The organism is Leptolyngbya iicbica LK, from assembly GCF_004212215.1.
Lineage (GTDB): Bacteria > Cyanobacteriota > Cyanobacteriia > Phormidesmidales > Phormidesmidaceae > Halomicronema > Halomicronema iicbica.
The window spans coordinates 831708-1293080 of record NZ_QVFV01000002.1; the positions used below are offsets into that span (position 1 = coordinate 831708).

At 53.9% G+C, this 461373-nt stretch carries 399 protein-coding genes, 7 tRNA genes, 4 pseudogenes and 4 riboswitches (1 of these 414 cut by a window edge); of the genes and pseudogenes, 200 read left to right on the top strand and 210 right to left on the bottom strand.

The features are described from left to right. The first annotated feature begins 230 nt into the window (after positions 1–230). Positions 231–1688: a mechanosensitive ion channel domain-containing protein gene (locus DYY88_RS10705; protein WP_052288526.1), complete on the top strand. Its 1458-nt coding sequence runs from the start codon at positions 231–233 to the stop codon at positions 1686–1688. 73 nt (positions 1689–1761) lie between these two features. Here DYY88_RS10705 and DYY88_RS10710 read toward each other — a convergent pair whose 3' ends face one another. Continuing rightward, positions 1762–3051 (bottom strand): glucose-1-phosphate adenylyltransferase, encoded by a 1290-nt coding sequence (locus DYY88_RS10710; protein WP_039728043.1) that lies wholly within the window; start codon positions 3049–3051, stop codon positions 1762–1764. A gap of 503 nt (positions 3052–3554) precedes the next feature. Here DYY88_RS10710 and DYY88_RS10715 point away from each other — a divergent pair. Then, complete coding sequence (locus DYY88_RS10715) at positions 3555–3809, top strand: hypothetical protein (protein ID WP_039728042.1); 255 nt, start codon at positions 3555–3557, stop codon at positions 3807–3809. Positions 3810–4283: 474 nt separating this feature from the next. Here DYY88_RS10715 and gmk read toward each other — a convergent pair whose 3' ends face one another. Beyond that, the gene (gmk, locus tag DYY88_RS10720) at positions 4284–4892 is read right to left on the bottom strand and encodes a guanylate kinase (protein WP_044151321.1); all 609 of its coding nucleotides are present in this window, start codon (positions 4890–4892) and stop codon (positions 4284–4286) included. A 207-nt stretch (positions 4893–5099) separates the two neighbouring features. Next, complete coding sequence (locus DYY88_RS10725; protein WP_039728041.1) at positions 5100–5837, bottom strand: phycocyanobilin:ferredoxin oxidoreductase; 738 nt, start codon at positions 5835–5837, stop codon at positions 5100–5102. A gap of 217 nt (positions 5838–6054) precedes the next feature. On the opposite strand from DYY88_RS10725, the gene DYY88_RS10730 reads away from it, so the two are divergent. Both DYY88_RS10730 and DYY88_RS10735 read left to right on the top strand, forming a co-directional pair. Further along, complete coding sequence (locus DYY88_RS10730) at positions 6055–8244, top strand: tetratricopeptide repeat protein (RefSeq protein ID WP_039728040.1); 2190 nt, start codon at positions 6055–6057, stop codon at positions 8242–8244. 248 nt (positions 8245–8492) lie between these two features. Beyond that, on the top strand, positions 8493–8882 hold the full coding sequence (locus DYY88_RS10735) for a RidA family protein (RefSeq protein ID WP_039728039.1): 390 nt from the start codon (positions 8493–8495) through the stop codon (positions 8880–8882). A 119-nt stretch (positions 8883–9001) separates the two neighbouring features. Here DYY88_RS10735 and htpG read toward each other — a convergent pair whose 3' ends face one another. The 3 genes from htpG to DYY88_RS10750 all read right to left on the bottom strand — a co-directional run bounded on the left by htpG (position 9002) and on the right by DYY88_RS10750 (position 15707). Further along, positions 9002–10987 (bottom strand): molecular chaperone HtpG, encoded by a 1986-nt coding sequence (htpG, locus tag DYY88_RS10740; protein ID WP_201279037.1) that lies wholly within the window; start codon positions 10985–10987, stop codon positions 9002–9004. Positions 10988–11242: 255 nt separating this feature from the next. Continuing rightward, positions 11243–14518 carry a valine--tRNA ligase gene (locus DYY88_RS10745; RefSeq protein ID WP_039728038.1) on the bottom strand — a complete coding sequence of 1092 codons (3276 nt, stop codon included), beginning with the start codon at positions 14516–14518 and terminating at the stop codon, positions 11243–11245. 262 nt (positions 14519–14780) lie between these two features. Further along, entirely contained in the window at positions 14781–15707 is a 927-nt protein-coding gene (locus DYY88_RS10750; RefSeq protein ID WP_084607119.1) for a type I restriction enzyme HsdR N-terminal domain-containing protein, read from the bottom strand. Positions 15708–16031: 324 nt separating this feature from the next. Between DYY88_RS10750 and DYY88_RS10755 the strand changes: the two genes are divergently transcribed. Continuing rightward, positions 16032–17027 carry a glycosyltransferase family 2 protein gene (locus DYY88_RS10755; RefSeq protein WP_039728036.1) on the top strand — a complete coding sequence of 332 codons (996 nt, stop codon included), beginning with the start codon at positions 16032–16034 and terminating at the stop codon, positions 17025–17027. Positions 17028–17467: 440 nt separating this feature from the next. Here DYY88_RS10755 and arfB read toward each other — a convergent pair whose 3' ends face one another. The 3 genes from arfB to DYY88_RS10770 form a co-directional block, all read right to left on the bottom strand. Further along, positions 17468–17881, bottom strand: a complete 414-nt coding sequence (arfB, locus tag DYY88_RS10760) for an alternative ribosome rescue aminoacyl-tRNA hydrolase ArfB (protein WP_039728033.1) — start codon at positions 17879–17881, stop codon at positions 17468–17470. A gap of 99 nt (positions 17882–17980) precedes the next feature. Beyond that, entirely contained in the window at positions 17981–19306 is a 1326-nt protein-coding gene (gene glnT, locus DYY88_RS10765; RefSeq protein WP_236146374.1) for a type III glutamate--ammonia ligase, read from the bottom strand. 214 nt (positions 19307–19520) lie between these two features. Further along, a complete protein-coding gene (locus DYY88_RS10770; RefSeq protein ID WP_039728031.1) occupies positions 19521–20093 on the bottom strand; it encodes a peroxiredoxin in 573 nt (190 codons plus the stop codon). A gap of 297 nt (positions 20094–20390) precedes the next feature. Here DYY88_RS10770 and DYY88_RS10775 point away from each other — a divergent pair, with 297 nt between their 5' ends. Continuing rightward, entirely contained in the window at positions 20391–20810 is a 420-nt protein-coding gene (locus DYY88_RS10775; RefSeq protein WP_039728030.1) for a Fur family transcriptional regulator, read from the top strand. Positions 20811–20979: 169 nt separating this feature from the next. Here DYY88_RS10775 and ilvC read toward each other — a convergent pair whose 3' ends face one another. Further along, positions 20980–21975 (bottom strand): ketol-acid reductoisomerase, encoded by a 996-nt coding sequence (gene ilvC / locus DYY88_RS10780; protein ID WP_039728029.1) that lies wholly within the window; start codon positions 21973–21975, stop codon positions 20980–20982. Between the two features lie 872 nt (positions 21976–22847). Here ilvC and DYY88_RS10785 point away from each other — a divergent pair. Next, positions 22848–23831, top strand: a complete 984-nt coding sequence (locus DYY88_RS10785) for an RNA polymerase sigma factor, RpoD/SigA family (protein ID WP_039730140.1) — start codon at positions 22848–22850, stop codon at positions 23829–23831. 78 nt (positions 23832–23909) lie between these two features. Here the strand turns inward: DYY88_RS10785 and galE are convergent, their stop codons facing one another. Further along, positions 23910–24920, bottom strand: a complete 1011-nt coding sequence (gene galE / locus DYY88_RS10790; RefSeq protein WP_039730139.1) for a UDP-glucose 4-epimerase GalE — start codon at positions 24918–24920, stop codon at positions 23910–23912. A 229-nt stretch (positions 24921–25149) separates the two neighbouring features. Beyond that, positions 25150–26271, bottom strand: a complete 1122-nt coding sequence (gene proB, locus DYY88_RS10795; protein ID WP_039730138.1) for a glutamate 5-kinase — start codon at positions 26269–26271, stop codon at positions 25150–25152. 227 nt (positions 26272–26498) lie between these two features. Between proB and rdgB the strand changes: the two genes are divergently transcribed. Next, complete coding sequence (gene rdgB, locus DYY88_RS10800; protein WP_039728028.1) at positions 26499–27077, top strand: RdgB/HAM1 family non-canonical purine NTP pyrophosphatase; 579 nt, start codon at positions 26499–26501, stop codon at positions 27075–27077. On the opposite strand, the gene murB is transcribed toward rdgB, so the two are convergent. Together murB and murC are read right to left on the bottom strand one after the other, a co-directional pair. Further along, positions 27064–27984 carry a UDP-N-acetylmuramate dehydrogenase gene (gene murB, locus DYY88_RS10805; RefSeq protein ID WP_044151319.1) on the bottom strand — a complete coding sequence of 307 codons (921 nt, stop codon included), beginning with the start codon at positions 27982–27984 and terminating at the stop codon, positions 27064–27066. The genes rdgB and murB overlap by 14 nt on opposite strands. A gap of 85 nt (positions 27985–28069) precedes the next feature. Next, the gene (gene murC, locus DYY88_RS10810; protein ID WP_039728027.1) at positions 28070–29560 is read right to left on the bottom strand and encodes a UDP-N-acetylmuramate--L-alanine ligase; all 1491 of its coding nucleotides are present in this window, start codon (positions 29558–29560) and stop codon (positions 28070–28072) included. Between the two features lie 844 nt (positions 29561–30404). Here murC and DYY88_RS10815 point away from each other — a divergent pair. Both DYY88_RS10815 and DYY88_RS10820 read left to right on the top strand, forming a co-directional pair. Beyond that, on the top strand, positions 30405–31265 hold the full coding sequence (locus DYY88_RS10815) for a methylated-DNA--[protein]-cysteine S-methyltransferase (protein ID WP_201279036.1): 861 nt from the start codon (positions 30405–30407) through the stop codon (positions 31263–31265). Between the two features lies 1 nt (position 31266). Further along, positions 31267–32154, top strand: coding sequence for a DMT family transporter (locus DYY88_RS10820; RefSeq protein WP_039728025.1), 888 nt, complete (start codon positions 31267–31269; stop codon positions 32152–32154). Positions 32155–32359: 205 nt separating this feature from the next. Here the strand turns inward: DYY88_RS10820 and psbN are convergent, their stop codons facing one another. Further along, on the bottom strand, positions 32360–32491 hold the full coding sequence (psbN, locus tag DYY88_RS10825; RefSeq protein WP_063776189.1) for a photosystem II reaction center protein PsbN: 132 nt from the start codon (positions 32489–32491) through the stop codon (positions 32360–32362). 77 nt (positions 32492–32568) lie between these two features. Between psbN and psbH the strand changes: the two genes are divergently transcribed. From psbH to pth, 3 genes are all read left to right on the top strand, one after another. After that, on the top strand, positions 32569–32772 hold the full coding sequence (gene psbH / locus DYY88_RS10830; protein ID WP_039728024.1) for a photosystem II reaction center phosphoprotein PsbH: 204 nt from the start codon (positions 32569–32571) through the stop codon (positions 32770–32772). A 167-nt stretch (positions 32773–32939) separates the two neighbouring features. After that, entirely contained in the window at positions 32940–33302 is a 363-nt protein-coding gene (locus tag DYY88_RS10835; protein WP_039728023.1) for a TatA/E family twin arginine-targeting protein translocase, read from the top strand. A 255-nt stretch (positions 33303–33557) separates the two neighbouring features. Beyond that, positions 33558–34178, top strand: coding sequence for an aminoacyl-tRNA hydrolase (pth, locus tag DYY88_RS10840; RefSeq protein ID WP_039730136.1), 621 nt, complete (start codon positions 33558–33560; stop codon positions 34176–34178). A 203-nt stretch (positions 34179–34381) separates the two neighbouring features. On the opposite strand, the gene DYY88_RS10845 is transcribed toward pth, so the two are convergent. Beyond that, positions 34382–34702: a DUF1825 family protein gene (locus DYY88_RS10845; protein ID WP_039728022.1), complete on the bottom strand. Its 321-nt coding sequence runs from the start codon at positions 34700–34702 to the stop codon at positions 34382–34384. Between the two features lie 200 nt (positions 34703–34902). After that, the gene (locus DYY88_RS10850; protein WP_052456697.1) at positions 34903–35886 is read right to left on the bottom strand and encodes a J domain-containing protein; all 984 of its coding nucleotides are present in this window, start codon (positions 35884–35886) and stop codon (positions 34903–34905) included. Positions 35887–36353: 467 nt separating this feature from the next. Between DYY88_RS10850 and DYY88_RS10855 the strand changes: the two genes are divergently transcribed. After that, the gene (locus DYY88_RS10855) at positions 36354–36767 is read left to right on the top strand and encodes an SHOCT domain-containing protein (RefSeq protein WP_201279034.1); all 414 of its coding nucleotides are present in this window, start codon (positions 36354–36356) and stop codon (positions 36765–36767) included. Between the two features lie 26 nt (positions 36768–36793). Beyond that, the gene (locus DYY88_RS10860; protein WP_044151318.1) at positions 36794–37354 is read left to right on the top strand and encodes a ComEA family DNA-binding protein; all 561 of its coding nucleotides are present in this window, start codon (positions 36794–36796) and stop codon (positions 37352–37354) included. Positions 37355–37369: 15 nt separating this feature from the next. On the opposite strand, the gene mrdA is transcribed toward DYY88_RS10860, so the two are convergent. After that, complete coding sequence (gene mrdA / locus DYY88_RS10865) at positions 37370–39157, bottom strand: penicillin-binding protein 2 (RefSeq protein ID WP_039728021.1); 1788 nt, start codon at positions 39155–39157, stop codon at positions 37370–37372. 475 nt (positions 39158–39632) lie between these two features. On the opposite strand from mrdA, the gene DYY88_RS10870 reads away from it, so the two are divergent. From DYY88_RS10870 to DYY88_RS10900, 7 genes are all read left to right on the top strand, one after another. Next, positions 39633–40733 carry an ABC transporter ATP-binding protein gene (locus DYY88_RS10870; protein ID WP_236146373.1) on the top strand — a complete coding sequence of 367 codons (1101 nt, stop codon included), beginning with the start codon at positions 39633–39635 and terminating at the stop codon, positions 40731–40733. Positions 40734–40845: 112 nt separating this feature from the next. Continuing rightward, positions 40846–42018 (top strand): ABC transporter substrate-binding protein, encoded by a 1173-nt coding sequence (locus tag DYY88_RS10875; RefSeq protein WP_044151317.1) that lies wholly within the window; start codon positions 40846–40848, stop codon positions 42016–42018. An 11-nt stretch (positions 42019–42029) separates the two neighbouring features. Continuing rightward, the gene (locus DYY88_RS10880) at positions 42030–42980 is read left to right on the top strand and encodes an ABC transporter permease (RefSeq protein ID WP_039728019.1); all 951 of its coding nucleotides are present in this window, start codon (positions 42030–42032) and stop codon (positions 42978–42980) included. A gap of 12 nt (positions 42981–42992) precedes the next feature. Continuing rightward, the gene (locus tag DYY88_RS10885; RefSeq protein WP_039728017.1) at positions 42993–43799 is read left to right on the top strand and encodes an ABC transporter permease; all 807 of its coding nucleotides are present in this window, start codon (positions 42993–42995) and stop codon (positions 43797–43799) included. Between the two features lie 86 nt (positions 43800–43885). Then, positions 43886–45139 (top strand): circadian clock protein LdpA, encoded by a 1254-nt coding sequence (ldpA, locus tag DYY88_RS10890; RefSeq protein WP_072041342.1) that lies wholly within the window; start codon positions 43886–43888, stop codon positions 45137–45139. Positions 45140–45155: 16 nt separating this feature from the next. After that, positions 45156–46988 (top strand): R3H domain-containing nucleic acid-binding protein, encoded by a 1833-nt coding sequence (locus tag DYY88_RS10895; protein ID WP_084607117.1) that lies wholly within the window; start codon positions 45156–45158, stop codon positions 46986–46988. 249 nt (positions 46989–47237) lie between these two features. Beyond that, complete coding sequence (locus DYY88_RS10900) at positions 47238–48428, top strand: tetratricopeptide repeat protein (protein ID WP_052288524.1); 1191 nt, start codon at positions 47238–47240, stop codon at positions 48426–48428. A gap of 132 nt (positions 48429–48560) precedes the next feature. On the opposite strand, the gene DYY88_RS10905 is transcribed toward DYY88_RS10900, so the two are convergent. After that, positions 48561–50471, bottom strand: a complete 1911-nt coding sequence (locus DYY88_RS10905; protein ID WP_039728015.1) for an SLC13 family permease — start codon at positions 50469–50471, stop codon at positions 48561–48563. A 341-nt stretch (positions 50472–50812) separates the two neighbouring features. On the opposite strand from DYY88_RS10905, the gene DYY88_RS24135 reads away from it, so the two are divergent. Further along, entirely contained in the window at positions 50813–50962 is a 150-nt protein-coding gene (locus DYY88_RS24135; protein WP_163685966.1) for a hypothetical protein, read from the top strand. Between the two features lie 414 nt (positions 50963–51376). Here DYY88_RS24135 and DYY88_RS10910 read toward each other — a convergent pair whose 3' ends face one another. The 5 genes from DYY88_RS10910 to infC form a co-directional block, all read right to left on the bottom strand. Further along, positions 51377–52720 carry a hypothetical protein gene (locus DYY88_RS10910; RefSeq protein WP_044151316.1) on the bottom strand — a complete coding sequence of 448 codons (1344 nt, stop codon included), beginning with the start codon at positions 52718–52720 and terminating at the stop codon, positions 51377–51379. Positions 52721–52854: 134 nt separating this feature from the next. Next, on the bottom strand, positions 52855–54222 hold the full coding sequence (locus DYY88_RS10915) for a cytochrome P450 (RefSeq protein WP_044151315.1): 1368 nt from the start codon (positions 54220–54222) through the stop codon (positions 52855–52857). A gap of 47 nt (positions 54223–54269) precedes the next feature. Next, complete coding sequence (locus DYY88_RS10920; protein ID WP_044151314.1) at positions 54270–55142, bottom strand: alpha/beta fold hydrolase; 873 nt, start codon at positions 55140–55142, stop codon at positions 54270–54272. Between the two features lie 10 nt (positions 55143–55152). Continuing rightward, entirely contained in the window at positions 55153–58128 is a 2976-nt protein-coding gene (locus DYY88_RS10925) for a HEAT repeat domain-containing protein (protein ID WP_039728013.1), read from the bottom strand. Between the two features lie 54 nt (positions 58129–58182). Continuing rightward, complete coding sequence (gene infC / locus DYY88_RS10930; RefSeq protein WP_039728012.1) at positions 58183–58707, bottom strand: translation initiation factor IF-3; 525 nt, start codon at positions 58705–58707, stop codon at positions 58183–58185. 240 nt (positions 58708–58947) lie between these two features. On the opposite strand from infC, the gene DYY88_RS24880 reads away from it, so the two are divergent. Both DYY88_RS24880 and ilvN read left to right on the top strand, forming a co-directional pair. After that, the gene (locus tag DYY88_RS24880; protein ID WP_302849238.1) at positions 58948–59079 is read left to right on the top strand and encodes a hypothetical protein; all 132 of its coding nucleotides are present in this window, start codon (positions 58948–58950) and stop codon (positions 59077–59079) included. A gap of 118 nt (positions 59080–59197) precedes the next feature. Then, entirely contained in the window at positions 59198–59719 is a 522-nt protein-coding gene (gene ilvN, locus DYY88_RS10935; protein ID WP_039728011.1) for an acetolactate synthase small subunit, read from the top strand. A gap of 23 nt (positions 59720–59742) precedes the next feature. Here the strand turns inward: ilvN and DYY88_RS10940 are convergent, their stop codons facing one another. The 6 genes from DYY88_RS10940 to DYY88_RS10965 form a co-directional block, all read right to left on the bottom strand. Then, positions 59743–60948 (bottom strand): class I SAM-dependent methyltransferase, encoded by a 1206-nt coding sequence (locus DYY88_RS10940; protein ID WP_039728010.1) that lies wholly within the window; start codon positions 60946–60948, stop codon positions 59743–59745. A 9-nt stretch (positions 60949–60957) separates the two neighbouring features. Beyond that, a complete protein-coding gene (locus DYY88_RS10945; RefSeq protein WP_039728009.1) occupies positions 60958–61776 on the bottom strand; it encodes a tetratricopeptide repeat protein in 819 nt (272 codons plus the stop codon). Between the two features lie 159 nt (positions 61777–61935). Next, entirely contained in the window at positions 61936–62697 is a 762-nt protein-coding gene (locus DYY88_RS10950) for a MinD/ParA family ATP-binding protein (RefSeq protein ID WP_039728008.1), read from the bottom strand. 473 nt (positions 62698–63170) lie between these two features. After that, positions 63171–63473 (bottom strand): DUF2973 domain-containing protein, encoded by a 303-nt coding sequence (locus DYY88_RS10955; protein WP_039728007.1) that lies wholly within the window; start codon positions 63471–63473, stop codon positions 63171–63173. 196 nt (positions 63474–63669) lie between these two features. After that, positions 63670–64011, bottom strand: coding sequence for a DUF2605 domain-containing protein (locus DYY88_RS10960; RefSeq protein WP_039728006.1), 342 nt, complete (start codon positions 64009–64011; stop codon positions 63670–63672). Between the two features lie 49 nt (positions 64012–64060). Then, positions 64061–64306, bottom strand: a complete 246-nt coding sequence (locus DYY88_RS10965) for a TIGR02450 family Trp-rich protein (protein ID WP_039728005.1) — start codon at positions 64304–64306, stop codon at positions 64061–64063. A 193-nt stretch (positions 64307–64499) separates the two neighbouring features. Between DYY88_RS10965 and DYY88_RS10970 the strand changes: the two genes are divergently transcribed. Continuing rightward, the gene (locus tag DYY88_RS10970; protein ID WP_039728004.1) at positions 64500–65255 is read left to right on the top strand and encodes a DUF429 domain-containing protein; all 756 of its coding nucleotides are present in this window, start codon (positions 64500–64502) and stop codon (positions 65253–65255) included. A gap of 19 nt (positions 65256–65274) precedes the next feature. On the opposite strand, the gene DYY88_RS10975 is transcribed toward DYY88_RS10970, so the two are convergent. The 5 genes from DYY88_RS10975 to DYY88_RS10995 all read right to left on the bottom strand — a co-directional run bounded on the left by DYY88_RS10975 (position 65275) and on the right by DYY88_RS10995 (position 71362). Then, the gene (locus tag DYY88_RS10975) at positions 65275–66480 is read right to left on the bottom strand and encodes a glutathione S-transferase family protein (RefSeq protein ID WP_039728003.1); all 1206 of its coding nucleotides are present in this window, start codon (positions 66478–66480) and stop codon (positions 65275–65277) included. A gap of 143 nt (positions 66481–66623) precedes the next feature. Beyond that, entirely contained in the window at positions 66624–68120 is a 1497-nt protein-coding gene (locus tag DYY88_RS10980; RefSeq protein WP_130199400.1) for a glycosyltransferase family 39 protein, read from the bottom strand. 76 nt (positions 68121–68196) lie between these two features. Beyond that, the gene (locus DYY88_RS10985) at positions 68197–69453 is read right to left on the bottom strand and encodes a Sll1247 family protein (protein WP_084607116.1); all 1257 of its coding nucleotides are present in this window, start codon (positions 69451–69453) and stop codon (positions 68197–68199) included. Positions 69454–69769: 316 nt separating this feature from the next. Continuing rightward, positions 69770–70531 (bottom strand): phycobilisome rod-core linker polypeptide, encoded by a 762-nt coding sequence (locus DYY88_RS10990; RefSeq protein ID WP_039728000.1) that lies wholly within the window; start codon positions 70529–70531, stop codon positions 69770–69772. Between the two features lie 225 nt (positions 70532–70756). After that, on the bottom strand, positions 70757–71362 hold the full coding sequence (locus DYY88_RS10995) for a phycobiliprotein lyase (protein WP_039727999.1): 606 nt from the start codon (positions 71360–71362) through the stop codon (positions 70757–70759). An 82-nt stretch (positions 71363–71444) separates the two neighbouring features. Here DYY88_RS10995 and DYY88_RS11000 point away from each other — a divergent pair, with 82 nt between their 5' ends. After that, positions 71445–73367: a mechanosensitive ion channel family protein gene (locus DYY88_RS11000; RefSeq protein WP_130199401.1), complete on the top strand. Its 1923-nt coding sequence runs from the start codon at positions 71445–71447 to the stop codon at positions 73365–73367. A gap of 27 nt (positions 73368–73394) precedes the next feature. Next, the gene (locus DYY88_RS11005; RefSeq protein ID WP_044151313.1) at positions 73395–74348 is read left to right on the top strand and encodes an alpha/beta fold hydrolase; all 954 of its coding nucleotides are present in this window, start codon (positions 73395–73397) and stop codon (positions 74346–74348) included. An 11-nt stretch (positions 74349–74359) separates the two neighbouring features. Here the strand turns inward: DYY88_RS11005 and DYY88_RS11010 are convergent, their stop codons facing one another. From DYY88_RS11010 to DYY88_RS11020, 3 genes are read right to left on the bottom strand one after another with little or no spacing between them, the layout of a single operon-like run. Further along, positions 74360–75490: a serine/threonine-protein kinase gene (locus tag DYY88_RS11010; RefSeq protein WP_084607115.1), complete on the bottom strand. Its 1131-nt coding sequence runs from the start codon at positions 75488–75490 to the stop codon at positions 74360–74362. A gap of 49 nt (positions 75491–75539) precedes the next feature. Next, positions 75540–76688, bottom strand: coding sequence for a sensor histidine kinase (locus tag DYY88_RS11015; RefSeq protein ID WP_044151312.1), 1149 nt, complete (start codon positions 76686–76688; stop codon positions 75540–75542). Then, positions 76685–77398 (bottom strand): response regulator transcription factor, encoded by a 714-nt coding sequence (locus DYY88_RS11020; RefSeq protein ID WP_039727998.1) that lies wholly within the window; start codon positions 77396–77398, stop codon positions 76685–76687. The genes DYY88_RS11015 and DYY88_RS11020 overlap by 4 nt, the downstream gene beginning before the upstream one ends. A 118-nt stretch (positions 77399–77516) precedes the next feature. Here DYY88_RS11020 and tsaA point away from each other — a divergent pair, with 118 nt between their 5' ends. Then, on the top strand, positions 77517–78086 hold the full coding sequence (gene tsaA, locus DYY88_RS11025; RefSeq protein WP_039727997.1) for a tRNA (N6-threonylcarbamoyladenosine(37)-N6)-methyltransferase TrmO: 570 nt from the start codon (positions 77517–77519) through the stop codon (positions 78084–78086). 128 nt (positions 78087–78214) lie between these two features. Next, positions 78215–78661 (top strand): QcrA and Rieske domain-containing protein, encoded by a 447-nt coding sequence (locus DYY88_RS11030; RefSeq protein WP_039727995.1) that lies wholly within the window; start codon positions 78215–78217, stop codon positions 78659–78661. Positions 78662–78666: 5 nt separating this feature from the next. Here the strand turns inward: DYY88_RS11030 and DYY88_RS11035 are convergent, their stop codons facing one another. The 4 genes from DYY88_RS11035 to DYY88_RS11050 form a co-directional block, all read right to left on the bottom strand. Beyond that, complete coding sequence (locus tag DYY88_RS11035; RefSeq protein ID WP_039727994.1) at positions 78667–80142, bottom strand: CoA-acylating methylmalonate-semialdehyde dehydrogenase; 1476 nt, start codon at positions 80140–80142, stop codon at positions 78667–78669. A gap of 295 nt (positions 80143–80437) precedes the next feature. Next, on the bottom strand, positions 80438–80680 hold the full coding sequence (gene secG / locus DYY88_RS11040) for a preprotein translocase subunit SecG (protein WP_039727993.1): 243 nt from the start codon (positions 80678–80680) through the stop codon (positions 80438–80440). A 114-nt stretch (positions 80681–80794) separates the two neighbouring features. Then, the gene (gene gpmI, locus DYY88_RS11045) at positions 80795–82393 is read right to left on the bottom strand and encodes a 2,3-bisphosphoglycerate-independent phosphoglycerate mutase (RefSeq protein WP_039727992.1); all 1599 of its coding nucleotides are present in this window, start codon (positions 82391–82393) and stop codon (positions 80795–80797) included. Between the two features lie 542 nt (positions 82394–82935). Beyond that, positions 82936–83430 carry a hypothetical protein gene (locus DYY88_RS11050; protein ID WP_039727991.1) on the bottom strand — a complete coding sequence of 165 codons (495 nt, stop codon included), beginning with the start codon at positions 83428–83430 and terminating at the stop codon, positions 82936–82938. Positions 83431–83588: 158 nt separating this feature from the next. Between DYY88_RS11050 and DYY88_RS11055 the strand changes: the two genes are divergently transcribed. Beyond that, positions 83589–84899 (top strand): TAXI family TRAP transporter solute-binding subunit, encoded by a 1311-nt coding sequence (locus DYY88_RS11055; protein ID WP_052288521.1) that lies wholly within the window; start codon positions 83589–83591, stop codon positions 84897–84899. Positions 84900–85085: 186 nt separating this feature from the next. On the opposite strand, the gene DYY88_RS11060 is transcribed toward DYY88_RS11055, so the two are convergent. After that, on the bottom strand, positions 85086–85511 hold the full coding sequence (locus DYY88_RS11060) for a hypothetical protein (protein WP_130199402.1): 426 nt from the start codon (positions 85509–85511) through the stop codon (positions 85086–85088). A gap of 399 nt (positions 85512–85910) precedes the next feature. Here DYY88_RS11060 and DYY88_RS11065 point away from each other — a divergent pair, with 399 nt between their 5' ends. The 8 genes from DYY88_RS11065 (at position 85911) to DYY88_RS11100 (ending at position 97663) form a co-directional block, all read left to right on the top strand. After that, positions 85911–87908: a caspase family protein gene (locus DYY88_RS11065; RefSeq protein WP_039727989.1), complete on the top strand. Its 1998-nt coding sequence runs from the start codon at positions 85911–85913 to the stop codon at positions 87906–87908. A gap of 401 nt (positions 87909–88309) precedes the next feature. Next, the gene (locus tag DYY88_RS11070) at positions 88310–90517 is read left to right on the top strand and encodes a phosphoketolase family protein (protein ID WP_039727988.1); all 2208 of its coding nucleotides are present in this window, start codon (positions 88310–88312) and stop codon (positions 90515–90517) included. A 193-nt stretch (positions 90518–90710) separates the two neighbouring features. Then, positions 90711–91268: a pentapeptide repeat-containing protein gene (locus DYY88_RS11075; protein ID WP_039727987.1), complete on the top strand. Its 558-nt coding sequence runs from the start codon at positions 90711–90713 to the stop codon at positions 91266–91268. Positions 91269–91449: 181 nt separating this feature from the next. After that, positions 91450–93165 (top strand): diflavin flavoprotein, encoded by a 1716-nt coding sequence (locus tag DYY88_RS11080; protein WP_039727985.1) that lies wholly within the window; start codon positions 91450–91452, stop codon positions 93163–93165. 83 nt (positions 93166–93248) lie between these two features. Next, positions 93249–94277 carry a glycosyltransferase family 2 protein gene (locus DYY88_RS11085; RefSeq protein WP_039727984.1) on the top strand — a complete coding sequence of 343 codons (1029 nt, stop codon included), beginning with the start codon at positions 93249–93251 and terminating at the stop codon, positions 94275–94277. Beyond that, the gene (locus tag DYY88_RS11090) at positions 94274–95104 is read left to right on the top strand and encodes a glycosyltransferase family 2 protein (protein WP_044151311.1); all 831 of its coding nucleotides are present in this window, start codon (positions 94274–94276) and stop codon (positions 95102–95104) included. The genes DYY88_RS11085 and DYY88_RS11090 overlap by 4 nt, the downstream gene beginning before the upstream one ends. A gap of 125 nt (positions 95105–95229) precedes the next feature. Further along, on the top strand, positions 95230–96321 hold the full coding sequence (gene aroC / locus DYY88_RS11095; RefSeq protein ID WP_039727983.1) for a chorismate synthase: 1092 nt from the start codon (positions 95230–95232) through the stop codon (positions 96319–96321). A gap of 346 nt (positions 96322–96667) precedes the next feature. Then, positions 96668–97663 carry an NAD-dependent epimerase gene (locus DYY88_RS11100; RefSeq protein ID WP_039727982.1) on the top strand — a complete coding sequence of 332 codons (996 nt, stop codon included), beginning with the start codon at positions 96668–96670 and terminating at the stop codon, positions 97661–97663. Positions 97664–98258: 595 nt separating this feature from the next. Here the strand turns inward: DYY88_RS11100 and DYY88_RS11105 are convergent. Beyond that, positions 98259–99521 carry a glycosyltransferase family 4 protein gene (locus DYY88_RS11105; protein ID WP_084607114.1) on the bottom strand — a complete coding sequence of 421 codons (1263 nt, stop codon included), beginning with the start codon at positions 99519–99521 and terminating at the stop codon, positions 98259–98261. 304 nt (positions 99522–99825) lie between these two features. Further along, the gene (gene ylqF, locus DYY88_RS11110; protein WP_039727979.1) at positions 99826–100683 is read right to left on the bottom strand and encodes a ribosome biogenesis GTPase YlqF; all 858 of its coding nucleotides are present in this window, start codon (positions 100681–100683) and stop codon (positions 99826–99828) included. Between the two features lie 434 nt (positions 100684–101117). Here ylqF and bchD (DYY88_RS11115) point away from each other — a divergent pair, with 434 nt between their 5' ends. From bchD (DYY88_RS11115) to DYY88_RS11155, 9 genes are all read left to right on the top strand, one after another. Further along, complete coding sequence (gene bchD / locus DYY88_RS11115; protein WP_039727978.1) at positions 101118–103169, top strand: magnesium chelatase ATPase subunit D; 2052 nt, start codon at positions 101118–101120, stop codon at positions 103167–103169. Positions 103170–103379: 210 nt separating this feature from the next. Continuing rightward, a complete protein-coding gene (locus DYY88_RS11120) occupies positions 103380–105134 on the top strand; it encodes an adenylate/guanylate cyclase domain-containing protein (protein WP_130199403.1) in 1755 nt (584 codons plus the stop codon). Positions 105135–105220: 86 nt separating this feature from the next. Continuing rightward, positions 105221–106213: a pentapeptide repeat-containing protein gene (locus tag DYY88_RS11125; protein WP_039727977.1), complete on the top strand. Its 993-nt coding sequence runs from the start codon at positions 105221–105223 to the stop codon at positions 106211–106213. 27 nt (positions 106214–106240) lie between these two features. After that, positions 106241–106846: a class I SAM-dependent methyltransferase gene (locus tag DYY88_RS11130; protein WP_039727976.1), complete on the top strand. Its 606-nt coding sequence runs from the start codon at positions 106241–106243 to the stop codon at positions 106844–106846. Between the two features lie 98 nt (positions 106847–106944). Beyond that, positions 106945–108348, top strand: a complete 1404-nt coding sequence (locus DYY88_RS11135; RefSeq protein WP_039727975.1) for an aldehyde dehydrogenase — start codon at positions 106945–106947, stop codon at positions 108346–108348. A gap of 567 nt (positions 108349–108915) precedes the next feature. Then, a complete protein-coding gene (locus tag DYY88_RS11140; RefSeq protein WP_044151310.1) occupies positions 108916–110541 on the top strand; it encodes a DUF2079 domain-containing protein in 1626 nt (541 codons plus the stop codon). A gap of 733 nt (positions 110542–111274) precedes the next feature. Beyond that, the gene (nifJ, locus tag DYY88_RS11145) at positions 111275–115084 is read left to right on the top strand and encodes a pyruvate:ferredoxin (flavodoxin) oxidoreductase (RefSeq protein ID WP_084607113.1); all 3810 of its coding nucleotides are present in this window, start codon (positions 111275–111277) and stop codon (positions 115082–115084) included. Positions 115085–115241: 157 nt separating this feature from the next. Beyond that, entirely contained in the window at positions 115242–116264 is a 1023-nt protein-coding gene (locus DYY88_RS11150) for a dihydroorotate dehydrogenase-like protein (RefSeq protein WP_039727974.1), read from the top strand. Between the two features lie 221 nt (positions 116265–116485). Beyond that, positions 116486–117034 carry a hypothetical protein gene (locus DYY88_RS11155; RefSeq protein WP_039727973.1) on the top strand — a complete coding sequence of 183 codons (549 nt, stop codon included), beginning with the start codon at positions 116486–116488 and terminating at the stop codon, positions 117032–117034. 67 nt (positions 117035–117101) lie between these two features. On the opposite strand, the gene DYY88_RS11160 is transcribed toward DYY88_RS11155, so the two are convergent. From DYY88_RS11160 to DYY88_RS11175, 4 genes are all read right to left on the bottom strand, one after another. After that, complete coding sequence (locus DYY88_RS11160; protein WP_039727971.1) at positions 117102–117566, bottom strand: GNAT family N-acetyltransferase; 465 nt, start codon at positions 117564–117566, stop codon at positions 117102–117104. 14 nt (positions 117567–117580) lie between these two features. Next, positions 117581–117793: a DUF8624 family small hydrophobic protein gene (locus DYY88_RS11165; RefSeq protein ID WP_039727970.1), complete on the bottom strand. Its 213-nt coding sequence runs from the start codon at positions 117791–117793 to the stop codon at positions 117581–117583. Between the two features lie 148 nt (positions 117794–117941). Next, a complete protein-coding gene (locus tag DYY88_RS11170) occupies positions 117942–119870 on the bottom strand; it encodes a sodium:solute symporter family protein (RefSeq protein WP_039727969.1) in 1929 nt (642 codons plus the stop codon). 130 nt (positions 119871–120000) lie between these two features. Then, the gene (locus DYY88_RS11175) at positions 120001–120639 is read right to left on the bottom strand and encodes a Uma2 family endonuclease (protein ID WP_039727968.1); all 639 of its coding nucleotides are present in this window, start codon (positions 120637–120639) and stop codon (positions 120001–120003) included. 259 nt (positions 120640–120898) lie between these two features. On the opposite strand from DYY88_RS11175, the gene murI reads away from it, so the two are divergent. The 4 genes from murI to DYY88_RS11195 all read left to right on the top strand — a co-directional run bounded on the left by murI (position 120899) and on the right by DYY88_RS11195 (position 128908). Continuing rightward, positions 120899–121756: a glutamate racemase gene (gene murI, locus DYY88_RS11180; RefSeq protein ID WP_039727966.1), complete on the top strand. Its 858-nt coding sequence runs from the start codon at positions 120899–120901 to the stop codon at positions 121754–121756. Between the two features lie 238 nt (positions 121757–121994). Further along, positions 121995–122654 carry a ParA family protein gene (locus DYY88_RS11185; protein WP_039727965.1) on the top strand — a complete coding sequence of 220 codons (660 nt, stop codon included), beginning with the start codon at positions 121995–121997 and terminating at the stop codon, positions 122652–122654. Then, positions 122651–123448, top strand: coding sequence for a hypothetical protein (locus tag DYY88_RS11190; protein WP_039727964.1), 798 nt, complete (start codon positions 122651–122653; stop codon positions 123446–123448). Before DYY88_RS11185 ends, DYY88_RS11190 begins: the two co-directional genes overlap by 4 nt. A 534-nt stretch (positions 123449–123982) precedes the next feature. Further along, positions 123983–128908 (top strand): PAS domain S-box protein, encoded by a 4926-nt coding sequence (locus tag DYY88_RS11195; protein ID WP_052288518.1) that lies wholly within the window; start codon positions 123983–123985, stop codon positions 128906–128908. A 208-nt stretch (positions 128909–129116) separates the two neighbouring features. Here DYY88_RS11195 and DYY88_RS11200 read toward each other — a convergent pair whose 3' ends face one another. The 7 genes from DYY88_RS11200 to DYY88_RS11230 form a co-directional block, all read right to left on the bottom strand. Then, positions 129117–129842 carry a phycobilisome rod-core linker polypeptide gene (locus DYY88_RS11200; RefSeq protein ID WP_039727963.1) on the bottom strand — a complete coding sequence of 242 codons (726 nt, stop codon included), beginning with the start codon at positions 129840–129842 and terminating at the stop codon, positions 129117–129119. Between the two features lie 74 nt (positions 129843–129916). Further along, positions 129917–130390 carry a globin family protein gene (locus tag DYY88_RS11205; RefSeq protein WP_039727962.1) on the bottom strand — a complete coding sequence of 158 codons (474 nt, stop codon included), beginning with the start codon at positions 130388–130390 and terminating at the stop codon, positions 129917–129919. Between the two features lie 425 nt (positions 130391–130815). After that, positions 130816–131679: a segregation/condensation protein A gene (locus DYY88_RS11210; RefSeq protein WP_039727961.1), complete on the bottom strand. Its 864-nt coding sequence runs from the start codon at positions 131677–131679 to the stop codon at positions 130816–130818. Between the two features lie 9 nt (positions 131680–131688). Beyond that, positions 131689–132051 (bottom strand): lipopolysaccharide assembly protein LapA domain-containing protein, encoded by a 363-nt coding sequence (locus DYY88_RS11215; protein ID WP_039727960.1) that lies wholly within the window; start codon positions 132049–132051, stop codon positions 131689–131691. Between the two features lie 154 nt (positions 132052–132205). Next, positions 132206–133069, bottom strand: a complete 864-nt coding sequence (locus tag DYY88_RS11220) for an SDH family Clp fold serine proteinase (protein WP_130199404.1) — start codon at positions 133067–133069, stop codon at positions 132206–132208. A gap of 88 nt (positions 133070–133157) precedes the next feature. Next, on the bottom strand, positions 133158–134183 hold the full coding sequence (gene ccsB / locus DYY88_RS11225; protein WP_039727958.1) for a c-type cytochrome biogenesis protein CcsB: 1026 nt from the start codon (positions 134181–134183) through the stop codon (positions 133158–133160). Positions 134184–134451: 268 nt separating this feature from the next. Beyond that, a complete protein-coding gene (locus DYY88_RS11230; RefSeq protein ID WP_044151307.1) occupies positions 134452–134838 on the bottom strand; it encodes a phosphomannose isomerase type II C-terminal cupin domain in 387 nt (128 codons plus the stop codon). A 420-nt stretch (positions 134839–135258) separates the two neighbouring features. Here DYY88_RS11230 and DYY88_RS24140 point away from each other — a divergent pair, with 420 nt between their 5' ends. The 6 genes from DYY88_RS24140 (at position 135259) to DYY88_RS11255 (ending at position 141353) form a co-directional block, all read left to right on the top strand. Next, entirely contained in the window at positions 135259–135417 is a 159-nt protein-coding gene (locus DYY88_RS24140) for a hypothetical protein (protein WP_160299581.1), read from the top strand. Positions 135418–135654: 237 nt separating this feature from the next. Continuing rightward, positions 135655–136737, top strand: a complete 1083-nt coding sequence (locus DYY88_RS11235) for a PIN/TRAM domain-containing protein (protein ID WP_039727956.1) — start codon at positions 135655–135657, stop codon at positions 136735–136737. A gap of 342 nt (positions 136738–137079) precedes the next feature. Continuing rightward, positions 137080–138207 (top strand): ABC transporter substrate-binding protein, encoded by a 1128-nt coding sequence (locus DYY88_RS11240; RefSeq protein ID WP_044151306.1) that lies wholly within the window; start codon positions 137080–137082, stop codon positions 138205–138207. A 50-nt stretch (positions 138208–138257) separates the two neighbouring features. Continuing rightward, on the top strand, positions 138258–139055 hold the full coding sequence (locus tag DYY88_RS11245; RefSeq protein WP_039727955.1) for an ABC transporter ATP-binding protein: 798 nt from the start codon (positions 138258–138260) through the stop codon (positions 139053–139055). Further along, entirely contained in the window at positions 139049–139924 is an 876-nt protein-coding gene (locus tag DYY88_RS11250) for an ABC transporter permease (protein WP_084607112.1), read from the top strand. The genes DYY88_RS11245 and DYY88_RS11250 overlap by 7 nt, the downstream gene beginning before the upstream one ends. A 103-nt stretch (positions 139925–140027) precedes the next feature. Next, positions 140028–141353 (top strand): cytosine deaminase, encoded by a 1326-nt coding sequence (locus DYY88_RS11255; protein WP_039727954.1) that lies wholly within the window; start codon positions 140028–140030, stop codon positions 141351–141353. 146 nt (positions 141354–141499) lie between these two features. Here the strand turns inward: DYY88_RS11255 and DYY88_RS11260 are convergent, their stop codons facing one another. The 3 genes from DYY88_RS11260 to DYY88_RS11270 form a co-directional block, all read right to left on the bottom strand. Further along, positions 141500–142690, bottom strand: a complete 1191-nt coding sequence (locus DYY88_RS11260; protein WP_052288517.1) for a D-Ala-D-Ala carboxypeptidase family metallohydrolase — start codon at positions 142688–142690, stop codon at positions 141500–141502. A 339-nt stretch (positions 142691–143029) separates the two neighbouring features. Continuing rightward, positions 143030–146629 (bottom strand): CHAT domain-containing tetratricopeptide repeat protein, encoded by a 3600-nt coding sequence (locus DYY88_RS11265; protein WP_052288516.1) that lies wholly within the window; start codon positions 146627–146629, stop codon positions 143030–143032. A 45-nt stretch (positions 146630–146674) separates the two neighbouring features. After that, entirely contained in the window at positions 146675–147553 is an 879-nt protein-coding gene (locus tag DYY88_RS11270; RefSeq protein ID WP_039727952.1) for an NAD(P)-dependent oxidoreductase, read from the bottom strand. A 260-nt stretch (positions 147554–147813) separates the two neighbouring features. Here DYY88_RS11270 and DYY88_RS11275 point away from each other — a divergent pair, with 260 nt between their 5' ends. The 4 genes from DYY88_RS11275 to lptC all read left to right on the top strand — a co-directional run bounded on the left by DYY88_RS11275 (position 147814) and on the right by lptC (position 153822). Continuing rightward, positions 147814–149841, top strand: coding sequence for a chromosome segregation ATPase (locus DYY88_RS11275; protein ID WP_130199405.1), 2028 nt, complete (start codon positions 147814–147816; stop codon positions 149839–149841). Positions 149842–150271: 430 nt separating this feature from the next. Further along, entirely contained in the window at positions 150272–151864 is a 1593-nt protein-coding gene (metG, locus tag DYY88_RS11280; protein WP_039727951.1) for a methionine--tRNA ligase, read from the top strand. A gap of 79 nt (positions 151865–151943) precedes the next feature. After that, positions 151944–152555 (top strand): LabA-like NYN domain-containing protein, encoded by a 612-nt coding sequence (locus DYY88_RS11285; protein ID WP_039727950.1) that lies wholly within the window; start codon positions 151944–151946, stop codon positions 152553–152555. A gap of 112 nt (positions 152556–152667) precedes the next feature. After that, complete coding sequence (lptC, locus tag DYY88_RS11290) at positions 152668–153822, top strand: LPS export ABC transporter periplasmic protein LptC (protein ID WP_044151305.1); 1155 nt, start codon at positions 152668–152670, stop codon at positions 153820–153822. 159 nt (positions 153823–153981) lie between these two features. Here the strand turns inward: lptC and DYY88_RS24145 are convergent, their stop codons facing one another. From DYY88_RS24145 to psb30, 4 genes are all read right to left on the bottom strand, one after another. Beyond that, positions 153982–154131, bottom strand: a complete 150-nt coding sequence (locus DYY88_RS24145; RefSeq protein WP_160299580.1) for a hypothetical protein — start codon at positions 154129–154131, stop codon at positions 153982–153984. Positions 154132–154196: 65 nt separating this feature from the next. Then, positions 154197–156059: a tetratricopeptide repeat protein gene (locus DYY88_RS11295; protein ID WP_044151304.1), complete on the bottom strand. Its 1863-nt coding sequence runs from the start codon at positions 156057–156059 to the stop codon at positions 154197–154199. A 187-nt stretch (positions 156060–156246) separates the two neighbouring features. Continuing rightward, the gene (locus DYY88_RS11300) at positions 156247–157476 is read right to left on the bottom strand and encodes a M20 family metallopeptidase (RefSeq protein WP_044151303.1); all 1230 of its coding nucleotides are present in this window, start codon (positions 157474–157476) and stop codon (positions 156247–156249) included. Between the two features lie 239 nt (positions 157477–157715). Next, entirely contained in the window at positions 157716–157847 is a 132-nt protein-coding gene (gene psb30 / locus DYY88_RS11305; RefSeq protein ID WP_039727949.1) for a photosystem II reaction center protein Ycf12/Psb30, read from the bottom strand. A 119-nt stretch (positions 157848–157966) separates the two neighbouring features. On the opposite strand from psb30, the gene DYY88_RS11310 reads away from it, so the two are divergent. The 5 genes from DYY88_RS11310 (at position 157967) to DYY88_RS11330 (ending at position 162726) form a co-directional block, all read left to right on the top strand. Further along, positions 157967–158329, top strand: a complete 363-nt coding sequence (locus DYY88_RS11310) for a YkgJ family cysteine cluster protein (RefSeq protein WP_039727947.1) — start codon at positions 157967–157969, stop codon at positions 158327–158329. 162 nt (positions 158330–158491) lie between these two features. Continuing rightward, on the top strand, positions 158492–159268 hold the full coding sequence (locus tag DYY88_RS11315) for a proteasome-type protease (RefSeq protein ID WP_039727946.1): 777 nt from the start codon (positions 158492–158494) through the stop codon (positions 159266–159268). A gap of 186 nt (positions 159269–159454) precedes the next feature. Then, positions 159455–160900: a circularly permuted type 2 ATP-grasp protein gene (locus tag DYY88_RS11320; RefSeq protein ID WP_039727945.1), complete on the top strand. Its 1446-nt coding sequence runs from the start codon at positions 159455–159457 to the stop codon at positions 160898–160900. Next, positions 160894–161850: an alpha-E domain-containing protein gene (locus DYY88_RS11325; protein WP_039727944.1), complete on the top strand. Its 957-nt coding sequence runs from the start codon at positions 160894–160896 to the stop codon at positions 161848–161850. The genes DYY88_RS11320 and DYY88_RS11325 overlap by 7 nt, the downstream gene beginning before the upstream one ends. A 12-nt stretch (positions 161851–161862) precedes the next feature. Beyond that, entirely contained in the window at positions 161863–162726 is an 864-nt protein-coding gene (locus tag DYY88_RS11330) for a transglutaminase family protein (RefSeq protein WP_039730100.1), read from the top strand. A gap of 49 nt (positions 162727–162775) precedes the next feature. Here DYY88_RS11330 and DYY88_RS11335 read toward each other — a convergent pair whose 3' ends face one another. Next, entirely contained in the window at positions 162776–163888 is a 1113-nt protein-coding gene (locus tag DYY88_RS11335) for a metallophosphoesterase family protein (protein ID WP_039727943.1), read from the bottom strand. Between the two features lie 120 nt (positions 163889–164008). Here DYY88_RS11335 and DYY88_RS11340 point away from each other — a divergent pair, with 120 nt between their 5' ends. After that, complete coding sequence (locus DYY88_RS11340) at positions 164009–164419, top strand: gamma-glutamylcyclotransferase family protein (protein WP_039727942.1); 411 nt, start codon at positions 164009–164011, stop codon at positions 164417–164419. Positions 164420–164634: 215 nt separating this feature from the next. After that, positions 164635–166002, top strand: a complete 1368-nt coding sequence (locus DYY88_RS11345) for a cation:proton antiporter (RefSeq protein ID WP_039727941.1) — start codon at positions 164635–164637, stop codon at positions 166000–166002. A gap of 87 nt (positions 166003–166089) precedes the next feature. On the opposite strand, the gene DYY88_RS11350 is transcribed toward DYY88_RS11345, so the two are convergent. Further along, complete coding sequence (locus DYY88_RS11350) at positions 166090–166773, bottom strand: transposase (RefSeq protein WP_207223317.1); 684 nt, start codon at positions 166771–166773, stop codon at positions 166090–166092. Continuing rightward, positions 166770–167348, bottom strand: coding sequence for a helix-turn-helix domain-containing protein (locus DYY88_RS11355; RefSeq protein ID WP_039724809.1), 579 nt, complete (start codon positions 167346–167348; stop codon positions 166770–166772). The genes DYY88_RS11350 and DYY88_RS11355 overlap by 4 nt, the downstream gene beginning before the upstream one ends. A gap of 991 nt (positions 167349–168339) precedes the next feature. Here DYY88_RS11355 and DYY88_RS11360 point away from each other — a divergent pair. Both DYY88_RS11360 and DYY88_RS11365 read left to right on the top strand, forming a co-directional pair. Continuing rightward, positions 168340–169797: a hypothetical protein gene (locus DYY88_RS11360; RefSeq protein ID WP_052288513.1), complete on the top strand. Its 1458-nt coding sequence runs from the start codon at positions 168340–168342 to the stop codon at positions 169795–169797. A 741-nt stretch (positions 169798–170538) separates the two neighbouring features. Beyond that, positions 170539–171591: a hypothetical protein gene (locus DYY88_RS11365; RefSeq protein WP_052288512.1), complete on the top strand. Its 1053-nt coding sequence runs from the start codon at positions 170539–170541 to the stop codon at positions 171589–171591. Positions 171592–171694: 103 nt separating this feature from the next. On the opposite strand, the gene DYY88_RS11370 is transcribed toward DYY88_RS11365, so the two are convergent. From DYY88_RS11370 to DYY88_RS11400, 7 genes are all read right to left on the bottom strand, one after another. Beyond that, positions 171695–172921: a membrane protein gene (locus DYY88_RS11370; RefSeq protein WP_039727938.1), complete on the bottom strand. Its 1227-nt coding sequence runs from the start codon at positions 172919–172921 to the stop codon at positions 171695–171697. 487 nt (positions 172922–173408) lie between these two features. Then, on the bottom strand, positions 173409–174581 hold the full coding sequence (locus tag DYY88_RS11375) for a class I SAM-dependent methyltransferase (RefSeq protein ID WP_044151302.1): 1173 nt from the start codon (positions 174579–174581) through the stop codon (positions 173409–173411). Then, a complete protein-coding gene (locus DYY88_RS11380; protein ID WP_039727936.1) occupies positions 174578–174880 on the bottom strand; it encodes a DUF2103 domain-containing protein in 303 nt (100 codons plus the stop codon). The genes DYY88_RS11375 and DYY88_RS11380 overlap by 4 nt, the downstream gene beginning before the upstream one ends. A 57-nt stretch (positions 174881–174937) precedes the next feature. Continuing rightward, positions 174938–175261, bottom strand: coding sequence for an ATP-dependent Clp protease adapter ClpS (clpS, locus tag DYY88_RS11385; protein WP_044151301.1), 324 nt, complete (start codon positions 175259–175261; stop codon positions 174938–174940). 298 nt (positions 175262–175559) lie between these two features. After that, positions 175560–176180, bottom strand: coding sequence for an ATP-dependent Clp protease proteolytic subunit (locus tag DYY88_RS11390; RefSeq protein WP_039727934.1), 621 nt, complete (start codon positions 176178–176180; stop codon positions 175560–175562). A gap of 65 nt (positions 176181–176245) precedes the next feature. Beyond that, positions 176246–176881 (bottom strand): ATP-dependent Clp protease proteolytic subunit, encoded by a 636-nt coding sequence (locus DYY88_RS11395; protein ID WP_039727932.1) that lies wholly within the window; start codon positions 176879–176881, stop codon positions 176246–176248. Between the two features lie 8 nt (positions 176882–176889). After that, positions 176890–177585: an ATP-dependent Clp protease proteolytic subunit gene (locus DYY88_RS11400; protein WP_039727931.1), complete on the bottom strand. Its 696-nt coding sequence runs from the start codon at positions 177583–177585 to the stop codon at positions 176890–176892. Between the two features lie 120 nt (positions 177586–177705). On the opposite strand from DYY88_RS11400, the gene DYY88_RS11405 reads away from it, so the two are divergent. The 3 genes from DYY88_RS11405 to DYY88_RS11415 are packed head-to-tail and all read left to right on the top strand — an operon-like array spanning position 177706 to position 181048. Continuing rightward, entirely contained in the window at positions 177706–178944 is a 1239-nt protein-coding gene (locus tag DYY88_RS11405; RefSeq protein ID WP_039727930.1) for a vWA domain-containing protein, read from the top strand. A gap of 6 nt (positions 178945–178950) precedes the next feature. Further along, entirely contained in the window at positions 178951–180006 is a 1056-nt protein-coding gene (locus DYY88_RS11410) for a dipeptide epimerase (RefSeq protein WP_039727927.1), read from the top strand. After that, entirely contained in the window at positions 179987–181048 is a 1062-nt protein-coding gene (locus DYY88_RS11415; RefSeq protein ID WP_039727925.1) for an N-acetyltransferase DgcN family protein, read from the top strand. Before DYY88_RS11410 ends, DYY88_RS11415 begins: the two co-directional genes overlap by 20 nt. A gap of 13 nt (positions 181049–181061) precedes the next feature. Here the strand turns inward: DYY88_RS11415 and infA are convergent, their stop codons facing one another. From infA to DYY88_RS11525, 22 genes are all read right to left on the bottom strand, one after another. Next, positions 181062–181286 carry a translation initiation factor IF-1 gene (gene infA / locus DYY88_RS11420; RefSeq protein WP_006196724.1) on the bottom strand — a complete coding sequence of 75 codons (225 nt, stop codon included), beginning with the start codon at positions 181284–181286 and terminating at the stop codon, positions 181062–181064. A 110-nt stretch (positions 181287–181396) separates the two neighbouring features. Next, positions 181397–181963, bottom strand: a complete 567-nt coding sequence (locus DYY88_RS11425; protein WP_039727924.1) for an adenylate kinase — start codon at positions 181961–181963, stop codon at positions 181397–181399. Continuing rightward, the gene (secY, locus tag DYY88_RS11430) at positions 181963–183276 is read right to left on the bottom strand and encodes a preprotein translocase subunit SecY (protein ID WP_039727923.1); all 1314 of its coding nucleotides are present in this window, start codon (positions 183274–183276) and stop codon (positions 181963–181965) included. The genes DYY88_RS11425 and secY overlap by 1 nt, the downstream gene beginning before the upstream one ends. Before the next feature lie 98 nt (positions 183277–183374). After that, positions 183375–183821: a 50S ribosomal protein L15 gene (gene rplO / locus DYY88_RS11435; RefSeq protein WP_039727921.1), complete on the bottom strand. Its 447-nt coding sequence runs from the start codon at positions 183819–183821 to the stop codon at positions 183375–183377. A 41-nt stretch (positions 183822–183862) separates the two neighbouring features. Further along, positions 183863–184387: a 30S ribosomal protein S5 gene (gene rpsE, locus DYY88_RS11440; protein ID WP_039727920.1), complete on the bottom strand. Its 525-nt coding sequence runs from the start codon at positions 184385–184387 to the stop codon at positions 183863–183865. 44 nt (positions 184388–184431) lie between these two features. Continuing rightward, on the bottom strand, positions 184432–184791 hold the full coding sequence (gene rplR, locus DYY88_RS11445; protein WP_039727919.1) for a 50S ribosomal protein L18: 360 nt from the start codon (positions 184789–184791) through the stop codon (positions 184432–184434). A 2-nt stretch (positions 184792–184793) separates the two neighbouring features. Continuing rightward, positions 184794–185333, bottom strand: a complete 540-nt coding sequence (gene rplF, locus DYY88_RS11450) for a 50S ribosomal protein L6 (RefSeq protein ID WP_039727917.1) — start codon at positions 185331–185333, stop codon at positions 184794–184796. A gap of 58 nt (positions 185334–185391) precedes the next feature. Next, complete coding sequence (gene rpsH / locus DYY88_RS11455) at positions 185392–185793, bottom strand: 30S ribosomal protein S8 (protein ID WP_039727915.1); 402 nt, start codon at positions 185791–185793, stop codon at positions 185392–185394. Positions 185794–185814: 21 nt separating this feature from the next. Then, positions 185815–186360: a 50S ribosomal protein L5 gene (gene rplE / locus DYY88_RS11460; RefSeq protein WP_039727913.1), complete on the bottom strand. Its 546-nt coding sequence runs from the start codon at positions 186358–186360 to the stop codon at positions 185815–185817. 93 nt (positions 186361–186453) lie between these two features. Further along, on the bottom strand, positions 186454–186798 hold the full coding sequence (gene rplX / locus DYY88_RS11465) for a 50S ribosomal protein L24 (protein WP_039727911.1): 345 nt from the start codon (positions 186796–186798) through the stop codon (positions 186454–186456). Further along, positions 186798–187163: a 50S ribosomal protein L14 gene (rplN, locus tag DYY88_RS11470; protein ID WP_039727909.1), complete on the bottom strand. Its 366-nt coding sequence runs from the start codon at positions 187161–187163 to the stop codon at positions 186798–186800. Before rplN ends, rplX begins: the two co-directional genes overlap by 1 nt. Positions 187164–187174: 11 nt before the next feature. Continuing rightward, positions 187175–187426 carry a 30S ribosomal protein S17 gene (rpsQ, locus tag DYY88_RS11475; RefSeq protein ID WP_039727907.1) on the bottom strand — a complete coding sequence of 84 codons (252 nt, stop codon included), beginning with the start codon at positions 187424–187426 and terminating at the stop codon, positions 187175–187177. Positions 187427–187440: 14 nt separating this feature from the next. Continuing rightward, positions 187441–187728, bottom strand: a complete 288-nt coding sequence (rpmC, locus tag DYY88_RS11480; RefSeq protein ID WP_039727905.1) for a 50S ribosomal protein L29 — start codon at positions 187726–187728, stop codon at positions 187441–187443. Between the two features lie 2 nt (positions 187729–187730). Continuing rightward, on the bottom strand, positions 187731–188147 hold the full coding sequence (gene rplP, locus DYY88_RS11485; RefSeq protein WP_039727904.1) for a 50S ribosomal protein L16: 417 nt from the start codon (positions 188145–188147) through the stop codon (positions 187731–187733). 75 nt (positions 188148–188222) lie between these two features. After that, entirely contained in the window at positions 188223–188957 is a 735-nt protein-coding gene (rpsC, locus tag DYY88_RS11490) for a 30S ribosomal protein S3 (RefSeq protein ID WP_039727903.1), read from the bottom strand. 51 nt (positions 188958–189008) lie between these two features. After that, positions 189009–189365, bottom strand: a complete 357-nt coding sequence (gene rplV / locus DYY88_RS11495) for a 50S ribosomal protein L22 (protein ID WP_039727902.1) — start codon at positions 189363–189365, stop codon at positions 189009–189011. A 21-nt stretch (positions 189366–189386) separates the two neighbouring features. Then, entirely contained in the window at positions 189387–189665 is a 279-nt protein-coding gene (gene rpsS, locus DYY88_RS11500) for a 30S ribosomal protein S19 (protein WP_039727900.1), read from the bottom strand. A gap of 79 nt (positions 189666–189744) precedes the next feature. Further along, positions 189745–190608, bottom strand: a complete 864-nt coding sequence (rplB, locus tag DYY88_RS11505; RefSeq protein ID WP_039727898.1) for a 50S ribosomal protein L2 — start codon at positions 190606–190608, stop codon at positions 189745–189747. A 58-nt stretch (positions 190609–190666) separates the two neighbouring features. Next, positions 190667–190972 (bottom strand): 50S ribosomal protein L23, encoded by a 306-nt coding sequence (locus tag DYY88_RS11510; RefSeq protein WP_039727897.1) that lies wholly within the window; start codon positions 190970–190972, stop codon positions 190667–190669. Next, positions 190965–191600, bottom strand: a complete 636-nt coding sequence (gene rplD / locus DYY88_RS11515; RefSeq protein WP_039727896.1) for a 50S ribosomal protein L4 — start codon at positions 191598–191600, stop codon at positions 190965–190967. Before rplD ends, DYY88_RS11510 begins: the two co-directional genes overlap by 8 nt. Before the next feature lie 57 nt (positions 191601–191657). Then, the gene (gene rplC / locus DYY88_RS11520; RefSeq protein WP_039727895.1) at positions 191658–192290 is read right to left on the bottom strand and encodes a 50S ribosomal protein L3; all 633 of its coding nucleotides are present in this window, start codon (positions 192288–192290) and stop codon (positions 191658–191660) included. 573 nt (positions 192291–192863) lie between these two features. Continuing rightward, positions 192864–194324 carry a sensor histidine kinase gene (locus DYY88_RS11525; protein ID WP_160299579.1) on the bottom strand — a complete coding sequence of 487 codons (1461 nt, stop codon included), beginning with the start codon at positions 194322–194324 and terminating at the stop codon, positions 192864–192866. Positions 194325–194530: 206 nt separating this feature from the next. On the opposite strand from DYY88_RS11525, the gene pyk reads away from it, so the two are divergent. From pyk to DYY88_RS11585, 12 genes are all read left to right on the top strand, one after another. Beyond that, positions 194531–195958: a pyruvate kinase gene (gene pyk, locus DYY88_RS11530; RefSeq protein WP_039727891.1), complete on the top strand. Its 1428-nt coding sequence runs from the start codon at positions 194531–194533 to the stop codon at positions 195956–195958. Between the two features lie 79 nt (positions 195959–196037). Further along, positions 196038–197390, top strand: a complete 1353-nt coding sequence (locus DYY88_RS11535) for an NAD(P)/FAD-dependent oxidoreductase (protein ID WP_044151298.1) — start codon at positions 196038–196040, stop codon at positions 197388–197390. Between the two features lie 63 nt (positions 197391–197453). After that, positions 197454–198170 (top strand): ABC transporter ATP-binding protein, encoded by a 717-nt coding sequence (locus DYY88_RS11540; protein ID WP_039727889.1) that lies wholly within the window; start codon positions 197454–197456, stop codon positions 198168–198170. 333 nt (positions 198171–198503) lie between these two features. Next, positions 198504–199418 carry a tetratricopeptide repeat protein gene (locus DYY88_RS11545; protein WP_039727887.1) on the top strand — a complete coding sequence of 305 codons (915 nt, stop codon included), beginning with the start codon at positions 198504–198506 and terminating at the stop codon, positions 199416–199418. Between the two features lie 622 nt (positions 199419–200040). Further along, positions 200041–200769 (top strand): hypothetical protein, encoded by a 729-nt coding sequence (locus DYY88_RS11550; protein ID WP_039727885.1) that lies wholly within the window; start codon positions 200041–200043, stop codon positions 200767–200769. A gap of 369 nt (positions 200770–201138) precedes the next feature. Then, complete coding sequence (locus DYY88_RS11555) at positions 201139–202335, top strand: ABC transporter ATP-binding protein (protein ID WP_039727883.1); 1197 nt, start codon at positions 201139–201141, stop codon at positions 202333–202335. A 93-nt stretch (positions 202336–202428) separates the two neighbouring features. After that, on the top strand, positions 202429–203736 hold the full coding sequence (locus tag DYY88_RS11560) for an ABC transporter substrate-binding protein (RefSeq protein WP_039727882.1): 1308 nt from the start codon (positions 202429–202431) through the stop codon (positions 203734–203736). A gap of 190 nt (positions 203737–203926) precedes the next feature. Beyond that, positions 203927–204598, top strand: coding sequence for an amino acid ABC transporter permease (locus DYY88_RS11565; RefSeq protein WP_039727878.1), 672 nt, complete (start codon positions 203927–203929; stop codon positions 204596–204598). Positions 204599–204628: 30 nt separating this feature from the next. Then, complete coding sequence (locus tag DYY88_RS11570) at positions 204629–205273, top strand: amino acid ABC transporter permease (RefSeq protein ID WP_039727876.1); 645 nt, start codon at positions 204629–204631, stop codon at positions 205271–205273. Between the two features lie 65 nt (positions 205274–205338). Next, positions 205339–206199, top strand: coding sequence for a transporter substrate-binding domain-containing protein (locus DYY88_RS11575; RefSeq protein WP_039730093.1), 861 nt, complete (start codon positions 205339–205341; stop codon positions 206197–206199). Positions 206200–206353: 154 nt separating this feature from the next. Then, on the top strand, positions 206354–207268 hold the full coding sequence (locus tag DYY88_RS11580) for an ABC transporter permease (protein WP_039727874.1): 915 nt from the start codon (positions 206354–206356) through the stop codon (positions 207266–207268). 38 nt (positions 207269–207306) lie between these two features. Continuing rightward, positions 207307–208116: an ABC transporter permease gene (locus DYY88_RS11585; RefSeq protein ID WP_039727873.1), complete on the top strand. Its 810-nt coding sequence runs from the start codon at positions 207307–207309 to the stop codon at positions 208114–208116. A gap of 125 nt (positions 208117–208241) precedes the next feature. On the opposite strand, the gene DYY88_RS11590 is transcribed toward DYY88_RS11585, so the two are convergent. Both DYY88_RS11590 and DYY88_RS24685 read right to left on the bottom strand, forming a co-directional pair. Beyond that, on the bottom strand, positions 208242–208730 hold the full coding sequence (locus DYY88_RS11590) for a hypothetical protein (protein WP_044151297.1): 489 nt from the start codon (positions 208728–208730) through the stop codon (positions 208242–208244). A 43-nt stretch (positions 208731–208773) separates the two neighbouring features. Beyond that, the gene (locus DYY88_RS24685; protein ID WP_236146371.1) at positions 208774–209400 is read right to left on the bottom strand and encodes a hypothetical protein; all 627 of its coding nucleotides are present in this window, start codon (positions 209398–209400) and stop codon (positions 208774–208776) included. 200 nt (positions 209401–209600) lie between these two features. Between DYY88_RS24685 and DYY88_RS11600 the strand changes: the two genes are divergently transcribed. Both DYY88_RS11600 and DYY88_RS11605 read left to right on the top strand, forming a co-directional pair. Then, positions 209601–211238, top strand: coding sequence for an FAD-binding domain-containing protein (locus tag DYY88_RS11600; protein WP_039727872.1), 1638 nt, complete (start codon positions 209601–209603; stop codon positions 211236–211238). Positions 211239–211372: 134 nt separating this feature from the next. After that, the gene (locus tag DYY88_RS11605; RefSeq protein WP_130199407.1) at positions 211373–212086 is read left to right on the top strand and encodes a YbaY family lipoprotein; all 714 of its coding nucleotides are present in this window, start codon (positions 211373–211375) and stop codon (positions 212084–212086) included. Positions 212087–212213: 127 nt separating this feature from the next. On the opposite strand, the gene DYY88_RS24150 is transcribed toward DYY88_RS11605, so the two are convergent. The 4 genes from DYY88_RS24150 to DYY88_RS11620 all read right to left on the bottom strand — a co-directional run bounded on the left by DYY88_RS24150 (position 212214) and on the right by DYY88_RS11620 (position 216068). Continuing rightward, complete coding sequence (locus DYY88_RS24150) at positions 212214–212357, bottom strand: hypothetical protein (protein ID WP_160299578.1); 144 nt, start codon at positions 212355–212357, stop codon at positions 212214–212216. A 223-nt stretch (positions 212358–212580) separates the two neighbouring features. After that, a riboswitch (Glutamine riboswitch) is annotated at positions 212581–212657 on the bottom strand. Positions 212658–212959: 302 nt separating this feature from the next. Then, on the bottom strand, positions 212960–213787 hold the full coding sequence (locus DYY88_RS11610; protein WP_044151296.1) for a hypothetical protein: 828 nt from the start codon (positions 213785–213787) through the stop codon (positions 212960–212962). A 157-nt stretch (positions 213788–213944) separates the two neighbouring features. Then, on the bottom strand, positions 213945–215234 hold the full coding sequence (locus DYY88_RS11615) for a glucose-1-phosphate adenylyltransferase (protein ID WP_039727869.1): 1290 nt from the start codon (positions 215232–215234) through the stop codon (positions 213945–213947). 258 nt (positions 215235–215492) lie between these two features. Further along, positions 215493–216068 (bottom strand): glyoxalase-like domain protein, encoded by a 576-nt coding sequence (locus tag DYY88_RS11620; RefSeq protein ID WP_039727867.1) that lies wholly within the window; start codon positions 216066–216068, stop codon positions 215493–215495. A gap of 459 nt (positions 216069–216527) precedes the next feature. Here DYY88_RS11620 and DYY88_RS11625 point away from each other — a divergent pair, with 459 nt between their 5' ends. Continuing rightward, positions 216528–217238: an RNA polymerase sigma factor gene (locus DYY88_RS11625; protein ID WP_044151295.1), complete on the top strand. Its 711-nt coding sequence runs from the start codon at positions 216528–216530 to the stop codon at positions 217236–217238. A 25-nt stretch (positions 217239–217263) separates the two neighbouring features. Next, positions 217264–218322 (top strand): tetratricopeptide repeat protein, encoded by a 1059-nt coding sequence (locus DYY88_RS11630; RefSeq protein ID WP_052288509.1) that lies wholly within the window; start codon positions 217264–217266, stop codon positions 218320–218322. Between the two features lie 187 nt (positions 218323–218509). On the opposite strand, the gene psbM is transcribed toward DYY88_RS11630, so the two are convergent. Together psbM and DYY88_RS11640 are read right to left on the bottom strand one after the other, a co-directional pair. Then, on the bottom strand, positions 218510–218620 hold the full coding sequence (psbM, locus tag DYY88_RS11635; protein ID WP_039727865.1) for a photosystem II reaction center protein PsbM: 111 nt from the start codon (positions 218618–218620) through the stop codon (positions 218510–218512). Between the two features lie 105 nt (positions 218621–218725). Beyond that, positions 218726–219031: a 2Fe-2S iron-sulfur cluster-binding protein gene (locus tag DYY88_RS11640; protein ID WP_039727861.1), complete on the bottom strand. Its 306-nt coding sequence runs from the start codon at positions 219029–219031 to the stop codon at positions 218726–218728. Positions 219032–219405: 374 nt separating this feature from the next. On the opposite strand from DYY88_RS11640, the gene psbB reads away from it, so the two are divergent. From psbB to DYY88_RS11660, 4 genes are all read left to right on the top strand, one after another. Further along, positions 219406–220938: a photosystem II chlorophyll-binding protein CP47 gene (gene psbB / locus DYY88_RS11645; protein WP_039727860.1), complete on the top strand. Its 1533-nt coding sequence runs from the start codon at positions 219406–219408 to the stop codon at positions 220936–220938. Positions 220939–221077: 139 nt separating this feature from the next. Continuing rightward, entirely contained in the window at positions 221078–221176 is a 99-nt protein-coding gene (locus DYY88_RS11650; RefSeq protein ID WP_039727858.1) for a photosystem II reaction center protein T, read from the top strand. Between the two features lie 218 nt (positions 221177–221394). After that, on the top strand, positions 221395–221907 hold the full coding sequence (gene nrdR, locus DYY88_RS11655; RefSeq protein WP_039727856.1) for a transcriptional regulator NrdR: 513 nt from the start codon (positions 221395–221397) through the stop codon (positions 221905–221907). Positions 221908–222326: 419 nt separating this feature from the next. Then, positions 222327–222971 carry a MarC family protein gene (locus DYY88_RS11660; RefSeq protein ID WP_039727855.1) on the top strand — a complete coding sequence of 215 codons (645 nt, stop codon included), beginning with the start codon at positions 222327–222329 and terminating at the stop codon, positions 222969–222971. A 33-nt stretch (positions 222972–223004) separates the two neighbouring features. Here the strand turns inward: DYY88_RS11660 and DYY88_RS11665 are convergent, their stop codons facing one another. Together DYY88_RS11665 and DYY88_RS11670 are read right to left on the bottom strand one after the other, a co-directional pair. Further along, positions 223005–224513 (bottom strand): UDP-N-acetylmuramoyl-L-alanyl-D-glutamate--2,6-diaminopimelate ligase, encoded by a 1509-nt coding sequence (locus DYY88_RS11665; RefSeq protein WP_039727853.1) that lies wholly within the window; start codon positions 224511–224513, stop codon positions 223005–223007. 30 nt (positions 224514–224543) lie between these two features. Further along, a complete protein-coding gene (locus DYY88_RS11670) occupies positions 224544–224828 on the bottom strand; it encodes a glutaredoxin family protein (protein ID WP_039727852.1) in 285 nt (94 codons plus the stop codon). Positions 224829–225200: 372 nt separating this feature from the next. On the opposite strand from DYY88_RS11670, the gene cysH reads away from it, so the two are divergent. Continuing rightward, positions 225201–225917: a phosphoadenosine phosphosulfate reductase gene (cysH, locus tag DYY88_RS11675; RefSeq protein WP_201279030.1), complete on the top strand. Its 717-nt coding sequence runs from the start codon at positions 225201–225203 to the stop codon at positions 225915–225917. A 59-nt stretch (positions 225918–225976) separates the two neighbouring features. On the opposite strand, the gene DYY88_RS11680 is transcribed toward cysH, so the two are convergent. Continuing rightward, entirely contained in the window at positions 225977–226450 is a 474-nt protein-coding gene (locus DYY88_RS11680) for a hypothetical protein (protein WP_052288508.1), read from the bottom strand. Positions 226451–226657: 207 nt separating this feature from the next. On the opposite strand from DYY88_RS11680, the gene DYY88_RS11685 reads away from it, so the two are divergent. From DYY88_RS11685 to purU, 5 genes are all read left to right on the top strand, one after another. After that, on the top strand, positions 226658–227743 hold the full coding sequence (locus tag DYY88_RS11685; RefSeq protein WP_039727850.1) for an ABC transporter ATP-binding protein: 1086 nt from the start codon (positions 226658–226660) through the stop codon (positions 227741–227743). 28 nt (positions 227744–227771) lie between these two features. Beyond that, entirely contained in the window at positions 227772–228590 is an 819-nt protein-coding gene (locus tag DYY88_RS11690; protein ID WP_039727848.1) for an ABC transporter permease, read from the top strand. Positions 228591–228638: 48 nt separating this feature from the next. Further along, a complete protein-coding gene (locus DYY88_RS11695) occupies positions 228639–230384 on the top strand; it encodes a GldG family protein (RefSeq protein WP_039727847.1) in 1746 nt (581 codons plus the stop codon). Positions 230385–230389: 5 nt separating this feature from the next. Continuing rightward, positions 230390–231082: a DUF4340 domain-containing protein gene (locus tag DYY88_RS11700; RefSeq protein WP_052288507.1), complete on the top strand. Its 693-nt coding sequence runs from the start codon at positions 230390–230392 to the stop codon at positions 231080–231082. Between the two features lie 187 nt (positions 231083–231269). Continuing rightward, positions 231270–232136 carry a formyltetrahydrofolate deformylase gene (gene purU / locus DYY88_RS11705; protein ID WP_039727845.1) on the top strand — a complete coding sequence of 289 codons (867 nt, stop codon included), beginning with the start codon at positions 231270–231272 and terminating at the stop codon, positions 232134–232136. 103 nt (positions 232137–232239) lie between these two features. On the opposite strand, the gene DYY88_RS11710 is transcribed toward purU, so the two are convergent. Then, positions 232240–232476 (bottom strand): DUF4327 family protein, encoded by a 237-nt coding sequence (locus tag DYY88_RS11710; RefSeq protein WP_039727844.1) that lies wholly within the window; start codon positions 232474–232476, stop codon positions 232240–232242. Between the two features lie 546 nt (positions 232477–233022). Between DYY88_RS11710 and DYY88_RS11715 the strand changes: the two genes are divergently transcribed. After that, the gene (locus DYY88_RS11715; RefSeq protein WP_039730083.1) at positions 233023–234210 is read left to right on the top strand and encodes a DHH family phosphoesterase; all 1188 of its coding nucleotides are present in this window, start codon (positions 233023–233025) and stop codon (positions 234208–234210) included. Further along, positions 234188–234700, top strand: a complete 513-nt coding sequence (sixA, locus tag DYY88_RS11720; protein ID WP_039727843.1) for a phosphohistidine phosphatase SixA — start codon at positions 234188–234190, stop codon at positions 234698–234700. Before DYY88_RS11715 ends, sixA begins: the two co-directional genes overlap by 23 nt. A 182-nt stretch (positions 234701–234882) precedes the next feature. On the opposite strand, the gene DYY88_RS24155 is transcribed toward sixA, so the two are convergent. From DYY88_RS24155 to DYY88_RS11735, 3 genes are all read right to left on the bottom strand, one after another. Further along, positions 234883–235053 carry a DUF4278 domain-containing protein gene (locus tag DYY88_RS24155; protein ID WP_160299577.1) on the bottom strand — a complete coding sequence of 57 codons (171 nt, stop codon included), beginning with the start codon at positions 235051–235053 and terminating at the stop codon, positions 234883–234885. A 41-nt stretch (positions 235054–235094) separates the two neighbouring features. After that, positions 235095–235161: riboswitch (Glutamine riboswitch) on the bottom strand. A gap of 15 nt (positions 235162–235176) precedes the next feature. Then, on the bottom strand, positions 235177–235347 hold the full coding sequence (locus DYY88_RS11730; RefSeq protein WP_084607107.1) for a DUF4278 domain-containing protein: 171 nt from the start codon (positions 235345–235347) through the stop codon (positions 235177–235179). A gap of 40 nt (positions 235348–235387) precedes the next feature. Continuing rightward, a riboswitch (Glutamine riboswitch) is annotated at positions 235388–235454 on the bottom strand. Between the two features lie 17 nt (positions 235455–235471). Then, the gene (locus tag DYY88_RS11735; protein ID WP_084607106.1) at positions 235472–235642 is read right to left on the bottom strand and encodes a DUF4278 domain-containing protein; all 171 of its coding nucleotides are present in this window, start codon (positions 235640–235642) and stop codon (positions 235472–235474) included. Positions 235643–235691: 49 nt separating this feature from the next. Further along, positions 235692–235759: riboswitch (Glutamine riboswitch) on the bottom strand. A 336-nt stretch (positions 235760–236095) separates the two neighbouring features. On the opposite strand from DYY88_RS11735, the gene DYY88_RS11740 reads away from it, so the two are divergent. Beyond that, a tRNA-Thr gene (locus DYY88_RS11740) sits at positions 236096–236167 on the top strand. Between the two features lie 323 nt (positions 236168–236490). Here the strand turns inward: DYY88_RS11740 and DYY88_RS11745 are convergent. From DYY88_RS11745 to DYY88_RS11835, 19 genes and pseudogenes are all read right to left on the bottom strand, one after another. After that, positions 236491–236862 carry a response regulator gene (locus DYY88_RS11745; RefSeq protein WP_039727842.1) on the bottom strand — a complete coding sequence of 124 codons (372 nt, stop codon included), beginning with the start codon at positions 236860–236862 and terminating at the stop codon, positions 236491–236493. Further along, entirely contained in the window at positions 236855–240325 is a 3471-nt protein-coding gene (locus DYY88_RS11750; RefSeq protein WP_160299576.1) for a PAS domain S-box protein, read from the bottom strand. Before DYY88_RS11750 ends, DYY88_RS11745 begins: the two co-directional genes overlap by 8 nt. Before the next feature lie 82 nt (positions 240326–240407). Further along, positions 240408–241523 carry a response regulator gene (locus DYY88_RS11755; protein WP_044151294.1) on the bottom strand — a complete coding sequence of 372 codons (1116 nt, stop codon included), beginning with the start codon at positions 241521–241523 and terminating at the stop codon, positions 240408–240410. Positions 241524–241670: 147 nt separating this feature from the next. Further along, positions 241671–242272, bottom strand: a pseudogene (locus tag DYY88_RS25080) (DUF3611 family protein). A 12-nt stretch (positions 242273–242284) separates the two neighbouring features. Next, positions 242285–243163 carry an META domain-containing protein gene (locus DYY88_RS11765; protein ID WP_052288505.1) on the bottom strand — a complete coding sequence of 293 codons (879 nt, stop codon included), beginning with the start codon at positions 243161–243163 and terminating at the stop codon, positions 242285–242287. A gap of 206 nt (positions 243164–243369) precedes the next feature. Beyond that, positions 243370–244317: a YihY/virulence factor BrkB family protein gene (locus tag DYY88_RS11770; protein ID WP_039727831.1), complete on the bottom strand. Its 948-nt coding sequence runs from the start codon at positions 244315–244317 to the stop codon at positions 243370–243372. Positions 244318–244369: 52 nt separating this feature from the next. Next, positions 244370–244927, bottom strand: coding sequence for a DUF3124 domain-containing protein (locus tag DYY88_RS11775; protein ID WP_052288504.1), 558 nt, complete (start codon positions 244925–244927; stop codon positions 244370–244372). A gap of 11 nt (positions 244928–244938) precedes the next feature. Then, positions 244939–245400, bottom strand: a complete 462-nt coding sequence (locus DYY88_RS11780) for a YggT family protein (protein WP_242517601.1) — start codon at positions 245398–245400, stop codon at positions 244939–244941. A 226-nt stretch (positions 245401–245626) separates the two neighbouring features. Then, a complete protein-coding gene (locus DYY88_RS11785; protein WP_039727828.1) occupies positions 245627–246208 on the bottom strand; it encodes a hypothetical protein in 582 nt (193 codons plus the stop codon). Between the two features lie 143 nt (positions 246209–246351). After that, entirely contained in the window at positions 246352–247830 is a 1479-nt protein-coding gene (gene nhaC, locus DYY88_RS11790) for a Na+/H+ antiporter NhaC (protein WP_039727826.1), read from the bottom strand. Between the two features lie 45 nt (positions 247831–247875). Then, the gene (locus DYY88_RS11795) at positions 247876–248196 is read right to left on the bottom strand and encodes an SHOCT domain-containing protein (protein ID WP_039727825.1); all 321 of its coding nucleotides are present in this window, start codon (positions 248194–248196) and stop codon (positions 247876–247878) included. Between the two features lie 241 nt (positions 248197–248437). Further along, a complete protein-coding gene (locus DYY88_RS11800) occupies positions 248438–248857 on the bottom strand; it encodes a DUF6325 family protein (RefSeq protein ID WP_039727823.1) in 420 nt (139 codons plus the stop codon). Positions 248858–248888: 31 nt separating this feature from the next. Then, on the bottom strand, positions 248889–249971 hold the full coding sequence (locus tag DYY88_RS11805) for an AOC03_06830 family ribosome hibernation factor (protein WP_039727821.1): 1083 nt from the start codon (positions 249969–249971) through the stop codon (positions 248889–248891). 454 nt (positions 249972–250425) lie between these two features. Next, the gene (arcA, locus tag DYY88_RS11810; RefSeq protein ID WP_039727820.1) at positions 250426–251697 is read right to left on the bottom strand and encodes an arginine deiminase; all 1272 of its coding nucleotides are present in this window, start codon (positions 251695–251697) and stop codon (positions 250426–250428) included. 45 nt (positions 251698–251742) lie between these two features. Then, positions 251743–253215, bottom strand: coding sequence for a basic amino acid/polyamine antiporter (locus DYY88_RS11815; RefSeq protein ID WP_044151293.1), 1473 nt, complete (start codon positions 253213–253215; stop codon positions 251743–251745). 168 nt (positions 253216–253383) lie between these two features. After that, the gene (locus DYY88_RS11820; RefSeq protein ID WP_130199408.1) at positions 253384–253866 is read right to left on the bottom strand and encodes a hypothetical protein; all 483 of its coding nucleotides are present in this window, start codon (positions 253864–253866) and stop codon (positions 253384–253386) included. Positions 253867–253923: 57 nt separating this feature from the next. After that, entirely contained in the window at positions 253924–254418 is a 495-nt protein-coding gene (locus DYY88_RS11825) for a DUF1269 domain-containing protein (protein ID WP_039727818.1), read from the bottom strand. Between the two features lie 86 nt (positions 254419–254504). After that, entirely contained in the window at positions 254505–254894 is a 390-nt protein-coding gene (locus tag DYY88_RS11830) for a response regulator (protein ID WP_039727816.1), read from the bottom strand. Positions 254895–255241: 347 nt separating this feature from the next. Further along, the gene (locus DYY88_RS11835) at positions 255242–256921 is read right to left on the bottom strand and encodes an alpha/beta hydrolase (RefSeq protein WP_052288502.1); all 1680 of its coding nucleotides are present in this window, start codon (positions 256919–256921) and stop codon (positions 255242–255244) included. Between the two features lie 361 nt (positions 256922–257282). Here DYY88_RS11835 and DYY88_RS11840 point away from each other — a divergent pair, with 361 nt between their 5' ends. Together DYY88_RS11840 and DYY88_RS11845 are read left to right on the top strand one after the other, a co-directional pair. Next, positions 257283–258917, top strand: coding sequence for a mechanosensitive ion channel family protein (locus tag DYY88_RS11840; protein WP_201279028.1), 1635 nt, complete (start codon positions 257283–257285; stop codon positions 258915–258917). A gap of 95 nt (positions 258918–259012) precedes the next feature. Then, positions 259013–259309 carry a GNAT family N-acetyltransferase gene (locus DYY88_RS11845; RefSeq protein ID WP_052288500.1) on the top strand — a complete coding sequence of 99 codons (297 nt, stop codon included), beginning with the start codon at positions 259013–259015 and terminating at the stop codon, positions 259307–259309. 174 nt (positions 259310–259483) lie between these two features. Here the strand turns inward: DYY88_RS11845 and DYY88_RS11850 are convergent, their stop codons facing one another. The 3 genes from DYY88_RS11850 to DYY88_RS11860 all read right to left on the bottom strand — a co-directional run bounded on the left by DYY88_RS11850 (position 259484) and on the right by DYY88_RS11860 (position 262560). Further along, positions 259484–260275 carry an HAD family hydrolase gene (locus DYY88_RS11850; RefSeq protein WP_039727814.1) on the bottom strand — a complete coding sequence of 264 codons (792 nt, stop codon included), beginning with the start codon at positions 260273–260275 and terminating at the stop codon, positions 259484–259486. A 272-nt stretch (positions 260276–260547) separates the two neighbouring features. After that, positions 260548–261048 carry an HIT family protein gene (locus DYY88_RS11855; protein ID WP_044151292.1) on the bottom strand — a complete coding sequence of 167 codons (501 nt, stop codon included), beginning with the start codon at positions 261046–261048 and terminating at the stop codon, positions 260548–260550. Between the two features lie 360 nt (positions 261049–261408). Further along, entirely contained in the window at positions 261409–262560 is a 1152-nt protein-coding gene (locus DYY88_RS11860; protein ID WP_039727812.1) for a CobW family GTP-binding protein, read from the bottom strand. A 280-nt stretch (positions 262561–262840) separates the two neighbouring features. Here DYY88_RS11860 and DYY88_RS11865 point away from each other — a divergent pair, with 280 nt between their 5' ends. From DYY88_RS11865 to DYY88_RS11875, 3 genes are all read left to right on the top strand, one after another. Further along, positions 262841–265561 (top strand): cation-transporting P-type ATPase, encoded by a 2721-nt coding sequence (locus tag DYY88_RS11865; protein ID WP_130199454.1) that lies wholly within the window; start codon positions 262841–262843, stop codon positions 265559–265561. A 238-nt stretch (positions 265562–265799) separates the two neighbouring features. Further along, positions 265800–267209 carry a tetratricopeptide repeat protein gene (locus DYY88_RS11870; RefSeq protein ID WP_039727808.1) on the top strand — a complete coding sequence of 470 codons (1410 nt, stop codon included), beginning with the start codon at positions 265800–265802 and terminating at the stop codon, positions 267207–267209. A 100-nt stretch (positions 267210–267309) separates the two neighbouring features. Continuing rightward, a complete protein-coding gene (locus DYY88_RS11875; protein ID WP_052288498.1) occupies positions 267310–267783 on the top strand; it encodes a DUF3122 domain-containing protein in 474 nt (157 codons plus the stop codon). Here DYY88_RS11875 and DYY88_RS11880 read toward each other — a convergent pair. Continuing rightward, positions 267748–268170, bottom strand: coding sequence for a hypothetical protein (locus tag DYY88_RS11880; protein WP_039727805.1), 423 nt, complete (start codon positions 268168–268170; stop codon positions 267748–267750). The two genes, DYY88_RS11875 and DYY88_RS11880, sit on opposite strands and share 36 nt — an antisense overlap. A 28-nt stretch (positions 268171–268198) precedes the next feature. Here DYY88_RS11880 and DYY88_RS11885 point away from each other — a divergent pair, with 28 nt between their 5' ends. From DYY88_RS11885 to DYY88_RS11895, 3 genes are read left to right on the top strand one after another with little or no spacing between them, the layout of a single operon-like run. Further along, positions 268199–268426: a hypothetical protein gene (locus DYY88_RS11885; protein WP_044151289.1), complete on the top strand. Its 228-nt coding sequence runs from the start codon at positions 268199–268201 to the stop codon at positions 268424–268426. Positions 268427–268428: 2 nt separating this feature from the next. Then, complete coding sequence (gene tsaE, locus DYY88_RS11890) at positions 268429–268920, top strand: tRNA (adenosine(37)-N6)-threonylcarbamoyltransferase complex ATPase subunit type 1 TsaE (protein ID WP_039730070.1); 492 nt, start codon at positions 268429–268431, stop codon at positions 268918–268920. Further along, a complete protein-coding gene (locus DYY88_RS11895; protein WP_242517602.1) occupies positions 268910–269353 on the top strand; it encodes an EVE domain-containing protein in 444 nt (147 codons plus the stop codon). Before tsaE ends, DYY88_RS11895 begins: the two co-directional genes overlap by 11 nt. Positions 269354–269522: 169 nt before the next feature. On the opposite strand, the gene DYY88_RS11900 is transcribed toward DYY88_RS11895, so the two are convergent. From DYY88_RS11900 to xth, 4 genes are all read right to left on the bottom strand, one after another. Then, on the bottom strand, positions 269523–270284 hold the full coding sequence (locus DYY88_RS11900) for a CPBP family glutamic-type intramembrane protease (RefSeq protein WP_039727801.1): 762 nt from the start codon (positions 270282–270284) through the stop codon (positions 269523–269525). 102 nt (positions 270285–270386) lie between these two features. Continuing rightward, positions 270387–271064: a hypothetical protein gene (locus tag DYY88_RS11905; RefSeq protein ID WP_039727799.1), complete on the bottom strand. Its 678-nt coding sequence runs from the start codon at positions 271062–271064 to the stop codon at positions 270387–270389. A gap of 217 nt (positions 271065–271281) precedes the next feature. Then, entirely contained in the window at positions 271282–271821 is a 540-nt protein-coding gene (gene speG / locus DYY88_RS11910; RefSeq protein ID WP_039727798.1) for a spermidine N1-acetyltransferase, read from the bottom strand. Positions 271822–272080: 259 nt separating this feature from the next. Beyond that, the gene (xth, locus tag DYY88_RS11915; RefSeq protein WP_039727794.1) at positions 272081–272866 is read right to left on the bottom strand and encodes an exodeoxyribonuclease III; all 786 of its coding nucleotides are present in this window, start codon (positions 272864–272866) and stop codon (positions 272081–272083) included. A 204-nt stretch (positions 272867–273070) separates the two neighbouring features. Here xth and DYY88_RS11920 point away from each other — a divergent pair, with 204 nt between their 5' ends. The 3 genes from DYY88_RS11920 (at position 273071) to menB (ending at position 274929) form a co-directional block, all read left to right on the top strand. Further along, positions 273071–273388, top strand: a complete 318-nt coding sequence (locus tag DYY88_RS11920) for a hypothetical protein (protein WP_039727793.1) — start codon at positions 273071–273073, stop codon at positions 273386–273388. 284 nt (positions 273389–273672) lie between these two features. After that, on the top strand, positions 273673–273915 hold the full coding sequence (locus tag DYY88_RS11925) for a hypothetical protein (RefSeq protein WP_039727791.1): 243 nt from the start codon (positions 273673–273675) through the stop codon (positions 273913–273915). A 180-nt stretch (positions 273916–274095) separates the two neighbouring features. Next, complete coding sequence (gene menB / locus DYY88_RS11930) at positions 274096–274929, top strand: 1,4-dihydroxy-2-naphthoyl-CoA synthase (protein WP_039727790.1); 834 nt, start codon at positions 274096–274098, stop codon at positions 274927–274929. A gap of 93 nt (positions 274930–275022) precedes the next feature. Here menB and DYY88_RS11935 read toward each other — a convergent pair whose 3' ends face one another. Continuing rightward, positions 275023–275283 carry a hypothetical protein gene (locus DYY88_RS11935; RefSeq protein WP_130199410.1) on the bottom strand — a complete coding sequence of 87 codons (261 nt, stop codon included), beginning with the start codon at positions 275281–275283 and terminating at the stop codon, positions 275023–275025. 558 nt (positions 275284–275841) lie between these two features. Further along, positions 275842–276414 carry a DciA family protein gene (locus DYY88_RS11940; protein ID WP_052288497.1) on the bottom strand — a complete coding sequence of 191 codons (573 nt, stop codon included), beginning with the start codon at positions 276412–276414 and terminating at the stop codon, positions 275842–275844. 432 nt (positions 276415–276846) lie between these two features. Between DYY88_RS11940 and DYY88_RS11945 the strand changes: the two genes are divergently transcribed. Then, positions 276847–278157, top strand: coding sequence for a hypothetical protein (locus DYY88_RS11945; RefSeq protein WP_039727789.1), 1311 nt, complete (start codon positions 276847–276849; stop codon positions 278155–278157). Positions 278158–278316: 159 nt separating this feature from the next. Continuing rightward, positions 278317–278399 (top strand) — tRNA-Leu (locus tag DYY88_RS11950). 567 nt (positions 278400–278966) lie between these two features. Here DYY88_RS11950 and DYY88_RS24885 read toward each other — a convergent pair. Continuing rightward, on the bottom strand, positions 278967–279095 hold the full coding sequence (locus tag DYY88_RS24885; RefSeq protein WP_302849239.1) for a hypothetical protein: 129 nt from the start codon (positions 279093–279095) through the stop codon (positions 278967–278969). Positions 279096–279280: 185 nt separating this feature from the next. Here DYY88_RS24885 and DYY88_RS11955 point away from each other — a divergent pair, with 185 nt between their 5' ends. Continuing rightward, positions 279281–280456 (top strand): tetratricopeptide repeat protein, encoded by a 1176-nt coding sequence (locus DYY88_RS11955; RefSeq protein WP_039727787.1) that lies wholly within the window; start codon positions 279281–279283, stop codon positions 280454–280456. 300 nt (positions 280457–280756) lie between these two features. Continuing rightward, a tRNA-Leu gene (locus DYY88_RS11960) sits at positions 280757–280838 on the top strand. A 79-nt stretch (positions 280839–280917) separates the two neighbouring features. Here the strand turns inward: DYY88_RS11960 and DYY88_RS11965 are convergent. After that, the gene (locus DYY88_RS11965; protein ID WP_052288496.1) at positions 280918–283215 is read right to left on the bottom strand and encodes a tetratricopeptide repeat protein; all 2298 of its coding nucleotides are present in this window, start codon (positions 283213–283215) and stop codon (positions 280918–280920) included. A gap of 243 nt (positions 283216–283458) precedes the next feature. Next, positions 283459–284196: a hypothetical protein gene (locus DYY88_RS11970; RefSeq protein WP_052288495.1), complete on the bottom strand. Its 738-nt coding sequence runs from the start codon at positions 284194–284196 to the stop codon at positions 283459–283461. 378 nt (positions 284197–284574) lie between these two features. Between DYY88_RS11970 and DYY88_RS24890 the strand changes: the two genes are divergently transcribed. After that, positions 284575–284700: a hypothetical protein gene (locus DYY88_RS24890; protein WP_302849240.1), complete on the top strand. Its 126-nt coding sequence runs from the start codon at positions 284575–284577 to the stop codon at positions 284698–284700. Between the two features lie 75 nt (positions 284701–284775). Here the strand turns inward: DYY88_RS24890 and DYY88_RS11975 are convergent, their stop codons facing one another. Beyond that, positions 284776–286638, bottom strand: a complete 1863-nt coding sequence (locus DYY88_RS11975; protein ID WP_084607246.1) for an ABC transporter ATP-binding protein — start codon at positions 286636–286638, stop codon at positions 284776–284778. Positions 286639–286990: 352 nt separating this feature from the next. Between DYY88_RS11975 and DYY88_RS11980 the strand changes: the two genes are divergently transcribed. From DYY88_RS11980 to DYY88_RS12025, 9 genes are all read left to right on the top strand, one after another. Continuing rightward, positions 286991–288526: an AAA family ATPase gene (locus tag DYY88_RS11980; protein ID WP_039727781.1), complete on the top strand. Its 1536-nt coding sequence runs from the start codon at positions 286991–286993 to the stop codon at positions 288524–288526. A gap of 382 nt (positions 288527–288908) precedes the next feature. Next, the gene (locus DYY88_RS11985; protein WP_130199411.1) at positions 288909–289730 is read left to right on the top strand and encodes a histidine phosphatase family protein; all 822 of its coding nucleotides are present in this window, start codon (positions 288909–288911) and stop codon (positions 289728–289730) included. A 229-nt stretch (positions 289731–289959) separates the two neighbouring features. Beyond that, positions 289960–290613 carry a Fe2+-dependent dioxygenase gene (locus DYY88_RS11990; RefSeq protein WP_039727777.1) on the top strand — a complete coding sequence of 218 codons (654 nt, stop codon included), beginning with the start codon at positions 289960–289962 and terminating at the stop codon, positions 290611–290613. 778 nt (positions 290614–291391) lie between these two features. After that, positions 291392–291904 carry a flavodoxin FldA gene (gene fldA / locus DYY88_RS12000; protein WP_039727775.1) on the top strand — a complete coding sequence of 171 codons (513 nt, stop codon included), beginning with the start codon at positions 291392–291394 and terminating at the stop codon, positions 291902–291904. Between the two features lie 64 nt (positions 291905–291968). Then, positions 291969–292730, top strand: a complete 762-nt coding sequence (locus DYY88_RS12005) for an alpha/beta fold hydrolase (protein ID WP_039727773.1) — start codon at positions 291969–291971, stop codon at positions 292728–292730. A gap of 291 nt (positions 292731–293021) precedes the next feature. Beyond that, positions 293022–293387, top strand: a complete 366-nt coding sequence (locus DYY88_RS12010) for an iron-sulfur cluster assembly accessory protein (RefSeq protein WP_039727771.1) — start codon at positions 293022–293024, stop codon at positions 293385–293387. A gap of 112 nt (positions 293388–293499) precedes the next feature. Then, positions 293500–293922: a hypothetical protein gene (locus tag DYY88_RS12015; protein ID WP_039727770.1), complete on the top strand. Its 423-nt coding sequence runs from the start codon at positions 293500–293502 to the stop codon at positions 293920–293922. 320 nt (positions 293923–294242) lie between these two features. Then, positions 294243–294437 carry a hypothetical protein gene (locus DYY88_RS12020; RefSeq protein WP_039727768.1) on the top strand — a complete coding sequence of 65 codons (195 nt, stop codon included), beginning with the start codon at positions 294243–294245 and terminating at the stop codon, positions 294435–294437. 282 nt (positions 294438–294719) lie between these two features. Then, a complete protein-coding gene (locus DYY88_RS12025; protein WP_052288494.1) occupies positions 294720–296168 on the top strand; it encodes a Ycf66 family protein in 1449 nt (482 codons plus the stop codon). A 733-nt stretch (positions 296169–296901) separates the two neighbouring features. Here DYY88_RS12025 and DYY88_RS12030 read toward each other — a convergent pair. From DYY88_RS12030 to hflX, 5 genes are all read right to left on the bottom strand, one after another. Then, complete coding sequence (locus DYY88_RS12030) at positions 296902–298653, bottom strand: serine hydrolase (protein ID WP_052288493.1); 1752 nt, start codon at positions 298651–298653, stop codon at positions 296902–296904. 20 nt (positions 298654–298673) lie between these two features. Beyond that, on the bottom strand, positions 298674–299486 hold the full coding sequence (locus DYY88_RS12035; protein ID WP_039727766.1) for an RNA methyltransferase: 813 nt from the start codon (positions 299484–299486) through the stop codon (positions 298674–298676). A gap of 110 nt (positions 299487–299596) precedes the next feature. After that, complete coding sequence (locus DYY88_RS12040) at positions 299597–300973, bottom strand: cytochrome c biogenesis protein (RefSeq protein WP_084607102.1); 1377 nt, start codon at positions 300971–300973, stop codon at positions 299597–299599. A 70-nt stretch (positions 300974–301043) separates the two neighbouring features. Next, complete coding sequence (locus DYY88_RS12045; protein WP_367889285.1) at positions 301044–301835, bottom strand: cytochrome c biogenesis protein CcdA; 792 nt, start codon at positions 301833–301835, stop codon at positions 301044–301046. A 218-nt stretch (positions 301836–302053) separates the two neighbouring features. Further along, on the bottom strand, positions 302054–303709 hold the full coding sequence (gene hflX / locus DYY88_RS12050; RefSeq protein ID WP_236146369.1) for a GTPase HflX: 1656 nt from the start codon (positions 303707–303709) through the stop codon (positions 302054–302056). 347 nt (positions 303710–304056) lie between these two features. On the opposite strand from hflX, the gene DYY88_RS12055 reads away from it, so the two are divergent. Beyond that, entirely contained in the window at positions 304057–304467 is a 411-nt protein-coding gene (locus DYY88_RS12055) for a CAAD domain-containing protein (protein ID WP_039727759.1), read from the top strand. Positions 304468–304610: 143 nt separating this feature from the next. Here the strand turns inward: DYY88_RS12055 and DYY88_RS12060 are convergent, their stop codons facing one another. The 3 genes from DYY88_RS12060 to DYY88_RS12070 form a co-directional block, all read right to left on the bottom strand. Continuing rightward, positions 304611–305447 (bottom strand): PHP domain-containing protein, encoded by an 837-nt coding sequence (locus tag DYY88_RS12060; protein WP_039727757.1) that lies wholly within the window; start codon positions 305445–305447, stop codon positions 304611–304613. 2 nt (positions 305448–305449) lie between these two features. Continuing rightward, positions 305450–305947, bottom strand: coding sequence for a hypothetical protein (locus tag DYY88_RS12065; RefSeq protein WP_201279245.1), 498 nt, complete (start codon positions 305945–305947; stop codon positions 305450–305452). Between the two features lie 85 nt (positions 305948–306032). Further along, positions 306033–306485: an NUDIX hydrolase gene (locus DYY88_RS12070; protein ID WP_039730062.1), complete on the bottom strand. Its 453-nt coding sequence runs from the start codon at positions 306483–306485 to the stop codon at positions 306033–306035. 143 nt (positions 306486–306628) lie between these two features. Here DYY88_RS12070 and DYY88_RS12075 point away from each other — a divergent pair, with 143 nt between their 5' ends. After that, positions 306629–307351: a polysaccharide deacetylase family protein gene (locus tag DYY88_RS12075; protein ID WP_039727755.1), complete on the top strand. Its 723-nt coding sequence runs from the start codon at positions 306629–306631 to the stop codon at positions 307349–307351. Between the two features lie 33 nt (positions 307352–307384). Here the strand turns inward: DYY88_RS12075 and DYY88_RS12080 are convergent, their stop codons facing one another. Beyond that, positions 307385–308842 (bottom strand): protein adenylyltransferase SelO, encoded by a 1458-nt coding sequence (locus DYY88_RS12080; RefSeq protein WP_039727753.1) that lies wholly within the window; start codon positions 308840–308842, stop codon positions 307385–307387. A gap of 674 nt (positions 308843–309516) precedes the next feature. Here DYY88_RS12080 and DYY88_RS12085 point away from each other — a divergent pair. Further along, entirely contained in the window at positions 309517–311505 is a 1989-nt protein-coding gene (locus tag DYY88_RS12085; RefSeq protein WP_052288492.1) for a serine/threonine-protein kinase, read from the top strand. On the opposite strand, the gene DYY88_RS12090 is transcribed toward DYY88_RS12085, so the two are convergent. Further along, the gene (locus DYY88_RS12090; protein ID WP_052288491.1) at positions 311502–312881 is read right to left on the bottom strand and encodes a sensor domain-containing diguanylate cyclase; all 1380 of its coding nucleotides are present in this window, start codon (positions 312879–312881) and stop codon (positions 311502–311504) included. The genes DYY88_RS12085 and DYY88_RS12090 overlap by 4 nt on opposite strands. Positions 312882–313219: 338 nt before the next feature. Between DYY88_RS12090 and folB the strand changes: the two genes are divergently transcribed. Further along, positions 313220–313621 (top strand): dihydroneopterin aldolase, encoded by a 402-nt coding sequence (folB, locus tag DYY88_RS12095; RefSeq protein ID WP_039727751.1) that lies wholly within the window; start codon positions 313220–313222, stop codon positions 313619–313621. Between the two features lie 138 nt (positions 313622–313759). On the opposite strand, the gene DYY88_RS12100 is transcribed toward folB, so the two are convergent. Continuing rightward, the gene (locus DYY88_RS12100) at positions 313760–315148 is read right to left on the bottom strand and encodes an LCP family protein (protein WP_044151288.1); all 1389 of its coding nucleotides are present in this window, start codon (positions 315146–315148) and stop codon (positions 313760–313762) included. A gap of 183 nt (positions 315149–315331) precedes the next feature. On the opposite strand from DYY88_RS12100, the gene DYY88_RS12105 reads away from it, so the two are divergent. Beyond that, positions 315332–316396, top strand: a complete 1065-nt coding sequence (locus tag DYY88_RS12105; protein ID WP_039727749.1) for a mannose-1-phosphate guanylyltransferase — start codon at positions 315332–315334, stop codon at positions 316394–316396. Between the two features lie 156 nt (positions 316397–316552). Further along, the gene (locus tag DYY88_RS12110; RefSeq protein WP_130199414.1) at positions 316553–317260 is read left to right on the top strand and encodes a hypothetical protein; all 708 of its coding nucleotides are present in this window, start codon (positions 316553–316555) and stop codon (positions 317258–317260) included. An 82-nt stretch (positions 317261–317342) separates the two neighbouring features. Here the strand turns inward: DYY88_RS12110 and DYY88_RS12115 are convergent, their stop codons facing one another. Continuing rightward, the gene (locus tag DYY88_RS12115) at positions 317343–318476 is read right to left on the bottom strand and encodes a cob(I)yrinic acid a,c-diamide adenosyltransferase (protein WP_039727747.1); all 1134 of its coding nucleotides are present in this window, start codon (positions 318474–318476) and stop codon (positions 317343–317345) included. Between the two features lie 137 nt (positions 318477–318613). On the opposite strand from DYY88_RS12115, the gene fraC reads away from it, so the two are divergent. The 6 genes from fraC (at position 318614) to psbA (ending at position 324128) form a co-directional block, all read left to right on the top strand. After that, positions 318614–319177, top strand: a complete 564-nt coding sequence (gene fraC / locus DYY88_RS12120) for a filament integrity protein FraC (protein ID WP_039727746.1) — start codon at positions 318614–318616, stop codon at positions 319175–319177. Continuing rightward, positions 319174–320178 carry a DUF5357 family protein gene (locus DYY88_RS12125; RefSeq protein WP_039727744.1) on the top strand — a complete coding sequence of 335 codons (1005 nt, stop codon included), beginning with the start codon at positions 319174–319176 and terminating at the stop codon, positions 320176–320178. The genes fraC and DYY88_RS12125 overlap by 4 nt, the downstream gene beginning before the upstream one ends. A 244-nt stretch (positions 320179–320422) precedes the next feature. Further along, positions 320423–321019, top strand: coding sequence for a hypothetical protein (locus tag DYY88_RS12130; protein WP_044151287.1), 597 nt, complete (start codon positions 320423–320425; stop codon positions 321017–321019). 99 nt (positions 321020–321118) lie between these two features. Beyond that, positions 321119–322399, top strand: coding sequence for a glycoside hydrolase family 10-like protein (locus DYY88_RS12135; RefSeq protein ID WP_039727743.1), 1281 nt, complete (start codon positions 321119–321121; stop codon positions 322397–322399). A 62-nt stretch (positions 322400–322461) separates the two neighbouring features. Next, positions 322462–322809, top strand: coding sequence for a histidine triad nucleotide-binding protein (locus DYY88_RS12140; protein WP_039727741.1), 348 nt, complete (start codon positions 322462–322464; stop codon positions 322807–322809). A gap of 260 nt (positions 322810–323069) precedes the next feature. After that, positions 323070–324128, top strand: a complete 1059-nt coding sequence (psbA, locus tag DYY88_RS12145; protein WP_044151286.1) for a photosystem II q(b) protein — start codon at positions 323070–323072, stop codon at positions 324126–324128. A gap of 243 nt (positions 324129–324371) precedes the next feature. Here psbA and DYY88_RS12150 read toward each other — a convergent pair whose 3' ends face one another. The 4 genes and pseudogenes from DYY88_RS12150 to DYY88_RS12165 form a co-directional block, all read right to left on the bottom strand. Further along, positions 324372–325283, bottom strand: coding sequence for an LPS biosynthesis glycosyltransferase (locus tag DYY88_RS12150; protein WP_236146368.1), 912 nt, complete (start codon positions 325281–325283; stop codon positions 324372–324374). A 383-nt stretch (positions 325284–325666) separates the two neighbouring features. After that, positions 325667–326733: pseudogene (atzD, locus tag DYY88_RS12155) on the bottom strand (cyanuric acid amidohydrolase). After that, the gene (locus DYY88_RS12160; RefSeq protein ID WP_039727739.1) at positions 326730–327365 is read right to left on the bottom strand and encodes an RraA family protein; all 636 of its coding nucleotides are present in this window, start codon (positions 327363–327365) and stop codon (positions 326730–326732) included. The pseudogene atzD and the gene DYY88_RS12160 overlap by 4 nt, the downstream one beginning before the upstream one ends. A 255-nt stretch (positions 327366–327620) precedes the next feature. Further along, positions 327621–329396: a glycerol-3-phosphate acyltransferase gene (locus DYY88_RS12165; protein ID WP_052288490.1), complete on the bottom strand. Its 1776-nt coding sequence runs from the start codon at positions 329394–329396 to the stop codon at positions 327621–327623. 154 nt (positions 329397–329550) lie between these two features. Here DYY88_RS12165 and DYY88_RS12170 point away from each other — a divergent pair, with 154 nt between their 5' ends. Together DYY88_RS12170 and DYY88_RS12175 are read left to right on the top strand one after the other, a co-directional pair. Further along, positions 329551–330333: an SDR family NAD(P)-dependent oxidoreductase gene (locus tag DYY88_RS12170; protein ID WP_039727737.1), complete on the top strand. Its 783-nt coding sequence runs from the start codon at positions 329551–329553 to the stop codon at positions 330331–330333. Positions 330334–330455: 122 nt separating this feature from the next. Beyond that, entirely contained in the window at positions 330456–331364 is a 909-nt protein-coding gene (locus DYY88_RS12175; protein ID WP_039727736.1) for a restriction endonuclease, read from the top strand. Between the two features lie 183 nt (positions 331365–331547). On the opposite strand, the gene DYY88_RS12180 is transcribed toward DYY88_RS12175, so the two are convergent. Both DYY88_RS12180 and DYY88_RS12185 read right to left on the bottom strand, forming a co-directional pair. Then, positions 331548–332339, bottom strand: a complete 792-nt coding sequence (locus DYY88_RS12180) for a glutathione S-transferase family protein (protein ID WP_039727733.1) — start codon at positions 332337–332339, stop codon at positions 331548–331550. 24 nt (positions 332340–332363) lie between these two features. Continuing rightward, a complete protein-coding gene (locus DYY88_RS12185) occupies positions 332364–333164 on the bottom strand; it encodes a DUF4230 domain-containing protein (protein ID WP_084607100.1) in 801 nt (266 codons plus the stop codon). Between the two features lie 232 nt (positions 333165–333396). Between DYY88_RS12185 and cobA the strand changes: the two genes are divergently transcribed. Next, complete coding sequence (gene cobA / locus DYY88_RS12190) at positions 333397–334131, top strand: uroporphyrinogen-III C-methyltransferase (RefSeq protein ID WP_039730054.1); 735 nt, start codon at positions 333397–333399, stop codon at positions 334129–334131. Between the two features lie 51 nt (positions 334132–334182). Here the strand turns inward: cobA and moaC are convergent, their stop codons facing one another. Further along, complete coding sequence (gene moaC / locus DYY88_RS12195) at positions 334183–334683, bottom strand: cyclic pyranopterin monophosphate synthase MoaC (RefSeq protein WP_039727730.1); 501 nt, start codon at positions 334681–334683, stop codon at positions 334183–334185. A gap of 52 nt (positions 334684–334735) precedes the next feature. On the opposite strand from moaC, the gene DYY88_RS12200 reads away from it, so the two are divergent. From DYY88_RS12200 to DYY88_RS12230, 7 genes are all read left to right on the top strand, one after another. Further along, a tRNA-Arg gene (locus DYY88_RS12200) sits at positions 334736–334809 on the top strand. 199 nt (positions 334810–335008) lie between these two features. Next, complete coding sequence (locus DYY88_RS12205) at positions 335009–336097, top strand: 3-deoxy-7-phosphoheptulonate synthase (protein ID WP_039727728.1); 1089 nt, start codon at positions 335009–335011, stop codon at positions 336095–336097. A 905-nt stretch (positions 336098–337002) separates the two neighbouring features. Further along, positions 337003–337353: a hypothetical protein gene (locus DYY88_RS12210; protein ID WP_044151284.1), complete on the top strand. Its 351-nt coding sequence runs from the start codon at positions 337003–337005 to the stop codon at positions 337351–337353. Next, complete coding sequence (modA, locus tag DYY88_RS12215) at positions 337350–338168, top strand: molybdate ABC transporter substrate-binding protein (protein WP_207223318.1); 819 nt, start codon at positions 337350–337352, stop codon at positions 338166–338168. Before DYY88_RS12210 ends, modA begins: the two co-directional genes overlap by 4 nt. A 112-nt stretch (positions 338169–338280) precedes the next feature. Next, the gene (gene modB / locus DYY88_RS24700) at positions 338281–340329 is read left to right on the top strand and encodes a molybdate ABC transporter permease subunit (RefSeq protein WP_039727727.1); all 2049 of its coding nucleotides are present in this window, start codon (positions 338281–338283) and stop codon (positions 340327–340329) included. 41 nt (positions 340330–340370) lie between these two features. Then, positions 340371–340589, top strand: coding sequence for a hypothetical protein (locus DYY88_RS12225; RefSeq protein WP_039727726.1), 219 nt, complete (start codon positions 340371–340373; stop codon positions 340587–340589). 169 nt (positions 340590–340758) lie between these two features. Then, a complete protein-coding gene (locus tag DYY88_RS12230; RefSeq protein WP_039727725.1) occupies positions 340759–342243 on the top strand; it encodes a TldD/PmbA family protein in 1485 nt (494 codons plus the stop codon). A gap of 181 nt (positions 342244–342424) precedes the next feature. Here the strand turns inward: DYY88_RS12230 and DYY88_RS12235 are convergent, their stop codons facing one another. From DYY88_RS12235 to DYY88_RS12255, 5 genes are all read right to left on the bottom strand, one after another. After that, positions 342425–342832: a GAF domain-containing protein gene (locus tag DYY88_RS12235; RefSeq protein ID WP_160299573.1), complete on the bottom strand. Its 408-nt coding sequence runs from the start codon at positions 342830–342832 to the stop codon at positions 342425–342427. A 144-nt stretch (positions 342833–342976) separates the two neighbouring features. After that, positions 342977–343324, bottom strand: coding sequence for a cupin domain-containing protein (locus DYY88_RS12240; RefSeq protein ID WP_039727723.1), 348 nt, complete (start codon positions 343322–343324; stop codon positions 342977–342979). A gap of 101 nt (positions 343325–343425) precedes the next feature. After that, positions 343426–344976: an ABC transporter ATP-binding protein gene (locus tag DYY88_RS12245; RefSeq protein ID WP_039727721.1), complete on the bottom strand. Its 1551-nt coding sequence runs from the start codon at positions 344974–344976 to the stop codon at positions 343426–343428. A gap of 123 nt (positions 344977–345099) precedes the next feature. Beyond that, positions 345100–345783, bottom strand: a complete 684-nt coding sequence (gene biuH, locus DYY88_RS12250; protein WP_039727719.1) for a biuret amidohydrolase — start codon at positions 345781–345783, stop codon at positions 345100–345102. Between the two features lie 121 nt (positions 345784–345904). Further along, a complete protein-coding gene (locus DYY88_RS12255) occupies positions 345905–347398 on the bottom strand; it encodes an MFS transporter (RefSeq protein WP_039727717.1) in 1494 nt (497 codons plus the stop codon). Between the two features lie 43 nt (positions 347399–347441). On the opposite strand from DYY88_RS12255, the gene DYY88_RS12260 reads away from it, so the two are divergent. Further along, positions 347442–348014: a phosphoribosyltransferase gene (locus DYY88_RS12260; RefSeq protein ID WP_367889286.1), complete on the top strand. Its 573-nt coding sequence runs from the start codon at positions 347442–347444 to the stop codon at positions 348012–348014. Between the two features lie 253 nt (positions 348015–348267). Here DYY88_RS12260 and DYY88_RS12265 read toward each other — a convergent pair whose 3' ends face one another. Then, on the bottom strand, positions 348268–349617 hold the full coding sequence (locus DYY88_RS12265) for a TrkH family potassium uptake protein (protein ID WP_367889287.1): 1350 nt from the start codon (positions 349615–349617) through the stop codon (positions 348268–348270). A gap of 143 nt (positions 349618–349760) precedes the next feature. Between DYY88_RS12265 and DYY88_RS12270 the strand changes: the two genes are divergently transcribed. From DYY88_RS12270 to DYY88_RS12280, 3 genes are all read left to right on the top strand, one after another. After that, positions 349761–350615: a methyltransferase domain-containing protein gene (locus DYY88_RS12270; protein WP_039727716.1), complete on the top strand. Its 855-nt coding sequence runs from the start codon at positions 349761–349763 to the stop codon at positions 350613–350615. 526 nt (positions 350616–351141) lie between these two features. After that, on the top strand, positions 351142–351882 hold the full coding sequence (locus DYY88_RS12275) for a carbonic anhydrase (protein WP_039727715.1): 741 nt from the start codon (positions 351142–351144) through the stop codon (positions 351880–351882). A 71-nt stretch (positions 351883–351953) separates the two neighbouring features. Next, positions 351954–352027, top strand: a tRNA-Arg gene (locus DYY88_RS12280). 669 nt (positions 352028–352696) lie between these two features. On the opposite strand, the gene DYY88_RS24705 is transcribed toward DYY88_RS12280, so the two are convergent. From DYY88_RS24705 to DYY88_RS12300, 4 genes are all read right to left on the bottom strand, one after another. Further along, positions 352697–352906: a PIN domain-containing protein gene (locus DYY88_RS24705; protein ID WP_236096264.1), complete on the bottom strand. Its 210-nt coding sequence runs from the start codon at positions 352904–352906 to the stop codon at positions 352697–352699. Further along, a complete protein-coding gene (locus DYY88_RS12290; protein ID WP_039727671.1) occupies positions 352903–353139 on the bottom strand; it encodes a hypothetical protein in 237 nt (78 codons plus the stop codon). Before DYY88_RS12290 ends, DYY88_RS24705 begins: the two co-directional genes overlap by 4 nt. Before the next feature lie 76 nt (positions 353140–353215). Next, positions 353216–356149 carry an SMEK domain-containing protein gene (locus DYY88_RS12295; RefSeq protein WP_039727669.1) on the bottom strand — a complete coding sequence of 978 codons (2934 nt, stop codon included), beginning with the start codon at positions 356147–356149 and terminating at the stop codon, positions 353216–353218. A gap of 148 nt (positions 356150–356297) precedes the next feature. Further along, a complete protein-coding gene (locus tag DYY88_RS12300) occupies positions 356298–356561 on the bottom strand; it encodes a hypothetical protein (protein ID WP_236146367.1) in 264 nt (87 codons plus the stop codon). Positions 356562–356760: 199 nt separating this feature from the next. On the opposite strand from DYY88_RS12300, the gene DYY88_RS12305 reads away from it, so the two are divergent. The 5 genes from DYY88_RS12305 (at position 356761) to DYY88_RS12325 (ending at position 360598) form a co-directional block, all read left to right on the top strand. After that, a complete protein-coding gene (locus DYY88_RS12305; RefSeq protein ID WP_367889288.1) occupies positions 356761–357288 on the top strand; it encodes a Uma2 family endonuclease in 528 nt (175 codons plus the stop codon). Between the two features lie 277 nt (positions 357289–357565). Beyond that, positions 357566–357757, top strand: coding sequence for a Uma2 family endonuclease (locus DYY88_RS25085; protein ID WP_039727668.1), 192 nt, complete (start codon positions 357566–357568; stop codon positions 357755–357757). Next, on the top strand, positions 357758–358138 hold the full coding sequence (locus DYY88_RS12310; RefSeq protein ID WP_201277523.1) for a Uma2 family endonuclease: 381 nt from the start codon (positions 357758–357760) through the stop codon (positions 358136–358138). A gap of 145 nt (positions 358139–358283) precedes the next feature. Continuing rightward, positions 358284–358886: a Uma2 family endonuclease gene (locus DYY88_RS12315; RefSeq protein ID WP_039727664.1), complete on the top strand. Its 603-nt coding sequence runs from the start codon at positions 358284–358286 to the stop codon at positions 358884–358886. A 341-nt stretch (positions 358887–359227) separates the two neighbouring features. Next, the gene (locus DYY88_RS12325; protein ID WP_084607097.1) at positions 359228–360598 is read left to right on the top strand and encodes an IS4 family transposase; all 1371 of its coding nucleotides are present in this window, start codon (positions 359228–359230) and stop codon (positions 360596–360598) included. A 491-nt stretch (positions 360599–361089) separates the two neighbouring features. On the opposite strand, the gene DYY88_RS12330 is transcribed toward DYY88_RS12325, so the two are convergent. The 7 genes from DYY88_RS12330 to DYY88_RS12360 all read right to left on the bottom strand — a co-directional run bounded on the left by DYY88_RS12330 (position 361090) and on the right by DYY88_RS12360 (position 366314). Further along, complete coding sequence (locus DYY88_RS12330) at positions 361090–362673, bottom strand: phytoene desaturase family protein (RefSeq protein WP_044151283.1); 1584 nt, start codon at positions 362671–362673, stop codon at positions 361090–361092. Positions 362674–362872: 199 nt separating this feature from the next. Further along, entirely contained in the window at positions 362873–363130 is a 258-nt protein-coding gene (locus DYY88_RS12335; RefSeq protein ID WP_052288484.1) for a hypothetical protein, read from the bottom strand. A 51-nt stretch (positions 363131–363181) separates the two neighbouring features. After that, positions 363182–363868 (bottom strand): dienelactone hydrolase family protein, encoded by a 687-nt coding sequence (locus tag DYY88_RS12340; protein ID WP_039727663.1) that lies wholly within the window; start codon positions 363866–363868, stop codon positions 363182–363184. A 16-nt stretch (positions 363869–363884) separates the two neighbouring features. Beyond that, on the bottom strand, positions 363885–364559 hold the full coding sequence (locus DYY88_RS12345; protein ID WP_039727661.1) for a phosphoribosyltransferase: 675 nt from the start codon (positions 364557–364559) through the stop codon (positions 363885–363887). Positions 364560–364570: 11 nt separating this feature from the next. Beyond that, the gene (locus tag DYY88_RS12350; protein WP_039727660.1) at positions 364571–365329 is read right to left on the bottom strand and encodes a photosystem reaction center subunit H; all 759 of its coding nucleotides are present in this window, start codon (positions 365327–365329) and stop codon (positions 364571–364573) included. Positions 365330–365387: 58 nt separating this feature from the next. Further along, a complete protein-coding gene (locus DYY88_RS12355; RefSeq protein WP_039727658.1) occupies positions 365388–365855 on the bottom strand; it encodes an Hsp20/alpha crystallin family protein in 468 nt (155 codons plus the stop codon). 117 nt (positions 365856–365972) lie between these two features. Beyond that, on the bottom strand, positions 365973–366314 hold the full coding sequence (locus tag DYY88_RS12360) for a hypothetical protein (protein ID WP_039727657.1): 342 nt from the start codon (positions 366312–366314) through the stop codon (positions 365973–365975). Between the two features lie 458 nt (positions 366315–366772). Here DYY88_RS12360 and DYY88_RS12365 point away from each other — a divergent pair, with 458 nt between their 5' ends. Both DYY88_RS12365 and bchD (DYY88_RS12370) read left to right on the top strand, forming a co-directional pair. After that, positions 366773–369691 (top strand): cation-translocating P-type ATPase, encoded by a 2919-nt coding sequence (locus DYY88_RS12365; RefSeq protein WP_039727654.1) that lies wholly within the window; start codon positions 366773–366775, stop codon positions 369689–369691. A 112-nt stretch (positions 369692–369803) separates the two neighbouring features. Then, complete coding sequence (gene bchD / locus DYY88_RS12370) at positions 369804–371768, top strand: magnesium chelatase ATPase subunit D (protein ID WP_039727652.1); 1965 nt, start codon at positions 369804–369806, stop codon at positions 371766–371768. 255 nt (positions 371769–372023) lie between these two features. On the opposite strand, the gene DYY88_RS12375 is transcribed toward bchD (DYY88_RS12370), so the two are convergent. From DYY88_RS12375 to DYY88_RS12390, 3 genes are all read right to left on the bottom strand, one after another. Beyond that, a complete protein-coding gene (locus tag DYY88_RS12375; RefSeq protein ID WP_052288483.1) occupies positions 372024–372809 on the bottom strand; it encodes a calcium-binding protein in 786 nt (261 codons plus the stop codon). A 170-nt stretch (positions 372810–372979) separates the two neighbouring features. Further along, entirely contained in the window at positions 372980–374281 is a 1302-nt protein-coding gene (locus tag DYY88_RS12380; protein WP_052456695.1) for a hypothetical protein, read from the bottom strand. Between the two features lie 842 nt (positions 374282–375123). Continuing rightward, entirely contained in the window at positions 375124–375801 is a 678-nt protein-coding gene (locus tag DYY88_RS12390; RefSeq protein ID WP_039727651.1) for a response regulator transcription factor, read from the bottom strand. A 112-nt stretch (positions 375802–375913) separates the two neighbouring features. On the opposite strand from DYY88_RS12390, the gene DYY88_RS12395 reads away from it, so the two are divergent. Further along, positions 375914–377341 (top strand): sensor histidine kinase, encoded by a 1428-nt coding sequence (locus DYY88_RS12395; RefSeq protein WP_039727650.1) that lies wholly within the window; start codon positions 375914–375916, stop codon positions 377339–377341. Positions 377342–377644: 303 nt separating this feature from the next. Then, positions 377645–377980: a hypothetical protein gene (locus tag DYY88_RS12400; RefSeq protein WP_039727647.1), complete on the top strand. Its 336-nt coding sequence runs from the start codon at positions 377645–377647 to the stop codon at positions 377978–377980. Between the two features lie 265 nt (positions 377981–378245). On the opposite strand, the gene DYY88_RS12405 is transcribed toward DYY88_RS12400, so the two are convergent. Together DYY88_RS12405 and DYY88_RS24165 are read right to left on the bottom strand one after the other, a co-directional pair. Further along, a complete protein-coding gene (locus tag DYY88_RS12405) occupies positions 378246–379178 on the bottom strand; it encodes a YhjD/YihY/BrkB family envelope integrity protein (protein ID WP_039727646.1) in 933 nt (310 codons plus the stop codon). Between the two features lie 343 nt (positions 379179–379521). Next, the gene (locus tag DYY88_RS24165; protein ID WP_163685956.1) at positions 379522–379671 is read right to left on the bottom strand and encodes a hypothetical protein; all 150 of its coding nucleotides are present in this window, start codon (positions 379669–379671) and stop codon (positions 379522–379524) included. A gap of 86 nt (positions 379672–379757) precedes the next feature. On the opposite strand from DYY88_RS24165, the gene DYY88_RS12410 reads away from it, so the two are divergent. Then, entirely contained in the window at positions 379758–380834 is a 1077-nt protein-coding gene (locus DYY88_RS12410; RefSeq protein WP_039727639.1) for a site-specific integrase, read from the top strand. Between the two features lie 43 nt (positions 380835–380877). On the opposite strand, the gene DYY88_RS12415 is transcribed toward DYY88_RS12410, so the two are convergent. Beyond that, the gene (locus DYY88_RS12415) at positions 380878–381075 is read right to left on the bottom strand and encodes a hypothetical protein (RefSeq protein ID WP_039727638.1); all 198 of its coding nucleotides are present in this window, start codon (positions 381073–381075) and stop codon (positions 380878–380880) included. Between the two features lie 701 nt (positions 381076–381776). Here DYY88_RS12415 and DYY88_RS12420 point away from each other — a divergent pair. The 10 genes from DYY88_RS12420 to DYY88_RS12460 all read left to right on the top strand — a co-directional run bounded on the left by DYY88_RS12420 (position 381777) and on the right by DYY88_RS12460 (position 389355). After that, positions 381777–382031, top strand: coding sequence for a hypothetical protein (locus DYY88_RS12420; protein ID WP_039727636.1), 255 nt, complete (start codon positions 381777–381779; stop codon positions 382029–382031). A 214-nt stretch (positions 382032–382245) separates the two neighbouring features. After that, positions 382246–383535, top strand: a complete 1290-nt coding sequence (locus DYY88_RS12425) for a VapE domain-containing protein (protein WP_160299570.1) — start codon at positions 382246–382248, stop codon at positions 383533–383535. A 61-nt stretch (positions 383536–383596) separates the two neighbouring features. Continuing rightward, positions 383597–384055 carry a hypothetical protein gene (locus DYY88_RS12430; protein ID WP_039727632.1) on the top strand — a complete coding sequence of 153 codons (459 nt, stop codon included), beginning with the start codon at positions 383597–383599 and terminating at the stop codon, positions 384053–384055. Between the two features lie 73 nt (positions 384056–384128). Beyond that, positions 384129–384701, top strand: a complete 573-nt coding sequence (locus DYY88_RS12435) for a hypothetical protein (RefSeq protein WP_039727630.1) — start codon at positions 384129–384131, stop codon at positions 384699–384701. Positions 384702–385329: 628 nt separating this feature from the next. Next, complete coding sequence (locus DYY88_RS12440; protein WP_039727626.1) at positions 385330–385530, top strand: hypothetical protein; 201 nt, start codon at positions 385330–385332, stop codon at positions 385528–385530. Continuing rightward, positions 385523–386164, top strand: coding sequence for a hypothetical protein (locus DYY88_RS12445; protein ID WP_039727623.1), 642 nt, complete (start codon positions 385523–385525; stop codon positions 386162–386164). Before DYY88_RS12440 ends, DYY88_RS12445 begins: the two co-directional genes overlap by 8 nt. A gap of 153 nt (positions 386165–386317) precedes the next feature. Next, complete coding sequence (locus tag DYY88_RS24170) at positions 386318–386494, top strand: hypothetical protein (RefSeq protein ID WP_160299569.1); 177 nt, start codon at positions 386318–386320, stop codon at positions 386492–386494. Further along, positions 386487–388193: a hypothetical protein gene (locus DYY88_RS12450; RefSeq protein WP_039727621.1), complete on the top strand. Its 1707-nt coding sequence runs from the start codon at positions 386487–386489 to the stop codon at positions 388191–388193. Before DYY88_RS24170 ends, DYY88_RS12450 begins: the two co-directional genes overlap by 8 nt. A gap of 15 nt (positions 388194–388208) precedes the next feature. Further along, positions 388209–388601 (top strand): hypothetical protein, encoded by a 393-nt coding sequence (locus DYY88_RS12455; protein WP_039727619.1) that lies wholly within the window; start codon positions 388209–388211, stop codon positions 388599–388601. Further along, positions 388594–389355 carry a hypothetical protein gene (locus DYY88_RS12460; protein WP_039727617.1) on the top strand — a complete coding sequence of 254 codons (762 nt, stop codon included), beginning with the start codon at positions 388594–388596 and terminating at the stop codon, positions 389353–389355. Before DYY88_RS12455 ends, DYY88_RS12460 begins: the two co-directional genes overlap by 8 nt. 117 nt (positions 389356–389472) lie before the next feature. On the opposite strand, the gene DYY88_RS12465 is transcribed toward DYY88_RS12460, so the two are convergent. Next, positions 389473–390153 carry an MIP/aquaporin family protein gene (locus tag DYY88_RS12465; RefSeq protein WP_039727615.1) on the bottom strand — a complete coding sequence of 227 codons (681 nt, stop codon included), beginning with the start codon at positions 390151–390153 and terminating at the stop codon, positions 389473–389475. A gap of 232 nt (positions 390154–390385) precedes the next feature. On the opposite strand from DYY88_RS12465, the gene DYY88_RS12470 reads away from it, so the two are divergent. Next, a tRNA-Pro gene (locus tag DYY88_RS12470) sits at positions 390386–390459 on the top strand. 338 nt (positions 390460–390797) lie between these two features. Here the strand turns inward: DYY88_RS12470 and DYY88_RS12475 are convergent. Next, the gene (locus tag DYY88_RS12475; RefSeq protein WP_130199416.1) at positions 390798–392609 is read right to left on the bottom strand and encodes a hypothetical protein; all 1812 of its coding nucleotides are present in this window, start codon (positions 392607–392609) and stop codon (positions 390798–390800) included. A gap of 534 nt (positions 392610–393143) precedes the next feature. Here DYY88_RS12475 and DYY88_RS24495 point away from each other — a divergent pair. Together DYY88_RS24495 and DYY88_RS12480 are read left to right on the top strand one after the other, a co-directional pair. Further along, positions 393144–393377, top strand: a complete 234-nt coding sequence (locus DYY88_RS24495) for a hypothetical protein (RefSeq protein ID WP_152624687.1) — start codon at positions 393144–393146, stop codon at positions 393375–393377. A 368-nt stretch (positions 393378–393745) separates the two neighbouring features. After that, a complete protein-coding gene (locus DYY88_RS12480) occupies positions 393746–395704 on the top strand; it encodes a hypothetical protein (protein WP_039727611.1) in 1959 nt (652 codons plus the stop codon). Between the two features lie 81 nt (positions 395705–395785). Here DYY88_RS12480 and DYY88_RS12485 read toward each other — a convergent pair whose 3' ends face one another. Both DYY88_RS12485 and DYY88_RS24175 read right to left on the bottom strand, forming a co-directional pair. Further along, complete coding sequence (locus tag DYY88_RS12485) at positions 395786–396010, bottom strand: HNH endonuclease (RefSeq protein ID WP_039727609.1); 225 nt, start codon at positions 396008–396010, stop codon at positions 395786–395788. A gap of 261 nt (positions 396011–396271) precedes the next feature. After that, positions 396272–396436 (bottom strand): hypothetical protein, encoded by a 165-nt coding sequence (locus tag DYY88_RS24175; protein WP_165390115.1) that lies wholly within the window; start codon positions 396434–396436, stop codon positions 396272–396274. A 115-nt stretch (positions 396437–396551) separates the two neighbouring features. Between DYY88_RS24175 and istA (DYY88_RS12490) the strand changes: the two genes are divergently transcribed. Beyond that, positions 396552–398096 (top strand): IS21 family transposase, encoded by a 1545-nt coding sequence (gene istA / locus DYY88_RS12490; protein ID WP_039723440.1) that lies wholly within the window; start codon positions 396552–396554, stop codon positions 398094–398096. 39 nt (positions 398097–398135) lie between these two features. Further along, on the top strand, positions 398136–398906 hold the full coding sequence (gene istB / locus DYY88_RS12495; RefSeq protein ID WP_039723441.1) for an IS21-like element helper ATPase IstB: 771 nt from the start codon (positions 398136–398138) through the stop codon (positions 398904–398906). Positions 398907–398988: 82 nt separating this feature from the next. Here istB (DYY88_RS12495) and DYY88_RS12500 read toward each other — a convergent pair whose 3' ends face one another. Next, positions 398989–399489 (bottom strand): restriction endonuclease subunit S, encoded by a 501-nt coding sequence (locus tag DYY88_RS12500; RefSeq protein ID WP_242517612.1) that lies wholly within the window; start codon positions 399487–399489, stop codon positions 398989–398991. A 321-nt stretch (positions 399490–399810) separates the two neighbouring features. After that, positions 399811–400515, bottom strand: a pseudogene (locus DYY88_RS24710) (restriction endonuclease subunit S). 90 nt (positions 400516–400605) lie between these two features. On the opposite strand from DYY88_RS24710, the gene darT reads away from it, so the two are divergent. The 3 genes from darT (at position 400606) to DYY88_RS12525 (ending at position 402900) form a co-directional block, all read left to right on the top strand. Continuing rightward, entirely contained in the window at positions 400606–401235 is a 630-nt protein-coding gene (gene darT / locus DYY88_RS12515; RefSeq protein ID WP_039727602.1) for a type II toxin-antitoxin system toxin DNA ADP-ribosyl transferase DarT, read from the top strand. 112 nt (positions 401236–401347) lie between these two features. Then, on the top strand, positions 401348–402397 hold the full coding sequence (gene darG, locus DYY88_RS12520) for a type II toxin-antitoxin system antitoxin DNA ADP-ribosyl glycohydrolase DarG (RefSeq protein ID WP_039727600.1): 1050 nt from the start codon (positions 401348–401350) through the stop codon (positions 402395–402397). Between the two features lie 23 nt (positions 402398–402420). Next, positions 402421–402900 (top strand): hypothetical protein, encoded by a 480-nt coding sequence (locus DYY88_RS12525; RefSeq protein WP_130199418.1) that lies wholly within the window; start codon positions 402421–402423, stop codon positions 402898–402900. Between the two features lie 6 nt (positions 402901–402906). Here the strand turns inward: DYY88_RS12525 and DYY88_RS12530 are convergent, their stop codons facing one another. Next, complete coding sequence (locus DYY88_RS12530) at positions 402907–404340, bottom strand: class I SAM-dependent DNA methyltransferase (RefSeq protein ID WP_039727597.1); 1434 nt, start codon at positions 404338–404340, stop codon at positions 402907–402909. A gap of 443 nt (positions 404341–404783) precedes the next feature. Between DYY88_RS12530 and DYY88_RS12535 the strand changes: the two genes are divergently transcribed. The 6 genes from DYY88_RS12535 to DYY88_RS12560 all read left to right on the top strand — a co-directional run bounded on the left by DYY88_RS12535 (position 404784) and on the right by DYY88_RS12560 (position 412892). Next, positions 404784–405128 carry a CU044_2847 family protein gene (locus tag DYY88_RS12535; RefSeq protein WP_039727595.1) on the top strand — a complete coding sequence of 115 codons (345 nt, stop codon included), beginning with the start codon at positions 404784–404786 and terminating at the stop codon, positions 405126–405128. 4 nt (positions 405129–405132) lie between these two features. Next, complete coding sequence (locus DYY88_RS12540; RefSeq protein ID WP_039727594.1) at positions 405133–406932, top strand: VMAP-C domain-containing protein; 1800 nt, start codon at positions 405133–405135, stop codon at positions 406930–406932. Then, positions 406929–407924, top strand: coding sequence for an AAA family ATPase (locus tag DYY88_RS12545; RefSeq protein WP_039727591.1), 996 nt, complete (start codon positions 406929–406931; stop codon positions 407922–407924). The genes DYY88_RS12540 and DYY88_RS12545 overlap by 4 nt, the downstream gene beginning before the upstream one ends. Continuing rightward, on the top strand, positions 407921–410602 hold the full coding sequence (locus DYY88_RS24715; protein ID WP_039727590.1) for a formylglycine-generating enzyme family protein: 2682 nt from the start codon (positions 407921–407923) through the stop codon (positions 410600–410602). The genes DYY88_RS12545 and DYY88_RS24715 overlap by 4 nt, the downstream gene beginning before the upstream one ends. Before the next feature lie 110 nt (positions 410603–410712). Beyond that, positions 410713–412017, top strand: a complete 1305-nt coding sequence (locus DYY88_RS12555) for an SUMF1/EgtB/PvdO family nonheme iron enzyme (RefSeq protein ID WP_084607093.1) — start codon at positions 410713–410715, stop codon at positions 412015–412017. A gap of 65 nt (positions 412018–412082) precedes the next feature. Beyond that, positions 412083–412892 (top strand): formylglycine-generating enzyme family protein, encoded by an 810-nt coding sequence (locus tag DYY88_RS12560; RefSeq protein WP_039727587.1) that lies wholly within the window; start codon positions 412083–412085, stop codon positions 412890–412892. A 62-nt stretch (positions 412893–412954) separates the two neighbouring features. Here the strand turns inward: DYY88_RS12560 and DYY88_RS12565 are convergent, their stop codons facing one another. Together DYY88_RS12565 and DYY88_RS12570 are read right to left on the bottom strand one after the other, a co-directional pair. Further along, positions 412955–414211: a hypothetical protein gene (locus DYY88_RS12565; RefSeq protein ID WP_039727585.1), complete on the bottom strand. Its 1257-nt coding sequence runs from the start codon at positions 414209–414211 to the stop codon at positions 412955–412957. Next, positions 414201–414881, bottom strand: coding sequence for a hypothetical protein (locus DYY88_RS12570; RefSeq protein ID WP_163685950.1), 681 nt, complete (start codon positions 414879–414881; stop codon positions 414201–414203). Before DYY88_RS12570 ends, DYY88_RS12565 begins: the two co-directional genes overlap by 11 nt. A gap of 321 nt (positions 414882–415202) precedes the next feature. On the opposite strand from DYY88_RS12570, the gene DYY88_RS12575 reads away from it, so the two are divergent. Then, a complete protein-coding gene (locus tag DYY88_RS12575; RefSeq protein WP_130199419.1) occupies positions 415203–417080 on the top strand; it encodes a hypothetical protein in 1878 nt (625 codons plus the stop codon). Between the two features lie 50 nt (positions 417081–417130). On the opposite strand, the gene DYY88_RS12580 is transcribed toward DYY88_RS12575, so the two are convergent. Together DYY88_RS12580 and DYY88_RS12585 are read right to left on the bottom strand one after the other, a co-directional pair. After that, positions 417131–417358 carry an NfeD family protein gene (locus DYY88_RS12580; protein WP_039727579.1) on the bottom strand — a complete coding sequence of 76 codons (228 nt, stop codon included), beginning with the start codon at positions 417356–417358 and terminating at the stop codon, positions 417131–417133. Between the two features lie 207 nt (positions 417359–417565). Then, positions 417566–418132 carry a hypothetical protein gene (locus DYY88_RS12585; protein ID WP_039727577.1) on the bottom strand — a complete coding sequence of 189 codons (567 nt, stop codon included), beginning with the start codon at positions 418130–418132 and terminating at the stop codon, positions 417566–417568. Positions 418133–418435: 303 nt separating this feature from the next. Between DYY88_RS12585 and DYY88_RS12590 the strand changes: the two genes are divergently transcribed. The 4 genes from DYY88_RS12590 (at position 418436) to istB (DYY88_RS12605) (ending at position 426742) form a co-directional block, all read left to right on the top strand. After that, entirely contained in the window at positions 418436–419737 is a 1302-nt protein-coding gene (locus DYY88_RS12590; protein WP_052288479.1) for an AAA-like domain-containing protein, read from the top strand. 109 nt (positions 419738–419846) lie between these two features. Continuing rightward, positions 419847–423938, top strand: a complete 4092-nt coding sequence (locus DYY88_RS12595) for an AAA-like domain-containing protein (protein WP_130199420.1) — start codon at positions 419847–419849, stop codon at positions 423936–423938. A gap of 449 nt (positions 423939–424387) precedes the next feature. After that, positions 424388–425932: an IS21 family transposase gene (gene istA / locus DYY88_RS12600; protein WP_039723440.1), complete on the top strand. Its 1545-nt coding sequence runs from the start codon at positions 424388–424390 to the stop codon at positions 425930–425932. 39 nt (positions 425933–425971) lie between these two features. After that, positions 425972–426742, top strand: coding sequence for an IS21-like element helper ATPase IstB (gene istB / locus DYY88_RS12605; RefSeq protein WP_039723441.1), 771 nt, complete (start codon positions 425972–425974; stop codon positions 426740–426742). A 221-nt stretch (positions 426743–426963) separates the two neighbouring features. Here istB (DYY88_RS12605) and DYY88_RS12610 read toward each other — a convergent pair whose 3' ends face one another. Beyond that, entirely contained in the window at positions 426964–427197 is a 234-nt protein-coding gene (locus DYY88_RS12610; RefSeq protein WP_039727576.1) for a hypothetical protein, read from the bottom strand. 241 nt (positions 427198–427438) lie between these two features. Further along, positions 427439–427705, bottom strand: coding sequence for a hypothetical protein (locus DYY88_RS12615; protein ID WP_130199421.1), 267 nt, complete (start codon positions 427703–427705; stop codon positions 427439–427441). Between the two features lie 351 nt (positions 427706–428056). Here DYY88_RS12615 and DYY88_RS12620 point away from each other — a divergent pair, with 351 nt between their 5' ends. Then, complete coding sequence (locus DYY88_RS12620; protein ID WP_039727573.1) at positions 428057–432040, top strand: AAA-like domain-containing protein; 3984 nt, start codon at positions 428057–428059, stop codon at positions 432038–432040. Between the two features lie 169 nt (positions 432041–432209). Further along, a complete protein-coding gene (locus DYY88_RS12625; protein ID WP_044151280.1) occupies positions 432210–432839 on the top strand; it encodes a tyrosine-type recombinase/integrase in 630 nt (209 codons plus the stop codon). A 199-nt stretch (positions 432840–433038) separates the two neighbouring features. Here the strand turns inward: DYY88_RS12625 and mads8 are convergent, their stop codons facing one another. The 7 genes and pseudogenes from mads8 to DYY88_RS24505 all read right to left on the bottom strand — a co-directional run bounded on the left by mads8 (position 433039) and on the right by DYY88_RS24505 (position 448080). After that, on the bottom strand, positions 433039–438585 hold the full coding sequence (gene mads8, locus DYY88_RS12630) for a methylation-associated defense system ATP-binding protein MAD8 (RefSeq protein WP_039727570.1): 5547 nt from the start codon (positions 438583–438585) through the stop codon (positions 433039–433041). 15 nt (positions 438586–438600) lie between these two features. Continuing rightward, positions 438601–440214, bottom strand: coding sequence for a methylation-associated defense system protein MAD7 (gene mads7 / locus DYY88_RS12635; RefSeq protein ID WP_039727568.1), 1614 nt, complete (start codon positions 440212–440214; stop codon positions 438601–438603). Further along, on the bottom strand, positions 440201–444358 hold the full coding sequence (gene mads6, locus DYY88_RS12640) for a methylation-associated defense system protein kinase MAD6 (protein WP_039727567.1): 4158 nt from the start codon (positions 444356–444358) through the stop codon (positions 440201–440203). The genes mads7 and mads6 overlap by 14 nt, the downstream gene beginning before the upstream one ends. Continuing rightward, positions 444358–445566 (bottom strand): methylation-associated defense system restriction endonuclease subunit S MAD5, encoded by a 1209-nt coding sequence (gene mads5 / locus DYY88_RS12645; protein WP_437438585.1) that lies wholly within the window; start codon positions 445564–445566, stop codon positions 444358–444360. The genes mads6 and mads5 overlap by 1 nt, the downstream gene beginning before the upstream one ends. A gap of 74 nt (positions 445567–445640) precedes the next feature. Continuing rightward, on the bottom strand, positions 445641–445943 hold the full coding sequence (locus DYY88_RS12650) for a hypothetical protein (RefSeq protein WP_130199423.1): 303 nt from the start codon (positions 445941–445943) through the stop codon (positions 445641–445643). Positions 445944–445950: 7 nt separating this feature from the next. Further along, a pseudogene (gene mads2, locus DYY88_RS12655) lies at positions 445951–447795 on the bottom strand (methylation-associated defense system DNA methyltransferase MAD2); the annotation flags it as partial. A gap of 15 nt (positions 447796–447810) precedes the next feature. Further along, on the bottom strand, positions 447811–448080 hold the full coding sequence (locus tag DYY88_RS24505; protein ID WP_201279026.1) for a hypothetical protein: 270 nt from the start codon (positions 448078–448080) through the stop codon (positions 447811–447813). 628 nt (positions 448081–448708) lie between these two features. Between DYY88_RS24505 and DYY88_RS12660 the strand changes: the two genes are divergently transcribed. The 3 genes from DYY88_RS12660 to DYY88_RS12670 all read left to right on the top strand — a co-directional run bounded on the left by DYY88_RS12660 (position 448709) and on the right by DYY88_RS12670 (position 452235). Beyond that, on the top strand, positions 448709–449725 hold the full coding sequence (locus DYY88_RS12660) for a helix-turn-helix domain-containing protein (RefSeq protein WP_039727566.1): 1017 nt from the start codon (positions 448709–448711) through the stop codon (positions 449723–449725). A gap of 1022 nt (positions 449726–450747) precedes the next feature. Next, positions 450748–451686, top strand: a complete 939-nt coding sequence (locus DYY88_RS12665; protein ID WP_130199424.1) for a hypothetical protein — start codon at positions 450748–450750, stop codon at positions 451684–451686. A gap of 162 nt (positions 451687–451848) precedes the next feature. Beyond that, entirely contained in the window at positions 451849–452235 is a 387-nt protein-coding gene (locus DYY88_RS12670; protein WP_052288475.1) for a hypothetical protein, read from the top strand. Here the strand turns inward: DYY88_RS12670 and DYY88_RS12675 are convergent. The 3 genes from DYY88_RS12675 to DYY88_RS12685 all read right to left on the bottom strand — a co-directional run bounded on the left by DYY88_RS12675 (position 452228) and on the right by DYY88_RS12685 (position 457476). Continuing rightward, entirely contained in the window at positions 452228–453370 is a 1143-nt protein-coding gene (locus DYY88_RS12675; protein WP_063776185.1) for a tyrosine-type recombinase/integrase, read from the bottom strand. The genes DYY88_RS12670 and DYY88_RS12675 overlap by 8 nt on opposite strands. Before the next feature lie 161 nt (positions 453371–453531). Then, positions 453532–453605, bottom strand: a tRNA-Val gene (locus DYY88_RS12680). Between the two features lie 277 nt (positions 453606–453882). Beyond that, entirely contained in the window at positions 453883–457476 is a 3594-nt protein-coding gene (locus tag DYY88_RS12685) for a substrate-binding domain-containing protein (RefSeq protein ID WP_052288474.1), read from the bottom strand. 217 nt (positions 457477–457693) lie between these two features. Here DYY88_RS12685 and DYY88_RS12690 point away from each other — a divergent pair, with 217 nt between their 5' ends. Beyond that, complete coding sequence (locus tag DYY88_RS12690; protein WP_201279025.1) at positions 457694–458347, top strand: hypothetical protein; 654 nt, start codon at positions 457694–457696, stop codon at positions 458345–458347. Here the strand turns inward: DYY88_RS12690 and cofH are convergent. Further along, positions 458236–459462 carry a 7,8-didemethyl-8-hydroxy-5-deazariboflavin synthase subunit CofH gene (gene cofH, locus DYY88_RS12695; RefSeq protein ID WP_044151277.1) on the bottom strand — a complete coding sequence of 409 codons (1227 nt, stop codon included), beginning with the start codon at positions 459460–459462 and terminating at the stop codon, positions 458236–458238. The genes DYY88_RS12690 and cofH overlap by 112 nt on opposite strands. Positions 459463–459737: 275 nt before the next feature. On the opposite strand from cofH, the gene ndhM reads away from it, so the two are divergent. Beyond that, positions 459738–460079 (top strand): NAD(P)H-quinone oxidoreductase subunit M, encoded by a 342-nt coding sequence (ndhM, locus tag DYY88_RS12700; protein ID WP_039727561.1) that lies wholly within the window; start codon positions 459738–459740, stop codon positions 460077–460079. A 347-nt stretch (positions 460080–460426) separates the two neighbouring features. On the opposite strand, the gene DYY88_RS12705 is transcribed toward ndhM, so the two are convergent. After that, positions 460427–461373 carry the 3' portion of a WG repeat-containing protein gene (locus tag DYY88_RS12705; RefSeq protein ID WP_039727560.1) on the bottom strand. 151 nt of this gene lie beyond the right edge of the window, so only the last 947 of its 1098 coding nucleotides appear in the window; the start codon falls outside the window, past its right edge; its stop codon occupies positions 460427–460429.

Consider the following 461373-nt stretch of genomic DNA (forward strand, 5'->3'; position numbering starts at 1 on the left):
GTCGTCTGGCAGTGAGGTCTACAGGCCGGTTCTAGTACCATGACAGGCTTGTAGGATAGATGCCCGTGTCATATTGACTCATTAAACAGGCCTGGAACATTACTTAATCATTCTTCCCTAATCAGAATCTTGCTCAAGTATTGCCTTTCTGCTTGGGTAACTGTGAATCGTTAGGGGATAAGGCACTGAAAATGGCATCATGTACCCACTGAATCGTTCTTCTGTTTATTGTGGCTGGGTTTAATCGCTTATTCGAGAGCATTCAACAAGCTGTTAATACGCCGTTTCTCCGCGTCGGAAATGGAACCTTAACGCTAAGCGCAATCGCTGAGTTTTTGTTGGCAATCCTCCTCACAATTCTTTTTGCCTTAGTCTTTAAAAAAGTCCTGGCGGAAATTGTCTTACGGAGATTGGGGCTCAAGCAAGGTGTGCGAGAGTCCGTTGCCACCATCGCCAGCTATGGACTTAGTACTCTTTTTTGCTTAGTACTTTTACAAACATTAGGAGTTAGTTTTGCTTCGATTGCCGTTTTAGTCGGCAGTCTTGGTATTGGCATTGGTTTTGGCTTTCAAGACTTAACGCGAAATTTCATTAGTGGCTTAGCATTACTTGTTGAACATAAGCTTAAGGTCGGCGATTTTATTGAGTTAGAAGGTCTTACTGGATATATCGTCGAAATTTCCCTGCGGTCAACTGTGATTCGTACCATTACTCAGCGCCACATTGTCATTCCCAATAGTGAGCTTTCGGGCAATAAAGTCATTAATTGGACTTATCAACACACCAAAGGTTGGATTCCCATTGACGTCAGCGTCACTCACGAAAGTGATGCCGTCATTGTAATTGAAGCGCTGCTCGACTCGGCTTACTTAGAAGAAAGTGTTTCTTATGAATACCCCCCAGAGGCTTACTTTACTGGTTTCGGTGAATATTCATTAGATTTTGTCCTCTGGGTCTGGGTAAACCGTATTGATCTGAAACATAAAACAGAAAGTTCTCTCCGATTTATTATTGACCAAAACCTCCGGCAGCATCAGATCCGGCTTGCATCACCTCGTTATGACTTGTGGCATCGCAATCCGAATGTTGTCTTAAAATCTTCAGTCGACAACTATTTACAACATACTGACCTACAAAATATATCGTCTTCATTTAGCAATCCCTTGCCCAAGCCTATTGCAACCCGCGATTTACTCAAAGCAATTCCTTACTTTCGAGATTCAAGCCCAGTTGAGTTGAGGAAACTGGTGGAAGTTGGCCATCGTCGGCGTTTAGAATCAGGGGAGATTTTGTTTAATGAAGGAGAGCCAGGTGACGCTTTTTATATCATTTTGTCTGGCGCTGTAAGTTATCAATTACAAGGTTATAAAGAACCCACTATTCTAAAATCTGGGCAATTCATCGGTGAATTCTCATTAATGTTGGGCGTACCCAGAACTGTTACGGTCGTAGCAATTGAAGAAACGACTGTATTTTCTATTAGTCCTGGGGGCTTTAAGCAGATACTGCAAAGTCAACCAAAACTTTACAACTGTATCGTGGATGCCATGGGTCGCCATGAGGATGAACTCACGCAACAACAGCGTCGTCTTAGAGAGCTAGGTTTAATTAATAGCGAGTACGACAAAAATCCAGTTGGTTGGGTTAAGAAACAACTGGACAAGTTGTTTTTTCCGCATACCCCATAAACCAGGCTCAAAGAATTTTCTGATATTTACTTCACCAACGTTACAGGGAAAATGCTGTGGCTGTTACAGTTGTCTAAATAATCATCCCGTCTGGAAGGGTAGCGTCTTTCAGAATAACAATAATGCCATTGCGAATATAAAACCCATCTTGCTCGCGATCAGCTTCTTGTACATTATCCTTATTGACGATTTTCACATTACAACCAATACGGGCATTCTTATCGATAATGGCGTTGCTAACTTCACTATTAGCGCCAATTCCCAAAGGAATGGAAGGGCTATCGCAGCGACTATCTTGTTCAAAATCCGACTGATAATAATCTGCTCCCATCAGCAAGCTATTGCGAATCAAACAGCCCGATTCAATTCGAGAGCGAATACCTAGAACGGAATGATGAATCTGGCAGCTTTTGAGGATGCAGCCCTCACTAATCATTGACTCAATGACGGTACATTCCAGTTGCTTTGTCGGCGGCAAAAAGCGCGCTCGCGTATAAATAGGGGCAGATTTATTGTAAAAGCTAAAGTCAGGATTGGGCTGTTTTACTAGCGCTAAATTAGCATCAAAAAAAGCTTTAATGGTGCCAATATCTTCCCAGTAATCATTGAAGAGATAGGCCTGCACTCTCATTTTATGAATTGCTTCAGGCAATATTTCTTTGCCAAAGTCAGTGTAATCTGGGCGACGCTGTAATAGATCCAAAAGCGCTCGACGCTTGAATACATAAATTCCCATCGACGCAATATAGGGCATTTTCTGAGCGGCTTCAGTGTCCATGCCCAAAACCGTTGTGTCGACTTGCATATGTTTCAGGGCTTCTCCCTCGGGCTTTTCGTAAAAGTCAATAATCCGACCGTGGGGATTGATTTTCATCAGGCCAAAACTTGAGGCCCGCGCTTCATCCATTGGCACCACTGACAAGGTGATGTCTGCACCACTCTCACGGTGATGACGCACAAAGGCGCTGTAATCCATTCGATATAGATGATCGCCCGACAAGATCAAATACTCATCCACATCGTGGGATGCAAACCGCCCCAGATATTGCCGTACGGCATCTGCTGTACCTTGAAACCAAGCTTTACTCTCAGGTGTTTGCTGCGCGGCTAAGACTTCTACAAAGCCTTGTTGAAAGCCAGAAAAACCATAAGAACGGGAAATATGTTGGTTCAACGAAGCTGAGTTGAACTGTGTCAATACATAAATCTTGAGGATGTTGGAATTGATGCAATTGCTAATGGGGATATCAATAAGTCGATGTTTTCCGGCTAGTGGAACTGCCGGTTTTGCCCGAGTTTTAGTCAAGGGATACAGGCGAGTACCAGCGCCACCGCCAAGAATAATAGAAAGGACTCGATTCATTGACCTAAACTTTATAACTACTGCTGAAAATTAAGCACTATTACATTTGACCTGATATCAAGGGCATCTTCAGCCCACGTTGCGGTATGCGATCGCCGACGACACACTGGCTACAAATCACCGCAAGTTTTAAAGTTGAAATGTTGAGCCGGGATTAATCTCAGGTCACTGCTTCATCATAATATTGAAAGTTCTTCTTCTACATTGTCTCAGCAATGTGAACTTTCAGTACGGATCGATCGATATAGCGCGATCTCTATCGAAATAGAGAGATGAAGGTTAGGGGACAACAGCATAGTCTTCGTCAGAATTTGTGCAAATCATAAATTTAGCCAATTCGTTTTACTCATTTTAGACGGAAATTTTTTCCGAGCACCTGCCTGATTTTTTATGGAAACGACCATAACCAATGGAAGCTTCGTCTCTACCTCTAGTTAGAAGTAAAGATGAGAGGATTACGGTAAATTTTTGAGCATAGTAAATGCAAATTTCATTTTGAGTTTATGAGTGATATTTCCCCCTTAGAGGGGATAGAGTTAATTGATTGCGCAAAAGCTAATGCCGACAACGATGTGGTAATTGTGGCCGAGCGATGCGGTTATGGTCAGGATGTCACAGCTTTCCAAACGGCTCTGCAACAAGCTTGCACTGATATAGGCATAAATGTGGAAGCGATCGCAGACTTAATTACGCCCCAACAGCGGGTGATGACCCAGGGCGGGCTGTCTATTTCTCCAGATACAGCTTCTAATCTCTAGCATTCAAAAAATCCGCCACTTGCAGATGTTGCCAGGTAGCTAGGCGCTGACTTTTCATGAGACAGAAGGCCAAGACCTTCAGCATTATTAGCGACTGACTCAGCCTGTTTTCACTGTTTGTTTTTTTAGCTATCTCTATCTAAGCGATCATTTTTCGACTCGATTGAACTATTTAATCGAGGGTTTGAGTCCTTCGATGTCTAACTTTTTGGTCACTGTCGCAATCATGCCTGGTTCGCTCACAACACAAAGTGTTGGCCGACAGCTACGGGGCGCATCAATTGCCCGACAGCTACTGGAGATCGCTAAAACAGGCTGGCGTCAAAGTCCGTTTTTCTAAGCCTTTTACGGTTAGGGCAGCGCTGCAATATTTACGCCGCAACCATCGCCGCAACCATCACCAATTGCTAATTGTTGGTCAAACTGTATTGGCAACTCTAAGCATCGGTTCAGCAAAGGGAGAAAAGCCCATTATCAGAGCAGGACGTCGGCCAACTTGGCAACCGCCTGTTCTAGATTGTCATTCACAATTTGCAGGTCAAACTCATCTGCGGCATCTAGTTCCACGCGAGAGCGAGCCAGCCGACGAGTAATGGCGGCTTCATCATCTTGACCACGATCGCGGATCCGCCGCTCCAATTCTTCCGGTGAGGGAGGAACGATGAAAATTTTGAAAGCTTCTGGAAAGGATTGCGCCACTTGCCGAGCTCCCTTCAACTCGATTTCGAGAATCACTTGATTGCCGCGCTCGATTTGCACTTCCACTGGCTGACGGGGCGTGCCGTAATAGTTACCCGCAAACTCGGCCCATTCCAACAGCTCACCTGCGGCAATCATCTCTTCAAAGCGATCGCGGGTCACGAAATAATAATCCTTCCCATGCTCTTCGCCTTCGCGCGGGGCACGAGTGGTGGCAGAGGTCGATAGGTATAGGTCGGGATGCTGTTGTCGTAGGCGTTTCAGCAACGTCCCTTTACCGACGCCGCTCGGTCCCGTCAACACGACTAACCGACCCGGAGATGTCGAGTGCTCTGAGGTCGCCTCAGGTAAGAGGGAAGCATTGGGAGATAGAGTTTGGGTCATGGGAGTTAGGGGAATCGCTGCAAAACAAAAAGCTAGTGATGCCTAAAAATTAAGCCTAAGCTCAGTCAACACTGTGAGCTTGCAGGCTGAAAAGCGTAAATTTCCACAAAAGTATCAATATTGCCGGCGGGGCAACTAACCACGCCCGCTCAGGCGAAGCCATGAGTTATTTGATACAGGATAACAGGCATCTCGGATTTGGCGCGCCTAATTTGGGGCTTGATCAAATAGCACTGTAGTCATGTATCGCTCAGCCCAAGCATCACCAAACGCCTTTTCCAGCACGCGACGAGTTTTGTCGTTTTGTTGTTGCTGGGTGCAGTAGTGATTCTGACCCGCCAGAATTTCGCCGCGACGTTCTGGTTGGGGGGTAGCGGCGATCGCCTGCTGACAGTGGATGGTGAGATACCCTTCCACTTGTTGTAAAAACTGCTGCTCCTCTTCTGGCGTTGTAGGCCGCACAAATAAACACGCTTCGGAAAATATATCGCCCCAAGTGGGAATTTCGCGCGGTTGGCTGAAGTTTTGCGGTGGGAGTTGGGCTAAGGCGTCTCGATAACCGGCAGATAAGGCGCGATCGCGGCTCACCGGCGACAAATCCACAATGGCAGCACTGACCTGGCCGCGCCCCCCCACAATATCGCAGCCAAACATCGGCAAATCATAGTCGGGGTTGGGAAACATCACACAGTGCAAAATATCCAGCGTTTTGCCCACCCGCGCCAACTCCAAATGCTGCTTGCGAAACTGAGGTGCTTGATAGCAAGCGTTTTCGATGATCAGCTTTTCGCCTTCTAGCCGACCTTCGACATAGCCTAAATCTTCCGGCAGTTGATAAGGCGAGAGGGTGAGATACCGTTGCCAAACTGTTTCGATGATGTCTGCCAGTTGGCGAATCATCGGATGCTGCTGTTCGCGCAAAGAGGTGGATGGGGACGCGGTCATAACCAAGGTAAATGAGGGAAACAACGGAGCCAGCAGTGAGCATCGACAACGACTAAGGCGGCAGTCTGAAGACACGCTCAAATAAGCAAGCATTGGGACTCTCAGCATATCAGTTTAGTTGGCTTCCGCTAAATCCGAGGCCGACGAACGGTATCCTCAAGCGGCGAGTGTTGTAGGTCTAAATCGCCAAGGTTCTGTCCTGAATCACTCGTGAGTGATGGGGAGATTTAAACTAGAGTTCTATGGCAATTACGTTGTGGTCACTGCGGTTTCTGTGCTTCCTCTGAATTCTCAAGTTTTGCCTGGGCATAACCAGGAAACCTATCAACGGTTGCAGGCAGCCGTACAGGCGATTCCTCCGCACCAGATTTGGTTGGCAACGTGTGACAATTTGCCGTTGCAGCGCCAGTTGGCCGCCACGTTAGAAGAAAGCTTGCAGCATCGACATCCGACAGCCGCGACCCAGCGATTGTTTGATATTGAGCAACCCAACTTGGTGCAGCAGCTCCACGGCTGGCTACCGCCAGCGCTGACCGATCGCCCACCCGTGCTCCAGGTACTGGGCATCGAACAATTGACGCACTGTGGGTCGGACACGCAATATCAATTTCTGCGATCGCTGCACCAGCTCAGGCCCATCTGGCCACAGTTGAACATCAGCCTACTGTTGTGGCTCCCCCGTCCCTGGCTCAAGCAAATTCGGCGAGAGGTGCCGCATTTGGGGCACACCGTGTTTGAGTTTCTGGGTGAGCCTACACCAATTTCGACGATCGCCCAGCAGCCGAACTTTCAGGTCGCGTTTTCTGCTGTGCGCGATTGGCAGTTTTGGGAATCATCCACTGCTGACAGCCCTCCGGCTGAAGCCAGCCATACACCTGGTGCAGATTCGCCAGAGGTTACCTCCGATCTCGCAGATGAGCCGCCCTCAGAGGCCAAAGCATCAGAAGCGACAGCCGCCCCTTTGCCGACCATTTCGGCCTCTCTGTGGCACCAGCTCCAAGATGATTTGAGTGACTTTGAAGCATCCCCTAGCCCTCACCTACGCCCCCAAGAAGAGGATGTAGTTCCCATCATCGATCCAGATGTGGATAGCTCCCCCGAATCTTCACTCGCAGCAGCCCCCACAGAAGACGAGGCGGATGTCGCGTCCCACTCAGCTCAGCAGACCTGGGCTCAAGTTTGGGCAGAAGAGGCGGCAGTGCCCTGGGCGGTGCCGTCAACCTTAGTTGAAGCGCCACCGGCAAAGTCGCCATCCTCTGAATGGGCGATCGCCTTAGAGCTGCGCGATCGCGTCCAGGCAGGCGACCATAGCGAGGCGACCTTAGAGACAGCTATCCAGGCTTACGAGTCCCTACAACCCGAGCACTCCAACACGCCCCAACGTACCGAAGCCTTGAATGATTTGGGCAGTCTTTACTGGTTATGGGCCCAGCAAGCGACCACCGGAGAAACCTATTTTCAGCGGCTGACCCATAGCTGCGAACTCTATGAAATGGCGTTGACACCCATTAGTCCGCACACTGCCCCCGGTGTGTTGAACCGCTTGCACAGCAATTTAGGCAGCGTTTACAGTTTGCTGGCCGTTCATCAACAGCCCGCGCAGTATTTAGGCAAAGCGGTGCGCGCCTTTCATCGGGCGTTGCAATATTCTCCCGTCGAGTCGATGCCCGAGGAATATGTGACGTTACAGACCCATTTGGGCACCGCCTATTGGAGTCTGGCGCAGCAAACCCAAGAGGCAACCCATTTACATCGGGCGATCGCGGCTTATCAAGAAGCGCTACAGCACTCGCAACCGCAGCCTGAACCGCAACTCTATGCGCAGCTGCAAAATAATTTAGGCATCGCACTGTGGAGTTTGGCCCGTCATGAACGGCCCGTGTTCTTGCTGGAGCAGGCGATCGGAGCCTACCGTACCGCCCTGGCATATCGCACCAGGGAAGCCGACCCCGCAGGGTTTGCCGCCACTCAAAACAATCTCGGTACCGCCTACTGGGATTTAGGCAGTCACTGCGAAGCATCATCCACGGCCCAGCAACAGGCTTGGCGACAGGCCATTTTCGCCTACGAGGCCGCGATCGCCGCCGCTGAACCGACGGCCCAAACTGCGCTCAGTTTTGATCTGTGGGCCGCCCACCACAGCGTCGGGGTGGTGTATGACCAATTGGCCATTACCCTAGCGCCCGACACAACTGTCCAGGCCCCATTGTTAACCCAAGCCACTCAGCATTACGTCACGGCCCTGATGGGTTGGCAAGCGATCGCCGCCGCCTCTGCCGGGACCGCCTTGCAAGCCTTAGTGCGCAATTTACAGCTCCAGGCCAGGTTTCTGGGCATTGAGCAACAGCAGCGATCGCTGAGCCAAATTCCCGCCGACTGGCTACCCGAGATTTGGCGCAAACTGTAACCCGGCAGCCGTAGCAGACCGCCGTAGCAGACAGCCATGGTCCAAGGCAGTTTGGCCCAGGAAATAGTAGCTCCAGTAGTTAAGCGTTGCCGGACATCGCCCTTAGCCGTTCCGAGGCAGCGCAACTCACAGTAGATGGTTCCCAGTAGGAGACAAGAACGCACTTTAAATTCTTGCCTTGCGCTCCTTTATCCGATATTTTCCACTGTGACATGTAGTACATAAAACACATCTACCTGAGGCTCCGCGTGTTAAAACACATTACTTTGCCTGATAACGTCTTGCCGCCCGTGGCACCTTATTCTCACGCTGTCCGAGCGGGGGATTTTTTATTTGTGACGGGTCAACTGCCCGAAGACCCCAAATCTGGTGCAGTTCAGAAACTGGCGATCGCCGATCAAACCCACCAGGTGATGGAAAATCTGAAGCGCGTCTTAGACCATGCCCAAACAGGATTTGACCGAGTAGTCATGGCTCGCGTTTTCGTCACCGACTTTCGGTATTACGACACAGTAAATGAGATTTACGCCAGCTATTTTGATCAACAGAAATTGCCAAGCCGCACGACGGTAGGCGTCACCGCTCTCGCCGGATATGGCGACATTGAAATTGATCTGATTGTCTATTGCGGTAGCTAACAACCTCGCCTGTGAGTAGTGACCATCAGGTCAGGCCCATAAAAAATGCTGCTTCCAATTGGAGGCAGCATTCAAAACGTGGGTAGTGTATTGGCGATCGCCAATCAACTCACACTCATTTAGTTTTCGGTTAACTGAGTCAGCAGCTTGCTCGATCGCTCCACAAACGATTTCATGCCATTGGCGTCAAAGCCTTTTTGGGCCATCAGCGCCAAGTCATAGACATGCTGACAAATCAGATTCGCCATATCGCCAGCGGGAGAACTGCTGCCATCCGCTTGCACAATGGTGCTTTGCTTCAGCTTCGACAGATTTTTGATTAGGGGATGCGCTGTATTCACCAGCAGCACATGCTCTTCTGGAAACTCTGCATTGGTTTGCTGCATCATCGCCATCATCTCTTGCATCCGTCGCGTCTGCTCCGGCAACAGCACCATCGCTGGCGGCGTATCAGGACTTTCGGTCTTTAAGGCTTCAGTACGCACATCCAACTTGGGCAAATTGAGCGCCGTTTCAAACAGACTCTTGATTTCCTCGTCACGAGTCTGGTTGGTATTCGGGTCAACAATTTCGCTCTCTTTATCTTTATCGAGTAGCGCGTCATCTAGCTCCGCATCCACCCGCGAGAACTTCACATCGCTGTATTGCTGCTCCAAGAAGGTGACGAAATGCTGGTCGATAAACGTATCGAGGAACAACACCTCCAACCCTTGGGACTGGTGCAGCGCGATGTAAGTCGCCTGAGACGCTTCATCCGTGGCGTAGAACACGCGATTTTCGTGCCGCTCTTTATTGCGCTCCAGGTAATCCTTGAGGTTGGTGTAGTAGTAGCCGTTCGCGTCGGTCGGCACTTTCTGGTCATCCACTTCTGACCAGGCATCCCCTGCGTCGGTTTGCACTTCGACCTTGGCCGCCTCTTCACCTTGCTCGTCACCCAGCTTGGCCGTCGTGCGGAAGATGATGAAGTCCTCGACCTGTTGCTTGAACTTGTCATCGTTCATCGCGCCGAACTTGATGAAGGTGCCCAGGTCTTGCCAGGACGAGATGTACTTCGCCAGGTCAGTGCGGTAGAGTCCCTTTAAGCTGTCGCCAACTTTGCGGGCGATGTATTCAGAGATTTTGCGGACAGTGCGATCGTTCTGCAAAAAGCTCCGCGACACGTTGAGGGGAATGTCCGGGCTATCGATGACGCCGCGCAACGGCATCAAGAACCGGGGAATCACCTCTTCGCAGTTGTCACTGACAAATACCTGATTGCAGAACAGTTTGATGTTGCTCTTGGTGACGTCAATGTCAGGCTTCAGCTTGGGGAAGTAGAGAATCCCATTTACATCAAAGGGATAGTCCGTCTTGAGGTGCACCCACAGCAGCGGATCTTCCTGGAAAGGATAGAGGTAGCGATAAAACTCCAGATATTCCTCATCGCTGAGGCTATTCAAAGACTGTTTCCAAGGCGCTTCATGCTTGTTGATGACCTCGTCGTCCAACTTGATAGGGACGGGCAAAAAGTCACAGTAGGTCTTGACTAACTGGCGAATGCGCGACGGTTCCAGGTATTCCTGCTCGTCTTCCAGCAGGTGCAGGGTCACAGTCGTCCCCACGGTCGATCGCTCCGAGGGGGATAACTCAAACTCCGTCGTGCCATCGCAGCGCCAATGCACGGCTTCGGCTCCTTCCTGATAGGAGAGGGTGTCGATCTCCACCTCGCTCGACACCATAAACGACGAATAGAAGCCTAAGCCAAAGTGGCCGATGATGTTGGCGTCACCGCTTTCTTTGAACTTAGTGACAAATTCCTCGGCACTGGAGAAGGCCACCTGGTTGATGTATTTTTTGACCTCTTCAGCAGTCATGCCGAGCCCCGTATCCGAAATGCTCAGGGTCTTAGCTTCTTTATCAACCTTGATGGAAATCTCGGGTTCGCTGGCCTCACCTGCATATTGGCCCGATCGCGATAACAGAGACAGCTTTTGAATCGCATCAACCCCGTTAGAAATCAGTTCCCGTAAGAAGATTTCATGGTCTGAATACAGCCACTTCTTGATGATGGGGAAAATATTTTCAGTATGGATACTGATGTTGCCTTTTTCCAGAATCGTCGCCATAGTAGGTGACCCACGCTATTTCTACACTGCTTATTGGGCTCGATTTTCGGCGGCGATCGCCCCTTTCATCAAGGGCAAAACTGCTCCTGATGGGGTACGGGTTCCCGAATGCGGGCGGGGGTGGATGGGTATGAGGGTGACAGGGGTGAACACGGGTAGGGGCGAGGCATTCTCGCGATACCGTTTCTGGTAATTTCCGAAAAGTCACACCGAGAATGCCTCGCCCCTACGGAATGGGACAACCACCGGAAATGATTACAGGCGTTCGAGGCGCGATCGCAGAATGTCGGCCTGGGTTTCTGCCTCCGCGAGGGCATCCCGAGCCCCCTGCACCACGTCCTCAGGCGCCTTGTTCACGAAGCCCGGATTGCCCAAGCGACCATTCAGAGACTTGATCTCTCCCTCAACTTTGCCCAGATCTTTCTCAATCTTGGCTCGCAGGGCATCCACATCCACCAAACCGGTTAAAGGAATAAGCACCTGAACGGTGCCGACCACACCTGCAAACAGTTTGGTGTCAGGGGCCGTCGCGGGTTCGGCAATAGATTCGGGTGTCGGTTCGGCCTGTTGCTCGGCGAGATCGGCAACTTCTTGCGCGACGGGTTTGGCGGTGGTGGTCGGGGTAGCAGTCTGGCGATCGATCCAATCTTTCGCTTCACCGACAATCTCTTGCCGCCATTGGTTCAGCCGTGACCAAGTTTGCTGGCGCTTGGGGGCGTACAGCAGATTTTGGTTGACGAACCAAGCGGTGTAGCCCACGCCGATCAGCTTCAGGAGTCCTCCGACCAGCAAAATGCTGTCTAGCGTGCGGAGGACAGCAGAGAGAATTTGCAGAGCCAGAAACAAGGCAAAGAGCAAGGCCAAAGTGGTTGCGGGGCGGCGGAAGTCGCTGAAGAACCTTTGTAAGTAGGTCAACGGCTCCTCTAGCAGCGGCCGCATAGTGACCCAAAAGTCCACAACTTCGGCTTTAATGCCCTCTAAACTGCCCGCTGCCGATTCCCCCGAGATCGCCGGTCGGGGTTGAGCCGCCGCAGATTTCGAGGCAGGCTGGGAAGCTATTGTGGCCGCCGCCTCGGTATCGCTGCGAATGGTGAGCGTTTCAACTCGACCGATCGCTTCAATATAATTCCGCCCGGCTTGCAAAATTTGTCGCTCTTTGGGATTCGCCGATTGCAAGATCGTCTCAATGCGGGCACTGGGCTTGATGCCAGCCTCTGCTCGCAAATTACGAATCGTGCGTAAGGTGCCGATCAGCAGGTCAAAGTCTTCCTCTAACTGGGGATTGATAGCGCTGGGATAGACCGTCGGGAAAGCCTGCACCGAGAGAAACTGATCGTCGCCAACTTGGTTGAGGGTGTGCCAAATTTCCTCGGTAATGTGCGGCATAAAGGGATGGAGCGATCGCAAAATCCCATCCAGCACAAACGCGAGCGTCTGCTGCGCCGTCTTTTTAGAAACGCCATCCTCGCCTTGCAAGCGCGGCTTCACTAGCTCAATGTACCAGTCGCAAAAGTCGCCCCAGATGAAATCGTAGAGTTCCTTCGCGGCTTCCCCAAAACCGTACTTATCCATATAATCGTGGACCCGCTGCAGCACACCGTTGTAGCGCGACAGAATCCACAAATCAGCCAGTTCCAGATTTTGGGCATCAGGTTCTCCCAACTGCTCCGGGGTCTGTCCGCCCAGATTCATCATCACGAAGCGGGCAGCATTCCACAGTTTGTTGGTGAAGTTACGGGACGCTTCCACCGAAACCGACTCGTCAGTTTTACGGTCATATTCCAGGCGAATGTCTTGTCCGGCCCCAGCCACCTCACGAATCAGGGTGTAGCGCAGCGCATCGGTGCCGTACTTATTGATCAGCACCAGCGGGTCGATGCCGTTGCCCTTGGATTTGGACATTTTCTGGTTGTTTTCATCCCGCACCAGTCCGTGAATGTACACCGTCTCGAAGGGCATGGTGTCGGTGAAATACCCCGCCATCATCGTCATCCGGGCCACCCAGAAAAAGATGATGTCGAAACCCGTCACCAAGGTGCTCGTCGGGTAGTAAGTCTGGAAATCCTTGGCCGTTTCATCAGGCCAGCCCATGGTAGAAAAGGGCCACAAGCCGGAGGAGAACCAGGTGTCGAGCACATCAGGATCCTGTTCGAGCACCACGTCGGCTCCGAATTCAGCGATCGCCTTTTCCTGTGCTTCCGCCTCATTCGCCGCCACCACAAACGGCGTATTGTCGCGAATTTCGCCATCGGTTTCGCTCACGGCATACCAGGCAGGAATCTGATGTCCCCACCACAGTTGCCGCGAGATACACCAATCCCGCAGGCTGACGAGCCAATCGCGATACACCTTCGTCCATCGCTCGGGGACAAAGTGCGGAGAATTGTGGTTGTCCAGCGCATCCAACGCTTTATCCGCCAAAGGCTTGATTTTGACGAACCACTGGGTCGACAGCAACGGCTCCACAGGCACCTTGCCGCGATCGCTATAGGGCACCGTATGCTGATAATCCTCAATTTTGACGAGGAAGCCCTCTTCCTCCAATTGTTTGACAACGCCTTTGCGAGCTTCAAAGCGATCCAGCCCTTCAAACGGCCCCGCTTCCGAGTTCATCGTGCCGTCCTTGTTCATGACGGTGATCATGGGCAAGTCATGGCGCTGCCCCATGGCGAAGTCGTTCGGGTCGTGGGCCGGCGTCACCTTGACACAGCCCGTACCAAATTCCTTGTCTACATAAGCATCCGCGATGATCGGAATCTCGCGCCCCACAATCGGCAGAGTCAAGGTTTTGCCCACGAGATCGGTGTAGCGATCGTCTTCCGGATTCACCGCCACCGCCGTATCACCCAGCATGGTTTCCGGGCGCGTAGTCGCCACTTCCAAATAACCAGACCCATCCGTCAGCGGATAGCGAAAATGCCAGAGATGACCATTTACCTCGGTCGGTTCCACTTCCAGATCAGAGACGGCGGACTGGCTCGACGGACACCAGTTCACCATATAATTGCCGCGATAAATCAGCCCTTCTTCGTAGAGCTTGGTAAAGGCCGTCAGCACCGCGTCTGACAAGCCATCGTCCATGGTGAAGCGCTCGCGGCTCCAGTCCACTGACACGCCCAACTTCCGCAATTGCCCGACAATGGTACCGCCCGACTCTTCTTTCCACTGCCAAGCCCGTTCCAAAAATTGGTCGCGGCCCACATCTTCCAAGGTTTTACCGTTGGCCTTGATCTGCTTCTCAAGAATGGTTTGGACGGCAATGCTGGCGTGATCGGTACCAGGCAGCCAGAGGGTATTCTTGCCCAACATTCGTTGGTAACGCACTAAAGTGTCGATCAGCGCGTTTTCAAACGCATGGCCCATGTGCAGGCTACCCGTCACATTGGGCGGCGGAATGACGACACAAAAGGGCTCCCCCGGATGATCGGGGTCAGCCTTGAAGACGTGCCGGGCTTCCCAGACTTGCTGCCACTTTTCTTCAGTAATGGAGGGATCGTATTGGCTGGAGAGGGTGGGAATAGTAGCCGTCATGGCGTCGAGTTCTCGTTCTGGGCAGTGTTTTACCTCATGATTTTGCCATGAGGGTTATGCAGATGCTAATCGCTCTGGGGGAATTTGTGAGGAAATTTGGGTTTTAGCCTACCCTTGCGAGAAATTTCGGCCTCCTGCAACAAGCCAGCCATAGTACATCTAGTCTTAAGCAAGTTCGCAAGAACCCTTTGAGATAATCTGTACAAAAGAAGCGTAATTCATGGGGCCTTTAATCGTGAGCCTTCTTTCAAAAAGAAGCGCATCATAGCTCACTTAAACCCAGAGCATCTTCGAGATAATAGCCCACCGATTCATCATCCAGCTTTACTGCATAATCATGCTCGGCCTTGTACGTGTTTTGAAGTTCTATTCTTAATGCTTTGAGAACTCGCTCTGATTCCAGGGCCTTGAGAACTCGTTTCTTATTCGTGCAGGCTCGCTCATGACTTCTTTTCTCTAAATCACCACCAAAAACGGCTCTTGGCGATAGCAAATATAAGTTTTCAGCATCTTCTTCACTGACGCCATCTTCGTCGAGTAATGCAACATCAAAGACTTCAATAAATCTGGGTCCACTGCCTTTTTGCGTAATCACCCGATAAAGCTTCCAAATCAGTCCGTTCGTCGTCACTGCCCATTCAGTACCCAAACCAATAGCGTATCCGGCAGCTTGATCTATGACATTTGGCCCTAAGTTAGACTTGGTATTTTTACATTCAATCACCAAAAAGACTTTGTCATTCTCATGTAAAACAATGTCTGCTGATTTTCCCAAAGTCCTATGCTCAAGCCTAATATTTTCCTTTGAATCATAGCCAAGGGCATGGACTAAAGCATCGCGACACCACACACGAATTTCTTCTTCAGAACTTCTTCTTCCAGCAATTTCAGCCAGTCTAGGATGAAGTTTTTTGAATTCTTTCTGGATATGTTCAATCGTATCCTGACGAATCTCAAATTTCGTGCGTCTACGCTTTTTCTTTTCTTCTACCTCGGAAGCTGCCTCTTGCTCTGCATTCTCCATCAAGGCAGTTTCTAACGGCGTTGGCTCAATCAACTCGGGAGTGAAAATAGACTTACATTTCGAGCATCGGACAGGTTTGCCGAGACGATCCTTGTGTTTCACAGATACTTTAAATCTTGCTCCACATTCATCACATGCGGTGGTGCCAATATATTGTTCAGCCATGTTTATTGCTCCGGACAGTGAGGCGTTGCTTGTTGTGGATATCGGCTATCCCTGGATTCGCATGTAATCTAAGTCTTGGCAAAGCCCAATTACGGACAGCCTCAACCACCATCTTGCCCACCTATACTCACGGAATCACGGCTTCGGAACTCACGGAATCACGGCTTCGGAGCATAAAGAACGACTGGCAATGGTTCTTGCTCGCCGATATCGATATCCGTACAGAATTCACTGTGTTAATGAGTTGTCAGGCATTTATCAATACACTCCACCATTCCTCTAAACTGGAAGTTTCCCGATAGCGTGGCAGATGAAGGTTGTCTTATGGCGACAGTAGTGAATCCGAAGCCATTAGGAGCTTCCAGCGTTCAAGAACCGCTGGATTTATCCCTCGTAATACCGATCTATAACGAATACGAGAGTATCCCCCGGCTCCTAAAAGTCATCTCTGAAGTCATGGAACCGCTGGACTATACCTACGAAGTCATCTGCGTAGACGATGGCTCCACCGACGGCTCAGTAGACGTGCTCAAACAGCACGCTGAAATCTATCCTTATTTATCGGTGCTGTTACTCCGGCGCAACTACGGACAAACGGCAGCCATGGCGGCAGGCTTTGACTATGCCAGGGGGCAAGTCGTGATCACGTTGGATGGCGACTTACAGAACGATCCCGCCGACATCCCCATGCTGATGGATAAGCTGAACGAAGGCTACGACCTTGTCAGCGGCTGGCGCAAACGGCGACAAGACCACCAACTCACCCGGCTATTACCTTCAAAAATTGCCAATTGGCTGATCGGTCGAGTCACTGGCGTTTCCATTCATGATTACGGCTGCTCGCTCAAGGCGTATCGCACCGAACTGGTGCGCGACATGAATCTGTATGGCGAGTTGCACCGCTTTTTGCCGGCCTTAGCCTTTATCGAGGGAGCCCGGATTACGGAAGTGCCCGTCAATCACTACGCTCGGCAGTTTGGATCTAGCAAGTATGGCCTGGGACGCACCTTTCGTGTGGTGATGGACTTGCTGACCGTTTACTTTATGAAGCGGTTTCTCACTAAACCAATGTATGTGTTTGGCCTAATGGGTCTGCTGTCGATGCTGGCAGGCACTTTACTAGGGGGCTACTTAACATTTCTGAAAGTGGGGTTGGGGCAGTCGATTGGTGATCGCCCGTTGCTGATTCTCGCGATCGTCCTACTGCTCGGGGGGATTCAGCTGTTCTGCTTTGGACTGCTCGCAGAACTATTAATGAGAACGTATCACGAGTCCCAAGGTCGCCCAATCTACCGAGTCCGAGAGGTTTTGAGGCGTTAGCGTAAAAGCCCGACTTGCATTTCTGTAAACTTCTGTGTATATTTTAGTTGTGGCTGTTAATAAACAGACACACATTCACTTGTTGAATTTCGGAATTATTCATCATGACAACTACCTTACAGCAGCGCCAAAGCGCTAGCTTGTGGGAACAGTTCTGTCAGTGGGTGACCAGCACCNNNGCCAACCTGGGTATGGAAGTGATGCACGAGCGTAATGCTCACAACTTCCCCCTCGACTTGGCAGCGGCTGAGGCTCCCGAAATCATCGGTTAGTCTTCGAAGCTTAGCTAGTCTGAGAACCTAATGAAAGGCGTCTCTCTTCGGAGGGGCGCCTTTTTGCTATCCGGTTAAATAATTGGCCATTCTACAGAACTGCTGACAACTCATCCCTTCAATTCAACAGGTTAGGCAGTTCGCTTCTGAATAGGCATAGAGAAGTGGTCACAAGCGCACGTTGCCGCGTAGGGCTTTCTTTTGGCCGCGTTTCTTCTTGCGCTCGATACGTTTTTTGTCCGCACTCTTCGATCGCTTCGTCGGTTTCCGTTTCTTGAGCGTGTAGGTAACACTTTGAATCAGCTGCTTTAGCCGTTTCAGAGCTTCTTCCTTATTTTGTTCTTGAGTGCGGTGCTCCTGCGCCTTAATGACCACAACGCCGTCTTTCGTAATGCGGTTATCGCGCAACTTCAGTAAGCGCTCTTTATGCACATCCGGCAGCGAGGAAGTCGAGATATCAAACCGCAGGTGGATCGCGCTGGCAACTTTATTTACGTTCTGGCCACCTGCACCCGACGATCGCACTGCGTTCAGCTCGATTTCATGATCGGGAATAGCGGTACGATTCGTGATCTTCAGCATAGTTTCTGGTCAGCAGTGGCTACGTACACCTTAACCAGAATCATGACTAGCCACAGACATCATCGACTACGGAAAGCAGAATGGCGATCGCTCGTCCCATTAATCAATCGCGTTTTCCGTCGTCATGTGACTTGTGTATTCGTGCAAAGCTTGATGCTTTAACTTGAGGTAAGAAGCCACAAACTCGTGCCCCATCGCGGCTGGCAGCACCGTGTTTCGCTCTAAATGGAGCAATGCATCAGGCAAACTTTTGGGCAAGGTTTTGACTTCACCCGGCGACAGGGGATGGGTGTAAGTATTATTGTCCCGACGTGGGCCTGGGTCACGCTTCTCAGCCATGCCTTCTAACCCAGCGGCAATCAGAGAGGCGGGTAACAGATAAGGGTTTGCCGAGCCGTCGGCTAGTCGCAGCTCAAAGCGGCCTGGATCAGGAATTCGAATCGTATGAGTGCGGTTGTTGCCGCTGTAGCTCAGGGTGTTGGGTGACCAGGTCGCGCCAGACGCTGTGACCGGAGCGTTGATGCGGCGATAAGAATTCACCGTTGGATTGGCAAAAGCACACAGCGCCTCACCCGAGTTCAACACTCCCCCAATGAACTGATACGCCAGCGCCGAGAGCCCCAATTCGCCTTCTGGGTCAAGGAAGAGGTTGTTGGCGCGATCGCGATCCCACACAGATAAGTGAACATGACAACCATTGCCGGTGAGGTGTGGAAATGGCTTCGGCTTAAAGGTTGCTTGATAGCCGTGCTTTTCAGCAATACTTTTCACCATGAACTGGAAAAAGGCCTGGCGGTCAGCGGTCACCAGGGCATGGTCAAAGGTCCAGTTCATTTCAAACTGACCGTTGGCGTCCTCATGGTCGTTTTGATATGGTCCCCAGCCCAGAGACAACATGCCATCGCAAATTTCGCGAATGACGTCGTAGCGACGCATCAGTGCTTGCTGGTCGTAGCAAGGTTTGGACTGGCGATCGCGACCGTCAGAAATATCCGTACCGTCTTCATTCAGCAAAAAATACTCGCACTCAACCCCAGTACAGATTTGATAGCCCTGCTCAGCGGCTTGGGCTAACACCCGTTTCAGCACGAGGCGAGGCGTTTGAGCGATCGGTTCACCATCCACACCGTAGAGATCGGCAGGCATCCACGCGACATCAGGTTGCCAGGGCAGTTGAAACAAGCTGTCTGGATCTGGCATTGCCAACACATCAGGATCGGCTGGAGTCATGTCCAGCCAAGCCGCAAAGCCCGCAAACCCTGCTCCATTCGCGGCCATCGTATCGATACTTTGGGCCGGCACCAGCTTAGAGCGCTGCACGCCAAACAGATCTGTAAACGAAATAAGAAAATAGTCGATGCCGCGATCGCGGGCAATCTCTGACAGCACCTGAGCCATAACGTCGGTCAAATTTAAGGAACACATCTCGAAGCAGCTACATCATCTAGTGTGAGGCAGCCCCGTTACGGTAACAAGCTTGACGGAATGAACGGCAGCAAGCGGGGAGATCGCCGACAAATTGAGAGGTTCTCTGGTGAAAGCCTGATTCAGTGACCCATAAAAATGCCGACTGCCTTTACAGACAGTCGGCTTGAGGCCTCAACTCAGTAGGCCAGTATTAGCGACAATACGGATGTGCTTAGCCCACGAACGCTTTGCGAGGCTCAGAGACACCAGGCGCCTCTTGGCCCTTAAGGTAAGCCAACATCGTGTCAGCGTCAGAGACCTCAAAGGGGTCGGTGGGGCAGTTATCGCCAAAGTCAGGCTCGATGAACATCTTCTCGATGGTCATGTCGTTCACCACCATGGAATAGCGCCAAGAGCGCATCCCAAAGCCCAGATTGCTCTTCTCGACCAGCATCCCCATCTTGCGAGAAAACTCGCCGTTACCATCGGGCAGCAGCTTCACTTTCTCAGCACCTTGCTGCTTGCCCCACTGGAACATCACGAACGCATCGTTGACGGAGAGGCAGTAGATTTCATCCACACCGAGCGCCTTGAACTCATCGGCGAGCTCTTCGTAGCGGGGCAGGTGGTTGGAAGAGCAAGTCGGAGTGAAGGCCCCCGGCAGCGAGAACACAACAACCTTCTTACCCGCAAAAATATCTTCAGTAGTGGTGTCTTGCCAACGGAAGGGATTTGGCCCCTCAACGGACTCGTCGCGAACGCGAGTCTTAAATACCACGTGGGGAACCTTTTCGATAACAGCCATTAAAGACCTCCTAACAAATTTCTCAAACTAAGCCAAGCAGCTGGATTACATCAGGCCAACAAAGCTTGTGTCACCAGCAGCTTGTGAACGCTCGCAGAGATGCGTGCATCTCACTTCATATTAGAATAGTTCTTAGTTAGGATTTTATCAATGGTTTAAGTGAACTAAGCTATAAAGAGAGTCTTAGTTAAGACTGATTTAGAAAAGATAATGCTATTAATGAAGTAGAGCATTATCTCGACTCTGAAGAGCTGGGCCTACCCCCGTTGAGTGATGCTTCGTTGCGGAAAGGGAGTTATGTCGAAACAAATAGAGGAAATCGTCCAAACGCTGAGGAGCAAGCAGTTGCGGGTCACCCCTCAGCGGTTTGCCGTCTATGCCAATCTGCTCAACCGGACCGATCATCCTACCGCCGAGCAGATTTTGACCGACCTGAATCAAGATGCACCGATATCTTCTCAGGCGACGATTTATAACTGTTTGCAGGCATTACGCGAGGTGGGGTTGATTCGTGAGGTGTTGCTGGATGAAGGCAACTGCCGATATGACGCCAATGTCGAACCGCATCACCATTTTCGGTGTGGATGCTGTGGGGCGATCGCCGATATTCCCTGGCAAGCGCTGCAGCCCATCGAGCTCAACCACTTAAATGATGCCTGGCAAGTGAGCGGCTACGAGGTCACTGTGCATGGCACTTGCGAAACTTGCCAAGCGTAATCGCACCCAAATTGACCATCATCGAATAGGTTGATGACGCCGACTATTGGGCTATTCGGTGATAGTTAGCGGATCACTGCAACGACAGTGCAAAAGTTTTTTGACAAGCATAAAAAAGAGCACCGAATATCGGTGCTCTCTCAAGTTCCAAGAGGTTTCGAGGAAAGCTTTAGACCTTCTTGAGCCAGCTAAACATCGCTCGGAGATCCTTGCCCACTTCTTCGATGGGGTGCTCTGCTTCGCGACGACGCATCGCCGTGAAGCCGGCATTGCCGGACTGATTTTCCAACACAAATTCACGCGCAAACTGACCGGTCTGAATCTCTTTCAGGATCTTCTTCATCTCGGCACGAGTTTCATCGGTGATGATGCGCGGACCCCGAGTATAGTCACCATATTCCGCTGTATTGGAAATGCTGTCGCGCATGGTCGCCAAGCCACCTTCGACCACTAAATCAACAATCAGCTTCACTTCATGCAGACACTCGAAGTAAGCCAATTCTGGCTGATAGCCCGCGTTTACTAGGGTCTCAAAGCCGGACTTGATGAGCTCGCTAAGACCACCGCAGAGCACCACTTGCTCCCCAAAGAGGTCGGTTTCGGTTTCTTCGCGGAAGGTGGTTTCCAAAATGCCGCCCCGAGTACCGCCGATGCCTTTAGCGTAGGCCATTGCCAGGTCACGAGCTTTGCCGGAGGCGTCTTGCTGCACCGCAAACAAACAGGGTACGCCCTGACCTTCGGTGTAGGTGCGGCGCACGAGATGTCCGGGACCTTTAGGGGCCACCATCACCACGTCCACCTCGGCGGGGGGGACGATTTGGCCAAAGTTGATATTGAAACCGTGGGCAAAAGACAGAACGTTGCCCGCTTCCAGGTTGGGAGCGATATCGTCAGCATAAACTCGCTTTTGCACTTCGTCGGGCAGCAAAATCATGATCCAGTCGGCGAGTTTAGCAGCGTCGGCGACGGGTTTAACAGTCAGTCCTTCGGCTTCGGCTTTAGCGGTCGAGCGGCTCCCTTCATAAAGACCGACAATCACGTTAACGCCGCTGTCTTTAAGGTTGAGGGCGTGGGCGTGACCTTGAGAACCGTAGCCAATGATGGCGACGGTTTTGCCATTCAATAGATCAAGATTTGCGTCGCTGTCGTAGTACATGCGAGCCATGGAAGATCTCCTTACAAAACCTTGCAATTCTGTGGTTATATCGTGTCCTCCTAGGTTGAGGGATCAAGTCTGTTTTTTCCAGCGATGGGCTGAATGGGTTTCATAGATGTGACACGCGATCGCTCCCCCACTCTCAGTCCACCCAGCAGCAGGTTTCTACTCTCCCTCCCCTCAGTGACCTGCCATGTTTGACTGCAGGGCACTCATGGTGATCGCGATTAGCCCTTCATCCGTCACCCTGGCCCTGATCTCCCTATCGACAAGTTTCAAACCCAGGCTGCAAAGCCCCAACAGATCCCTCTCAGGAAATCGTCATCTAATTTTCATGGGGATATCACAGCCAGTTCACAAGGTAGTTACAAGATTAGAAACAAAGAATCGCCCATGGAAAGATTCCACTAAACTAAACTGTATAGTTTTGCAGTCTTAAAACATTTGTACGGTTTTCCAGGGCGGTTCTCCCCCAGCGTATGAAGAGGTTGGCAGCGATGATGAAACCATGTGAACACAAGACTTTCCAGACTTCTAAATGGGAATACTGTGCACAGGTCACACCATAGATTGCTCCTCGAAACTACATCTGTAGTACTTTACGCAACGAAAAAGTTGTTTTAAGATAGAGTTCCAAACTCATAATGGTTCCGTGTAGCGCTCGTTCCTGTCGAAGTTGTGGATGTCAATGCCGCGATCGCGTCATCAATCATCCTTTTTGCACTGTGCATCGTCTTTCAGGGTGACCGCCAATTTCAACCAGTAGCAAGACTGGTAATGCCGTTAGTAAACACACATCTCGCTTATGACCACCTTTTGTGGTCGATTCGGTCTTCTGTTTCTCAGAAGACTTCTTCAGCATCATCAGTGGAGGCGAACTCATGCCTAAAGTGAATGCCCGTAAGTCCAAAACCAAAGCCCATTTCTCTGCCGACGCTGTGCGTACTTACCTACACGAAATCGGCCGGGTTCCTCTGCTGACCCATGAAGAGGAAATCGTTCTGGGTAAGCAAGTGCAGGCCATGATGGCCCTGCTAGAAACTCGCGAAAATTTGCAGGGCGATGAAGAGCGTGAGGTGACCTATCAAGCGTGGGCCGACGCCAGCAATCTTTCTGTTGATGAGCTGAAACGGCTGCTCCGTGAAGGTGAGCGTGCTAAGCGGCAAATGATTGAGGCGAATTTGCGGCTGGTGGTGGCGATCGCCAAAAAGTATCAAAAGCGCAACCTAGAGTTCCTCGATCTCATTCAAGAAGGCACCCTGGGACTGGAGCGAGGCGTCGAGAAGTTTGACCCCACCAAAGGCTATAAGTTCTCCACCTACGCCTACTGGTGGATTCGTCAGGCCATCACGCGGGCGATCGCTCAGCAAGCCCGCACCATTCGTCTACCGATCCACATCACAGAAAAGTTGAACAAGATCAAGCGCGTGCAGCGTGAACTGTCTCAACAGCTGGGCCGTAGTGCGACTGTGGCGGAAATTGCCGAGGCGTTGGAACTAGAGGTGTCGCAGGTCCGCGAATATCTGACCATCTCTCGTCAACCCATTTCGCTAGATGTGCGCATTGGCGACAACCAGGATACGGAACTGCAAGAGCTACTCGAAGACGAAAAAGCTTCGCCAGAAGACTACACCGTTCGGGAAGCGCTCAAGCAAGATATCCGCACCCTGCTGGCCGAATTGACGCCGCAGCAGCAGGAAGTGATTACCCTACGCTACGGTCTCAACGATGGCAACGAGTTATCGCTGGCCAAAGTGGGCAATCGGTTGAACATCAGCCGAGAGCGGGTGCGTCAGCTAGAACAGCAAGCACTGAAGCATTTGCGGCGACGCAAGAGCAACGTGCGCGGTTATCTCGCCAGCTAAAATTCACGATTCCTTGAGCTTCATGCGTGAATGTTAACGCCCCTTTATCGGGGCGTTTTTTTTGCAAAAATCCGCTTGCTACGCTGATGCCCGACCGTGGCGGTACAAATGCCACTGCCACGCATGGGCAATAATCGATTCCAAGTCGGGGTATTGAGGCTCCCAACCCAGAATATTGCGGGCCTGGTCGCTGCTGCCAATGAGCCGAGGCGGATCACCGGGACGGCGATCGCGCTCCACCGCCAAAATCTCTTCTCCAGTCACTTGCCGAGCCGTCTCAATCACTTCCCGAACAGAGAAGCCATTGCCATTGCCTAAATTAATAAAGGTGGTGTCGCCGCCTTGCATGAGATACTCCACCCCCAAAACATGGGCCGAAGCCAAATCAGCGACGTGAATATAGTCACGAATGCAGGTGCCGTCAGGGGTGTCATAGTCAGTGCCAAACATGGCAATGTTTTCTCGCCGTCCCAAGGCGGCTTGCAAAACGAGAGGAATCAAGTGCGTTTCTGGCTGATGATCTTCGCCCAAGCGCCCCTCAGGATCAGCCCCTGCCGCGTTGAAGTAGCGAAATACCACCGAATTGAGACCATAAGCAGCGGAAAAATCCTTAAGCATTTCTTCCACCATCAGCTTGCTCGACGCATAGGGACTGATGGGATTTTTGGGATGGTCTTCGGGAATGGGGACAGTCTTAGGCGGGCCGTAAATTGCACAGGTCGAAGAAAAGACAAATTGCTTCACATCGGCGGCCAGCATCGCTTCTAACAGCGTCAAGGTGCCATACACATTGTTGTGGTAGTACTCAGCAGGCTTTTCGACCGATTCCCCCACCGCAATGTACGCAGCAAAGTGCATCACTGCACCAATGTCATGGGTTTGAAAAATCTGGTCGAGCAGCGGGCGATCGGTGGTCTTGCCCTGAATGAGTTCTGCCTTTAAGTGTTGCTGAGCCAACTCCGCATGGCCATATTCCAGGCTGTCTAAAATCACCACCGGATAGCCCGCCGCCTCTAGTGCCAGCACCGCATGGGAACCAATGTAGCCTGCTCCCCCAGTTACTAAGATTTTCGGTTTATCACTCGACATGCCGCTCATCTCCTAGTCTCATCGCCTGATATTGCCCTCATGACTATTGGCCTATCCAACCCTTGACATGCCAAGGGTTAGTTCGTGATTGCCCCAAGCTTAAGCTGGTCAATCCAAGCGGCGGCGTCTTCGCGATCGCTCACTCATTACTAGCCATGGGGATTACAGTCAATCGGGCGGTGTTGGACGACCCGCCTTCCTATGTATTCCCGAATTCCCATTCAGATGCTTAAAGAGACTGTGAAATTACCAGATTGTCGCGATGCACAACGGTATCGCTGCTGGTGTAGCCCAAGATTTTGGAAATTTCTTCTGATTGGTGTCCCATAATCTGCGCTAACTCGCTATGGCTATAGTTGACGATGCCTCGGGCGATTTCCTGCCCCTGAGCATCACACAGTTGGACTGACGATCGCTGTTCAAACTCACCTTCAATTTCTGTGATTCCCGCAGGCAATAAAGATTTGCCCCCGGTTTGAATCGCTTTCACCGCTCCGGCATCCAGATACAGCTTGCCTGCAGGAACCAGGCTTTGGGCAATCCAGCGTTTGCGGGCATTGGCGACGGTCTTTTTCGGCGAAAACTGGGTGCCGAGGGATTCCCCCGCCAGGATTTTGATGAGATTTTCAGGATGTTGGCCGTCGGTAATTACCGTGCGGACTCCGGCATTGGCAGCGATGCGAGCGGCTTCTATTTTGGTCAACATGCCCCCGGTGCCCCACTGACTGCCGCGATCGCCAATCTGGACTTGCAAATCTTCCAGTTGCTCCACATGCTCCACGATATGGATGGGCTGGGCATCGGGATTCGATCGCGGGTCGGCGGAATACAGCCGATCGACATCCGTCAGCAAAAAAAGCCAATCCGCCCCCACCAGGCTGGCGACTTGGGCAGAGAGGGTGTCGTTGTCGCCAAAGCGGAGTTCTTCGATAGCGACGGTGTCGTTCTCATTCACGATGGGAATGACTTTGAGCTGCAATAGTTGCCGGAAGGTGCGGTAGCTGTTGACGTAGCGCGATCGCTGCACCAGATCGGTGCGGGTGAGCAGCACTTGGGCGATCGGCTGATTTAGCGAGGTAAAAAAGTCATCGTAAACTCGCATCAGGCGACCTTGACCCACTGCGGCCACCGCCTGCTTCATCGAAATCGTCTTGGGCCGCTCTGCCAGATTGAGCCGCGCACACCCCACGCCGACCGCCCCAGAAGAGACCAAAATGACTCGATGACCCGCATTTTGCAAGGCGCACAGAGTTTCCACGAGCGTCGCAATGACAGAAATCGCCAGGTATCCCGTCTTTTTAGTCAGACTGGATGTACCGATTTTTACGACTACGGTTTGGGACTGGGCCACGCTGATACCTCCGTCTGCACAAGCAGTCATCATAGGCAGACCCACGACTTTTGAAAAGTTATTTCAGCCGCCAGATCGGTGAGAAAGCCTAAAAACTCCCCCAACGAAGTCGGCATCAAAGCCGACCTGTTCGCCAGAAGCCGCTCAAACGAATCGCGATCAGCCCGTAAATCGCGCTATCCCCTCCCAATCTGCTATACAAACAGTGGCCTTCTATCCTGTTCACCATGCCTACTGTCATTGTCGCCACCGGAAATCCTGGCAAGCTCAAAGAGATGCAAAGCTATCTAGTTGACCTGGGGTGGGAACTCGCGTTGAAACCGCCAGAAATTGACGTTGAGGAAACGGGTACGACATTTCTGGAAAATGCCCGCCTCAAAGCCTCGGAAGTGGCGAAAGCGATGGGGCAATGGGCGATCGCAGATGATTCGGGGCTCATGGTGGATGCGCTGGATGGCGCTCCCGGTCTCTATACAGCGCGCTATGGTCGCACGGATGATGAGCGCATTGGTCGCTTACTCAAGGAATTGCAGAACGCGGCAAATCGGACTGCGCAGTTTGTCTGTGCGATCGCCCTGGCTCGTCCAGACGGCACCATTGCGTTGCAAACCGAAGGCGTCTGCCGGGGGGCGATCGCGACTGAAAAAAGGGGAACTGACGGCTTTGGCTATGATCCAGTTTTCTATGTCCCAGCGGTGGATAAAACCTTTGCCGAAATGAGCCCCGCTGACAAAGACCAGCTCAGTCACCGGGGCGTGGCGTTTGCCCAGCTGATGCCCGAGTTGCGATCGCTTACCCTTCAGTAGCGGCAATCCCTAACCCCTCAAAACTGCCGAGAAGCCTGACTTCAGGATGCAAGCGAATATTCCATTTTTCCTCAACCCGATCTTGCACTGAGTGAATCAAATTCAAGACGTTGTCGGCGGTCGCGCCCCCCACATTCACAATGAAGTTGGCATGCATCGGCGAAACCTGCGCCTGACCGATCTGCAAAGCCTTCAGCCCAGTTTGCTCAATTAGCCAGCCAGCGGTGTAAGGTGCTGGATTCCGAAAGACACTGCCGCAGCTCGGCAAATGATACGGCTGTGTTGATCGGCGTTTCTGTAGCGCGGCCTGAGTGTCAGCCACTACCTGAGCTGGGTCGTGACCGGGGCTCAAGCGAAACTGGGCTTGCGTCACGAAACCAATGTGCGATTGCAAACTCGATGTGCGGTACGCAAATTCAAGCGCTTCCGGTGTCAAGTCGAGAAAATCCCCAGTGGGAGTCAATCCTTGTGCAGTGACCAGGCTATCAGCGGTACAAGCGCCATGAGCCCCCGCATTCATAAACACGGCCCCGCCCACCGTACCGGGAATGCCGACCGCCCATTCAAACCCTCGCCAGCCGCGCCGCGCCGCCTTCCAGGCCAGGTTAGGCAAGGGCTCGCCCGCCGCCGCAGTAAAGGTGCCCGCCGCATCATCAAAGCTGACCCCACGCAGGTGGCGGGTGCAGATTACTAAACCGCGCACCCCGCGATCGCTCACCAGCAAGTTAGAGCCAGCCCCTAAAAAGGTAATCGGCAAGTCGCGTTGCTTGGCCCAAGACAAATTATCCGCGATCGCTTCAACCGTTTTGGGTAGAGCAAACCAATCGGCCACACCGCCCACCCGGTATGAAGTAAAACTCGCCAGAGAGACCCCCTGCTTTAGAGTCAAGTCGGACTGCGGTCGCACAGAGTAGCATCCAAAAAGAACACCCTATTTTACCTTTGCAGTAGCGACTCTCTGGCGAAATCTCGGATCTAAGCAAATCCCAACGTTACGCCTGCTGAACAGCCTGCATCTCAGCGGCCATAAACGGTTCCATGACCTCAGGGATGATGCGATTCAAGTTGCCCGCCCCTAAAAAGAGCGCCATATCCCCCGGTTGCAACCGCTCTTTCAACACCGTGCTGACCGCATCCAGCGAGGGACAATACTGCACGTGCGGATGATGAAGGGCGATCGCTTGACCAACCTTCTTCGTGCAAAAATCAGACGGCGCGGCTTCTCCAGCACTATAAACATCCGTCACAATGACCTCGTCTGCATCCGCAAAGGCTTCCGCAAAGTCATCTAAGAACGCGGTCACGCGACTATACCGATGGGGCTGAAAAATCGCCACAATGCGATTCACCTGACTGCTCAATGACACATCGCTTGACTTCAGCAAACTTGCCGTCGATAGCGTGGCCTTAATTTCACTGGGATGATGGGCATAATCATCCACAAATTGAATGCCGTTGTAGAAACCTCGTCGTTCAAAGCGGCGACGCGCTCCCTCAAACTTGGCTAAGCCAGCGGATAAGTCGGCAAAGTCTAGCCCCATGTGACGACCGGCTGCGATCGCGGCCAACGCATTGCTGAGGTTATGCTTACCTGGCACCGACAACCGCAAAATGCCCAGGCGTGCACCCCGTTCCCAAACCACGGCCCGAGTCCCGTTCGCGCCATACACCACATCCGTCACGGTGTAGTCAGCGTCTTTACCCACCTCAACGCTGTAGGTGATCTCCGCATCAATGTATTTGGCAATCGTCTCACAGTCAGCCGAGACAATGATGGTCTCCGTCTGCTGGGAAAACCGCCGAAAAATATCCACAACATCATCCAACGTCTCGTAATGGTCGGGATGATCTAGCTCAATATTGGTGATGATGCCAATGTTTGCTGCCAGCTTGACGAGCGACCCGTCGGACTCATCCGCTTCTGCGACAAACCAATCACTCGTGCCCAGATGTGCGTTGCCTTCCCAAGCGGAGACTTCACCGCCCACCACAATCGTAGGATCCAAGTTGGCAGCCAACAGCGCATAGCCGACCATGCTACTCGTCGTCGTTTTGCCATGGGTGCCAGCAACGGCCACACTTTGTTGCTCATTCATCAGCGCAGCCAATAGATCTGAGCGATGCAGGATGGGACAACCCATTTGCAAAGCGGCCCGATATTCTTCATTGCTTTCGTTGATCGCGGTGGAACACACCACCTGCGGCAACACCTGCGATAGCGACTGGACATAAGCCGCAAATGGCCGTTGCTCGCATGTAGGAGAAAGGCTCTGCTCAAAAAATCTCAGGTTTTCGGCTTCTTGCCGCCAAAAGATATGTGCCCCAGCTTCTTGCAAGCGCTGAGTGATATGACTCAGCCGCAAATCTGATCCTGAAACCGGTAGCTGCTTCTGCGTTAAGACGTAGGCCAACGCAGACATCCCTATCCCTCCAATTCCAATGAAGTGGAAAGGTCTACCGCTGAAATCCACAGAATTCAGCATCTTACACTCCTCAACATGCCACACCACACCAATATCAGGCGTATCATACCAGGTATCCCCAAGATGACCTAAAAACTGGCTCTCAATCGGACAATTGCTTACTATCCGCTGCTTTCAGCGTTTTTCGCGAAACGGCGACAGCAATAAAGTCACCGCAGCGGCAGCATCGTTGACCTAATTACGCCCCATCGGCTGTAACCAGGTCGCGGGGAAAACGACACAGCTCAAATCGTAGGTGGCGGTTTCCGCGAATGAACTTGAAGAGCCCGACACAAGCCCATACAACCTGCGGCTTGATGGTTCCCGAATATAGCAAGGGTTTTTAGTTTCAGAACACATTCCCGAACGGAAATATAAGTAAATTTGGGAGAAATTAAGTTTCAAGTCAGTTTTTCCTACCTGAATGGCTTCTGAGCTACCTTAGATGGCCATTTGCAACGTTTAGACCCGCAGCGAAGATCGAAGCAGGTAACGAATGACTTAGTGCTGAGGCCACTACAGTTATTCGGTCAGTCGATGGCCTTGAGGCGATGGCGTGAAGGTGAGTCAGATGTGGTGCAAGTAAGTTTTGTGCACGAATGGGTTGGGCACTTGATCTGGCCTGGTCATCGCTGAGAGGAATCGTCATCCAATATTTGCAGTTGGGAAGCCGCAGATTAGCCAAGGGAATTGCTTGCAAATTGCATCCCCAATTATTGCGGTTGGGCAGTGCCTAACCCGTACAAAGCCTTGGCTGATCTGGAGAGGTTATTTCAGCGCCTAGCCCTAAGTTTGGCCAAGAACTGGATCGCAGTTGGTCAATGAGTTCGTTAGCGTATGAAAATCACTGTCGATGTCGTTCCCTATGCCGGTTTCTTCTACGCTAGCGTCAGATTATGAGCGGGTTGCCTCAGCGATCGCGTTCATTCAGTCGCATCACCATCACCAACCAGATTTAGCCACCATTGCCCGTCATGTTCATCTCAGCGAGCACCACTTTCAAAAGCTCTTCACTCGTTGGGCCGGCGTGAGTCCTAAGCGCTTTGTGCAACTTTTGACTTTAGAAAATACGAAGCAACGTCTGACCACCACACAATCTTTACTGGCAGTGGCTTTAGACTCGGGCTTATCAAGCCCCAGCCGCCTGCATGATCTTTATGTCCGCTTTGAGGCGATGACCCCCGCCGACTATCGCAGTGGAGGTGCAGGATTAGTCATTTCCTACGGACTGCATCCCACCCGCTTTGGCACCGCTTTGATTGCCCAAACCGATCGAGGGATTTGTAACTTGCTGTTTTGTGAGCCACACGATTTCAGGCGTGATGTGGACTGGCTAAAGCAGCAGTGGCCGCAGGCAGAATTTCAGCAGCAACCGGAACACACTCAATCTGTGGCAGATCGCCTCAATCAATCATTAGCAGGAGATAATCAACAGCCCCTCACGGTCTTAGTCAAAGGCACTAACTTTCAAATTCAAGTGTGGCGAGCGTTGTTGACTCTGCCGCTAGGCGGCTTGTTTACCTATCAAGATATTGCCAACCGGATCGACAAGCCCAAGGCCGCCCGAGCCGTGGGTACGGCCATTGGTGCCAACCCCGTGGGATATTTGATTCCTTGTCATCGGGTGATTCGCGCCACAGGAGACATCGGCGGTTATCGTTGGGGGCCGCTACGCAAGACGGTGATGCTGGGTTGGGAAGCCGCTCAATCACCGGAGGATGCTTAGAATGACGCCTCGGCAAATCGCTGAATTATTCTTGCTGGCAGCGCTATGGGGGGCCTCATTTCTCTTTATGCGTATTGCGGCTCCAGAGTTAGGCCCGATTTGGTTGATTGAATCGCGGGTAGTATTGTCGGGGCTCTCGTTGCTGCCATTATTGCTGCATCAGGGATTGGCAACTCAGATCCCTAAATATTGGCGATCGCTCTTAGTGGTCGGCTTGCTCAACTCAGCCCTGCCCTTTTCGCTGCTAGCCTTTTCGTCCTTATCTTTGCCAGCGGGCACCACCGCCATTTTGAACGGGACGGTGCCCTTTTTTGGCGTGGCGGTTGCCTACGTCTGGTTGCGAGAGCCTCTCGGTGCCCATCGTATCGCGGGCCTCGTTTTAGGGTTTGGCGGCGTGGTGGTCCTCGTTGGCCTGCGGGACACGGCCATTACCCCAGAGATTTTGCTAGCGATCGCCACAGGGCTTTGCGCCGCGTTAATGTACGCGATCGCGGCTCCCTTTATCCGTCTTAATCTCTACGGCGTCCCTTCCCTGGTCATTGCCACTGGCAGTCAGCTAAGTGCCGCCATCTGCCTGCTGCCGCTGTTGCCCTTTACCCGACCAGCCATGCTCCCTTCTCAGCCGGCCCTGTTAGCCGTAGTTGGCCTGGCAATTCTCTCGACTTCGCTGGCCTATATTCTCTATTTCCGGCTCATTCATACCGTCGGCTCCACCCGTGCCCTGTCTGTGGCCTATTTGATTCCACTCTTTGCCATGCTGTGGGGAACCTTATTGCTCAATGAAGCGCTCACATTATCTATGGTAGCTGGCAGTGCTTTGATCTTATTGGGAACAGCGATCGCGAACCAAATGTTCAAGTTTCCTGCTCGCCCCGCCTCTAAACCCTAGTCAGTGGTAAATTCCAGCCCAACTTCCACGTTACTCGCAACCACAATGCCACTACCGAGAAATCCGCCCACCTGCATCAATACCGCAGGCAAGCGGATAGCTCCAAATACCCTATTAAAACGAGTACATTAACTACTTTTATTGTCAGCGACACTGCGCCAACGCCAAGAGAACGCAGATAGCCACAGAGCGTTGCTCACTCACTCTAATCTTCATGCTCATCAAAGGGATCAGTCAGCTGCTTAGCTGGCGGTCCAAACGCGGTGTAGACCGCAAACGCAGTAAAGGCAACAATCACGGCCCCTACGGAAATAATAAGAACTGTTGCAGGTTCCATAGCAATCTCTATTTCTTAAGACACTCTAATCCTATAATATTACGGAATATAAAGTGGCGTATAGGTTTAGGATACCGATGGCACAACAAACGCGGCTAGGCAATCTGCTCAAGCCCCTTAACTCTGAGTACGGTAAGGTCACTCCTGGTTGGGGCACAACTCCTGTGATGGGTGTGTTCATGGGGTTGTTTCTGGTCTTTCTTCTCATCATCCTGCAGCTCTACAATTCTTCGCTCATTCTTCAGAACGTTGATGTTGACTGGCGGAGCTTGGGACTCTAAGGGCAACTGCTACCAATAGAGCTTGCTGAGGGGCAGAAGAAATTTAACTTCTGCCCCTCAGTGTTTTTGTTGGAAAACGTGGCGGCTTTTTGCTGGTTACTGTTGGCGACTTAGCTTGCTGCGATACTGTGTAGTAGGTCGCAGCCCTGTGTATTTAGGAGGACGTGATGAATATTTTTGGCATTGGTTTGCCTGAAATGGCACTGATTTTAGTGATCGCCCTATTGGTGTTTGGCCCGAAAAAGCTGCCCGAAGTCGGTCGCAGCCTCGCCCAGGCCTTGGGGAGCTTCAAAAAAGCACAGCAAGAATTTGAAGCTGAACTCAAACGAGAGTCAGCTGAAATCGAAAAGACTATGAAGGCTCCCATGAAGGCAGAAATTGCGCAACCAGACGCCAAAGCGTTGCCCCAAGATGAGGCTCCCGAAGCTGTCGATGAGGCTCCTGAAGTCGCGGATGCGGCTGAAACTGATGCCACCACCTCAGAAGCAACTGAAGAAGTCGTTTCTGATGCCTCAACCCCGACGGCTTGAGCTAGTTTTCAAGTCGCATTCCCACTGCGGCCTCAAGTCAAGGTCAGGGTTGCTGTCCAGCATGCTTCACATTGCCATAGTCTGCATCACCTGCTAGCAATGACATTGTCAAAGCCAGCTTACCCTTGAGTCTTCCGCAAAGCTGGTTGGAGCAGAACGGCAATGGCTTGATAAGGCGGTTGGGGATTAGGGCTGTCTCAGAGTCATGTCGGCTCTGACTATTGAATCAGTTCAGCATTGGCCGAGTTTAACGAAGTGACAGAAACTGTACGATTGATCGTAGGTCTGGGTAATCCGGGAGAAAAGTATGCTCAGACTCGCCATAATGTCGGGTTTGATGTCCTCGATGCGCTCGCCCGACGCTGGCAAATTTCCCTCAGCAATCATCGTAAATTTCAGGGGGAATTTGGCGAGGGCATGGCGATCGCGGGACAAAAAGTATTCCTGCTGAAACCCACCACCTATATGAATCGGTCGGGACAAGCCGTTCGGGCGGTACTCGATTGGTACAAGTTACCCCCTGAGTCGATTTTGGTCATTTACGACGACATGGCGCTGCCCTTGGGCAAACTGCGACTCCGCCCCAATGGCTCAGCGGGGGGCCACAACGGCATGAAATCTCTCATTGCCCATCTCAATACCCAGGAATTTAAGCGGCTGCGGGTGGGCATTGGTTCTACTCAGCAGAATGGCGATCGCGATCGGGCGGTCGTCGCCCACGTGCTCGGCAAGTTTGCTCCCGATGAAAAACCCTTGGTTAATACCGCCTTAGACTGGGCAGTAGAAGCGGTAGAAACCTTGGTGCAGCAGGGAACCGAAGCCACGATGAGTAAATTTAATGGCCGCTCAGCTCTGCCAGAAACGGAATTGCGCTAACCCCTGACAAAAGACGCTATCTACCTTTGAAGCAGATAGTGACCTCCAGATGATGCGGATAAGTGCGGGTTTAGTTGATCCACTCCACACAAGGTTATGGGCAAGCCTTTAAAGCGAATTCTCCCCGTTGGTTGGAGACTCACTGCCAGTTGAGAACCTGAAGCAAACCTTATAAGAAGGGCTCGAAGCAGCTGGTAACTGCTTCAATATTCGCCAATTTCGGACTTCATGCGCTCCAAAGTCAAGTGCATTTGGTCAAACATTTGCTGCGGGGTCATGCCAGCTTGACTGAGCTGCGTCTTGAGCTGTTCCACAGTCATTTTTGCCATGAAATCGTCAGATAGCTCAAAGCGCTTCATAAAAATGCGATAGCGCTCCAGGACATCTTCCATTTGCTGGATGTAAAGCTTTTTGCCTTCCCGGTCAAACTTGCCGTAGCGACCGCCCATTTCTACCAAGTTTTGATAGTCCTGAAACAAGGACATCGCTTCCTGCTGAACAATCTCAGAGTCAAAAATTCCCATCACACTTATCTAAATTAAGTATTTGAACAAGCGAGCAACCTCAACGGTTTCATCACCAATGTTGAGAAGCACTAGCTCGATGCTGTCAACCGTCACACCCATGTTTGCTGGACGTCGTGAAAGCAGCTTAGAGGATGATTGCAGACAGCAATATTATGACTTTAAGAGACACTGAAACCTTCAGCAAAGGGTAGAAAACCCTACTTCTTAACCCGTTTGGCAGAAAACATGCTGAACAAACCGCCCTTTTTGCCCTGCCCATTAGAGTTAGCGGGACGCTTGTCGTGGCCGTTAGTGCTCGCAGCATGGCCGTTGTTCGCTGTGGTGGGCGTTGCCATGGCAATATCTAGCTGCTTGGCGTACTTCTGAGCAATACGATTTTGGGCGTCTAGTTTGAGGGCTTGGCGAATATGGACTTTGGCCATCCCGTTCATTTTTTGTAAGAGATAAGCTTGGCCCAACATGGTGTGGTAATTGCTGTTAGTCGGATCAATGCGGACAGCGTCGCGTAATTCCTGCACAGCCTCGGCATAAGCTTTGCTCGCAATATAAGTTTTGGCTCGCGCCACGTGGCGTTGACCGTAATCAACTTGAGTTTTTTCCTGCGGTTGAGCAGCTGTTGGCTGAGCTGCCACAGGACTAGAGGCCGCAGGCTGGCTCGTCGCTGACATCAGCCCAGTCCGCTTTTCGCGAATGACCGGATCGCCCATCTTGCGTCGCAAATACACCAGGTTTAGTTCTGCGATCGCATCGGTTTGGGCGGCGAAATTTTCTGTCGATGAATATTGCTCATCCGAGAGTTCCGTCAGGGCCTTCTCATAAAAGAGATCAACCTCGGCTTCATCAACATGCAGTAGCTGTTTTGCCTGAGCGACTTGGGTGGTCAGTTTATTTTCTCGAGTGAGGCGCCGAACCTTAAACCGCAGCGTCGCCAATACTTCGGCACGCCCTTTATCTTGCTTGAGACGTTGATATGCCGGATTGACGAGGCGGGTAAGTACACTGTTTGCAAATTCACGCGCGGCTTCTTCGGCTCCGATTTGTTGGTCGGGGTGCAGTCGTTTGGCAACCTGGCGATATCGCTTGGCAATGCGTCGCTCGTCTGCCGTGACTGCCACACCCAAAATGGCGTAAGGATCGGAGAACTGTTTAAGCCAATCAGGAGAGAAAGCCGGAGATGTCATGCAAACCGTACAAAAAGGGGGCAATTAAAGGGGCAAAATGTCTACAGGGGATAGGCAAAGTTGCCGACGAACAGGGCACTAAGCTTGAATTCTCTAGCATTGACTAGAGTAACGCTTTGAGTGAGCGATGTTGGCTTTTATAAGCCGTTCATGAAGAAGTTACTGCCGTTAGTTAAAGGATATTTAGGCGCTTGAGCATCAGCGCGATTGGCGACCAATCATCGCAATCTCAGAGGTGTGAAAAATATCCAGTCTTGCCCCGACAGTAACAGACCCCGACAGTAACAGACCCCGACAGTAACAGACCCCGACAGTAACAGAGATTTTGCCCCGTTGTGACGAGGCTCTTACCCATCACGAGGAGGGCGGTGGCCGATCATCACCGCTGGGGAAAACGGATTCAGGGACAAAACCTCAACTCATTCTTCTTGCGCTAAAGTAGGCTGACAGGAAGGTTTGAGGTCGGCATGGTTGGTCAGTTGAAGACACCACCCCCGGTCAGCGGTAAAGCGCAGTCACCCCAGCAGTGGAAAATTGCGGCTGCTTTAGCCTTTGCTGGAGCGCTGAGTCCTTTGCCTGTCCCGATTTCGGGACTGCACAAGTTTTATTTGAGACAGCCCGTTTGGGGCAGCATTTATCTGTTACTCGGGTGGACGGGCATTCCTCGGATTGCTTGTGCCGTGGAAGGGGTCTGGCTACTCGTGCGATCGCAGCATGGCAGCCCGACTGGCGATACAGTTTACGAAAGTGTGGCAGTCTCAGAACAGACCCAGGCGATCGCCACAGCCCTGCGTGAGTTGGAAAAACTGCGCCAAGAGGGGCTCATTTCTGAACAAGAGTTTGAGCAAAATCGTCGCACCTTGCTGACGAAGCTGAGTTAATTGTTTTTCCTGCCAGCGCTGTTCCTATGAGTCGCTTTTCACCATCGTCTCAGTCGCCTCGTCAACGGCTCAAGCGCTGGGCTAACCAGTTTCATCCATTGAAAGCCAAGTTGCAGCGCGATCCGATGCTGCGCCTAGAGACCGTAACGGACTTGGCAATCGCTGCTGACCTCGGGGTCCGCATTGATGCCAACCAGGCCACCGTTGACGACTGGTTGCGACTGCCAGGCTTATCAATTCATCAGGCTCGCACCTTGGTCACGCTGAGCCATAGCGGCGTGGTGTTTTACTCAGTAGATGATGTGGCCGCAGCGCTTGGCTTAGCGGCATCACAGTTGGCCGCGCTAGAGCCCATCTTGCAATTTTGTTACTACGATGCGGCGAGTCCCATAGCCACGCTGCCGCCCTCGTTGAATCAGGCGACGATCGCGCAATTGCTGGCCTTACCCGGTATGTCCAGTCCCATGGCCGAACGTATCTTAAACGAACGCCAGCGATCGCCATTTACTAATTGGAGCGACGTGCACCATCGCCTACGACTCACCGCCGCCCAAACCAGCCAGTGGATGCATTACCTTCGGATTTGAGCAAGGGTCTGGCAATTATTTTTGCCAGTCCTTGTAGTAGGCTTCAAGCATCTGTTTCACCATCGGGGCGGCGACCGAGCCACCGCCGCCGCCAGAGTTTTCGCCGAAAGCCACGATCAAAATTTCTGGATCATCGGCGGGTGCGTAGGCCCCAAACCAGGTGTGGTTTTCAAAGGGATCGGCCTCTGCTGTGCCGGTTTTTCCGGCGATCGGCGGCAGATTCGGCAAATTCAACGCTTGAGCCGTTCCCCCTGAAATCACTTGTCGCAAACCATCTTGCAAAATTTTGACGGTCTCAGGCTGTAGACCCATCGGTTCACGCCAGTCATCGGGGGTGCGACTGTCTTTGAGTAAATGGGGCGTCACCATATAGCCGCCATTGGCCGGTACCGCAAACATCACGGCTACTTGTAGCGGCGAGGTTTGCAAATAACCCTGACCAATCGACATGTTAATGGTGTCACCCACAAACCACTGGTAACCAATGACATCACGCTTCCAAGCATCATCTGGCACCAAACCGGGACTTTCTTCAGCCCCTAGCTCAATGCCGGTTTTGCTACCAAAGCCAAACCGTCGGGTCCATTGGATCAGCGTTTCTCCACCAATGCGGCGACCCACTTGATAGAAAAAGGTGTCGCTACTCATCGCCATGGCCCCTCGGAATCCCAGCGGCCCAAAGCCGACATTGTTCCAGTCATGAAAGGCGATGCCGCCAATCGTAATAGCACCGTAGGTGGGCAAAATCGTTTCGTGGGCAAAGGCGCCCGATTCAATTCCCGCAGCGGTGGTAACAATTTTGAACGTGCTAGCAGGCGGAAACCCTTGCAGTGCCCGGTTGACAAAGGGATATCGCTGCCCCTGCAGTTGCGCCCACTGGGCATCAGTAATGTTGGTGGTAAAAATGTTGGGGTCAAAGGCTGGACGACTCACCATGGCCAGGATTTCGCCTGATTTTGGTTCGATCGCCACGATCGCTCCCTGCCGATCCCCCAGGGCCTGTTCGGCCAGCTTTTGCACCTCAAGATCAATGGTGAGTTGGACATCGTTGCCCGAAACGGCGGGCTTATCCCCTAATACGCTGATGACCCGACCAGAGCTATCAACTTCAACCTGTTGTCCCCCCCATTCGCCCTGCAGCATCGACTCAAAAGCGGCCTCAGACCCCATTTGGCCAATGATGTCGCCGAGTCGATAGTCAGCATATTTGGGACTATCCAATTCCTCTTGAGTAATCTCGCCGGTATAGCCCAAAACGTGAGCAGCCAGGTCGCCGTTGGGATAGTTGCGCACGGCTTCTGCTTCGAGACGGACACCGGGTAGCTCTTGGCTAAATTCAGCGATCGCCGTGGCCTGGGCCGGACTGATCCCCCGAGCAATGGTAATAGCCTCAATGGATTCGTAACCCGCTTGTTCAAGCCGTTGTTGAATGTCTTCCGGCGGCACCTTGAGAATGTCCGAGAGGCGGGCAATCACCGTAGGCCACTCAGACTTGGGCAGGGCGATCGGCCAGATGGAAATCGCGTGGGACAATCGGCTACTGGCGAGAATCTTGCCATTACGATCGAGCAAAGCCCCCCGCGCCGGACGCTTGGGGACTAAACGAATGCGGTTAGTATCGGCCCGTTGGCGGTTAAGCGGGCCTTCGACCAGCTGTAACTGCGCCAGCCGTGTACCCACTGCGCCAAAGAGCACACCCGTCACAGCCAGCATCACCACCACCGCCTGAAAGTGCTTGCCAACGGTGCGATCGCTCTCTTTACCAAGTCGTAATTGAAACCGAGAAGGAAACTCTAGCGTCATCGTTTAGTGCTCGCCATGTCGGGCCAGAGATGCTATGTGACATCTCAACTAGGATAGCGGGCGATTCTCTGTTTTAGGAGGACTCCCTGGCTAATCGGCAGACAAAAATTTTCGCAGGTTGGTTGCCTCAATGCTCAGAACAACTGGCCATACCGTCGTCGTTGCTTTCCGCATGTTTCAGCAGTGGGTCAGGCTGAGCCATCAATCTCGGACTAATCGCTTTCGGAATAGCCCCCTCTAGACAGACCAAATACTGCGCCTTTTTGCTCAATCCTCTGGCGTCTTGTGTCTACTGCATGCGGCTATTCAGAGAAAACTTTGTCAAACTTCCTCTAACTGCCTTATAACAGTTTCAAACCACATGTCATGATGCTGTCTGAGAATTCACCGGGCATTCTGATATCGAGCCATACTTATCGGCAACTCTACTGCTGTTCAGGGAATCACCTTCATGTCACAGACAGTTTCTCCCGCGATGTCTCAATCTTCCAACCAGCGAGTGGCCGATGTCGAACTTTGTCAGGTATCAAAGTCTTTTGGGGAAGAAATTGCTGTCAACACGATCGATTTGACGATTCAAGAAGGCGAATTCTTTAGCATTTTGGGGCCTTCTGGCTGTGGTAAAACGACGACTCTGCGCCTAATTGCGGGCTTCGAACAGCCCACCACTGGCAAAGTTGTCATTCAAGGGCGCGATATGAACCGGACTCCGGCTCATCGACGTTCCGTCAATACGGTGTTTCAAAGCTATGCCCTCTTTAACCATATGACCGTCAAAGACAACATTGCCTTCGGTCTACGGATCAAAAAGATGGGGCGATCGCAGGTGCAGCAGCGGGTCACCGATGCCCTCCGCCTGGTCAAAATGGAAGCCTTTGGCAACCGCTATCCCGCGCAATTGTCAGGCGGGCAAAAACAACGGGTCGCCCTCGCTCGCGCTTTGGTCAACCGTCCCGCTGTCATGTTGCTCGATGAACCCCTGGGGGCCCTTGACCTCAAACTGCGCAAAGAAATGCAGGTTGAACTGAGCAACCTCCACCAGCAACTGGGCATCACCTTTGTCATGGTGACCCACGATCAAGAAGAGGCCCTTTCCCTGTCTGACCGCATTGCCGTCATGAATGATGGCAACATCGAACAAATTGGCTCACCCAAAGAAATTTACGATCATCCCACCACGCCCTTTGTGGCCGACTTTATTGGCGACACCAATCTGCTGAAAGGTACCGTAGCCTTTGCCGACAAGCACATGCTGCAAATCAAAACACCGGAAGGCACCACGGTCTTGGCCCAACCCTCGGACAATATCCCCGCTGACCTTAAAACGGCAGTCGTGAGTGTGCGGCCAGAAAAAATCCACCTCAGTCAAGAACCGCCGCCGGATGAAGGAAACTGCTATTCTGGCTACGTCAAACATGTCATGTATCTAGGGACGCATCTGCATTGTGTGGTGCAGCTCCAAACAGGAGAATGTCTCACCGTTATGCAGCCTAACCGGACGGGCCTCTCTTGGGCCTCAGCAACGCCGGTTTATGTCTCTTGGATGCCTGCCGATTGTCTTGCACTTGCTGCTTGACGGAACTTTTGATCGGGCAAAGTGTTGTCCGTTAAACAAAGTTAAGGGTCGCGATTTAATAGTGTTTTAGGTCATACCCCCAAGCCGTTTAATTTATGTGAGGAATTCTGCTATGCCCCGCAAGCGCTCTCTCTACTTGCCCTCGTCGTCGCGACGCCTTGGTGCGACTCGCCGACGGTTTTTACAGGGGTCAGCAGCCGCGATCGCTGGCGTCACGTTGGCTAACTGCCGTCAAAATATCGCTGACCAAGCGACTCCTGAAGCAGACCCGGCTGCGACCACTCCTGAAGGCGGCGGTGCCAGCGGCGGTGACAGTGGTGTTCTGCATGTTTACACCTGGGCTGACTACACCAACGACGAAATGGTCAATGCCTTTACCGAGCAGACTGGCATTGAGGTCATTGTCGATATCTATGACTCAAATGAAACGATGCTAGCCAAGATGCAGGCTGGTGGGGGCGATGCTTACAGCATCATTTACCCCTCAGACTACATGGTGCAGCAGATGATCGAGCTGAATATGCTCACTAAGCTTGAAAAAGAACGCATCAGCGGCATCGAAAACATCTTTGATAAGTGGCAAGATCCCGTATACGACCCGGGCAACAGCTTTAGTGTGCCCTTTGCCTGGGGCACCACCGGGCTGCTTTACAACACCGACATCATTACCGACACGCCGACCGATTGGGACTATCTCTGGGAAAACAGTTCAGCCTTGTCGAAACGGATGACCTTGCTGGACGACGTGCGCGAAACCATGGGCATGGTGCTCAAGTCCCTGGGGTATTCCTATAACTCCACCGATCCGGCGGAAATTGAAGAGGCTTACGAGCGGCTGATCGAAATCAAGCCTGACCTGGCTTCCTTCATGTCCTTTGGCTTTGAGGATGGCTTGCTAAGTGGTGACTTAGCGGTAGTGATGGCCTACTCGGTGGATGCCCTATCCAGCATTGCCGAAGACGAGACGCTGAACTACATCATTCCGGAGAGCGGGTCTTCTGTGTGGACGGATACGCTGGTGATTCCGACCACGGCGCCCAACGTCGACGCGGCTTACGAGTGGATCAACTTCAACTTGCAGCCTGAGATCGCTCAACTCAACACGGAGACGCTGTTTAACGCGACCCCGAATCAGGTAGCCTTCGAAAATCTGTCGGACGAGTTCAAAAACGACGAAAAACTCTTCCCGCCCGAAGATCTGCTGGCCAAGTGTGAAGGCATCGCCCCTGTAGGAGACGCCTCCTCGATTTATGACGAGTTTTGGACTCGCGCTACGAGCGCTTAGGAATCTAGGTTATGAGTGCATCTCTGAGCAAGAACCCATTTCAAGGCTTAGGTGCCACCATTCGCCATCGGCTTAACCAGTTGTTGGGGCCGATCGCATTGTTGGGGCCAGCCGGAATTTGGCTCTTGCTCTTTTTGGTGCTACCGACCCTGCTGATTCTCGACATCAGCTTGGTGCCGGGTTTCCGGCCTGAAGATGTGGGCGGCTCTTTCGGCCTGGGCAACTATTTCCAGGTGTTTAATCCGTTTGATCCCAGCTTTGATCCGGTTTATCTCCAGGTCATCTGGCGATCGATTTACTATGCCACTGTCTCCACCGTGGCTTGCCTGGTACTGGGGTTTCCGGTCGCTTACTGGCTGGCGATCATGGCGCCTCGCCGCTGGCGTAACTTTTTGGTGGTGGCGTTCATTTTGCCCCTATGGACGTCATCACTGTTACGCTCCTACGCCTGGATTAGCATCTTGCGCCCCACAGGCTTACTAAACACGTTTATTACCTGGCTGAGTGGGTTTATTCCCGGCGTTGATCTCCCCACTCAGAGCTGGCTGTATTCCTCAGCGGCAGTATTTGTGGGATTAACCTACAACTTCCTGCCTTACATGGTGCTCATTTTGTACGCCTCGCTAGAAAAACTCGACATTTCACTGTTAGAAGCCGCCGCTGATTTAGGGGCGAATCCCCGCGAGGTTTTTTGGAAGGTGACGGTACCGCAGACGCTACCGGGCATTGCCGCCGGTTGTTTGCTGGTTTTTATCACCAGCATGGGCGATTTTGTGGTCCCCACATTGCTGGGGGGCGCGTCCAGCATGACCATTTCTCGCCTGATTTATAACCAGTTTTTAGGCATTACTCGCAACTGGGGACTCGGGTCGGCATTGAGTATGGTTTTGATTTTGGCCGTGAGTTTGGCGATCGCCCTCTTGCTGAAATATGGCGATCGCGATTCAGTACAGGAAACGTAGGGGAACAAGCGCATGTCATTGCTACGCCGACTGAACCTACCTAAAACCTGGCAAGGGTGGCTGACAGTCGCTCTCTTTGGATTTATGTACGGCCCGATTGTGGTGTTGGGCATTTACAGCTTTAATGACTCGCGGCGCTACACGTCCGTTTGGCAAGGGTTCAGCCTGCGGTGGTATGAAAGTTTGTTTCAAGATGCGCGAATTTTTCGCGCGCTGCAAGACACCTTGTTCGTCGCCATCATGGCGGTGGCGATTTCCTCGGTGCTAGGCACGCTGATGGCGATCGGCCTCTCCAAATACTACTTTCCTGGCAAGGGCGTCTACCGGGGCGTGTCATATCTGCCGCTGATTGTGCCCGACATTTCGATTGCCGTGGCCACCCTCGTCTTTCTCGCTTCAATGGCCATTCCCCTGAGTATTTGGACGATTGTGGCCGCGCACATGGTGTTTTGTCTGGCCTACATTGCCGTGGTCGTCTCTAGTCGGCTGGGCAGTCTCGACCCCAATTTAGAAGAAGCAGCGCTGGATTTAGGGGCCACCCCGACCCAAGCTTTAATTAAAGTACTCTTACCGCAGCTCATGCCTGCGATCGTGGCTGGCTGCCTGTTAGCCTTTGTCCTCAGCATTGATGATTTGCTGATTTCCAGCTTCACCGCCGGAGGGGGAGCCAATCCCCTACCGCTCGAAATTTTCAGTCGCATTCGCAATGGGGTTAAACCTGACATGAATGCGCTGAGTGTCTTGCTGATTTTGGCCTCGGGCATGATTGCCGCCTTGGCAGAATACTTGCGTTACAAAAGCTCTACCTTAGAGCGGTAGTCAGGTTCGATGCAGTGATGAGGCGATGCGCCTGAAAAAGTTGCTGAAATCTCGTAATTTTGAGCAGAAACGTCTAGCATGAAAGGGTGAAAAAGACCCATCGTTCTCTAATTTCTTTGCAGGCAGGTCGCTGGTTCAAACTCATTGGAGGAGCCAGTTATCAACATCTTCCTGCTATTCGCAATTTGGCCCTGGCTTATACTCTTGCAGGTGCTGATTGCATCGATGTCGCTGCTGATCCTGCTGTGGTTAGCGCGGTTAAAGAGTCGTTTCACGTCATTTCGCAGCTGCCGAGAATTCTTGAAGGCACGAAATTTCTTGGCAGCAGAATTCCCTCCGAACTGCCATTGCTCATGGTGAGCTTTAGCGATGGCGAAGATCCGCATTTTCGGAAAGCGCAATTTGATCCCACTCGCTGTCCTGCCGACTGTTCGCGGCCCTGTGAAGCCATTTGTCCAGCCGCTGCGATCGCCTTCACCCCAGCAACGGCAGGTGTCATTGAAGAACGTTGCTATGGTTGCGGTCGGTGTTTACCCGTTTGTCCCATTCAGCAGATTGCCACAGTGACACGGGCGACCGCTCCAGAAGCGATCGCGGCCACTTTGCTAGAGCAAGTAGATGCGATCGAAATTCATACTCAAGTGGGGCGTTATGACTCATTCATGACGCTGTGGGCGACCCTGCAACCCCATCTGCACCACTTGTCGGTTATCTCCATTAGCTGTCCTGAGCAAGCCGGAGCGATCGACTATTTGTGGCAGCTTTACGAAGCCATTCAGCCGCTGCCGCTGCCCCTGATCTGGCAAACCGATGGCCGCCCGATGAGTGGCGACATTGGCCGCGGCACAACGCATACCACACTGCGCTATGCCAGACGGATGCTGCAATCGGGACCCCCTGGCTACGTGCAGCTAGCCGGGGGCACCAATGCCCATACCGCCGAAAAATTGCCAGCCCTGGCGCTGGAGCAGGGCTCAGAGCGAGCGGCGAGCGCCGCCGGGCCGATGACGGCTCCCGCTTTACGACCGACTTTGGGCGGAGTGGCTTTTGGGAGTTTTGCCCGGCGGCTATTAAGTCCGCTGTTAGAGGACGAGGCAACTGTCCCCCGGTTTGGTTCTGCTGTTGATCGTGATGAGAGGCCATCGTGTGATGATTCAGAGTCCCTGGCGAGTTCGATGTTGTGGCTACGGCAAGCGGTGCAGCTGGCCACCAGCCTAGTGGCTCCCATCAAAGGAGTCCCGAGTGCCGCATTGACCTGGCCGGCTAACCCAGAGGGCGATCGCGCCCATGGGCTAGCACCCCCTACGGAACCGCGACCGTATTCCCCAGTCATTGAGTAGAGTTTTTTGTTAGGCTATGGCCCTTTACGACGATCCCCAGTCCGTTGAGTCTGCCCCTGTTGATCCCACTCCCGCTGGCCACCCGGAGACGGCTCAGTCCGCCGTTTACGATGACCTGCAAGCCCTGCTGGCCGTGTTGCCACCCGAGACCGCCGCGCAAATTCAGCGTCACCAGCAAGCCGATCAGCTCATCGAAGTCATTCTGGATTTGGGGCGACGCCCTGAAGCCCGATTTTTGTCCGGGTCGGAATATCTCTCAGAGCAAGTCGTGTCTAAAGACGATTTGCAACACTGCGTCGATCGCGTCGGGTATTTTGGCGGTGACAACCGGGCTGGCATTGAAAAGACCTTGCACCGGATCAGTGCCATTCGCAACCGTTCTGGCGATGTGATTGGCCTCACCTGCCGCGTCGGACGAGCGGTTTTTGGCACCATTGGCTTGATTCAAGACTTGGTCGAGCGCGGCCAATCCATTTTGATGTTGGGGCGTCCTGGCGTGGGCAAAACCACGGCCCTGCGGGAAATCGCTCGGGTATTGGCCGACGACCTCGATCGCCGCGTCGTGATTATCGATACCTCCAACGAGATTGCGGGGGATGGCGACATTCCGCATCCGGCGATCGGGCGAGCGCGGCGGATGCAGGTGGCCAAGCCAGAACTGCAACACCAGGTGATGATTGAAGCGGTGGAAAACCACATGCCCGAGGTCATCGTGATTGATGAAATCGGCACGGAATTGGAAGCCACAGCCGCACGCACCATTGCCGAGCGCGGCGTGCAGCTCGTCGGCACCGCCCACGGCAACCAGCTCGAAAACTTGATGAAAAACCCGACGCTGTCGGACCTCGTGGGGGGCATCCAGTCCGTCACCTTGGGGGATGATGAAGCCCGACGCCGGGGCAGCCAAAAGAGCGTGCTGGAACGGAAAGCGCCCCCCACCTTTGACATTGCGGTGGAAATGCTGGAACGGCAACGCTGGGTCATTCACGAAGATGTAGCCGTGACAGTGGACTCACTGCTGCGGGGACGACAACCTGCGACGCAAACTCGCAGCGTCAACGAAGCAGGCGAGGTAGTGGTCACCCATGAGGCCGCCAAAGTTAAGGCCTCGCCCCTCAAAGGCCGATTGCCTGGCAAAGCCCAAAGGCAGGCAGGCGGTTGGCGAGCATCGGGCCGCATGACGCCGCCCCAAGGGGGCACAGTAGAGCAGTTGCCGGTGACGGCTGAGCAGCAAAGCTTTGAGGCGATGCTCGATCGCTCGCTGAACGAAGATGAAATGGTCTATGCGGCAGCAGGAGAATCCTTGGCGCTCGCACCTGAGCCCACCGTTGGCCCCAACGGCGAAGATATTTTGCGAGTGTATTCCTACGGCATCAGCAAGCATCATCTGGACCAGGTGATTGCCACGCTGCGGTTGCCCGTCGTGCTCACCAAAGATTTGGATAGTGCGGATGCGGTGCTGGCCTTGCGATCGCACGTCAAACACCACTCCAAACTGCGCCACATCGCGAAGGTGCGCGAGTTGCCCATTCACACCGTTAAGTCCAACAGTATGCCGCAGATTGTGCGGACGTTACAGCGCATGTTGGATATCGACGACGGCAACGTTCGCGCCATGCCCAATCTCAGCCTGTTTTCGCCCAACGAAGACGCCGACGAGCTAGAAGCCCTGGAAGAGGCGCGCCTCGCGGTGGAACAAATTGTGATTCCTAAGGGTCAACCCGTGGAATTGCTACCGCGATCGGCCCGTATCCGCAAAATGCAGCACGAATTGGCCGAGCATTACCGCCTGAAGTCTTGCAGCTTTGGCGATGAACCGAATCGGCGACTGCGGATCTATCCTGCATAAGCCCGACTATGGGGAGCGGTGCGACTGGGTCATTGGAGGGCGTCCCGCCCACAGCGACATTGGCATCAATCATCTGGGGTGTAGGGCAGCAAACAGTAGTGATCAAGGCTCATCGGCGATCGCGTTCACTAGAGCCGACAAGGGGACTGATCGCTTTAAGCTAAAATTTACGATGGACTTTTGGCCGGGGATCACTCGCGACCAAAAATTATTGACCGGCAACGAGTTGGGCATGACGGAGGCCAATTAATGGTAACTTTTCGATGGTTTGCACTGGGCTTATCGAGTGCGGTGTTCGGAGTGATGGCAAGCAGTGCCGCTGCGGCGATCGCCCCTGCCAATGCCGTCATTGAGACCGCCACATCCGGGCCACTCGTCTTCCGCCTCCCCCGGGTTGACCTTGCCCAAAGCCGCAACTCTAATCTTTCCGATGCCCAACAAGAGGCCTTGGATGACCTGCTCACCGAAGGGCAAGACAAAGTTGAGGCCGAAGACTACGATGCCGCGATCGCGCTTTATCGAGAAGCCACGCGCATTGACCCTCGTAATGCGCGGCTATATTCGGGCATCGGCTATTTATACGTGCAGCAGGGTGAGTATGCCGCTGCGGTTGAACCCTATCAGCAAGCGATCGCGCTAGAACCGAACAACATGCCGTTTCGCTATGGTCTGGCCTATGCCTATGTGCAGCTAGCCGACTATGAAAATGCGATCGCGATCTACGAAGAAATCACCACCCTCGCGCCCTCAGAAGCGGATGCCTATCTGGGGTTAGGCAATATCTTCATCACCCTCGAAGACTACGATGCTGCGTTGAGCACGTATGAACGCCTGGCGAGTCGTGCCCCTGGTAATGCCAGTGCTTACGAGGCGCTGGGAACCCTGTACCTGATTCGAGAAGATTACGTTGCGGCGCAATCCGCCTTTGAACGCGCTGTACGAGCCGATGGGAGACGCAGTGAGCCACACGTGGGTTTAGCCGAAACGCAAATCGCACTGGGCAACTCGCGGGCCGCTTTTGAAAATCTGGAAACAGCCGTCAGACTCGATCGCAATAATGCTCAAGCCAATTTTCTACTTGGCGAACTGTCGATGGAAATTGGCGATGAAACCGCTGCTTACACCTACTATCGACGGGCCGTTGATGCTAATCCAGACTTGATTCCGGCTCAGGCTGCGGTTGGCGCTTTTCATCTGAGAGAAGGGGTCTATTTACAGGCAATTAGAGCTTATCGCCAAGTTCTTCGCGCCTTCCCCAATAACCCTGGAGCGCATTACAACTTGGGACTAGCGCTCTGGGCTGAAGGGCTAGAAAAACAAGCCATATCGTCGATCAATCTGGCTCGTCGCCTTTATGAAGCCAATGAAGACTTTGATTCAGTAGAACGGGTAGATGAATTACTAGAGCTGTGGAATGCCTCTGAAGTAGAAACCCCATAAGGCATCGGTGAGAAAACCATCATCCATTGGTACGCGGTGAATGCGTGAACCAATGGATGACAACACTGCTCGGCTAGCATGACTACTTTTACGCTGCGCATCTCCTTAAGCAGAGACCTCGTAAATCAGCTTTTAGAAGGGGTAGATATGCGGTGCCAAAAATACGGTGATGCCCCAAAACAGCAGGTTTAGAGGAATACCGATGCGCATGAAATCGGTGAATTTGTATCCCCCGGGACCGTACACCATCAAATTCGTTTGATAGCCAATTGGCGTGGAGAAACTAGCCGAAGCCGCAATCATAATTGCAATGACAAACGGCATATAACTGACGCCGAGGCCCTGAGCGACCGACAACGCAATGGGAAACATCAGAGCAGCGGCGGCATTGTTCGTAATCATTTCTGTGAGCAGCGTCGTGATGCCGTAAATGACGGCAAGAGCTACTAGCGGTTGGCTACCAGCAATACCTAAAAAACTGGCCGCGATCGCTTCGGCAGCCCCGGTCACTTGCATCGCCTCACTAATGCCCAAAGCGGCCCCAATGACCAGCAATACTGACCATTCAATACTTTGCAGCGCTCGAGTGGGCGCACAGCAGCCAGTGATCAGCATTAACATCGCCGCCAACACAGCCGCTTTCAACATGCTGAGCCAGCCGACTCCAGCTAGTACCACCATCAGCAATAAAATCAGCAGCGCAATGGGCGCTTTTTCGTGGCGTAGTGGCTCCGAGTCTGGCAAGTCACTGACTAAATAAAAGTCATTCGAGATGCGTTGCCGTTCAATAAAGCGAGGATGCGTTTCGAGTAAGAGGGTATCGCCAGGTCGCAGCCGAATATCACCGACTTTGCCCTGCACGCGATCGCCATTGCGAGCCACCGCCAACACCACCGCATCGTATCGAGAGCGAAATTGCCCTTCGCGAATCGTTTTGCCCACGAGTGAGCAGGTATGAGATACCACCGCTTCGATCAACCGACGCTCGGTGCGGGGCGTATCGAGCTTAAAGACCTGATCGGTCGCAGGAGACAAGCCGCGTAGCCGTTGCAAATCCAAAATCGAATCGACGATGCCAACAAAGACCAACTGATCATTTTCCCGCAGCAGCTCACGCGGGCTCACCGCAGGCAGAATTTGCTGCCCCCGAGCGATTTCAGCCAGATACAGTCCTGGCAAGTGGCGCAACCCGGCTTGCTCGACGGTTTTGCCCGCCAGGGGACTGCGCGGGGCCACCACCATTTCCACCGTGTATTGCCGCACATCACTCAAATCACCCATCGCTGGTTTGCGATTCGGCAGGAGCCAACGCTGCCCAAAGAAGAGGAAGCATAATCCCGCGATCGCACAGGGCAACCCCACGGGCGTCAGATCAAAAATTCGCAAACCAGGATGGTCAGTCGCCTCGACCAACAAGCCACTGACCACTAAATTGGTGCTGGTCCCAATCAAGGTGCAAAGCCCCCCAAAAATCGATGCATAGCTGAGGGGAATCATCAACTTTGAGGGACTGATGCGCAATTTGCGACACCAGTCATTCACCACGGGAATAAACATCGCCACGACGGGCGTGTTATTTAAAAAAGCGCTGAGCACCATAATCGGCACAGTCAGGCGCACAAAGGTGGTCGTGCGGCGTTTGGGCAGGCCGAGCAATTGTTGAGAAATCCAGGCTAGGGCACCCGTTTGCTGCAATCCGGTCACGACAAAATACAGCACCGCCACCGTGACCATGCCGTCATTGCTGAACCCCTGCAGCGCCTCGGCGGTAGTCAGGACGCCGCTCACATACAGCACCGCCACCGCACCTAAAAATACAATCTCAGCGGGCAGTGCCGTAATGGCATTGAGCACAAACGCTAAGGCCGTCACTAATAAGGTCAGCCAACCTGGCCAGCCCAAACTCATCAACGGCGCATCGGTCGCGAGATACTGCAAGGCCGCGATCGCCAGTCCCAGCAACAACCCCAGCGCAACGCAAATCAAGATCTGCCGCTGTCGTCGTTGCGTCCACCAATACCGAAAAGTTTGTTCTAGCTGCATGTTTGTTGGTACCAAATTCGTGGCTTGGGCGTCGCAATCACCGCAGCAAAGCAGTTATTTGATGACCGATTTCCCCTTAGAGCAACTGACTCAATCGATGGATTTCCGTCTCAATAGTGATGCCCAAAAAGCCCGTAAGACAATCAGCAATTCATGTAAATGAGTCATTGCTAATCGTATTTCAAAATCCTATCGAGTGAACTAAACAAGAAGTTTTCTTCAATTTCGCGAATAGATTGACTATTTGGGAATGGGGCTCAGAGCCAGTGCTGAGACTGGCATTGCTAAAGCCTCTTTCACATTGCCGGTACCAGCATCGGGAATTTGATTTTGAACAATCTGTGAAGTTGTCAAAGTCGCCAGCGTTAGCGCTAGGGGTGCTGTGGAGGTTTCGCATCACGGTCAATCATGTCGGCGCTGCCGTAATGGCGATCGCCTTTGATGCAGCGATGGCGAGGCCTTGTCCAGATCCGGTTAGCCTCGTCCTCTGAATGACCGACCGCTCCAACGCCCGATCAGGATCAGTTGTTTTAGAGGGTAGCAGTTATTCAATAATGGCCGGAGAAACTTGCCGATACTGGCTTCAATAAATGCCCTTTTTGGTACCAGATAGAACTCGAAAATAATGCCATCGGCTGTCAGATTTCCAGGTCTATCAACGGGGCAGTAGCACCTCTCAATTCTGTTTGACAAATTCCCCTTACAGGCCAGATGTCGGTTGTAAATCTCAGCTAATTTATCAAAGTTAGGATGACTTCGAGATTCATCATCGGCTCAATTTCAAATTTCGAAAGGGGCGAAAATCCATCGGCTGTCCCCACAGCCACCGATACCACCGCTCAACTCAATGACGTACCAGCAGGTATCCCGAATAAGGGTGGCGAGGACATGAGTCAGCGGGCAAGTCATTCTTCAGTCGGCGGCTCCGCTGGGGCAGCCAGCACATCCCAAGGAATCGTGTCAGTTTCCGAAACTCGAATTGCGACTTGGGCCGCACCGACCCGGTTGAGATGACTGGGATCGGCAAAGAACAGATTTTGTCCGGGCCACTCATTCAGCAAATCAACCACCACGAAGTCACCATTTTGGGCTTCTTGCTGGAGAAACTGCTGAAACTGCTGCTCGTATGCTGAGCGCGTTTCATCCAAATAGTCGTCGCTCAGGGGCAGGTTGATAAAGATGAGAGGAATGTTGTTACTGCGGGCAAACGTCGCGATCGCTCGGGTAGAAACCGCCTGTACGCCTTCCAAATTAAAGTTCAGGTAAGCGTCGTCGTAGGCCCCGGGCACGCGCGGAAAACTCTGATAGTAGGTATCAGGATTGAACACATCATTCACGGCTAAAAAGCCGTATCCATTGATGCTGCTGACGGGCATCGCCTGGGTTTTATCGCGGGCAGTAAACCTGCTGGCATTGTCGGTGTCTAAGGTGGCGGCCAGGGGCGTCGCCGACTCAAAGGTCGGGCGATCTCCCGCTTGCACAGCGGCAAAACCGGGCGACTCTAAAATCTGGGCAAAGGTGCGATCGAAGCGGCCACTGTTGAACGAACGAGAACCCCCCGCCCAAATAATCATCTTGGGCATCTGCTCAGGAGTTAACAAATAGCGCAGAATAAAGCTCACCACCTGGGCTGTCGCGCCATTAACCGCAAAGTTATAGACCTTGAGGTCGGTATAGCCCTGTTCGGCCAGGCGCTGCTGCAAAATCTGGGGATTGAGCCCCTGCAAAGCCCGCGAGCTACCAATAATCAGGATATCGGGGTTATCGAAGGTGGCAATGTAGGACAGGTAGAGGGCTAACTGTTCGTCTAAGACGGGATTGCCCAAGGGCGGAAAAATCGCTAATCGCGCCGCCTCTTCAACCCGTTGCAGGGCGATCGCTTGGTTCGCTAAATATTCGCGAGTCTTGCGCTGGGCAAACAGCCACTCTGGGCTGTCAGTGGGAATCGCTTGCAATGCCTGAATGGCCTCAGCCCACGCGGTGGCCACCGCACTCCACTCGCTCGCCGTCGTCGCTGACTGCGCCAACTGGGCCGCCGTTATTGCCGCCTCAAACGCCTGCGATAACAGCACTTTTGACGACTCTGGCGGGGGCAGTTTCGCCTCTGCCACCACGGCTTGCGACGAGGATGTCGCGGCTGACGGTTCACCCCAGGTTGAAACCGTGGCGGAACAGGCCAGCCCGGTCAAACCGCCCCACGTTAAAGCGCTCACTAAGATCCATTCCCACCGTCGTTTGCACTGATGCATGGCACTGCCCGAATAATCAGCCTGCTACTTTGTCCAGTATCAAACAAGATCTCACGAGTCGGCAGTCGAAAGTGACATTCAATGAAGCGCGATCGCAGCCTGGCTGAGAGAACCCGTCCTTTCGGCATTCGCGATTAAATCGCGATGGGAGTAGGCACTGAACGAGTCCCTTGATAGACCATTTGGACGCCATCTTTCATGCCCAGGGTGATGCCCCGCCGCTCAGGTATGGCCGGGCGATCGCTCACCAGCTCAAAGTTAAAGTGCGTCAACAGCGTGCCCAGAATGATTTTCAGCTCATACATGGCGAGGGCATAGCCGATGCATCGTCGCGCCCCACCCCCAAAGGGCATAAATTCAAAGGCAGAATATTGCCGTTCAAGAAACCGCTCGGGCCGAAACTCAGAGGGTTGGGGGTACAAGTCTTCGCGGTGGTGCAGCAAATAGATGCAGCCGACTAATAGGGTACCGGGATCAATGGTGTAACCCATTAGCTCCAGGGGCTGTTGGGCGACTCGGGCAAAGGTCAGCATCGCCACCGGATAAATGCGCAGAATTTCATTGCAAAATGCCTCTAGATACGGCAATTTGGTCAGCGCCATGGGATCGTCGTTGGCCCCGGCAGTGGCAATCTCATCCCGGACTTTTTGCCGGATGTCGGGCTGATAGTGCGCCCAATGCAGCCCCCAAGCGATCGCGGTAGCCGTCGTTTCATGCCCCGCAATCAACAGCGCCATCAACTCATCGTGCAATTCTTCGTCCGACAATCCCTGACCGGCCTCATCCCGCGACATCAGGAGCAGCGAAAGTACATCTTGACGGCTGGCATCGACCGCAGCCCGGCGTTCGCGAATCTCGGCATAGAGCAACTCATCAATTTCCGCCGCGAGCCGCTCAATTTTGGCCCCGGGGCTCCAACTGCCATAGTTCTTTCTCAAGATGGGAAAAAATACGACCGTCGAGGCCAGAGGCTTACTCACCATGTCGAGTCGTTCGGCCAATAGACTTTCGAGGCGACGGCAGCGATCGCCGTCATGCAGACCAAACACCGCTTGCAAAATCACCCGCATCGTCATTTGTTGGATCAGCGATCGGGCCTGCAAGGCTTGACCGGGCTGTAGCTCCGCCATCACCTCTAACGTGATTTGGCGAATCAGGTCGGCATACACCTTCAGCCGTTCCCCATGAAAGGGCGGCATAATCAACTTGCGCCGTTGCCGATGTTGGTTGCCCGACAGCAGCATGACCGAGTGTTCACCCAACAGCGGCTTGAGAATCTCGTTGGTCTCACCAGGAGCGCTGATAGCGGCCCCCATATCCTGACTGAGAACCGTTTTAATCGCCTCAGGATGGTTGAGAAATACCCACTCAAACAAGCCCCAGCGGGCAAAGAATAGGTCGCCGTAACGCCGATAGTTAACCTCCATGTAGTCCAATGGCCGAAAGATCCAATTGGCTAGCTGGGCATAGGGATAGGTTTGCGTGACGGGGACGGTTTTCATGAGGCGATGGAAAAAACAGCGTACCCCTAGCCTACAAGGTGCGATCGCTAACTGGGGTCGGCAACTGCCATTTGATTGAGGGCCGTCGCGATCGCCTGATTAAACGACTCCGGTTCCACCAGATGAGGCCAGTGATTGCCGGGAATCAGGTGAACCTGAAGCTGCATCAAATATTGGTGATAGGGGCGCGTTTGCCAGGCCATGCGGTTGAGTCCTTGCGCTGGCAAGAGCAGCGTCGTTGGGGTCGGCAATGGTGCCGTCAAGCCCGCAGATTGCAAAATGTCCTCAAATACACCGTTGCGAGCCGCGATCGCAAACTTGCTGCGCCATTGCCCATCGGCTTGCTGCTCCATCCCAGCGTGAAAAATAGCTTGCTGCGGCTCACTCCAGCCTTGATATTGCTTCAGTCCCTGAGCTAATGCTTGGGCTTGCTCCAGATCGGCAAACGGCCCCATCACTTTGAGAAAGGGCAACGTGCGATACAGGATGGGAAAAGTCGGGCGAAAAACGACAGACAAACGATTCACAAAAAAGGGATCGACCAGGATGAGGTGACGTAATCGTTGAGGACACTGCTGCGCCCATAACAGGGCGACCTTAGCTGCCCAGGAATGCGCGACGACGGCCACGGTCCCTACCTGTAGCTGCTCACAAAATTGTTCCAGATCATCGGCAATGAGCCGGGCATCGTACTCCGCAGCCGGGGGCTTGCTACTGTCGCCATGTCCTCGCAAATCAGGCGCGAGGCAACGATAGCGATCGCCCAAATGCTGTGCCAAACTTTGCCAAACCAAGCTATGGTCGGCCAGACCATGCAGCAAGATCACAGGGATTCCAGTGCCTGCTTCGCGGTACGCCAGGGTCAGGTCGTCAGTTAGCGCCACCTGCTTAATCGAAAACGATGCCTGATTTGGTTGCATACGCTGCGGCTCAATCCACCTGCAATTCTGCCATCAGTTGTTGTACCTGATTGCTCACCAGTTCGTTGGGGTCCTTGCGCATGAGCGGCAGCAACTCGCGCAATACGCGGGGTGAGGCCACCTGCAAATAGGACAACACCGCCTCGCGGACAAAACCCGTGGGATGTTTGAGACAGGCGACGGTATTCTCGGCGCTCAGGCTCCAGCGTTGGGCGCGGGCGAGATGGAAGCAGCAGGCCAAAGCCCAATCCGACAGAAAGTAACGCAGATCAAGGAGGTAGCGGAGGCGATCGCTGGGCCGCATCTGGCGATAAACAAACAAGTTACTTTCACGCAGCACGTCTACCTTTTCAGCCCGACTGCGACGATCCAAAATGGTCAAAATCGCCCGCTTGCTGGGAATGTCGAGAGTGTTGTCCAAAATCTCGATGCCCCGCGCCTGGTTGGAAGCGCTGCCCCCTTGCCAACTCACTTGGGCGGCTTGAATGGCTCCCGGTGGTGAGATAAACCGCAGCAGCATAAAGATGCGCTCGATCGCGTCCTTTTGTAACTCTGTCAATGCCCGCTGCAACAGATTGGCCTCGCGTCCAGCAGGAACACTGTCCTCTAGATCCAGCAAGGCTCCGTAGATTTGCCCCACAAACGTCAATTCCTGGTTGATCAAATCTTCGACCCCGTCCCGCCCAAACCGATCTAAAGCGGAGTCAATCCCCTGATTGCGCTTAAAGCCGGTCTCTTGCACCATCCGCAATAAAATCCGCAGCAGGGTCCGGCGAGTGCTGCCCCAACTGGTGATCAGATTTTGCAGCAGACAGTCGATCGCGGCATCACTGCCCATGTTGCCGATCGCTTGCCAGGCTTGGTTGCGCAAACTATCAGGCCGATAAGGATCGAGTGCCACTTCTTCCAACATATCTAGCGCGTCATTACCCAGGCGGGTCAGGGCTTGGCTGGCTGCTTCCCGCGTGGATTTGTACTGCAATGCCTTCATCAACGACGGATAGTATTCCTCCAGGTTAGTGGCGGCGATCGCCTCCAATAGCGCCCGTCGCACCCGCAAAGATTCGTCCTGCAACAAGTTAGGAATGTAGAGTCGCAGCGATTGCAAATAATCCGCTTCGCCCAAAGCCCGACACCCCATCACCCGCTCCCGCTCGTGTTCGTTGGTCAACATTTGGCGCAGGGTATTCACGGCCTCATTCTTTTCGCGGGCATTGCCATGCTTCAACATCAGCGAAGCCGCTGTGCCCCGCACCACCGGGTCCACTTCGGCATCTAAATAAGACTGCAAACGCCCAATATCAGGGCTGTCATCCGTAATCCAGATGTATCGCAGCGCCAGCGCTAAAATTTCCGGGGGTTGCTCAGTCTTGAGCAGTTGCCGCACTGTCTCCGCATACTCCCGTCCCGGATACTCCAACATCGCCTCTAGACTCTGCTTCCGGAGGGACAGAGGCAACGCCATTAAGCGTGGGGCCAGCACCTCGCCCACACTTCGCGGATCAAGTTCAGAAAGCAGTTCAATACAGGAGCGCTTTTCCGCCTCCGAACCAGGCTTTTCTAACTGTTCGACAAAGGCTTTGCGCAACGCCCGCAGGTTGGCCTCACTCCCGCTGAGCAATCCCCGCTGTGCACTTTTGACCAGCAGCTCTAAATATTGCGATCGCAAAAACAAGATCGCAATCAGCCAGACAACCGCGAGGAAGGCGATCACCCCTAAAAAGAATTGTGCCTGCAACAGTTGGCTTTCAAAGCCAAGGAAATTGGCCCAGGCAATCACAAACAGAATGAAGACGCCTGTGCCCCCCATTGCCAGCGGCTCGGCAATGCCCCCCACCAGGGATTGAAAGAGAGTCCGCTCACTATCCGGAATTGGTTGAAACAAGACCGGGCGCGTACTGGCGACCAGGGTGTAGCGCAGCCACTCATCGAAAAATTTCAAGACCACGAGCCCCAGAAATAGGGCCGTCCCCCCCAAAAGACCGGGAAAGCCGCCAATCATGGTCATCAAACTGAGGCCGATGATGACCACGGGCAACAGCGACAGCACTGCAAATACCCCCTGACGTTCAATCAGGCGACTCGACGTGAACCATTGAGTCAACAGTTCGATCAGCCCCAACAGGCCGCTAAAAATGCCCAAAAAAGCCGCGATTTCATCGACTTCCAGATTCAGTTCGAGCTGGGTCAGGTATTCAAACTCGATCAAATACATGACGATTTGGGCCAGCACAAAGAAGCTGAACAACATCACCACGTACTGGCGAATGGTGCCGCGCGATCGCTGCGCTTTGTGGTCGTCTTGGGCGGCCTCGGCCTGTCGCTGCAAGGAATCTGGGAAAGCGTGAGAATATTTGCGGCTAATCAGCCACAGCACCCCAGAGCCCGCCATCATGATCAGAAATGCCAGCACCAGCACGTTTTGCAAACCGACAAAGCTGACGAGAAAAAACACCGAAAACCCACTCAGCACATCGGCCACCAAGTTGCCGCTACTGACGAGGGGAAAGGTGCGCTTGATTTCTCGAATATTGAAGAGCTGATTAGCCGTTATCGAAACGTTGAGGTCATTGAGCCCATAAATGGCTTCCATCCACAAGCGCATCCCGAAAATGGTCAGCGGCAACACCGACGCAAAGGCCAAGCCCCAGCGAAACAGCAGCACGGGCACCGCCATCAACACGGCAATGACCACAATCACCCAGCGCAGCGGCAAAAACTTTTGCAACCAGGAGTAGACGACGCTGAGGCCAAACCCGACTCCGGCGCTAAAGATGTAGATCCACGGCAGCGAGTCAGGACCATACTCATCCAAAAACAGGGCGGCCGAGCTAACCTCTAACCACAAAATCCCCATGGAAGTCGCGGTGTAAAACGCGAACATCAAAAAAGTGCGCTCGACTTCATTAGGGCGCAGGTTAATGACTCGCAGCACCTGCTGCTGCCATTGCGGCAGGGATGGAGAAGCAGTCCGGCTCGATTGCATACGCTAGACGCAGGAAACAGTCTGAGTGCGATCGCCATTCGAGTGGCTAAACCACTATTTTTTCGGCGATAACAGCATCATCATATTGCGACCTTCCCGTTTTGGCGCTTGCTGCATCTCAGCAACTTCGTCCAAATCATCAGCCATGCGGCGCAGCAGCTTTTCCGCCAAGTCAGAATGCTGGATCTCACGCCCCCGAAACATTACGGTGGCTTTGACTTTGTCGCCAGACTTTAAAAAGCGATGGGCATTTTTGACGCGCACGTTGTAGTCATGATCGTCAATCTTGTAACGCATCTTCACTTCTTTGACTTCGGCGTTATGCTGGCGCTTTTTCGCTTCGCGGGCGCGCTTTTCTTGCTCAAACTTGTACTTGCCGTAGTTAATGATGCGGCAAACAGGAGGAGTGGCTTTATCACTGACTAATACCAGATCCAAATCCTGCTCTTCGGCCATTCGTAGCGCTTCGCTCGGAGCCATAATGCCCAGCTGATCGCCATCGGCGCCAATCAGGCGAATTTCAGGAAAACGGATATTCTCGTTAATGGGTGGAACGTTTCGAGGATTTCGGCTTCGCATGCGCGGCAAAGAATAAAAAAGAGAACAGAAGTCGTGAACTCAAAATTGATCGTTCTATAGCCTAATCGCTGTCTTTGATTTCGTCTAGAGGGAAAATTTTTCCTGACGCCATCAATCCCAGCACTCGAGGGCAGCAACATCTTTACCGATATTAAGGGCCGAGTCGAAATCTGCCCATCTATTCATTGCGAAGTCCGACAAAATATTTACATATGCAACGTCGCTGACGGCTGACGTCAGATGTCGGATTGCAGTGCTGCTGGCGATCGCGGCACCGGTGGGCGGTCTGGTGCGGCGGGTGAATCTTTGAGGGGCTGGCTCCATCCAGCGTTCCACCAATCGTTAGCCCTCGACGAGATCGCTGACGGCTAGAGCCGCCGATTGATAAAACCTGTCAATTTCCGCTTAACAAAAGGCTGCCGTCAGGCTAGGATCATCTCCTGTCTTAGCAACGCTACCGGGCTGTAGCAGCGGGTTTGTCGCCAACATCATGAAACATACATTGTCAGTTTTAGTCGAAGACGAGGCGGGTGTTTTGACTCGCATTGCGGGGTTGTTTGCTCGACGTGGCTTCAACATTGAGAGTTTGGCAGTCGGCCCGGCTGAGCAAATGGGCGTCTCGCGCATCACGATGATGGTGCCCGGCGACGATCAAATCATTGAGCAAATTACTAAGCAGCTCTACAAGCTCATCAATGTCCTCAAGGTGCAAGACATCACTGAGGTGCCCTGTGTCGAGCGGGAATTGATGCTCATCAAGGTCAACGCCACGAGTGCCAATCGCTCAGAAATTTTGGAGTTGGTGCAGATCTTTCGGGCGCGAGTCGTGGATGTTTCAGAAGATTCCCTCACGGTTGAGGTGGTGGGCGATCCCGGCAAGATGGTGGCGATCGTTCAGGTGCTCAGTCGCTTTGGCCTGCGAGAAATCGCGCGTACGGGCAAGATTGCCCTGACCCGTGAGTCAGGGGTCAATACGGAATACCTCAAGTCTTTGCAAAGCAAATTGCAGTAGCGATCGCCCCTCGACCATCCCGCTCACATCAGCGGCGGCAGGGTCAACCCTTTCAGCGTTTTCTGCTCCAGGGTTTCCAGTCCCTTGCCTTGAATCAACACGTTAAATTTGCCGACCCCCAGCGGATTCATCAGCTGATGCAGCGCCTCCCGTCGTTGCAGCGCGTATCGCACCGCTTGCGGGTCAGACGCTTCCATTTGCATGAGTTGATTTAAGCGATCGCCCAAGCCCAGCGCCATCAAAAACAGTTCTTGCGGCACCTGGCCCAGATTGCTCAGGCCGACGCGATCTCCCTGCAGTTCTAACGCAGTGAAATCGACATGAGCGGTGATGTCTTGCTGGCCAATGTTAATCAGTGGGTCGTTGTGGTGCGCGTGCTGGTAATAGCATTGCAGCGTGCCTTGCGATCGCGCGGGACTGTAATAACGCTCGGCGGTATACCCATAATCAATCGTCAACACATAACCGCGATGGAGTTTGGTCGCCACTTCCTTTAACCAGTCCAGAGCCGCCAGGTTGACTTCGGTAGTGTAACCGTCGGGATAGGTTGGCTGGCTGGGAACCACACCGACCCAGTCGAAATAGGAACTGAGCGCTGGTTGCGATAATGGCCCTAAGACCAGCGAAAATGGCGGCTTAGCGCCCTCACGATGGGTGACGTACTGCTCTTGCCAGCCGTCGGCAGTGAGCGTTACCCGATGCACCGGCAGCGCATCCACCAGCTCATTGGAAAAGCAGCAGCCAGTGACCGACTCCGCTGGAAGGTCCGCCAGCTCGCGCCAATCAATGGGCACAGAAGCTGCTTGCCACCGCACCAATCGGGTTTGCTGGACTTGTCGCAGTGCGGCGGATGTCTCGACTAAGGTGTAGTGAACAGCCGCAAAACAGTCCCAATATTGCCGCTGTAAATAAGCCAGGATGGTATCAGCTAGCAATCCCTGGCCCGGCCCCATTTCCACTAAGTGAAAGGGATGAGGTCGGCCCAGATGGTGCCACATTTCTACCAGTTGCTCGGCCAGCAGTTCGCCAAAATCTGGCCCCAGGTGCACCGAGGTAGCAAAGTCGCCCTCCATGCCCAAGGGCTCAGCCTGACTAGTGTAGTAACCGTAGTCAGGCTGATAGAGCGCCAGGGCCATGAAGTCAGCAAAAGGAATCTGCTGTTGGGGCGATCGCTGAATGCGATCGCGAATCACCGCACACAGTTCTGGCTTCCCCAGAGACACGGGCATCGCCACAGTCTAAAGCTGGGCCAAGACAGCTTGGACGTCTGGATAACTAAAAAAGGCGTCCGTATCCGCGATCAACTTGGGTCCCCACAGGTTGTCGATCAAAAACTGCATATCGGCATAGCGACTGTCTTTTTCCAGAGCCGGAATGCCAATCTCTAGCGCTGCGTCGACATCCCCTTGGGCAAACTTAGCGACCGCGATCGCCAATTCGGGTTCCGGTTCCATGGGCGCAATTTCGAGAGATTCTTCCCAGCGACCAATCGCCGATTCCACCTTGCCCTGCTCGTACTCGACCAGGCCGATATTGTTGACCGACGGCCAAAACTCCGGGTCTAGCCCGACCGACCGCTCATATTGCGCGATCGCAGTGTCAAACTCATTCAGCTTGAAATAGGTATTGCCCAAGTCAAACAGCGCGCCCGGATTGTCAGGGTCAATGGCTAAGCCCGATTCTAGAAAGTCCGATGCTTTTTCGTAGTTGCCCTTACGAAAATGGGCCGTTCCCAACGCAAACAGCACCGCCGTGTTGTCAGACTCTAAAATCTTGGCCCGGCTGAGCGCCGCGATCGCAGCGTCAAATTCTTCAACTTGTAGATAGAGGCTGCCTAATAACCCCCAGACAGCGGCGCTAGTGGGCACCAGTTGCGAGGCCAGTTGCGCCTGGGCTAAAGCCAACTCATATTGCTGAAGCTGGGCTAATTGTGCTGCTTCTTGGGCTAAGGCCAGCCCCTGATCTTCTAAGCGTTCAGCGTCGAGGGGCAACACGTAGGGTAAAAGTGCTTGCGCTCGAACGGGAGCCGCTATCGTCCAGAGCCCAATCGCCGTCAATGCAGAAAGTAAAGATGTCCGTATTAGCACAACAAGTCCTTGAATTCGCACGTAGCGCTAGCCATTTGTCAGCTTAGCTTATTCAACTAAATTCGCTGGTGTTGCCATCAAACTACCACTCAGAGGCACTTAAGGATGGCGAAACAGCGATCGCCCCCCCTAATCCAGCAGCAAATCAGCCACATTGGCATAAATCTGGGTCAACGGATGATCCGGGAAACGGAGACTAAAAATGTCACTGCTCCCCAACTGCATCATTTCCTCTGTGAGTGGCACTATCGACGCGACCGAAGCGCCGTAAGTTTCTTCGACTTCCTGCTTCAAAGCAACGAAATCAAACGACGACAAGGCCTTATTGACCAGCAACAGCATCTTTGGCACTTCTAAGCGCCGGGCAATATCGACAGTAACGGCAGTGCCCTGAAAATCTTGGCGATCAGGCCGCAAAATCAACAACAATACATCCGAAATGGTAATTGACAGCAGCGTTTCCTCATTCAATCCCGGATGGGTATCGATAAATAAGTAGTCCAAGTTGAGCTGCTGAATTAACCCCTGAAAACCGTCGTTCAGTAGCCCAACGTCATAACCTTCGCGGAGTACCCGAGCAATCTCCCCGGCCTTCAAGCTAGACGGAATCAAGTAAATCGCGCTGTTACTGCCACCCTGACCTTGAAGTTTATGGGTCACGTCGTAGGCCGCATCTTCAACGGCGCAGCGTCCCCACAGGTAATCATTCAATGCCAAATTCATGTCGCTTTCATCAAAGCCAAATAGCACATGAATCCCAGGAGACTGAATGTCAGTATCCACAATGCCAACCCGCTTGCCGGTGCGGGCTACGGTGGCTGCTAGATTTGCTGTTGTATTTGACTTGCCGGTGCCTCCTCGAAAGGAGTGGACAGACACCACTTTGACCATATGTCTACCTTCCAGGGTTATCGCGCTGCTTGATCTTCGCTCAAAAGCTTAAGCATACCGGGACTCGCAGCAATGACGCCTCAGTGTTATTGAAGCTTACCGTGTTTAATCCACGTCACATCGCCGCAGATGTGCCAGTTGTGTCTGTGATAAGTGTATGGGAAAGCTTCGATTTATCTCAAAAAAATCAATGCCACAGGCCAGAACAAGGGTGCAACACTCTGCTGAACCAACGGCTTGATGATGTGCCGCCTAGCGTTTAAGGCATACCGGGTTAGCGGTAATACCAGGTCGGGACAACTCAAAGCCGAGTCCCTATGGAGTACATCGTTGAGCAACTCAGGAAAGAGTCTTGAAGTGATGAACTCAAGCGTTGCGCCAGTCCCTCAGACAGCTTCACAATGGCGAGATTCCCAAAATGGGCTTAGGCCAAAAACCACCGACAAGGGATACGTACTCCTAATTCTCAAACATTACGCATCGTCATCAGTCGTGTTTTCAGAATTGCCTTCGTAAAGGGCATCTAGCTGCTCGCGGGCGTCTTCGAGGGAAATCGATTTCATGACTAGCAGCGGCTCGTCCAACACACGTCCAGTTTCGTCCAACATTTCCGGATGCGGGACGGAGCGCTGGCCAGCATTCTCAGGAGCACTGCCAAAGCCTCGGTTGCTCGTACGACGGGTGTCAGTACCAAACATGATGATGTTGCGGATCAAGTTACTGACAGCCAACACCGATAAAACTGCGAATGCAATGATGTAGATAGCGTGCAGCATGGTTTCTGTGACGTGGCTCCTAAAGGCTTGAATCAAGGGGGACCAATACCCGCATGGTCGCAGATGTTTGATCGCCTTTGTTTAGTGTATCGAAGGTCGAGGGTGATTTTCAGGCGATCGCCTAAAACCTTGACGCTCATCATTGCTTGTCGAGTCATCCGCAACAGACTCTCGCGGTCTTGGTCAATACCATCAATTAATCTGAGTCTGTATTGTCTGTAGTGTGTTGGCGAATGTAGCGTGATGTTTGCCAGCACTTATTCACCAGTCGGTGCCACTGCCCGACGACAGCCATATCGACACCAGCATGGCCATCTGTAGCTAGCAGCAGCGTTTTTGCGGTAGCGACGGCTTGTTGTGCCGTGGAAACCTCTTGTTCTAGCGCTTGGCGATCGCTCTCGGGCAAACAATCCGCTTGGGCAGAATTCAGTAGTGTTTGAGTTTCACCAAACCAATATTGAAAATCTTCCAACAAGGGTTCTAAAACCGCTTGGACAATGGGTTGCTCGGGTTGATTTGAAGGCTCAGTGGCTGACATTGTGACGGGTGGCTTCCATGCATCTCTTGTCTGTCAGCGTAACAAGGTTTTACCGTTGACTGCTTTGCTGCTCTTGCAGTGATTGCCATCCTGCCTGCCAGGCATGGCGATTTTTCAAGCCCTTGGCGTTGATCCAAAATCGGACGTCAGGATCACAGGCTGCCACCATCTCGGCGAACACCATGCCCTGCTCATTTTTGCGCGTTACAACCTGAAAATGTCGCCATCCGAAAGTCTTTTCTTGGGCTGTCCATTTCGACCCTATGAGGTGCGGAAACTTTTGCTTTTTGGCCATCGGTTATCCTGCCCGGTTGTCTGCGATCGCGCCACTCTGGTTCCAAAATACCAGCGTTCAGGACTGCCTAGCATGTCAGTAACGTAGTCGAAGGGGTGGATTCCTCAGGTCCGACGCTGATGTATCAACAGCTGTCCAACACAATAAAAGGCGTTAAACGTTAGGCGGCGGCGCTAAGCCCCAAGGGAGCGTCATGTATTTTATCGGGGTTGATTTGGGTTGGCAGTCTGGCGGCAGTGGCGTTTGTCTACTGCAAGCGGAGGACGATAACCTCCAGCTACTGAGTTTTCATCATTGCGACAGCCGCGCGGCGGTGCTGGCGCTACTCGATGAGCTGATCGCGCCGACAGCACCCGCCCTGATTGCGGTTGATGCTCCGACGTTGATTCCCAACCAGACGGGGATGCGCGAGTGCGATCGCCTGGCCCACCGATATTTTGGCAAGTATGACGCCGGCTGTTATCCCGCCAATCGGAGTCGCCCCTTTGCTCCGGCCCTACTGGAATTTGGTCTAGAGTTGGAATCTCGGGGCTTCGTGCACGCGCCACAGATCATCCCCCAGCAAGCTGGCCGCTACCAAATTGAGTTGTTTCCTCACCCGGCCACGATTCACCTATTTCGGCTCGCCAAGATTTTGAAATACAAAAAAGGACGTATTGCTGAGCGCCGACAAGCCCTCGCGCAACTGCGGACCCTGCAATTAGACTCATTTCCCCAGCTCACGCCGAGTCTACCGCTGCAAGACCATGATCTCCCCACACTGCCCTCTGGGGGCAAAGCGCTCAAGGCCGTCGAAGATCAACTAGACAGCTTGACCTGTGCCTATGCGGGCGCCCATTGGTGGTGGTGGGGCTTAGCGCGTAACTGGGTCATGGGGGATGCTGCCGGTGGCTATATCGTCGTGCCAGCCCCCTATCCTGACCAAGTGGCCCCTCACCTTGATCAGTAAACTTCTGGGCTGGCCAAGATTAAACCGGGGCAAACTCCACTGGGTTTTGGTCGCGACGATGCCGTACGGGAATGGCTGGCCCCTGCTGATCACCCACCAGCGCAGCGGTATGTTCCAACGACGCCCGTAGTCGCTTGGCTGCATAGATTGACATGTCGCGGGGCACATTGATGCGATCGCGTAAATATCGCAAACCCACATCCGTCCCCTTTGGAGGTGGACAAGTTTCCCCCGTCATTAAATGCGTCAGGGCACAGCGCAGCGCCTCATCCAACGGCTGATCGCGCACTGGATTTACCCGAATAATATTGACCCGGTGCTGCAAAACCCGTTGTAACGCCTCTGCCCGCGATGTTTCCGGTTCTGGATAGCGAACATCGGGTAAGCCGAGCCAAGGCCCCTGGTCAACCTGCTGCTGATTGCGCCGCGCCTCGGGCGTGCCGTTTTCATAACAGCCGCCCATTTGCGGGGGCAAATCGTGAACATGGGTATGAAAATCGCTCTGGGTGCCGCGATAGGTCAAACGACTTTCCAAACCATCAAACCAATCTGACAGGCGGGGATTGACCTCCCGCAAAGAATAGCCTTTGTAGTAGTAAAGACTGGCGTTCATCCGCTCAACGTAGGGCACAAAAATAATGTCAGCGGCACTGAACGTATCGAGAAAAAATGGCCCCGGTGTCTGACTCAAGGCGGCCTCGACGTCTTCGACAACGCGCAAGAACTGCTCGCGGTGATAATCGTCTTCGCGCTGCGATCGCGCCGGATAACACAGCCAGCTACACCAGGCCCGAAACAGCAACCGTTCCAGCTTACGCAGTGGCATCACTTGTGGATCTCGCAGACTCCACTCCAAAGGGCCAAAGGCTTGCTCCAAGGCCAATAAAATATCGTCGCTCTCGGTAATTAACTGGCCATCCAGTTCCAGCGCGGGCAACATCCCCGAAGGCACCTTACGCTTGTACCAGGCTTCTTTTTGGCCATAGCAAAACATCGTGATTTTTTCGATGCGGTAAGGAATCCGCTTTTCTTCCAGCCAGAGCCAAACCTTTTGACAATAGGGACACCAGGCATGATTATCGCGATACAAAGTGACCCGTACATCCGCTTCAGCCTGGCCAAATAGCCGGAGTTTGGATTGGGCGTTGGTCGGCCCATTCACGCGATCGATCGTAAAGTCAGTCAGCGATTCAAGGTCTTGCCAGTTCAAGCACTGCGTCGTCATAAATTCAGCCTGGATAACGATATGTCTACTCCTGTACTCAATTTAACGCCTCATCAGAGTGCTCTTGAAATAGCGGACAGGCTTAGTCCCTCGATGCGGTTAGCTGGCTGAAAAAACTAAGCGGCGCAGTGAACGGCCCTGATTCACGACTGGGACGAAGGCAAACGGCCGGTGGAGCGATCGCCAGCCTCACAAGCCACCCGAAACAGCCCCCCTGGCACCGGCAAGGCTTCAGGCAGACAGGCAAACTGCGCGAGTAATTGCTCAGTGGGTTCAAAGAGCAATACGGTTTGGCCCGCTGTCGGTACCTGAGGTAACTCTGGAGATTGTGTAATCACCCACGTCGTCTCTGGAGCCAGGTAATAGCTGAGGGAAATCACATTTCCAAGGGTTGTTTCGTGCGCCTGAGTCAGGACGGTCGGCTGCGGCCACTCATTAATCGCCGCTGCGATAGTACGGTTGTGATAGTTAAATCCTTTGCTCCACCAAGCCGGGGCCTGCAGAATCGCCCACGAGCTGGTGAGCCCCAACCCTAGGAGCAATGCGACTCCCCACAGCACTGCCCGACGCCGGTATTGATATTGCAACCCCAACCAACCGGCCATGGCCACGAGGCAGCCAATGAGCGCTGGCATAAAGTAGCGCGTATTTCTCGACAGCACACTCCCCCGCACCCAATCGCCCCCAAGGATGCAGACGGTGGGCACTAACACCAGCGTGAGCACCAACACGCTTGACTCTTTAGATAAGGAGCGCAGCAAGGACAACAATATGCCCAGCAATAGCAGCACAAACAAAGGCGGCACTAGCCACGAATAAGGATGCTCTAACGGCAAATTGGGATCAAAAAATACAGCGGTGAAGTGCAATCCCCAGAGCTTGACCAGCACGTCTAGGGGATAGCTGACGACGGTCGTCCAGTCGGTGGCTGATTGCCACTGCTGTCGATTGAGCGCCATCACCAGCAACCACGGCATAAATAAGAGTCCAGCCGCCGCGATCGCTAATACGAATCTATGCCTTTGCCGTTGGGACAGTACCAATAGGCCGTATATCCCATGAGCCATCACAATCGTGAGGGACAGCACTGAAGTATAAAACGTGAGGCTAAGGCAAACTGCATAGGTGCCCCAAGCTCGCCAGCGTTGCAACCGCACCGCCCGCCGTAAGGCCCAAGTCGCGAGCACGGTAACCAACGTCCACAAAGCGTACTGTCGAGCTTCTTGGGCGTAGAGTAAGTGTACTGGCGAAACCGCAAACAGCAGGGGCGCAAGAATTGCGGCTTCGCGGATAGCAAAAAGTTCCCAGGCGAGACCCGGCAAGGCTAGAAAGGTCACCGTACTGATCAGTGCAGACAGGCTGCGAAAAGCGGTCACAGAGGTACCAAAAACTTTGACCCACACCCAGCCGAGCAAATAAAACAACGGTGGATGTTCCGGATGGTCGATGAGCGATCGCCAGGTATCGGCAAAGGTACTGCCTGGGGCAAAGGTCTGGTATTGCAAGATTGCTGAGGCCGCGATCGGCTCTCCGGTAAAGAGTTGCGCCGCAACTTGGTCGCCCAGATGTCCGGTCACCCGCAAAGCCGTAAAGACCTCGTCATGCCAGAACACCATCTGGTCTAATCGCAGCCATCGCAAGCCAATTCCCAATAAAAGACAAAGTGAGATCGCCCATAACCAGGGCAATCTCACTTCGCTGAATCGCTGAGTTAGCCTACGCGAAAGAATAGCCAAACTTTCCAAAATTGGTCAGTAGGGCAATGTTCGTATGCTCTAGCGTATTGACCAGCCAGGGCACTTCTTTGCAAACACACTTTTCATGATGGTTAAACAACACCGTCAAGCGATTTTCTAGCCAGGGCTTGACGGCGGAGCAAAACAACACCACCCGCAGCAGTAATCCAACAGTCAATGTCTGACCCGCATCATGGAGCAACTGCCAAAACCGCCGGAAAACCGGCTGTTGACGGCCTTGAACAACTAAAAAGTTCAACAGCTTTTGGCAAGTGGTAATCACGATAAAGTCAGTCAGCCGCTGATCATCAAAGTCGCTTAGCGTCTCGCGGAGATATTGCCGGAGCGATCGCCGAAAATGATTATTCACATAACGAGGATCAGCGTCTGCCAATGGCGACAGCAGGTACTCCAAAAACTCTTCCTTAAAATCTCGGAAAGAGCGCACCGTTTTGCTGTAAGTGCGAAACATCTGAGCCAAGTCGCGATGGCTGCGGTTGCCTTCGACCTTGCCAGTGTAATAACTGAGGGCTTGGGCAAACTCATCCGAGGGCAGTTGCGTCGGATTTGGGACAGTCTTGCTGACCCCACGCTTTTGCTGGTCACAATAACGCGCGAGTTGCACCCCTAACTTGGTCTCCGCTTCTTGGCGCAACTGACCAACCTGATTTTTCTGCTGCTGGTCGCTGTCTTTGGTCAACAAACTGCTGTCATACAAAAAGGGATAGCGCTTGAGCTGTTTACCGACTGGCTGCTCATCCATCGCGACGGTAGCCCCTTCGTCTGGGACGTCAATCAAATTAGCAAACCGTCGCAGTGCATCATATTGTTCAGTCTGTGTAAACAGACGGCTCAGCTTACGAATTGTCTGGGTTTCCGCCATCGCGGCTGGAGTTGTTGGCACCTGCTCAAACATTTGCACCAGAGCTGGCACCGCCCAGTGATTGCGCGGCTCCGTTGACCAGGGATTCGCCAAGGTGTAGCTACAGCGGTTCAGCGTGTACTTAAACTCCCGTTCCGCATAAGGGCGATGGGCTAGCTCCACCACAATTTCCCAAATCGTTTCGTCCGGGCAGTAGTCCGCCTGGATGAACAATTGATGAAACTGTTGCAAAACGGTGTCAGCATCTTGCTGCTGACGACAGTGCTGCAAAAAACCGTAAAGGCGGTTTTCAAGCTCGGCAGTGGAGGCGTTTTGGTGGCTAGACCACGATTCGTAGGAATCCATAGGGCTCATGCTGGCAGACTACCCAATTCGGCGACAGGGACAGCGATCAAGCGATTCGTTAAAACTGCAATTGAGTTAATTATCCAATTGAGTTAATTAATTGATGGATGCGTTGAATGCACCTTACCCGCAAAACCTCTAATCAACAGAGCCATGCGGACACTTTTCAGGCTGTCTCCTCCCAATCATATCCCCAAGACCGATGTACGTCTTCTGCTTACGGCTAAAGCCGACTCTAGAACTGTGCAATCACGATTGCAAAAAAGCACAAAAAAAGGGGGCAAATGCCCCCAAAACGAGTTCCCTTGAAGCAAATCTAAAACGCTTAAGATGCTACCTGACGGTAAGGCACCGTGGTGGCGATATTGATATCAGCCGTGGTTACCCGAGCCGGAGCTTTGGAGTTGGGCTGAATCTTGCGAGCCATATCCAAAAACAGCTGGGGGTTGCCTGCACTGGGGCGCTTGTCCTGGGGGACGAAGCGACGCACCTGAGACTGCCAAATAGACTGAGGGAAGCCGAGAATGGAGCGGTAGTATTCGTCGTAGCGGGGCAACTTCAAGTTGGTGGGCATTTCGCCTTCTTCGCGGCTCGCTAATACGCGACGGCGTTGGTAAGGCACGGTATTAAAGCCGAAGTTGCTGATGTACTCTTCGCTATCGAGCAACTCATCAACGAATCCTTGAATCCCTTTGGTGGCAACGACAATAGACCAAGCGATCTTTTCGCGCTCACTGTAAACGCGGCGACCTAAAACGCGCTCTACACAGTGCTCAACAAAGCGATAGTTATTGTTCTTTTCATAAAAGCTGTTGTAAAAGGTCTTTGACAACAGCAGACCCCGGATGAAATCACGGACATTGATTTGCCCATTACGCAACTGGGACTCTAAGAAGGCTTCGCGATCCCACTTAAAGGCATGAAAGAAAATCTGACGATAAGCTGCCTCAATCAAGGCATCCATATCAGTAGCGTCTAAGAGGTCGTCGGTGCTAAAAGTGCGTGCTTGCTCGTCACCGCCAACGTCGTACCCTTCGACACGCGGGTTTTGACTGGAAGGGGAATAATTCAACAATGGAAGCGCCACGTCTGAATCTCCGATATCTGAGAGTTTTTTACAATCGTTATTGCCAATAATAGGGGATGGTGGTCAGGCACTCTGGCAATCCTGAGGAAATCATCACAGAGCTTAACATTCCACCGAAGCTATACGGGGCATCGATTTCAAGACTCTGTGGTGGCTGCATGAGACGCTGAAAAGGGCCACATCTGAGGAGAAGATGGGCCGAAGTTGATGTTTGGCAATGTTTCTTTACCAGCCGAGGACAGAATATTGCGCGGCGGGAATGGCGATCGCTTCGGGCGCAACGTCTCCGCTCGGAACCGTACTGGACTCATCGGGAACATCCATCCGAGTTTCGACACAAAATGAGGCGGTGTTCGATAAGCCAATGACTGTGCTGGTGCGGATGCGAGTCGTCGCATTGGGAAACCAAAACCGCTCGACCGAGCTCATCGTGGAATAGTCGGTCGTTAATACAAGGCCATCCTGGTCATCTACCTGATAGCGACCCACCACGGGGGAAGTTTCTGCATAGCCCTTTTCGCGCAGTAGTTGGCCGGATTGGGCAGAGTCGGTATCGGGGACCAAGACGAGCACGGTGGCGCCCTCTTGGGTCTGCCCCTCCTCATCCCACTGCATAGAACCTTGCCAACTCACCGCTGCACCCCCGATCGCGCGGGCGGGGTCAACGTCATGCATTTGGCAGATTTCCACCACTTTGGAGTCCGTAGCTGGCAAAACAGAAGCGTTAATTTCGAGCTGCCCCAGTTCGGTACGACGCATCGCAAGATGGTGGGTCGTGCGCTGAGAAATCCAGCGACCTTCACTCATCTGAAAAAAATCCATCGCTTCCATAACTAAAGTCCGTCGTGAGTAACATGCAGTTGAGAGTTGTATCGATATTGTAAAGGGGAGCGTGTGAGGAGTTGGCAGAATCGTGAAGAATTTCCATCGATCAATCTGGCGGCGATCGCTGCGCCGACGCCTGGCATGGAGCCTTGTGGGCCTGCTCTTGGGTCTGGGGTGTTGGGCGATCGCGCCGCCAGTCACGGCCCAAAGTGAGGCTGATGCGCCGCCCCCACCAACGGCAGCGCCGACTGAGGCCAATTCACCAACCAGTGAGGGCGGCTCCCTAATGGTGCCCAACGCTCAAAACCCGGTGATTAATCCGCTGAAAACCTGGACGCCTTATCAAATCCGGGAGCTTTTTGCGGAGAACGACAATCAAGCATCGGATACCGCTGCCATTCATTTAGATGGCCGCACCTTATTCGAGGTAGCGGCTCCCATCAGCGAGGAGGATACGCTCAATGCCCTCGAGCGGGCGTCGGCGATTGAAACTGAATTAGAGCGAATGGCCGCAGAGTTTTTGCGTACGGGTAATCCAGACACATTAGAGGTTTATTACGAGGTGGATGAAGAAAGTAATCAACCGGTCATTTACGTCAATGGCCAAATGCTGATGACGGTGACCTATCTGGACGCCCGGATTAACGGGATCAACAGCTTAACGCTACGGGCTCAACAAATTGTGCGGTCGGTTGAAACAGCGCTTCTCCAATACCACCAAGAGCGCCAGTCGGCCTTTCTATGGCAGCAGGTGCGCTGGACCCTGGCAACTTTGCTCATCACCCTGCTGGCGAGTTTTGCCATTAGTCATTTCGCGCGTCAGCTGAGTGTGCAGCGGCAGGCGCTAAAGCAAGGGAACTCGTTGGCGGGGCGATCGCCGACTCCAGAGAACCTGGCACTGGCGTCGTCGGGCCAGGTGAATCACATGCGCACAACCCTATTGACAAAGCAGCGGATTAACAGTCTTGGGATTGTCCGCGATGGGCTCAAAATTGTCCAGATATTTTTGTGGATTACGAGTGGGCTGGTGGTGTTAGGGTTTTTCCCTTACACCCGTTGGCTACAGCCGCTGATCGTGGATTTAATGCGGTTGCCGGTGCGCTTGGTGTTAGCCGGTGTGGTGGCCTATGTCGTGATTCAGTTAGCCAGTCTGTGGATTGATCGACTCTTTTTAATATTTCAAGGACGCACCGAAGTGCATTTGGAGCGATCGCAGCGCTTGATTTTGCGCCTGTCTACCTTTTCTCAAGTGATTAAGGGCGTGGTTGCGGTGGTCATTGTCGGCATTACCACTCTAGTCATTTTGAGCTGGCTGGGCGTGCGCATCGGCCCCCTGGTGGCCGGTGCCGGTTTAATTGGTTTTGCCATCTCATTTGCCTCCCAGAGCCTGATCAAAGACATCATCAACGGCTTTTTGGTGTTGGTTGAAGATCAGTATGGCGTGGGTGATGTCATTACCGTGGGCGCGATGTCGGGCTTTGTCGAAACCATGAACCTGCGCATCACCCAACTGCGGGCCACCGATGGCCAACTCATTACCATTCCCAACAGCCAAATCAATATTGTGCAGAACTTATCGAAGGAGTGGTCACGGGTAGATTTGATGATTCCGGTGGGGTTGACCGCCGACATTAATCAGGCCCTCCAATTAGTGGAAGATGAAGCGACTTTGATGCAACGGGATGAGATTTGGGGATCGTTGATTTTAGAGCCGCCGTTGTTATTGGGGGTGGATGACCTGAACCACGCCGGGGCCACCATTCGCATTTGGATCAAGACGCAGCCGCTGAAGCAGTGGGATGTGGCGCGAGAATATCGCCGCCGCCTAAAATTGGCGTTTGAAGCCGCCCAGATTCCCCTGGGGATCCCGCAGCAAGTGGTGCAGGTGTCCGGGCCGTATGCGCTCAGTCGGTTTGCCCACAACGGGCTGCATGGTCAGGAGGAGATTGAGGCGATCGCCCCAGCGCCAGCCCCACCCACCGGTTCACTGAATGTCACCCCAGATGTGTAATTTACTGGCGATCGCTGAGGAGCCCTGATGTCGCTATCCCCTGCTCAGACTACCCCCGTCGCGATCGCCCAACACCGCTATTGGTATTGGCGGGGTTGGCGCATTCGTTATCTGGTGATGCCCGCGCGATCGCCCCAGGCGGAGTTGCCACCACTCCTGTTGCTCCACGGGTTTGGGTCGAGCTTAGACCAGTGGCGCGACAACCTACCCGAGTTGGCACAACATCGCACGGTGTATGCGTTGGACCTGTTGGGATTTGGGGATTCTCAAAAGGCAGCCACCATCTTTAACACCGATTTGTGGAGTGACCAAGTACAGGCATTTTGGCAAACCTGGATCGGCCAACCCGTTGCCCTGATCGGTCACTCTTTGGGCGCTTTGGTGGCCTTGCATACAGCAGTTAAGACACCCGACATGGTGGAACGAGCCGTCTTGCTCACCTTGCCCGCCGCCCGCGAAGAGCTGCTCTCTGGGTGGATTGAGTCCCTTTCTCGCGGGGCCGAACGGTTGTTTTCGACGCCATTACTGATCCGCCCCATTTTCCAGATCTTTCGCCGCCCGGGAGTAATTCGAGGCGCCTTACGGGGAATTTATCAGCAGCGCGATCGCGTGGATGAGGCATTGGTGCAGCAATTTGTGCAACCAACGGCAGACCGGGGTGCAGCCCGCACGTTGTGTTACTTAGTGCGATCGCGGACCGAAATCCAATTCACCCCCGAAACCAAACAGTTGGTCCCCCAGCTCACGATGCCCACCCTGCTGCTGTGGGGCGACGCGGATCGGGTGATTCCCCTGTCTTGGGGACGACAACTCGCCCCCCTGAATCCACAACTCACCTTACAGGTTGTCCCTAACCTGGGGCACTGTGCCTATGACGAAGATCCAGCGCTGATCAACCGACTCATCCTGGTTTGGTTGGCTGAATCGCCAGAGTCATCCTCAACGGCTGTTGACTCTACCGACTCAGAGCATCGCAGCTAATCCTTCGGGCATCAAAAATTGCGATGGGGAGATGCCGAACTGGTGTTCATCGAAAATCCGGTATTGGGGAAAGTCTGGGAATCGGCCTTGTGATGGCGAGTGCGCCAGCGGCGAATCGCGATCGCCTGCCGTTGAATCGGCGTTAAATAGCCCTCTACTGACGTCAGCTCTGGATCTTCTGGCTCAACAGCTGACCTCGTTCTCGGCTGATAGCTAAGCCCGGGAGCCAAGTCATCAAAATGCTCCTCTAGCAGCAGCGCCCGCATCAGATCTTCCACCGATTCATACCGGTCCACCACATCGGGGCACAACATTTTGGTCAACACGGTCGCGAAGTGCTCACTCACAGCCACCAAGTGCCGCCACAAAATCGCCCCCGTTTTGGGATCAGAGTCAAACTCGATGGGGGTTTTACCCGTCAGCAAAAAGAGGCAGGTCATGCCCAGGGCGTAAATATCGCTGGCATACGTCGGGCGCAAAGCTTGCTGCTCTGGCGGCGCAAACCCTGGGGTCCCCACAAACTGAGTAATCGGAATTTGATAACCGCCATCGCCCAAATCGCCTAGGCACTCTCGCACCGCACCAAAATCAATCAGCACCAGACGACCATCGTCGGCACAGCGAATAATGTTGGGGGGTTTGATATCACGATGGATGATTTTGCAGCGGTGAATAAATTTCACAACGGGCAAAATTTCCCGCAAAAACAGCTTCACCTCGCGCTCGCTCTGCGGCCCGTCTCGCCGGACTTCCCGGGTCAAAACCTCACCCGGCACATATTCCTGCACTAAGTAAAAGCCGTCGTTGATGGTGAAATAGTCCAGGAGTCGAGGAATCTGGGAATGGCTGCCGACTTTGGCTAAGACTTTGGCCTCTTTGCGAAAGCGTCGTTTGGCTCGCTCTAGCGACAGGGGATTACTAACCTTAGGACAGAGCTGCTTGATCACACAAAGGGGACTGCCCGGAATGCCGCCGTCTTGAGCCAGATAGGTGACCCCAAAGCCCCCCGCTGCCAGCACTTTCACAATGCGGTACCGCTCCCGAAACATGTGTCCCGGTTTGTGGAGCTGACGGCGACGCGAAGAACGTCGACCAGCGCCTCGATAATCCGATAATTGAAGCGGTGAATTCTGAGTAGTCATCGGAGTGGCCAAGGTGTCTGGGTCATCTCACCGTGTAGACTTTCACAGATTACACGGTTTCTTCCTGTCGTGGGGGATGCGGAGCGGTTGGCGGGGTCGTGGCTGAGGCGATGGGCAAATTAAACCGAAAGATGCTGCCCTGACCGATCGCGCTTTCTACCTCAATATGCCCGCCGTGCAGCCCGATCAAACGGCGACAAATGGTAAGCCCAATGCCCGTACCGCCAGAGACGCGATCGCGGGAGCGATCGGCCCGCCAAAAGCGATCGAACACATGGGGCACATCTTCGGGGGCAATGCCCGGCCCGGTGTCTTCGACGGCCACCCACAGTTGCTTGGCATCTTTCCAAGCGCGCACCCTCACAGTTCCCTCCTGAGTATGACGTAAGGCATTGCCCAAAAGATTCACCATGACCTGCTCAATGCGTTCGGCATCGGCCTGCGCCAGCGGCAGCTTAGACGGAACATCGAGCTGAAGCTGGACGGGCGCGTCGGGTAATTGTTGATCGGCAAATCGACGCACTACATAATTCAATAGTTCTAGCAGGTCTGTCGGCTGGGGATGAATCGGCAAATAGCCGGACTCGAGCTGCGACAGTTCCTGCAGGTCGTTGACCAGTCGCTGCAACCGTTGAGTCTCCCGTGCGAGACGTTCATAAACGATGGGATCGGGGGCGATCGTGCCGTCGGCCATGCCCTCTAAATAGCCCTTGAGAATCGTCAGCGGCGTGCGGAGCTCGTGGGACAGGTCACTCACTAAATCCCGCCGTCGCTGCTCCACACTTTGAATGTCAGCCGCCATGTGATTCACGCTGTGAGCCAGGCGCGTCAGTTCCAAGATTTCGTATTCCGGCAGCCGCCGATCTAAATCACCGGCGGCAAATGCCCCCGTGATTTCCTCCATTTCCAGCAGTGGTTCGATAATCCGTTTAGACATCCAATAGCTCAGGGAACTGGCCGAAATGCCCCCCACCAAAGCGGCCCATAACAGGCCCCGACCTAACGCAAACTGAAACACATCGACTAACTGCCCCTGAAGCTGAGCAGCCCGAAAGTTGCCGATTTCGACTCGTCGTAGTCGCACCACAAAAAGTCGTGGAGAGTACAACCAGCCGACAGTGGCCAGGGTCAGCATGCCAATCGCCAGCACGATGAGCTGAGCACGAAAGAGGCGACTGCGTAGGCTAGGTTTACTCATACAACATCCGGCTCGTCTTCAAATTTGTAGCCCACGCCAATCACCGTTTTGATGAAAGTGGGTTGGGCGGGATCGGGCTCTACTTTTTTGCGCAGGCGAGCGACATGGGCATCCACAATGCGTTCATCGCCGTAAAAGTCATCGCCCCAAAGCTTGTCAATTAATTGCGGTCGTGTCCACACCCGCCCCGGATAGCTGACAAATGTTGCCAAGAGGTCAAATTCCAGCGTCGTGAGGGAAAGGGTTTCTGGCGCTTGATCGGGCTGCGATCGCACCGCTTCTCGCTGTTGGGGATCAATTTGAAAATGGGGACTTTGTAACTGCGGTGACTGCCCCCCCTGCCGGAGACTGCGACGGAGCAGCGCCCGCACTCGGGCCACCAATTCCCTCGGGCTAAAGGGCTTCACCAAATAGTCATCAGCGCCCGTAGAGAGGCCGATGATGCGATCAAGTTCTTCGCCCTTCGCGGTCACCATCATTATGTAAGGATCTTTTTCGCCGGGCTGTTGGCGAATGCGGGCACACACCTCTAAACCATCGAGGCCCGGCAACATCAGATCTAACACCACCACATCGGGTTGAATCGTTTGCGCCATCTGAACAGCCTGGTCGCCCCGGTGACAGAGATGGACTGTGAACCCCTCTTTTTCCAGATATAGCTGGATGAGATGGGCAATTTCTCGTTCATCTTCGACAACCAGAATGTCCATAAGCGTGCTTCAGACCAAAATCAGTCGCAGAGGGAAGGATGGAGGGGAGGGTGGATACAGCCATCGACGGCGTAACCTAGCCCTATGCTAAAGGGCAGATGTCAATCTGTGGATGAGGATGCCCAAACTGCCCCCCAAGGACTATGTGGAGTCGGTCGATTGGCCGCAGACGGTGACGCTACAGCCCATTGGCTGGGTGCGATCGCCTTACACTGAACGCCACGGTACGCCCCGCCAATCGCAGCTCTCGCACCCACCTGCCGACTATGAACCGGCGATCGCTCGCATTGAGCTTTTTGAGGAGGTCGTCCCCGCGATCGCCCTCAAAGATTTGGCTGGGTTTGACTACCTTTGGGTGATTGCCTGGCTGCATTTAAACCAAAATTGGAATCCGACGGTGATGCCACCGCGCGGGCCACGAGTCCGCCGGGGCACTTTAGCGACTCGGGCTCCCCATCGCCCCAATCCCCTGGGGCTCAGCGCTACCCGCATTCTCAATGTTGAAGGTAACGTGATTGAAGTTGCCGGCATTGATTTTTTAGACCGCACGCCCGTACTGGATATCAAGCCTTACGTGCCCTACTGCGATGCTTTTCCCCAGGCTAAGGCAGGCTATGTGGATGAGGCCGAAGCGGCGATCGCGGCGGAAACGGACATCTTTGGTCAGGCCGGTCATCCCCTCAAATAACCGCGATATTTCAACTAAAGTCATTGAATTTCTCAATCGGCTTTCGCGAAAAGAGGCAATGCCTACAGTTCAATCCCAGTGTTCTGTGATTGGATAGCTGAGCCAAACATCGAAAAAGGAACCGAGTAGTGAATCGACGTGAGTTTGCCAATTGGTTAGGGGTGGGGGCTTTAGCGAGTTCGCTGCCGATCGCGATCGCCGCCTGTCAGGGCGACACGGCAGACGCGCCGACGGATGCCCCCGCCGACACCGCAGCGACGGTTGAAGGAGATGGCTTTGCAGCGATTGGGACGGTTGCCGACCTGGATGCCGCCGGGTTCCTGGCTAACGTGCGGTTTCAGGGATCCCGAGTCCTGGTGATTCGTGATCCGGCCAATGCGGACGCGGTAATCGCGTTCAACGCTGTGTGTCCCCATGCGGCCTGCACCGTGGAATGGGGCGAAGAGACCCTGGTTTGCCCATGTCATGACTCGTTTTTCAACTTCGATGGCACAGTGGCCTCTGGGCCGGCTGCCGAACCGTTGGCACAGTTTGAGGCCAAAATCGAAGGCGATCAGGTTTTAGTCAAAGTTTGACCCCGTTAAAACTGGCGGCTCCATTCCTTTGGCCAGCGCTCGACCACCACCTTAGTTTGGGTGAAAAACTCGACCGCATGGTGGCTTTGCCCGTGCAAATCACCAAAGAAGCTGTCCTTCCAACCGCTAAAGGGGAAAAAGGCCATGGGGGCAGCTACGCCGATATTGATGCCAATATTGCCCGCTTCGGCCTCGGAACGAAACTTACGGGCAGCGGCACCGCTATTGGTGAAGAGGCAAGCCATATTGCCCCACGGACTGCGGTTGACTAGCGCGATCGCCTCCTCGACGGTCTCGACGTGCATCAGTCCCAACACGGGGCCAAAGATTTCGGTGCTGGCGATTGTGCCGTCAGGCGGCACACCTTGCAAAATGGTGGGTTTCACAAAACTCCCGTTTGCCAGCCCCGCAATTTGTGGCTGGCGGCCATCTACCAGCACTTGTGCGCCCTCATCGGCCCCTTGCTGAATCAGCGCCTCTATGCGATCGCGGCTCTGAGCGGTGATGACTGGCCCCATTTGGACGTTGGCCTCCAGGCCATTGCCGGTGATGCGTTGCGCCGCCGCATCGGCGATCGCCTCGGTGAACGGCTGCTTTGCCTCCCCCACCGTCACCGCCAACGAGGCGGCGAGACATCGCTGCCCCGCACAGCCAAAGGCACTATCAGCGGCGATGCGCGTCGTCATCTCCATATCGGCATCGGGCAGCACAATGATGGGATTCTTAGCCCCTCCCTGACACTGCACTCGTTTGCCGTGGGTAGCCGCCTGCGCGTAAATGTAACGGGCGACCGGCGAAGACCCCACAAAGCTAATGGCGCGAATATCGGGATGCTGCAAAATTGCATCGACTGTTTCCTTTGCGCCGTTAACCAGATTCAGCACCCCGGCGGGAAAGTCCGCCTGATCAATGAGTTCAAAAATTTTCTGCATGGTCAACGGCACCTTTTCTGACGGCTTGACCAGATAGGTGTTGCCGCAGGCGATCGCATAGGGCATGAACCAAAACGGAATCATCGCGGGAAAGTTAAAGGGCGCGATCGCCGCCGCCACCCCCAGCGGTTGCCGAATCATAAACTCATCAATGCCGCGAGCAATATCTTCTGAAAACGTGCCCTGCATAGCGGTAGGAATGCCGCAGGCCACCTCGACATTCTCGATCGCCCGCTGCAACTCTCCCCGCGACTCCTTCAAGGTTTTGCCACATTCCTGAGTAATCAAGCGGGCCAGCTCATCGGCATGCGCTTCCAACAATCCTTTGAGGCGAAATAAAGGCTGCACCCGCTCCACTGCTGGCACCCGTCGCCAGGCCAAAAACGCTTGGGCCGCAGCGGCGGTCGCTTGATTGACTTCATCGCCAGGAGAAAGCGGCACTTCGGCCAGCACTTGCGCCGTTGCGGGATTATGGACGGGGAGGCGATCGCTCGCGCTCGAAAGCCGCCATTCCCCGTTGATGTAGTTTTTGAGTACAGCGTTAGACATCGCTAGATTCCTGATCACCCTTCCATAGTGAATCATAGGTCGCCCCAGTGACCTGGATCAGACACGGGTTAGGGGTTGAGTCAGAAACGGCAGTTCCCTGTCTGCAAATCCTTTTACTGGCCGCACCGCTTGTCGTCAGGCTCTGGTTGGCCCCGATCATCCATTCCCAACAATGAATGGGCTGAGCACAGCGAACACATTTGGCACCCATTTCCCAACATAAAATTTGCCCTGGAAGCCGTCCGCTTCACAGGGCAGAAATCTTAGGCAGCGATCAATTGCAACGAAAGCTGACTTAACCCGCAGGCGGCGTCAACCAACCGGCACTTAAAACCACCGTTAACCCCATAAAGAGGGCGGTCAACGTCCAGGTGACCCGGTTCAAAGTGGTTTCAGCGCTTTTGGTACTGGTAAACAGTTGCGCCTGTCCACCCAGGGCTCCTAAGCCGTCCCCTTTAGGACTGTGCAGTAGCACCAGTACAGACAGACCGATCGCTGATACGGTCCACACTACTTGAAGGATCGAAACTACAGTCATAGGGTAATTGCGCCAAAAATTCAGACTTAAAAACTGCCGTTCTGCCGAGCGGCCATTTGCTCAATCATTTTAGCCTGCCAGGGAGATTTGCCCAAGCCGTTGCCGGGGCGATCGCTAGAGCCCCACATGCACCGGAGTCCGATTGGGTCGCAAGTCCACAGATGAATTGAGCAACATAGAGCGCCCGGTCATCTCTTGGGGCTGAGGAATATTCAGAATATCCAAAATCGTCGGCGCGATGTCAGACAAGCGACCATCGGAGCGCAGTTCGACCTCGGTACCATGCCCCGGAATCTTGAGCCCTTCGCCCTCCACCAGAATGAAGGGCACCGGGTTAGTCGTGTGAGCCGTCCAAGGTTTGTGGTTTTCATCCCACATGTATTCAGCGTTGCCGTGGTCAGCGGTAATAATGGCCGTGCCGCCCGCTTGGCTAATGCCCTCTAACAGCCGACCGAGTTCAGTGTCTACCGTCTGCAACGCCGTCACCGTAGCGTCCAAATTGCCCGTGTGGCCGACCATGTCGGGATTCGCATAGTTGATCACAATCAGCGAATAGATGCCTTTTTCAATCGCCGCGAGGGCGGTATTGGTTACCAAAGCCGCCGACATGGGGGGCGCTTTATCGTAGGTCGCCACTTGAGGACTGGGAATCAACTCTCGGTCTTCCCCTGCCAAGGGCTCTTCTAACCCACCGTTGAAGAAGTAGGTGACGTGGGCATACTTCTCGGTTTCGGCGGTGCGGAATTGCTTTAGCCCTTCGTCAGCAATGACTTCGCCCAAAATGCGATTCAGGTTTTGGGGCGGAAAGGCCACCTGCGCCGTCAACTGCGAGTCGTACTGGGTCATTGTGACGAAGCTCAGCGACTCAATCTGCGATCGCTCAAACCCGTCAAACTTGTTATCCAAAAAGGCGTGGGTCAACTGTCGCGCCCGGTCAGGACGGAAGTTGAAAAATAGCACACCATCGCCCGCTTCAACTGCTCCAGGGGCGATGCGCACGGGCTCCATAAATTCGTCAGTAATTTCGTTGGCATAGGCCGCCTGCATGACCTCTACCGCAGTGCGGCCATCACCGTCACCATCCGTCACCATCACGTCGTAGGCTTTTTTAATGCGATCCCAACGGCGATCGCGATCCATCGCGTAATAGCGACCACTGAGGGTCACGATGCGACCGACGCCGTGCTGCTCAGTAAAGTCTTGAATGGCTTGCACCGAACGATAACCATCCGTGGGTTTGGTATCGCGACCGTCAGTAATGACATGAATGCAAACTTCGGCAATATCCTGAGCCTTCGCCATTTCTAGCAGGCCCAATAGATGATTGAGATGAGAATGCACACCGCCGTCGGAGCAAAGCCCCACGAGATGGAGCTTGCTGTTGCGGTAGCGGACGGTTTGGCACAACTCAAGAATGGCTTCGTTTTCTTGGATGCTGCCGTCTTCAATGGCGTCGGAAATTCTCACGAGTTCTTGGGGCACCACCCGACCCGCTCCAATATTGAGGTGCCCAACCTCTGAGTTCCCCATTTGCCCTTCGGGTAGACCAACGTCTTTGCCCGATGTCCGAATCAGGGTGTGAGGATAGGCGTGCCAGAGGCTGTCCATCACCGGAGTTTCCGCGACAGTCACAGCGTTGCCATCAGCGTCTTCTCGATATCCCCAACCGTCGAGGATAATGAGCACCATTGGTGGGATTGGCGCTTGAGTCATTGGCTTATAGGGTTCCTGCAACTACTAGACAATTTCCGAGGGAATCATACCATCAGTTTTTTAGGTATAGCCTCTCGAAAAAATAAGCAATTTTTATGTTTACAACAAAAAACAACAGTGCTTTTGCGAATTTGCATCTTATTTTTCAGAGCTTATCAGCTCTTGCCTAATTTGCAAGCAGGGCTAACTCTTAGAAACGGACAATGAGCCTGATTTAGAAGCAGTTTTAGTCAACTTTATTCACGCATTCTCAGGAAAACCCTGTCGAGAAAGAAAAACTTAGGGACAGTGATTTTTGTTCGCATTTTTGAGCAAAATATCGCAGAAATCTCCAGGTTATGGCCGCTTGGCAGGCATTTGCCACGTGGCCATTTCAGGTGAGCAGGACTTGTGGTCAGTCTAGAGTTGATAGTTCACGATCTCGCTCTTTCCCGTTGCGACGCTACTCGACAGGAGCTCCGACAGGGTTCAGCCGCTTCAGCAAAATGCTTAGTGATTCAGACTTGCCGATCTGTTGCGGAGAAAATGCCTGACTTGATGCTTCATCCAGCGTTTGGGCCATCGGGGGGCAATGACTGCCGGGTGATCGTCCTAAATGTGGTCTCAATGCCGCCCTCGTCGCCAAATTCACAATATTCGGTGATGCGAATGCGCATCCCGATTTTCAAGAAGCCGTCATTTTGCGGGTGGGGGAGTTGGAGAGTCGCCACCCGCATCGGAGTCGCCGATCGCGCTGGTTGCCGCTGAATAAAATGCATGAGTCGAGATCGCCATGTTGACCGGGGAGGAGGTGGAACATACGAGGTCATGGTGGGGTAGCAGCCTGCCAGTTCGACATCGCCCCCTGGATCACCGCTAGGGCTAGGCGTCATGTGGGTCACGCGCAGATCCAGCAAATAATAAGCGGGACACTCGCGATCGCCCCCCAATGTACCGGACATCATCGGTTGTGCGGGTGATCGAGTAGCCCCGAACCATTGCAAACGCTGAATTTCACCTTCGATATCCCAAGGCCCGACGGGCGCAGAGGCTGCCATCTCAACTCGGGGACTCCATAATTTATCGGTTGCAGTCTAGGCTGCCCTGATATCGGCGATCGCTGTCATCAGTTCAGACGCGAACCCCAAAGCACCGGGAACGAGCACGGACTTCCGGTAGCATCAACTTAACCGGATCGCCTGCAAGGGTAATGACTATGTTGAATCATCGTGTCACCTTGATCGTCGTCTTGCTGAGCGTTGTGGGAGCGCTGGGCTTTGGGCTCAAAACCTGGCGAGAGCGGAGTCGGGTGTATGAGTTGGTGCTAGCTTCCGGTAGTCAAACCGGAGAGTATTACGCCTTTAGTGAAGCCTTTGCCGCAGTCGTCGAGCAAAATCATCCTCACATTCGCATTGAAGTGATTGCCACAGAGGGCTCAGCGGACAATATGACGCGCCTGCGAGACAACACCGCACAGTTGGCTCTGGTGCAGAGTGATACACCCGTCGAGCGCCCCGTGCGGGCGATCGCCCGACTGTTTCCCGAAATGTTTCATCTCTTGGTACGTCAAGACGCCAACATTCAAACCGTGGGCGACCTGCGCGATCGCCGCATTGCCCTGATGCCCGAAGGCAGCGGTTCGTACGCCCTATTTTGGCCATTGGTCGAGCATTACAACTTGAGTGAGGCCGATTTTCAAGCGCTGCCCCAAGCCCCAGAAACCGCCTACGAGTCATTACTGGCGGGAGACGTCGATGCGCTATTTCGGGTAATCACCCTGGGCAACCCGTCAATGAAGGCAGTGCTGCAAAATGATGCGATCGCCCTGTTAGCCATTGACCAAGTCGAAGCGTTGCAACTGGCACTGCCCTATTTAGAAGCGCAAACGATTCCCAAGGGCACCTACGATGGGGGCCGCCCGCTGCCGCGTCAAGATTTGCCAGTCGTCGGTGTGAATGCCTTGCTGGTCATCCACGAAAACTTGCCAGATGAGGTGGCCCACGCCCTGACCGAAACGCTCTATACCCACCGCAATGAGTTAGTTAGCCGCTACCCCCGCGCCGCGCTGATTCGGCTACCGAGTTCGGGCAACGATTTAGGACTGCCGCTACATCCAGGGGCTCAAGCCTTTTACGATCGCGACCAACCAGAATTCATCGTCGAATATGCCGAACCCATTGGCCTACTCATTTCGGTCTCAGTGTTATTAGCGTCGAGTCTTTGGCAATTTCGCATTTGGCTAAAGGGGCGGCAAAAAAATCGCGCTGACTACTACAACATTGAACTGTTGGATTTGATCGACCAAATCAACCAAACCCCAAATGCTGAAACGCTTGAAGACCTGCGCCAGCAACTATTCAAGATGTTGCGCGATGTCGTCTCAGACCTGGACAACGACTTGATTTCTGCCGACTCTTTTGAGTCGTTTACCTTTCCCTGGGAAATTGCCCTCAACAGCTTGCGCTATCAGGAAGCCACCCTGCTGAAGCGGCTTCCCTCGACCGACGTTCCGACCCACCAGCCTTAAAGCCAGAACAGGCCAAGTCAAGGAGGCTGTAGCAGCAAATCCTGTTTACAGCCCCCCAATCTGTAAGGGCGAACGGCTGTTCGCCTCTACGAGATGCCTATTTTGATCAGTTTTTTGGGAATTCGGATTCGCTATGACGACGATTTTGGAGAGTTGGATTCACCCAAGATCATGGAATGATGGCATCTACAGATCTAGGAGGGTAGAGGCATTGTTGTAATAACGCGCCCAGTATTGGGCATCAGGCCGCCATTCCCACTGGCTGCGGGTGACGGCAACTTCCATCACGGGCAGCGCGAGACCTTGATTTTCGCCCACCATCGTGAGCACCACCTCCGAAGTCAGGGGATCAGCGTCAAAACTGCGCTGAATACCCGCGCGGGCGATCGCTTCACACCGCCGCAAAAAAGTGTCGTAACTTTCGCCCTGGTCACGGGTGAGAAACAGCGTCACTCTGGCGGTGTAAGCCTGAGCCACGAGTGGAGTACTGACCACGGTGGCAAGGGCGATCGCGGTAATGCTGCCCAGCTTGATAAAGCGCCCACGGGACGCAAGACACCCTACCAACAGGTGTCGGCAGTTCGACATTAAGGTTCGACGCCAAGCTTGCATGATCATGAGTTCTCCCTGCGCGGCAATAAAGAAAAGGCTGATGCAGCGCCGCCCAAAGCGCCTTAAATTTAGCGACTGTCCGAAATCCCGTCAATGCTTATCGGGTCAAAATTATTTTTTTGTCTTAATCTTTGGCGGTGACAGCGCCGAAACTGAGACTCGCCGCTAGAATGGGCATCGTCTCAGCTCGTCTGGGGCTAAACCTGAGTGCTGGCCAGTGCTGTGTCAGCCAGTGTAGCCCCGCTCTCTATGCTCTGGACGCTAGTTCCAGGCGCGCTAGCTCCCTGTTCAAGGGGACGGCGACAGCAGAGACGCCTCAAGCGATCGCACAGTGGGCAATCGGCATGAGGTGCTGGGGCGATCGCACTGTTCGTAACGAGTCAAGGTGAAGGGCAAGTCATGGCAAATCAATGGGCTCTCCTCATCGGCATTAACCAGTACAAAGCGCTGCAACCGTTGATGTACGCGCAGCCTGACGCCGTGGGACTTCGCAACTTTTTGGTCGACGAGTTAGGGGTGCCAGTCAATCACTGCACCTTATTGACCGATGTCTCAGCGGCCATTGAGCCCCACGCCTATATGCCGTTGCGCCAAGAGATTGAGCATCAGCTGGAAACGCTCTGCCGCGACCAAGTGCAACCTGGCGATTTGCTCTGGGTCTTTTTTAGCGGCTGCGGGCTGACAGAAGCCGGACAAGACTATTGGATGACGCTGGATGCAGAACCAACGAATTTGTCAGAAACCGCGATTCCGGTGTCGCAAATTTTCAAGATTTTGAGTCAGGCCCAGACCGACCAGATTGTCTTGGCGATGGATATGAATCGGAGTCAGGGCGCGGTTGGTCATCGCGATATTGGCACTCAGACCCTCACCCTGGCGAAAGACTATGGCATCACGACCTTCTTGTCCTGTCAGCCGGAGCAGTTTTCTCACGAGACGATGTATGTGAAACACGGTCTCTTTACCAAAGCCATGCTTGAGGGGTTGCGGTATCACGGCTGTGTCACGGCCTCACAACTGGGTGAATACTTGGCCAGCCGCGTCCCCGAACTCTGCGAACACCACTGTCGCCCTCCGCAAAATCCGGTGATGGTCGTGCCGCAAACGCAAAAATTCATGATGGTGGTGCCCGCTGACGGCCTCGCCAACCTTTCACCAACGGAAAATTTGACGGCGATCGATGAGGCGACGCTGGCCACTGTCCCGGCCAACAACAATGTGCCGCCGGTATCGCCCGTCTCACCTGCATATGCCAGTGAGGACACTTCGCCCGCCGATGATGAGCCGCTCCCCCTCCAGTCTCAACCGTCTCCGGAGCCCTCGCCATCCAGCATTGAGCGGGTGACCGCTGTGCAAGATGACTCGTCAGACACGGCTAGCGGGATGAGTGGCCTCTGGAAGTGGGGGGCATTGGCAGCCGCCATTGCATTTTTGGCAGGGGTGTTTTTCCGGTTTCAACCCATCCTCTTTGGCGAAGGCGAACAGACGGCCAGCGACACCCCCGCCGACGTGGTGGGCGACGATCCCGAGGGAGCTGGTGGACCAGACGGGGAAGCCGTACCTGAGGACGGCACCGCTCCGGCAGACGCTCCCCCAGCGGCAGAAAATGACGCGGCCGCACCGACTGAAGCTCCGCCTGAACAAGAAGACCCGATTGAGCGGGGTAATACGGCCCTGCAACGCGCCGAGGAAGCCCTTGAGGCCCAACGCTATGGCGAGGCGCGGGCGTGGCTCGAGCAAGTACCTCCTGAGGTGCAAAACAATCGCTATCAAGACCTGCTGCAATCGGCCAATAGTGAAGTCGCGGAGGCGGCGGTACGGAACCAAACCATTCTCAGCAATGCCCGTCAGGTTTTACAGCCCACATCGGCGTCGATGTTTAATGACGCGATTGAGCAAGCCCGACAGGTCCCGCCTGAAGATCCTTACTATGAGCAGGCCCAAGCCGATATTAAACGGTGGGGACGGGTCATTCTCGATTTGGCCGAAGGGCGCGCCGCCAGTGGCAATATTGTGGGCGCGATCGCAGCCGCACGCCTCGTTCCTGAAGATCAGCCCGAACTCACCACCCTGGCCGCCCAACGCATCCAAAGCTGGGAGCAACAGATCGCCAACCAGGAACTCATTCAACAAACCCAAAATTCGCTACAGCCGGGACAGGCCAGCAGCTATAACGATGCCGTCCGCACCCTGGAGCAAATTGAACCCGGTCAACCGGGCTATGAGGATGCCCGAGCTCGCATGCAGCAATGGGGACAGGATATTCTCGCGATCGCTCGCGCTCGGGCGGCCCAGGGCGACCTTGGCGGCGCGATCGGGGCCGCTCGACTCGTCCCCGAAAGCACGGATGCCTACGCGGCAGCCCAGGAAGAGATCCAACGCTGGCAAGCCCAGTAAAGGCGCGGCATGACAACGACAGGCCCATTCCGGCCAGTAGCGGGTAGATGAGTGTTGCCAGCGTCGCTGGTTCAGCGCTGGCACTGGGTTGATTCGGCCAGTGATCCATTCAAGCGGCGTTGGGCAAAGTCTCAAAGAGCAAGATTACAGGCGATCGCTGACTCGTGCACAAAAAGCAGCATCGGGCCTGAGGCCCAGCTCGAATCACAGTAAACGCCGCCCTGGATTGACTTGAATCAATCCATCCGGGATTTCACATTTATAAAAACGCTAATAACCAGTAAAATTTGAGTAACTGATGTTCTTCCACCGACAAACCGCCAATCGCGGGGCGCAATATCGGTAGGATGGATCTTGATTTCGAGCGCTGCTCTGTTGACGCACAACATAGGTATCTGGACATGACCGCAGTCACTTCTAAGCCAACGGCCCCTGCATTTTGCGATGGCATTCAGCTTTTTGCTGATGCGCTCCCGGATTTTGACACCTACGGCAAAACGCCCGCCATTGGTGAGGGACAGGCTGCGATCGCTTCCCCTACGGACGCCGCGGCAGTGTATCAAACCATGTTGGCGGCGGATGCTTTGCGGTATCTCACGTTGCAGGTGACGGCGAGCAAACAGTCAGGGCACCCCGGCGGCTTTGCCAGTATCGCTGACGGCATTGCGGCGCTGACCATGCTAGGCCATAAAAATATCGTGACGGAAGTCGGTCATCACGCTCCTGGCTTTTACAGCACCGTGTTTCTCGATCGCTCCCTGGAAGCGATGGGCATTGAGACCGTGCAGCAGATGTGCGATCGCTTCCGTGAGACCCACGGGTTGTTGGGCCACCTGTCCGGTCAGATTCCCGGCTTGCTGAGTCCCGCTGGTCCCTTAGGCCAAGGCCAGCACTTCGCGATGGCGGGGGCCAAGCTGCACCCTGGCGTCCTCTTTCCCGTCACCATTGGCGACGGCGGGCTGGGCGAACCCTACATCATGAGCAGCTTTGGCCACTTCCACACGGCCTATCCCCAAGTCACCAACTTCTTGCCGGTGTTGGTGTGGAACGGCTATTCCCAAGAGCACCACAGCATGGTGTCCACCCAGTCCAACGAGACGATGATCGCTTATTGGCGAGCCAATGGGTTTAAAGAAGTCATCTTGGTGGATGCCAAAGATTTCGACGATGCCAATCAGCCGGGTGCTTACGTCGACAGCACCGCTTTTTCGCAACAGCAGCGCTTGGCCTTTACTCAAGCCGTGCTCGAAGCGACCGATAAAGCAGCCAAGTCGGCCCTAGGCGGCACGCTGACCGTCCTGATTATCAAGCAGCTTAAGGGCGCAGGCGTTCACAAGCGGGGGGCAAAATCCCACAACTTGTATCCGGGCGATAGCCTCGACAAAGACTACATTGTGGAGGCGCTCAAGGCACGGGCTTTGACGCCTGGTGCGTGGGATTTGGTGCGCACTAACTTGGTGCGATCGAATGGCGGGCCAAACTCCACTACAGCGGTGACGGAATCTGTCCTGGCCTTGCCCGATTTAGGGACTCTGCCACTACAAGAATTTGCCGTGGGCGGTGATAAGCAAGTCGCCACCACCGCCATGGGGGTACTGGTGGGCCACGTCGGTCAGCAAGATCCGCAATTCATCGTGACCAATGCTGACGGCAACGCCGCTTCGGGGATCAACAACATCAACCAGGCGCTCAAAATCATTCACCCGACGACGGATGAAACCTATTTTCAGCAGCCTCAGGGCCAGGTATACGAGCCGCTGAGCGAAGATGCCTGTGCTGGATTAGCGGCGGCTCAGGCCCTATTTGGGGCGCGATCGCTCTGGTGCTCTTACGAATCGTTTGCCATCAATGGCCTGCCCATTTGGCAAACCGTCACCCAGGCCATGGCGGAACTGCGCCGTCCGACGCCCTCGACCATTACCCTCTTTACCGCAGGGGCGCTAGAGCAGGGTCGCAACGGCTGGACCCACCAACGCCCCGAGATCGAAAACTATTTCGCGGGCATGATGCGCAATGGCAACATCTTCCCGCTGTTCCCCATTGACGCCAACAGCATCCAGGCTTGCTACGAGTGGGCGCTAGGCACCTTTAACAAAGGCATCACGATCACCGCCAGCAAATCACCGCTGCCGGTGCGGACGACTCTGGCCCAAACCCGCACCGCCTTGGAGAAAGGTGCCATTGAACTCAGCTCAACGAGCGGCAGCAAAACGGTGGTCTTTGCGGTGATTGGCGATATGACGCTGATTCCAGTCTTGGAAGCCGCCGAACAGCTCACCGCTGCGGGCATGGGCGTTCGCGTGGTCTCGGTCGTGAGTCCGCGACAGCTCTATCGACCCAATGACGTGGCTTGGGATAGCGTCTCTGAGCCCGATGGTAACTTCCTCAGCGATGCCGAATTCGCCGAGTTGTTTGACGGCGATGCCTTAATTGGCGTTACGGGCGGTTCTTCTGCCATGTTGGAGCCGATTATGTTGCGCAGCAATACGCCCCGCGACACCTTTGCCTGGAAGCGCGGTGAAACTGCTGCCAGCGCGGCCCAGGTCATGGCCATCAACGGCATTACGGCGGAAAACTTTGTTAGCCGCGCCAAGGAATTGCTGGGGTAAGCGACGATTGGATCACTTGGTTTAGCCAGCGTTGCTGTCGGGGCGAATGACCACTCGTCCCGACTCTGCTGCGATCGCAGTCAGCCTCACCTAAGGACGCTGTTGCTTACCCAGAGCAGACAAAATCCTGATCGGTCGCCGAGAGCGATCGCCTGGGTGAGACAATGTATTCGTTGCAACCCAAAATTTCAGAATGAAGCATCCTCTAATTGCCCTCTGCCTGACCGTCTTGCTGTGGCTAGGGCTGGCTCAACCCAGTTGGGCAGCGCTCCAAGAAGACATTGATCTCCTGAAAGAGACCAAAGACTGTCCTGTTTGCATTTTGGATGAAGCCGACTTAAGCGGTCTGGATTTGAGCGGCGCCAACCTCAAAATCGCCACCCTGACCGATGCCAACCTGAGTGGAGCAAATCTCTCGAAGGTCGATTTCATGCTGGCGTTTATGGATAACGCTAACCTCAGCGGGGCTAACCTCCAGGGAGCTCAGATGAATGGCACGCAGTTAGCCAACGCTAACTTCTCCGGGGCGGATTTACGCGGATCTGATTTGTCTCAGGCCAACATGTTAGATGCTGATCTGTCGGATGCCAATTTGGAAGGTGCGGTACTGTTGGCGGTCAAATTAGGGCAGGCCAATCTCAAGGGCGCAAATCTTAAAGACGCCAATCTGCGGGGGGTCAACCGTAGCATGGCGCTGTTTTGTAATACGGTGATGCCGGATGGTTCTCTGGCCAACCGCGACTGTGAATAATCGTCGCCCTTAACCATGGGCCACGTAATGGCAGTGCCGTTCCACTATCGCGCAGTGGAGATCGCTCAAGCGGCGGCTGAATCCTGATTGACGCTTGCTTGGCCCCAGCACCAGCGCACCAGTTCTAAGATGGATGAATCGAAGACGTTCCATACCCCCAGAGGCACGAGGGATTGCAGCCATGACCACGACTCAACCGCGCGATGTGCAAACACTCACCATCGCCGCTGATACTGAAGTGATGCGATCGCGCAGTTGGCAGCGACTCCGCTTCGAAATCGAATATGCCTTGGAACGGGGCACCACCTCGAATAGCTATCTAATTCGGGGCAATCGCCTGGCGCTCATCGACTTTCCCGGCGAGTCCTTTACCGAAAGCTTTGTGGCGACGCTCGAACAGCAGATCGATCCCGCCCAGTTGGACTACATTATCCTGGGGCACATCAATCCCAACCGTGCCAAAACCCTACAAGTCCTGTTGGAAAAGGCACCCAACGCCACCATCGTCTGTTCCAATCCTGCCGCCAAAGCGTTAGAAGATTTACTGGAAAGTCAGACCTCCAACATTCAGGTCGTGAAAGGGGGCGAAGCCGAAATTGACCTGGGAAAAGGTCATCAACTCCGGTTTTTGCCCGTGCCGACCCCCCGCTGGCCCGAAGGGTTGTGGGTTTATGACGAATACACGCAGGTGCTTTTTAGCAATAAGTTTTTTGGCATGCATCTCTGTGACGATGCTGTCTATGACTTGAGCTGGCAAGACTTGCTGAGCGATCGCCGCCACTACTACGACTGCCTCATGGCCCCCAATGCCCGCCAAGTCAGTGTCGCCCTCGAAAAGCTGGAATCGCTGACGGTGCGGATGTTTGCACCGGTGCATGGTCCCGCTGTTCGCTACCACACTCGCGACTTACTCCAGGCCTATCAAACCTGGAGTCAGCAGCAAAAAGGAAAAGAGCTTTCCGTCGCGTTGATTTACGCCTCGGCTTACGGCAATACCGCCACCATTGCCCAAACGCTGGCCCACGGCATCACCAAAGCGGGTGTCGCAGTGGAGTCCATCAACGCGGAACAGACCGCTCCTGAAGAAATCAAGGCAGCACTCGAAAAATCTGCCGGGTTCCTCATCGGTTCACCCACCCTCGGGGGACACGCCCCCACCCAGATTCAAACAGCCTTGGGGATCATTCTTTCCACGGCTTCGAAGACCCAGTTAGCCGGCGTATTTGGCTCATTTGGCTGGAGTGGGGAAGCGATCGACCTACTGGAGAACAAGCTCAAAGACGGCGGCTACAGCCTGGCCTTTGATCCGATTCGCGTTAAGTTCAAGCCCACCGAATCGACCCTGCAATATTGCGAAGAAGTGGGTACGGACTTCGCTCAAGCGCTCAAAAAAGTGAAGCGTGCCAAGGCCCCCCGCACCCCCGCCACCTCAGTCGAACAAGCCGTGGGTCGCCTGGTGGGTTCCCTCTGCGTCGTCACCACCCGCAAAGGTGACGCTAGCAGCGCGATGTTGGCATCTTGGGTGTCACAAGCGACCTTCACCCCTCCCGGCTTCACCGTCGCCGTGGCCAAAGACCGGGCCATTGAGTCCCTGCTATATCCAGGCAATCCCTTTGTGCTCAACATTTTGGCAGAGGGCAGCCACCTTGGCCCGATGAAGCATTTTTTGAAACCCTTTGGCCCCGGAGAAGACCGCTTTGCAGGCATTGAAATTCAGGATGCCGAGAATGGCTGTCCCGTCATACAGGATGCGATCGCCTTCCTGGAATGCGAAGTTGCTAATCGAATGGAGTGCGGGGATCACTGGGTCGTCTATGCCACCATTCAAAATGGCGAGGTGCTCAAGCCTGACGCGAAAACCGCCGTCCACTTCCGCAAAACCGGGACGCACTACTAATGGTCTGACCACTGACCAGTACAATATCTCCAAGATCGCAACTCAGCGCGATTTCAATTTTGTAAGGGTGATGATCAGCAGTCATGGAGCGAGCGAAATCTGAGCAGCCATCGTTTCAAGTAGGGATTGTGTTAGCTGCCTACAATTGCGATCGCACCTACTTTAAACAGCAGCTTGAATCTATCAAGCTCCAAACCTTTTCAAATTGGATTTGCCTCATCACCGATGATGGTTCTGCGCCTGACATTCAAGACTTTATTCGCACCGAAATTGCTGACGATGCGCGGTTTATTTACTACGTTCAACCGCAAAATTTAGGCGCTTATCATAACTTTGAATCTGGCATTGAATATTTTAGCGATCGCCCGGAGATCACCCATCTGGCATTTTCCGATCAGGACGATATTTGGCATCCTGAAAAGCTCGAAACTCTACTCCGTGAAATTGAATCCCAAGATGCCCTACTGGCACACTCTGATTTAGAGCTCATTGATAGTCAGGGGCAGCTGCTCCATTCGTCCGTTTGGGACTACGAAAAACGCTGTCCTGAAAACCTGAACTCGAAATTGCTGTTGCTGCGCAACTCTGTCACCGGATGCACTGTCATGATTCGGCGAATCTTAATTCCCGATCTGTTGCCATTCCCTAAGCAACATAGTTCAACCGCCTGGTATCACGACCACTGGATGGCTCTTGTAGCCTCCCATCGAGGTAACATTGCCCATCTCCGGCAGCCTTTAGTTCAGTATCGGCAACATGGCGATAACGTTGTCGGAGCCCGAGAATTTGCAGGAACCATTCGCGTTGAACTCGAAGAATGGTTAGCTAAAAGAGGGCGTCTCACCCTCAAAAGCTACTCCATTCATGAGGCCCTGAGCCGAGCATTCTATCAGCGCTTTTATCCACCCCAAATTGCCAGTAAACTCAATCCGATTCCGGAGAACAGAATCGATTTCGGTTGGCCAATTTTACAGCTAGGTGTTTATAGTGTTTTTAAAGGATACGGAGCCCGAGGATGTGCGCTGCGTTTATGGGTCAATAAATTTGTGCTTGACTGGTTAAAAGTCAAAGACTGGTTCTTTGAGCGAGTATTGATATTTAGCTCGAAGTGAGTAATCCAAACGTTTCGATTATTATTGTCAACTACAACGGCGGCGATGTGGTCATCGATTGCCTGACGTCCATTTTTCAAAATTTGGACACTGCAAGCATTGAAGTCATCGTGGTCGATAATGATTCCCGCGATCGCAGTCCTGATTTCATTGAGCAGCAATTTCCCACAGTTAAACTATTGCGCCAGGCTAAGAATTTAGGCTTTGGTGCAGCGAATAATATTGGCGCACATCACGCTCAAGGCACGCATCTATTCCTACTCAATTCTGACACCCTCATTCAGCAAAATATTCTGCCCACTTTGGTGAATAAGCTAGAGTCTTCTCCCCGGCTGGGCATCGTCGGGCCGCGTTTGCTGAATCCTGACGGTAGCTTCCAACTTTCAACCGCTTATGCAATCGGCTTATGGGGAGAGTGGCGCACACTGCAAGCGGTGCGAAAGTATCGTCAACCCGCCCTTCGAGCAGCTCTGGCACAGCAGTATCAGGCTGATCGGGATGTCGATATTCTGGTCGGGGCGGCGATGTTGATGCGGCGATCGCACTTCTTCGAGATTGGCGGCTTTGACGAAAACTTTTTTATGTATTTCGAAGAGTCCGATTTGTGCCAGCGTTTTCGCAATGCTGGATATCATTTACTCTACACGCCAGACGTTGCTCTGATTCATATCGGAGGCTTTTCCGTTGCCCAAGTCGCAGGCAAAATGGCCGCCGAATATCGCCGCAGTCAGCGCTACTACTACAAAAAGCATCGTCCCCAGTGGGAACAGTGGGTGCTGCACTGTTATCTTGCCTTCAAGCAGTGGCAACAGCGACAGCGCACCTAGCAAGAGTCGATGACTTTCCCCATCAAGACTCCTCAGACTGTACTAGGATGAGAGTCTAGAAGTGAACCTTAAACAGCATTTCCGTTCAGTTCTACAAACCTTTTCGGCTGGGCAATTTAGGCTTTATGGGCAACACATTTGGACATCTTTTTCGCATCACCACCTTTGGCGAGTCCCATGGAGGTGCCGTAGGCGTCGTTATTGATGGATGTCCACCCCAAATTGAAATTACCCCCGAAGAGATTCAAGTAGAACTTGATCGCCGCCGTCCGGGCCAGAGTAAAATCACCACTCCTCGCAAAGAAGCCGATCGCTGCGAGATTCTGTCTGGCGTCTTTCAGGGCAAAACGTTAGGCACCCCCATCTCCATCATGGTGCGCAATAAAGACACGCGCCCCCAAGACTACAGCGAGATGGCGACGACCTATCGCCCCTCCCACGCCGACGCGACCTATGACAGCAAATATGGCTTTCGCAACTATCAAGGGGGCGGGCGTTCATCCGCGCGGGAAACCATTGGCCGGGTCGCCGCTGGTGCGATCGCCAAAAAAATTCTCCAGCAATACGCTGGGGTCGAAATCATTGGTTACGTCAAGCGCATCCAAGACATCGAAAGCGTCATTGACCCTGACACCGTCACCCTAGAACAGGTAGAAAGCAACATTGTCCGCTGCCCCGATGCCGAAGCGGCTCAACATATGATCGACCGCATTGAGCAGATCCGCGATCAAGGCGATTCCATCGGTGGCGTCGTCGAGTGTGTGGCTCGCCGCGTCCCTAAAGGACTCGGTTCTCCCGTGTTTGACAAGCTTGAAGCCGACCTCGCCAAAGGCGTGATGTCATTACCTGCCAGCAAGGGATTTGAACTCGGCTCTGGCTTTGCCGGCACATTGCTAACCGGCAGCCAACATAACGACGAGTACTACACCGACGAAACAGGCAACTGGCGTACCCGCACGAACCGTTCTGGCGGCACCCAAGGCGGCATTACCAATGGTGAAAACATCATCATTCGCGCCGCATTTAAACCGACTGCGACAATTCGCAAAGCGCAAAACACCGTGACTAACGACGGCACTGCCACCGTTCTGGCAGCTCGGGGGCGGCATGATCCCTGCGTTTTGCCCCGTGCCGTACCAATGGTAGAAGCCATGATGGCTCTAGTACTTTGCGATCACCTGCTGCGGCACCATGGTCAATGTCGACTATTCAGCTAAAGCGAGACATAGTAGTGAAAGGCATTTGGACGATCTGCGTTCCCGCGCGCGACTGTCAACGCGGTCAGGATGGAAACAATCGGTGTAGTTTATTTTCAGGTGTCAGCTTAGTATCCAAGCCGCCCAGTATGCTCTCCACAGAGGACCCGTCGAGCAGTTCCGTGCCTGCCTACATTCCTTTTCTGGAAGGTATTTCACCAGTAGGGAGCATCTATTTGTACACTTATCATCATGATGGCATTTTAAGTTATTCGGTCACCTTTGTGAGTGCGCACATTAGCGGCGCGATGATACCATCCTTGGAGCAAGACCGCTTTATATACACCCGCTTTATATACAAAAGATTATGACAATTCTAATTACTGGTGCAGCTGGTTTTATAGGCTTTCATGTTTCTCGAAAGCTATTAGACGCTGGACAAGAAGTTTATGGTATTGACAACCTTAATGATTACTACTCTGTACAGTTGAAGCGCGATCGCTTGGCCCAAATCACAGCCGATCCTAAGTTCACGTTCCAGAAAATAGATTTAAATGATCGTTCTGGCGTTGAAAAATTATTTAGTCAAAATTCTTTTACTCATGTCATTCATTTAGCTGCTCAAGCCGGTGTTCGCTATTCATTACAAAATCCGTATGCCTATGCAGATAGCAATCTTTCTGGCTTTCTCAATATTCTTGAAGGATGTCGTCACAGTGCTGATTTACAGCATTTGATTTTTGCGTCTTCCAGCTCAGTATATGGAGCCAATACCAAGGTACCGTTTTCAACCCAAGATGCGGTTGACCATCCAGTATCTTTGTATGCAGCAACCAAAAAAGCAAACGAACTGATGGCCCACGCCTACAGTCATCTATACAACTTTCCAGTAACTGGATTGCGCTTCTTTACTGTCTATGGACCATGGGGGCGTCCTGACATGGCGTACTTCAAATTCGTCGATGCGATCGCTCATGGACGCCCCATTGAGGTCTACAATCAAGGACAAATGAAGCGTGACTTTACCTACATAGACGACGTTGTTGAAGGCATAATTCGCTTGTTAGATCACTTACCCAATCAAGTTGCCACCAATAACGAGATTAATTCCAAAGCTCAGTACAAAATTTATAACATTGGCAATCATCAGCCTGTAGAGCTAATAGCTTTCATCGAAGTCATCGAAAAGGCGATGGGCAAATCAGCCAAGAAAATCATGAAGCCTATGCAGCCAGGAGATGTCGTTGCGACTCATGCAGATATCAACGACTTAATGATAGACATTGATTTCAAGCCAGCCACCTCAGTCGAAAATGGCATTCAAAAATTCATCGAATGGTACCTCTGCTATTATAAAGAATAGCCCTAAATCAAAACTTTCTAAAACTGAAAAGAGCGAGCGACGATGATAGAGAAGTTCAAAAAACTTGCAAGTCTCCTTAGAGGATGTTTGATAAATCGCTCAGTCAGTAAAAAAGCTCACTCGCCATAAGCTGAAGATACGAACCATCAGCCCTNNNCCAGTGAGGCATTCATCTACCTCGCTATGATTCGGATTATGGTGCGACGCTTAGCCTAATTTGATACCTCGGATGAATTCTCAAACATCCTCTTACTGGTTGGCTGACAAAAGATCAGTCAGGAGCATACTTGTCGGTTTGAACTATGAATTCCAGGCGACAGGGCCGTCGCTGATGTTGGGGATACTGCTGGTCAGGGCTGGCCCACGTCTGCAGCTTGACGGGCAGGTCAGCGAGGCTTGAGTTGGTTGCAGTTGGGCCTCCGAGAAATTGCCCAACGCGCTTATCGGCAACTGCCGTTGCCCCCGCTCACGCCCCTCCCCCAACGTAGCCCACCCAAAGCCTATGCTTCACACTGGCAACGATTCGAGCAATTGTGCCGCATTGAGTTCTCGAAAGTGACGACTTTCTCACGATGAGACTACCGATACTTTACTCTCAAAACTTTTCTGCACCAGTGAGGTGCAAAACCTGAGCGGAGAGAGAGGTAGCCATAGCATCAATACTGTAATGCTGAATACATCGCTCTCTGGCCCGATATCCCTTATGTCGGGCAGCTTCTGGATTATTCAAAATCTCAGCGATTTTATGAGCCATTGCTTTACTATCTCCAGGTGGAACAATATAACCAGTGTCACCGAGAATCACTGGAATATCACCTACTGAAGTAGCTAAAATCGGCTTTGCCATCGCCATTCCGTCGGTGAGTTTGAGTGGAAATTGAGCCTGAGCTGCCGCAGTATCCCTCTGAGGCACAACGATAATATCGGCGGCGGAGACAATTCTAGGCATTTCTTCATAGGACAACTTAGGCAACTGAATGATGTATTGCCCCCAACGCTCATGCAATTGCTGATCATAGTCATCGTAGGGACTACCGCCAACAATAACCAACCGTAGGTTTGGCTGCTTCAAAATTTCCAAGGCAATTAGTAAGTCTTCTAAACCTTTATATGGACGTGGAGCTCCTGGAAACATTAGAACCTTATAATCTTCCAGTCCAAACTGTTGCCGACTGCTAGCACTGTCATACTTTTCAGGGTTAAACTGATGAATATTCTTACCATTGGGAATACAGATGCCGCCAAATTTATATTGTAGGAATGAGGTGTGTACTGTGACGGCATCAGCTTGTGAAATCCGCTTCTCCATCTGCTTCAGATAGACAGGATTATCAGGTTGTCGCAATGCCCCATTCGGCTTTACTAGATCTCGATAACGCTGTCTGAAAGAGGGTTGATAACGCCACTGGTCACCACCATGCCAACTCATTTCCCAATCATCAATATCTAAAATCAGCGGCTTTTTATACCATTTTTTAGCCAACAGACCGACGCCAAAGCTACTTGCTTTCGTCTTATAGGCATAGATGATATCGCCTTCGATCGCTTGTATTAAGCATCGAGCTGAGTTCAAAAAGCGAGGATATTGAGTCTGGGGAAATCTTTTGATCGTTACTTCAGGTGCAATGGACAAAGGAATATTGTCATTAGTAAACCCTAGTATCTCAACAGCTATCCCCAATTGCCGCAGGGCTGTTGCCAATAGAAATGGTCGAACAGCACCGCCCCAGCGACCTGCACCTTCTGCCGATAAATCACCGACAATGATCGAAACTTTACTCGGCCAAATTTTGTTGTGGATAGTTAAGTTATCTTTTTTTATATTCAATTCGCCTTCTCCCTGAACTTTTACAGGCATAGAACCTCAAAGGGACAAGTAAACTGGAACATTACAGTTACGCCATTCTGAACTCGGAAAGCATTTAAATTAACAGGCTGTCCAACCTAATTGGCAAGATGAACAATGTTTGTCTTTTAAGTATGAAAGCACTGAAGGTCAGCAAGCAGTGAATTTCAATCACTTGAAGCAGCTCAGCCACAATCCTCTCTGTCAGAACGACCGCACTTGAAAGTCTTGCTAGTCAGTGATTCCGCTTAGATGAGAATACCCAGTCTTTTAGGGAGAAGCGATGTTTGTAGATGAACTTTTTCATCACTTTTCTTTAGTCAGGCCATTCCAGCGGTAGCTGCCCCAAGTAACCGACTCGATAATCGCGGAGTAAAGTGCGGGCAGCGCGTTCACGATCGCCCTGATATCGCAAGTTGGCAAGCTGTTGCAAATAGGTTTCTCCTGTCATGTCAAAAGCTGCAAGGTCATAGCGTTGGTCTAACGCAGCCAAGTAAGTAGCTTCTTCAGTTTGCCCATCTAACGTCTTGAATAACTCCACCAAGCTGCTGGCAATGCGTTGGTTGTCATAAGCAGCCTGACCAATGTCGTCACAGATGGCGAGCTTCAGGGCCGCCTCCTGATCCTTTAAAAGTGCAGGTAAAATTCCAGGGGCATCTAACAATTCGAGATCATCAGTGATGCGGATCCAGCGGAGTTGGCGGGTAACGCCTGGCTTGCGGGCGCTTTCAACCACTTTTTTCTTCACCAGGCGATTGATGAGGGCTGACTTGCCGACATTGGGGAAGCCGATGACTACAGCCCGCACTGCGCGGGGACGCATGCCGCGATCGCGGCGGCGCTGATTCATCTGTTGTCCAGCCACTTGAGCCGCTTTCGCAATGCCCGCAACCCCTTTGCCTTCTTGCGCATTGGTGAAGTATGGAATTTGTCCCTGGTCTCTCAGCCAAGTCTCCCATTGGGTGCGAGCCGTTTTCGAGACCATGTCTACGCGATTAATCACCAAGATATGCTCTTTGCCAGCAATCCACTGCGAAATCTGGGGATGTTGGGTAGCGAGAGGCACTCGGGCATCCCGGACTTCTAGCACCACATCAACACGCTTCAGTTGCTCTTGAAGCGCTTTTTCGGCCTTGGCGATGTGACCGGGATACCACTGAATTGCAGGTGTCATAGCAGGCTGACCGAAGACATTGGGGCTGTGAGTACAGGTATAGCAGTCAGCGGTTGAGCGCCGACTGTCTACAGTAAGAATCTTTGTGATTCCGCCGCCTTGCTTCAGATATGAGCAACTGACTCTCAGCCAAGATAGTCGAGGATGAGAATATAAACCATCTCGTTATCTCCTGATCTCCTGTCTTTAGAGCTTGGGGGCAAGCTCATGAAACGAAGGGTAAGCAGGGTTTTCTATAAAGATTCCTGATACTCTGAAAATCTGAGGATATTAGCCTCGCTGTTTGTAGGATCGTTGGGCTTATGCGTGGTTTTTACAGACCCACAGACTAAGCCTTGGTCAAGTGCTGCGGTTGCGGACACCGAGTGTGCTGGTTTGGCAAGCGCGACGGTCCTGACTGACATTGATTGTTCGTTTTATCGAAGGAAGTTTGAATGCTAACGGCGGAACGTCCTGAAATGCCCACTGTGTTCCCCTTGACGGCGGTGGTTGATCAAGCAGCCATTAAGCTGGCGTTGCTGCTAGCAGCAGTTGATCCCAAGCTAGGCGGGGTGGTCATTGCCGGACGTCGAGGAACGGCGAAATCGGTGATGGCAAGAGCGATTCACCAATTATTGCCGCCGATTGAGGTAATCGAAGGCTCTTGTTGTAATGCGGATCCCACCGATCCTTTGTTATGGGATGACGAAACCTTGGACCGGCTGGGCTCAGAACCCCGAGAGTTGGATGAACTGCCGACGAAAGTGATTCCTGCACCGTTTGTGCAGATTCCGCTGGGGGTGACAGAAGATCGGCTGCTGGGGTCAGTCGATGTGGCCAAATCCATCCAAGCAGGAGAAACCGTCTTTCAGCCTGGTCTGCTTGCTGATGCTAACCGGGGCGTACTATATATTGACGAAATTAATTTGCTTGATGATCAGGCCAGTAATTTACTGTTATCGGCACTGACTGAGCAGCGAAATCAAATTGAGCGGGAAGGGATCAGCTTTCAACACCCCTGTACGCCTCTATTAATTGCAACTTACAACCCGGAAGAAGGGCCACTGCGAGATCATTTATTGGACCGCATTGCGATCGCCCTCTCTGCCGACCAAACGCTCTCGTTAGAAAACCGCGTGGGTGTGGTCGATCAGTTCACCCGCTTCACCAACGATCCCCAAGCCTTTTTGGCGGAATATGCGGAAGAAATTGAAGCGCTGAAAACCCAGATCATTTTGGCGCGGGAATGGCTCAAAGACGTCACCATTACCCGTGAGCAAGTGCAGTATTTAGTGACTGAAGCACTGCGCGGCGGCGTGCAGGGACACCGAGCCGAACTCTTTGCCGTGCGCGTAGCCAAGGCCCATGCAGCGTTGGATGGTCGGGCAACAGTCACCGCCGAAGACCTGCGCGTCGCGGTAGAGCTGGTAATTTTGCCTCGGGCCGTGCAAATGCCACCCCCCGAAGACGAACAACAGCCACCACCACCACCGCCGCCGCAGAATCAAAATGAGGACGATCAACCGGAAGACTCTCAAGATGACGACAATGACGACTCTGAGGATGATCAGGACGAAGATGATGAGCAAACGGAAGAGCCCCCGCCCAGCTTGCCCGAGGAATTTGTGTTTGATCCCGAAGGGGTGATGATCGATCCGTCATTGCTGATGTTTGCGCAATCACTGACCCAGCAAGGTAAATCGGGCAGCCAAAGCCTCGTGATTTCAGAAGACCGGGGACGCTACATTAAGCCGATGTTGCCCCAGGGGCCGGTGCGGCGCATCGCCGTGGATGCCACCCTGCGAGCGGCGGCCCCTTACCAAAAATCGCGGCGGGCGCGGGAGCCCCATCGCAAGGTCATTGTTGAACAAGGGGACATGCGGGCGAAAAAGCTGGCCCGGCGCGCCGGTTCGCTCATTGTGTTTGTGGTGGATGCATCGGGTTCAATGGCGCTGAATCGCATGCAGTCGGCCAAGGGCGCAGTGCTGCAGTTGCTCAACGATGCATACCAAAATCGGGATGAGGTGGCGTTGATTCCCTTTCGAGGCGAGCAGGCGGAGGTATTGCTGCCGCCTACTCGTTCGATCTCCATGGCCCGACGGCGATTGGAACGGATGCCTTGCGGCGGCGGCTCGCCCCTAGCCCATGGCTTGTCACAAGCGGTGCGCATTGGCACTAATGCCCAGCAGTCGGGCGACATTGGCAATGTGGTGATTGTGGCGATCACCGATGGCCGGGGCAATATTCCGCTAGCGCGATCGCTCGGCGAAACCATTGATCCCGAAGAGAAGCCGGACATTAAACAAGAACTGCTGGATATTGCAGGCCGCATTCGCGCCACTGGTTTTCAACTCCTGGTGATTGATACAGAGCGCAAATTTGTGTCCACAGGTTTTGGCAAGGAACTCGCCAAAACCGCCGGGGGTAAATACTATCAGCTACCGAAAGCGACGGATCAAGCGATCGCCTCCATGGCCCGCAGCGCGATCGCGGATATCAAGTCCTAGCCGGGTGGGTCACAAAAATTGCCACCACCACGATGGCGCGATCGCGGGTGGCGAGAGCACCAGAGCACAATCCTGCGGTTCAGAAGGTGGCGTGATCAATCTGGCGGCATTTCTGCGCAGACTTGTGAATAAGTTGCTGAATCAGCTTCTGAACTAGGGAAAGCTATGTTTGGTTGCTATTTCCTGCGAATCGAGCACTTGCCCATCACTATGAAGCCCAGCAGTATCCACCCTCCCGCCGAGAGAGCCCTAGCCGCCATCGTCTTGACCGATGCCGTGAGTTTTAGTGCTCGCATGTCGGTGGATGAAGAGGGCACCTTGGCCCTGATTCAGCGCGACCTGGACCTGATTGCTGAGCAATGTGAATGCTTTGGCGGCAATGTGCTGAAATCAACCGGAGACGGCCTGTTGATGTCGTTTTATAGTGCGGTGCAGGCGGTTTTATGCAGTCAAGAAGTCCAAAAACAGCTGACGAAGCTATCCGAAGGCCTCCCCCCCGAAGAATATTTACAGCACCGCATTGGCATCCATTTAGGCGATGTGTTGTTTAGTCAGGATGATGTGCTGGGCAATGGGGTGAATATTGCCGCCCGCCTGCAAACGAAATCGGCCCCAGGCGGCATCTGCATTTCGCAGACCGTCTACGATGTGGTGAAAGCCCGCCTGGATATCAATGCCAGTTTTTTGGGGCCGCTCAAACTCAAAAATATTCAAGAGCCGGTGACGGCATACCAAATTCCGCCTTACGGTCAATCAGCCACGATGGTGGTTGCTCACCCATCCGCTGCTGCTTCCACTAGCGCAACCTCAACGTTAGAGGCCGCTGTTGCCACGCTACAGCAAGACCCGCAATATCGGCGCATCCAAAAACTGGTGTTTGGCACCTATCAAGGAGTCTGGGAAAACGACGCCAAGGTTTTAGCCCAGTTTGATCTCCAGATGATGCTGTCACAGCTGCGACAGCGATATCACACGCTGATCGCGTTAGAAAAGGCCCTGCAAACCATGGCGTCGCGGTTGAACCATAAGGACATTTATCTGGCGATCGCGGACACGATTTTGACCGTGTTAGAGCCGATGTACGATCAGCCTGACGAACCGTCCGACGGCACGGTCATCGCCACCTCAGGCTCGCTGGCGCACTGTCAGGAAATGTATCAGCAAGCGGCTCAAAGGCTGATGCAGCATAGCGATCGCCAGCGCATTAAAAAGCTGCTATATGCCATTCTGTACTCCACCTGGGAAAACGATCCGGCGGTGCTGGCACTGCATACCCTGGCCGAGTTAGTCGCCGAAGTTCACAACGTGGCCCCCACCGAGAGCGACCTCAGCTACCATCTGGAACGCATTATTAAGCGGCTCAATCGCAAAGCCCGTTACACCCAACTTGCCCTAGTCATTTCCGAAGCGATGCATCCCATCTACGCTGCGACAGCGTCTGAGATGGTGTCTGCAACTGCACTAGCCGATCATCCATCCACGAGTGATGAAGAAGCCACCGTGTTGCGCACTGACACCGCCCTGATCCCCGGCGACGATGGCATCACATCATTAACAAACTGGGTCAGTTTAGATGCCTCCGGTGAGCAAACCTGCGCCCAGCGGCATCCAGCAGCGAGTCCGAACTCAGCGATCGCCCCCGAACAGACCGCGCCCGCCAAATCGCGCGATCGCGCCAACTTTTACAGCCTGCGCCTAGAAATCATGCGATACACCAATCCGCTACGAGCCAAAATCCTGCTGCTCTCGACGGTGAGAAGTCCATTTACCGCTAGCCGCCAAGACTGGATTTTGCTGAAATCAAAATCTTTGGATGACCTACTGCATGAAACCTTTGCATACTGTCAAACCTTCTCCGATCTAGAAAGTAAGCTAACCATCATGTGTCACTGTGTTGAAAATGTCGGCGAAAACATCCAAACGGCGGGGGCAATTTTGCAAGCGATGAAACCGTTTTATCCTTAAGGTGACTGGGCACCGTCGCTTTTTCCCGAACGGTTTTGCCCCGTGCTTCGGCTCTGCATGATTTGCCGCCATAGTGCCCTTCACTCATGACCCCACAAGAACTCCTCAAACGCTATGCCGCAGGCAAGACCAACTTTAAGGGCTTTTCCCTCAACGGGATTGACCTCACCGCCGCCGATCTCATTGGCGCCAACTTGCAGCTGGCCGATTTAGAAGGAGCCATTCTCACCTTTGCCTTTCTCACGCGGGCCAATTTGCAACAGGCCAACCTGGCAAAAGCCCAACTATCGGGTGCCAATCTCAATCAGGCCAACCTGAGTAAAGCCAACCTGAGCGATGCCAACTTACATGGGGTCAGCTTACAAGGCGCTGACCTGCGGAGTGCCCAGTTGATGTTGGCTGATCTGATGGATGCCAATCTCATTGAGGCCGACTTGCGCAATGCCGACCTCAGCGGGGCGAACTTAACCGGCGCGTGTCTGCGGGGGGCAAATCTGCGACAGGAAGATCGCAAATATGTGGCGAATTTGCGGGGGGCAAACCTGCATCAGGCTGATCTCGAAGGGGCGAATTTGCGCGGAGCCGACTTGGCCTACGTCGATTTGAGCGGCGCAAATTTAGCCAACGTCACCTTTCAAAATGCGGATTTGCACGGGGCTAACCTGTCTCAGGCCTATCTCAAGGAGGCCAACCTGAGTGACGCCAAGCTGGCCGGAGCCAACCTGGCCGAAGCCGATTTGACCAATGCCTCGGTCAATCGCGCGGACTTGTCGGAAGCAAACTTGGCTCAGGCCACCATGTACGATATTCGCCTGACCGATGCGATTTTGCGGCAGGCCAACTTACAAGATGCGGTGCTAACGCGCAGCAATTTGAATTTGGTGGACTTGAGTCGGGCTGATTTACGGCGGGCGCAGTTGCAATCGGCGACGTTGATTGAAGCGTACTTAGGGCGGACTGATTTAACCGGGGCAGATTTGACCGAGGCCATTCTCACCCGGGCTGAAATCAGCAGTGCCATTCTCATGGACGCGATTTTGACGGGCACCACCATGCCAGATGATAGTATTCACGCTTAATGCTCACCTTGACGACGGCGAGACACGATGGATAAACGGACGTTTTTTGACCGTTGGGCACCGATATATGACGGGTTGCTGCCGTCGGTGTTTTATCAGGCGGTGCATGTGCGCCTGTTGGAGTATGTGGATCTGCCGGAAGCTGCCTACGTGCTGGATGTGGGCTGCGGAACGGGCAAACTGCTGCATCGCTTAGCCCAGCGATCGCCCACGCTATCTGGCGTCGGGTTGGATTTGTCACCGGGGATGTTGGCTCAAGCCCGTAAACAAACCCAAGAGGGCGATCGCCTGCAATTTATCGAGGGTAATGTGACCGAGGCGGCGTTTGCAGCCCAGTCGTTTGACGCGGTGTTTTGCTGTATTAGTTTTTTGCACTACCCCGATCCACTCGCGGCGCTACGGGCGATCGCCCCCCTGCTGAAACCGACGGGACACTTTTATCTCGCCGACTTTACGCCGCCCGCCTGGATGGGACAAGACATCACCCATCGCGGCATCACCCCCGCAGGAGTCACCTTTTACACTGCCGCCGCACGAGCGACCTTGGGAGAACAGGCCGGCTTGCAGTGCGATCGCCATGAGTACCTGTTAGGCCCGGTGATGATGACGCAGTTTTCTCCTCAACTGACATAACCCATCATCCCTAGCGAGGACGGCAATCATGCACAACGTCGCCTCTGCTGATCCCCCCCAGGTTTTCTATGATGGTGAGGACGCGATCGGTAAGCCCTATGACGGCCCTCTCTACCCCTGAACAGTCAGTTGAGTCTCAAGCAGCAGCGCTGCTCCAGGCGCAGCGGGCCTATTTCGCGACGGGGGCAACCGTCTCTGTCGAGTTTCGGGTGGCCCAGCTCAAGCGATTGCAGGCCGCCATCATCGAGCGGCAAGACGCGATTGTCGAGGCGGTCAAGGCCGACTTGGGCCGCCCTGAGTTTGAAAGCTATTTTGAAATTGGCGTGCTCGACGAGCTGAAATATGTGCTCAAGCACCTGAAGCAATGGGCCAAACCCCGCCGGGTGAGCTTGCCGCTGACGCAACTGCCAGGATCGGCCTGGGTGCAGCCTGATCCCTTGGGGGTGGTGCTGATTATTGGCCCGTGGAATTATCCGTTTCAACTGGTGATTTCGCCATTGATCGGGGCGATCGCGGCGGGCAACTGTGCGTTGATCAAACCCTCCGAACTGGCCCCGGCGATGTCCAAGGTGGTGGCCGACCTCGTGCGCGACACCTTTCCGCCCGAATACATTGCCGCCATGGAAGGGGGCGTGGCCACGGCGCAAGCACTGCTGGCCCAAAAGTTTGACCACATCTTCTTCACCGGGGGCACCCGCATTGGTCAAATCGTCATGGCAGCAGCGGCCCAGCAACTGACCCCAGTGACGCTGGAACTGGGGGGCAAAAGTCCGTGTATTGTCGATCAAGACATCAATATTGCAGTCGCGGCCCAGCGCATCGTATGGGGCAAGTTTGTGAATGCCGGACAAACCTGTATCGCGCCCGATTATTTACTGCTCCAGGAGTCGATCAAATCGGAGTTTTTGGCTGCGCTGAAAGAGACGATACAGGCTTATTTTGGCGATGATCCGGCCCAGAGTCCCGACTTAGCCAGAATCATTAACGATCGCCAGTTTGACCGACTGACCGGGCTCATGGCGAACGCATCGGTCTACATCGGTGGCGAAACTAACCGGGATGACCGCTACATCGCCCCCACCATCCTGACTGACGTGACGTGGGACAGTCCCATCATGCAGGAGGAAATTTTTGGCCCGATTTTGCCAGTGCTGACTTATCAAAAGATCGAGGACGCGATCGCTCAAATCAACGCTCGTCCCAAACCGTTAGCCCTCTATCTGTTCACCAAAAATGCCGCGCTACAGCAGCAGGTGCTCAGAACGACCTCATCGGGGGGCGTTTGTCTCAATGACGTCTTTTTGCAGGCCGCTATTTGGGGACTGCCCTTCGGCGGCGTGGGGGATAGCGGCATCGGCGCTTACCACGGCAAAACCAGCTTCGAGACCTTTTCACATATGAAAAGTGTGCTCAAAAAGCCATTTTGGTTTGATCTGGACTGGCGCTACGCCCCGTATGCTGGCAAGCTCGACTTTTTCAAAAAGGTGATCGGCTCCCCCTAGGGCTCGGTCAACTGACAGATTGGGGTATCTCGTCGCGTGGGTCAACTCTGGGACGACCCACAACAGGGCAAACGCATACTTCGACATTTTCGCAATAAGGATAGGTTCTGGCCGCCTTATTGCGAAAAATAGAGGCTTTTTGAACGTTGCTGAGCGCTGAAATGCCCATTCCCTCGTCAGACTCAAATTAGTATGCGTTTGCCCTGCGACCCACAACACTTCCAACTTTGGTGCTCGCCGCCTTAGCCCCCGCTACTAGCCCAACATTTAGTATTGACGTGTCCCTGGCCCATGACCGAGCAGGGACATAACAATCCGCAGTCAGGTACCGAGAGCCCAAAAGGTTAAAGAATAGAAATTTAATCTAAGTGTGGACAGCCGTCTCGGCTGTCCCGGAGCAGACAAGAAGCCTACCCGATAAAACTTGGATTTTATAAAATCCTGCTTTCTAAGCTCCTCGTTTTTCTGCTCAAGAGATCAACGGAGCTAGCTGCGCAACGCTATATTTTTGATTTTCAGCGCCAGCGCCAGTGAGAATAGGGAAGCCCTTTTACGTGCTGGAACCGTATGCGTGCTTTGGACTGGATGGCGAATCATCGACGGGTGCTGTGGGCCGCAGGAATTTTTTGGGTGCTAATGACGCTCAGCGTTCTCAATCGGCACTGGGCCATGTACCCGAGTTTTTCCACCCATGACCAGGGCATTTTTAATCAGATTTTTTGGAATGGTATCCACGGCCAATTTTTTCAAGGCACGCTTTCGTCGGGGGAGTCGGCCGCCGTACTCTTTGGCGATCAAGTCCCGGATGTGACGTATCAACGGCTCGGCCAGCATTTCACCCCAATTCATTTGCTGTGGCTACCGCTGTATTACCTGTTGCCCCATTCCGCAACGTTGCTGGTGCTGCAGGTGACGCTGGTGACCGCCGGGGGAATCGCACTCTATTTTCTGGCACGGCAACAATTGTCTGAACAAGTAGCGCTGTGGATTACGCTGGGTTATTTTTGCGCCCAAGCGGTCATTGCGCCGCATTTGGCCAATTTCCATGACTTTGCTCAGATTCCGCTATGGATTTTTTTGCTGCTGCTCGCGGTAGAGCGGCAGCGGTGGGGCTGGGCGATCGCGGCGACCATCCTCGTCTTTCTCTGCCGCGAAGATGTCGGCATCATTTTGTTTGGCTTTGGGCTCTACTTTTTACTCAGTCGGCGGCATCCCTGGTTTGGGGCAGGACTCTGTGTGGCCAGTGTGGCCCATTTGGTGATCACCACCACGCTGCTGATGCCCCTATTTTCTGAAGAAGTGGGGACGAACTTTTTAGCCTTTTCTTACGCCGATTACGTGACGGGGGATGCCTCGACGGTGGATCTACTGGTGGCATTTCTAAAGCGTCCCGATCGCGTCCTCGTTGATCTGTTCATGCCGCTGGGCAACACCGTGCGGTTCATGCTGGGGCACTGGTTGCCGCTGCTGTTTGTGCCCGCGATTTCGCCCGCCGCTTGGCTTTGCACCGCGCCGCCCTTGGCGACCTTACTGCTGCGGTCAGACACAGAAATTGCCCTGTCAATGCAACTCCGTTACACCGTGATGGTGGTGCCAGGCATGTTTTATGGCGCGGTGGTGTGGTGGAGCCATCGGGGACCAAAGCTGTCTCGCCGCACGCGTAGCCTGTGGGCGGCCTGCCTGTGCCTCAGCTTGCTGTTTACGTTTACGCTCAATCCGTCGCGCACCTGGTCGTTTATCATCCCCGACTCGGTGGATCCGTGGGTGCATCTGACATTGACGAAACAGTGGGGCCACGCGAACGAGGTGCGATCGCTGCTCACCCCAATTCCCCCCGAGGCTAGCGTCACCGCTACCGACAACCTCTTGCCCCACGTATCCGGACGGCGGGCGGTGTTGCGCTTTCCGGCCCTCCAGTTTCGCGATGATACGGGCAAAACGGCGGACGTCGATTATGTGCTGGTGGATTTTTGGCAATTGCAGCAGTATGCCGGGGCTTTTTCAGGGTCCCGCGATCGCCTGCGGGAGTGGCTGCCCGTCGTGCAAGGACTGGTGGAGAGCGGCGACTACGGCGTCGTTGCGGCGACCTCTGGCGTCTTTTTGCTCCAGCGCAACACCCCTGATGATCCGACCGCACTGCAAGAGTGGCAAGCGTTTCAAACTAGCACTTACGACACCTTAGAAGGTGAATAAAAAGCAACTTATTAGGGAATGTAAACCAAAAAGAACAACAATCTAAAATTAGTGATTAACGATCCAGAAAAGGCCAGCAAATCTGAACATCAAATTAAGATTTATTCTCCGTGAGAATGCGGAATTAGAACTTGCCATCGCTTGATGAGCGGCCTGAGATTAACTGATTTTGTATTCTGTACTGCTGTGGCGCGAAAGCATCCAAATTTCCAATCCTCAAAATTATAGATTTCTCCATCACTTTCCTAAAGTAAAAAGTTAGACCGCAGTAGTCACTACAGCCATATCAAAACAAAGGTCAAGCTTTTATACAGAAGATTTCAATCTCTTAATCCTTTCCGAGCGAGGCTTTCGAGTCTAGGCCTTGGCGAACTACAGATTCCACTGAGGATGAGTTGTGAGGTGTTATCGCAGCCTGACACAGGGGATAAAGTTTAGCTAAAAAGTCGGTCTCGGTTTAATTTTTGGTGGCAACATATGAGGCATATGAGACTTCAAAGCGTTCTTTGGATTGTGTCTTTAACAGTTAGTAAGTAAAAGCAATCTTTTGGAAATCAAGGTCTTGTATCTGGTCTCAATAAATCAGTTGTTTTTCCGTTTGAGCTGAAAATTCTGTTCTCAAATTCTCCAACGACACTGGGGGCTGCACTGGCCTCATGTTGCTTGCCAATTCAGGACAGCCCTGGCGGAAAACTCAGTTATTTCGTTGCCCAGCACACCTAGAGGGCCCATCATGACAGAACAACTCTTTGCCACCTTGGACGGAAATGAAGCCGTGGCTCGCGTGGCGTATCGCCTCAGCGAAGTCGTTGCTATCTATCCCATCACGCCGTCGTCGCCCATGGGGGAATGGTCGGACGCCTGGGCCGCTTCCGGAAATCCCAATATTTGGGGCACCGTGCCCTCCGTCGTGGAAATGCAGAGCGAAGGCGGCGCGGCGGGGGCAGTGCATGGCTCGCTCCAAGCCGGTTCCGTCACCACAACCTTTACTGCCTCCCAGGGGCTGATGCTGATGCTCCCCAACCTTTACAAAATTGCGGGAGAGCTGTCACCAGCGGTGATTCACGTGGCGGCGCGATCGCTGGCCGCCCAGGCTCTATCCATTTTTGGGGATCACAGTGATGTGATGGCGGCGCGGGCGACGGGCTGCGCCATGCTCTGTTCGGCCTCGGTGCAAGAAGCGCAGGATTTAGCCGCGATCGCCACCAAGGCCACCCTGCAATCGCGCATTCCCTTCCTCCACTTCTTCGACGGCTTCCGCACCTCCCACGAAGTGCAGAAAGTGAAGCTGATCCCTGATGAAGTGTTGGAACAGTTTGTGCCGCTGGATCTGGTGCTGGAACATCGAGCGCGATCGCTCACCCCCGATCGCCCCGTCATTCGCGGCACCGCCCAAAACCCCGACGTGTACTTCCAGGGGCGGGAAACAGTGAACCGCTATTACTACGACTGTGCGGACGCGGTGCAGCAGGCGATGGACGAGTTCGCCGCCCTCACCGGACGCCAGTACAAGGTGTACGAGTACCACGGCGCGCCGGATGCCGAAAAAGTGATCGTGCTGATGGGCTCTGGCTGCGAAACCGCCCACGAAACCGTGGACTACCTGACCGCTCAAGGGGAAAAGGTCGGCGTGCTGAAAGTGCGGATGTATCGCCCCTTTGACTCCATCGAGTTCATGAAGTCCCTGCCCAAGACGGTGAAGGCGATCGCCGTTCTCGATCGCACCAAAGAACCCGGTGCTCCAGGCGAACCGCTTTATCTGGACGTGGTTCACGCCGTCCATGAACTGCCGAAACAAGAGGGCACCGTGCATCTGGAGGGGGACGAGGACAATCCCCACTTTGTCTATCCCCGCGAGTCGTATCCCAAGGTGGTGGGCGGTCGCTACGGCCTGTCGTCGAAGGAATTCACCCCGGCGATGATCAAAGGCATCTTCGCCAACTTAGATCAAGACAATCCGCAAAACCATTTCACCGTGGGCATTCACGACGATGTCACCCGGACCTCCCTAGACTGGGATCCTAGCTTCACCATTGAGCCGGATACCGTGGTGCGCGGCATTTTCTACGGACTGGGCTCAGACGGCACCGTCGGCGCGAACAAGAACTCCATCAAAATCATCGGCGGCGATACCGACAACTACGCCCAGGGCTACTTTGTCTACGACTCGAAGAAATCCGGTTCGGTGACGGTCTCGCACCTGCGCTTTGGCCCCGATCCCATCCGCTCTACCTACTTGATCGACAGCGCGAATTTTGTGGCCTGCCACCAATGGGAATTCCTGCAGCAGTTGGAAATTCTCAACGAGGCGAAAGTGGGTGGCACGTTCCTGATCAACTCGCCCTTTGATGGCGGTGAAGAAACCTGGGCGCGACTGCCCCAAGCCATTCAGCAAGCCATCATCGACAAAAACCTGAAAGTTTACGCCATCAACGCCTTCAAAGTAGCGAATGAAGCGGGGATGCGGGGGCGCATCAATACGGTGATGCAAACCTGTTTCTTTGCGCTGTCGGGGGTGCTGCCGAGGGAAGAGGCGATCGCGGCCATCAAACAGGCCATTCGCAAGACCTACGGCAAAAAGGGCGAAGAAATCGTCGCCATGAACATCACGGCGGTGGATAACACCCTCAGCTACCTGTACGAAGTGCCCGTTGGCAGCGTCTCATCCGAGAGCGCAACCCACCAATGGGTACCCGATACTGCCCCTAACTTTGTGAAAGACGTGCTGGGGCAGATTATGGCCCGCCACGGCGATGACCTGCCCGTCAGCGCTCTGCCCTCAGACGGCACCTATCCGACGGGCACCACCCAGTACGAAAAGCGCAACGTCGGCCAAGAAATTCCCACCTGGGATCCGGATGTGTGTGTGCAGTGCGGCAAGTGCGTCATGGTGTGCCCCCACGCGGTGATTCGCTCGAAGGTGTATGAACCGGGGCAATTAGAAAACGCACCGGATACCTTCAAACACACGGGCGCGAAGGACAAAGCCTGGTCAGATCTGCAATTCACCATTCAAGTGGCGGCGGAAGACTGTACCGGCTGTGCCCTCTGCGTAGAAGTGTGTCCCGCCAAGAACAAGGCCGAACCCAGCAAGAAAGCCATCAACATGGAGGCCCAACTGCCCCTGCGGGAGCAAGAGCGAGCCAATTGGGACTTCTTCCTTGACTTGCCGAACCCCGAGCGTAATGACCTGAATCTGAACAAAATCTCCCACCAGCAAATGCAGCAGCCGCTGTTCGAGTTCTCGGGTGCCTGTGCGGGCTGTGGCGAGACGCCGTACATCAAGCTGGCGACGCAACTGTTTGGCGATCGCATGTTGATTGCCAACGCCACCGGCTGTTCCTCCATCTATGGCGGCAACTTGCCCACCACCCCTTACACCAAAAACACCGAAGGGCGTGGCCCCGCCTGGTCCAACTCCCTGTTTGAAGACAACGCCGAGTTTGGCCTGGGCTTCCGCTTATCTGTCGACAAGCAAAGCGAGCAGGCCGTCGAACTGCTGCAATACCTGGCCTTTGAGCTGAATGGCTCCTCCCGCCTGCCCCGCGACCTGGCGACAAATTTGCTGAACAATGAGCAGAAGGACGAGGCCGACATCGTCGAACAGCGGGAATGGGTCGAGGCGTTGCAAGGCCATCTGGACAACTGGTTGGCGGGACTCGACACCGACACCGAGAGCCGCGCCCCCGGATTGCGCAACCGTATCCTCAATTTGAAATCTCTCGCCAATTACCTGGTGCGCAAGAGCGTGTGGATTGTCGGCGGTGACGGCTGGGCCTACGACATCGGCTACGGCGGTCTCGACCATGTGCTCGCCAGTGGCCGCAATGTGAACGTGCTGGTGATGGATACCGAGGTGTATTCCAACACGGGCGGGCAGATGTCGAAGGCCACCCCACGGGGAGCCGTCGCGAAGTTCGCAGCAGGCGGCAAACCCGCGCCCAAGAAGGATCTGGGGCTAATGGCAATGACCTACGGCAACGTCTACGTCGCCAGTGTCGCCATGGGTGCCCGCAACGAGCACACCCTGAAGGCGTTTTTGGAAGCGGAATCCTACGAAGGGCCGTCGCTGATCATGGCCTATTCCCACTGCATTGCCCACGGCATCAACATGGCGAAGGGCATGGATCAGCAGCAACTCGCAGTGGAGTCGGGCCGCTGGCTGCTGTATCGCTACGACCCCCGCAAGGCCGAGCAGGGCGAGAATCCGCTGATGCTGGATAGCCGAACGCCGAAGAAGTCACTGGAAGAGGCGATGTACAGCGAAAACCGCTTCAAGATGCTCCTTCGCAGCAACCCCGAAGCGGCGAAAACCTTGTTGAAGCAGGCCCGTGAGGATGTCTCAACCCGTTGGCATATGTACCAATATCTGGCGGCTCGCAACCCCGCTGAGGAACCCGAGATGCCGGTTCGGAAGGCTTATCAGCCGCGTAAGGAGGCGACCCCCGGCAACTTTAAACCGGTGAAATCACCGGAAGGTCAGCCGACAGATACCCAGGATTCGCAAGAGTCCGGGTCTGGCTCACAGACAACCTCAGCGTAGGTGGGCACCGCTCACCGCCTCACAATCACAAGGTGGGCGGTGCTCGTTCCAAACCTCATTTTCTCAAGGTGGGCAATGCCCACCCTACGGCGGGTTCATGAGGAATCCATCTACAGATCCCTGATCCGCCACCCAAATTCCCTGACGGAGAACAACGATGGACTTAACCACAACCTATCTGGGCCTGACGCTGAAATCCCCTCTGGTGGTCGGGGCGGCTGGCCCCTTGACTGAAGAGCTGAGCAACATTCGCTGGCTCGAAGATTCTGGGGCGGCCGCGATCGTGCTCCACTCCTTGTTTGAAGAGCAAATTCGACGCGAGCGGCTGGAACTGCATCACCACTTAGAGCATGGCACCGAGAGCTTTGCCGAAGCCTTGACCTACTTTCCGGAGCCGGAAGTGTTTCATGTGGGGACAGAAGCGTACCTCGACCATATTCGGATGGCGAAAGCCATGGTCGATGTGCCGATTATCGGTAGCCTCAACGGCTTTACCCTCGGTGGCTGGACGGATTATGCCCAGCAGATGGAGGAAGCAGGGGCGGATGCGATCGAGCTCAATATTTACTGGATTCCCACCGATCTGGAGATGTCCGGCGCGGATGTGGAGCAGCATTATCTGGACGTTGTTCATGCCGTCAAAGCGGTGGTCAATATTCCCCTCGCAGTGAAGCTCAGCCCCTATTTCAGCAATACAGCGAATATAGCGAAGCGCCTGTGCGAAGCCGGAGCCGACGGTCTAGTGCTGTTCAACCGCTTTTATGAGCCGGATATTGATATCGAAAATCTGGAAGTGCAGCCCAGCCTGATTCTCAGCCATCATTCCGACATGCTGCTGCCGCTGAATTGGATTGCCCTGCTGCACGATCGCATTCCGGCCAGCCTTGCCGCCACCACCGGCATCAACAAAGCGGAAGACGTGATCAAAATGCTGATGGCCGGGGCCGACGTGACCATGTTGGTCGCCACGTTGCTGCGTCACGGCATCGGCCACCTCAAAACGATTGAGGAAGAACTCATTACCTGGCTGCAAGAGCATGAGTACGAATCTCTCGACATTTTGCGGGGCAGCATGAGCCAGCGCAACAGTCCCAACCCCAGCGAGTTTGAGCGGGTGCAGTACATGCGGGCAGTGCAGTCTTACCACCCCATCTGGGAAGCGAACGTGCCATCGGCGTAATGCCTCGCTTCAAACGGATGGATTTTGCAGAACGCTGTTGCCGATATGGAGACAGCGTTTTTGTGTGCCGGGCGGGAAGCGCGATCGCATTGCATTTTCTGACAGGATTGCTCTCGACTTCACTCTGCCCTTTATCCTCAGCACATAGCCTTGCCATTCTTTCCTGTCCCTGGAATGGTGAGTGCTGTTGCGATCGCTCACATAGATTTTTCTGATCCCCCATGCACCCGATTTCATTGATTTTTCTGGGACTCTGTGCTTTTCTCGTCGGCTTTTGGCTGGTGCGCCAATTAGAGCGGCGCAAAGTGAAATCCTCGGGGCCACAGGCCATGATGCCCCCGACGCCTGCGGTCACTGACAGTGCCGCCCAGGCTGCCGAGGCGCAGCGAGCCATAGGTTCTAGCGATCCTGCCGCCGTTGACAACGACAGCAGGTCAGTCCCACCAATCGCTGATGCTGACCCGGTTGACACGCCCCCAAAATCCGCTCCAGCCTCAAATTACGATATTCGCGATCTGATTTTGGCCGACCGATCAGAGGAAGCCGTTAAGCTCCTCCAAAAGCGAAAGGGCTGGAACTTAGCGACTGCCCAAAAAATCGTTGCCCAACAGGCACAGCGGCAATCTCCCAAAGACCTCGATCCCGCATTGATTGCTGAAGCCCGACAGTTGCTGGCCGAAAACCGGAAAGTGTCAGCGGTCAAGCTGATCTATGACCGCACGGGTTGGAGCTTAAGAGCCGCCAAAGATTACGTCGAAAATTCCTTGTAGGGGCGAGGCATTCTCGCTGTGATGACTCTGGACCAAGTCAACACGTTGTTCCGAGAATGCCTCGCCCCTACGGTAAGGGTTTGGTCAGCCAAAGCGACTGGGTTTGGAACCCTAACTGGCGATATAGCGCGATCGCGCCCTCATTATCGGCAAACACCTGCAAGCCAATTTGGCGATCGCCGCGCGCCTGTGCCCAGGCTTGCGCGTGGTTTAACAACGCGGTGGCAATACCTTGGCGGCGATGCTCCGGCGCGACGTACACCGCCAACACATAGCTGTGGCGATCTCCCTGCTGCTGATCAACCGCATTGCCCAACCACAAAAATCCCACGGTTTGGCTGGGCGATGCGACAGTTTCCACCCACCACACCGGCGTTTCTGGCGAAAAATGCCGCTCCACCGTTGCCGCCAAATGCTGAAAGGTATTCGTGCCAACGGCTTCCTGATAGGTTTTGCCGAGAAACTTCACCAACAGGGCGCGATCGGTGCCCGTGCCGCGTCGGAGTTGGTAGCCTGCGATCGCAAAGGCCATCGATGCCAGCCTCGTTAGCTCAGGTCGTCGGGCTGCCCGGTCAACAACCAGGACACTGCGGGCAGCTCAGCATTGCGAGCGTCATCTACCTGCCCCACAGGTTCCTCAATGGGAGCCGGAGCCAGCATGTCACCCGGCAAAAAGATCCGCGCACTCACCGCCAGCATGGCAATCAAAAACGTGAGCACAATCAACAATGGCGCAATGTAAGCACGAAAAAAAGACATGGCGTTTCAAATAGAAGAACAATTGCAACCAAACAGGTATCACACCGTAGGGGCGAGGCATGCTCGGAAAAACGTTGTGATTAACCAGAGCGTTCCATCGAGCATGCCTCGCCCCCACCGGATCGCCCAATTCCCATCCTACCTGCTATCACAAACCATCCCCCACATCCTCTAAACCGGGGCGTGGCATCGGGGCAATGCGGGCGCGCTGCAAGCGTCGTAGCCACACCCCACCGAGCACCGCAATGATCAGGCCCAACCAACCCACCAGCGGTTGCAGCAACAAAAAGCCACCGATCGCAAACATGGTGCCAAACAGCAGCCCAATGGCCGCAATCACCTGCTGCCCCTGCAAGAGCAAATCCTGTTCTGGGGAAATGCCCGGTTGGTCGAAGCCCAGTTGCGGCCAGCCTCCGGCAAAGGTAATGAGGCGAATCGGCTGTTCGCCCACGGCAATGCGCTGGCGATTCCAGCCCGGGCCACCGGGATGCACTTTTTGATAGAACCGGGCCAGCGTCTCAGGACTCTCTGGCGAGGTGAGATACATCGCCGCCACCCAAATCACCGTCGTGATACTCGCAATGACCAGCAGCCGTTGGCCAAAATCGGTGGTTTGCAAAATCGTCACTCGCGATTGCAGAGCCGCCAGTCCGATAACTAGAGGGTTTTGCGCCGTTGCCGGATCCGCGATCGGCATCGTCAATAAGCCAATGATGAATCCCGCCACCATCGAGGCTAGTTCCGCAGCGGCATTGATGCGCCACCAAAACCAGCGCAAAATCAGCACCAAACCTGGCCCCGTACCGATCGCAATCACCAAGCGAAAAATCGTCGTCACATCTTGAGCAAAAAAGGCCGCCGTCGCGCCCAAGACGGTCACCAAAACAGACGCCGACCGCCCTGCCAGCACCAACTCCGCGTCAGCCGCATCACGATTGATAAAGCGAGCATACAAATCGTTCGTCAGATACGACGCGCCCCAGTTAATCAGCGTCGAAACCGTGCTCATAAACGCCGCAATCAACGACGCGACCACCAACCCCAGCAACACTGGGGGCAAGAAGTCGCTCATGAGCATGGGATATCCCAACTCCCGGTCTTCCAAATTGGGATAGACCACTAGCGCCACTAGCGCCACTACCACCCAGGGCCAGGTGCGCACGACGTAATGCAGAATGTTGAAAAACCAGGCGGCTTTCTCCGCTTCAGCTTCATCTTTAGAAGCGGCCAACCGCTGAATAAATTCCCCGCCGCCGTCACTGCGGCGAAAGGCCCACCATTGCAGGCCAATGTACGCCAAAAAGGTATTCACCGAAATCCCGGCAGTCTCGCTCCACCGGATGCCGCCATCGCCCCATTGCAGCGGCACCAGCGCCAACGTGTCTGGCCCAAACTGTGTATTGATCTGCTCAACCAGGGAGCCCATGCCGCCAATTTTGATCAGGGCCGCCCCGGCGACGACGATCGCCCCAAACAGCGCCAAAAAGAACTGAAAAAAGTCCGTCGCCACGACGCCCCACAACCCCGAAAATCCGGCATACACCAGCACAAAGATGCTGACCCCGATGACGCTCCACAGCTTGGCATCATCCCCCGGCTCAAAGCCCAGACTTTCCCACAGTTGCAAAGCTGTGATCACCTTGACCATGGCCAGCATGGCGTAGCCAATGCCAATGCAGTTAATCGGCACCGCAAATAGGAATGCCTTGATGCCCCGCAACCACGCGCCCATACTGCCGCCATAGCGAAGCTCCGTCAGCTCCGCATCGGTGACAATTTCTGATCGCCGCCACAGTCGAGAAAAGACGTAAATCATCACCACATGGGCAATGCCAAAGCTCCACCATTCCCAGTTGCCCGCGATGCCACGGGTGCCCACCACCCCAGCAATGTAGAGCGGGGTGTCGATAGAGAACGTCGTCGCGGCCATGCTGGTACCCGCCAGCCACCAGGGCAGCGATCGCCCCGACACAAAAAAGTCCACTAGCGACCCCGACGCCCGGCGCGATAAGTACAGCCCCAACCACAAGGTCAGCAGCAAATACGCCAGGACAATTAACCAGTCAATCCAGATCATGGGCAGCAACGCTTGAGAAACTCCTGGCTATCTTCTCACAAGCCCTGTCGGAGATTGGCGTGAAAATGGCGTCAGGCGATCGCGGTGCCTTTGCCGTTCACTTGGCTGATGCACAAGCCAATCACGTTCTCTAAAGCGGCTTTCCTAGTTGCTGCTTTAAATGACGAATGGCGGCGCTGGTGTTGCGTTGATAGGCAATGTCTAAACATTGGGCGGTGACATCCGTCAGATTCACCGTTGGAAAATACTGGCTCTGGGCAGCAACTTCATAGTCATCGCCTTGCAGTTGATAAATCGAGAGTTGTTGGTTCCGCAGTAACCAGACTTCCGGCACTCGATAGGGCAAATAATCTCGCACGTCGGAATAACTGGTGATGTCAATTTCCAGCACTAAATCGGGGGGCGGGTCATTGCGCCAGTCAATGCGTTCCTTCCCTGAAATGGCTGGCCAATGGTCAATGTAAAAACAATAGTCCGGCTCAATGCCACTTTCCTGCGGCAGTTGCATCGTGACGGGAGTAAAGGCATCGTACTCACGCCCCGTCTCATCCAGCAGTGCTGTGATGATGGCAGCAACTAAATGGGCATCCCGACCATGTCTGGGTAATGGTGACATGAGCAACACTTCTCCAGAACGATATTTGATGCGAGGAATGGCACTATCGCCCCGCTGCTCACATAAAGTTTGATACTCGTGCCAGGTGGCCGGCGATCGCATCACCGTGCCAGTCGATAAATAAAGCTGTTCGGGCGAAACGATCGTCAACATATCCCCGCTCCTAGCTCCTGAGCCTGCCTCAATAATCGAATTTTTCCAGTTGCCCTGCACCAACCAGAACTGTGACTTCACTATAGGCGACAGTGTTTGTTCTCATCGCGCCGTTCTCAGGCACTCAAACCGATTTCAGCAAGCGATATCGGTCCAAATGCAATCGATGAGACTTTGCAATCAGTGCGCGATCGCTACCGAAATTTTGAAAAACCCGACTAAACTCTTATAGACCTGAATGAGATGCACTCGTTATCCTATGGCCTACCAGCGTGATTTCGCCTCAGCCCCCGTCAGCACTGCCCCCATTGGCATTTTTGATAGCGGTGTCGGTGGGCTGACCGTGCTGCGAGAGATTAATCGTCAACTGCCCTACGAATCCATTCTGTATGTGGGCGATACGGCCCGGCTGCCCTATGGCGATCGCACCCCTGACGAGATTCTGCAATTCGTTCGCGAAATCATGACCTGGATGATGGCCCAGGGCACCAAGATGGTGATGATGGCCTGCAACACCAGTTCTGCCTTGGTGTTAGAGCAGGTACAAGCAGAGTTTCCGGTCCCGATTCTCGGGTTGATTCATCCGGGGGCACGGGCCGCTGCCAAAGCCGGAGACCGGATCGGCGTCATCGCCACCGCGGCAACTGTGGCCAGCAATGCCTACCGCAACGCCATTCTAGAAGTAGATTCAGCCAAACAGGTCTGGCAAATGGGTTGCCCAAAATTTGTGCCCCTCATCGAACAAGACCGGCTGCAAGATCCAGCCACGATTGAAGTCGCCAAAGCGTATTTACAGCCCTTGCTGGCGGCCAATATTGACACCCTGATCTACGGCTGCACCCATTACCCCCATCTCGCGCCCGTTTTCAAAGCGTTCTTGCCGGAGACGATTCAGCGCATTGACCCCGCCCAGTCCATGGTCAAAGCCGCGGCCAAAGAGCTCGAACTCTTGGATCTCAAAAGCACAGTGCCGGGGCGTCCCACTCAGTTTTTTGTCAGCGGTTGCCCTGACCAGTTTGCCCATTTGGCGGCTCGCTTGATCGGCCAATCCCCCCGCGTCGAACAGGTCAATTTTGAATTGACGGTGCAGTCAGCTCATCAACGATGGTTCGTATAAAGGAACTGCTGGCAAATAGCATCCCCAATGGTTGGGGTTGGGCAATGCCCAGCACTTACCGAGCCTTGGCTGGTCTGGGGAAATGATTTCAGCGCACCGCCCGAAGCGGCACGAGCTTGCTGATTTTTTGAGATTGAGGCTTGGGGCGATCGCATCTGCGATATAGTCATGCTGTCATGAGTCCGGCACTGCGCTCTTCAGGTCAGGGCTCCTACCCAGCAGAACAAGGAGTCTGGCCTTGGCTCGTAAGCGCAAGGAATCCTCTCCCCGTATTTTGGCCGTGCTCAACGGCAAAGGCGGCGTTGGCAAAACGACCACCGCTGTCAACATGGCGGCGATTTTATCTGAGGTCCAACCCGTGCTCTTGGTGGATGCCGATCCCCAAGGGTCGGCCAGTTGGTGGGTGTCACGAAATCCTCAGCCCGTGACGTTTGATATCACAACCGAGACAGACGCGACCCTTCTAGGCAAACTAAAGAAGGTGAGCGACTATGCGTTGATTGTGGTGGATACCCCTCCGGCCTTAAACTCAAGTGCCCTGGCGGCAGTAGTCCCCGTGGCAGATTACATTTTGCTGCCGACCCCGCCAGCCCCGATGGATTTAGCGGCGTTGGTGAATACGATTAAAACGGCGATCGCGCCCTCGGGGGTGGCCCATCGAGTCTTACTCACCAAGGTCGACTCGCGCAGTTTGGCCGAGGCCGTTGACGCCCAAAAAACCTTGAATAGCCTCAACATTCCCGCTTGTGAAACGGTCATTCGCACTTATAAAGCCCACGAGCGAGCCGCCCTAGAAGGGGTACCCATTACCCAATGGCGAGGCGCTAATGTGAAAGAGGCCCGCGCCGACTATTACCGAGTTGCCGAAGAACTACAGCAAGACTGGAGCCCATCATGACCAAGAAAAACTTATCTGACTTGCTGAAAGAAGAGGCTAACGGCCCCGAGGCCACGACTGACGCCTCAGCCCCCAAAGAGGCGGCCCCCAAAACACCTCCAGCCAAACCGGCTCCAGCCAAAAAGACCACCACTCGCCGCAGCCCATCGCGGTCAAAATCAACTGCGGCCCAGCGGAAATCGACGCCGACTAGCAGCACCAAATCCGCTAGCACGACGACCCCAGCGACCAGCTCTAGCAGTAGCCGCACAGTCACCAAAGCCGATCTCGAAAAACAAGTCACTCAGCTTACGGCTGACCTCGCTGCTGCCCAAAAGAAAGAAGCGGCTTTAGACAAGCAGGTGCGAGGACTGCAAGAAGATTTAACCAAGCAACAAGAGCGTCTGTTTGAACTGAAAGACACGCTGGAAAAAGCCCAAACAGCCGCCAAAGCCGATGCCGACAAACTGCAGCAGGTCACCAAAGAGCTGGAAGAGGCAAAATCCGTCATTCTCAAAATGACTGAGGCGGCTGAAGCAGCACCAACCGCTCAGCCAGCCCCGCCAGCTCCGGCTCCAGCACCAACCGCAGCCTCACCCGAACTGGAAAGTAAACCAACCCTGGCAGTCAAGCTGCCTCCCGGTGGGGGCGATATTTATCGCGGGGCACGGCTCCCGGCTTATAAGTCAGATGGCGGCGATATTGCTCGTAATCGACGGTTCCCCCCCCAAAAGCCATTGCCTGACTATGCGATCGATCACGGTCAGCAACAGAACAAAATGCTCTCCGACGAAGAAATTGGCTGGGTCGATTAGGGCTGGCTGGCTAGCGTTTAAGTTCGCAATAGTTCCTAAAGAATTAGGATTTTATAAAATTCAAGTTTTGTGGGGCTAGGCATCTTGCCTGCACTTGAACAGCCGAGACGGCTGTTCACACTTAATCAAATTCCCATTCCTAAGTGGTTTGAGTGCTTTATAGTGGCGCGGCCTAAAGTAGGCTACCTGCAAGAAAATCTCATAATTATTGAGGGTAAGCAACGTTACCGCCACTAAAGGCAATGATTGAATCAACTATCTTTATGAAGCCGTGGCGACAATCAGGCCCTGAATTTAAAGATTTTTGAAACGACCGTTCAAGTTTGAGCGGCGGCTCCATCCAAAGAACATTATTTTTCGTCAAAATGGCAATCTGATACTCACGACTTTGAGGTATCAGATGTTTGTAAAGCCTCGGTGTCCAACAAAAAACTTTAGATTCCAGAGTCTACATCTGGGATAGCTTGGCACACAATATAAAGAGCATCGACTCAGTGTTTTCACTGTAGAGAGGTAGCTGAGATTCATTCCAAGATGCTCTTTTCCGTCTTATCGCCCACCCCTGATCAGGTAGAGTCAGCCTTTGCCTGCCTGACTGAGGCGGCTTGGCAACTGCGCAGTTGCCGTAAGGTGGAAACGCTTTTAAGAACTGGCGTACAGCTTACTCAGTCGCTGTTTAAGGGCGATCGCGTCTTGATTTGCCAGGCCACTGACTACGGCAATGTCACGGTAGTCGCTGAAATAGTAGGGGAAGAGTGGCGATCGCTGCTCGGTCAGAAGATAGCGGCGGCTCAGCTGGCTCTGTCTCCCACGGCCATCGCTCCGCCAGAGGCTGGGGTGGCGATTGATCAGGTAGACGCTAGCCATCTCGATGCCACTGCGATCGCCGCTTTAACGGCATACCAAGTCAAAGCTTGCCTAGCCCGGGGCATTTGGATCGATGCGCCACCGACCGCAGCAGAGACGACGCAACTTTGGGGTTGGGTGGTCATTCAGCAGTGCCAGTCAAGCTATCACTGGCAACCCTTGCAAGGTGAGGCACTGCAACACCTGGCAATGCAAATCGGGGCGACCTTAGAAAGATTGCAATGGCAAGCCCACTTAGAGACGGTGGAAAGTCAAACGGCAGCCCTGATCGCACAAACAGAAGCGAAATATCAGCAGGCGACTCGGGCTTGCTCAATCGGCGTGTGGGATTGGGATTTAGACACCAACGAGATTTATCTCGATCCCCTGTTGAAGGAAATGCTGGGCTATCGGGATGAGGAGATTCGCAACCACATTGATGATTGGGTGCAGTACGTCTACGAAGCTGACCTGCCAGCGGTGATGGCAGCGGCAACCGACCATTTAGAGGGGCGCACGCCAGAATACCGGGTGGAGCATCGCATGGTGCACCGCGATGGGCATTTAGTGTGGGTGTTGGCCCAGGGGGCAGCGCAGCGATCACCCGACGGTACCCCCTACCGCCTGGTTGGCACCGACATCGACATCACCGAACGCAAAATTGCTGAACTCGCCTTAGCCAAACAAACTCAGCAGGAGCGGGCCTTTAATGAAGTCGCGCAAGCGGTGCGCAGTTCCCTAGAGTTAGACACAATCTTTGTAGAAGCAGCAGCGGCGATTTCTGACTTTCTTACCGGGGAAGTGGCGATTGTTCAATACCTGCCAGCCGAAGGCTGCTGGCGGCATCAAGTGGTGTATAGCCAGGGCAATCGTCAGGTAACCAAACAGTATGTAGATGTGCCCGATGCCGATAATCCGTTTGCTCAACAGCTCAAACGCCTGGAAGTCGTGCAAGTGGACAATACAGGAACGATTGACGACCCTATTAATCGTCACTTGGCGGCAGACTCTCGCTATCGGGCTTGGCTGATGGTGCCCATCGGCGTTGAAGGGGTTATCTGGGGCTCGCTTACCCTCGCACGTTCAACCCACCCGCTGCCATGGTTGACTGACGAGGTGCAGTTAGCCCAGCGGGTGGCCGAGCAATTAGCGATCGCGATCCATCAGGCCAACCTTTACCAACAACTTCAATCGGCCCACGAGCGTGATGCCCTGGTCTTGCAAAGTATTGGCGAAGGCGTGTGGGATTGGGATCCCAACGAAGATGTCATTCTGGATTCCGATCGCTATTGGGAAATTCTCGGCTATGACCCGCAAAGGCAGGGCCTTAGTAGCTTCGTGCGCGAGCTAGAACGCATTCATCCTGATGATCGCGCCGTCGTGCAAGACACGGCCTATCGGCATCTTGAGCAGCAAGAGCCGTTTGTGATGGAATTTCGGATGCAACATCGCCAGGGCCACTATCTCTGGATTCGCGCCCGTGGTCAGGCAGTTTGGAATGAACACGGGCATCCCATCCGGATGCTAGGCACGATTGAAGATATTAGCGATCGCAAGCAGGCCGAACTCGATCTGCAAGCCAGCGAAACGTTCCGCCGCCAGGTGATGGAGCTGGCCCCCGTGCCGCTCTATATCTACGACCTTGAATTAGGCCAGCTGACTTACTGTAACCCAGCCTATGAAGCCAGTTTGGGCTACTCCCAGGCAGAAATTAAAGCGCTGGGCAAAGCCTTCCTGCCCGCGATTTTTCCGACCGAAGATCACGAGCTGATCACAACCTATGACCAGCAACTTCTCGCTGATCGCACGGGTGAGATTTTCGAGTGGGAGCATACCTGTCTGCGCAAAGATGGCAGCCTCCGATTGCTACAAAATCGAGAGGTGATCTTGACCCGGCGAGCAGACGGCACGCCTAAGGAAATTCTCGGCTTTGATATTGATCTGACGGAGCTAAAGCAGGCCGAGGCATCCCTCATCAAGAGCAATGCCCTCTATGAATCACTCACCGATGCCATGCCGCAATATCTCTACCGTAAAGATCGAGAAGGGCGTGTGACCTATGTGAATTCGGCTTATTTGCGTTGGCTGAATATCACGGCAGCTGACGTCATCGGCAAAACCGTCTACGATTTTTATCCGCCAGATTTAGCAGCCAACTATGACGCGGCCGATCGCCAAGTGATCGCCACTGGGGAAATTCTTGACCTTGTGGAAGAACACCAACCCCCCAGCCAAAACGAACGCATCTATGTCCAGGTCGTGAAATCGCCCGTACGCGATGGTGAGGGCAACATTGTCGGGACCCAGGGCATCTTTTGGGATGTGACGGCACGTCGCCAACTTGAGCAAGCGTTGCAAGTATCGCGTGATGAATTAGCGATGATTTTGAACAGTTTGCACGCTGCCGTTGCTAGATTTCGCTTAACGGGCGACGTTTACGACACCATTACTTACGACTACTACTCGCCAGGCACGGAAACGGTCTTTGGGTATCCTCCAGCGATGTTGCAACATCAGCCTCAACTCTGGCGATCGCGGGTCATCCCCGAAGATTTAGTCAACATCATTGTCCCGGCGGTACAAGAATTGCGCTCAGGCAAACCCTACACAACGATCGAGTACCGCTTCCGCCATCCGGATGAGTCGATCCACTGGATTCAAGAGACGATCTCAGCCACTCAAGCCACTGATCAAGATGACTGGACGTTTACCATCATCGCGACAGACATCAGCGATCGCCAACAGGCCGAAGTCGACCTCCAACAGACCCGGACCTTACTCCAACAAGTGCTCGACCATCTGCCCGTCGGCGTCTTTGCCAAAACCGCCGACACCCGACAATACACCCTCTGGAACCCCGCCTGCACCCAGCTAACCGGCATTAACCGCGACGACGCCATCGGCCGCACTGACCATGATCTGTTGCTCCCAGAGCAAGCCAATCAATGTATTGCCGACGATCAGGCAGCCATTGCCAGCCATCAGCTTTGGGAACGCCCGCAGGAGAGGGTTGAATTGGGCGACGGGCGATCGCACATCATTCACAATCGCAAAGTCGTCGTTTACGATGCCACCGACACTCCCCAGCTCATCATCGGCATCGTTGAAGATATTACCGCCCGCGTTACCGCCGAAGCCAGCCTGCGCCAACGAGAAGCCGAATTTCGCACCCTGGCCGAAAACTCCCCCGATGGCATCCTCCGCGTGGATGCTGCGTTCTGCCTTCAATACGTGAATCCCACTATCGAACGACGCTTGGCCTTGCCCCAGGCCGCCTTACTCGGTAGACCGGTGACCGCCTTTGATCTGCCCTCTGCCTCCCAATGGCAAGCTGCGATCGCCCAAGCATTTGCCACCGGCCAAGAGCAACAACTAGAAACGCAAGAATCGCTCCCGGCTGGAGACCACTTCTTTCAGTCGCGCATTGTCCCTGAGCACAACAATCAGGGAGACATCACCTCGGTGTTGATTGTGTCGCGTGACATCACCTCACTCAAGCAAGCTCAGACGGCGCTGTTGCATCGCGCCAATCAAGAACATGCCCTCCGCATGATTACGCAGCATATTCGCGAATCACTAGACCTGGCCCCGATTCTTGCGGCAGTGGTGGAAGAGGTCCAGCAACTGCTGCAGGCTGATCGCACCTTAATTTTTCAACTCACATCAGCGCATTCTGGCATTGTCGTTCAAGAACAGAGCCGAACTGAATTTCCGACCATTCTGGCCATGCAGTGGGAAGATGAACACTTTTCGCCCAATTGCTATGCGTTTTACCAGCAGGCGCAGGGCCGCATCGTGCAAGACATCACCCAGGATGACTGGGGCGACTGCTTAATCGAGTTTATGCAGTCGATCGGCGTCCAGTCCAAAATGGTGGCCCCCATCACTCAGACTCAGACCGATGGCACCACTAGCGTCTGGGGATTACTCATTACCCACGCCTGCGCCACTCGCCGCCATTGGCAAAAGGATGAATTGACCCTTTTGCAGCAGGTGGCCCAACAACTCGCGATCGCCCTCCAACAGTCCCAATTACATCAGCAACTCTTAGCCGCCAATCACGAGTTAGAACATCTTTCCACCACCGACGGCTTGACCCGCATTGCCAACCGCCGGCAGTTTGACAACACGCTAACTGTTGAGTGGCAGCGAGCCCAACGAGAACATCGAGAACTCACGCTCGTTTTGTGTGATATTGACTATTTCAAGCAATACAACGATACCTATGGGCACCCCGCTGGGGATGACTGTTTGATCGCTGTGGCCCAAGCTCTCAAAAACTGTGTCAATCGCTCGACCGATTGCGTCGCGCGTTATGGCGGTGAAGAATTTGCCATTATTTTGCCCAACACAAATTTAACGGGGGCAATCGTTGTACTAAAGCAGATGCAAGCCGCGATCGCTGAGCTCAACCTCGCCCACGATACTCACCCCACCGCCTCGCGAGTCACCCTCAGTTATGGCGTTACGGTGGCAAAGCCTGGCCACTTCCCCACCGTTGGCGATTTGCTCGGACGCGCCGATCTCGCCCTCTATCAAGCCAAACAAGCGGGGCGCGATCGCTACGCGGTAGCGCCGCCAATCCCGCTGTCATCCCCAACTGTCATGCCCTAACGTACCGCTGTTGACTCTCTCGATCGCTTCAAGCCCAAAAAAGTCAGCAGGTTGCTCCAACAATATTTGGGCTTTGAGATTTTGAATTTTGAATGCTGCACTTGGCGATCGCCAGCAGCACGCCCCCGACCACCCTGCAGCCATCAAAAAAAGCCTTGCTATGAATAACAAGGCTTTCACACACAAATTTTTGCCCCAGAGGCCACAGCTATCGTTTGAGATGCAGCAAAGCTCGACTCAACGTCTCCCGTTGTTGCGGTGGCAGGGCAGCAGCAACTTCTTCCAAATCTTCGGGATGAATGCGCCGCAACACTTGCAATAGCTCGACCCGGTCATGATCTTCGTGGTCGCCAAAGGTCAAGCTCTCAGATTGGGCCGCGCAGGTGCCGCCATCGCACTGCAATCCTAATTCATGCCACAGCATCGTTGGCATGACAGTGCCGCGACGACCATGTAATTCGTTGATCAACAAATCATTTTCGAGATAGGCTTTGGGCGATTCGTACACTTTTTCCGGATAGGGATGAGGCACCGTAAAGCAACCAAAATGCTTGCGATATTCTTCGGAGTCAATCATTTTGGTGATCAACTCTTTGACCCCCTCCCGCATCAAAATGTCGCTGTATTCACTCATTTCGGCATGGCTTTTCGGCGCCCGCCCCATGAAATGTTTGAAGCACAGTTCTAAAAACTTGAGATTTGAACTGCTGTAGTAAAACTCGTTGAGGTAAACCTCAGACGTGCCCAAGGCTTTGAGAAACCGCTTGACGCCAATCTTATCTTTGAGAAAGTCTTTTTCCGGTTTGGCTAACTGGCGATGTTCTGAGGCATAGGGCTGGCGCTCTAGCACTTGGGTATAAATTTGGTAGAGCGCCGCTTGCCGCTCCTCTAGTGAAGAACGACGGCTGACAATTGTTTCTTGAATAGCTTCCATTGCAATATCCTCTGGGGTAGGTCGAATTCAGGTAGGGGGGACGCTACGATGAGGGGCTTAATGCGATCGCCACTTTAGGTATAGGGCTGCATCGATTCAAAAATAATGTTGATGAATGGGGTCACCTGTTCGCTGACCTGAGCGGGTAATTTTTCATTCACCACTTCTTTCAAATGCTGGTAAGCCTTACAGCAGGCCTCTTGTTTCTGATGGGCTCTGAGCATGGTGTCAAGCCAGAACATCATTTTCTCGCGGAACATAAATTCATCGTCCAGCAAGATACACAGCGAGATGTAGCGCAACACTTGCGCCATGTCGTATTGGCAGCGCTTGCCGCTCCGCTTAATGATTTCAGGATGAACTCTGGCAAATTTTTTCAGCGCTTCTAGCACGAGCTCATTGCTATGCTGACTGAGGGTTTGATAAGCCATCAGACGTTTTTGATAGGTCTCAACATACGTCTCCAGGGGGCGGAGTTCATCACTGGTTAAATAGCGACCATCGGCATCAATAAGAGCCTGGTTAAGCTGGTGATTTAAAGCTGGCATATTCCCTCCAAAAGTCCCCGTTGTCTCAGGGCGTCATGATTTCAAACAGGGTTGTTTGGTTCAGTGATTGCAGGGGGGCTTCATGGAGCCAAAAGCAGATAATCGAAGGGGCTAGATCGACTTCGGCGGCCACATCAAAACAGCGCCTGCAATACGTTTCTGTCTGATATCGATAGATTGCCCAAGGGGCGGAAAGAGGGCGATCGCGAGATGCAATTCTTAATCAAGCCACCAAAAAAAATTGCCGCATGCGTTATGAGCAAACGGCAATCAATGAGGATAAATGGGGTGAAATGATTGGCTTGAAGGGCTTTGAACGCAATTTATCGAGGCTCAGAAAATATGTCTAAATATTGCAGAGAGCGCCAAAAATGTTACGACCCACGAGCACTATCAGCCATCAGCCGCGATCACCGCACACTGTCTCAATCGGGCAGCACATAGGGAGGCACCTCAGGGGCGGCGGCGTCCGGTTGATGTTGTAAGTTGCGCACCCACAGGTCGCCATACAGCTCGGCCTGCGAGAGCTCCACTTTCGACTGAGCCGAGAGGTAGAGCAGCCCCCAAAACACACCAACTTTTTCGTGAATCTCTGCCGCCTCGGGCGACTCAGCAATATGATTGTCCGGCACCGGATTATGCTTGGGCCACTCGGCTAGCAGTTCTTCGAAATTCAGCCAGCTCAGTTGCTCTTCCAGGGTTTCCCAATATTGGTCGAGAAAGGTCGCTAGGGCATCGGCGATTTCGGTCAAATTTTCTTGGTGGGCCAGCTGAGTAATCGCCCGCACGGCGTGACGTTTTGACACGGGAGCCGCCCGCCGCGATCGCGCCCGCACGGGCTGGTCAGCAATCACCGCCGCGATGGTTTCCAACTGCTCGATCAGTTCGTTTAGCGTGACTTGGCGACGCTCGGGGGGTGGCGCGATCGCCCGCCGATGCAAGTGCTGCTCCAGGTTACGCGGCAGCGGCACAGGCACCAACTCGTCCGCATCGTCAAAAAAGCCTTCGGCCTCGAGTTCGGCCTGCGCGGCTTCCATTTCGGCACGCACCAGGGTGTCGGCCTTGAGCAGCACCAACATCGAGGCATACAAAAAGGCCTTGCCCGACTCCGACAAGCTGGTTTCATAGGGCGATCGCCCCGCCTCTGGCAGGGCGGTGGGAGTCGTATCTAGCGTTTTTAAGAAGCGATCGATCACATCAATCACTTGCACATCCCAGGGATCAATCTCGCCCTGTTCCGCTAAGTCGATCAAAAACGCGATCGCGCTCTGGGCTAGCGACACTGCCATATCACTTTTCTAGCTGGCAAACGCCTCGCTAGACTCCGAATCGTTGTCACCATTCTTCGATGCGGGCAGCATGGGCTGCTGCTCGAGTTCGACTCGATAACGCTCCACATCTTGCTCTAACTCTTGAATGCGCAGTTCCCGCTGTTCGATTTGTTTGCCCGAGCCCAAGTAACCTTGCACCTGCACCCAAACGCTAAAGACCCAAGCTAAAACCGCACCGACGCCCATGGCCACGATCAGCTCCACGCAGAGCGGCGCTTCGAGATCGACGCCTTGCACGACGTGAATGACGACTGGGTCGGTGTTTTCAATGCCAAATAAAACGAGAGCGAGGGAAATAACGAAAATCACGACAAAGTTGATCTGCCGCATAGTTGCTGACTCCTAACGTCGTCGAAAAGGTTTGCTATTGAACCTCTGCGGCCCAGCCGAGTCTGAAGTCTAACCCCGACCGCAAATGATTCCCCCCTACTATAGACCGCGAGTGCGATCGCAACTCAAATCCCATAGAAGAATGAAGCAGACGTTATTTGCTCGCTTTAGTCGGCGGCGAGGGCGGCGACTGATAGGGCAGGGGAATGTATTGCACCGACGGACGCCCCGTCATCGGCTGAGGATACAGCTCCATCAGGCTGTAAATTTCTCGCGGCAAACCGACGGTGATGGGCAAACCCAGGCTTTGGGCTTCTTCCACCGTGATGGGATAGTCGTGGGTCACTTGCCCCGTGGTGAGGCGCTCAATGATGGCATCCACTCTCTCGGGATCAACCTTTTGCTGAGGAATGCTGTCTTCTAACAACGCCCGCACAAATGCTTGGACCTGGGCGATCGCTTTCCGCGCCACATCCGCGGTCACGATCGTTTGGTCGTCAATTTTATCGATGGGCTTTTCTTCCAAGACTTTCAGCACGCTAGCCGCCGCCACATTGCCCAATTGCGGATCGACCGGCCCCAGCACCGCATTTTCATCCATCACAATTTCGTCAGCCGCCATGGCCAGCATCGTGCCACCACTCATGGCATAGTGCGGCACAAAGACCGTCACCTTCGAGGGATGGCGAATCAACGCCCGCGCAATTTGTTCCGTCGCGAGCACCAACCCGCCCGGCGTATGCAAAATCAAGTCAATGGGAGCCTCAGGCGGCGTTAGCCGAATCGCCCGCAAAATTTGTTCCGAGTCTTCAATATTGATGAATTTAGACAGGGGAATGCCCAGCAGGCTAATCGATTCCTGTCGGTGAATCATCAAGATGGCCCGACTGCCCCGCTTTTGCTCAAACGCTTGAATTGCCCCCAACCGCTTACTCACCAGCAACCGCTTTTGAATGAGCGGCTGAATGGACGACACGATCAAAAAGATAAAAAACAAGTTAAGAAACAGCACAAACACCCCACCGACAATGTTTCAGCATCAGTCTTCGCATCTACGGTCACATTATCGTGAAAGTGGAGTATCCACTGCTGTGCGGGGCCTGCGATCAAAAGAACCAGCCGTAGCTGTGCAAGCCTTTGCCAAGAATATTGACGCCGAGATAACAGACCCAGACGACGAGAAACCCAGACGCGGCCAAAATTGCCGGACGCCGTCCTTGCCAGCCCTTTGTGATGCGAGCGTGTAAGTAAGCCGCAAACACCAGCCAGGTAATCAGCGCCCAGGTTTCTTTGGGATCCCAGCTCCAGTAAGAGCCCCAGGCTTCGTTGGCCCACACCGCTCCCGAAATGATGCCGATCGTCAGCAACGGAAAGCCGATACCAATAATGCGATAGCTAATGTTGTCTAACGTGTCGGCCAACGTTAAGCGTTGGGGAGTCAGCTTGTGAGGAACTGCGGTTGACGCCGTGGCGACCTTTTCTAACACGGCGGTGCCGCCATCGCGGGAGATCGACTCAGCACTCATCGCCAAGCTAGGAGCCCCAACTGTCTCTAAGCTGTCGGTATTCCGGCGCAGCTTGGTTTCTCGAAAGGCTCCCGTACCGACGGAACTGCCCCGGAGCTCGACGGCTTGCCCCCGAGTCACAATCAGAAACGCGATCGCCATCAGTGCGCCCACCATCAACGCGGCATAGCTCAGCAGCATCACGCTGACATGCATCATCAACCAGTTCGATTTCAGCGCGGGTACCAGCGGCTCTGAAACTTGCATGTTGTCGGGTAACGTCAGGGTGCCGAAAGCTGTCATGCCCATGGCGATGGGGGCCGTAATCGCCCCCACCAATTGACTCTGACTCATGCGCTCAGCCACGAGGTGAACCGCAGTAATGCCCCAAATCACAAAAAACAGGGACTCGTAGAGATTGCTCAGCGGAAAATAGCCGCCTTCAATCCACCGGGCCGTCAGTAAGGCCGCGATCGCCATATTGGCTAGCGCCATGCCCATCGTGCCCAGGCTGCCTAAGAGGCGCACCTGTGGGAAGGCAAGACTGCTCCAGTAGGCCAACATAGTGCAAAACAGAATGGCAAAGGCTGTGTTATCTAGCCATCCTTGCAGCGTTACAAGATCCATTGCGCAGGTGCTCAAACTCTCCGTACATCCTTCATCGTACCGAGATTTTGAGCGACTCACCCACGAGAATTCTTAAAGCTTGTTGAGCGTTAACAAGGGGCACACCAGGACAGGCGATCGCATCCTCTCTCTTAGCGGTTGCCCTACTCATCAGTAGCCCCAATCAAAAGCAGCCCAAATCGAAAGCGCCCACCCAAACCGGGTAAGCGCTTCATCTCTCAATCAGGCCAGTAGCTAGCAATCACCGCCGACCAGTCAGCAGCATCACTTACTTGCTTTCAGAACGAGAATAATCATCCTGGAAGCGCACGATATCGTCTTCGCCTAGATATTCACCGTTTTGCACTTCAATCAAAATCAAGGGAATCACGCCAGAATTTTCTAAGCGGTGAGACGTGCAAGGGGGGACGTAAGTCGATTGATTGGTGCTGAGCAATGTCTCTTTCTCGCCGCAAGTCACCTTGGCCGTACCAGAAACCACGATCCAGTGTTCACTGCGGTGGTGGTGCATTTGCAAGCTCAGACGATGGCCAGGCTTCACCTCAATCCGCTTAATTTTGTAACCTCGGCCCTCTTCTAAAACCGTAAAGGAACCCCATGGCCGCAGTTCAGTGGCCGCAACCCCATCCGGGACGGCCAAAGCCTGCATCGACATACCATTCTTAGACTCAGCTAACTCTTGCGTTTTGGGCACGATAACAAACCCTCCAATTCCACATGTAAGATTTTGACGACGGCTTTCGAAATACTGATCCCCAGCTGTAGTTGCAGAGTTCCCAACTAGTTTGGTGAGTCACCATAGCTGAACTTCCGCTCAAATACTCAAATTAAACATAAAGACTGTGCGGGGACACTGGCAACAGCTTAGCCCCGGCCTTTGAAAAGCGGGTTAGCAAATACCCAACTATACAAAAACTTTAAGCTGAAGCTGCCAAAAATAAGCTCGCTTCAAACAAGACCCACCAGGCTGAGCGACCGGCGCAACCTCATTCAAGTTGCACGGATTGACCTTCGTCAACTGTCGCCCCTGTGTGCCTTTGACAGTCGAGGAGGCTGGAGCAGTTGATGCCAAGGCATGGGAATTGCATCAAGTTGGCACAGCGATCGCGTTTGTCCCGAGTATGGCGTTGTCTCTACATCATCATCATCGCCAGAATTTGGCTTCTATATGAATCCCGACCCCCAAGCGTTATTCGCGTTACCGACGGGGCTCGAAGTATCGGCAAAAGTGTAATTGTGAACGCATAGTGTGAAAAATTACTGCAAATTGCTTGGCAATGGGTGTTAAACCGTTAGCTTTCAAGCTGAAGACACACTGCTGACGGCCTGAGCGATCGCGACTTGCCTCGGTGCAATCTGCGGCTTTACGGTTTTCATCTCACCGGACTAGTGGGTCTGTGTCGTACCTTAGATGAGGAATGCTCAAACGCATTCACATATATACCTCTTTGAGCCTTTATGGCTTGTCATCATGCTAGATGCTCTCATCGTCCTTTCATTTATCATTGCTGGCGCTGGAATCGGCTTCTACGCTCCGGAGCTATTGCCCGCAGGCGCGCTGAGTGAAGTCAGTAGCCTGGAAGGGCTGAGTTCTGTAACTGCGGGGTTTGGCGCGTTATTTGGCACCGGCTTGGGCTTGGTTATGCAAACCAGCTATCGCCGACTTGAAACGCAAGTGCGGGAACTACCACCAGAACGGTTGCTCAGCCGCGCTGTGGGCTTAGTCATTGGCCTGCTCATTGCCAACTTGATGCTGGCGCCGCTGTTTTTGCTGCCGATTCCTGGTGAATTTGGCTTCATCAAGCCGTTGCTAGCGGTCATGGGCAGCGTCATCTTTGCCGTTTCGGGCATGAATCTGGCCGATACCCATGGGCGATCGCTGCTCCGCCTGATCAGTCCAGGCTCCATGGAATCTACTCTGGTGGCAGAAGGCACCCTAAAACCCTCCAAAACCAAGCTATTAGATACCAGCTGCATCATCGACGGACGGATCGAAGGATTATTGGAAACCAGTTTTCTGGAGGGGCAAATCCTCGTCCCTCAGTTTGTGTTGCAGGAATTGCAGCAAGTTGCCGACGCCTCGAATGACCAAAAACGAGTACGGGGACGACGCGGCCTGGATGTGCTGAATCGCATTCGTGAAACTTACGCCAGCCGCGTGGTGATTTCGAGCATTGATTATGAGGAGATCCCGACCGTCGATGCCAAGTTAGTGCGACTGGCCCAAGAACTTAACGCCATGCTGCTGACGAATGACTTTAACCTCAACAAAGTCGCCAGCTTTCAAGAAGTGGAAGTGCTGAATATCAACGATTTGGCCCAAGCGATTCGGCCCAACTATTTGCCGGGAGATGACATGGGCCTCCGGATTTTGAAGGAAGGCAAGGAACCCCAGCAAGGAGTTGGATATTTGAATGACGGCACCATGGTGGTGGTGGAAGAGGGCCGCGACTATATTGGCGATGAAATTGACGTCGTGGTCACCGGTGCCCTGCAAACTTCTGCCGGACGTATGATTTTTGCCCGCCCAAAGGACTCAGTGCTGGCTTCCTGAGAATCAACATCCGGGTGAGTCAAACCTTTGAGGGCTAACCCTAACGCACCTGGTTTTATCCGATCGCTTGGAGCAGGCATGTCGTTGCTCAGGCTGCCCCCAAATAACTGGCGCAGTTAGCAAGATGAGTCAGATGTTACGGATGATTGGCCGTGCAGTCAGGGTAGTTGCTTGTCCGCAATGCTCAGTATCAGCTCTTTTAGGTTTACGACAAGCGTTTTCAGCCAGCAAAAATTGTTTGCGATAAATTGAACTAAAGCAAATCAAGTCGGGCGATCGCCCTTACATAGTGCTGACGATAAGAGTCCAGCCAGCGAGGGTGACCCGCTTGAAAGAACAGAAATGGCAGTCGAGGTATCGGTCTTGAATCAGCGTTGGATCTTGCAATCTCAGGCCATTGGCCGCAGACGGTTTGTAAAGTACGGTTCGCTTTTGGTCGGTGCGGGGGTGGTCGCTGCCTGTGGTGGTGGCACGAGTCCTGATGCGACGTCTTCGACTGACGCGGACGAGTCGTCAGCAACAGCTGAGGGATCGTCTAGCGGCGACCTGCAAACTGTGACTTTTGGCACCAATTGGTACGCTCAGGCCGAGCATGGGGGCTTTTATCAGGCGATCGCCACGGGCATCTATGCCGACCATGGTCTCGACGTGACCATCCAGATGGGGGGGCCACAAGTTAACGGCACCCAATTACTCATGGGCGGCAGCGTTGACTTCTTTATGGGCTACGGCTCAGATGCGCTACAAGCGGTGCAAGAAGGGATTCCTAAAGTTACCGTCGCGTCCATTTTTCAGAAAGACCCGCAGATCTTGATTGCCCATCCCGACCAAGGCGTCGCCTCGCTGGAAGATTTGCAGGGTAAACCCATCTATATCTCTTCAGCAGCCAACGTTACTTATTGGCCCTTTTTGGCGGCGAAATATGGCTTTACGGAAGACATGAAGCGGCCCTACAACTTCAATCCGGGGCCGTTCTTAGCCGATAAAACCTCAGCGCAGCAGGGATATTTGAGTTCTGAGCCGCTGGCGATCCGAAACGAGGGGGGCTTTGAGCCGGTCGTGCTGCTGCTGGCCGACTACGGTTACGATCCCTATTCCACCACGATTGAAACCCGGCAAGAGATTGTCGATAGCGACCCCGATCTGGTGCAGCGGTTTGTCGATGCGTCGATCAAGGGCTGGTACAGCTATCTCAACGACGACCCGACGCCGGGAAATGAGTTAATCAAACAAGACAATCCCGAGATGTCGGACGAGCAGATTGCCTATGGCATCGCCAAGATGAAGGAATACGGCATTGTGGTGTCGGGCGATGCGGAGTCGATGGGCATTGGCGCGATGACGGACGAACGCTGGAAGTCTTTCTATGACAAGCTGGTCGAGGCTGAAGTTCTGAGTTCTGAGGTCGATTACACCCGAGCGTTTACGTTAGAGTTCGTCAACCAAGGGGCAGAGTATTACCAGTCTTGAAGCTAACTCGCCGGGATGACAGGGCTGCTTCGTTTGCTGAGATAAGGGTTATGACACCGACTGCGATCGCGCTGCATCAGGTCAACAAAATCTATGCCAATGGGACGGTAGCCTTGCAGGGTGTCGATCTGGCCGTGCGCCAGGGAGAGTTTGTCAGTCTGGTGGGGCCGTCGGGCTGTGGCAAAAGCACCGTGCTCAAGCTCATGGCGGGGCTCGCGGCCCCGAGCAACGGGTATCTAGAAACCCCTGGAATTGCGGGCGATCGCGATCTGGCCTACGTCTTTCAAGATGCGGCGCTGATGCCCTGGGCCACGGTGCTGGACAATGTTCATCTACCGTTGAAGCTCAAGGGCCAATCGTTGCGGGGCAGTCGCAGCCACATTCAGGCCGCGTTGAACTTGGTGGCCCTGCAAGGCTTTGAGCACAGCTATCCTCGCGAACTGTCGGGGGGGATGAAAATGCGGGTTTCCATTGCTCGCGCTCTGGTGACCAACCCCCATGTCTTACTGATGGATGAACCCTTTGGCGCATTAGACGAAATGAGCCGCAGTCGCTTGAATAGTGACCTCCTCCAGCTGTGGGAGGAATATCACTGGACGGTCGTGTTTGTGACCCACAATATTTACGAAGCGGTTTATCTATCGCATCGCGTTGTGGTGATGGGGTCGCAACCGGGACGCATCTTGGCGGAAGTGCCCATTGATGTGCCCTACCCCCGAGACGAAGACTTTCGCACGTCGCCCCAGTTCAACCAGTATTGTCGCGACATTGCCCAGCTGCTGGCCAGTGGCGCGTCATCCGCACCAGTCACCCCGCCAACGTCTGCCCCAGTGTTGCCATCATGTTGAGAAAATCACCCTCTCCGCCGGCGGCCTCGCTGGGTTCACCGATTGTCCCCCGGTCCTCGTCAGGGCCGACTCGACTATGGACTGCGATCGCTCGTCCTGAAGTGATTGCGCCATTGCTGGTGGGCTTGTTGGCGCTGCTGCTGTGGGAAGGCGCGGTCCGGCTATTCGCCATTCCCCCTTACCTGCTGCCAGGGCCGTGGCTCGTCGGGCAAACCCTGATTGCCGAGTGGTCAGAGCTGTTTCCCTCCCTGCTGATTACGCTGCAAATTACCGTGCTGGCCTTTATCGCCGCGACGGTTTCGGGGCTACTCTTAGCGGTGTTATTTGCCCAACGCAAATGGATTGAGCGCAGTCTGTTTCCCTATGCGGTGATGCTGCAAACCACGCCCATTGTGGCGATCGCCCCCCTGATCATCATCTGGTTTAAGAACAGCACCTTTGCCGCTTTAGTGGTGTGCGCGTGGATTGTGGCACTGTTTCCCATCGTCTCCAACACCACCTTGGGGCTGAATAGCGCTGACCGCAATCTGCAAAATCTGTTTCAGCTCTACGGGGCCTCTCGCTGGCAAACCCTGTGGCATCTGCGGTTGCCCAGCGCCATGCCCTACTTTTTAGGCGGCTTGCGCATTAGCGGCGGCCTCGCTCTGATTGGCGCGGTGGTAGCGGAGTTTGTCGCGGGAACCGGGGGCGCGCGATCGGGCATTGCTTATCAAATTTTGATGTCGAGTTATAAGCTCCAGATTCCCCGTATGTTTGCGGCCTTGGTGATGACTACCGTGTTGGGGGTGCTGATTTTTGTGAGTTTGACCTGGCTGAGCGATCGCCTGCTCCGCCACTGGCACGAAAGCGCCCTCCAGCGGGGAAATTAATTTCCCATCAGAACGGACTGGTAAGTTATCGATACCCCTGTTAGCGAGCCTGATTTCGGGCTTAAGTTGTGTGTTGCCTGTTATGCCGATAACTCCTTTTGCTATGCTCCCGTCTGCCCATGATTTCTGGTTGCGGAATGTCCGGATCCCTCACTGCTTTTTAGATGAAACCGTTAACCATCGCTCCGTCATTGAGTCGTTAGCGGCAGCTCCCTTTTTAGAAGATTTGGTGGCGGCAGATCTGCAGATCCAATCGGGACAAATTGCGGCGATCTCACCCGTCGGCACGGCTTCCCCTGAGAGTCCATCGGTGGACTTGGCACGGAGCCTCGTTTTGCCCTGCTTTGTCGATCTGCATACCCATCTGGATAAAGGGCACATTTGGCCCCGCCAGAGTAATCCAGACGGCACCTTTGATGAGGCACTGGCGGCGGTGATGGAGGATGCCTCGCACTGGGATCGCGACGACCTGTACCAGCGAATGGAATTTAGCCTGCGGTGTGCCTATGCCCATGGCACCCAAGCCCTGCGGACCCATTTCGACGCTTTTGGGGCCATGGCAGAGACAGCGCTGGAAGTCCTGGCCGTGTTGCAATCCGCGTGGCGCGATCGCCTCATCATTCAAGCCGTGAGCCTGGTCTCGCTGGACTATTACCTCACCGACCAGGGTGAACAGCTGGCTCAACTCGTGGCCGAGCATGGGGGCATTCTCGGTGGGGTCGCTTATCCGAACCCCGATCTCACCCAACAGCTAGATCGACTGTTTGACTTCGCTGCAGAATACGACCTCGCCCTCGATTTGCACGTGGATGAAAGTCTTGATCCGGCCTCGCAGGTGCTCCGTGCCGTGGCAGAAACCAAGCTGCGTCATAGCTTTGAAAATTCAGTCGTTTGCGGTCACTGCTGCTCGCTGTCAGTGCAATCCACAGCGGACGTTGCTGCCACATTAGAACGGGTCAAAGCGGCGGATATTGGCATTGTCAGCCTGCCCATGTGCAATCTCTATCTGCAAGATCGCCAACCGGGACTCACGCCACGTTATCGCGGCGTCACCATTTTGCACGAACTCAAAGCAGCGGGGATTCCCGTGGCGATCGCTAGCGACAACACTCGGGATCCCTTCTATGCCTATGGTGACCTGGATGGTCTTGAAGTGCTGACCCACAGTACTCGCATCGCCCACCTTGATCGCCCCATCGCCGACTGGCCCCTCGCCATCACCCGCACCCCCGCCGACCTGATGGGCTTGCCCACGGTGGGACGCATCGGCATCGGCCAATCCGCTGATCTGATTTTGTTCAAAGCGCGATCGTTCAGCGAGTTATTTGCGCGACCTCAGAGCGATCGCGTGGTGCTGCGACAGGGGCAAGCGATCGACACCACCCTGCCCGACTACGCCGAGCTCGATGCGCTATTGGGAGCGGATTAACCCTGGTTACTCGGTGGCAACATGGCTGTCAGCGATCGCTCTAGTACGGCTCGGTGGAAGTTTGCATACTATTTGTGACGAACAGAGGGGCCGGGGGGCAAGGGAGCAAGGCACTGGAAGGGTGTCTTTATTTCGGCCCTACAGTTCTAAAATCCATAGGCCCAACGAGCGCGATACCCCCGAGCATCGATGTGGGTAAATTTGGCGGCGCTGGCGAGCCCTCCGCGGGCGCCCCACCAGGGATCAAGCTGGGCATAAACCTGCTGTGGGCTCAGGCCATGCACGATGAAGTTTACGCCGTCCCCCGTCAGGTGGCGGGAGTTTTTGGTGCCGCCCACTTGCAAATTGGTGGCCGGATCGCGATACCAAGAGACAATTTCGATGGGTTTGTTGCCAAACAGCACGCGGATTTCTTCCAGCGCTTCGGCAATGCGAATCATGCCGTAGACCACCTCGGCACTGGCGGGAATGCGGGTGCCGCCGTGGGTCGCCTGCGCCCAAGTAAAGTAACCCCCGGCAATAATTGAGGTGTTGCTGTAGTAAGCCCCCTGAAAGCCCGGTAAGTTTATCGGTTTGCCGCGATCGCGGGTCTGCACCCGCCCAGCCGGATTCCGGTCTTGGGGATGATTGTTGGGCTCTGTTCCCTCTAACTCCACATCGGGGGCAAAGGCGTACCAAATGAAGCGATCGTCTTCCCCCAGCTGGGTATCAGCGACGGCCACCTTCAGATAACGGCCTTCCACCTCGCTGTAAGATTGCAGCGCCAATGTCGTTTGCTTGGGTATCAAGACTTTTTCGGCGCGATCGAGCTGACTGGCCAGGACGGGTCTGGCCTTAAACACCGTGTCGCTAATGACGTGTAGCATCAGCCGCTGTCCGGTCAGCTTCAGCGCCTTGGTGTCGGCAAACCAGATATCGGCATCGCCGTCTTCCCCGGCGATCCCAGCTAGCGTCAACTTGGTCGATTGGTTAACCGCTGGCGCATAGGACTGCAGTTGGAGCTCCGTCCCAGCGGCCACAAAACGCTTTTCGTCATCGCTTAAGTCACTCGCCAAAACAGGCCGTCGCTTCAAGACGGTATCTTGCAAGACGGTCGCCGTGACGCTGTCGCCCTCTAAGTCAATATCCGACTGCGCGACATACCAGGTCATATCGTTGGGATGACTCGGTTCCGGCTGAGCCAGCTCTAGTCTCAGGTGATGGCCAGCCGCCTCAGCAAAGAACTTGAGATCATATTCGCTGCCGCTGGGCACAAAGACCTTATCGGTATCGTTGAGCTCGCTCGATAAGACCGGTTGCAGCTTAAACAACGTATCGTTCTTAACTTTGGCCTTCATAATTCACACATCTCATCACGGTTAACGGAGGCAGCCGCAGCAGTGAGCGGGCAAGCATCAAGCGGCATCGGTAAGGGCGATCGCCTCTGGCAGGCACACAACCTTGATCACGGCACCTGCTTGTTTCCAGAGTTCCCAAAAAGTGGGTGGCTCAAATCATCGGGATTATGCCGCAACATCCCCAGGACGGCAGAACCCGCTTTGCAATAAAGACGAATTTGGGCCGCTTTTTAACATTCTGTGATGATCGTTTACGGCCTGGGGGCGATCGCGTTGCCCGATTTCGAGCCGCCCTACTCGGAATATGACGAGGCCCTCCTCCGACCCGTTCATCCTGGCTTAGAGCGATCGCCAATCGCCGGCCAAAATGAATGCCGCCCAATAGTAGGGATGTTGATACTCGCCGTCGGACGCCAGCATTTCTAACTGCACCGCCCGCAACGCGGCGCTACGCCCCAGGCCAGCGGCCAGTTTTTCGTAATAACGCGCCATCAGGCTCTGAGTGCCAAAATCGCTCACCTGCCACAGGCTCATCAGTTGAGATTCGGCCCCCGCGATGGCAAACGCTCGTCTCAATCCATACACCCCTTCACCATTGGCGATATCGCCCAGACCAGTGTCACAAGCAGACAGCACGACGAGTTGAGTGCCCAAGAGGTTGAGGCTAGAGGCTTCTAAAGCCGTAAATACGCCGTCTTCACTGCCGCTACGGCGACGGTTGAAACCCGCTAATGCCAGACCAGAGCGCAGTAGGGGATTTTCGACATCAACACTGGCGCGGGGCAGCGGACTCGGCAAGGTGCCATCGCTAGCGACCACACCAATGCCTCGACCTTCTACGGCTGGCGGCTCCACATCCGTCAAAAAGAAGCCGTGGGTAGCGATATGGAGGATGCGCGGAGCCTGGACTTGCTTTACCGCATTTTCTGTCGCCTGGTCGGTCGTCAAGACCCTGGCGTTGGGCAAGAACGGGCGAATCGCTTCGGCCTCGGCGGCCGTCCCCGGTAGTCGCGTAAATTGCAGCTGTCTGAAATCAGCCGCCCGACTGTCGGCTCTTGTCCCTGACCCGGCGGCCACATCTGAGCGAGGGAAGTTGGCGGCAGTCTCGTAGTCCGGATCCGCCAGGATCAGCGCCGGATTTTGACTCGGCTCCACCGCATCCAATTTGAGCAGGTCGCGCCCGGAGTTGAGATAGCTGATCTGGTATTGCTGCACCAGATAATCACCCCCCGGTTCGGTTTGCAGCGCTTCAAACGGGAGTAAGTTGAGTTGTCCATCGGGGGAAATCAGCAGATGCTCAACTCCTGCCAAGTCGGGCGAGATCGCCCCCAACACCAAATCTGAAATGTTTTGCGTAATCTCGGCAACCGCATCACTGCCCGCCGTTGCCGAAAAGTCAGTAGCCGGATTTTGCAAGATCCCGACAAAGTCTTGCACCGCCGCCTCAATTGTCGCGGCATCCCCTAGATCTCGGGCCACGATCCGCCCGTCGGGGAACAACAGGTAGGCCGCATAGCGGGGGGCCGCAAAATTATTGGACCCAGCCGCCGTAAAGTTAGCCTCATTGAAGCGATCGCCCAGCGGTTGCGTCGGATCAAAGGGCCGGTAGCGAATGAACTCAATCAGGACGCCATTGTCAGGAATGCGTTGCTGAATCGCTGGGAGTTCCACGGGTTGGCCTGCCAGAGAGAGGTCGGCACTCTGACGGGCGATCGCCGCTTCCAACTGATTTACCTCACTCCGCAGCCGCGTGAGTCGCGTCTGATATTCTCGGTCAGACAGGTTGGCCGGTCGCTGGGTGGTGAGATTCGCCAGTTCTTGCTGCCCCCTGATCAACTGAGCAAGCAAATAGAGATCTTCAGGCGTGCCCCGCTGCCGCAAAATTTCTTGGGCTCTGACCCCCGCTTCTAAAACGCGCCCTTTGCGGCGCAGCAAATTGGTCAAGGCAAACTGGGCGGCTGGGGTGGAATGGGGGGCCGTGTCGAGGTGTAGAGAAACCACGTAATTGAGGGTATTCGCCAGCTTGGCAACATAGGCAATGCGATCGCTGTTGCCCAGATTGGCCAGGCTAATGTCTAAACTGACTTCTTCGATCGCAATGCCTTTGCGCAGGGTAGCGATCGCTTGCGGCACGTCACCTTGAGCCCGATATAGCCCCGCCAGGTTATAAAACATCGGCACCATGTAGATGCGATGACTCGCCGCTAAGGCTTGGATTTGCGGCGTCGTGTAGCCGTTGTCGCCAATGCTAGAAATCGAAGTAATGTAGCGGTCGTAATTGTTTAACGCCTGGGTGTAAAGGGCTTCGGCTTCGGGATAGCGGCCCTGGGTTTGATAAATCAACGCAAGGTTGTTGAGGCTCGTGGAGACTTGCGGCGACTCAACTTCCGCCTCAGGATATTGTGCTTGATAAATCGTCAGGGCTTCTCGATACAGCGTTTCAGCCGCGTCATAGCGCTGCTGCGTGACGTAATAACTGGCTAAAGTCTCGATTTTGACCGCGAGATCAAAGGGATCATCGCCTTCCCGAGCCCGAGCGACAGTTTGGGCCAGCAACGCTTCGGTCTCACTAGTGGGATCGTTATTAGCAGTAGGCAAGTTAGGCTCTGCGCCTTCGCGACCTTGAGCTTGCCGGACAAAGGCCAGGTTCGTTTCCATTAGCGCCACCAGGTCAGCGCGATCGCCCGGATCAGCCTGCAACATCGCTAATGCCGCCTCATAGAATTCGGCAGCCTGATCTAACTGCTCGCGCTGCACCGCGATCGCCCCCAAACTATCCAAAACCATCGCCTGCTGCGCTGCATAGCCTGTGGGCTGGGCTTGATAGATATCGAGCGCCTCCAGCAACAGCGGTTCGGCATCGGCGTAGCGATTTTGCATCAAGTACAAAGTCGCCAAGCCATACAAACTCTCGGCAACATCAGGATGACGGTCGCCCAAGCGTAAGCGTGCTGTGATGAGATCTTCTTCCATCAGCGGAATGGCCGCGCTAAATGAATTCTGAAAGAAAGCTTCTGAAGCTTGCTCACTAGGCAAAAATCCCGTCAGGTTTCGTTGACCTTGGGCATAGGCATCTGCTGGAATGTCTGATGACAGCTGAATCTGCTGGAGCTCGTTGGCCTCCGGCGTACGCCACGATAAGCGGTATTGCCCCGTTTGCCTGGGCTGACGAGACTGGGCGAGAATCAGATAAGTGCCACTGGTCGGGAGGACTACCAGCATTTCAGCGTTATCCTCACGACTGCGATCGCGATCGGCAGCCATGCTCTCCCCGGCGGGATTGATGAGCACTAGGGCCGGCTGGAAGTCAGTGCTTTCCATCTCAATCAACAGCGCTTCTCGTTCGACGCCTTCAAAGGTATGAATCTCGAAATAACTGCCATCGTCTAACGTGCGGCTAGTTGGGCTCAGGCTGCCGTTAATCGATTCCGGTGGCACATTCCCCTCGCTTTGCACGATCGCAAAGTCATGGATGATGGCCCAACTCAGCCCATAGGTACCAGCCGCAGACGGTTCCACTGTGCTCACGACCACCCGGTATTGCCCGTACGACGGCAAATCAGCCCGCAGGGTCGCAAAGGGCATCCGGGTTTCTTGGGTCGAGGCTTGCGCTACGGTCTCGCCATTGGGGCCAACCAACCGCATTTGGACATCAAAGCCGCTGGTGTTGATTTCAAGAAAGACCCGTTCACCCGCTGCGCCCGCAAACTCATGATCGACGCTCTCGTAGCGCTCACCGCCGCTCACTTGCTGGCTGACCGAACCGCGCGTCATGTCTGAGGTCGACTGGCTGCGGGACGCCAATTGCTGCGAGGCGTCTGGCCCCTGGGTGGCAGACGAGAGGGGTGAGAGGGACTGGATCTGAGCCTGACTCGGCAAGGCCATGCCCAGCAATAGCCCGGTGATGGCACCGCCCATCAGCCAATCATGCTTACTCATTCGGTTGGGATTCCTTATTCGCTAATGGTTGGTCTGCTGGCAACGTTAATCATCGAGGCCAGATTGCTCGCGGATGCTGCGGGCGATCGCCGACACATCTTCGTCGCCAAAACCGCGCCCGATCAGCCCCGTCTCGATTTGCTCCACATAAGCGGCCATGGGCAGTGTGACCCCCAACTCCCGAGCCGCTTCGAGGGCAATGTTGAGGTCTTTGCGGTGCAGCCGCACGCGAAACCCAAGAGGATAGTCATTTTTGATCATGTTGCCAGAGCGATTATCCAGTCCCCAAGACCCGGCGGCTCCGCCACTGACAGCCTGCACGACGCGCTCCATATCGAGGTCAGCTTTCATGCCGAGGGCCAGTCCTTCGGCGATCGCCCAGTAAGTCCCCGCCACAATAATTTGGTTAATGGCTTTGGTGGTTTGTCCCGCCCCAATCGGCCCCACGTGGGTGATCGTTTTGCCCATGGCGGCAAGGACAGGCCGCACTTTTTCCACCACAGCGGCATCGCCCCCAGCCATGATCGACAGCGTCCCCTTCTGTGCCCCCTCGGAACCGCCGGACACCGGGGCATCCACCATATCAATCTGCCGCTCGGCCAACGCGGCCGCGATCGCGTGTGTCACCGTGGGGCTAATCGTGGACATATCAACGACGACTGTGCCTGGTTGCGCCCCGTGAATGATACCGTTGTCCCCCAAAATCACCGCTTCCACATCAGGGGTGTCACTGACACAGGTGATCACGACTTCAGCTGCTTGCGCGGCAGCTTGAGGTGAGTCAGCCCGTTTTGCCCCAGCTTCCATCAGAGGCAGTTCGCGATCGCGGGTGCGATTGTGCACCGTCACCTCGTGGCCCGCCCGGAGCAAATTCAAAGCCATGGGGCCACCCATCGTGCCCAATCCCACAAATGCCACTTTCACGATCGCCGTCCTCAAGCATTAATTCTTATCTTCAGGCTACCCCCCTGACTCCCTGGGGCAAACCCTCACCGCCCGGTCAGCCCGTTTACAAACCGCAGTAATCAGGATAAATACTGAAGGAGTGTTCTACTTTGGAAAGTGATCGATATACTATCGCCAGCGTTGTACCCACGCTCTGACAGCCAGATATAGAGTGCAGAGCGCCCCAACCCGACCCGTTACGCTAGAGATGTATCGCCCCCGCCATTGTCGTAGACCCTATGAGCAGTTCCCAGCACTCCAATTCCCAGTGGTCTCAGGGCAGTTCGGCCCAGCCTTCTCGATTGCGGGCCGGTGCCCCACCCCCACCCAAACGCGACCAGCGACCGCGACCTGCGTCCCGACCCGCGACAGCCGCGTCACGGTCAGGGAGACCCCCAACCCCGCCCCAGGCGCGAGCTACTCAGTCCCCCGTGGTGGACTCTGAGACCCTTCAGTTTGACGAACCGCCCACGAATCGTCGATTTAACCGCTGGCTCATCGGTGCGTTTCTCATGGTGGTAGCGTTAGGGGGCGTGGCGGGCGCTTCGGCGGTGAGTCTGATGAGCATTCCCAATTTGCCCAACTGTCGGGCGGTGTCATGGCGGTTTGCGTCGGCTGCAACCCGATTGCAATGTGCCGAAGCCTATGCCGATCAGGGCACGGTGGAAAGTTTGCTAGCGGCGATCGCCCTGGTGGAAGCCCTGCCCGACGATCACCCGATGCGGGGCGAAATTAATGATCGGGTGGAACTTTGGGCCGACGAAATTTTGCACATTGCCGATCAGACCTTTAATCAGGGCGAGCTCGAAACCGCCATCGACATGGCGCAACAGATTCCCGAGAATACGGCTGCTGCTGCCCTGGTCAGCGATCGCATTGAGCGGTGGCAAGCCATTTGGGAACAGGCCGAATCCATCTTTCGCAAAGCTGAAAATCATTTGCGGGCCTCGCAGTTTCGCGAAGCCTTTTCAGCAGCGATTCAGCTCCGCACCGTTGATAACGAATACTGGGCCAACACTCGTTACGACGAACTGACCAGTCTGATCAGTCGCACCCGCGAAGAAGTCAATATTTTGGCAAATGCCGAACGCACCGCCAGTAGCGGCACTTTAGAAGGCATTGTGACGGCATTAGAACAAGTCGCGGCCATTTCTTCGGAAAGCTACGTGTACGGCGACGCCCAGACAATTTTGAAGTCCCTCAGCCGGGATCTATTGGCTCTGGCAGAAGCCGCCCTGGAAGACCGCAACAGTGCCGAGGCGTTGCGCATCTTAGCGGAAATTCCGAAATCGGTGGACTTAGGCCAAGAAGTGGCGGACTTTCGGACGCTGGCCGATGCCTATGAACTGACCTGGTCGCGCACAACGACGGGCTACGAAGCGGCGATCGTGCGCCTGCAAAGCATCACCCGCGATCGCCCTCTGTATGAAAAAGCGCGGACCCTGCGCCGCCAATGGCAGGCCGAATTAGAGGCTGTGGCTCAACTCAACTGGGCGCAGCAAATCGCTCGTCCCGGCACGGTGGACAGTCTGCGGGCGGCGATCGCCGAAGCCGAGGAAATCAGCACCAGCAATCCCTTTTGGGATGATACCCAAGACCAGATTGATACCTGGCGACGCAGCATCGCCCTGATCGAAGACCAGCCCTACATCGATCAGGCCAAACTCATCGCGGTGGCGGGCGATCCGGCCAGTCTGCAAGCCGCCATTAACGAGGTGCAGCAGATTTCCAGCAATAGCTATCTCTATGACGAGGCGCAAGATTTAGCCGCCGACTGGCGCTGGCAAATTCAAAGAATTGAAAATCGGCCCATCTTGACTCAGGCCCAACGCCTCGCTGACGCCGGCAATTTTGGGCAGGCCATCAACGTGGCCTCACAGATTCCTGCTAGCGAGGCCGTGTACGACGAAGCCCAAGCAGCGATCTCCGACTGGCAAACCGAAGAAGCCAGTCTCTACGCCTATCAACAAGCCCTATTAGTCGCTGAGACAGGGACCGTCAGCGCCCTCGCACGCGCCATAAATTTGGCGCAACAGGTGCCCACCAGCAGCCCCGACTGGAGCCTAGCCCAGCAGGCCGCCAACCAGTGGAGTTGGGATATTATGGGCATTGCGGAATCTACGGCCTTTAGCAATCCCACCGAAGCGATCAGCATTGTGCAGCAGATTCCCTCTGGCACGGCAGCCTATCCCGCCGCCCAACAGCGCTTACAAGCCTGGCGACAGCCGCTGACTAATCCCGCTGGGGTGGAAGCCGTAAATCAATAGAATCCCCACGCAGCCGTTGGGACATGCCGGGATCATGCTCTCTGAGCGCACGGAGGAGACGGTTCCCTTTCGCTGCTTCAGGTAAGCCTAGGCTGGTTGCTTGAGCAGGGAACCGTCCCAGCGATCCCACAGGGGACGAGCTCAAGGGAGTCGGTTTGAGCGTAACTGTGAACCGGGGTTTGGCGACGGTATTGATGTCTCTGCGGGGATTTTTTGGCGGCAGTGAGAAAAGCCGTCATCACCTGCTCTTGAGCGAATTTTGCCCTAGTAAAACCCTGATTCCTCAGAGGCATTTTTGATTGCCAACTCACCCATTTTGGCCCTCATCGCAGTCAGATAGCGGGCCTTTATATTGCTTTTTTCCCTTTCAGAGCTCTGCTGTATCATAAGAAAGTTAACGGCTTCCAGCTTCTAGAGTCTTGATAATTTTATGGGTTCTGTCGGGCATCAATCCAGCACTTTTGCGGTCACAACACCGCTGTATTACGTGAATGCATTGCCGCATATTGGCAGTGCTTACACCACGATCGCGGCGGATGCGATCGCCCGTTTTCAGCGCCTGCTAGGTCACCCGGTACTGATGATCACAGGCACCGATGAACACGGCCAAAAAATTCAGCGCACCGCCGAAGAGCGTGGCGTTGCCCCCCAAGACCACTGCGATGAAATTGTCAGCGGCTTTCAGGATCTGTGGCAGCGATTAAACATCAACTACGATCGCTTTAGCCGCACCACTGCCGAGCGCCACGAAGCGATCGTCAAAGAGTTTTATCAGCGCGTGTGGGAAAGCGGCGACATTTACGCTGGTCGTCAACAAGGTTGGTACTGCGTCTCTTGCGAAGAATTCAAAGAAGAACGCGATCTTCTGGAAGGAAATTTGTGCCCGATTCACACCAACAAGGCAGTGGAATGGCGGGACGAAAACAATTACTTTTTCAAGCTGTCAAATTATCAGGCCAAACTAGAGCAGCTTTATGCCGAGCAGCCGGACTTTATTCAGCCCGCCAGTCGCCGCAATGAAGTTCTGAATTTTGTCCAGCAGGGCCTCCAAGACTTCTCCATTTCGCGGGTCAATTTAGATTGGGGCTTCCCCGTTCCCAGCGACCCTGAGCATACGCTGTATGTCTGGTTTGACGCGCTGTTGGGCTACGTTACAGCCCTGCTTGATCCAGAAGATGAGCCCACGTTAGATAACGCGCTAAAACAGTGGTGGCCGATCAATATTCACCTGATTGGCAAAGATATTCTGCGGTTTCATGCTGTGTATTGGCCTGCCATGCTGATGTCAGCGGGCTTGCCCTTACCGGGCCGAGTCTTTGGCCACGGTTTCCTCACCAAAGATGGCCAAAAAATGGGCAAGAGCTTAGGCAATACCCTTGACCCGTTTGCCCTGGTCGATCAGTACGGAGCCGATGCCGTACGATTTTATTTCTTAAAAGAAATTGAATTTGGGCGAGACGGTGATTTTAACGAGACGCGGTTTATCAACGTCCTCAATGCCGACCTGGCCAACGATTTGGGCAATCTCTTAAATCGCACCCTCAAGATGGCAGGCCGTTATTGCGACGGTAAGATTCCTACTGTCACCCCTGACGCTTTAGGCGATGAAAATCCTCTAAAGGATAAGGGCAGTGGTTTGGCCGCACAGGTACAAGCCGCATTTGATCAACTGGCGTTTAGTGAAGCCTGTGAAGCGGCCTTAGGGTTAGTCCGGGCCAGCAATAAATATCTGGATGACACGGCCCCTTGGACTTTATATAAACAAGGCCAGCAGGCTGAGACGGAAGCTGTACTGTATACCGTTTTAGAGTCGGTGAGATTGGCCGGATATTTACTGTCGCCGATTGTGCCCGGTTTAGCGACCGCCATCTACAATCAATTGGGCTTTGAAGGCAATTTTGATGAGTTAGAAATCGGCCAACGATTTCCTTACAAAACCCACAGTGTTTGGGGCCTGCTGCCTGGTGAACAACCTCTCGGTAAAGCAAAACCCATTTTTCAACGGATTGAGGTAGAAGCTTAAGAGAGGTAGGCCAAAATCGCAACTTCGTCATTTCAGCGACTACACTCAAGATCTTTAAGAAGCCAGACATAAAAAAGCGATGTTAAACAACCACGACCTGCTGAGCGAAGACCCGATTTTTACGCCAGAACAAGTGTTAGAAAATCGCGGACGAGTCGCAATTTTTATTGACGGTTCTAACCTGTTTTATGCGGCGTTGCAGCTTGGCATTGAGATTGACTACACCAAACTGCTGTGTCGATTGACGGGAGGCTCGCGGCTCTTTCGCGCCTTCTTCTATACTGGCGTCGATCGCACCAATGAAAAGCAACAGGGCTTTTTGCTCTGGATGCGGCGCAACGGCTACCGCGTCATTGCCAAAGACCTGGTGCAGTTGCCGGATGGGTCTAAAAAAGCCAACCTGGATGTCGAAATTGCGGTTGATATGATGGCGCTGGTCGACTTTTACGACACGGCGATTTTAGTCAGTGGCGATGGCGACCTAGCCTATGCGGTGGATGCCGCCAGCTATCGCGGCGCGCGCATTGAGGTGGTGAGTCTGCGATCGATGACTAGCGATAGCCTGATTAATGTGTCCGATCGCTACATTGACCTCGAGCAAATTAAGGGCGAAGTGAAGAAACTGCCCCGCCAGGGTGGCTACACCTATCGCCCGCTGTCAGTGCCTGAAGAAGAAGAAATCAACACCTAACGGTCTGGAGCCAACGTTCCTCTTGGCCCAGTCAGCGATTACCGCGCTCGGAAGCGGATGAGACTGCTAAGCTGACGAAGGCTATGGCGTTTATTGTTGCCGTCACTTGCGTATGAAACGTTCCGTTTGGTGGCTATTGGCTGGGGTTGCTGGGTTTATTGCGATCTCGGTGGGGGTACGAACCTGTAGTCCCACTGGTTCTTGGTGGGAAAATACGGCCGAGGATAGCGAGCAAGTTGACCCGCGATTGACCCTACGCAACGTCACCCTAGAGCAGCGCGATGAATCGGGCAATCTGCTGTGGAAGGTCGACGCCGATGAAGTCACCTACAGCGCCAACCAAGAAGTCGCGAACTTAGTCAATCCCGAAGGGGAGCTGTACCAAGATGGCGAACTGCTCTATCGCGTCAGAGGCGATCAAGGCATCATCCGGGAGAATGGCAAACTCCTCTTCCTCGAAGACAATATTGTGGCGACGGGCATTCAGAACGAAATGGTGATTAATGCCCAGAGCCTGGAATGGCAGCCTGACAACAAGCTAATGATTATTCGCAACGGGCTGACCGGCAGCCATCCCCAAGTGCGGGCACAAGCCGATGAAGCCTATATCTACGATGGCGAAAAGCGCATGGAGTTTTTGGGCAATGTCATTGCCACGACCGTGACCGAAAATCCTGATACTGAACCCTGGGTCAAATTGCAGAGCGACATGTTGCAATGGCGCTGGCTTGAGGAAACGTTGGAGACCGAACGTCCCATTAAGGTGGAACGTTTGGCAAACGGGAAAGTGACCCAGGTGCTGACCGGACAGCGCAGTCTGGTGGAACTGGATGAAGAACGCGCCACCATCGAGGGCGACGTCCAGGGGCAGTTGCTGGATGTTCCCCTGAACCTAACCGCTGACAAAGCGATGTGGGAAGTCGGAGAGGAAATCATTCGAGCGGAAGATTCGGTGCGCGTCGTGAATCCGGAGGAACAAATCACCGTAACGGCCCAACGTGGACAGTTTGTGTTGGCCGAAGAAGTGGCCGTATTCAATCAAGATGTGGTGGCGATCGCGGCCCGCAACAACGGACGTTTGGCAACTGATCGTCTGCGCTGGAATCTTGCCGACCAAACGGTCTTGGCGGAAGGCAACGTCGCCTACCAGCAGAGCAATCCCCAACTCACGATTCGCGGGGCAAGAGCGCAGGGCCGCATCGAAGAGCAAACCGTCGTGGTGGATGGGGGCGATCGCGTCGTCACCGAAATCGTCCCCAATTTTTAGCGGACTGTGCCAGCCCACTGGTGAACATGAATTTGTCGGGAGACGGTTCCCATTAGCTGACAACCCGATCACCCCAGGTAAGCTGACCAGCAGCTGAGCTTAAGCAACTCACTAATCGCCCCTGTTGCAGGGTTGAGAGTGGCACGATCGCTGCACGGATCATGGACCGGAAAACAACCCCAACTGATCACTCCAGGCACCCGGTCCCTGCTGGAAGACCCGAAACCCTGAAGTCATAACGAAGGGACCGGGTGCCTCAGCATTGGGATGATCGGGATTTTCATCGTTAGGTAATGCCGTGTCAGCCATGACTCTTGTCCTGAAATTGTGCACATGCCAAATCCCATGCTCCTCAGCCCTGATTGCCCGACCGCTTAGCCCAACGACTCGCGGTATTCGGCGAGTAGCTTCGGCAGGTAATCGTAGCCGTCAACGCCAATTTGTTTGAGGAAAGCGGGACGATAGGCTTCTAGTGCCGCTTGAAATGCCTCCTGGCCGAGTTGACCATAGAGGATGCTCAGGGTGCCTGCGGGCTGGTGCCATTGTTCTGAGTTGATTTGCCAGAGCAGATACATGCTCAGCGCCGCGCAGAACACCGACATTTGAGTATTTTCAAGATTTTGGTAGGCGATCGCCAGATAGCTATAATTCACCCCCTGCAAAAAGACATCGCCGATCGCCTGCGCGATATGCAGCCCCTTTTCCAGTGCTCCCACCGCCTGGTCGTAGTGTCGCAGCATCACTTGGGCCACGCCGAGACTATTGGCACAGAGCGCTTCACTGGGGCGATCTTGCACTTGTTCGCTAAGCTGCAGCCCCTGCTCCAAATACGTCAGCACCGACTCGATTTGCTCCGGCTCGACGGCTTGTTCTTGAGCGCGAGAAATTTCGCTGTAACCAAAATTCGCCAGGGCATTGGCTTCGCCGCCGCGATCGCCCGCCTGCCGCGCCAGGATCAACGCTCGCTGACTGTGGGCGATCGCTTCAGCAAAATTCTGCTGCATCACGCAGGTGCGGCTGAGGTGGTTAAGATTCGCAATTTCGCAGCGCTGATCGCTGACTTCCCGCGCACTCTCTAGCGCCCGGTCGTGAAACTGTTGCGCCAGGTCATAGCGACCCAAGGCCCGTTGCGAATAGCCCAACAGCGTCAAAATGCGAGCTTTGGTGTCGGTATTGGGCACTTCCCGCAGGGGTTGGTCCAGATAGTCCAGCAGGGTGCGCAGCGGTTCCCCTGAGAGCGCGGTGAAGAGACCACCATAGAGGGGAAAGTAGTCTTGCTGAGCGAACTGTCGCAGCACTTGCAGCGCCATCTGAAAGCAGCCCTCGGCCAACAGCGGCTGTCGTAACTCGCTGAGTCGCCGCGAGAGCTGGCTCCACACCACAGCAAAGGTGAGGAACGTGGCAATGGACAAGCGCTTGCCTGCCTTGGGGTCGTAGGGTTGCTGGTCAAACCAGGTGACGAGGGAGAGTTGCAGCCGTTGAAGCGCGATCGCCATTTCCACCCAGGTTCGGACCTCGAGGGGAATGGGCAGCCCCTGATCCGTCACCGCCTGATTTTCTGCCAGGTCAGTCAAAATGCGCTGAATGCTGGTGGTTTCGACTTGCTTTGCCCAGTATGGCCAGGGACCTTGAGGGGTGTCGCTGCCGAAACCGATCGCCCGCTGACTCTGGTCATAAATCCAGCTAATGGTGTGCCCTTCGAGCTGTTGCCAGGTGTTGAGTCCCTGCAAGAGTCCGGTGGAGAGTTCTTGCAGCGTCGGTTCGGCAGTGGCTTCCGTCTCTAGCTGACGCAGCTGTTGGGCCAGGGTTTTGATTTCGTCGCGGGTGAGGTGATGGGGCTGATTGGGATCGATCGCTTGCAGTAGCGCATTGAGTCGGTCTTGGTCAGTGGTGCGGATTAAGGTGGCGATCGCCCCCGACAACACCGCTGTACTTTGATTTTCTTTTTGCCAGTGTGCAAACTCACTTTGCAAAGTCGTGAGGGCGCGCTGGCGGCGGGTGGCTTTTGCCTGCTTCATTTCGTCGGTTTCGCGCTCTAAAACCGCTTGCACAGCAGTTACTTCCGCCGTCAAGACTTGCTCAAAGACCTCACCCTCCCCCGGCTCAATGTCCGCTTGCAGCAGTTTTAAGACCTGCGCCTTAGAGCGAATCTGCCCTTTCATCGTCATCTTGACAATGCGTTCCAGCAATTCCCGAGCACGTGACTCTGGACTGGGGGAGGAATTGGAATCAGCCATTACGAAGCCTCACAGAAGAGCAGCAATCAAGTGCCAAATCACCAGCAGCGGCACCTGCCAATCATGTTCTGACAATTATCGGTATGGGGTTATTGTAATGACCTCTCCCGTCTGAGCACCGGTTACTCGGGAGGCGTTGGTTTAATTCATCCCCACAGAGGAGCAACCTCGCCGGGTTTAACATTCTCTAGGCGGCTTCAGAGCCCAGAACCGTTGGGTCAAGCTTGGGCATCGGAGTGGGAAACGCCTCCCAATAGCGCACGATCGCATACGCCAGGGTGGTGACGCCGATCGCGATCGCCGTCTCGTTAGCCTCAAATTTGGGGTGATGCAGGGGATGGTTGGGCGTGTTGGGGGTGCCAATGCCCAGGCGGAACATCGTGCCTGGCGCATGTTCTAGATAGACCGAAAAGTCTTCGGCCCCAAGGGAAGGTTCACTAATGATCTGCACATGGTCGTCACCACAGACGCCCCGAGCACACTGCTCCACCAGTTGCGTCAACGCCGGATCATTCATCACCGAGGGCACGCCAGGACGATAGCTGACTTCGTATTTGGCCCGAAAGGGCTGACACACGCCCGCGACGATATCGTCAATCCAGCCGGGCAACTCGCGGCGAGTATCAGGATGCAGCGATCGCACCGTGCCCGTGAGTCGCACATGATCGGCAATCACATTGGGCGCGCGTCCCCCTTGAATTTGACCAATGGTCAACACCACTGGCCGCAGGGGATTGTGGGTGCGGCTGATGGCCTGTTGCAGCGTCGTGATTACTTGAGCAGCAATCCAAATGGCGTCGATCGCTTCGTGGGGGCGGGCCCCATGCCCTGACTCGCCCACAATGTTGATTTCCAAGTCATCGGCTGCTGCCGTCAGGGCCCCGTAGCGAATGCCGATGTCGCCCCCCATCACTGAGGGATAGACGTGCACGCCAAAAATTGCCGACACCCCCGCCATGACGTCATCCCCTACCATCCACCGTGCCCCTTGGGCCGTTTCTTCTGCTGGTTGAAAGATGAAGCGCAGCGGCCCTGGCAGCGACACGCCCAGTTCCGTGAGCACCATCGCCACCCCTAGCCCGACCGTGGTGTGAATGTCGTGGCCGCAAGCGTGCATGACCCCCGGTTTTTGGGAGGCAAAGTCCACGGGGGTCTTTTCTAAAATGGGCAGGGCATCCATGTCGGTGCGCAGGGCTAAAAAATCGGCCCGTTCTCCAGTACCGGGCAGCTCGGCCATGACGCCGGTTTTGCCGATCAATTCTTGCGCTTTCAACCCGCAGGAAGACAACACCCCAGCCACATAAGCGGCCGTTTGATATTCTTGACCGCTCAGTTCAGGATGGCTGTGGAGGTGACGGCGGATTTCAATCAAACGGGGGGAAAGACGGTCGGCGATCGCGCGAATTCGGTCCAGCATGAAAAGCTCACAGTAGCGTACTCACATCTTAAAGTGACTAGCCGTGGTCAAGGCATTGGGGGCACAAATCCCAGCGATGCCAAGACGCCACGTAACTAAGGAGCAGGCGGGAAATGTCACAATAAAAACGTGACCGCGCCTAGAGGGACGATCACGTTTCCAGTGCTTGTGCAGCCAGGCGAACCTCGAAGCGACCAAAGGAGTTCTACTGACCAATTGTCACAACAGCGTTGCGCCGCTTACAGGTCGCCGCCCCGTGCTGCTAGCAGGAAGACAATTACCGGCCCAGCAATCACAATCATGGCTAGCATGGTGAGCTGTGCAATCAGCTCAAAGTTAATGCCACCGAACAAATTTGTAATGAACTCCATGGATCCTCCCAGACAACAAATTGGCCCTTGCATTGGCCTGACTGCGCTATTTTATCCGTTGTTGGGAACAGACATTTAACTAACTTTACAAAATTCTAAGGGAAGGAACCTTTGCACCGATGGCACATTGGCAATGCATTCAAGGCTGTGGCGCTTGTTGTCAGTTGAACCCCAGCGATCGCCCCGACCTCGCCGACTATCTCACGCCGGATGAACTGGCCCATTACCTCAGTCTCGTGGGGGAAGACGGCTGGTGCATCAATTACGACCACGAGCAGCGGCGCTGCAAGATTTATGAGACGCGCCCCGACTTTTGTCGCGTGCAGCCCGACACCTTTAGCCGCATGTTTGGCATCGACCCCGCCGAGCTGGATGAGTTTGCTATCGACTGCTGTGAGCAACAAATTGCCGGCGTCTACGGCAACCAAAGTGCCGAACTGGATCGCTTTATCGCCACCGTAGACCCCGACCCTGAGACGTGAATCACGGCCTCGAAGTGAAGAATACTGAGCAAATTCGTTCACGCGGCAAAAAAATTGCTCTAATACGAGTAGTTCTAGTTCACGACTTTTAAATAGTCGTTATTACAGTTTGAAATAGCGACCGTTACCTGGCCCACCACTATTATTTCTTCTCCATTTTCAATGACTTATTGCTTAGGCATTCACGTTCGGCGAGGGGTATTGCTCGCTGCCGATTCACGGACCAATGCCGGTGTCGATTACATTTCTTCCTATCGCAAACTGTTTGACTTTTCAGTGCCGGGCGATCGCGCTCTCATGCTTTGCACCTCGGGCAATCTGTCCATCACGCAGGCAGTCATGCACACGCTCGATCGCGACCTGATCACCAATTCTGAGGTGAATCTGCACGCCCTGCCGACGATGTATGACATTGCCCGCTACATCGGCACCTGCATCCGCAACCTGCAAGAAATCGATCGCCCCTGGTTGCAAAAAGACAAAATCGACTTTCAATGCAGCTTCCTCCTGGGGGGACAAATCAAAGGCGAAGCCCCCCAGCTTTACCTGATTTACAGCCAGGGCAACTGCATTCGCAGCACCCCGGAAACCCCGTTTCTGCAAATTGGCGAGACCAAATACGGCAAGCCGATTCTCGATCGCACCCTCACCTACGAGTCGAGCATCGAAGATGTCGCTAAATACGCCCTGCTCTCCATCGACTCTACGATGCGGTCAAATCTGTCCGTGGGGCCACCGATCAACATGATCATGTACCACACCGATAGCTTCCAGATTGGGCACAAGGCGCGCTTTTTTGCGGGCGATCCCTACCTGCTAAAGATGCGCAAACATTGGGAGGTCGCCCTGCGCGAGGCCGCCGCCAGTATGCCCGAGATTGAATGGAACTCCCCCGTGGTGCCGACGGGTCCCGAGCTGGGCGATATTTCTGAGCAGTAAATGCGATCGCGCTGGTTTAAGGGGCCGGGTCTCTCCTCAGAGACCCGGCCCCTTTGAGCATCTGCTGTTGCAAAGTGTGTCAAACATGCTTGTGTTGGCATTAAGCTTTGCTCGTCCGTATCTACTGTTACGGTACATAGATCAGGTAACCCAGTATGAGTGTTTCGACTGCCTTGGAGGGAATGCATGACCAGCTTGGAGACTTATGATCCTGGCGACTTTTACGATGAGCTGTTTGCGTCACCCGGTACGCCTCGTCCGGCTGCCGCCGAACTGGTCAGGCGCATCCAGTCGTTGCCGTTCGCCGAGTTGCAGCGGCGGCAAGAGGCTGCCCAAAAGATGCTCTTCAAGCTCGGCGTCACCTTCAACGTTTACAGCGACAACCAAGGCACCGAGCGCATTTTCCCCTTCGATGTAATTCCCCGGTTCGTGCCTTACAGCGAGTGGGAATGGCTGGAAAAAGGGCTCAAACAGCGGATTCACGCGCTGAATTGCTTTATCCACGACATCTATAACGATCAAAAGATCATCAACGATGGCGTGATCGCGCGAGAAGCGATCGAAACCGCGCCGGGCTTTCTGAAAGCGTGTATGGGATTGCAGCCCCCCGAGGGCATCTGGTGTCACATCACGGGCACCGACTTGGTGAAAGATCGCGATGGCAGTTGGTACGTCCTAGAAGACAATCTGCGCTGCCCGTCCGGCGTTTCCTACGTGTTGGAAAATCGCCGCATCATGAAAAGCTCGTTTCCCACCTTTTTTGATGCCCTCGATATTCAACCCGTGGATGATTACGCCAGTCAATTGCTGGAAGCCTTGCTCAACCTCGCGCCGTCAAATGTCTCCGATCCCTGTGTGGTGTTGCTGACCCCCGGCATCTACAACTCCGCCTATTTTGAGCATTCCTTTCTCGCCCAGCAAATGGGCATCGAGCTGGTGGAAGGTCGCGATTTAGTCGTGGCCGATGGCTATTTGCAAATGCGCACCACTAAAGGACTCCGCCGGGTGGATGTGATTTATCGACGCATTGACGACGATTTTCTTGATCCGCAAGCGTTTCGCCCCGATTCGATGTTGGGGGTGTCGGGCTTGATGGAGGTCTATCGGCAAGGGCGGGTGGCGATCGCCAACGCCCCCGGCACCGGCGTGGCGGACGACAAGATGATTTACGCCTACGTGCCGCAAATGATTCGCTATTACCTGGATGAAGACCAAATTTTGCACAACGTGCCGACCTACCTGTGCGAAGACCCCAAACAGCGCGAACATGTGCTCACCCATTTAGATGAACTGGTGGTGAAGGCGACGAATGCGTCCGGCGGCTACGGCATGTTGATGGGGCCTCACGCTACGGATGAAGAACGGGCCGCGTTTGCTGAAAAAATCAAAGCCGATCCCCGCAATTACATCGCTCAGCCGACTCTGAGCCTGTCTCGCGTGCCGACGCTGATTGATGGTCAGTTTGAGGGCTGCCACGTCGATCTACGACCGTTCATTTTGTATGGCAAAGATATCTATGTGAATCCGGGCGGGCTGACGCGGGTGGCCTTGCGGCGGGGCTCGCTGGTGGTGAATTCGTCCCAAGGGGGCGGCAGCAAAGATACCTGGGTGGTCAAGGAGGGCACATGCTAAGCCGAGTTGCAGATTCTATTTACTGGCTCAATCGTTATGTCGAGCGGGCGGAAAACGTCGCTCGCTTCGTTGAGGTCAATCTCAACCTGCTGCTGGATACGTCGGTTGCGGGCGTGTCTCAGCAGTGGCAGCCACTGGTCACGACGACGGGCGATCGCGACCTCTTTGAAGAACGCTATGGCGACGCCAGTGCCGAAAACGTCTTGAAGTTTTTGACCTTTGACAGCACCTATCCCAACTCGATCTTGTCTTGTGTGCAGTCCGCCCGTGAGAATGCCCGCGCAGTGCGCGAAATCATTTCTTCCGAAATGTGGGAACAGGTCAACGCTTTCTATTTGTGGATGAAGGAAGCGGCGGAGACCGATTACTCGCTGGAGCAGCTTTACAGCTTTTATCCCGAAGTGAAGATGTCGAGTCATCTCTTTGCTGGGGTGATGGAGGCGACTATGGCCCATAACGAAGGGTGGAATTTTGGCCGATTGGGACGGCTGCTGGAACGGGCCGACAAGACGGCGCGGATTTTGGATGTGAAGTATTACATCCTGCTGCCCTCGGTAAAACATGTGGGCACCCCGCTGGATGAGTTGCAATGGATTGCCCTGCTGAAATCGGCCAGTGCTTATGAGATGTATCGCAAGCGGCAGCGGCGAGTATCCCCTGAGGGCATTACCAAGTTTTTGACGCTCAATGCGGAGTTTCCTCGCTCGATTCTCTTTTGTCTGTTGCAGGCGGAGCGATCACTGCACCAAATCACGGGCACAACGATGGGCAGTTGGTGCAACAGCAGCGAGCGCACCCTGGGCCGACTCCGGTCAGAACTGGAGTACATGACGTTAGAAGAGGTGTTTGACATCGGGCTACACGAGTTTCTTGATAAGCTGCAAACGCGGCTCAATACCGTGGGTGAGCATATCTACGAAGATTTCATGGCGGTGCCGCTGGCCTCTTAGTTGAGCATTTTTGTGCGCTATCACATTTCTCACACGACTCACTATCTCTATCCCGAGCCGGTCAAGCTGGGGGCTCATACTGTGAGGTTGCGGCCCCGCAGTGATGGTAGTCAACACTTGCAGCAGTTTGCGATCGCCCTTTCTCCTGAACCCAGCAAGCGATCAGAACTGCTCGATATCGCCGGCAATACTTGCTTGCGCCTGTGGTTTGACAGCGAGGAAATTAAAGAATTGCGCATCTACACCCAAGCGGAGGTGGAGACGGTGCGCGATAACCCCTTTGACTATCTCAGTGAACCGTGGGCCATCAACGCTCCGTTTGACTATCCGCAGGCGATCGCCGCCCACCTAACCCCCTACTTACGCCCTGCGCTATCCGCCACCTTCAGTCCAGGGGTGGTGGACCTAGCCCAGTTGCTGCTGCATGAGGTGCGGGGCAATGTGGGATTGTTTCTGTCGCGGCTGACTCAGACCATTTACGAAGAGTTTCAATACTTCCATCGACCAGAGGGCGAGCCGCTGCCGGGTGGCATTACCCTGCAACAAAAGTCCGGTTCCTGTCGCGACTTTGCCGTGTTGTTTATGGAAGCTTGTCAGGCCGTGGGCCTGGCGGCCCGATTTGTCAGCGGCTACCAAGAAGGCGACGAAGAACAGCAAAGTCGAGAACTCCACGCTTGGCCTGAGATTTACATTCCCGGTGGGGGGTGGCGGGGCTTTGATCCGACCCACGGTTTGGCGGTGAGCGATCGCCACATCGCCCTCGCCGCTGCGGCCCATCCCCAAAATGCGGCTCCCGTCGCGGGCATCCTGCAACCCGGCTATTTTGGGCAATCAACCCTCAAATATCAGATTCAGATGCAACGATCGTTCCGCTGAGGTGCCCCAGCGGCTGGACTGATCAATATGCCCCCATGAGAGTCGGAGCCTACGACTGGCCCAACTCCAGAATCGCGTGATTATCGATCGGTTGATAATTTCCAGCCTCATCGATCGCACCAAACGCTTGCAACAGCGGCTGCATCTCAGCCGGAAAGTGGGGGTAATCGAAGCGGCTGTCACCATTGGAGATATCCGCCCAAAAGTCTTGTAAATCAGGCGCATAAAACTTCGCCTTTTCCGGCGGCAAATTAAACGGCGGACTCATGAGAAAGCGCATCATGAACTGTTGGGAGCGATCGCGCATCCACTGCCGCGACGTGATCTGCAAATCGGGCCAGTCAGGGACTGCCTGCACGCGCTGACTCTCAACCGCCAACTGCCACTGTCCCAAGGGTTGCGGCGTCAGAGTCAACAGCCGATAGGGATGCGGATAGCTGACCAACGACCCCGTCGTCACTTCCCACAAGTTCCCCTCTTGCGCAATATCCTGCACGTGCAGATGCCCGGTCAATAGGAGATTGACGTTGCCCTGCCGTAAACGTCGGATGAGCTCGTCACGATTTTGGGTAATGTAGCGCCGTCCCATGGGATGCCGCGATTGGCCGGGCAAATGCTCCAGCACATTGTGATGAATGGTGACCATTACCCAGTCACCCCGCAACCGTTCTAACGTGGCCGACAGCCAATCTAGTTGTTCGGCATCGACAAACCCAGAAAACAGTTGCTGCCCAGTCTCATCAAAGGCGATCGAATTCAGACCGATGAGATGCATTCCCGGCAGCAACTCTTGGTGGTAATAAGGGCGATCGCGGACGTAACCCAAATCGCCATAAATCTGGGGAAAGTCTGTTAAGCCAATCCTGTGCTCATCGCCATCACGGGTAATGATGTCGTGATTGCCCGGCACCACAAAAGCTGGAAAGGGCAGCTGTTTGAGACGATGGACGAGCCATTCATGGTTTTCGCGCTCACCATGCTGGGTCAAATCTCCCGGCAGCAGCAAAAAGTCGAGGGGCTGAGTTTCGAGCGATCGCAAAATCTGCTCCATCGCCGGAATGCTAACTTCCACCAAATGGAAGCGATGGGGCGTGTGCACAATGGTGTGGGGTAACGCGATGTGCGGGTCGCTGATGATGGCAAAACGCAAAGAACGAACCATGATGTTGATATCTTGGCAGAACGCAAAAACTGGCTACAGCCTAGCCCAAAGCCAGCTGCAAACACCTCAACGCCAGGTGATTGTCGGTAAGTCACTGACCTGATTAGACGCTAATTTCCCATGTGCAAAATTTTTGTGTACGGCACCCTCAAACCCGACGAATCGGCCTATGACAAATACTGCGCGCCCTACGTGACGCAGACCGAGGCAGCTTTCATGCAAGGCCAGCTATTCCACTTGCCACAGGGCTATCCGGCGATGACGGCGGGCGATCGCTGGGTCACTGGAGCGTTGCTCACTTTTCACGACGAGTCAGCGATCACTCACATCGACCAGTTCGAAGACTACGATCCCTACCGCCCTGCGGAGAACAATCTTTATCAACGGCTTCTATGCCCAGTTTTTTCCCATACTCAAGAGCCACTAGGCACCGCCTGGGCTTATCTGATGTCGCCACACAAAGTGCAAGCCTTTGGCGGCATCCCTGTAGCAACAGGACTTTGGTCACGCAAACGATTTCCCTCCATCTGAGCCAGGCACATGACACCGGGTATCTCTAAAGAAATAAACCCCATGCGCAAATAAGTCGCCAGATCTGATCGGTTTGAACATTGGCTAATTCCTGAACTCATGTAAGGTGGGTAGGATGCGTTATTTCTAGCCGTATGGTGGATGCACTTTCCTGCTTTAGTTTCTTCGGCAGTTTTTTGGGGGCACTCCCCTTGTCAATCAGTTGGCCTTCGTTTATGGCCGAAGTCAACGAAGCGGAAATTGAACCGTTGGTGTTAGCAGGCGTTCTGCTGAGCCTCATCACTGTTTATCTAGCCGCCAAGGTTGGTGGCGAACTCTGCGCCCGGGTCAACCTACCGCCAGTGTTGGGCGAATTGCTGGGGGGCGTCGTTGTTGGCGTTTCGGCGTTGCATCTCATCGTCTTTCCCGAAGGAGCAGGCGAATCCGGCTCAGTGCTGATGCAGTTGGTGCAAAGCACTAGTGACCTAGAGCCAGAAGGCATCCTGTCCGTCTTTCGTGGCGAGAGCGAGGTTGTCTCGGTGCTCGCTGAACTGGGCGTCATCATTCTGCTGTTTGAGATTGGTCTCGAGTCAGACTTAAAAGAGTTGATTCGGGTGGGGCCACAAGCGGCGGTGGTCGCTGTCATCGGGGTCGTCGTTCCCTTCGCGTTGGGCACCACCGGACTCATTGCGCTATTCAACATTGCCACCGTGCCAGCCGTCTTTGCGGGAGCCGCCCTCACTGCCACCAGTATCGGTATTACCGCTAAAGTACTGGCCGAGATTCAAAAACTCAGCTCTAAAGAAGGTCAAATTATCATCGGTGCCGCCGTTCTGGACGACGTGCTCGGCATCATTGTGCTGGCGGTTGTGGCTAGCCTGGCGAAAACTGGCGAAATCGAAATCACCAACGTCGCTATTTTGATTGTTAGCGCTGCGGTGTTCTTGGTTGGCGCGATCTTTGTTGGTCGGCTGCTCAGCCCTCTATTTGTCGGGTTGGTAGACAAGATGGAAACTCGGGGTGAGCTCATTATTAGTTCCCTGATTTTCGCCTTTGTATTGTCCTACATTGCCGCCACCATCCAGTTAGAAGCGATTCTCGGCGCTTTTGCGGCAGGGTTAATTTTGGCCGAAACACCGAAGCATAAGCAATTAGAGGAGCAAATTGTTCCCATTGCGGATATGCTCGTGCCCGTCTTTTTTGTCACCGTCGGGGCTCGTACCGACGTAAGTGTGCTGAATCCCCTCGATCCGGCTAATCGCGAAGGTCTCATCATCGCGTCGTTCTTAGTCATCGTCGCAATCATCGGTAAGGTCGTGACTGGCTTTGCCGTCTTTGGTCAACCGGGCATTAATCGACTCGCGATCGGCGTGGGTATGGTGCCCCGAGGCGAGGTAGGTTTGGTTTTCGCTGGTGTCGGCTCTGCCAGTGGTGCGCTCTCGGAGTCGTTAGAGGCAGCCATCATCGTGATGGTGATTTTGACCACCTTTGTGGCACCGCCCCTATTGCGCATTGTCTTCAAAGATTCCGATAGTGTGCCGCCGGATGAAGAGGTCCAGGTAGCGACCAGCTCCTCGTCGGAGGAACAGCCGTCAGCCTCCTAAATATAATCGGGTAATCGTCCCACCCCATGCCTCGCATTTCTTCGAAGAGGGTGCATTCCTTTGTTAGGGAGCCCTAGTGATTGCAAGCTAGTACTCAACGGCACAAATAAGCATAGCCATTATGCGGTTAAGGGCTTGCCCGTATAGTTCCATTTGAAAGGCTTGGCCATGGTGTGGTTTGAAAGGCTTGGCCATGGTGCGGTTGAAGTAATCGATGAAGTCGAGAATCTTAGCCTTGAGATGAGCTTGACTGGTAAAACTGGAGCGTCGCAGCAGCTTCCGCATGAGAATGGAGAACCAGATTTCGATTTGATTGAGCCAGGAACAATGCTTCGGCGTGAAATGGACAACCAAACGGTGCTCTGGATTGGTCAAGAAAGCGTTGCGAGTGGCCATCGACTGAAGAATACCGAATTTGCCCTTTTCCCCTAATTGAATGGGCGCGGGTTCCAGGGCGGCGGTCAGCCGCACCAAAGCTTCTGATTGATGGGTATTGAGGCAGTCCATCACCAGATGAATTTTGGGGGCCTCGGCCACTGGGGCGAGCAGGGCTTGGAGATGGGCCTCTAAATCTTTCTCCGTGCGGGTGTCGCCGACGGTCGCCTGGTCAATGCGCCCGGTAGCGACATTCAAGGTGGCAATCAAGGTTTGGGTGCCATGGCGACAGTATTCAAACTCGACTCGCACACAGCGCCCCGGTTTCATCTCAATATCCGGCATCACGCGCTCTAAGGCCTGAATACCCGTCATTTCATCAAGACTATAGGTCACCTCTCCACGTCCAGAGCGCTCGGCGGCCTGTTCGTAGACCTGGCAGATGTCTTCAACTTTCCTGGCAAAGTCTGGGTCCGGGGGGGATGAAGCCAGTAACGACTCTGGTGCGGTTTCAGTTCTGCTTCGGCGAGCAAGCGACCCACATGGCGACCGCTGATACTCTCCACAATGCCTTGTTTGACCAGTTCATCGGCTAACTCTCGGGGTGTCCAATGACTCAGAGGACGTCCATATTGCTCGGGCGGTGCACAAGCTAACGCATACAACTGGGTGATCTGCTCCAAAGTAAACGTCGCGGGGGCACCCGCACGAGGGGCATCAGCCAACCGCTCTGCCACGGGCAGTTCAGATGCCTGTAGCGCCTGCCACCGTCGCCGCCAACAGCGACTCATTTGCTCCCCAATGGCCAACTCCCGCGCAATCTGACCTTGGCTTTCCCCTTCACTGGCACGGAGAATAATTTTGCCGCGCAACGCCAGTTGCTGGGGCGTACTCGGTCGCTTCACCAACTGCTCGAGTTCATGGCGTTCGGTTTCGCTCACAATGAGGGCGGGCAGGGCGCGACCAGGCATCAGACTCAGGCCTCTAAAACTGACTCCTTAAGGGTATCTGCATTTCCGCCATGCGGTACTAGGGCTCCCTATCGTTTGGGTAAGCAACTCAATTCTGCATTCCTCATCAAACCAAAATCGTTTGAATATTCGTCGACTCTCGCCCAGTCTGGTATAGCGATTTGCCTCAGATGGGAGAACAATCACATCGATTAGACAGCCATAATTCACTGTCTCGATTTGCTATGAATTATTTATTTAACACGCCATCCAGCTTTCAAAGAAGTCTGAGCAATTTGTAGAAATAAGTTCCAGTTAGCCTGACTAATCAGCAAGCAATTTAGCCACTAGCGAGGCTTATATTGAATTAAGATAACGGTCACTTAAGCAAGTCCACTGTCTTCGTATTTATACTTGCTTGTTCAATATTTTCACGGAAGTCATCAGGCCCCAACATATGTGAAATTTATACGAAGAAAATGGCTGCGCTCAGGTCTTCATGACTGCTGAATTATACGGAAACCGCTTTGATTTCCTTCAGTAAAATGTCATGATTGCAACGCAGTATTTTCTGGACTCTGATGGTGCATATCTACCAACCAAAGGTGATGTCAGGGTCAGAAAAGACAATAGCCCGTAAATATCTACCCGTGAATGTCTGCAGGATATCTAGAATCGTTCAGCGTGACTTAATCAGTGAATGACTTTCTAGAAAAGGACTCAGTAGTCGAAGTTCGGGACAAATCATTTGACCTCAGTATTATCTCAAATCTAGGCTTTACAGCTGCCTTAGTTTGAGGACATTGCTGACTCTTCTAGCTACGCTCTAGGAGAGTCAGCATGATTTGTTGATCGTTTAGTCAAGAGGCTATGCGAATTCTTCAGCGTGGGCTTTTGTCGCGCAAGCATTTTGCTGGCTATTGCTTCACAGCCGTCTTCGATTACTTTTTACTCGTCTTTTCTGCCCTGGTTTCACCGGTTCATCATCTGAAAACACCTTCAGGGAAAAACCATGAAACTAATCAGCTTAAATGACAACACGGTCAAATTTGGGCCAAGTACCTCAGAGGCAACTTTAAAGAACCTCGGTGCCGCTAGCATCACGTTTGGCAACACCACGATTTATATCGGCACTTTTCAAGAATCGAGTAACAATCAAGACCCTATTGTGACCAGTTTCACCAATGGCAGTCGTGATTGGACTCAGTATTACGACACTTCTGGCATTGACGGTCGGGGCGTGGGCTTGCTGTGGAACGGAATATCGCAAAATTTGTATGGGGTATTCACGGCTGATGGCGGCTCCCAGGGAGCCAATACGTTTGGCCAAGTGACCCAGGGGGGGTGGCTCTCGGGATATGGCTCTGGTGGGGGGGCAAAGGTGAGTGTATTGCTCAAGCTCAACCCCGCGACGGGGGCATCAGAGGCAGGTACGTTTATCCGCGCCCAACTTGCCAACGGTAATACCAACACCTTGATGCCTGTCGATCTAGATTTTGTTGGTAATCAAGTCGTCTTTTTCGGTGATTCTTTCTTCACCCCCCTGGATGTCAATCGCCAGCGGTTCAACAATCAAAATCCAGCTTTCAACAGTCCATTTGACTATCGGGTGGTGTTGAGCCCTGATCTGTCGCGAGCGACCAGCGCTGAAGCCATTGGTTGGAATGGTGTCACTGCGTTTGGCGCGTCTGGGGGGCAGGGAGCAAATCGTTATGGTGGCGGTCTCTTTCTGGCTTTGAGCCTGTCTGCACAAATTGGTGTCGCCGGATTTGGCCACCCAGTTAGCACCTTTGGCACCGTAATAAATGGCATTAACATCGAGCACATTTTTGATGAGGGGTATTATTTAGCTACGAATCCTGATGTTGCCACAGCCGTCAAAGCGGGTCAGGTCGAGTCGGGCTATCAACATTTTCTCGTTGCCGGCTTGGCAGAAGGTCGCGGACCATTCCAGTTTTATGACGAAGCGTTTTACCTCGCCCAAAATGCCGATATTGCTTCGGCGGTATTATCTGGAGCCTTAACGAGTGGGTTACAGCATTTTCTCTCTTTCGGCCATGAAGAAGAGCGCGATCCTTCTGCAGCGTTTGATAGCAGTGACTATTTGCTGAGCAATCCAGATATCAAGAGCGCCGTTGATAATGGCGCGATCGCTAGCGCATTTGAACACTTCGCGAACTTTGGTTTAACCGAAGGCCGCTTTTCAGATGTCCTGCTATTTGACGAGAACTACTATCTGGCAAATAACGCTGATGTGGCACAAGTTGTGAATGCTGGCCTGGTCAACTCCGGGTGGGAACATTTCCTCACTTTTGGCCAAACCGAGAAACGTGACCCCAGTGCTAATTTCAGCCAAGAGACCTATTTGTCACTTCATCAAGATGTTGCTGGGGCGATCGCAAACGGAGGCATGCCGAGTGCGTTTTATCACTACGCAGCCTTTGGTATTGCCGAAGGTCGAGCGATATAACGCTGAGGTTGAACACAAATCATTGCCCGTGTGCACTGGTATTCCTGAATTCAGCAAAGTTTGAGGCCTGATTGAGGAACGCCCCTTCATGAAATCTTGAACAAAGTCTGGGGAATTGTGTAGAAAATACGGAGACACCGATACCGGCATCATTCAATATTTTCACGGAAGTCAGTAGTCCCCGGTATATGTGAAATTCTTACAAAGAAAACCACTGCGTTACATGATGATGCCTGGGAAATTATACGCAACCTGCTTTAATTTCCTTTAGGAGAATTTCATGATGACGTCACCGGATTTTCTGTGCTCTGATGGTGCATGTCTACCAGGAAAAGGTGATGTCAGAGTCGGAAAAGGCGAGACTGGCCCGCGAACGTTTACAGGATGTCTAGGATTGTTTGGCGCTGTTCTATGTACGCATAGTGACCGAGAGCCACCATTTTCTAGTGAAAGATGAGTTAGCGACCGTTCGGGTTCAATCAGTGGGTTTTAGTCTTCTTGATCATTTGAGCGGCCAAGCCTGATGAACGACTTGGCACCAAATAGCTTGATTTTGTGTCTTTGGCGACGATCGCTCAGTCTGACTCACTGAGTGGGTTCGACGTTGCTGAGCCACAATGAACTGACGAGTGGCGCTCCCCCGCTGCTGAACTCGTGCGTGCCTATCTTTGCGTCTCTTGCCAGTCTTTTCCGCTTTGGTTTCACTGATTCATCATCTGAAAACACCTTCAGGGAAAAACCATGAAATCAATCTTTGCGGCTGCGATCGCGGCGACCTTGGGCAGTTTAAGTGCTCTGCCAGCTGATGCTGCAGCATTTAGTAGTTTGAATAACGGGGTCGTCAAATTCACCCCGACTGTTTCAGAAAACGATTTAATCGCCCTCAACGCTGCCAGCATTTCGTTTGGCGATACTAGTATCTACATCGGCACTTTTCAAAAAGGTGCAAACAATCAAGATCCGATCGTCACTAGTTTTACCAATGGCACCCGTGACTGGATTCAGTATTACGACACTTCTGGAATTGATGGTCGCGGTGTCGGTCTGCTCTGGGATGAAGCGTCTCAAAATCTATACGGGGTATTTACTGCCGATGGTGGCTCTCAGGGAGATGAGACCTTTGGGCAGGCAACCCAAGACGGTTGGCTCTCGGGATATGGCTCTGGTGGCGGGGCAGCAGTGAGTGTATTACTCAAGCTCAACCCCACTACAGGGAGTTCGGAAGCAGGGACATTCATTCGGGCGTTACTGTCTGGAGGAGATACTAATACTTTGAGGCCCGCAGGCTTAGACTATGTTGACGATCAGGTGATCTTTTTCGGTGACTCTTTCTTCGCGCCGGTGGATGTCGACGGGCAACGATTTGATAATGCCGATCTCGCGCCGGGTTTTGACACGCCCTTTGAGTATCGGGTCGTCCTTCAGTCTGATCTATCCCAAGCTAACAGCGCAGAAGCGATCGGCTGGAATGGCGTGACTGAGTTTAGTCCACTAACGACCGCATCCGGTGGTGACACCGGTGGCTCTGATAGTGGCAACGATGGTGAAACCACAGGTGCTGGCGGCGGCGCTGGCACACCTGATAGTGGTGATGGCGCATCGACTGGCGACGAGACCACTCAGGAGGATGAGCCGGTCACAGGCGGTACTGGCGGCGAGATTGTTGACGACATCGAACCTGGTGAAGCCACCGAATCGGTGCCAGAACCGGGGGTTTTAGTCGGTTTGTTGGTGATTGTGGCAGTTGGCGTGTGGCAGCAGCGATCGCGCACCGTTGGCTCCGAGACCGCTTAAAGACCGGACCCAGTCAGGGATGCGGGCTGCTATATCTGCAATAGCAAGCAGCCCGCCCAATCTTCGGCAACCGTCACGGTGATATTGAGGCGCGAGCCCTGCGTCATGTCAACTTGGCGCCACAGGCTCGACAGTGCGGCAACAAGCGATAGGTCGAGGCATGGCAAGTAGGACATTCCCGCAACTGACCATACCCACAATGGGGACAATGGGTTTCAGCGTGATGGAGCTTTTTGGCACAGCGAATGCAACGGCCTTTTTGCACTCGCCCAGCAGCTTGCACCTTGGGGTTAAAAACAACTTTTTGAAAAAACTTGATCAGGCCAAAGCCCACCAGCGGAATGAGCAAGATGTAAAGATAGCTGACCAGGAATTGCAGGCCACCCAGCAACAGAATTGCCAGATCTGTCAGCACCGAAAAGAGCGCTCCGACCTGCAAAATTTGAAAGAGTTTCACAATCAGCGGCACGGTGAAAATCACCAACAGATGCCAACTCAGTAGGGCCACCAAGCCATAGTTGCGGCGCTGGGCAAGTTGATGCACCGCCCCAGCGATCGCCAGCAACGGCAACAGAAAAAGTCCCTGAAAGAAGATTTGGATCGTGGGGTGCCAAAACGTGGCTCGATCATATTGTTGTTCTAGTTGCGTAAATTCGGCCTCATCCATCAGCAGCGAGAGGATGGGCTGACTGTCAGCATCATTCACCACTTCCGCCTTGAGGGCCTCAATCTCGCTCCTCAAGGTGGCGATCTGAGCAGTGTTGCGATCGAGTTCCTGTTTCGCCTGCGACGCTTCGACTTCGTTAATAGACAACTCCTGAGGCTGTCCCGCTAACGATTCCAACAGAGTGGAGTCATATTGCTCACGAATCTGGCGATTGGCCGCTTCGAGGGTCGCGATTTCGCTCTCGCGCTGATTGATTGCGGTCAGTCGTTGCTGATTAGCCGCCGTATCTACTCGGTCATAATGCTCCGCATAGGTCGTACAACTTGCGGAAACTTGGCCTAAATGCTCCGCCGAGATGGTTCGGTAGCGTTCTTGGAGTGGCAGCTCAGTTTGCGATCGCATCAACGCCGATTGCAAAAACTCAAACGCCTTATCCTCGTTCGTTTGCTGACGATAAGCTACCCATTCGCTGTAGCAAGGATGCTCTTGTTGAGGGCTGATCGGCCAACTACCGACATCCTGCAGTCCCCAAAACACATTCGTCAAAATAAACAGGTCTATCAAAATGATGACGACCAGACTCACTTTATTAATCGGTTCGTTGTTGACCTGATTGCTTTTGCGAAAGAAACGGCGCAGGCTGCGCTTGAGTGGATTAGCCATTTTCCTACCTCGGCGGATCCCATCGCCTCCAATCCAGCTGGAGGCATTGCTTAGAGTATGGCGAGAGAATCGGAAATTACGGAGACTAGACTGACAGATTATGATGCGGCAACGTCAGCTCAGAGGCTTCCCCTCGAAATAAGTTACCCCCCATCCCTAACGGGTGGGGGGTAAGTAACCATATTGATTTTGCATATGCGCCTAGATTAACCGCATCAAAGTTCGATTGGGTTAACTTTCCGTAAACTCACGGGCAACAAATATAAAGAATAGAAAAACCCCGTTAAATCCCTCTCGTTTAGAGCCAAAAGTCGTTTTTCGAAGATTAGTGAAAGACTCTCAATGCCTGCAAAACAGACGTTTCAGCATGATTTTTGAGACCCATAACTACTCGGTTTTGGCCTCCATAGTTGTACTGAAGCGGCCTTCACCTTCCCCGCATCCAATACTCGTCCCAGGCTTGAGACTCGCAAAATTCACGCTCTGTTTACCCATTATGCTGACGATGGTGGATGCGGGTGGCCTGACAGGCTCGTGCGGCATCAATACAGTCTGAGATCGCCGCATCTGTTTTGATAGCTTGGGCGTCGAAGTGGGTGCGACTCACCTGGAAACCGCGATCGCGCAACTCCGCCATGAGTTCGTCCCGCTTGGGAATATCCATGCATCCCCGTCGCCCAATTTCCGGCAAGGTGAAGTAGTACGGCGGCAGGGTAGCCTCACTTCGCATAATCTCTAAAACAGTCGCTGCCTCTGACCAGTGCCAAGCATTTGCCAAAGCGATCATGCCGGTTAAGGAAGCGCCATCGTGTAAGTCACCGAGCCACATTGGTCCGCTAATCGTCAAGGGTTGAGGCGAGATATCTGGTGCGATCGCCCCATGGTCACAAACAGCGCGTCCCAATTGTCGCCAAGACAAGGTTTGATAATGCCCACACTGGTGGCAGTAACCGATAAAGCCATACTGCTGGGCAGGCCAAGGTACAGCGGTCATCAGGCGCAACATCACCCGATGCACGTGGCCGTTGTAATAGGCAAAGAGGGGACGAACAGCCAAGTTCCGAGCTGCCGCTTGTTGCATCGCACTACCAATCAGCAAGCGGGTTCCTTGCTCATGGCTGGCAGGATGCGGTCGGGCGTAGGCTCCATAAAGTTGGACGCTGCGGTCGGGGTTATGGCCCCCGGTTGTGCGGGTATCTGCACTGGTGATGTAAAGCAAACCACCGATTTTAGTGGCCCAAAGCCCAGTCGAGAGATACGGAGCCCCCCCGCCAAAGCTATCAATATCTACTAAGTCATAAAAGTCGCGCTGCTGGTAGCAGTCAAAAAACACTTCGTTGGCATCCCGGTGAGTAATCTGAAAGCGATCGCCAGGCAGACCTTTTGCCAAGTTGTGGTGCAGCAGGTCGCTTAACTCAGGATTGCCTTCATTTGCCCAGACAAAGTCTGCCGCTGCTTCGAGGGCATAGCGCAGCGATCGCACGCCACTGCCCGACATCGCATCCAGAACTCGCAATGTGCCTCGAGTTTGCCGATCAACCGCCGCTGCCAAAATGGCTAAATCACGACCGAGGCGACTTTGGGCACGATAAAACGCCGAACCGACCTGAAACTGGGCTTTACCTTCGGTGATGATGGGGTGAGACTGAGATGGCGTCATGAGCGGGCGGCAATGGCCTGAGCGATCGCCTCATTCAGCGATGCTTGTGTCAGGTCAGTAATAATGAAAACTTCCTGCGCCGACTTGCCCTTACGGGCAATTAACTTGTAGCCACCGCGGACAGGCACCGAAATCTTGAGCCGGAGCTTTGGCGCATTGCTCCGCACAGTCGATAGCCGACCCGGCGTGATGGTCTGAATCTCATCGGCCAACTCCAAAAGCTTTTCCAACACCGGAATCAAGCCTGGTACATGAGTCGAGTGATTCCAGACAAGTCGTCCTGGCGTTGGCTTGGGCACAATAGCTCCCGCATCAAGGTCATCAAGTGTTCGTAAATTTGCCCAGACTACCTTGGCCTAAGCTTTCTCCAAAGGTGCCATTGTGAGTCCTGCCCGGCTGAGCTGACTATGGTAGAGCTCCGCTTGCTCTAAGGGACCGACCCAAACAACAGCCTGACCTTCATTGTGAATTTTGTTCGCCAAATCCCAAGCCTGATCGCTATTCATGCCGGGAATATATTTGGTCAGGCACTCAACAACATGCTGAAAGGTGTTGAAGTCATCATTCAGCACAATAATTTTGTAGTTGGGATACGGCTGACGGACGACCTGACGAGTCTTTTCTGGAGCTACAGTCGGAGACGAAGCCGCGCCGATGATCACTGAAGTAGAGACTGTCATTGTAGTTTTGCTGTATCGAGCATCAAATCTTTAGCCTTAAGTGTATCGAATTCTTCCCGTGCCATTAAACGACCGCTCAAATTTGTGTGGCGAAATCTGAGACTGTTCGAATGCCGAGGAACCTTATGCAAAGTGTAACGACGCCATTGCATTCGCTCAATCCAGTATCGCCGACCGATCAATCGCTAATGTGATCGGCGGCAAGGTGATGAAATCGCCGATTAACCATGGGTCGGAGCACAATTGCCCCAACCCTTACCAACAACGACGCATGCTCTACTAGTGAGCCATACGAGACTTAAACAGTCGCCGCGGCGATCGCTTCCTGAGTCCGTTCTTCAATCACCCGGTCAATCAGGCCATATTCCATGGCTTCCTGTGCTGACATAAAGTAATCACGGTCAGTATCCCGCTCGATCTCTTCCAGGGTCTTGCCAGTATGCTTAGCCAGCATTTCATTCAGCGTGTGCTTAATCCGCACCACTTCTTTCGCTTCGATTTCAATGTCGGTGGCCTGACCCCGCGCGCCGCCCAATGGCTGGTGAATCATAATCCGAGCATGGGGCAAAGCCATTCGCTTACCGGGAGCCCCCGCCGCGAGCAGGAAAGCCCCCATCGAAGCCGCGAGGCCCACGCAAATCGTGATCACCTCTGACTTGATGTGCTGCATGGTGTCATAGATTGCCATGCCCGCCGTCACCGAGCCACCGGGTGAGTTGATGTAAAGGTAAATTGGCTTGCTGTTGTCATCCGAGTCGAGATAAAGCAAATAAGCCACGATCGCATTCGCGATATTGTCATTCACTTCCTCCGACAAGAAAATAATCCGCTCCCGAAACAGTCGCTCATAAATATTGATCCACTGTTCATAGGGACTTCCGGGCATACGGTAAGCCACGCTGGGGACACCAATAGGCATAATCAAATTCTCCTAAAACAGTTAACGCAGTGAGAAAAATGGCTCAAAAAATAGCCCAGGCAAAATCAAGCATCCCCGAGAACGCGATCGATAATGCCGTAGTCCTTCGCCGCTTGAGGCGTGAGATAAAACGTACGGTCCATATCTTTATTCAGTTTTTCAAGGGTTTGCCCAGTATTGCGTGACAAAATTTCCATCAATAACTGGCGCTTAGCAATCACCTCACTGGCATTAACCTGAATATCGGTTGCTTGCCCTTGAGTCGCCACCTTGGGTTGGGCCAATGTGATCATCGCGTGAGGCAAACTGACCCGCTTGCCCGGTGTCCCGGCGGATAGCAACACGGTCGCCACCCCAAAACATTGCCCCATGCAAATCGTCGTAATTTCCGACTTGATATGCTGCATGGTGTCGAGAATAGCGAGCGTCGCCGTCACCCCAGCCATGCCAGAAAACGCATCGGCCATGCCAGCCGTGACCGGGTCACCCATAGAATTGATGTACAGATTAATCGGCTTACTTTGATCCTCAGAGTCGAGGTATAGCAGCGCCGAAATCACTGAATTCGCCAGCCCCATAGAGATCGGCTGATTGAGAAAGATAATGCGCTCCTGACTCAGACGGGTATAGATATTAATCCATTGCCAGTTTTGGCTTCCCGGCACCTGATAAGGAACGCGCAAAATTCCATCGACAGACATAGCGCATCCTAAGCCATTGCAGGCATCTGTTTGGGCAAGTCTTTGGTACTTTCAAGTACCCGGTCAATCAAACCGTACTCTTTGGCTTGCTCAGGGGTGAGATAAAAGGTGCGATCAGTGTCATGGGCAATCTTCTCAGCTGATTGCCCGGTATTGCGAGCGAGAATATCGAGCATGGCAGCTTTGTTGTCCAGCACTTCTTTGGCACGAATCTGGATGTCGGTTGCTTGTCCTCGCCCCATCCCAATGCGCGGCTGGTTCAGCACAATGGTGGCGTGGGGCAGACTGGCCCGATAGCCTTTGGTGCCAGCCGAGAGAATCATGGCTGCAGTGCCCATCGCCTGACCGATACAAATCGTATGCACAGGCGGCTTGACGTAGCCAATCGTGTCGCAAATCGCGAAAGCTTCCGTATCTTGTCCGATCGCATCACCGGTATACCAAGACGTACCCGTGGAATTGATGTAGAAGTAAATCGGCTTGTCAGGGTCGTCAAATTGCAAAAACAATAGCTGCGCAATGATCAACTTGGTGACGTCAACGCCCAGTTGCCGCTTATACTCATCCGCAGAAACCAAGGGCAGCCCCAAGTAAATGATGCGCTCTTTGAGTAGCAAAGAGGGTAAATCTGGTGGCGGGGTTCGATAGTAGGCACCACCGCCGCCGCCATAGGGGGCTTGTACAGCACGAATTGTTGAGCTCATAAACGGAATGTAATAACTTAGGCTTCCCAGTTCTTAACATAGTAACGTGTGTGAGGATGCTGTCAGCGGGCGAGATATCCCTAATTCCGTCGGCAATTGGTTGTTTTGGAGAACTACTGTATGAGTGTCGCTCTGCACTGTGCCTTGAGTGATCCGTTTCTCGATAGTCAACAAACGGCGAGCCAGCGTCAGCTAGCGATTTCAGTACAGGTTGCTGAAGGAGCGGGAGCAGGTCATGCCCCGTTGAACTTAGGGCTGGTGCTGGACCATAGTGGCTCGATGAATGGCCCGCCATTGACGACAGTCAAAGAAGCCGCAGGCCGCTTGGTAGATCAGCTCTCGGAGCAAGACTCTCTCTCGATTGTGGTGTTTGATCACCGGGCCAAGGTCTTGCTGCCGCTGCAATCGGTGAGCGATCGCGACGCCATCAAGCGCAAAATCAATGCCCTGAAACCAAGCGGGGGAACGGCGATCGATGAAGGCATGAAGCTCGGCATTGAAGAAGCGGCTCCCGGCAGAGAGGGTAAAGTTTCGCAGATGTTGCTGCTGACGGATGGCGAAAATGAACACGGCTCAAACGAGCGCTGTCTCAAACTGGCCCAAGTCGCGGCTGACTATACGCTGACCATGAACGCGCTTGGGTTTGGCGACCACTGGAATCAGGATGTGCTGGAGCAGATTGCGGATGCTGGCGGTGGCACCCTGTCTTACATCGAAGCGCCAGATAAGGCGGTGGATGAATTCAGTCGGCTGCTGACCCGGGCGCAATCGGTATTTTTCACCAATGCTTTTCTACATTTAGAATTGCTGCCTGGAGTGCGCTTAGCCGAACTGAAACCGATCGCACAAGTGGCCCCCGAAACGGTGGAACTGCCGTTTGAGCTGTCCGGCAATGAAGTGGTGATGCGGCTGGGCGACTTGCTATCTGAAACGCCCCGAGTCGTGTTAACGAATCTCTACATCGGCGCACAGGGCGAAGGCGCTTGCCCGATCGCCAAAGCTTATCTCCGCTATGATGCCCCAGCGGCCAACCAAACGGGCTTGCAGTCGGACACCATGACTGTCAGTGCCACGGTACAGGCGGCGTATCAAGCGGCTCCCGATCCTCAAGTCCAAAGGCATGTGCTGACCTTGGCAAAGTACCGCCAAACCCAAATCGCAGAGCAAAAGTTGGCTCAGGGCGATCGCCAGGGCGCGGCCACCCTCTTGCAGTCAGCAGCTAAAACCGCGTTACAAATGGGCGATCAAGGGGCCGCTACCGTGCTGCAAGCAAATGCCACCCAGTTGCAAGCGGGCAAAGATCTGTCAGAGCGCGATCGCAAACGTACCCGCATTGTGTCCAAAACTCGCTTACAGTAGGCGCTTATGCAGATTTCGATCACGCCGTTTACCGTGCACAAACGAGTCGCCCTCACCATCAGTCGGGGCACTGCTGCTGAGTCAACCAATTTATGGGTGCGGGTACAGGCAGAAGGCATTGAAGGCTGGGGTGAAGCCACCGCATTCTCCCTTGGCACGTACCAGCAAACCACCGAGCAGTTAACCGCAGAGCTCACGGCGATTGCGGCAGAAGTTACCGACTTTCATCCTTTAGAGCGGCAACGCCTAGAGCCACTTTTGGCAAAACTCAGTTCAGCAGCACGGGCGGCCATCGATATGGCGCTGCATGACTGGGTCGGGCAATACGCCCAGCTCCCTCTCTGGCAACTCTGGGGCTTAGACCGGGGTGCCATTGGCCCGACTGCTGTTACGGTCGGCATTAATACGCCCGAAAAAGCGGTTCACCGCCTACAGCTATGGCAAACTCAAATCCCAGATTTACGATCCGTCAAAATTAAACTGGGCAGTCCTGACGGGATGCAGGCCGACCAAGCCATGATGACGGCCTTGTTAGCAGACATCCCAGCTGGGACAAAAGTCAGTATTGATGCCAATGGCGGTTGGGACTTAGAAACCGCGATCGTGATGGCCGATTGGCTGGCTGAACGGGGCATCACCTATCTAGAACAGCCCCTCCCCGTGACGCTGGATGGTCAGTTGGCAGAATTGTCGGAGCGATCGCCCCTGCCCATTTTTGTCGATGAAAGCTGTTTTAATGCCCAAGATGTGGCGCGTTTGGCGGGCCAAGTTCATGGCATCAACATCAAGCTGATGAAAGCAGGGGGACTAAGCGAAGCGCTCCGCATGATTCATACCGCCCGCGCCTGTGGCTTAGAGGTCATGTTTGGCTGCTACTCGGATAGCGCGATTGCCAATACCGCCTTGGCTCACCTCGCGCCGCTGGCTGACCATCTCGATTTAGATAGTCATCTCAACCTGACAGACGATCCGTTTCAGGGCGCTACAATGCAAGCCGGTTGTTTGCTGCCCAATGATTCTCCCGGTTTAGGACTGACCCGCCATGAACTACCTGACCGCTGACCACCGCATCGCTTTACTCATGCATGAGGGCACCGATAATCCTGGTGGCAAAACAGGGTTGTCTATTTTGCGCTACAGCCCTCTCAACATTGTCGCCGTTGTGGATGAACAGCAAGCTGGCAACAGTCTGAAAGCAGTCACGGGCATTGACCGCGACGTCCCCATCGTCGCTTCAGTACAAGCGGCTTTAGCGTTAGACCCCTCAGTATTGATGATCGGGATTGCGCCCTCCGGTGGAGCATTGCCTCAGCCCTGGTACGAAGAAGTGAAAACAGCGGTCAAAGCTGGCTTAAGCGTGGTCAACGGTTTGCATACACCGATGGCTTCTGATCCCCAACTCAACACTCACGTTCGTCCACCTCAGTGGATTTGGGATGTGCGTCAGGAACCCCAGGGTTTGGGTATTGCCAGTGCTGCAGCCAAATCTTTGAGCTGTCGTCGCGTGCTGCCAGTAGGCACTGACATGGCCATCGGCAAAATGTCGGCCAACCTGGAATTGCACAAACTGGCATTAAAGCGTGGGTTACGTTCTAAGGTGATCGCGACTGGACAAACTAATATCATGCTGGGCGATGACGGCATTCCCCTGGATACGATTCGCGTCGACTTTGCGGCAGGTGCCGTGGAGCAACAAGTGATGAAATATGGCTCAGATCACGACATTCTGTTTATTGAAGGGCAGGGTTCCTTATTTCACCCAGGTTCGACTGCTACGCTGCCCCTCATGCGCGGCAGTCAGCCGACTCACCTAATTCTGGTGCATCGGTTAGGGCAAACCCATATCCGTAACCATCCCGCCATTCCCACGCCATCACTGTCAGAAGCCATTCGCATTTACGAAGCGATCGCGGCAGCTGGCAACTGTTTCACCCCAGCAAAAACCGTAGGCATTGCGTTGAATACCTACGGTTTTGATGAAGATGCTGCTAAAGATGCGATCGCTGCTGCTACGCAAGAAACGAGGCTACCCGCAACTGATGTCATTCGCTTTGGAGCTGAGCCGCTAATAGAAGCTATCTTGACGACCCCACTCCCAGCATAAAAGTAGGTAAAGCCTACTTCTTACGCAAACGATAGGTAATCCGCCCTTTGCTCAAGTCATAGGGGGTCAGCTCGACTTTCACGCGATCGCCCGGCAAGATCTTGATATAGTTACGACGAATTTTCCCAGAAATATGCGCCAGGACATTGAATCCATTGTCTAAATCAACACGGAACATCGCGTTGGGCAAAGACTCCGTCACGGTGCCTTCCATTTCAATCAAATCTTGCTTAGACAAACGCTTACCTCCTAAAACTTACAAAGATATTATGAACCAACGTCAGACTTGGTTCTCATCTCTGCATTACTAACGTAGCAAACTCAACCTAAAGGCTCGTTGCAAAGGCATTAAACCTGAACAACCTTGACCAAGGACTCAGTTACATCTTCAACAGGTTGATTACCATCTACTGATACTAACTGCTGTCGACCACGATAAAAATCAATCAACGGTTCAGTTCTTTCACGATAGACCTCTAACCGATGGCGGATAGTTGCCTCAGTATCATCAGAACGTCCCTCTTCTTTTCCTCGATTGACCAATCGCGAAATGATGACTTCATCAGGCACTTCAAGATTCACCACGCACTCAAATGGCTGGTTAATTTCCTTCAAAAGCTCATCCAGAAAAGTTGCCTGTTCCACATTACGAGGAAAACCATCAAGGATCCATCCTGACAAGGCATCATCTGCTGCCAGTCGCTCTCGGATAAGGTTCAAAATCAGTTCATCCGGAACGAGTTCGCCCGCATCCATATAAAACTTAGCCTTCTTACCCAATTCAGTGGCATTAGCCACTGCCGAGCGCAAAATATCTCCTGTAGAGATATGAGGAACATTACAAGAACGAGATAAATTCTTGGCTTGGGTGCCTTTGCCAGCGCCCGGAGGACCTAGAAAAATTAATCGAGTCACTACTGTTTCACCATTCCTTCGTAACGTTGAGAGATAACGTAGGTCTGTATTTGCTTAGCGGTATCAATAGCAACACCGACCAAGATCAACAAAGATGTTGCGCCTAAACCACGGAAAGTTTGCACCCGGGTAGCACTCTCAACAGCACTCGGAATAACTGCAACTAACCCTAGAAAAATCGCTCCTAAAAATGTAAGTCGATTTAAAACACGCCCAAGATAATCCGTTGTCGCTTTACCAGGCCTAATACCAGGAATACTGGCACCCATTTTCTTTAGGTTTCGCGACATATCCTCCGGATTAACCACCAAAGAGGCATAGAAATAACTGAAAAAGAGGATCAGCATCAAGTACAGCGCGACATAAAGCAGCGAAGTCGGATTCAAGTAGTTACCGACAAAATTAACGAATGTTGGATTACTGATATATTGCGTCAAGGACAGCGGTAACACTAACACCGCAGAGGCAAAAATAATGGGCATAACCCCGCCCTGATTCAGACGCAAAGGCAAGTAGTTGCTTTGTTCTAAATACAACTTACGACCGACTTGACGACGCGCCGAGATAATAGGAATGCGTCGTGTCCCCTCTTGAACAAAGACAATTCCTACAATCATTGCTAGAAAAACGAGTAGCAGGATAATGACCCCGCCGACTAAATTGCGATCGCCACTCTGAGCTAACTCCACGGTTTGATTTAGTGAGCGAGGCAACGTTGAAACAATATTCAAAAAGATCAGCAACGATGCCCCATTACCCAATCCTCGTTCCGTGATTAACTCTCCCACCCACATGACAAACATGGAACCGGTAGTAAGAGCAACTACAGTCTGGAAGACAAACAAGAAACCAGGCTGCTCGGCAAATGGAGCCAATAAGAATAGGGATAGCAACGTGCTTTGCAAAATAGCCCAGCCCAGAGCCACGTAACGTGTAATCTGAGAAATGCGGCGCCGACCGGCCTCGCCCTCATTCTTTTGCAAGTCCTCTAACTGCGGAATCGCCGCTGTCAGCAACTGCATGATGATCGAAGCATTAATGAAAGGCAAAATGCCCAACGCAAAAATGCCCAGAGCCGATAAACCGCCCCCGACAAAGATGTCGATAAACCCAACAAAGCCCCCAAGGCTCCCCTGGTTAATGGCATCTCCAAACGCAGCTCGGTCAATCCCTGGAACCGGAATAAAAATGCCTAAACGCACTAGCACTAAAAGTCCTAGCGTTAACAACAGACGACTTCTCAAACCTGCGGCTTGAGCCATCTGCATAAAAGTTTCTTGGGCGCTAGGCGTTTTGCCGCGGCTAACAACCATATCTCAAACTACCTCTCCGGCGTCAGCAAATCTGTGTCAAAGGCGATCGCGTGAACACACTTAAGCCTTCATTGTGATCATAGCGACTAAGGCAACCGCTAGGAAAGCAATTCACATCTCCCACCAGCAGCTTCAATTTTCTGACGTGCAGACTTGGTGAAAGCTGCGGCCTTGACAGTGAGCGCCTTATCCAGTTCGCCATTACCCAAGATCTTTAGCGGACCTTCGGCAGTAGTCAAAATACCTGATTCGAGCAGTGATTCCAACGTCACTTCGGACTTTGCTGCCAAGGCGGCCAAATCTTCCACATTCACAATTGTGAAAACCTTGCGGTTAACAATAGGGAAATGCTTGAGCTTAGGCACACGTCGATAAAGAGGCAGTTGTCCACCTTCAAAACCAGGACGAGTTCCGCTACCAGAACGAGACTTCTGGCCTCTCATCCCAAATCCGCAACTCGCGCCTTGACCAGCAGAAATTCCCCGCCCAACGCGACGCTTGCGCTTTTTAGAGCCCGCTTTGGGCTGAGCGTCATTAATTCGCATGATTGATTCCTGACAATTGAATTTCGATACGGTTATCTAGCTTAGGCATAAAGCTTCTCAACGGGAATGCCCCGCTCTTCAGCTACTTCCGCCAAAGTTCTGAGAGACGCTAATGCATCAGCAGCAGCGCGCGCGTTGTTTAACGGATTATTAGAGCCCAACTGCTTAGCTAAAACATTTCGAACACCAGCAAGTTCCAGAACTGTCCGCACAGCGCCACCTGCAATCACACCCGTACCAGGTGCAGCCGGACGCATGAAGACTTTTGCTCCTCCACCAAAACCAGTCGCCTGTTGAGGCAAAGAGTAAGAACGGGTCAAGGGAACATCAACGAGGTGCTTCTTACCATCAGCAACCCCTTTCTTGACGGCACCAATGACGTCACCGGCTTTACCAACGCCTACACCAACTTGGCCACGCTCATTGCCAACAACAACGATCGCCCGGAAGCTGAGCTTCTTACCGCCCTTCACAACCTTAGTAACACGACGAATCTGAACTACTCGCTCTTGCCATTCAGACTCTTTTTCCTTACTACGCGTATTTTTGCGGCGATTACCTGCCATAATTTTCTCCCTAATGCATCAACTCAGCGCTTAAAAGCATGCCCCTAGAATGACAGTCCGCCCTCACGAGCTGCATCTGCCAAGGCAGCAACTCGACCGTGGTAAAGATTGCCACCCCGATCAAACACGACCTGATCAATCCCTTTTTCTTTAGCCCGCTGGGCAATCAACTGGCCGACAGCCTGTGCACCTTCCTGATTAGCCGTAGCAACTTTAGATTTAATTTCAGGCTCTAAGGTGGATGCAGCGACCAATGTGTTGTGGGCAGTGTCATCGATGATCTGTGCATAGATATGCTGATTAGACCGGAAAACCGATAGCCGAGGCTTCTCGGGGGTTCCAGATAAGCGCCGTCGGATACGAGCATGACGACGACGGGTAAGTTCTTTCCGACTTGCCTTCATAATTATTTCTTCCCTGCTTTACCAGCCTTACGCCGAACATACTCGCCTGCATAACGCACCCCTTTTCCTTTATAAGGTTCGGGAGGACGAGCATCCCTAATTTTGGCGGCAATGTTGCCAACGACTTCTTTATCAATGCCGCTAACAATTACATTGGTGTTATTCTCAACGGCAAATTGAATGCCTTCGGGTGGCTCAAAAATAACAGGGTGGCTATACCCCAGACTCATGTTGAGCTTCGTGCCCTGCACCTGAGCGCGGTAGCCGACACCTTGAATTTCCAGCCGCTTTTGGTAGCCGTTGGTGACGCCTTCAATCATATTTGCGACCAAAGTCCGACAAAGACCGTGACGTTCTCGCGATCGCCGTGACTCACTAGCGGGTGACACGGTCACAGCTGAATCAGCTTGAGAGATCACAACCCCCTCTGGCAAAACCCGTGATAATTCTCCCTTTGGCCCTTTTACAGTGACTGCTTGTCCATCAATGGTGACAGTAACTTTAGCTGGCACTGGTATGGCTCTTTTCCCAATTCGGGACATGGCTAAGCTTCCTCCCTAACATCCGCTAATTTTGGCAACAACGCTGATAATTCGTGAACTACCAGACATAACAAAGCACTTCGCCACCGATACCTTGTTGTCGAGCGTCACGATCAGTCATGATGCCGCTTGACGTAGAAATAATGGCAATACCGATACCACCCAGAACTCTAGGAAGCTCTTTGCGGTTGGAATAGACTCTCAACCCAGGGCGACTGACGCGCTTCAAATTTTTGATGATGGGATCCCGCGTCTTGCCACGGTATTTCAGCTTAATCACCAGATTCCGCCGCACGCCTTCATCAACGAGCTCAAAGCCCTCAATGAACCCCTCTTCTTGCAATACTTGGGCAATGCTGCGGGTCATCCGTGTAGAGGGGATATCCACAGTTTGATGACGCGCCAGATTCGCATTTCGAATCCGCGTCAGCATATCTGCGATTGTGTCGTTAGCCGCCATAGTCCTCTCCAGTGATTAAACCTAATTCTCGCGGAAGGGCATGCCCAACTCCTTCAAGAGGGCGCGTCCTTCTTCATCTGTGTTCGCTGTTGTCACAATCGTGACGTCCATCCCCCGGATCTGGTCGATACTGTCGTACTCAATCTCCGGGAAAATGAGCTGCTCTCGCAAACCGAGAGTGTAGTTACCGCGACCATCAAAACTTTTGCTACTCACGCCCCGGAAGTCACGGATCCGTGGCAAGGTCAGATTGATCAAACGATTCAGGAAGGCATACATGCGATCGGAACGCAGGGTCACCATGGTACCAACGGGCATTCCCTGGCGAATCTTAAACCCAGCGATCGCTTTCTTGGCACGAGTGACCACTGGCTTTTGCCCTGTGATCGTTGCCAATTCAGCTACCGAAGCTTCTAAAGCTTTAGCGTTCTGGGATGCTTCACCCAGTCCTCGATTGACCGTCACCTTAACCAGCTTGGGAACCTGGTGGATGTTGCCATACTCAAACTGTTCCATTAGCTTGGGCACGACTTTGTCGATGTAAAACGTCTTTAGCTGTTCTGCCATTTTGAGTGTCCTCTCATGCTCTCTGGGCTTAGTCAGAAAGCGCTTTGAAACAATAAGGAAATATGTCCAACTCGCAAAACTATTGAGCGAGAACTAATCAATGATTTCACCAGTCTTTTTGAGAACGCGAACTTTTCTGCCGTCCTCAGTGAAGGTATAGCCCACTCGACTAGCTACTTTTTCCTTCTCGGAATAAAGCATGACATTAGAGCTATGAATAGGAGCCTCTTCAGTAATAATCTGCCCCGACTCGCCATCCTGTCTCGGCTTCATATGGCGAGTCCGAAAGTTAGCTCCTTTGACGATCACTTGACTCGCCTTCGGAATCACCTTCAGCACTTCGCCAACTTTGCCCTTGTCACGACCAGCAATGACCTGCACGGTATCGCCTGACTTGACATGCATTTTGACTTTCTGTTTAACGCTGGCTTGAGGCATTACAGAACCTCCGGTGCTAATGAAACGATTTTCGTGAAACTCTTATCGCGCAACTCGCGGGCGACTGGGCCAAAGACACGAGTGCCGCGAGGATTGCCGTCTTGGTTGATAATTACCGCTGCGTTGTCATCAAAGCGAATACTCATGCCGCTGCTACGTCGCAAAGACTTTTTGGTGCGGACAATGACAGCTCTGACAACATCAGACTTTTTAACCGCCATGTTAGGAATAGCGTCTTTAACGACTGCAATCACCACATCACCGACACCGGCATAGGTGCGATTGCCACCGAGAACCCTGATGCACATTAATTTGCGGGCACCGCTGTTATCGGCCACGTTCAGATAAGTTTCTTGCTGAATCACCTTACGCCTCCTTAGACCTCAACGGTGCGATTAAGAATGTCGGCCACGGTCCATCGCTTAGTCTTGCTGAGAGGACGAGTCTCGCGAATCCGTACGCGATCGCCAACCTTGCAAGTATTCTCTTCGTCATGAACTTTGTAGCGTTTAGTACGAACCATGATTTTGCCGTACTTGGGGTGAGGAACACGGTTTTCGACCGCTACCACAATGGTTTTTTGCATCTTGTCGCTGACGACAAAGCCCACTCGCTCTTTAACTGCCATTTACTTTATTCTCCCTACTCTTCCTCTGCCGCACTCACCGCTGAACTGGCAGCTGCCGCTGCTGGGGGAGCATCCGATTTAGCCATCGTTGATGCTTCTTCAGCTAACTGTCGCTCTCTCAATACCGTCATGAGTTGCGCTAAGCGGTGCCGCTCGTGCTTAAACTGATGAAGCCCAGTCTGTAACTGGCGAGTTGCTTGTTGAAAGCGGAGGTCAAACAGCTTGCGCCGAGTATCTGCGATCGCTTGATCCAGAGCCTGGTTGTCCAAATCTCGCACGTCCTGAATTTTAGGCAATGCCATGGTTAAGACTCCTCCTGTCGAGCAATGAACTTAGTCTTGAAAGGAAGCTTGAAGGACGCTAATCGCATCGCCTCACGCGCCACTTCCTCGGGGACCCCGGCAATTTCAAACACAACTCGACCGGGCTTCACAACTGCCACCCAAAACTCAGGGTTACCTTTACCCGAACCCATACGAGTTTCAGCTGGCCGCATCGTAATCGGTTTGTCAGGGAAAACTCGAATCCAGATTTTGCCACCCCGGCGAACATAACGAGTCATTGCTCGCCGAGCCGCCTCAATCTGTCGAGAGGTCAACCAAGAAGGTTCTGTAGCTTGGAGAGCAAACTCGCCAAAGTTAATTTTGTTACCCCGCTGGGCCATGCCCCGCATACGGCCCCGGTGCTGCTTACGAAATTTAGTACGTCTAGGACTTAACATGGCTCAACTTTGCCTAAGATTCACATTCAAAAAAAAGGGACACGCGATAGAGTTCAGTTTCTGAACTTCAATGCATTAAGAGTCGTTGGAACGGTCTTCAAATTGTTGCCGACGACGTGGTTGCCGACGACGTGGTTGAGCTGCTTCCGGTGCTGAACGCTGATCTTCCTGACCAGGAATCACCTCACCACGGAAAATCCAAACCTTTACTCCCAGCACCCCATAGGTCGTCTGTGCAGTGCGATAGGCATAATCAACATCGGCTCGCAAAGTATGCAGCGGTACGCGACCTTCACGAGTCCATTCAGTCCGAGCAATTTCTGCTCCGTTAAGACGGCCACTGACCTGAATTTTGATACCTTCGACACCAGCTCGCTGAGCTCGCTGAAGTGCTTGACGAACCACGCGGCGAAAAGCAACCCGTCGTTCCAATTGTTGAACAATGTATTCTGCAACTAATGGCGCATCTGCATCGACTCGAGTGACCTCGACAACATTGATACGGATTTGCCGACTCGAATCTTTGAGAGCTTGCTGCAAGCCTAAGCGCAGCGATTCAATCCCGCTACCGCCGCGACCCACTACCACACCAGGGCGAGCAGTGCGGACTTCCAAATCAATTTGGTCAGCCTTACGCTCAATCCGAATGTCAGAGATACCCGCATTTGACAGGTTTTTCTCAATATATTCGCGAATGATGTGATCTTCCTGCAGCAGTTGGGGATAGCGATTATTATCCGCAAACCACCGTGAACGGTGCTCCTGCACGATCCCCAATCGAAAACCTGTTGGATGTATCTTCTGTCCCACTCGTAGTCCCTCAGTTAAATGCTTTCAGTAATTGATCGATCAACTGCGGCGTTAAGGTTCTGCCGGAGCAACCGCGATTGTAATGTGACAAGTCGGCTTGCGAATTTGATAGGCTCGTCCTTGAGCCCGAGGTCGATAGCGCTTAAGTGTCGGCCCAGCATCCGCAAAAGCTTCACTAATAACTAACGAGGCAGGATCGATGCCATTGTTGTTCTCGGCATTCGCCACGGCTGAGCGCAGCACCTTAAGCACTGGGTCACAGGCACGATAAGGCATGAACTCAAGGATGATGAGTGCTTCGCGATATGAGCGACCACGGATTTGATCGAGCACTCGCCGGACCTTATGGGGGGACATGCGAATGTAGCGTGCCACCGCTTTAACTTGTTCAGTAGTATCAACCGCCATGGGATTCTCCGACTCCAAAAATTATCGACGCGCTTTTTTATCGCTTTTGGCATGTCCCCGAAAGGTTCGAGTCGGGGCAAACTCACCAAGCTTGTGCCCAACCATCTGCTCAGTCACATAAACCGGCACATGCTGACGACCGTTATGAACGGCGATCGTGTGGCCAATCATTTGAGGAATGATGGTAGAAGCCCGCGACCAAGTCTTAATCACCTGCTTGTCACCTTTGGTATTGAGCGCTTCTACCTTGCGCATCAGGTGATCAGCTACAAATGGCCCTTTCTTTAAGGAACGCGACATAACCTTTACAACCTCGTACTTCTCTCGTATCCATCAAATCAGTGTTGCGACAGTAAGCTAATCCGGCATATAAGCCGACTTAAGTATTGCGGCCGCCCCGTCCACGCTTAGAAGTGCGACGACGACGACGCACAATCAAACTATTGCTCGCTTTCTTCTTCTTACGAGTCTTTAGACCTAGAGCTGGCTTACCCCAAGGCGTCACCGGACCACTACGACCAATAGGAGCACGCCCTTCACCACCACCATGGGGGTGGTCAACCGGGTTCATCACACTTCCTCGAACTTCTGGTCGCCGACCCAACCAGCGCTTGCGCCCAGCTTTACCTAGAGTGATGTTGCGCGCATCAACGTGGCCGACTTGACCAATGGTGGCATAGCATTCGCGGCGCACCATGCGCACTTCGGTGGAAGGCAGCTTGAGTGTGACGTAGTTACCTTCTTTCGCCACAACTTGAGCCGAAGTTCCTGCCGCTCGAACGATTTGGCCACCCTTACCAGGTTGCAACTCGACATTATGCACTGATGTACCCAGCGGAATCTTATGCAGCGGCAACGCATTACCGATTTCGATAGGCGCATCAGGGCCTGACAGCACAGTGGTGCCGACTGCCAAGGATGCAGGATGCAGAATATAGCGCTTTTCACCATCTTCATACTGCAGCAAAGCAATACGAGCATTGCGGTTGGGATCATATTCAATCTCTGCAACCGTCGCCGGAATATTATGCTTGTTGCGATAGAAATCAATGATCCGATAAAGGCGCTTGTGACCACCACCCCGGTGACGGCAGGTAATAACACCGCGATTATTGCGACCTTTAGCACGATGCACCGAGACAGTCAGCGACTTCTCAGGCTCGGAACGAGTAATTTCAGAAAACTCTGAAACGGAACGTTCACGGGTACCAGGGGTCAAGGGACGGTAGGAACGGATGCCCATAGCTCAACTCACTCAATCAATAAACTGCATCAACTGCTAATACCGAAGCAGGGTGCTTCTAGACATCAGGAAAGAGGGTAATGCTGTCACCTTCAGCCAGGGTGACGATCGCCCGCTTGTAGCGAGCCCGGAAACCTTCGAAACGACCAACTCGACGCTTTTTGCGTGGTAGGTTGACTGTGCTAACACCAGTCACCTTGACATCAAATAGAGACTCGATCGCGGCCTTGATTTCAGGCTTCTTAGCTTTGGGCGCAACCTCAAAAACATACTGATTGTTTTCCAGCAGCAAAGTGGCTTTTTCAGTGATTAGGGGACGCCGGATCAGATCGGCAAGTTCGCCCTCATTCAGTACTCTAGTCACTGTAAACCTCCTGAATTTTCTCCATTGCTGCGGTCGTCACGACTAAGCGATCAGCATTCAACAAATCGAAAATGTTCAAGTTTGTCGCTGCAATCAGCTTCACGCGCTCAATGTTGCGCAGGGAAAGCACAACATTCTCTGGTTGCTCATCCAGAATGAACAGCACCTTGTCATTAGCACCGATACCCCAGCGCTCCATTGCTGCTAGCATTTCACGGGTTTTAGGCCGCGCCAACTGATCGCCAAAGTCTTGCACAACGACAGTGTCTGAAGCCAATCGACTCTGAAAAGCCGTACGCAATGCCAAACGACGCTCTTTGCGATTCATCTTGACGCTGAAATCACGCGGCTTAGGCCCAAAAATGACACCCCCGCCTTTCCACAAGGGGGAGCGGCTAGAACCGGCCCGCGCACGACCTGTCCCCTTCTGACGCCAAGGCTTTTTACCGCCGCCTCTAACTTCAGCACGAGTCTTACTAGACAACGTACCCTGACGCGCATTGTGCATTTGTCGCACTAACGCACGATGCAGGATGTGGGCAGCACTTTCTGGCTTCGCAATTTTCAGCTCAACAGAAGCCGTACCTGCTTCCTGCCCCTGCCAATTTTGAACAACACACTCAACCATGACTTTTGTCTCTTACTTACGTTCCCCGACAGCTTTGCTGTTGCCGAAATCAACTACCTAACCCACAACGTTTGTTGGCGCGATACTTAACAAACCTCCGGGCTTACCAGGAATTGCACCTTTGATGACCAACAGATTATTCTCTGCATCAATTTTCACGACCTGCAGCTTACGAGTCGTGACACGCTTGTTACCCAATTGCCCTGCCATCTTTTTGCCTGGATAAACCCGACCAGGGGTAGTACCAGGACCAATAGAACCAGGTAAGCGATGGTTTTTAGAGCCGTGAGACATCGGCCCGCGGCGAAAATTATGGCGCTTTTGATTGCCCGCAAAGCCTTTACCAATGCTTGTGCCAGTCACGTCAACCAGTTGCCCTGGCTCAAACTGCTCAGCAGTCAAATTTTGACCTAACTCAAACTCGTCAACCTTGTCGACGCGATATTCTCGCAAATGCCGCACCGGGGTTGCACCTGCTTTCGCCAGGTGTCCGAGTTCAGGCTTTGTCAAAGCCTTTTCAGAAACATTGTCAAAACCAATCTGCACAGCCGTGTAGCCGTCAGTCTTTGCTGTCTTAACCTGAGTAACAACGCAGGGGCCAGCTTGAATGACAGTAACGGGAACGGCGTTCCCCTCTTCATCAAATATTTGGGTCATACCCAACTTGGTTCCAAGAATCCCAACTGACACTTTTACCGATCTCCGTTGCTACACGTTGCTTATATAGAGACGAATTGATGATTCCAGACTCAATTGACTCTTAGAGCTAGAACACATCATTCGTACCTGCGAGCAATGCCCACAGTACTAAGTCACAAGCGTTGGAAGCGCTTGCTTTAGGTGACTCAGTGACGACGCTTTGAGAAAGCGCTTGCCAGTCAAAACATTGCCACCACCAAACCAAAGAGCTTGGTAGCGGCGTTTATAGACAAGAATTAAGCCAAAGCAATTTAGCAATCGTCGCTACAGACTTAGAACGCTAAACGTCCAGTTTCCGTTTCAGCGACAGTTATTCATAATACACAAGGTAAATGGAAATGTCTAGAAAAAGTTTCCGATTTAACGGTTTTGGGATTTGGGATATTTGTGGTGAAGTCTGCAATGTCTTTTCTGGAAGGGTTTCAGGTTCCCAGGGAGAGCTGGGAGGCTAGAAACGCTTTGCTACGTTGAGGTCACAATTAAATGCCGATTTTTTGGGCAGTGGAAGCTGAAAATTTCAGGAGTTAAAGCATGGACTAACTGAAATCAGAGGTGATGTCGTGGCTAGCTGTCCAGATTGTAAAGCGGTAGTTGGATTTCGAATTCGGTACCGATCGCGCGACTGTCTGAGTCAGGATGAGAGGCTGGTGATCGCACCGCAAACTTGCCGCCATGTTTGGCCGTGATTAATCGATAGCAAGTGGCTAACTCCGTTTCTCGCTCTAACCGTTGGCGAATCGAAAAAGCCTCTTGAATTTCTTGCAAGGTTGCGGCAGACAACCCTGGCCCATTGTCAGCGATTGTCAGCATGACCCAGCGATCGCTCATAGGAACGGCAGGATTAGCATCATATAGCTGGGTGGTAATGGTGATGCGAGGCGTTATGGCAAGCGACATGGAAGAAGAGCCTAAGGAACCCATTGCAAAATCGGTTTCAGCGGACTGGCCCGCAGCCATACTCAACAACGCATCGATGCAATGGGTCAGCACATTCATCAACACTTGACTGAGTTGTCCGGCAAAGCAGGGCACTGGCGGCAATGCATCATACTGACAGTCAATCTGAATGTGGGTCGTGAGACAACTTTTGAGCAGCAGCACAATGCTATCGATGAGCCCATGGAGGTCGGCTGGCTTGGGATAAACTTCGTCAATATGGCAAAAGTTTTGTAGGCTACTAGCCAATTGTTTTAGCCTAGCCGCCCCACCCTTGATGCTGTTGAGCGTCAGCGGCAAATCTTCGCGCAGGTAATCTAGTTCAATTTCATCTTGCAATTCTTGCAGTTCATCCAACGCCGATGGGTTTGTCCAGTCGGTACTAGCGGCTTCGTAAACAGCCAACAATTGCAGCAACTGCTGACAATACTGATCAACGTGGCTCAGGTTGCCCCAGATAAACCCGAGCGGATCCATGATTTCGTGGGCAATACCGTCTACCAATCGGCCCAGAGCTGCCATTTTTTGCGATTGCAGCATGGCTGCTTGGGCGCGTTCGTGGCGGACTTGGGTTTCAATGCCGCGAATTTGCCAGTGGGCCTGGTTGAGATCATGGGCACTAATTAAGCGATCGCCCTCGGCAGTGCTGACTAAGATGGGCTCTCCCTGCAGTTCACTAGGCTGTCGCAGGGCCGCACGGGCCGCCACCAAAATGGGCGTTTCGGCGGGAAACATCAGGGGGCGTCGCCGCGTATAGCGATAAATGACCGATAGCGGCTCTTGCATAAAGAGTTCGCAAGCTTTGGGCCGCAGGAGAAATTCTAAAAATTGCTGACGTGAGAGGACGCCGACAAAAGCCTGCTGCTCTGTGAGTAACAAACCTGGCAGTTCGGGAAAGTGATTAAATTGCTCAGCCGCGACGCTGCCCGGTAATGCGAGATCGAGTTCCGCCGCGTGTAATGGTAAGGCATCCAAGGTGGCATCCACCCCCAAAGACACTGGGGTGACGGGTGAGTGGTCAGGACTCGGACGAGTTGTGAACAATGACCAGTCGTGCATTGGGGGCGATCGCTGAATTGGCCGAACCAAAAAGATGCATGTTTCAGTATGCCCGAATTCCCCTAACAGGCTGCAAGGTCCCAAAAGGTGCGCAATCGCCATGCAGATGCACCCAAGTCTGACGCCAAAGGTATAAAACTTTCTGTAGTCTCGGTTGAATGTAGCACTGGATAACAGCCGAATCAGAAAACACTGCTTATGATTGGCACCAAACATCGCTGAAGGGGCTAGCCCTGATGAAACCATTACTCCACCGCACCAAAATTGTGGCTACGATTGGCCCGGCGAGCAGTTCGCGAGACATGATCCTAGCGATGGTCAAAGCGGGGATGAACGTCGCCCGACTAAACTTTTCCCACGGTAGTTATGAAGACCACACCCGCATGATTCAGCTTTTGCGGAGTGTTTCCAAAGAATTAGACACCCCAATCACTCTGTTGCAAGACTTACAAGGCCCCAAAATTCGGGTGGGGCAAATTCCTGGTGGGGTAATAGAGCTGATTGAAGGAGAAACGCTACTGTTAGTCCCTGTGGGCCAGGAGAATGGACAGCCCAACTGCATTGGTATTGATTATCCCTACTTAGCAGATGACGCCAAGCCTGGTATGCAGGTGTTACTCGATGACGGCATGCTGGAACTTCAAATTGAAGCCGTCGAAGCGCCTAAAGTCACCTGCCGGATTATGCAGGGAGGACCGCTCAAAAGTCGTAAAGGCGTGAACCTGCCGGAACTCAGTCTACGGCTACCATCAATGACCGAGAAAGATAAAGAGGATTTGCGCTTTGGGGTGTCGCAGGGGGTGGATTGGGTATCGCTCAGCTTTGTCCGCCGGGGTGAGGACATTCTCGCGCTGAAGGCATTGCTGAATGAGGCGGGCGCGCCCGAAACCCCCGTGATTGCCAAAATTGAAAAGCCGCAGGCGATCGCGAATCTCGATGAAATTCTCTCAGTGACAGATGGGGTGATGGTAGCCAGAGGGGATTTAGGGGTTGAGATGAAAGCTGAAAAAGTGCCTTTATTGCAAAAGCGCATCATCAAAGCCTGCAATTTTCATAGCATCCCAGTGATTACCGCAACTCAAATGCTAGAAAGCATGATTGAGCATGCCCGACCCACCCGCGCAGAGGCCAGTGATGTCGCCAATGCGATTATTGATGGCACCGATGCGGTCATGCTGTCAGGGGAGTCAGCGGTGGGCAAATTTCCCCTGCGGGCGGTGCAAATGTTAGCGCGCATCGCCATCGATGTAGAGCCCGAAATTTCGTTCGTCAACGACCCGCCGGACTATAACGATGTCACCCACGCTCTGAGCGAAGCCCTTAACGTCATCGATCGCGTGTTGGACTTGCAATGCATTGTCACTTACACCGAGTCGGGCTATTCGGCCATGATTGCGGCGGGCGAGCGGCCGCGGGTACCGGTGGTGGCTTTTACCCCTGATCGCGATGTGTACCACCGCCTCAACCTCGTTTGGGGGGTCAAGCCAGTATTGGTGAGCGAACCCGCCACGACATTTGAAGAAATGATCACGTTGGCCGAGACTTACCTGACCCAAAAAGAGATGGCGAGTCCGGGCGATCAGGTCTTAGTGATGGGCGGTATCCCGTCTAACCAACCCCAGGGGACAAATTTTCTGAAACTTCAAACTATTGGACAGGGCTGACAATCTGTAGATAATCTATAGAGATATTAAGCCTTGTAAAGGTGCGCTCCATTTGTCCTAATTCAGTCAAGAAACATACATGGTTGATACTGCGCCAGTAAAATCAGAGACGTCAGCCCCAGCGACTCCGGGACAACCCCATCGGGTCGTAATTGTTGGGGGCGGTTTTGGCGGACTGTATGCCGCTCAGTCGTTGGGGCGAGCACCCGTCGAGGTGACGCTGATTGATCGCCGCAACTTCCATCTGTTTCAACCCTTGCTTTATCAGGTGGCCACCGGGGGGCTATCTCCAGGCGATATTGCCTCGCCGCTGCGCTCGGTCTTGAGCAGTCAAAAAAATACCCAGGTGTTGTTGGGCGAGGTGCGCGGCATTGACCCGGATGAGCAGATGCTAAAGCTCAAAGATGGTGAGACGGTGCCCTATGACAGCTTGATTTTGGCAACAGGAAGCGCTCATCATTACTTTGGGAACGACCACTGGGAAGCGATCGCCCCCAGCATCAAAACGATTGAAGATGCGTTGGAAGTGCGACGGCGGATTTTCCTGGCCTTTGAAAAAGCGGAACTCGAACCCGATCCCGAAATTCGTAAAGCCCTGCAAACTTTTGTGGTGGTAGGGGCTGGCCCGACTGGTGTCGAAATGGCCGGGGCGATCGCTGACCTGGCCTATGAAACCCTCAAAGATGATTTCCGCAATGTCGATACCCACGACACCCGCATCATTCTGGTCGAGGGTATGGATCGGGTCTTGCCCCCGTTCGACCCCTCGCTCTCTAAGCGGGCCGCTAAAGATTTAGAAAAACTCGGCGTTGAGATTCGAACTGGCACCTTCGTCACTGGGCTAGAAGGCGAAAAAGTCACCATCAAAACCGGCGACCATGTGGAAACGATTAGTTCTCACAGCGTTTTTTGGGCCGCAGGTGTACGGGCTTCATCCTTGGGCAAAGTGCTGTCAGAAAAAACCGGGGCTCCTTGCGATCGCGCTGGACGCATCATGGTTGAAGCCGACTTTAGCGTGCCGAACCATCCCAACATTTTCGTCATTGGCGACTTAGCTCACTACGCCCACCAAGGCGACAAACCCTTGCCTGGGGTGGCACCTGTGGCCATGCAGGGGGGCAAATATGTGGCACGGACGATTTGCGATCGCCTAAAAAACAAAACCACCCCACCCTTCGTCTACAGTGACAGCGGTAGCCTGGCAATTATTGGCCGCAACTCTGCTGTGGTGGATCTGAACTGGACAAAGCTCACCGGCTATCCGGCTTGGGTGATTTGGGCGCTGGTGCATGTCATGTTCCTGATCGAGTTCGACAACAAGGTGCTCGTCATGACGCAATGGATGTGGAACTTCTTTACTCGCAACCAAGGGGCCCGACTGATTACCGGACGTGACCAAATCAAGAGCGACCAAGCTTTTATGAAACAGTAGTCAGTTTACTAGGCGGCGCTTAATCAGCCATCAAATCGCTTGGGGGAACGCTAACCTAGAGCTATGCAACCACTGATTCAACTGCGCCACGTCAGCAAAGTCTACGGGATCGGCAATACTGAAGTCCGCGCCCTGTGGGACGTTGATTTGTCTGTCGAGGCGGGCGAGTATTGTTCCATCATGGGGCCGTCGGGTTCCGGCAAATCGACTGCGATGAATCTGATCGGTTGTCTTGATCGCCCCACTTCTGGCGAGTATTATCTCGATGGAGAGAATGTTGCAGGGCTTGATGATGATGCCCTCGCCCATATCCGCAATCGCAAAATTGGGTTTGTTTTTCAACAGTTTCACCTGCTACCGCAGTTGTCAGCGCTAGAGAACGTCATGCTACCGATGGTCTACGCTGGCGTGACGACCCGTGAACGGCGAGATCGCGCCGCCGCCGCTTTGGAACGGGTTAAGCTGGGCGATCGCATTTACAACAAGCCGACGCAACTCTCCGGGGGACAACAACAACGGGTCGCGATCGCTCGGGCGATCGTCAACGAGCCGCTGCTGGTGCTGGCCGACGAACCCACCGGGGCGCTTGACTCCCACACGACCCAGGATGTGTTGGGGATTTTTTCCGAACTGAACGCCACGGGCATCACCGTCGTAATGGTGACTCATGAGCCCGAGGTCGCCCGCCAAACGCGCCGCATCGTTTGGTTTCGTGACGGTGAAGTCGTTGATGCCGACTTAACCCCGGACGACATTGGCTCACTAACAGCAACGGCTTAGGGAAAGCGTAGACAATGCATCCCAATTAAAAGCATGGGGATTTAACCAGTTGGGAAAGTCGTCTTGGCAGTAAACTGCCAGCCAACCCATTTGTTTATCTGGTGAGAACTGGAGTTTGCATATGCTGGAGACTGCGGACTGTGGATAGCGGCCCGAGGGAATCAGGGAGTTGCGCATCAGTAGTCGGGAAAACAGTACCAGAGCATTCCTGAATGGACGCTTGGCTTTTTGTCCAAATATCGTTCGCAATTTCGAGAGATTTGATATAACTACAGGCGAGCTTTCGCATACCCACTGCGGAGACGCTATATCTAGGCTCTGGAGGAATGATTTATGGGCATCTGGCAGCATCGCTGGCTACATCTTGTGGGCATCATTGGTCTTACCGCTGGCGGGGTAAGCCTTCACCCCAATCTGCCCTCCGTCTTGGCCCAGAACACGTCGCAAGTCTCCCAAGCACCTAATGCCGCCCTCTCTGAAGAAGCATTGAATCGAGGACTGGCCCTGATTCAGCAAGGCGCGATTGAGCCCGCGACAGCCGCCTTTCGCGAAGCCATTGAGCTCGACCCCAACTCAGCGGCTGCATACTATAACTTAGGTCTGATACAGCGCCAAACCGGGCAACTGCAAGAAGCCGCAACATCCTTTTGGCAAGCGCTGGAAGCCGACCCCTACTTTGCCATGGCCTACTCGAACCTGGGGGCAGCCCTTTGGGAAGGGGGGAATCTTGATCAAGCGCAAGAATATCTCGAACGCGCCATCCAGATTGAGCCTGACTTGGGCAATGCGTATTACAACTTGGGACTGGTGCAACTAGATCAGGAAAACTATGGGGCGGCGATCGCTTCCCTACAGCGGGCCGAAGCCTCAACCCCAAATGCGCCAGAGCCTCCTTTTCACCAAGGCCGCATCTATTTAAGACAGCAGAACTATGACGCCGCGATCGCTGCTTTCAATCGAGCGGTCGCCATTTTTCCCGAATATGTCGAAGCCTATTACAACCTGGGGGTGGCCCAATATGGTCAGGGCAATTACAACGCCTCGCTAGATGCTTTTCGTAAAGCGACGGAATACAATCCGGGCTATGCCAACGCTTACTATAGTGCCGGCTTATCTTTTATTCGCTTGGGCAATTACGCCGAAGCTCGCGGGGTCTTGGAACATGCCAAGAGTCTCTACATTACCCAAAATAATCCGCAATGGGCGACGAATACCCAGGCGCAGCTGGACCGCATTGCCGGGCAATAACGACTGAGTGATCGCCAGCCACGCCTATCAATCCAGACTGACGGTTCGCCCTTGAACAGATGAACTGTCGCTGTATGAGGCTGTCCGTAAAACTTCGTAGCGCTGCAAAGACGGGGCCTCAGTATTAATACCGTCACCTCCAGATATCACAATGGCTGTCGCGCAGCACTAGATAAAGCTGTGATGAAGTGCTCGAGATCGCTGGCAAACATTTTGGCAACCATATCGTCACCCTAGCCCCATCATCCGGAGCGGCTCAAACAAGCGATCAAGCGATCAACAATCCCTTATCCTCATGTTGGAATTGTTGTCCATAAGCCGTGACTTGCCATACTTGGCGGCTACTTCCGTAACAGTCACTGAGGGCGAAAGACTAAATCAAATGCAAGGTTTGCTAAATAGAATCCGGCGCTAGATCGTGAACAGCCGAATGGCTATTACAACCTCTTCCATCTCAATTCCTTAGTGTCTCTGTGAATTTACTGTGAATTGCTGACGTTTCACTGTACTCAGAGTATTTACTTAACTTACTCTGGCTAGGCAGAGGCACCTTTGAATTACAGCAACCTTTCATATCAGGGAATCTGCTGTTGTTGTTTATGCTTGTGATGCACTGCGGAACATGCCCAAGTCTTGGTTCACCTTAGGTGGGTCGATTGTTTTCCTGGTCACTGTCGTTGCGCTCTATTTCAGTACAGAGCAACAGCGTACCGGTGAAAGACTGGAGACTTCGTTGCAGTCGCTGTTGCCGGCGGTCATCGCGAGTACTTCTCCGGCTATGGATATTTCGGCCAATGGCGATCGCTGGGCCATGCCCTCTTATCAAGAACAGATCGCTGCTTGGCAGAATCAGCAGGCAAACATCACTCTGGATGAGACTGATCTAGCCACTCCCCAAGGCTCCTCAACAACCGATGAATCACCATCGCTGCAGCTATCGGATGCTGACGTTGTGGTGCAAAATACACCTGACTTTATTGCTCATCTCAAGCAAGGACTGGCGAGCCTGAGCGATCGCCAAGACGGCCTACAAAGGTTACGACCCATGCTAGGAACTCGTTCGGCAGCAATAAGTTTTCAGCCGAGTGATCACATTTCCATAGAGCGCTACGCCAACCGCCAGCATTTATTGGAAGGCACGCCAGAGTTAAATTTTCTTGACGCTGGAGCGATTGAACTATTGCTTAGCTTCCGTCGCGTGTTAATTGAAGATATTGCTGATGTCGGGGAAAACACATTTTGTTACCCCGCGGAAGATGCTGCCACGGGTGAAGAGCAACCAATTTGCTTGGAAGTTGCACCTGGTGGTGGTCGTTACTGGCTTGAAGATCCCAACGCGGCTTGGTGGTGACGCCTACGGTTTCTCATCCGCATTTCAAATTATCTAGCAAGCATCAAAAGCAATCCGCGAGTTACTCAGCCTTAACCCTTCACGCACTTGAGACTTGAGGCCGCGACCATCATCCCTGCCAGCGACTTAGCCCACATGGGCAATCTGTATCACAAAGCACGATTCCCCTTTGGGGCTTTGTATACAGTATGCACGGTCACTTGAGCCCACTAGTTCCCTGTTAGGCCTGAGTGCTGGAGGTGTGACTTGCGTGACTTCCGCGGCAAAAGCTGCTGTAAATGTTACAGATTCATAGCTCTGGTCTGTGAGACGTTATGCAGTGGCTTTAATAGTCTTTGACTAGATTTCTTTCAACAGTGAGTGACGCCTATGGCACTGGATGTTTCTGATATGACACCCGCTGAGGCCCAGCTAGCCCAACTCGAGACAGAGGAGGATATTCAACATGTGCTGGCCCGAGGTGCCGCAGGGGTATCTCTGCGCTCGGTGACGAAGCAGTATGGTCAGTTCACCGCAGTCGAAAACCTTTTCTTGGATATTCCGCCAGGTTCTTACTGCTGTCTACTCGGACCGAGCGGCTGCGGCAAGACAACCACCCTGCGCATGATTGCCGGACATGAAACTATCACGAGTGGCGAAATTCATATTGGCGATCGCCGGGTGAATGATTTGCCTCCGGCGAAGCGCAATACCGCCATGATGTTTCAGAACTATGCGCTGTTTCCCCACAAGACCATTTGGCAAAATGTCGAATTCGGTTTGCGGATGCGCAAAGTCTCTGCCGACGAGCGAAAACAGCGGGTGGGCGAAATCCTCGATTTGGTGGGACTGAGCCACACCAGCGATCGCAAACCTGATCAGCTTAGTGGCGGTCAGCAACAGCGGATTGCCCTGGCCCGCGCCCTCGTCACTCGGCCCCAAGTCCTGATGCTGGATGAACCCCTCAGCGCCCTGGATGAAAACCTGCGAGTGCGGATGCGGAGTGAACTGCGGAACATTCAAAAACAGTTTGGGTTGACCTTTATTCAGGTGACCCACCACGTGGAAGAGGCGTTTTCTCTCTCTGACCAAATTGTGGTGATGGATCATGGCCACATTGACCAGGTGGCGACCCCGAGCGAGCTGTTTGACAAACCCGCTTCGCAGTTTGTCGCCAAATTTATCGGCGACAACAATATCTTTGTCGGCAAAGTGGTGAATGCCGTGGCGGAGTCTGACGGTTTAGAAACCATCGAGCTGGAGGTCGAAGGGTTTGGGCGGATCTTTAGCCGGGGCCATGCCGTCCCAGTGGGGCAGACGGCGGCTTGTTCAGTTCGGCCTGATTTACTGAATATTGTGTCTGAGGCAACGCCCCCAGACGCCATGCTAGTCAATCGCTTGACAGCGCGTATTGTCGATGTCGAGTTAACCGGCTACGTCACCCGAGTGTCAATGTTGGCCGAAGCCACGGGTCAAGAGCTGCTGTACAAGGTGCGTACAGTGGAATGGTCGCGCTCAGGGCTGAGCGAAGGCCAAGTCGTCACCCTAGGGTGGTCGGCAGCCGACTGCGTTTTCCTGCCCTACTAAGGTGCTTCGGCGTTTTTCAGTTCAATTGAGCAGATTTTGATGATTTTCCTTAATCTGCTCTTAAAATCAATAAAATTCTGATAGGAGAAAACCATGCCAAATTTTTCAAGACGCTATGTGTTGCGCACGGGTCTAGCTGCTGGGGCAGCGATCGCGGCGGCTCGTTGTAGCGGCGCGCCTGAGGGCACCCCCGATAATCCGGCCACTGGCCCCGAAGTCAATACCAACGCCAGCAAGGACGTCACCCTGCGGCTGATTGGTACTGGCGTTTCTCAAATCAACGAAATTCGCGATAAAGCGCAGGAAGACCTGGGCTTCAAGATTGAGATGCGCGCCCTCAGCACCGAAGAAAATAACCAGATTGCAATTACGCAGCCGGACCAATACGACATCTTTGACGGCGAATATTTCAGCCTGCCCTTGGTCGTGCCCTCCGGTAATTTGCGGCCACTGGAAATCAGCCGCATCACCAACTGGGATAAGATCGTTTCCTTCTTTACCACGGGTGAGTTCAAGGGCATGCCCGTCGAAGGGTCTCAGGGCACCGCTCCCTATCGAGTGATGTATCTCACCGGGCCAGACTCGACAGAATTTTCTAGTGAGCCCACCGAGTTTGCGACGCTGATTCCGTTCCAGTACAACGCTGACACCTTGGGCTATCGGCCTGACTTGGTCGGTCGCACTATCGAAACCTGGGGCGAGCTGTTCAACGAAGAATTCCGGGGCAAGACTTCCATCCTCGATATTCCTCAAATCGGCATCATGGATGCCGCCATGGTGGCAGAGTCGCTGGGCCTGATGACCTTTGGCGACAAAGGCAACATGACCCAGGCTGAAATCGATCAAATCATCGAAATCCTGAAGGAGCAGAAAGCCGCTGGCCAATTCCGCGCCTTCTGGAAGACCTTTGATGAGTCGGTGAACCTGATGTCTTCGGGTGAGGTCGTGCTGCAATCCATGTGGTCGCCTGCCGTAACGGCGGTTCAGGCCCAAGGCATTGAGTGCATCTACGCCCCGTTAAAAGAGGGCTATCGCGGCTGGGGCGGCGGTGTTGGCCTGTCGAAGAACTTGGAAGGGATGCAGCTGGATGCCGCTTATGAGTATCTCAACTGGATGCTCGACGGCTGGGTCGGGGCCTTCCTCGGTCGCCAAGGCTACTACAGCGCTGCGCCTGAAACTGCCAAGAAGTTCATGTCTGAAGCAGAATGGGCGTTCTGGTATGAAGGTCAGCCCGCCTCTGAAGACATGGTGGATCCGTTTGGCAAGACCCTAGCTAAAGCCGGGGTCACACGCGATGGCGGATCGTTTGATGAGCGCTTTGGCAATATCGTTTGTTGGAACTCCACCATGGAAGAGAACACCTATCTGGTGCAGAAGTGGAATGAGTTCATCGCGTCGTAAGCGGTAAGTCAGATGCGCATCGCGGCTTATTTAGTAGGTCGCGATCGCTCTCAGTGACAAGGGGCTCAGGCCCCTTGTTTGCTAATTGGCCTAAACACGCTCATGGGCCTCGATCATTTTTGTCAGAGGGCAAGCCCACTGTTTGTCAGCTCTGACTACGTGCCTGTTGATTCGGCTTGCCTCCTGATTAATGAACTATCGGTTTCAGTTTCAAGTTATTTGGGATAATTGGCCGCTGCTGCTAGAAGGCGTGTGGTTGACCCTGCAACTTTCAGTGGGTGCCGTGGTGTTGGGCTTGCTTGTGGGCACGATCGCAGCCCTCTGTCGCCTGTCTGCTAATTCGGTATTGCGATCACTCGCCAGCATTTATGTCGAGGCAGTTCGCAACACACCGTTTTTGGTGCAGTTGCTGTTTATCTTTTTCGGCATCTCTAGCCTGGGGCCATCTCTGGGGAACGAGCAGGCCGCGTTATTAGCACTGACGATTAACTTTGGCGCCTACGCCACTGAGATTATTCGCGCAGGCATCGAGTCGGTCAGCACCGGCCAAATTGAGGCCGGCAAATCGCTTGGGCTCAATCGCGTTCAAGTTTTTCGGCTAGTCGTGCTGCGACCCGCGATCGCCAACATTTATCCCGCCTTGACTGGGCAAATTGTGTTGCTGATGCTGCTCTCCAGCGTGGTGTCACAAATCTCAGCCGAAGAGTTGACCTTTATGGGTAACTTTTTGCGATCGCGCACCTTTCGCGATTTTGAGGTGTTTGCCGCGATCGCTGTCATCTATATCCTGCTGACGCTGCTGTTCAAACTCGCGGCGCAGTTGGTTCATCGGCGGTTGTTCAAGTTCACCCGCTATCTCTAAGTCCCCTTCTGGTCACCACGGCCTTGATTCATGCGAGATTTTAGCTACATCGACATCATCATGGCGCTCATCTGGGCAGCTCGCTGGACACTGTTGTTGTCGGTGGTCGCGTTTGTCTGTGGCGGCATTGCCGGATTTCTCCTGATGCTGCTGCGCATTTCCCCGCTAACGCCTTTGCGTTACGTGAGCCGAGGCGTCGCAGAAATTATTCAAGGCACCCCGTTGCTGATTCAGTTTTTGTTGGCCTTTTTTGGGTTGAGCATTCTCGGCATTGAGCTGAGCCCGTGGACTTCCGCGACCCTCGCCCTCACGGCTTTTACCAGCGCTTTTCTCAGTGACATTTGGCGGGGAGCGGTGGAGTCGATTCCCGTCGGTCAATGGGAAGCGGCGCGGGCCATGAGCTTTAACTACTTTCAGCAGTTAGGGTTGGTGATTTTGCCGCAGGCGGTGCGATTGTCGATCGCCCCCACCGTCGGCTTCTTGGCGCAGGTGATTAAGGGCACGTCCCTGGCGTCAGCCATTGGCTTTGTGGAATTGGCGCGATCGGCCACCAACATCACCAACGTGACCTTTGAGCCATTTTTCGTGTATCTGGTCACGGCGGTCATTTATTTTGCGATCTGTTTTCCTATTTCGGTCTTTAGTCGGCGCTTAGAAAAATCGCTGGCCTATTAACGGGACTGGGGAGGGCGATCGCCACTCTTTTTGACGCAATGTATTGAACGGTAAGGATGAACATTATGCATCGAATCGCTTGGCCCCGCTGGAGCAAGAATTTCTTGATTGCTTGCTTCGCTTGTGTGTTTTCCCTCGTGGCGGTCGCCTGCGTCGGCAATGGCAACGACCCCAGCGTGACCGCACAAGATACCGCCGCGCCAGTTTCCAGCTTAGACAGCATTATCGAGGCAGGCACCATTCGCATCGCCGTGCCCCAAGACTTTGCGCCGTTTGGCTCGGTGGACGCAGATGGCAATTTAGAAGGCTATGACATTGATGTGGCTAACTTGATTGGCGAAGATTTGGGGGTCGAAGTTGAACTCGTACCTGTTACCAGTGATAACCGTATTCCCTTTTTGCAAACGGATAAGGTTGACCTCGTAATTTCGAGCATGGGAGCTAATCCCGAACGCGCTAAATCAATCTTCTTCTCTAGCCCCTATGCGCCCTTTTTCTCGGGGCTTTACGGTTCGGCCGATATTACCGGAGTCGAGAGCTTTGAAGATTTGAGTGGCTACCGGGTAGGCGTAACCCAGGGCACGTTAGAAGATCTCGAACTCAGTGACGCCGTTGGCGATGATGTGGAAATCGAGCGCTTTGCGGACAATAGCTTGACGGCTTCTTCGCTCATTTCTGGGCAAGTGGATTTGATTGCGACAGGCAACGTCGTGGCCTCAGAGTTATCCAAGAACAATCCCGATCAAAACATTGAAGGAAAATTCATCATTAAGGAGTCTCCGGCTCATATCGGTTTACGCCGGGGTGAATTGGATCTCTTGCAGTGGGTGAATACGTTTGTTTACCACAAACGTTTAGGCGGCGAATTGGATGATTTGTCTCAAACTTGGTTAGGTGAACCCCTACCAGAGCTGCCGGCGTTCTAGCCGTCGACCGGGGCCGAAGCTGTCGGTCTACGAGGGTCGGAGCAAGAGCATTGACGGAGGCGAGAGGCGCTCGCCATCCACGCATAAATCGCTTACTCCGACATGGATGGCATGAAACCAAAGTCTGAATGATCGCGAAAGGTGACTGATTCCTATGACTAGCACGACCCCAAACTCAGCGGCGGCCGATGTGACGGCCAAGCCTAAAGCGATCGCCAAAAACTGGGATGGCTTGAAGCCTTATTTGTTAGCCGCGCCGCAAACCATTGCGCTGTGCGTCTTTTTGGTATTTCCAATTTTGCTGATTGGCGTCGTCAGCTTTTGGGAATTTAACGGCTATTCCATGACGCCAGCCTTCACGCTGGACAACTACATCAGCGTGTTTTCGTCCGATGTCACTCTCAGAACGTACGTCAACACGTTCAAATTTGTCGGTATGGTCTGGTTAGCAACACTGCTGATCGGCTACCCCGTCGCCTATTTCCTGTCCTTCCATGTGAAGAAACTGAAGTGGCAGGTATTGCTCTTCCTCATTTGCACCATCCCGTTTTGGACCTCAAATATCATTCGCATGATCTCGTGGGTACCGCTGCTGGGCAAAGAAGGTCTGGTAAATCAGATGCTCATGGGCATTGGCCTGATTGATGCGCCGCTAGAGTTTCTGCTCTATTCCGACTTTGCGGTGGTCTTGGGCATGGTGCACCTCTATATCATTTTTATGATCGCGCCCATTTTTAACAGCCTGATGCGCATCGATCGCACCCTGATCACCGCCGCCGAGGATATGGGCGCGTCAGGATTCAACGTATTCAAAGAAATTGTGCTGCCCCTATCGGCTCCGGGTATTGCGATCGGCTCCATTTTCGTCGTCACGCTGGTGATGGGCGAATTCATCACCGTACGCCTGATGGGGGGTGGTCAAGCCGCTTCCATCGGCAAGCTGATTCAGACGCAAATTGGGAGTCTGCAATATCCCCTCGCAGCAGCCAATGCCATCATCTTGTTGTGTGTGACGCTGCTGTTGGTGTTTTCAATTCTGCGCGTGGTCAATATCCGCAAAGAACTTTAGAGCAAAACGTTTAGAGCAAATTATTCGGGCTTTCCACGATGAAACCGCGATCGCTTTCCTTTTACTTACTGGCTGCTTTCTTTGGTCTGTTCGTGCTGTTCTTGTACGGGCCAATGATCACAATTTTCATTCTGTCCTTGCAGGGTCCAGACGGCACCCTGACCTTCCCCATTCGCAGCTTTGGCTTTTATTGGCTGGGGCAAGTATTTCAAGAGCAGCGGGTCGGTAACTTTGTCGAGCCATTCCAGCGATCGGTGGTGCTGGGAGCGATCGTCACCCTTCTTGTAGCGAGCATGGCCACCATGTCCGCCATGGCCTTTCGGCAAAAGTTTCGCGGCTCCACGGTGCTGTTCTATCTCACCATTTCGGCCCTGATTGTCCCCAGCATTTTGATCTCCCTCGGGCTGGGCGTCATGTTCCAGATCATGGGATGGTCAACTAATTGGATGACTTCTGGCTTGGGAGCCCACCTCACCTGGACGCTGCCCATTGCCTTTCTCATCATGCTGGGCATTTTCAACCGCTTTAATCCGTCCTATGAAGAAGCGGCCAAAGATTTGGGAGCCAACGACCCGAAGACCTTTTGGGAGATTGTTTTGCCACTCATCTTGCCCAGCTTGATCGGCGTGAGCTTGCTAACCTTTACCCTCTCCTACGACGAATTCACCCGCACCTCACTGGTGTCGGGGCAATACAACACGCTACCGCTCGAAATCTTCGGGATGACGACTAACGTCACTTCACCGGCCCTCTATGCTTTGGGCACTTTGACCACGCTGTTCTCATTCACCATGATCATCATTGCGTATGTCGCTGTCAGCCGCTTGAGCCGTCGGCAACAAGGATAGCTGCGCAAACGTTGAGCAAACCACTTCTTTATTGGAAGTGGATACATAATCGTGGCAGCCTTCGAAAATCAGACAAATCCGAGCTCTGAGATCTTGAGCACGGTTCCTGAGCGGGGGAGTGCGCTTTATTTCTGGGCAACGGCGTTACCCAGCGTTTTTTCTAAAATGTCGGTGGCGGGTTCCACGATCGCCCACGTGCCGTCAGGTTGGCGACGCATGGCCGCAAACTGCAAGATTTGACTGCGGGCCATCACCTGCCCTGCTTCGACCTCACCCAATCGCGGCTTCGTCACGCCACACAGCCGAAATAGATAGGCTGGAACTTCAGGGGTGGTAAACGCGACGCAAGTTTCATTGCCTGTCGGTTGCAGTTGACCATCAAAGGGAGCTCTGACTTTCCCCCCACCCAGTTCAATAGAAACATCCCCCAAGCCACCCATCACCGGAAACCCACCGACTTCACTACCAGGTTGTAAGGTCCAGTTTTGCTGCACCGGGATGTGACGCTGGGGCACTTGCGCTTGCGTCAGTCCGCAAGCACCCAACCCCAATAGTCCCAGCAGGGGCAATACTCGCCCAGGAGCAGGCCAACAGCGCAGAAAATACGTTCGCATTAGGTCACCTCAGACAGCCTAGAACTCGTTGCATCAAGGACGGTTAATCGCGCGAAAAACTGAAGTCAAAACCAGCATATTCGTCGCCCTCATAAAGCACGATGAACCAGGTGTCAGGGTTGAACTCTAATGGATAGGCAACCCGTTCAGCGGTGACGCCCTCACGCACTTCCACCGACGGCAAGGTGCAATAGGGTTCGGCAATGACCGCTTGGACATCAGCTTTCGGCGCTCGTTCAGCGATCGCCAACAGCTCTGACAACTCGGCGCGCGACAGCACGGATTCCGCCTGAATCGTTTCCTGACACACCGCTTTAGCAGTTGCTGGCTCAGAGCTTTCTTCCATCAAAGGCTTTGGCCCGACAACCAACGCGGCGAGAGCTAGCATGCTGCCTCCAGCGAGCAGATAGCTGCGGGGCGATCGCTGGGCCGACCGCCGCCGAGGCTTTCTGCGGATAGTGACGCCCTGGGGATACATGGTCGTGGGTGGTGCAGTGGCGACTGGCACCGTCGGCCTCACCTGATATTGCTGAGGATATGTCGCTTGAGGTGGTTGACTCGGGGGACGACGAGCCGCGAAATCACCGAACTGGATCTGGGTTTGCTGCCCGCCTCGATAATAGGAACTGTACTGATCGCGAGCTCTGGACTGATAGGTGGAGTGGGTCATCTTTGCCCTCCTCGACAACGGCAAAAGGATTCCTGTGGGGGCTCTTGGCAGCGGCAAAAATCATCCAAACAGTGCCCTACCGATGAAGCCTGATACAAATATAGTACATTTGTCCTAAATAGCAAGGCGATCGCCAAATTTGAAGATTTGCTAAGGTGATCACCAGGCTTTGACCTGCTTTTCTGCCCTCCCTCTATGCCATGAATCGGACGCTCGTTTGGTTTCGCCGAGATTTACGCATCAGTGATCATGAACCGCTGTTTCGCGCGGCACGGCGGGGTGTGGTGATTCCCGTTTTTGTCTTTGATCGCGCCTTGCTCCAACATCCCGAAACGGGCAGTGCTCGGGTTGCTTTCATGCTGGCTTGTCTCGCCGCGCTGGATGCTGACTTACGGGCTAAAGGGGGGCGGCTGATTCTGCGATCGGGCGATCCGGTGCAGGTGTTACCCGACTTGATTCGGGAAACCGAGGCCGAAGGCATTTACGCCTACACTGACTGCGAACGCATTTATGGCCGAGTGCGGGATGCGAGGCTGAATGAGGCATTGAGCGCACAAGGGATGAAGATTCGCTGGTTCGAACCGCCGGCCAGCCTGGACGAGTTGATTCCCTACCCCCGTTATCGATCGCGGTGGTGGCGGGATATGGCCGCGCCGCTCGTTCCGACGCCTCCACAGGTAGAAGTCCCCCCCGACCTCCCCAGTGATCCGCTCCCGAGTTTGGCGGCCCTAGAGCACCTGGCAGATGGCAAACCCATTCCCCCGGGTGGCACTACAGCAGCGCGACAGTTATTAGCCGACTTTTTGAGCCACAAGAGCGATCGCTATTATTGGCAACTGTCCTATCCCAGCGCCGAGGCCACTACCGGCCTGAGTCCGCACATTAAGTTCGGGGCAATTTCTGTGCGTGAATGTGTGCAGACGATTCAGCAAACGCCGGACGAGGGCGACTTTCGCATTCGCCGCAGCCAGCAACAACTGATTGCTCGGCTCCGCTGGGGCAACGGCTTCACCCAACGGTTTCGCTACCTGCCGCAGTTAGAGTTGCGATCGCTGTACACCGTATTCGACGAAGATGGCTGGACCTTTGACGAAGACTTGTACCAAGCGTGGCAACAAGGGCAAACGGGCTTTCCCATTGTGGATGCTGCCGCCCGGTGTCTCCAAGCCACGGGGGGATGGCAGGCCCTGAACTTTCGCACCCGGGCAATCTACGCCAGCTTTTTGAGCAACTTACTGGGCATGGACTGGCGCTTTGGGGCACTGCATTTCATGCGGCATCTGATTGACGGCGACTGCCCCATCGACCATTACCAGTGGGCCATGCAGTCCGGCGTAACCCACTGCCTCGACAAAACCTGGACACGCATTTACAACCCCGGCCAAGTGGCCGTCGATCGCTGCGACCCAGACGGCGCTTTTATCAAACATTGGGTGCCCGAGCTCGCCCATCTCGACTCCGCGCAACTCGGCAGTCCGCCACCGATGAAGACCTATCCAACGCCGATTTTGGACTACAAGCAGGCGCGGCAAAAACGGGTAGAGCAGTTAGAAAAGCAGCGAGGTCGGTTTTTGCAGTGCGGCAATGTGGTGCCTTATCTGGCCGATTTACCCACGGACTTGACGCCTTTTGGCAGCGATCGCTTTGCTGGCGAAATCGACTGGGCACAATCCCCCACAGAAAGGCTCTTTCCCGCTGCCTTGGATTTAACCGCGCTGGATGACCGACAGGCGATCGCTCTGCGCACCTGGTTTGTGGCCCACGTCAACATCACGCCACCCAAAGTGCGTAAGCGCCCGCCACCGTCGCCGGTCAATCAACTCGCGCTCAACCTCTAGCAGCGATCTCGACTTCAGAGATTCAACAACAAAAACAAATCCTACAGTTTGGCTGCCCAGCGACGAATCATGACCATAGAGGGATAAAATTCTCGCAAAAAGCGTCTGAAGTCTCACATTCGTTTCAAACAAACATGATGAAAAAATTCTGGATGATTGTCGTTGGGGTGGCGGCCTTAGTCGCCCTATCCGTGGGTGCGCTCTCGCCACATGCCGCTGTTGCCGAGACGCCTCAACTCCTAGCCGATGCCCATGAGGAGATGTCCGCCAGTAATGCAGAAGTCTGTGCAATTGTCACCTCAATGCCCGGTGCCGAAGATACTGACGAATTTTTAGCGCTGTTGGATACCTCGCGAGAAGCGGTCGTCGCTGACCTCGAAGCAATGCGATCGAACATGATGCAATATGAAGCCGAAGGATATGGCTGGCAAAACATTATTGATAGCCCCGATGGCCTGGCACCGCAGCCGGGAGCTTGGCTACTGGGAGCGTTAAGAATGGCCTGCGAACCTCAACCGGCAGCAGTGGTCACAGGTACAGTCACTTATCGCCAACGCATCGCCCTCCCACCCGATGCCACCGTTGTCGTCACCCTGGAAGATGTGAGTCTCGCGGATGCCCCTTCAAAGGTGATGGGGGGAGACATGATTCGTACGGCGGGTCTACAAGTACCGATTCCTTTTTCGATCGCCTACGACCCCGCCGAAATCATTCCCCAACATCGCTACGTGGTACGGGCCAAAATTTTCTACGGCGAAGACCTGAGCTGGACCAGCACCACCGCCTATCCAGTGATCACGCAAGATAGCCCCACCACAGATGTGGAAATCATGGTGCAGCAAATCTAAGTGTGGGTGATTTTTGGAGGATGCTTTTGACCTTAGGTCGATCGCAAAAACGGATTCTCCCCACAAGAAAAAGGCGCGATCACGCTTACTGTGATCGCACCTTTCTATTCTCTCTCTCCAGAATTGTTTAATGGATGAAATACTGACGGCAGTATTCCCGTTCTTGCTGTTGGGTCTGTTCGGGACTGCCATAAGGCCGCGCGTACACCACAAAAAACGCCGTCAAGCCTAAGCAGCACCAAACACCCAGCCCTTGCATAGATGACATCATGACTGTGAAATGCGATCGCGATAACGCTATTTCACAAGTGAGTTAGATGCCTTGCTGAAAGGGATAGAAACCAATTTGCCCGAGGATGCTTTTTGACTGAGCACCCAACACAAAATCGGACAAAATGCGATGCAGTAAAGAGAAATGACTGCAATCAATTCAGTTGTTGTGAAGACACTAGATGACATGAGAATCGCCTCTAAGAAGTTTGCATCGAACCAGAGGCGCGTTCCTTCGGGACTTTAACCCTACTTCCGTCCTTGTATAACTAGCGATTAGCGCTAGGAAAGGATGAACGTTATTTGCTTTATGTAGCTAATACTACTCTTTTGATTCAAATCGTCAAGCCATTGTTCAGATGACGATTGCCCGCATTCATAGCAACAAATAGTCCTAAAAAAGGCTGTCATCAAAGCCTTGTAGGCATTCTCCAGCCGTGATTTAAGAGCAATTTGATGGACTTCAATATTAGATATTCATGACAGAGTCAACCCGTCATGACAAAGTTTATTCATAGCTGAGGCGATCGCGAGCTAAGTCTTTTGTGGTGCGGCTATCAATCGTGATGCCCCCTTAACCGCACATATCACTAGGGACAATATTTAGGTTTCATATCCGAGAACCACGCCCCAAAAGGCATCTTCAAAGACCCCTTCGTCGGCTTCAATCGTGACTCGCTTGGCCCACGTAAAGACGTCGAAGCTCACGTGGCCGCTGTCATGTTGCCAAAACGTACCCTTTTGAATATCGACATTACCGACCAAGGCGATCCAGTGATTGGGTACGGTGATGCGCGACTTTTCTTGACCTAAAAGGTTCTCTGCCGTCACCAGCCCTAGCGCGACGCCCCCTTGGTCAAGAATTTGCTGTGATTTTTTCAGCGCCGCTAAATCACGCAACACATAGGTGTGAAAATATTCCACTCGGGAATATCCCAAAATTTCTCGCACCCAGCCCTTCATCTCCCAGAACTTAGTCATGCCCGCCAGATTCCGCACCAGTTCTGGCGCATTCGGTTCCACCGGGAATAAGAAATTCTCCGATTCGCGCAGGGTTGCTAGCACCATCCAGTCGGCTGGTCCCATGCGCAGTTCTCCCTGGCTGGCCTGGCGTAGTGCCCCAGATGCCTGGATTTGACGAGTTTGAGCCTGAAAACCACCCGTTTCATAAAGCGATTGACACAGCTCAACGTACCGCAGCGGAAATTTCCGAATCAGCTCAAACAAAATCGATGCGGGTCCACAAAATGGCTGCTGGCCCTGGTTAACCCGAAAGGGACTATGCAACCGCGATCGCATTTCGCTGATGATTTCGGCTTTATCCAGATGCGGCCAAACTCCGCCGCTGTCAGAATCCCGGAAGGCATTGAGGGCCGCGATCGCAGCTCGCTTCTCGGCATCACTTGCAACAATTTTGGGCGCTTCAGTCATGGCAGTTCTCCAGTGCACGGACGAAACAAACATTCCCTGCGGACACATCTCCACCAGCAAATGCTGCCACGAACTTCAACGTCACACCAGAAAATTGCGCAAATCTCAGCAAGGTCACTCACCAGTTAGAGACGGAGCCTTCACCGATGACGTTTGCTTAAATGACCATACCGTCAGGAATTACCGCATTTTTGAGAATAACGACGATACCACCGCGAATATAGAATCCTAAATCCTCACGTTCGGCTTCTTCGATCCCTTCTTTATTCACAATCTGCACGTTGCGGCCAATGCGGGCATTTTTATCGACAATAGCCTTACGCACGACAGAGCCTTCACCAATACCCATGGGAATTTTGCCCCGAGTCAAATGCCGACTGCTTTCTGACATTGGCTCGTAATAGTCAGCCCCCATCAACAACGCATCTTCAATGACACAGTCTTGATGTACCCGCTGGCGCAGCCCAATCACCGAGTGGCTCACTCGACACTTTTTGAGAATACAGCCGTCACCGATAATCGATTGCGTGACATGAGCGTCAAGCAGCTTGCTCGGGGGCAGGTAGCGCGATCGTGTATAGATGGGCGCATCTTCGTGGTAAAAACTGAACGCGGGCTGAGGCTGCTGCGTCAACGCCAAGTTCGCCTCGTAAAACGCCTCGATGGTACCGATATCTTCCCAGTAACCGTCGAAGAGATAAGCTTGAACGTTGTAATCTTGGGCGGAATTCGGAATGATCTCCTTACCAAAATCCGTTTGGTCAAGATTTTTTCGCAGTAAATCAATCAAGACCTGCTTCTTAAAGACATAAATGCCCATGGAAGCAATGTAGGGCTTTTCCTTCGCTTGTTCCGGAGTCAGGCCCAGAGTCGAAGTGTCGACCTGCATTTGCTTCAAAGCATCTCCTTTCGGCTTCTCATAGAAATCGATGACGCGCCCTGTCGCATCAATCTTCATCAAGCCAAAACTAGAAGCAACCTTATCGGTAACGGGCACCACTGATAAAGTCACGTCTGCGTCGGTAGCCCGGTGCCGCTCCACAAAGAGGGAATAATCCATCCGATAGAGATGATCCCCGGATAAGATCAGAAACTCATCAACATCCCAAGCTTCCAACATCCAAAGATACTTGCGCACGGCATCCGCTGTTCCCTGGAACCAACTCGGACTTTCTGGCGTTTGCTGTGCTGCCAGCACTTCTACAAATCCCTCAGAAAACTGAGAAAACTGATACGTCCTTGATAAGTGACGGTTCAACGAAGCCGAGTTGAACTGGGTTAAAACGTAAATTTTATGAATTTCAGAGTTGATGCAATTACTGACCGGAATATCAATCAGACGATATTTACCCGCTAGCGAAACCGCTGGCTTGGCTCGGAACTTAGTCAGTGGATAAAGGCGAGTACCGGCACCCCCACCAAGAATGATTGATAAAACTCTTTTCACCAGGAACCTCGTAATTGCGCTCAGTTGCCCTTGGATTAACACCTTTCAGTGTGAGGTGGGAAGTCCCTATTTGCAAGGGGGGATCGCTACTTTTTTGCGGCGTTGTGTTGTGGAACACGAGATCTGGGAAAGTTGTGATTTGGCTAGCCCACTGCTAACGTAGCCGCAAAAATAAGCCGAGATTGTTAGCCCACTCAACTTGATGGGGCCAACCTTTCCGATAACGGTGAGGTATTGGGCTATTAGAGATTAATGAAGCTAATTGGCGACTTCAGCCATTTCAATCACTTCACCCTGGTAGTCTTTCACCAAAAAGTTCAATGGGGCGTCCCGCCGAATCTTATGGCGCACGCCACGGGTTTGCACCCGCATGAGAATTTGCTCCAGGCAGTCGTGGTCAAAGCATACATGGCGCTGGCGATCGCGGTGTCCTCGGCTCGCGCCACTGATGACGTGTAATTGGGTGTTTTTCTTGAGCTGGTACCACAGCCCATCGGGCTGATTATAGGATTGGGCTGCCGTCGTCATAGTCGACGTCAGCATCGGGTCAATGGCACCGGCCCCAAGGGTTTGCTCGTAGTTGTAGTAATAGTGCAGCGGCACATCGGCCGTTTGAAGCTGCAACATACCCTCATAAAATCGCCGCGCCATCTCTAGATCGGACACCATGATGGTGTAGACCTTGGGGGCGCTGCTCAGAAACATCCACATGGCTCCGGCATAGCCGACCAGCAGCAGCACCATGATGCCCTGCGTCGATAGGATATCGACGGGCAGGCCCAAGCCTAGGGGTAATGTGAACCAACTTTGCCCAACCACGTTAACAGTACTCATTTCAAATATCAGTCACTAATATAGCGAGGTCTTTTGCTCCGGTACATCCCAAGTCTTCCTCGCAGTGGGACTCAGTTGCACGGCCATCTGGTTAGCTTTGCCAGAACTTCATTGAGTCTATCAAGACATTCAGACTGCTTGCCTTAGGCTAGGCGAGGTGGGTGAAGTCAGTCGACTGCTGATTCTTCACCCTTAGCCTGTTCATAGGCGACAATGCTGATGCTCTACTTCACGAGACGAATGAACTTGCCCCAACAAGCTAACCATCTCTACCAGATTAGGGCCAATTAATTTAGAGACGCCTAGTCAGCAATCATCTCAGCGGGGAAGGGCGTCTATACGACTTCTATCGCCCCACTGCCCGAGGTCTATTTTCTTAAAAAAGGGTTATCAGTCGAAAAAACCTAGTTATAGTAAGAGCAATTTGTTGACAGCCCTGTTTTCGGTGACTCACAAATCGTGCAAATTCCCAGCTTTCCTGAATGTAATCACGCCGTCATCCAACAACTTGGGCATCTGAGCGATCGCGAGTTGCTGCAGCGGTTTAAGGCCGAGCCAGAGGCGGGTCGATACTTTACGGCGATTTTTTGTCGCTACAGTCCCGTCGTTTTTAGCTTGATTACCCATTCAGCGCGATCGCCCGTACAGGCTGAGTATTTGTTTGCCTTAACCTGGCGGCACATTTTGAATGAGCTGAGCGGTCTGGATTTGGAAGCCGCCGAGGTCACTGTTGCGGGGGAAACTGGACAAGGGCGATCGCTCTCTCTACAAAGCTGGCTGATTAACGTCACGGCGCTGTGCATCAATCAAGCCGCACTGCCAGAAGTAGAAGATATTCACTATTCCCTTAATCAAGCGTCGCCGCCGCTCTGGTGCTATGTCGAACGGTCTTTAGATCGGCTCGATCCATTGGAACGGCTCATCCTAGTGATGGCACAAACCTTTCGCTGGAGCGACACTCGCATCGCCGCCTATTTACAAGCTGAGGGCGAACGGATCGCGCCTACCGAAGTTGCTGTGCGTCTGAAGCAAGCTGGGCATAATTTGGAAGCGGCCCTACCAGAAGATATTCGCACTATTTATCTGGGAGCATTGTCGGCTGAAGCCACGGATGCTTTGCTGCCTGACATGGTGGCGTCGGTCCCGATGCCAGAAAAGCCCATTAGTTAATCTCGTTCCTGAGGTGGAGGTGTTCATGACCTCTTTTGCGTCTCGTGTACTCGGCATCAGCCTGTTGTGGGGAAGCGGAGCAATCGCTGTTCCGTTAATTGCCACACCAGCCCTGGCCCAAACGGCCCCCCTTGAGCAACAGCTCAATATGCGGCGGCATGAGTTTGAGCGAAACCGTGAACGCCAAAAAGCCGAACGGTTCTTAGAGGTCGCTGATCGCGAGCTAGCGTGGAGTCGAATGGATGGAGCGATCGCGGCCTGGCAAGCAGCCCTTGACATCTACAGCAGCCTTGGCGACCAGGCAGCCATGCACCAAGTGATGGAATTGCTCACAAAAACTCTGCTGGCAGAAAACCGCTTTGCCGAAGCTGAAACCGTAATCCAACAGCAGCTGACCTTGGCGCGGGAACAAGCTAACGATACGGTGCAAATGAATGCGCTCAATAACCTGGGTGTGGTGTACTTACAACTGGGACAATTCGAGCGAGGCACAACCGCTATCACCGCTGCCCTCGACATCGCCGAAGCGCTGGATGATCCAGCAGGATTGGGGCGATCGCGCAGTAATTTGGGCCTGGCAGCCCGACTTTCTGGCGATTTAGAAGCCGCTCGCGATCAGTATGAAACGGCCTTGCTCTATCGCACGCAAACCAGCGATCAGGTTGGGTTGGCTAACTCATACAACAGCTTGGGCGCAGTGTATCGGGAGTTGGGCAACGATGCGCGCGCCCTGGTGATGTACCAGCGGGCTCGGGAAACGGCCCTTGAAGAAACCCATCTGCCGACACTGTTGCCAGCACTCGATGGCCTGATCGGCATTTACGCCGACCGCGAAGACATTGGCATGCTGCAAACCTATGTCGCCGAACGCAACGTGATAACGCCCAAGCTTGCCCCACCGGAACAACAGTTGGGTCTTTATATTGGTCTCGGTCGCTATTACGCCTTGCTCGAAGACTATCCTCGGGCGCAAACAGCCTATGAAGAGGCGCTAGTGCTTGCCGAAGTGATCGGCGCGGCGAGCAAGCGGACCTTTGTGCTGAATCAATTGCAAGACTTGGCCCTGCTCAACCCAACAGAATGAAGCCAAGCCATCCGGAAAAAGTCCCGGCCAGCGGCCGCTAGATGCAACAGTGAGAATTGGGTGTCATGGACTGGACTCGCCGCCCTGAATAGTTGAGCCATCAAGGCAATCAAAAAGCGCCCGTCTGCAGACGGGCGCTTTTTTGCAACAGAGTTTTTTCTGGTCGCACGGCGTTAGCGCAGCTCAACTAAGCGCCAGTCTGCTTGCTGGATGTCTGAATATAGAGAATCAGCAAAAAGACAGTGGGAACCAGAACGAATAGAATGCTTGCAACAAAGCCGAGGTTGTTGACTTCCATAATTTAAGGCCTACATTCTCCAGCACAACAATGACACTTCGTATAGTCTACGGCATCTTGATTCCGGCTTGGGCGTAATTCTTGAAATCATCGCCGACGATTGGATCACTTTTTCTTGGGCTTAGTTTTAACCGTAATATCGCCATTAACTAGGGTCTGGCAGGCCAAGCGACAGTTTTCCGGTCGCTTACGGAGCTTGCGTTCTTCTACCTGCGTCCGAGGCGACAGGTTTTCACTGCCCTCGGTAATTTCCACGACGCAGGTACCGCATTGGCCGTATCCGCCGCAGTTCATCATTTTGCCGACGAGGGTGTAGATATCAATATCGTTTTCCATCGCTTTGTAGCGCAGGTTGGCACCATCAGCGGCGATCACCTCTTTGTCTTCGTTAAGAAACTTAATAACTGCCATCAACTTTCTCCTGACTACCCTATTCTGTCTCGCCGAGTGGCTCCAGTTGCGATGTGAGTGCCTCCTGCCTGGGTTGGCGATCGCAGCTCGTCCGGCTCCCCTGTTGAACAAATCAATATTTTGATTGCGTCCACCTGTGACACTGGTTACACTTCTTTATATCTTGTCTACAGACTTATCATCCCAGGGGAACTCTGACCAGTCTGCGGAAGTCTCTTTTCGCCCTGTCGCAGCTCTTGGCAAAACGGTGAACATGCCTCCTGCACCAAATTTTGGGCGCTGTGAAGGTGTGCAAGTCTGATAGTCTGTGTATAACTGTGACTCTTAATAAGCTCGCAAGGGATTTGTTGAAACTAAGAGGAGGAGAGTAGTCGATGGGACTACCCTGGTACCGAGTACATACGGTCGTACTGAACGACCCGGGCCGCCTGATCTCCGTTCACCTGATGCACACCGCATTGGTGGCTGGTTGGGCTGGCTCAATGGCTTTATTTGAGTTGGCAACCTTTGATCCCAGTGATCCTGTCTTAAACCCCATGTGGCGTCAGGGCATGTTTGTGCTTCCCTTTATGGCGCGTTTGGGTGTCACCCAATCCTGGGGCGGCTGGAGCGTTACTGGTGAAGCCGCTGTCGACCCTGGCTTCTGGAGTTTTGAAGGCGTTGCTGCCGCTCACATCGTCTTGTCTGGTCTGCTATTCTTAGCGGCCTGCTGGCACTGGGTTTATTGGGACTTGGATTTATTCCGGGATCCGCGTACGGGCGAGCCCGCTCTAGACCTGCCCAAGATGTTTGGCATTCATTTATTTTTGTCGGGTTTACTGTGCTTCGGGTTTGGAGCTTTTCACCTGACGGGTCTTTGGGGGCCTGGCATGTGGATTTCTGACCCCTATGGCATTACGGGCCACGTGCAAGGGGTCGCCCCAGAGTGGGGACCAGCTGGGTTTAACCCGTTTAATCCAGGCGGGATTGTGGCGCACCACATCGCAGCTGGCATCGTTGGCATTATTGCTGGCTTGTTCCACCTGACCGTGCGACCGCCCCAGCGGCTCTACAAAGCCCTGCGGATGGGTAACATCGAGACGGTATTGTCTAGCAGTATTGCCGCGGTGTTTTTCGCAGCTTTTGTGGTGGCTGGCACCATGTGGTATGGCAACGCAGCCACGCCAATTGAGCTGTTTGGCCCAACTCGTTATCAGTGGGATAGCAGCTATTTCCAAGAGGAAATTCAGCGTCGCACTCAGGCCGAGATTGCGAATGGCGCTTCGCCTGAAGAAGCTTACGCGACCATTCCAGAGAAGCTGGCTTTCTATGACTATGTCGGCAACAGCCCCTCTAAGGGTGGCTTGTTCCGGGTTGGTCCGATGAACGAAGGCGACGGCATTGCTCGGGGGTGGCTCGGCCACCCAGTCTTCAAAGATGGTGAAGGTCGCGTACTTTCAGTGCGTCGTCTGCCAAACTTCTTTGAAACCTTCCCAGTGGTGCTGACTGACAAAGATGGTGTCGTGCGGGCAGATATTCCTTTCCGTCGGGCCGAATCGCGTTACAGCTTTGAGCAGACTGGCGTGACCGTTTCCTTCTTTGGGGGTGAGTTAGCCGGTCAAACGATCACTGACCCAGCGGAAGTTAAGCGGATTGCTCGTAAAGCTCAGTTAGGTGAGCCGTTTGAATTCGACCGGGAGACTTTAGAGTCTGACGGCGTCTTCCGCACCAGTCCTCGGGGTTGGTTCACCTATGCTCACGCGGTGTTTGCGCTACTCTTCTTCTTTGGTCATATCTGGCATGGTTCTCGGACGCTGTACCGAGACGTATTTGCGGGTATCGACCCCGACCTCTCGCCGCAACAGGTGGAGTGGGGTTTCTTCCAGAAGGTGGGTGACCGCACCACGAAGAACAAAGAGACTGTCTAATGCTTAGGCTGCTAGCTCTTTGACTTTAGCAAGCGCTTGATGAGGTTCTTACTGATGAATTCGGTTGAACTATCAAGCGCTTTCTCATCCCAATCCTTTAGACTAACAATAGACTAGGTACAGTAGGAGGCTCTGACAAATGGAAGCCGTTGCTTACATTTTCATTTTTGCTTGTGTGATCGGCACGCTGTTTTTCGCGATCGCGTTCCGTGAACCCCCTCGGATTACAAAAGACTAAGTACCGACTGATGAATAAAGCGTGTTTAGATCACGTTTTGTGACTCTTAACAAAGCGGCAACCTGTTTTTAGCAGGTTGTCGCTTCATTTTTCGAAGGTTAGATACCATGTATGCAGATGTATCCCCCAAGGCTGCGGTTGTAGGACAATCGTTCCACCATCGCTAGTGTCTAGGGGGAGCTTCTGTACGTTGAGTTCTACCGGAGACATGGAGCGGCATGCAGTGTCCCTTCTGCCAGCATCCCAATAATCGCGTGTTAGAGTCGCGCTCTGCGGAGAGCGGCAGAAGCATTCGCCGCCGCCGGGAATGTTTGGAATGCCAACGACGGTTTACGACTTATGAGCGCATTGAGTATGTGCCGATTACTGTCATTAAGCAGAGTGGCGATCGCGAATCGTTCGACCGGACTAAGGTGTTGCGCGGGTTGGTGCGGGCCTGTGAGAAAACCGGGACGCTGCCCAATACCCTCGACTCTTTGGTGGATGATCTCGAAGCGGAATTGCAGCAGCGCGCCCGACGCGAGGTTTCTAGCACCGAGATTGGTGAATTGGTGCTCAAACGGCTGAAGACGGTGAGCGAAGTGGCTTACATCCGCTTTGCCTCAGTGTACCGACAGTTCCAGGGCATTCAGGATTTTACGGACACCCTCAAGCATTTGAACGCGGAAACCAAGGTCGAATCATCTCCCGATACAACGGTTGATTCGCGCCTGAACGTGATGATCTCTTAGTAGCCCAACAGCCTTAAGTCAGCGCTGACTAATGAAGCAAAGCGGCTGGCTAGAGGCGTCAGGGTGGGCTGTTGTTGCTGCTCCATGGCATTTGAGCGAGAGCAGCTTGATCATCTTTCGCTATGAAGATGTCAGCGTGAAACTTTGCAGATTCTGGCTTGTCAGGGGGCTCTGCTCGGTTTCTTGTGATTGTGGCAAAGGGATTTGTCGGGGGCAACCGCGCCGGGGCCTTGGTCAGGTTTAGGGGACGCTTCTCTCGAAGCGAACCGTCCCCTAGATGCCCACTATATTTTTGAGACAGTAGTGCCCGCTCTTAGGCTAATGGCGCGGCGGTGCCGATAGCGTTGCAGGGGGACATCGGGGCATCAATGGGCTGGGATATACTGCGGCTGTTCTGTCGTGCCATAGGGGCAAAGTCCATGGATCAAAGCCTGTCGCAATTTATCATCACGGCCTTCGTCATGCTGATCGTGGTGGTAAACCCCGTCGCGGTGGCCCCGGTATTCGTCTCCCTCACCACTGGTATGAGGCTCACCGAGCGGCGACGCCTGTTGAACCGATCGCTGATCATCGCGTTTTCCGTCACCCTCTTCTTTCTGTTTGCCGGACGGCTACTGCTCTCTTATCTAGGCGTGACGACCCATGCCTTTGCTGTGAGTGGCGGCATGCTGCTATTTTTGCTGGCGCTGCCGACGCTGTTTGGTGAGCGATCGTCCATTCAATCGCCGGAAAAGGGCGACGCCAGCAATACGGGGGAAGATGTCGCAGTGTTTCCGCTGGCGCTGCCGCTGCTGGCTGGCCCCGGCACCCTGGCGACGGTGCTGGTGTTGGCGACCCAGGCAGGCAGTGACATGGTGCGGATTGGCTTGCTGGCGATCGTGCTGGGGGTGACATATCTCGCTTCGTGGCCGATTTTATACGCCAGCGATCGCCTCATTACCCTCTTGGGCGAAAGCAAGGTCAGCATTCTCACCCGCGTGTTGGGCATCATCTTGGCGGCGCTAGCCGTGCAATACGTGTTCAACGGCATCACCGGCTATTACGACGCGCTGGTCAGCCGTTGAGCCTCTGCGGTGTCGCCGTTCTGAGCATCACGCTTAAGCGCTCAAGGCGGCGCGGGCTTGTTCGCGATCGTCGAAGTGGATTTTTTCAGTCCCCAGGATTTGGTAGTCTTCGTGACCTTTGCCCGCGATAAGGACGCAGTCGCCCGGTTGGGCTTGGGCGATCGCGGACTGAATAGCCGCCGCGCGATCGCCCACCACCTGCTCTTCCGGCAACTGGGCGGGAATACCAGCGAGAATATCGTCGAGGATGCGCTGCGGATCTTCCGTGCGGGGATTGTCGGAGGTAACGATCGCCACATCGGCCAGGTCGTAGGCGATTTTGCCCATTTGGGGACGCTTGGTGCGATCGCGATCGCCACCACAGCCAAACACGCAAATTAGCCGACCCGCAACAAAGGGACGGGCGGCGGTCAGGGCATTTTGCAAACTGTCAGGGGTGTGGGCATAATCCACAATCACGCTCACGGGCTGGTCGGGATTCACCACGACCCGCTCCATGCGGCCGGGCACGCCGCCAAACTGGGGCAAACAAGCGCCCACCTGCTCTAGGGTGATGCCTAGATGCAGCGCCGCACCGACCGCCGCCAGCATATTGGACAGGTTGAACTGGCCCACCAGTGGCAGGCTGAAGGGCAGGGTGCCCTCGGGAGTGTGCAATTGGCCCTGCACGCCGTTGGCTCCGTAGGTCAGATCCGAGGTATATAAATCCGCCTGGGAATTGGCGACGCTGTAGCTCCAGGCGCGATCGCCCAACCGTTCCACCAGTTTTTGACCGTAGGGATCATCCAGATTCACAATCGCCCGCCCCTTTAAATAATCCTCACTAAACAGCAGGGCTTTCGCCTCAAAGTAGGCGTCCATCGTCTCGTGATAGTCGAGATGGTCTTGGGTGAGATTGGTGAACACTGCCACCTCAAAGGGGCAGCCCCAAACGCGCTTTTGGTGCAGGGCGTGGGAACTGACTTCCATCACCAGGGCTTGGCAACCGGCATCGCGGGCGGCAGCGAGGTCGGCCTGCAAGTCCACGGCAAAGGGGGTGGTGTGAATGGCGACAGCATCATGGCCGGGCCAGCGGGCGTACAAGGTGCCCAGTAATCCGGTAGCGCGATCGCCTTGTTTCAGCAGCGCTTCAATCAGGTGAGTGGTGGTCGTTTTGCCGTTGGTGCCAGTGACCCCGACCAGCTGCATCGCCTGCCCCGGAGCGTCGTAAAACGCGACTGCGGCATGGGCACAGACTAACGCCATATCGGCAAAGGACAGCACCAGAGCCGCAGGATTGTGCACCTCAGGGGGACGATTTTGGGCCGCTTCGGGAGAAACGAAAGCCGCGATCGCTCCCGCCGCGATCGCCCCTGGCCAAAAGTCACCGCCATCGACCCGCGTCCCCGGCATCCCAATAAACAAATCCCCTGGTTGGCAGGCTTGGGAGTTGGTGCACAAGCGCTTGATCGGCTGCGAGAGGGCCGGATGCTCTGACGACGGAGCCACTGCGGGGACGATGCCCACTTTTGCCAACTGCGCTAGCAACCCTTGCAAATCCATGTCAGCAACCTCTCACAAAAATGATTGGGCTTATTTTGCCTTATCAGGTTCCAAATATGTCTGTAACATTTGCTCCACTCGCGCGATTGGTGCGCGGGGCGACAGCCGAGGTAAGGCAGCTTCCTGTTCTCCCTGGGGCGTTTCCACCACGCGGCACAACACGGGAATTTCGTATTGATAGCGCTGAAACCAGGCAGCTTGCGTCGTGATATCGCGAATTTCCAGGTCAAAGTCGAGGTGGGCCAATGCCGCCAATTTTTCCTCTAGCCCTTCGCAGAGGTGGCAGCCTGGCTTGCTGTAGAGCACTAACTTCACCCTGTTCCTCCTGTCCGAATATTGTCCGTGATTACCCCATTTACTATGACAGGTCACGCCACCCTCCTGCGGTCGGGGTGCAGTCCTATCAATCACGACTTTTCCCAGCCCTCGAAGAGTCTGTAAGGGGTTGGCAGTGCCCAACCCTAACGGCCAAGGAGGCAATTTTTCAGCAACTGCCTGACGGAGATCGCCCCCTCAGCAGATTCTTATTTGGCTGCGAAAGCCCTGCCGCCAAAGTATTGAGACGAATCACCAGAATAATCCCCGAAATCCCGACCGGATTATGTGTGTTTATCAAGCGCATCCGGTGTATAACTGAATGTGGCACTGTCGATACGCAACACAGGTAACGAATTTATGGTTCAGTGCATGACTTCCGCCTCCGCGATCGCCCATTCTCTCGATCTCGACGCTCTCAATCGCCGGTTTGAAACAGCGACGCCCCAAGACATTTTGCGCTGGGCGATTCGCACTTTTCCCACCGGACTGGCTCAGACCAACTCCTTCAGCATTCCGGTGACGGTCCACATGCTCTACGCCGAGTTATGCCCCCCGCGCCGAGTCCCCGTGATCTTCCTCGATACGCTGCACCACTTTGAGGAAACGCTGGCCACTGCCGAGCGCGCCCGCCAGCGCTATGACCTGGATTTGCACGTGTACCAAGCGGCAGGAGCGACGACACGGCAAGAGTTTGCGAACCGCTACGGCGACGAACTCTGGCAGCGAGACATTGACCAGTTTCATTACTTGACCAAAGTGGAACCCCTGCAACGGGCTTTGCAAGCTGTGGAGGTGCGGGCCTGGGTGACAGGTCGCCGTCGCGATCAGTCTGCAACCCGTCAGGCCATGCCCATTTTGGAAGCGGACAGTGATGGACGGTTAAAAATTAATCCCCTGGCGAATTGGACGCGCAAAGACCTGTGGGGCTATGTCTTCCAACACAACGTCATTTACAACCCGCTGCACGATCGCGGCTATGCCAGCATCGGTGACGAACCACTGACCACTCCCGTGCAACCGGGCGAAGACGAGCGGGCCGGACGTTGGCGCGGTTCCGCTAAAACCGAGTGCGGCATTCATTTATAGCTTGATAGGCCTGACTGTAATGATTCACTGAAGTGACTCAGGGTGACGCCAGGGTCGCTTCAACTTTTCTCAAAGCGGCGTTTGAGGGTGCGGATGTTGCTAACGCGGCTGACAAAGATGGCGGACTCGCCGCGCTGCTGGACGAAAATATCTCCCGAAAAAAAGCGACTGGCATTGGGCTTTTGATAGCGATCGACGGAACCTTCGGTCGTATCCAGAGCGTATCCCATCCCCGTCATCACCTCCTTAAGCTGCTGGCGAAATTGCTTTTTGCTGGTGAAAGGAATTTCTAGCGTGGTGGAGCGGTTGAAGAAAATTCCCAGCAGGCCCGCAAGGCCGCCGCCCAATAATCCCAGTTCGGCGGGTAGGGGGGTCGTCAGCCCAATGCCAAATAGACGAGCCACAAACAGCCAGGTGATCACGCCCGCCGTCACGAAATAGTAAAGAAACGTGAAGCTGGTGCCGGGGCCGATGGGCAATTCATCGTCCAGGCTTGAGGCGATGTTTTTTTGGGAATCAGGGGATTTTGTCATGGGTCTTTGAAAGTCGCAGATCAGACTTTATTATCTTCTGGTGTTTGTTGGCGAGTTTGTCTTAATCAACAGATCGATTGATGAGCGCTAGAGTGTTAGTCTTTGCTGGCAAATCTGCGGTGTCGGGAACAGCGATCGCCCTTAGCCGTCGGTCAGTCTGTTGCGAGTTCACCGCATCGAACGTTAAGGAGAACGGTCGTTACGCCCATGATTGAAGTTGATCATCTCCATAAAGTGTACGGCTCAACCGTCGCCCTCAAGGATGTGTCCTTTGCGGTCGAGCCGGGCGAGATTTTAGGCTTTCTCGGGCCAAATGGCGCGGGCAAAACCACCACTATGCGAATTTTGACGGGCTATTTGCCCGCCACCAGCGGCACCGCCAAAGTGGCTGAGTACGACGTGCATGCCGACTCGATGGCGGTGCGGCAGCGCATTGGCTACTTGCCCGAGCGGCCCCCGCTGTATCTCGACATGACGGTGGAGGCGTTTTTGCATTTTGTGGCTCGCATCAAGGGGGTGGCGGCGGGCGATCGCCCCGCGCAAGTGACCTATGCCATCCAGCGGTGCGGCTTGGCAGAAAAGCAATCGGTGCTGATTCGCAAGTTGTCCAAAGGCTTTCGGCAGCGGGTGGGCATCGCCCAAGCGATCGTCCATGATCCCCCGGTGATTGTGCTGGATGAGCCCACTTCTGGTCTAGATCCGCGCCAAAACAACGAAGTGCGGCAGTTGATTAGCAGTTTGGCGGGCGATCACACGATCATTTTGTCCACCCACATTTTGCCGGAGGTGAATGCCACCTGTGACCGGGTAGCCATCATCAACCGGGGGCAGTTAGTGGCGGCGGGCAAGCTCGATACCTTGATGGCGCAGCTCACGGGGACGGTCAGTTACGACCTGGAGGTGCGGGGCGACTTTGAGGGGATTCGCCAGACGTTGGGAGCGATTCCGGGCGTCGATGCGGTGGAATCAGTCGGCCATCCATTAGAGCCGGAGTCGCGACATCGGTTTCAACTCCAGGCGGGGGAGACCGATCCTGGCGAAGCGATCGCGGCGGCGATCGTCCAAGCCGGATTTGGGCTGTATGAATTGCGCCGCCACCAGGCCAGTCTGGAAGATGTCTTCCTCAATTTGACTACGGAAGAACCAACCGAAGGCACGGCCAAGGCAGCGACAACTCCTGAGTCGGAAAATGACGCCGATACCGCCAGCAGCTCTGAGGTGCCGGAAGCGGCCAGCATGGCAGATCAAGCAGACCAAACCGACCACGAAGTCTCCCCAGAGACGAACCACTAACCCTTAAAGGTAAAGAGTGAAGCAGGCTATGACCGCATTGCGAACTGTGCTCGGCAACGTGCTGGCGATTTATCGCCGCGAACTCCAAAGCTATTTGGCGTCGCCCCTGGCTTATGTGATTGCGGCGATTTTTTGGCTGCTGGGGGGCTTTTTTCTCGTCGTCATCCTGTTCAGCCCTGAAGGGTTGCTGGCCCAGGTGGCGCGGCGTGATCAGGTCTTGCAAATGGGCATGACCCTGCCGCCCCTGGATGTCGCCTACGAATTTTTGCAGGGCTATTTTGGGGTGCTGGGCTCCCTCTCAATGTTCGTGCTGCCGATCCTCTCGATGGGACTCTACACCGAGGAGCGCAAGCAGGGAACGTTGGAACTGCTCGCCACCTCGCCCGTAATGAATTGGGTGGTGGCCCTGGGTAAGTTGCTGGCGGTGGTGACCTTTTACGTTGGCATGGTGTTGCCACTGATGCTGGTGGTGGCGATCGCCCTCGGCACTGCCGAACCCGCCGTCTCTCCGAACCTACTACTGGTGGGCAATCTGGGGCTGATTTTGTTGGCGGCGAGTGTACTGTCCCTCGGCATGTTTCTGTCTTCCCTCACCAGCAGCACCGTGGTCGCCGCGATTCTCACCTTTGCCCTGGTGATTTTCTTATGGATTGTGGATGCCCTGGCACGGGCGGTTCCCGGTTGGCTCGGGGATGCCCTCAATCACCTGTCGATGTTGCAGCATTTCACCAGTTTTACCCAAGGCATTTTGGATACCAGCAGCGTGGTGTTGTTCGTGTCTTACGGTTTGTTGGGCCTGTTTCTCACGGCGCAATCCATTGAAGCACTGCGGTTCCAGCGTAATTAGTCGCTCGCAAGCCAGATTTAATCCACTCATGATGACAGCGTAAACGGTATGAAACGGTTGGCATTTTCTGCGAAATGGCTGAAATTTCTCACCTGGCCGGGGCTTGCCTGCGCCACGGCGGGATTAGTGGCAGGCAGTTTGTCTGGTTGGCAACTGTTGCCGACGGCACTGATGATTTTTGGCATCGGCCTGTTGCTGCTGGGCCTCAGCTTTACGGGCCAGACAGCGGGAGCGTTTTGGCAGCAGCGATCGACCCAAAGCGGCACCAATGCGGTGGTCGCCACGATCGCGGTACTCGTCATCCTCGGTTTGGTGAATTTTCTCGCGGTGCAAAACGCCGTGCGCTACGACCTCACCGAAACGCAACTCTTTACCCTGGCTCCTGCGACCCAGCAGGTGGTGCAGACCCTGGAAGCGCCCGTGCGCGTGGTGATTTTTGACTCGGTGCAAAATCCCCAAGACGTGCAACTGCTCGAAAGCTATCGCGAAGAGAGCGATAACTTTGATTTTGAATACGTTGATCCGTTTGCCAATCCCCGACTGGCAGAGGCGTTTGGGGCGACCCAGGCTGGCATGGTGTTTTTGGAAGTGGGGGACGATCGCCGCTTTTTGCAAACCATTGGCACCACCGTCGACGCCCAAGCCCTCGGCACCGCCCAACCCCTGTCAGAACAAGACCTGACCAATGCCTTAGCGCAGTTGAACAGCGATCGCACCCTGACGGTGTATTTCATGCAGGGCCACGACGAGCCCCCCATCGACGGTTCGGAACCCGGTTTTGCTGAGGCGGTGCAAAGCCTGACCGACCAAAATTATCAAGTCGAGCCGCTCAACTTAGTCGAGACCCAAACCGTACCCAGCGATGCCAACGTGGTTGTCGTGGCTGGCCCCGTTCAAGACTTCTTTCCGGCAGAGGTGGCCGCCCTCGAAGCGTATCTCACCCGAGGCGGCGGTGTGCTGCTGCTGCTCGATCCGCGTGCCGATGCCGGCTTGAACCCGCTGCTGGATGACTGGGGCGTCATTTTGGACGATCGCCTCGTGCTCGATACATCTGGAGCCGGGCAGTTTGTCGGCCTTGGCCCCGCTGCCCCCATCGTCACCACCTATGGCGACCACCCCATCACCCAAGATTTTGGCGACGGGCGATCGTTCTATCCCCTGGCTCGCCCGGTGGAAAGCCGCGAACTGCCCGACACCGACACCGCCCCGCTGCTGCTCACGAATCCCCAAAGCCGCGCCGAAGCGATTACTGATGAAGGCGACCTCACCTTTGACCCCAACGCTCCCCCCGAAGGTCCCTATGTACTGGGCGTGGCCCTCAGTCGCGAGGCCGATCCCGATGCGCCCCTACCCGCGATCGACGATGCCAACGATGCGACTGACGAGATCGGAGACGACGACGACGTTGAGACCGACATTGAGGAGGAGTCAGTCGATGCGACTGACGAAGACGAGATCACGGATGAGACTGCCCCCACGGAGTCTGAAACCATTGACGCAACTGAGGCGACTGAAAATCTCCCCGATGAGTCACGGCTCGTGGTGATTGGCAACTCCACCTTTGCTCTGGATGGCTCCTTTAACCAGCAGTTAAATGGCGATGTGTTTCTCAACTCGGTGAACTGGCTGAGCCAGGAAGCCGACGCCACCCTTTCTATCCGCCCCAGGACGATGACTGATCGCCGCTTGGCCATCACCGGGCAGCAAGCTTGGGGATTAGGCATTTTCTCGCTAGTGGTACTGCCTCTGACGGGCATTGCTCTGGCAATTTTGATGGCGTTGCGGAGACGGTAAAGCCCATGAAACTTCAGCGCAGCACAGTAATTTTGGTCGCCGCCGCTTTGTTGTTGGGCGGGGTGGTGTTAGTCACCCAGTCCCGGCAGTCTGGTTCCAATCAGACCGCGACGACGGCCTTGACCGACTCGACCGCTACCCCGGTCTATGACTTTGCGGAAGCGGATGTCGTGTTTTTGCAAATTGAGACCGCCGACCAGACGGTCGTATTTGAAAAAGATGACGATGGCTTTTGGCAAATGATTGAGCCGGAAGAGCAGCCCGCTGAGGAAGCGGCGATCGCCTTTCTGCTCAGTCGCCTGGTGACCGATGGGTTAGTCAACACCACGACCGTTGAGGCCGCGACTCCCGCTGACTTTGGGTTAGATAATCCCTTTGCCACCGTCGATCTCACCCTGGCGGATGGCACCACCCACCAGCTCATTGTGGGGGATGCGGATTTCAGCGGCCAGAACTACTACGCCCTGATTGATCCTGAGACCTTTCCCCTGCCTAGCGAGGCTAGTGACATCGAGGTCGCGATCGTTGGCGAAAATATTTTCAACGGCGTCGATCGCCCCTTAGAAGAATGGCAAGCCGTCGTTGAAGAGAACACCACGGAGGATGGCGAGACGGCTCCTGAGGATGAGGCGGATACCGACCCTGAGGTTGGGGAAGAATCGGGTAATAATTCTGAAGAGTCTGACCGCGATCGCTAAAAGTCCGATACAACCGATGCAGCAGACATCCCCTCGGATTGTCGCAACTTAGGGCTGGGTGCTGAAAAACGCTCCAGTCCAGCCAAAGTCGCTGTGCGGGTTGGACAATGCTCAACCCCGACGGTTGGGGATGCTATTGGCAAGCAACTCCCGTAATTTCCAAGAGTTTCAACGCTGTTTTTGAGTCATGACGCAATCTACCCTCTATCCGTCGGCGACCTTGCTAATTTCCTGTCCCGATCAGCAAGGTTTAGTGGCTAAAATCGCCAACTTTATCTACGCCAATGGCGGCAATATCATTCATGCGGATCAGCATCGCGACGAGGCTAGCGGTCTATTTCTCTCGCGCATTGAGTGGAGCCTGGGCGGCTTTAATCTGCCCAAAGAGTTGATTGGTCCCGCTTTTAACGCGATCGCTCAACCCCTAGGAGCCGACTGGCAGCTGTGCTTTTCCGACGCGATACCCCGCATCGCTATTTGGGTGAGCCGCCAAGACCACTGCCTGCTTGATTTGCTGTGGCGACACCAGGCCAAAGAGTTCGCAGCGGCGATTCCCCTCATCATGAGTAACCATGCCACTCTGAAACCCATCGCCGAGCAGTTTGGCATTGACTTTCACCATGTGCCCATCAGCCGCGACACCAAAGCTGAGCAAGAGGCCCAACAACTAGCGTTGCTAGAGCAATACAACATCGATCTCGTAGTGCTGGCTAAATATATGCAAATTCTCAGCGGGGACTTTTTAGAGAAATTCCCCCAAGTGATCAATATTCATCACTCGTTTTTGCCCGCATTTATGGGGGCACAGCCCTACCACCGAGCCCATGAACGCGGCGTCAAAATCATCGGCGCCACCGCCCACTATGTGACAGAAGACCTGGATGCTGGCCCCATCATCGAGCAGGATGTAGTGCGCATTACCCACCGCGATGATGTCAAAGATCTTATTCGTAAGGGCAAAGATTTAGAGCGCATTGTCCTGGCAAGAGGTGTCCGGCTCCACTTACAAAACCGTGTTTTAGTCTATGGCAACCGGACAGTCGTCTTTGCTTAAAAAGCCCGGAGATAGCTAAGGGGATTGTTCCTGAGGGGTAAGGTAACAGGGACCTTTCCCAACTCTCTAGAAACCGTCCCCTAGCAGATACTCGGATGAGAATTTACTCTTCCTCTTCCCAAGATTCCACCGCGAGCAGATCACTGATGGGATCTTTGGTGGAAAACTCAAATTCTTCTAATTCGCGCTTCCAGTGAGCCCATTCGTCGCCAAATAAAAGCGCGATTTTCCAAATGCTGTCTTCCGGTTGCACGATGTTGCGCTTTACCAAAGACTTGACTTGCCTTTGAAACTTCACCATGGGATGGACAACCTGGCGGCTGGTCAGCGTTTCACTCATATTCAAAATCGAAAAATTCCAAAAAAACGTCGTTCAATTGCGATCTCAGCCGACAAGACTCCCCGTTCGAGAAATCAATCATTCGTCAAACTCTATCGACAGAGGTGTTAGCCCTTACAACGCATTGCTAACTAACTCTGCGACCGATGAATTTGAACGTGTAAAAAATTTCCTAAACAGCCGTTGAAACTGTGGCTGAACCGCTTATTTGATTTTCACATGAGTCAAGATAACACACGAAATTGAGATGTACACATGAATTTACGTTCGGTTAACCGTCAAGTTGGCTCTGGGCCAAAATTTCTCCGCTAGGCCCGCGGTGGTTAATCCTGATTGCCCATCCACGAATAGCTAAGAAAACTTGTCTCACTGATCCCATTGGCTTCTGCCTGACAATGGATTGTAACCCCAGCGAGCTCTACCCCTTTCCACCGTTGAGCAGGTGCGGAGAGCGATGGAGAGAGCTATCGTAATAATAGACATCCTGGAACAACTGTGACTGATTCGACTTCTGCTCCTGCCAATGGCTCTGCCTCGGCGTCTGCCATGAATTACGGCCCTGTGCAAGCAGTGCCGGCGACGGTGGGCAAGCCTGCCAGCGCGGCAAACCACCAGCGCGGCCGTATTGATCTGGTTGAGCAACTAGATAAGTTGCTGTCACAGCGTTCAGGCGATCGCCATCTCGTCCTGATCCAAGATTTTCCTGATCCAGACGCGCTATCTTCAGCATGGGCCTATCGCCTTATTTGTCAGCAATATGACATCGACTGCGACATTTACTACGGCGGCACCCTGAGCCATCAAGAAAATATTGCGCTGGTGCGGCTCTCAGGTTTGCCGGCTCGACGCTGGAATCCCCAGACCAAAACTGGTCCCGACTTGAGCAAGTATCAAGCCTACGTCATGCTCGATACGCAGGGCACGACTTCCCAGTTAACCCGACAGGTCGAGGAAGCCAATCTGTCGCTGTTTTTGGTGGTCGATCACCATGCGCCACAAAAAGATATCAATGCCACCCTGATCGACGTGCGGCCCCACATTCGAGCGACGGCGACAATTCTCGCTCAATACTTACAGAGCGAAGTACTACTCACTCTCGATCGCAGCAACAGCACCCATGTGAAATGTGCCACAGCCTTGATGCATGGTCTGCGATCAGATACCAATAACCTGATGCATGCGGCCGAAGCTGACTTTATGGCAGCGGCCTATCTAAGCAATTTTTATGATCCGCAGCTTCTGGCAGCCATCTTGCGGGCCGCCCGTTCTAAGCGGGTGATGGATGTGATTGAGCGATCGCTCCGCAACCGCACCATCCAAAATAACGTGTCCATCGCAGGGGTAGGTTACTTGCGCTATGACGATCGCGATGCCATTCCTCAAGCCGCCGATTTTCTGGTCACCGAGGAAAATATCCACACCGCAGTAGTCTACGGCATCGTGCATGACGAAGATGAAGAGCGTGAGGTCGTCATTGGGTCTTTGCGCACCAGCAAAATCACCCTAGACCCCGACGAATTTATCAAAGAAGCCTTTGGTCAAGATCTCGAAGGGCGATTTTTTGGCGGGGGTCGTACAACCGCCGGAGGCTTTGGGATTCCCGTCGGCTTTCTATCCGGCTTCTATGAAAACAGTGACTATAACCGCCTAAAATGGGAGGTCTTCGATATGCAGATCAAACAAAAACTCTGGCGACTCGTCAATCCTGAAGATGGCCTCATCTCCACAGACTGAACTGTATTTTATTCGTCACGGCATCGCCGCTGACCGGGGCACTTATGCCCAAGACGCAGAGCGCCCCCTGACTGAGCAGGGTGAACTGCGCACTGCGGCGATCGCTGACCGCTTAGTACAGCTAGGTTGCCGGGTCGAGCATATTTTGACGAGTCCCCTGGTGCGCGCCCACCAGACGACACAAATCTTACTGGAAGCGGGCGTCGCTCCGACCTCGACAACGTTAGACGTGCTCGCACCTAACGGTAACTTGCATACCTGGCTAGATTGGCTGACCGACTGGCAACTCTCACACCCGGTTAGTCGCCTGGCACTCGTCGGCCACGAACCAGACCTGAGCAACTGGGCACAACTCTTCGTACATGGGGAAGCCACCCATAACTGGCGACTCAAAAAAGCGGGTGTGATTGGTGTTGAGGTACCTGCCGCGCAAAATGCGATCGGGCATAGCATCCTGTTTTGGTTCGCTCCCCCCAGATTACTCCTGTAAGCCTTATACGACCTTCAAATCGCTCCTCACTTACAAAATACTGAGCGCACGAGGCATCTCCAAACGGCTAGCCAAAAAATAAAATGGCGTATTTTGCAGCATTAAGGCAACAAAATACGCCACTCCCTCACTTTTTCTCCCTAGACTTGGTTAAGCACCATGGCCTAGAAAACAGGTTGTAACTATTTAACTTTGGCGCCGCGATAGATCAGGCCATCAACATGCTCGGCATGTAGGTTCTTAGCTACATGGCGGGTAACGGTTGCGCCACGATATTGACCGATCACTTCTTCAGCCAACTGCACTTGAGGAGTGTGAGTAGCGTATTCGGCGCCGCGATAACGTAAAGTCATGATTTTTTCGCCTCTTGCGAAAGGTTTGCAGTGAATTGAGAGGCGCGTTCCTTCAGAGAAACTTTCCCTTACTTCCGTCCTGGCCAAAAAACTGGCTGGATGAACGATTAAACGAAGCATTGATTAGCGAACTTTGGCGCCGCGATAGACGAGACCGTCAATATGGTCAGCGTGTAAGTTTTTAGCTACGTGACGGGTCACAGTAGCACCACGATATTGACCGATAACTTCTTCAGCTAACTGCACTTGAGTGGTGTGAGTAGCGTATTCAGCGCCGCGATAACGTAAAGTCATGATTTTTCGCCTCTAACGAAGAGTTTGCAGTGAATCGAGAGGCGCGTTCCTTCAGAGAAACTTTCCCTTACTTCCGTCCAAACCAGAATCCTGGTCGGATGAACGATTGAACAAAAGAAGCAGACTACTTAACCTTAGAGCCGCGATAGGTTAAACCATCAATATGCTGGCTCGGAGCGTTCGTCGCAACTCGACGAGTCACAACTGCTCCTCTGTAAGTACCAATCACTTCTTCAAAGTAATTGAAACCATTTTGGCAGGGTTCGTAATCTGCACCACGATAACGTAAGCTCATAATTTCGCCTCCAAATGACAACAAGAGATGTTGATCGTGTAGTGAAAGAGGCGCGTTCCTTCAGAGAAGATATCTCTTACTTCCGTCCTGTCCAGATGCGCTGGTCGGATGAACGATTTGCTTTCTGTATTCAAAGATACGGTTTATATTTGATTTTGTCAAGCAGATATTCCTCTTTGAGGATGAATTATGACCAAACGTGAACTTAGGTCAGTTGGGTAGGTTGCCAACCCAGGGGCAATCCTGAACTTTACAGATCTGGTCAACTTCAAAAGACATTTACCTTCTAGAGCACCGTAAACATCCAAGCTCCCCGTTACGTGAGTAACGTGTGTTAATTCAATCGTCGCCATCGGGAGAGCCTTTGGCTGCGCCTGGGCTGTTTCGTCAAAGGCTGTTTTGGCGATCGCTCTTTCAGATCTCGCTAAGCCTGATAAAATATGGAACTGCAATGCCGATGTGGCTCAGTGGTAGAGCACTCGATTCGTAATCGAGCGGTCGCGGGTTCAAATCCCGCCATCGGCTTTTAGAAATAGCAACAAATAGAACGCCTGAATCCCCTACCAGAAAGGACTTCAGGCGTTCTTGCTTTATGCGGCCGGAGAGAATAACGAAGATAGAGAGAGAATAAAACAGACGCGATTGAGATAAAACAGTGCTGGTAACCTGAGTTCTAAGTCCGATTGATCTATTTGATCTATTAGATTTATGGGTTGTGAAGATGTCGGCGAATTCGTTGCGCTCTTGGCGCAAGTCAAAATCGGGAACCGTATAGGCTCGGAGTGATTGCTGAGGCTTTGGCTGATGTGTCTCGCAAGTGAGTGGAGAGCTGTCTCTCCCAGTGGAATCTACCAACTGAGTAGGCTAGCCACTTGTTGCCAGATGGTCAGCGGGTTAAAGGGCTTAGTGATGACGCCAGCAATACTGAGGTCGGCGAACCGTTTACGATCGCGCGCCAGCACTTTTGAGGTCAACAAAATCACGGGAATATCCTGCAGATCAGGATTCTCGCGCAGGTGCTCAAACATCTGAAAGCCATCCATGACTGGCATCGACACATCCAGTAAAATTGCGTCCGGGCGTTTGGCTTGGGCAACGGTCAGCCCCTCTGCCCCGGAATGGGCCAAAAATGTTTGCCATCCGCCAAATTCTTCGAGGGACGCTTGCACGACCTGGCAAATGTCTGCTTCGTCATCAACAATCAGAATGCGTTTAGTCATTGAACTGGCTCTCTTGTGCTGTTTCGCGATCGCCCACTTGCCATAACGGCACGGTGAAGTAAAACGTGCTGCCTTGCCCCAGCTGACTTTCGACCCAGATATCGCCGCCGTGTTGCTGCACGATTCGTTCGCAAATCGCCAGTCCTAATCCAGTGCCCCCCTTTTGGCGAGCATCCGAGACATCTACCTGCTGAAACTGGTCGAAAATGTTCTCCAGCTTGTCAGCGGGAATCCCCCGGCCCTGGTCTTTGACGGAGAACAGAACGAACTGGTCGGGTGCAGCAGGGGACGAACTGAACCTCTCCGCTAGGCGCTGGGGCGCTGGGGCGCTGGGGCTCCAGATTTGGGCTTCGAGCCAAACCATCTGCCTGGGGTTAGAAAACTTAATCGCATTGCTGAGCAGGTTGGTCAGCGTTTGCAGCAGGGCGTCTGGGGCAGCATACAAGGTGGCCGAACAGGGCGTCATCCTTAAAGTGACAGCCGCGCGATCGGCGATCGCACTCACGCTATCGATCGCCTGCTGCTGCAGGTCATCAACCTGACAAGGCTCCATGAGCAGCTCGACCTTGCCAGATTCCAACCGTTCGAGGCTGAGAATATCGTCAACTAGGCGCACTAGACGATTACTGTTTTTGATGGCGATATCGAGCATGGCTTTCGCTTTTTGCGGGCGGGTGTCATAAACCCCAGAGCCCAGTAGCGTTAATGAGCCTTCGATAGAGGTGATGGGCGTGCGCAGTTCGTGGCTGACGATGGAGACAAATTCGTCTTTCATGCGATCGACTTCAAGCTGTTCGCGAATGTCTTGCACATGACCGACGGAATACAAGGGCGTGCCCTCAGCATCGCGGACAGACGAAGCATAGAGAAAGACCGGGATAACAATGCCGCTTTTAGTGATGTAGCGCTTTTCGAGTTGAAAGGTTTGGATTTCCCCTTGGTTTAACTGCTGCAATGCAGCGAGGTCGGCGGCTAAATCATCCGGATGCGTAATTTCCTGAAACTGCATTTGCATGAGTTCTGCCTGGGAGTATTCCAGCAGATCGCAATAGCACTTGTTGACGCGCAGATAACGGCCTTCTGGAGAGATTAAGGAAATCCCAATCGGGGCGTCATCAAAGGCGCGGCGAAACAGTTCTTCGTTATCTCTCAACGCCTGTTCGAGCCGTTTGCGGTCGGTGATGTCGTCGGCGATGCCCACAATTCGCAGGGCATCGCCTTGCTCATCCCGCACGATCAGCGAGTCTGATTCAATCCAGCGGATGTCGCCATTCGCCGCAAAGATGCGATACTGCAGGCGTTTTTGCGTGCCTTCCAGGAGCTGGGTCAATCCGTCTAAGACGTAATCCAGGTCTTGAGGGTGAATCTTGTCGAGCCAGGACTTGCGGTCTTGGTAGAGACTTTCGCAAGAGTAGCCCCATAACCTTTCGTATGAAGGACTGATGTAGAGATACTCGGCACTCGGCACCGAGATCACGTAGGAAACTTGGTTAAGGGTTTGGGCAATTTCGGCAAAGCGGGTTTCGCTTTCCTGGAGGGCGAGTTCTGCTTGCTGGCGTTCGGCGAGTTGTGATTGCAACTGCTGAAAGAGGCTGGCCTGGTCGATCGCGATCGCTAACTGGGTGCTCAACCGCTCTAGCAGGTTGACTTCTGAGGCTTGCCACTGGCGATCGCGGGCGCAAGTTTGCACTATCAGCAGTCCCCAAACCTCATGTTGGGCAGGCGTCCCCAATAGCTGCACAATGGGGGCCACAATTTGCGATGTTGCCCCCATCGTGGGCAGGCAATCAACCCATGGGTCAGCCTGATCGCTGGTAGCTACACTCGGCACAATGCGGGCTTGTCCTTGGCCGTCGGGGGCATACCGTTCTAGAGGGCACTGTATGGTGCTCCAGTCCATTTCGGTTACCGGATAGGCAGGCTCTACCGCTGCTTTGATGATTTGGCCAGTGCCTGCTTGCAGTCTGACAATTAGAGCGCGATCAGCCTGAAAGGTTTGCTGAATGGCGCTGACGGTCGTGGCCAACAGTTCGTCCAGGTCAAGGGGCTGCCGAATTTTTTGGGTGATGGTGGTGAGCAGACGCTCCTCGGCAGCTTGAGAGCGCAGAGAGGCTTCTAACCGTTTGCGATCGGTGATGTTTTCGACCGTACCGACAATGCGCACAGTTTTGCCAGTTTCATCGACCAGGGGAAAGGCTTTGGACCGGAGCCAGAGCAGGCGACCGTCGGGATGCAGAAACCGATATTCGGCATCAAAAGGGGCGCCCCGACTCTCATCCTGTAGTTGAGCTTCGACGCGATCGCGATCTTCAGGATGAATGTGGTTTAACCAGTGAGCCATGCCTCTAGCATGGGCGAGTTCGGCAGGCAATGGGCCTTGGGGCATCCCAGTCAGGTTCAGAATCGCAGGATTCAAGTATGAGTATTGAGCCGTCGCTGTTTCAAAAACGAAGAACCCTTCTTGCACCGTTTCGGCCAGTTGACGAAAGCGGGTTTCACTTTCTTGTAAGGCCATTTCAGCGCGTTTGCGATCGGTGATATCCAGAGCGGTGCCACACAGCTTCAGTCCCTGCTGATGTTCCGGTTCGACGATTTCGCCCCGGCTGACGAGATAGCGCTGTGTACCATCCGGGCGTTGAATCCGGTGTTCAAAACTGTAGGGAGTCCCGTCAGCGATCGCCCGTTCAACTAGGCTTTTCAGATGCTCACGATCCGCCAGCGGAATCATCGCCATAATGTTGTCGTAGCTCGGTTCCGCCTGGTTAGCATCTAGACCAAAAATGCGAAACATCTCTTCTGACCAAGTGACGGTGGATGTTTGCAAGTCCAGTTCCCAACTGCCTACCTGGGCAATGCGCTGAGCCTCGCGGAGGCTGGTTTCGCTCTGGCGCAGGGCCGTCTCAATCTGCAATCGCTGCGACAGATCGCGCACGACAATCATGACTTCATCGGCGGTGAGCGGGGCAATTCTGATCTCTTCCCACAGAAACTTCTCACCCACCCAAAAGGGCGATTCGTAGACTTGTAGGGTGCCAGTTGCAAGGGCCTGTTGCGCCGCCTTGAGAGTCTTCTGAGCAACCTCTTTCGGCACGAGGTCGGCAATATTTTTGCCAACCGAGTCAGGCGTTAGCAGCGTGACAAAATCATCAGCGACATGAAAATCCAGATAGGTACCATCGCGATGCATTCGAATGATTAAGTCGGGGACGGCTTTAAGCAGTACCTGATGCAGGTTTGCTGACTGCTGTCGGGCGGCAGCGAGCTGACGATTAGCCAGGTTTGATAGCCATCCGGTGAGGGCGATCGCGCTCCCGAGGGAGACACCGATGCTAGCGATCGCAGTAACCCCCAAACGGTCTTGCGCTGCTAGATAACCGGCGAGGCCCACTGCACCAACGGCGATCGGCATCAGGGGAAGCCAGACCAACCACCGCAATGGCAGGTCGACCCAGTTGATACGCAACGCTCTGGAAAGAACAAAAGTCATGACAGCACGATAAGGCAGGAGCTTGCCTATTGGCAGGGGTTGAAAAAACTACGTTAATTTACTCCGTATTCTGATCCGGTTTAGTAGCGGCAGTGCAGTGATTTTTTGGTGGGGCCAGGGTCAAGAGTTCCTGCTGCAAACTGGCTAACGACGTTGAAAACTGCTGAGCCCACTGTGTTTGCTGATTTATTTGCTCCAGCACGGACTGCTCAAGACTAGCGGCGATTTCTGCGGCTTGGTCATAACCGAAGGTCCCTAAACTACCCGCTAGCTTATGGATCTGACTCAAAATTGCTTGCAATTGCGTGAGACTAAAATCCCCGGACTGAATGGCCTGCTCCGTTTTTGCCAGGGTCGCGAATCGCTGCGGCCAGGTCGCGCGAAATCTGTCCCCAACTTCTTGCAGCACCGCCTGCACCCTGGCCGCGCTGGAGCTCTCTGGCGATGCTAAAGGTGTCCCCCAGTCAGCGGCAGTGGCTGAGGACAACGCCTCGTGTGGACAAGGTTTGAGACGATAGCCCAGACCATAGACCGTTTCGATCGGATCTTCTGTCATGCCAGCAACTTTGAGCCGTCGCCGCAAATCTTTAATCAGCGTGGTGACCGAGCCCTCTACCGGGGCGTCGTCAAACGACCACAGGTGATCAATAATGTTGCTGCGGCTGAGTAACCGCTGCGGATTACGCAGAAACAGTTCCAGCAGGGTGTATTCTCTGGGGCGGCAGGGGACAGCAGCCTGCCGAAAGGTCACCTGTGCCGAGGCTGGATCTAGACACAAATCTCCCCAAGTCAACAACGGACTCGGCGATGCCTCGCCGCCTCGCCTGAGCAAAGCGCGGACTCTGGCCAAGAGCTGATCCGGTTCGCAGGATTTCACCACGTAATCATCAGCCCCGGCATCTAAGCCAGCAATCACATCTTGGCTGGCCTCGCGGGCAGTGAGCATCAAGATGGGTGTCTGGCATCCTCTAAACCGTAACTGCCGACAGACTTCAATGCCGTTTAGCTTCGGCAGCATCAAGTCCAGCAGAATGAGGTCGTAGGGCCATTGAGTCGCCATTTCTAGCCCTGTCTCGCCGTCAGCGACGACATCGACGGCATAACGATTGGCCTCCAGAATGCCGGAGATTAAGTCGCCAGTATGCGGGTTATCTTCCACAAAGAGAATTTTCACAACCGGATACCTCTCAGAGCGCTGTCTCGAATGGGGGCTACTCATTTCAGAGGCGATCGCCGCTACTCTGTCCCTGCTGCCGAGGCCGCTGATCGTATGACCTGCCACCGTTCAGCCCCCCAATCTTACGGTGAACAATCTTTCAATCTAAAGAAATGTGTCAGGCGCATTCCGATGACGACTCACTTGCTGAATCAGCAGTAGCGCCACCCCGACCCCGACGAGGCCAGCCGCGATCGCATGCACCAACGCCTGAATGGCCAGCATATTGGAGGGTGAGATCAGGGCTCCTTGAGCGATCGCCTGGTCTGGCGTGACAACGGTCGCGCCTTGAGGGATTCTCAGCATTCGCAGAGTCAACCGACTGACTTGACTCAGGGCCATCACCACCGCCACCGTCAGCACCGCTAAATTGCTCAGGAGGCCAATCGTCAATGCTCGCTTGACCCCTGATTTAGACGGGCGCGAGTCAGGGCTTTCTAACCGGGCGGCTATGCGGGTATAGCGATAGCTCCAAACCATGCTGAAATCAGAAACCCCAGACAGAGCAAGGCTAGCCACAGGCCCAGAGAAAACCAGCCACTCGGCCACTGGCCCAAGCGGGTCAGCACCAAGCCGATCACCACCAACAGGGGAATCAGCCCCAGCACTACCTGTAGCCAGAAACCCAGCCAGCCCAGGTAACGACAGTTACGGGCGATTTGCTGCGGGGTGGGGCTCCCCGACCCCGGCCTGAAAATGCTAGCCATGGCCACAGGTCCTTAACTCGCTGGAGAAAACTGCATGGTGCCACTGTCAAACTTCAGCTCGATGAACAGGTCACCATCTTGGAAAAAGAAGGAATTGGCCGCATCGATAAAGCGCAGATAATCGTTGCTGATGGAGTCGGGCGGGCACGCCGCTAAGGTCGTTGGCCCCAGGGTGATGGCCATGCGATTGTCGCGCCCCAGGGTGTAGGAGCCGATAGAGCGATTACAGTCCGCCTGCACGAAGACTTCGCCACTCGGCGTGAACTCCAGGGTGTAATTCTGCGGGGGATCAGCGGTGAATACTTGACCGTCATTCAGCTGAATCTGCTGGAGTTCCCAGGTCGTTCCGGTCAAACCGGAGGAATCGACTTCGGAGCTAGATTCACAAGCGGCGATCGCAATGGTGTAGAAATTGCCATTAACCCCACCAACTCGCGCATTCACGATCGCAGGCTGACGCCCCGTTGGCGATTGAAACGGAATGGAGTAAGTCATGCCGGCCTGAATGTCACCGCTACGGCGCAGCGCAGTTTCTGTGCCGCCTTGAGGAAACACGAGATTCGCCATAAATTCGTAAGGCCCCGTATTTTCGGGCGTAATCAGCGCGACAAAATAAGCAAAATTCTGGTCATTCGGCACCAAAAAATCCGTATTCCAGTTGCCTTGGAGAACAAGACGATTTTCGATCCGCTTGCGGATTTCTGTTTGGCCAGTGGTGACCTCCTGTAGCGCCACACAGGCTTCTGCCGGCTCCGCAGTAGAGGTTTGGGCTAGCCTTTGGGGTGCGGCGGCGGCGATCGCGCTAACAGCCACCTGGTTCAGGCATAGTCCCAGGCCAGCTAATGCACTACAGCTTAAGGTGAAATATCGCTTGAGTTTAGGCCGCTTCATGCAGTTGCTCCTGAGAAAAAATAACCACCATACAGAGCAAACCAGCGATCGCTCCAGATTGGCTCAAAGCTCAAGCTAAACCAAGAAGCTATGAAACTAATATGAATCGATGAATCGCAAGGATTTTGGATGAAAGGTTAGTCACTTCAGCAGAATTCGTTACTTAAATACGCCAGAATCACCCACAGCAACGACCAAGCGATCGACTAGGTAATCGTTTCGCGGCGGCGACTACCAAACAAGTGGGCATAGATATAAGAAATTTCACAACCGACCAGGAAGATCTGGCAAGTCAGAAATATCCAAAGCATTAAAATCATTACGCTCCCGATGACGCCATAGGATAAGAACCGCCCCCCGATAGACACCACACTATTCGTCGTAAGCTGCTGCAATCCTACCAGCAGGAATGCCGTGATTATCGCGCCCAGCCAAACATCATTCCAAGCCAGTTGAATCGAGGGAAGCACTTTAAATAAAATGCTGATCGCCAGGGACAAAATCAACACCGAAGAGCTGACCTGCAACCCACTGGTAAGTTGAAGTTCATCAATTTCCAGAAAGGCAAAGGTCTCAGTAAAATTGGTAGTTAGCTCAATAATAGCTTTGACCACAATATTGGAAACGAGAGAAGCCACCATCAGCAAGGCCGTCCCCAGGACTAATAGAAAAGCAAACAGCTTATTCGTGACAAAAAACATCACCATTTGCAGAACTGACCCGGACTCAGAAGCCCGACTAGGGGTTTGCCAGATCCGATTTACCGACTGTCTGAGAATGCTAAAGACCGTTGTAGAAGCCCAGAGCAATAGCATAGAACCGATGATACCCGCCCCCACGCTACTGCTATTGAGAGCTATGACGGTGTCTCTGATCAAACCATGAACTTCGGTCGGCAAGTACCGCACGATCGCCATTTGAATAGAACGAAAAGCTTCAGTGTCTGGCCCTACGAGGGCTCCAAATATACTCAGCAAGACGAGTAATAAAGGAAACAAAGAAAACAGCGAGTAATATGATAAGGCGGCTGCCATCCCAGAGACATTATCACGATCCCACTTAAGCCCGGTTTGGATTAATAGCTGAGCCGGCTTTGAGGGTAAAACCCTTGTCCGCAAATAGGGCAGTACGAAGCGTTTCAAATCCCGAAACATGGTGTCAAGCTTGCCGATAATTTGTAAGGAAGTATTCTACTGCCTAACAAATTCAAGGTCGAGTTTCGATCACTCGCCCGATGCTAACAAACGATAGCCCCTGGTTTCCTTGGGTATTGATCATGACAGCTTCGATCACCGGCTCGGAAATCTCTGCGTGGGCGACCCAATCTACTAAGAAAGCAGCACCGATGCCGCCAGTGACGTCTTCTTGTCGAATCACAAACTCTGTAGCCATCAGCGGTCCAAGCTCCACAGGGTTTTCCAAGTAATTTCTCACCAGGGTGCCTTGACTGTCATGATAGTCAACCGCCGTCAGAATCATCGGCTCTGTACGGCTGGTGTTGCGAATACTCAAAGTCGTCGTCAGGTTAATGGTGCGCTCCTCATTCACCATAAAAATATAGGAATAAACTGGCACATACAAAGTTTGGCCAACTGCAATTTCGACGGTGTCATCGAGGACCACAGGCTGGAGTTCTGGAGCGGGAGGCAGCGAAGCCGGCACACTGGACTCACAAGCAGTGCTCATGAGAATCCCCAACCCTAGCACTGAGGCTAAGCCCAGTCCTCGACTAACGCTGCGTAAGATTGCCAAACCCTGTTTCATCATCCACTCCGCTAACTACCGTAGGGGTTACGCCCTTGCAAATAATGCAAAAAGGCGAGGGCCAATGCGCCTAAAAGGGCATAAATGCTCATAGCAAAGATTACATTCAGATCAAAAATACGACTAGCATCAGCATTCGTTGGACTGATAAATAGCGTGGAGAATGGGGCAACAAAGGGATCAGAGACCCTAAAAATAAAACCAGCAAAAGTATTGTTGGGATTCGAAAGTGTTAAGCGCAGAAATAGGCGTAACGCCAGCAAAATTTCTAACGCTCCCACCAATAGAATGACGGTATTGCGCAGCCAGGCAAAGGTTCGCTGACGCTTAGCCGCTTTGAGTCGGGCCGTTTCCTGTCTGAGCCGTAAGGTTTCAAGTTCTTGTTGTTGTTTTTGTCGCCGTTCGCGATCGCTCTGTTCGTAAGGGTTATTATTGTTGGGCTGATCCATAATCTTAGTCAACTCAGTTCTCATAGGTGTGTGGCCAAAAATTTACCTGACCATAAAATTTCCATTGGATCTGTCGGCAAATTGCTCACATGAATCGGATTCAAAAACGATCAGGCATCCTATCACTACAGGAATAATAAAGCTCTGCTTTGAGGATTCATCGCCAGAGTTGTCATTTTTCATAAACTGCTCTTTTCATCACATTTTTTCTGCATCAAGGAATTCTTATGCCCAGTTGACTCTCGCATTCTCAGGATGATTGATGAACCGCCTCACGAAAATAAACGGGAGCATGCAGGAGTTTCTTAAACATTTGATAACGGTGATAAATTTCACGCTTGCTGAAAAAGAACAGTGAGACTGCTTCCCAGAGAAACACCCAACCGCCAATAAAAATCCCCTCTGTGGCGACCCTGGCCCAGTCGGTTTCGAGTTCGTAGCCGGGATAGGTGACTCCTACCCACAACAGCAAAAACCCAATCACCACATATCGCAATAACCGAATATTGATCTTTCTCAGTTCTCGGCGAAGAAAATATAGTCGGAAACCAAAGTAGTTTTTGAGCGCAATACGAACCTCTTCTTCTCTCTGAGTGTCTTGTCGGTCGGTTGGCAGCATAAAAATCAACTCAATGGGAAATCGAAAGGGAATCTCTTCGACACTGCCCTCTAAATACAGCTCTAACTCGGAATCGATTTCGCGTTTTTTGAAAGGGGCTGGATCCCATTCATTGAAGATATCCTCGTAGCGATCGAGGGCAATCTCAATCATGTAGCGATTGGTCGATTTATCAAGGGTATAAACTTCGCTAAATAATCGATCAGAGTTCATACATTGCCCTTCGCGAGATTAAAACTGTCCCATAGAGAAAAACAGCATTTTCATGACAACGAGAAAGAGGCTAAATGGGAATTTGTTTACCTTGAGGCTTTTGGGTTCGCTGCATGAGGAGAATCGGTGACAGCCAGTTTACGTTAGGTTTCATTCAGCCTAGCGACAGGCAGCTTTTCGATTTTGAACCCTGTAATGCCGTATCCCAAAGACAACAGCGGACTGGCAATATTGAAGATGCAGTAGGGCAAATACAGGAAGGTTGACACCCCCAGAGTTGCCGCCATAAAGGCCCCGCAAGAATTCCAGGGCACTAGCGGCGAGGTGACCGTGCCCGCATCGGCTGCCACCCGAGAGAGGTTTTGGGGTTGCAACCCGCGCTTTTGAAACTCCACTTTAAAGATGCGGACGGGCAGCACCAGGGCAATGTATTGGTCGCCTGCGAAGATATTGAGCCCGATCGCAGTAAAGACGATCGTCAAAAACAACTTGCCCGTCGTCCGGGCGCGCAACAGTACGGGATTAATCAGTCTGGCCAACAGCCCAAACTCCTCCATCAAACTGCCAAACGTGACTGCCCCGATGATGATCCACAGAGTATAGAGCATGCTGTCCATGCCGCCACGAGATAGCAGTCGGTCAATATCGGCAATCCCCGACGTCTCCTGATACCCGTTGGCCATCGCCATCCAAACGCCTTTGATGAACACCAGCGGCGTGGCCAGGTCGGGCTCATCGACAAAGCGCACCACCACCTGCGGCTGCAAAATGATGGCGGTGAGGCCACCCACCAGCGCGGCCATCATGATCGCTAACGAGGCTGGGACTTTGCGGAACGAGAGAATCCCCAAGATCAGCAGCGGTATTAGAGCTAACGGCGTAATCCAAAAAATCTGGTCGAGCTGCGCCAAATCGGTCACGGTTTCAACCCCCTCGACCACCTCAGTTTGACTGCCGATAATGGCAAACACGATGAGCGCCAGCATGAAGGCTGGCCCCGAAGTCCAGAGCTGGGCGCGAATGTGGGTGTAAATATCGACCCCGGCCAACTGGGCGCTGAGTACCGTCGTCTCCGACAGGGGGGAGGTCTTGTCCCCAAAGTAACCACCGGAAATGACGGCCCCGGCAGTCACCACCGGCGAAACGCCCAGTAGGGAGGCAATGCCGACCAAGCCAACGCCAATGGTGCCCACCGTCGTCCAAGAACTGCCGATCGCGCTCGAAACGATGCCGCAGATGATGCCGGTAGCCAGGTAAAACCAACTGGGCTGAAGAATTTGGATGCCGTAGAACACCAGCGTTGGAATTGTCCCGGCCATGTTCCAAGTGCCGATCAGCGCACCCACCGCCAACAGAATGAAAATGGCACTGACAATCGAGGAAATGGCTTGCCCGCCAGCGGCATTGATCTCACCCCAGGAATGACCATTTTTGAGAATGATCAAAGCTGCCACCATACTGCTAAGCAGCAAGGCTACCTGCACCGGGCCATCAATGGCGTTCAGCCCAAATAGGAAAACTGCCCCACCAATCAACAGGATCAACATCACCAGAGGAATTGTGGCGTCTAAAATGCTCGGTTCTCGAACGGGGCGAGGAGCGGCAGAAGGGGAATCAGTCATCGGGTTTACCTGGACTCCAGATTGGGTTTGTGGATGTGTCGAGATTTAGACCAAGAGCTTGTTTTTAGCCTGTTGAAATTCGTCTTCGGTGAGGGCACCTGCCGCCTTGAGATCGGCGAGTTGGGCCAGTTGCGCGACCAGGTCAGCGGTGGCGGCATCGGCGGGGACGGGATTTGCGACGGGTTGAGGAACGTAAGCCACTTGGGCTTGCTGGGGTTGGGCCATGGTCCGCTGATTGGCTTGGGGGGTCATGCGGTTGTGGACGGCGTTGCTGGTGGCGGTAGCGGTTCCAGCAATGACAGCAGTGCGAGCGGCAGTGCGGGCGGTGCTACGGAGGAGGCCGGGGCTACGGCGGTTTCTGGGCATGGGTGGTTCCTTGGGAGGGGGTGGGTGGGATGAGTGAGGTAAGTGGGTAGCTAGGTGATTGGGTGGTTGGGTGGTCGGGTCAGTTTCGAGTGAGCGAGTAGGGATTGACGGACGAATTAAATGCCAAAATTGGAATTCTCCGTAGGGGCGCACAGCCGTGCGCCTAAAGTCAGGATTTGACGGATGCGAATAACTGACTGTGCCAACACAACAACAGTGGCGCACGGCTGTGTGCCCAACGTCAGGATTTGACTGTGGTAACAGCTTCGATGACGCTGTGATGAATGCGATCGCTGAGTACGAGTTGACCGTCGGCTTGCACAACCGCATCGCGCAATTGGGTAGCCCAGGTATTTTCAAACAGCATCACCGCCGCAAACGAATCGGTGTCGAGCCGTTGCCCAATGTCAGCCACATCTTCTTCGGAAATGAGGCCCGAGATTTCGGCGATAGCGGGGTCTAAGAGGCTGTGATCGACATCGGTCATTTCGTCGAGTTCGGTGATCGTGACTTCGCCGCTGGCCGTTTTGCGGATGAATAAAATGTCGACGATGCGAATAGTTTGGCGATCGACTAAGTCTTTGAGCTTGAGGGTGATGTCGTCGGTAATGGCGGTTTCCGGGAATTTGATGCAGATTAGCTCAACTGGACCGAAGGGCATAAGAGGTGCTCCAGAACGTGGGTTTGGGGGCTCAATATCGCAAGATGAGGGCAATTTTTTGATGGTTGGCTAGTTCGCCGTCATCCATGAGTTCGACCTCGCCGCCTTTGAGCAAAACGGCTTCGATAATTTCATCCACCGCATCGTCCATGACGTCCGTACCGCCGGGCTCGGCGACCGTTTTCAAGCCGCCGTTTTCAGTGACCACGGCGGGGACGTGGTAGTTCTTTTCCACCAGCAGCAGTTGGCCGCGGCCGTCGTTGGCCAATCGCCACACTTCCTCGATGGCAGACACGACTTTTTGCTGGCTCATGGCCCGGTCGAGGGCTTGCAGGGCGTCGTCGTGGCGTTGTTGCCGAATGGTTTGCGCGATCGCCCAAATGTCGGGGGTGAGTTCTGCCAGGGTGGCGCGATCGTGGCTGCCGGTGAGCGTCCCGACGATATCGCCCTTGTACTCCGACACTTCTCGGAAGAAGGAGATTTGTCGCTTGACCCCACCGAGAATGAGCGGTAAATGCTTGGGTTCATCTTGGGCGTAGGCAGCAAAGGCGCGATCAACCTGTTGGAAAAACCGACGAAAGCGATCGTCGACATAGGCGGTATCTGCCTCATAGGGAATCGGTTCCGTCGCCGCAGGCCCCGTCATTTGCATCGGAAAGCGATCGTCAAACACTTCTTCGAGGGTTTCCCCAGTGCCGGCGATGAGTCGGGTCGCATTTTGGCTGAGCAAAAATACCCAATAGCACACCATCCGGTGCATGCCGTACAGCAGGTCGCGCGTCGCAAATGTCTGATCGATGATGACCCGCTCAGGAACCGGGAAGGGCAGATAAAACTTCTTGGCAACATCGTGGCTAACGAATAAAGCCAATCCATCCAGCGTGTGGTTGTAGTCGATGTCGGCGACCAGGGTTTCGAGCCGAATCAGCAAGGGCTCAATATCCCGTTTATCAAATTCCTGGCTCAGTCGTTCCCGCGCCTCGTCGACCAGATTTTTGACCCGGATCGGGTCTTTTTGGTGGTCGGGAAAGTGGCGATAGGTCGGCAGCAAAATGGACAGAGCCGGAACGCTGACCATCGATTGCAGTGCTTTCAAATCATGGCGAGTAATCATGTTAATTTCCTTAGCGATCGCAATAAATCGGTGCGAGCAGAGACAAGTCAACGGCAGGTATCGGAGACTGGATTAACTAGGCCCTGCTACCTTTCGGCGGGGAAATTTCCCCTCAGACATCGGTTCGTGGATGGGGGAACCGACGATGATGTTTGGCTGTAGGGGCGCACCGCGTACCTGCTTGGCGTGAATTTTGCTCGGGTGTGCTAACCTCACCGCCTGCGGCACCTCTCCTAAGCCCTTCGGGCAGGCTGCGCCAACGCAAGGAGAGGTTTGTTCACGTTGTGCTCAACAGTTTTGACTGACTTTGAGCACAACTTCCGATTCCTCTCCTTAGCAAGGAGAGGTCAGGTGAGGTTCTACAACCTTGCAAAGCTAGGCTCGATAATTCGGTTGTGGAGGCGCTAAACAGGTACCGTACCGCCGTGCGCCCTGGCTCAATTTTCTAAACCCTTTAGAAATCCACCGCATCGCGAATGATGGGGCAGGTCATGCAGTGACCGCCGCCGCGCCCGCGCCCCAGTTCGGCCCCGACGATGGTGACGACTTCGATGCCCTCTTTGCGCAAGGCGGTGTTAGTAACCGTGTTGCGGTCGTACATGACGACGACGCCCGGCTCTAGGCAGACCGCGTTGTTGCCGCTGTCCCACTGTTGGCGCTGCTCTTGGTAGGCATTGCCCCCCGTCTCGACCACCCGTAACTTTTTCAATCCCAAAGCCTGGGCCACGACCTCGACAAACGACTTGTCTTCTTTGACGATTTCGTAGCCGGGAGCCTTGTCACTGGGGTAGATGGAGAAGGGCACCACCTGATTCATGATGGGCGGGAACAGGGTGACGAGGTCGCGATCGCAGAACGTGAACACCGTATCCAGGTGCATGGCCGATCGCAGCTTGGGCATCCCAGCCACAATCACCCGCTCAGCGCCGCCTTTGGCAAACAAGTTCGCCGCCACCTGGGTGATCGCTTGATAAGAGGTGCGCTCACTCATCCCCACGAGCACAATCCCGTTGCCAACGGGCATCACGTCGCCCCCTTCAAAGGTCGCAGCACCGTGATATTCGGTCGGGTCGCCCCACCAAATTTCAAAGTCGGCATCGACAAAGTCGGGGTGGAACTTGTAAATCGAGGTGGTGAGAATGGTTTCCTCATGGCGGGCGGGCCAGTACAGCGGGTTCAGCGTCACACCGCCGTAAATCCAGCAGGTGGTGTCGCGGGTATAGAGGGTATTGGGCAGAGGCGGCAGCAGATAGCCTGCGTAGCCGTCATTCTCTTGGGCCAGCTTCAGCAGTTCACTGCCAAAGTCTTTGGGCATGTCGTATACCGCGAGGCCGCCGATCAGGTATTCCGCCAATTTCGCGGGGGGGAGTTCCTCCAGAAACGAACGCACGTCGTCGATCAGCCCTAACCCCACTTCGTTGGGCACCATGCGCTGGTCGAGAATCCACTTTTTGGCATCGGCAATGGCAACGGTTTCCGCCAGCATTTGATGCATTTCGACGACATCAATGCCGCGATCGCGCATCTTCAGCACAAAATCGGCGTGGTCGCGTTTGGCCATATCGACCCACAGCACATCGTCAAACAGCAACTCATCATTATTGCTGGGGGTGAGTCGCGAGTGCGCGAGGCCCGGCGAGCAGACCATCACTTTGTGCAATTTGCCCACTTCAGAGTGGACGCCGTAGGGTTTGGTTTTGGGTTGAGTAGGGGTTGTAGCTGTCATAGTGTGTTTGGGGATAAAGAGGGTGAACTCAACAGTTGAGCGGAATCAAAAAGCAATTTGTCCAGAAATCAGGCCGACCAGCGCGGTGATGGCCGCGATCGCGGCCACCGTAAAGACAAACCATTCCACAGGGGTAAAGATGCGCAGCTGCTGTTCGCGTCGGGCCAGGAAAAACAGAATCGTGCCAGGTGCCAAAATCAACGCCGCCAGCAGAAGCTTGTCCAGCCCCCCGGCCACCAGCATGAGAATGGCGTAGGCCGTGGCAATCAGGGCAATGATCAGTTCCCGATTGCGGGCCGAAGCGTCCCGTTCATAGGTCTCGCGGGTCAGTGCTAGCTTGAGGGCATAAGCGGCCACCGTCAGATAGGGAATCAGCGACATCGCACTGGTCAGTTCCAGCGCCAGGTCGAAGGCGTTTTCAGCAAACAGGGTCGTAATCAGGAACCCCTGCACGACCAGATTGGTCATCCATAGCGAGATGGCGGGCACCTTTTGCGCATTTTCCCGATTCAAAAAGTTCGGCATCAGGTTGTTCTTGGCGGCCATAAAGGGCACCTCAGCGGCAAATAGCGTCCAGGCTAGATAGGCCCCGAGGACAGAAATTAAGAGGCCAACGCTGACGAAAATATTGCCCCAACGACCCACGACCATTTCTAAAGCCCCCGCCATCGAGGGATTCCGTAACTCAGCCAGCTCGGCCCGTGGCAGCAATCCGTAGGGCAGTACCGTGACCATGATCAGCAGGCACAAGACGCCGACAAAGCCCAAGACGGTGGCGACTCCGACATCCGATCGCTTTTCGGCATAGCGGGAATAAATACTGGCCCCCTCAATACCGATGAACACGAAGACCGTCACCAGCATCGTGTCGCGCACCTGCGCCCAGAGCGGCTCGTCATACCCCTGTCCGCCTAGCAGATTGGCGGTGAAAACATCGAAGTTAAAGGCGAATAGCAGAATAAAGACAAACGTGAGAATCGGCACAATTTTGGCGATCGTGACGATGGTGTTGACGCCAGCCGCCTGTTGCACCCCCCGCAAAATCATGAAGTGAAACAGCCAGATGATGATCGACGAACCAACCACGGCGGCTACGGTGTCCCCATCACCAAACACCGGGAAAAATTCCCCCAATGTCGATTTGATCAGGACAAAGTAAGAGACGTTGCCCACGCAGGTGCTGGACCAAAATGCCAAAGCGGCGAGAAAGCCAATGTAGTTGCCAAATCCGGCTTTCGCGTAAATGAAGACGCCGGAATCAAGTTTGGGCTTGCGCTGCGCCAAGTTTTGAAAAACAAACGCCAGCATAAGCATGCCGACGCCAGCGATCGCCCAGGCAATCAAGGCGCCGACGACGCCAGTCGCCCGTCCAAAGCGGCCTGGCAAGGTAAAAATACCCGCCCCCACCATGGAGCCGACGACCAAGGCGGTGAGTGCCCAGACCGACAGGGTTTGATTTTCCTGCTCGGAACTAGAGGAGGTATCAATCGCGGAACTGTAGTCCTGTGGTGAAGTCATATTCTTCTGAGAGTGAAGTTCAGACAGATATCAAGCGAAGCCAGGGAATGTCATAATTGAGCGGCTAAATTTCCTTGTGCCAAGGGATGCAGCCCCGAGCTCATAGGGATAGTGTGGGTACGGTCATGCTTTTAGCTCCAGGCTTCTAGAATTCATTGCTGACCAGCCCTAGAACTGCTCCACTCCTAAAAAGCGGGTAGAGCTGTTATCGGTCACAGTGCTGCAATTGCTGTCAACGATTCGCGCGTCAAACACTTCGAGGCGGCAGGTGCCCGCAGTGTTGGAAATAACTCGCAGCGTTTCAGAAGAATCGAAGCTGCGCACCCGAGTCAACAGCACGAAGTTGTTCTGTCCACCGGGTTCGGCATTCCGGCGGGTAATGACGCCCCGATATTCAACTCGACTGGGCGCCCGGTTGCGGTTGCTGCTTGCCTGAGGTTCCGTCATCTCTAGACGAAAATTTTCACCGTCTAGGGTTAACAACACATTGGCATTGCGCCCCCTGGCAAAGACAGAGCCCTGGGCAACGCCTCGGCCCTGAAAAAACTCTTGATTGGCATTCGTTTGGGCGATCGCTACGGGAGCTTGCAGCAGCCCTACCACCGCTGCACCACCCACGATGCCCATGAGCAAATGGGACTGTTTCCACATTTCAAATCATCCAAAATAACTGAGCGATCGCCCTGATCTGCGTCAGAGATAGCGCTTTTACAGCTCTGCGCCAAAATCTTCTGCGAGCTTGGCCTCTTGCTCCGTCGTCAGGTTCGACTGCACCAGTTCGCCTCGCTCTGCTGGCGCAAACGCATCTTTCACCTTGTCCACCGTGACTTGCCCCGTCAGCAAAAACAGCGCCGAAGTCCCCTCGGTCACCTTTTCCCGCACTTGCTTGATGAATTCGTCATTGATGCCGTAGTCGGTAAACTTGCCTGAAACCGCTCCGGCGGTAGCGCCCACAATCATGCCAAACAGAGGGGTGAGAAAAATCAGACCAAACAACATGCCCCAAAAGGCACCCCCCAAGGCACCCACGCCAGCCGTGTTCACGGCCTGATAAGTTTTCGGCTTTTTACGCCCCTCCGGCCAGTACACGATCGCCGCGTCCATAATCTTGACGATTTCTTGTTTTTGCAGACTCTGTAGCTTCTTTAGAGCCTTCTCAGCACCATCGGCACTGTTAAATTTCCAAACTGTCAAAGTAGACATATTTTCTCCAGTAACTTATCCAAAGTCTCCGAGCAAAAAAGCACTTAATCAGACCATCAAGTCTTGAACGTTCATTTGAGGCAAACTCAAGGATCGGCTTCTTCCCACTTCATTAATTTGGCAATGTAATGGGGTAGCGTGGATGGATTAAATGGTTTCGCGATCGCCCCAGCAAACCCCATCTGACGAAGCTGATCAGCGGTAAAGAAAACGGCTCTCGACGAAATCAACAAGATCGGGATCGATTGCCGATGAGTGTGAGTTTTCAACTGCTCAATGAACAACAACGCATCCGTTTCAGGAGTTGATGTATCCACCAAAACCACATGAGGTTTCTGCTGTTCACATAAACAAATCCCCTCCCGAATAGAGTCCGAAAGCACTACATGCCAACCACCAAGTTCTCTTAGGCAAGCTCCTAAAACCTCTCGCAGGCTGGTTTCATGTTCGATCAATAAAATGGATCGAGTCGCCATAAATAACCCCTTCTACATATGGCAGGGGCAAGGTCAGAGGTTTCCCGACCGGGCAATATGCGAGTGATTTAGCCGGACCTCATTTCCTTAGCCATCAAGGTAGAACAAGAAAATATGAAACTAATAGCATCAAGATTCGAGTGCATCAGTGGCAAATAATCAGCCCAAATTCTTCCTCATCTCAGAGGATTTATTACCGGCAAGAGGGGTGAATGATGACAGATCTAGAACCCGCCACGACGAGCTATCCAGCCCAGTTTGAATCATTTTTCCGAGCTGCGATCGCCATCACAACTCAGCGCAAATCTTCAGACTCTATTAAATTTCAAGATTCATGAAGGCAGGAATTATGGTTCGCCCAAACCTGAGGACTCAGATAGGTCGCGAATCAAATGCATCGAAAAGGGTGGCTGACTAATGTAATTGACATAGGAGGCGGCTAAATAAGGGCGATATTCGTCGCGCTCGGCCACATGAGTTTGAGCAAACGCGACGACCAAGGCTCCGTAGTTACTTCTCAGCCAAGCTTGCGCCAGTTCCAACTCTAAATCATCTTCAATGGAGTAAATAAATTGCGACAGCGTGCGCGTCGATTCCTCACTATGCGCTTTTTGATCCACTAATAAGAAATATTTTTCTGGGGTTGTTAACCACGCAAACGTCACCGCCTGTTCTGGGATCACTGGCGTCACGTAATCATAAACGCCACCCGCAATTAAGGTGGGAACTTGAATTTTGGCGGTGCCACTCTGGCCAAATAAATTGCTGACGGTATTAAACGCCATGACCAACTTGATCCGCTCATCCCTCAAGGTGCCTTGGCTCAGCGCCGCCATATCTTGGGGCGAATTTTCTAACTCCAGGGCTCGACATTGCAGCAGTCGGGAAATATTAGCGATGAAGGCTGCATCCGGTTCACACTGGGCTTTGAGCCAGTCAAAATCTACCGTAGCTCCGGCATTGACCAGCACCGTGTAGCCCCCAAAAGAATGACCGATCGCCCCAACTGACTCGGTGTTGAGCTGTTCGCCCAACTGAGTCTCGTTCAATCGCTGTAGTTCATCCAATAGAAAGGACACGTCTTGCGGCCGATTCACAAATTCCCGCCGCTGAAAAAATTCATCCGCCAGCCAGGCCTCTAACTCGCGTCTCTGGGTTTCGTTGCTGCCGACATGTTCGGGCATGGCCACCGCAAAGCCATAGGAGGCCACATGCGCGGCGATATCTCTGAAATAGATGCGGCTATGGCCTAAACCGTGGGAAAACACGATGATGGGAATGGTTCCAGCATCGGCGTTGGGGACCTCAGGCAAAAACAAATCGGCAGGAACGGGGCGATCGCGACGCTCATCCACTAAATTTAGCGGGATAAATCGCACCGGATAGGGACCGCGATCGCGTAAATCTGGCAGGGCCGCATAGTCGGTCGGATTATTCTCAGCGTCGAGGCTGGATTGATTGACCACCGATGCTGTAAATGAATCGGTCTCCGCGATCGCCCGTCGGAGCTGACGATTCACCGCCAAGACCCGCAACAGATCCACCGTGATCGTCTCCGTCGGAAAGAGCCGCAGCAAATCGATCACAGAGCCGCCTTCGGGTGCTTGCATCGCCTGACTCAGGGCCGATCTGAGGGCCGTTTGCCCGTTGAGCCCACTCCCCGTGCGCACTGTTAAGCCCGTCGATTGCAACAGTCGAGTCCCCATCGGGGAATACAGCTTTTGAGAAAAGGCAACGGGATCCTCAGCTCTGGGGGTAGCCAGAGCCGCCTGAAACGTCGCCAGAGTTTCGTCGTCTAGCGATTGAAAAAACGGTGCCAGGTGTTCATCCACTGTGCCGTCGTTCGCAAAGGTTACCAGCGAAGACACCGGCACCGTCCGGCTCAGAAACCCAAATTGCAGCTTGACTCGCTCTGCGCTGAAGCCAGGCGTCGCTGGCACAACACTAATGGTTGCGGCAGCCACAATTCTCGCCAGCCACGACCACAGACGATAACGCGATCGGGCACCGGGAGCTGATGTGTTCATATCAGTTTCCTATGTTTGACAGCTACATTACTGATGCCACTCAGCCATCATCAAGACCATCAAACGGGCTCTAAAGTCAAAAACACCTCCCTATCCTCTCATAGATAAATGGCTAGTGAATTTTCGCGCATCGCCAGATTCTCTATCCCATTCGCTAGTGACATTCCTTAACAGACGCCTGCTGCGCCGCTGATCGAGTCATCCCGTGAGTTACCCTTCATCACGCCCTTCGCCATCCCGCCACCACTCCACGAGGCAGATATTATCTGGTCTGCCGGGCCTAAAGGTTTGGGCTGCAGTCAAGTATCCTGTCCTCGCATTGTGCGGCCTGGCCCTACTCATCCTGGTTAATTTAGTCAGTTTGCCTGCCGATGCCGTCGTCCAACTGCCCCCGCTAGTCCCACCCAGCAACCACACCTTACCCGCTGGGGTCGAGCAACAGGGCACCCTGGAAACCGCACCCGTCAAACTAGATGGCAAAACGCTATTTAGGATTGCCGCGCCAGCAGTGACTAACCGCAGCGACCTGGGCACTCAGGTGCCAGTAGAGGTCCGAGCCAGCCAAGTTGAAGGCAACCTCCAACGACTCTTACCTGACACGTGGTCTCATGAAACCGCAATTCAGCCAGCTAACCTCAATGTTGTCGTCGAGACTGTGAATGGCTTTCCCGTCTTGTTTGCCGAAGGAGCGTCCTTTGCTCAGCCGCGGGTAATTCTGACCGTCACCGATGCCGACGCTCAATACTACGGCATCAGTCAAGCTGAGTTAGCCAGCCAATGGCAGGATGAACTGGAGCAAAATCTGCGTCAGGCATTGGAAATTCGTCAACCAGAAGCCCTGAGACAGACCCTGAGAACCTTTTTCAAGGTATTGATCGCGACTATTTCAACGTCTCTGTTGCTGGGCATTACCTGGATGGTCCTCGGTCGTCGAGAAAAAGCCCTACGCCAGCAGCGTCACTGGCAGTCATCATGGTTGCAAACGCAGCCAGCTAGCACAGAAATTCTTGAAGCAGATCAAGCCACACCATCCCCCACTCAGGGACTGATCTACTTTCTCAGCCTGCAGCGGCGGCTGCAATTCGTGCGCTTTTTGCGATGGCTAAACTTTTGGGTTGTGGCGTTTACTTGGGCCATTGGGTCAGCTTATGTCTTCAGATTGTTTCCGCAAACCCGGCAACTTGCTCGCAAGTTAGTGATCGCCCCCTTAGTGCTGTTGATTGCTTGGTTTGTCATCGGGCTAATCAATCGGTTGATCGATTTCACTGTCGATAAATTTATCCAGCAGTTGGCCGAAAGCCAGACTCTAACTCAGGCCAATCTGCAACGCATCAACACCATCACGAAAGTGATCAAAGGGGTCAAAGCAGTTCTGGTGTATGCCATCGGCGTACTGCTGGTATTGCAGTGGTTAGAACTCGTGCCTGGTTCAGTATTGGCGCTAGGAACCGTATTAGCGCTGGTCATTTCCTTTGCCGCCCAAAACCTGATTCGTGACTTGGTAAATGGATTCATGATTCTGCTCGAAGACCAGTACCGGATCGGCGATGTGGTCAAGATTGGTGAAAAAAGTGGCCTGGTGGAGACCTTTAATTTACGAATTACTCAACTCCGTAATCCTGACGGCAATTTGATTACGTTGCCCAATAGCTCGATTGTCGAAGTCGAGAATTTTTCTCGCGACTGGTCACGGTCAGATTTTCGCGTTGAAGTGGCCTATGACACCGATGTCGATCTGGCCCTGGCCATCGTGCGAAATACTGCCGAAACCATGGCCCAAGACCCTGACTGGCAGGCGCATATTTTGGATACGAGTGAGTTCCTTGGAGTTGAGCATTTATCCCATCAGGGTATGGTTATTCGGATTTGGGTCAAAACTGTGCCAATTCAACAGTGGGTCGTAGCGATGGAACTGCGCCGCCGTCTTAAGAAAGCGTTTGACTTGCAAGGTATTCGTATCGGCATTCCTCAACAACTTTGGATACAAGACAATTGAGGAGTTGCAGCCAATCGCTGATGACATTCAACCGCATCCCTCTTGAAACCTGGGGTTTGGGGATGTTTCCGATTAGCCTGTCAATAGGATTTTGGATGAGTTCCAATTCTCTTGGCCGGACACAAATTTCCTTCTATTCACGGTTAGGGCAAACGGTCGATGGGTTCTTTGCAGATCCGGAAATGCGGGGCCAAGGGGTCGGGCGATCGCGGATGGATCATGCTGTTCAGCTTCGGGACACCCTTGACGTTGAAGTATTTGAGCAGACCGCGATCGCCCGACGGTTTTACGATCGCTACGGGTTTATCCCGGTGGGTCAGTCTTGCCACGACGAAACTGAACAAACGCTCATTCAAATGGAGTGTATCGAACCCGATGCAGTGGCTCAATGAACCGCCCCACTGGCAACAAGACGACGTTGGCATAGCTGCTCCAGAGGAGCGTCGCTTAGCCGTCAAAACGGAGCGTTGCTGGGTGGGAGATGATTTTTAAGGTGATCAGAGAAGACACTTTGAGGATTTAGTCATGCAATGTCCCCGGTGTAATGCCTCTAACCTCTCTATGCATTATTGCGAGATGACGCTTTGAGTTAAGTATGTGACAGCACTACTTAAGTCGCGGCAAACCTCTGTGGGCGAAAACCCTTTGAGATATAAAGCGCTGCGGATACCGCAGGTCAACGCCAGCGTTGGCAAATCAAACGCTTGACCAGCGCTGATATCCGCTTCCGTATCGCCCACCATCCAGCTCTGGCGGGTATCAAATCCGAGGCGGTTTTGCTCTGCGATCGCGGCCTGCAGGTGAGCAATTTTATGCTCTGTCCGATTGGCATAGGCCGTCTCAGCGTCATCCGAGCCGTAGATTTGGCTAACCATCGTAGCCAGGTCATACTGATGCAAAAAATCTAAGACTTGGGATGACTGGCGTAGGGTGACAATCACGATTCTGATGCCGCGATCGCGCAGGTTAGCAAACGCAGCTCGCACCCCTGGCTGCAACTGGTCTTGGTGGAGCAGGGTCGGCTGATTTACTAAAGCGGGAATGCGCTGCAAAAAGTCATCAATTTGGTGACCTGATAGTCCCGACCAGTCCGCAATGGTCGTATCGGGCACCCGATTTTGCTTCATATACCAAAATTGGGCTTTGGTCAGTCGTCTCACAGGCAGCGCCATCTGCCGCCGGGCGTAGTCGGCTTGGGTAGCTTTGAGCGCTAAACAGTAGGTGTGATAGTAGCGATCAGAGACGTCAGCAATCGGCCCGTCGAAATCACAAAATAGAGTACTGCCAGCCGTCAACTTAAGCGACGTCCCCGCAATTGAGGAGAGTGAAGTTGCAGACCGGGACACAACATCCTGCATGGGCCAAACCTTAAGAAAGATTAAAAAACGTTACCGATTTTCTACACTTTAGCAGTCCCATTCTCAAACGAGGGGGATGATTAGCAGGTTTCATATAGGCCAAGCTTATTCCTTATGGGTTAGGAATAAGTTTTAGTGGATTTTACGGAAGCCATGTGGGGACGATCGCCCTCAAAAGACAACTCACGGTTTGAGGGGCTCCGTGACAACTTCTTTAGCAGTTAGCGATCGCGAATATCCTGAGCGAGCCATCATCCACTGACGAAAGGCAATTAATGGGTGGTGATGGAACCTTGATGCGCGATGGCCTCGTAAGCGGCCCGAATCTTATCGGCAATGTCAATTACGGTTTGCGCATCGGGGGGATTTTGGAGCGATCGGAAAATTTGGAGCTCTAACCCTTGCAGCCCTAATTCGGTTTTGCCGGCGAAGCGAGGTTGCAGCACAAAGTGGATGTGGTAAGGCGGTTGGTCAACCCAAGAATTGATATAGATGCGCTCGGCTCCCAATGCCATCTGCATCGCCTGGGTCATTTGCTGCAAAAACGGCCCGAGGGAAGCGGCTTCATTGGGAGAAAGTTCCCAAAAATTTTCGCGGTGGGCACGGGTTTTGATGACGATCGCCCCTGCCCCATGCTTGCCAATGCAGTGATCGGCTAACCACCAAGCGTTTTCAGCAATGATGCCCCCTGGCACCGTACGACTGCCATTCACAATTTGGCAGGCCAAGCAGTTGGCAACGGGGGCAGGAGCAGGGGAGTGAGAATGATGCATCTCAATGAATTGGATGAGAACGGGCACAACTCCGGCATGGAGTATGACGCAATTATCTTACGGGGTGTGTCTGAGAGAGCCGCATTCCGCACAAGGACTGTTACAAAGCGCAGCCATGGAAGTCAAATCTATGCCCCACAAAATAGCGGCGGCATACTGCTTGAAGTCTGCACCAAAGGGCGACGACCAAGGAGCGACACGGCATCAAGAGACAACAGCGGCATAGCTGTTTTCAGGGCTTAATCTCAATCCAGAGATCGCACAAGTCAGCCGCCATTCGGGGCAGAAGCATTGGGGAGCACCCACCGCGCCACCGGACTCAGCGGGCGAGACGACCCTCTCGGTACTCAGGCACGCGCTTTAGCCGAAACCTTTGCCGCGATCGCTAGAGGGTAAACAGAGACAGTTATTCAGCTGTTCTCGCAGCGCCGCGTGATCGAGATTTTGGCCAATGAGCACGAGTTGGTTTTTGGGCTCACCCTTCCACTGATCATCATCCAGGGAAAAGCGCTTGCCGCTGAGGTGGAAGATATGCCGCTTGGGGCTTTCGTCAAACCAGAGAATGCCTTTGGCCCGGAAAATATTCTCCGGCAGCTGATTGTCGAGGAAGTGCTGGAACTTACGGATGGCAAAGGGGCGATCGCTCTCAAAAGAAATCGAGGTAAACCCATCGATCGCTAAGTGATCGGAGTGGTAATGGTGATGCTCATGGTCATGATCGTGGTCATGCTCACAGTGACCATGATCGTGGTCGCAGTTGCTGTGGTCATGGTGATCATGCCCGTGGTGGTCGTGATCATGATGCTCGTGATCGTGGTCGTGTTCAGGGTCATGATCTTGACCAAAATACTGGTCAGATTCGAACAGACCGACACTCAAAATCAGTGGCAGCGGCACTTCGGAGCGAGTGGTCCGAATGATGCGAGCCCCTTCTTTGACGTCACGGATTTTGACTTCGAGCAAATCAAGGTCGGCTTCATCCACGAGATCTGCCTTATTCAGCAGCAAAATGTCCCCGTAGGCGATTTGGTTGTATGCGGCTTGGCTATTGAACAAATCCAAGCTGTAATTCTCAGCATCGACGACGGTAATGATGGAATCGAGCCGCGTGAGATCCCGCAATTCCGTCCCTAAAAAGGTCAGGGCGATGGGCAACGGATCGGCGAGCCCGGTGGTTTCAACCACGAGGTAATCAATTTTATCTTGCCGTTCGAGCACTTTGTACACGGCATCCATCAGGTCGTTGTTGATGGTGCAGCAAATGCAGCCGTTGCTGAGCTCGACCATGGTGTCGTCGCTGTCTTCGGTGGTGATTAGCAAGTCATTATCAATACCGATTTCGCCAAATTCGTTCACCAGTACGGCGGTCTTCAGCCCTGCTTGGTTGCTCAAAATGTGGTTGAGCAGGGTAGTTTTGCCACTGCCCAAAAAGCCAGTGATGATGGTGACGGGCATGCCATGCTTGGCTTCTTCCATACCCGCAGCTGGGTTAGACGTAACGACTGAAGTCATAAGCTACTGCCAGAATTCGCGACATCTTCCATCATAATGTCGATTTTGTCAGGCGATCGCGATCGCATTCTCTAGGCGATGAATTGAACCCATCAGCACCGCACCTGACCAATGGAAGCAATGTGTAGCTTCTATTACAGTTCTCATGGTGCGGCGTTAGCATCAAAACACAGAGCCATGTGCCCGCGATCGCGGCAAGTGCAGGTAAAGCGTTTGCCACTTCTGTCCACTAGACGCAGGCGGAGTTGGGGCCGATTAAATCGTTGAGTAAAAGGTGAAAGTGCAGTTAGCAGGAAACTCTCAGTCCTTTCATGCCGCATCTGGGGAGCATCTGGCAACCCATTTTCAGACCAACCTGGAAACGGGGCTGACGGCGGAGGACGTGGCCAACCGCTACGAAACCTATGGGCGGAACGAATTGTCAGTCAAACCGGGCAAGCCTGCCTGGCTCAGGTTTTTGCTGCAGTTTAACCAGCCGCTGCTTTACATATTATTGCTGGCGGGGGCGGTCAAAGCCTTTCTCGGCTCTTGGACGAATGCGGCAGTGATTTGGGGCGTCACGGTGATCAACGCCATCATCGGCTACGTGCAGGAGGCCAAAGCTGAAGGCGCGATCGCGTCTCTCGCCAAAGCCGTCACCACCGAAACCACGGTGCTGCGAGGGGGGCAGATGCTGCGGGTGCAATCTCAGGATTTGGTGCCGGGGGATCTGGTGCTACTGGCGTCGGGGGATAAAGTGCCCGCCGATTTGCGGCTGCTGAAGTCGCGCAATCTGCAAGTGGATGAATCGGCGCTGACGGGGGAATCTGTGCCCGTGGAGAAGGCGATCGCGCCACTCCCCATCGATACGCCCCTGGCAGAACGAGTCAACATGGCCTACGCGGGCAGCTTTGTCACCTTTGGGCAAGGCACTGGACTGGTGGTCGCCACCGCCGGAGCCACCGAGGTGGGGCAAATCTCCCAATCGATGGAGCAGCGGGTTAACTTGGCGACGCCGCTGACCCGCAAGTTCGCCGCCTTTAGCCGCACTCTGCTCTACTGCATCCTAACCCTGGCGACACTTACCTTTGCCATTGGGCTCGGTCAAGGTGAATCGTGGGAATACATGTTTGAAGCGGCGGTGGCGCTAGCGGTCAGTGCGATTCCTGAGGGGTTGCCTGCGGTGGTGACGATTACGCTGGCGATCGGGGTCAACCGCATGGCTCGCCGCAACGCCATCATTCGCAAACTGCCAGCGGTCGAAGCGCTGGGCAGCGCCACGATCATTTGCTCTGACAAAACCGGCACCCTCACCGAAAACCAAATGACCGTGCAGGCCATTTATGCCGGCGTGCAAACCTACCGGGTCAGCGGCAGCGGCTACAGTCCCAAAGGCGCGATCGACCTGGGAGATGACCTCCCAGAAACGGTGGAGACACTGGCGGATCATCTGCCAGATCCCTTACGGGAATGTCTGGTGGCGGGGGTGTTGTGTAACGATAGCCAGCTCAAACAATCGGGTGACTATTGGACTGTGGTAGGCGATCCGACCGAAGGAGCCCTGCTGGCCGCCGCCGCTAAAGCCGATTTGCATCAGACCAGCATGGCGAATTTGATGCCTCGGCTCGACTCGATTCCCTTTGAGTCGGAATATCAGTACATGGCAACGCTGCATGACGCTTGTCCCCGTGTGGTGTATGTGAAAGGCTCGGTGGAGTCAATCCTGCAACGCTGTGCCCAGGCCATGACGGCGTCGGGGCAATTGATGCCGCTCGATCAATCAGCGGTGGAGCAAGCAGTCGCCACGATGACCGCAAAAGGACTGCGGGTGCTGGCTTTTGCCCGCAAAACCGTGGCGGATCATCACCACACCCTCGATCACGATGATATCCAGTCGGACTTGGTCTTCCTGGGCTTGCAGGGCATGATTGACCCGCCGCGCCCTGAGGCGATCGCCGCCGTTCACGCCTGCCAGTCGGCGGGCATTCAGGTGAAGATGATCACCGGCGACCACATTGCGACGGCAAGAGCGATCGCCCACCGCATGGGCATTCAACAATCTGAACAGGTGGTGGCCTTTGAAGGGAAGCAGCTCGTGGCGATGGATGATGCGCAACTGGCTCAAGCCGTCACCGAGGGCGATGTGTTTGCCCGCGTGGCTCCGGCCCAGAAACTGCGATTGGTGGAAACCCTCGAACGCAAAGGCAATATCGTGGCCATGACGGGTGACGGGGTGAATGACGCCCCCGCGCTGAAACAAGCGGATATTGGCATCGCCATGGGCAAAAATGGCACGGAAGTGGCCCGCGAAGCAGCGGACATGCTGCTCACCGACGACAACTTTGCCTCCATCGAAGCGGCGGTGGAAGAGGGCCGCACCGTTTATCAAAATTTGCGCAAAGCGATCGCGTTCCTGCTGCCCGTCAACGGTGGGGAATCGATGACCATCCTGATCAGTGCTTTGCTGGCAAGGGATTTGCCGATTCTCTCCTTGCAGGTGCTGTGGTTGAACATGATCAATTCCCTCACAATGACGGTACCTTTGGCGTTTGAGCCCAAGTCCGCTGGCTTGATGCAACAACCGCCCCGCAATCCCAGCGAATCCTTGCTCACCGGAAAACTGCTGAGAAGAATTCTGGCGGTTTCCCTCTTCAACTGGGTGCTGATTTTTGGCATTTTCGAATGGGCCAAAACCACGACGGGCGATTTGGCTGTCGCCCGCACGATGGCCATTCAAGCGCTCGTGGCGGCCCGCATCATTTACCTGCTCAGCATCAGTCAGTTGGGACTGAGCCTGTGGCGGTTCCTCCGTCGCCGGTCGACCACCATTCCCAAAGCGCCGATTTTGCTGGCCGGCATTTTTGGGGCCGTCGCCTTACAGGTGGCTTTTAGCCAGTGGGGACTGATAAATACGCTGTTTGCCACCGCGCCGTTGACCTGGCAGCAATGGCTGATTTGTCTGTTGCCGATGCTGCCCATGTTGCCTTTTGCCATATTGGTGAACTGGCTTGACCCTCGGTAAGCAAACGCTCAGCCGCGACTCCCGGCCCGCTGTTGAGGGGAGTGATCACGGGTGAATTACGTTACCCAATGCCCGCTCTGAGCCCGCATCCATTGACGGTTGGCAGTCTGCCAAGTGCATCACGTTCCCGTAAATGACCAGGAATTCGCATTTGCCCATGTCATGTTGCGAAAGCTGGCATATCATTAGCGCCATTGGCGTAGTTGCAGGTTGGCTAGCTGAGTGGAGGAGATGAACGATGAAATTGTCCCAACTGACCATAGCTTTGCTGGGAACCGCCGCACTGGTGACGGCTGTTCCAGCGTATAGTCCGGCCCAAGAAGCGACGACGCCCGAGGCGACAGTCCCCGAAGCCACCGGGCCATCGGCGATTGACCTTTATAACCAGGGTATTGAGCAATTTGAAGCGGAGGAATACGCCGCGGCGATTGTCTCCTTTACCGAAGCCATTCAAATCAACCCCAGCTTTGCCGAGGCTTACGTTTACCGAGGCGCGGCGTATCGCGCGCTGGACGAAACTGAGGCGGCGATTATCGATATCGATCGCGCGATCGCGCTCAATCCCCAATTGGGGCGGGCCTATCTGCTGCGGGCTGAAATTAATTACGAACTCGGGAACGCGCAGCAGGCGCTCAGCGATGCTCAACTCGCCTTGTCGCTCGATCCGACCCTGGGGGGTGCCCGCCTGTATGAAGGGTTAGTCGCACTGCAAGAAGGCGATAGTCAAAAAGCCATTAGCGATTTCACGGCAGCGATTACTCAAGACCCGACTGACTTGCGGGCCTATTTGCTGCGGGGCTTTGCCTACGATCAAGCGGAAAACTATTTTGCCGCGATCGCCGACTTCTCCTACGTTTTAGAGCAGGAAGATGACAATGTGATTGCCCTGATTGGTCGGGGCGCAGCCTACTATCACGAAGGCGAATTGTCCGAAGCGGAAGCCGATCTGTCCCGCGCCATTGAACTCAATCCTGAATTGCCCTACGCCTACTACAACCGCAGCTTTATCTACGTAGCGCAAAATCGCTTGACCCCCGCGATCGCGGATTTAGATCAGGCGATCGCGCTACAACCCATTTTTCCGCGCGCTTACCTTAACCGGGGGTTACTCCTAGCGCGAGTGGGACAAGAAGGCCCCGCGATCGCTGACTTTGGCCGCGCCTTAGATCAAGACCCCGACTTAGCTGAAGCGTTGACCGGACGGGCCAATGTGCAACTGTCGCGAGGCCGCGAAATTGACGCGATCGCCGACTATACCCGCGCCCTCGCCATCACGCCAGATAGTGCGGTCAACTATAAGCTCCGGGGCGATGCCTATCTAGCCGATGGCAACACCACAGCCGCCTTATCCGATTACAACCAGGCGATCGCCATTGACCCCAGCTACACTGCGGCCTATGCCGCGCGGGCTGAAGTTTACAACCTGGTGGGTGATAGTCAGCGAGCATTTGATGACTATTCCCTCGTGATTTCGGTGGATGATGACGACGTTGACCCCGACGTGCTGTACAAGCGAGGTTTAGTGCGAATGCGCTTGGGCGATCGCGCTGGCGCTCGGGCCGACCTGCAACAAGCCGCAGATCGCTACTTGGAAACCGGCCAAACTGATGGTTATCGTGAAACGGTGATCTATCTTCGCCAGCTTTAACGAGGTTGGCCGCATCCCTATGACATGGCAACGCATACGATCCCGATGGCAGTTTTGGTGCAGTCTGGGACTCCTGGCTTTGGCCCTGTGGTGCGGGGCGATGCCGACAGCGCAAGCCAGCGTTCACGTCTATCGCGAACGGCCCGGGCAGGTCACAGTGCGATCGCGCCTGAGTCTTAGAGATTTAAGCGATCGGGCCTGGCAAGTCATCGCCTTTAAACGCACTCAGGGAACTGCCCTGCAAGGCTACTATTTACGGCTGGTGGGTTTTCCGGGCGCGGTAGAAGTGGATCAGCAGCACCCTGCCACGGTGACCGCGCCTACGGGGCAAAGTCGCCAACTGCCGTGGATTGTCGATCCTCAAGCGAAGACCCTGCCGCCCAATGTCGGCCAGTTTGACCTCGCGCCGCTGCTCACGGAGCTCGATCAAGCCCTGCCGCTAGAGGTGCAGGTGCCTTTGCTGGGAATGGAGCCGGCTGAGATGGCGATCGCCCCCTTCATCGTTGAAGAATGGCTGCAAGTGAAACGCAGTGACGAATCACCAGCGCCAATGGGAGCGTCCTCGGGAGAATAGCCCCAACATCATCCCGACTAGCTGTATATAGCTAATGCCCACCAAAAAGCTGGGAATGGGCAGCAAGCTTTTGAGCCACAGCACCAGCGCCAAGCAGCCCACCAACGCCCACAACGAGGCCGCATCTAACCGCACGACGCGAAAGAACCGCTCCATCAGCTCCACGGCTAATGCCCCAATGCCGCCTGCTGCCACCACCTGCAACAGCAACCCCACCACGCCCCCTTGCAGCAGCGCCGTGGCCCCCGCTGACCAAACCGTCAACATCGCTGATAGCAAAAAAATCAGCGCAATGTCCAACACCGTCGCCAGCAAGACCGTCAGTAAGGCATTCTGAATTAGGGGAATCCAAGGCAGTGACTTCACGCGCCAAAGGGGATCTCTCATTGCCAAACTGCTTACGCTCACAAAATTGATGCCCTCATCCTATCTCACTGATTTACCTGACTTGGCAGCGATCGGCCTGCCCCTCTCGGTGGTGGTCATGACGCTATTGCACTGCCTGATTGGCTTGGTGGCAGCGCAAATCGCTCAGCGCAAAGGGGCTGACCTCGGTTTTTGGTTGATTTGGGGCATGGTCGGCGGCACTTTATCATTGATTACTGCCCTCCGACTGCCACCGGCTGCTTCATCCGACTCATGATGATGTCCAAGACGCTTTTGCTACCTGACGATCGCGCCACCTTTGCCCTGGGACAATGGCTAGGGGTGCGACTAGAGGCCGGGACGGTGGTGTTGCTGACCGGGGATCTCGGGGCAGGCAAAACAACACTGACGAAAGGATTGGGGCAGGGCCTCGCTATTCCCGACGAAATTGATAGCCCAACCTTTACGCTGATCAATGAATATGACCGGGGACGCCTGCCGCTCTATCACGTCGATCTGTATCGGCTGGAAGGGGCCGAGAGCGATCGCCTATTTTTAGAAAGTTACTGGGAGGGGATAGAATACCCGCCGGGGATAGTGGCGATCGAGTGGGCGGAGCGGCTGCGCTATTTGCCGCCAGAGCCCTTAAACATTGCCCTCTCCCATCATCCGGCGGCGGGACGCGAAGTCACACTGACGCCCAGTAATGCCGCCCAAACTTACTTACTAGAGGCCCTCACCACCGATGCGCTATTGGCTGATGAAATCTGAACCCGATGTGTACAGCATCGCTGATTTAGCAAACGACCCCACGGAGATTTGGGACGGGGTGCGCAACTATCAGGCGCGGAACTTTTTGCGGGAAATGCAGGTGGATGACCTGGCGTTTTTCTACCATTCCAATACCAAGCCACCGGGCATTGTCGGCCTGATGAAAATTATTGAGGCGGATATCGTTGACCCCACTCAGTTCGACGAGTCGAGCAAATATTACGACCCCAAATCGCAGCCCGAGGAACCCCGCTGGCGCACCGTCAAAGTCGGCTATGTGGAAACCTTTGCCGAGCAAATCACCCTCGACACGCTGAAGGCGACCTTCTCACCAGAAGAGTTGCTGGTGGTGAAGCGGGGTAATCGCCTCTCGGTGATGCCCGTCGATGAGGCTGTAGCCGAAAAGTTGCTCGAAATGGGGCGATCGGCTTAGGGCGTTGCTGGCAAGTAGCATCCCTAATGGGTGAGGTTGGGCAATGCCCAATTCGTCCAGACATTGACGGGGCTGAGGCATTGATGGCCACGCACAGCCCTTCAGTCAGTCAGTGATGGTTGATTTCGAAAAACCGCACACCTTCGGTCACCCCCATCAATGGCTTGGTTCACAGCCATCCCCAGCCTTCAACCATAGCGACAAAAACGTGAAAGAGGGCATGGGCGATAATGGCGGCTTCGAGGCCCCATTGCCAATAGAGGTAACCCGCGATCGCCCCGACAATCGCATTCGCCCCGATGATGTACACCACGAGCGAGATCGTGACGGTTGGGCTGAGCAAAAATGCCAGGGGCAAATGTAGCACCCCAAAGATGACGGCAGTCAGGCTGAGGGCAGCGATGTAATAGCCTGGATGCAGTGGCAGGTCGCGCTGTCTTTGCGCGATCCGCCAGGGCAGCCACACAACCAGCGTCATGAGTCCCCACCGCATCAAAATCTCTTCACTCATGCCGCCGCGCAAAATGCGGGCAAAGAGCGGCAGCTGATAAGTCTTCGCTGCCGTCAGAAACTCCGGCGGCAGGGCGGGTTGCCACCCGGCCAACCAGAGCAGAGCCAGGCTTGCACTGACCAGGCCCCCGATCGCCCCCCAAACAAGTGGCGGTTTGAGGGCTCTTTGAGAGAGCGGCATCCCCTGGGCGATCGCCTCTAACCAGGGGGCTGCAAGCTGCACCCTGGGAGCCAACACCACCCCCAGGACAACTGCGATCGTCAGCAGCACCATCCCTTGCAGCAACATCAAGGCTTTGATCGTAGACAACGGCAACGGTAAGGGACCAGGCGGTAGCGGCAAATCGGCCCACAGGAGGGCGACTTCTCCGGTCATGCCGAGCAACCATAACAAGGCGAAAAGCTTGAATTGGCGATTCATAACAGCAAGCAACACACGGGTTGGCAGAGGCAAGAGTTAACTTTGCGGAGGCTGCGCCTTCCCAGTTCCTCATGGGCGTTGCAGACGACCTCTGGCCAAAGATTAACCGGCATGGCGAGGGGCGCGGGCGGCAAGGATGCGGCAGATCGCATATCCCAAAGCGAGGAGCGGAATGATGTAAATCGAAATCACGCGATCGGCAATTTGCGGCTCCTCAATCCCGAAATGAGTCAAGACGGTTTCTACCGTAATGCTGAAATTCAGCATCAGAAACAAGCCTAGCAAGGTTTGAATCGGCGTCCAGACCCAAGGAAAATGCCGGTAGCCCATAAACACGTGCCCCGGCCGAGGGGGATAGTAGCGAACGGGAAAGGTGCGGAGATTTGAGTAGTGATCGACGATCGCCGCAACGCTTTCGCGGCCAAAGTAAAAGGCATGCCGGTTATGAGGAGCGAGGTTATCAGTTGCGACCTCAGTGCCCTGATGATCGTAGGTAAAGCGCAACTGCGGATAGTAATAGCGAGTGGTGGCAAAGGAAAAAAACGGCCCCGCATCAACGCTGTGATAATAGTTGCGATCAATGTTGTCGTAGGGGTCTTCAACCAAGGTGCGCGATTCGGTGTAAGCCACTCGGGAACCGCCGCGTAGTTTAGCGATCGCTTTTGGCCAGGTGCGATGGGAGATCAACACTGCCCATTTTTTCACCGCTTGGTCAAACTGCCAGCAGCCCAGCAAGCCCAGCACCCCATACGCAATTTCAAATACCCAATCTGGGGCCATAATCACTCCATACTTTCAACCTCAGCTCCTGGTGACTTTCACCACCCCAGGAGCACCCTCAACGTGCCATAGTCGCCCCTTCGACCAGGCGCGATCGCACCCATCGCATCACCACTCAAGCATCAGAATTTGATCAAATCCAAGTCTTATCGGGCAGGCATCTTGCCTGCTCTTGAACAGCCGAGACGGCTGTTCACACTTAATTTAATTCCAATTCCTAAGTGGCGCTACTCTGCCGACGTGATAATTCGAGATACTGACGTTGCAAGATATACATCCGGATGGCATCGCAGTATTTGCCGTTAATAAAAAACTCTTCTATCAAGTGTCCTTCTTCAATAAATCCTGAGGCTTTATAGAGATGAATCGCTTTCTCATTGTCTTCGGCAACGACCAAATAGACTTTATTCAAGTTCAGAATTGTGAAGGCATAATCTAACGCTAATTTGATGAGTTTTCTGGCATATCCTTGCCCTTGATGCTCAGGGGTAATAATGACCTGAAACTCTGTACTTCTATGGATATAGTCAATTTCAACCAGCTCGACCAAACCGATTGGCACGTTTTCGGCATTAACCGCAATAAATCGTCTCTCGGCATTGTCATGGATGTGTTTGTCGTAGAGATCTTCAAGCTCATCAAAAGATTCATACGGTTCTTCAAACCAATATGCCATGATGCTGCGGTTATTATTTAGGTGATGAATAAAGCGTAGATCTTCCTTTTCCAGAGCCCTCAGTCTCACATTTGCCATCATCGTTTTTATCCCTCACAGCCTGAGAAATGGTTAATGCCTGGGGCGATCGCTGAGATTCAATCCTGAGCGATTAGGAATCGCCTGATTTTTTTCGGCATTAGCGGCCCCTTAACGAAAGTTGCAGTCCATCCGGGTCTTTAATCTGAGCGCGAGGTCGAGGCAATCACCGCCCCCACCACAAAGACCAGAAACGAGAGATAGCCAGCGACAAACAGCCATTCTTGCAGGTTGCTTTCAGAAGACATCATCTTGGGCCAAGCTAAATTTCAACAATCACGGGGGTATGGTCGCTGGGCTTTTCGCGGCGGCGGGGTTCCACATCAATCACGCAGCTTTGGGCGCGATCGTACAGCTTGGGCGACAGGTAGTGATGGTCGATGCGCCAGCCCCGATTGCGCCGGAAGGAGGCCGCCCGATAGTCCCACCAGCTAAAGTGTCCGCCTTCGTCGGTGAACTTGCGAAAGGCATCTTTGAGCCCCACCGACAGCACCTCCGTCAGCATCTCCCGCTCTTTGGGCGACGACATAATGTGGGTCTCTTTGCCCTCGGGATCATGGATGTCGCGGTCTTCGAGGGCAATGTTGAAGTCGCCACAGACGAGTAACGCATCGTGATCGGCGAGCAACTTTTCCAGGTAGGTTTTGAGCAGCGTGAGCCAGCGCATCTTGTACTCGTATTTTTCACTGCCGATGGAGGAACCATTGGGAACGTACAAATTCACAATCCGCACGCCATCGAGCATGCCTGTGATCACTCGCTTCTGGTCATCCAGGTCGCCGACCGCCGCCGCACCGACGATGGGGGTAAAGCCCCTGCTGACGTCTTGCAAAGGCTGTTGGCTCAACAGAGCAACACCGTTGTAGGACTTTTGGCCGCTGATCTCAGCTTGATAACCGACCGCTTTAATCGCCTCATGGGGAAAGTCTTGATCCACGACTTTGGTTTCTTGCAGGCACAACACATCGACGGGATGTTCGGCTAACCAATCGGTCACGTGGGTGAGGCGGCTGCGGACGGAATTGACGTTCCAGGTAGCGATTTTCATGCAGGGAGAATGACCCACAAAACGACTAACAAAGGGACTCACGCGGAACCGGGCGAGGGGCCAGACCTGGGGGCGATCGCACCCTGCCCCGCCATCGAACTGCCAGCACCACTAAGGCCCCGTGTAGATACTGTCACATAGCGGTCTTTTGGAGAAGCCTGGCACACTAGAGAACAACCGTTTAGAGAGCTTCAGAAAGTTGAGATGCCTGCTTCTCAAGAACCGCTGAAAGGGGATGCCCTCGTCAAAGAAGTGTGCCGTCGCATTCGAGTGGCCCGCAGCTATTGGGATGCCCACAACAATGCCGCTTGCCGGGGCGAACGAGAAAAAGCCTTGGCGTTATACAACACCTTGACCAAAGCGGAAAAAGAAAAGATTCCCCAACAGCTGCGCATCTGGCTGCGATATCGCAGCGAAAAGTATTTTGGCGCGCACCGCACGCCTCCTACCGGCCAAGGCAAAGGGAAAACGCCGAAGCATTCATCCCGGCGGGGCAAAAAGTCGCGATCGCCCCGGCGCTGACCCTAATATTACAAGCCGCTACAGCAGATAAATATCTGCAACGAACCTCAACAGACTGTGTGATCCCCAGGGGCGATCGCGGTTTTCAGAGCGGCTGCCGTTAGCATTTGAGTGAGGTTGCCTGCTCCCGCCTACACACTACAGTCAAGCAATCTATCCATTTTGAGCCGGGGATCACATCAATCCGCCTGAGTTGACGAGGCGTGGGATCGTGGCAAGCAAGAGGCGATCGCCTCTCGACCAGTGCTCCCGGGTTGTCTGATGCTCCACCACCGGAGACACCTATGAATATTGAACAATTATCTATCCGCACTGCGACGCGGAGTGCGCCACACTCGATTTGCCACACAGTCGAAGCCCTCATGGTGCAAGCGGCCAGCGATGGACAAATCACCCATGAAGAAGAAACCAGCATCAAAGCCGCAATGCTGCGATCGGGGCACATCACGCCAGAGATGTGTCGCCTCTTTCGCCAAATGCAAGAGCGCGTCTGGGACGGCGAGTTGACCCTCGAAGAGCGGAACTGAACCCTGATGGGCGGCGGCTCAGCCCTCAGTCCTGTCGCCCCTTCTCCACCGCCCTTTACCCCGCATCCCTGCCTGGCTGACAGGCGTCCCTGGCGCAGCCTCAGCCACGACTGCATTGGGCTTTCGCGAAAGGGGGCGATCGCCTCTAAGCTAGTCCATGACCTCATTTAGCCAAATGACATGGATATTCAGTGGCAAGCTGCCAAAACCTACGAAGACATTCTTTATCACAAGGCCGAGGGCATCGCGAAGATCACGATCAATCGCCCCCACAAACGTAACGCCTTTCGCCCCAAGACCGTGGTCGAAATGTATGACGCCTTTGCCGATGCCCGCGAAGACACCGCCATTGGCGTGGTGTTGCTCACCGGCGCCGGACCGCACACCGACGGCAAATATGCCTTTTGTGCCGGTGGGGATCAGAGTGTGCGGGGGCAGGCAGGCTACATCGACGAAGGGGGTATGCCGCGTCTCAATGTCTTAGATTTGCAGCGCCTGATTCGCTCGATGCCGAAGGTGGTCATTGCCCTGGTGGCAGGCTATGCGATCGGGGGCGGTCACGTTTTACACGTGTTGTGTGATCTGACGATCGCTGCCGACAACGCCATTTTTGGTCAGACTGGTCCCAAAGTGGGCAGCTTTGACGGCGGCTTTGGCGCTAGCTATCTCGCTCGCATCGTCGGCCAAAAAAAAGCTCGGGAAATTTGGTATCTGTGTCGCCAATATTCGGCCCCGGAGGCACTTGAAATGGGCTTAGTTAATACCGTGGTGCCGATTGATCGCTTAGAGGCCGAAGGGGTGCAATGGGCACAAGAAATCTTGGCAAAAAGTCCTATTGCAATTCGCTGTCTTAAAGCCGCATTTAACGCCGACTGTGATGGCCAAGCCGGCCTGCAAGAACTCGCTGGCAATGCCACCCTGCTGTACTACATGACTGAAGAAGGTAGTGAGGGCAAACAAGCCTTTTTAGAAAAGCGATCGCCCGATTTTCGAGACTATCCCTGGCTTCCCTAACGCCCCGACACCAGGCACAAAATTGGGGTGGCCTGGTGTCAATTCAACCATTGCCTCATGAGTGACCACACCAACAATGTGTCACCTCACGGGTTAAGCCGTCTCTTTTAAATAATCAGATTCCAACTGTTCAAAATCGGGATGGTTGAGCACAATGCCTTGCGGCCAAACGGCCACTGGTGGTTGAGTAACGGCACTCATCGGTTCCATAAAGACGGGAGCCGCTAACGAGCACGCTGACCAGTTGCCCTTGACCGTGACGTTGAGCTGACCACATTGACCACCTCGTCGTCCCGCCAGCGTAAAGTAACGGCAGCGTTGACAACAAGAAACACCCAACTGAGAAGCGTCCATTATAGATTGATTCCAAAATATACTTAAGTCATTATTTTCTCTAATAAATTCTTCTGCCTTTCGTAGATAAAAAATAGCAGACCCAAGCCTAGCAATTGTTGTAGGTCTATTTTTGCCTTTTCGGCAGTTTATATTCTCTTTATGTTTGCTTCAAAAATCTATAATGGATTTCTTCGCAGAGAAAACGATAGTTTATTGTCGGCATATTGTCAGGGATCCAGTTTTGACAATTCCGCAAATCATTTAGTGTTTTTAAATACAGTTTGACTTTCGATCTTTTCGGCTGATTTGTTAGTTCAGCAGCAGCGATTTTATGCAGAAATTTAGGCTTTCAAGCTGTCTTGAGCCCCATGTTCTACTCGCCAATGCCGTCAATTTCGACATTTGCCTTTCCTGCAAACTAGATGTGTTTTCAGTCTTTTTGAGCGACTTTGCCTGGTCATCAATAGCGTCCGCGATCGCTCCATGAGACTTTGGATGGTCCACCGCCTTGCTCGGACGACTGCTGGGTGCCTACCTTACAGCCAAGGGCTCCCAGCTGAAACACGAGTACTCGTCTTAACTGAGGCGATTTTGGTTCTGAGGTCGATACCACTGATGGGAAATGCACACGGCACACATGCCCCAACGACCCACCTCCATAGCTGGACAAGGGCTGCCACATTGTGGACAGTTGCCCTGACTCGCGAGCTGGGTACGCTTGCGCTCAGCCCACTGCTGAAAGGCGGCATGGGCACTCGGAGGCACAACCGGGGGGCGCTCGTGAGGGGACTCAGCCCAGCTCGGGTGATCAGCCAGGGTGGGGCGTGCGGTGGGGTGCGATCGCTGGGTGAGACGCTGCCAGTCAGCGGGGGCAAACCGCAAGTCATGAATGGTTGACTGCGTCTCCGGCAGGGCCGTATGCAGTTTTTGCAAAATGCGCGATCGCTCAAAGGTCAACGTCTGCGACCAGGCGGCACTCGAAACCGACACCTGCAACACCTGGCGATAGATTTTGGTCGGACGACTATGCTGCGCCACGGCCTCACCCACCAGCTGCGGCCAGTGGGCTAACACCCGCCGCAAGCTGGCATTCGCCTGCCATTGCGGCGATCGCTCGAGGGTTTGCATCAGGGCGTGAATCGACTGCATAAAAGCTGAAAGCAACAGTTGAGTAGCGGGGCGACTAACCCGCGCATAGAGCACCAGGCGGATCGTTCAAACGTTCTAGTCCAAAGGGTGTGGCCGCCACTGCTAGAGAATATCGCCTAACCACACCCCTAAATATAGAGACTTTCACAAAAAATGAGCAAAACTTCTGGGATCAACTGTTCACTTTTCGGCTGACATTGCTATAACTAAATGCGAGTTTTGGTCTGCGATCGCCGCCCACGGCGTCACATGGCCTAACACTTGCCGTATCGATTAGCCGCGTGCCGAGAGGGCCGTATCCTGAGACTCGTCCCTAGCCGAGCCATCTCGCCGATAACACGCGCTCCGGTCTGCTTTGAATGCGATCGCGATGCGGCTGTCTGACTATTTCAGTTCAGACCTGTAGTTCTTGTCCCTCTGTGAGGCGAGCCCATGACCCCCTCTACTGCGCCCCAGCGGCCCAATTTTGCGGCCCCCAGTGCCCACACATCCTTAGTAGAAGGATTGCAGCCCGCGCTGAGGAGCACCCTGTCGAGCCTAAATATCAACTTAGACTACGAGTTGGCCCGTTATCGCTATGCGAAACGCGGCGAAGCGTATCCCGGGGGCTCGCCCACCCAGTTTCGGCTCCGCCGCCAGCCTTCCCCCAATTTGATCAACGTGCCCACCTCGACTCCCGGTGCCCGAGCTGGCGTCATGCCACCCCCACCCCCACCGAACCCTCGGCTGCAACAAATTGAGTCGCCCCCCGGTATGACGACGGCATCAGCCTCAGAAGTAGCCGCCCTGAGAAGCGCTATCGTGCCTCAACCTCACGCAGCGCAAGACACCTATATGCCTTCTTCCGCAGCGTTGTTAGAAAATCTTGAGCAGGCCGCGCCTTACCCCGGTCAGTCCCCCACCAGGCAGGCAACCCGCCGTCGTCCCAAATCATGGCTGACGCCCTTAGGCCTCGGCGCTTTATTACTGTTGCTAGTCTCTAGTGCGGGTCTGGGCTTTTTGCTCGTCAACCCCACCGCCGCCAGCAATTTGTTTCAGCAGACGCCGCTGGCACGATTTTTCCCCAGTGATGAGCTTGACTCTGAGGCGACGGCTGAGAATGAGGCCGATGTTGCCACGACTGATTTAGATGAGACCGCTGAGCCACCTCTGACGCCGCTAAGTCCTGACCTGTCCCAGCGTGAGTTTGCTGATTTGGGGCTCAACAATCTGAGTACCGTGCCCTCTGGTGAAACCGCTCTGTCAGACGAGCTGGCGACGGCCCCGACCACTGACGACCCCCAGGCGCTTTCAGAGACCCAGCGAGCCGCAGCGATGAGACGCGAGGCTGCGAATACGCCCGCCACGGTGAATCAAATTCCCACCACCACCACTCCGGCCCCACAGCCCGCAGCGCCGATTTACCAAGCCCCGGCACCAGCGGCGCCCGCACCAGCCCCCACCCCCCAACCAGCGGCCCCAGTGCAAACTCAAACCCAGCCGTCACCGCCTAGCTCAGCAACTTCATCGGTTAACAGCGGAGCCACGAGTGTGTCACCCCAAAGTGCCTATTACGTAGTCACTGACTATACGGGGGATCCATCTCTGGATGATGCGAGAACGGTGGTGCAAGATGCCTACGTACGCAACTTCGACGTCGGGGCACGTATTCAGCTCGGGGCGTTTAATACTTCTGAAGGGGCTAGCGCTTTGATCGAAGAACTACGCAACCAAGGGCTGGAAGCGGAAGTGTACGCCCCTTAAGGCAGCCGCGATAGCAGTTTGGTTTTCCATGCCGCCGCTGGCCCACCTCTATTCGTGTGGGCCAATTGCTCGTCTAGCCGATGCTCTGATGGGTTCTGAAAAAAGAAACGCCAAACAGGCTATTCAATCGTGAAACTGTCGGATAGTATAGATAAACCTGCGGATGTGGCGGAATTGGTAGACGCGCTAGATTTAGGTTCTAGTGTCCTCGTGACGTGAAGGTTCAAGTCCTTTCATCCGCATCCTGAATTGTGTCAGTTGCAATTGTTCTAACTGCTACGCAACTTTTCTTCTAAAAGTATGGAACTGATGTATCTCCTTGGAGGCAAGGATTTCTGAGTTCCTGGAAGTAGCTGAGAGTATTTGTTTAGAGTATCTTTTCCTTTATAGTGAGTAGGTTATCAATAAGGCAATCTCTAATACCTGAGATTTTTCGCTAAAACGACGGAATATTGTTCATCAGACAGTTGCCCGTCACACGGGCGTTGTTTAAGAGTGAATCCGATCTGGACAGGGTGGTATCAGTTCATAACCTAGGAACTGATAGGTAAATTCTTTGAAGATAATTTGCTGCCTTAGCCCATACGTCATCAATGGTGTGAACGCGAGATCGAATGGTTACGCTTTTCGCCAAATCAGAAGCTTCTTAAGACGTTACACATCTTGGGTTTCCTATCTGGGGGGCACTTTTCTCCAAATCTTTCTCTTCCATTAAAATCACTTTAATTAATAGAGCGAGGCAAAAAAGGTTAAGTTTTGCCTCGCACAAAGACATTGCCCCAATCTCGCAAAGACTCAAACAAATTGGTTCAGATCGCATCAACCGAGTCTACAATCAGATTCACTACTAAGGCGATCTCCACACTCCACAACCGCATAGAGTTGTCCAGCAACACCTCCATGGGCGGGTCGGTACTGCGCTGCTTAAAAGTATTCATCGAATAGAATCACTCTGATGTTTATCTTAATGCAACTCAATTTCAAGTATCTTTCTATTAAGCAATAGAGATCCTTGTTGCTATAAAGGGAATAGTCTGAATATCCATATCCGCAATCAAATTCAATCAAAAGATTATCACCATTTGAAAGGTAGCTGCTGATCCGCATCCGTTTTAGTGAAAATATGAACAGAAAGATTCGCAAATCACTTGAATACTTTCATAAGGCTAAAAAAAGCCGGAATCCAGATCAAGCTATCAACTTCCTTAATCAGTCGATCAATTGTGACGAAAATCATCTAGAAGCATACTTGCTAAGAGCTATAGAGTTAACTAAAAAAAAGAATTTCTTGGGTGCTGAACGTGACTTAGAAAAGGCTAATTTAATACAACCAAATTCAATTAGAGTCTCCTTTACTAGTATTTGGTATCTCTTTCTTCGCGATAAACATGAGCTAGTTATAGAGAAAGCTTCAGAGGTGATCGAGGAAGCTGAATCAGACGAGAAATTGATCGCACTTAATCAGATCGGGGTCAAAAAGATATTTCAGCATACTATTACCACAAAGTTAACAATAGACGAGTTTGCAACCTGTTATTTGCTTCGAGCAAAATCCTTGGCTAAATACAAAAAATATGAATTAGGCCTAGAGGACATCCAAAAATCTCTCTTGCTAATGGTCAGCAAAGATTTAAAGATAGAGATTTCTGTCTTTAAATCTAAAGTCTTGAAATTGATGCAAGCTGAAAAAGAACAGATAGCACTCAAGAGAAAACAACAACTTCAGTCAAAACTTGATTTCAGACTAAAGAATTCCTTTACTTCTATGCCAGAAGTTATTTTTTGGGTACTATACACTTTTCTGGTAACAAGTTCAGTCACCTGTTATGTAACCTCTGAAATCTTGACAGCTTATAAATTGTTTGGACTTAGTTTCCTGATTTTTCCGCCTACCATTATTGTTTTTAGCTGGATTATTTCTAGATTTTTTCCTACCATAAATTTGATTCACTTCGAAAAGTCAGCATACTTTTATTTCTTGATTCTATTCTTTTCAGTATCTACAGTTTTGACTGTATCTTCTATGTCTGACAGCTATTTTGTCGACAATTCAGCGCCAGAGCCAACTTTAGATCGGTATGTTTCTGTTGGCATGGATTCTGATAGGGCCGTTGACAAAATCAACATGTTTGCGAAGGACAATGGTGGCGAGGTTGACTGTCGACCAAAATCACCAATGTATTGTGAATATAAGGCGGATAATGGCAAAGTGACACTTGTGCATTTTGAGCACGAATTCACTTACTATGCAATGAATCCGAGGAAAACCAAAGTGACTCAAATAGAGTATAGATATTGATTTGCTTTGAAAGAAAGGATTTGAAGCCTCAAGGCTCTTGATCTGAGCAGCATGTTTACCTCATTTCCTAACATTATTTTTTTCATATGTCTTTGAAATCTGTAATTTGATCAGAGATTTTTTTGTGTAACTTGAAAAGAGAAGAGTGCGTAAAAGAGGCGTCAGAAGAAAAAGAAAGTAAGAAGTGATGGCAAATAGAACAGAGTTCTTTGCGGCTTACTAATTCTGCCCGAAACTGATCGCATTAGCAGAAATAGAGACTGCTGACGATACAATGAAACTCTCAAATGCTGGACATTTCGGATGTGGCGGAATTGGTAGACGCGCTAGATTTAGGTTCTAGTGTCCTCGTGAAGTGAAGGTTCAAGTCCTTTCATCCGCATTTGAATTTAAAGATGCAATGGTTTTAGGGTTCCCAGATTGGGCTAGTGAACCCAGTATCGGGCTGCCGAATAAACGCTCTAAGCAGAGTGGAGAGCAATGGGCTGCGTCAGCTCGACTCGCTTGAGAGAGGTAAGCGCTTGGGTCACCTGAGCCAACGCTTGATGGTCGCCCTGGGCATGCATGAGCGAGGCAGCCGCTTCTAAATCGTGAATGGCCCGGTTGAAGTCGCCCTGCCGTTGATAGGCTGCGCCACGATAGCAATAGGGTAAAGCCGCTCGGGGATTGCTTTGAATGGCCTGGGTAAAGTCGGCGATCGCCCCCAAGCTATCCCCCAGATTTTGCCGCGCATAGCCGCGATAAAAATAAGGAATCGCTACGTTCACCGGGGTTTGAATTGCGTGGGTAAAGTCCGCGATCGCTTCATCCAAATAGCCTCGCTGCATCTGTAACCAACCGCGATTGCAGCGGGCAGAGAAGAGGTGGGGGTCACGGCTCAGGGCATGGTCAAAGTCTTCTAACGCTCGCTGGTACTGCTTTCTCTCGGCCCAAATCAGGCCCCGATTGTTTAAGGCAACGGCATCCCCCGGCGTCAACCGCAGGACTTGGGCATAGTCATTCATGGCCCCTTCGGCATCACGCAGGTCGTAGCGAGTGACGGCGCGATTAAAGTAGGCGTCAGCATCTTCGGGCAGCACATCGGGCTTTTCAAAGCGTTGCAGCAGTTGGGTAATCACCGCCGGGTCGTGAGTTTTGACCCGCACGTCCAATTCTGGAAACACACTGCTCGTGGCGGGTAAGGACTGCAAGCCGACGATCGCATATTGCTGATCGCACACGATGAACTGCTCTTTAGTGCCCAGAATCTTGAAGGAGAAGCGATCGGGATATTTTTGCTTGAGCGGCAACAGCTGGTTGAGAGTCGATTTCAGCAGGCGGCGCTGGGCAGTCGTGAGTCGCCATTGCTGGGCGATGGACTTGAGCAAACGACCCTGGTGGCGATCGCCCGGATGACACCAGCCAATTTCTAACCGACAGCCCCCCGCCAGCAATTCTTCAAAACGCTCGACCAAATGCTGATCTAACGCCACCGTCTCCGACCAAGGCCACACCAACACCAAACGCTCAGTCACCTCATCCAAGGCCTGAAAGAGCGCCTGATCGACCACTGACCAACCCGGCTCTGAGGTTTGCCCCCTTAGAGCCATCAACCATTCGCAGCGCTGGTGATCGGGTTGGCCACTTTCTGGCAGACGGTGCAGGGCCCCAGGCAAACGACTATGGGGCAAGGCCGTCAATCCCCGCTGTTGCTCCATCAAATCTTGGGTTTGCTGTTCGAGCAGAGAGAGTTGCCACTGCAAACCGCTCAGGTAAGTAGCGGTCGTGCCACGAATTTCTGCAGTGATGTCAAAGGGAACGGAAATATCTTCCAAGCGGGTCTCGACTTGTTTGAGCCCCGATGACAGTGCGGTCAGTTCGATTTGGAACTGCTGCAGGTCAAAGGTAGAAGCGGCCTGGGCATGACCATTCAGCACAGTTGGATCAGTCGCTGAGCGCAGTTGATCGAGGGTCTGTCGCAGAGAGTCTTGGCTCTCCTGCACGATGGCGAGCTTTTCACTCAGGGCCATGAAATCGCGGCGGGGCACCAGGTCAGAGACGGCTTTGATCAGCTCCCGCACTTCACCTTTGAGCATGTTGGGGTCAGCCCCGTTGGGGACTTGGCGCAAACGGCGATCGAGGTGTCGCACGGCGTCTTGCAAAGTAGCCTGGGCGGTTTTACTTTCGCTGCCCACACTTTCCAGGCTGACGCGCAGCTGCATGATTTCAGTTTTCAACTGGGCGACATCAGCTTCGGTCGACTCCATGCGAGGCAGGTGTGACAAGCGCTCGACTTGCTTACTGAGGTTACTGACCGAGGTGCAAATTTCGGCATATTGGTCGCGCAGGGCGGCGGTCTCTTGATGCAGACCGCTCAAGTCGGGAGCAGCGAGCTGGTCAAGGCGCTGGTTGAACGATCGCTCGACCCGGTCAATGGACTCGATGCAGTGGGTGATGTTGCGATCGCTATAGGCGATGGCCGAGCGCTGCAACTGGGTGATCGCTTCCGGAGTCGGCAGGGCTGACACTTGGTCTGACAAGGCCGTGACTTCGGTCGTGAGCTTGGCTTCCAGATCGGTCAGGGAGCGATCGCCGCGCTGCATCATCTGATCAAGGCGACGTCGGTTGAGCAAGCCCATGGCCACCAACGCCGTCATCGGGACGGTTGCCACCGCCGCATTTTGCGTAGCTAGAGAGGCGACTGCGCCCACCCCCGACCCCAGCAAGACGGCGTAATCGGCGAGGGGAGACCAGCGACGAGAAACAGATTGATTATTCACAGGATGCACTCACAACTCGATGGTAGGCAGGGCTACGACCAACCGCTGTGGGGGCTAGCGCGATCGCATACTCATAGACGAATCAGGATGGGTTGCACGCCGCTGGAGACACCAGATTAAAGTCATCCAAGCAGCGGCAATGATCCTGTTTTCCCAACTTGAGATCACAAATCAGGAAAAAAGTCCCACGCCGAATTGTGAGCGTTTGATGAACCGCGTCGGCTCAGGCTCAGGCACCGACGACTAATTAGCCGGGGGATTATTCGCCGGGGGATTGATATACACAATCATTTCATCCACCACCAAATTGAGCTCGGGCAGACTTGGATTATCTGAGGCAATTAACTTGTCGCCCAGCAATGCCTGAAAGGCCCCCGCCTGCTGCTGAAAGAGGTCAGGATCGGCAGGCTGAACGCGCAAAATGAGCACGCCGTAATAGTCTGAGAGATTAGAGCCTTCGAGCACGAGGGTGCCGCCATAGTCCCAGCCAAAGCCATACAGCTCAAACGGCCCCAAAATTTCTTGCAGTTCCGCAAACGAGGTGCCGATGCTAATCCCCTCTGGCGTGGCCCAGTCGGTGCCAAAATCTTTAACGGTGGCGGGCTCGGCCTGACTATCATCCACCCAGATCACGGCAAAGGCACTGTCACTCCCTGCGGCAACCACAGTCCCCGATTCAGTAAAGCCTTCGCCCACAGCAACTTCGGTGTCCGTCAGGGCGGCTTCGCCAAATAGTTCGACCAGGCGATCGCGGCTAGTGTCGCTGGTGATCGGCCCCACGCGATCGCCCGGCACAATTAACGTGTCAGACAACTGGACATCGACCGCAGCGGTGGCATCTGTGTCCGTGCTGGCGACATCCGTCGACGTCGCCTCTTCGGTCGTGCTATCAGACGCGGTGGAGGAAGCGTTAGAGGTCGGCTCACAGGCACCCAAAAGCGCGCAAAGTCCAAGTCCGATAAGCCAATGCCAGCGAGCCATGATGGTGTCCTCTGGAAATTAGATGACGAGCAGCAACGCCCCGCGCGATAGGCAACTCAGTCGCCGGCTCAGGGCTGTTACCTTTGTACCCTATCGAAGTTAGGCTCAGCGGCAGGGGTGACAATCCCCAAGGCGTTGCAGTCAGCGAGGGGCGATCGCCAACCGCTATCTTAATCACGTTTGGCCCACAGCGCCTCAGTCTGCGGGGCTGTAACGTGTAATTGAGCCCACACAATCACCCTGGCCGAAAATGCTTAAATCAAAATAGAGTCTGGCGAGCAAGTTGGTGGGCTAGTGATGGGCGGATACCACTTCCGGAAAACCGTACCCTACCCCTGAAGCTTGACTCCAAGCACAATGAAATTAGGGAATTGACTTATGTCTAGCATCCAGAACTCCGGCTATACCTCAGCGCGGGCCCAACGCCGCAATCGCCACGCCAAACTTTATCGCCCCAGTCAACGGGGCACCCCTGCCCGTACCCGGGGGGCAGGTACTCGGTAAGGCGCTGAGGGCATCTCAATCTGCATGTCACTCAGTAAGGGCTTGGCAATGCCAAGCCCTTTTGCATGGGCTCTCTTAACCGACAGAAGAATAGAGCGGTTCATCACGATAGCTGCTGGCCTGGCGGGTAAACATGCTGTGATAGCGTCCCTGCTGGGCCATCAGCTCATCATGGGTACCGGCTTCGAGAATCTGCCCATGCTCTAACACAATGATGCGATCGCACAGCTTAGCCAGAGCCAAGCGATGGCTGACCACTACCGCCATGCGGCCCTGCGCGATGGACCGAAAGATGCGGTAGATTTCGTGCTCATTTTTGGGATCGAGGGCAGCGGTGGGCTCATCAAATACCAGCAGTTCCGCTTGATGGAGCCGCATCAGTGCCCGCGCGATTGCGACCCGCTGCCACTGTCCGCCAGAGAGATCGATGCCGTTTTCCAGTTGGCGACCGAGCGGCGTTTCGAGCCCATGCTTGAGCGTGTCGGTCAGGTAGGCGATGCCCGCTTCTTGCAATACCGTGTGAATGGCATCGTCATCTTGCAGATCCGCCATTTTGCCCCAACCCACATTTTCTCGCAGCGTCGCCGGAAAGCGCGCATAGTCTTGCATCACCACGGCAATGCGCGATCGCAAGGCGGTTAAATCCAGCGTCTTCAAATCTTGCCCATGCCAGAGGATTTGGCCAACAGTGGGATCGTACAGACGCACCAACAGCTTGGCCAGAGTGGTTTTGCCCGCGCCATTTTCCCCGACCAACGCTACCATCTCTCCCGGCTGAATGTGGAACGTCAGGTTCTCTAGCACAGCGGGTTGGTCAGTACCGGGATAGCGGAACCCCACCTGCTGAAACTGGATACCCTGGTGAGCGCGATCGCTTCCTGAGGGCAACACCCGCTGCGACCCCGAGACCAGCTGCGGCTCCAAATCCAATAATTGAAAGATGGGCGCCGTCGCCAGGGACACATCGTACAAATCGCCCGTATGGGCAATCAAAATAAAGAGACTGCGACGCAGCTGCAAAATGATACCGGTATACAGCGCCAAATCACCCACGGTAAACGTGCGATTGAGCACTCCCAGCACAACAAAAATGTAAGGGGCCGCAACGCCGAGCCCGCCCAACAACGACCAGGCCATAACCGTCAGGGTTCCTTCGCGGCGCACCTGCTCCATATTGCTAAACAGAGTTTCAAAGAGTCCCTGCCAGCGATCAAGCAGCACATCTTGCAGGGAAAATAGCCGAATTTCTTTGGCGAAGTCAGGACTGGTAATGGCTTTGCTGTAGATGCCCATTTTGCGGCTGACGCTCGACTGAGTTTCCTCCACCCGCCAGCTTTTGCGATGGTGGCGCATTTCCACAAAAATAGACGGAGTCGCCGAGACCACCAAGACCAAGGGCACCCACCAGCCGATGGAAGCGGAAACCAACACTGAGGGAATGAACGTGAACACGCCCACAAAGGTCGCCGCCACAATAAAGGAGAGCCGCTGCACCCGCGCCAATCCCTTTTCAGTAAGTTCCAACAGATTCAGCAACTCCGGCATCTCGAACAGGGCGATGTCGTCAAAGTACGAAACCTTATCCAGCACCTTGCCCCGCACAAAGCCCTCGACCCGATCGCGCAACGACGCAAAGAGATTCGTCCCGATCGCATCCACCGAGTCCACAATCAGGTTCACCCCCAGGGCGATCGCCACACTCCACAACAGCAGGGAGTTGCCCAACAGCACCTCCATCGGCGGGTCGGTACTGCCCTGCTTTAAGTAGGCAGTGACTTCGTCAATGACAATTTTGCTCAGCAGCAATGAAATGGACGGTCCAATGCCCGTAATCAGATTGATGTAAGCCAGCCGCCGCAGTTCTCGGGGGGCGGCCTGGGCCACCAAGCGGAGGCTGCGGCGCAGCGCTTGCCAGGGGGTGAGTTCTTGAGGAAGCATGCGAGTTAATCGGTAGATAGCCTGCATCCCGCGATCGCCACACTTATCAAGAAAGCTGGGCCATAGCCAACCGCATGAAACTTAAGCAGAATGGTATGGCTCACGGGGTAAATTCATCATGGCCGCTGCCAGCAAGCGATCGCCACATCAAAAAACTCAGGTATTCTCAGGAGTTTGAAGTGCCAGCTGCCAGGACTGCCACAATGACAACGACAGCGCCCCCCAGTCAAGACACTGTTGATGCCTCTAAACCAACGCGCCCCTTACCTTGATTCGCAAGATTTGACGGCGGCATGATGGCCGCTCCTGGCATTGGGGCATTCTGAAGGCGAGAATTCCCCCAGTAATCGCCATGACTTTTGCCAGCAGCGTTCGGCTATTTCAAACGTTGGTGATGTCGTTTCATTCCGCCATTGTGATTGAAACGGTCGAAGAAGAACGGGTACGGACGTTAATCAACAAGGCGATCAATGAGTTGCAAATGGCCGTCTTTGAATGGAGCGTGTCGCAAGGACTGACGCGATCGCAGGGCAACAGTCAACATCGCTGGACGAACGAATACGCCCCACCGGGCACCCAAAAACCCCAGGCTCTGGACCAAACTTTTGAACCCGTTGACGCCCTCAAACACATTGCCGAATTGCCGTTTCAGGCTATTTATTGGCTCAAAGATTTGGGGCCACATTTGAAAGATGACGACGTCGTGCGACGGCAGCTGCGGGAAGTGATTCAGCAATTTGCCCAAAATCGCTCGACCTTGGTAATCACCGGCCACAGCATCACCCTGCCGCCGGATATCGCTCAGGACGTGGTTTATTTTGACCTCAAGCTGCCTGAACCGGACGAGCTCTATCGGGCCATTTCTGAAGTGGTGCGATCGCTCAAAGGTCGCATCAGCGTCGAAATCCAACCCGATGGCATCGACGAACTCGTGCAAGCCATGCGCGGCATGACGCTACAGCAGGCCCGCAAAGTCATCGCCTTTGCCGCACTAGACGACGGCAAACTCACCGCCGATGACGTGAAACGGGTGTTGCAGCGCAAGGTGCAAGTACTGCACGAAGACGGCCTCTTAGACTACGTACCACCCGAAATGAATCCGGCTCAACTCGGCGGCTTTAACGGTCTCAAACAGTGGCTCCAACGGGCGCGGGTCGGATTTGGGGCGCAGGCCAAAGCTTTTAATTTGCCGACGCCTCGGGGCATTCTCATCGTGGGCATTCAGGGCTGTGGCAAGTCCTTGGCGGCCAAGACGATCGCCCGCGAGTGGCAGATGCCACTGCTGAAGCTGGATGCGGGACGGCTGTACGACAAGTTCATTGGCGAATCCGAAAAGAACTTTCGCCGCGCCGTCACCCTGGCAGAAACCATGTCCCCGGCGATTTTGTGGATTGACGAAATCGAAAAAAGTATGGGCCAGTCGGACAGTGATGCCGATGGCGGCCTGAGTCGGCGCTTATTTGGCTACTTTCTCACCTGGCTGCAAGAAAAGTCAGGCGACGTGTTTGTGGTAGCGACCGCCAACGACCTCTCCCGCATTCCCCCTGAGCTGTTGCGCAAGGGGCGCTTTGACGAGATTTTCTTTGTCGATCTGCCAGATGAGGCCGAGCGCGCCGCGATTTTGCAAATTCATCTAGTGCGGCGCAAGCAAGATCCGCAACGTTTTGAACTGGCGGCCCTGGTGCAGGCGACGGATGGCTTTAGCGGCGCGGAGATTGAGCAGGTAATCATTACGTCGCTATATCGCGCCATCTATGAGCAACGCCCGGTCGATACAGAACTCATCATCAACGAAGTGAAATCCACGGTGCCCCTTTCCATCAGCCGCCGCGAAGATCTGCATGCACTGAGGATCATGGCCCAAGAGCGCTTTGTCAGCGTGAAGTAATCGCCGCGATCGCAGCTTACGCCAAAGCAATAGGACTGCCACAGCGCAAATATGTCCCTCTGATGGGCCAAGAGACACGTTAAAACCGACACTAGATGCAAATCAAACGCAGCTGCCAGCTGAAATCAATGCAAAAGACTTCCTTCAAGCGCGATCACTAATGAAAATTAAAATCAATTATGCTGTCCTTGATTCCTGCAACTCCGCTGCCTGACCAGCCTCACAAAACCTCTCCAGAAAAAAGAAATCAGCCAAAAACCTGGGCAAACGTAGACTTAACTCTGGAGTTATCTTAGAGGCTCTTGTTTTATTATTGACAGTCATTCTTGGCATGAAGTAATCTCATTCTCAATTGATTTATTGACAAGAGCTCTCAACTAAAATGGCGAAACGTTTGAAGTCTGTAGAACTGTTCTTAGCTACTAGCGTCCTAGCGATGGGTGCTCAGGGGGCGATCGCGGCTAACGCCCTCGACCCCGAAGCCTCTGAAGACGCACCAACTGCCATCGAATTACTGGCCAATGGTGCGGGTGGCGAAGGCGGTGAAGGCGGTGAAGGTGGCGAAGGCGGTGAAGGTGGCGAAGGCGGTGAAGGTGGCGAAGGCGGTGAAGGTGGCGAAGGCGGTGAAGGCGGGTACTCAGCGGAGTTTGAAGACCAACTTTCAGTCACTGAACTAGCTGATGAGCTGCGAGGTGGGGGTTATGTAATTTACTTCCGTCATGCTCAGACAGAAAAAGACTACGCTGACCAAGCGGATCCCAATATTGATCTAAACGACTGTTCGACGCAGCGGACGTTGAGTGAGTATGGCTGGCGTCAATCCAGGGTAATTGGCGAGTCCTTTGACGAATTAGGGATTCCCGTGGGTGAGGTGTTCTCTAGTCAATATTGTCGAGCTTGGCAGACCGCCTTTCTTGCCTTTGGCGACTATGAAAAAACTCCTGCGCTCAATTTCTTTCCGGCTGAAGAGTATACCGATGAAGAGTTTGCCTTCATGCGGAACAACGTCATGCCTTATCTGACAGCGATGCCCACGCCGGGAACCAACACCGTTCTCGTTGGCCATGATGACGTATTTGAAGCGGCTACGGGTATCTATCCTGAGCCCCAAGGCATTGCCTACATCGTGAAGCCTGATGGCAACGGAGGCTTTGACCTTGTGGCTAATATGACCCCTGAAGATTGGGCGCTGATTCCTGATTAAGGAGAGCCCCAATGCGATCGCTCACCACCGACTTCGACTGCCTCAAGTCACATCCGTGAGCGATCGCTTTTTTCTTCTCCATGATGAGTTATTGAGATTGATACAGGTGAGATTTCCCACGCCGCCCTCACAAGAGGGCTTTTTGTGCATGATTAAGGCGCTTGGCATCATCGCCGATCTCAGTTCATCCCAAAGCGACCATGCCAATTGCCGCAATGGTAAGTGACCGATGATTTTTCAAATCCCCCATGTCTTGTCTGACCAAGAACTGGAACAAGTACGACTCGCCTTGTCTGAGGCGGAATTTATTGACGGTAAACTGACGGCTGGCTGGTACGCCAAAGAGGTCAAGCACAATCGTCAGGTGCAAGGCGATGACGGTGAAGAGATCCGGGCATTGATCAAATCAGCCTTGTTGCGACACCCTCTATTTCAAGCTGCCGTACGTCCTAAACATATCCACTCCCTGCTGTTGAGCCGCTACGAAATCGGCATGGACTATGGGCGTCATACCGACAACGCCCTGATGGGACAATACCGCTCCGATGTTTCGTTCACCGTCTTTTTATCAGAGCCGGATGCTTATCAGGGCGGAGAACTGGTAATGGAAGGGGCTGATGATGAGCAGTGCTACAAATATCCGGCGGGGGCGGCGATCGCTTATCCCGCTTCCACGCTGCATCGCGTCAACCCAGTTACCTCAGGCGTGCGGTTAGCCGCTGTGGGTTGGGTACAGAGCTGGGTCAAAGATCCGGCCCAGCGAGAAATTTTGTTTGACTTAGATACGGTGCGGCGATCGCTCTACGCCCAATCCGGCAAAACCGACGAGTTCGACTTGCTGTGCAAGAGTCTGGCCAATCTCATCCGGCGGTGGTCAGTGTAGTGACCCCGTTGTCACTAGCTCCTCATCGCGCCCCCGCGAACGGAAAGCCAGCTTCCGCCAGTCAAACAGCATCAGCTATCAATAGCTATTCTCAACAGCTACCTCAGATCAATTGATATCTGAGAGGCATTACTATAGCCAGAACTCAACAAGCAACGTTCGCCCGATCAGCAATTTTCACACCTGAAAAAGTCTTACAAATGGCTTTAATAGAGAGGGTTGGCAACTTTTTGGTACGTTCAAAACCCTAAGCCGATCACATTTATTTACATTCACTTGTTGAGAACAGTTCTCGACTATACTGGTTTCAGCTTATTGAGAAATAGAGTCAATAAGCTCAGGTTCAACCTTTAGATGGAGCTGCGATTGTGATGCAAGCAAGGTTTATGGCTATTGAGCAAGAGGCGATCGCTTGGCTGGTGGCGATCGCGTTTTATTACAGCGCGGGTAATTGTGAACCGCCAGCCTCAACGCGCTGGTTTGGTTAATCGTTAGCCAAACCCTACGAGCGAATCTCAGTTTTTGGGGGGGCAACCAGTCCCACCTGACTACCTGAAAAGCGATGCCCCTTTTCTAATCTTGGTCTGACGACTGCAATTGCCATGATGGGTCTCTGTTGTACCGATACTTTGCTGCGCCACGCCTCCTCCAGAGGCGTGTATGGGTTTTGCCCCACTTGTCGGCAAGCGATGCCTCTGTTTGGCGATCAAGCGGCACCACCGCGATCGTCAGCTTCCAAGGGTTTATCACTACAAACACAGATAAGGATGGAATTGATATGAGCAAAATTGGTTTGTTTTTTGGCACCCAAACCGGCAACACTGAAACCCTGGCGGAACAGATTCAACGGGCGCTTGGCGGTGAAGCCGTGGCGCTGCTGCATGACGTGGCTGACGCCAGTCTGAGTGACTTTGAGGATTTTGATTATTTGGTCATTGGCTGCCCGACCTGGAATGTGGGGGAGTTGCAGTCTGACTGGGAGGCCATTTACGACGACTTGGATGAGATCGACTTTAGTGGCAAGCAGGTCGCCTATTTTGGGGTCGGTGACCAAGTCGGCTATGCCGACAATTTCCAAGATGCGATGGGGATTTTGGAGGAGAAAATTACGAGTTTAGGCGGGACGACGGTCGGTTATTGGCCCACAGAGGACTATGACTTTACGGCGTCGAAAGCGGTCCGTGATGGAAAGTTTGTGGGCTTAGCCCTGGATGAAGACAATCAAGCTGATTTGACGGCTAGCCGAATTGCCACTTGGGCCGCCCAAGTGAAAGCTGCTTTCGGGGTATAGGCACGCATCAACAGGGCGGCATTTCTCCCTGAGTACACCTTTTCCAACTTCTGCAAGAACCTTTATGACGACTCAAATTTTGACTGCCGGTACCCCGGATGCCCTGTGGCTCAGCGTTAATCCCAGCTTTCGGCGATTGGAGCAGCAACTGCTGTTACCCCTCAATCGTCAGGTAGGGCAAGTTGCCCATTGGGGCTATGCGCAAACGCCAGACGAACCCAGCGACTTAGAGGTCGCGCTCACGCTGCTGCACGATTACCTCAAGGGCTGCGATCGCCCCGTGCATCTGATCGGTCACAGTACGGGCGGATTAGTCGGCTTACTGTATGCACGACGCTATCCCGAGCGGGTGAAATCACTCACGCTGCTGGGTGTCGGGGTCAACCCAACCCTGGACTGGAAAGCCAATTATTACGCCCAGTTAGATTTACTCCCTTGCAGCCGCACACGCCTACTCACCCAAATGGTGCATCGCCTCTTTGGGCAACAGCATCGGCGTTATTTACACGGCTTGCGAGAGCTGCTAGAACGCGACCTGATCGAGTCGTTATCACTGCACTCACCGTTAGAACGGTTTAGCTTATTTCCGGGCGGCGTCGCGGTGCCGCTGCTCGTCGCGGGGGGACAGGCGGACAGCATCGTTGACCCAGTGCAGGTGCAGGGGTGGTATCCCTGGTTCAAGCCAGGCGATCGCCTCTGGTTGTGTCCCCACAGTCGGCACTTTTTCTACGCCACTCATGCTGACGCGACCGCCACCGAGATTGTTGATTTTTGGCAAACCGTCGAAGGCCATAACATCGCGCCGCCGCTGTTGCGATCGGCTTAGTCAAATAACGCCCTCAAACAAGAACCATTGAAACCCTCAATCTTGTGAATTAAAGCTTCTTTTGATGGCCAGGAGTGCTCTTCCTAATCAATCCTGAGACCCAGGCTGGCGGGTCTTGTTGCGCGATCTCCCTAGCCATCTGTTCGGGATGGAGACCTGTAAATCAACGTTGCGGCTTGATCCGACCAGAATTGACTTGGGCTAAACTGTGAGGAAATGCTGGAGCTTGGGGACAGCGCACCGCCGAGCCTCTTCAGTTAATATTTGGGGTATTACAAATAAATCTGGCCTATGACTACACAAACAGCGCCACAACAAGAGAAAGGCATTTTGATGTCTGAGAATGCTTTGACCCACGTCAAAATGCTCAAAGAGCAGCAAGGTGGCAAGGATCTCTGCTTGCGGGTGGGCGTACGACAGGGAGGCTGTTCTGGCATGTCGTACATGATGGATTTTGAAGATCCCTTAAACATCAACAGCGACCATGATGAAGTCTATGACTACGACGGATTCCGGGTGGTGTGCGATCGCAAGAGCCTACTCTATCTGTACGGCCTCATGCTGGATTACAGTACCGCGCTGATCGGTGGCGGCTTCCAGTTTACGAACCCCAACGCGGCGCAGACCTGTGGCTGTGGCAAGTCGTTTGGCACTTAGACCGACACTCGACGAGTAATCATAAGCAACGCTTGATTTACAGCAGGTTTGGCTTCCTTCGGGGCTGAACCTGCTGTACGCTTTATGACGGTGATTTTGGATAATTGGCAGCATGGCTGAAAGTGCGGAAGCGCTATTTGAGCAAGGTATTGAGCAGTACAAGGCAGGCGCAAGCGCGAGTGAATTAATCCCGGTATTCAAGGAAGTGTGCGATATGGCTCCCAAAAGTAGCCCGGCGCTCACCTGTTTAGCGTGGCTCTACTTACTTGCAGACAAACCCAATGCCGCCTTGAAATCGGCCCAACGAGCAGTGAAGCTCTCCCCCCAAGATCCTCAAGGACGGGTCAACTTGGCCCTCGCTCTGTTAGAGACGGGCAAAAAGGGCGTGCGCGATCATATTGACGAAGCCGCCCAGGTGATGTCGCTGTCAGCTGAGTTGAAAGAAGAAGTGCAGAAGAATCTTGAAGAAGGATTAAGCCGTAAGCCCGATTGGAAAAATCTCCAACGAGTCCAAAAGTGGCTGTTTGCTAGCTAGTCAGTCAACCGCTGTGAGGGCACTGTTAGCCGCTTTACGTAGCGGCTTTGAGCGACTTTCCGTAAACAAATTTGACGACCGGTGTTGCAAAAACGTTACGCCTTTGATTCTCTCAATTGCCGGGTTCAGTGCAAACAAGTCAACCACGCCAATACTTTGCCGAATTGCGGGGAACGACCATAGAACCTAGCAGGGATCAGCAAGATTGGATAAATAACTTAACGGCAACCAGAGGAAGTGAATGATAAGGTTTACTCAATGAACCGATAAGGTTTACTTGAGTATTATTCAGTCACGTTAAATTACGGAGCAGGATCCAAATGGTTGCACGCACTGTGAAAGTTAAGCCGGAAACTCGTAATCACAAGGGCTTTTTTGTTCAAGATACGGCTTATGAGTTGGTCGGAATTGAGCAGTCTGGTTGGGCTTTGATCTGTGTTGACGAAGCCAGTTGTCATTATGTTGATCCCGACGATTTGCGCGGCGGCGATAGCGAGCAAGCGGATGTCATTTAGCAAGCATTCGCGACCTGTTAGCAAAATTTGACGCGATCGCGCGGCCATCGAAACTCCTTGTAGAACAGCATTGCCACTAGTGTTTTCTCTCTGGGCATTAGCAACGGGTTCTCACCTCAAAGATGGCCGCTTTTTTGTGCTTTCCAATCGTGCTTAAAATTGCATGGCGCTCTCGCCCGGTTGACTCGGCTCAGTTGCCGATGCTGGCGGTGACTTTTCCCAAACCGCTGTAAATTGAAAGGGCAAACAGAGAACCTGACTTGATTGGAGACGATCGCGTCCATGCTGGCCTACATCCTCGCCATCACCGTCGCCATTGGCAGCTTTAGTTTTTATATGGCGGCTTTTTTCGTGCCAGAGATGCATCGCCGCCAAGATTTTTTTTGGAGTGGGCTCGGCATGTTTTATGCGGTCGTGCTGTGGTTTTGCGCCGGACGACTCACCGGAGCCGTGCTGCTCGGACAGTTAGTCAGCGTCGTGCTGCTGGGGGGCTTGGGCTGGCATACCTTAGCCCTGCGTCGCGATCTCACGCCCGAGCTCGTGCAAACCCCAGTAGCTTGGGAGGATGTGCAAAAGCTCACGCAAGATTTGCAGCGGCTCGTTCGCCAATACGCTCGGTTGGATGATCTCGCTAGCTTGACGCAATCAACGTGGGATTCAGTAACTCAACTGGTGGCTAATTGGCGCGATCGCGCCGCTACCGTGCCATCTCCCGAAGCCGTCGCTGACGTGCCGCCGCTGAAGCGATCGCCCGCTTATGAATTTGAGACGGCTCCAGGCGATGGGCAGGCGGTCCCGACTGAGTTTGCGACTGTAGCCAGTCGCCAGCGGCCCCAGCCCGCCCTCGCTGAAACACTGGAGTCACCCATAATGGACGAGGCGGCAGCCGATGCCGAGAGCTCTGAGACCGCTGTTTCCTCAGGCGACACTGACAGGGTTACCCCGTCCCCGGTGGAGTCTACACCGTCAGCAGACGATACCACCGACGCCAGTGACGTGATCGACGAAGCCACCACGCAGGCAGTATCGACAACGCCCAAGCCAACCGCTGAATCCTCAACTGCAACGCCTCGTCAGAAGTCTACAGCCTCCGTTTCGCCGCCTCCGGCGCGGTCCCAAACAGTGGCGCAAACCGGCCAAGAATCATCGACTCGCCAGTCGAATCCGGTCGCTGGAGCCATCAATTGGGCTGGCAACCTCATCGGCGGCGGGCGCAAACCGAAGCCTCAGCGTGGGGTGATTGAAATCCCCCCGCGCCCCCCCTCTATCCCTAGAGATCCCAACGCGGCACCGACGCCATCACAGTCATCCAAGCCGACGCCCCAAAAGTCTCGCCCTGGTAAAGCGTCACGAGCGGTGATCGATATTCCGCCCCGACCACCATCAATCCCGCGATCGCCCAAGCCGCCATCAGCGCCCTCCACGTCTGGCTCAGTTCCCCCCGTGCAGTCCACCGTCGAGGCTGAGACTAATTGGGTGGATGTTGGCGACACGAATCCATCCGCAGCGAAGCGTCCTACTGAGTCCTCCGCGTCTGAAAACCAAACCACCCCTCCGCCCACGGCTCCCACCAGTGATGAAGCGAACTGGCCCGAGCCCAAAACTAACTGGCCGACCGGGGAAGCTGAGACGACAACCCGCCGCGACTCGTCCTCACCGCCCGACTCGACCGCCGCACCAGCTGACGATACCAATTGGCCAGATGATGGAGATACCAACTGGCCCGATTAGCGATCGGTGAAAGCATCACCAGCTAACTGATGGGAGTGCCTGGTGAACTGGGTCGCTAGGCACTCCCATACAACAGAATCTTTCTGAGCTTTGATTGTGAGCCCTGGTTATCGCAGAGGGTGCAAGGGATCAGGTATGCGGAATTTTGTTGCCACCAGCGACTCAGCCACCGATCGCAACCTGACCTGATGGCGGATTGCGATCCAAATAGTCCTGGAGCACGCTACCGAATCGCAATTCGCAGTCAGGTGCCAAGAGCCCAAAAGCTTCCAATATGGGAATGAAATCTAAGTGTGGACAGCCGTCTCGGCTGTTCTGGGACAGGCAAGATGGCTGCCCGAAAAGACTTGGATTTTATAAAATCTAATCTTGCTTCGTAATCTCAGTCCCTCGGTTTTCTGCCAAAGCGATGAACGGAGCTATAGCAATCCGCAGTTAGGTGCCGAGAGCCCAAAAGTTTAAAGTATGGGCATTGAATCGAAGTGTGGACAGCCGAGACGGCTGTCCTGGGGCAAGCAAGATGCTTGCTCAACAAAACTTGGGTTGGATTGATTTGAAAAATCCTGCTTCCTAACCTAATCCACTCGTTTTTCCATCAAATCAATGAACGGAGCGATCTGCGCAACGCTATATCTGCAGATCGCGATAGCTTGCTCACATTGCACCAATAACTCGCCCCACCGTCAGGCTGTAGGGCGAGTTCAAGCCATCTGCAAAGAAGACCGAGCAGTCTCTAGCCAGGGGGAAGTTCTGGATCCGATAGCGGGGTGCCCGGCTCGATGTAAGCCTCTGGCTCTACTGACGTTTCGGGTTCGGACGAGGGCACCGTTGACGGCTCGATTGTCGGGTCTGTCGGGGATGGGGCACCTGTGCTAGGCACGTCAGGGAAACTGCCGCCCACCGGACTCACAGGTTGATTCATCTCTTCGTGAATGCGTCCTGCAACCCGTCGGACTAACTCGCTGGCGCGGCCATCGTTAAAGGGGCGATCGACCAACACACTGAGGAGATAGCGGTTACCATTTACCGTGTCGACGAGGGCTACATCACCCAGCAGGGTACCAATATCGCCCGTTTTGTTGAAGGTCAACGCGCTGTCGTCGCCTAAGCCATCGGGAATCAAATCGCGGTTATAAGTACGCTGCATGATGCCCAGTAGGCGATCGCGCGATCGCCGACTCAGCAGATCTCCCTGCTCTACGAGGGCCATAATTCGGACGAGATCGGCGGCACTAGTTGTATTGGTGCCATCTAAGTCAGGTAGGGGATTGCGCAGCGAAGTGGAGGACAGCCCCCAATTAGCAAACTGTTGATTGAGTACCTGGAGCCCGCCCAGCAGCTCAATAACCATATTGGTGGCAGTGTTGTCACTGTTCACAATCATGGCGGTGGCCGCCTCTAGCGCCGTGAACTGACTGCCAATCTCTTGGGTTTGGAAATCGCCAGAACCACCGGCCATTAGGTCTTCACGCAGGATAACCGCTTCGTCTAAGCGCACCGTCCCGGCATCCACGGCTTGCAAAAATGCGACCAAAATCGGCACTTTAATGGTGCTAGCAGCGGCGATGGGCTCGGTGCCATTGAGCTCAATGTAGTTGCCGCTATCGAGGTCATAGAAAAAGACCGATTGCGTGAGCCCCGGGGTCATCGTTTCCAGCGCCACCAAGTCGGTTTCCACGGAGACGAGTTCTTCTGCTAGGGGCAGTGGTTGGGTCAGGGCATCACGATTATCTGACCGAGAGGCAGTTTCCGTCGCGACCGGGCGATCGCTGGAATTGCCCGCTGTTTGGTCGCTCGAATTCAGCGAAGACAGCATAGTCCCGACGATCGCGGCAATGCCAGTCCCTAAAATCAACAGGCGAATGCCATACAACACCGGCTGCGGCGTCTTCCGGCCAGAGCGGCGCGGTTGAGGACGACGCGCTTTGGTATTGGGATTAGACGACTGGGGCCGCGATCGCGATGGGGGCCGCTGTAGGGGCGTGACCTTGTTGCGGGCTTCGACACCGTTCCCCGGACGTCCCGGCGGACGCCCTGGTGTGCCAGCGGGCACTGCAGGGCTCGCAGCCCGCGCAGCCATTGTTCGCGGATCGACAGGTGCTGACGCATAGGCAGAGGAATTCGGCCCCGTCATGACTGGCTGGGCCGGTGCAGCGGAACCCGTCTGAGACGGCATCGGGGTTTTGATGCGTTTGGGCGCAGTCGAGGCGGCGGCATCAGCGCCTGATCGAGACCGGGGCGATCGCGCTGTCGCCGTCGTCGTGGCCCCACGACCCGGTTGAATCCACTGCCGCCAACGATTACGCGCATTACGTTGCCGTCGTCTCGCGCTCCGCGACGGTGGGGGCGTGCCGCCACCAGGAGCTGTCAGCGGGGGCGGCGTCAGGGGCAACACCTGGCCCTGGGGCGTACCGGGGTTGCCAGTGGGCTCATAACGTCGAAAGGGAGACTGGCCGTGGTTGGACTGATAGTTGTTGTCTGCCATGATGCTGCGTTGGTATTACCCTAGCCCTGCGGTGGGTTTGGCGAACTGCGATCGGGCGGAGAAGTTGGCGAACGGTGGACCGGGCTCGAAGCCCAGTCGGTCTGCCGCAAAATTCCCCTAAGCATAGCCAACTCTTGAGAAGTCGGTGCCGCTCGCACAAAGAATCGCCGCAACTTTTCCATTCGGCTTGTCGCCGTGTGGGGATAAAGATAGCCGATCTTGAGCAAAACGGCTTCTAAATGTTGGTGAAAACCTTCTAATTGATCAAGGGGGGCGGTTTTTACCTCACTGGGGGGCGGTGGAGGTGCCGCGATCGCGACCCGTGGAGTGGCCGCCCGCGCCAGTTCATAGCAGCACACCGCGATCGCCTGAGCCAAGTTCAAAGAGGTGTAACTCGCATCACTGGGAATGCGGACGAAGCGCTGGGCATAGTTCAACTCTTCATTACTCAGTCCCCGGTCTTCGGGACCAAAGATCAGCGCCGCCGGGGCGGGAGTGAGGTCTGACGCTGGGGCCACGAGCCAGGGCAAAGCGACTTCCGGCAATTCCATCGTCGTATTCAAGGCGCGATCGCGGGCAGTAGTCGCGATCGCCTTGGTGCAGTCGGTCAGCGCCGCCGCCAAGGTCGGTACGATCTGCGCTTGGGTCAAAATGTCTCCCGCATGCACCGCCATGCGCTGCGCTTCCTCCCCCAGCGGATCACAGTGGGGATTCACCAGGACCAGTTGCGACAGGCCCATGTTTGCCATTACCCGAGCAGCGGACCCCACATTCAAAGCTCCCGCCGGCTCGAGCAAAATGATCCGAATATGCTGTAAGCGGGGATGAACCATGACACCTGTTGAGTGGACTCGGAGGCAAAAGGCGATTATAGACGTTGCCTCGGGGGTTCACCAGACCAGACTGCAGTGGCTGGGGGACGCACGCTCGAAACGGCTCCGGGTTAGGGCGCGATCGCACTCGTTTCTGTGGCATCTGCGGCTGCCGTCGCCGTCGGTTCGATCGCTTCCATAATCTGCAAGAGTTCGCGTTCAAAGGCGACTTGGGCACGGTTGGTGCGGCCCCCCACAAAAAACTTGTCGTCCGCCTCCAACGCCCAGACTTGCGAATGAGAGATGTAACTCATCAACACGCCCACCATCAGCAGGCCAAATCCCAAATAGACCACGGGAATGCCGGGATCGGCTTTGATTTGCAGGCCCGTGCTGCCGATGATATCGACGATCGCCAGTTGAATGCCATTCACTTCCGTCGCCATGCCCTTACGCACAGTGGCCACGAGTTGGCCGTTAGTGTCGTAAACCAGCAGCGTGCCCTGCAAATCCGTCGCCAGCAGCGACACACTCTCGCTCATGTCCGGCTTCGTCGGCACCAACGTGCCCCAAATTCTTGATTTGCCCTCCGTCGGCAACTGCCCCATGGGAATCTCCAACACCGGACTGTTGTTGAGCTTTACCTTCACCGCCGCAATGCCCCAGTCCGCTTGATAGAGGGTAACCCCTTTGTAACGCAGGGGCTCATTCACATGAATGGTTTTTTGCGTCAGTTCTTCCCCGTCTTCATCAATCACGGAGAGGTCGGAATAAAACTGGTCGATCACGCCTTCGGGGGTGTAGTCAATCCAAAAATCGTTGACCCGCACTGCCCAGTCTTTGGGTACTTGCGCCTCGGCCCACGGCCCCGCGTCGAAGATGTTGCGAATTTGAAACACCTGACCGCTGGGCACAATTTCTTGGGCAAAAAAGCCCGTCATCGACCCATAAATGGCCCCCGCGAGAATGATCAACATGCTGGCGTGGACAACGATGGGGCCAATGCGCCCCGCCACTCCTTTTTGGGCATAGAGAGCGCGATCGCGAGTAAAGACCTTATACCCCCGCTTTGCCAACAGGGGCGAAATTTCTTCTAAGTTGCCCTGCTCTAACTCGCCACTGAGGGCCAATTTGTTGAATTGTCGGGGCTGACTGTAAAAATTCCACGGGCGCGAAAACCAGCGCAGGGCCGTAATTTGTCGCGTAAAGGTGCAGGCGGTGAGGCTGGCCCCAAACAGAATCAAAATCGCCAGGTACCACCAGGTGCGATACACATGATCCAGGCCGGATACGAGGATGACCCGCCAGTCCAGAAAGCCAAACAGCGCCGGATCAGAGGGATAGTTCTCTTGATAAAACGCCAGCGACTCGCCCTGTTCGATAACGGTGCCCGTAATGCTGGTCACCGCAATCACCAGGAGGAGGGCGATCGCCAGCCGCAAATCCGCCAGCAGGGGCAGCAGCTCTCGCTTAAAGTAGCGCTGTAGCCAGCGATTCACAGTCGTCATTGGGTTAGAAGAGAAAGCCATGAAAAGGGGGAATTAGCTCAGGTGAACAGGCATTGCGGCGATCGGCAAATTACACCAGTTGGTTGGGCGCAAAGCGAATCAGCAAGGAAAAGACGCCAAAGCCGACCAGCAAGATGCCGCTAGCAGGGGTAATCCAGCCCGACCAGCGACGCAGCGCCAGCAGCTTTTTGATCGTGGCGGTAAAGGTGCCCGCAATCACCAGCGGCGACACATAGCCCACGGTATAGGCCAGCAGCAGCGCCGCTCCCAAAACCGGGTCGCCCGTGGTGGAAATCCACGCCAGCAGGGTCGCCAGCACCGGGGTACTGCAAGGCGATGCGACCAGCCCAAAGGTCAACCCCAGCAGATAACTCTTCACCGCGAGGGGAAAGCCCCGGTTCGTCAGGTCCACGTTGCCCCAGTTGGGCATGGGTAAGGGGAGCGCTTCCAGCAAATTCAACCCCATGAGAATGGCGAGCACGCTGACGATGATGGGGAGCCCAACGCCCACCTGACCGTAGACTCGCCCCACCGCCCCCGCCACGAGCCCCAACGCCGCCAGGGTCGTCGCCAAGCCCAGGGCAAACCAGGAGGCTTGAGCGATCGCTTGCCCGCGATTTTCGGCGTCGTAGCCTCCCATATAGCCCACCATGATCGGCAGCATGGAGAGGGTGCAGGGGGTGAGACTGGTGAGCAAGCCCGCCAGCCAAACCACGCCGATGCTGACCAGTGAAATGCTCGTGAGTTGATTGGCGACCAGGGAGTTGGCGTACTGGCTGACTTCGTAAAGGGAGGTTTGCAGCGTTTCTAACATGGGGATGGGTAAACGGTGGGCGCTGGCAGGGAGGCGATCGCTCAGCAAAAGCGGTGCCTTGACATGCCATTCCCCATTCTATCGAGAGCGGGAAACGGATAGGCAGCGGATTGGCCGTTGACATGAAGCATTAACCTCAAAGGGGAATTATCCCCCTGCTCCCCTGCGCTCATACATCCGGATCTGTAGTGCTATCGACAAGAACTGATACTAGCCGCATGTTGGACATCTGCCGTTGACGTTTGCTTTGAGGACCGAATCAAGCGTTATTGACAGAGGGCGTAGCTGGCGAGTTCGATGAGCTGCTTTCGCAAGGTTTCCAGACCAATGCGGTCTTGGGCCGAGACGAATACAGCGTTGGGGAATTCTTCTTTCGCGATCGCTAACGCCTCGCTATCCACCCGATCTAGTTTGTTAAAGGCCAGCAAAATTGGGCCGGGAGTGACGGGCATTTCGCCCAAAATACGCATCACGGAGCGAATTTGACTCTGCCAGGCCGGATGGGACAAATCCACCACATGCAGCAAAGCATCGGCTTCCGTCACTTCTTCCAAGGTGGCGCGAAAAGCGTCCACCAGGGACTCGGGCAAATCGCGGATAAAGCCCACCGTGTCCGTCAGCACGAGTTGAGTTTGCTCCTGGGTGTCGCTGTCGAGCACGCTCAGGCGGCGGGTGGTGGGGTCGAGGGTGGCAAAGAGTTGGTCAGCGGCGTAGATTTCCGAGTTGGTGAGGGCGTTGAGCAGGGTCGATTTGCCCGCGTTGGTGTAGCCCACCACCGCAATCGACGGGATATCGCTCTGCTGTCGCCGTTGCCGCAGGCGATCGCGGTGGGCTTGCAGTTGATTCACCTCTCGCTGCAGTCGCGAAATGCGCCGCTGAATGGCTCGCCGTTCGGTCTCCAATTTGGTTTCACCAGGGCCACGGGTGCCGATGCCGCCGCCGAGTCGCGACATGGCCTGGCCGCGGCCCGTCAGCCGGGGGAGTTGATATTCCAACTGGGCCAACTCGACCTGCAACTTACCGGCTCCGGTGCGGGCCCGCTGGGCAAAAATATCCAAAATCACTTCGGTGCGATCGACCACGCGGACGCCCATTTGCGCTTCTAGATTGCGGACTTGGGCGGGGGACAAATCGCGATCGAACACCACCAGAGTCGCCCCCAGGGTTTGCGCCTCTAAAGCGATCTCTTGGATTTTGCCCGCCCCGAGGACGGTTTGGGGATGGGGGCGATCACGCCGCTGGTGCAGGGTCGCTAGCACCTCGCCGCCCGCCGTTTCGACCAAGCGCCGCACTTCCATCAGGCCATAGCGAAACTGGGTCTTGCTCACATTGCCCGTCATCAGACCGACGACAATGACGCGATCGTGGTCAGCATCGACTTGTTGCGCCACAAAGACGCGCCGAAATTCTTCTTCCAGCGCATCGGTCAGGGAGACAAAATCTTGCTGGGCCAGAGTATCCAAAGACATGGGATCCGACACCGTCCACCGCGCCTCGGGATGGGGGACTAAATGCGCCAGGTAAACCTCGTCAACGTAACCCGTAGCGCCGCCGCCCCGCCGCTCAAAGCCATCACCGGATAAGGTCACCGCCACCAACGAGTCCAGCCGCTGCATCGCCATCGCGGTGAGATCGCTGGTGCTCGGCGGTTCGTGCTTGAGCCGGGTGGCAATGCAGCGAATGCCACAGAGGCGCTCGGCCCCGTAACGCGGCAGTTCTACCGGAGGAATGCGGGTTTGCTGCGGGGTGCCCACCCCGACGCGAATCACTTGGCCCCGACGATTGAGATAAACGCACAACGGCTGACCGAGATCGGTACTAATGGCCGCCAATCGTTGCGCAAACTCTGGTGTCGTGACGCGATCGCCCGGTAGCCGCTGATGATACAGCCGTTGCAGTTGCTTCAGCTGGTTCGGTTTCAAACCGCGCAGATTGCCGTGGATGGTCTCGATGGGGCCTGATCCTCCAGAAAAATCAATTTAGAAATTATCCTAGTCGAAATTTTAGCGAGACGAGAGAGGCCACAGGAGAGCGACGGTTGGGCGATGGGTTGAGCCCCAGCGCTGTCGCGAATCGCCGCCTGGTTAAAGATAGATTTCTTTAGGCAAGGGTTTGAAATTTGAACAGTTTCAGACTATAAATCTGCTATCGCTGTGTGGCGATCGCTGCAACCCTCACTCCGATGTACCAAAAAGTAACTTTTTGGGTTCAGTTTCAAGAGGGTCACTATCCTATAAGACGTCATTCCGGGGGATAACCCTGTATTCATATGAGCACAGATATCAATTCTGAGACTAAAGTAGCTGAGGTGCCCGAAGCCGAAGCCCATACCGAGACCCCAAGCGACGGTGAAATCAATCAGCAGTTGCAGCAAATCCTGGATAAGGTGTCTGGGTTGTTGGCCAACCTGCCTGACTACGTCACAGACTTTTTCAAAGAATATAAGCGCCCGCTAGTCACCGTCGGGTTGATTTTGGCAGCGTTTATCTCCGTCAAGCTGCTGCTGGCAATTTTGAATGCGATTAACGAAGTGCCGTTGTTGGCCCCCACGTTTGAACTCGTCGGTTTGGGCTATAGCAGCTGGTTTGTTTATCGCTTTTTGCTCAAGGATGCCAATCGCCAAGAGCTGACGGAAAACTTTACCGCGCTCAAAGATCAGGTGCTGGGTAAGAACGGTTAGCCGATCGGCGACTGGCCCCGGTGCAATGACGTGCTTTAGCGGCTCGGTGAACCCTCACGAACATCCACAGAGCGTGCTGAATGCCTTTTCCATCGAAGCCCTGTCAATCATTGGCAGGGCTTTTGTCGTGCGCGCGATCGCGCTTAGGCGATCGCGGCCATTTTCAGCTTTGCGGCGGCGGCTTTGAGCGGCGGCAATAGCGATAGCGGCACCTGTAAACCATTTAGGGCAACGCCGGTTTTGGTTTTGTCGGTGGCGGGACCGTGATAATCGCTGCCGCCAGTGATCAGCAAATCATAGCGATCGCACAATTCCTCTAATTTGCGCTCATCACTGGGGCTGTGGTTGGGGTGGTAAACCTCGACGCCCATCAGTCCCGCTGCCACCAGTTCAGGCAACACCGTTGCGACCGTGCCACCCCGAAAGAGGTAAGGGTGAGCCCACACAGGTACCGCTCCACATGCCAGCAGCAGTCGAATGCCGTCAATCGCAGAAAACGAATCATAAGCCACATAGGCCGGGCCACCCTCGCCCAGCCACCGGGTAAACGCCTCTTGGGGATGGGTGACGTAGCCCGCTTCCACCAGGGCTTGGGCCACGTGGGGGCGGCCCGGAGCCGTGTCGCCAGGCATCTCAGGCAAGGTGATCGGAAAACCCAATTCAGCCAGCTTATCAGCCATGGCTTGCGCCCGGTATCTGCGCCCGGCAATGCGGTCTTGCAGGGCTGGCTCCAGCTTCGAGCAATCGGGATAGTAGCCCAAAATGTGGAGCGATCGCCCCCGATGCACCGTACTCAGTTCCACACCGGGGACAATTTCGAGCTGGGTGCCCGCTGCGGCGATCGCCCGCTCACAGCCCGCCAGCGTGTCATGGTCGGTAATCGCCATCGCTTTCACCCCAGCGGCGATCGCCACCTGGACCAATTCCTCTGGCGTCAGGGTACCGTCCGAGCAGGTCGTGTGACAGTGCAGTTCTAGCATGGTTACTCTGCTCCTAGTTGACTAAAGACCTCATCCACAATGGCTTTGGCTTTATTATCCAGCACCAGCCAGTCCACATCATTGACCTCGCGATCGATAATCGACTCATCAACCTGCACGGGGCCATCGGTGACCGGATACGCCTGAAAACAGACGCAATAACAGAGGTGCCAAACATCGACAATCCGAGTCTGCTCGGCTTTGGTCAAGTGCAACTCATAGCCCGGAAAGGGCTGGGGGAGCTGCTGCAGTTCGGTGCGAATGGTCTCGGCGGTTTCCGGCGTCGCCTGATTCAGTTGCGATTGCAGTTCCTTGAACTGGTGCAAAGTCGCTTCCGAAGTCCCTTCCGGCCAGATTTGGGTTTCTTGATAGGTGCCTTGCCACTCTGAGTCTTCCAACTGCTTGCGAATGTTATCGATGATGCGGATCAGGGCTGGCTGCATCAGCTGATCGGCCAGGTGGCGCGCTTGGGGAGTCTCGAACTTCAGCATCAGGGTCAAAAGATTCACTCCTCTCAGCTTATCGATAAAGCTGCGAGCCCGTGACCTTTACGCATTTGATTAAGCTTTAGGCGCAAAAGAAGGGTTATTCAAGTTGGTCACAGAGACTTTTCAGCAATGGCAGTTGCGCCTTAATCAAGCAGTGTTGGGCGCGGGGAATGGTGAACCAATTGGCGTGATCGACTTCTGGAAACTCTTGCAGTTGGCCCGACTTGGGGGGCCATTCCATCATGAAGGAATTGCTGCGGATTTGCGTCGGGTCACAGTCGCCCGCAAAGGCCCAGGCTTTGACGCGCTTGCTCGACTGACGAATTTCTGGCAATTCTAAAAAGGGGGGGTGCGGGGTCAGGCCCGTCTCTTCAGTGAACTCACGACAGGCGGTGTGAAATAAATCTTCGTCCCCCTCGACCAATCCTTTGGGAATACTCCAGACGCCCGCATCACGCTTTTTCCAAAAGGGGCCACCTGGATGCACGAGCAGCACTTCCAACTCGGCATGATGGCGATACATTAATAGCCCAGCACTTTGTTTAACCATGGCAACCAATTGGGCGACAACGCCGGGAAATGTCTTCTGGCGCCGAGGAGCGATCGCAACTGGGGGCAAAATAAGAGAGCGAGCCCTCTGTCACTCACCCGTCACCCCCTCATCTGCACCGCCCAGTGCCAACCGCAAATGTCATGACCAACCTGCCCCAAAAAGCAATTGAGAACCTGGCCTGGGTTTTTCCTAATGCGGTGTTTTACAAAGCTACGCAAGCGCCCTGGGTGGCTCTGACCATTGATGATGTGCCGATTCCGGGAGAATCGGCCCCCTGCTCGACGCGCTGGATTTTAGACGCGATCGCAGAACACAACCAGAGTGTATCGGATCCGGCTGAGAACGTTCGTGCCACATTTTTCATTATTGGCAACCATCTGAATCGAGATTACGAGCTGCTGACCGATATGGTGGCTCAGGGCCACGAGCTGGCCAATCATGGCCTTGTCGATACCTGGCCCGCGTTACAGTCGCGTCTAGCGTTTGAAACCCACTTTCAACACACCCACGATCGCTTGATTGAGCAAGTACCCGACTCGCCGATCCGCTGGTATCGCCCGGGTCGAGCCTTCTACACTCCCTACATGCATGAGGTCATTCGTCAGGCTCCCGGTTACGAACCGTACTTTGCCCTGGCGTCAATGCTGCCGCTAGATACCCTGACCGCCACTGCCGACCCCAAATTCACCGCTGGGTATGTGGCGCAGCATGTGTTTCCCGGTGCGATTTTGCTGCTGCACGGCGGCTCGGTGGAGCGGTCAAAAAATACTGCTCAAGCCCTGCGGTTGATTTTGCCAAAGTTGCGATCGCAGGGCTATCGAGTCACCACCCTCAGCGACCTCTGGCATCAGGTGGAGGAGTGACTCGCGCGGGGTCAGGAAACTCCTGGGAGCAGATCAAGCAGCATCAAACGGCTGCTGAATTTGCTTCAGCAGTTGATAAAACGGCTCCCAGTCGTTCCCCACCACGATCGGTTCCCAAATCGCTTCAATTCTGGGCCGCAGCAGCACCGTCTGCGGATTGGTTTGACGGAGACGTTGCGATATTTGCGTCAACGCTTCAGCAGACTGGGTACGCAAAGCTTGCTGATAGTGCTGTCGCCACTGTTCCAGCAAAGTCTGAGCGCCCGCGTCCGAGGCTTGCATCGTCGTGGCAAAAATGGGGGCGTCGTCATTCACCCAGTCGGGCGAAAACTGCTCCGCCAAGGCGCGAAAAAAGTCGTGGTAGCCTACCGAGACGGAGTTCAGCAGATCCAAAGTTTGATTGATCAAGTCCGTGGCGAGGGGCTCCTCTAGCGACTCAAACCCCAGCTTGTGCAACATGCGCTGTGAGTAGTGGTGCTCATAGTGGGCTTCAAAGCGATCAAGGGCGGCTTCCATGTCCGCTTGAGGCATGACGCGCTGCAAAGGTTTTTGCAGCATCTTCAAATTCAGGTGGCAAATAGCGGGTTGGTTGCGATAGCAGTAGCGGCTGGCGTAGTCAAAATAGGCCGCCGTGAATTTGGGGTCGTACTGATCGATAAAGGCATAGGGGCCATAGTCAAAACTTTCCCCCGTGATGGACATGTTGTCGGTATTCAGCACGGCATGGCAAAAGCCCACCGACATCCACTGGGCCACCAGCTCGGCGGTGCGTTCCACCAGCTCACGGTAGAACTGGAGGTAGCGCTCATGGCGATCGCTCACCCCTTGCGCCGCCGGATAGTAATACTCAATCACGTGCTCTAACAACCGCTGAATCAGGTCGGTGCGGTCTAAATAATCTAGCCGCTCAAAGGTACCGAAGCGAATATGCGATCGGCTAAAGCGCACCATCACCGACGATCGCGTGGGCGACGGCTCATCTCCCCGAAACAGTTGCTCTCCCGTTTCAATCATGCTCAGCGTGCGGGAAGTGCGAACACCTAAGGCATGCAGCGCTTCTGCCGCCAACACCTCACGGACTCCTCCCTTGAGCGTCAGTCGCCCATCACCGCCCCGCGAGTAGGGCGTCGTGCCGGATCCCTTGGTGCCAAAGTCGTAGAGCTGCTCATCTTGCCCCATCACCTGGCCATAGAGAAAGCCGCGACCATCGCCCAAAAAGGCGTTGTACGCCCCAAACTGATACCCGTGGTAGCGCAAAGCTAAGAAAGGCGATCGCCCTTGAAATTTGCCAAACGCCTCGACAAAATGCTCATCGCTCACCGCTGCCGGGTCGAGCCCCAACTGGCGCAACACGGCATCATTGCGAAACCGCAGCAGCGTTTGCGGAAACTCCGCCGCCGCCACCTCATCGTAGTAATCATCCCCAATGGATTCCAGAGCGGGCACGTATTCCAACGACAGCAGTGGATTAACTTGCGTAGCGGCGGTCATAAGCAATTGCGACTTTATTCTCTCGACTTAAGAAAAGTGTAAGTTGTTAAAGTCCATTTGGTAAGGCTCAGGGAGTGGCAGGGTAAAGGGGTGGCTGGGTAAAGGGGTGGCTGGGTAAAGGGGTGGCTGGGTAAAGGGGTGGCTGGGTGGAATTCTCAATGAATCTGCCTACTTCAGCCACATCGGGAAACGGTACTTAAATGGCAAACCCAACTCTGATAGAAAGCGTCAGGGGTTAAGCATTGGCCCCCCTAGGCAACTCCATACTGAGCAGGCTGGTGGGCAACCCGTGGGAATTATTCGAGTTTGGCAAGTCAGTGTTTAGCGTTAGTTCGGAATGGCTAATCCCCTCCGATGGAGGGGTGCCCGGAGGGCGGGGTAGGTCAGATATCGGTCATGACTTGACTAACCCACCCCAACGCCCCTCCCCAGAGGGGATTCAATATCGACGGAGAGCTTCACGCTAAACATGTACTTGGGCAATGCCACCCCCCTACGCCCGGAAACACTATTTTTGAGCAGTTCCCGACCCAACCACCCTGCCACTCCACTTACCCAACCACCCTGCCACTCCACTTACCCAATGACCCTGCCACCCAGCTACCCACCGACTCCCCTTACCCAATCCGCCACAGGTGCGATACCCTTCTCACAGCCACGTTGGGAGAAATGGCATGGTCATGGGCGGCACGGGTAATTCGAATAACCTGCTGGGCAGCCGTTACCGCATTTTGCGGGAACTCGGACGCGGGGGCTTTGGCTATACCTATTTGGCCGAAGACGTAAATCGCTTTAACGAACTTTGTGTGCTGAAAGAGTTTTTGCCGCAGGTGAATGACAATGAAGCCCTGCGGAAGGCCAAACAGCTCTTTGAGCGCGAGGCGGATGTACTGTATCAGCTCAACCATCCCCAAATTCCCAAGTTTCGCGAGCTATTGCGGGTGCAAGACCGGGGTCGGGGACGGTTGTTTCTCGTGCAGGATTATGTCGAAGGCCCGACCTATCAAGAATTACTCGAAACCCGTTTAAATGCCGGGAATCGCTTTGCCGAATCCGAAGTCATGCAACTGCTGCGGCAGATTTTGCCGGTGCTTAGTTATTTGCACAGCATTGGCGTCATTCACCGCGATATCGCCCCTGACAACCTGATCTCTCGGAATACGGACGGCCTGCCCGTGCTGATCGATTTTGGCGGGGTCAAGCAATTGGTCACAGCAGTGCAGCAACAGGTCAGTCACGACGGGGTGCCGACGCGCCTCGGCAAAGCCGGGTACGCCCCTGCGGAACAGATGGAATCGGGGCAGGTGTCGCCAAGTGCCGATTTATATGCGCTGGCGGTGACAGCGTTAGTGCTACTGACGGGCCAAACGCCTGACGTTTTGTACGATCGCTATACCCAGCGCTGGCGATGGCAAGACTATGTGAGTATCAGCCCGCGGTTGGCGACGGTATTGGAACGGATGCTGGCCCCCCGGGTGGGCGATCGCTATTCCTCAGCGACGGCGGTCGCCAAGGCGCTCTCCAGTCCGGATCTTTACACCGCTCCGGGCTATGCCAATGGCAACAGCTATTCCGAGCCAACCGTGGCCGTGGCACCGGGTCGGGGTAGCGACCCCAGCACGATGGTGGCGCCCCCAGGTCCTCCGCCTGCCCCAGTAAAACCGTCAAAACAATCGCGCCCTAACCCGACCGGGGGCTGCTTTCAGGCCTTTTTTGGCCTGTTATTACTGATCGGCTCCATTGGTCTAGTGTGGTGGATTGCCACTCGCTGGGAACCGGACGGTCCGATTACAAATCCCGAGGGAAACACACCCGAAGAGACGCAGCCCGAGGACACCAATCCAACTTTTTCGCCTGAAGAGCAGGCCCGTAAAGCTAAACTTCGTCAACGGCGCGAGCGGTTGCAAGTGGATGAGCGCTATCTGGTGGCCGTGACGGATCAATTGTTCTATATTCAATTTCCCGAGATTCAACGACCGCTAAGCGACGACCCTGCGGATGCCGAGCTCCGGGCCGAGTGGGACAGTATTGCCAACGAAGTGCTGGATGTCTTAGAGGCGGAACTGAGCGCTCAAGCTCGCCAACGGTTGGGCAGCTATGGGGCCAGCGATCGCGACCAATGGCGACAGCGAGTAAACCAGCTATACGTCAGCAGTCGCGCCCTGTATGACCTGGCCGATGCTAAGTTTGCCTATCTGTATCCGCAGACAGCCCAGCAAAACTTCATTGACCAGCCGATTGGGCAGATTTGGCACGGGCTCGCGGACGATCGGGTGCGGGGCATTGAGTCCGGCGATCTGCTCGAAGAGATTCGCTTTGCCAGCGGTGAGTTTAGCCAGTCGTTGCGCGATCGCTTAGGGCCGGGTGAAGGTCGAATTTATATCCTCAACCTCAGCGAGGGGCAACTGATGCGGCTCAATCTGCAAGCTGCTCCCGGCACCACCCGCTTATCCATCTATGTGCCCAGTCCCAATGACTCAGTGCCCTTTTTGCTGGAAGATTCCAGCGATCGCACCTGGTCCGGCACCCTGCCCCAGTCCGGCTATTACGAAATCACCGTCGTGAATATTCAAACCGCTGCCCTCAATTACGCATTGGATGTCAGCGTTGATAACGTCACCTCTACCCCTTCTGAGCCCGCCCCCGCCGAAGACAAAAATTAGTTATTGTCTCCCTGACTCACCCAGACTTGATTCCGCCCTCTCTTCTTGGCCTCGTACAAAGCCACATCGGCGCGCTTGAGGAGGCTTTCAAAGTCGGTTTGTTCTGCCATTGGCACTAATCCAACGCTGATGGTGAGAGGAATCATGTAGTGATCTATCACCATGGGGCAGGCTTCAATGCTGGTGCGAACGCGATCGATGACCTCAATCGCTTCCGTTAGGGGGGTTTCCTGCAAGATAATGGCAAACTCGTCGCCCCCCAAACGGCCAAAGAGGTCTGACTCCCGCAATTCGTTGGCACATATGTGGGTCAAATGGATTAAGGCTTTGTCGCCTGTGGCGTGTCCATAGGTGTCATTAATGACCTTGAAATGATCGATGTCAAATAGCGCAACGGCCAACTCTCCCCCGTTGCGTCGATGCACCGCCATCTCTTGTTGGCCTAACGCGATCAAGTGCCGACGATTACTGATATTGGTAAGGGGATCAAGCGTGGCCTCCTTGTACAAATGTTCTTCAAAAGCCGTGCGATCGGCATGATCCCGCTTCAGAAAGTATTGGGTCAGTAACATCGCAACGCAGACAAACGGCATGACGATCGCAATAACCTTGGGCGCAATCAGTAGACTCGGTCGCTGCAACGACCAGGCCAATCGGCCGATCGCCTGGCCAGTCGTATTCGTCAACGTCTTAGTATTCGTTACCCTTTCGGTCGGGTGGGCTAGGTGCAGTCCTGGCAGTTCATACGCCGCTGCCAGTTCCTCAATGTAGTCGTCATCTAACCGTCGCCCCATAGACAAGTAACTGCCTGGTCTGACTGCCTCAGTTTCCTCATTGATAAAGGGACTCAAAGCGACTAAATAAATATCCCTCCCAGCAGTGATATAACCAGCCACCATCCCTTCATCTACTTCGCTCTGCAAAGATGTTGCGATTAATTCTTCCAAGCCACCCGCCATCAGTTGCTCAAATTGCAACCCTTCGACCTCGCTATGCAGGCTGAGATGCGCCAGCTGATTGCCAGCCTTAATCGCCAGAGAAAAATCAAACCCATGCTCGTCGATCAGATATTGGCCAGAATTCTGCTCGATCCAGGTTTCATCAATTTCCACCACAATGGCCTCATAAGCCTCATCCCAATAGGAATATTCCAGCAGAACCGTTTTCAAATATCGGGCTTCTAAATTCAAGGCGATATCGACTCGATGGGCACGATCGGCCTTGGCGGCCCGGTCTAGTGAAGTTAAGAGAAATAAGACGCTGGAAACAACGGCTAAGCCGGTGGCAATATACAGGCCACTGACTAACGAAACGACTGATTTAGTAGTAACGAAACTTTCATGATTGATGGCGGTGAGATTTTCACGACTACGCATTATTTTGATCGCTCAACTGTCGGAGCTCAACTCCAGACGTTTTCAGTCATTGGCTAAGAAATATCATCGTTTAGCAGCCAGAATTCTTTCGCAGAAAGATATTAGAGATTCATCCTTTGCTTCAATGTCGGCAACTGAATGCCTGGCAGCCACGGTGCTTGGAACGAAATGAATGGGTGATGCGCCCTTAAATCAATTTTATCCGATTACAGTCAATGACTATCCACCATAATCCGATTAAGAATTTGCCATTATCTCACTGCGCTGATCGGGATTCTGAAGTTAGGTGTGGGATAGTAACAAACAGATAACTTGCTGATATTTACTGTTCTGGGGGTATGGATAAAATTTACGTCAATGACATTCGCGCTTTTGGCTACTCGGGTGCTTTGCCAGAAGAAAATGTGCTCGGACAGTGGTTTCGAGTCGATTTGACGCTGATGTTGGATTTATCGAGCGCCGGAAGTTCTGACGTGTTAACTGACACCTACAACTACGCCGCCGCTATCGTCGCCGTGCAGCAGTTGATTCAGCAGCAACCGTTTAATCTGGTCGAAACGCTGGCCAGCGAGATTGTGAAAGCGGTGTTGCGCACCGATGATCGCCTCACTCAAATTACCGTCAAGCTCACCAAACTCACGCCCCCGGTGCCCCACTTTGCAGGCGACATTGCGGTCGAAATCACTCGCGATCGCCACCACCTCAACACGCCGTCACCCGCACCGCTTGACCAGAGTTGACCCCAAGCATTGCAGGGACATTAGGCGATCGCCGCTGACTCGAACATTAGCAGCCACAGCAGCGCTAGCAGCACCACGCCGCCAATTTTCACGAGCCCCCATAGGCGTCCATTCATGGTCAGGTAGCCAGCGTATTGATTACTGCACGTCGGGCGATCGCATCAGCCAGTCGCGGCCCACCCGCACCGTCAGTTCCGACTGCAAATCACCAGTCGATTCCGCAGCGACTCGACCCAGATTCAAAATCGAGGTCATCAATTCGGCGCTGTTGACATCGCCTCGCTGGGCCACCACTTGAGTCCGCTGCAGCTCGCCCGACCAGTCACCAATGACATACACATTACGGAAGCCTTCACTGCGGAGATAATCCGCCACCTCGCCCGCTACGCGCGGTTCCCCCGAGGCATTTTGTACCGCAATGGGCAAACTCGTGATGACTTGATTTTCTCGATTGGAGAGCAGCGCCACGCCGTCCAAATCAAAAAAGTTATTCATCACCTGCTGGGTCGCCACCGCATCCAAAATCCAGTAACTCGCGATGTATTCCTGCGGCGAACTAAAGCGTCCCGGCAGCATCACCATTTGCATACTGTCGGGCTCAATTTCCATCGCGACATTGGACAAGGCCAAAATCTCTTCCACCGTGAGGTTGGTATCCACGTAACGCATCATGACCCGCGTCACCTGCGGCAAGCGGGGGATCACCGTGGGATGGGTGAGGCGATCGCGGATCGCCTTGATCAAAATTTGCTGCCGCTGCACCCGGCCAATGTCACCATTGCCATCACTGCGGAACCGCGCAAACTGCTCAGCCTGACTACCATCCAGGGTCTGCCAACCCGGCTCCAGGTCAATATTCAACCCCTGAGTCACGTCTTGATAGACCATGCGCTGCGGCACGTTGACCTCGACCCCACCGAGCAAATCTACCAGCTCGCGCAAGGCGCCGGTGCTGACCCGCACATAGCGATCGATGGGCACCGGCCCCAAATTGCTCTGAATCGTGCTCGCAACTAACTCTGGCCCACCCGCCAGATTGGCATGGTTAATCTTGGTCACCCCTTCGCCAGGAATGTTGACCTGGGTATCACGGGGGATCGACAGCAAATCTACGGAACCTTCCTCGGGATCAATGCGGGCCAACAGCATCACGTCCGATCGCCCCGAAAACAGGGTGTCGGCTCCCTCTTGCCCTGGCTCGGGTAAATCGACGCCCATGATCAAAATGTTGACCGGGCGCGTCACCTGATAGCGAAACCCCGTTTCCCACATATCGGCCAAGTTCAGCGGGGCGTTATCTTCGGTTTGCAAAGACTCCGGTAAAGGCACTGTCGTCGCGATCAATGCGCCCCCGACCGCCGCTGCGATCGCCGTCCCCCCAAACACAATCGTCCACACAATCCGGCGTACCCAAGGCCCGACCGCCGACACTAAATCGGTGGCCGAGGTCGGTGCATGAGGCGTAGCAGTCTGTGGCGTCGCCTGGGGGGGTGTTTTATGCGGGGGGGGTTGAACAGACGGCGACATGAAACCTCACACTTTTCTAAAATTTGGGAGCCGACTGAGAGTTGAGACGGCTCTGGCGAACTGTTTTTGAAGCGAACTTAAAGGCTTACTTGCAAAAATATGAATAAAGATTAAGGCGATTATATCCTGCTTCTCTGAAGCTTTGGGTACTATAGGCCGGACAATATTTGGAGTGTCAGCACTATGCCCCCGACGGTGATTCCAGTGATTTTGGCTGGCGGCAAGGGTGAACGCTTTTGGCCTGTAAGCCGCCGCCAACACCCGAAGCAGTTTCTCTGCTTGGATGGAAGCGGTTTTAGTCTACTGCAATCCACCGCGAACCGACTCTTACCAATGGCGGAAAGCTGGGACTCACTCTGGGTCATCACGGCCGCCCATTTGGCTGATGGCATTCGGGAACAACTGCCGGACCTGCCCGAGCAAAATCTTTTGATTGAGCCAGAGGGCAAAGATACGGCCCCAGCAGTGGCCTGGGCAACCTTGGAGGTAGCCAAGCGTCATGGCGACGGGGCGATCGCGGGGTTCTTTCCCGCTGATCACTGGATTGCGGATGAAGCGGGCTATCGCGAGACGTTGAAAGCGGCCGCCGCCTTAGCCACCGAGCGAGGCGCGATCGCCACCCTGGGCATTACCCCCACCTTTCCCTCGACGGGGTACGGCTACATCGAGCAAGGCGATCCCCTCGGCACCTACGGTGACTGCGCGGCCTACACCGTGGCCCGCTTTACCGAAAAGCCGGATGAGAGTACTGCGGAAGACTTTATCGCCAGCGGTCGCTTTAGCTGGAATAGCGGCATGTTTATCTTTCCGGCGGGGGTGATGCTGCAAGAGTTAGATACCCATGCGCCGCAAATCATGGAGCCCTTGCGCGCTCAGGGAGTCGACGCTTACGCCAAGCTCGACAAACTCAGCATCGACTACGCCGTCATGGAAAAGACTGACAAAGCCTGTGTGATGCCCGTGAACTTTGGGTGGGATGACCTCGGCGATTGGAACGCCGTGGAGCGGCTGCTGAAAACTCCCGAAACGCCCAATGTGGAAATGGCGCAACATCTCGGACTCGACACTACTGACAGCATTGTCTACGCCTCAGACGAAGATGAGGTGATCGTCACCATTGGCCTGGAAGATGTGGTGGTAGTACGCGATGGCAAGGCCACCCTGGTGGTGCACAAAAGTCGTACCCAAGACATCAAAAAAGCCGTCAAGGCCCTGGGGGCAGATCCCAAGTTCCAGCATCTGCTCTAAACCTCGACAAAGTAGGAGGGGACGGGTCCCTGACGGATCAACCCGTTCGGTCTCGCTTGAGTCCAAGGGACCCGTCCCCTTCAGGCCCACGATCGCCCCACTTGTCCGGGGTGAAATAGCGCTATCATGCAGCGGGATCAGGCTTCAAGAGGCAATATGAGATCGCGGTTTGGGCATTCATCAATCCAGGGAGTGGGGGCAAGGAGAACGCTAGGCGGCGTGATCGCGGGCTTGTGCCTGTTAGGACTGGTCGCCTGCCGTCCGGCCCCACCGGAAGTGACCGGGCCACCATCCCTTGATGAACCCACCGCATCGGTGCCAGCGCCGCCCCCGCCCCCAGATACGGCCTTTTTGGCCCTCATTACGCCAGCGCAAACCGCGCAAATTCGCGCGTTAGGGTTACCACTGGTGCTGCCGACAGCGATTCCCGATGAATTTGCGGTGGTGCAGCTGCTCACGCAGTCAGACGAGCGGTTTGGGGGCTATCAGGTGCTTTATCGCGATGGCAGCGATCGCTGCTTTTTGATTGAGTACACGATGGGCGGCATCGGCGGCATCCCCCCGACGGAAAACCGTTTACCCCTAACGCCACCGATACTCACCGACGACACGGCGGAATATGGCTTGAACTATGGGCTATACGACGATCCAGCCTTACGCCAGCAGTCGCCCGCACCGTTATTAATCAGTGACTGGCTGCCGGTGGAAGGAGGCTTTGTGCGGTTGTCTGGGGCCGCATTGATCAACAGCACGCTGAGTCCTGAAGTGCCTTGCACAAATCTGGCGCCAGAAGCAGCGATCGCGGTCATCAATTCCTTAGCGGTCATTTCAGACGATATTCAAGGCGACGGCGTACCCGAATAGCTGCGGCTCCTGACGGTTTCCCGTCAGCCGTGATAAAAGCAGGGAGCGCCTTCCCCCTGAGCGATCGCTCCACTCCAGCACCTCAATAATCAACACCCCGTTTAAGATCGACTCCATTTTCCGCATAGTGCTTGTGGTTAAACACTTCAGAGTGAGTGCTCGCCAGCTCAAAATACGCGGGAGGATTTTTGCAACGTCCGGTAATAATGACTTCTGTATCCCGAGGCTTGCGCAATAGCGCCTGTACGATGGGATCCTCAGGCAGCAGCTCTAGGTCAACGGTGGGATTCAATTCATCCAAAATGATGGTCTTATAGAGGCCCGAAGCGATCGCGGTACAGGCCAGTTCCCATCCCCGCTCCGCTTCGACGTAATCAATTTCTTGCTGCTGACCACGCCAGACAATCGCATCGCGGCCGCAGCGCTGATGATCCACCAGGTTGGGATAACTCTTGCGCAAGGCCGAGATCGCCGCATCTTCGGTATAGCCTTGCCCACCTTTGAGCCACTGCATGATGAGCACACGGTGGGACTGATCTTGACTGATGCCCCGCCCGATCGCCTGCAGGGCCTTGCCCAACGCGCTCGTCGATTTGCCCTTGCCGTCCCCGGTGTAAATCTCGACTCCTTCAATGCCTGGAAAGTCCATATTCTGCAGCCGCTGGGGCTTCATTTCGGAATGCAGATTGGCGATTTCCACCAAGGGGGCGGGCGCCCCGCGTCCAGTGGCGATGACTTCTAAATGCTCTGGTTTATTTTTCAGCGATCGCACCACATCCTCAACCGACAGCAGCCCCAGGTCGATTACCGGATTAATTTCGTCCAGCACCACTACTGAATACAGCCCCGACGCGATCGCGCCTTTAGCAACATCCCAGCCCCGCTGGGCTTCCATGCGGTCAAACTTAGTAATGCCTTCGGGACCAAAAAACTCTGCCCGCCCCGTGCGCACCTGATCAATCAAATGGGGAAACCCCCGCTGCAACGCCTCAATCGCTGCGTCCTCGTCATAGGTGCGCCCTGGCCCTTTCAAAAACCGCAGCAACAGCACCCGGCTTTCCATAAAATTTTGAATGCCGAGCCCAATGGAGCGCAGTACCACCCCCAACGCCACCTGCGATTTGCCCTTACCCTCGCCATCGTAGACGTGAATTTGGCCGGCTAAGCGCTCATTGTGGAGCTGTGCGGTGCGAATTCCGATGCCAGTTCTGACCATTTGTTATTGTTGGGCGTTAAGTTTTGAGCGGTACCGCCTAAAATTCTATCGAAACCTTTACCAACGAGATACCCTTGTTGCCTGGGTACGTACAGCGGTAATGGCCTTCCTCGTCTCCCGATTCAGCTAGCAATTGTATGCCGTTTTCTTTGCTCGATAACGCTGCGGTGTTGCCCCTGCGGGCAATCGTTTTTCAGTGTTTGCTGCTGCTGGTGGCGATCGCCCTCGAAGCCCAGGTACTGCGAAAACAGTTGCAACTTGGCTATCAACCCAGCATCCGCTATGCGGCCAGCCTGAATCTGCTGACGGTAGTTTTGGGGTGGATGGCGTTTTTTAGTATGGAATCGATCTTGCCGACGGATCTACGCCGGCAATTGATCAGCTACGTTTTATTCGGCAATTTTTACGTTAACGGGTTGGCCAGTAACCTGGGCATCTTGATCGTGGTCGCCGGATTAGTCACGTTTTTTGTCACCTTTTGGCTCAAGGTCATTGGGTTAGAAGGGCTCACTTGGGCTTTGGGAAATCCCATCGCGCCTAGAAATACGGAAGAAAATAAAAATCGCTACCGCTATCGGCGATCGCCCCAACAAAAAACCAACTCCCCGCACATCTTGGCAGTACTGCAAGCGAATGCCTTAAGCTTTACCGCCATTTTGCTGCTCTTAGTGCTGCGTTACGGAGTGACCCAGCGACTATGATCAAGTTTCTGCAAGGCCTCTGGGCGCGCATTTCCGGCTTCTTGTTTCCGGCTGACTATTACGCCTGGCAAACTCTGATTTATCTGGGCATCTTTTCGTTCACGATGTCCTGGGTAGCGCGGCTGACCGTCGGTAAGGGCTTCACCGTCAACCTCATCGCGACCGGCGGCTGGCTCTTTTTTGCCCTGGGCATTGGCTGGTTTTTAGAAGAAGCGAAAGTCCGCTTTTTTGGCATTCCCGTTGCGCCTTGGGTCATGGGGGCGATCGCCTGTCTCTATATCTTTGGCATCATGCCCTGGGGCTCTTGGGAAGTTGGGCTGATGTCCTGGCCCTTAATATCCGTCGCCATCATTGCCGTCCCCTCGTTTTTGACCTGGGAGCTGCAACCCAAACTGCCACCGCCTCCAGTCCGCCAGCAACTCATTCTTCTGACCTTGTTGGCCTTGCTGTTTAGCAACTGGTTTCAACTGTACTTTCGGCTGCAAACCTGGTTCGACAGCTACCCCAGTTTGCTCGCCGACGACTTTGCCCGGAGTGGTTTCGTCTTTCGCGCCTCGGAACCGCCCGCCGAAAAGGCTCGGGGCATTGTGCTACTGACCTCAGCCGAAACCGAAATCACTAAAGAACTTGACAACACTCCCTGGCCCTACGTCGAGCGCTGGCTCCTGGGGCTAGACGAACGCCTCGCCACCATTGAAAACAGCACCGTCGCCTCGTTAACCTCGCCCCAAGAGAGCGATTTATGGCAACTACAAGCGGTTAGCGATGCCCTCGAAAACGGCAGCTATGTGCTCAACTTAATGGCGCTATGGTCGGGGCCAGCCTCGACCCAAGACGGCTATTATTTGACCAAAACCTGCGTTGTGCAGCCGCGCACCGTTGTGGCCGCCACGCCTGACACACCCCCCGGTGAACAACCGCCCCCCATGGCTCGGGTAGAATGTGACCTGGCCACCCCCAAAACAGCAGGTCGCCCAACGTTGCCCTCAGTCTCCAATTAATCGACCCCAGGTCCACATCATCACTAGGGGACGGTTCCCTTGGCCTATCCTTAAAGAATCTCGGTCAAGTCAATGGGGAACCGTCCCTTGACAAATGATTGGCAAGCAAGCATTTACCCGAAAAATAGTCAGCGCAGATTGCGGTTAACGTAAAAGAACCCCAATGCTGTGCGAGATTTAAGTCAATTGGGGCTCATTCCTCGACGCGAACCCGAGAGGAGAATCTATTTCGAGAGAAAACCTGATGACGACAACCCTTGACCAAGACTCCGCCCACCTTTTGACAGCGGCGGCCCAGGGCTTTCTAGCGCCCCAGCAACAGTCCCGACCTGATGGTAAAACGCTCACCGCGGCCCTACTCAGAGCCGAAAAAGCGGCGAAACAAACTCGCAAAAGCCTGCCTTTAGACGTGCTGTTAGGCACTTGGCGGCTGTGCTTTAGTGCGGGCAAAAAGGCCAAATTACAATCGGGACAACCTGTGGGTAACGGTTTTTATATGCCGAAGCTAGCGATCGCCCGCATCAGTTTTGCCCGTAACGGTGATAGTGAGGACTCACTGCAGATTACCAATGAGCTACAAATTGGGCCGCTGACAGTGCGCTTTACGGGGCCAGCCCGCTATCCCGGCAAAAAGAATCTGCTGGTCTTTGATTTCACCTACCTACAGTTGCAGTGCTTTGGCCTAAAGGTGTTCAGCGGCAAAATCGGACAGCGCGACGACCAATCCTTTGTCACCACACCTGTTGCAAAATTGCCGTTCTTCGCCTTTTTCACCGCGACGGCAGATTACATTGCCGCGCGGGGTCGGGGCGGCGGCCTGGCCATCTGGGTTCAGGAATAAGGGCGATTAGAGGTGCGATCGCCGCCTAACGCCAACGCAAATTCTCCGGATGCGAGATTCGCCAGCGCGAAAGGTCATACCAGGATTAGAACACTTGGTATGAAAGGGTTTCGCTATTTCGGACTAACAATATTGACGGCCCTGTGGCTGGGACTGAGTCAAGGGTCACTGTGGGCCTTGCCGTTTGGCTATCCTCCGGATAGCGGCACGCCAGCCCCTGTGCCGACAGCACCGTCAACACCAGCCCACTCCCCCCAGAGAGAGCTGCGCGGCGTTTGGCTGACCAACATCGACAGCGCCGTACTCTTTTCACGGCAGTCGGTAGAACATGGCCTTCAGCAACTCGCCGATTTCCATTTCAATACCGTTTACCCCGTTGTCTGGAATTGGGGATATACGCTATATCCCAGCCAAATTGCCGAGCGCGAAATTGGCTATGCCCAGGGACTTTATCCCGATTTTGATGGCATCGGTCGCAATGAGGAACTGGAAGCCGCCCAGGGCGATCGCGACATGCTGCAAGAAGTGATCACCATCGGCCATCAACACCATCTCACCGTAATCCCCTGGTTCGAGTTTGGCTTTATGGCTCCGGCCAAATCGCCCTTAGCAGAACGTCATCCTGACTGGCTAACGCAAAAGCGCGGTGCCTTACCCGCCGCCCAATTTTCGCAAGAAGGTGACCACAACCGCGTTTGGCTAAATCCGTTTCATCCCCATGTGCAGCGCTTCATGCTGGAACTGTTGGGCGAGCTCGCCGAGAACTATGACATCGACGGCATTCAATTTGACGATCACTTCAGCCTGCCCGTGGAATTTGGCTACGACCCCTATACGGTGAGCCTGTATCAGCGCGAACATGGCGGCCAGTCGCCCCCCGCCAATTACAGTGATCCGGAATGGGTACGATGGCGGGCCGACAAGATCACCGACTTGATGGATCTCATCTTTCGTACCATCAAAGCCCGACGCCCCAATGCGGTGATTTCCATCTCGCCCAACCCTGCTTATTTTGCTTATCATTACTCGCTGCAAGATTGGCCCCGGTGGCGCGATCTGGGCTACGTCGAAGAGCTAGTGGTGCAGGTCTATCGCGCCAGTTTGGATAGCTTTCGGCACACCTTGCGCGATCGCACCCTCTACGATGCCAACCGCCACGTGCCCACCAGCATCGGCATTCTCACCGGCTTACGCAATGCACCTGTGTCCGCATCGCTAATCCACCAACAGGTACAAACGGCCCGTTCAATGGGCTTTCAAGGCGTCTCGTTCTTCTTTTATGAATCCTTATGGCAGGTGGCGCCAGGGGAAACATTGAGCGATCGCACCCGTGCCTTACAGCAGCTCTTTGCCCAGCCCCAACCCCGCGCACAGATTTAATCGCAGCGGCGGACATCAGCCCGGTATGATGACAGGGTGACAGTTCCAGAGGCTAATGCCCCATGAGTACAGACACGATTTTCGGCAAAATCATCCGCCGCGAGATCCCCGCTGACATCGTGTATGAAGACGATCTCTGTCTGGCGTTTCGCGACATTTCGCCTCAAGCGCCCACCCATGTGCTCCTCATTCCGAAAAAGCCGATTCCCAAGTTGTCAGACGCCACCAGTGACGACAAAGAGCTGCTAGGCCACATGATGGTGACCCTCAAAGCCTTAGCAGAGCAACTGGGCATTGCCGAAGACGGCTATCGCGTGGTGATCAACACGGGCACTGATGGCGGTCAGACGGTCTTTCACTTGCACATGCATTTGCTCGGTGGGCGATCGCTGCAATGGCCTCCAGGCTAATCTGCTCCGACATTGAGAGCATGGCCGCAATGCTTTCTCCACAAGGGCAGCCGAGAGCTGCTAAGGTACAAATCCTACACTTCAGCCAAACGTAAACTTTTTCGCCAAAAGAATTACGGAGTGTTTCACAACACAAAGATTTCTGTTCGAGCCGTTCAAATCCCCAAAAAGAATCTTTACGCTAATCAACAGGTGGGCAACTGTACTTAACAGAGGTTCATCTGTTCTTTTTTGTCGTATCTATACTGGCAATCATCACTATGACTACTACTTCTCAAGCCCGCCAAGCGGGTATGTGGGAGCGCTATTGTCAGTGGGTCACCAGCACCGAAAATCGCCTCTATGTAGGCTGGTTCGGCACGCTGATGATTCCCACGCTGATCGTCGCCACGACTTGTTTCGTGATTGCGTTCATCGCCGCTCCTCCCGTTGACATTGACGGCATTCGCGAGCCCGTTGCTGGCTCCTTGATGTACGGCAACAACATCATCTCCGGTGCGGTCGTGCCTTCTTCCAACGCGATCGGTCTGCACTTCTACCCCATCTGGGAAGCCGCTTCCCTCGATGAGTGGTTGTACAACGGTGGCCCTTACCAGCTCATCGTGTTCCACTTCTTGATTGGCTGCTTTGCCTATCTTGGTCGTCAGTGGGAGCTGTCCTATCGCTTGGGCATGCGTCCTTGGATCTGCGTTGCCTACTCTGCGCCGTTGGCGTCGGCAACCGCAGTCTTCTTGATCTATCCCCTGGGTCAGGGTTCCTTCTCTGACGGGATGCCCTTAGGTATCTCCGGGACGTTCAACTTCATGATCGTCTTCCAAGCTGAGCACAATATCTTGATGCATCCCTTCCACATGTTGGGTGTGGCAGCAGTGTTCGGCGGCAGCTTGTTCTCCGCGATGCACGGTTCCTTGGTGACTTCCTCCTTGGTGCGCGAGACCACCGAGAGCGAGTCTCAGAACTACGGCTACAAATTCGGTCAGGAAGAAGAGACTTACAACATCGTGGCGGCTCACGGCTATTTCGGTCGTCTGATCTTCCAATATGCGTCCTTTAACAACAGCCGTTCCTTGCACTTCTTCTTGGGTGCCTGGCCCGTCATCGGCATCTGGTTCACGGCTTTGGGCATCAGCACCATGGCGTTCAACCTGAATGGTTTCAACTTCAACCAGTCGGTGTTGGACTCTCAAGGTCGCGTCATTGCCACTTGGGCGGACATCATCAACCGGGCCAACCTGGGTATGGAAGTGATGCACGAGCGTAATGCTCACAACTTCCCCCTCGATTTGGCCACCACTGAGGCTCCCGAAATCATCGGTTAGGCTTCATTGGCTTAGCTAGTTTGAGCTGATTCAGAACAGCGTCTCTCGCTCTGAGGGACGCTGTTTTATTGTGTGGATGCAGCAGCAGTCATCGCCGAGCCGACCAAAAGCTTCGGCTCTCAGAGCACGTCATCAACTATTTCTAGAAACCTTGCGGGATGAGCATTGCTGCGCCCACCCCCATAGAGCAGACTAGAGGCTCGTCCTTTTGCCGTAGGGCTTTGACGATAATGATGACAAGCACTAGGGACGGAGGGTCAACTGTCGCCCAATTGCGAACCGCAGCATTTTCAAAGGGGTCGTAGATTCTGCTAACACGGGCAACCGTAAATATCTACCCAGGGCTAACCGACCAAGACCTTTAATCCGAGCTTTGAGACGCGAGCAGAGTACGTGTAGGCCCGGATAGGGCTGCATTGCTGTGTAAAGCGGAGCGAAGGCGAGTTGTCCATACAACACATCAGCGCGATGTGCCGGACTGAAACCAGCTTTTTTATGCTCAGGATTGGGTTTGCCGCCATGTTCGCCGTAGTTGCGCCAGGGCACGTAGCCATTGAGCCCCCGAATACGCAAGAATTCCTCAATCAAGCTATCCCAGGTAGAGTATTGCTTAGGCTCAGAAGCTTGGGCGATTTGGAATGCCATGTCGATTAAATGCTTTGCTCCTATAGGTGTCAAAATATAGGCCACCATAGAGGTTGAAAAGCCGACCGCCTGATTGTTTGGCAACACGTGGTAGATCTGAGGGGCACAGGTATATAGCCACGCAATCCCCATATCACCGAGCGCCGGATCGTAAGGCAGCGGTAGGCTTGCTAAGTTGCGCACTGGGACAAAATCCGCTTCGCAAATTAACGTGGGCTGATTAGACGCAATGACTTTTAGCCAGGCGTTACAGTGGTTGAGCATGCATAGGTAGCTAGGCGAGTAACCCTTGTGGCCAGTCTTGTGTTTCTGGCGGATGACTTGGCAACCAAATTTTTGCTCTAGGAAAAAGGTTTCTAAAGGTTCGGTGTCTTCTTTATAGGCCAGGATAATAGTTTGATCGATCGCATCTTTGATCGAGGACATGTTCTTCGCCAAGATTTTGGGTGAGGTTAAATCTGGTGATAAATCAGTGTCCTGGTTCCAGTCCATTGCAAGTTTTTTCGTCATGGCAAATGGTTAGAGGTAAGGACAACAGTTCGGCCACTTTAGCGGCTGTAATCGCAATCAGAAACAGTCGATGTCGTTAATACCTTGTCAGTGCGTGTTTCAGAGGATACCTACATATCTAGTCGTCAACATCTGCTCCCTATCGGGCAAAACTGCGACTGGTTAACAAGTACAGAACACATGGACAACTTGTAAGACCGTCAAAACCCTAATTTTTAGTCCCGACGCAGTACTAGCGTTATCTCCTGGGATTAATATGCCCAGAAACCGTTGTTCAGTTGACGTTTTAGCGGTGGGTCAATCTGTGACAAGCAACCTCGTCAGATGCTTGATGCTGGCGTTGGCAAAAAACAACCTCCACCGATTGCGGGTTAGTGAGGGCATCATACACGTGCAGATCGCCGACTAATCACGGCGATGGGGCCACCGCCGGCTGGTCCTTGGTGCTCGCTGCCTCCCGAGACGTAAATCATGGGATCTTGTACGACAGCAGCGACGCGGCTCCAACCACCGCTCTAGCCATGCGGGTATGGTTAATGTCAGAGTCATCCAGCATGGTGTGGCGGCAGCCCAAAAGCTGCCCCGACGGATCCGCTTCGGCTTTAGCGAAGATATTGACAATGCGAGCATAATCGTCATCGCACTCAGCACTGGCGATCGCCCGCTGCACGGCAGTCACATCGAGCGCATGCTGCATCACGCTATGACCGATGAAATAGTCGCTGTGGGTATCAGGCGCATTGCCCAGCACCAAAATTTCACAGTTTTGCAACTCAACCCCAGCCGAAGTCGAAGCGACTGAAGAGTAGAGCGCATAGTTATGACAGATATCGGCGGCGGTAAGATCGGCGATCGCAATTTCGCCGAGGGCCACGGCAACTCCCAACGCTGCTGCGCCCCGCGAATAGGCCATCGATTTGTAACTGTCTTGGGTGACCACTGCGTTGCCCTGGCTTTGGCGAGAGGCCGTGATCAGGGGGCATTTAATTTGCACAAAGTGAACGTCTTGGGGACTCAAATGAGCAGTTGCGATCGCGGCGGTCACCCCCGCCGCCACCTCTTGCACCATCGTTAACGTCCCAATTTCCTCGACGGCAAAATCTCGGGTATGGTGAATGCCCACAGCTAAACCGCGATGCGACGGCCCCGTTAATTCCTCCGTTTGGCGAGTAAAAACGGTCAGATGGGGACTCAACACGCCCTCAGTGCCGCCAGACATCACGAAGACAATTTGTGCGGTGCGTTCTGCTCCAATTAGCGGGCACAGATAGTTTTTGAGGGTCGCCGTCGCAAATCCGCGAGTGAAATCATTGACACAGCCATTCCCCTCAGTCTTGCCCAGAATGGCGACAATGGTGCGGGGATCAAGCGCTTCACTCGCCACCAGATGTTGCAAGCCGCTCAAATCATTGGGACCGCTTTGGGGAATTTTGAAGACTTCTACTTTCATGAGTCCGCCGCTTCAAATCCCAAACTTTGCAGGATTTGCTCGATTTTGGCGTGGTGATTTGCCTTCCACTCTGCTAACGATTGGGCGGTATCTTTATCCATTCGTTGTTTGGCCGACAGCCAAATATCTGCTTGTCGCTCAGCGGGAATGACGGCAATGCCTTCTTCGTCAGCAACGACCATATCGCCCGGATGGACCTGTACGCCCCCACAGGTGATGGGCTGATTGAGCGTACCCAGGGCTTGCTTTTTGCCAGGCACAGGGGAGAGGCCCCGCGCAAACACCGCAAAGCCAGCTTCCCGCACTTCGGCCACATCGCGAATGACACCATCAATCACAAACCCAGCGATGCCCCGGGCTTGGGCCGTGGCGCAGACATTGCCACCAGACATGGCGTAATCAAGATCACCGGCTTGCACGACGATGACCGCACCAGGCTCGGCCCGATAAATGGCGGCGTGCAGCATCAGGTTATCGCCCGGCGGGCAGCTCACGGTGTAGGCTGGGCCAGCAATGCGAGGGATACGAGGCCACATTTCTCGGATGCCCATATCCATAAATTGCGATCGCCCCAACCCAGCATCGGCGTAGCTGGTGGGAGAAATTGCTGCAAATTTTGAGTAGTCGTTCATGCCGAGAGCGCCCCTTTTAACCCAGCGAGGTTGGATTGTCTCATCTTAAGTCTTCATGCGATCGCGGGTTCATGGCTGCCAAGGGCCTAAGGGCTGTGCGCTTAGAACTTCCCCCAAATTAGCGAAGAATCGGTCAGGGTTTGGCAGTGTCAAACCCCGACGATTGGAGAGGCAATTTTCCAACCCCTCCCTCAGTGGAGGTCTCGTCCGTGCCGACCCGTCAATGCCTGGGTGCAACGGCAAAGCAGGCTGGATTTATAGCCACTCAAGGGTGCCCATGCTGCCATCAAGCCGAATGGTTTGACGGGCTTTGAGGCGATCGCGGCCCGCGCTCAAAATCACCGTGGGCAGGCCATATTCCCGCGCGACCACAGCGCCGTGACTCAACTGTCCCCCCGTTTCGGCAATCAGTCCGGTCACTCCGAGCTGTCTCAAGCTCGGAATTTCACTGGCTTTGAGATAAGGCACCACCAAAATCGTGGCGGGCGGCAAGGCTCGCAGATCGGCGACGGCTTTGAGCCAGCGCACCGTTCCCCGCGTCTGCCCCGGACATACGGGCAATCCCACCAGGGATGCTCCGTGGGCTGTTGCCCCGGGTGATGAACCCGAGCCCGGTAGGGCCAGCGTCTGGTCTTGCGGCAAGTCCGGCGGCGGCGGAATGAGGGGACGACTGTGCAGTAACCATAGGCGATCGCCATCAAAGCTCCACTCCACCATTTGCGGAATGCCCTGCGATCGCCGCTCCACATGGCGGGCCAAAAACGCCACTTCTTGTAGCAACCGCTGGGGCGTGTCGCCCTCGCCTTGCACCTCTAACGTAAGGGCAGTGGGAATCACCCAGCTGTCAGCCACAGTGACATCGTCTGGCAAGTCATTGGCTTGAATCATCACCCGAAAGCGCTCGGGGGCTTGTGTTCCGGCGGTGACCTGAGCCACGGAACCGAGGATCGCTTCAATCAGCACAGCATCGCCCTGACTGGTGAAGGGATCGCGACTAGCAGCGACGCCACTACAAATTCCTGGCACCTGCTGCTGCACAATCACCGCCAAACTACCTTCAGGCAAATTGCGATCGCGGCGATATTGCCCGGCACTGGGGCGCTCATAATTGCGGAAGCACTGATTCATCGCGGCGTACAGAGCCTCGGGCGAGGTCAGGTCGGCACTGCCCGCATATTGTCCGGCACTCGACGCCAGCGCGGGGCGATCGCCGACAATCGACGCCCGCACCACCACCGGCGACTTCACCGAGGGTCGGGTGATTTCTAACAGCATGGCCGGATCATCCCCCGCTGGCAGCACATAGCCCGTCGGCACCGGATACCCCCACGCCATTAACTGCGAAAGTCGCGCCGCTTTGGCCCCCACTGTCGCCGCATCCAACGGCTTTTCTAAAGAGAGGAGGGCGCGATCGCTGCGAAAAAAGCCAAACAGCCGCCGCGATTCCAGACGTGACGCGGGGTTGGGTAACGCCAGATCTTCCGGCTGCTTGTCATAGATCCAAGCAATCAGGCCACTCAGACAGGCCGTCAGCAAAATCTGCATGCCCTGGGCTTGGCTCAGAGCCGTAATCACGGGGAACAAGACCAGCACCAATAAGCGTCCCTGCTGCCGTTCGCGAAAAATGGTGAACCCGAGAACGCTAATCAGCAACGTGAGGCCCGCCGCCACGGGATTGTGCGCGATCGCCCCCCACAACACACTCGTCGTACCCACCGATTGGCTGGCCCAGTAGCGCCCCATCACCAGAGCAATCAGCGCCACGATTTCCCACGTGGGGTCGGTGGCAAAGTAGTGCCGCGCCAACAGCACCACCCCAATGCCTTTGGCCGCTTCGAGCAAGAACGCCAGCAGTCCCACAGGAAGACCGATCTCAAAGGCGGCGGGCACCCCCAGCGTCCCCGAGGCAGGCAGGGGCGATCGCTCACCCACCACCGCTGTGACGACCCAGTGACTCAGCGGCAATGCCCCCACCAACGGACAGAGGGTAAAAATCAGCAGGGCGCCCCAAACTTGTGTCAGCGTTAGCATAGGCGGAAAAAACAGCGATCGCTTTAGAACTTAACAGGGTTCCTCGACAGGACTGACCGTTGAGGCAAAACTTTATTCTGTAGTCGTCAGGACTATCGACGATTCCGCATCCATGATGAAGTGAAAGTCGGGCCAAATAATTTTAAGGGAACGGATGACTACAGCATTGATTACCGGCGCGTCCGGCGGCATTGGCGCGGTCTTTGCCGAGCAACTGGCGGCGCGGGGATACGACTTGGTGTTGGTGGCGCGATCGCAGGACAAATTGCAGGCGATCGCCGATCAATTGGCTGCTGCCCACGGCATCCAAGCGACCGTCATCGTACAAGATTTGCTCGCCAACGGCGCCGCTGACCATCTTTTCAACCAGCTAGAACAGCAGGGCATTGAGGTCGACTTGTTGGTCAATAATGCTGGGTTTGGCGCCTATGGCGAAGTGGCCGACGGCGATCGACAAACCTATCTCGACATGATTCAGCTCAATGTGTCGGTGCTCGTCGATCTCACGCACCGAGCGCTCCAGGGGATGAAACAGCGGCGATCGGGCAGCATTCTCAACATCAGTTCCATCGCGGCCTTTCAGCCGATGCCCTACCTGGCGGTGTATGCGGCCAGCAAATCTTTTGTGCTGAGCTTTAGCGAAGCCCTGTGGTACGAATGTCAGCCCTACGGCATCAAGGTGCTGGGAGTCTGCCCCGGCCCGACAGAAACTCAATTTTTTGAAACGGCAGACTTTCCCGACACGCTAGCCGCCTCCGGACAAAGCCTGGATTCGCCAGAAGCGGTGGTCAAAGAAGCGCTGCGAGCCTTGGATCAGGGCCACTCAAATGTGGTCACTGGCGGCTTTAGCAATCAACTTGTGGTGAATAGCAGCCGTTTTTTACCCCGAGAAGTTTTGACCAAATTCGTGGGCAAAATGTTCAGCAATGAAAAGTAGAAGTACCCAAATCAACGTAGCTCGTCTAATTATTTCAGTTGATCAACTTGGAAGAAGCCACAGCAGTTGCTTCTCTGCCTGGGTAATCTAAATCTAGAACTCATCCTCAAGGTGGCATTGCTGTGACCGTCCCTGACTATCAATCCATTATGTTGCCGCTGCTTCAGTTGGCCGCCAATGGGCGTGAGTACTCTTTGCGAGAAGCCATTGACAAGCTGTCCTTGCACTTTGAGCTAAGCGAAGAAGAAACTCAAGAGATGTTGCCAAGTGGCCGTCAGAGCACTTTTGATAACCGAGTAGGATGGGCTAGGACATATCTCAAAAAAGCTGGCTTGCTTAAATCAACGCGACGAGGATATTTCCAAATTACAAACCAGGGGCAAGCGGTTCTCCAACAAAATCCTCAAAGTATTAATGTCAAGTTTCTCGAGCAATTCCCAGAGTTCATTGAATTCAAAAATCTGAAACGGGAGGACTCTGCTACCAGCACAGAAGAGACTATCAATAGTCAAGGAAAAACTCCTGAAGAGGCCCTAGAGTCTTTAGTTCAAGGCTTAACTCAAGAATTAGCTGCGGAATTACTAGAGAGTATTAAGAACTGCTCACCAGGTTTCTTTGAGCGCCTAGTCATCGATGTCTTAGTCAAGATGGGATATGGCGGAACGCGCAAGGATGCCAGCAAAATTGTTGGTCGTAGTGGTGATGGCGGTATTGACGGCACCATCAATGAAGATCGTTTGGGCTTGGACATCATCTATGTACAAGCGAAACGCTGGGAGAATCCAGTTGGTCGTCCTGAAGTACAAAAGTTTGCTGGTGCATTGCAAGGATTCAGGGCTAAAAAAGGGATTTTCATTACTTCATCATCCTTTACTGCTGAGGCAAGAGATTTTGTCTCCAGAATCGATAACAAGATAATTCTGATTGACGGTCAATCGCTGGCTCAATACATGATTGAGTTTGGTGTTGGAGTTAGCACGAAAGAAATTTACGAAGTCAAGAAAGTCGACCTGGACTACTTCACTGAATAATGTTGAGTTAAACGGTGAGCGACATAGCAAACGAAGCTCAATTAAGCACCGACAACGTTTGAAGTTTGAAACCCGGTTTCTCATCAAACAGGCTAAATCTGATAAAGCCAATGATGAAGAAACCGGGTTTCTAGCGATTGCCCGTCGCAACGTTCAGGTCAGAATTTGGGGAACTTCAGCGATTTAATCGATGTTGATGGCGGTGGGGCCAGTGCTGCTGGCGGGCGCGCCTTCGCGGGTTTGGCGATAGTCGGCGTAGAGGCGATCGCGCCAATCAAAGAAGGGCTGGAAGCTGATGTCATCAGCTAGACCGGGTACCCCTTTACCGCAAATGCCTTCTGGCAAGTCCACATACTGAGCCGCGGGAAACTTGATGTACATGGTCAGTCCCGCCACGGCAAAGTCAGCTAGGGTGGGCTGGTCACTCACGAGATAAGGCTGACTGGACAGCATCAGGCACAAGGATTCCAGCCCCTGCTTCAGAATACTCGTGGCTTCTTTGACGCTGTCGGGGCCAAAGCCGACGCCCATGCCCAAAATGCTCAACACATCACCAGGAACAGCACCGACGAGATTTTTGAGCAAATCTGGGGTGGCGGTGGGCAGTAAGGCTGTGCGGAAATTTGGGTGCTGGTTGAAGGCCCCAATCATCGCTTTGCGTCCCTGAATGCCCAGAGATTCGTCAGCCCAATCTTCGAGGGCGAGACAGAGCCCTTTTTGGCGCGGCTCCGTGGGCAGGATGGGGCGGTCGGGATATTTTTCGTCGAGGTAGAGGGCGATCGCCGTCGAGTCGGGAATCAAGTCACCTCCGTCTTTAAGCACGGGCACTTTACGTTGCCCTGACTGTTGGTAAAGCTCAATTTGCCCGACCCCAGGGGTCACTTCCACCGTTTTGTAGGGCAGCTGCTTGTAATCGAGGATTAACTTGACCTTTTCGCTATACGCTGACGCTTCAAATTGATAAAGCTCTAGCATTGAAATACCTTGACACAACCACGTTTACTGTACCGTGTTGGTTCCGGCGGTGGCACAGGCTTGGTTGGCCGACGGTTGCGACTCGACAATCACCTGCGCAAACCCCGTGTTTTGCAAGAGTTGAGTGACGACCAGTTCAGCGCGATCGCTAGCCTGCTGCAAAATCCCCTCTTCACAAGCGGCAAAAATTAGTTTTTGGAGCGCGGCTTCCTGCGCTTGATCTTGCAATTCTGGGGCGCGGTCAGGCCCCAAGCCTAAAAAGCCGCGATCGTAGGCAAACACCTGAGACTCGCCCACATCGATCTTTTTATCAATAATGGTCGGCGGCGGCAGCATCACCCGCAAAACGTCGCCGTTGGCGCTCACCTGCTCCGGCGCGATCGCACTCAAATCAACCCCGGCCCGGACTTCGCCCTTCGCCACATAAATCAGCGTCGTTTTGCCGATTTCGTAGTTCGCAAAGGTACGGGTGCTGGACGTAGGCACCACCGCCTCCATGGTAAAGACCGCCGTGGTGAGTTCGCTGGCGCTGCGAATTTGCTGCACGACCACCGTTTGCACGTCCACCGTCTCCACCGGCTCAGCGGGGATAAAGGCCGAGCGAATGCCGTTCACAAAGTCCTCTCCCGAGCGCCACAGCCCGACCCCGGCAATCATACCCAAGATCAACATGCCGCCCGAGAGACTGCCCAGCAGGCTGTTAAACAGCCGCAACAAGACAGGCGATTGCGGGGGACGGGGCGATCGCGCCGAGTCCTCATAAACATGCTGCGTAGCCGGGTAATTGTAAGATGGCGGGTCTAAACGAGGCGGTTTGAGAGCCATAGGTAGAGCGGTGCTGAGCTGGCAATAACAGAGACTGGCCCTATATTGCCCGGTACGTCTTGAGGGTAGCAAGAAAGAGCGCCCTGCCGGAGCGAGGTCGGCCAATTCGTCAAGCGCTCTTTAGTTCATTTGTATCATATTCGGGCAGCGAAGCGGGGCAGATTTAGCATTCTTCAGAAACATTGACGGCGATCGCCCGCGCCATCCACCATGATTGAAGGGCAATGCGCAGGTGGGCACCGTTTTGAGTCAAGCCGGAAAAGTGTATTTGGTGGGGGCTGGCCCCGGCGCCCTGGACTTGCTGACCGTCAAAGCTCACCAGTTGCTCACGACGGCACAAGCGTTAGTCCATGACGCACTGGTGAACGAGGAACTGTTAACACTGGTGCCTGCGGATTGTGAAATCCATGCGGTGGGCAAGCGGGGGGGGCAGGCCAGTTGGGCCCAGACGGATATTGACCAATTGTTAGTGCGCCTGTGTCAGCAAGGGAAACAGGTGATTCGGCTCAAAAGTGGCGACCCGTTTATCTTTGGCCGCACCACCTCAGAGATTCAAGCGCTGAAGGCGGCGGGGTGCCTGTTTGAAGTCGTGCCCGGGTTGTCATCGGCGACGGTCGCGCCGCTGCTGGCGGGCATTCCTCTGACAGACCCGGTGCTGAGCAGTCAGTTCACAGTGCTCACTGCCCACGATTTAGAGCAGCAAAACTGGGAGGCCCTGGCCAAGCTATCGGTGTTGGTCATTCTGATGGGGGGACGCAATTTGGGGGAGATTTGCGATCGCCTCCGCCGCTACCACAAACGCCCAGACACCCCCGTCGCGATTATTCGCTGGGCTAGCCAACCACAGCAGCAAATCTGGACGGGCACGCTACTGACCATTACCCAACAAACCAAGGGGCAAAAACTCTCCCCTTGCATCATCATCATTGGCGAAGTGGTGGGCCTGCGCCCTTATTTGCAACCTTAAAGGTTTGCCCGCTGCCCATCACTCGGCCAGCCGATCAGGGGCTGGCGAGGATCAGCCAGGGCGTTGGTAGTCGCCTGACTTACCGCCAGTTTTTTGCAACAGTCGCACCGCTTCAATGGTCATTGATTTTTCGAGCGCTTTAGCCATGTCATAAAGGGTGAGGGCGGCGACGGACACGGCGGTCAAGGCTTCCATTTCGACCCCGGTTTCGGCTTTGGTTCTGACCAGGGCTTGAAGGCGATAGCCCGGTAGCGATCGCTCGGCGGTGATCGTCACCTGCACCTTGCTCAGCGGCAGTGGATGGCAGAGGGGAATCAGCGTGGCCGTTTGCTTTGCCGCCATGATCCCAGCCAGCCGGGCTGTCCCCAACACGTCGCCTTTGGGACTGTTGCCCTGCTCAATCTGTTCTAGGGTCGAGAGCGACATTTTGATCAAGCCCTCGGCGATCGCCTCGCGCACGGTGGCGACCTTGTGTGACACATCGACCATGTGGGCCTCCCCTTGTGCATTCAGATGAGTCAGGGAGTTGGAAATATTTTCTGCGTCAGCCATGGAAAATCACTATGTTTGCGTCAGAGACTGTGTTACTATTTAACTCCTGTAAGGGCGTGTAGCTCAGTGGACTAGAGCACGTGGCTACGGACCACGGTGTCGGGGGTTCGAATCCCTCCTCGCCCGTTTTATTAACTAAAGCAGCCTCGGCAATCTGTTTCAGAGTTTGTCGGGGCTGCTTTGGTTCATGGGATAGAGCATGCCAAAATTGCGCGACCACAACAGAGAAGCGATCGCACATGACCGTGCCATTGGGATGGGGCTTTAGCGTTAAGATCCAGATGCCCTGAATCTTCCCGGCGAGTGCAAGCCGCCGCGTAGCTCTATGAGTGAGACCCTTCGACCCCTACAACCCATTGAGAATCTCCACATCACTGGCTATGAGGAACTGCCGCCGCCAGACGAGGTGAAGCAGGCGTTGCCACTGCGGGGACGAGCCCTGGAGACAGTGTTGGAAGGTCACCGGGCGGTGAAAGCGACCCTCGATCGCGAGGAATCACGGCTCATCGTCATTGTTGGCCCCTGCTCCATCCATAATCCAGAGGAGGCGTTGGAATATGCGCGGCGGCTGAAAAAACTCGCTGATGAACTGGCGGAAGACTTGCTCATCCTGATGCGGGTTTATTTTGAAAAGCCTCGCACCTCAGTCGGTTGGGAAGGATTGATTTACGACCCGTACTTGGATGGCAGCCATCGCATCGACCACGGCATTCGCATCGGTCGCAAGTTGATGCTGGATATTGCGGAAGTCGGTCTGCCGATCGCGATCGAAGCCCTGGATTTGATTTCGCCCCAATATCTGCAAGATCTGGTGAGTTGGACGGCGATCGGCGCGCGGACCACCGAGTCACCGACCCACCGCAAGTTAGCCAGTGGCATCTCGTCAGCGATCGGCTTCAAAAATAATGTCGATGGCGAACTGATGGTGGCGATCAACGCGATCCGTTCAGCATCGGCCAATCACAGTTTTATTAGCGTCACGGGTGAGGGCAAAGTCGCTGTCTTTCGGACGGAGGGGAATCCCCACTGCCACGTGATTCTCCGGGGCGGCAAGTCACCCAACTATGATGCCGAGAGTGTGGCCGCTTGCGAGGCTGCCCTAGCCAAAGCGGGACATCAGCCCAACGTGATGATCGATTGCAGCCATGGCAATTCCCGCAAGGATTGGCGGAAGCAACTCGAGGTCTTGAAAGCCGTGTCTCAGCAGATTCAAGATGGGAGCCAGTCGATTATTGGTGTGATGCTGGAAAGCAATTTGAACGAGGGTAATCAACCGATTCCGGACGACCCGGAAGACATCCGACCGGGGGTTTCGATCACAGATCCCTGCGTGGGCTGGGAAATGACTGAAATCGCGTTGCGTGAACTCGCCGCCGCCGTGGGACCCGCTTTGAAAGCCCGAGGCACCCGCTGAATCGCGGCGATCGCTGAAGTACCGCCCCCCACCGATGCCCGCCAAACAGTTCTGACCAGATATCGGCTCAGAGACGCATGCTGTCACCACTGAGCACGGATCACGATTAGTGGAGGCCAACATCGAAACTGATCGGGCAGCGGACAGTTGACTGGCTACGCCAGCCGCTTTAACCGACACGCCATTCCCAACCTGATGACTTGACTCGAAGCGTTTGGAAAGAACGACATCGACGCCGTCGGCCAACGATGGCTTTGATAGCCAGCGTTAAACAATCTCAACAATGGCAAGCCAAGCTAAGCCCCCCTCGGTAAGCCTCCTTGTTTGCCCTTTTTCTGGAACCCGACGAGATTGCTCCGAGCAGTCCGGCAGCCTTGTTACGCCCGTTATTTTACCTTGAGTCAGTTAGTAACATCAAATCCACAGTTAGTCACCCCACCTTTTCAATATCTTTCCAAGCTATATTGCGTTATTCAAAGAAGCGAAAAAACTTATAAAGACGGCGTTTTTTATACAGTTTCTCCCAGCTGCCATCCCTATTGTGAATCGCAGTAGTGAGTGGAACCAATACTCGTTTTGAGTATCCAGTGATGAATCTTTGTATTCATCATCATGTAGCCCAGTGAATCGATTAGTGTGATGGCGATCGCTGGCCACGGCTGAGCTTGACGAACTTCACCACATCCCAGTTAGGTCCTAAAGGTTCATGCAATTGGGAAAAAATCTTGGCCTTATCGGCTCCAAGCAAGGAGTTCAAATCTTATTCATCATGCCTGGTTGACGAGCCCTGCTGCTGGCGAGGTTGGCACAATTAGCTTTCAATCGGCCACGACTAAATTTGGATGGTATTGAGATTTTTCGTTGGATTGGCGATCTCGTTCTGTCGATATTTTATGGAGATGGTTATGCTGCCTCACGTCAAAATTGCCCCAGAAAATGCTCAGCAACTAGCCTTGGATTTCTTGGTAAATGAATGGACTCTATCCGCGAGCGATCGCGAATGGTTGACGATTATCACGGCTCGCTTAATTGGCGAGAGTTGGTATGTGGTGGAGATTGGGGCAGAAGGATTGCCTGACAAATGGGCCGTGCAAGTGTATGACACCGGGGAATGCGACCCCGACTATACCTTTATGTCACCGTTGGCGACCCTTGACGACTCGGAAGCTGAGCTCATGCCCCCTCTAATTGCCGCCATGATCAAAGCCGAACGCCACACGCTAGCCCATACCCGACCCGTCGGAGTTTCATCATGATGCACCGCAGACACTTATTAACTCTATTAGCGTTAGGCGCGGGCTTGGGAGCGATCGCCTGTGGCACGCCACCCACGCCGTCAGCCACCAACGCTGCGAGCAAAACGAGCGCGACCAGTGCCCCCATCGAACTTACGATCTCCGTCGCCGCCAGTGTGCAAGACGCGATGAAAGACGTGCAAACGGCCTACCAGCAAACCGCTCCGAACGTCACGATTACCTACAACTTTGGCTCATCCGGGTCGTTGGCCCAGCAGATTGCCCAGGGGGCTCCAGTCGATATCTTTTTATCCGCCTCCCAAAAGTGGATGGATGACTTGGAAGCGAAAGGTGAGATGGCGTCGGGGTCTCGCCAAGATTTGCTGCAAAATGCCATGGTGCTGATTGTGCCGCTGGACAAAACCGATATCACTGATTTCAAGGATTTTGAGACCGATGCGGTGAGTAAAATTGCCATCGGCGAGCCCGAGAGTGTTCCCGCTGGCGGCTACGCCAAAGAAGTGCTGACGGCGCTCAACTTATTTGACACGATTCAGCCGAAACTGGTGTTTGGCAAAGATGTGCGGCAGGTGCTGGCCTATGTCGAAACCGGCAATGTTGACGCGGGGCTGGTGTACGCCACCGATGCGCAAGTCTCGGATCAGGTGCAGACTGTTGCGATCGCTCCGGCAGAGACCCATACCCCAATTGTGTATCCGGTCGCAGTGGTCGAAGATAGCGACCAGCAGGCAGCCGCCCAAGCGTTTGTCGATTTCCTATCCAGTGAAACGGCAGTGGCCATCTTTCAGGGCTATGGGTTTGGCATGGCAGAGTAGCACTCTGGCTTAGCGAGCAAAAACTGTTATCATCGCTCGCGATTTAGGGGACGCACCCTTGCAAAGGGTGCGTCCCCGGATGGTTGAACTGACCTGCTCTGGGTAGCCACTGATGCCTGAAGATCTCACACCGCTTTGGATTTCGCTCAAAACGGCGCTGGTAGCAACGGCGCTAGCGGCGGTTTTGGGCATCACGATCGCCCGCTGGATGATGGATTATCGCGGTCGGGCGCGAGGGTGGATCGATGGGGTGTTGACCTTGCCGTTGGTGCTGCCGCCCACCGTGATCGGCTTTTTGCTGTTGCTGCTCTTGGGCAAAAACAGTCCCGTCGGTCAGTGGCTCGACCATCTGGGCATCACCATCATCTTTACCTGGACGGCGACAGTGATCGCGGCTACCCTGGTCGCCCTGCCGCTAATGTACAAAACCGTCCTCAGTGCCTTTGAGCAGGTTGACCTCACGCTGGTAAGTTCGGCGCGAACGCTGGGCGCTTCCGAATGGCGGATTTTTTGGCAGGTGCTGGTGCCCTTGGCCTGGCCGGGAATTTTGGCGGGTACAGTGTTGGCCTTTGCACGAGCCCTGGGCGAATTTGGGGCCACGCTCATGGTGGGAGGCAGCATTCCCGGCGTGACGCAGACCATTCCCATTGCCATCTTTTTTGCTGCCGAGGCCGGACGCATGGGCGTCGCCCTGACCTGGGTGCTGTTGATGATTGGCATTTCTCTCGTCGTCATCGCCGGGATCAACCAGGGTCATCAACGGCGATCGCCCCGCCTCACCTGGACGCGAGGCTGGCTAGAACGACTCTTTAACCAGCTGTATTTCGGCACGGCGAACCGTCAACTGTTTAGCCTTACCGCTCCGGGACTCACCGGAACGCCGCGATCGCATCCCCTGCCAGTGCACCGTTTGGGCGATCGCCCTCTGGTTGCCAGTCGTCGCCCAAACGGCGGCCCCAGTGCTGCTATTGCCACCCCCAGCCCTCAGGCCTCGCCCGTTGTGTCGACAGCCGCGATGAACATCACCGCTCCCAGAGCGCAGCCGCTGCCCCAAGCCTTACACAGTCCGGAGCCCGCCACGGCGACTGAGCCCACCGAACTGCGGGTCAACATCGAGAAGCACGTCCCGGAATTTCATCTCCAAGTGCGGTTTCGGGCGACGGATGAGCCGTTGGGTCTGTTGGGGGCCTCGGGTTCAGGCAAAAGCATGACCCTGCGCTGCATTGCCGGACTCGAAACACCCACCCAGGGCCGCATTGTGCTGAACGGTCGCGTCCTGTTTGACTCGCAGCAGGGCATCAACGTCCCGAGCCGCGATCGCAAGGTCGGCCTCGTGTTTCAGCAGTATGCGCTGTTTCCCCACCTCACCGTGGCGCAAAATATTGCCTTTGGGATGGGCGAGGTTCCTCGGACTCAGCGCGCTGCCGACGTCATCCAGTATCTCGATTTGATGGAGTTGTCGGGGCTGGGCGATCGCTATCCCCACCAACTTTCGGGCGGACAACAACAGCGCGTCGCCCTGGCCCGTGCCCTGGCCATTCGCCCCCACATTTTGCTGATGGATGAGCCCCTCTCGGCCCTCGACACCTACCTGCGCAGCAACATTGAAAAGCTGTTGGTCGAAGTGCTCACCAGCTATCAAGGCGTCACCCTATTCATCACCCACAAGCTCGAAGAGGCGTATCGCATCTGTCCCAATCTGCTCGTGCTCTCAGGGGGCAAAATGTTGGCCTATGGAGCTAAAGAAGCGATTTTTCAGCGCCCCCCCACCTACGAAGCGGCCCGGGTGACGGAGTGCAAAAACTTCTCCCGCGCCCGACAAATCGATGCCACCCACTTGGAAGCGATCGACTGGAATTGTCAGCTCGAAGTCATCGATCCGCTGCCGCCGTCTCCCTTTTGCGTCGGCTTACGGGCCCACCACGTCAAGTTTTTGCGCCAGGGCAATCAAAGCAACACATTTCCCGGTTGGCTGGCCATGATTACCGAGACCCAGCACAAAGTCAGCCTCTACATCAAGCTTCACAGCCCGCCGCGATCGCCCCACGATTACCACCTCCAAGCTGAGGTCTATCGCGAAAAGTGGGACCTGTTGCAAACACGAGAACAGCCCTGGCATGTGCGCCTCGATCCCGTTCACTTGATGCCGATGATTCAGTAGCGATCGTGCGGTTAAGGTTGAGGAAAGATATGAGGATCAGCATGATGGACGTTATTTATGGAACAGCGATGGCCCTCATTGGCTTGTTCTTGTTTGTGAGTGCAACGCTGCGCACTGATTTCGTTGTCTATCAGTTGCTCGTTGCCCGATCGCAGCTGCTGTGGGGCAGCTACATTCATTTATTTTTCCAAGTGAGCGGTGCAGTTCTAGTGATCCTTGGGCTGCTGTGGGCTTCAGGCATGATCTGGCATAAGGCGTGAAATGAGAGAGTTAGCCATCTGGCGCCAAAAGCTCCCCTGCCCCTCACGCCCCTCGCCTCCCCCGCCCCTTAGCACCTCACGCCCCAAGAAAACCCACCCTTAACCAGGTGCCTTTGCTAGACTAAATGACGATTGTGAATGCATACCCAAAAGGAAGGACACGGCATCTATGACCGTCGCCACGATTCCCGCACCATTTCTGCGCACTCAAGAAATCCCCAACTTAACCTTTGATGCCACCCGCGATCGCTTCGACGCTTCTTGGCGCGATCCCCTGTCCATGTTGCTGGGGTTAGGCCGAGCCGCTGGAGCCGACTTCATCGAGTTTTTCCTAGAGCGCAATCAATACATCAGCTGCATGGCCGAAGACGATGCCATCACCGGCATTTCCCCGCGCTTGGTCACTGGGGCTGGGGTGCGAGTCTTTAAAGGCAAGGGCGACTGCTACGTCAGTACCAACGACCTCACCTTTCATGGCCTGCGGGCGGCGATGGAAAAAGCCCTCTCTATCATGGGTTTACTGCTCCCCGGCCCAGCTGCGTCCATTCCGGAAACCAATTTGGAACTGCTGCGAGACTACGCCACCGCCAAGGAAAAGGATGCCTGGCTGGCTGCCTGTAGCTCGATGCAGGAAATGGGAGATGTGCTGTTGTCTGCCAACGCTTCTTTGGCGAAACAGGGCAGTCATGTACAAGCGCGGCGATCGGGGTATTTCCGCGATTGGCAAGAGGTGCTGGTGGCGGCAAGTGACGGCACCTTTGCCCGCGATATCCGCCTCACCCAATCCGTCGGCTGCAACCTGCTCTGTGCCGATGGTGAGCATCGCTCCTCCATTGGCCAGCGGGCAGGCGACACCAGTGATTCCGGTTTCCTCCGCACGTGGAACTACGAGCAGATGGCCCACGACATCACCGAATCGGCGGGTAAAATGCTCTATGCCGACTACGTGGAATCGGGCAACTATCCCATCATCATGGCGAACCACTTCGGCGGGGTGATTTTCCACGAAGCCTGCGGTCACCTGCTAGAGACCACCCAAATTGAACGCGGCACCACGCCTTTCATCGATAAAAAAGGTGAAAAGATTGCCCACGAAAATCTGACGGCTTGGGACGAGGGACTCTCGGACGACGCTTTTGGCACCATCGACATGGATGATGAGGGCATGCCCACCCAGCGCACCCTGCTGATCGAAAACGGCATTCTCAAAAACTTTTTGAGCGATCGCGCCGGGTCCATGCGCACGGGCCATCCTCGCACGGGCAGCGGTCGTCGCCAAAGCTACACCTACGCCGCCGCGTCTCGTATGCGCAACACCTACATTGCCCCCGGCGATTTCACCAACGAAGAGTTGTTCAACTCTATCGACAAAGGCATCTACTGCAAAAAGATGGGCGGCGGCAGCGTTGGTCCCACCGGACAATTCAATTTCGGCGTCGATGAAGCTTACCTGATTGAAAACGGCAAAATCTCGAAGCCACTCAAGGGTGCAACCCTGATTGGCGAAGCCAAAGAAGTCATGCAGCGCATCTCCATGTGCTCGGAGGACGTGAGCCTCGCCCCGGGTTTCTGCGGCTCCATCAGCGGCAGCATTTACGTCACTGTGGGCCAGCCCCATATCAAAGTCGATTCCATCACCGTCGGCGGTCGCTAAACCGCTAATTGAGTCTCATGAAGCCCCGGTTGCTGCGTCAGTCCCCCTTGAAAGGGTTGAGCTTGAGGCAAGACTGGGGCTTTTGGTTGGCAGGCATATTGGCCCGCTCTTGGGATAGAGCACTTTGTGATGGCGGATGGGGCGGTGAGTGAAGTTTGCGAGAACTAACCCCAGCGATCGCTCACTCAAATTTCACGGTCTCGGCATAACTCATTAATGCTTGTTCTTCAGCCTGGGTAAACGGTTGACCATCTAGTCGATTGAGCGCCATCAGCGCTCCCACTAAGATGCCGTTATCGGTGACGGGGACAGCTAAGGCGGTCGTGATGCCCAACTGTTCAGCGAGATCTTGGCGAATGCGGACATCTGTCTGAGGATGGCAGACCAAGGCCGCTTTCCCCGATGCCAGCACTGCGCCACACAGGCCAGAATGATGGGTTGCGCTACGCTTCCCTGCAATAAACGCGGCATGTTTGCCCACGGCGGCAGCATAGAAGATGGTTTGGCCCGTATCTTCGGCGATCGCCACCACGGCGGTCTCGGCGTTGAGCAATTGCTGCATTTCTTTGGCTATGGCGGTTAGGGGCATCACCGTATCCTCAAGCGGGCCGTCAAAGTGTCGTCCCATCCAGTGTATGGCGGATTCTCAGTCACCTTGCGATCGCCCCTCAGGGTGTTCCCCGCCTGCGACCGCGGCCAGCCACCTTGCTGCCGATATGGCCAAGCCAACACTTCATTCACGAATGGCGACGGGCTTTTCCCACACGATGAGCACGAGGCAACCGCCGTCGCTGGCGACCCAGTGGTCACTGCCGGGGGCATTGATAACGAGCGAGCCCGCGCCATAGGTCTGATGCTGGTCGCGTTGGGCACCCGCCAGCACAAAGATATGCTCATACCCGGTGTGGTCGTGGTGGGGCACTTGGGCACCGGGGGCGTAGCGCAACAGGGCGGCTGAGGGGCCAGAACTGTCGCCATAGAGCCGATGAATTTCAACGCCGGGGCGAAAGGGTTGCCAGGGCAGGGTATCGGCGCGATCGGCCAGGGACCAAATTTCGGGAATAACGAGAGGAATTGACATGGGGGCACAGATACGTAGGGGCGAGGCATTCTCGATATTGCCTCACGGACATAACCAGGGCATTAATTCGAGAATGCCTCGCCCCTGCCGGTGGATATGGATCAATGGCCGGCCATGCGTTGACCGATGACTTTCAGATCGACATCCGCGATCGCGCTTTCATAGACAAATTCCCCTTCGCTCATGACGATAATGCGATCGGAGAGGGCCAGCAGCTCATCCAAGTCCTCGCTGACGAGGAGCACGGCCACACCACGATTGCGGGCTTCGACAATCATGTCGTGAATGAAATCGACGGCGGCGAAGTCCAGGCCAAAGCTCGGGTTGGCCGCAATCAACAGTTGCACGTCGTGGGAGGCCAGTTCGCGGGCGAGGACGGTGCGTTGCACGTTGCCGCCAGACAAGTGACTGATCGGCGTCTCGACGGACGGTGTTTTAACCGAAAAGGCTTCCACCAAACCCACCGCAGCGCTGCGAATCGCCTTGAGGATCAACATCCAGTTCCACTTGGCTTGGGGGGGGCGATCGAAAGTGCGCAGGGCCATATTTTCGGCCACGCTCATGTTGGGCACACAGGCATTTTTCAGCGGTTCTTCAGGCAGAGAGTAGACATTGTGCTTGGCCATCTCTGAGCGAGTGGCGGTGTAGGTTTCACCATTGACTTTGAGATGCCCCTCAGTGGGAAGCCGCTGCCCCGCCAAGCACTCGACAAATTCCCGCTGACCATTGCCCGAAACCCCCGCAATGCCAACAATTTCCCCCGTGTGGACTTGCAGATTGACGCCTTTGACCGCTGGCAGCCAGTTATCTTTATTGGCATGGAGGTCAATGACTTCCAAAACGGGGGTGCGGGCCTCGACCTCGGCTTTAGAAACCGACTTGTGCTGTCGCTCTTTACCCAGCATCATTTCGGCCATGGCTTCGATGGACAGGTCCTTGACGTGGCCCTGACCCGCCAATTGCCCCCGCCGCAAAATCGTCACCTCGTCGGCAAAAGCTTGCACCTCGCGGAATTTGTGGGTAATCAGCAACACACTGAGGTGCCCCTGAGAGACTTCCTCCTTCAGCAGGCCCAGCACCTCGTCGGCTTCGTCGGGGGTGAGCACTGAAGTCGGCTCGTCCAGAATCAGCAGGCGACTTTTGAGATAGAGCTGTTTGAGGATTTCGAGCTTTTGCTTTTGCCCAGCGGCTAACTGTCCAACAGGGGTTTCTAAATCAACGTGGAATGGCGCATCGGCCATAAACCCTTGCAGGTCTGCCAATTCTTGCTTCCAGTTGATCAGGGTTTTGTTGTCGTAGCGAGAGAGGACGAGATTTTCGGCCACAGTCATGGCGGGGACAGAGGTGAAGTGCTGATACACCATGCCGATGCCGCAGGCGTGGGCGTCTTTGGGGCTGTTGATCACCTGGGGTCGCTCATCAATCAAAATTTGCCCAGCGGTGGGATGGTAGAAGCCCATCACGCATTTGACGAGAGTGCTTTTGCCTGCGCCGTTTTCGCCCAACAGGGCATGGAGAGTGCCCGGTTGCAGGGTCATGGAAACTTTGTCGAGGGCGGTAAAGCTGCCAAAGCGCTTCGTCATTTCCACCACCGCGAGTTGGGGAGGCTTTTCGGGAGTCAAGGGCTGGGTGGGCAACGTGGCAGTATCCATAGCGGTTATCTCGACAGGTCGGGGCTAATAGTTGGAGTCTTAGACAGGTTTAGAAGGGGGCGAGGGAGGAAGGCGTAACTGTTCTCAATTGATGTTGGGTGAAGGGGGCTGGGCCGATCGCCCTCAAGCTTGAATCGCTTCGATGAAGTCGGTGGACGTGGCGACCGCGCCAAACACGCCGCCCTGCATTTTAATCATTTTGAGCGCCGCGAGATAGTTGCCATAGTCGGTAGCGCCGGTGCAGTCAGACAGCATCAGACATTCATAGCCGCGATCGTTGGCTTCGCGCATGGTGGTGTGGACGCAAACGTCGGTGGTGATGCCCGTGAGAATGATATTTTGAATGCCGCCGCGACTGAGCACGAGTTCTAAATCGGTGGCGTAGAATGCGCCTTTGCCCGGTTTATCGATGATGATTTCTCCGGGCAAGGGAGCGAGTTCGGGAATGATGTCCCAACCGGGTTCGCCCCGCACGAGAATTTTGCCACAGGGGCCAGGATCACCAATGCCCGCGCCGATTTGCCGCGATCGCCACCGCTTATTTTCGGGCAAATCGGACAGGTCGGGGCGATGGCCCTCACGGGTGTGAATGATGGTGTAGTTGAGCGATCGCATCACGGCCAGCAGCTTTTGCAATGGCTCGATGGGCGCACGAGTCAGCGACAGGTCGTAGCCCATCTTGTCCACATAGCCGCCCTGACCACAAAAGTCCGTCTGCATGTCAATGACGATCAGCGCCGTATTCTCGGGGCGCAGGTCGCGATTGTAGGGATAAGGATACGGATCAGCGTTGACGGTGCGTCCCATAGTGCCAGGTGATGAAATTCTCACTGGAGAAGTAGCATTTCACGGGGATTCAGAAGAGTTCAGCACGAACGAATTTCAGCGAAGTTCACGATTGTTGACGGAGTGCGTCTACAGTCAACGGTTACTCAGTATCGGTTTGCTGCTGGCGGCGGCGCTCAGCAAGTTGCAACACAATTTCGCTGTGGACGGTGCGCGTCAGCGGATAAAAGTAGCAGAGGATGAGCGCACAGCACAGCAAGAACAGGGGCACTGGCCCCATAAAGGCACGGATTGCCAGCAGAGCAGAATCAGGTTGAATGGCCTGCTCGGGGGGAAAGCCGGTGCCGTCGAGGGTGGCCCCCAGAATAAAGCGCCGCGCCACGATGCGAATATCCGATTCTGCCAGAAAGTTCGCGGCTTCGAGAAACAGTCCGACGAGAAAGAGTCCCCCGGCCAGGCCAAACTTTTGCAGCAGAGTCATAAACGAATAAAAGATGCCCTCACGGCGCTGGCCCGTGCGCAACTCGTCCAGTTCAATAATGTCGGGCAACATGGCCCAGGGCACCACATAGGCCGTCGCCACCCCAAAGCTGGCGGCTACGCACAGTAGGTAGAGCAGTCCGGTCTGTCCCGGTTGCAGAAAGAAGAGGCCAAGTTGCACGATCAGCCAAACGCCAATGCCCACAAAAAAGATGCCCTGCTTGCCCAGGCGGCGACTGAGCAAGTTGCAAGGCCACATCATAAAGATGGCGGTGCCCTGCACCAGCAGCGCGGGCAGAAAATAGGAGTCAAGCCCCATCCAAAAGGTGGCGTAGAAAGGAATAATGCTGGCGGTAATTTGTAGCGCTAGCCAGGCGAATAGGTAAATGCCCACCACGTAGAGAAAAGCGCGGTTGCTAAAGGCGATGCGCAGCTGTTCAAAAAAGGGGAGGTCGGTTTCGGCGTCGTTGGTTCCTGGTTTCATGGCGATCGCGGTGCGCTGGGCCTGGGGATAGGTGCCAAAAACGCAGATGAGCAAGGGAATGACCGAAGCGATCGCCACGACGCCTCCCAACACCGTGTACTGCAACGTTTTTTGTTCGATCACGGAGGTCACTACCAGGCCCAACGCCAGCGCTGAGATCGCTCCCAACAGCGAAAACCCCAGACGAAAACTGTTCAAGTCCGTTCGTTCGTCATAGTCCTGGGTGAGTTCTGCCGTCAACGTGGCATAGGGCAGGTTGGCCGTGGTGAAGAAGATCTGGAACAGAATGGACGTGGCGACGTAATACCAGAAGCGCAAGCCGGAACCGCCGGGCGGCACCAACCACATGAGAAAAAACGTGACGCCAAAGGGCAGCGCGCTGAGCAAAATCCAGGGATAGCGGCGGCCCCAGCGAGTTTGGGTGCGATCGCTCAACACCCCCACCAGCGGATCATTGACCGCATCCCAAACCTTGCTGATCAGCAACACCGTACCCGCCGCCGCTGGCCGAATGCCCGCCACTTCCGTCAAAAAAATCAAAAAAGAGAACGCAATCAAATTGGAGGTCATGCCCGCGCCCATGTCGCCAGCGCCATAGGCCAGCTTCGTCCACACCGATAGCTTGGGCGGCGCGCCAGTGGGATCCGCTGGTTTCGCAAACTCGTGGGTCATCGGTGCCTCTTCTATCCGTCGGTTGAGCCTATCAAGTTGTATCATGGCTCAATCTTGTTCTGACGCTGCCCACACTGTGCCGCTCACCGTTATGTCTGACCTTCACATCACCTGGGATGATTATCACGATCTGATCGAAACCCTCGCGGTGCAGATCTACGAGTCGGGATGGGAGTTCAACCAAATTGTGTGCATTGCCAAAGGGGGGGTGCGCATCGGCGACTTGCTCTGTCGCATTTACGACGTGCCGCTGGCGATTTTGTCGACAGCTTCTTACGGCGGCAAAAACAATCAGCAGCGGGGCAAAATCGTCTTTTCCCGCGATCTGACGATGACGACGGCTAACTTGGGCGATCGCGTGTTGCTGGTGGATGATCTGGTCGATTCGGGCACCACGCTAGAACGCAGCATTCAGTGGCTGAAATGTCATTACGGCTTTTACATCGACGAGATTCGCACAGCGGTGCTGTGGCAAAAAGCCTGCTCTTCTGCCAAGCCCGACTATTACGGTCAATATTTGCCGGATAATCCCTGGATTCATCAGCCCACGGCCAAGTACGAACGCATGAGCATTACCGACCTGATTGCCAGCCGCCAAGTGACTGAGAGCGTTTAAGGAGTGGAACTCCTGGCTGCACCTGTCAGGGGACGGTGCCCTTGCAAATCAACCAATACGATCAACCTTCGGTCAAGGGAACCGTCCCCTCTCCATTCAAAGCATCTGTTCCCGGTCTACTCGTCATGCTCTCAGGCACGGGAATTTAATTCAGTGTGAACAGCCGTCCCGGCTGTTCAAGGACAGGCATGATGCCAGCCCGACAAGACTGGTATTTCATAAAATCCAGCTTCCTGAGCCGCAACGCTGGGGGTTAGCCCACGAGCAAATCTTCTTCGGGATACTTCACCAGACTGGGACTGTGGTCGCCCGCGAGGGCGGCCATAAACAGCAACACGCCGACCCGCCCAACATACATACTCCCGATAATGACCAGCTGCGAAGGTCCCGTCAGGTCAGCGGTAATGCCCGTCGAAAGACCCACCGTGGCGAAGGCCGACACCGCTTCAAATAAGATGCGAATGAAAGTGAACTCGGGATTGAATAGAGCGAGGGCGATCGTCACGCCAATCACCGCCATGCCCGACCCTAAGACCACCCCAACCGCCTTAAAGATTCGCACAGGGGGAATTTCGCGACGATACACCAGCACTTCATCATTCCCTCTCAAAATGGCCCGAGTGCACAGAAAAAGGATGCTTGCCGTCGTTGTTTTGATGCCGCCCCCAGTGCTGCCCGGACTCGCTCCCACAAACATCAGCGCAATCATAATGAACAGCGCCGCGTCATGCATCCCGTTAATATCAATTGAGTTGAATCCCGCCGTTCGAGCAATCACCGACTGAAACCAGGCTGCCGTCAACTTGTCGCCCCAGCCCAAGGTGCCCAAGGTATCGGGGTTCGTGGCCTCCGTCGCCAGAAAGGCAAACGTCCCCACGGCGAGTAGTGTGACAGAACTGACGACCACAATTTTGAAATTGAGGGAAAAGCCGCCATATTTTTGCCGACCCAAGAGGCGATCGCGGCCCCACATAAACGCCTCCATAATGACCTGATAGCCAATGCCCCCAAAAATCACCAGGATCGTAATGACGGCGGTAATCCAGGTCGAGCGGGCATATTGCACCAAGCTATCTTCAAATAGGCTGAAGCCCGCATTGTTAAACGCACTAATGCTGTGAAAAATCGATAGCCAGAGCCCAAACCCCTCGCCGTAATCACGCATCATCGTGGGCATGAGACAAAATGCCCCCGCCAGCTCAAACACCAGGGTCATGCTGATGATCGAAACAATCAGGGTGCGAGTGCCCGAGAGTTCCGGCACATCCATCGACTGCTGCACCGCCAACCGTTCCTTCAGCCGCAATCGTCGCTTGAGCAGGAGCAACAGTAGGGTCGTAGCGGTCATATAGCCCAGCCCCCCCACTTGAATCAGCAGCAAAATAATGAACTCCCCGACTGCAGAGTAATAACTCCCCGTATCGACCACAATGAGCCCGGTCACGCAGACCGCCGAAGTCGCGGTAAACAGCGCCACAATTGGGTCGTTCCACTCGCCGCTGGCCGTCGCCAAAGGCAACAGCAACAGCACCGTACCGACCATGATTAACATCAAAAATCCGGCACAAATGGTGCGCGGCACGGTCATTTCAAACAGACCCATAGGTTCAAAATTCCTGCTGGCAAAATGAGCATTGCCTCCAAGGTCTGCAACTCGAAGACCCGAGGCAGTAGAGCCACATTGCTCCTTATCTTTCCATGAGTTGCAGCGGAAGACTACACTGCCTTTGGAGTCAACAAACTGCTATGAGCTCAGAACTGTACCAAAATATTCAAGCTTTTTATGACCAGTCTTCGGCCCTGTGGGAAAGCACTTGGGGCGAGCACATGCACCACGGGTATTATGGCCCCACGGGCACCCATCGCAAACAAGACCGCTATCAAGCCCAAATCGACCTCATTGATCAACTGTTGCGCTGGGCGCAAATTGACCAAGCCACTGCCATTTTGGATGCTGGTTGCGGCATTGGGGGCAGCGCGTTGTATTTGGGCGATCGCTACTCAGCCCAAGTCTCTGGTGTCACCCTGAGTCCCGCCCAAGCGGCGCGGGCCACGGAACGAGCCGAGGCGGCTGGCCTAAGCGATCACGCCCAATTTCTCGTCGCTGATGTACTCAATACCCCGTTTCCTGACGAGCACTTCGACTTCATCTGGTCGATGGAGAGCGGCGAACACTACCCCGACAAAGGGCAGTTTTTTCGGGAATGCGATCGCCTACTCAAGCCAGGTGGACGCTTGTTAATGGCGACCTGGTGCCATCGCCCGACTAATTCCCTGGCTGGCCCGTTAACCGACAGCGAACAGCAACACTTGCAATGGCTCTATCAGGTCTATCACTTGCCCTATGTGCTGTCGGTGCCCGACTATGCCGACCTGGCTCAGCAAGCAGGCTTAGCCCAAATTCAAACAGCGGACTGGTCAGAAGCGGTTGCACCTTTTTGGGATGATGTGATTGTGTCGGCGTTGAATTGGGACGCGATCGCGGGACTATTGCAAACCGGGTGGCCCACCATTCAAGGGGCTTTTGCTTTGGGTCTGATGCGCTGGGGCTTTCAACGAGGCCTGATTCGCTATGGCATCCTCTGCGCCACCAAGCCTTAGTCCTCCCCAGTTTGTTGAAAGCGATCGATCGCCCTGCCAAAGGTGCGATCGTCAGGTTGTCCAGCGCTGGTTACGACCTGTTCACCCTTCCTGAAATCCTTGTGCGTCCTCCCCTAACCGCCCACCCTATCCCCTCTCCCTTCAGAAGAGCGTTCATAGACTTCGCGCACCAAGTCCCCCTCATCCCCCTGCCCCTTCTCCCAAAACTGGGAGAAGGGGGGCCGGAGAAGTCTCTCGCCCATTTTGGGAGAGGGATTTAGGGTAAGGGGATGCAGCGTGGGGCATCAAGGATGTGAATGCCCTCAGCAGCGGGAACTCACACGGCTGAAAGTCCTTCTCGCCAATGAGAAGGATTGGGATGAGGGGGCGATCGTGCCTCACCTCACATATCAGCCTGTGACGAAAAATAACGTCTTATCAAGAAGCTAAAGCAATTGAAGCAATAAGCAAACCTTTGACTCATTGATTCATCAGATATGAGTAAATGATAGATGCACCGAATTTTTGACCGCGAGGAAGGGCACCCATGCAAAAACTGATCGAAGGTATCCGGCAGTTTCAAAGCAGCTACGTCCCTTCTCACAAGGCGCTGATGGAAGAGCTGAGCAAAGGCCAGCATCCGCGAGTGTTGTTCATTGGCTGCTCCGATTCCCGCGTCAGCCCCGAAATTATTACCCAGTCGGAAATCGGCGATCTATTCATCATTCGCAACGCTGGCAATATCATTCCCCCATTTGAAGCGACCAATGGCGGCGAGGGGGCGACGATCGAGTACGCGATCGAGGCATTAGGAATCAAGCAGGTCATCATTTGCGGCCACAGCCAGTGTGGTGCCATGAAAGGGCTTTTGCAACTGGGCGAACTAGAAGAAAAAATGCCCCTCGTTTATGATTGGCTGCGCCTGGCCGATGCCACGCGCAAGCTGGTGAACGACAACTACAGCCACCTCGACAAAAAAGGACAGTTGGATGCCTTGGTGGCCGAGAATGTGTTGACGCAAATCGACAACCTCCGAACTTATCCAGTCATCCGCTCCAAAATGTACCAGGGCAATCTTTCCATTCACGGCTGGATTTATAAGATTGAGACTGGCGAAGTGCTGAACTACGACGCTGATACTCACGCCTTTACCCCGCCCCACAGCAAACTGCCGCAAAATGGGGTCTATGACTCGGCTTACACTGCCCCAGCAACCCATTTGCCGGGAGGCAATCGCCTATCAAGAGAGCAGGCAGAACGCATCTATCGCGGCACCGCACGGGTCTAACGCAGGTTCGTCATCTCATTTCCACCACCTTTGATCCGTTTTCGGGGGCAGGCTATAGTGATGACGACTCTGGGGCTGTAGCTCAGCTGGATAGAGCAACCGCCTCCTAAGCGGTAGGTCGCGCGTTCGAATCGCGCCAGTCCCGTTCAATCTTGGAGAATTCAGAAGCCTGATATGCCTTGTATCACAAGGCTTCTAGTTCAAATGCCTAAGAATCGTGAACTGCACCGCTCGACCGTCCTGCTCACGACGGCCAAAGGGCGAATTGCTAATCACCACATCCTGACTACGGGACTCGAGGGTACTGCACAATCTAGGCTGACAATGCCGTCTGGGCTGACTGTGATGGGATAGTCCAGCTTGGCGTTGATTTCGGGATGTTCGCTCAAGTCCTGCTCAACCACCGCATCGCCGTACGGGAATGAGCTTGTTTACTGCCACCTGAAATCGCGCCGTAGAAGATCCGGCCATTTTCGGTTGAGAATCGTACCGTTTTCCCTGGCTGGAATCTTCGGAACGGTTGTTAACTACGTTTATTGTTTATTGAGGCGACGCGAGGCCCGGTTGAGCGCCGATCGCTGTTCTCTAAATCATAGTGAACGCCTCAGCCTGCTTTCGTCATCAAGATATGGAACCCTGCTTGGCGAAAATGGCGATCGCTGGTCAACGCATCTGTTAAATCTTGCTGCTGCATCACAATGAAGGAAATGCAGTCGGTCAGTCCCCAGTCTTTGTCGGGGCGAGATTGGTAAAGGTCGAGGACTTGTGTAAGGAGGGCGGTATCGACGCTGACGACTCGGATGTTATCGGTGCCCTAGCACTGCTGAATAAACTGAACGGCACCGTTGCGATTGAGGCGACTGAGGGCGTTACCGACTTCGACCAAAATGGCTTCGGTGAGCCACACTTCTGACGCGGCGCGAACGCGGGGGAAGAGTTGCTTGGCCTGTGGGTGGTATTCGTCGTTGGGGTTGAGTAATGCCTGAATGAAGGCGGTGTCGAGGAATAGGCGCTCTCGACTCATGACTCAGATTCCGAGTGTTTGGGGGTGCCGTAGAGGTAATGATCGTGCTCGGCTGACCAGTCGGCAGGGGCTTCAACGGTGCCTGTGAGAGATTCGAGAACATCCCAGGCATTGCTAGCAGTTTGGAGATGTTGCTGCCGCAGCGTTTCAACGAATTCTAATACCTGCTGTTGCAAATTATCTGGCAGCTCGTTCATCTCTTCAATGACTTTAGTGACAATTGGATTACTCATAAATCTGTATAGGCTATCAAATAGGATTTTTTTTGACTAAACTGGAAGGCTTCCAGATCTCTGAAGCTCTTGAGAATCAAAAGCGTGTTGAGCGAATAAAACTGCTATTTCCAAATACTTTTTTCAAATCCTGTCGTAACCAGGAATATGCCAAAGAAGTAGCAGAACTATGACCGAAAAAGTATTCTTCTGACAACCCTCCACCCATCGGAGGATAGCGAATCCAAACTGCTGATTCAGGCCTTAAGATACCAATTCGTTTCTGTACCCTATCTATTCGCTCCCGCTGAACATCACGAAAAGGCCCTTCTTGGGCATTGATCTCAACCGTGTTTGCCTTTTCCTTTGGCAGAGCTTCCAAAAACCAGTGAAATTGTGGGGGTTCTTCAGTATCCCAGCCATTATCTCCAGGTAGTGGCGAAAGATATCCTACTAATCGCGCTGGTAAGGTGGCCGCAATCTGAAACCCTGGCTTCAGTTCTAAAAACCAGGTTTCTACTATCTGTTGATAGATATCGAGAGCCGCCTGATAACCCATCTGAATTCTTTCTTGTAAACGTTGCGGACTATATAGCTCCCAAAGACGTTTGCCTTGCGCCAAGTCTGGTCCAATCCAGGGTGAGAATAGATATGTTTGATTTTCCCTTCTCAATCGGTTTATCTCTTGGCGTAGATATTTGAGGTATAGAGTTTGTTGTCGTTTCCGAGTGCCAAAATCCGAAAGAGTAATCCAACAATTATGGTGAGTTGATTGGTCTTCAATATAGGCAAGAGCTTCATCTAAATTAGTAAGCGGTACTTTTTCCAAACCCCACCAATTTTGCCGAGCGTGGCTAAGGGTTTTCTCACGCCTAGCAATAGCCAATGTGGCTCGCCACGCTGCTTCGCGAATAAATGGTTCACTGTCGATTTCAAGACTGGGGAACTCTAACTTGCACCCAAGATGATTGCTCAGACTATCGAGTGTCCACCGCCAAGCCCAAGCTGATTCATGGCTCGGTCGTGACATTTTTCCGTAAGTCCAATTGTTCCATTCCTGCGAATGACTGCTGTCCCAATGCATGGGTAAGTCAACAGTATCTCCTAAATTTTCAGAGCCTTTGTACCAAGCTGCTTGGAGATAATTTTGGGTTCCTGTTGTTATTCGCGTGCCCACACATGGTAGTGAGCCATCTTTTCGGGCAGGTGAAATTATTTTAGAGAGTTTTCCAAAGCCGTTTACCCAAGCTTGCATAGCCTGTTGCAGCTGTCGTCCACACTGCTGAGCCGAAGGTAGTGGAGTTTCACGTGTTCCCCAACGGCTAGAACTAGCCATTACTATTTCTACAGCAAACGTTGGATACGTTTCAGCAATCGGTTCTAATAGTTGGGAAGCTAAATCATGGCTCAAAGTTGCTACTGCGATTACAAGTGGATAACGCCACTTTTCAAGACGCTCAGGGCTATGAACACAGTCTCCAATAATGGATGGGTCGTCAGCTAGGCTCTGAGCCGCAAACCATTCAGTCAAAATGGGTAACGGAAAGGAAATAACATCGCGCGATCGCGTTACTACTAACCCAACTTTTAGAAGAGGCTCCCAAACATTTTCGATTGATGCTAAATCTGCTGCTCTAACCCATCCATTGCTACTCTCAGTAGCGAGCACCGCAAGCTGCTGCAACAAAGGCATATAGTCATAAAAATTAACCTTTGCTCTTCTTAAAGCATCTCGTACTAACCACGAAAGTAACTCACCTTCAGAACGTAGAGCCTGAGCTGTGTTCTGCTGCAAATAATTGGCTAAAATCAATGTAAACAGGGGACGACGAATTGCATCTTTCACAGACTCAGTCCACCCTGAGACGGTCATTGCAATTACTTTCTGCCCAGAGAGCCTCTCGATGAGTTCATATGCTTGCCGCTCAGATAATGGTGGGACTGGAATGTTAGCGCCTTTCACTAATTCATTCACGCATGGAATAGGTCTGCTCGTGATCAAAACACTCGTTTTGGGTAAGGTGTCTGCTAGTACATAGGCCTCACTCAGTAGTTGACTTGCTAGCCGAGAATCAACCTCATCAAGACCGTCTAAAAAAATAGAGACTCCTTGTACTTCAAAATCTCCAAGACCCGATGCTTCGGTCTCAACTATTTCTTCTAGAAAGTCACCTTTCTGCAATTGCCCTGATTCTATATAGATAGGGATAGGTGCTTTTGGATTGTCGATAGCTTCTGCGAGAGTGAGTTGAAATAGGCGCTGAGCTATTAGCGTCTTACCAAGTCCCAATTCACCAGTCAATACATGCACACTGCCAGACTTAAGGGTCAGAGAATCGGGAGGATTCCCTAAAGATTGATCCTCCGCCAGCGCAATGGCTGTTTCTCGACTCGCGACCGCAATACGAAAGCGCTCAATACACGATGCTCTTGCCTTTCTTTGAAGTTTCTTGAACCTAGTAATTCGATCTTGAAAAGAAATCTCATGACCTGATGTAGATAACAAGTGCTTATTTTCACTAAAGTTGGCTTCTAAGATCTCTCGGACTCTGTTGACTCGTTCTATTTGAAAGTTAGAAATCTCTTTGAGTAAGTTGCGATAATCCCAAAGATCTCTTTGAATATCAAAAGTCAGCTTTTCCTGAACAATCTTCTGAATTGTTTTTTCCGGATAGCTGCCCTTCTTTTCCTGCAAAAAGAAGAAAATCAGACGATCATATTCAAGATACTGCTCATGTTTGATGAATTGATCAAGAGTATGCTTGACTTTCTCGGCGCTTGTAGTTGCAGTGACCTGAATGCAAATCCTAGCTGCCTTATCTACTAAATCAATACCAGGATGGTTGTTATTGTCCTCAACGTAATTGACATTCTCTAAGTTCCAGCCGTAAATCTCATTAAGTATAGGTATCAGGATGGTTTCAGCCGCCTTGTTAAGATCTGTCCGCCCTATTGACGCCTCACCTTTGATCTCAGTCACAAAGCGAGACATTAACTGAATTACACGCTTTAGCGAGATCTCAAGGTTCATCAATAGCCTCAACTGATCAAACTTACGAGCTACTAAGCAGTACCTTGCTGCTAGTCAGGATTGTAGCTATTTCAAGCAGCGATCGCCTTTTAACATCAAAAAACATCAAAGCCGCTTGAAGTTTGATAAATCTAAGCGGCTGTCTCGATTAATCCAGGAAGCGATCGCGCCTCAACAGGCTAAACACCTCACCCTGCTCTGGCGTAATCAAAATCCCCGACTCCGGAATCGCGATCGCCTGACTCCACGTCGCTTGCTCCGCATACTGGAGTTTGTGCAACCTATGGATGACAGACCGCACCCCCTCCGGCGAACCATCACCAGATGCAACAACCGCTCTCGCTCCGGCTGAGACATCGTATTCGCGAGCAATACGGGTCAGATATTTAACCCATCGCGATCGTCCAGGCAAGTCAAAACCGTTACATCTTGTTGACCGATGGGCCGTGTTCTTTGCCAATTTTCAGATGCCGTCAGGCGATTGTTCCTCTGGTTTAGCGGAACTGTGGGTGGTGCGGAGCCCGGATTATCTTTCTCGGTTTAATCCCTGTCCGGACTCCCCCCTCAGAACTGAGCTATTCTGATGCTATTTGTCTGCCCCGGCAACTCCCATGGTCACCATTCCCCTCCCCGATGCCCAGTTAATGACCTTTGCCGAATTCATCGACTGGAAGCCCGATAACCGTCGCTACGAGCTGCACCACGGCACCCCCATCGAAAGGCAACCCACTGGCGATCACGAAGCAGTCATTTCCTTTCTCAATTTGGCCTTACTGCTAGAGGTACATCGGTTACAACAGCCCTTCTTGCTGCCTAAACAAGCCCTGGTGAAACTGCCCGACGAAGACACCGCTTATCTACCGGATGTCGTGCTGCTCAATCGCCCGGCCTTGACCTACGAACCCCTCTGGAAAAAAGCCTCGACAGTCACCCAGGGAACCTCCGCGCCCCTCGTGATCGAAGTCGTCAGCACGAACTGGCGCGATGATTACGGCAAAAAGTTGGTGGATTATGAAAGCTTAGGGATTCCAGAATATTGGATTGTCGATTATCTGGGGTTGGGCGGACGACGCTATATTGGGAGCCCCAAACAGCCAACTCTATCGATTTGTGCCTCGTCGAAGATGAATATCAAGTGACCCAGTTTCGCGGCAGTGATACCATTCGCTCCCCACTGTTTCCTGAGCTTGAGCTAACGGCTGACATTATTTTTCAAGCGGGAGCCTTAGGCTGAGCAGGCTGACTCAAGCCTGGTTTATTCAGCATCGATTTTCCCAATTGCATCAAGGGGGGGCCGGTTTTATCAAGGCGGCGGGCGATCGCCGAAAGATGAGAGGCCCGTATCGCCCCTCTCTCTAAGATGCTGCCTGCCCCCCCTCATCTAAACTAAAAGCAGCCGACCTTAGTGATTTTCTCATGGTCAATACCGCTACCCAGCCACTCACCTTTGAGGATTATCTGGCCTATGACGACGGCACGGATAACCGCTACGAACTGGTGGATGGCCAACTTGTGGTCAGAAATCCATCGCATATAGAACATCTCCTGATTACACAGTTTTTAGAAGAGCAACTTGATCTCGAAATTCACCGTCTCGGCTTGCCCTAGCTGACCTTTCGCGAAGCCGGAGTCAGAACCGGATTCAACAAATCGCGTCTCGCCGACCTGTGTGTGGTCACCCGCGAGCAAGTCAAAGAACTGCTGGGGCAATCCGCAGTCTTTCAAACGCCACCGCAACTCATCGTCGAAGTGGTGAGACCCGACTCCATCACTCGTGACTACCGCTACAAACGGTCTGAATACGCCGCCATTGAAGTGCCCGAATATTGGATTGTTGACCCGCTCACGGCCAAAGTCACCGTACTCCAGTGGGAAGAAGGATTTTACGAAGAAACTGTATTCGCGGGTGAGCAAGCGATCGCCTCTCCCACTCTTCCCGAACTCACCCTCTCGGTCGCCCAGCTATTAGCTGCGGGCACTCTGGCCTAATAGATATTCAGGTTTGAAGCCTTTCTCCCGCTGGGAGAGAGGTTTGGAGAGAGGGCAAAATCAGACTGTCGAAGCGACGCTTTAAAATAGGGGCGATCGCCGATCACCTGTCCCTCTTCACTCGCCAACCTGGCGACCAAGTTCCATGATTGCCAGCTCTGACCGCATCCATCTTTCCCCCGAAGCGTATCTGGAATGGGAAGCCCAGCAGTCCATCAAATACGAATATCTGCATGGCGAAGCCTACGCCATGACCGGCGGCACCTTGGCCCACAACGATATTGCCGTCAATCTCACGACTTTGCTCAAAAATCACCTGCGCGGCGGTCGCTGTAAGGTTCGCATGGCCGATGCCAAAGTGGGCGTCACGGCGAAAGGTCCGTTCTTCTATCCCGATGTGTTAGTGACCTGCAACGATGCCGATCGCACCGCCAAAACCCTCGTGCAGCATCCATGTCTGATTATTGAGGTCTTGTCGCCGGGAACGGAGGGCTATGACCGGGGCGAAAAGTTTAGGCAGTATCGCCAGCTCGACTCTTTGCAAGAATACGTTTTAGTCGATGCTGAGCGGATGGGCGTTGAAGTTTATCGACTCAATGCCGCCCAAAAATGGGAGCTAACGCCCTATTTTCCCGAAGCGAATGGGTCAGCAGAATCTTTGATGGTTGACTTTTTTAGTGTTGGTTTTCAATGTGCGATCGCTGCCATCTATGAAGACGTTGAGTTTTCGGCATTGCTGAATGGGTAGATGATTTTTGAAGGAGGTTTAGGTGATCGCGCGGCACAAACGCAGGATTTTGTGGGCACAGAATAAGTTCTAGCGGTGCTGCTGGTATGTCACTGACGGTTGGCCGGTCGAGCCCCCATGCATCAACGTTGCCGACCAGGTCATAAGTAAGCCGCACATGACGCCGGGGAAAGGTGAAAGCAGTTGCTTTCGGCACTATAGCGCCGCGTAGATAGCTCCGGACATCCCCATGCTGCGAAACAAAGGGCTTAAGCCGAATGGCACTGACATAAGAGCGTAAAAAAGGCTTCAAGCGCTTGATCTGTAAGAATCAAAGCGTCGAAGCCCATAACGTTGCCTCTATGATGTCGAATCGTGCGGAAATCCTCAAGGAGAAATATCAGGACAGTATCGGTCTGCCCTTTGCTGAAGTGCTCTCGGAAGCTGAGATTCAGGCGGTACTCGAGGAGCAAGGAGTCACCTATCGTCGTGTCCTCTACACCCCTATGGTTGTGCTGTGGAGTTGGCTCTCCCAAGTGCTCGATCCAGATAGCAGTCTCAGCCATGCCGTCAAGCGGGTCGTGACCTGGATGCGCCTAGCGGGAGCGGTGCCCCCATCAGCAGATACCGGGGGCTACAGTAAAGCGCGTCAACGTTTGCCCGAGTCCATTTTCCCGCCCCTTTTGCAGCGGGTCGCGAAGGCTTTACAGCAGCAAGGATCTCCCGCGCAGCGGTGGTGTGGTCGCACCGTGAAGGCGTTTGATGCGACGACGGTCTTGATGAGTGATACTGAGGCGAATCAACAGGCTTATCCGCAGCACCGCAATCAAACCGGTGGGTGTGGTTTTCCCATTCTCCGGCTGCAAGTGTGGTTTGGTGTGACGACGGGTGCCGTCCTGGCGGTCGCCATGGCCCCCTTTCGGGTGAGTGAATGGCGCTTAGCTCGCCAACTTTATCAGCGGCTGCGCCCGGAGGATGTCGTCGTGGCCGATTCGGCCTATGGCACCTATGTGGCTCTCGCCTGGGTGGCTTTGAGGGGAGCCGATGCCGTCTTTCGCAAGCATCATCAGCGTCGCTGTGACTTCAGGCGGGGCAAAAAATTGGGCATTGGTGACCACACCGTCCGTTGGCAGCGTCCGAAACGATGCCCTCAGGCGCTTGCTCAGGAGGAGTTTGAGGCTTTGCCCGAGGGGCTGGAGGTGCGAGAAGTCACGCTCTCGATTCAGGTACCTGGGTTTCGTCCGACCAACTTTGTCGTCGTGACCACGCTGACGGACTCCCAACGTTATCCCAAAGCTCAATTAGCTGAACTCTATCTGCTCCGCTGGCAGGCCACCGAAGTCAATCTCAGGCATCTCAAAACCACTTTGGGCATGGAGATGATTGCGGCCAAAACCCCTGCGATGGTCACCAAGAGTATTTGGGTGCATCTGTTGGCCTACAATCTATTGCGGACCTTGATGTGGGACGCGACTGCCCATTCCCAGGTCGAGGCCTTACGGCTCTCCCTACAAGGGACGCGGCAACAATTTAACCACTTCCGACCCGAGTTCCTGCATCTAGCGACGACTGAACGACAGCAAGGCTACCAAGCACTATTAAGCGCTGTGCAAGCGTTGATCATTCCCTTTCGACCCAACCGTTCAGAACCTCGAGTCGTCAAGCGCCGTCCTAAACCGTTTCCCAAAATGAAGGAAACTCGCTCCGTCCTGAAAGCTAGATTAGTAGCTTGATACAGCTTATGTCAGTGCCATTCGGCTTAAGCCCCTTGCCTGTTGGTACCTTACTGCGGACTGCTATGTCTAGCACGACTCAACCGGCATACATTTTGCTACGCCAAGGCAATTGGGATGCTGGGCTATGCCATCCGCCTGTTGCTGCACTATCTAAATTTTCGAACGGTCCTAATCCCCCCCAGATCATTCATCGATCCAGCAACGACGGCGATGAAACGTAGACATCACGGTTGTTGACGATGAACGGTGGGCGGATGCCATTAATTCAGAAGAACGGGGTGAATTTGGGGTAGTCCATCTAGTCGGGGGCTTTAACCTCTTGAACGCTGAATCATTCATCCCTCACATCAGCAATGCCAGCGATCGCTCCGCCCTGGAACATCTCCTACGACTCCCACAATATCGGCATCGTAGGAGATGTTCGCCAGCGCGTTGCCGTTCCGGAAGCATCCCCACTCGATGGCCGGTTCCGCCACCCATAGACGGCATTAAGACACCCCGAGCAATTCACTACTGGCGGGCGATGGGGGGGAGGCGGGCGCTGTCGGCTGCCGCACCGATCGCCCGGTGATCAATTCCACCACATCCATGCCGTTGCTAATCACGCCCGGTACGCTGGGATAACCCGCCGAAGCCCCCACGAGATAGAGATTGGGCAACTCAGTGGTGTAGCCCAGGCGATGGAGACCGACCTGTTGGGGAATCAGCTTCGCCCCGTAAATGTTGCCTTGGGGTTGACCGAGATAGTGCTCGCTCGTGGTCGGCGTGCCGTAAACCTTCAGGCGGGCATAGGCATCCACATCAGGAATCAGATCGCGCACGCTGGTCATCACTTGCTGGTAAACCTCGCGTTTTTGGGCTTTGTAGGCGGCGAGATCGCGCTCCCGCAGTTGGGCAAAGGGCTCATAGGGGCACACCGTCGCAATTTCCAGCACGTGATGTCCGGGGGGAGCCATGCCCGGTTCGGTGGATTTCAACGTGGGGCAAGAGAGGAAAATCCACGGATGGCTCAGGTCGCCCTGGAGCTGTTTTTGGTATTCGCGGTTCAGATCGCCGGTGGGATAGTACCAGATATTCCAGTTGCCCAGGCCATAGCGCTCGGGCTCAAAGCGATCGTCCAGTCCCAGATAAATGTTGAACGCACTGGCGGAATACTCATAGTCGGTGAGACGGCGAGTTTCCCGCTGGCTGAGGGCCTGGGGCGAGTGCATCAAATTCACGGTGAGCTTGGGATCGAGATCGCTGATGTAAGCCTGATCCGCTTGATAGGCGGTGCCGCCCGCGACGACGTACTGCACTTGGCCCTGCGCCACCTCAATATGTTCCACCGGGGTCATCAGCTTGACGAATCCGCCGCCAGTGGTGATGGCATCCACAATGGTGTCGACAAAATGCTTGAAGTGGTGCTTGGGATAGTAGGCCCCTTCGGAATAGTCCCAAACCAGGGCCGTGTGGGTGATCAGGGCAATTTCGTTGGGCGGTAGGGCGTAGTCGCCACTTTGACCCGCCAGCAGGTTTTGCAACGTGGGGGAGAGACCGATGCGATCGTACAGATCTTGCAAGGTCCAGTGACGTTTGGTGTAAAGCTGCCAGTATTGGGGCAACTTCAGCCAGTCAGACCATTTGCGGTCATACCAGTTGACCTCTTGCCCCAGGGCAGCCATTTCTGTGTGCAGTTGCTGAATGGTGTCGCAATAGCGGTTAATGGCGTCGGTTTCCTGGGGAAAGGTGTCGATGAGCCGAGTCCGCAGGTTTTCCCAGCCGAGGGGAATCTTGAAGTCGACTTCGGGGGTAATGATGCGATCGATGCCCTCTGGATCGAGGGAGTTGAAGGCAACGGCGCGATCGAGGTAGCTCAAAAATTGCCCGATCGCTTGATGCGGTGCACACTGCGAGATGTAGTGAACATCGGCACAGAAACGGTAATGACCGTAGTCAAAGGTGTGACAACAGCCTCCCGGTAAATAGTGCTTTTCTAACACGGCTACGCGATAGCCCTGACGAGTTAAGCCAGCGGCAGCGGCGAGTCCCCCGAGTCCAGCTCCCAAGATGACGAAATCAAAGGTTTCCATAATTTTCCTCCGACGCAATTTTGAGTTTCTAAATCAACAACCTCTGGGGGCTGAAGGCGATCGCGGCTCCTGGTCTCCGACGGCTGCCATCGTTGCTAGCCGCTAGGGCCACGCGGCGAGCCTCCTGGTGAAATGCTTGAATGCATCCTTCATCCCGTTAGGCAAACCCTGTTCCCGGAGGGCGCATCGCCATACGCCCCTACAGATTCGGGCGGGAAGCGGCACTCGCCTCTTGGTTCAGTTCTTGAATCAGGGCATCGGCCAATTGCACTGACCATTGGGCGATTTCAGTGGCATTAATTGCGGGCGCTTCGCCGTAGCCATAGTGCGCCACCAACCCCTGCATCGCCAGCGCGGCCATGTGTTCGCGCCGGGTGAGCCCCTGAGTCACCGTCCATGGCTCTGGGGCGTCTCGTTGAGAAAGGGGATAAACGTTGTCATGGGTTTGAATGGTCATCTTCCACCTCCAGGGAGATTTCTGTTTGGGCAACTGGCTCCTGTCATGCCGCTACTGGGAACGTTTGAGAAAACGACCGAACCAGTCGCTGGCCAGATCGGCGACCTGTTCTAAGGCTCCGGCTTCGGCGAATAGGTGCGTGGCGTTGGGCACAATGGCCAACTGTTTTTCCGGCAGGCGATCGAGCCGCGAGAAGGCATATTCATTCATCGCGATCACGGGCAAATCTTGCCCCCCCACAATCAGCAACGTGGGGGCCTGAACTTGGGTAAGGGCAGAGCCGACCAAATCGGGTCGCCCGCCGCGAGAGACGATCGCCTGCACCCGGTCGGGTCGCTGGGTCGCCGCCATGAATGCCGCCGCGCTGCCCGTGCTGGCTCCAAAGTAGCCAATGCCGAGATTTTGAGTGGCGGGGGTATGTTGCAGCCAATCGGTGGCCCCGACGAGCCGAGCCGTCAGCAGGTCAATGTCAAAGCGAAACTGGCGGGTCTCGGCGTCTTGCCGGCCTTCGGCAGGCGTCAAGAGATCCAACAACAGCGTCGCCAGGCCCGCCTGTTGGAGGCGCTGGGCGACCAACTGATTGCGGGGACTGTGGCGACTGCTGCCGCTGCCATGAGCAAACAACACCACGCCCTGGGCCCCCGGCGGAATCACTAAATTCCCTTCTAACTGCACGGCGGCGGCCGATACAGAAATGACGGGATGGGGCGGTTCATGCTGAGTAGCAGTTGAACGCATGGTCTTTATCCCTCCTTCACGCGATCGACTGGGGATGCTGCTGGGGGGCGGCTGTGAGGAGGTCTCGCACTTCGGCATCAGTCGTTGGGGCAAAGTCTTCGTACCACACCCCGATCGCATAAAAATTCTCTGGTGTCAGTAACGCAATGACCGCATCGACTTCCGATCGCAATTCGGCACAGATTTGCGGCGGCGCGACGGGAACGGCCACGATTAATTGCTGTGGTTTTTCCGCCTTCAGGACCGCGATCGCCGCCCGCATGGTCGATCCGGTCGCCAGGCCATCATCCACCACAATGACTGGGCGATCGCGAATGGGCGGCGGCGGACGATCGCCTCGATAAGCGCGATCGCGGCGCTGCAATTCCCGCAGTTCGCGAGCCGCCACCGCATCAATAGCGTGACTGTCAATGCCCAGCCAGCTAATCACGTCGTAGTTGAGCACCCGCACACAATCGGACGCGATCGCCCCCATCGCCAATTCCTTTTGCCCCGGCACCCCCAGCTTCCGCACCAGACAAATATCCAGGGGAGCCTGGAGCGCCTTGGCCACTTCATAGGCCACGGGCACCCCGCCGCGCGGCAGCCCTAACACCAGCAGCTCCGAGCGCTGAGCATACGGCTCCAAGCGCTGGGCCAACTGCCGTCCGGCGTCTTGGCGGTTTTGAAATCGGGCATAGTGGGCGTGCATAGCGCTTCTCTTTAAGGTTTGCCAGTCAAATGCTGCCAGGCCGCATCCACAGCCGTTTTGGCGCGCTGCCCAGAGCGGCAAATGTTCTGTTGTAAGTGCCGCCACTGCGCTTGTAGATATCCGGTGGCTTCCTGTAAGGCCCGCTGGTCATGGGCTCCGGTCGCCGCCAGTTCGTCACTCACGGTTTGAACTTTGAGTCGTACCGTGTCAGGCAGATCGTAAGGGGCGATGCGCTGATGCAGGCGATCGCTCATTTCCTTAACCAGCTGTCGCACGGACAAGGATTTTTCGCTGAGATAGCCTTGCAACCCCGTCGATGCTGATTTGAGATGCGTTGGGGCCGCTTCGGTCAGGCGCAGATAGCCGATCGTGATCGTCTCCACATCCTCGGGCGACAGCACCACGGTCTCGCCCCATGGCTCCGCGATTCGGCCCGCCACCAGATAGGCGGCAATTTCCCCCGTTTGCCAATCAAAGAGAAAATCTTCCACCCAGCCCACGGGGTCACCCGCCGTGGACTGCACCGCCATGCGATCGAACCGCCGCAAATTGGTGGGTGCTTCGACTCCTAACCGACCATAGGTGGTGAGGGCCTGCGGACTCACATCCGCGACCTGCGCTAATGGCACATAGCCGGTGCTCGCAGAAAGATAGGCCACTTTGCCGTTGGCATCGAGCCAAACGTCTTCGATCTCGCCTAGATGGGCGATCGTGGCACCATCAATCGCCACCAGGCCCCAAACCTGACTACACCGGACAACATTGAGCATGTTCCATCCTCCTGGGGAGGAAAAACTATACCCTTGCCTCCCCTGTGGATTGCTTGACCTAACTAACGGCGATTTTCACGGCTTGCCGTTGTTCAGACGTCACCTTGGGCAACGTCAGTGACAAGACCCCGTTTTTGCATTCCGCCTTCACCTGATCCGTTTGCACGGGCGACGGCAAGGCCAACCGCCGCTCAAACTGACCGTAGGAAAATTCCGACCGAATCATCCCCTTTTCTTCAGTCTGGGACTCTGATTTTCGTTCCCCTTGGATGACGACTGAAGAGTCGGTGACTTCCACATTCAAGTCTTGAGCTTCCAGGCCGGGCACTTCTAATTTGAGATGGATGACATCATCGGTTTCTTCCATCTCTGCCGCGGGCACAAACGATAAGGTACTCGCTTCTCCATTGCCGTGAGGCAGGAAGCGCTCAAAGAGATGATTCATTTCTTCATGTAAGCGATCAATCCCTCGAAAAGGTTCCCAGTGGGTCAGTTCCTCCAAGGAGTCACGATGCATAATCGCCATGATTTTCCCTCCATGAAATTGAAAGTTTGAACAGTCTATTCTGAATTTTCAAACCCCAAAAATCACTCCTCACCAGGCACCCTGAATTGGTCCTTGGCAGCTTTCAGCTGGGTCGAATCAAGGAGCGTCGACCCAGATCAACAGGGCGATCGCGGCTTGGAGTTGCGGTGCCAAAGACTCGCTGGCTTGAGCCCCGAGTTTGAGTGCATCACTGAGTAAAGTTGCGATCGCGCCGGGCCGGGCAGAGGGGTCTGCCAACCGCAGTGCTGCCGCCACGCCTTCTGGCATCAAGACCTCTGGCACTGGCCTGCCCGCTAATTCATGAGTGGGATCTAAGGGGATGGGCCGGGGCCAAGTAGGCCATCGAGAGATCACTTCTGAACGTTGTGTCCAGGGATCAGGAATCGGTGGATAAAGGTCATGAGTCGTACTGGTCGGAGTCTTAATCAGCATCAACATACTGCGCCTCCCGAAGATTTTCATCCTCTCGCCAAAACTATTCGATTTCGACCTTTTGTTCACAAAAGAAGACCCTGTATTTCTAATATAGTGGTTGATCAAGGGTTTATGGTCAGCACGAAACATTAATATTTTTATCTCGTTTTTGCGACCCAAAATATGTTGAGCTTGAGTCCCTGAAAGATACTAAGCAACTGTCAAAATAGCCAATAAATGCCGAAAATTCCTGGTGGTTAATGTGAGGATTTTTCAAGGTTCAAGCCTGTAAGAATTCAAGAAAAACACCCAACGTTCTAGGTATTTTTGTGTAATTTTATACCCTCGCAAAAGAGATGAGGTTGGGTAAGATTTTCTCCACAAAATATTTCAGAGTGAACTTACTAAGAATTAATGCGGTTTGAGCCTGGAGGTCGAAAGTGGGCCAAGAATAAAAAGTTGTGCTTCGAGGTACAACGGTTATGCACGCACCGTCGCCAACTCATCACGCCGCGATCTGGAGCTTGCCCCAGGCAGACGTTTACGCCGCACTCGACAGTTCTGCCAGTGGCCTCAGCCAAGCTGAAGCGCAGCATCGTTTCCTGCAGGAGGGCCCCAATGAGTTACCGGCGCCCCCCAACCGCCCGCTGGTATTGCGCTTAGTCGATCAGTTCACTCACTTCATGGCGCTGCTGCTCTGGGTCGCGGGCATTCTCGCCTTCATTTCCCATACGGCGGCACTGGGCTGGGCCATCTGGTCGGTGATTCTCATCAATGGCCTGTTCAGCTTTTGGCAAGAATACCAGGCGGAGCGAGCCCTGGCGGCACTCAAGGAAATGCTACCCGTACAGGTGCGGGTGCAGCGGGATGGGGAAGTGGTCACGCTGCCCGCGCGGGAGCTGGTGCGGGGGGATGTGATACTGCTGGAGGAGGGCGATCGCATCTCGGCGGATGCGCGGCTGGTGGCGGGCGAAGAATTGATGATGGATGTGTCGGTGCTGACGGGGGAATCGCTGCCGGTGGCGCGGAATCCTTATCCGGTGCGACCGCGACGGATGGCGGCGATTCGCGATGGGGAGCGGGTAATTGCTCACGGGGAAGCGCCATTGCAAGAGCGGATGACGCCGATGGCGATCGCCAATCTGCTGCTGGCGGGGTCGAGCGTGGCGGCGGGGCGCGGGGTGGCGGTGGTGTACGCGACCGGGGCGCAGACGGAGTTTGGTCATGTGGCCCACCTGACGACGGCGGTAAAGCGGGAGCCGAGCACGCTGGAGCTGCAAGTGGCGAAAATCGTGCGGCTGATTACGGCGATCGCCGTCACCATGGGCCTCACCGTCTTTGGGCTGAGCTACTGGCTGATTGGGCTGGAACTCCAGGAAAGCTTCATCTTTGGGATTGGCATCATCGTGGCGAACGTGCCTGAGGGGCTGCTGCCCACCGTCACCCTGTCCCTGGCGCTGGGGGTGCAGCGCATGGCGCAACGCAATGCCCTGGTACGGCGGCTCTCGTCGGTGGAAGCGTTGAGCGCGACGACCGTGGTCTGCACCGACAAGACTGGCACGCTGACTAAAAATGAGATGACGGTGAAGGCGCTGTGGCTGCCGGGCCTGCCCCAGGCGGTGGCCACCTCTGAAGAACTGGCGGTGGTGGAGGTGACGGGGGTGGGCTACGACCCGACCACGGGCGCGGTGTGTCCACCGGAAACTGTCCCTCATCAACAAGCGGTGCGGTTGCTCCTGGCGGGGTTGGCGCTGTGCTCCAATGCGCGACTGGTGCATCTGGAAGGCCCCAGTCGCTGGGAGGAAATCGGTGACCCGACGGAAGCGGCGCTGGTCGTCGCCGCCATCAAAGGGGGCCTGCACATGGAGCAACTCCAGGCGCAAAATCCCCGGCAGCGAGAGGTGCCCTTTGACTCGCGCCGCCGCCTGATGACCGTCGTGCTGGCCTGGTCACTCCCCGGTCTGACGGTGGACGCGCCACCCTATCTGAGCTTCACGAAAGGCGCTCCGCTGGAGGTGTTGCGGCACTGTCACAGTCTGTTGCGAGACGGGGCGGTACAGCCGTTGACGGATCGCGATCGCCAGTCCATCATTACCGCCAACGATACCCTGGCGCGGCAGGGCTACCGGGTGCTGGGCCTTGCTGCCCGTGCGGGTCACGCCGACCTGCTCACCCTGAAATCCCAAGACCTGGAACAGCACCTCACCTTTGTCGGGCTGGTGGCGATGTACGATCCGCCCCGTCCGGAAGTACCTGCAGCGATCGCCGCCTGCCACGATGCGGGCATCGCCGTCACGATGGTGACCGGGGACTATGGGCTGACCGCCGGGGCGATCGCTCACCAGATCGGACTGGTGGCGGACAAGGCGCGGGTGGTCACGGGGGACGGCATGGCCCACCTGTCGGACGCGCAACTGCGGCAAATTCTCAAGTATCGCCACAATCTGGTGTTTGCCCGCATGGCTCCCGAACACAAGCTGCGCCTGGTCAACGCTTACAAAGACCTGGGCCACATCGTCGCCGTCACCGGGGACGGGGTGAACGATGCGCCAGCATTGCGAGCGGCCAATATCGGCATCGCCATGGGGCTGAACGGGACGGAGGTGGCGCGGGAAGCGGCGGACATTGTGCTGCTGGATGACAACTTCGCCACCATCGTTGCGGCGGTGGAGCAGGGGCGATCGGTCTACCAGAATATCCGCAAGTTCATGACCTACATTTTGGCGTCGAACATCCCGGAGATTGTGCCCTTCCTGGCGATGGTGGTGTTCAAGATTCCCCCGGCGCTGACGGTGATGCAGATTCTCGCCATTGACCTGGGCACCGACATGCTGCCCGCCCTGGCTCTCGGTGCCGAATCGCCTGAACCCGGCATCATGCACCAACCGCCCCGCGATCGCCACCAGCCCTTACTGAATCGAGGGTTGCTGGCCCGCGCCTACGGCTTTCTCGGGGTGATTGAGGCGATCGCGGCCATGGTCGCCTTCTTCGCAGTTTGGCAAGCGGTCGGCCTGAATTTTCAAACCCTCCAGGCGATCACGCCCAGTATTTTGAACGAGCAAGCTCCCGCTGAGGTCATGGGCTGGTTCCGGCAGGCGACCACAGCAACGCTGGTGGCGATCGTCGCCTGTCAGGTGGGCAACCTGTTTGCCTGTCGGTCGGAGTGGCGATCGGCCTGCCGCGTCCGCCCCCGCCTCAACCGCTGGATTCTGGTCGGACTGCTGACGGAATGGGCGCTGGTGGCGGCACTGCTGTACGTGCCCCCCTTGCAGGCAATTTTCAATACGGTGCCGCTGGCGGGTTGGCAGTGGGGGCTGGTGTTCACCTGGCCGCTGGTGCTGCTGGGGGCAGAGGAGTTACGGAAATTCTGGTGGCGGCGGAGATCGCCTCGTTCGCCCTAACTTCCCCCCACCTGCGCCTACTCTCGCCCAAATATTGAGTACCGTGTCATTCAGGGCCTGCAGCGAACCGCACATTGTCCCAACCGCGATAATGGAAGGGAGGGGGTGCAGTATGTCCCCAAACCAAACCATCCCTGCGGTTTCGACCTTTCCGTTGACCGCTATTGTGGGTCATGCGGCGATTCGCCTGGCCCTGCTGCTGCTGGCGGTCGACCCGGAGTTGGGCGGCGTCATCATTGCCGGACGGCGCGGCACCGCCAAATCCGTGATGGCTCGCGCCCTCCACGCCTTGCTGCCGCCCATCGCTGTCCTCAAAGAATCGCCTTACCACGAATCGCCCGCTGAGGCTGACCTCGATACCCCTGACACTCGCATCATCCCGCCCCCCTTTGTGCAGATTCCCTTGGGTGTGACGGAAGATCGGTTGCTGGGATCGGTCGATGTCACCCGCTCCATTCAGCGGGGGGAACCCGTGTTTCAGCCGGGATTGCTGGCAGAAGCCCACCGGGGCATCTTGTATGTGGACGACCTCAATCTGCTGGACGAGCACATTACCAACCTGCTGTTGACCATCCTGGCCGAGGGCACCAACCGCATTGAGCGCGAAGGCATCAGCATCGAGCATCCCTGTCGTCCGCTGTTCATCGCTACCTACAATCCCGAAGAGGGGGAACTGCGGGAGCATCTGGTGGATCGCTTTGCGATCGCCCTCTCCGCCAATGCCCCCCTCAGTCTGAGCGATCGCGTCACTGCCGTGGAACGAGTACTGACCTACATGGACGCGCCCCAACCCTTTCTGGCCCAGTACGCGGACGAGATTGACGAGCTGAAACTGCAAATTTTGCTGGCCCGTGAATGGTTGCCCCAGGTGCAAATCACCCACGACCAGATCGGCTATCTGGTGCAGGAAGCCCAGCGCGGTCAGGTCGAAGGGCAACGGGGCGAACTGTTTGCCACCCGGATTGCCAAGGCCCACGCCGCCCTCAACGGACGCCTGAGCGTGACCGCTGAAGATTTGCGCTGTGGGGTAGAACTGGCGATCGTGCCTCGGGCCACCGTGATCGAACTCCCCGCTGACGCTGCGCCCCCACCACCGCCGCCACCAGATGCGGCCCCACCGGAACTTGAACCCACCGACCCCGAAGCCGCCCCACCGGAACCCGAAGCCGCTACCCTGCCAGAGGAATTTGTTTTTGCGCCCGAGGGGGTACTGCTCGATCCCACGGTCCTGTCCTTTGCTCAAAAGGCGCGCCGCCAAAAAGGCAAGGCGGGAGGCCGGGGGCTGATCTTTTCGCAAGCACGGGGACGCTATGTGAAGCCGATGTTTCCCAAAGGCCGGATACAACGCGTGGCGGTAGATGCCACCTTGCGCGCCGCCGCCCCTCATCAAAAGGCACGCCATCGCCGTCAGCCCGGTCGCCGCCTGATTATTGAACCGGACGATGTGCGGGTCAAACGGCTAGCCCGTAAAGCGGGGGCGCTGATCATTTTCGTGGTGGATGCCTCCGGATCGATGGCGCTGAATCGGATGCAGGCCGCGAAAGGAGCCGCGCTGCAACTGCTGGGGGAAGCCTACCGCCACCGCGACCAGATTGCCCTGATCACCTTTGGCGGGGAACGAGCCGATGTGGTGCTGCCGCCCACTCGCTCCATTACCGCTGCCCGTCGTCGCCTCGATCGCTTGCCCTGTGGCGGTGGTTCTCCCCTCGCTCACGGTCTCGCCCTCGCCATTCGCACCGGACAAAACGCCCTCCGCAGCAAAGACATCGGCCAGGCGATTGTGGTGCTGATTACCGATGGTCGCGCCAACATTCCCCTCTCGCGATCGCTGGGGGAAACCCTGATGAATGGCGACCAACCCGACCCCAAGACCGAACTGCTGCGGATTGCCGGGGTGCTGCGATCGCTCCACCTGCAACTCCTGGTCATCGACACCGAAAACCCCTACCGCTCCAAAGGACTCGCCAAAGCGCTGGCGCAGCAGGCCCAGGGCACTTATTATGCACTGCCCAAAGCCAGCGATCGCGCGATCGCCGCCACCACCCAACAGGTCATTGGCGAGTTACGGTCTGGGTAGCAAAGTTGGCGTTTAGGTTTGCGGGCACTGTCCGCCTTGGAGGCGATCGCGGCTACTTTCAGCCTCACCAACCTCCACCATCGGCAACCCACTATCGAAAACCGATGCGTCGCGCTTGAGCAACTGGCGTCAACTTACACGATTAGCAAAGACCGCCGAGCCCCCTGTCAGAGGCGATGGATGTTGAGAGCTTAATTTCTAGAGCTGGAAAGTTAAATTAACAATCCCCATCGCCCCCATACGTTTAGACCAGATTCAAACAGTCACAAAATCGGCTGGGGTCAGTGTGGTCGTATCGACGCCTTTCAGAATGGCGAGCAAATGGTTTTCTTCACCCGCTAGACCAATTTCATTTCCATCGAATGTCAGGCTACCGAAAGTCAGATTGCCTGTCAGGGCTAGAAAATCAGTCCCCTGTTTAAAATCTTGGATGATATCGGCTTCGCTCTCGGTATGACCATCATCCGTGTGGCCGCCGCTACCACCAGGGCCGCCAGAGTGGCCGCCGCCGCCAGAGTGGCCGCCGCCTTCGCCCGGTAAGCTGAGCACAAAAATGTCGCTGCCAGGGCCGCCAATCATAATGTCGGGGGAGTTACCGCCTATCAGAATATCGTCGCCGCGCCCCCCGTCAAGCCGATCAGGCCCACAGCCCCCAATCAAGATGTCGTTGCCGTTTTCGCCATAGAGGTCATCTTTGCCCTTGCCGCCCCGGAGCTCATCGTTGCCGTTGCCGCCATACAGGTAATCTCGGCCTTCACCCCCATCGAGCATGTCGTTACCATTGCCGCCCAGTAATTTGTCGGCTCCGGCTCCGCTAGAGAGCATGTCATCGCCATTGAAGCCGTTGATGAGGTCTCTGCCGCCGCCTCTGGTGATGACATCCGGCTGATTAGTACCGTCAATGATCTTGTCAAAGCCATCGTCGTGATCAGCATCTTCACAGCCATCTCCATGCCCTTCATCGGCGGCTGGTACTGCGGTGTCTAGTTGGTTTTGGAGATAGCTTATTTGCTTGAGCGTAAGTGTCTTGGGAAGCACCATGGCTGTTCCTCCTTCCTTTTTATAAAGATGAGGAGCTATCTTGAGAGGTCCTTTAGCTGTTGTAGAAATATCGGTAGGTCTTCTCGGGAGATAACTCCTCTGGAGTTAAGAAGTTGCACCTCTGTACTCTAGAAATGAGTTAGTTACAGGTTCGTTCGCTGCTGCATCACTCACAGCGTCGAGCTAGCAGGGTAGAAAATTTGAGCAATCTGATCTTCCCCTTCGCCCCCGACTTCCGAAGGAACCAGCATGTCCACGTAGAGCAAGCCGTTATGTGTATCGGCATTACCCACTCCCAACTCTCCATCGGCAACAACAATAGTTTGACGACCTTCGGTCACGGGATCAAATGCCCGACTTTCTTCGTTATAGTCACCAATTTGCGTGCCTGCGGTAAAGCTGACTGGAATGTTATCCGGGAGACTAAAGGTCACTCGATACAGCCCAGCATCGGTATAGCGAAAAGGCTTATCAGAAACCCCGTTGATGACCTTGCCACCTACGTTCAACTCTGAACCAAATTGAGTGCTGGCGGCAACATCTTCGCTGCCGATGCCGTCGCCAACCCAGACTTGGTTATCACCATCCCACCTCAGCCCAGTCAGTTGATCATCACTAGGAGTCAGGGTCGTGAATTTCTGGATGGTCAGTTCCATCATCGGCGCATACACCGTTGCGAAGCTGCTCTGGTAGGTAGTGCCAGTAAGGGCATCAATATCACCACTATTCTCCGTAATGTTGACGCTGGACTGTTTAGCCCGTACGCCTTGCACTTCGTTAGGCCCAGTTTGTTCACTCAGTTGCGTCATGGTGTACGCCCGCATGGGGGCGTCTAACTGATCGTAGAGCGCTAACTCGAGGCGAACAAAGCGACCGAGTTTCACGGGGGAAGACTCCATGGCATCACCGATGTCCACCCAATCGACCACGACGGGAGCCATGGCCTGGACATTACCAGCTTGCCAAGCGTTGCCGGCGGTTTTTTGAGCAAAGTAGTAGTACCCATCAGCATCTGGGGCGGGATCGAACGGAACTGTCAACTTCAAGCTATTTTCACTACTGCGACTGTCAAGGCCAAGCGGGTCGTCGCCTTGACCCAATAGCCAAATAGCGGGGAACGATAAATTGTTACCAACTTCCTCCTTATCCGGCGGCGCGCCGCCACCGCCGCCATTGCCGCTACCACCGCCATTGCCGCCACCGTTGCCGCCGCCGATACCACCACCGCCGCCGCCACCGTTACCTTTTGCAGCTGAGAAAATTGGCGCTGCAAGTGCTTCAATGTTCAAGCTTGGTTGGTAGTTTTTAGGACCGCTAGTTTTTGCTCCTGGGTTTTCAAGCTCTCCGACTTTGTTATCCCCTTGGTTAGGATGCAACATTTCAATCGGTGACTTTTCCTTTATATTTTCTTGCCCAGAGATTTCGTCAAGTTGAAGAATATTGACGCCCCTTTCACGTGTTTGTTTAGCCATGACTGTCACCTCCTATGGAAGTGCGATTTTTGTTGGCAAGAGAATCACCTCTTGAGTGATTCTTTTTGTGGTGTCTAATTACACGATTGGCCAGTGTCATATCGCCATCTGAGCAAGTTGTGAGGTTGATGCCAATTGCCCTGACCTGGGATGATTTTCAACTTGCGAAACAGAACCTACTCAGCTTAGGGTACAAAGCTCTAGAGCACACCAGAAATTGCTTTGAACGCCTGGGAAGAGCACTGGAATGTGTCTTCGACAGTTTAAGTATTAGAGATCACATGGGGAGAATCTGGGGGTGAAACGGGTAGATTTCGGGGATTCCTGTTTAAGATAAATATTTAAATTTTTGGAGATTTTGATGACAAATTTTGTCACTTCTCCGGATCAATCATAATAGGCTTACAGGCTGTATTTTCGTTGTAAAAAAAATCATTTATAGGCCTTGTATGAAATATTTATTCCTGGTGAAACTGTGCGACCACTAAAATTTAGAGGGCGAAGAATAAATATTCAGCAAGACGTCGTTGGTTTGCTGTTTTTGAGTTGTTTATGGCATGGTGTAGCGGCGATTCATTGGGCTAATCCAAAAGTGAACGACCTTATAAACCCCACTACGACGACATTGCGGATAGTTGAACGAGGGGCGGCGGTGGTAACGGTGGTGGTCCGGTTGATCCAAAGCATCAAGATTGCGACCAAGACCGCGATCGCTTACATCAGTTGCAGTTCGACAACCTCGACCAATAGACTCTGGCAGCACGCATGATTGCTTATGGGCGCTGTATGTTGGGTTCGTGCCATCAAGTTGCACAACCAACAACGAGGAAGACGTGCAGAGATTAGACCTTTTTCAGCCGATAACCGACCCCATGCACCGTTTCGATCAAGTCATCAGGAGCACCCGCTGCCCGAAGCTTGTGGCGCAGCCCCTTAATGTGAGACTTGACCGTCTCTTCGGTGGGGGTGTCTTCTAAAGACCAGAGATGTTCGATGATATTGCCCCGGCTCAAAACTCGCCGCCCGTGGGTAATGAGCAAATCCAATAAGCCAAACTCTTTGGGCGTGAGGGGGAGCAACTGGCCAGCGTAGTAGGCTTCGTGGGTGCTGGGGTTGAGATGCAGTTCATTGCCCCACGATAAGTCAGGGGTCGCGATGAGTTGCCCCCGCCGCAACAGGGCTCGTACACGCGCCCGTAACTCTGACATTTCAAAGGGTTTGACCATGTAGTCATCGGCCCCAGCATCCAGACCCATGATTTTGTCATCCAGGGTGTCGCGGGCTGTGAGCATTAACACGGGCAAGGTCAAAGCCTGTTCGCGCAACTGTTGACATAGACTGATGCCATCTAGTTTCGGCAATGTCAGATCCAGCACAATCAGGTCAAAGGGTTCAGCGGTAATGAGATTCCAGCCCAGCTCACCATCAGCGGCGACCTCGACCATATAGCCATCGCTGCTGAGCGCATCAGCCAGCACTTCAGTGAGTTGCCGATCATCCTCAATGACTAAAATCCGCATAGGCCGCAGCTCGCCAAAACGGTGTTGTGATCTTCTAGTTTAGTCAAGAGGTTAAAACTCTCTCATCAAAACTATTTAAATTGAAAGATATCGATGTGGCGATCGCGTTCCTATGAAACACGGTTCGGAACGGAGAGTGATAGCGGGTGGTTTTCTGCTGGCTTTGCTGTTGATGGGCGGTCTGCGCCTCGTCTCCTATCGAAATGCGATCGCGCTGATTCACGATACCCAGCACGTTGAAAAAACGGAAGATGACCTGAAAGCGCTGGCCGCCATTTCGGCGGGGTTAGCGAATGCCGAATCAGGCTGCTTGGCCTATCTGCTATTTGGGAATGAGGCCGATCGCCACCGTCATGATCATGCAAAAGCTCAGGTCGATCTCAATCTGCAAAAGGTGACCCAAAGTCTGCAACCCGACGAGGACGCACTCGCTGATTTGGCCTCACTGCAGCAGTTACTCAGAGAGCGCCGAGGGTTGGCCGATAAGCTTTTGGCGATGGCCACAGCACCCGCAAGTCCTTTGTCTCAACAAGCCTCAGTGATGGCCCAAATCAATGCAAACCGTCGCGAGATTGAGCAAGTGCTCGACCGCATGTCGGCGCGGAAACTGGCAACCTTGAACCGGGAAGATGCCCAGCTGGTGGAGCAAACCCGGGTACATTTAGCGATCGAGTATCTGGGGACTTTGGCCGTTTTTGCTTTGCTCATTGGCTTATTTTGGGTGCTGGATCGGCAATTGGTACGGCGTCAACGAGTGGAAGCAGAACGCCAAGAGCTCGCCCAGGCAAAGGAAATGGGTGATCTCAAACTCCGCTTTTTCTCGATGGTGTCCCATGAATTTCGCACACCACTGAGCGTGATTTTAGGATCGGCCCAATTACTAGCAGAAAAGCTGGAGGGGCCAGATCCGACAACCGCCGCCAGGCATTTAGACCGGATTCAAACATCAGCACGATCGCTGAACCAGCTTTTGAGCGATATTCTGACGCTGACTCGGGCCGAAGCAGGCAAGCTTGAGCTGCATCCGACGGCGATCGACCTCGAAGAATTTTGTTTGAACTTGGTAGAAGATCTAAGTGTTGCGACGGATCCGCCGCGGCAGATTCACTTCCAAAGTGTGAGCAATTCTGCTAAAGCCGAAGTGGATGAAAAGTTACTGCAGGGATTGTTGAGCAACCTGTTGTCTAACGCACTGAAATATTCAGAACCTGATACTCCCGTCTCATTAACGTTGCTCAGTTCGTCCAAATGCGTGACGTTTGAAGTGAGCGATCGCGGCATTGGCATTGCCCCCGAAGAGTTAGCCAGCTTATGCGAACCGTTTTATCGCGGCCACAATCGTGGCTGGACGCAGGGGGCAGGACTGGGGTTGGCGGTGTGCAAAAAGTGCGTAGAGTTGCACCACGGAGCGATCGCAATCCAGAGCGAAGTCGGCGTAGGGACCACGGTTACAGTGACCTTGCCGTCTTCTCAACCCGAGGAGTCCAGTGCTGAAAATCAACCGCGTAGGGTGGGTCCGTCCCTCACCGACCGCCTCTAAATTCTTTACAAGAGGATGATACGACCCACCACCCCCACCCCAAATGCCCCTGAAAATCAACCGCCGTAGGGTGGGTCCGTCCCTCACCGACCGCCTCTAAATTCCCTGCAAGAGGATGATACGACCCACCACCACCTTCTGAGTCATTCCAGCCGTGAGAAATGCCTGCAAGTTCCGAGGGTTCTGGTATGTGATAGTTTGCGCAAAAACTAATCTTAAGGTTGTTGACCATATAGATAGTTTTAAGAGATCAACCGAGGTGGGAAAGCTAAACTCAGTGGTAAGTAATCTAGGCATTTACTTATGGCAACCCCTGCCGATTCGAGCTATCGCTGGCATGACGTATTAGCTCAGCATTATCGACTTAGCCAGTTTAAAGAACGGCTCCCTGATGCGGTGAAAGCTTGGCTCAACGTCTGTGAGTGGACTTTGATTGCGGAAGCAGGTCAAGCTAAGGTGCCGCTCCTGGTGTTGCGAGCACCGGGGCGCATTCGTCTTCGGCATCCGCTGCTGCTGCAACTCGCAGAAAGTGTGCACAGTAATGTCGGCCCCATCGACCTCTCGCTCTTTTCAGCAGAAACCAAAGATCCCGTCAGAGTGCTGAGCCAAACTCTGGTTGAAATCAATCGACATCAGTAGCCGTCGCGAGGTTGCGCCACCAGTTATCGGTTCGGGCTAAAAAGTTTTCTCGTTCAGCTCAGAATGGCTGGTAACGGATCAAGTAGCATTCAGAGCTGCTTCGGTGGGCTGTTCTATAGCCGCCTGCAGCCTGTGCGCATTGCATCATTGCGGCATTCATACCAGAAAAGGCACAAGGAGGACAGGGCTGACATCAATGCCCCTCCCTAATCGCTCTCCCACGAACCAATCCATGATCCCGGTGTCAGATATTCCCAAGACGGTTTTACCGATAGGGGCGTTGTTTGGGAATGGTGAAAGATTCAAAAGAGGGCGGCGGGCCTTGGGGGGATGATTGGGGCGATCGCGCTAGTGGAAAATAACGATTGATCAATTTGTTATATTGACCGCCGAGCAAAAGACCCAGCGTGCAGATGTAGAGCCCAATAAAAGCGAGAGTGAGGGTGCTGCCAGCGCTAAATAACCAGTGATAGTCGGTCAGAGACTCTAAATGATGTTTGAAGGCCATCGCCGTGGCGAGCCAGATCATCGTGGCAAACACAGTGCCTGGCAATACTGGGGCCGACCGGGCAGATGATTTTTGACTGCTGCGATAGAGCACGCCATAGCTAAGAGCGATCGTCGAGGCGGCTAAACTCCACCTCAGGCTTTGGACTAACAATTGCCGCATCAGGCCAATAACACTGACTTCAGCTTGTTGCTGCATGCCGGCGGGTAAGGCCAGCAAGACCACACCGACGGCCAGCAGGGTAAGGGCGGCCGTCGCGATCGCGACCAGACCCGTGAGGCTCCGTTGCCGCCAGGTGGGGATCAAATGTGACGCCAGATCGCCATCGGAACGAATGATCTGCTGCGTTAACCCCACCACTTTGCACCAGAGTGCCAAGCTCGCCCCAGTCGTCAGCAAAAAGAGCCACCAGCGACGGTTGAGCGGCCAATCGGTACGGATTTCGGCAATGACAGCTTGTAAGGGCGTGACGACAGCAGGCACCCAACGCTGCAAATGGTTAGTCAACCCCTCGGCGACAGGCGCCCACAAACTTGCGGCGGCGATCGCCATAAAACTGCTTAACAACACACAACAGACGATGCCATAGGCGATCGCGGCACCTTTCATCCAATAGCGATGGCGGGCCGCTTGCTGCCCCAAATTCTTCCATAGGGGATAGTTGAGATAGCTGCCCACCGTCCGTTTCATGGTCGGTGGGGTCGCTGGGGGTAACAAAAACTGAGATGACGAACCATCCGGTGGATAAGGTTGAGAAGGCGGCAGCGACATAGCATCCAGCTCAGAAATAAAGCAGCAACGGGAATGCAACGACTGCCCTTGGGCCATCATGGCTAGACGCGACCCCGAACAGACGTTTTACTTGCCAGTATTATGCAGCGATCGCCCAAAAAACACCTGAGTATGTCGTGTAATCCTTTGCACTTGTTTAGATAACCTGCCTCAAACGGTCGACCCTGGCCCCCTTGACACGCTCCGCCATCGCCATAGAGAGGTCAAGTCACCCTGCTGGCCTGATACTTGGCTCCAACCACTAAATAAACTCTGTAATGCTGGGCAGATCGATCCGAATTTCACCGCCCAGCACCAGATACAGCCCCGCCGCGATCGCCGCGCCCACAATTGGCGCAATCACAGGAATCCAGGCATAACTCCAGTCACTATCACGCTTGCCACCGGGCATGGGCAACACCGTGTAAGGGTTTCCGGGCCTACGGGCTAACCCCCGAGCGTCCCTATGGTGCTCACTTAGGGACAGTAAGGGGACAAATGAAGGATATTAGACCCACAAACAACAATGGCAGCATCAGGATCCGGTTTAGGTTAGCCGGGAGACGGTACGGGTTTAACCCGGTCCCCGGGGGCAGCTACAAGAACACTCGGGACCTTAAGACAGCCCAGGCGATCGCCACTAGGATCGCTAATGACATCCTTGCAGGATCCTTCGATCCGTCCCTGGACCGCTACCGACTAACCCCGAGGGTGGCTCCCCGGGCTGTCCCTAAAGACGTGATCTCACTGCGGGACACTTGGGTCTTATCTCTAGGGCTGTCCGAGGGGATCCTAGCGGGGGAATACCACAAGGTCCGAAGGATGCTAGAGAAGGCAGCCCCGAGGCTAGGGGACACTGTCTGGTTAACCGGGTCCGGGCTAGCCCCCGGGACCTTTAACAAGCGCTTGAGTCTCATTAGGAAGTGCTACCGCTGGGCAGTCTCGGAGGGCATTCTGGATGGTTCCCCGTGGGACGCGATCGCCCATAGGAACATCCCTAAAGAGGACATCAAGCCGTTTACGGTAGAGGAGACCCGGAAGATCCTAGAGGGGTTCAAAGGTAGCCCCTATGGTCCTTTCGTGCTGTTTCTGTTTCTGACTGGCTGTAGGTTGTCCGAGGCCATCGGGCTGACCTGGGAGGCTGTAGACCTAGAGGCCGGGACGGTGACCGTTAAGGAGGTCCTAGCAGTGGATCCAACGGGGAACGGTCATAGGCGGATCAGGAAGGGCACTAAGACCGGGACAGTCAGGGTGCTATCGGGGGAGGCCCTAACCGGGCTCCTATCCGGGCTGCCAAAGGGAAACCCCGGGGACCTAGTGTTTAGATCTCCCCGGGGCTGCATTATCTCGGATACGAACTTTAGGGCGCGTTACTGGGGTCCTGTCCTGCGGTCTCAAGGTATCCCCTACCGGAGACCGCATGTGATCCGGCATAGCCTAGCTAGTCATGCCATCGCCCGGGGGATGTCCCTGTTAGAGGTTAGCTATCTGTTAGGGCACAAGGACACCACGATGGTGATCCGGACCTATGGGCACTTGATAGGGAGACCGGACCTCCCGGATCTGGGGATATAGCCGGGGTTCCCTGGTAAGACATAAGGTGTCTCGGTAGCCAGTTCTACAGGTCTAACGGGATGGTTACCTTAAGGCCCTCGGGGGTTAGATAGAAGTCTAGGTCGGTGGCACTGTCCAGGCCCTCTTGGGTGGCCTCTACGATGCCCTCCAGGAGTTCCTGGTAGGCCTCAGAACCTGGGCTAAGGGTTAGGTCTAGGGTGCCTGTGGTAACGCTGTAGGTGGCAAATAGTTGGTTTTCCATGTGGTGATCCTCTGTGGTTGTCGGGAAGGGTCCCGGGGGTCCCGGGTTTGTCCCTTTGAAACCACCATAGGCGATCGCTCAAGGCCTTGTCCAGTCTACATCACAGCGGATCTACAGGTAGATATGACAGGTTAACCCGTGGGTTTCTTGGAACGGGTGGAACATGCTGGAACATGACCTTGGAACATCATGTTCCAGGCTAGGATCCGCTCCTAGTGAGGGTTTCAGGGATCTGGAACACGTGGAACATGAGTTTGCCCCTTATTAAGTTACCAGGGGAGCCGGGGGAGCCTCTAGTAATAGTCCTATTCTCACTTATTAATAAGCCTGAAACTCATGTTCCACATGTTCCAAAAGGCTAGAACCCTTGGTGTGCTTAGGGTGTAGCTGGAACATGACCCCGAAAAACATCCTGTTCCATCATGTTCCACCCGTTCCACCTTTAGGATCTTCCCGTGACTTAGGGAAGGCTCCGAGGTGTTCACTACCCCGGCTCCCCTAACCAACCTTTGTAACGAACTGTTAACCCTCCCCTAGGGGCCTAGATAAGGCCCTGATAAAGGGACTCCCTATTTCTTAAAGCTTTGATAAAGGACCATTCCCGGCTTCTACACGATGTCCGGTGGAAAGGCTCCCGTGTGCCCAAACCAGCCTGACAGCCATCGAACAGTTTAGTGGTGTAGACAACGAAGGACTACTTCATGAGTTCCAAGAACACCCACATCCGCTTCACCCCTGAGGACCTAGCCGCGATCGCCACTATCCAAGAACGGCACCAGCTAGGCTCCTTAGCTGCCACTATCCGCTATTCCCTACAGCTAGCCCTACACAGTGATCAGATCAGCCAAACCTTGGATCCTATCGTGGCGTATCTCGCCCTCAAGGAAGGCAAGGACCCCCAACAGCTAGCAGATGAGCTTAATGCCTTCTCCCGTAGCTACAGAGAGGAGGCCTAGGGCTATGCCTGACCAACAAAGAGGGGTCCCCCAAACAGAGAACCCCTCACAGGAAAGCGATATTCACTTAAAAGAGGCAACCATGAACCAAGCTGCTAACACTACACCGTCAACCTATTACGCTACCCCGGTCCCCTCGGAACTACGGCTAGCCCACCGTTTAGGCTTTGATGCGTTTCATGTGGGGCGAGATAGCGAGCGCAGTGCAGATCGTATGGAAAAGGAGAAGGCCAAAGAGGACTTGCTTAGCTACCTCAAGGTTAATGGCTATAACCCCTTAGCTCAGTGGAACTGTTTTAACGCCATTTTCGGAGGGGTTACCCAGACAGGCCGATACACCTTCAGCAAGTCTGTCGAAGTGGATGAGTTCTCCGGGGAGATCCACCGGATCGGCTATCCCGGGACCACTACCATTAAGAACCTGATCACCCTGCTAGAGGATGAACTACAGGTTCCCCTACAGGGCCTAACAGGTAGCTTCCTAGAACGTCGCCTAGAGCCCTGGTTAGAAGCCCGTACCTTTAACCCCGTGCAGCGTTACCTGGGCTCCCTAGTAGGCTCCGAACCTGTAGAACCTTGGGGAGGTTGGGGCACCCTCGCCCGGGACGTATTCAGCCTAGAGGATGAGACCTCTCAGGTTCTCCTCACTAGTTGGATCCTGGGAGCCGTTCAAAGGGCTATGGACCCGGGCTCCCACTGGCGACAAGTGCTGATCCTCCAAGGCGAGCAAGAGGCCGGAAAGGGTCAGTTTTTACAGCAACTTTTCGGGGAGTCCTTCTACACCTCCCGAGATAGCGAGATGTCTGACGAACATGTCAAAAGAGTGATCGCTGACACCTGGGTTGTAGAACTAGAGGAGATGGAAGCGGTCCTTAATAAGCGGTCGGATGAGAACCTTAAACGATGGATAGCTACGCCTTTTGATGACCTCAAGATCAACCACAAGGAACAGACCAAGCGTAACTACAGGCGATGTGTTATCGCTGCCAGCGTGAACAGTACCGAGTTCCTTAGGGATGACAGCGGGCATTCCCGTTATTGGATCCTACCGGGCATCAAGGCCGTTAATGTGGACTACGTCATTGCTAACCGAGACAACATCTGGCGAGAGGCCTATCGACGTTACCAGGAAGGGGAACGGGGCTGGTCCAAGGAGAAAACCAAGCTATCCGAGGCAAGAGCAAAAGACTACGAGGTTAGCAACCCTTGGTTAGACCCTTTGCAAGATGTTATCGACTCCCTACGTGATCACCGGGAGCGAGGGGACATCCAGATCGTAACTAGGACCTCTGACCTATTGACCGCTTTGGGCCTCAAAACCACGGAGCACAGACGGCACACCAAGCTCGTGGCTAGCGCTTTAGGCACCCTCGGTTACGAACAAAAGAACACCCGTGTTGAGGGCAAAAGAGCCCGTTACTGGTTTAGCCCCGATGGCGATCGCCCGTGTCGGTTCTATGTGAAACCGGACGGGGAACACAAGTTCTCCTTTATTGACGACTAGACAACCACCGGGAGCCTCTTGGCTCCCCTTGTTAACCCTTCACTAACCATCAAGGAACACCATGAAACCTCAACAGAACCCCAAGTATCAGGTCGGGGCAGTGCTTCACAAGAACGACTATGGCACCTGGATAGCCGGGGTCATTGTTGCCCTTACTGAGGATCCCTATCGCCCTAACGTTTGCTGGTTTGGTCCCGTGATCAAGGATGCAGACGGGGATGATGCTATCTCCACAGAAAGCTACTGCGATGCCTGGATAGAACGCAGGGCCTATGTCCGTAACTGTCGCCATGTGGCTAACTGCTCGGATGGAACCCGAGACCGGGAACATCTCTGGTTAGTCGCCATAGACACCTGGGCGGACTATGAAGAGATCCGCCGGGAGCGGGAACGGGAACGGGAAGAGCGTATAGCCGAAATGGCTCCCAAGAGTTCCAAGATGGGCGACTTCAATGACCTACTACGGCAGCTCCAAAGCCTCCCCCGTATCAGACCCGAGGACTTCCCCGAGACCGCCTAACCAGACACTAAAAAGGGCTCCCCAGCGACCAAACCGGGAGCCCTATCAAGATATTCAAAAAAGAGACACTACAATGATACCGTTTGAAACCCCGGAAAGCCTACCGGGGAAACACTTAGAGACCTATGAACAGGCCCTAAAACTAGGTGAAAACTACGAGGAGATCGTAGCCCAGCAGATCACCGATCTAGGCCTCCCTTGCTATCGGCTAAAGCAGCGCTTTCTGACCTCAGACCAACTATGGGAAAACCGCTTCCGCAGGCTCCGAGGAAGACCGGAGCGGCATACCAAGGACAACCCCGGGCTACTGAGGCCCTATCAGGTCGATCTAGCGATCGCCCTCGGGAAATACCGTAGAGCCCTGGTGGAAGTCAAAGCGCTAAGCTCCCAGGCCTTTTCCCGAGACTGGATCCATGTAGGGGACGTGAGGAAGTTCGATCAGAAAGTCCTCCCGGTGGCTGCCCTAATGCTCATCAACAGGGTTACTAGGGAGGCCTGGGCGATCGCCTATGAGCCTGAAACCTGGTCCCGTAAAAAGAGCATCTGGGACCCCTCCCGTATGGACTATGTGATCCACCGTTCAGCCCTTAGCCCTTTAGAAGCCTTTGTTGATGCCCTGAAGGATGGCCTAACGGATGTCCGGTAGCCGTTCCCCAGGTCAGTGGACGGTTAGCCGGTTTAGTCCAACTTTAGTCCAGGCCCTTTGCAGGGAGCCCCGAAACCCTTGCCTCGTATAGACCGGGATGGTTGCCCCGTGAAGCAACCACTCAAGGGGACACCGTAACAGTGTCTCCCTGCGCCCTTTCTGAGTCCCATATTGAGACTCGGGAGGGGTTTTCCTTTTGGGCACTCCCTTACACCTTAGTTACAGAAGGACAGGCCCACATGTAGGCCCACGGGAGACAACCAAGATGCTATTCAGGCGATCGCGACAGGAACTACGGACACTTATCGACCTAACCCAGCTCAATACAGAGGTGCTACAGCAGATAGCCCAGAACCAACAAGAGCAAACCCGGGTCCTAAAGCGGATCGCGTCCCCTGACTCCCCCGAGCCTAGCAACATCATTCCTTTCCCCTATCCGGAGACCCAAAATGGCAACCACTAAAACCCTCAAAGCCTACGTGCCGTTAGACCTAGCTGAGGTTTTGGCAGATGAAGCGGCTAGACGGAAGATCTCCCAAAGCAAAGCCGTAGAGGTTGCCATAACGCACTGGCTCATGACAGTCAACAGATATCCTCAAAAGCACACGTATCAACAGGGGCGAAAGTAATGAACCCAGAAACCATCAAGGCAGCCCAGGGTCTAGCCCAAAAGATCGCCTCAGAGCTCGGGGAAGCCGTACCCAATGCCCCCGATGTTGCCTGGGAGACCGATCCGGATCTCACGGGGGAAGCCTTAGGGATCCTAACCAAGGTCCTAACCGATATCCAACAACAACTAGACGAATACCGAGGAGATAACGATGGCTAACTTAGAAGCGATCGCCCAGAAGGCCATGCAAGAGGCTATGGAGGCAGCACAGAAAGCTCGTGAGGCTAAGGCAAAAGAGGATGCAGCCCGGGAAACCCGGAAGCGTTCTAAGAAGGCCGTAGAGCGCACCCTGGAACGCTATGTAGACGCAAGACTGCTCAAGGGACAGCTAACGCCTAAGCTTGTGCGGGCCTACATCGAAGGCAAAGAGCGCCCTATGTTTTCCTATCTAGACCTTGCCTATCGGTTGCTCAGTGACCCTGTGTATGGCCTCTTCCGAGGTCCTAAAGGGGAGTTCTTGTACAACGGTGAAACCTACAAAAACCCTCGGGACATCCAACTAGCCATCGAAGGTTACCTTGGTGAGCCCCCGGCATCTGTGGACTATATCGACTCCTTCATGCGTTCCGTGCTGACAGGGGAGCAGGCCGATAGCCCGTATACGATGATGTGGGACCTAGCCGGGGAGCAGGATAGCCTAGCCATTCCCGATGAAGAGCTTACCTTAGAGGACCAGATACAGCTTCGGGCGGTTCTCGGATTTGATCCACTGGGGGAAAGCAGCCCCCGTGAAGGTCTTAAAGAGATCCTAGAGACCGAGGAGCAGGGCTCCCAGGATAGCCCCGAGGCCTAACAGTAGTTCTGCAACGTTTTCCATAAAGGGACCTTAGAAGGTTGTCACACCCCGGTTAACCCCGGGGTTTTCTTATGGCTTTGGGTCTCACTTTGGGATCTTTGGGTCTCACAATGTCTTACGGGTTAGTTATAGGAATATCGAGGATCCGTAATGTGTTCTATCACTTTCAGGGCACCTGAGTCTGAGAAGGAAACCTTAGAGGCGATCGCGGCTAAATACCGGGTCCCCTCTAGCTACATTCTCCGGACCCTGCTAAAGGCCCAAACCCGAGGCCTAGTCAGCTTCCGAGACTACATGGAGACCACAGAGGAAACAGCCAGTGTCTAACTCCGTAGTTGTAACTTTAACCGGTGACGCTTCCCAACTAAACCGGGTCCTCGGGGATGTTAACGGGAAGGTTAACAGCCTAGGATCCTCCGTTGGGGCTACCGGGGGCATGGTGGGAAAACTGCTCGGGGGTCTATCTACCGTTGCCATCGGGGGAGCCTTAGCCGGGGTCACTGCCTTAGGCGCCGGGGTTGCCGGGTTAGCTTCTATGCTTCCTGAGGCAGCCTCCCAGACTAATAGCATTCTGGCTAGTGCGGGGGCTGTTGCTGACGGCCTCGGGGTTAGCTTCGATGAGGCTAGGGAGATCACCCGGGGGTTAACCGGGGATATCGCCCGGATGGCTTCAGAGTTGCCGGGGGCAACCAGTCTCTATACGGACCTGAGCAACCAGATCAGCGATACGTTAGCTAAGGCATCCGGGGGCAACCTCGAGACCTTTAAGGATCAGCTTAAGGACATCACAGATAGTGCAGGAGTCCTGTCAGTCCGGGCCGGGATAGACGGCAGTGAAGCCGGGAGCACCATAGACCGGCTCCTTAATGGTGGTCTGACGATCTCGGGGCTACGTCAGCTCCGGTTAGGAGAACAGAACCCGAGACTGGTTAGCCTCTTGGAGGAGGCCCTAGACGGCTCCGAGCTTGCGGATCTGCAACTAGAGGACCGGGTTAGTCTGCTGAATGACGTCCTTAATGATGCCATCCCCGATGAAGCATTAGATCAGATGAGGGGCAGTGCTGCTAGTGCCCTTGAGGGGATCCGGACATCCTTGCTGGATCCTAACGTAGGTCTCTTTGGATGGCTCCGAGGCCTAGCCCGGTTTGAGGGGAAAAACGCCTATGAACTGCTAGGGGTTGCCACCGGGAAGATCCTAGACCTAGGGCAGTCAGCAGGGGACCTCCTGAACCGCCTAGGGTTCTCCGGGGTGGATCCAATGGAGACCGTAGGGTCCTTTCTGATGACCGTAGGTCGCTGGGCTGATAGTGCTAGGGGTTTCCTCGATAATGCCGGTCTGGGCTCCCTAGATATTAACCCTGAGGGCCTAGCAACCGGGCTAGCATCTTGGGTTTCCCAGATGATCGATAACCTAGGTGTCTGGTTAGCCTCCCTGGACTGGACCGAGGCCGGGACCCGGTTAGGTGGTGCCATTGTGCGGGCTATGGAGATCTTTAGGACCTTTGTTGCCAACCTCGACTATACCAGTCTCTTAGGGACGGCTGCCCAGGCTGTCCTAGGTCTAGCAAAGGGCATCTATGCAGCCATGATGACCATCACGGGGGAAACCGTTAGCTATCTCCGGGACTCGGGGGCTAGAGGTGCAAGTGCCTTAGGGTCTGCTATTACCGAGGGGTTTCAGTGGATCGTTAACAAGATCAAAGAGATGGTCCAGAGTGCGATCGCTGCTATTCCTAGTCCCGTAGGGGTCATTGGAGCTGTTACCGGGGCTATCGGGGAACGATTAACCGGGAATAACAACACGGGAGGCCTCGGGACCCCGGATGAGACTACACCGTTGCCCAGGAGTCGGGACCTGGGACCCCGTAGGGAAACGGTCAGGTCTAACCAACCTGTGACGGTCCAGAACGTGTTTCAGGTTGATGGTCAGACGTTGTACGAGGGTGCCACTCAGCACACTATCGGGGCTATTGAGGACCTGTTTAGCGATGTGCAGAACGGTCAGTTAGGCCTAGGGCCTGCGTAGGAGGAGATATAGAAGATGCCTAAATGCAAGACTTGTTCACTACCAAAGGAAACCCTAGCCACCGTTGAGGAGATGATGCTGGCAGGGGTGGCGATCGCAGATATCGAGCGCTGGTTAGTTTCTCAAGGTGAAACCCCGTCTAGGAAGTCATTAGAGAACCACCGGCTAAAACACCTGGACCTCTCTCAGAAAAAGGATATTTCCCCCGATGGGACTCAAGATGTGACCACTTTGGCGGATCCCTCGCTGTCTTCAGCAGAGTTGCACAAGAAGACGATTATGGAGATGGCCCGGGTCTGCGATCGCCTTATCGCCATGTCAAGGATCCCCAGCCTTAAAACCGAGCGGTGCTTAGGTGAGAACCTGTTTAGGCTCCATGACGCCCTATCGGAGGTCAGCTATGACTAGCCTATCGGATGCCCTAGAGGCCCTAGAGGGGAAGGCTAAAGGCTCCCTATCCCGACAGTCCCGAGACTGCCTTAAGCTCATCCAGGCAGCCCTAGACCTCTTCCCCGGAACCGACAACGGGACCTACGTAGAGGTGACCTTAGAGGGGCTACCAGAAGAGACCGAGCTATCCCACGGGGGAGCCCCTACCGTCTATCAGAACGGGGCCTGGACCTTTTCTGTCGAGGATACGCTCAACAACCACAAGGCCACTAACCCCCCGAGACTGGACCCGGAAACTGCTAGGGAACTAGAGGCGATCGCAGATGACCTGGGAGACCTACTAGAGGCTCCCGTGGTGAACTGGCGGGATCTCAAGGCAGCCCTACGGGAGACGGTAAAGGCCCTAGGTGGGATAGACCCCGAGGGCTCTAGCTACGTGCCTCCCTTGACGATCGTTTGTGATAGTGCTGGGCTTCGGGAAGGAACCATTATGCCTGGAAGCCTAGCGAGAGAACCCGGGATGTGGTTCGAAGCCCCCGGGGTCCCAGGTCGGTTGTATACAACCAGAAACACAGAGACCTTAAAACAGGAAGCCGCTAACGACTGCTTGCCCTTTCCGTGGGACCGTTGGGAACCGGCCAGCCTATTGAAGTTCTTAGATGAGCGCAAAGGGACCCCGAAGCCCCCTAGAGCCCGTATAGAGGTTGGCAACGTCCCGGGACCTAACCTTGTGTTTGAAAACCGCACTACAGATCCGAGAGACGACCTGTAGGGCATCCCGGGGGAAGTTCCTGAAGCAGTCTATAGAAGGTCCCTATACGGGGCCTTTTGTTTTGTCCTAAGCTAGGGACACCATAGGGACGTTTAGAGGGTGCAAGGCCGGGGAGACCTAGCCGGGAAACCCCTGTAGCCTGCTGACGGCAGGACAGGCATAACTCCAGTCACTATCACGCTTGCCACCGGGCATGGGCAACACCGTGTGCATCAAACGTGGGCCTAAATCGCGAGCCGGGTTAATGGCATAGCCCGTCGTGCCGCCGAGAGACAACCCAATAGCGAGTACCAGCAGTCCCACAGGCAGCGCATCCAACGCGCCCAGCCCCACCGTCGGCTGAGCCAGCTGCAACACAGCAAAGACCAACACAGAGGTGCCCATCGATTCGCACATAAAGTTAGAGAGCAAGTCGCGAATCGCCGGAGAAGTGCAAAATGCGGCCATCTTAAGGTCGCGATCGCGCGTTTTGGCAAAGTGGGGCCGATAAAACAGCCACACCAAGAACGCACCCAACATCGCCCCCAAAAATTGGGCAATCACATAGCCGGGCAACAGACTCCAGCGCAGCTTGCCCGCGATCGCCAACCCGATACTCACAGCAGGGTTCAGATGGGCACCACTAATCGCCGCCACTGAAAACACCGCCACAAAGACCGCCATGCCCCAGCCCAGAGCGATCGTGTTCCAGTCAGCAGCGTCAGCTTTCGTTTCACTGAGCACCACATTGGCCACGACACCATTGCCCAACAAAATGAGCAGCGCAGTCCCAATAACTTCTCCGTGAAATGATTCCATGATGATCGTTCGTCAGACAGCCAGTTATTGTTCACCATACAAAATTGCTGTAGAAATGCCGGGCTCACTCACCATCTGCGCATTCACCTAACTTCGGGCACCGAGTTGCATCAACTTCGGCAACCCCGCGAAAAAGTTGGTCGTCACCCTTGGCGCACAAAGATTATTACTCTTCAATCGATGACATCGTTGGTTTTCATGCTATTTTAGACAAGCAACGTTGGTTGCTTAACGGGGCGTAGCGCAGCTTGGTAGCGCACTACTTTGGGGTAGTAGGGGTCGTGGGTTCAAATCCCGCCGCTCCGATTGACCGAAACCTCCCAGTAATGGGGGGTTTCGCTGTTTTTGGGAAAGGCTTCTGGCAAACAGGCATTCTCAATAAGCTTCGTCAGGATGCCCCATTATTTCGTCAGGATGCGTCAAAACTGGTCCGGAATTGGTCCGATAGATCCGGACCAGTTTCCAATAAATTCGGACCAGTTTCGGACCGGATAGATGGGCTGGTTTCGCTTCATACCAATTTGCTTTTGAAATGTCCCACATAGCTTCTGGCGGAGATTCGCCTGACTTGGAAGCTGCTATGGAACCCTCTGAACTTTCTCAGCTTCGGATATGGGACATTTCAAAACTAAAACAGTATCAGTTCAGCTTGAATGGCTGATTTCTTTCCAAATACGTCTATTGAGTTCGACGCCTGCCTGGATTTTCCGGTTGGTCTCCTCTTCGTCATAGACGCTGTCGAACATCTTCCTAGAGTGTCCTAGAGCAGCAGCAGCACCATCCATATCGCGCTCTGTGGTTGCGCTACGGCTTTTTACGTAGGTGACGAACATCTTGCGAAATTCTTTGGGACTAATCGGATAACCTACGATCGTGTTCATTTGGCTCCGAAACTTGCATGTCATAGCATTTGATGTCATTGGCCCCTTTGTCAGGTCTCGGACAAAAGAAGTATTGGTCTGGGGGTCCAGCATTTGTCGATACTCAACGAGCCACAGGTCGATGTAGGTGTAAAAGCTGGTGCCATCGCTGAATTTATAGTCCACCAGCTCAATGTCTACTGCTCCGTATCGTTTGACGGTCTTATAGGATGCTTTTTTATTAGTTCCCAGGCGTATGACCCAAACAGCGGATTCATTGGAACCCAGTTGTGACTCTGGAACAAATCGCCCATCTTTACGAACCAAGCCTTTAACTAAGCTTCTTCCAGGCACTAAGTTAGCAATCGCACCAACACGGCGGGGTGGGCACACAACGAAAAAGAGAACCATTAGTAATCTCTGCATGGATTTAGCACCAGCTGTTTGGCGGCGTTTTACACCATGAAAGGTTCTCTCTTGATCGGTTTTGGCTTTCATGATTTCAAGAATCTTAGGAACTTCTTCTAATGGGATAGACTTAGCGGAAAAAGGAACAACTGGCCCTTTAGACTCTGCCTGGCGCTGTAGCTGTGCTTGGTATCTTCTTAACTGGCGTATGAAGCTTATATCTCTGTAGCTATCTCGACCGTTGGGAAACTCTGTATCTTTTTCGTAGGTGTACTTTGCTAGTCGGATAACGACCATGAAGTATTGCATCTTAGCCCGTGCGCAAGTTTTCGTTGACGAGAGATAGCCCTTGAGTCTTTCGACTGTGGTGTCCGCTGCGCGTTGCTGCTCTACTATGGCCCTTTCTCGGGTCAAGACCCAGGCTGAGAAGGGATCTGGCTGGGTCTCAAACTCGGTAAGGTTGTAGGCCGTTTTGATGTAGGGGACGATTGTTTCCAATCGCAAGGACTCTAGAGGAATACCATCGTTGCGGTGTATCCAACCTAAGACCCGCAGAATTGTTTTACGACTGTTTTGCCGAGTTCTCTCTCCCATATCGTTTTCTATCATCCACTGATTCCACTGTTGAAGTTGAGCTTCTAAAACAGTATTGACCTCGTTAGGTTTTAAGTTCATTGGAGCGGCTTTGGGCTTCCCGTACCCCATAGAAGTCCGAACTTGGGAAGGGGTTGGACGCTGAAAGCCATCAGGATTATTGAAACGAACCCGACGTTCTACGAGTGCGGAACCTTCCTGGATTGGTTTACCCCATCCTTGATCAGAGGCCCAGCGGACAAACTTGCGAAGGTTATAGCGAGGAGTGCGACGATCTTTCTTGGCGGTATTGATTCGCAGCAGGTAGCTATGCATTACTTTCTCAGCGCTCCATAGCTTCTCAAAGGGAAGTGTTTTAAGAAAACGAATGGCTGTTTGCTTTTCTTGAGTCGATAGTCGAGCACCTTTGGCTTCTGGTCCATTCCATCCTGGGACGGTGAATCGTAATAAAGCTGTATTTAATTTGCTAGCGTCGGGAGTAGATAAGGTTCTAATGTAGCTCGCGTATGCCTCGTAGAGAGTTTGAGGTAGCAGCTGATGAGTTAGAGTAGCTGAGTTGTAAAACCATGATTCAGTGTGATTTTGAGCATCCAAAACGTATCTTCCTCCTCAATTTAATGCGCACAAACTAGTCCTGGGGTAAATCCAGTTTTTATAAGTTTATCAAATAAGCAAAAATGCACTTAAGTATCACGAAAAGTCGCTGTTTAATTAACCCCTATGTCGGGAAAATATATTAATTCGAAGACAAATTGGATTTAAATAGCTTTCTTTGTATGTCTAATGCGCATCTAAGTCCCTTTGCATAAGGAGAGTCTGGTTGCTCGATTAAAGGTGGAATTTGATGCGTAAATTAAAGCGTGATATTGACTGCGTGATATTCCAAAATCACGGATTTTTGTGTCTAGTTTTTGCGCATAAACTAAGCTTATGCTTGGGCGAGGTTTTGGATTTATTTGAAAAATGTTCGAGTGTGATTTTGGGCGTCTAACTGACCGTTTGAAATTTCATTGATTCCCGGATGGTTTCTGCCTCCCAATAGTGTTCTAGGTGTCATCAATTTGTTGACTGATGCTCCTGAAGCCCTTGCTGTGCATAGCATGTGAGCATGAAGTGAGGGATAGCGGTATGACTATCAAGAAACAGAAGCGGATACGGGGAGTTTCAGTTAATCGCTGGGGAGAATCTAAACGGCGCAGAAATACCTACTTGACCGCTTCGGCGAACTTTTTGCTTGAAGAGCTTTCGCAGGTTGAGGGTTGTAATGTCTCTGAGTTTTTGGAGCGTTTGGTGAGGGGGGAGTTGTCTGACGAATCTTGGCAAAGATTGGTGTCAGTGAAGATGAGTAAAAATACTGTGTGACAGTTGGTGAGTTTTGATGGACTATTTTTGGCCTGACTGACTCTTCGATGGGTGTGTGCCAGTTGCTCGGAAGGGTTGAAAACTCGTTTGGGTGTTAAAACGTGGATTTGGATGTTGAAACCCTTGTGCTAGAAGGCTTGGAAGTGATTTCAGGTGATCGAGTAGTTGCTGGGTGCGCAACTATTGAGTCGGAGCGAGTCATGCAGATCAAGTATTTAAATATTTTCTAAACATAATCTTTTTGACCACACAACAATAGCCATATAGAAGATATCGAAAGCGCATCGCAACGTACACTAGAGCCGGTGTGGCTACCTCGTAGCACATCATTTGTGCTCGACCTGTCGCAAAGGATTAGGGCAGTGGTGATGGAATCAAGGAATCTAATCGAGTTAGCGGAGTCCCAGTTTCATGTATCTGAGGATGAACGCCACTTTCTAGCGACGGTATCGACCTATCAGGATATTGCGCCTCGAACCTCTAATAAGGCTCGTACCAATGCGTCTGAGGAGTCTGATAATCTAGCGCCAAGCCAAAAGCTCTCAGCTCAGCTCTTGGCTTGGTTATGTACTGATGCCAATGCAGTGACGCAGATTCCTCATTGGGGAGTCCGCGTTACTAACGCTGAGATAGAGGGTTCACTGAACCTTCAATATGCAGAGATTAAATTTCCGCTGATATTTCGTGACTGTCTTTTTGACGAGGCGATTAGGCTGGACTGTGCATCGCTTTCACAGTTAGATCTTTCTGGGTCTCTACTAGAAGGAAGCCAGATTGTAGATTTGACTGGAAGAGTCACTACGACCTCGCTCGCAGCGACGGATTTGCAGATCGAACATCATGTCCTCTTAATGGATGGCTTTGAGGCAAAGGCAGAAGTTAGGCTCACAGGAGCCAAAATCGGAGGAAACCTCGCTTGTTTTAATGGTAAGTTTCGACATTCTAACGGCTATGCCTTAATTGCAGATAAAGCCGAAATTAGACAAGATGTTTTCCTGATAGAGGACTTTGAGGCAGATGGCGAAGTTAGTTTGTTTGGAGCAAAGATTGGAGGGCAGTTAGATTGCAGTAATGGAAAATTTCGGTCTTCTAGTGCATATGCGTTGATTGTCCAGGGAGCTGAAATTGGACAGGATGTTTTCTTAACGGATGGCTTTGAGGCAGATGGCAAAGTGAGTCTGTCAGGTATCAAAACTGGGGGACAGCTACATTGTAGTGGTGGCAAGTTTCGGTACTCTAGTGGATACGCCTTAATCGCTGAAGGAGCTGAAATTGGGCAGGGTGTTTTCTTAACGGATGGCTTTGAGGCAGATGGCGAAGTAAGTCTGATGGGAGCCAAGATTGGAGGACAACTCGCCTGTAGTGGCGGGAAGTTTCGAGCCCCCCAGGGGTATGCTCTGGCTGCTCAAGGAGCCGAAATTGGACAGGATGTTTTCTTGATGGACGGCTTTGAGGCAGATGGCGAAGTAAGTCTGGTGGGAGCCAAAATTGGAAATCGACTCGATTGCAGGGCCAGCAAGTTTCACAACCCTAACGGACTTGCGTTAAACATCCAGGCTGCACAGATCGGCGAGTCTATAATCTTGATCGATGGATTCGATGCAGTTGGAACGGTTAATTATGTATTCGCGACTGCGCGTGTTCTAAACGACAGTGAGGAGAATTGGCCAGAGACTTTATATCTTAACGGCTTCACTTACGAGAGGTTAGCGCCCTTTGCACCGGTGCAAGCAAAGAAACGCCTGAAGTGGTTAAGACTTCAGACCTTTTCCCCTCAACCTTATGCGCAACTCGCTGCTGTGTTGAAAGCGAGTGGTCATGATGAAGCGGCCACAAAAGTCTTAATTGGCCAACAAGATGATCGAATTAAGTATGCGGAACTTCACCCGTTCAGAAGATTTTTGAATCGAGTCTTGGGGGTATTCATTGCCCATGGTTACCAGTCCTATCGCGCCTTGTATTGGGCTATGGGGTTCATTGGGGTGGGGACGTTGCTCTTTCAATGGGGCTATTCTCATCCATCACAGTTGATAACTCCGAGTGATGTGGGGAACACCTCTACAGCGCCTACCCAGGTTTCGCCAGACTATCCTGCTTTCAATGCGCTGATTTATTCAACGGATGTCTTTTTGCCCATTGTTGACTTGCATCAGCAGAGCTATTGGATACCTAATGCTAATCGGGGTGCAGAGGTCTCGTTACTCATGTTGAAGTGCAAACAGGGTGCTCTACTGCGCTGGTATTTCTGGGCGCATATTATCTGTGGATGGATACTGACGTCTCTCTGGGTAGCCGGTTTCACAGGGCTGGTTCGAAAGCTCGAATAGTTTTGTATCTTGCAAGAAAAGCAGCACAAAGAGGGCGACCGTTTGCGGATTCTTGAGCGCTCAAGAATCCGCAAACTGGTTTTAGCGCATGGGTCTAGCCCCTCGTTGGTTGTTACAGGGGAAGCAGGCGAGGCGCAGGTTGTGGAGGGCGTTGGAGCCGCCACGGCTGCGGGGGATGAGGTGCTCGATGGTGAGTTGGGACTGGGGAAACTGGCCCCGGCAGTAGATGCAAGTACCCCCATAGGTGGTGTGAAGACTATTTTTGCGGCGGCGACGATTTTTGCCGCCCATGTTGTGGTTGGACATAGGAAATATGCTCCGAATGAGTAAGGGTCGGAGCACACTGAGGTGTCTGAAGGCAAAGCGCCGACAGTGAGTGTCTAGAAAAAATGAGTTTTAAGTTTGTACTCGCTTTCTTAATAGGGTTTGAACCCTCTGAACAGTGCTGTAGTTTTTTGCTTCAGCATTGTTCAGAAACTTCAAACTAAGGTGAGGGGGCTTATCCTCCAAAGATTTCAGTGTGCTTGGGTCAAATTTAGCACAGGATTTTGGAGGGTGGTGGCGTGTCTAGTCGAGGCCGGGGATGTTGGGTTGCTGGGGGGCGGTACTTGGGGTGGCTTGGGCTTTGGGTTTGCGGCCTCGCTTTTTGCCGCTGGTGGTTTTGGTTTTGGCTTTTTTGGCTTTTTTGGCGGTGGCTTCGCGTTGGGTGCAAAATGCCCCCAACTTCGGCACCCGAATGACATCAACTTCGGCACCTAAATAACGCCAACTTCGGCAGGTCGTGTCCAGCCCTGAGGAAGTGCTTATACCCTGCGCTCAATCCAGCGTCAGGGAGCAGAGCACCCCCATGAGACGAAGTGGTCAAGGAGCCCAATTGCCGATGGTGAAATTTCGAGAAATTATCCGCCTGCATGAGTTAGGCTACAACCAGAGCGAAATTGCGCAAAGCTGCTCGGTTGCCCGTTCCACCGTGCAGGACTATATCCGACGTGCGACCGGTAAAGGCCTGCGCTATGCCGAGTTGTGTCAACTCAGTGATAGTGAAGCCCAAGCCCAACTGGGCAAAGGTAAACCGCCTTCCGGTGACCAGAGGGTCATTGACTTTGCGGCGGTGCATCGTGAGTTGCAAGGTAAAGGCGTGACGCTAGCCCTACTGTGGCAAGAAGGGCTGGACCAGCAACGTTGGAACCTGAGCTACGGTCACTTTTGTCGTCGTTATCGCCATTGGAAAGCCCAGCAAAACCTCTCGATGCGTCAGCTTCATCAGGGTGGCGAGAAGTTGTTTGTCGACTACTGTGGTCAGACGGTAAGCGTCCACGACCCGGTGAGCGGCACCTGCCAGAGTGCCCAAATCTTTGTGGCCTGCCTGGGGGCCAGTAACTACACCTTTGCCGAAGCGACGCCGACGCAAACCTTAGCGCACTGGATTGGCTCCCATGAGCGAGCGTTAGCCTTCTTCGGAGGCGTGCCCAAAGCCATCGTCCCCGACAACCTGAAATCCGGTGTCACAGATCCGTGTCGCTATGAACCCGGCGTTAACCAAAGCTATCAAGCCTTTGCTGAGCACTATCAAGTGGCGATTCTGCCCGCTCGCTCGAGGAAACCTCGGGATAAGGCCAAAGTGGAAAAAGCGGTCCAGGAGATTGAGCGGCAGATTCTCGCCCCGTTGCGTCATCAACGCTTCACCAGTTTCAGTGAGCTGAATGAGGCGATTCGAGCCCGCTTAGAGCAGCTCAATCATCGGCTGATGAAAAGCTATGGCTGTTCCCGTCATGACCTGTTTGAACAAGTTGATCAACCCGCGTTGCAGCCCTTGCCCGCTCGCCCCTTTGTGTTTGCGCGTTGGAAACAGGCCAAGGTGAACTTGGATTATCACCTGGAAGTCGATAAACACTACTACTCCGTGCCCTACTGGTTTGTGCGCCGTGAGGTCAGCGTCAAAATCAGCGAAAGCTTGGTGGAAGTCTTTTATGACCATCGCCGCATTGCCGTTCATCCGCGCTCAAGTGCCCCCTATCGTCATACAACGTTGCCCGAGCATATGCCGCCGGAGCATTGGGCTTACAAACGTCAGTCGAAAGAGACGTTCTTAGCCTGGGCGCAGCAAGTGGGCCCCCACACTCACCGTCAGGTGACTGATATCTTTGCCGCCAAAGCCCATGAAGAACAAGCCTTTCGGACTCTCAAAGGCTTACAGTCCTTAGCCACTCGCTATGGCCCCCAGCGGTTAGAGGATGCCTGTCGGCACGCCAATACCTTTGCCCTTGTGGGATATCGACGCCTCAAAGCCATTCTCAAAGCCCGGATTGACCAACCACCGTCACTCGTTGAAGTGCCTCAAGTGCCCTCAGCTTGTCATGACAACGTGCGGGGCGCGGACTATTACCAATAACGACGACAACTGCTGATCTACAACTGAGAGTTTTGACCGATGCAACAAACTTTAGACCAATTGAAAACCCTCCGCCTCATTGGCTTGCTGGAGGCCTGGCAAGAGCAACAGGGACAATCCACTTACCATGACCTCACCTTTGATGAACGTTTCGCCCTGTTGGTTGAGCGCGAGTATCTGCGGCGACAGCACCAACGGCTGCAACGACGGCTCAAGCAAGCCCACCTCTCCACCCCGGCCACCTTAGAAGCCGTTGATTTTCAGGTGGCTCGGGGGTTGAAGAAAACCCAATTCCTGGAATGGGCACAGGGGCAGTGGTTGAGTCAGCATCTCAACCTCATTTTCATGGGACCGACGGGCGTGGGTAAGACCTTTCTGGCTTGCGTATTAGCGGACCATCTCTGTAAGCAAGGGTATAACGTGCGCTATTTCAAAACCGCTGAACTCCTCTCGGAACTGAAGTTTGCCAAGGTCGACGGCTCGTTCCCGAAACTCCGCAAGCAACTTGCAGCCTTTGACCTGATCATCCTGGATGAATGGCTCCGCGATGCCCTCTCGCCCAATGATGCACGGGAGGTTCTCGACTTCCTCGATGACCGCTATCGGCGCTCCTCTTGTTTGCTGGCTACCCAGTTTCCAGTGAACCAATGGCATCCCCAAATTCAAGACCCGACGTTAGCCGATGCCATTCTCGACCGTTTGGTCCACGACTCTTTACGGTTGACCCTCAAAGGCGAGTCCATGCGCAAACTCACCAGTCCTCTCCAAGGGCAGACTGATCTTATTGCGGAGGAAAACGCCATGGCTTAGAAATGCCGTTCATCATTGTCGTCACCAACTCGTCAACTGACGACATAATGAAATTGACCTGCCCGACGACGGCGAAATTCGCTCAGGTTTTCAGGGGGGGCCGAAGTTGATGCAACTCGGTGCCGAAGTGAGGAGAATACGCAGATGCGTTACGCTCGGTTTGGATGCGCTCTAGGAGGGCGGCGGCGGGTTCGTCGGTGGGGTCTTGTGGAACGAGCTGGCCGCGAAAGGCTTTGGCGAGGATGGATTGGGGAAGTTTGTCTACGAAAGCTTGGGCTTTTTTGTAACGCTCTTCGATTTCGTCAGCTACTTTGAATAGTTTCTTGACTCTGAAAATGATCTCTTCTTGCTCTTTAGTTGGTGGGACTGGAATAACGTAAGATTTGATCGCTTTTTGATTGATCTTATGAATACCCGCTGATGTATGTGCTGAATTTCGAACCTGCTCACGCACTATTTCAGAGTCCCATACTAGGCTTAGGAAATAAGGTGAAATAACTTCGGGTTTGATTCGAATTCTGATTAGGGTGTCAGGATATGCAACTTCATCCGGATCACAGTTTACTAAACCACCTCTTCCCACTAGCGAAAGGGAACCGTCAAAGTACAGGGACAAAACTATGGCGGTGAAAGCTGCAAGCTAACCGTGGTCGGGATTTGACAAATCGAGGAGCGAGGCGGTGAGCTAGNNNTTTCTCAGGCGCACTTTCTCGGACTTCTCCCTGCGGCGTTCTGAATTTAATCAGGCTCTAAAACTTTTGTCCTTGTACTGAGGGGAACCGTTTCCTCGTGCAACTAAAAAGTCATTCCTCTTGACCAGATATTTTTCTGCTTCTTCTTTCGTCCAGGCTCCTAACTTACGCTCTTTCAAATTTATATAGCCATTTTCAAGGCATGTTAAACGTCATACAGGAAAGCTCTGAGATGGATCTTGGGCATCTACCACGGAACGGCCATTCGCTAAATCTTCTGAAAGCAAAGAGCCGATTTTTTCTTCTTTCCAGGACTCAAGTGAATCGCATTGAAGATTTTGGGCGCGCCAGTCGGCGGTGAGGCGACCGGAGCAGGCGGCGGCGAGGATGGATTGGCGGAAGCGTTTGAGGATGTGGGGAATGCGATCGCACCGCTGTTTACTGGCCTCACATTTCGCCAGCAGTTTTTCCAGGGCAACCACAATCCGCCGTTGTTCCTGAAGAGGCGGCAAAGGGACTTGGATTTTGTAGATGTCTTGTCGGCTAATTCCAGGGATGGCAGATGATTTCTCACTTTGAACACTTTTCAAAGTTGAGGCGAGGTAGAAGGCCTAAAACTTAGGAGGTAGCTCCCCTGGAAATTCATCAATATAGTACGTCGTATCAATTGGCCAACAGCTTTCAGGGCTGTAGTTAACTTCACCAACAGAGCCCTTACGCCCGACGACTATTGTTGGTCCGAGAGTCAAAGCTGTATCGTGTTTGCCAACAGTGCCATTAGAGCCATAAACGTCAACTTGTCCCGAGTTATTTCTTTGCCCCTTAGGTAAACCTTTCCCATACTTGAACTCAAGTAGTTCGTTGATGCTCACACTTAGCCATTGATCGGGGAGTAGACTCAAGTCTCTATTTGTCATGCTTGTAGCCACTTCAATGAAGTCCAGTCCAGTCTGAATAAGGGACTGGTATCATAGCCAACCAATCTCCACAATCCACCTCATTCTTGGATGCCCACCCAGATTTACCATATTACCCATATCGATAACCTGCCCCTCATCCTCGAAACAGGCGCACTCTTGGCAAACAGCAGATTGCAGCAGCGGCAGGTCAACTTTCGCGATATCTCATACCGCAACATTCAAGATCGCCGTGCTCGCAAGCAAGTGCCCTGCGGCAATGGTGGCTACCTGCATGAGTACGTGCCCTTCTATTTTGCCCCTCGCTCTCCCATGCTCTACACCATCAACCGGGGCAACGTCCCCGGCTGCCCTGAAGGGCAGACTCGCATTGTGCATCTGGTGACCACCGCTGAAGCCATTGCTGCCGATACGGCTAATTTCGTATTTACCGACGGCCATGCCGTTATTGACTACTCCGAGTTCTATGAAGACCTGGCCCAGTTGGGCGAAGCCATTGACTGGCGAGTGATGCGATCAACATACTGGAATGATACCGATGAATACCCCGACCGGAAACGTCGTCGCCAAGCGGAATTCTTAGTTTATTTCGCCGTGCTTTGGCAACTGATCACCGAAATCGGCGTCTTAAACGATGGCATCAAGGCTGAAGTTCAAGAAATCCTGAGAAAGTTTAATAAATCTACGCCCGTTAATGCGTACCCTAATTGGTACTACTGATGCAAGCGCAGTTAACCGGGTCAGACTCATGGACTCAGATTAGGCTACACCCGACCCATTCAAGGAATACACACCAGTCAGTACAATAGTTCTAGGCGCTCCTTATTTGAGCATGATTGAATTCAAGCAAGGCAACTTACTGAATGAAAAGACCGAAGCCATCGTCAACACCGTGAACTGCGTCGGTGTGATGGGGAAAGGTATTGCCTTGCAGTTTAAGCAAGCTTATCCAGAGAACTTCAAAGCGTACAAACGGGCCTGCGATGCCAACGAAGTACAGCCCGGACAGATGTTTGTATTTGATACGGGTAGCCTGCTGCCGCCCCGCTATGTGATCAACTTCCCCACCAAGCGGCACTGGCGCGGTAAATCCCGTCTGGAAGACATCAAAGCTGGTCTGGATGCCCTGGTGCAAAACGTTCAGGAGTTGGGCATTCAGTCCATTGCGATTCCCCCTTTAGGCTGCGGCAACGGTGGACTCGACTGGGCTGTGGTAAAGCCGTTGATCGTCGATGCCTTTGCTGCTCTTCCCGCTATCCAAGTCGTCATTTATGAACCCGGCACCGCTCCTGCCGCTGATCGGGTGAAGGTGAACACCACCAGACCTAAAATGACCCAGGCGCGGGCACTGGTTATTTCCCTCTTTGACCGCTACGGCATTCCGGGCTATCGCCTGGGACGGTTAGAAGCCCAAAAGCTGGCCTATTTCCTCCAGGAAGCCGGGGAAGCCACCCTCAAGCTGGATTATCGTCGCCACCACTATGGCCCCTATGCCGACAAGCTGAACCATGCCCTACAGCGGATTGATGGGCATTACATTCGGGGCTATGGCGATCGGTCCCAGTCATCCCAGATTTACGTCCTGCCAGAAGGCCGCGAAGCCGCCACAGCCTTCCTAGCGCCCCATCCAGATTCCCAAACACGGCTAGAGCGGGTCAGCCAACTGATTGAAGGCTTCGAGACTCCCTACGGTATGGAAATGCTGGCCACCCTGCATTGGGTTGCTCAGGAGAATCCCAAAGCTGCCGAGGATGTGGACGTTGCCATTGCTGCGGTACAGGCGTGGAGCGATCGGAAGCGGCGGCTGTTTAAGCCCCAGCACTTGCGAAAAGCCTGGGAACGCCTGCGCGATTACGGATGGATGGCGGCTACCGTAGGGTAGAAGTTCTATTCTGCTTGCACGTTATGCCCAGAAAACGAAAGTCTGCCAATATCCCTCCCTATGTGCTGGAAAAAGCCCAGAAAGCTTATGCAAGGCTGCTGGCGGCTCAGCAACGTTTAGCGGAAGAGCCTCCTGAGCAACCAGCCAAAAATATCAGCCTTGAGCTTGACCCAGCGATTTTGCAACCGGCCTTAGGCCGTGCGATCGAACAATTGATAGCAGGCGAACAACCCATCTTGAAACTTGAGGTCAATCTGTCTCTCATTCCTGATGAACTGCTCCAGTGTATAGAGCAATGTTTTCAAGACAAGAAAGGCGATTTGGCCAGCAGTATCTACAATCGAGACGCCTTCAAACTGGGAAGCTGGACCAGCACTAAACGCTCTCAATCTCCGTCGAAGCAACCGATTGACGATATCCAGTCGCAAGTCGCTGATCTACTCAGTCAACTTAACCAACCGCCGACCAAAGACAAAAAGGAGCCTGAACAGAAGGAGGAGTAGACGCAGTTAACCAACGGCACTGTCAGACAAAGTACCCGTCTCTTCCAACGCCTGAAGGATGTCCTTCAGGTCATCGACGACCGCTTCCAACTCCGTGATCGCTTCACTGGCCAGGAAATCAGGCTCGGGCAAATCTTCTTCCAAGCTCTCATCCTTAATCCAGGTGATGTCGAGTTTGTAATCGCGATCCTTGATGTCTTCTAGTGAGAACTTCCGGAAGCGCCCTTCCATGCCCAAATCAGTGCGGGGGCTGTTGCCGTCTGGGTCATCGCCATAGCACTGCTCAAACTCAGTAAAATGCTGAGGCGTCAGAGGCCGCTCCTTCTTGGTAACTCCCGGAACATTGGAGCGAGCATCGAAAATCCAGGTTTCCTTCGTCGGCAAGCCCTTTTGGAAAAAGACCACATTCGCCTTCACACCCTGGGAGTATGGCGTAAAGGTGCCCCTGGGTAGCCGCAAGACTGTGTGAACGTTGCAATCTTGCATCAGAATCTCGAAGACTTCGCCCGCCTTGCCCTCAAACAGGCAGTTGTCCGGCAGCACCATCGCCGCCCTTCCCCCTGGCTTCAGCACCTTCAGAACGTGCTGGACGAAATTGAGCTGTTTGTTGCTGGTTTCGATGGTGAAGTCTTCGCGATCGGGCGCTTGGTTCGCTCCACGGGTGCCAAACGGTGGATTGGTGAGAATGCAGTCGTACTTTTCACCGCGATCGGCTTCGTAAATGGCATCCCCAAGATAAATCTTGGGCTCTAACCCCTGCAGAAATAGATTCATCAGGGCTAACCGTCGAGGCCGAGGCACCAAATCTTGTCCGTAATAGGTCTTGGTGCGAATGCGGGCATAGTCTTTCCGGTCTAATGCCCCTCCTGTTTCTTCCATGAGCCACTGGTAGGCAGCAATTACAAAGCCGCCGGTTCCACAGGCTGGGTCACAAATCTTGAAATGGGGGCTCACCCTGGGGTCAGGCTTCATGACCCGCACAATGGACTGAATCAGTGGTCTCGGAGTGAAATACTGACCGGCTCCCTTCTTGCCTTCACTGGCTGCCTTTTCCAGCAGCCCCTCAAAGGCCGCCGCTTTCACATCCACATCCAGCTCAGTCCACTCTTCCTCATCGATCATGGTGATGAGGCGTTTCAGGTTCACCGGATTATTGAAGCGGGGCATCGACTGAGCAAAGATATCGCCCAAAATGCCCTTGCTCTCCCGCAGCACGCGCAACAGCTCGCCGTAGTGATCGGTCAGGGCCACACCCGAGAGGGCTTTGAGACTATTCCAGTCGTAGGATTTGTCCTCGACGACGGGAATATCAATGCCTTTCTCATCAGCCATTTTGAGAAACAGCAGGTAGGTCAGCTGCTCAATGTAATCGCCGTAATCAATGCCATCGTGGCGGAGGGTGTGGCAAAAGCCCCAAAGCTTGTTAACGATATCGGTCATGTAGAGATCTCTAGATTTCGGACAGAATCTTAGACTTCTTCGACTGCATACCCCTGCTGCACAGCAATCTCAAGGATAGGGCCAATATTACCAATTCCTAAGGAATGGACGTAACTGGACTCGAACCAGTGACCCCCACGATGTCAACGTTGTTAGGTTATACTTAGGAGCCTTTTCTATTAAAGATTTTAGGGCTTCTGTTAAATATCGCCCCCCAGTTCCTCCCCCTATATGGCTACTTTGCTAGCGTGGTGCTCTTTTGTTTTTGACCGGAACAAACTCCGACTACCCGCCTGCCTGTTTCTCTAATAAAAGCCATAAATTAAACAGAACTTGTAATTTCTTTTGAAGGGTTGGCTAGGTTGTATGGATCGATTGGCATTACTCTTGACTCCTCCAGGTTCTCTCGCCATCATTCAAAGGGATTAGTTTGGAGAAGCGACTTGGAAAAAGCCCTGGCAGAATTTCAGCTAGAAGGTGGTGGCACCTTCCTCATTGAGGTGCCAGAACCCGAATCAGAAAACGCTCTGGAACCCGTATCGGTTGATGGGCAGATGGTCTACCGAGCGACAAAGAGCTTTGAAGAGGCGATCGCTCAAGTCCGTCCCGTTGTCTCATCGATCGCGACTCGGTTCAAAACAGGACTGACCACACCCGCTGATGAGGTAGAAGTCAAGTTTGGTTTGAATTTGAGCGTAGATGCGGGGGTCGTTTTTTCTTCCGTAGGTGGGCAAGTTAACTTTGAAGTCACCTTGAAGTGGAAAGGTGACGAGGCCAAGGCTGACTGACCGCATGTGGACGCCTGAAAACGAAGCAAAATATAAAGCTGCCTTAGCACGGTTTTATCACGGCTCCAAAATTGCCGGGGCTGGTATTTTAGTGTCCGATCGCTATGTGTTGACCTGTGCTCATGTGTTGACACGAGCCAACACTCCCCCGGCAGAAGTCGGTCTTGATTTTCCTTTTCAGGGGGATGGACAGCAGCTTAAAGGCACTGTGGAGTACTGGGAACCAGAGCGCGACATTGCTGGTGTCAGACTGTTAGATCCACTGCCACCAGGCACAAAGCCGTTACCGTTTCGCCCTTCTCGGAACTACACCGATGGCAATTTTAAGGTTTACGGTTTCCCGGATAAGCAACCGATTGGTGGTTGGGCGCTTGGCAGAATTATTGGGGATGCCACCGGCAATTTAGTCCAGATCCAAGGCGATACCGACCAGGGCTATGGCATTGAGCCAGGGTTTAGCGGTGCACCAGTTTGGAGCGTTGAATTTGGGGGTGTCATCGGTTTGGCACGATTGCGCGATAAAGACCGACCGGACGCCAAAATTGCTTACCTGATCCCTTATCGGCAACTGATTGATGCCCTCAAAGGGGGCGAAGCAATCAGTCTGCTCGCGTTACTCGAAGGTGCCGCCGTACCTAGTGAAAGTGTTGAAGGGGCTTATCGGGTCTGTCGGCCGGAGGGAGCTCTGCAGCCAGTGCCAGAAGATTTACCGAGCAAGGTCAAGGCTTTGGCTCGCATGAAAGATCAAGGGGGGTACTCAGCTCTTGTGCGGTTTGCGGTTTGTTTGACGCTGGCAGAGTTTCCCGTAGCGTTGCCGTTGAAGCAGCAACTCCGGGCATGGCTGAAACAACGAGAAATTGATACTGAGGCCGTTGAGCAGGCGATCGCCCCTCAAATTCAGTTAGAACAGGCCATCACAGCCAACACGGCATCTCCTCACTTGTTAATCTGGCTGAAAACCTCGGACATTAAGGGTGTCTATTCCATCGGCTCTTTGTTCATCCCTGATCGCACTCGGTACAACTGGAAAAAGTCAGAAGGGTTTGAACCAATTCCCGCGATCGCCCCTTACGAAGACACTCCCATTCAACTGGCTCAGCTGCCTGAGGTGATTCAAGCCTGCTTAGCGGATTGTCGAGGCTTATGTAGTAGTGCGGAGCTGGCAAACCTAACAATTGAACTGTTTCTGCCCTTTTCGTTGCTGAAAGAGTCCCTGGAATGGGCCGCCGCTTTTGCGATTGGTGATGAAGATGACGATGATTTGGAATTTCTAGAGGACGAAGACGAACCTGATCCGCTGGCAATTCTGCATCGCTTTGTCGTGCGCTGTTCGGATCGATTACTCAATGCCTATGAACGCAAGGGTTTTCGGGCGCTATGGGAGCAACAATGGATTCAAATCGATCCGAATAAGCAAAGTCCCTGCTGTACGGCGCTACTGCCCGCTGAAGATGACACCAATTTGAAAGAGCTCAAAATTGAGCTGCTACAAAATCCTGAAAAGGTTGGCATTCAGCTGCTCAAGTGTCCGACGCAATTAGCCGTTGGGAATCCTCTTAAAGCAGTTTTGACCAGTGGTGCGCCTACCGCCATTTGGCTGCGCGAGTCGCTAAGTCAAGTTGACTGCAACACAGAATTCACAACCCTCTTAGGGTGTTGTGTTGAGGGGTTGCCAGAATCGGTCAGGCAAGCTCGCCGAAACGCCTTTCCCCTGGCAAAAGATGAGCATATCGGGCATCATCTGTCTTTAGTGTGGGAAGACCCGAATTTAGTTCCGCCCGACACGGACGACTTGGCATCATGAGCGATTGGAAAGTCTACAAGAACGACCGCGCCACCTCCAGCGAGTGGCAACTCCCCCCGCCACCCAGTTGGCGTACCTTTACCAAACCAGACTCGGCTGCCGAGAGTCAGCCGGCCCATCGTGGTGCCCTCTTCTATGCTGAAGAAGAAGAAATCAATATGGTGAACGCGGCGTTGTACTTGCGGCGACCGCTGCTGGTCACGGGCAATCCGGGTACCGGCAAAACCTCGCTGGCCTATTCAGTCGCCTATGAGCTGGATCTGGGGGAAGTGCTGTACTGGCCGATTACGACTCGCACGACGTTGAAGGATGGCCTCTACAACTACGATGCGGTGGGCCGGCTACAAGATGCCAAGCTGAATCCGGATGACAGCCTGAACCGGATTGGCAAATACATCACCCTCGGCCCCCTGGGAACGGCGCTACTGCCCTCAGAGCGTCCCCGGGTGTTGCTGATTGATGAAATTGACAAAAGCGATGTGGATTTGCCAAACGATCTGCTCCATGTCTTTGAAAACGGGGAGTACACGATCCCGGAGCTGACCCGGATTGCCACCACCCAGCCCACGGTGACGGTGCAGACCGCTTATAGCAGTGCAGATGTCGCCGATGAAGAAAGCGCTGCCTATGCCGAGGTCACAAAGGGGCGAGTGCGCTGCACCAATTTCCCCTTTATAATTCTGACGAGCAATGGCGAGCGAGACTTTCCCCCGGCGTTTTTGCGACGCTGTCTGCGGCTGGACATGGCTGAACCGCAAGAACCACGGCTGCGGCGCATTGTCGCCGCCCATTTGGGTGAGGCCGATGCAGACGAGGTGACGAAGCGGCTCAAAGCCTTTTTAGCCCAGCGCACGGCGGGCGAGATGGCGACCGATCAGTTACTCAATGCCATTTATCTGGTGAGTCAGGGGCAGCTTTCGCCCCAGGGAACAGACCGAGAGGCCTTAGTGAAGGCGATTCTCAAGCGGTTGGATAGCCGCGACGGGGTATGAGCCAAAATGACTTTGGCCCTGAGTTTTTAGACTTCACCGATGTGCTGAAGCAGGTGAAGCTGGATCTCTGTGCCGAAGATTTGATGGATATTCTCTGGCTGGCGAACCAGACCGGAGAAATCCCATCTATCGCCCCTGACCCCACTGAAGACACCGACACCGACGTCGATGTGGTCTGGGGCGAAGACTTACCACTATCTGAATTGCCGCCGCCCGATCGCGTGGCCGTCACCCAGCGTGATTCCGCCCCAGCAGGGGAACAACAAACTCGCCAGTCGCCCGCTGGCGGCATCGCGGTATCCGCCCCTGCCGCCCCCGCGTTGCGCACTCGGCTAGAGCTGGGGCGAGCCCTGCGGCCCTTGATGCGCAAGGTAGCCGCGCTCAATCGCCAGTACCTGGACGAAGATGCAACGGCGAATCAAATCGCGGAGCAGGATGTCTGGTTGCCCGTAATGCGTCCGGCCGCAGAGCGCTGGCTGGAGCTGGCCCTAGTGGTGGAAGAAACCGACTCTATGCCGATTTGGCGATCGCTGATCCAAGAACTGCGACTACTCACCGAGCGGCAGGGCGCATTTCGGACGGTACAGTCTTGGCGGCTAACGGCTGATGAGTCGGGTCAACCGCAGCTATTTTCGGGCAATCATGCGCCTCGACCGGGCCAGCGATCGCGCAGTCCCAAAGAGCTGATCGATCCGGCGGGGCGGCGGCTGATTTTAGTGGTGAGCGATTGTACATCAGCGCTATGGCGGCAGAGCCAACTCTATCGCTGGCTAGAGCTGTGGGAAAATCATGCCCCCACGACGGTGATGCAGCTCTTGCCCCAGCGGTTATGGGAACGCAGCGCGTTGGGAGAGGGCACGCCGGTGTGGGTCAAGTCGCTTACCCCCGGCACCGTGACCGCCAACTGGCAGGTGGAGGCCCCTCTTGATTTTTTGATGGATGAATCAGATGGCGAGCCGTCACCCGCCACGCTGACGGTGCCAGTAGTCACCGTCGAGCCAAACTCGATTAAGCCTTGGGCCAGGGTGCTCGTCGGTGCTGGGGAAGCCCGAGCAGCGGCAGTACAGTTTGATTGGAGCAATATTCCGCCCCCCCCCGCTAAAACCTCTGAGGATATGGAGCCCTTGGCGCTGGTGCGACGTTTTCGCGGGGGGGCATCGATTGTGGCCCAGCGATTAGCGGGGATGATGGCGGCGGTGCCTGTGAGCCCGGAGATCACTGACTTACTGCGGCAGACATTGCTGCCAGAGGCGCGGCAGGTGCATGTGGCGGAGGTGTTTATGAGTGGCCTCATCCGCATGACGCGCACTGAGAAGCCGGAGGGAGGGCATAGCCAGACCTATGACTTTGTCAGTGAGAAGGTGCGGGATCTGCTAACGGATGCGGTGGATGTGCCTACGACGGAGAAGGTGTTGGATACGGTATCGGCCTATCTGTCGGAGCGGTGGGGATTGGGTACACGCACCTTCGAGGCATTGCTGACGCCCGATCTGGAACTCAGTGAAGAGGCGGAGGGGCAGGTGTTGCCGTTTGCCTATTTGGCGCGGCGGACGTTGCAGCGCATGGGGCAAGAATATGCCGAGCTGGTAGAACTGCTGGGGCAGCCTGAAGCCCCACAATCTATAGATGAAACGCATGCTGCTCCCACCGAAACAGAGTTTTCACCATTAAAAACATTTGAATTTGAGGTTGCAAGATTTGTGTCCGCTACGGTCACCTTGCCAGAGCTGCGCACAAAGGAATTTGAAGTCGTCACGGTAGAGCTAGAGTCTACAACAGCAATTCTCAAGCCATTTGAGTTTGAGACGGCAACCATCGCAAAACAAGATCAGCGCATTTTATTTGGGTTAGGGCCACAGCGAACCCGCTGGCAGATCGAGAAGCAACAAGGACAAGGACGACAATTGGTAGAGCTGCTCGGGGATGACCTGACGCTAGAGATGGTTTGGGTGCCCAGCGGTAGCTTTATAATGGGCTCACCAACAGATGAGCCAGAACGAACGAGTGATGAAGGGCCACAGCATGAGGTAGCAGTGAGCAGCTTTTTAATAGGACGTTATCCAGTGACACAGGCACAATGGCGCTTTGTGGCAGGTTTACAGCGCATACAGACTAAGCTAAATCCTGGGTTATCAAATAAACTCTTAAAGTTTGAGGGACATGACTTGCCTGTAATAAAAGTTAGTTGGAATGAGGCCCAAGAATTTTGTCAGCGACTATCTGCTTACACCCAACGTGAGTATCGCATACCAAGTGAATCAGAATGGGAGTATGCCTGCCGGGCAGAGACAAAGACCCCGTTTCATTTTGGCGAGATGATTACAACTGATTTGGCTAACTATAACGGCAGTGAAGTTTATAACAATGGTCCTACGGGGCAAAATCGCGACAAGACAACACGAGTAGGCAGTTTTCCAGCTAATAAATGGGGCATTAGCGATATGCACGGCAATGTGTGGGAGTGGTGCGAAGATATGTGGCATAGCAATTATGAAGGGGCACCAATTGATGGCAGTGCCTGGACTCAAAGTGATGACAAGCGACCTGTGATGCGTGGAGGTTCTTGGTTCACTTTTTCCAGAGGCTGTCGTTCTGCATATCGAGAGCCCGCTAATCGGTCTGGAGCACTAAATTATGTAGGTTTTCGAGTGTGTCTTTCGACCTCAAGCCTTTCTTAGCACTTTGCGCTTCTGCTCTCAGCTAGCACGCAACCCATCGGATACTTAGACGATTTTGGGTATCTTGCCCTCCATTCTGTTTTCCAGCTTCTAACTACGATCTCCATCCCATGCCCGAACTCACCCTTAACCGCCAACGCTACCAAGCCCAGTGTTTTACTGAGTCTTTGGGAAATGGAATTGATTTGGAAATGACCCTCATCCCTGCGGGTAATTTTGTCATGGGCTCCCCAGAGGATGAGCTGGAGCGGCTTGACCGCGAAGGCCCCCAGCATCAGGTAACAGTGCCAAGCTTCTTTATGGGCACATACCCGGTGACCCAGGCCCAATGGCGTGCCGTGGCAAACTTACCCCAGATAGAACTTGGGCTCAAGGCTGATCCAGCTAACTTCAAGGGTAACGAGCATCCGGTAGAGCAGGTGAACTGGCACGAAGCAATGGAGTTCTGTGCTCGACTCTCTGCCTATTCTGGTCGTTCTTATCGCTTGCCTACTGAGGCGGAATGGGAATATGCTTGCCGCGCTGGCACTAATACCCCGTTTCACTTTGGTGAAACGATTACCCCTGATCTCGGCAATTACTGCGGCATTGATCGCGAGATCCGCGGCAATAAATACAAAGGTCGTTATGGCGATGGGCCAACTGGAAAAAATCTAGAGAAAACAACTCCCGTCAATCACTTCAAAGTTGCTAACGCTTTCGGTTTATGCGATCTGCACGGTAACGCCTGGGAGTGGTGTCAAGACGTATGGCACGACAATTACGAAGGAGCACCTACTGACGGCAGTGCCTGGACTGAGGGGGGTAGACAAGACAGGCGAGCTGTACGGGGTGGCTCATGGCTTTTCAGTCCGGGGGCTTGTCGTTCTGCGTATCGCTGCTACGATGCGCCTGGCTACGGCGACTACGACAACACTTTTCGAGTTGTTTGTAATGAGCCGCAATTACAAACAACTCAAGCGGTAGGTAGTGGCGGCGACTTTTATTTTCTATACCCGAACCGCAGACTCGATTTGACTCAGCCGCTCCATAAGGTTTTATATGTCATTTACGATGAAAGCCGTAAAAGAAAACTGCCTGGGTTTACATCTATCAAGTCCCGTCAAGTAAAACTTGAACCATTGAATCTGAATTGTGATGTGGACACCAAGCGACAAATCTGTTGGTTCCTTGAAGAGGCATTACAAAATGTTGGCAAGCATGCGATCGGAGCGACTCGTTTAGAGGTGACTGGAAAAATAGTTGATGGCTTCTACTCTCTACGGGTCAAAGACAATGGGCCTGGAATTCAATCGTCCTATGTTGGTGAGGGAACTCAAGCTTTCTACAGATTAGAGGCCAAGCTTAAAGGTAAATTTTCTCGTGTCTCCATTCCCCAGGGCGGTACGGTATGTGAGTTAACATTTCCTCTCTGAACAGGTTTTTTTCGTCGCATATTCACTAATGCTGCGATTCCACGTCTCCTCTTTCTTCCTCCCCTATGCCCGAACTCACCCTCCAGCGCACTCGCTACCAGGCCCAAGGCTATACCGAACCTCTGGGCGATCTTGGCCTCGACATGATGCTTATTCCCGCTGGCGAGTTTCTGATGGGCTCTCCAGCGGATGAGCCGGAGCGTCGGGATAATGAAGGCCCACAGCATCGAGTGAGCGTTCCCAGCCTTTTCATGGGGCGGTTCCCCGTGACTCAAGCCCAATGGAAGTTTGTGGTTGGGCTACCTCAGCAGGAGCTTGAACTCAAGCCAGAGCCTTCAAGCTTTAAGGGGGGAGATCGCCCGGTAGAGCAAGTGAACTGGCACGAAGCTGTAGAGTTCTGCGCCCGTTTGGCCGAGTACACCCAACGCCCTTATCGCCTGCCCAGCGAAGCCGAGTGGGAATATGCCTGTCGCGCGGGCACCACCACCCCATTCCACTTTGGTGAAACCATCTCCCCTGAACTTGCGAACTACGATGGCACCTCGGCTTTTGCCGATGGCCCCAAAGGTGAGTACCGAGAGGAAACGACCTCCGTTGGCGGCTTTCAAGTCGCTAACGACTTTGGCCTATATGACATGCACGGCAACGTGTGGGAATGGTGCCAGGATGTCTGGCATAACAAGCGCGACGGCGCTCCAACCAATGGTAGTGCCTGGTCAGAGGGCGGTGACCAAAGTCGTCGAGTGGTTCATGGTGGCTCATGGCTGGGCTCTCCATGGCGCTGCCGCTCTGCTTGTCGAAGTGGATTTACGGTCACAGATCGCCTTGTCGATGCCGGTTTTCGCGTTTGTTGCTCCGCCCGAGGCTTTTCGTAGCGCTCTGTGCTTTTACCCTCTTGCTCTCTGCGGGCGCGCAGCGTCGATTGTTGGATTCATTCTCAGCATTCTGGCCGCTCCGACAATAAGCACTGCGGCGGCTTCAGCCACACCGACTTGCCCTTAAATGTCAGCCGCACCACCGTCCACCCTGGAGCCCTCGCCTGCAACAACCGGGGCGTATTCGCCCATACCTTCACCTGACCCGTACACACCCCCAAAGCCTCACCCGCTTCCCGCATCGATAACAGGCCATACAACTCCACGGCTGTGCGCGGCGGGTTCGGGGCAGCCGTAGCCGCTGGATACAAAAACCGCGTCCGATTCGCCGGATGCTCAGCCACCTGCCAGCCCGGAAACAACTGCTCAAATTTCCCCTGACGAACGTAAACGCCCAATGTCAGCAGTGCGAGGTTTGTTAGGTTGGCAAAGTCTCGCATCGATAAACTTTGAGGCGGTGGTGCCCAAACCTGAGCCCCCGGCCGTCGAAAAATGAGCCAAGCCACATGGGGATGTTTCACCCGCTTGGCGTAGAACCCAGGAAACTTCTGGGCAAAGCTCCCGGCTTCCAATAACCGCCGAATTTGCCCGCTCGATAGAGGACGCGCCTGCTGAGCAAAATCCTTCACCGTGAACAACTCAACCGCATCTTTCAGTCGCACAAACCGAAAGTTGATCCCATTGAGACCCACAAAACTCCAGCCCGCAAACTGACTTTCAAAGCCCCGTCTACCGGCTTGCGCCGCTGTCATCACGTCAGCTGTCGTCAGCCCTTGCAGCCGCGCAAACTGCTCAGTGGTAAGAAAGTCATCGGGTATCGGGGCGTCGTCCTCACGAGCCCCCAGATCCTCAAGGCGGCCAAACCAATACTCCAAAGGAGCATAACTGTGGGGACGACGAGTAAAGAACTCCCACCCCTCAAACCGCTCCCGGAAAGCTCCGTGCCCCTGCCGGATCGCGCTCTGCACCTGCGCGACGTCAACCTGATGTCGCTGAGCAAAATCTTCAAGCGTCAGCAGCCACACCCCATAGCGATGCAGTTCTTGTGGATGCAACACCCCGTAAAACGTAAAGAAGCGCTGGTAAGGGACGCACTGTCCCGATTTAGTCTTGTCAATTTCCCAAAAGTCACAGTGCTCCGCAAAGTGTTCGCGGAAATGCTCAATCCCCCGAGCGGCATGAAGGTTGACCGTGCCACCGCCGATTCCAGCCAGTTGCCCAAATTCTCTGGCCGGAATCCCCGCTTTGATAAACGGCGTCCCCATTTTGGCCTCAAACAATGCCACCTGCCATTCGTCATCCCAACTCTCAGGGCACATAAGGCGGTTCCTCCACTTGACGGCAATACACGACCTTTTTCCCTTGCTGACGGAAGCTCCAGCCTGGGAAACGTTGCTCAAAACAGCCAGAGCCTTTTTGGGTAAAGGTCCGAACAGTTTGGGCGCAGGCACCCACCACATCAGCAAACCGATAAATCGTCAGAGCCGTTTCATCGAGGGGGGAATCCGGTTGCTCGCCAATGTCCTCTACCGGCCCAAACCAACGCGCTATCGAGGAGCCAATTGCATACTCCAGCTCAATAAAGTCCCAGCCGGGAAACTGTTGCCGAAATACTGAGTGCCCCTTACGCGCCGCGAGCCGCACCCGCCAGTCCTTGACCTCTTGATGCTGACAAAACTGCGGTAAAGACATTAACCCAGGCAGTGGCGGCTTCGTCGCTGGTGGCCGAATGGCACCTCCAAATGTGTAAACCCGCTGAGCCACTTGAAACTTTGAATCGCTCACCTGATGAAACGAGCATTGCTTGCCAAAGCGCTGTTGGAATTCTTCTAAACCTGCCGCAGCGTGCAGGTTTACCTGCCTGATGTTGACTCCAGCCAGAGCCGCAAACTCCTGGGCGGTGAGTCCTTCGCGATAGCCAATTATCCCAAGTCTGGCCTTGACCAGAGCCGCCTGCCAGTCAGGCGTCCAGCTGTTGGGGGAAGACATCATAGATACTCGCTACTATCACCACAGGGTTTCTAAAAACGATTCTAATCCCTAAATCGCAATAGTTTCACCCATTCAAGAGTTAGATAAAAGGATTTTCTATATATAGCCATTTGTTCGACAAAATCGCTCAAATGGAAAGATACAAGGAGTTTGAAGCGTTATCGTTTTTTGTTATTATCTCAATGTTTAGGTCGATAATATTGCAATAACTCCAAACAACATAGATAAACCACAAAATCGATGCAGACAATTTACGCCACGCTTCAGTACTACGAAAAGAGCCTGAGGCCGAGCGATCAACAGCATTTCAGGGATTTAATGTCTGTCCTCCGTCGTTACTGGATGGCAGGTCTAGGCTTCCCTCGCTTAACCTCAGCAAGAGCGACCCAAGCCGATAAGGCGAATACAGAATATGCGCTCAGTCATCTCCCTGTCGAACGTTTATATGACTGGGAAGTGATTCTAGAAAAAGGCTTTGATGTCGAACAAAAGGAAAAGAAAAAGCGCTCTGCTCACCGTTCTCATGTTCGACGTTTTGTGAGTTTTTGCTTCAAAAATGGCATCCTCCAAGATCCCCAAAAACTCACTGAAAAACAGAAGCGAATTCCTCGCCGCCCGGAGAAGATTGGGAAACGCCCCAAACTCAGGCCTGGGCGCATCGACCTCAGCAAATTTGCGCTAACAGCGACTGAGTTAACTGTTCATCAAGCTCAGTCTCTGAAGGAATACCGTGAGTATCTGGAAAAAACTCGGCAGCGGCAGCGCCGGAAGAAGTCGGTTCGCGAGACAACCAGCGACATGCACCGGCGATCAGTGTGTCGGTTTTGGGGCTTTTTGCATCGTGAGCGGGGCATTCCCCTTGAGGCACTGACCTTTGACTCCATCATTGGCCGTGCCGACTGCCAAGATCAGCAGGCAACCCAACAAGTTATCGAAGCGTTTGAAGACTTGGCCGCAGACTACGCCGAGTTTATTAGTGCGCGGGGAGCCGTCAGCAGCACGATCAAGAGTGATTTGGCGAGACTGACTCGGCTCTGTCAGTATCAATATCGCGGTCAGTATCTCGACAAGCATGGGAATGATATTCCGGTGATGAGCTGCTTGCGCGAACTCATCAACTACTACAAAGAACTTTCCAGCAATGAATTGGCCGTGATTCCCCTGGATCTGAAGTGGCTGGACTTGCCGCAAGTCATTAACCAGGTTACCCTCCCCGCTTTTCAGTGGACTGAGCATCGCACGGTGCATTGGTCAAAACGAAAAAATACGGCGATCGCCGATAGTTTTGCCGAAGCTATTCTGTTGGCTGTCTTTACCCTGATGCCGCCGCGTCGCTCTGGCGAATGGTGCCGTGCCAAAGTTGCCATGGCCTGTGACCTCAAAAGCCGACCAGCCGATCTACGGGAGGAGGAATGGATTTGGCCCTTGCCGGAAGACCGCCGGAGTAAGGAAGAGATTAAGTGCAGCTATCTCACCCGTCAGTATGTCCACGTTGACCCCATCACGGGAGAAAAGTTTGGGGCCTATCTCGGCAGCATTCCGCCCGCAAACCGTTACTTAGAACGGGTGCCCATCTGGTTTAAGGACACCCCAGCGCGGGCGGCTAAGAGCGGTGACTCCCACAAAGACCAGCGCATCACGGTGTTGAACCGGCAGGTTTATCGGGGCAAAACCCTATATGACTTTCTGGAAGCGTATCTGCTGGGGTGTTGGCGCGATCAACGGGGCAACTGGGTGAGTTTAGGTCGCAGTTTAGCGCGGCCCAACGAGCAGTTTCAATACTATGAACTGCGTTCCTCTCTACTAAAGCCTCAAATCACCAGTGGGGAACAACCCGCTGGCTGGCTCTTTCTGGGTCCGAAGTCCGGCAAACCTATTCGCACTAATGACTTTGGCACGAAATTTGCGCTCGTGTTTAACCGCATGGCTATGCATGCTCAGATTGGTCGTCGCTACATGAACCCCCACCTGATGCGATCGGTTTATGCCGTTCACATGATTGATACCAGCAGTTCTCTGGCGGAGCTTAAGTCATTGGCAACCGCGATGGGGCATACGCTAGAAACCCTGGAGCGGATCTATGACAAGCGCCGCCCGGATCAAAAGATGCGGTTAATTGAGGTGAAGGTACAGAAAACCATTGACGACATCTGCGGCGCTGCCACGACTTGGGATTTGCAGGGTAAGAGTGAGTGAGCGCAATGAAAAGCTTCGATGCCTTAACTCATGGTTAAAACTACTGCATTTTAAGGCGCATAAGGCAGCACCAGTAAGGTATTTCCACGACGACCAAAGACAGTAACGGGAGTGCCCGAAGGCAATACATACCGACCATCGGGAATACAGAGACGAGCTGTCCAACTAACACCCATGACCTTAACGCGACCGGGCAGATGCCCTGCAATGGTTTGCTCCACTTCGCCATGCATGGTTTGTTCAAATAACTCAGCTTGAGTGGTTTCGAGAATGTACATAATCGCCTCCAGGTTTGACGGTGGATTAGCTGATGCTAGACATAATTGGCTCGTCAGCGAGCTTCAGCGCACCAGTTGTAATTAGGAACATGCACCAGTTGTAATTAGGAACATGCAAAACCAGTACCGGGCATAAAGGCAGCGACAGCAGGTTTTGCTTTGTCAAGGAAGAAAGGTAGATCGCACCCTGAATCTTCTTGTGCGGTCTTAGAAACGACGAGGACTGACAAAGGGGGCCAGGAGATTTTGGGCTTCTTGATCGATTGCATTTTCGATAGAAGTCCGGTTGGCCTCTAATGCCGCCGCAATCTGTCGGCTAGCCCGTCGCCGAGCTCGCCGGCAAGCAGGCCGAAAACGACCGCAGCGGCTAACATGCAGGCTATAGCTGTCATAATCAAAGCCCAGGTCGTTACCAATCCGGAATTTGATGTTTAAGCGGACGCTTCGTGAACCAATAATTGCCGGAGCACGCCCGTAAAGATTGACCTGAAGAACACCTTCTCGGACGTTTAATTCGGAGACGGCGCGGTTCCAACGCAGATTACTAGGGCTGTTGCGTCGAGCTAGATCAAGGGCGAAAGCCTCAATGCGCTGAGAGCTTCGTTGCAATTGACCAGAGAGGATATCGAGAGGATTGGTTTGGGCTACCAAAACTTCTGATGTCACTGGGCTAACGGGCATTGCTTGGGCTTTTTGCATCAAAGGGGTACCCATCACTGCGGACAACGCCGTTGAAGCGGCAAAGAAAAGCGCCAGATATTTACGAGTAGTCATGATTTGAGTCCTCTTAATTGAGTGAGTTGGACATCCCGAGTTAGAAACCTGAAGTTCCGCCTCGGGACATCTCGTTTATCACCCAGGGCGTGGCTGTGAAGGCGAAATGAAAGGGAAGACCAACTCCAAAGTGCTTAACCTGCACGGACGACCAAACCAGCGTGGAGTTTTGTGATGCCTGTGAGAAATCCCTCACAAATCTGGAACGGCTTCTAGTCAGGGCTAAAAAAAGAGAGACAACATTTCTGAGATCAGGCGTGTTGTCTTGTAGATGCTTCTAGCGCCCCTTAGTCTTTGGACACCATGAATCGTCAAGAATTTGAGACATCCTTTGAGTCCCTGACGCCAAGACAAAAAGATGTTCTGTGGCCGTTTTTGGCCTTTCAGACCGACGAAGAGATTGCGACTGAACTGCATTGCACTCCAGCCAATGTGCGACACCACATTGCCAACGTCTGCAAGCGATTTGGCTACACCAACGATGAAGGAGAGTCTTACTCTTACCGCCACGATCTGGTCGAAGCGTTTATTCAGCATCAGCCAAAGAAAGTGAGTACACAATGGCAGGCCAAACTGCTCGCCGCGCAGCCAGAAGAACCCGAATTTCCAGGGCGGCCATTGTTGGTGGATAGCCGTTACTACTTAGAGCGGCCCCCAGCAGAGCAGAGAGCCCTCAAAGTGTTGAAGCCGGGGGCGCTAGTACGGGTTCGTGGTCCCCGGAAAACGGGCAAAACCTCGTTGCTTTATCGCACGCTGCACCAGGCGAGAGAATACGGCTGCCAAACGGCAGCGGTGAAGCTATATCGGGCTGGCAGCGGCATCTTGGGAGATGTGCGGCGGTTCTTGCAGTGGTTCTGTTTGCAAATCAGTGACGAAGTGGGTTTGCCTCCCAAGCTGGAGGACTATTGGAGCGATTTGCGGGGCGATGCCTCTAGCTGCTCGCAATATTTGCAGTCCTACCTGTTGGACCAGCTAGAGCAACCTATCGTCATCGGCATTGATGAAGCGGATTTGTTGTTTGAATACCCCGCCACTGCGGAGACCTTTTTTCGTTTGGTGCGGGGCTGGTCAGAGGAAGCGAAAAGCTCTGAACGCTGGCAGCAGTTTCGTCAGGTGGTGGTTTATGCCACGGAGGTCTATATCGATTTTGACCTCAATCAGTCGCCGTTTAATGTGGGTACGCCTATTAAGCTGGCGGCCTTTGGAGCTGACCAAGTGCAAGAGTTGGCCTGGCGCTATGGGTTAAAAACCTTCACCATCGATCAAGCCAATGACCTAATGGGTTTGGTGGGGGGACAGCCACACCTGATTCAGTTGGCGCTCTATCACCTGTACGATGGCTGGACGTTTGAGCAGGTGATGATCACTGCAACTAGCCAAACGGGCATCTATAGCAATCATTTGCAGGCACTGATGGATAAGCTGACAGCTCATGATGACTTGGCTGAGGCCTTTAAGACGGTAGTTGCTGCGCCATCAAAACCAGTGACTTTGGCTGCAAAGCCTGCCAAGCAGCTAGAAGGACTGGGCCTAGTGAAACGGAATGACACCGAGGTTGAGCTCAGTTGCCAGCTCTATCGCCAGTATTTTGGCACGCATCTGTAGAGGTTGAGCGAGACCTAAAGGCAGATTTTGGGTTCTCAATAACACTGTGCTGGATTCCCAATACTCACTCTAATCAGGCTGACTGTTCATTAAGCAACCCCTTCCAACAATGACAATCCCCAATTATGACTATGAATTTCAGGCGGGTGGCAGCCTCGCCGCCGATGACCCTAGCTATGTGGAGCGAGAGGCCGACGAGGCGCTTTATCGAGCCATCAAAGACCGTAAGTTTGCCTATGTCTTTAACTGTCGGCAAATGGGCAAGTCGAGTTTGCGGGTACGCACCGAAACGCGGTTGAGATCGCAGGATTACTGCTGTGCCACGATCGATCTCAGTGCCTTCGGGGTTGAGGAAGTCTCAGCGGCCCAGTGGTATCGCACTCTCATTGGGGAACTGAATCGTCGTTTAGGAGACTTGCTCTCTCCCCAGGTTCTTGATCGCTGGCTAGAAGAACAGCGCGAAGTTGCCCCCATTTATCGGCTCGAAAGATTTGTCGAAGATGTGGTGCTGGCTTGCATCACCGACCAGCCTATCGTCATTTTTGTGGATGAAATTGACACGGTGCTGTCGTTGACATTTCCGGCTAACGACTTTTTTGCTTGGATTCGCTCGTGTTATAACCGGCGGGCCGATGAACCGATTTATCGGCGTCTGACTTTTGTGCTGTTGGGGGTCACAACTCCATCACAACTGATTCAAGATGTGACACGCACGCCGTTTAATATTGGTCAGGCAATCGAGCTGACGCCTTTGGCTTTGGCCCGCGCCACACCTAAGCTGGCGGCGGGACTGGCCGGTTGGGTGGCAGACCCATCGCAAGTATTAGCAGAGATTTTTGAGTGGACGGGAGGGCAACCCTACCTGACCCAGCGACTCTGTAAGGAAGTGCATGAAGCCGCAATGGAGACCGAGAGCCAGCCCTGGATTCAGGCGGGCGAGGAGTCGGCGATGGTGACTCGCCTGGTGGAGCAACGAATCATTGAGCACTGGGAAGCTCAGGATGACCAGGATCACTTGAAGACAATTCGCAAACGGCTGTTGCAGCGGGAGCAACTGGCCAGTCGGCTGTTGGGAGAGTATGAAAACATTTTGCAGGGGGCCGTGGTGCCTAAGCGCAATATTGCCGACCATCGCGAGTTGCGGCTGGCGGGGCTGGTGGTGAGTCGGAATAACCATTTGCAAGTGTTTAACCGCATTTATGCCCAAATTTTTGATGCCGTATGGGTGCAGCAGATGTTGGCTAGCTTGCGCCCCTATGCAGAAGATTTTCATGCTTGGACGGTTTCCAATTTTATCGATGAGTCTTATTTGTTACAGGGACAAGACTTAATTGATGCTGAGGCTTGGTCCAAAGATAAAAGCTTAAGTGCCTTGGACGATCGTTATTTGCGGGAAAGCCAAGCTCTGGAAAACCGTAAAGTACGACTCGCTTTGGAGCAAATGGCTACTCAACTCAATGAGAACATTGAGGAACGACAAGCGAAAATTCAAGAAATTGAGATCCAACGGCAGGAACTCGAAAGTCAAAATCAGGAAAGCCAAAAAAAGCTCCAGCGGCGATCAGTGTGGGCCACAGGGTTGCTAATTGCTTCAGTGATCGGGGGGGGATTAGCGCTTGGCACCTATTCACAGTTGGGAAGCGCCCAAGCAGAATTGCAAGCGGCACGAGAGGAGACCCAAAGAGCTATAGATGAAGCCCAAGGGGCTGATCAGCAACTTACAGAGAGCCAGCAGCGCTTACAGGAGAATGAAACCCGCTTAGAGGAACTGGAAGAAGCTGAAAAAACAGCACAGGCAACGGCACAAGCGGCTGAACAGCAGCGGCAGCAAGCCGAAAGGCAACAGCTGGAAGCAGTAGCTCAAGCTAGAAAGGCAAACGCCGAGGCCGAGGCGGCCCAAGTGGAAAAAGGGGAGGCGCAGAAAGTTAGCACATTAACCCGCCGAGAAGCGGAGATATACCAGCAAGTGAAACAGCTCGAATTAGATGGGGTAGCGGTCCGGAGCATCGGTATCAGGACGCCAATTGGGGCTTTAGCTTCGGCAACCGCGTTAAGCATGAGCATCAGCACACTTACCGAAGAGCTTATAGAAATCTGTCGGCAGCTAGGAAAAGATGACTGCGACCATAAACTACTGGCTCAAGAGCCAGCGAAAGCCTTAAAAGCTCTAGTCAACCGCACACGGCATCAGATCCCCCTGCAAAGCCATAGGGGCGAGGTTAATCACGCGGTGTTTAGCCCTAATGGTGAGCTTATTGTCACGGCTTCTAAAGATGGCACGGCAAGGGTGTGGGCTCTCGATGGCAATGAAGTCACCATTCTTAAAGGTCATGAGGACGAGGTCGTTCGTGCAGTGTTTAGCCCTAATGGTGAGCGTATTGTCACGGCTTCTAAAGATGGCACGGCAAGGGTGTGGGCTCTCGATGGCAATGAGGTTACTGTTTTAAGAGGGCACAGCCAAGATGTTCATCACATCAGCAGCGGTGAACGCATCGTCACTGCATCAAAGGATGGCACGGCACAAGTATGGTCGTTCAATGGTAGCTCCATTAACACTCTAAGAGGCCATGGAAACGATGTTGTTCACGCGGATTTTAGCCCTAATGGAGAGCGCATCGTTACTGCATCTTGGGACGGAACGGCGCGAGTATGGTCTCTTGAAGGGAATGAAGCCATTGAAGTCGCCACCCTAGGAAGTCATGAAGACGCAGTAGTTCACGCGGATTTTAGCCCAGACGGTAAGCGCATCGTTACTGCATCGAGGGACGGAACGGCGCGAGTATGGTTACTCGATAGTAATGAAGTCACTGAAGTCGCTGCCCTAGGAAGTCATGAAGACGCGGTAGTTCACGCGGATTTTAGCCCAGACGGTAAACGCATCGTTACTGCATCGAGGGACGGAACAGCGCGAGTATGGTCCCTCGATGACAATGAAGCCACTGAAGTCGCTACCTTACAAGGTCACAGTGCTTGGGTAGTTCATGCGGATTTTAGTCCTGATGGAGAAAACATCGTTACTGCATCAAAAGATGGTACAGCACGGATATGGTCTATTGATGACATCTCTGTCGTCAACCTAGAAGGTCCAAATAGCGAGGTCGCTCATGCCGCCTTTAGCCCTAGCGATCAGCACATTGTCACTGTGTATAAGGATGGCACGGCACGATTGTGGTCTTCCAATGGCATCTCAGTCGCTAACCTAGGAGGCCTAAACGAGGTCGTTCGTGCAGTGTTTAGCCCTAATGGAGAGCGCATCGTTACTGTATTGAGGAACGGAACGGTGCAGATATGGTCCGTTGATGGCAATGAAGTCGCTACTCTACAACGCCATGATAAAGAAGTTGATTATGTAGCCTTTAGCCCTGCTGGGCAGCACGTTGTCACTGTATCGTCGAGGGACGGAACGGCGCGGATATGGTCCCTCGATGGCAATGAAGTCACTACCTTAGAAGGCCACGAAGCATTGGTGGTTTATGCCGCCTTCAGCCCTGACGGTAGGCATATCGTCACTACATCCTTGGATAACACAGCGCGAGTATGGTCCCTCGATGGCAATGAAGTAGCTACCCTAGAAGGCCACGAAGCATTGGTGGTTTATGCCGCCTTTAGCCCTGATAGTGAGCATATTGTCACTACATCTTGGGATAACACAGCGCGAGTATGGTCTCTTGATGGCACCGAAGTAGCTACCCTAGAAGACCATGAGAGACCGGTGGTTCACGCCGCTTTTAGTCCTAGTAGTGAGCGCATCGTCACTGCATCAAAAGATGGCACGGCACGCATGTGGTCCCTCGACGGTAACGTAACTGCCATCTTTCTTCATAACAATGAGGTAGCTCACGCAGCCTTTAGCCCCGGTGGTGAGGTCATTGTTACTGCATCCTGGGATAACACAGCGCGGGTATGGTCTCTCGATGGCACCGAAGTAGCTACCCTAAAAAGTCATACAGAGGATGTAGTTCATGCAGCCTTTAGCTATGACGGTGAACATATCATCACTGCGTCTAAGGATGGAATGGCAAAAGTGTGGCCTTTGGCAGGGATATATTACCGGCAATTGGTTGGAGAGTCACTATTGTCTGGGGAAACGGTGTATACGTATTTGGGACAGAGCTGTCGCTGGCTGCGCAGCTACCTGGAATTGGAGTGGAATCAATATCGTTGGGCTGATTTACGCGAGGGCTGTGCGGCATATTGGTAAGTACCTTTCCAGATGAGTCCTGTAAATCCTGAAATCTGTGCGTCGCTCCACTGAAGGTATACGGCTTTTCCATCATTCCATCTCCGTTACCGACGAACAGCAAGCTATGAGGGATGTGAATCTTGGCTCGGCAGGGACGTAGCTGCGGCTTCATACCAAGAGCCGCTAGCCTGATGTCGATCTTCTAGTGGCCTTTCAGCGGTCGCCCACACATACCCCGCCAATAACACTAACAACACAGCGATTCGCAGCTTAGGTAAACGTTTTAGGAGAACTTCATTCGGTTGTTGACGATCAATCTGATGGGGCTGCAAAATGCCCCCAACTTCGGCACCCGAATGACATCAACTTCGGCACCTAAATAACGCCAACTTCGGCAGGTCGTGTCCAGCCCTGAGGAAGTGCTTATACCCTGCGCTCAATCCAGCGTCAGGGAGCAGAGCACCCCCATGAGACGAAGTGGTCAAGGAGCCCAATTGCCGATGGTGAAATTTCGAGAAATTATCCGCCTGCATGAGTTAGGCTACAACCAGAGCGAAATTGCGCAAAGCTGCTCGGTTGCCCGTTCCACCGTGCAGGACTATATCCGACGTGCGACCGGTAAAGGCCTGCGCTATGCCGAGTTGTGTCAACTCAGTGATAGTGAAGCCCAAGCCCAACTGGGCAAAGGTAAACCGCCTTCCGGTGACCAGAGGGTCATTGACTTTGCGGCGGTGCATCGTGAGTTGCAAGGTAAAGGCGTGACGCTAGCCCTACTGTGGCAAGAAGGGCTGGACCAGCAACGTTGGAACCTGAGCTACGGTCACTTTTGTCGTCGTTATCGCCATTGGAAAGCCCAGCAAAACCTCTCGATGCGTCAGCTTCATCAGGGTGGCGAGAAGTTGTTTGTCGACTACTGTGGTCAGACGGTAAGCGTCCACGACCCGGTGAGCGGCACCTGCCAGAGTGCCCAAATCTTTGTGGCCTGCCTGGGGGCCAGTAACTACACCTTTGCCGAAGCGACGCCGACGCAAACCTTAGCGCACTGGATTGGCTCCCATGAGCGAGCGTTAGCCTTCTTCGGAGGCGTGCCCAAAGCCATCGTCCCCGACAACCTGAAATCCGGTGTCACAGATCCGTGTCGCTATGAACCCGGCGTTAACCAAAGCTATCAAGCCTTTGCTGAGCACTATCAAGTGGCGATTCTGCCCGCTCGCTCGAGGAAACCTCGGGATAAGGCCAAAGTGGAAAAAGCGGTCCAGGAGATTGAGCGGCAGATTCTCGCCCCGTTGCGTCATCAACGCTTCACCAGTTTCAGTGAGCTGAATGAGGCGATTCGAGCCCGCTTAGAGCAGCTCAATCATCGGCTGATGAAAAGCTATGGCTGTTCCCGTCATGACCTGTTTGAACAAGTTGATCAACCCGCGTTGCAGCCCTTGCCCGCTCGCCCCTTTGTGTTTGCGCGTTGGAAACAGGCCAAGGTGAACTTGGATTATCACCTGGAAGTCGATAAACACTACTACTCCGTGCCCTACTGGTTTGTGCGCCGTGAGGTCAGCGTCAAAATCAGCGAAAGCTTGGTGGAAGTCTTTTATGACCATCGCCGCATTGCCGTTCATCCGCGCTCAAGTGCCCCCTATCGTCATACAACGTTGCCCGAGCATATGCCGCCGGAGCATTGGGCTTACAAACGTCAGTCGAAAGAGACGTTCTTAGCCTGGGCGCAGCAAGTGGGCCCCCACACTCACCGTCAGGTGACTGATATCTTTGCCGCCAAAGCCCATGAAGAACAAGCCTTTCGGACTCTCAAAGGCTTACAGTCCTTAGCCACTCGCTATGGCCCCCAGCGGTTAGAGGATGCCTGTCGGCACGCCAATACCTTTGCCCTTGTGGGATATCGACGCCTCAAAGCCATTCTCAAAGCCCGGATTGACCAACCACCGTCACTCGTTGAAGTGCCTCAAGTGCCCTCAGCTTGTCATGACAACGTGCGGGGCGCGGACTATTACCAATAACGACGACAACTGCTGATCTACAACTGAGAGTTTTGACCGATGCAACAAACTTTAGACCAATTGAAAACCCTCCGCCTCATTGGCTTGCTGGAGGCCTGGCAAGAGCAACAGGGACAATCCACTTACCATGACCTCACCTTTGATGAACGTTTCGCCCTGTTGGTTGAGCGCGAGTATCTGCGGCGACAGCACCAACGGCTGCAACGACGGCTCAAGCAAGCCCACCTCTCCACCCCGGCCACCTTAGAAGCCGTTGATTTTCAGGTGGCTCGGGGGTTGAAGAAAACCCAATTCCTGGAATGGGCACAGGGGCAGTGGTTGAGTCAGCATCTCAACCTCATTTTCATGGGACCGACGGGCGTGGGTAAGACCTTTCTGGCTTGCGTATTAGCGGACCATCTCTGTAAGCAAGGGTATAACGTGCGCTATTTCAAAACCGCTGAACTCCTCTCGGAACTGAAGTTTGCCAAGGTCGACGGCTCGTTCCCGAAACTCCGCAAGCAACTTGCAGCCTTTGACCTGATCATCCTGGATGAATGGCTCCGCGATGCCCTCTCGCCCAATGATGCACGGGAGGTTCTCGACTTCCTCGATGACCGCTATCGGCGCTCCTCTTGTTTGCTGGCTACCCAGTTTCCAGTGAACCAATGGCATCCCCAAATTCAAGACCCGACGTTAGCCGATGCCATTCTCGACCGTTTGGTCCACGACTCTTTACGGTTGACCCTCAAAGGCGAGTCCATGCGCAAACTCACCAGTCCTCTCCAAGGGCAGACTGATCTTATTGCGGAGGAAAACGCCATGGCTTAGAAATGCCGTTCATCATTGTCGTCACCAACTCGTCAACTGACGACATAATGAAATTGACCTGCCCGACGACGGCGAAATTCGCTCAGGTTTTCAGGGGGGGCCGAAGTTGATGCAACTCGGTGCCGAAGTGAGGAGAATACGCAGGGGCGGAAAGAATTGATTTGGAGCCAAAGTTCTTTTCATCATGATGCCTCGTAGGTTAAGGATTACGTTGGTCAAACTCAGTGGCGCAGCGATTCAACAATGATGGCAGTGGTTCCCAAGCACATCAGCAAAGCCAATACCCGTGGCACAAGGTGCTCCAGTAACCAGGTCAGCAGATAGGTGACGTCAGCTAGGTCAAGGGAGATCGCCCCAAAGTAAGCGATCGTGAAGCCTGCCAAACTCAACAGAAAATATTTCAAAGCCTTCGCGGTAATTCGCAGCAGCCAACCGTAGGGCGCAGATGTCTTCATGGGTTGTCTCCAGAATTAAGCCGGACGCATGAGCAGTTCTAGGAGCCACAGGGCTTCCAGGTCATCCTGATCAGACACCGGAGGCTGTGGGACTGGTTTAGAAATTGGTAGGGAAGGCTTAGCCGCGCTTCTACGAACGGGGCAGGAGCAATACAGCAATTGGAGATAACAGATTGAACAGTTCATGGCAGGTCGGGTTTGAAAGGACTAGGTAGGCACCCTGACCAAGGCGGTACGTGAGTTATTCGTTTTCAGGCCAAAACTTGATACCGTCGGCATCGGCAGGAGCCTGTTGAGAGGGGGCTGCCTCGACAGCATCGGGCGGAGCCGGGGCGATCACCTGACAAACGGTCGGGCGTAAATCCATCAAGACAGCGATCGTTAACACCACGACGCCAATCGCCAGCAAGATGCTTAAACCGCTCAGTCGCTGCTGCTGTGCATAAGGGCAAATCGGCGGAACAGTGCCACTGGTAGGTCTAGTTTTATCGGTGTAAGGACAGGTCATTAGCAGTTCCTCTTGATTGACCACACCATTAGGTTGTGATGAAAAGAAGCCAATCTCTGATACGAGAGGGATGACTCACAGCAAGCTGAAGAGATCTCACACTGGCCGATGCTGCAGGCCAAGTGGGAGCGACTTGTGAGAATTCCCTCACAGATCGTGAGGAACTGGAAATCTGCTCTAAAACAGAGAGATGAGCCAAGTCCGTTTTGCCGATTTAAGTGACTTGGCACTGTAGTTGTTGCTGTGGCCTATGCGTTGAAACATCATGTCTTGGACACTGGCGACGGCTACTGCAAGACACGCTCGCGAAGTCACACCTTTTCCCTCAGTCACTCGAATTTCTGTTGAACCATGACCAGCCCGAACTACGACTATGAATTTCAAGCCGGGGGTAGCCTGGCGGCTGATGCGCCCACCTATATCCAGCGAGCGGCTGACGAGGCGATCTATCAAGCGGTGAAAGCAGGCAAATTCGCCTATGTGTTTAATAGTCGGCAAATGGGCAAATCAAGCCTGCGAGTGCAAACGGAGAATCGCCTCAAGGCGGAAGGCATCCGCTGTGCCGCGATCGATCTCAGCACCCTGGGAACCGAAGAAGTATCAGCGGCCCAGTGGTATCGCTCTCTCATTGGCGAACTGAATCGCTGCCTTGATCTACTCCCTGCCCAAGAAGTCGATGCCTGGCTCGAAAAACAGGTAGAAGTGACTCCTGTTTTTCGTCTTCATCGCTTCATTGAAGATGTGCTGCTGGTACAAATTCCTGACCAGCGCATCGTGATTTTCATTGACGAGATTGATAGCGTGCTGTCGCTGTCCTTTCCTGCCAGCGACTTCTTTGCCCTGATCCGCGCCTGCTATAACCGCCAGGTCGATAATGCCGCTTATCGCCGTCTAACCTTTGTCCTGCTGGGGGTGACTACGCCCTCTCAACTCATCCGCGACAGCTCCCGTACCCCCTTTAATATCGGGCAGGCTATTGAACTAACACCCCTGACTCTGGATCGAGCCACTAGACTCGCCGACGGTTTATCGGGCTGGGTGGCCGAGCCGCAGCAAGTCCTTGCTAAAATCTTCTACTGGACCGGGGGACAACCTTACCTGACTCAGCGTCTCTGTGCGTTAGTGCAAGAAAAGGCCATGGAAGCCGATTCCTTACCTTGGATTGGCAAGGGGGAAGCCGCTGTTGCGGTTGCCGATTTAATGCAGCGCCAACTCATTCACAACTGGGAAACCTCCGACGAGCAAGCACACTTCAAAACGATGCGCGATCGCCTCCTGCGCCGTGAGCATCTAGCTAACCGTCTACTAGGCATGTACGAGCAGATTCTGACGCAAGGCTCAATTCCTAAAGAAAACAGCGACCCTCATATGGAACTGCGACTATCAGGATTAGTCGTCAGCTCCAATGGCGATCTAAGAGTCTTCAATCCCACCTATGCCCAAATCTTTGACATCGCCTGGGTACAAACGACACTGGAGAGCTTGCGCCCCTATGCCGAAAGCTTCCAGGCCTGGATGACCTCTGGCTGTACCGATGAGTCTCGACTTTTGCGGGGACAAACGTTGACTGAAGCTGAAGCCTGGGCCAAAGGCAAAGGACTCAGCGATCTGGATGACCGCTACCTGCGAGAAAGCCAAGCCGCAGAAAATCGCGACGTGAAATCAGCGTTGGAGCGATCAGAAGCCCTAAAGCAAGAAATTGAAGCGCGCCAGCAGGCTCTCGAACAGTTTAATCAGGAAGCAGAAGCTCAGATCCAAAAACAAAACCGCCGCATCCGCAACCGCTCTCGAATCGCAGTGGCTACACTCATTGCTTCGCTCGTTGGTGGTGCATTTGCATTGAGCGCGATCGTTCTCTTTAACAACGCTCGCGATGACTTGGATGTAGTTCGCGAAGTAGCCCAATTGGAAAGGGCTGGATTAGCAGCTCAAGAAAAGTTCTCGCTAAGAGAAACAGCAGCACTTTGGGATGCATTTAGAGCCGCTCATAGAGCTGTTCAGATCTATAAAGAATCCAACGGAAATCATCTGGCAAGCAGTCCAATCCTTGCACTACAAATGAGTTTAGAGCAAAAAAAAGAAATACTTTTACCTAGCTTCAAAGGAGCTGTTGAGCAGCCAACCACTTTGACGGAGTTCACACCCGAAGGAAATAGGGTGCTTACGATCATGAATGAGCATGGAGATATAGGCCTATGGGACTTAGAAGGAAACTTAATCACTCAATTCAAGGGACATGAAGATTTAATCAATCGAGCAAATATAAGCCCCAATGGAGAGTACATTGTTACAGCTAGCAAAGATGACGCTATACGTATCTTAAGCATAGATGGCAGCCTTATAAAAACCATGAATAGTATAAGTCCAATCACTAATATTTCGTTTAGTCCAAATGGGAAAAACTTTGGGATACTTGAGCAGAACGGAATATTAAACATATGGGATTCTAAAGGGAGTAGGGTATCAACATTAGGAAATGAGACTGATCCCATTGAGGAATTAATATTCGGCTCGAATGGCAAAATAGTTTTATTGAGAAGAGCGCAAAGTAATGCTTATATTCTTGATTTTTTAGAGGACAAAATAGTTAATCTGGAGACGAACAAAAAAACAATTTCTTCTATCAAGTTTAGTCATGACAGAACCCACATCCTGGCAAGTACAGATGATGGATGGATATTTATTTGGGATTTAGAAGGGAATCAAAGGTTATCAAAGCAAGTTCATGGCGAGATAAGTGAAATTATTCCTAACACTGATGACAATAACTTCATTATAATCTTAGACGGATTTGCAGAATTATGGAACTTTGAAGGCACTAAAGTTGCTGATTTCTATCCAGAAAAATGGGCTTTTGACAACGCTAATTTCAATCCTGAAGGCGACACTATACTATTGCGAGAAGCAAATGGATTCATGAGTTTATGGGATCTTGATGGTAATCAAACTGCACTTATGGAAGGTCATGAAGGTGTGATCACAAAGGCTGCATTTAATAATCGAGGGGATCTCATTGCCACCGGAAATAATGGCAACAAGGTAATACTCTGGGACTTACAAGGTAATCAGATTACTGTTATGGATGGTCATCAGTTTGCCGTGAAAGATTTGAAATTCAACTCAAAAAGCACATACTTATCCACAACCTCTTCTGAGGGTGTGGTGAGGCTCTGGGATCTAAGAGAAATAAGCGAATCTACGGAAGGACATCAAGGCCCCATTACTCCAACAGTATTCAGCCCAAACGAAAATTTTATTGTTTCTACCGGCATCGGTGATAAGCAAATATTTTCTTGGGAAATTCAGAATGGTCGACTTAAACCTGTTAAACGCCCTTCTCCTAAGCTACCAGAAAATGACATTCTTCATATCAATGAGGTTTTCTTTCATGACGATGAATACTCGATTCTAACAGTAGAGATTGCTGGAGAAAATCGGATGTGGCTCTGGAGTAGTGATGCAGAATTGATGTCAATGATGACAAACCCTAACGACGGGCCTCTTTTAGGAAGATTTAACACTGATTGTAATTGTATATATAGTGTTTCCTCAGATGGAACAGTACCTATCTGGGACCTAAGAGGAAATCAAATATCACTTATTTCAGGGCAAAGTCAGCGCTTTCCGGAAGTTGCATTCAGCTCAGATGGAGATTTTGCTATAACTACTAGCGAAAATGGGATTGCTCGTATATGGAATCTAAAATTAGGTAAGGCTACAGAAATAGAAGCACACGATGATGAGGTCTACAAAGCTACATTTAGTCCGAATGGAAATCTTTTTGCCACAACTGGAGGAGATTCGAAAATAAAAATATGGGAGCTAAATGGCAATAAAGTACTTGAGACAGAGATTCAAAATCAAGCCCCCCATATAAAGTTTAGTCCTAACAGAAATCAAGTTCTGATAGGTAGTGCTGATGGTAGTGTACAGCTGTGGAATTTAGATAATAATGTAGTTTCGCATTTTGAAATCAATCTGAATGGTATTAGTGAAATTCAATATAGTCCTGATGGAAACCACTTTGCTATCACTGATAGGGATGGTGTCGTAGGGATTTGGTTGTTAAACGGACAGCAGATTGCAGAGTATAGCGTACACGGTTCTTTCAATAAGGATTGGACATTGATAGCCAATCTGCAGCGAAATCCTTTAAGCAATAACCATTTTTTAGACCTTGCTACTGTATATACCACTTCAAACCTCGATGAACTCATAACGGACGCCTGCGATCGCCTCACTCCTTACCTGATGAACAACCCCGATCGCTCTGACGAAGATCGCGCCCTTTGTGGTCTCCCTCCCCTAGAGCAAACAACCACCACGAGTGACTGACAGACCTCTATGTGTCTACCGCGCGCCAGTTAAATTCTCGCGCTGCCTGACACAATACGGATGCATTGCAACGCCGCTTTGCTAAGAGCTGAATGAGAAGCATTGCCGAAAATGCTCGTTTTCGGCAATGTTCATCTAAGTCAGCAACGACGCTTCAGTAATTAGAGACATGTCAGACAAAACCGCCCAAACATCATTTTCGGCAAAGTTTGAAGAGCCACTTAATCAGCCACCCCGTAAACCGAAAAATGACGAGGTGCGATCTCGCGAGCACCTCACCCCCGACGAAGTCGATCAGCTCATCCAGGCCGCGAAGAAAATCGGCCGCCACGGTCATCGCGATTCGACTTTGATCATGATCATGTATCGCCACGGCTTTCGAGTATCAGAGGCGATCGCCCTACGGTGGGACCAGGTGGATCTGAAAGCCGGTGTTCTCCATGTGGCACGACGGAAGAAAGGGACGCCGGCGACTCATCCGTTACGAGGGCCAGAGTTGCGATCGCTGCGGCAGCTCCAGCGGGACTATCCCAACACGCCCTACCTGTTTGTAACGGAGCGGGGTGGCCCGATGACGGAGCGCACGGGGCACAACATCATTCAGCGAGCGGGGAAAGCGGCGAAGTTGCCGTTTCCGGTGCATCCTCATCAGTTACGCCATGCTTGCGGATACTACCTGGCCGCCAAGGGGCATGACACGCGGGCGATTCAAGCGTATCTAGGCCACCGCAATATTCAGCACACTGTGAAATATACGGAGCTGTCACCGGGGCGCTTCAGGGATTTCTGGCAGGATTGATGATGGACGACGACATCGCCTCCTCTCCGGCACTCCTGGCGATGTCGCTCTATGAGGAACCCAATTGACATTCCTGGAAAGTGGAGAATACAGCCACCCATACTACTGAGCGGTCTTCAGCGGCTCCGGCAACTGGCAACCACTCCAACTCGCAGAATAAAGAGCTTCAGCATATTTGTGTCCCGGCGATTGCTTCTCGTCAATGATCGACGGCTGTCTTTGTACTGCCACCATGCTGAGTGACCCTTGGTCGGCACTTAACTTTCACGGCACCTTTGATGAAGGCATCTTCATTGGCCTTGTTCGACCAGATATAAGCTTCCCCTGGTTTCAAGTTGGACATCCTATCTGGCGACAAGCTGTCAAGGGCAGCATTCGCCTTTTGAATGTGCTTGAGCCAAGCAGGAGAGTTGAACTTATGAAGGATAATCTGGCTTGATAGCTCGATAAGCGAGACAGGTACTGAGGGCGGATCCTGGCTAGCGACCATAATGCTGGTGCCTTTATGGCGCATCTCGCGAACCACTTCGATTAGCCCAGAGAGGAGATCGGGGCTTTCGATATATTTGTGAGCTTCGTCAAAGACAACCAGCTTGTTGAACTTGCGACCTTCGTATTCGGCATCGGCAAAGAGCTGGAGCAGCACGACAAACAGCCCTAGTGCCTCGTCTTTTTCAATGAATTCGTCTCGGAGATCAACGATAACTAAACGCCCTGGTTGAATCAGGTCGCCGAGATGGGTTGTATCGTCAATGTATTCTGAGGCCAACTCCAAGCGCTGATGAGCCAATCCTTTCAGGGTATCCGGCAACAGAGAACTATCGATGCCATCCCGAATGGCTTGGACGGTCAGGTTATTGCGATGGGTCTTCATAATGCGGTTGAGCTGCCGCATGTAGGTGGATTGATTCCCCACAGCCCCCATCAAGAAGCGCCAGTGGCTGGCTTGCAGCTCTGATGCTGCGAACTTAATGGGATAAACCGTGATGCTGGGGTACTCTTCCCTGCGCTCATCCAGTTTGTCTGCGGGGGTGAGTAGGATAACGTCAGATAGAGCTTTGGGTTCTGCCCCGTAACGGTCTCGAAGAGAAGCAATTTGCGCTTCATCAGAATTGGGCTCCACCATGCTGGTGAATTCGGGCCTATAGTCCTGGGTAGGGCTGTAGTGGAAGATGATGGTGGTCAATGGCTCTGGCAGGCGGTTGATGTTGGGAATTGCCAGAGAGGCCATTTCGGCTATGGTGCCCAGGGTGTAGCTTTTGCCGCCGCCTTGAACCCCGAAAAGACTAATGGTGTGGGTCTGATTGAGATCGATCGCGACTTTGCGCCCGGAAGCTTCTCCCAAAATGCCGTACTGGGGCGATTCGCCGTTCACTCCCAGCAAGACATCATAGTTCGGGCCTTCTCCGCTTGAAGCTGAAGCTACGGCAGGTTGCTCGGTTTCAACTTCAGCCGCTCGGGGGATTGGTGGTTCTTCTACTGCCCTGAGATAGCTGAGGGAGTCTTGCTCGGTTGAGGTGGGTTCTGCTGAAACTTCTTCTTCCTGGGAGGATGTTACCTGGTCATCTTCCGTACTAGCTGAATCGATGGGCTCTGAGGTTGTCTCCAAATCGCTGGCAGTTTCAGAATCCACGGCTTTTGCAGTTCGAAGGTCTTCCCAGGAAACGGAGCGATCGCGCTCACTTCCCAAGAAAGCAGCGCTACTCAATTTAGGTACCGAAGCTGCCTTACTTCGAAGCCGCTCTGTTGTGGTCTCAGTGGAGGCAACTACGACTTCAGCAGCCGCTTCAGCAACCAAAGTGGCTTCTTCAGGTTCTTCAAGGGATGCTGATGCCTCCAGCAGTTCACGAATCAGGTCAATGCCGATGCGGTGAAATTCGATACCGGCTTCTTCATCGGGGGCCTCTGTGCCAGGCTTGGCTAAGTCAAAGATGAGGGCACTGCGGGTAAAGTCGAGCCGATAGCCTTCTTCCAGAGTTTCTATGAAAAATCGGGCCTCTTCGTTGGCTTGTGGGTCGATCAGTTGATAGCGAAAGCCCCGATTTAGATACGTTTCTAGTAGTTGGGCAAACTCACGGGTTTTGACCAGTCGGTCTGGGCGATCATTAGGCCAGCGATGGGCGTCAAAGTGGTAGCTAATAATTTCTTCACTCTGGCCAATCTGCTGGGCAATGCTCTCCTTGAGCTGGTTGAGCTGAGAGAAGTTTTGGCTCTGGCTGTAGCACTTAACCTCCACCAGACGGCAGGTAATGGTTCTAGAAGCGGCATTGAGGTCGAAAAGCGCTAGGTCAGTCCGCTTAAAGCTGACCTCGTCTCCCAGTTCATCTGACTGCTGCTGGAGGCTGCGATACAGCTCCAGGTGAGCGTCAAGGGGGACTACTACTTGATTGCTGAAGACGCCCTGGTACTCAAGGTAAAGGCGGGCTAAGGCTAATCCGAGCACTTCTGCTCGCTGGCTGGGGGAGGAGATGAGTTTAAGGGCTAAACGACCGGAGAGCGATCGCAACTGATCCAACACTGCTTCGGCATGGGATGTACTGTCCGGTAGGCCGTATTTCTGTAACACTGGCCTTACCATGGCCTCTAGTTCTTCTGTAGAACGGGAGGTAATCACCAGGCTATGGCCTAGGTTGGATGCCTGCTCCGGAGAGTGATCAATCAGGTAGTCGGGGCGATTCTTACGCTGCCCGTGGTCATAGAACTCGATGCCCATATTGCGATCGATAGTGATCACCCAGTCACTGACCTCGTGAACGCGCACGATCATGGCCCGGTCATCCTCGTCGAGGGCAAGGGCCAGCACAGGGCGGAGGTCGGAGCCGGTGCGTCCGGTCGCGATCGCAGCTGTAGCCTGAGACATAGTGGCAGGCAAACCCGAAAGCAAATCACTTAAAGCACCACAGTCTTCACAGGGTAAGGCTTTACCGTGCTTGGGCTTACGGTTCCAGCGCACTGTGCTGTCATCTTCGAAGTAATCGACCTCAAAGGTTTGATACAAGCCATGTACGGGAGCCGTCACTTCTTTAGTGGAGGCAGGCTCAGCGGACACCTGTTCCGCTGGAAAAACATCAAACAGGATGCTGATGTGGGCCAAATGCTGATCAGGCGAACGCTGGAACTCCTGCGCTCCTCGAATCGCCAAGCTTAGTTTGGGATAGAGATGGTTCTTGCTGGGGGTCGAAAAATTATCCGCTTCTTGAGCTGTGGTTGAGGAAGTGGGAGATAGCAGATTGAAGAGAGCACTGCCAACCCCCATAGCATCAGGATCCGGCACGAAGAGGCGAATGTCATAGTTCAGATCAGCGAAGGGCTGAGCTTTTTGAAGCTCCAGCAGCATATCCGCTAAGACAGCTCCCTGCCCTGGGTTAAAGGCGTTGATGGTTAGGGTACGGACATAGGGGTGCTGGACCAGGTATCGCTTGAGGCGCTGGGCCAGGTAGGCTCCATCGATGGTGGCTCCACCAATGCCGGGCTCATCCAGGCTAAAGGCTGTACAGATGTCGCTGATTAATCCCCGTGGGTCATCTTCTTTAGAAGGGGCATAGAGAGTCCACAGGGGATGAATATTGTCAATTGCCGTGAGTACCTGGCTGCTGCCTAAAGTGAGGACGGGCGGAAAGCTGACGGGAGCCATAGACCGCAGTAGGGTGTCACGGGTAGACACCACAAATTCGTCAGCACTTTGAGCTGCCTGCTTGAGCCAGTTCCTACCTACTTGCGCCCAGGTGGCCAGCCATAGCGCTCTCAGAGGGTGGGTCGGACTCACGAGAGCTGCTTCACGGATACGGCCTCGGTAGTCGGTGATAGTAACAGCGATAGTATCAACCGCCAGGAGGGTTTTGAGGGCTGCCAGGGCTCGTTTCTTCGCATCTCCATCAGTCTGGTTAGCAACCTGTATTTGATGCTGTAGAGCAGCTTGGTAGGTGCTGGCATAGTCTGACACCAGGAGCTGCAGTTGATAAAAGTCTGCTGCTTGGGTGATCAGATGCAGCTGGCCCTGACTGACGGCTTCAAAGTATTGCGATCGCGTTTGTAGGAACCGTTGAGTCGGGTCATCCTGTGGCCAGGTGGAGAGTCGGCTGGTGCTGGTGCCCACAACCCCGGCATCAATGGATAAATGCCAGTTCACGCTACCTGCTGGCTCGGCCAGAATCTTCTGTTCAATTACCTTGAGGGTGTCTGAGACCGGGATATTGACGCTGCCCTCTCGACCGAATTTGACCTCAATAAAGTTTGTGTTGGAGGTGGAACGGTTGGACTTAGCGGCCCACTCAACAGCAGTCGGTTGAATCGTGTCTGGATCGCGCTCATCCTGAAGAGCTATGAACTGTAGGCGCAGCTGAGCATGAACCAAACTGGATTCCCGCTGTTTAGCTCGCTGAACAGGAGCAATATCGAGTTCATCATCGGGTAGGACATAGAACAGATCACTTTCATGGGGATAGACCCCGACCGCTCCCTCAGATTCGCCGCCCCACGGGATCGGCTGTCCACTGGCATCGACTAGGGGCAACAGGTCGCCAGAGTCAGTCAGCGGGACGATGCGCACAAAATGCCATCCTTCTTCCCAATCGACTTTGGTGTAGCGGGAAAAAGAGATGGTGGCTTCGGCTTTCTTAGATTTCCAGACAGACTTGGTTCTGACCAGTCCAACTGGGCCAGCTTCGACAGAGATGACCTGAGCCGCGAACTTTGCCAGTCCCGGCACTTTAGAAGGATGAGGGTCGGTTTGGAAGCTGACCGAAAACTTCCGCAGTCCCTTCTTTCCGACTGGGAGAATCTTTTGCCCCAGCAGATCCCCCAATCGAGGATCCTCTTCGTTTTCCTCAACTGTGGGCAGTTCCAGAGCCGTCACTTCAACAGCAATCGTGCCTGCGTCTTCCCCTGCGTCTTCGAACTGCCAGCGGTTAAAGGCAAATTCCCAAAGGTTGCGATCGAGAACAATGCGGCGGGTCCAGTAACGGGGATCCTCCAGACCGACTTCAACCAGAAAGTTAGCGAGCTTATTACGAAAGGCTCGGTTTGCTAGCTCCAGGTCTAAGACCCGCAAGCGTTCAGACTTAGGAGACCAGGTGAGGGTGCTAACACAGTCTCGGTTTCGATCAAGTCGCTGAAGGACTTTGGCGGGGTCACTTAACAACTCAAAATCAGGCACCAGGCCCACTTCGAAGAGTGCTGCTCCAACAACAGCGGGGTCGTATTCGTTGACCTCGATAGTCAGCAAGAAACGGGCGATCGCCTTTGACTCAGCATAAGTCCAGGCTTTATCTGTTAGACGTCGAACAATCTCCTGCACGGGGTTTTGCAAGCCAGTGGGCAAACGATTGAGCAGTTCGCTCACAACCTGCTTATAGACGTCTCCAACCTGGAGGTCTTCAAAGGTGGCTACCCCGAATGAGTCTTCGGCAGAGGTGCGTAAATCATCGGGAATAAAAACCAGCAGGGGTGGGCGCTGGGTACCATCTGGAAGCGGATTACGTAGCTCTACCAGTTTGGTGCCGGTAACAGTCATCTCTGAGGGAATTGCCCCAGCCCTACCGTCCCAGAGCAACACGACTTCAGAATCAGAAACCTCTGCCCGCAGGCCGCTACAGAGACGCACCATCAAATCGGTGCTGAGGTTGGACACTTGCATACAGTGACCCGGTTGGCGAGCGCGAACCTGCTCGGCTAATAACGGCAACAGTATCTGCTCTAAAGCAGCGGCAAGTTCATGACCATTAAGTTCCTGAAGCCCTTGTGCCATACCAATTCTCTATAACTACTTTGTGATAGACGTTTCCAAACCAATTTCATATCGGGGAGTTACGGTCTGAGAGATATACGCATCCGACAAATCACGGTAAAAGCCCACCTCTCGCAGCCGTGATGTAAAAGCGCGGCGATTTTCCTGTAGTGCCTGCCGTTCGGTAATGCTGGCCGGACCAAACCCATCTCCATCAGGGAGTTGATCGACGTATAAGCCATAGCGCTCCCGCAAAAAGCTGAGCAGCTCATCAATGCGCATGGGGCCACTGTAAAAGCCCAGACTGCCACCAGGGCGAAGCACGGCGATTTGTAACAGCACCTCCAGCAAGCGACTATCTAAGATAAATTTTCGGGGAGAGTTACGGGTTCGGGCCTGGGTCAGGAAAGCTCCCGGACGATTTTTGAGAGTCAGAGAGTCCAGGCACTGGGTAATGTAGCGGCGATGGTATTCTCCCCGTAGAGCCGTCAGGATTTCGATGTAAGTCTCAAAAGTCGGTAAGTCCATGCTGACGATCGCCTGGGTTTCTGGATCTAGCTCTTCACTATTGCTGCCGCTGTCTTCCAGCAGTCCGGCCAGGCGCTGTTTGAAGAAAGGGTCGCGTTCGTTCTTGTAGATGGAACCCTGAAGTGCGGCGACTTCGGCGACGGTGAACTGTTCCTCCGTCTGCTTATTCAGCTTGCCGACTTTGACCAGGTGTTTGCCGAACTCATCCAGCTTACGGAGGGCGTAGTGGGCTTTGACAAAGTTGGGGATGCGGCGAAAGTGGAAATCGGCGCTGGATTCTGCCAGACCGGCAATGCCCGTGTCCGGTCGATTCGCCACATCCACCAGGATACCTATCGGGTAAGGCTTCTCTCCCCAGCTCAAACCTCCCTGGCGCTTCACCATTTCGGGGATGAGTTTGAGCAGACGCAAGTGATACAGGGCCAGGTGGAAAGCAAAGAGGATTTTTAGGTATTCCACCATCACCGATCGCGGAATGAAGCTCTGGTAGAACAGGAGCCGCTTCACATCCTCTGCCAGGAGGTTGGCTGAACTCTGACACACCGGAGGGCTCTGGTCTCCCCGCTTATTGGTATCAGGAGCATCTGAGATGGTCATGGGCAGGTGTAAGAGCGCCTGGGTCTCCACATCCACCGCATCCTGGTTTTGCTGATGGGTGACTGGGTCAATGCCGGGGAAGAAAAACTGCTTGAGCTGATCCAGGGCATCGCTGCCGCCTTTGGCGTGGTACAGCATCTCATAGAGCTGTTGAGAGGTGCCATAGTCTCTGGAATGCTTAGGATTGCGCAGGCGATAGGTAAACCCATGCAGGGGCCGGGGAGCGGCGACGGCTTCTTTATCGCCCTTGCCGCGATTCACCATGTCCATCAGGTGGGTGCTCATCCAGCGTTCCAGGATGTCGCGATGGTCAGCAAATCCGTTGAACAGTTCGGGATGCTCCAGGGCAAAGTCAATGAAGGTTTCCACTTCCAGGGAAAAGTTGCGGGTTAAGCGACTGGGATAACCCCCATGCCAGAGGCGGGCAAAGAAGGCCGTCAGCACCCGATCCATATCGGTGAATTTGAATTCCAGATAGCTGATACGGGGCAGGCGAAACTCACTATCGCGTTTAGACAGCGCCATGGGCTACCTCCTGGTCGAGAGCGTCAAACTGGAGCTGGCCAGAGTCTTCCCGGCAAACGCGGTAAAAGTCGTGGCCGGTGGTGGTCAGCAAAACTTCCCGGTAGGGAGCAGAGGCCAACAGGTTCTTAAATACCACCAGGCTCAGGTAATATCCCTGGGTCTGTTCGATGCTGGGGCGATAGCCATCATTCAGCCGTTCAAGCATTTCGAACATATCAAGGTCGATGATTAGCTCGGCATCAGTGCTGGCAGCGCCCTGGTGCCGCAATACGAGACCGCTGGGCATATGCTCCACAAAGCAGGCAGCTTCGGCCTGGTCGTAGATGTCCAGGGTAAAGCGATCGCACCCAAAAATCCGATAGCTGCGGATGGTGCCATTTTCCACTTCGCGCACCTGGAGCGCCAAGTCTCCCTGTAGTCGTTCGGGATTGGTCAGCCCTTCGCCCCGGTTAATAGCTGAGAGCACACGGGGTAAGGCATCGTCGGGTAAGGGATGACTCTGGAGCAGGTCTAGCAAGGTCGTGGCACTGCGGTAAGGCAACAGCCGCTGCCAGCCCTCGGCCCGTTGCTCAAAGAAGTAGCGGCGACGCAGGGAGGCCACATAGCGACGGTGAGCATCAAACCGATCGCGCCCGCCAATGCCGGAAAAATCGCGGGGCAGTTCTTCAAAGACGGTGGTGAAGATCTGCTGGTCAAAGTTCGACCGCTGCTCGAAGGTAAAGCGTTTGCCCCCAGCCACCGGAGCCATGAAGTCTAGCTCGCGGTCTAAGCGAGCGTCGGTGGCGTTGCCGATATCCACATCCTTCAGCAGGGTCAGCAGGCGATCGCTATTCTCCCCTTCGCCGCCGCGCCAACTGTTGAAGTAATAGCCGTCGAGGATGGCCTCGCGGGCACCGGGAGCATAGCCGTTGTAGAGCTGTTTTATTTCCTCACAGGTGCGATCGCTCACCAGCAGGTAGGAGAGGGCAGAGCGCAGATCCCGCAGGGTAATGTGGAGCCGATTTCGCAGGTGGGTCAGGGTGTAGAGGGTCTTGATCCGCTCGACCACTTTCTCCCCAGCTGTGGGATCCTGGAAGGTCTGGGCATTGTGGAGGGCATAGCAGCGATCGGCAATCTCACAGGTCTTGCAGGCTTCCCAGAAGGTGGGATGGGTGAGCTTGCGGAGCTGCCGTTCCAGAATGGAGCCGTCGCGATCGGGCACATCGGCCACCACGCTGCGGAGGTTGAGGTTGAGGATGGCTACGCCGGCTTCCGGCAGTCCGGTTTGCAGCCCCCGAGACACCACTTCTTTAAGCTGGCCAAAGGTCTCCTCTCGGCTAGTAAGGAAGTCAATCAGCCGTCCCTCGTTGATGGCAATCAGGCGCACTTCGGCGGGCTGCCACTGACTGGCCTCTGACCCGGCAAAGGGGGCAAAAAAGGCATCGAGTACGGCATCGTTGGTTTGTTCCCCTTCGTCCTGGCTGCCGTCGTAGTTGCTGAGGTAGGTGCGACCGTCGAACTCCATGCGGCAGCCATTGTGCCGATGGTCAAGGACGCCCCCCTGCTCGGCGGCGTACAGCTCTAGCTTTTGCAGAAAGGCGGTTTTGCCATCCCCGGCATTGCCGGTAATGATTACCAGCTTGAACTCCCCCTGGAGGACGGCGGGCAGCAGCTCATCATCCAGCAGGGTGTTGACGTAGGTTTTATGGCCTAATTTGTTATTTAGATGATCTAGGCCACGGGTACCGGCGTTGCTGCGGTGGCTCTGGCTGTACAGAGTGACCAGATAGCTGACAAAGGGATTCCCCGTTTCGCCCTCCCGCCCTAGATTGGATAAGGTGACATCGGTTTCGGGGGGCGGCGGCAGGCGGCGAGCCTGCTGAATTTGCTGGAGGGCATGGCGCAAATCGGCAGCGGTCTGGAAGCGATCGCACTTTTTGGGCGCAATTAGCTTCAACATCAGGTCGGCCAGTTCAGGAGCCAGGTCTGTCAAGCCGGAATACTCGCGGGGGTCTTTGGCGGGTTGTCCGGCGGGGGGCTGGGCCGTTTCCCAGGGATAGTAGCCGGTGATGACTTCATAGAGGGTGACCCCCAGGGCATAGAGATCCCGGTCCATTAGGTCGGCCTTCTGGGCATCGCTGTCGAGGTCGAGATCGGGGGGCAGATAGCGCAGGGAACCCCCCCCATGGGAACCACCGCGCCCCACCTGCACCGAGACGTTGAAGTCGATGATTTTGGTGCCTTCGTCAGTCCACAGCAGGTTGCTGGGCTTGATGTCGCAGTGGCAAACGTCGTGGTGATGGATATGGTCTAGCCCTGCCGCCACATCCAGGGCCAGCCGCAGGCCATCGTCGGGGGAAAACAGCCGCTCTTTGACCATATCTTTGACATCGATGCCCTCCACGTAGGCAAAGGCGATGAAGGGTGGCCCCTCGTTGGGCAAAAAGTCTGGATAGAAGACTTTGACCACGTTGGGATGGTCGGGCAGCCCCCGCAACGGTCGAAACTCTTTTTTCAGCCGCTCGATGACCGAGTAGCGGTCTTTCAAGATGATTTTGATGACGACACGCATGTCCGCCAGGGTATCGATCACCTGGTAAACTACGCCAAAGGTGCCTTCCCCCAGCTTTTTTTCCACCCGAAACTTACGGCCTAGTTGGGTATCGGGGGTCAGGTTGCGGTAGTCGAGTTCGGCGGGGGGCTCGGCGGGTTCGGGCGGTGCCGTTGGTTTGTCGGGTTTAGGCTTAACGGGTTGCGCTTTGGCCTCGCGGATCAGGGTTCTGAGCTGGGTCCAGGCTTGTTTGGCGGTGGGGCGTTCCTGAATGGCGAAGGTACAGAGGCTCTGAAGCCAGTCATCAAAGCCGGTGGGCAGGTCTGGCTCCTGGTCGGAGGGCTTGACGGGGAAGATGGCCTCCCGGCTGCGGCAGTCGCTGGGGTCGTCGAAGGGCTTTTGGCCGGTGAACAGTTCGTAGAGCAGCAGCCCGGCAGCAAACACGTCAGAAGCAGGGCTGGCGGCGGCCAGGTTGCCCCCCTGGCATTCGGGGGCGAGGTAGTCTTTGTCGAGCTGTTCGGTGATTTCTCCGGCAATGGTGTGGCTGCGCTGGGTGCCGGTGCGGGCGTAGTCAAAGTCAATCAGGTAGGTCTGGCCGTTGGTGCCCACCAAAACGGCGCTGGGGTTGAGGTTGCGGTGAATGTTGTTGTGATAGTGGGCGGAGTGCAGGGCGGAGAAAATGTCCTGGGCGATTTTGAGCTTTTGGTCGTAGGTGAGGGCCAGGTCGGGTTTGTCGAAGTAAAGCTTGAGGACGTTGCCGGGAACATCGTCGGTGACGAGGTAGAAGTAGTCTTCCATCTCGCTGGCAAAGAAGCCTTTTACCCCCAGAATATTGGGGTGGGGCGGCATTCGGTTGAGGGCGATGTAGGCGTTTTTGATGCGGGCCTGCTGTTGGGCTTTTTCGTCAGGGTCGGTAATGTAGGGGTCGGCTTCATAGGCACGGAGCAAGGCGGTGCCGGAGTTTGGCCCCGCATTGGTACTGTAGACGCGGTAATCGTTGTAGTTGCCTTCGATGCCGCCGAGATCTTCTAGGACGGACCAGTCGCCAAACTGCTTGGGGCCAGAGATGGGGCGGCTGTTGGCTTGCAGGGCGTTGAGCACCAGGCGATGGAAGCCCCGAATGTCGCGAGTGAAGCGATTATCGATACGGGTACTGTCTTTGAAAAATCGTTCTGCCCGTCTGAGCGTAGTTGTGTATTTCCGATCTCTGCCCCGTTCATCATTAAGGGTGGCGTCAGGGGCAGGAAGGATCACGGCAGGATCAACACAGACCCCATTAATTTCAGGGCGAGCCGGATTTGCATCTAAAAGAATCCCTTTGAACGCCTTGGCATGGCCCCTCAATTTCAGCATGGGAGAGGTGAAGGGCTGGCGACCTTCGGGGTACCACTTGGAGCCGTAGACGTTGATGGTGCCACGGGTGCCTTTCACGTCGATGAGGTAAACGGCGTGGGGGGCGAGGAGGGCGATATCGACTTCAAAGTCTTGGTTGTAGCGGGTAATTTCGAAGTTATGGACAACGGTGTAGGTGTCGGGGAGATGATCGCGAAGGTGAGCGATGACGAGACGTTCGGCATCGTTGATGGGTTGGCCTATCGCAATCACTTTTGCCATCAGTCTGCCTCCCGTATAACCTTTTCCAATTTTTGACGAGCCTCAATGAAGTTCTCAACTGCTTGATTCCGGAAACGATACGCTTCGCGGATAGTATCTCCGATTTGATTTTCTTCATTGATGGAGAGTCGCGGAATAGGAATATTTGGTACAGTCCGCCAGTGCAGGTCTTGTTGTTTGGCTCCTTCTGATAGACTTCTTAGTATCCGAAACCCAGCGTTAGATCTAAGGAATGCAAACAAGTAGCCAGGATGAATAGCTCCAGGTTTCACAACAATTCTCATGCAATGGTCTGAATATGCTTTTGAAAGCATACGGGCACCTGTAATAAATTCACATCGACAATAAAGCTCCCTTTCTCCTAGTGTCCCCTGCTTGGCGATCAAAATTGTTTCATCTGGAACTACATACTTTGGAGAATGGTTTAGTAGATACTCTCGAGACAACCATCGACCTTCGGGAAAAAGATTAAATAAGGGCTTCTGAGTTATTACTTCAATACCGTATTTAGGGTCGGCATCTCGGCGCTCAAACATTTTTCGCCATCTTAACCATTCAAAAATAGTGACATCACCAAGCAGATCCCACTTTCCAGATTGAATCTGATCATATATTTTCTGGACTCTACGAGAGTGGTTCCATGCTCTAAAGATACCTTTGAGTTCAGATGAACGAACAGAGAAGCCAAGATCACTTGAATCTGTAAACCATTCATGAGGTTCAGGATTATCAACTTTCGCCTTTGTGAAAAGCCGGGAAGTTGCTTGATTGATGAGTCTTTGATACCTTTCTAGAAGCGTTCCTGCGTCCATGACGAGATCATGAATATTTTTCTCTATTGATAAGCTAAACCTAGGTACAGGTAGATTTTCGATATGCTGCGGCTCAATTGATTGAATGATTGAGCCATATGTACCAGATATTATTTGTGGTATTCCAAAGGCACTACTTAAATATGCATAAAGATATCCAGGCAAGATTTTATGTTGGTCTGGCACAACTTTCATGACGTGCTGAGATGACCACATTCCTGCCATGCCAGGATGAGCATATGCCATTTTACCGATAGTGCCTGAACAGGAAATCAAAGTCATACCTTCCTCCATTTCTAGAAAAGAAAGCTTTTTCGATTCCGCATAACTTCTTCTTAGGAATGGCAATTGAGATAAATCAGCTCTAAGAGGATGTTTGATAAATCGCTCAGTCAGTAAAAAAGCTCACTCGCCATAAGCTGAAGATACGAACCATCAGCCCTTGNNNATCTACCTCGCTATGATTCGGATTATGGTGCGACGCTTAGCCTAATTTGATACCTCGGATGAATTCTCAAACATCCTCTAAGCATTGAGCTACTACCAACAAAAGGAACTCCATATTCTGGATCATCTACCCAATATCTGGAAAACTTTGGGCCATTGTAAATTCCACCATTGTGTCCACTCGTTAAAGCTTTCAGTGGTTCTTTGACGACTGATAAATCTTCAAGGATTGCTTTTGCTTCTAGAGCACCTGACATGTAAGGCTTGCTATCGAGCCTTAATCCATCACGATGCAACCATTTACCTGGAATACTCTTAACTTTCATATGAAGATCAGACTATTACTTGTCTTCTGGGTAAACCCGGTTCGGGGTTCTGAACACGAAATTCACGATAGGCATCAGCGATTTTGGGCAGGTCATCATCGACAATTTTTTGTTTACGACTGAGGGTTCGCTTCACCTTTTCCCCACTGAGACGAATCGTTTCCGTTTCGATTACCGTTTCCACCAATTCTTCACCATCCGGGCTGCGCTTATAAAGCGTATTGCCCCGTCGGTCAAAGCCAACCTTTTCAGCCACCGCCATAAACACCGGATACTCCGTTACCTGGCCCAGGGCTTCAGCCTTCATCTCCTGATCTGTCTTCTTCTTCAAAAACAGCAGACTGGTGAGAATGTTCACATTCGCCTCAACGATAAACACCTCCACCGGCAGGTCTACACTGGCCAGCACCCAGCAGTGTTTGAGAATCCAGCTACGAATGTACTCATCCCCCGGATTGCCCAAAATGCCATCGGGCAACACAATGCCCATGCGTCCCCCCGGTCTCAGCCAATCAATACTCCGCTGAATAAACAGAATCTCCGGAGCCACCGCCGTCTGGTAGCCATCCCCCCGAATAAACGAGCCATCTTCCTGACGTTTCCCCCACTTGGCCGCCAAGTCGTAATTATTCAGCACCATCGGATCGCTAATGGGAATATCTGACCCAAACGGTGGATTCGTCATCAGCACATCAATCGACCCCAGCGGAATCGCCTCCTTCGCCGGGTCATTGCCATCTAGATGCCCCTTCGGAAACGCCAACGAATCCATATGAAAGACATCCCCCTCGGCATTGGCAGACATCATCAGGTTCATCTTCGAGGTCTTCACCAGCGCCGGGTCAAAGTCTGCCCCAAACAGGTTCGTCTCCACGTACTCTTTGATTTCCTGCTTCAGCGACAAAAACTCCGCCGTAGACTCATCCGCCGGGTCAATGCCCAGCTCCTTTTGGCGCTGCTTCAGCAGATGGTTCACCGTGCTAATCAAGAACCCACCCGTACCGCAGGCCGGGTCTAACACCCGCTCATGGGGCTGCGGATCCAGCATATCCACCATCAGCTTGATGGCTCCCCGTGGGGTGAAATACTGGCCGCGATCGCCCCGCAAGTTATCGCCCACAATTTCTTGGTAGGCCGCTCCCTTCGCGTCAATGTCCGTGCGGTTAAAGTCATACTTCGCCAGTTCCGACACCATAAACGCCAAGGCGCGATCCGACAGCTCAATCTGCTCATTCCCCTGGAAGATGCCTGCCTGTTGTTGTTTATCGTCATCAGACGTTTTTCCTGACGAGTCTTTGTCAAGCGGCTTAGGTCCGTATTGCTTCTTCACTTCTTCAAAGAGGGGTTCAATGCGAGCACGAATCGCCTTCCGACCTTCAGCCTCAAACTGCTCCGTTGCCCCCGCCCAGAAGCGTGGCTCATGGCCGTTACGGTTCCGCTCATCGTGCATCTTGGCAAAAATCAGATACAGGAACTGCCGAAAGGCCACATCCTTCGACATTCCCTCATTCCCGTGAATGAAGTTGTGACAGCGCCGAAACGTCACCCGCAGCAGTTCCGGGTCCGCCTTCCGCATCCGTGCAATAGAAGCCACATCGCGGGTGCCCAGGGTCTCATCCCCCATGGGCCAGTCCCCCACGGCCTTGAACTTCACATCAAATGTGGTGATTTTCTTATGTAAAAAGAAGAACTCCAGGCCGTTCGTCCACAGCCCCCACTCGCAGGTTTCCCCCGCCTCTGCCATAAAGTCTTCGAGCACCTGCAGGTCTTTCTTGGCCTGGTCGTGCGATCTCATCTTGGTAATGCCCCGTCCGGTAGGCTCTTTCTCGCACACCACTACCCGCCGCACGTTCTCTAGCTCATGGGGCTAACCATGGCGAAAGATCGCAATGCTGACTTTCTTATTGCGGCCCCCAATGGGAATCTTGAAGTCTGGCTCCATGTCTTCCACATTGATGCCGTACTCATGGAACAGCGCCCGCGCAATCCGCTGCCGCACCTGCTCTTTGCTGTTGTCTTTAACAGGCTGGTTGGTGATGTAGTCCAGCAGCTTTCCGTCAGGAATCGCTGTGATGTCGTTATCTGCTGTATCCCCCTCTGTCGAGTTCACTTGAGTTTCTACTGAACTTTCTGCCATCAAAGTCAATCCGGTACCACGAGTCAGGACACCTGCCATGCTGACCAGCCGTCAGTTCTAGGCTGATCAGGGCAATGTGTGTCTCTATATTGTCCTCACCAACGCAAAATCGTGTCGAACAAAACAAGAACCTTAGTAATTTCAGGCTGGGCTGATGAATTGCAGCGTTCTGGAGCGATTTGGAGGTAGAGCTTTCGCTTAGCCCACAAAAAAGCGTGTTCGAGTGATCCAGCCATTTGCTGCGTAAATGACTGCAATCCAGCCTCAGCAGACCTTTCAGCGCTATCTCAAAAAAAACATTGCCAAAATTTTTACTCAATTTTCTTCACAGGTCGGCGTAACTCACACAACCTGATCAGAGTGCCGGCAGGCCCATCACAATCCCTCACATCCGCTGAACAACAGGCAAGAGCACCCGTAGGTCAGAAGTAGTACAGAATCACTAAGACAGTTGTATTCTGAGAGGGGATTACCGTGACCGCGATCGCACTGCCAATCATCGTGGGCTCTGAGAAGTCTTTGGTGCCATAAGGTAATCAGATCAGGACTCGCTTCAGTGAGCCAGTTTTCGTGATGCTGATTGGTGAATTGCGCGTTTTATTCGTGTCCCCCCCCACTACATCATCCGTTGAAGCCAACAAGAAAAGACGCTATTAATATTTTTATCAAGCTTATTGACTTGAATTCAGAAAATTATTTGATCATCAAATTCATGAAGAAAATCTCACCTTTGAACCCAGAAAAAATTCGATTGCTTACTATAATCTGCTCTTCTAACTATGTGAAACCCTTTGCCAAGGAAAGGGCTAACATCTATTTAAGGAGCGATAAAGGTCATACTGCACAAGATATCGCTGAGGCCCTAGGCTGCGATAGGAAGAAGGTCTCCAAAGCGATCGATGATTGGAATGATCATGGTTATCTGGCCTTAGGTATTGATAAAAGAGGGCAAAGTGAGAATGCTTCTATTCCTCCACGCAAGCTTAAAGACTTAAGTCTGATGCAGTTGGACTTCTGCATTGAAATAGAGCCTGAAGAAGCCTTAAAAGAAAAGCTACAGAATTGTCGAATAGCCAAACTTAAGTCAGTTGCTTTTCTTTGTTACCGCACAGCATTAGACGCTAGAAGCTTTATGAATTTTGAGCGATCCTTCAACAAAGACTTTGACTTTCAAAATCCTTGTTTCAGAAAGGATTTTCGCAGCTTAAAAGTCTCTTTTTTGAAATCCCTCATGAGAAAAAAAGAAAGTTCAGGATTTATCGAAAATAGATTGAAGCAACTAATTTTAACGATTGAATATCTAAATACGTCGGCAGAAAAATATCGAAAACCACTTGTCAAAAGCTTTCTGAAAAAGCTTCCTGACGATATCAACGATCTAGTTACTTGGAAGAGTGACGTTCTGGATGCCCATCTTCTTGATCAGATTGCATATGTCCTTGAACCTGAATTACGGGGATGTTTACGTAAAAATTTCGGGGGTCGAAAGGAACCTGTCATGAATGAAGATTTGATGGACTTTGGGCATTGGGCCATAACAAAAATATGGCGTCAGTCAGAAATGGATGCTGATCGTCGGTGGCGCATCCAATCTACGGACATCTATTCTCATTTCTTCCAAGGTATCAAACTCTGGTGGGACTAGACATCAGTCTGAACGCCACCTTCGTTTTCTTAGCCCACGCTATCAACACGTCCTTTTTACAAAATGTGATAATGTCCGGTTTTTAACGAAAACGCAAAAACCGGACATTTGAGCGTGGATGAAATCCCGACTGGGTCATCCCTTCAAAAAACAAAACCAGCGAAACTAAAAATCCCTAGTTTTCTGTCCCAACCTCAAAACAGGCAAGAAACGCTCCGGCAGAACTTTTCAGGCTATGTTGTGAATGTGTTCGACAGAGGAGTTCTTTTGCACTATGCAGCAGCTAGAGCGGCGAATAGGCATCAGATTGACGCAAGTGCAATGGCAGCAACTGGTTGACGCTGCTCAAGGCGCGGGCTTTACTCCGTCGACGGTGATTAGATCGTTCGTTGAGCAACCGGATTTGCTCATGCAGGTGATAGAGCGGATTCAGCTCTCGTCAAAAACATAGTCGTTTTCTAAAAAATCGCCTTTGGGTTCGACAAACAGCCCAGAGAACAAATTCAACTAATGCAGCAGGACAGGTGTCCAACTAATTTCCTGCTGCAAAAAGTAAACGCCCAACAAAGGAGGCTCAATTTGTCATGCGCAATTTTCGCCGCTGGCCACCACAAAACAAAACCTGGAGCTTCCACATAGGTTATTTACGAGTCACCCAAGGTGACCTTTAACCCTTGGTTTGAAAGGGTTTGGGGCAAGTGCTCAAATCACACTCGAAATCAACACGAACTCATCACCAATACGGCACCGATACAGACGCTCTCAACTGTTTGCGAGCTTTCCTAGAAAAATGCCTCTTCCAGGTCAGCAAACCCGAAAGAGGCTTCATTCAATTTCATTCTTCTACTATGACACATCAAATTCTCGGACCCTCTAATACGGGTCAAAAATACGAACGAATAAAGGGACCCTACTACGCGATGACGTGGCAGCGAGCCTGCCAAGCCCATCAAGATGGCATTTTGACTACTAGGGGACTCATCTACTGCTACTTCGTTATCCACCTCTCCCCTGGTTCCGAAGTGCGCGTTGATGTCACCAAACTGTGTTCCTTGCTCAAAGTTCACGAAGCGACCTATTACCGAGCCGTCGGAGCCCTCAAACAAAAGGGACGATTGAATACCCGGCGGGGGCAAATGATGGTTAGTGTCCCCGAAATCCACCCCCTGTCGGCTCAGTCGCAGTTGCGCGAGTCCGAGTCGCCATCCTGCGAGTCTGAATCGCCATCCTGCAAGTCCGAGTCGCAATGCTGCGAGTCCAATTTGCAGAGCTGCGAGTCCAACTCGCAATCCTGCGAAAACGCAAATCAAGGAAACGCCATTAATGACAAGGGCTCTCGCAGTTCTGCGAACGTACCAAAACAAAGAGATCAATTGTTAAAAAACAACAAACAGTTGGTACCCACCCACCACCCTGTTGGTTGTTTCGGAATTGACAGAGAAGGTATTGGTAGATCTTCCTCAGGAGTGCAAGGGGATCGCCTTGTTTCCCAAACCTCTTTGCTGGAAGACCTGATAGCACTAATCCACGTATCCGGGATCCAGGCCAACACAACAATTCAAAAAACGTTGTTGGAGTTGATCAACTCCAACGATCCTGCCGCCGCCCGTCAGATTGTGGAAAACGCCCTCAGCGCCCTCCAGGAACAGGAACAAAGGGGCCAGGTTCGCAACCCCGGCGGCTTCCTCAAAACTGCCCTCCAGCGCGGCTTCACAGCCAATCAGGCCAAGCGCGATGCTCGTGCACAACGGCAACACCGCCAGCCCCCTCCTGATCCCATTCAAGTCTCCATTTCTATTGATCAGGCCCTTGCCAATGGTGACCAAGACTTTGCCCTATCCAAATTGCAGACCCTTTGGCATGAAGGCTGGCAAGCCGAAGTGACTGAACTGCTGAATGTCTTACGTCAGGACTGGCCCTTTGTGATCGCCGAGGAGGGAGTCCAACATGCTTGTAGATAGATACAGACGACTACATCTCAAAGATTGGAATGCCTTGGCGAAGCCGCCCCAGTAGGAATGCGAAGAATTCGTCAAAGTATGTCGCTGCCCTGTTGCTGAAATCCTGTAGATGCTCAACCAGGTCAGATAGTCAGTTTTCCATCCCACCCCAACCCCACAGACATGGACAACGCACAAATCCTCACCGAAATTCGTGGCCTTCTCGAAGATAGTAGTCGTCAAATGGCTGAGATGCGACAAGAGATACTAGCGCTCAGAGAACAAGTCGAAAGCAAGCGACCCGACTGGATCTCCAAGCAGCAAGCTTTAGAACTGTTGGGCGTCAGCGATCGCACCCTGGAGCGCTACCACAGCGCCGATTACTGCCAGCGCCAAGGCTGGACACCCCTCATCAAAGGCGTCCACAGCACTATCGCCCGCCCCGTCCGCTTCAACGGTCCACTGCTAGAAGACTGGCTGATCAACCGGTCCAATCATCGGCTTCATCAGAAAGCGATCGCCCGCTGGCAAAACCGCCTCCCCAGCTACCAGAAACGCAAAGTCAACTAGCAGCATTTAAATCGTCGTCATTCTCTTCTTCGTCATCCCACAGGGGAGGCAACTGCGCTCCCTTTCCCGTCTTGCCTAGGTAGTTCTTGAATAAAGTTTCCTCTTTGTGGCCGGTCAGTTCCGCAACCTCAACGGGAGGAACCTTCCCATCAATCGCATGAGACACAAACGTATGGCGAGTGTTGTAAGACTTACGATACTCCACTCTCACTTCCTTCAGCACTGACTTCCAGGCCCGGTTGCGGAAGTTGTGGTCATCAATCGGTCCACCCCGCCGCGATGGAAACACCAGGTCTTCTGGGTCCGGTTTCAGCTCAGCCCTCAGCGCCTGCAATCCTTTCCGCAGTTTCGGCGTCAGCATAAATTCACGGGCTTGGTTTGTTTTGGTGCTCTTCCGCTTGCCCCGGCTGTATGTCTCACCAATCCACACGCGCTCGCACTTATCCGACAGATGCTTCCACTTCAGCCCGATTGCCTCCCCTGTTCGGCATCCCGTCGAGAGCAAAAAGAACACGAAACCGTAGTAGTAGCCATATCGCGCATGGCCGTTAAACCCTTCTAGAATCCGCTTCACCTCATTACGGCTGAATGGCTTCGGCGGTTGTTTTGGCGGCACCTTTACCTTCACCCCTGCCCACGGATTAGAGCGCACCATTCCGCGATCGCTCCCCCACTTCCAGCAGGCCCGCATGATCGATAGTCGCTCTGATGCGGTGCGCGGCGCTAGCTGCTCTAACAGCCAATCCCGAAACTCAAAGCAATTGGCTTCGGTGAGCGTCTGCACCTGCCGATTCCTAAAGTAACTCTGCAGGTGCTTCAGCAGCCCCTCATACTTCTCCAGAGTGCGCGGATCGGGTACTTCCCGCCGCTTGTACGCCATGAACCTCTCAAACAGTTCAACGACCGACAATCCTCCCTGGCCAATCTCGCGATATTTGCCTAGCGTTTCGTCAAATTGCCCTGAGAGCATATCGGCCTCAATAATGGCTGCCCGCTGCTGCGCCAATGCGCGGTTCGTCACTGTATCAGGCAGACTTAGGGACATTTCGTAGCGGCGCTTCTGGTATGTCCACCGCAACCGCAGCCATCCTCTCTGCTCAGAAATGCTGACTTTACCCTTATTTGAGCGTCCCATTTGGCATATTCTCCCAAATCCCGTCCCCCAATTCTCCCCCAATTCTTGACGGATAGTGACGGTAGCATGACGGTTTCAGACATTTTCAAGCTTCTGCAGATCCCCCAAAAGTTCAATCCCAGAAACGACGAAACCCCGCGCAGTGGCGGGGTTTCAAGGGATGGACGTAACTGGACTCGAACCAGTGACCCCCACGATGTCAACGTGGTGCTCTAACCAACTGAGCTATACGTCCTAGCAGACTCATAAAGTATCACAGTTATGAAGATCGTGGCAATCAGGTAAGCAGAAATTCGGCCAATTTCGGGCGGTCTTGTGGAACAGGTCAGCAAGACTCCAGTGTTAGTTCACCCTGAGGTCACGATCGCCAGTCATCGGGTTCGCCTTTTCCCTCGCTTCAGTCAGACTGCAACATGAGGCGAGGGAGTGATCCGGATTTTTTAGCGCTGCACTGCCAGCATGAACGTTGCCTGGGTTGGCATTGGCACAACTTGGCTGACATAGACGCAGCCTTAGCGAGATGGATTGTCCTCTTCATCGGTGGTGTCAGGTGTCGAAAGCCCAAAACTGTCGGGAGAGTCAGCTGGAATCCCTTCCAGGGCAGCGAGCACTTCTGGTGGTAAACCATCTAATGCTGTGTCCATGTCGGGATCGGGCTCTGGAGACTCAGCAGGCATAGAGGACATGGCTGAGGGCGCTGCGGGCGCAGCAGTCTGAGGCATCACTAGGGTTTCATCCTCATCTTGATCCGCGTTCGGCGCTGGTGCGGTGGCACTGGTGGCCATTTCTTCTTGTTCAGGGAGGTCTGACTCCCCGGCCAGAATGGCTTCGACCTCGGGGGGCACACTCACTGGATTGGTGAGCGGGGCCTCGGGGTCGGCGTCTTCAGGCTCGGCGGGCAAATCATCGATTGCTTGCAAAATCTCTTCAGGGATGGCCGTCTCTGGCGTATCAGGCAGAGGATCTGCTGGACTGATGGCGGCAGATGGGGGCTGGATGACAGTCTCCGTCGGCGGTTGATCAGCTGTGGGCAAATCGTCGATCGCGGCTAATAAGTCGGACGGCAACTCCTCATCAAAGCTAGGGGGAGGGGCCGTCTCGGCAGAGCTGAGGCCGATGGGGCCAATGGGCACGTCGGTGGGCAGATCTGGTGCCGCTGGAGAAGCCGTAGGGCGCGGAGCAGGCGGTGGCGGCGGCGCAAAGTCAGCCGTCGGGGAGGGGGAAGCGCTGTCACTGGCCGACTCGTCAGCGATCGCAAAATCGAGCGAGGGCATTGACTCCGGAGCGGGAGTAACCTCTAGGGGCGAGGAGGCCGCTCTGCTGACAGCGGGGGTGCCCAAGTCGAGCGGAATATCGTCATTCTGGCCCCCAAGGGCAGTCGCCTGTTGGAAACACTTGCGGGCTTCGGCTTCACGCCCCATTTGCTGCAGGGCTTTGCCTTTGCCTTGCCAAGCCGCAGCAAGGTTGGGATTGAGCTCGATCGCTTTATCAAAGCAAAACAAGGCTTCGTCTAGCTGACCCATCGGGATAAAGACATTGCCCTTACCAATCCAAGCGGCAGCATCATCGGGATCCATTTCTAACGAGCGGTTGAGGCTCTTGAGGGCTTCATCTGAGCGGCCTAAGTTAGCGAGGGTGGCTCCACGACGGGCTAACCCTCGCGCAATGACAGCGCTGGCCCCGACCAAAGTCGTCCCAGCGGCGGCAGCCTTCAGGCGTTCCATATCGGCCAACTCGATCGCTTTGTTAAAGCGATCGAGCGCCAGTTGATACCGCCCGGCGTTGCCGAAACTAACGCCTTCTTGCAATGTTTGCTTGGCTTGGGCGAGAGAGCCGTCAATGGCCTCGGTGGTTAAATCAGAGGCAAATCCAGCCAGGGGGACGGCGGCGGCAGTGGAGGAAACCGTTTCACTGGGAACCGTGGCATCGGAGCTGGACGCTGGGCTCGTGGCAAAATCGTTTGCCGAAAAGTCGTCTGCCGAAAAATCGTCCGCTGACAAGCTCTCCACCGCACCATTTGAGCCCACTGTTACCTCATTGGTCTCGTCAGTGGCGTCAGTAGGGCTGAGGTCAGACGTCACCTCGTCGTCATCATCAATATCGTCGGTCTCTTGCTGAAAGCTGCGCAGCAGCCCGAGCAGCAAAATTGCTAGCAGCGCTAGGGGAATAATCCACAAAACCTGGGGCGGCAAGCCTTGTAGCTGTCCCCACAAATTTTGCAGCTGTGGGGGCAGATTACCCGCGATCCCACTCTCGTCACCCTCTGCACCCTCGGCGTTGGGGCCGGAGGTAATGGCACCCGTGCTATCGCGTAACTGAGGCGAATCTCCCGCGCTCACCACGAGTTGTTGACCATCTGGACTGAGCGCCAGGGCTTCCACGGGAGCCCCGACATCCGTTAAGGGCTCGCCCACGGGCACACCGTCGCCTGAGAGATATTGCAGTGCGCCGGTTTCATCGCCAACGACAATGCTGTTGCCTGCGGCATTGGTGGCGATCGCCGTGACGGGACCAGAAACGGTCAGCGGCTCGCCAATGTTGGTGCCATCCGCGGCCCATTGCCGCACGGTGCCATCGGCACCGCCAGAGAAGAAGCGACCATCGGGCAACACGGCCAGCGATCGCACCGCGCCCTGGTGTCCGGTGATGGGCTCGCCCCGCTGGGTGCCATCGGCCAAATTCCATAGACGAATGGTGCCATCGTCACCCGCCGTAATCAGGGTGCTGCCGTCAGTACTGAGAGCGGTATCGTGCACGGTGCCCGCATGGCCCGCCACGGGTTCCCCAACGGGATTACCCGTGGCATCCCACCGTTGCCAGGTACCCGTCTGAGTCGCGCTAATCACACCCCCATCGGGCTGCGCCGTCAGACTGGTAACCACCGCATTGCCAGAATTACTGGGTTCGCCCACGGGGTTGCCGTCGGCATCCCACCAGCGCAGGGTGGCATCGGCCCCGCCGCTAATCAACCGCTGTCCATCGGGGCTAAAGGTGAGCGCGGTCACGGGTCCCGTATGGGCGGGAATGGGATCCCCCACGGCGGTACCATCCGCTTGCCGCAGGATCAGGTTGCCGTCGCGATCGCCGATCACAAACCCTTGCCCATCGGGGCGCATCGCAGAGACGTAGTCGGGTAAATCGGCGACCGCCACATCCGCCGCTTCCGCCGCTTTGGCCTCGGCCACAACGGCTTGCCCTTCGGCATCGGTCGCCAGGGCTAAAAAGGCAGACGCTGACGGGGAAAGGGGCTCACTGCCCTGGTAAACGTAGTTGCGGGGTTGCGAATAAGGATATTGCCCACTGTCGGGGGTGGTGCCATACATCGGCAGCACTCGCACATTTTCTTGGCCGAGCACCTGGCTGGCGATCGCATAACTGATGCCGTTATCCCCTAATTCCGCCACCACCGCTGCGGTGCTGTCACTATCGACCTGGATGGCTTTTTCCCCAGCCGTCATATCCCCGCCAAACACGTCGTATTCCCCTAAGGCGGCCCGCGTGTCACTGGTTTCGGGGCGATCAATAAAGCGAATGGGCAGATCTGGCCCCCCCACCTGATTCCAATTGGTGACGGTGCCCCAGAAAATGTTGACAAAGTCCGTGGCTTCCAACTCTCCGGAGAAGGGATTATCGGTGCCGACAATGATGGCAATTTTTTCGCGACTGACGGAAACGGGCACTAATCCTGCGGCCTGCTGTTCCGCCGTCAAAGGCCGCCCGATCGCAATCAGTTCCACGTCGCCCGCTTGCAGATTTTTTAGCGCCACATCAGCGGGTTGTTCGACCACTGTGACCGTGGCGTTGGGATATTTTTCTTCAAACGCTTGCACCAGCGATCGCGTGATCGTGGCCATGCTGGCGGTGCCCTCAATGGTCAGGCTCGCATCAGCGGGCAAGCCCTCCGCCGGGGCCTGAAACTTGGGCTCAGCGTTGGCCGCCGCCTCTGGAGAGTCTGCCGTCGGGGCCGCCTCGGCATCAGGACTATCCATGGCATCGGGATTATCGACCCCTTGAGCCAGTTTGGCTGCCTGCGTGCCCGTCAGGGTTGGGGTGGCAAACCCGGCTGCCACTAACAAAACAATGAATAAAGAGCGCTTTTGCACCATTCCGAAACTCCTCACCGATTAGCCGCCGATACAGCCCGGGGCCGCTTGGGCATGGCATCCCGCACTGGATGTTCCGATAAGGATACTAAGGATATGAGATTTCGAGTGCCCAACGTTGCAATCTGTCGTAGTGCGGGGGTGGCATTTGCGATCGCCCTACGATAGGTTAAGCGCACAGGGAGGATGCTCGGGTCTGGGCTACCCCAGAAGAAGGCTGATGTTGGTAACGAAAACACCCAATCGTAAAGTGACCGTCTGGTCAGCGCTGAGCTGGGGGCTCGGTCTGATGCTAGGCGCGATCGCGGCAGCCCCGAGTTGGGCATCTGACGCGGCCCCAGAGCCCTTTTTGCGGCCGCCGATGGTGTGTCCTCAGGATGTAGAAACCCTGACCACCGGACTGCTGCGCGACTTGCCCAGTTATGCCAATCGAGTGGCCCGCCGCACCCTGGGCACCACCCCCGACGATACGCAGTTTGGCACGATGCTGGTGGCGGGGCGGGCCGAATTTGAGCCCTTACCCCTCGAATCTCTGGCGTTTGAGCCCGTTGCAGACGACGCTACGCAACAAGTCTTTTTCACCATGTTAGAACGACGCTATCTCGAGGGTGAAACCATCCGGCAGGAGCAGTATCACTGGCTATTTTTGGTCCCCACAGCGGACGGGTGGCGACTGACGTTAATGTTTTCCCGCTTGGGGGCAGCGGACCAGCCGACCCGCCCCCCCACGCCGCCCCAAGAGAGCAGCGACGGCATTATGGGTCAAGCGGTGCGTTTATGGCTGCGAGACTGCCGCGCGGGCACGCTGTTTCCCATTGAGGCAGACCCGCCAGAACCCGAGGCGACAGACATGCCCGAACCGACCGGACGATAAAGGGTATCGCGCTGTTGATGGGGTCGATTGATTGAGGCGATCGCCCCTTGCAAGTCATTCACCGTCATACAAGTGCCGCCTTTGGCTCCGGCCATGGTGGTGATGTGCTCTTCCATCAGGGTGCCGCCGATGTCGTTACAGCCCCAATTTAGGGCGTCAATTGCCCCCTGGAGTCCCAACTTGACCCAGCTTGGCTGATGATTGGGAATCCAGTGGCCCAGATAAATGCGGGCCACTGCCGTCAGGTGCAAGACGTCTTGCAGAATGGGCTGATCGCGGCCCACCCGGCGCCGCAGCGGTTGGGGAGCCGACTCGCCGACAAAGGGCAGCAAAATAAATTCGGTGATGCGGGCCGGTTTGCCTTGGGCGATCGCCTGCTGCTGCAACTGCCGCAGTTTCTCAAAATGAGTGATTTGCTGGGCGGGCGTCTCGATGTGTCCACACAACATCGTGCTGGTGGTGGGGAGTCCCAACTGGTGGGCCAGCCCGACGATTTCCAGCCAGGTAGCACTGTCAATTTTTTCTGGGCACAGCACCCGGCGCACGTCATCATCCAGCACTTCCGCCGCTGTCCCCGGTAGGGAACCCACCCCCGCCGCCTTTAAGGCCGTAATCACCTCGACATAGCTCAGGCCATCTTCCCGCGCGATGAACTGCACCTCTTGGGGCGAAAAGGCATGTAAGTGTAGTTGCGGCCAGGCGTCTTTGATATTGCGCAGCAGCTGAACGTAATATTGCAGGCTGCTGCCGTTGACTTTTGCCGTGGGATTCAGGCCCCCCTGCATACAAATCTCGGTTGCGCCCTGGGCGACGGCTTCGGCGGCTTTTTCGGCCATGGCTCCCCAGTCGAGCCAAAAGGCTCCGTCGTCCCCATCGTCGCGACGAAAGGCGCAAAAACTACAGTGCTGTTCACATATGTTGGTGAAATTGAGGTTCCGGTTCACCACATAGGTCACGGTGTCGCCCGTTTGTCGCTGTCGCAACGCATCCGCCGTGGCCTGAATGGCGGCGATCGCCGCCGGGTCTGACGTGCGCAACAAAGTCAGCCCTTCATCCGGGGTCACATCGCCGCCGTCTAACGCTCGGTTCAGAATGGGGTCTAGGGAATGGGACATAGCGGTTCTCAAAACTCAGCAACAGCGCAGCAACTCTCCCATTGTGAAGGAGAACCCCGTTGGTTAACCAGCCTGGTTCTCAATGGGATGAATGGACTACTCGGCCAGGGAGCGTGTAGGGGGGAGGGTCGCTCTTGGGGGCAAGCATTACCCGCATCGGGATTGAGATTATGGCTGCCCTCACGAATCTGTATAAAAACTCTGTCCAACGAGCGATCGCCCTGCCTTTACAATGACAACAGGTTTACCGACTATTTTTAAACTTTGAAGAGCTCATGTTGAAATCAACCACTCGCCATGTCTTGATTTACGCCGCTGAAGTTGTTGACGATGAGTTAGTGCCCAGCGACTCGGTGCTGACGCTGGATATTGACCCCGACAATGAGTTTCTCTGGAGTGATGAAGCGCTCAAGAAAGTCAATGATGAATTCGATCGCCTGGTGGCCGCCGCCGGCAACTGCGAACTCACGGACTACAATCTGCGCCGCATCGGCTCTGACTTAGAACACTTCATCAAAGAGCAGTTGCAGAACGGCGAAATCAGCTACAACCTGAAAACTCGTGCCCTAAACTACAGCATGGGACTCCCCCGCGTCGTGAGCGAAGCCGAAGGGTAAAGCCGATCGCCGATTCACCCGCTGGCGATCGCCGCTGGGTGGAACTGACGTGCTTCCCCCATCCCCCCCCGGAAATCACATTTCCGGCCTCATGCAATCTGCAGTCAGGTGTCGAGAGCCCAAAAAATTAAAGCATGGGCATTTAATCTTCAGTGTGGGCAGCCGAGACGGCTGCCCGACAAAACTTGGAGTTTATAAAATCCGGTTTTCTCAACCCCTCATTGCCTGCTGAGAGATGAACGGAGCTATCTGCGCAATGCTAAAAGCAAGTAGCGTGGGAACATCTAGGAACCGTGATTGCCAAAGCAAGCGGTCGTTGACCACCGAGCGATCGCGGCGGCCTGCCATCACGGTGCAGTCAACAAAGTGCCATCCTGCTTGATGAAACCCCAACCTGACTCCAGTCGCACCCGGGCTAACCCCTCAGCAAACGGGCCAGCATTTTGAAAAGTAGGCGGAATCACGGCATCGCCCGCCAGGTTGATGTAGCCATACTGCCCGGCGATTTGCACGGCGGCCATACCCTCAGAGAAATCGGCAGCGTAGTCAAACTCGCCCGCGATCGCGACCTCTCCGGTGCGATCAATGTATCCCCACTGCCCCCCTTGCAGCGCCACCGCGTGACCTTCGGCAAAGTCGGAGGCATAGTCCAAGACCGGCTCAATCACCCACTCGCCCTGGGTGTCGATAAAGCCCCACTTTTGTCCCTGGCGCACCCGGGCTAACCCTTCGGAAAAGTTGAATGCCCCGTCAAAGGTGAGGGGAATCGCGATGCTGCCATCTGGGGCAATGTAGCCATACTGGCGATCGACTTTCACCACCGCCCGACCTTCCGAAAACTGCCACGCATCTTTGAACTGGGGCGCAATGACGAGGTCGCCCTCCCGATTCACATACCCGTAGACGCCGTCTTGTTTGACCACGGCCAATCCTTCAGTAAAGCTTTCGACCAGGGCAAACTCTGGCTCAATGACCCATTGGCCTTGGGTATTGATGAAGCCATATTTCTGGCCGCCCTGCACCGCTGCCAAGCCCTCAGAAAAATCCTTGGCTTGCTTAAACTGCACATTGATGGCCCATTCGCCCGAAGGGTCAATATAGCCGTGATAATCACCCGCGCGCGCCACCGCCAACTGTTCTGAAAACGCGCCCGCCACTTCGACATTGGCGTCGGCGATCGTTGTCACCCACTGCCCAGTGGTGTCGATATAGCCTAGTCGCTCGCCCAACCGGACGGCTGCTGTACCTTCGGCAAAGTCAGTGGCACTCTCAAAAACTAACGGTTCCGGCATGA

Excerpts from the sequence above, each read along its gene's own strand:
- clpS (WP_044151301.1), bottom strand. The coding sequence starts at position 175,261 with ATGACAGTCTCTACTTCAGTGATCATCGGCGCGGCTTCGTCTCCGACT.
- DYY88_RS12080 (WP_039727753.1), bottom strand. The coding sequence starts at position 308,842 with ATGACCGCCGCTACGCAAGTTAATCCACTGCTGTCGTTGGAATACGTG.
- rdgB (WP_039728028.1), top strand. The coding sequence starts at position 26,499 with ATGCCTACTGTCATTGTCGCCACCGGAAATCCTGGCAAGCTCAAAGAG.
- DYY88_RS10920 (WP_044151314.1), bottom strand. The coding sequence starts at position 55,142 with ATGCAACCAAATCAGGCATCGTTTTCGATTAAGCAGGTGGCGCTAACT.
- DYY88_RS11770 (WP_039727831.1), bottom strand. The coding sequence starts at position 244,317 with ATGTTTCGGGATTTGAAACGCTTCGTACTGCCCTATTTGCGGACAAGG.
- istA (WP_039723440.1), top strand. The coding sequence starts at position 396,552 with ATGAGACGAAGTGGTCAAGGAGCCCAATTGCCGATGGTGAAATTTCGA.
- cofH (WP_044151277.1), bottom strand. The coding sequence starts at position 459,462 with ATGTCCCATTCCCTAGACCCCATTCTGAACCGAGCGTTAGACGGCGGC.
- DYY88_RS11970 (WP_052288495.1), bottom strand. The coding sequence starts at position 284,196 with ATGGCTCGCTGGCATTGGCTTATCGGACTTGGACTTTGCGCGCTTTTG.
- DYY88_RS12090 (WP_052288491.1), bottom strand. The coding sequence starts at position 312,881 with ATGCGTAGTCGTGAAAATCTCACCGCCATCAATCATGAAAGTTTCGTT.
- DYY88_RS12365 (WP_039727654.1), top strand. The coding sequence starts at position 366,773 with ATGCACGCACCGTCGCCAACTCATCACGCCGCGATCTGGAGCTTGCCC.
- DYY88_RS10970 (WP_039728004.1), top strand. The coding sequence starts at position 64,500 with ATGTATTTTATCGGGGTTGATTTGGGTTGGCAGTCTGGCGGCAGTGGC.
- DYY88_RS11340 (WP_039727942.1), top strand. The coding sequence starts at position 164,009 with ATGTGCAAAATTTTTGTGTACGGCACCCTCAAACCCGACGAATCGGCC.
- psbM (WP_039727865.1), bottom strand. The coding sequence starts at position 218,620 with ATGGAAGTCAACAACCTCGGCTTTGTTGCAAGCATTCTATTCGTTCTG.
- DYY88_RS11885 (WP_044151289.1), top strand. The coding sequence starts at position 268,199 with ATGCCCTCATCCTATCTCACTGATTTACCTGACTTGGCAGCGATCGGC.
- DYY88_RS24155 (WP_160299577.1), bottom strand. The coding sequence starts at position 235,053 with ATGACTTTACGTTATCGCGGCGCCGAATACGCTACTCACACTCCTCAA.
- DYY88_RS10885 (WP_039728017.1), top strand. The coding sequence starts at position 42,993 with ATGTCATTGCTACGCCGACTGAACCTACCTAAAACCTGGCAAGGGTGG.
- DYY88_RS10745 (WP_039728038.1), bottom strand. The coding sequence starts at position 14,518 with ATGACGGCTACTATTCCCACCCTCTCCAGCCAATACGATCCCTCCATT.
- DYY88_RS11875 (WP_052288498.1), top strand. The coding sequence starts at position 267,310 with ATGCCGACAGCGCAAGCCAGCGTTCACGTCTATCGCGAACGGCCCGGG.
- DYY88_RS12615 (WP_130199421.1), bottom strand. The coding sequence starts at position 427,705 with ATGACCTGTCCTTACACCGATAAAACTAGACCTACCAGTGGCACTGTT.
- DYY88_RS12480 (WP_039727611.1), top strand. The coding sequence starts at position 393,746 with ATGGAATCAAGGAATCTAATCGAGTTAGCGGAGTCCCAGTTTCATGTA.
- DYY88_RS12420 (WP_039727636.1), top strand. The coding sequence starts at position 381,777 with ATGAGTTCCAAGAACACCCACATCCGCTTCACCCCTGAGGACCTAGCC.
- xth (WP_039727794.1), bottom strand. The coding sequence starts at position 272,866 with ATGAAAATCGCTACCTGGAACGTCAATTCCGTCCGCAGCCGCCTCACC.
- DYY88_RS12670 (WP_052288475.1), top strand. The coding sequence starts at position 451,849 with ATGGACAACGCACAAATCCTCACCGAAATTCGTGGCCTTCTCGAAGAT.
- DYY88_RS10725 (WP_039728041.1), bottom strand. The coding sequence starts at position 5,837 with ATGACCGCGTCCCCATCCACCTCTTTGCGCGAACAGCAGCATCCGATG.
- DYY88_RS10710 (WP_039728043.1), bottom strand. The coding sequence starts at position 3,051 with ATGAATCGAGTCCTTTCTATTATTCTTGGCGGTGGCGCTGGTACTCGC.
- DYY88_RS10845 (WP_039728022.1), bottom strand. The coding sequence starts at position 34,702 with ATGGGAATTTTTGACTCTGAGATTGTTCAGCAGGAAGCGATGTCCTTG.
- DYY88_RS11820 (WP_130199408.1), bottom strand. The coding sequence starts at position 253,866 with ATGTGGAAACAGTCCCATTTGCTCATGGGCATCGTGGGTGGTGCAGCG.
- DYY88_RS11255 (WP_039727954.1), top strand. The coding sequence starts at position 140,028 with ATGCTCCCGTCTGCCCATGATTTCTGGTTGCGGAATGTCCGGATCCCT.
- aroC (WP_039727983.1), top strand. The coding sequence starts at position 95,230 with ATGGGCAACACATTTGGACATCTTTTTCGCATCACCACCTTTGGCGAG.
- secG (WP_039727993.1), bottom strand. The coding sequence starts at position 80,680 with ATGACTGTAGTTTCGATCCTTCAAGTAGTGTGGACCGTATCAGCGATC.
- DYY88_RS11035 (WP_039727994.1), bottom strand. The coding sequence starts at position 80,142 with ATGTCTAACGCTGTACTCAAAAACTACATCAACGGGGAATGGCGGCTT.
- DYY88_RS12395 (WP_039727650.1), top strand. The coding sequence starts at position 375,914 with ATGAAACACGGTTCGGAACGGAGAGTGATAGCGGGTGGTTTTCTGCTG.
- DYY88_RS12015 (WP_039727770.1), top strand. The coding sequence starts at position 293,500 with ATGGCTGAAAGTGCGGAAGCGCTATTTGAGCAAGGTATTGAGCAGTAC.
- DYY88_RS12685 (WP_052288474.1), bottom strand. The coding sequence starts at position 457,476 with ATGGTGCAAAAGCGCTCTTTATTCATTGTTTTGTTAGTGGCAGCCGGG.
- DYY88_RS11695 (WP_039727847.1), top strand. The coding sequence starts at position 228,639 with ATGAAACGGTTGGCATTTTCTGCGAAATGGCTGAAATTTCTCACCTGG.
- DYY88_RS11860 (WP_039727812.1), bottom strand. The coding sequence starts at position 262,560 with ATGACTTCAGTCGTTACGTCTAACCCAGCTGCGGGTATGGAAGAAGCC.
- DYY88_RS10870 (WP_236146373.1), top strand. The coding sequence starts at position 39,633 with ATGTCTCAATCTTCCAACCAGCGAGTGGCCGATGTCGAACTTTGTCAG.
- DYY88_RS12360 (WP_039727657.1), bottom strand. The coding sequence starts at position 366,314 with ATGTTGATGCTGATTAAGACTCCGACCAGTACGACTCATGACCTTTAT.
- DYY88_RS11160 (WP_039727971.1), bottom strand. The coding sequence starts at position 117,566 with ATGGCCTTTGCGATCGCAGGCTACCAACTCCGACGCGGCACGGGCACC.
- DYY88_RS12275 (WP_039727715.1), top strand. The coding sequence starts at position 351,142 with ATGCAAAAACTGATCGAAGGTATCCGGCAGTTTCAAAGCAGCTACGTC.
- DYY88_RS11240 (WP_044151306.1), top strand. The coding sequence starts at position 137,080 with ATGGCAGTCGAGGTATCGGTCTTGAATCAGCGTTGGATCTTGCAATCT.
- DYY88_RS11775 (WP_052288504.1), bottom strand. The coding sequence starts at position 244,927 with ATGAAACAGGGTTTGGCAATCTTACGCAGCGTTAGTCGAGGACTGGGC.
- DYY88_RS12340 (WP_039727663.1), bottom strand. The coding sequence starts at position 363,868 with ATGCGTTCAACTGCTACTCAGCATGAACCGCCCCATCCCGTCATTTCT.
- DYY88_RS11765 (WP_052288505.1), bottom strand. The coding sequence starts at position 243,163 with ATGAAGCGGCCTAAACTCAAGCGATATTTCACCTTAAGCTGTAGTGCA.
- pyk (WP_039727891.1), top strand. The coding sequence starts at position 194,531 with ATGAAACCATTACTCCACCGCACCAAAATTGTGGCTACGATTGGCCCG.
- DYY88_RS11015 (WP_044151312.1), bottom strand. The coding sequence starts at position 76,688 with ATGAGTAAACCTAGCCTACGCAGTCGCCTCTTTCGTGCTCAGCTCATC.
- DYY88_RS12430 (WP_039727632.1), top strand. The coding sequence starts at position 383,597 with ATGAAACCTCAACAGAACCCCAAGTATCAGGTCGGGGCAGTGCTTCAC.
- DYY88_RS12140 (WP_039727741.1), top strand. The coding sequence starts at position 322,462 with ATGAGTACAGACACGATTTTCGGCAAAATCATCCGCCGCGAGATCCCC.
- DYY88_RS11680 (WP_052288508.1), bottom strand. The coding sequence starts at position 226,450 with ATGACAAAATCCCCTGATTCCCAAAAAAACATCGCCTCAAGCCTGGAC.
- tsaA (WP_039727997.1), top strand. The coding sequence starts at position 77,517 with ATGCCCAAACTGCCCCCCAAGGACTATGTGGAGTCGGTCGATTGGCCG.
- DYY88_RS10940 (WP_039728010.1), bottom strand. The coding sequence starts at position 60,948 with ATGCCCGTGTCTCTGGGGAAGCCAGAACTGTGTGCGGTGATTCGCGAT.
- DYY88_RS24150 (WP_160299578.1), bottom strand. The coding sequence starts at position 212,357 with ATGATGTCATCTATGCAAGGGCTGGGTGTTTGGTGCTGCTTAGGCTTG.
- DYY88_RS12055 (WP_039727759.1), top strand. The coding sequence starts at position 304,057 with ATGAGCACAGATATCAATTCTGAGACTAAAGTAGCTGAGGTGCCCGAA.
- DYY88_RS11375 (WP_044151302.1), bottom strand. The coding sequence starts at position 174,581 with ATGACGCCATCTCAGTCTCACCCCATCATCACCGAAGGTAAAGCCCAG.
- nhaC (WP_039727826.1), bottom strand. The coding sequence starts at position 247,830 with ATGACTGATTCCCCTTCTGCCGCTCCTCGCCCCGTTCGAGAACCGAGC.
- nifJ (WP_084607113.1), top strand. The coding sequence starts at position 111,275 with ATGACAGAACAACTCTTTGCCACCTTGGACGGAAATGAAGCCGTGGCT.
- DYY88_RS10955 (WP_039728007.1), bottom strand. The coding sequence starts at position 63,473 with ATGCTGCACGCTATCTACATCATTGCATTCGCAGTTTTATCGGTGTTG.
- DYY88_RS12150 (WP_236146368.1), bottom strand. The coding sequence starts at position 325,283 with ATGACGAAAAAACTTGCAATGGACTGGAACCAGGACACTGATTTATCA.
- DYY88_RS11855 (WP_044151292.1), bottom strand. The coding sequence starts at position 261,048 with ATGCATCATTCTCACTCCCCTGCTCCTGCCCCCGTTGCCAACTGCTTG.
- DYY88_RS11075 (WP_039727987.1), top strand. The coding sequence starts at position 90,711 with ATGAAGCATCCTCTAATTGCCCTCTGCCTGACCGTCTTGCTGTGGCTA.
- nrdR (WP_039727856.1), top strand. The coding sequence starts at position 221,395 with ATGCAGTGTCCCTTCTGCCAGCATCCCAATAATCGCGTGTTAGAGTCG.
- DYY88_RS12330 (WP_044151283.1), bottom strand. The coding sequence starts at position 362,673 with ATGGAAACCTTTGATTTCGTCATCTTGGGAGCTGGACTCGGGGGACTC.
- DYY88_RS12555 (WP_084607093.1), top strand. The coding sequence starts at position 410,713 with ATGCCCGAACTCACCCTTAACCGCCAACGCTACCAAGCCCAGTGTTTT.
- DYY88_RS11940 (WP_052288497.1), bottom strand. The coding sequence starts at position 276,414 with ATGCAGTCGATTCACGCCCTGATGCAAACCCTCGAGCGATCGCCGCAA.
- DYY88_RS12315 (WP_039727664.1), top strand. The coding sequence starts at position 358,284 with ATGATTGCCAGCTCTGACCGCATCCATCTTTCCCCCGAAGCGTATCTG.
- DYY88_RS12345 (WP_039727661.1), bottom strand. The coding sequence starts at position 364,559 with ATGCACGCCCACTATGCCCGATTTCAAAACCGCCAAGACGCCGGACGG.
- DYY88_RS11730 (WP_084607107.1), bottom strand. The coding sequence starts at position 235,347 with ATGACTTTACGTTATCGCGGCGCTGAATACGCTACTCACACCACTCAA.
- DYY88_RS11325 (WP_039727944.1), top strand. The coding sequence starts at position 160,894 with ATGCTAAGCCGAGTTGCAGATTCTATTTACTGGCTCAATCGTTATGTC.
- DYY88_RS11245 (WP_039727955.1), top strand. The coding sequence starts at position 138,258 with ATGACACCGACTGCGATCGCGCTGCATCAGGTCAACAAAATCTATGCC.
- DYY88_RS24880 (WP_302849238.1), top strand. The coding sequence starts at position 58,948 with ATGTCGGATTGCAGTGCTGCTGGCGATCGCGGCACCGGTGGGCGGTCT.
- DYY88_RS11195 (WP_052288518.1), top strand. The coding sequence starts at position 123,983 with ATGCTCTTTTCCGTCTTATCGCCCACCCCTGATCAGGTAGAGTCAGCC.
- DYY88_RS11400 (WP_039727931.1), bottom strand. The coding sequence starts at position 177,585 with ATGAGCTCAACAATTCGTGCTGTACAAGCCCCCTATGGCGGCGGCGGT.
- DYY88_RS12610 (WP_039727576.1), bottom strand. The coding sequence starts at position 427,197 with ATGAAGACATCTGCGCCCTACGGTTGGCTGCTGCGAATTACCGCGAAG.
- rpsE (WP_039727920.1), bottom strand. The coding sequence starts at position 184,387 with ATGGCAGGTAATCGCCGCAAAAATACGCGTAGTAAGGAAAAAGAGTCT.
- DYY88_RS12325 (WP_084607097.1), top strand. The coding sequence starts at position 359,228 with ATGATGTCGAATCGTGCGGAAATCCTCAAGGAGAAATATCAGGACAGT.
- DYY88_RS12570 (WP_163685950.1), bottom strand. The coding sequence starts at position 414,881 with ATGTCTTCCCCCAACAGCTGGACGCCTGACTGGCAGGCGGCTCTGGTC.
- DYY88_RS11130 (WP_039727976.1), top strand. The coding sequence starts at position 106,241 with ATGGATAAACGGACGTTTTTTGACCGTTGGGCACCGATATATGACGGG.
- DYY88_RS11265 (WP_052288516.1), bottom strand. The coding sequence starts at position 146,629 with ATGAGTAAGCATGATTGGCTGATGGGCGGTGCCATCACCGGGCTATTG.
- DYY88_RS10815 (WP_201279036.1), top strand. The coding sequence starts at position 30,405 with ATGCCGGTTTCTTCTACGCTAGCGTCAGATTATGAGCGGGTTGCCTCA.
- DYY88_RS11665 (WP_039727853.1), bottom strand. The coding sequence starts at position 224,513 with ATGGATTTGCAAGGGTTGCTAGCGCAGTTGGCAAAAGTGGGCATCGTC.
- rplP (WP_039727904.1), bottom strand. The coding sequence starts at position 188,147 with ATGTTAAGTCCTAGACGTACTAAATTTCGTAAGCAGCACCGGGGCCGT.
- DYY88_RS12035 (WP_039727766.1), bottom strand. The coding sequence starts at position 299,486 with ATGGTTCATCCCCGCTTACAGCATATTCGGATCATTTTGCTCGAGCCG.
- ndhM (WP_039727561.1), top strand. The coding sequence starts at position 459,738 with ATGTTGAAATCAACCACTCGCCATGTCTTGATTTACGCCGCTGAAGTT.
- DYY88_RS12595 (WP_130199420.1), top strand. The coding sequence starts at position 419,847 with ATGACAATCCCCAATTATGACTATGAATTTCAGGCGGGTGGCAGCCTC.
- DYY88_RS24140 (WP_160299581.1), top strand. The coding sequence starts at position 135,259 with ATGGGAATTGCATCAAGTTGGCACAGCGATCGCGTTTGTCCCGAGTAT.
- DYY88_RS11805 (WP_039727821.1), bottom strand. The coding sequence starts at position 249,971 with ATGATTACTCGCCATGATTTGAAAGCACTGCAATCGATGGTCAGCGTT.
- DYY88_RS11050 (WP_039727991.1), bottom strand. The coding sequence starts at position 83,430 with ATGGCAGCCTCTGCGCCCGTCGGGCCTTGGGATATCGAAGGTGAAATT.
- biuH (WP_039727719.1), bottom strand. The coding sequence starts at position 345,783 with ATGGGACGCACCGTCAACGCTGATCCGTATCCTTATCCCTACAATCGC.
- DYY88_RS11065 (WP_039727989.1), top strand. The coding sequence starts at position 85,911 with ATGGCAAATCAATGGGCTCTCCTCATCGGCATTAACCAGTACAAAGCG.
- DYY88_RS11800 (WP_039727823.1), bottom strand. The coding sequence starts at position 248,857 with ATGCCCTTCGGTCCAGTTGAGCTAATCTGCATCAAATTCCCGGAAACC.
- rpsS (WP_039727900.1), bottom strand. The coding sequence starts at position 189,665 with ATGTCGCGTTCCTTAAAGAAAGGGCCATTTGTAGCTGATCACCTGATG.
- DYY88_RS11310 (WP_039727947.1), top strand. The coding sequence starts at position 157,967 with ATGGCACATTGGCAATGCATTCAAGGCTGTGGCGCTTGTTGTCAGTTG.
- DYY88_RS10785 (WP_039730140.1), top strand. The coding sequence starts at position 22,848 with ATGCCTAAAGTGAATGCCCGTAAGTCCAAAACCAAAGCCCATTTCTCT.
- DYY88_RS12005 (WP_039727773.1), top strand. The coding sequence starts at position 291,969 with ATGACGACTCAAATTTTGACTGCCGGTACCCCGGATGCCCTGTGGCTC.
- gpmI (WP_039727992.1), bottom strand. The coding sequence starts at position 82,393 with ATGACTCAAGCGCCAATCCCACCAATGGTGCTCATTATCCTCGACGGT.
- rpmC (WP_039727905.1), bottom strand. The coding sequence starts at position 187,728 with ATGGCATTGCCTAAAATTCAGGACGTGCGAGATTTGGACAACCAGGCT.
- darT (WP_039727602.1), top strand. The coding sequence starts at position 400,606 with ATGCCCACCCAGATTTACCATATTACCCATATCGATAACCTGCCCCTC.
- mads7 (WP_039727568.1), bottom strand. The coding sequence starts at position 440,214 with ATGGCGCTGTCTAAACGCGATAGTGAGTTTCGCCTGCCCCGTATCAGC.
- DYY88_RS11125 (WP_039727977.1), top strand. The coding sequence starts at position 105,221 with ATGACCCCACAAGAACTCCTCAAACGCTATGCCGCAGGCAAGACCAAC.
- DYY88_RS12410 (WP_039727639.1), top strand. The coding sequence starts at position 379,758 with ATGAAGGATATTAGACCCACAAACAACAATGGCAGCATCAGGATCCGG.
- DYY88_RS11345 (WP_039727941.1), top strand. The coding sequence starts at position 164,635 with ATGGCCGAAGTCAACGAAGCGGAAATTGAACCGTTGGTGTTAGCAGGC.
- DYY88_RS10965 (WP_039728005.1), bottom strand. The coding sequence starts at position 64,306 with ATGGCCAAAAAGCAAAAGTTTCCGCACCTCATAGGGTCGAAATGGACA.
- DYY88_RS12380 (WP_052456695.1), bottom strand. The coding sequence starts at position 374,281 with ATGGCTAAACAAACACGTGAAAGGGGCGTCAATATTCTTCAACTTGAC.
- DYY88_RS12425 (WP_160299570.1), top strand. The coding sequence starts at position 382,246 with ATGGAAAAGGAGAAGGCCAAAGAGGACTTGCTTAGCTACCTCAAGGTT.
- DYY88_RS10905 (WP_039728015.1), bottom strand. The coding sequence starts at position 50,471 with ATGCAGCTAGAACAAACTTTTCGGTATTGGTGGACGCAACGACGACAG.
- DYY88_RS12690 (WP_201279025.1), top strand. The coding sequence starts at position 457,694 with ATGTTGGTAACGAAAACACCCAATCGTAAAGTGACCGTCTGGTCAGCG.
- DYY88_RS12465 (WP_039727615.1), bottom strand. The coding sequence starts at position 390,153 with ATGGAATCATTTCACGGAGAAGTTATTGGGACTGCGCTGCTCATTTTG.
- ylqF (WP_039727979.1), bottom strand. The coding sequence starts at position 100,683 with ATGACACCTGCAATTCAGTGGTATCCCGGTCACATCGCCAAGGCCGAA.
- DYY88_RS12135 (WP_039727743.1), top strand. The coding sequence starts at position 321,119 with ATGAAAGGGTTTCGCTATTTCGGACTAACAATATTGACGGCCCTGTGG.
- purU (WP_039727845.1), top strand. The coding sequence starts at position 231,270 with ATGACGCAATCTACCCTCTATCCGTCGGCGACCTTGCTAATTTCCTGT.
- DYY88_RS11365 (WP_052288512.1), top strand. The coding sequence starts at position 170,539 with ATGAAATCAATCTTTGCGGCTGCGATCGCGGCGACCTTGGGCAGTTTA.
- DYY88_RS10820 (WP_039728025.1), top strand. The coding sequence starts at position 31,267 with ATGACGCCTCGGCAAATCGCTGAATTATTCTTGCTGGCAGCGCTATGG.
- DYY88_RS11920 (WP_039727793.1), top strand. The coding sequence starts at position 273,071 with ATGCCTGCTTCTCAAGAACCGCTGAAAGGGGATGCCCTCGTCAAAGAA.
- istA (WP_039723440.1), top strand. The coding sequence starts at position 424,388 with ATGAGACGAAGTGGTCAAGGAGCCCAATTGCCGATGGTGAAATTTCGA.
- DYY88_RS12165 (WP_052288490.1), bottom strand. The coding sequence starts at position 329,396 with ATGCTAACGCTGACACAAGTTTGGGGCGCCCTGCTGATTTTTACCCTC.
- rplD (WP_039727896.1), bottom strand. The coding sequence starts at position 191,600 with ATGGTTGAGTGTGTTGTTCAAAATTGGCAGGGGCAGGAAGCAGGTACG.
- DYY88_RS12565 (WP_039727585.1), bottom strand. The coding sequence starts at position 414,211 with ATGTGCCCTGAGAGTTGGGATGACGAATGGCAGGTGGCATTGTTTGAG.
- speG (WP_039727798.1), bottom strand. The coding sequence starts at position 271,821 with ATGATGGCAAATGTGAGACTGAGGGCTCTGGAAAAGGAAGATCTACGC.
- DYY88_RS11190 (WP_039727964.1), top strand. The coding sequence starts at position 122,651 with ATGACCAAGAAAAACTTATCTGACTTGCTGAAAGAAGAGGCTAACGGC.
- DYY88_RS10730 (WP_039728040.1), top strand. The coding sequence starts at position 6,055 with ATGGGGAGATTTAAACTAGAGTTCTATGGCAATTACGTTGTGGTCACT.
- DYY88_RS11835 (WP_052288502.1), bottom strand. The coding sequence starts at position 256,921 with ATGAACACATCAGCTCCCGGTGCCCGATCGCGTTATCGTCTGTGGTCG.
- htpG (WP_201279037.1), bottom strand. The coding sequence starts at position 10,987 with ATGGCGACGATTCTGGAAAAAGGCAACATCAGTATCCATACTGAAAAT.
- DYY88_RS12590 (WP_052288479.1), top strand. The coding sequence starts at position 418,436 with ATGAATCGTCAAGAATTTGAGACATCCTTTGAGTCCCTGACGCCAAGA.
- menB (WP_039727790.1), top strand. The coding sequence starts at position 274,096 with ATGGATATTCAGTGGCAAGCTGCCAAAACCTACGAAGACATTCTTTAT.
- DYY88_RS11140 (WP_044151310.1), top strand. The coding sequence starts at position 108,916 with ATGCGTGCTTTGGACTGGATGGCGAATCATCGACGGGTGCTGTGGGCC.
- DYY88_RS12400 (WP_039727647.1), top strand. The coding sequence starts at position 377,645 with ATGGCAACCCCTGCCGATTCGAGCTATCGCTGGCATGACGTATTAGCT.
- DYY88_RS11010 (WP_084607115.1), bottom strand. The coding sequence starts at position 75,490 with ATGACTACTCAGAATTCACCGCTTCAATTATCGGATTATCGAGGCGCT.
- arfB (WP_039728033.1), bottom strand. The coding sequence starts at position 17,881 with ATGCTGAAGATCACGAATCGTACCGCTATTCCCGATCATGAAATCGAG.
- DYY88_RS11975 (WP_084607246.1), bottom strand. The coding sequence starts at position 286,638 with ATGCTTCCTCAAGAACTCACCCCCTGGCAAGCGCTGCGCCGCAGCCTC.
- DYY88_RS11685 (WP_039727850.1), top strand. The coding sequence starts at position 226,658 with ATGATTGAAGTTGATCATCTCCATAAAGTGTACGGCTCAACCGTCGCC.
- DYY88_RS12355 (WP_039727658.1), bottom strand. The coding sequence starts at position 365,855 with ATGGCGATTATGCATCGTGACTCCTTGGAGGAACTGACCCACTGGGAA.
- DYY88_RS11560 (WP_039727882.1), top strand. The coding sequence starts at position 202,429 with ATGCCAAATTTTTCAAGACGCTATGTGTTGCGCACGGGTCTAGCTGCT.
- psb30 (WP_039727949.1), bottom strand. The coding sequence starts at position 157,847 with ATGGAGTTCATTACAAATTTGTTCGGTGGCATTAACTTTGAGCTGATT.
- DYY88_RS10755 (WP_039728036.1), top strand. The coding sequence starts at position 16,032 with ATGGCGACAGTAGTGAATCCGAAGCCATTAGGAGCTTCCAGCGTTCAA.
- DYY88_RS24145 (WP_160299580.1), bottom strand. The coding sequence starts at position 154,131 with ATGGCTGACACGGCATTACCTAACGATGAAAATCCCGATCATCCCAAT.
- DYY88_RS11175 (WP_039727968.1), bottom strand. The coding sequence starts at position 120,639 with ATGTTGACGATCGTTTCGCCCGAACAGCTTTATTTATCGACTGGCACG.
- psbB (WP_039727860.1), top strand. The coding sequence starts at position 219,406 with ATGGGACTACCCTGGTACCGAGTACATACGGTCGTACTGAACGACCCG.
- DYY88_RS11905 (WP_039727799.1), bottom strand. The coding sequence starts at position 271,064 with ATGGCCCCAGATTGGGTATTTGAAATTGCGTATGGGGTGCTGGGCTTG.
- DYY88_RS11580 (WP_039727874.1), top strand. The coding sequence starts at position 206,354 with ATGACTAGCACGACCCCAAACTCAGCGGCGGCCGATGTGACGGCCAAG.
- DYY88_RS10750 (WP_084607119.1), bottom strand. The coding sequence starts at position 15,707 with ATGGCTGAACAATATATTGGCACCACCGCATGTGATGAATGTGGAGCA.
- psbN (WP_063776189.1), bottom strand. The coding sequence starts at position 32,491 with ATGGAACCTGCAACAGTTCTTATTATTTCCGTAGGGGCCGTGATTGTT.
- DYY88_RS11745 (WP_039727842.1), bottom strand. The coding sequence starts at position 236,862 with ATGACTAAACGCATTCTGATTGTTGATGACGAAGCAGACATTTGCCAG.
- DYY88_RS12525 (WP_130199418.1), top strand. The coding sequence starts at position 402,421 with ATGCCCAGAAAACGAAAGTCTGCCAATATCCCTCCCTATGTGCTGGAA.
- DYY88_RS12295 (WP_039727669.1), bottom strand. The coding sequence starts at position 356,149 with ATGAACCTTGAGATCTCGCTAAAGCGTGTAATTCAGTTAATGTCTCGC.
- DYY88_RS12405 (WP_039727646.1), bottom strand. The coding sequence starts at position 379,178 with ATGAAACGGACGGTGGGCAGCTATCTCAACTATCCCCTATGGAAGAAT.
- DYY88_RS10715 (WP_039728042.1), top strand. The coding sequence starts at position 3,555 with ATGAGTGATATTTCCCCCTTAGAGGGGATAGAGTTAATTGATTGCGCA.
- DYY88_RS11235 (WP_039727956.1), top strand. The coding sequence starts at position 135,655 with ATGCTAGATGCTCTCATCGTCCTTTCATTTATCATTGCTGGCGCTGGA.
- DYY88_RS10995 (WP_039727999.1), bottom strand. The coding sequence starts at position 71,362 with ATGGAAGCGATGGATTTTTTTCAGATGAGTGAAGGTCGCTGGATTTCT.
- DYY88_RS11925 (WP_039727791.1), top strand. The coding sequence starts at position 273,673 with ATGAATATTGAACAATTATCTATCCGCACTGCGACGCGGAGTGCGCCA.
- DYY88_RS11880 (WP_039727805.1), bottom strand. The coding sequence starts at position 268,170 with ATGAGAGATCCCCTTTGGCGCGTGAAGTCACTGCCTTGGATTCCCCTA.
- DYY88_RS11590 (WP_044151297.1), bottom strand. The coding sequence starts at position 208,730 with ATGCGAACGTATTTTCTGCGCTGTTGGCCTGCTCCTGGGCGAGTATTG.
- DYY88_RS11390 (WP_039727934.1), bottom strand. The coding sequence starts at position 176,180 with ATGCCTATTGGTGTCCCCAGCGTGGCTTACCGTATGCCCGGAAGTCCC.
- DYY88_RS11170 (WP_039727969.1), bottom strand. The coding sequence starts at position 119,870 with ATGATCTGGATTGACTGGTTAATTGTCCTGGCGTATTTGCTGCTGACC.
- istB (WP_039723441.1), top strand. The coding sequence starts at position 425,972 with ATGCAACAAACTTTAGACCAATTGAAAACCCTCCGCCTCATTGGCTTG.
- murC (WP_039728027.1), bottom strand. The coding sequence starts at position 29,560 with ATGCTGAATTCTGTGGATTTCAGCGGTAGACCTTTCCACTTCATTGGA.
- DYY88_RS11100 (WP_039727982.1), top strand. The coding sequence starts at position 96,668 with ATGACAATTCTAATTACTGGTGCAGCTGGTTTTATAGGCTTTCATGTT.
- DYY88_RS24165 (WP_163685956.1), bottom strand. The coding sequence starts at position 379,671 with ATGCCCGGTGGCAAGCGTGATAGTGACTGGAGTTATGCCTGGATTCCT.
- tsaE (WP_039730070.1), top strand. The coding sequence starts at position 268,429 with ATGTCCAAGACGCTTTTGCTACCTGACGATCGCGCCACCTTTGCCCTG.
- DYY88_RS12265 (WP_367889287.1), bottom strand. The coding sequence starts at position 349,617 with ATGGGTCTGTTTGAAATGACCGTGCCGCGCACCATTTGTGCCGGATTT.
- DYY88_RS11085 (WP_039727984.1), top strand. The coding sequence starts at position 93,249 with ATGGAGCGAGCGAAATCTGAGCAGCCATCGTTTCAAGTAGGGATTGTG.
- psbA (WP_044151286.1), top strand. The coding sequence starts at position 323,070 with ATGACTACTACTTCTCAAGCCCGCCAAGCGGGTATGTGGGAGCGCTAT.
- modA (WP_207223318.1), top strand. The coding sequence starts at position 337,350 with ATGATGCACCGCAGACACTTATTAACTCTATTAGCGTTAGGCGCGGGC.
- DYY88_RS12305 (WP_367889288.1), top strand. The coding sequence starts at position 356,761 with ATGGTCACCATTCCCCTCCCCGATGCCCAGTTAATGACCTTTGCCGAA.
- DYY88_RS11410 (WP_039727927.1), top strand. The coding sequence starts at position 178,951 with ATGCAGATTTCGATCACGCCGTTTACCGTGCACAAACGAGTCGCCCTC.
- DYY88_RS10950 (WP_039728008.1), bottom strand. The coding sequence starts at position 62,697 with ATGGTCAAAGTGGTGTCTGTCCACTCCTTTCGAGGAGGCACCGGCAAG.
- DYY88_RS12575 (WP_130199419.1), top strand. The coding sequence starts at position 415,203 with ATGTCTGTCCTCCGTCGTTACTGGATGGCAGGTCTAGGCTTCCCTCGC.
- DYY88_RS11565 (WP_039727878.1), top strand. The coding sequence starts at position 203,927 with ATGAACTATCGGTTTCAGTTTCAAGTTATTTGGGATAATTGGCCGCTG.
- DYY88_RS11250 (WP_084607112.1), top strand. The coding sequence starts at position 139,049 with ATGTTGAGAAAATCACCCTCTCCGCCGGCGGCCTCGCTGGGTTCACCG.
- DYY88_RS11555 (WP_039727883.1), top strand. The coding sequence starts at position 201,139 with ATGGCACTGGATGTTTCTGATATGACACCCGCTGAGGCCCAGCTAGCC.
- bchD (WP_039727652.1), top strand. The coding sequence starts at position 369,804 with ATGTCCCCAAACCAAACCATCCCTGCGGTTTCGACCTTTCCGTTGACC.
- istB (WP_039723441.1), top strand. The coding sequence starts at position 398,136 with ATGCAACAAACTTTAGACCAATTGAAAACCCTCCGCCTCATTGGCTTG.
- DYY88_RS12075 (WP_039727755.1), top strand. The coding sequence starts at position 306,629 with ATGACCAACCTGCCCCAAAAAGCAATTGAGAACCTGGCCTGGGTTTTT.
- rplE (WP_039727913.1), bottom strand. The coding sequence starts at position 186,360 with ATGGCAGAACAGCTAAAGACGTTTTACATCGACAAAGTCGTGCCCAAG.
- DYY88_RS11370 (WP_039727938.1), bottom strand. The coding sequence starts at position 172,921 with ATGGCTAATCCACTCAAGCGCAGCCTGCGCCGTTTCTTTCGCAAAAGC.
- DYY88_RS10975 (WP_039728003.1), bottom strand. The coding sequence starts at position 66,480 with ATGACGACGCAGTGCTTGAACTGGCAAGACCTTGAATCGCTGACTGAC.
- DYY88_RS11055 (WP_052288521.1), top strand. The coding sequence starts at position 83,589 with ATGTTGAATCATCGTGTCACCTTGATCGTCGTCTTGCTGAGCGTTGTG.
- DYY88_RS12160 (WP_039727739.1), bottom strand. The coding sequence starts at position 327,365 with ATGAACGACTACTCAAAATTTGCAGCAATTTCTCCCACCAGCTACGCC.
- DYY88_RS11060 (WP_130199402.1), bottom strand. The coding sequence starts at position 85,511 with ATGCAAGCTTGGCGTCGAACCTTAATGTCGAACTGCCGACACCTGTTG.
- DYY88_RS11945 (WP_039727789.1), top strand. The coding sequence starts at position 276,847 with ATGACCCCCTCTACTGCGCCCCAGCGGCCCAATTTTGCGGCCCCCAGT.
- DYY88_RS12540 (WP_039727594.1), top strand. The coding sequence starts at position 405,133 with ATGTGGACGCCTGAAAACGAAGCAAAATATAAAGCTGCCTTAGCACGG.
- DYY88_RS12180 (WP_039727733.1), bottom strand. The coding sequence starts at position 332,339 with ATGCTAGAGCTTTATCAATTTGAAGCGTCAGCGTATAGCGAAAAGGTC.
- DYY88_RS12110 (WP_130199414.1), top strand. The coding sequence starts at position 316,553 with ATGAGATCGCGGTTTGGGCATTCATCAATCCAGGGAGTGGGGGCAAGG.
- DYY88_RS12125 (WP_039727744.1), top strand. The coding sequence starts at position 319,174 with ATGATCAAGTTTCTGCAAGGCCTCTGGGCGCGCATTTCCGGCTTCTTG.
- DYY88_RS25085 (WP_039727668.1), top strand. The coding sequence starts at position 357,566 with ATGGTCAATACCGCTACCCAGCCACTCACCTTTGAGGATTATCTGGCC.
- DYY88_RS11825 (WP_039727818.1), bottom strand. The coding sequence starts at position 254,418 with ATGTCTACTTTGACAGTTTGGAAATTTAACAGTGCCGATGGTGCTGAG.
- DYY88_RS11165 (WP_039727970.1), bottom strand. The coding sequence starts at position 117,793 with ATGTCTTTTTTTCGTGCTTACATTGCGCCATTGTTGATTGTGCTCACG.
- DYY88_RS12585 (WP_039727577.1), bottom strand. The coding sequence starts at position 418,132 with ATGACTACTCGTAAATATCTGGCGCTTTTCTTTGCCGCTTCAACGGCG.
- DYY88_RS12040 (WP_084607102.1), bottom strand. The coding sequence starts at position 300,973 with ATGACGACTGTGAATCGCTGGCTACAGCGCTACTTTAAGCGAGAGCTG.
- gmk (WP_044151321.1), bottom strand. The coding sequence starts at position 4,892 with ATGACCCAAACTCTATCTCCCAATGCTTCCCTCTTACCTGAGGCGACC.
- DYY88_RS11990 (WP_039727777.1), top strand. The coding sequence starts at position 289,960 with ATGATTTTTCAAATCCCCCATGTCTTGTCTGACCAAGAACTGGAACAA.
- DYY88_RS10875 (WP_044151317.1), top strand. The coding sequence starts at position 40,846 with ATGCCCCGCAAGCGCTCTCTCTACTTGCCCTCGTCGTCGCGACGCCTT.
- DYY88_RS12415 (WP_039727638.1), bottom strand. The coding sequence starts at position 381,075 with ATGGAAAACCAACTATTTGCCACCTACAGCGTTACCACAGGCACCCTA.
- DYY88_RS12255 (WP_039727717.1), bottom strand. The coding sequence starts at position 347,398 with ATGACCCACGAGTTTGCGAAACCAGCGGATCCCACTGGCGCGCCGCCC.
- DYY88_RS11570 (WP_039727876.1), top strand. The coding sequence starts at position 204,629 with ATGCGAGATTTTAGCTACATCGACATCATCATGGCGCTCATCTGGGCA.
- darG (WP_039727600.1), top strand. The coding sequence starts at position 401,348 with ATGATTGAATTCAAGCAAGGCAACTTACTGAATGAAAAGACCGAAGCC.
- DYY88_RS10895 (WP_084607117.1), top strand. The coding sequence starts at position 45,156 with ATGGCCCTTTACGACGATCCCCAGTCCGTTGAGTCTGCCCCTGTTGAT.
- DYY88_RS11230 (WP_044151307.1), bottom strand. The coding sequence starts at position 134,838 with ATGTCGATGCAGGCTTTGGCCGTCCCGGATGGGGTTGCGGCCACTGAA.
- rplB (WP_039727898.1), bottom strand. The coding sequence starts at position 190,608 with ATGGGCATCCGTTCCTACCGTCCCTTGACCCCTGGTACCCGTGAACGT.
- DYY88_RS10850 (WP_052456697.1), bottom strand. The coding sequence starts at position 35,886 with ATGACATCTCCGGCTTTCTCTCCTGATTGGCTTAAACAGTTCTCCGAT.
- DYY88_RS12390 (WP_039727651.1), bottom strand. The coding sequence starts at position 375,801 with ATGCGGATTTTAGTCATTGAGGATGATCGGCAACTCACTGAAGTGCTG.
- DYY88_RS11550 (WP_039727885.1), top strand. The coding sequence starts at position 200,041 with ATGCCCAAGTCTTGGTTCACCTTAGGTGGGTCGATTGTTTTCCTGGTC.
- DYY88_RS12245 (WP_039727721.1), bottom strand. The coding sequence starts at position 344,976 with ATGGATACTGCCACGTTGCCCACCCAGCCCTTGACTCCCGAAAAGCCT.
- DYY88_RS11785 (WP_039727828.1), bottom strand. The coding sequence starts at position 246,208 with ATGAACTCTGATCGATTATTTAGCGAAGTTTATACCCTTGATAAATCG.
- DYY88_RS12290 (WP_039727671.1), bottom strand. The coding sequence starts at position 353,139 with ATGAGTAATCCAATTGTCACTAAAGTCATTGAAGAGATGAACGAGCTG.
- DYY88_RS11005 (WP_044151313.1), top strand. The coding sequence starts at position 73,395 with ATGTCGCTATCCCCTGCTCAGACTACCCCCGTCGCGATCGCCCAACAC.
- galE (WP_039730139.1), bottom strand. The coding sequence starts at position 24,920 with ATGTCGAGTGATAAACCGAAAATCTTAGTAACTGGGGGAGCAGGCTAC.
- metG (WP_039727951.1), top strand. The coding sequence starts at position 150,272 with ATGGGTTCTGTCGGGCATCAATCCAGCACTTTTGCGGTCACAACACCG.
- rplF (WP_039727917.1), bottom strand. The coding sequence starts at position 185,333 with ATGTCCCGAATTGGGAAAAGAGCCATACCAGTGCCAGCTAAAGTTACT.
- DYY88_RS11415 (WP_039727925.1), top strand. The coding sequence starts at position 179,987 with ATGAACTACCTGACCGCTGACCACCGCATCGCTTTACTCATGCATGAG.
- DYY88_RS11620 (WP_039727867.1), bottom strand. The coding sequence starts at position 216,068 with ATGAGTACTGTTAACGTGGTTGGGCAAAGTTGGTTCACATTACCCCTA.
- DYY88_RS12210 (WP_044151284.1), top strand. The coding sequence starts at position 337,003 with ATGCTGCCTCACGTCAAAATTGCCCCAGAAAATGCTCAGCAACTAGCC.
- DYY88_RS11275 (WP_130199405.1), top strand. The coding sequence starts at position 147,814 with ATGAGCAGTTCCCAGCACTCCAATTCCCAGTGGTCTCAGGGCAGTTCG.
- DYY88_RS12235 (WP_160299573.1), bottom strand. The coding sequence starts at position 342,832 with ATGCCCCTAACCGCCATAGCCAAAGAAATGCAGCAATTGCTCAACGCC.
- DYY88_RS11650 (WP_039727858.1), top strand. The coding sequence starts at position 221,078 with ATGGAAGCCGTTGCTTACATTTTCATTTTTGCTTGTGTGATCGGCACG.
- DYY88_RS11320 (WP_039727945.1), top strand. The coding sequence starts at position 159,455 with ATGACCAGCTTGGAGACTTATGATCCTGGCGACTTTTACGATGAGCTG.
- DYY88_RS11735 (WP_084607106.1), bottom strand. The coding sequence starts at position 235,642 with ATGAGCTTACGTTATCGTGGTGCAGATTACGAACCCTGCCAAAATGGT.
- DYY88_RS11900 (WP_039727801.1), bottom strand. The coding sequence starts at position 270,284 with ATGAATCGCCAATTCAAGCTTTTCGCCTTGTTATGGTTGCTCGGCATG.
- DYY88_RS11630 (WP_052288509.1), top strand. The coding sequence starts at position 217,264 with ATGACCTCTTTTGCGTCTCGTGTACTCGGCATCAGCCTGTTGTGGGGA.
- DYY88_RS12060 (WP_039727757.1), bottom strand. The coding sequence starts at position 305,447 with ATGCTAGAACTGCACTGTCACACGACCTGCTCGGACGGTACCCTGACG.
- DYY88_RS11715 (WP_039730083.1), top strand. The coding sequence starts at position 233,023 with ATGAATTACGGCCCTGTGCAAGCAGTGCCGGCGACGGTGGGCAAGCCT.
- DYY88_RS12205 (WP_039727728.1), top strand. The coding sequence starts at position 335,009 with ATGAGTGAGACCCTTCGACCCCTACAACCCATTGAGAATCTCCACATC.
- DYY88_RS24495 (WP_152624687.1), top strand. The coding sequence starts at position 393,144 with ATGACTATCAAGAAACAGAAGCGGATACGGGGAGTTTCAGTTAATCGC.
- moaC (WP_039727730.1), bottom strand. The coding sequence starts at position 334,683 with ATGGCTGACGCAGAAAATATTTCCAACTCCCTGACTCATCTGAATGCA.
- DYY88_RS10770 (WP_039728031.1), bottom strand. The coding sequence starts at position 20,093 with ATGGCTGTTATCGAAAAGGTTCCCCACGTGGTATTTAAGACTCGCGTT.
- DYY88_RS11205 (WP_039727962.1), bottom strand. The coding sequence starts at position 130,390 with ATGCCAGCTTTAAATCACCAGCTTAACCAGGCTCTTATTGATGCCGAT.
- DYY88_RS11540 (WP_039727889.1), top strand. The coding sequence starts at position 197,454 with ATGCAACCACTGATTCAACTGCGCCACGTCAGCAAAGTCTACGGGATC.
- DYY88_RS11535 (WP_044151298.1), top strand. The coding sequence starts at position 196,038 with ATGGTTGATACTGCGCCAGTAAAATCAGAGACGTCAGCCCCAGCGACT.
- rplV (WP_039727902.1), bottom strand. The coding sequence starts at position 189,365 with ATGGCGGTTGATACTACTGAACAAGTTAAAGCGGTGGCACGCTACATT.
- DYY88_RS12460 (WP_039727617.1), top strand. The coding sequence starts at position 388,594 with ATGACTAGCCTATCGGATGCCCTAGAGGCCCTAGAGGGGAAGGCTAAA.
- DYY88_RS11795 (WP_039727825.1), bottom strand. The coding sequence starts at position 248,196 with ATGCCCAGAAACCGCCGTAGCCCCGGCCTCCTCCGTAGCACCGCCCGC.
- DYY88_RS11980 (WP_039727781.1), top strand. The coding sequence starts at position 286,991 with ATGACTTTTGCCAGCAGCGTTCGGCTATTTCAAACGTTGGTGATGTCG.
- DYY88_RS12625 (WP_044151280.1), top strand. The coding sequence starts at position 432,210 with ATGTCAGACAAAACCGCCCAAACATCATTTTCGGCAAAGTTTGAAGAG.
- bchD (WP_039727978.1), top strand. The coding sequence starts at position 101,118 with ATGCTAACGGCGGAACGTCCTGAAATGCCCACTGTGTTCCCCTTGACG.
- DYY88_RS11955 (WP_039727787.1), top strand. The coding sequence starts at position 279,281 with ATGAACAGAAAGATTCGCAAATCACTTGAATACTTTCATAAGGCTAAA.
- DYY88_RS11640 (WP_039727861.1), bottom strand. The coding sequence starts at position 219,031 with ATGGCAGTTATTAAGTTTCTTAACGAAGACAAAGAGGTGATCGCCGCT.
- DYY88_RS11845 (WP_052288500.1), top strand. The coding sequence starts at position 259,013 with ATGAGTTCCAATTCTCTTGGCCGGACACAAATTTCCTTCTATTCACGG.
- DYY88_RS11830 (WP_039727816.1), bottom strand. The coding sequence starts at position 254,894 with ATGGCGACTCGATCCATTTTATTGATCGAACATGAAACCAGCCTGCGA.
- DYY88_RS11985 (WP_130199411.1), top strand. The coding sequence starts at position 288,909 with ATGGCGAAACGTTTGAAGTCTGTAGAACTGTTCTTAGCTACTAGCGTC.
- DYY88_RS11610 (WP_044151296.1), bottom strand. The coding sequence starts at position 213,787 with ATGACTGAAGCGCCCAAAATTGTTGCAAGTGATGCCGAGAAGCGAGCT.
- DYY88_RS24715 (WP_039727590.1), top strand. The coding sequence starts at position 407,921 with ATGAGCCAAAATGACTTTGGCCCTGAGTTTTTAGACTTCACCGATGTG.
- DYY88_RS11300 (WP_044151303.1), bottom strand. The coding sequence starts at position 157,476 with ATGCTGGACCGAATTCGCGCGATCGCCGACCGTCTTTCCCCCCGTTTG.
- modB (WP_039727727.1), top strand. The coding sequence starts at position 338,281 with ATGCCTGAAGATCTCACACCGCTTTGGATTTCGCTCAAAACGGCGCTG.
- DYY88_RS12100 (WP_044151288.1), bottom strand. The coding sequence starts at position 315,148 with ATGTCGCCGTCTGTTCAACCCCCCCCGCATAAAACACCCCCCCAGGCG.
- DYY88_RS12240 (WP_039727723.1), bottom strand. The coding sequence starts at position 343,324 with ATGTCAATTCCTCTCGTTATTCCCGAAATTTGGTCCCTGGCCGATCGC.
- DYY88_RS11780 (WP_242517601.1), bottom strand. The coding sequence starts at position 245,400 with ATGAGAACTGAGTTGACTAAGATTATGGATCAGCCCAACAATAATAAC.
- DYY88_RS10910 (WP_044151316.1), bottom strand. The coding sequence starts at position 52,720 with ATGCATCAGTGCAAACGACGGTGGGAATGGATCTTAGTGAGCGCTTTA.
- secY (WP_039727923.1), bottom strand. The coding sequence starts at position 183,276 with ATGGTTGTTAGCCGCGGCAAAACGCCTAGCGCCCAAGAAACTTTTATG.
- DYY88_RS12260 (WP_367889286.1), top strand. The coding sequence starts at position 347,442 with ATGGCTCAATCTTGTTCTGACGCTGCCCACACTGTGCCGCTCACCGTT.
- DYY88_RS12485 (WP_039727609.1), bottom strand. The coding sequence starts at position 396,010 with ATGTCCAACCACAACATGGGCGGCAAAAATCGTCGCCGCCGCAAAAAT.
- DYY88_RS11405 (WP_039727930.1), top strand. The coding sequence starts at position 177,706 with ATGAGTGTCGCTCTGCACTGTGCCTTGAGTGATCCGTTTCTCGATAGT.
- DYY88_RS12455 (WP_039727619.1), top strand. The coding sequence starts at position 388,209 with ATGCCTAAATGCAAGACTTGTTCACTACCAAAGGAAACCCTAGCCACC.
- DYY88_RS12620 (WP_039727573.1), top strand. The coding sequence starts at position 428,057 with ATGACCAGCCCGAACTACGACTATGAATTTCAAGCCGGGGGTAGCCTG.
- mrdA (WP_039728021.1), bottom strand. The coding sequence starts at position 39,157 with ATGACGCTAGAGTTTCCTTCTCGGTTTCAATTACGACTTGGTAAAGAG.
- fldA (WP_039727775.1), top strand. The coding sequence starts at position 291,392 with ATGAGCAAAATTGGTTTGTTTTTTGGCACCCAAACCGGCAACACTGAA.
- DYY88_RS11605 (WP_130199407.1), top strand. The coding sequence starts at position 211,373 with ATGATGAAAAAATTCTGGATGATTGTCGTTGGGGTGGCGGCCTTAGTC.
- lptC (WP_044151305.1), top strand. The coding sequence starts at position 152,668 with ATGAAACGTTCCGTTTGGTGGCTATTGGCTGGGGTTGCTGGGTTTATT.
- DYY88_RS11815 (WP_044151293.1), bottom strand. The coding sequence starts at position 253,215 with ATGACTTCACCACAGGACTACAGTTCCGCGATTGATACCTCCTCTAGT.
- arcA (WP_039727820.1), bottom strand. The coding sequence starts at position 251,697 with ATGACAGCTACAACCCCTACTCAACCCAAAACCAAACCCTACGGCGTC.
- DYY88_RS12650 (WP_130199423.1), bottom strand. The coding sequence starts at position 445,943 with ATGAAAGTTAAGAGTATTCCAGGTAAATGGTTGCATCGTGATGGATTA.
- DYY88_RS24170 (WP_160299569.1), top strand. The coding sequence starts at position 386,318 with ATGTGTTCTATCACTTTCAGGGCACCTGAGTCTGAGAAGGAAACCTTA.
- DYY88_RS24890 (WP_302849240.1), top strand. The coding sequence starts at position 284,575 with ATGTCTAGCATCCAGAACTCCGGCTATACCTCAGCGCGGGCCCAACGC.
- sixA (WP_039727843.1), top strand. The coding sequence starts at position 234,188 with ATGGCCTCATCTCCACAGACTGAACTGTATTTTATTCGTCACGGCATC.
- ccsB (WP_039727958.1), bottom strand. The coding sequence starts at position 134,183 with ATGGATCTTGTAACGCTGCAAGGATGGCTAGATAACACAGCCTTTGCC.
- DYY88_RS11150 (WP_039727974.1), top strand. The coding sequence starts at position 115,242 with ATGGACTTAACCACAACCTATCTGGGCCTGACGCTGAAATCCCCTCTG.
- DYY88_RS11710 (WP_039727844.1), bottom strand. The coding sequence starts at position 232,476 with ATGAGTGAAACGCTGACCAGCCGCCAGGTTGTCCATCCCATGGTGAAG.
- DYY88_RS11335 (WP_039727943.1), bottom strand. The coding sequence starts at position 163,888 with ATGGTTCGTTCTTTGCGTTTTGCCATCATCAGCGACCCGCACATCGCG.
- DYY88_RS12560 (WP_039727587.1), top strand. The coding sequence starts at position 412,083 with ATGCCCGAACTCACCCTCCAGCGCACTCGCTACCAGGCCCAAGGCTAT.
- DYY88_RS12335 (WP_052288484.1), bottom strand. The coding sequence starts at position 363,130 with ATGACCATTCAAACCCATGACAACGTTTATCCCCTTTCTCAACGAGAC.
- folB (WP_039727751.1), top strand. The coding sequence starts at position 313,220 with ATGGATAAAATTTACGTCAATGACATTCGCGCTTTTGGCTACTCGGGT.
- DYY88_RS12545 (WP_039727591.1), top strand. The coding sequence starts at position 406,929 with ATGAGCGATTGGAAAGTCTACAAGAACGACCGCGCCACCTCCAGCGAG.
- rpsQ (WP_039727907.1), bottom strand. The coding sequence starts at position 187,426 with ATGGCAGTTAAAGAGCGAGTGGGCTTTGTCGTCAGCGACAAGATGCAA.
- DYY88_RS11200 (WP_039727963.1), bottom strand. The coding sequence starts at position 129,842 with ATGGAAGCTATTCAAGAAACAATTGTCAGCCGTCGTTCTTCACTAGAG.
- DYY88_RS11355 (WP_039724809.1), bottom strand. The coding sequence starts at position 167,348 with ATGCCTGGTCGCGCCCTGCCCGCCCTCATTGTGAGCGAAACCGAACGC.
- DYY88_RS12440 (WP_039727626.1), top strand. The coding sequence starts at position 385,330 with ATGAACCCAGAAACCATCAAGGCAGCCCAGGGTCTAGCCCAAAAGATC.
- DYY88_RS11585 (WP_039727873.1), top strand. The coding sequence starts at position 207,307 with ATGAAACCGCGATCGCTTTCCTTTTACTTACTGGCTGCTTTCTTTGGT.
- DYY88_RS10925 (WP_039728013.1), bottom strand. The coding sequence starts at position 58,128 with ATGCAATCGAGCCGGACTGCTTCTCCATCCCTGCCGCAATGGCAGCAG.
- DYY88_RS10915 (WP_044151315.1), bottom strand. The coding sequence starts at position 54,222 with ATGAAAACCGTCCCCGTCACGCAAACCTATCCCTATGCCCAGCTAGCC.
- DYY88_RS11120 (WP_130199403.1), top strand. The coding sequence starts at position 103,380 with ATGAAGCCCAGCAGTATCCACCCTCCCGCCGAGAGAGCCCTAGCCGCC.
- ilvN (WP_039728011.1), top strand. The coding sequence starts at position 59,198 with ATGAAACATACATTGTCAGTTTTAGTCGAAGACGAGGCGGGTGTTTTG.
- DYY88_RS11285 (WP_039727950.1), top strand. The coding sequence starts at position 151,944 with ATGTTAAACAACCACGACCTGCTGAGCGAAGACCCGATTTTTACGCCA.
- DYY88_RS12375 (WP_052288483.1), bottom strand. The coding sequence starts at position 372,809 with ATGGTGCTTCCCAAGACACTTACGCTCAAGCAAATAAGCTATCTCCAA.
- glnT (WP_236146374.1), bottom strand. The coding sequence starts at position 19,306 with ATGTGTTCCTTAAATTTGACCGACGTTATGGCTCAGGTGCTGTCAGAG.
- DYY88_RS10835 (WP_039728023.1), top strand. The coding sequence starts at position 32,940 with ATGAATATTTTTGGCATTGGTTTGCCTGAAATGGCACTGATTTTAGTG.
- DYY88_RS12225 (WP_039727726.1), top strand. The coding sequence starts at position 340,371 with ATGATGGACGTTATTTATGGAACAGCGATGGCCCTCATTGGCTTGTTC.
- murI (WP_039727966.1), top strand. The coding sequence starts at position 120,899 with ATGGCCTACCAGCGTGATTTCGCCTCAGCCCCCGTCAGCACTGCCCCC.
- DYY88_RS10960 (WP_039728006.1), bottom strand. The coding sequence starts at position 64,011 with ATGTCAGCCACTGAGCCTTCAAATCAACCCGAGCAACCCATTGTCCAA.
- DYY88_RS12185 (WP_084607100.1), bottom strand. The coding sequence starts at position 333,164 with ATGGCTCTCAAACCGCCTCGTTTAGACCCGCCATCTTACAATTACCCG.
- rplX (WP_039727911.1), bottom strand. The coding sequence starts at position 186,798 with ATGCCTCAAGCCAGCGTTAAACAGAAAGTCAAAATGCATGTCAAGTCA.
- DYY88_RS10860 (WP_044151318.1), top strand. The coding sequence starts at position 36,794 with ATGAGTCGCTTTTCACCATCGTCTCAGTCGCCTCGTCAACGGCTCAAG.
- DYY88_RS12350 (WP_039727660.1), bottom strand. The coding sequence starts at position 365,329 with ATGCTCAATGTTGTCCGGTGTAGTCAGGTTTGGGGCCTGGTGGCGATT.
- DYY88_RS12445 (WP_039727623.1), top strand. The coding sequence starts at position 385,523 with ATGGCTAACTTAGAAGCGATCGCCCAGAAGGCCATGCAAGAGGCTATG.
- DYY88_RS11850 (WP_039727814.1), bottom strand. The coding sequence starts at position 260,275 with ATGCAGGATGTTGTGTCCCGGTCTGCAACTTCACTCTCCTCAATTGCG.
- psbH (WP_039728024.1), top strand. The coding sequence starts at position 32,569 with ATGGCACAACAAACGCGGCTAGGCAATCTGCTCAAGCCCCTTAACTCT.
- mads6 (WP_039727567.1), bottom strand. The coding sequence starts at position 444,358 with ATGGCAAAAGTGATTGCGATAGGCCAACCCATCAACGATGCCGAACGT.
- DYY88_RS12675 (WP_063776185.1), bottom strand. The coding sequence starts at position 453,370 with ATGGGACGCTCAAATAAGGGTAAAGTCAGCATTTCTGAGCAGAGAGGA.
- DYY88_RS24685 (WP_236146371.1), bottom strand. The coding sequence starts at position 209,400 with ATGACCCACTCCACCTATCAGTCCAGAGCTCGCGATCAGTACAGTTCC.
- DYY88_RS12230 (WP_039727725.1), top strand. The coding sequence starts at position 340,759 with ATGACCGTCGCCACGATTCCCGCACCATTTCTGCGCACTCAAGAAATC.
- DYY88_RS11360 (WP_052288513.1), top strand. The coding sequence starts at position 168,340 with ATGAAACTAATCAGCTTAAATGACAACACGGTCAAATTTGGGCCAAGT.
- cysH (WP_201279030.1), top strand. The coding sequence starts at position 225,201 with ATGACTTCCGCCTCCGCGATCGCCCATTCTCTCGATCTCGACGCTCTC.
- DYY88_RS12435 (WP_039727630.1), top strand. The coding sequence starts at position 384,129 with ATGATACCGTTTGAAACCCCGGAAAGCCTACCGGGGAAACACTTAGAG.
- DYY88_RS11700 (WP_052288507.1), top strand. The coding sequence starts at position 230,390 with ATGAAACTTCAGCGCAGCACAGTAATTTTGGTCGCCGCCGCTTTGTTG.
- DYY88_RS10880 (WP_039728019.1), top strand. The coding sequence starts at position 42,030 with ATGAGTGCATCTCTGAGCAAGAACCCATTTCAAGGCTTAGGTGCCACC.
- fraC (WP_039727746.1), top strand. The coding sequence starts at position 318,614 with ATGCCGTTTTCTTTGCTCGATAACGCTGCGGTGTTGCCCCTGCGGGCA.
- DYY88_RS12270 (WP_039727716.1), top strand. The coding sequence starts at position 349,761 with ATGAGCTCAGAACTGTACCAAAATATTCAAGCTTTTTATGACCAGTCT.
- DYY88_RS11575 (WP_039730093.1), top strand. The coding sequence starts at position 205,339 with ATGCATCGAATCGCTTGGCCCCGCTGGAGCAAGAATTTCTTGATTGCT.
- DYY88_RS11870 (WP_039727808.1), top strand. The coding sequence starts at position 265,800 with ATGAAATTGTCCCAACTGACCATAGCTTTGCTGGGAACCGCCGCACTG.
- ilvC (WP_039728029.1), bottom strand. The coding sequence starts at position 21,975 with ATGGCTCGCATGTACTACGACAGCGACGCAAATCTTGATCTATTGAAT.
- DYY88_RS11935 (WP_130199410.1), bottom strand. The coding sequence starts at position 275,283 with ATGGACGCTTCTCAGTTGGGTGTTTCTTGTTGTCAACGCTGCCGTTAC.
- DYY88_RS11690 (WP_039727848.1), top strand. The coding sequence starts at position 227,772 with ATGACCGCATTGCGAACTGTGCTCGGCAACGTGCTGGCGATTTATCGC.
- DYY88_RS24505 (WP_201279026.1), bottom strand. The coding sequence starts at position 448,080 with ATGGCAGAAAGTTCAGTAGAAACTCAAGTGAACTCGACAGAGGGGGAT.
- DYY88_RS11215 (WP_039727960.1), bottom strand. The coding sequence starts at position 132,051 with ATGCGGCAGATCAACTTTGTCGTGATTTTCGTTATTTCCCTCGCTCTC.
- DYY88_RS12530 (WP_039727597.1), bottom strand. The coding sequence starts at position 404,340 with ATGACCGATATCGTTAACAAGCTTTGGGGCTTTTGCCACACCCTCCGC.
- DYY88_RS11600 (WP_039727872.1), top strand. The coding sequence starts at position 209,601 with ATGAATCGGACGCTCGTTTGGTTTCGCCGAGATTTACGCATCAGTGAT.
- DYY88_RS11155 (WP_039727973.1), top strand. The coding sequence starts at position 116,486 with ATGCACCCGATTTCATTGATTTTTCTGGGACTCTGTGCTTTTCTCGTC.
- DYY88_RS11020 (WP_039727998.1), bottom strand. The coding sequence starts at position 77,398 with ATGGACATTCTGGTTGTCGAAGATGAACGAGAAATTGCCCATCTCATC.
- DYY88_RS11315 (WP_039727946.1), top strand. The coding sequence starts at position 158,492 with ATGACTTATTGCTTAGGCATTCACGTTCGGCGAGGGGTATTGCTCGCT.
- DYY88_RS12130 (WP_044151287.1), top strand. The coding sequence starts at position 320,423 with ATGACGACAACCCTTGACCAAGACTCCGCCCACCTTTTGACAGCGGCG.
- DYY88_RS11070 (WP_039727988.1), top strand. The coding sequence starts at position 88,310 with ATGACCGCAGTCACTTCTAAGCCAACGGCCCCTGCATTTTGCGATGGC.
- DYY88_RS11395 (WP_039727932.1), bottom strand. The coding sequence starts at position 176,881 with ATGTCTGTCGATGGAATTTTGCGCGTTCCTTATCAGGTGCCGGGAAGC.
- DYY88_RS12010 (WP_039727771.1), top strand. The coding sequence starts at position 293,022 with ATGACTACACAAACAGCGCCACAACAAGAGAAAGGCATTTTGATGTCT.
- mads8 (WP_039727570.1), bottom strand. The coding sequence starts at position 438,585 with ATGGCACAAGGGCTTCAGGAACTTAATGGTCATGAACTTGCCGCTGCT.
- DYY88_RS10775 (WP_039728030.1), top strand. The coding sequence starts at position 20,391 with ATGTCGAAACAAATAGAGGAAATCGTCCAAACGCTGAGGAGCAAGCAG.
- DYY88_RS12170 (WP_039727737.1), top strand. The coding sequence starts at position 329,551 with ATGACTACAGCATTGATTACCGGCGCGTCCGGCGGCATTGGCGCGGTC.
- DYY88_RS12020 (WP_039727768.1), top strand. The coding sequence starts at position 294,243 with ATGGTTGCACGCACTGTGAAAGTTAAGCCGGAAACTCGTAATCACAAG.
- DYY88_RS12580 (WP_039727579.1), bottom strand. The coding sequence starts at position 417,358 with ATGTACATTCTCGAAACCACTCAAGCTGAGTTATTTGAACAAACCATG.
- DYY88_RS11080 (WP_039727985.1), top strand. The coding sequence starts at position 91,450 with ATGACCACGACTCAACCGCGCGATGTGCAAACACTCACCATCGCCGCT.
- DYY88_RS10855 (WP_201279034.1), top strand. The coding sequence starts at position 36,354 with ATGGTTGGTCAGTTGAAGACACCACCCCCGGTCAGCGGTAAAGCGCAG.
- infC (WP_039728012.1), bottom strand. The coding sequence starts at position 58,707 with ATGCGAAGCCGAAATCCTCGAAACGTTCCACCCATTAACGAGAATATC.
- DYY88_RS11295 (WP_044151304.1), bottom strand. The coding sequence starts at position 156,059 with ATGGCTGATTCCAATTCCTCCCCCAGTCCAGAGTCACGTGCTCGGGAA.
- rpsH (WP_039727915.1), bottom strand. The coding sequence starts at position 185,793 with ATGGCGGCTAACGACACAATCGCAGATATGCTGACGCGGATTCGAAAT.
- rplO (WP_039727921.1), bottom strand. The coding sequence starts at position 183,821 with ATGCGAATTAATGACGCTCAGCCCAAAGCGGGCTCTAAAAAGCGCAAG.
- DYY88_RS10900 (WP_052288524.1), top strand. The coding sequence starts at position 47,238 with ATGGTAACTTTTCGATGGTTTGCACTGGGCTTATCGAGTGCGGTGTTC.
- DYY88_RS12105 (WP_039727749.1), top strand. The coding sequence starts at position 315,332 with ATGCCCCCGACGGTGATTCCAGTGATTTTGGCTGGCGGCAAGGGTGAA.
- DYY88_RS24705 (WP_236096264.1), bottom strand. The coding sequence starts at position 352,906 with ATGAGTCGAGAGCGCCTATTCCTCGACACCGCCTTCATTCAGGCATTA.
- DYY88_RS11895 (WP_242517602.1), top strand. The coding sequence starts at position 268,910 with ATGAAATCTGAACCCGATGTGTACAGCATCGCTGATTTAGCAAACGAC.
- DYY88_RS11260 (WP_052288517.1), bottom strand. The coding sequence starts at position 142,690 with ATGAAGGCCAAAGTTAAGAACGATACGTTGTTTAAGCTGCAACCGGTC.
- DYY88_RS12085 (WP_052288492.1), top strand. The coding sequence starts at position 309,517 with ATGGTCATGGGCGGCACGGGTAATTCGAATAACCTGCTGGGCAGCCGT.
- DYY88_RS11135 (WP_039727975.1), top strand. The coding sequence starts at position 106,945 with ATGACGGCCCTCTCTACCCCTGAACAGTCAGTTGAGTCTCAAGCAGCA.
- rplR (WP_039727919.1), bottom strand. The coding sequence starts at position 184,791 with ATGAAGGCAAGTCGGAAAGAACTTACCCGTCGTCGTCATGCTCGTATC.
- DYY88_RS11660 (WP_039727855.1), top strand. The coding sequence starts at position 222,327 with ATGGATCAAAGCCTGTCGCAATTTATCATCACGGCCTTCGTCATGCTG.
- DYY88_RS12115 (WP_039727747.1), bottom strand. The coding sequence starts at position 318,476 with ATGGTCAGAACTGGCATCGGAATTCGCACCGCACAGCTCCACAATGAG.
- DYY88_RS10985 (WP_084607116.1), bottom strand. The coding sequence starts at position 69,453 with ATGAGCCCTATGGATTCCTACGAATCGTGGTCTAGCCACCAAAACGCC.
- DYY88_RS11210 (WP_039727961.1), bottom strand. The coding sequence starts at position 131,679 with ATGGCAGTGTCGCTAGCCCAGAGCGCGATCGCGTTTTTGATCGACTTA.
- DYY88_RS11105 (WP_084607114.1), bottom strand. The coding sequence starts at position 99,521 with ATGCCTGTAAAAGTTCAGGGAGAAGGCGAATTGAATATAAAAAAAGAT.
- DYY88_RS24885 (WP_302849239.1), bottom strand. The coding sequence starts at position 279,095 with ATGAATACTTTTAAGCAGCGCAGTACCGACCCGCCCATGGAGGTGTTG.
- DYY88_RS12030 (WP_052288493.1), bottom strand. The coding sequence starts at position 298,653 with ATGGCAGACAACAACTATCAGTCCAACCACGGCCAGTCTCCCTTTCGA.
- DYY88_RS11545 (WP_039727887.1), top strand. The coding sequence starts at position 198,504 with ATGGGCATCTGGCAGCATCGCTGGCTACATCTTGTGGGCATCATTGGT.
- DYY88_RS12070 (WP_039730062.1), bottom strand. The coding sequence starts at position 306,485 with ATGGTTAAACAAAGTGCTGGGCTATTAATGTATCGCCATCATGCCGAG.
- DYY88_RS12025 (WP_052288494.1), top strand. The coding sequence starts at position 294,720 with ATGCTGGCCTACATCCTCGCCATCACCGTCGCCATTGGCAGCTTTAGT.